Raw genomic sequence first — 454004 nt, 5'->3', positions numbered from 1 at the left:
GCTTGCCTTGCTTGCCTACGCCGGTATCGAGCTTGAGGGTGAAGGGGGACTGGTTGAGGCTGTCGAAGCCTTGCAGGTCGACATTCAGCGGGCCGACATCGAGCGCTACCGGTTCTTTCTGGCTGCGATCTGCCAGGTGCACCAGGTAGTTGCGCAGTTGCACGTCCTTGAGCAATACCTGCCAAGGCTTGGCCGGTTCGTTGGCCGATTGCGGCTCAGGCGCAGGGCCGGCGGCAGCCGGTTCGGCCTTTTCTTTCGGCGTGGCTTTGGCCGGTTGGCTGGCGAACAGCTTCTGCCAGTCGAGCTGGCCGTCCTTTTCCAGTGCTGCCCAGGTTTCCAGCTTGTCGCTGCGCAGCTTGCCCACACTGACCTGTTGCTTGACCAGGTCGACGGTCGTCTCGCTCACCTCCAGGTTGGCCAGGCGCGCCAACGGGCGCCCGTCTGGCGCGTTGATGGCGAACGGGGCCACCCGCAGCGTGGCGTTGTCCAGCAGCAGCTCGGTCTGCTTGGCGAGATTGAGCTTGTACTGGGTCTGAAGGCTGACCAGCCCGTCCTGCAGCACCAGGGGCACGGCATCGCGCACGTAGGGCCAGAACAGCTTCATCTTGGCGTCGGTGACTTTCAGCGTGCCTTGCGAGGCGATCGGCGACAGGCTGAGGGTGCCGTTCCAGTCGATGCGCCCGCCGTTGGGGCCGTTGGCCACCAAGGTCATGTCGGCGTTGTCGTCAGGCAAGGTGCTGAGGTTCTTCAGCTCCAGGTTCATGTTGTCGTAGAGGAACTCGATGGGTTCGCTCGGGCGCATGTCCTGGAAGTGCAGCAAGCCTTGCTTGAGCTTGATGCTGCCGATACGCAACGGGAAGGGGTCGCTGGGTGGCTCGTCGGGCTTGGCTTCGCTCGGCGGCAGCTTGAACAACGTCGTCAGGTTGAGTGTGCCGTCTTTGGCGAACAGGACCTGGTTGCGGGGCTTGTCGAGCTCGACCGCTTCCAGGTGCAGGGCCTTGCTCCACAGGCTGTCGAGCGACAGGTTGGCGTACAACCGGTCGAAACCGACCTGCTCCTTGCCAGGCTCGCCAAGCTGCAGGCCCCACAGGGTCAGCTCAAGGCTGAAGGGGTTGAGTTCGATGCGTTCAAGGTGCGCGGGCACGGTAGCGTACTTGGTCAATTGCTGATTGGCGATACGCAGTGCCACGCCGGGAAGAATCAGGAACCCAAGCAGGCTATAGAGGGCTACCAGGGCCACGATGGCGCCAGCGGCGCGAGTCAATCCTTTGTACATGTGTCGCTTCGTCGGTCTGAGCAGGAGTGCTTGGAGTATGGCACGTTAAATCAGTTCCGCAGGCGCGACCTGTTGCCCTCACTCGATGCCCATGCGCCGCCTGGCGCGGTGCGCGGAGCCGTCGCGCATTGCCCAGCGCAGCAGCGCTGCCGTGGGTTTGAGGCCCAGGCGGATCAGGCGCTGCTGCCAGGGCCGGTGCTGCAGGCCAAGCAGGCTCTGGCCCCAGCCAGGCAGCAGGTCGATGCCGGCGTGCAGCATCAGTTTGCCCACCGGTTGAGCCAGGCGGCTGGGGGCAGGGGCGTCGAGCAGAATCCGCATGACCTCCCGGCTGCGCGCATCACAGTGCAGTTGCGGGCGCATGGCTTGCAGGTAGGCGTCCACCTGCTGGCACGAGCGTGGTACGTCGCGGGCGCCAAGGCGCTCGGCGATCAAGGCGATTTCGTTGTAGTAGGCATCTTGCTCGCTGCGCGGCAGATGCGGGTTACGGTAGCGCAAGTGGGCGGCCAGAAAGCTGCTGACCTCTGCCACATGCACCCAGGTCAGCAAGGCTGGGTCGCTGGCCGCGTAGGGCCGGCCATCCGGTGAAGTGCCGGTCACTTGCAGGTGGATGGTGCGCACTTTCTCGATCAGCCACTCGGCATCACCGGTCGCGCCGAAGGTTGTACCGGAGATGAACTGGCTGGTGCGCCGCAGGCGGCCGAGCAAGTCCTCGCGGAAGTTGGAGTGGTCCCACACGCCGGCCAGGGCCAGCGGATGCAATAGCTGCAGCATCAGTGCGCTGATGCCGCCGACCAGCATGCTCGGAAAATCGCCATGCACCTGCCAACTGACACTGTGCGGGCCGAACAGCCCTGGGTCACCCTTGGGGGACTCCAGGTCGAGCTGGCCGAGGGCCAGCCCGGTAAGGCTCATGACCTGGGTTTCGATACGGCGGCGTAGGGCTTCCATGGCGACCTGCGATACAGGGCGGCCATGAGCAGCGGCCGCCGGTTACTGGTTGAGGCGTTTGTCGATCAGGTCCTGCACCACGGCGGGGTCGGCCAGCGTCGAAGTATCGCCCAGGTTGTCCAGTTCGTTGCAGGCGATCTTGCGCAGTATACGCCGCATGATCTTGCCGGAGCGGGTCTTGGGCAGTGCCGGGGCCCACTGGATCAGCTCGGGCTTGGCGAAACTGCCAATTTCCTTGCTGACCAGGGCGAGTAGCTCGGCCTTGAGCGCTTCGTCCGGTGTAACGCCATTCATGGCCGTGACGAAGGCGTACACGCCCTGGCCCTTGAGGTCATGCGGGTAGCCGACCACGGCGGCTTCGGCGACGCGATCATGCAACACCAGTGCGCTTTCCACTTCGGCCGTGCCGATACGGTGCCCTGACACATTGATCACGTCGTCAATGCGCCCGGTGATCCAGTAGTCGCCGTCGGCGTCGCGGCGGGCGCCATCGCCGGTGAAGTAGTAACCGGGCATGGGTTTGAAGTACGTGTCGACCATGCGCTGGTGGTCACCATAGACACTGCGGATCTGCCCGGGCCAGCTGGCCTTGATCACCAGCAGGCCGGCACCCGGGCCGTCTATCACCTCGCCCTTTTCATCCAGCAGGGCGGGCTGTACGCCGAACATGGGCTGGGTGGCACAGCCCGGCTTGAACGTGGTCGAGCCGGGCAGGGGGGTCAACATGATGCCGCCGGTTTCGGTCTGCCACCAGGTGTCGACGATGGGGCAGCGCTTTTGCCCGACCGCTTCGAAGTACCACTCCCAGGCTTCCGGGTTGATCGGCTCGCCGACACTGCCCAGCAGGCGCAGGCTTTTGCGCGAGGTGCCCTGCAGTGGCCCAGAGCCCTCGCGCATCAGTGCCCGCAGCGCGGTCGGCGCGGTGTAGAAAATATTGACCTGGTGCTTGTCCACCACCTGCCAGAAGCGCGAGGTGTCTGGGTAGTTCGGTACCCCTTCGAACATCAGCGAGATGGCGCCGTTGGCCAATGGGCCGTAGACGATGTAGCTGTGCCCGGTCACCCAGCCCACATCCGCGGTGCACCAGAACACTTCGCCGTCGCGGTAATCGAACACCACCTTGAAGGTCAGGGTTGCCTGCAACAGGTAGCCGGCGGTGGTGTGCAGCACGCCCTTGGGTTTGCCGGTGCTGCCAGAGGTGTAGAGGATGAACAGCGGGTCTTCGGCTGCCATGGGCTCGGGGGCGCAGTCGTCGCCGGCGTGTTCGGTTGCCTCGTGGTACCAGAGGTCGCGGCCCTCGGCCCAGTCCACCGCGCCTGCGGTACGGCGTACCACGAAGACGCTGCTGACGGCCGGGCAACTGGCCAGGGCTTTGTCGACGTTCTGCTTCAACGGGATACGCTTGCCGCCGCGCACGCCTTCATCGGCGGTAATCACCGTACGGCAGTCGGCATCGAGAAGACGATCACGCAGGGCGTCCGGCGAGAAGCCACCGAACACCACCGAATGGATAGCGCCGATGCGGGTGCAGGCCAGCATGGCGAACGCTGCTTCGGGGATCATCGGCATGTAGATGCACACGCGGTCGCCTTTCTTCACCCCGCGCGCCTTCAGGGCGTTGGCCAGGCGGCAGACTTCGCGGTGCAGTTCGCGGTAGCTGATGGCTTTGGCATCTTTAGGGTCGTCGCCTTCCCACAGCAAGGCCGTCTGCTCAGCGCGCTGGGCCAGGTGGCGGTCGATGCAGTTGTAACTGACGTTGAGCTGTGCGCCGTCGAACCAGCGGGCCTCGCCGGAGCGCAGGTCGCACTGCTGCACGCTTGACCACGGCTTGATCCAGTCCAGGCGCTTGGCTTGCTCGGCCCAGAAGGCGTCGGGGTCTTCCACCGACTGGCGGTAAAGGCGCTGGTAGTCGTCGGGTGTGAGGGCGGCGGACTGGCTGACGACCAGGGCCTGGGGATATTTGCGGATATCGAACATGGCGGTGGTCCTGCTCTTGTAAGGGGCGAGGGACTGCAACGGCTATTCGATAAGACAGTGTAGCTGGGAGAGGTGTTCAAATTGTGCCGGCCTCTTCGCGGGCATGCCCGCTCCCACAGCAATAGCGCCGCCCGCAAGTGAGGCGCAGTGTCTGTGGGAGCGGGCGTGCCCGCGAAGAGGCCGGCACAGGCCTGAGATCACCCGCGATGACGGCCGCGGAAGTAGTTGATCAGGCCTTGGGTCGAACCATCTTCGGCGCTGTCGTCCAGGCTACCGACCAGGCGCTGGTACACACCCTTGCCCAGCTCCTTGCCCAACTCGACGCCCCACTGGTCGAAGGCGTTGATGCCCCAGACCACGCTTTGCACGAACACCTTGTGTTCATACATGGCCACCAGCGCCCCCAAACGGCGTGGGCTGATGCGCTCTACCACCAGGGTGTTGCTCGGGCGGTTGCCCGGGATCACCTTGTGCGGGGCCAGCTTTTCGATGTCTGCTTCGTTCAGCCCTTTGCCACGCAGTTCGGCTTCGGCTTCTTCGCGGGTTTTACCCAGCATCAGGGCCTGGCTTTGCGACAGGCAGTTGGCGTACAGCCACTGGTGATGGTCGGCGACCGGGTTGAAGCTCACGACCGGCACGATGAAGTCGGCCGGAATCAGCTGGGTGCCTTGGTGCAGCAACTGATGGTAGGCGTGCTGGCCATTACAGCCGACGCCACCCCAGATTACCGGGCCGGTTTCGGTTTTGACCGGGGTGCCGTCCTGCAGCACGCTCTTGCCGTTGGACTCCATGTCCAGTTGCTGCAGGTGCTTGGTGATGTTGCGCAGGTAATGGTCGTACGGCAGGATCGCATGGCTGCTGGCGCCCCAGAAGTTGCCGTACCACACGCCCAGCAGGGCCAGCAGTACCGGCATGTTCTTGTCGAACGGCGCGGTCTGGAAATGCTGGTCCATGGTGTAGGCGCCGGACAACAACTCCTTGAAGTTGGCCATGCCGATGGCCAGGGCGATCGGCAGGCCGATGGCCGACCACAGGGAGTAGCGCCCCCCCACCCAGTCCCACATCGGGAAGATGTTCTCTTCGCGGATACCGAAGGCCACCGCGGCAGCCTTGTTGCTGGAAACCGCAATGAAGTGGCGGTACAGCTCGGCCTCCGAACCGCCCTGGGCCAGGTACCAGGTACGCGCGGCCATGGCGTTTTTCAGGGTTTCGAGGGTGTTGAACGACTTCGACGAAACAATGAACAGGGTCGTTTCGGCGCGCAGCTTGGCCGACAGTTCGTGGAACTCGCTGCCGTCGATGTTGGCCAGGTAGTGGCAGCGTACACCGCGCTGCGCGTAGGGCAGCAGGGCTTCGGAAACCAGCTCCGGGCCGAGGAACGAGCCGCCGATGCCGATGTTGACCACGTCGGTGATCGGCTTTTCGCTGTAGCCACGCCACAGGCCGTCATGGATGCGGCCAACCAGTTCGGTGATCTGGTTGAGTACCTTGTGCACTTCCGGCATGACGTTCACGCCGTTGACGCTGAGTTTGTCGCCAACCGGCCGGCGCAATGCGGTGTGCAGCACCGGGCGGCCTTCGGAGGTGTTGATGATTTCGCCACTGAACATCGACTTGATAGCGTCCTGCAGGCCCACTTCGTTGGCCAGGTTGACCAACAGATCGCGGGTTTGCTCGGTGATCAGGTTTTTCGAGTAGTCGAGGAACAGGCCGCAAGCGCTAAGGGAAAACTGGTCGAAGCGTTGGGCATCGGCGGCGAAGGCGTCGCGCATGCTGAAGCTCTGCATGGCGTCGCGGTGTTGCTGAAGCGCCTGCCAGGCGGGCAGCGCCGTCACATCGTGGGGTGTACGGTAATACGCCATTGCGCGGGGTTCCCTTAATGCGTGGTGAGGCCTTTGACACGGCAGTCATTGCCGGGTTCAGGCTGCATCATTATAGGCAAAGGTCACGCGCTGGGAATGGCTGTGGGACGGGGATTTTGAGGGGGCTGCAAACAGCCCCCAAGGCCTTTATGCGGTTTTCTCTTCCACGTGCAGGTACAGATTGTCGATCAACCGGGTGTCACCCAGGTAAGCCGCCGCAATCACCACAAGGTCGCGATCATCGATCACTGCCGGGCGCAGGCTCACGGCATGGCGCACTTCCAGGTAATCTGGACGCAAACCCGCGGCAGCCAGCTGCGCCTGCCCTTCGGTAACCAGCGCGGCAAAGTCCCGCTGCCCGCGGCCAATGGCCGAAGCGATATGCTGCAGCGTACGGTACAGCGCGGGCGCGGTGGCCCGCTGCTCGGGTGTGAGGTAACCATTACGCGACGACAGCGCCAGGCCATCGTCGGCCCGCACGGTAGGCTCGCCAATGATCTGGATCGGCATGTTCAGGTCGCGGACCATGGCGCGGATCACTGCCAGTTGTTGGAAGTCCTTTTCACCGAACACCGCAAGGTCTGGCTGGACCATGTTGAACAGCTTGGTGACCACGGTGGCCACACCTTCGAAATGCCCTGGCCGGCTGGCGCCGCACAAGCCTTCGGAAAGCTGGGGAACACTGACCCGGGTTTGCACGCTCATGCCGTCGGGGTACATCTCTGCCACGCTGGGTGCGAACAAAAGGTTGCAGCCGGCTTGCAGCAGGCGCTCCTGGTCGGCGGCCAAGGTACGCGGGTAGCTGTCCAGGTCTTCGTTGGCACCGAACTGCAGCGGGTTGACGAAGATGCTGGCGACCACGAAATCGGCACGCTGCGCGGCCTTGGTGACCAGGGCCGCGTGGCCGCTGTGCAGGTTGCCCATGGTCGGCACGAAACCGATGCGCTTGCCCTCACCGCGGGCACGGGCTACTGCTGCGCGCAGTTCGCGGACGGTCTTGACTGTATTCATGCACTGAACCCGTGTTCGCTGCCTGGGAAACTGACTTGCTTGACGGCCTCGACGTAAGCGACGAGGGCGCTGTGGATATCCGGTTGGCCCTGCATGAAGTTCTTCACGAACTTGGGCACCCGGCCGCTCAGCGACAGGCCAAGCATGTCGTGCAGCACCAGCACCTGGCCATCGGTGGCACTGCCGGCGCCGATGCCGATCACCGGAATACCGACCGCGTTGGTGATTTCCGCGGCCAGTTCGCTGGGTACGCACTCCAGCAGCAGCATGGCTGCACCGGCCTGTTCCAGGGCAATGGCATCAGCGCGCATCTGCCGGGCCTGGGCTTCCTGGCGGCCTTGCACTTTATAGCCGCCCAGTACGTTGACGGTCTGCGGGGTCAGGCCCAGGTGCGCACACACCGGTACGCCACGCTCAGCCAGCAGGCGAATGGTTTCTGCCAGCCAGGCGGCACCTTCGATCTTGATCATGTGGGCGCCTGCCTGCATCAGCGTGGCGCTGTTGGCAAACGCCTGTTCCGGGGTGGCATGGGCCATGAATGGCAGGTCTGCCAGGATCAGCGCGCCGTCATTGCCACGTTTGACGCTGGCGGTATGGTAGGCCATGTCTGCCGTGGTGACCGGCAAGGTACTGTCGTGGCCCTGCAGGACCATCCCCAGCGAGTCGCCCACCAGCAACACTTCAACACCGGCCTGGCTGGCGACTTTGGCGAAGGTCGCGTCGTAGCAGGTCAGCATGGTGATTTTTTCACCCTTGGCCTTGAGGCCATGCAGGGTGGTCAGGGTTACTTCAGGCATGTAGGAAATTCCTCGTTCAGGCGCTGTAAAAAACGACTGCATTCAACGCGTGTAGTCATCTTCCGGAGCGGCACATCATCGCGCGTGATGTTCGGGCACAGGTCCGTCCGGGCCTAAATACGGGTATGCGGCAGTCAGTTGCCACACGGGACGCCTATAGTCGTGAGCGAGGTGGGGGAAGTCAATCACCCTGTTACCGCATTGTTACGATCAGGGTGTTACTGGCGTTACCGGGCCGGTGCAACGGGCTGGAGCACCCGGTTTACAAGCGCTCCAGGCCGACGAATGGGCAAGCCTCAAGCAGCTGCGCAAGGGCGCGGCCATCGGCCAGGCGGAAGTCGCCCGGTACCAGCTCGGCCAGCGGGTACAGTACGAAGGGGCGGGCATGCATGTGGTAATGCGGCACCTTCAAGCGGGGCTCGTCGAGCACCTGGTCGCCGAACAGCAGGATGTCCAGGTCCAGCGTGCGTGGGCCCCAGCGCTCCGCGCGCACCCGGCCCTGGTCGTTCTCGATGGCTTGCAGGGCATCGAGCAAGGCCAGCGGTGCCAGCTGGGTGTCCAGCGCCGCGACGGCGTTGGTATAGCGTGGCTGCCCGGGCAACAGCGAATCGCTGGTGTAAAAGGCAGAGGCTGCTACCAGGCGCGTGGCCGCGACCTGGTCCAGCGCCTGCAACGCGCTGCGCAACTGCTCGGCCGGTGCAGCCAGGTTGCTGCCCAGGCCGACGTAGGCGCGCGTCGTCACTCGAATGCCTCGTCGCCAGCGCGCTTACGTTTGCTGCCGCTGCGCTTGCGTTTACGCGGGCCGGCAGTGCTGCCTTCGTCACGGTTGCCCAGGTCGCGGATCATCTCGCGGCGCTCGCTGTCGTTGGCGTCCTGGTAATCGGTCCACCATTGCCCCAGGTCGTCGGTTTCTTCGCCCGCGCTTTCACGCAGCAGCAGGAAATCGTAACCGGCACGGAAGCGCGGGTTGTCCAGCAGCATGTCGGCGCGCTTGCCGCTGCGGCGTGGCAGACGCTCCTGCATGTCCCAGATTTCCCGGATTGGCAGGGTGAAGCGCTTGGGGATGGCGATGCGGGCGCATTGCTCGGCGATCAGGTCGTGGGCTGCGCCATTCATGGCCGGAATCGGGGGTACGCCCTGGCTCTGCAAATGCAGCACGCGGGCTGGCAGGGCAGGCCACAGCAGCGCGGCGAACAGGAACGCCGGCGTTACCGGTTTGCCCTGCTTCACCCGCAGGTCGGTGTTGTTCAGTGCCTGGCTGATGAGCGTGTGGGTATAGGTCGGGCGCTCTTCCAGCGCGTGCGCACTGGCCGGGAACAGCGGCTCGAACAGCTCCAGATCGACCAGCATTTCAAAGGCGATGGCACCTTGGCCCGAGAGGAACAGCTTCAGGCTCTCTTCGAACAGGCGCGCTGGCGGGATTTCGCGCAGCAGTGGGGCCAGTTCGCGGATCGGCTTGAAGGTGTGCTTCTCGATACCGAAGTCCAGCTTGGCCGCGAAGCGCACTGCGCGCAGCATGCGCACGGGGTCTTCCTGGTAGCGGTGCGTCGGGTCGCCGATCAGCCGCAGCAGGCGGTTGCGAACATCGTGCACGCCGTTGGCGTAATCGAGAATGCGCTCGCTGACCGGGTCGTAGTACAGGGCGTTGATGGTGAAGTCGCGGCGCTGCGCGTCTTCTTCCAGGGTGCCGTATACGTTGTCACGCAGGATGCGACCACTGGCGTTATGCGACGAACGGTGGCTGTCATTCTGGTCATCTTCCGTATGCGGGGCACGGAAGGTAGCGACTTCGATGATTTCACGGCCGAAATGCACATGGACCAGCTTGAAGCGGCGGCCAATGATGCGCGCATTACGGAACTCGGCACGGACCTGTTCAGGGGTAGCGCTGGTGGCTACGTCGAAGTCTTTCGGCGTAATGCCCAGCATCAGGTCGCGGACGCAGCCACCGACCAGGTAGGCCTGGTAACCGGCAGCCTGCAAGCGCTCGACAATGTTCACCGCGTGGCGGCTGAACTGGTGGCGCTGCAACGAGTGCTGGCTCTTGTTGATCACCTCAGGCGTGGTGCGCCTGTGGTGCTGGCCCGGTACGGGCGGGCGGAACGACTGGAACAGCTTCTTCAGCATGGGATGCACTGTTTGAAGGAATGTTCGGCCAACAATAGGAGAATGGCCGCATGATGGGCGGGGATTCTAGCATTTACTCAGGGAATGGTGTAGGCGGGTAGCAGGAAGCCTGCGGGAATCGCAGAAACGACAAGGGGAGCCTAAGCTCCCCAAGAAGTGTCGTTGCGTGCTCTTATTATTTTTTTGCCGGGCTTTTTGTTTTTGTTGAGTGCCCTGCCCACAAAGCCTGAAGCTTGTGGACGACCCCCAAACCGGGGGTAAAGAGCAAACGGATTGCTTTGGCCGCTGATGTCACGTTGATCTGTTGATCCAACCAGTTCAGGCGCTGCTTTTTAGTGCAGTTTTTGTTGTTCTCTGCCTGGTCGTGGGGCAAGCCCCAAACACGCATCCTCTCCAAAAGAATCAGTTAGCTGCGCCTCCGCCGTCTTGTTTTTATTGTGCGTGAGCCGTTTCGTCTTGTTCTTATTATGAGTTGCAGTGCTTGTTATTGTTCTTGTTACCAGAGATATAGCAGGTGCCGTGCCAACTTTTGAAAAACCAGTAAAATCAATGGGTTGGTGGATTCTGCAGGTTTGTGGCAGGCCCGAAATGTGGAAATTTCGTTACCGTACGCCTCGGTGACTGTTACGGCGCAGAGGGTGGGTAACAGATTTTTGCGGCAGCAGATGTGTTACCTGGGGTGTGGTGGCTGGCCGTTTCGCAGGCTTGCCCGCTCCCACAGGATCACCGTGGCTGCCAGGTTGCGCTGTGCTTGTGGGAGCGGGCAAGCCCGCGAACAGGCCGGTGAGGCTGGTAGAGAAGGGGCAGGAGGAACCTCCCACCCAGGCAGGTCAGTTATCGCTGGTGGCGTTGCTCTTGCGCCGCGGAATGCCCAGGCGTTGGCGGCGTTCCCACAGGCATTTGCGGCTGACGCCGAGCTTGCGGGCCAGTTCGGTCTCGGTCATGTGGTCCTGGTGCTCGAGCACGAAGTGCTGGAAGTAGTCTTCCAGGGACAAGTCCTCGGTCGGCTCGTGGCTGGCACTGGCCACCGCCAGGGCGTTGTCGAGAATATCGTCTTCTTCCAGGTCGCTCAGCTCGATGTCGATACCCAGCAGGTCGGCAGAAATTTCTGCGCTCTCGCTAAGGATGACCGCGCGCTCCACGGCGTTTTCCAGCTCACGTACGTTGCCCGGCCAGCTGTAGTGACGAATGGCCTGTTCGGCTTCGGCAGAGAAATGCAGGTCATCCCGGCCGATGCGCGCACTCTGGCGAGCCAGGAAGGCACTGGCGATTTCATTGACGTCGCTGCCGCGCTCGCGCAGCGCGGGCAGCTTCAGGGCGATCACGTGCAGGCGGTAGTACAAGTCTTCGCGGAACTGGCCGGCCTTGGCCAGGTTCTTCAGGTCGCGGTGGGTCGCGGCGATCAGGCGCACATCGACCTTTTGCGACTGCACCGAACCGACCCGGCGAATTTCCCCTTCCTGCAGCACGCGCAGCAGGCGGGCTTGGGCTTCCAGGGGCAGTTCCCCGATTTCATCGAGGAACAACGTACCACCGTCTGCAGCCTCCACCAGGCCCGCACGGCCGGCACTGGCGCCGGTGAACGCGCCTTTCTCGTGGCCGAACAGCTCGGACTCGATCAGGGTTTCGGGGATGGCCGCGCAGTTCACCGAAATCATCGGCGCCTTGGCGCGCCGCGACAGGTTATGCAGGGCGCGCGCCACCAGCTCTTTACCGGTACCCGATTCGCCCTGGATCAGCACATTGGAATCGGTAGGGGCCACCTTGCGGATCTTGCTGTACATGTCCTGCATGGGCGGGCACGAGCCGATGATACCGATGTCGCCATTGGCCGCTGCCGGGGCCGCTTTGTCGGCAGGGGCTGCCTTGCCGCTGCTGGCGCGGGGCTCGGCAGCCGGTGCTGCAGCCGGGGCGTTCTGCCGGTCGCGCAGGATGCGGGCCACCGCTTGCAGCATTTCGTCGTGATCGAAGGGCTTGGCGATGTAGTCCACCGCGCCCATCTTCATCGAGTCCACGGCTGAGCGCAGGCTGGCGTAGCTGGTCATGATCAGCACCGGGGTGCCTTGGCCGAGCTTGATCAGCTCGGTGCCGGGTGCACCTGGCAGGCGCAGGTCACTGACGATCAGGTCGAAAGTGGCAATGCTGAAGCGTTCCTGGGCTTCCTGCACCGAGCCGGCTTCGCTGACCTGGTACTGGTTCCGCTCGAGCAGACGACGCAAGGCCGAGCGGATGATGGTTTCGTCTTCGACGATCAGAATGTGCGGCATTGATTCAATTCTCTCGACGGTCTCGAATTTCAGGGGACGTCGCTACGACATGCCGGGGCAGGGTCACGCGGATCCGGGTGCCACGTTGCCGTTCGATGTCGGCCGGGCTGTCGATGGTGATTTGCCCATAATGCTCTTCCACGATGGAATAGACCAGAGCGAGGCCCAGTCCGGTTCCCTCGCCGGGGTCCTTGGTGGTGAAGAACGGCTCGAACAGACGGTCCTGGATGTTCTTCGGGATGCCGCTGCCCTCGTCCTCGACGATCAGGTCGACGGTGTGCTCGCTCGCCTCGCTGCGCACGCGCACTGCGCTGCCGGGCGGCGAGGCGTCGCGCGCGTTGGAAAGCAGGTTGATCAGCACTTGGGCCAGGCGCTGCGGGTCGCCTTCTACCCAATGGTCGGGGTCGCAGAGGTTGAAGAACTGTACTTCGAAATTACGCCGGTTCAACGCCAGCAGACCAATGGCGTCCTGAGCCACTTCGGCCAGGCACACCGGTTCCTCGCTGTTCTGGTGGCTGCCACCGGCATGGGCAAAACTCATCAACGACTGGACGATGCGTGACACGCGTTTGGTCTGGTCGAGGATCTGGCTGGACAGCTCGGTGATTTCGCCGTCGCCTTCACGCTCCTCGCGCAGGTTCTGCGCCAGGCAGGCGATGCCGGTGATCGGGTTGCCGATTTCGTGGGCCACGCCGGCGGCCAGCCGGCCGATGCTGGCCAGGCGCTCGGAATGCACCAGCTTGTCTTCCAGGGCCTGGGTTTCGGTCAGGTCCTCGACCAGCAGTACCAGGCCGCTGTTACCGGGGGCCAGTGGTTCATCGATGGCCGCCTTGTGCAGGTTCAGCCAACGTGGCTGGCCATCCAGAGCCAGGCGTTGTTTGTGCAGGTGCTCGTCGGGCACGTTGATGAAGCCCTGCAGCAGCCCGCGCCAGGGCTCGGCGATGGTCACCAGGCGTGAGCCGACCACGTGCTTGGCGGCAATCCCGGTGAGCTCTTCCATGGCCTTGTTCCACATGAGGATTTCCTGGTCCTTGGCCAGCGAGCAGACGCCCATGGGCAGCTCCTGCAAGGTCTGGCGGTGGTAGCGGCGCAGGGCATCGAGCTCGGCGGCCAGGCCGGTCAGGCGCGAGTGGTAGTCTTCCAGGCGGCTTTCAATGAAGTGGATGTCCTCGGTGACGTAGTTCTCGTTACCGGACTTGTACGGCAGGAAGGTCTCGACCATGTCCTGGGCCACGCTCGGGCCCATCAGGCCCGACAGGTTGGCCTCGATGCGGTCACGCAGGCGGCGCAAGGCGTATGGCCGGCGTTCGTCGAACGGCAGGTAAAGGTCGCGCAGGGCCTGCTCCACTTCCTTTTGCGCGGCTTTGGCGCCCAGCGGCTTGGCCAGTTGGGTCGCGAATTCCTGGGGCGAGGCTGCGTGCAGTTCGCGGCGCTGTGGGCGGCGCACGTTGTCCACCGCGCAGGCTTCTGCGGCGCTGACCTCTTCGGTGCTGGCGTTGGTGAACAGCGAAATCAGGGTGAACAGCAGCACGTTGGCCGCCAGCGAGGCGATGGCCGCCATGTGCCAGCTGGTATCGTCCAGCACGTAGATCATGTCCAGCAGCGGGATATAGAAGCCTTGCAGATTGCCCAGCAGCGGCAGCAGCATGGTCACCATCCACACCAGCGTGCCGGCCAGCAGCCCGGCGATGAAGCCGCGGCGGTTGGCGGTCGGCCAGTACAACACGGACAGCACGCCGGGCAGGAACTGCAGCGTGGCCACGAACGCCACGATGCCCAGGTTGGCCAGGCTCTGGTGGTTGTTCTGGGTCAGGTAGAACATGAAACCAGCAGTGATGATGGCGACGATCAGTGCGCGGCGGGTCCATTTCAGCCAGCGGTAGATGTTGCCCTCGGCCGGGGGCTGGTATAGCGGCAGCACCAGGTGGTTCAGGGCCATGCCCGACAGCGCCAGGGTGGTGACGATGATCAGGCCACTGGCCGCTGACAGGCCGCCTATATAGGCCAGCAGGGCCAGTGCCTGGTTGTTGGCGGCAATGCCCAGGCCCAGGGTGAAGTATTCGGGGTTGGTACTGGCGCCCAGGCGCAGCCCGGCCCAGAGTACCAGCGGCACAGCCAGGCTCATCAGCAGCAGGAACAGCGGCAGGCCCCAACTGGCGCTGACCAGCGAGCGAGGGTTGAGGTTTTCGGTGAAGGCCATGTGGTACATGTGCGGCATGACGATGGCCGAGGCGAAGAACACCAGCAGCAGGGTGCGCCACGGGCCTTCCTGCAGCGGGGTGTGCAGCGCGGCCAGGGCGGTCTGGTTCTGCAGCAGCCACACTTCCAGCTCGTGCGGGCCGCCAAACACGCCATACAGGGCGTAAAGGCCGATGCCGCCCAGTGCCAGCAGCTTGATTACCGACTCGAAGGCAATGGCGAACACCAGCCCTTCATGCTTTTCGCGCGTGGCGATATGCCGTGAGCCGAAGAAGATGGTGAACAGGATGATCAGCGCACAGAACGCGAAGGCCACCCGGGCCTTGACCGGCTCACCGGTAAGGATGCTGATCGAATCGGCCACCGCCTGTATCTGCAACGCCAGCAACGGCAGTACGCCAATCAGCATGATGAGGGTGGTCAACGCGCCGGCCCACGTGCTGCGGAAGCGGAACGCCAGCAGGTCGGCCAGCGACGACAGCTGGTAAGTGCGGGTGATCTTCAGAATCGGGTACAGCAGCACTGGCGCCAGCAGGAATGCACCGGACACCCCCAGGTAACAGGCAAGGAAGCCGTAGCCGTACTGGTAGGCCAGGCCCACCGAGCCGTAGAACGCCCAGGCACTGGCGTAAACGCCCAGCGACAGGGTGTAGGTGAGCGGGTGGCGAATGATGGCGCGCGGGATCAGCCCGCGCTCGCTGACCCAGGCTACGCCGAACAGCACCATGAGGTACCCGGCGCTGATCAGGATCATCTGGGTCAGGCTAAAGCTCATCGGCATCTCGTTGGCTCTGCAGGATGAAGGTGACGACGATCAGGATCAGCCAGAGCAGGTACGGGCGGTACCACGCTCCGGTCGGTTCGATCCACCAGTCCATGATGGCCGGTGAGAACAGGTAGATCCCCACGACCAGAAGCAGGACCAAACGATAGATGTACATGCTGGCCTCGATGGTTGGGCGCTGCGGGTTTGAACTTATTATTGGCGCAAATGATTGGGCGGATGCTAGCGGGAATCGCTGAGGTTAGCCAAGGGTTTGAATTTGTTGGGCTTTTGATTTGAGGGGAAGATGGCCTGTTCGGGCCCTATCGCTGGCAAGCCAGCTCCCACGGGGATCGCATCAGGGCTGACAGGTGTTTGCCACAAGGTATGCAGCGCCTGTTAGAGCGAGCGCCGCCCGCGCGGCGCATCGCGAGCTGCGCTCGCTCCTACGTTTGTTTCGGGCCAGTTATTCCTGTGGGATTTGCGCGCGAACGCCTTGGCGCATGCCTCAATATCGCGCCGTACAAACAAGGCGGCCGCGCGCGCCTGTCACAGGCGTTACTGGCCCGAAACAAACGTAGGAGCGAGCGCAGCTCGCGATTGCGCCGCGCGGGCGGCGCTCGATCTCACAGGCACTGAAGATGCAGCGGCTACCCTTGCCAGGAACCATAGAATCTCCCACAGGATCACCACAGGCGCTGCATACCTTCTGACAAACACCTGCCAGCCCTACGGCGATCCCTGTGGGAGCTGGCTTGCCTGCGATAGGGCCGGCAAGGCCTCAGCGCAGTTCAGCCTCTGGCACCGTCGTGCGCTGCGCAATCGCTTCGGGCCGCCACTGCTGGCGGGCCACGGCCAATACTTCAGCCGGCGTTGCCAGCAGCAACTGCGGGTCAGTCGCCTGCCCCAGCGCCCGTAACGCCCGCAACAACAGCGGCGTCGCCTGCTCGGCCTGCAACGGCGGCGAACGGTATGACTTGCCAAGCTTGTGGCCGTCCGGCTGCACGATCAGCGGTATGTGCAGATAGCGCGGCTGCGAAAAGCCCAGCAGCTCTTGCAGGTACAACTGGCGCGGGGTGTTGTCGAGCAGGTCGGCACCGCGCACGATGTCGGTTACACCTTGCCAGGCATCGTCCAGTACCACGGCCAGCTGGTAGGCATACAGGCTATCGCGGCGCTGTATCACGAAATCGCCCACGTCGCGGCCCAGGTGCTGCTGGTAAGCACCCTGTACGCGGTCGCTGAAACGGTAGATCAGCTCTGGCACCCGCAAGCGGATCGCCGCGCCCTCGCGCGCATGCCCGGCGTTACGGCACAAGCCTGGGTAGATGCCGCCATAGGCCTCCAGTTGCTTGCGCGAGCAGGTGCAGGCATAGGCCAGGCCCATGTTGAACAGGCGGTCGACCACCGCGGCATAGGCGTCGTGGCGCTGGCTTTGAAACACCACTTCGCCGTCCCAGTGCAGGCCGTAGCGTTCGAGGGTTTGCAAGATGGCGTCACGGGCGCCGGGCATTTCCCGGGGCGGGTCGGTGTCTTCCACGCGCAGCAGCCAGCGGCCGTCGACCGCGCGGGCATCCAGCCAGGAGGCGAGTGCAGCCACCAGTGAGCCAAAGTGCAGGAAACCGCTGGGGGTGGGGGCAAAGCGCCCAATGTAGCTGGAGTTGGTCATGGTCTGGCTGGGTATATAAATGCAACGGGGCGCATGATGCGCCCCGTTCGGTGGGAAGAAAGATCAGCCTTTGCCGACCGTTTTTTCCTTTTTCTCGGCGATTTCCTTGCAGTCGAAGCACAGGTCGGCGGTAGGGCGGGCTTCCAGACGGCGCAGGCCGATCTCGATGCCGCACGACTCGCACCAGCCGTATTCGTCGGCCTTGATCTTGTCGAGGGTCTTGTCGATTTTCTTGATCAGCTTGCGCTCGCGGTCGCGGTTGCGCAGCTCAAGGGCGAATTCTTCTTCCTGGCTGGCACGGTCGGCCGGGTCGGGGAAGTTGGCTGCCTCGTCTTTCATGTGATCCACAGTGCGGTCCACACTGGTCATCAGCTCTTGCTTCCAGGCGCCGAGAAGCTTGGTGAAGTGCTTTTTCATGGGCTCACCCATGTATTCTTCACCCTTGGACTCTACGTAAGGCTCGACACCGTACATGGTCTGACCGGTTTTTTGCTTTTCTACGGTGGACATGAATAGACCGCCTCTCACTCATCTGATCCAATGCGCAGGATGCTCCATCTCCGGCGACCGCCGGCCCTGCGACTGCGAGCCGCCGAACTTACCAGATAGATCGGGGGTGCGCTAGCCCGCCCGATCCTGCTAACAGACACCGGCCTGAGCGGTACGTTCGATTGCTTACGCAGGTAGAATCTTCAGTTTAGCCGCTATTGAGAGAAGGTCATGGCCCACCCCTACAGCGCGCGCAGCCGCGCCATCGAGCCTTTCCATGTCATGGCACTGCTGGCGCGGGCCAACGAGCTGCAGGCGGCCGGCCACGACGTGATCCACCTGGAAATCGGCGAGCCGGACTTCACCACCGCAGCACCGATTGTGGCTGCGGGCCAGGCCGCGCTGGCCGCCGGCCACACCCGCTATACCGCCGCACGCGGCCTGCCGGCGCTGCGCGAAGCGATAGCCGGGTTCTATGCACAGCGTTATGGCCTGAGCATCGACCCGCAGCGCATTCTCATTACTCCAGGCGGCTCAGGCGCCCTGTTACTGGCCAGCAGCCTGCTGGTCGACCCCGGCAAGCACTGGCTGCTGGCTGACCCGGGCTACCCGTGTAACCGCCACTTCCTGCGCCTGGTAGAAGGCGGGGCGCAACTGGTACCGGTCGGCCCGGAGGTGAACTACCAGTTGACCGCCGACCTGGTGCAGCGCTACTGGGACCAGGATACCGTTGGCGCCTTGGTCGCCTCGCCGGCCAACCCGACCGGCACGGTGCTGGGCCGTACCGAACTGGCCAGCCTGGCCAAGGCCACCCGTGAACGGCACGGCCACTTGGTAGTCGACGAGATTTACCATGGGCTGACGTACGGCATGGATGCGCCCAGCGTGCTGGAAGTGGATGACTCGGCGTTCGTCCTGAATAGTTTTTCCAAGTATTTCGGTATGACCGGCTGGCGCCTTGGCTGGCTGGTGGCGCCACCGCAGGCCGTGGCCGACCTGGAGAAACTGGCGCAGAACCTGTACATCAGTGCGCCGAGCATGGCACAGCATGCTGCGCTGGCGTGCTTCCAGCCCGAAACCCTGGCCATCTTCGAACAGCGTCGCGCCGAATTTGCCCGCCGCCGCGACTACCTGCTGCCGGCGCTGCGCGAGCTGGGTTTCCGCATTGCCGTTGAGCCGCAGGGGGCGTTCTATCTATATGCCGATATCAGCGCTTATGGCGGTGATGCGTTTGCCTTCTGCCGGCATTTCCTGGAGACCGAACACGTGGCCTTCACCCCGGGCCTGGACTTCGGTCGCCACCTGGCCGGGCACCATGTGCGCTTTGCCTACACGCAAAGCCTACCGCGCCTGGAGGAGGCGGTGCATCGCATTGCCCGTGGCTTGCGGAGCTGGCAAGGCTGATGCTTTTTTCACCTGCACTCGAACACGGCCGCCTGCTGCGCCGCTACAAACGGTTCCTGGCCGATATCGAACTGGCCAGCGGCGAGCAGTTGACCATCCACTGCCCGAATACCGGCTCCATGCTCAATTGCATGCGTGAAGGCGGGCGGGTGTGGTTCAGCCGCTCCAACGACCCCAAGCGCAAACTGCCGGGCACCTGGGAAATCAGCGAAACCCCACAGGGCCGGTTGGCGTGCGTGAATACCGGGCGGGCCAATGCCCTGGTTGAAGAGGCGCTGCACGCCGGTACGATCGCCGAGCTGGCCGGGTTCACGGCACTCAGGCGTGAGGTGGCGTATGGCGAGGAGGGCAGCCGCATCGACTTCCGCCTGGAGTTCGACGGTGCCCCGGCCTACGTCGAGGTCAAGAGCGTGACCCTGGGCTACCCCGATAGCCCGGTTGCGGCGTTTCCCGATGCGGTGACCCAGCGCGGGGCCAAGCACCTGCGCGAGCTGGCGAAGCTGGCCAGCCAAGGCATACGGGCGGTGCAACTGTATTGCGTCAACCTGACCGGCATCGACGCGGTGCGCCCTGCCGAGGAGATCGATGCCGCTTACGCCCAGGCGTTGCGTGCTGCGGTGGCGGGCGGGGTGGAAGTGCTGGCATACGGCACGCGCCTGGACCCGCAGGGTATCGTCATCGACCGCCGCTTGCCGGTGCTGCTCAACCCTTGAGCCAGACGCCCTGGGTGTCTTCATGGCAGCCCAGGGCCTGCAACTGCTCACCGTCACAGGGGCCGGCCACGCATTCGCCGCTCTCGATCAGGAACAGGGCGCCGTGATGGCCGCACTGGATCAGGCTCGCGCTGTCATCGAGAAACCGGTCCTGTGCCCAGTTCAACGGGATGCCCTTGTGTGGGCAGCGGTTGCGGTACAGGTAGACCTGGCCCTGGCGGCGCACGCCGAACAGTTGCAGGCCGTCTACGCTGAAGGCGCGTGCCTGGCCCTCGGCCAGGCTGGGTGAGGTACAAAGAAAATGCATGGCAGTACGACTCGTGAAACAGATGATGGCTTGACGCGTCAATGCGAATAATTATCAAATTGCCCGCATTCACTGCGTCCGGCTTCCCATGGTGCGCAGTTCCGCCGCTCGCCACAAGGCGTGCAGCTCGCCTTCAGAAGGAACCCGATGATGCGTCGTCCCGTCGCTTTGCTCGCCTTGTGTGCAAGCCTTGTGCTCTCTAGCCAGGCCCTGGCGGCAGACCTGCCGCAACGCTGGGTCAGCGCCGGCGGCGCGCTGAGCGAGTGGATATGCGCGTTGGGTGGTGAAGCGCGGCTGGTGGGGGTGGACACGACCAGTCAGCACCCAGCTTCGTTGAAGTCGCTGCCCAGCGTGGGGTACCAGCGCCAGCTGTCGGCCGAGGGCGTGCTCAGCCTGCGCCCGGATGTGCTGGTGGGTACCGAAGAAATGGGCCCGCCGCCGGTACTGGCGCAAATCCGCAAGGCCGGTGTGCGTGTCGAGCTGTTTTCCAGCAAGGCCGAGCTGGCGGCGGTAGACAGCAACCTCAAGCAGTTGGGGCAACTGCTGGGTGCAGAACCCCAGGCCACTGCGCTGGCCGCGGGTTACCATCAGCAACTGCAAACCTTGCAGGCCAAGGTCCAGCAGGCCCAGGCGCAGCACAAGGCACCCGGGGTGTTGCTGCTGGTCGGGCACGCTGGGGCCAAGCCGCTGATCGCCGGGCATGGCACCGCCGGTGACTGGCTGCTGGGCCAGGCCGGTGGGCGCAACCTGGCAGAGCATCAGGGCTACAAGCAGTTCTCGAACGAAGCATTGGCTGCCCTGGACCCGGATGTGATCGTGTTTTCCGACCGGGCGCTGGCCGATGAGCAGGCGCTGCAGGCTTTGTTGAAAGAAAACCCGGCGCTGGCGGCTTCGCGTGCCGTGCGTGGGCAACGCCTGGTATCGCTTGACCCCACGCTGCTGGTCGGTGGGCTTGGGCCGCGCCTGCCGGCGACCTTGCAATCACTGGCAGCTACCTTCTACCCGGCAGCCAAGGCCAGCTTCGCCCAATGAAACAGCGGGTTCAGCCACGTACGTTGTTCATTTGCCTGAGCCTGCTGTGCCTGCTGGCGGTGTGGCTGTCGCTGGCGCTGGGGCCGGTCAGCCTGCCGCTGTTCGATACCCTGCGCGCGGGCCTGCGGTTGATGGGCCTGCCCGTTACCGCCGACGGCTTGCAGCAGGCCGAAATGATCCTCGGCCAGATCCGTCTGCCACGCACCTTGCTTGGGCTGGCAGTGGGCGCGGTGCTGGCGTTGTCCGGGGTCGCCATGCAGGGGTTGTTCCGTAATCCGCTGGCCGATCCGGGTTTGGTCGGGGTGGCCGCCGGGGCGGCCGTGGGCGCGGCGCTCGCTATTGTCGGCGGGGCCTGGTTCGGCGGCCTGCCAGAGGCCATTGCACCCTATTTGCTGTCGTTCTGTGCCTTTGTCGGGGGCCTTGGCGTGACGGCGCTGGTCTACCGCCTGGGCCGCCGCGATGGGCAGACCAACGTGGCCACCATGCTGCTGGCCGGGGTCGCGATGACGGCACTGGGCGGCGCGGTGGTGGGGTTGTTCTCTTACCTGGCCGATGACGCCACGTTGCGTACGTTGACCTTCTGGAACCTGGGCAGCCTCAACGGTGCCAGCTACGACCGGCTATGGCCGTTATTGCTGGTGGCGGCGGGTGTTGCACTGTGGCTGCCACGGCGGGCCAAAGCGCTGAATGCCTTGCTTTTGGGGGAATCCGAGGCCCGCCACCTGGGCGTTGATGTGGAGCGGCTCAAGCGCGAACTGGTGTTCTGCACGGCGCTTGGGGTGGGTGCGGCTGTTGCGGCTGCCGGCCTGATCGGCTTTATCGGCCTGGTGGTGCCGCACCTGGTGCGCTTGCTGGCCGGGCCGGATCACCGGGTGTTGTTGCCAGCCTCGCTGCTGGCTGGCGGTGTGCTCATGCTGTTTGCCGACCTGGCGGCACGGCTGCTGCTGGCACCTGCCGAGTTGCCGATCGGTATTGTCACGGCCTTTGTCGGGGCGCCGTTCTTTCTGTTCCTGCTGGTGCGAGGGCGCAGCTGATGTTGCATGCCGAGGGCCTGCACTTGCGGCGGGGCAGCAACGAGGTGCTGCATGACATTGATCTGCAATTGCCCCCCGGCCAGGTGGTGGGCGTGCTCGGCCCCAACGGCGCGGGTAAGAGCAGCCTGTTGGGCGTGATGTGTGGCGAGCTGGTGCCAGACCGTGGGCGGGTGACGTTGCAGGGGCGCGGCCTCGGTGATTGGCCTGGACAAGAGCGGGCCCGGCGCCTGGCCGTATTGCCTCAGGTGTCGAGCCTGGGGTTTTCGTTCAGCGTCGAGGAAGTGGTGGCCATGGGCCGCATGCCGCACGGCACCGGGCAGCGGCGCGACGCCGAAATTGTCGAAGCGGCGTTGCAGGCAGCAGATGCCTGGCACCTGGTAGGGCGCAGTTACCTGGCGTTGTCCGGCGGCGAGCGGCAACGCGTGCACCTTGCCCGTGTGCTGGCACAGTTGTGGCCGGGGGAGCAGGGCACTACCTTGTTGCTCGATGAGCCCACCTCGATGCTCGACCCGCTGCACCAGCACACTACCCTGGAGGCTGTGCGCCGCTTTGCCGACCGCGGCGCCGCGGTGCTGGTGATCTTGCATGACCTGAACCTGGCGGCGCGCTACTGTGACCGGATCCTGTTGCTGGAGCAGGGGCGTTGCCATGCCTTTGCCTCGCCTGAACAGGTGCTGACGCCGGCAGCGTTGAAGGCCGTGTACGGGATCGACGTGCTGGTGCAGGCACATCCTGAGCGTGGCCACCCGCTGATCATTACCCGTTAAAGCCGGCCCGATCGTGGTCGTGAGCGGCCGCTACCCATGGAGCTTCTGCCAATGCGACACCCGCTGTTGTCCGGTTTTTCGCTGTGCATGTTACTGGTATTGGGCGGCTGCCAGGCCAGCCTGCCACCGTTGCCTGCCTGGCAGAGCACCGAAGGGCGCACGCATGCCCAGCTTGGGCAGGTGGTCGATCTCGGCAGCGGGCAGGTAATCAGCCCGGACCAACTGGTGCAGCGTTTGGCTACCGCACCGCGAGTACTGGTCGGCGAAAAACATGACAACCCCGACCACCACGCACTGCAAGTGTGGTTGCTGCACGCCCTGCAGAGCCAGCGTGCCCAGGGCAGCCTATTGCTGGAGATGCTGCAACCTGAACAGCAGACGCGGGTGGACAGGCTCAAAGGGCAACCCTTGCCGACAGACTTGCCCAAGGCACTGGCGTGGCAGGAGGGCTGGGACTGGCAGTTGTACGGGCCGATCGTGCGTGCAGCCCTGCAACAGCAGATCCCGCTGTTGGCCGCCAACCTTTCCCCAAGTGAAATGCGCCAGGCCTACCGGCAGCCGGCGCCATTGGCGGGCGAGAAATCCAATGCCGCGACTGTCAGGGCGAGCTTGCTGCAGCAGGTACGCACCGGGCATTGTGGGATGCTGCCGGAAAGCCAGCTACCGGCGATGCTGGCCGTGCAGCAGCAGCGTGACCGGCGCATGGCCGAGCGCTTGCTGGCGGCGCCGCAACCGGCACTGCTGTTTGCCGGGGCCTATCACGTGCGTAAGGACCTGGGCGTGCCGTTGCACCTGAGTGACTTGGGTGCGCAGGGTGCGAGCAAGGTGCTGATGCTGGCCGAGGTGGGCGAGAAGGTTGAAGCAGGTGAGGCCGATTACGTGTGGTACACGGCGGCGATGCCAGAGCAGGATTATTGCGCGCAGCTGAAACGATAAGACATGGAAACCTTGGGCAAAAAAAGACCCGGCAAATTGCCGGGTCAATAACCGTGATTAGCCTGATGAGGAGATAATCTGAGAGTCCGAACCAGGGGCTCTTAGCTTATCCAACCAGTCTCGCGACCAGTTGTGATAATCATAACAATTCTCATTTAGCGGTCAATCCCCTTTTCGCGCTTATTTTGGATTTTTTTGCGCGGGGGTTTTCGCATCCAGTTGTTGGTTGAGGGCTTCCTTGCGTTCGAGTGGCAAATCGTTCCAGTGCATATCCAGCAGGGCGCCTTCTATGGCATACAACAGCACCTTCGATGCGCGAAACCCTCGCGTCTTCACGGCCTGGTATGCACCCACCGCACCCAGGCGGCGCAGATCCGATGCACTGTGAATGCCGGCCGCATGCAGCCACTGCGCAGAGGTCTTGCCAAGGTTTTTCAGATGCTGCAATTCATCGTTCATCGAGCCTCCTTGCGATGGCTGAACGGGTCATGGGGAGATAAATCGCGAGCAGGTCAGAGAGGAGTGTAGCGGGGGTTGGGGAATACGCGGCTTTTTGCCATCGGGGCGATGAGATGCCCAGTGCCGGCCTCTTCGCGGGCTCGCCCGCTCCCACAGGTTCGGCGCAGCCTTCAGGGGCTGTGGTTTACCTGTAGGAGGGGGCAAGCCCGCGAAGGGCCGGCCCAGGAAGCAGGCTAGCTTACAAGCCAGGCAGACGCTGGCGAATCTGCTCGATCACCTGGTCCATGCTGCCAGCAGTCTGGGTGTCAACGTGGGTGCTCTGCACCAGCTCCTGCGTATCCAGCGCCTCTCGGCTGGCCTGTTGCGCCTTGACCACCTCCAGGGTGGCATCCGACGGGTCGTTGTTCTCGGCCTGGCGCTGCTCCAGCCAGCTGGCGATCACCGCGTCCGGCGCGTGGCAGTCCAGAATCAGGAACGGCACGCCAGTCTGGCTGGCGACCTCGGCCGCAGCCTGGCGCTGTTCGCGTTTGAGGTAGGTGGCATCCAGCACCACCGGGAACCCTGCCCGCAGTACGGTCGCGGCGACTTCGTGCAGGCGCCGGTAAGTGGCAGTGCTGGCCTCCTCGGCATAGATCCCGGTGCTGAGCTGGGCGGTCTCAACCTGCTGCTGTTCGCCGAACAAGCGCTTGCGCTCTACGTCGGAACGCACGCGCACCGCGCCCAGGGCCTCGACCATACGCATGGCCACGTGGCTTTTGCCCACTGCCGATACGCCGTGGGTGATGGCCAGCAGGCGCGAAGGGATGGCGCTGTAGCTTTCTGCCAGGTTGGCGTAGTTGCGGTAGGTGCGCAGGGTGGTGGCACGCTGCACGCCATCGGCATTGGCCGGCATGCTGAACAGGGCGACCTTGGCCCGTACCAGTGCGCGGTACGCCTTGTAGAAGTTGAGCAGCTCCAGGCCTTCGTAGTCGCCGGTCAGTTCCAGGTACTGGCTGATGAAGCGCCGGGCCAGGCACTTGAGGCCGCGGTCTTCCAAGTCCATCGCCAGGAAGCCGGTGTCGGCGTAGACGTCGGTCAGGCGGAACGGTTCGTTGAATTCGATGCAGTCGAAGATCACCACCTGGCCATCGATCAGCGTGGCGTTGCCCAAGTGAATGTCACCGTGGCATTCGCGAATGAAGCCATTGGCCTTGCGTTTTTCCAGCAGGCCATGCAGGCGCTCGAAGCTGCTGCGTGCCCAGGCTTGCAGGGCGTCTAGCTGTTGCAGGTCGGCCTTGTCGCTGAGGAACGGGCGAATCTGCTCGAAGTTCTGCTCCACCGGCGCCATGACGGCCTCCGGCGTGCCCAGTGGATGCTCGACCGGTACCCGCGGGGCCTGCAGGTGGAATTCGGCAATCTGCCGGGCCATCTGGTCGATGTGCGTGGCGTTCAGTTCGCCATTGGCCTGCAAGGTGCTGAGCATCTGGCCTTGGGGGAACTGGCGCATCTTCAGTGCATATTCGATGGCCTGGCCTTCGCCGGCGAGCTGCGGCGCATCGGCGCTACCGGTGATCGGCAAAACGTCCAGGTACAGGCCGTCGGTCAGGCGCTGGTTCAGGCGCAATTCTTCGTTACAGAAATGCTGGCGCTGGTCCAGGCCAGTGAAGTCGAGAAAGCCGAAGTTCATCGGTTTCTTGATCTTGTAGGCGTACTCGCCCGTCAGCAGCACCCAGGAGATATGCGTCTCGATGAGCTGGAACCCGTCCACGGGGTGGGGGTACAGGGCGGGGTTCTGCAACGCAGTGATAAGAGCTTGGCTCACGGCAAATCCTTCCGGGGGCAGGGAATTCGAATGCATCATTATGGTCAATGGTGCCGTCCCTGCCTACCGCCGGGCCGCCTGCCCAGTCTTTCCAAAGTGCGTATAATCCGCCGTCATGACTCGAACCCGAACTCCCCGTACCCCTCAAAAACGCCCGACCGGCCGCTCCCGCGCCTGGCTGGGCTGGGCTTTGAAGCTCAGCCTGGTAGGCCTGGTGATCGTCGCCGGCTTCGCGGTTTACCTCGATGCCGTTGTCCAGGAGAAGTTCTCTGGCAAGCGCTGGACCATCCCGGCCAAGGTGTATGCACGGCCGTTGGAGCTGTTCACCGGCCAGAAACTGAGCAAGAACGACTTCCTCACCGAGCTCGACGCGCTTGGCTACCGGCGTGAAAGCGCGGCCAACGGCCCGGGGGCGGCGGCCGTCAACGGCAATACCGTCGACCTCAACACCCGTGGCTTCCAGTTCTACGAGGGCATGGAGCCCGCGCAATTCGTGCGCGTGCGCTTCTCCGGCGATTACGTGGCCGGCCTTTCCGGGGCCAATGGCAAGGCGCTTGACGTGGTGCGCCTGGAGCCGCTGATGATCGGCGGTATCTACCCGAAAAACCTTGAAGACCGCATTCTGATCAAGATCGACCAGGTGCCCAAGTACCTGCTCGAGACCCTGGTTGCCACGGAAGACCGCGACTTCTACAGCCACCATGGCGTGTCGCCCAAGTCCATCGCCCGGGCCATGTGGGTTAATACTTCATCCGGCTCGATGCGCCAGGGTGGCAGTACCTTGACCCAGCAGTTGGTGAAGAACTTCTACCTCAGCAGCGAGCGCAGCCTCAGCCGCAAAGTGACCGAAGCGATGATGGCGGTGCTGCTTGAACTGCATTACGACAAGCGCGAAATCCTCGAGGCCTACCTCAACGAGGTCTTTGTCGGGCAGGACGGCCAGCGTGCCGTGCACGGCTTCGGCCTGGCCAGCCAGTTCTTCTTCAGCCAGCCGCTGTCGGAGTTGAAGCTGCACCAGATCGCCTTGTTGGTGGGCATGGTCAAGGGCCCGTCCTACTACAACCCGCGGCGTTACCCTGAACGTGCCCTGGCCCGCCGCAACCTGGTGCTCGACCTGGTGGCCGAGCAAGGCGTGGCCAGCCAGGAGGAGGTCGATGCAGCGAAGAAGATGCCGCTGGGCGTGACCAAACGTGGCAGCCTGGCCGACAGCTCGTTCCCGGCCTTCCTCGACCTGGTCAAGCGGCAGTTGCGCCAGGACTACCGCGATGAAGACTTGACCGAGGAAGGCTTGCGTATCTTTACCAGCTTCGACCCGATCCTGCAGATGAAGGCCGAAGCCTCGATGAGCGAGACGTTCAAGCGCCTGGCCGGGCGCAAAGGGGCGGACGAGGTCGAATCGGCGATGGTCGTGACCAACCCGGAAACCGGCGAGGTACAGGCCCTGATCGGCAGCCGCCAGGCAGGTTTCGCGGGCTTCAACCGCGCCATCGATGCCTCGCGGCCGATCGGCTCGCTGGTCAAGCCGGCTGTCTACCTGACCGCGCTGGAGCAGCCGAGCAAGTACACCCTGACCAGCTGGGTGCAGGATGAGCCGTTCTCGGTCAAGGGTGGCGACGGCCAGGTCTGGCGCCCACAAAACTATGACCGCCGCCCGCACGGCACGATCTACCTGTACCAGGGGCTGGCCAATTCCTACAACCTGTCGACTGCCAAGATCGGCCTGGAAGTGGGGGTGCCAAACGTGATCAAGACCATCGGCCGGCTGGGGGTGAATGTCGACTGGCCAGCCTTCCCGGCCATGCTGCTGGGGGCTGGCGGCATGTCGCCGATGCAGGTCGCGACCATGTACCAGACCATTGCCAATGGTGGCTTCAACACGCCGATGCGCGGTATTCGCAGCGTGCTCACCGCCGAGGGCGAACCGCTCAAGCGCTACCCGTTCCAGATCCAGCAAACCTTTGACCCGGGTGCCATCTACCTGGTGCAGAACGCCATGCAGCGAGTGATGCGCGAAGGTACCGGGCGCTCGGTGTACAACACCTTGCCGCGCTCGTTGACCCTGGCGGGCAAGACCGGTACCAGCAACGACTCGCGCGACAGCTGGTTCTCTGGTTTCAGCCAGGATTTGCTGGCGGTGGTGTGGATGGGCCGCGACGATAACGGGAAAACACCGTTCACCGGCGCCACCGGTGCCCTGCAGGTATGGACCAGCTTCATGAAGAAGGCCGACCCGCTGCCGCTGGACATGCCGCAACCGGACAACGTGGTACAGGCCTGGATCGACCCCTACAGCGGCCAAGGGTCTGACGGCAGCTGTCCGGGAGCGGTACAGATGCCGTATATTCGCGGCAGTGAACCGCCCGCCGGCGCAACCTGTGGCGGCGAGCAGAATCCAGCTGAATCGGTCATGGACTGGGTCAAGGGCTGGATGAATTAAGCGCAGGCTGCATTGATGAGGTGTGACGTGAACAAGTGGCTGTTTCCTGCCGTGACGGCGCTGGCTGTGCTCCAGGGGTGCTCCAGCGTCCCGCGCGGCAATATTCCGGTGGTCGATTCGAGCACCCGCGTGTCGAACAGCGAGCGCGTGTCTGCCAACCGCCCGGCGGGTGGTTACAACGCTGGCACCGCGCAAGCGCAAACAATGCCTGAGGATTCCGGCGTCACCGTGATGATCCCGCAGGGCGCAGGCGCTTCGGGCATCCAGACCTTCCCGGCGGCCAATGGCGCGGCGCCGATCAGCACCGCGCCGATCACGCCGGGGCCGATCGCTACCGGGCCGGCCACGTCGGCGCCCATGACCACCAACCCCAACCCGATCGCCGACGAACCGTTCGATATCGCGGCGATGAACAGCGCCCCACAAAGCACCAGTGCCCCCACCGGTATTCCGCGCAGCAACACGGCTGCAGGTGGCCTGGCGGCTGACGAGCAACTGGACGGCCCAGTACTGGCACTGCTGACCACCGCCACCACCCAGCAGGGCAGTGGCGATTTCAACGGCGCTGCTTCCAGCCTGGAGCGTGCCCAGCGCATTGCCCCGCGCGAACCGCAGGTGCTCTACCGCCTGGCCCAGGTGCGTTTGTCGCAAGGCGATGCCCCGCAGGCCGAGCAGCTGGCGCGTCGCGCCCTGACCTACGCCAACGGCCGCCCCAGCCTGCAGGCCGAACTGTGGAACACCATCGCACAGGCCCGTGAAAAACAGGGCGATAGCGCTGGCGCCGCCTTGGCCCGGCAAAAAGCGCGGGTCAGTTCCTGATGATCGAGCAACGTATTCTGGACATCGCCGACCACCTGCTGCTGATCGAGCGTGAGCTGCAGGTGCAAGGCTGGTGGGAGGACGAGCCACCGAGCGACGAGGCGCTGGCCAGTACGGTGCCCTTCGCCGTCGATACCTTGCGTTTCGAGCAATGGCTGCAATGGATCTTCCTGCAACGCATGAAGATCATCATCGAGCTCGGCCAGCCGCTGCCAAATGCCTCCAGCATCTTGGTCATGGCCGAAACAGTGTTTGCCGACCGGCCGGAGCAAAGTCGTGAGCTGCGCCGGCTGTTGGCAGCTTTTGACCAATTGATCGCTCCTTCTGCCTGATTTCTTCAGTTTTTTCGTCAAGGGCCGCAGATTGTGGCCCTTTTTTATGGAAATCTTATTAATTCTGCTGCTGAAGCGATTTTTAGTGGTTGCAAGAATTCATCTCGGGGAAAAATTGGCAATAATTTTTCTTGACTTGTGCGCGCCGAATCACAAGAATCCAACTTCCGCTTTAGAGGGACTGCCAGAAGCAGACCCGCTAAGCAGATCATGAGGCGCACACCCGCGCCGACCTGTTACACCCCGCAACGCGTTACCTCGCGCTGGGTGGGAAAACCCCGCAACACTCTGGGGCGCTCCCAATACTTGCTCAGTCAGTGCTGACGTTCGCTCATGCTCTGCTTGGCAGTAAACCTATTAAGACCCGTCCTGAAGGGGCGGTATTCTGGCGTTTTAGAGGTGAACAACGTGGAGCTTTTATCTGGCGCTGAGATGGTCGTCCGCTTCTTGCGTGACGAAGGCGTTAAGCACATCTACGGGTACCCTGGTGGTGCTCTCCTGCATGTTTACGACGCGCTGTTCAAAGAACCGGAAGTGGAACACATCCTGGTTCGCCACGAACAGGCGGCAACCCATATGGCGGACGGCTACGCCCGCGCCACCGGCAAGGCCGGTGTGGTGCTGGTAACCTCCGGCCCGGGCGCGACCAATGCCATCACCGGTATTGCCACCGCCTACATGGACTCGATTCCGATGGTCATCCTGTCCGGCCAGGTGCCTAGCACCATGGTAGGTACCGATGCCTTCCAGGAAACCGACATGATCGGTATCTCGCGGCCGATCGTGAAGCACAGCTTCATGATCAAGCACCCGACCGAGATCCCTGAAATTCTGAAAAAGGCGTTCTACCTGGCGCAATCCGGTCGCCCAGGTCCAGTCGTGGTCGACATTCCAAAAGACATGACCAACCCGGCTGAAAAGTTCGAATACGTCTACCCGAAAAAGGTCAAGCTGCGCTCGTACAGCCCAGCGGTCCGTGGCCACTCCGGCCAGATCCGCAAGGCGGCCGAGATGCTGCTGGCTGCCAAGCGCCCAATCGTCTATGCCGGTGGCGGTGTGATCCTGGGCGGTGGCTCCGAAGCGCTGACCGAAATCGCCAAGTCGCTGAACCTGCCTGTCACCAACACCCTCATGGGGTTGGGCGGCTTCCCGGGTACTGATCGCCAGTTCCTCGGCATGCTCGGCATGCACGGCAGCTACACCGCCAACATGGCCATGCACAATGCCGACGTGATCTTCGCCGTCGGTGCGCGTTTCGACGACCGCGTGGTCAACGGCCCGGCCAAGTTCTGCCCGAATGCCAAGATCATCCATGTCGATATCGACCCGGCGTCGATCTCGAAGATGATCAAGGCCGATGTGCCTATCGTTGGCCCGGTCGACAGCGTGCTCAGCGAAATGCTCGGCATCCTCAAGGAAATCGGCGAGCAGCCCGACAAGGCCGCGCTGGATGCCTGGTGGAAGCAGATCGACGAGTGGCGTGGCAATGGTGAGCTGTTCCCTTACGACAAGGGCGACGGCAATGTCATCAAGCCGCAAAAAGTCATCGAGACCCTGTGCGAAGTGACCAAAGGTGATGCCTTCGTCACCTCCGACGTAGGTCAGCACCAGATGTTCGCGGCGCAGTACTACCGTTTCAACAAGCCGAACCGCTGGATCAACTCCGGTGGCCTGGGCACCATGGGCTTCGGCTTCCCGGCGGCGATGGGCATCAAGCTCAACTTCCCGGACCAGGACGTGGCCTGCGTGACCGGCGAAGGCAGCATCCAGATGAACATCCAGGAGCTGTCCACCTGCATGCAGTACGGCCTGCCGGTGAAGATCGTCAACCTGAACAACGGGGTGTTGGGCATGGTCCGCCAATGGCAGGACATGGCCTACAACGGTCGTCACTCGCACTCGTATGTCGAGTCGCTGCCTGACTTCATCAAGCTGGCCGAGGCCTATGGCCATGTGGGTATCCGCATCACCAGCCTGAAGGACCTCAAGCCGATGCTGGAAGAAGCGTTTGCGATGAAGGACCGCCTGGTATTCATCGACATCGCGGTTGACCGCAGTGAGCACGTCTATCCGATGCAGATCAAGGATGGCTCGATGCGTGACATGTGGCTGAGCAAGACGGAGCGTACCTGATATGCGGCATATCATTTCCCTGCTGCTGGAAAACGAACCCGGTGCTTTGTCCCGTGTGGTCGGCCTGTTCTCCCAGCGCAACTACAACATTGAAAGCCTGACCGTGGCGCCGACCGAAGACCCGACCCTGTCGCGTCTGACGCTGACCACCGTTGGCCATGACGAAGTGATCGAACAGATCACCAAGAACCTGAACAAGCTGGTCGAAGTGGTCAAGCTCGTCGACCTGTCGGAAAGCGCCCACATCGAGCGCGAGCTGATGCTGGTCAAGGTCAAGGCCACCGGTGCCCAGCGCGCCGAGATCAAGCGCACCACGGATATCTTCCGTGGCCAGATCGTCGATGTGACTGCCAGCGTGTACACCGTACAACTGAGCGGTACCAGCGACAAACTGGACAGCTTCATCCAGGCCATCGGCACCGCATCGATTCTCGAAACCGTGCGCAGCGGCGTTACCGGCATTGCCCGTGGCGACAAAGTGCTCAGCATCTGAATTTAAAAATTAGCGATGGCTCCGCAGGGGGCCGAGATATAACCAGGGGTATTTTCATGAAAGTTTTCTACGATAAAGACTGCGACCTTTCCATCATCCAGGGCAAGAAAGTCGCCATCATCGGTTACGGCTCCCAGGGCCACGCTCAGGCGTGCAACCTGAAGGACTCCGGTGTAGACGTTACCGTCGGTCTGCGTAAAGGTTCGGCTACCGTTGCCAAGGCTGAAGCCCACGGCCTGAAAGTTGCCGATGTTGCTACCGCTGTCGCTGCGGCTGACCTGGTGATGATCCTGACCCCGGACGAGTTCCAGGGCACGCTGTACAAGAACGAAATCGAGCCGAACATCAAGAAGGGCGCTACCCTGGCCTTCTCCCACGGCTTCTCGATCCACTACAACCAGGTTGTGCCGCGCGCCGACCTGGACGTGATCATGATCGCGCCGAAAGCGCCGGGCCACACCGTGCGCTCCGAGTTCGTCAAGGGCGGTGGTATCCCTGACCTGATCGCGATCTACCAGGACGCTTCGGGCAACGCCAAGAACGTCGCCCTGTCCTACGCCGCTGGCGTGGGTGGTGGCCGTACCGGTATCATCGAAACCACCTTCAAGGACGAGACCGAAACCGACCTGTTCGGTGAGCAGGCTGTTCTGTGCGGCGGTACCGTAGAGCTGGTCAAAGCCGGTTTCGAAACCCTGGTTGAAGCTGGCTACGCGCCAGAAATGGCCTACTTCGAATGCCTGCACGAGCTGAAGTTGATCGTTGACCTCATGTACGAAGGCGGTATCGCCAACATGAACTACTCGATCTCCAACAACGCAGAGTACGGTGAGTACGTCACCGGCCCAGAAGTCATCAACGAAGAATCCCGCAAGGCCATGCGCAACGCACTGAAGCGCATCCAGGACGGCGAGTACGCGAAGATGTTCATCTCCGAAGGCGCCACCAACTACCCATCGATGACCGCCAAGCGTCGTAACAACGCTTCGCACGGCATCGAGATCATCGGTGAGCAACTGCGCTCGATGATGCCTTGGATTTCGGCGAACAAGATCGTCGACAAAGCCAAGAACTGAGTAGCATCGCAACATGAAAAACGCGGCTTCGGCCGCGTTTTTTCGTTCTGGCAGTCAGCATCTGGTATAAAGCAGACCAGTGGCCTGCCGTCAGAACCTGTTTCGCGGGCCCGTGTCGAACATTTTCCATCCTGTTGCAAGGTACCCTCCATGAGCGAACGTCCCGAAGAGCCGAACAAGCCCTCCGACGCCGAAAGCCTGCTACCGGTCGATGAGCACGTTGAAGAAGGCCATGACGCCGAAGGTCGCAAGGTGCGCCACCGCGGCATCTACCTGCTGCCCAACCTGTTCACCACCGCCAACCTGTTTGCCGGCTTTTATTCCATCATCAGCTCGATGAGCGCACAGAGCGCCCTGAGCGCTGGCGACCCGCGTGAAGCGAGCAAGTATTTCGCCTTTGCCGCCATTGCCATCTTCGTGGCTATGGTGCTCGATGGCCTCGACGGCCGTGTCGCGCGCATGACCAATACCCAAAGCGCGTTCGGCGCCGAGTATGACTCGCTGTCGGACATGGTCGCCTTCGGTGTGGCCCCGGCCTTGCTGGCCTTCGGCTGGGCGTTGGGTGACATGGGCAAGGTTGGCTGGATGGTCGCCTTCATCTATGTTGCCGGCGCCGCGCTGCGCCTGGCACGCTTCAACACCCAGGTCGGCACCGCCGACAAGCGCTACTTCATCGGCCTGGCCAGCCCGGCTGCCGCGGGTGTTGTGGCCGGCACCGTGTGGGCGTTCAGCGACTACGGTATTCAGGGCTCCAAGCTGTCGTTCCTGGTGGCGCTGTTGGTGGCGGCTGCAGGCATGCTGATGGTCAGTAACATCAAGTACAACAGCTTCAAGGAGCTGGACCTCAAGGGCCGTGTGCCCTTTGTGGCCATCCTTGCCGTGGTGCTGGTGTTTGCCGTGGTGTTCAGCGACCCGCCGCGTATCCTGCTGCTGATCTTCCTCGCCTACGCGGCTTCGGGGCCTATCCAGTTCCTGCTCAAGTCGCGCCGCCGTAAAGCGTAAAAAACGCTTAACGCTGGAATAACCCGCCGGCTCCATAGTCTTACTGGTACGTCCGTTACCCAGTGCTATGGAGCCGCTCATGCTCATCAAGCTTCCCAGGTCGTCCGAGTGCAAGGCATCGGAGATCACCCCCGAAGGCATTTACCTGTCCCGTCGTACGTTGTTGGGTGGCTCGTTGGCCGGCCTGGCCCTGGGCGCATTGCCCAGTGTTGGTCGTGCGGCCGAGGCCAGCCGTTATGCAGATGTCGAGCCGGGCAGGGCGCCTGGCTGGTTCACGGAAAAGCTCGGCGCCACGCAGTGGCAGGCAGTCACGGCCAAAGGGGAGGCGATCACGCCGTTCAAGGACGCTACCCACTACAACAACTTCTATGAGTTCGGCCCCGACAAGGGCGACCCGGCGGCCAATGGCGACAGCCTGAAAACCGAGCCCTGGTCGGTTGTAGTGGATGGTGAAGTCGGCAAGCCTGGGCGCTATGCCCTGGAAGACTTCGTCAAACCCTACCAGCTTGAAGAGCGCATATACCGGCTGCGTTGTGTAGAGGCCTGGTCGATGGTCATCCCATGGCTGGGGTTCCCATTGGCTCAGGTACTGAAGCAGGTCGAGCCTACTTCAAAGGCCCGGTACGTGCGCTTCGAAACGCTGAAAGACCCGGAGCATATGCCTGGCCAACGCTCGGGCTTTGCGCTGATTGACTGGCCTTATAGAGAAGGGCTGCGCCTGGACGAAGCGATGCACCCCTTGGCGGTTCTTGCGGTAGGCATGTATGGCCGCGAGTTGCCCAACCAGAATGGTGCACCGCTGCGGCTGGTGGTGCCGTGGAAGTATGGTTTCAAGAGCATCAAGTCGATCGTGCGCATCAGCCTGGTGGCCGAGCAGCCCGGGACTACCTGGCAAGGCCTGGCACCCGATGAATATGGGTTCTACGCCAATGTGAACCCCACTGTCGATCACCCGCGCTGGAGCCAGGCGCGGGAGCGGCGGCTGCCTAGCGGGCTTTTCAGTCCCAATGTGCGGGAGACGCAAATGTTCAATGGCTATGCCGATGAAGTGGCCTCGCTCTATGCCGGGCTCGACCTGCGGAAGAACTACTGATGCGCTATCCCTGGTTTCGTCTGGCGATCTTTATTGTGGGCTGCCTGTTTCCTGCCTGGTGGTTGTACGAAGCGGCAACGGGGTTGCTGGGGCCTGACCCGGGCAAGATCATGATGGACCGGTTGGGGCTTGGCGCGCTGATCTTCCTGCTGGTGACCTTGAGCATGACGCCGCTGCAGAAGCTGACGGGGTGGTCGGGTTGGATCGTGGTGCGGCGGCAGCTGGGGTTATGGGTGTTTGCGTATATCGTGCTGCACATTCTCTGTTACCTGTTCTTTATTCTCGGGCTGGATTGGGGGCAGTTGGCGGTGGAGCTGCGCAAGCGGCCTTACATTATTGTCGGGGCGCTGGGGTTTCTTGGGTTGTTGGCGTTGGCGGTTACCTCGAACCGGTATAGCCAGCGGCGGCTTGGCGCGCGGTGGAAGAAGCTGCACCGGTTGGTGTATGCGGTGTTGGGGCTGGGGTTGCTGCATTTCTTGTGGATCGTGCGTTCGGATCTGCGGGAGTGGGCGGTTTATGCGTTTGTTGGGGTTGTATTGATGGGGCTGAGGGTTCCGGCGGTTTCGCGGAGGTTGGCTGGGTTGGTCAGGCGGTAGGGGGGGTGAGTTGGGTTCAGGTTGGGCAATGGGCCTGTCTATAGATAGTGGTGGGGTTGGGAGGCGTACGCCGCAACACATTCAGTGCCTGTGAGATCGAGCGCCGCCCGCGCGGCGCTCGATCTCACAGGCGCTGAAAATGTTGTGGCGAACACTTCGCGGCCTCAAAGCAGCCTTCGCCTGGAATATTTCAAATAAATGAAATTAAAGGTTGACGCCCTCTCGAATCCCCTTATAATGCGCCCCACTTCCAGCGACAACGGAACGACAAACTCCTTGAAATTCAATGAGTTAATCGATTCGGAAGGCGCTGTGAGGGCTACGATCAAATGATCGAAAGCGGTTGAGATGATGGTTGACAGCGCTTTTAAACGCTGTATGATTCGCCTCCCGCTACGAGAGATCGCAGCGAGTCAAGTGTTTGAAGCTAAACGAGTTTCTCGCAAAAAACTTCAAAATAAACGCTTGACAGCAAATGAGGAAGGCGTAGAATGCGCGCCTCGGTTGAGACGAAACACTCTTAGCCAACCGCTCTTTAACAAATCGAATCAAGCAATTCGTGTGGGTGCTTGTGAGTACGGACTGATAGTCACAAAGATTATCAGCATCACAAGTGGCCATGCGAGAAATCACATAGTCATTTGAGATTGCTGAGCCAAGTTTAGGGTTTCTTAAAAACCCAAGCAGTATTGAACTGAAGAGTTTGATCATGGCTCAGATTGAACGCTGGCGGCAGGCCTAACACATGCAAGTCGAGCGGATGACGGGAGCTTGCTCCTTGATTCAGCGGCGGACGGGTGAGTAATGCCTAGGAATCTGCCTGGTAGTGGGGGACAACGTTTCGAAAGGAACGCTAATACCGCATACGTCCTACGGGAGAAAGCAGGGGACCTTCGGGCCTTGCGCTATCAGATGAGCCTAGGTCGGATTAGCTTGTTGGTGAGGTAATGGCTCACCAAGGCGACGATCCGTAACTGGTCTGAGAGGATGATCAGTCACACTGGAACTGAGACACGGTCCAGACTCCTACGGGAGGCAGCAGTGGGGAATATTGGACAATGGGCGAAAGCCTGATCCAGCCATGCCGCGTGTGTGAAGAAGGTCTTCGGATTGTAAAGCACTTTAAGTTGGGAGGAAGGGCAGTAAGTTAATACCTTGCTGTTTTGACGTTACCGACAGAATAAGCACCGGCTAACTCTGTGCCAGCAGCCGCGGTAATACAGAGGGTGCAAGCGTTAATCGGAATTACTGGGCGTAAAGCGCGCGTAGGTGGTTTGTTAAGTTGGATGTGAAAGCCCCGGGCTCAACCTGGGAACTGCATCCAAAACTGGCAAGCTAGAGTACGGTAGAGGGTGGTGGAATTTCCTGTGTAGCGGTGAAATGCGTAGATATAGGAAGGAACACCAGTGGCGAAGGCGACCACCTGGACTGATACTGACACTGAGGTGCGAAAGCGTGGGGAGCAAACAGGATTAGATACCCTGGTAGTCCACGCCGTAAACGATGTCAACTAGCCGTTGGAATCCTTGAGATTTTAGTGGCGCAGCTAACGCATTAAGTTGACCGCCTGGGGAGTACGGCCGCAAGGTTAAAACTCAAATGAATTGACGGGGGCCCGCACAAGCGGTGGAGCATGTGGTTTAATTCGAAGCAACGCGAAGAACCTTACCAGGCCTTGACATGCAGAGAACTTTCCAGAGATGGATTGGTGCCTTCGGGAACTCTGACACAGGTGCTGCATGGCTGTCGTCAGCTCGTGTCGTGAGATGTTGGGTTAAGTCCCGTAACGAGCGCAACCCTTGTCCTTAGTTACCAGCACGTTATGGTGGGCACTCTAAGGAGACTGCCGGTGACAAACCGGAGGAAGGTGGGGATGACGTCAAGTCATCATGGCCCTTACGGCCTGGGCTACACACGTGCTACAATGGTCGGTACAGAGGGTTGCCAAGCCGCGAGGTGGAGCTAATCTCACAAAACCGATCGTAGTCCGGATCGCAGTCTGCAACTCGACTGCGTGAAGTCGGAATCGCTAGTAATCGCGAATCAGAATGTCGCGGTGAATACGTTCCCGGGCCTTGTACACACCGCCCGTCACACCATGGGAGTGGGTTGCACCAGAAGTAGCTAGTCTAACCTTCGGGAGGACGGTTACCACGGTGTGATTCATGACTGGGGTGAAGTCGTAACAAGGTAGCCGTAGGGGAACCTGCGGCTGGATCACCTCCTTAATCGACGACATCAGCCTACTGATGAGCTCCCACACGAATTGCTTGATTCATTTGCTGATGAGAATTCAGAAATGAACATTCGTTGATGAATGTTGATTTCTGACTTTTGTCAGACCGTTCTTTAAAAATTCGGATATGTGATAGATATAGACTGACACGCACTTTCACTGGTGTGTGATCAGGCTAAGGTAAAATTTGTGAGTTCTGCTCTTAACTGAGCGAAATGCGAATTTTCGGCGAATGTCGTCTTCACAGTATAACCAGATTGCTTGGGGTTATATGGTCAAGTGAAGAAGCGCATACGGTGGATGCCTTGGCAGTCAGAGGCGATGAAAGACGTGGTAGCCTGCGATAAGCTTTGGGGAGTCGGCAAACAGACTGTGATCCAGAGATCTCTGAATGGGGGAACCCACTCAGCATAAGCTGAGTATCTTGTACTGAATACATAGGTGCAAGAGGCGAACCAGGGGAACTGAAACATCTAAGTACCCTGAGGAAAAGAAATCAACCGAGATTCCCTTAGTAGTGGCGAGCGAACGGGGACCAGCCCTTAAGTTGGTTTGAGATTAGTGGAACGCTCTGGAAAGTGCGGCCATAGTGGGTGATAGCCCCGTACACGAAAATCTCTTATCAATGAAATCGAGTAGGACGGAGCACGAGAAACTTTGTCTGAATATGGGGGGACCATCCTCCAAGGCTAAATACTACTGACTGACCGATAGTGAACCAGTACCGTGAGGGAAAGGCGAAAAGAACCCCGGAGAGGGGAGTGAAATAGAACCTGAAACCGTATGCGTACAAGCAGTGGGAGCCTACTTTGTTAGGTGACTGCGTACCTTTTGTATAATGGGTCAGCGACTTATATTCAGTGGCGAGCTTAACCGAATAGGGGAGGCGTAGCGAAAGCGAGTCTTAATAGGGCGTTTAGTCGCTGGGTATAGACCCGAAACCGGGCGATCTATCCATGGGCAGGTTGAAGGTTAGGTAACACTGACTGGAGGACCGAACCGACTACCGTTGAAAAGTTAGCGGATGACCTGTGGATCGGAGTGAAAGGCTAATCAAGCTCGGAGATAGCTGGTTCTCCTCGAAAGCTATTTAGGTAGCGCCTCATGTATCACTGTAGGGGGTAGAGCACTGTTTCGGCTAGGGGGTCATCCCGACTTACCAAACCGATGCAAACTCCGAATACCTACAAGTGCCGAGCATGGGAGACACACGGCGGGTGCTAACGTCCGTCGTGAAAAGGGAAACAACCCAGACCGTCAGCTAAGGTCCCAAAGTCATGGTTAAGTGGGAAACGATGTGGGAAGGCTTAGACAGCTAGGAGGTTGGCTTAGAAGCAGCCACCCTTTAAAGAAAGCGTAATAGCTCACTAGTCGAGTCGGCCTGCGCGGAAGATGTAACGGGGCTCAAACCATGCACCGAAGCTACGGGTATCACCTTTTGGTGATGCGGTAGAGGAGCGTTCTGTAAGCCTGTGAAGGTGAGTTGAGAAGCTTGCTGGAGGTATCAGAAGTGCGAATGCTGACATGAGTAACGACAATGCGAGTGAAAAACTCGCACGCCGAAAGACCAAGGTTTCCTGCGCAACGTTAATCGACGCAGGGTTAGTCGGTCCCTAAGGCGAGGCTGAAAAGCGTAGTCGATGGAAAACAGGTTAATATTCCTGTACTTCCAGTTATTGCGATGGAGGGACGGAGAAGGTTAGGCCAGCCTGGCGTTGGTTGTCCAGGTTTAAGGTGGTAGGCTGGAATCTTAGGCAAATCCGGGATTTCAAGGCCGAGAGCTGATGACGAGTTGCCTTTAGGCGACGAAGTGGTTGATACCATGCTTCCAAGAAAAGCTCCTAAGCTTCAGATAACTGGGAACCGTACCCCAAACCGACACAGGTGGTTAGGTAGAGAATACCAAGGCGCTTGAGAGAACTCGGGTGAAGGAACTAGGCAAAATGGCACCGTAACTTCGGGAGAAGGTGCGCCGGCGAGGGTGAAGGACTTGCTCCGTAAGCTCATGCCGGTCGAAGATACCAGGCCGCTGCGACTGTTTATTAAAAACACAGCACTCTGCAAACACGAAAGTGGACGTATAGGGTGTGACGCCTGCCCGGTGCCGGAAGGTTAATTGATGGGGTTAGCGCAAGCGAAGCTCTTGATCGAAGCCCCGGTAAACGGCGGCCGTAACTATAACGGTCCTAAGGTAGCGAAATTCCTTGTCGGGTAAGTTCCGACCTGCACGAATGGCGTAACGATGGCGGCGCTGTCTCCACCCGAGACTCAGTGAAATTGAAATCGCTGTGAAGATGCAGTGTATCCGCGGCTAGACGGAAAGACCCCGTGAACCTTTACTATAGCTTTGCACTGGACTTTGAATTTGCTTGTGTAGGATAGGTGGGAGGCTTTGAAGTGGGGACGCCAGTTCTCATGGAGCCATCCTTGAAATACCACCCTGGCAACTTTGAGGTTCTAACTCAGGTCCGTTATCCGGATCGAGGACAGTGTATGGTGGGTAGTTTGACTGGGGCGGTCTCCTCCCAAAGAGTAACGGAGGAGTACGAAGGTGCGCTCAGACCGGTCGGAAATCGGTCGTAGAGTATAAAGGCAAAAGCGCGCTTGACTGCGAGACAAACACGTCGAGCAGGTACGAAAGTAGGTCTTAGTGATCCGGTGGTTCTGTATGGAAGGGCCATCGCTCAACGGATAAAAGGTACTCCGGGGATAACAGGCTGATACCGCCCAAGAGTTCATATCGACGGCGGTGTTTGGCACCTCGATGTCGGCTCATCACATCCTGGGGCTGAAGCCGGTCCCAAGGGTATGGCTGTTCGCCATTTAAAGTGGTACGCGAGCTGGGTTTAGAACGTCGTGAGACAGTTCGGTCCCTATCTGCCGTGGACGTTTGAGATTTGAGAGGGGCTGCTCCTAGTACGAGAGGACCGGAGTGGACGAACCTCTGGTGTTCCGGTTGTCACGCCAGTGGCATTGCCGGGTAGCTATGTTCGGAAGAGATAACCGCTGAAAGCATCTAAGCGGGAAACTTGCCTCAAGATGAGATCTCACTGGGATCTTGAATCCCCTAAAGGGCCGTCGAAGACTACGACGTTGATAGGTTGGGTGTGTAAGCGCTGTGAGGCGTTGAGCTAACCAATACTAATTGCCCGTGAGGCTTGACCATATAACACCCAAGCAATTTGCTAGCGCAGATTGCGGTGGTGAAGATGACATGAACCGAAAGTTCGCAACGCATCACAAACATCACATATCCGAATTCGCTGGGCTGTCCATCTGGACATTCTGGCTACAGAATTTCTTGACGACCATAGAGCATTGGAACCACCTGATCCCATCCCGAACTCAGCAGTGAAACGATGCATCGCCGATGGTAGTGTGGGGTTTCCCCATGTGAGAGTAGGTCATCGTCAAGATTCATTTCGCAAAACCCCTATCTGCGCATGCAGGTAGGGGTTTTGTCTTTATGCTCCAAAAAAGTCCCCTGGCCTCACAACAATCCCTGTGGGAGCGGGCGTGCCCGCGAACACGGGCGAAGCCCGTGCCATGCCCCCAGGGAACGCATCACGCGTGATATCGTTTCCCCCACCAACCTCAGCTCAGCACCTGCCAGAGAGTTTCCGATGCCCCACACCACCCATCTTCACCCCGGCTTCATGATCGTCCACGGCAACCGCCTCGACGATTTGCGCAGCCTTGTGGTGAGCTGGATGCGTTGTTACCCGCTGGCACCGTTGGAAAACGAAATCGCCCTGGTGCAGAGTAACGGTATCGCTCAATGGCTCAAGCTGGCGCTGGCGGAAGACCCGCTGGAGGACGACCAAGGTGGCTGCGGCATCGCTGCTGCAATCGAGGTTCAACTGCCCGGCAGCTTCATGTGGCAGTTGTACCGCAGCGTGCTGGGGCGCGATGAAATTCCCGAGGTGTCCCTGCTCGACAAAGCGCCGCTGACCTGGCGCCTGATGCGTCTGCTACCAGCGCTGATCGAGCGCCCGCACTTCGAGCCGTTGCGCCGCTTCCTGACGGATGACGGTGACCTGCGCAAGCGCTACCAGCTGTCCGAGCGCCTGGCCGATCTGTTCGACCAGTATCAGGTCTACCGGGCCGACTGGCTCAGGGACTGGGCAGCGGGTGAGCACGTGCTGAACACCGCCCGTGGCGAACGCAAGGCACTGCCCCCGGCTAACCGCTGGCAGGCCGAGTTGTGGAAGGCCTTGCTGGAAGACGTCGGCGAAAAAGGCATGGCGCAAAGCCGGGCCGGCGTGCACCAGCGCTTCATCGAACGTATCAATAGCCTGGAACAGGCTCCCCCCGGGTTACCCTCGCGGGTGATCGTGTTCGGCATTTCATCGCTGCCGGCCCAGGCCTTGGAGGCATTGGCTGGCCTCGCACGCTTCAGCCAGGTGTTGTTGTGCGTGCACAACCCTTGTCGCCACCACTGGGCGGACATCGTTGCCGACAAAGACCTGCTGCGCCACCAATACAAGCGTCAGCAGCGCAAACAAGGCATGCCCTTGCAGCTCGACGACCAGGCCCTGCACCAGCACGCACACCCATTACTGGCTGCCTGGGGCAAGCAAGGCCGAGACTACATCAACCTGCTCGACAGCTACGACGACCCAGGTAGCTACCAAGGCGTGTTCAGCGATGGTCGCATCGACCTGTTCAGCGACGGTTCACCCGCCACGCTGCTCAATCAATTGCAGGACGACATTCTCGAACTCCGCCCGCTGGCAGAAACGCGCGCGCTGTGGCCGCCAGTCGATCCCGCCAACGACCGCTCGATCCGTTTTCATATTGCCCACAGCCCCCAGCGCGAAGTGGAGATTCTCCACGACCAACTGTTGGCCCGCTTCAGTGCCGACCCCACGTTACGCCCGCGTGATGTCATCGTCATGCTGCCGGCCATCGACACATACGCGCCGCACATCCGCGCCGTTTTCGGCCAACTGCAGCGCAATGACCCACGTTATATACCGTTCACCCTGACCGACCAAGGGCAGCGTGGCCGGGAACCTCTGCTGATTGCGCTGGAACACCTGCTCAAGCTGCCGGACAGCCGTTTCGCAGTCAGCGAAGTGCTCGACCTGCTGGATGTCCCGGCGGTAAGAGCCCGGTTCGGTATCCGCGAAAACGACCTGCCTACCCTGCACCGCTGGATCGAAGGCGCAGGCATTCGCTGGGGCCTCGATGCCGAGCAGCGAGCCAGCCTTGGCCTGCCCGCCGGGCTTGAACAGAACACCTGGCGCTTTGGTTTGCGACGCATGCTGTTGGGGTATGCCGTAGGCGTGGGCGAAGCGTGTGACGGTATTGAGCCGTACGATGAAATCGGTGGTCTGGACGCAGCCCTGATCGGCCCGCTGGTGGCCCTGCTCGACGCACTGGATGTCGCCTGCCAGGCCCTGGCCGAACCGGCCACCGTCAGCCAGTGGGGCGAGCGCCTGCATGCCCTGTTGCATGTGTTCTTCCTGGCCGAGGACGAGCACGACGAATTCCTGCTGATCCAGTTGCAGGATCTGCGCGATAGCTGGCTTGAAGTATGCGAAACGGTCGGCCTGCAGGACCCTCTGCCATTGACCGTGGTGCGCGAGGCCTGGCTGTCGGGGCTGGACCAAGGCAAGCTGTCGCAACGTTTCCTGGCGGGCTCGGTGAATTTCTGCACCCTCATGCCCATGCGTGCGATCCCATTTCGGGTGGTGTGCCTGCTGGGCATGAACGATGGTGATTACCCCCGCGCCCAGCAGCCGCTGGACTTCGACCTGATGGCCAGCGACTACCGCCCCGGTGACCGCTCACGCCGTGAGGACGACCGTTATCTGCTGCTCGAAGCGCTGCTGTCGGCACGTGACCAGCTGTACGTCAGCTGGGTCGGGCGCAGTATCCGTGACAACAGCGAACGCCCGGCCTCGGTGTTGATCGGGCAGTTGCGCGACCACCTTGCGGCGGGTTGGCAACTGAACGGCGCACAGCAGGGCCAGGCGACACAGGCGGGCGAGCAGCTGCTGCACGCCCTGACCCAAGAGCACCCGCTGCAACCGTTCAGCCCGCGCTACTTCCAGAAGGGCAGCCCGCTGTTCAGCTATGCCCACGAATGGCAAGTGTTGCACCAGCAGAGCGAAGGCGACCCGCAGGGCGAACCAGCCCTGGCGCCCTATCAGGATGATGAAGCGCTTACCCTGACCCAGCTGAGTGACTTTCTGCGCCACCCGGTTCGGCATTTCTTCAGTCAGCGCCTCAAGGTGTACTTCGAAGCGCTGGAGGCGCCGACCCCGGACGAAGAACCCTTCACCCTCGACACCCTGCAGCGCTACGGCGCCAGTGAAAGCCTGCTCGGTGTCGCCTTGGCCGCACCGGGCAACGCCGAGCAGGCCCTGCAGGCTCAGGCCCGGCGTTTGCAGGCTTGCGGCGTGCTGCCACTGGCGGGGTTCGGCGAGCTGCTGCAAAGCGAGTTGATCGAGCCGTTACCCGACCTGCTGCAACGCCACCAGCAGTTGCTGCAACGCTGGCCGCGCTTGGTCGAGGGCGCTTTGCCCGTTCATTTCGAGCACGGCCGGCACCGTCTCGAAGGCTGGCTGGGGCGGGTATTCCAGGCCGACGACCAAAGCCTTCTGAGTATTACCACCGTGCCCAACACTATCAGTGCCGGGCGCAACAACCTGAAGTGGCACCGCCTGATCGCGCCCTGGGTCACCCACTTGGCGGCCTGTGCCGCAGGCTACGCCTACCATAGCGCCCTGGTCGCCAGCGACCTGACCCTGTTGCTGGCACCGCTGCCGCAAGGCGCCGCCGGGCAACTGTTGGGCGACCTGCTGGTGGCGCGCCAGGCCGCGATGAACGCGCCCCTGTCGGTCGCCGCCAAAACCGCTTTTGCCTGGTTGGCCCACGACGATGCCGACAAAGCCCTGGCCGCTGCGGCCCGCGCCTACGAGGGCGATGAACGCAACAGTTTCGGCGAGCGCAGTGAAAGCATCGCCCTGGCTCGGCAGTTCCGTGATTTCGCCGCACTGACCGCCGACGAAACCTTTGAAGGCTGGTGCGAAACCTTGTACCGCCCATTGTTCACCGCACCCTGGCAGACCCTGGGCAACCCGGAGAAAGGCGCATGACCCAGGCCCGCCCCTTGGCGTTGAGTTTCCCCTTGCATGGCAGCCAGCTGATCGAGGCCAGTGCCGGCACCGGCAAGACCTTCACCATTTCCGCCCTGTACCTGCGCCTGATCCTCGGGCATGGCGGCGAGCAGGGTTTTGCACGCGAACTGCTGCCACCGCAGATTCTGGTGGTGACTTTCACCGATGCCGCCACCAAGGAGTTGCGCGAGCGTATCCGTGCGCGCCTGGCAGAAGCTGCACGCTTCTTCCGTGGCGAGCTGGAGGGCGCCGACCCTTTGCTGCACCAACTGCGTGACGACTACCCGCAAGAGGCCTGGCCGCGCTGTGCCGGGCGCCTGGAAATTGCGGTGCAGTGGATGGACGAAGCAGCGGTATCGACCATTCACGGCTGGTGCCAGCGCATGCTGCGCGAGCACGCTTTCGACAGCGGCAGCCTGTTCACCCAGACCCTGGAAACAGACCACAGCGAGCTGCTGGGCCAGGTCATGCGCGATTACTGGCGGCGCTTCTGCTACAGCATGCAAGGCCAAGCGCTGGCGTGGGTGCGCAGCCATTGGGTCAGCCCCGACGCCTTGCTCCCGCGCATTCGCCCCTTGTTCGGCCGGGTGCGGGCCGAGCAGCACGGCGCGGAACCGGCGGCACTGATCGAGGCCTCGCTGCAGCAGCGCAGCGAACAGTTGGCCCGGCTCAAGGCACCTTGGCTACAGTGGGCCGAAGAGCTGCGGCAGATCTGCCGCGATGCCCTGGCTGCCAAGCAGGTCGACGGCCGCAAGATGCAGGCGCGCTATTTCGAACCCTGGTTCGACAAGCTCCACGCGTGGGCTACGGACGAACAACAGGTGGAGCTCGACCTCGGTACCGGCTTCACCCGCCTGACACCGGCCGGCATGGCCGAGGCCTGGAAGGGCGAGCCACCCGCGCACCCAGGCCTGGATGCCATGCAGACCCTGGCGCAACACCTGCAAGCCCTGGATAGCCCGGATGCCCTCCTGCTCGAGCATGCCGCCAATTGGGTTTCGGCACGGTTTGAAGTGGAGAAGCGCCGGCGGGCAGAAATGGGCTTTGACGATATGCTGGTGCGCTTGCAGCACGCACTGGCCAGTGAAGCCGGCGAGCGTCTGGCCGGGCTGATTCGTGAGCAGTTCCCGGTGGCCCTGATCGACGAATTCCAGGACACCGACCCGGTGCAGTACGGCATTTTCGAGCGTATCTACCAGATCAGCGAAAACCGCCCGGACACCGGCCTGTTCATGATTGGCGACCCGAAGCAGGCGATCTACGCCTTCCGCGGTGCAGACATTCACACCTACCTCGCCGCACGGCGGGCCACCAGCGGTCGGCTGCACAGCCTGGACACCAACTACCGCTCCAGCAAGGCCATGGTGGCGGCAGTCAATCAGGTGTTCCTGCAGGCCGAGGCGCGTCAGGGAGGGCGCGGGGCGTTCCTGTTCCGCGGTGCCGATGACAACCCGTTGCCGTTCATCGAGGTGCACGCCAAAGGCCGTAGCGAACAGCTGGTGATCAACGGCGAAGCCAGCGCTGCCCTGCAATGCTGGCAGCTGCAGAGCGAAGAGCCGGTATCCGGCAGTGTCTACCGCCAGCAACTGGCAGCCAGTTGCGCCAGCCACATTGTCGATTTGCTCAATGGCGGCCAGCAAGGCATGGCCGGTTTCCGCAGTGCCGAAGGCGAACTGCGCCCCTGCCTGCCGTCAGACATCGCCATTCTGGTGCGGGATGGCCACGAAGCGCAGCTGGTGCGCGCCGAGCTGGCCGCACGCGATGTACGCAGTGTGTACCTGTCCGACAAGGACTCGGTGTTCGCTGCCCAGGAAGCCCACGACCTGCTGGCCTGGCTCAAGGCCTGCGCCGAGCCCGATTCGGAGCGCCTGCTCAAGGCGGCCCTGGCCAGCCTTACCTTAGGCCTGTCGTTGCCCGCACTGGACCGCTTGAACCAGGACGAGCGGGTCTGGGAAGGCTGGGTCATGCGGTTCCGCTACTACCGCGAAACCTGGCAGCGCCAGGGCGTACTGCCTATGCTGCGCCACCTGCTGCATGACTTCCAGCTGCCGCGCACGCTGATCCGCCGCAGCGATGGCGAACGGGTGCTGACCAACCTGCTGCACCTGGCCGAGTTGCTGCAGCAGGCAGCTGGCGAACTGGATGGCGAACAGGCGCTGATTCGCCACCAGGCCGAGCACCTGGCCAGTTCTGGCCAGGCTGGCGAGGACCAGATTCTGCGCCTGGAAAGCGACGAACAGCTGGTCAAGGTGGTGACCATCCACAAGTCCAAGGGCCTGGAGTATCCGCTGGTCTACCTGCCGTTCATCTGCACCAGCAAACCTGTGGACGGTAGCCGGCTGCCGCTGGCCTGGCACGACCCTGAAGGCCACGCCCACCTTACCCTGACCCCAAGCCAGGAGCAGATCGAACGCGCCGACGATGAGCGCCTGGCCGAAGACCTGCGCCTGCTGTATGTGGCCCTTACCCGTGCCCAGCATGCCTGCTGGCTGGGTGTCGCCGACCTCAAGCGCGGCAACCAGAAAACGTCGCAGTTGCACCGCTCGGCGTTGGGGTATCTGCTGGGTGGCGGCCTTGCCCTGGCCAGTTCGGCGCAGTTGGCCGACTGGTTGCAGGCCCTGGCCGCGGGTTGCCCGCACATCGCCTGCCCAGGCCTGCCGCCGGCGCAGCAGCAGGTGTATCGCATGCCCCACGCCGAACGTGAATTACTGCCGGCACGCAAGCCACGCCGCGCCGCCGCTGAGCACTGGTGGATCGCCTCCTACAGCGCCCTGCGCGTTGGTGACCAAACCCTCGGTGCCGACAGCTCGCAGGCCCAGCAACTGCAGGATGACGAAGTCGTCGATGTGCAGGTGCTGCGTGAAGTCCCGGCCGACAGCGGTGATATCCACCGCTTCCCGCGGGGGCCGAACCCCGGCACCTTCCTGCACGGTCTGCTGGAGTGGGCAGGCCGCGAAGGCTTTAGCCTGGTAAGCCGTAACCCGCAGTTGATCGAGCGAACCGTTGGCCAGCGCTGCAACCGCCGAGACTGGACGGGTTGGATCCCCACCCTCAGCCAGTGGATGCAGCGCTTGCTGAGCGAGGCCTTGCCGTTGCCCGGCAGTGGGCAGAGCGTGACGCTCGGGGAGCTGTGCACTTACCAGATCGAAATGGAGTTCTGGTTCGCCAGCCAGCGCGTCGACGCCGAGCAGCTGGATCGTCTGGTAGCACGCCACACCCACCCCGGCCTGGCGCGCCCGGCGGCGCAGCCGACGCTGCTCAATGGCATGTTCAAAGGGTTCATCGACCTGGCATTCGAGCTGGACGGCCGCTATTACGTGACCGACTACAAATCCAACTGGCTTGGCCCGGATACCCAGGCTTACGATGCCCTGGCCATGGAAAAAGCCATCCTCGAACACCGCTACGACCTGCAGTACGTGTTGTACCTGCTGGCCCTGCACCGGCAACTGCGCGCGCGGCTGCCGGATTACGATTATGACCGCCACGTGGGCGGTGCCTTGTTCATCTTCCTGCGGGGTGCCAGCAGCAGCGGGCACGGCGTTTACTTCACCAAGCCACCGCGTGAATTGATCGAAAGCCTGGATGCGCTGTTCCGTGGCGAGCACCCGCCCACCCAGCAGGACCTGTTTGCCGGAGTCATGCCATGAGTCGCAGCCTTGTCGACCTGTTGCCCACCCCATTGCACGCCGAGTACCTGCTGGCGCTGGCGCCGCAAACTGACAGCGGTGACCTGCTGCAACTGCTCGACCGCTGGGTCGAACGCGGCTGGCTACGGCCGCTTGACCGTGCGTTCGTGTCATTTCTGGAAGAGCGGGCCCCAGGCAGTGACCCCTTACTGCTGCTTGCCGCAGCGTTGGCCAGCCATCAACTGGGCCACGGCCACGTCTGCCTCGACCTGCAGCAAACCCTGGCCGAGCCCGACTTTGCCCTGTCGTTGCCGCCAGAGGGCGACGCACTGACCGGCCCGTTGCTGTTGCCTTCGCAATTGCTGGCCAACCTCGACTTGCAAGCATGGCGCCAACGCATCGTTGCCAGCCCGCTGGTGGCCGCTGGCGACGCACCGGGCCAGCAGGCGCGCCCCCTGGTGCTCAGCGGCCAGCGCCTGTACCTGCGCCGTTACTGGAGCTACGAGCGGCGTATCGACCACACCTTGCGCCTGCGCCTGAGCCAGGCTGAAGCAGCGCCGGCGGACTTGCCGCAACGCCTGGCGCAGTTGTTCGAGGGCGGCGCCGCGGCAGGCCAGGTGGACTGGCAGAAGCTCGCCTGCGCCCTGGCCACCCGCGCCGGCTTCAGCATCATCACTGGCGGCCCCGGTACGGGCAAGACCACTACGGTGGTGCGCCTGCTGGCGTTGTTGCAAGCGCCGGCGGTGGAGCAGCGCAGGCCATTGCGTATCCGCCTGGCGGCACCCACCGGCAAGGCCGCTGCGCGCCTGACCGAGTCCATTGGCCAGCAGGTCGAGCGCCTGCAGGTCAGTGCCCAGGTACGCGAGCAGGTGCCGACCGACGTCAGCACCGTGCACCGCCTGCTCGGTAGCCGCCCGGGTTCGCGGCACTTCCGCCACCATGCCGGCAACCCGTTGCCGCTGGATGTGCTGGTGGTCGACGAAGCCTCGATGATCGACCTGGAGATGATGGCCAACCTGCTCGACGCCTTGCCAGCGCGGGCACGCCTGGTATTGCTGGGTGACAAGGACCAGTTGGCCTCGGTCGAGGCCGGTGCCGTGCTGGGTGACTTGTGCCGGGACGCCGAAGAAGGCTACTACGCGCCGGCCACCGCCAGCTGGCTCGAACAGGTCAGTGGCGAATCGCTGGCTGGCAGTGGCCTCAAGGTTGGCGATGAACAGCGCAACCCGCTGGCCCAGCAAGTGGTGATGCTGCGCTTTTCGCGGCGCTTTGGCGAAGGCAGCGGGATTGGGCAGCTGGCGCGGCTGGTCAACCGGCAGGACGCCCACGCGGCGCGCAACCTGCTGGCCATGCCACCGGCTGATGTGCACAGCCTGGTGCTCAGGCACGAGCAGGACCGCGCCTTCGACCGCCTGCTGCTCGATGGCTTGAACCAGGGCAGTGAAGGGCCGCAAGGGTACCGCAGTTATTTGCGTACCCTTGGCCGCTATCGGCCACTGCTGGATACCCCGTTCGACGACCCCGCCTGGGAGCAGTGGGCGGGCAAGGTGTTGCACAGTTTCGAGGACTTCCAGTTGCTGTGTGCGGTACGCCGCGGTGCCTGGGGCGTCGAAGGGCTCAACGAGCGGGTGGCGCGGGTGCTGCACGGCGCCGGCCTGATCGACAGCCAGCAGCCTTGGTACGAAGGGCGCCCGGTGCTAGTCACCCGCAACGACTACGGCTTGGGCCTGATGAACGGCGACATCGGCATTGCCCTGCGTTTGCCGGACGAGCGCGGCGAGCCGCTGCTGCGGGTGGCCTTCCCGCGTAATGACGGCAGCGGCGGCGTGCGTTTTGTCCTGCCCAGCCGCCTGAATGAAGTGGAAACGGTATTTGCCATGACGGTGCACAAGTCCCAGGGTTCGGAGTTCGGCCACACCGCACTGGTACTGCCCGACGCACTGAACCCGGTGCTGACCAAGGAGCTGGTCTACACCGGGATCACCCGCGCCAAGCACTGTTTCAGCCTGGTCGAGCCGCGCCAGGGCATTTTCGAAGAAGCGGTGTCGCGCAAGGTAAGGCGCATTTCCGGGTTGATGCTGGAGCAAGTCTGACCCCGGCCGAAACCAGGTGGAGATCCCCTGTGGGAGCGGGCATGCCCGCGAACACGGGCGCAGCCCGTGCCAACCACCGCGGTGCCTGCCTTTCTACAGTGATGCGGCCATGTGCTATCGTTGCGCCGAGACCAGAAAGGACTTTGAGAGATTCCCCACATGCATGTGGCCGCAAGACGTGTGACAAGCTGCGCGGTTTCGCTATTGCTGGCCGTCCTGTTTATCGCTACTGGTCCTGCCCGGGCGGACACTGCAACCACCAACGCCCAGGCGCAGCAACGGGCCAAGGCCGTCACCCAGGTCGTGCTGGGCATTTTCAGCTACGCGCGCTGGCCGGTGGAGCCGTCTCCATTGCGCCTGTGCCTGGTCGGCCCCACCGAATACGCTGATGACCTGATCAAGGGCCAGGTGCAGGCGTCTGGCCGCCCGCTGCAAGTGAAGCGCTTGCTGGCAGATGACAGTCAGGTCGCTCAGGCGTGTGATGCGATCTACATCGGCAAGCTCGACCAGCGCCAGCGTGACAAGCTGTTCGAGCGGGTCAGCGGCTACCCGGTCCTGAGCATCAGCGAATCGAATGACCCATGCACCCTCGGCAGCCTGTTCTGCCTGCGGGTCAGCGACCAGCAGGTGGCCTTCGAGGTCAACCTTGACTCGGTGGCGCGCTCCGGGGTGCGCATTCACCCCAGCGTGCTGCAACTGTCGCGGCGCCGGGCGGTGCAACCATGAAGCCGACCCGCAAGCGCAGCCTGCGCCCAACCCTGCGCTCGGTGCTGGGCCGTGCACACTTGAATGTCGCCTTGCTGGCCGTGGGCCTGGCCGGTATTTCCTTGACCCTGTTGGGCGTGCTGGCCTTGAGCGCCTACGCCAATCACAACCTGCAACTGATTGCCCGGTCGATCAGCTACACCGTGGAGGCGGCGGTGGTGTTCGATGACAGTGCCGCCGCCAGTGAAGCGCTGGGGCTGATCGCCAGCGCCGAGGAAGTGGCCGAGGCCAGGGTCTTCAATGGTGAAGGCGAGCAACTGGCGCGCTGGCAGCGTGCCGATTCGGGCATGCTTGCCCTGCTGGAAGCGCAGGTCGCCAGCGCGTTGCTGGACGAAACGGTCAAGCTGCCGATCATGCACCAGCAGCAACAGATCGGGCGCATCGAACTGGTTGGCCAGGGGCGTAGCCTGTTGCTGTTCATGCTGGGGGGGCTTGCCGGTATTCTGTGTTGCACGGTCTTGAGCGCCTTGGCTGCCCAGTACCTGTCGCGGCGCCTGCTCGGCGATATCACCCGGCCGCTGCGCGGCTTGGCCAGCGTCGCCCACGCCGCCCGCCGCGAGCGCAGCTTCGATCGGCGTGTGCCGGAAACGGCGATTGCCGAGCTCAACGAGCTGGGGAATGACTTCAACGCCCTGCTGGACGAACTGGAAGTGTGGCAAAGCCACCTGCAGAGCGAAAACCAGACCTTGGCCCACCAGGCCAGCCACGACAGCCTGACCGGCCTGCCCAACCGCGCCTTCTTCGAAGGGCGCCTGAGCCGCAGCGTGCGCAACGCAGCCAGCCAGCAGGATCACATGGCGCTGCTGTTCCTCGACAGTGACCATTTCAAGCAGATCAACGACACGCTGGGCCATGCGGTGGGGGACGAGGTGCTGATCAGCGTGGCCGAGCGCCTGCGTGCCCAGTTGCGTGAGCATGATCTGGTTGCACGTTTGGGCGGTGACGAATTCGCCGTGCTGCTGACGCCCTTGCAAACGCGCCGGGATGCCGAGCACATTGCCGAAAAAATCGTCGCCAGCATGAAGCTGCCGGTGCAGCTGGACAGCGGCCGCAGTGTCGCCACGTCGGTGAGCGTCGGTATCGCCTATTACCCGGAAGACGGCGCCGACCCGGCCAGTCTTCTGAGTGCCGCCGATGCGGCGATGTATCAGGCCAAGCGCAAACGGCGTGGCCATTGGCAAGTGGCGCAGACGGAACGGTCCGCCAACCCTATCGACAACAGGAGCTGAACCCGTGATACAGGCTTTACGTTTTCCACTGTGGGCCTTGTTGCTCGCTGTGCTGGCGCTGACCGGCTGCCAAAGCGCGCCGCCCAAGGGGCTGACCCCGGAACAGATTGCCGTGCTCAAGCGCGAAGGCTTTACCCCCACCGATGAAGGCTGGGCGTATGACTTGTCTGGCAAAGTGTTGTTCGGCAGTGACCTGGACAGCCTCAACAGCCAGAGCCAGGCGATTGTCGAGCGGATCGGCAAGGCACTGCTGGGCGTGGGTATCCAGCGTGTGCGGGTAGACGGGCATACCGACTCGTCGGGCAAGGCGGCCTACAATCAGGAGTTGTCCGAGCGCCGCGCGCAGAGCGTGGCCAAAGCCTTGGTCGGGGTCGGCATGCAGCCGCAGAACATCCAGAGCCAGGGCCTGGGCAGCAGCCAGCCGGTGGCAGACAACCGCACCAGCGCCGGGCGTACAGAGAACCGGCGCGTGTCCATCGTGGTGGCGTCCTACTGAGCCCCGTCACTGCTGGGCAAAGCGCATTTCCCGGGTCTGCCCCATCAACAACGGCGCATTCGCCTCGGTCACCCCGCGAATGTAATCCCACAACAGGGTGATCCGCTTCAGCTTGCGCAGGTCCTCCCGGCAATACATCCAGAATTGCCGGGTCACCTCGATGTCCTCTGGCAACACCGTGACCAGCCGTGGATCCTGCGCAGCCAGGAAACACGGCAGGATCGCCAGCCCGCGGCCCTGCAACGCCGCCGTGTACTGTGCAATCACACTGGTACTGCGTAGATGCGCAGTGGCGCCGGGGATCAGATTGGCGAGGTACAAGAGCTCTGAGCTGAACGCCAAGTCGTCCACGTAACTGATGAACGGGTGCCTGGCCAGGTCAGCCACCTGGCGAATCGGCGCATGGCTGTCCAGGTAGTCCTGGGTCGCATACAGCCGCAAGCTGTAGTCGCACAGCTTGCAGCACACATAAGGCCCGTGCTCGGGCCGCTCCAGGGCGATGACGATATCCGCCTCGCGCTTGGACAGGCTGATGAAGTGCGGCAGCGGCAGGATATCTACCGAAATGGCCGGGTAGGCGTCGACGAAGTGGCTCAACTGCGGAGTAATGAAGAAACTGCCGAAGCCTTCTGTGCACCCCATTCGCACATGCCCCGACAACGCCACGCTCGACCCGGATACCTGCTCGCACGCCATGTGCAGCGTGCTTTCGATCGACTCGGCATAGCCCAGCAAACGCTGGCCCTCGGCGGTGAGAACAAAGCCGTTGGTGCGCGACTTTTCGAACAGCAAGGTACCCAGCGCCCCCTCCAGCGAGCTGATGCGCCGCGACACCGTGGTGTAGTCCACGCTCAGCCGTTTGGCGGCACTGCTGGCCTTGCGGGTACGGGCCACTTCAAGGAAAAACTTCAAATCGTCCCAGTTGAGCGCGCTCAGGGATGTGAGATCTTTTTGCATGATGATCCGGTTTTTTTGTGCGTTCTTGTTGGATGTTTGCACATCTATACTCGAAACAAGCCTCAGGACGCCACCTCGCGTTTGCTTGGCGCTGGCGATCTCGTCCCGACAATAATTCCAAGGAGAACGCAGATGAACGCACCGCAATCCCCGAACCCGACCAAGGTCGACCAGGTGAAGCTGCTGATCGACGGCCAGTGGGTCGAGTCCAAGACCACCGAATGGCGCGACATCGTCAACCCGGCCACCCAAGAGGTGCTGGCGCGCGTACCGTTCGCCACGGTAGAAGAAGTCGATGCAGCGGTAGCCGCTGCCCACCGTGCCTTCAAGACCTGGCGAGACACCCCGATTGGCGCGCGCATGCGCATCATGCTCAAGCTGCAGGCGCTTATTCGCGAACACACCAAGCGCATTGCCCAGGTGCTCAGCGCCGAGCAGGGCAAAACCCTGGCTGACGCCGAGGGTGATATTTTCCGCGGCCTGGAAGTGGTGGAACACGCTGCTTCCATCGGCACCTTGCAGATGGGTGAATTCGCCGAAAACGTCGCCGGCGGCGTCGATACCTACACCCTGCGCCAGCCTATCGGTGTATGCGCTGGCATCACGCCGTTCAATTTCCCGGCGATGATCCCGCTGTGGATGTTCCCCATGGCCATCGTCTGCGGCAACACCTTCGTGCTCAAACCGTCCGAGCAAGACCCGCTGTCGACCATGCTGCTGGTCGAGCTGGCGCTGGAAGCCGGCGTACCGGCCGGGGTGCTGAATGTGGTGCACGGTGGCAAGCAGGTGGTGGATGCCATTTGCACTCATCAGGACATCAAGGCGATTTCCTTCGTCGGCTCTACCGACGTCGGTACCCACGTGTACAACCTGGGCAGCCAGCACGGCAAGCGCGTGCAGTCGATGATGGGCGCCAAGAACCACGCCGTGGTGCTGCCCGATGCCAACCGTACGCAAACCATCAATGCCCTGGTCGGTGCCGCCTTCGGCGCGGCGGGCCAGCGCTGCATGGCCACCTCGGTAGCGGTGCTGGTGGGCAAGGCCCGTGAGTGGCTGCCGGACATCAAGGAAGCAGCCAGCAAGCTCAAGGTCAATGCCGGGTGTGAGCCAGGCACCGATGTCGGCCCGGTGGTTTCCAAACGCGCCAAGGAGCGTGTGCTGGGCCTGATCGAAAGCGGCATCAAGGAAGGCGCCAAGCTGGAACTCGATGGCCGCGACGTCACGGTGCCGGGTTACGAGCAAGGTAACTTCGTTGGCCCAACCCTGTTCTCGGGTGTGAAGACTGACATGCAGGTCTACACCCAGGAAATCTTCGGCCCGGTGCTGGTGACCCTGGAGGTCGATACCCTCGACGAGGCCATCGCCCTGGTCAACGCCAACCCGTTCGGTAACGGCACCGGCCTGTTCACCCAAAGCGGGGCGGCCGCGCGCAAGTTCCAGAGCGAGATCGACGTGGGCCAGGTGGGTATCAACATTCCGATCCCGGTGCCGGTCCCGTTCTTCAGTTTCACTGGCTCGCGTGGGTCCAAGCTCGGCGACCTTGGCCCATACGGCAAGCAAGTGGTGCAGTTCTACACGCAGACCAAGACTGTCACTGCCCGCTGGTTCGACGACGACAGCGTCAACGACGGCGTGAACACCACCATCAGCCTGCGCTAAGGAGTTCCTCATGCGTATCGCATTCATTGGCCTGGGCAACATGGGCGCGCCCATGGCCCGCAACCTGATCAAGGCCGGGCACCAGTTGAACCTGTTCGACTTGAACAAGGCTGTACTCGCCGAGCTGGCCGAACTGGGTGGGCAGATCAGCCCGTCGCCCAAGGACGCGGCGGCCAACAGCGAGCTGGTGATCACCATGCTGCCTGCCGCTGTCCATGTGCGCAGCGTATACCTGAACGAAGATGGCGTGCTGGCCGGCATTCGTGCCGGTACGCCCACCGTGGACTGCAGCACCATCGATCCGCAGACCGCGCGTGATGTGTCCAAGGCTGCAGCGGCCAAGGGCGTGGACATGGGCGATGCGCCGGTGTCCGGTGGCACCGGCGGTGCGGCAGCCGGCACGCTGACCTTCATGGTCGGTGCCAGCGCCGAGTTGTTCGCCAGCCTCAAGCCGGTGCTGGAGCAGATGGGCCGCAATATCGTCCACTGCGGCGAGGTGGGCACCGGGCAAATCGCCAAGATCTGCAACAACCTGCTGTTGGGTATCTCGATGATCGGCGTGTCCGAGGCCATGGCGCTGGGTAATGCGCTGGGCATCGATACCCAGGTGCTGGCCGGCATCATCAACAGTTCGACCGGGCGTTGCTGGAGCTCGGATACCTACAACCCATGGCCGGGCATTATCGAAACCGCGCCAGCATCGCGTGGCTATACCGGTGGCTTTGGCGCCGAACTGATGCTCAAGGACCTGGGGCTGGCGACCGAAGCGGCGCGCCAGGCACACCAGCCGGTGATCCTGGGGGCTGTGGCCCAGCAGTTGTATCAGGCCATGAGCTTGCGTGGCGAGGGTGGCAAGGACTTCTCAGCTATCGTAGAGGGGTATCGCAAGAAAGATTGACGCAAGAGGTGGGCTTCATCGCGGGCCAGGTGGCCTTCCCTCTGTAACTGCGCACCAGAGGGAAGGGCACTTGCCCCGCGATTTTTTTGCCCCGATTCTCCAGGCGCCACATAACCCTGTGGGAGCGGGCATGCCCGCGAACACCGGCAAAGCCGGTGCCATCTACCACACTGCCTGTTTCGCGGGCGCGCCCGCTCCCACAGAGTTAGTTGTAGAGTGTCTGATCAGGCGAAGACGAAATACTTGCGCACGGTCTCGACCACTTCCCAGGTGCCTTTCATACCCGGTTCAATGACGAACACATCACCGGCCTTCAGGTGCTTCGGTTCTTCGCCTTCGGGCGTGATGATGCAGTAGCCATCGAGGAAGTGGCAGAACTCCCACTTCTCGTAGTTAACCTCGAACTTGCCCGGCGTGCAGATCCAGGTGCCCATGATCTTGCTGCCGTCGGCCGACAGGTAGGCGTTGAGGTTCACGGTGTGCGGATCGCCGCCGATGCGCTTCCACTTGGTGGCGTCCACGACCGGCGTGGGGCAGGTTTCGCGCAGGACGGTGATGAAATCGGACATGGCACAACTCCTGGTGACTGGCTGAATGACTGGTCACCATAGGGCCATCGGCCGAGCCGCAGTTGCCTGGGCTCGACGTCCAGCTGTCTGGTCGCGCTATGCCCACCAATACCGCACAAAGTGGAAGAACACTGGCGCCGCAAAGCACACCGAATCCATGCGGTCGAGCATGCCGCCGTGGCCTTCGATCATGTGCCCCCAGTCTTTCACCCCACGGTCACGTTTTATAGCCGACATCACCAGCCCGCCGAAGAAGCCCATGGCGTTCACGGCCAAGGCCATCAGCGCGGCCTGCCAGAAGCTGAAGGGTGTGATCCAGCACAGCAGGGCGCCGATCAAGGTGGCCAGCGCTACGCCGCCGGCCAGGCCTTCGACGGTCTTGGAGGGGGACAGGTTGGGCGCCACCTTGTGTTTGCCGAACAGCTTGCCGCACACGTACTGCAGCACGTCGCTGAGTTGCACCACCAGAATCAGCCAGGCGATCAACAACAGGTTGCGGCCCTCGTAGCCGGGGATGTCCAGGGTCATCAGGGCCGGCACCGACGACACGCAGTACACGGCGATCATCAAGCCCCATTGCACTTTTGACGCACGCTCGAGGAAACGTGTGGTATCACCGCCCAGGCTGGCCAGGATCGGCAGCAGCAGGAACAGGTACACCGGGATGAAGATGCTGAACAGGCCGTACCAGTCCATGGCGATCAGCACGTACTGCACCGGGAGTGCCACGTAGAAGGCTGCCACCAGTGCCGGGTAGTCGCTGCGCCGGGTAGGGGTGAGGGTCATGAATTCGCGCAGGGCATAGAACGACACACCGTAGAACAGCACGATCACACCGTACTTGCCGAACACAAAGGCAATGCCGATCACCACCACCATCACCCACCAGGCATTGATGCGGGCGTTGAGGTTGTCGATCACGGCGTGCGGCGCCGGGCCGGCGCGCCATTTGAGCAGGCGGCCGACCACGCTGGCCAGCAGCAGCAGGGCGCCGATGCCGGCAAACAGGGAAAGGGTGTTGTTGTCCATGTCAGGCATCCTTGGGGGCCAGGTTCAGCAGGGCCTGGCTGGCCCGCTCGAGAAACGCCTGCTTGCTTTCATCGGCGTGCAGGTGCAGCGGTTCGCCAAAGCTCAGGGTGCACAGCAACGGCAATGGCAAGGCGCGCCCTTTGGGCATCACCCGGTTGAGGTTGGCGATCCAGACCGGTACCAGTTCGACCTGCGGGTGGGCGGCTGCCAGGTGATACAACCCGCTTCTGAAGGGCAGTAGCGGTTCGTCGCCAAGGTTGCGCGTGCCCTCCGGGAAGAAGATCAGCGAGTCGCCCTGGGCCACCGCGTCCAGCACCGGCTGCAAAGGGCTGCCTTGCCCTTCGCTGCGCTGGCGCTCGATCAGTACCCCGTTGAAGACCTTGCGGATAAGAAAGTCGCGGATGCCCGGCCTGGCCCAGTAGTCTGCGCCGGCCACCGGGCGCGTGCGTTGGCGCAGCCCTTGCGGCAGCGAGGCCCACAGCAGCACGAAGTCGCCGTGGCTGCTGTGGTTGGCGAAATACAGGCGCTGCACCGGCAGCGCCGAGCACCCCAGCCAAAGGGCGCGGGCACCGGTAATCAGGCGGGCGGCCGAGGTGATGACGTAAGCAGTCAGGTTGGCGAGCATAGGCAGGTGGTCATCCCTTCAAAGGCAGTGTCAGCAGGGTAGCCAAGGCTAGCGACAGCTGCAGGCCCAGGCATACGGCCTGACGGCGCAACAGGCCCAGTGCGGCCCGGCTGCGGGCAGGCCAGGCGCGGCCGTCGGTGGCCTGTGGTTTGAGTTTCAGTTCGAACAGGGCGCGGTCCAGGGCCTGGGTGTCAGCCGGCAGGTCTGCGCTATTGGCCAGGTGGGCAAACAGTTCGGCATCGATAGCCACACGGATGGCCCAGTATTTGTGGAGCACGCCGAGCACCAGCAGCACGCTGCACAGCAGGCTCGCCAGCGGATGCAGTGGGGCATTGAGCAGCGGTGAAAGGCCATACGCCAGGGCCAGCAAGGTGAGGCCGTCGGACAGGCGCTCCAGCTGTTTCCCTCGGCCCAGCAGGCTGGCGGCCACGCGCAGGTTCATGGCTGTGCTCCCAGTTGCTGAAGAGCCTGGTGATGCGCGTTGCGCAGTACGATGCCGGGGCGTGCTTGGCGAATCAGCGCTTCTGCCTGTTGGGCGTCGCTGCTGCGGCCGGAGAGCAGCAGCCACGCGGCCACGGCGCTGGCGCTGCGCGAGTAGCCTAAAGCGCAGCACACTAGCACCGGGCTCTGGGCGCGCAGGTGTTCGATGGCGTTGGCGGCCTGCTGTAGAAGGGCAACGTCTGGCGCTATCAGATCCAGGGTAGCGAAACACTGATAGTCAAGGGCTGACGCGATCGTCGTAGGAGCGGCCTTGCGTCGCGAAAGGGCTGCGGAGCAGCCCCGACAGTTTCTGCTGCGAAGCTGGAAACCCTGGGCCGCTTCGCGCCCCTCTCGCGACACAAGGCCGCTCCTACAATGGTTTGCGTTACACGGCAGTTCTGCGCACAGATCAACAATTGCAGCGAACTGCGTGTCGCGCCCTGGGATTCTCCCCAGGTACACACCATCACACACCTCGTCGGCCTGTGGATGGCGCCGGGTCCACAACCGCGAATTGAGCCACGCGCCCGCCAGATAGGGTGCCAGCAGCCACCGGCTTGCAGGCGACAAGCGCCCGTCATCACCCTTCTGAAAACCACCCGCCCCGAACACGGCGTAGTTCAGCGCCACCAGCCCCAACGACACCGCCGGCCAACTCAACCACAGCCAAGCCCCGCCCATCGCAGCGGCAGGGAGTACACACAGCAGCGCGCCCAAGGCATAACAAGCGGCAACCTTCCAGCGCTTGGCATCCTGAGCAAGACGGGCCGCCTGAAAGGGCAGGCGCCCTTGCTGCGGCCACAGCCACAGGCAGGCAAACCCCGCCAGCGCCCCCGTGGGCACATCGATGAAATGGTGCTGCCAGGTGGTCAGCACCGATACCCCGATCAGCGCCATCCAGCCATGCATCAGCCACCGCCAGGGCTGGCGTTGCACATGCCGGGCAAACATCGCCCAGATGATCACCAGCAAAGCGATGTGCAGCGAAGGCGCCTGGTTGAATGGCTTGTCGAAGCCCATCAACACATCGAACAGCCAGCCGAACAGCCCGTCCAGGCCCGGCCGCTCGAAGGTGAACCGCAGCGGCCACAGCAGAAAACAGCAGACGCTGATCACCTGTGCGCTGAGTAGCGCCAGCGCATGGCGGTCCATTTCCTGGCGTGTGCGCGGCAGCAGGAAGGACAACCCGTACAGCAGGTCGATCGACCAGTACGGGATGATCGTCCAGGGCCACAGCGGCATGCCGTGCTCCCAGCCGAACACCAGGCTGCCGACATCACTGCGCCCAGCCGTGTAATTGTTCGCCAGCCCATAGCTGAGGAAGAACAACGGCCCCAGCAGCAGAAGCCAGAACACGCCCCGGCGAATCAGCCCGTGCTCGCGTGGCGGGCTCACTCAGCGCACCCGCTGTGCCAGGCTGACGCTGAAAATGCCCCATTCATCGATACGCTGGGCCAGCTTGCGGAAGCCCGCGGCCTCAACCAGCTGGTCCATCTCGGCCTGGCTGCGCCGGCGCATTACCCAAGCCTCGCCACCGCGGTGGCTGGTGAGGGCGCGGGCAATCATCTCCAGTTGCGGGTGCCATGGCTGGCCGGTGTAGACCAGGTAGCCGCCATCCTCTATGGCGTCGGCCAGCCCGGCGAGGGAATTGCCCACCAGTTGGTTACTGGGGAAGAGCTCGTACAGCCCCGAAACCACGGCCAGCGTTGGGGGCTGTTCAAGTGTGGCCAGGCTCTGGCGATCGAAGGCGTCGCCCTGGACGAATCGGGCGATGTCGGCCAGGCCCTTCTCGCGGATCAGCGCGCTGCCTTGCTGAACGTTCAGTTCGCTGTAGTCGCGCAGCAGGATCGAATCTGGCAACTGCTCAAGGCCTTGAAGGGCTTCGAGGATATAGCGGCCATGGCCAGCCGCGATATCGACGATGTGCACGGGCCGTTGCTGTTCACGCAGGTGGGCGATGGCCAGGCGCAGCAATTGCTCGACGTGCAGTTTGCGTTGGCGTATGCCACGCCAGCCGATGGCGTCGAGGTAGTTCTGGTCGATCAGGCGCCCCAGTTTGCCCTTGCCGGTCGGCTGGTTGCGGTACACGTAGTCGAGGGTGCTGCCAGAATCGAAGCCGGTGTCAAACCCGAGCTTCACCCCCGCAGACAGCCCCTTGCCCAGGCTCAAGCCGGCGCGGGTGGCGCGCCAGTAAAGGTCGCGTGGCGAGTTGCGCGGCAGCGGCGCAGCCAGGCTTTCTGCCTCGGCGCAACTGGCCCCGGTCTTGTCGGCATCCAGCAGTGAGGGCAACGCGGCGGGGCTGGCGAAGCAATGGTCGACAAACCGTTCGATGCGCCTAAGGGCATGGGCCCGATCACGTTCACCCAAGGTGTCGTGGAAGAACCCGGGCAGTATGTGCATCTCCTTTCGTGTGCTGCCGAGCCGGTCGAAAAACCGTTCTTGCGGTTGGCGCTCGACCACGAAATCAGCCCCGGACACCAGCAACTGGGTCGGCACCTGGATGGCCTGGGCGTCGGCCACCACGCGGTCGGCGGCCTCGTACAGGCCCAGCAGCATGGTTACCGAAATGGGCCGGCTGATCAGCGGGTCGGCCACGTACGACATCACCCGCTCAGGGTCGTGGGTGAGCAGGCGCGGCTTGACGTAGCTATTCACGAAGAAATTGCCGCGCAAGGCCTTCAGCAGCTTCAGGCCTGGGCGGGCAAACGGCACGTACAGCTTGACCTTGAACGCTGGCGAGGCCAACACCAGGCAGCGCACCTTGGGCGCGTAGTCGTGGGCCCAGGTGGCGATCAGCACGGCGCCGACGCTTTGTGCCAGTACCACCAGGTCCTGTTCGGCGATGCCGTGGTGGGCCTGGATGTGTTCGATGAAGGTTTGCACGTCGCGCACACTGGTGGCGAACCCCGGGCTGTCGCCACGCGCGCCTGGCGAGCGGCCGTGGCCGCGGGCATCCCAGGCGAAGAAGTCGTAGCCCGGCATGTCCAGCTCATCGGCCAGGTGGGCCATGCGCCCGCCGTGCTCATGGCCCCGGTGGAACATCACCACGGCGCGGCGTGGCTGGTGTTCGTTGCGGGTGGTAGGCCAATGACGGTAATGCAGCTCGACACCGTCATGGGTGGGGAAGTGCAGCGCTTGCGCTTGGCGCATGGTCAACGTCCTTTTGCGGCGACGATAGGCTCAGCGGGTTTCGGCCAGGCCCTGGCGAACCCGGTTGTAGAGGGTATAGAGCGAGAGCGCGAGGATGACCAGCAACAGGCCGTTGATCCAGGCGCCATCGAGCAGGCCAAAGGCGACGCCGGTGCCCAGCACGCCGAAGGCGAAGGCCCTGTCGCTCTTGCCCATAGGCCCGTCGTAGCGCCGCGAGGCGCCTGCCAGCGGGCCCATGACACCGGCGTACTCGCTGAAGGTGGCGCACAGCACCACCAGCACCACCAGCGCAGGCGACACCCCGGCCAACAAGGCGAAGGGCAGGTACAGCGCTGCATCGGCAATCACGTCACACAGTTCGTTGAGGTAAGCACCGAGGGTGGATTGCTGGCCGAACTCCCGGGCCAGCATGCCGTCGACAGCATTCAGCGCCATGCGCAGCAGCATCCAGATCGGCACCAGGATGAACAGCCAGGTGATGTGCGGCAGGGCGGCCAGCAGCAGGCCCACCAGGAGCGATACCACGGCAGCGGTGACAGTGACCTGATTGGCGGTGACGCCTCGGTCGTAAAGGCGTTGCACGGCCGGGCGCAACAAAGCCTGGAAGCGTGGTTTGAACTGGTAGATCGAGGCCACTGGACAGTCCTTTTTAGTGGGGCGTCATGGCGCCATTGTGTGTGAGCCTTCTTCGCGGGTAAACCCGCGAAGAATCCAACGCAGTGCATGGCACCGGCTGCGCCGGTGTTCGCGGGCGCGCCCGCTCCTACAGGGACCGCGCCAGCTTTTAGTAATTGAGCAAGACAGTTGCTCCCGCCAGCCGGTCAACCAACCCCGACGCATACCCTGGCAACGCCGCAAAGTCCCGCGCGCACACCAGCAACCGGCGGTTGGCCCAGGGTTCCGCCAGGGCTACCCAGTGCAGCGGCAACAGCCCTTGCCAACGCTTCACCGCCGCCAGTGGCACCACCCCGACCCCGGCCCCGCCTGCAACCATGCGGATCACGCCATCAAACCCTTCGGCCCGCACTCTCACCTGCATGCGCCGGCCTTCCCGCAATGCCTGTTCCTCCAGGTACAACGCCAATGCACTGCCTGCTCCAAGCCCGACATGACCATGCGCCAGGCTGTCGATGAAGCTGGGGGCAGCCTCGCTGGCCAGCGGATGGCCAGGCGGGGTTACCAGCACCAGTGGGTCGTCACGAAACGGCCGGGTTTGCAGGTGCCCGAAAGGCGCGGCTGTTGAAACAATGCCAAGGTCTGCCATGCCTTGCGTAATCGCCTGCACGATGCGCAGGCTCGGCAGTTCCTGTATGTCCACGCTGACGCCGGGGTTTTCAGCCAGGTAACCGGCCACCAGTTCAGGCAGGTACTCCGTAAGTGCTGCGGTGTTGCACAGCAGGCGCACTTGGCCGTGCTGCCCCTGCGCGTACTGGCCCAGGTCGAACTGCAGGCGTTCGACCTGCTGGGCAATCAGGCGAGCATGCTGCAACAGCGCCTGGCCGGCCGGGGTCGGCTGAACACCGCGGCGGTTACGCTGCAGTAAAGGGATGCCCAGCGACGCTTCCATGGCCCGGATGCGCGCACTGGCTGCCGGCAGCGACAGATGGCTGCGGCTGGCACCGGCGGTGATGTTGCCGCACTCCAGGGTGTGCTGGAACAGCTTGAGATCGATCAGGTCAAAATGCATGTGCCTCTGCCTTAGCAAGAGTCTGGATAAGGGTATGGCAGATTTTCAGCCTGCCCACCACGGGCCATTATCGGCCCATGAATACCTTGCTCGCTTTCTACCACAACATGGGCCCTGCTCTGTCGCTGCTAGTGGTGCTGACGTTCCTGCTGGCCGGCGCAGTGAAAGGCGTGATCGGCCTGGGGCTGCCCACCATCGCGATGGGCCTGCTGGGCCTGGCTATGCCTCCGGCGCAGGCTGCAGCACTGCTGATCGTGCCGTCGACCCTTACCAACCTTTGGCAGTTGGCCAGCGGCGGGCACCTGCGAGCGTTGCTGGTGCGGCTGGGCCCGATGCTGGCGCTGATCTTCATTGGCACTTTGCTGGGCAGTGCCTGGCTGGGCATCGACAACGGGCCATGGGCCGCGCATGCGTTGGGTGCGGCCTTGCTGGCGTACGCGGTGTACGGGCTGGTTGGGCCGGGCTTGCGCTTGGCAGCGGCGCACGAGCGTTGGCTGGGGCCTGCGTGCGGGCTGGTGACGGGGGTAATCACGGCGGCAACCGGGGTATTCGTGATACCTGCGGTGCCCTACTTGCAGAGCCTGGGCCTGAGCCGCGAGCAGATGATCCAGGCGCTGGGCCTGTCGTTCACGGTTTCGACCCTGGCACTGGGTGTTGGCCTGGCCGGGCAGGATGCCCTCGGTGGCCAGGCCTTGGGTGCTTCACTGCTGATGCTGGCGCCAGCCTTGCTCGGCATGCTGGCCGGGCAGTGGTTGCGTCAGCGCATCAGCGCGTTGCTGTTCAAGCGTTGTTTCTTCATCGGCCTGGCCGCACTGGGCGGCCACTTGCTGATCAACGGTTAGCGCTGGATGCGCTGAGCATGTCGACCTGCTGGATATCGAAATCGCGCTCAAGGTAGTCCATGCGTTTTTCGAAGAAGGCGGCCATGTGCGGCAGGGCCGAATGCACATCCAGCGCGGCCTGGTCGGCCCACACTTCGAAAAACACGAAAAGGCTCGGGTCCTGCTGGTCGCGCAGCATGTGGTACTCGATGCAACCTGGCTCCTGGCGGCTTGGCTCGACATAAGGGCGGAACAGGTTTTCGAACGCATCGGCCATTTCCGGGCGGGTCTTGGCTTTGAGGATGAAGGCGATCTGCTCAGTCATGGGGCGCTACTCGGTGAGAGGTGGTGAACCGATTCTACGGCAATAATGTGATGTTGATTCGTGACTTCTGGTCAATTGTATTTTGCCCGGTGACTTCTGTATCCCGCCCCTGCGAACCTCTAACCTGCCGACATCAAATTTTGACTCGGCCGGGGAGGCCAGCATGAAAAAGATTCTTCTGCTCAATGGTGGTAAACAGTTCGCTCACTCTGATGGCCGCCTCAACACGACCTTGCACGAAGCGGCCATCGCCCACCTGGACCGCGCCGGTTTCGATGTACAGCAGACGTTCATCGACGGTGGCTACGACGTGCAGGCCGAGGTCGAGAAGTTTCTCTGGGCCGATGTGATCATCTACCAGATGCCGGGCTGGTGGATGGGCGCGCCGTGGACGGTGAAGAAGTACATCGATGAAGTGTTCACCGCAGGCCATGGCAGCCTCTACGCCAACGATGGCCGCACCCGCTCGGATCACACGCAGAAGTACGGCAGCGGTGGCCTGGTGCACGGCAAGCAATACATGCTGTCGCTGACCTGGAACGCGCCGCAGCAGGCCTTCGATGACCCGAGCGATTTCTTTGAAGGCAAAGGCGTGGATGCGGTGTACTTCCCGTTCCACAAGGCCAACCAGTTCCTTGGCATGACCGGCCTGCCGACTTTCCTGGCAACGGATGTGATGAAGCGCCCGGATGTGCCGGCGGCGCTGGCAGCTTATGAAGCCCATCTGGACAAGGTGTTCGGCAAGGCAGCGTGATGGGTTGCCTGTACTGGCCTCATCGCGGGCTGGCCTGCTCCCACGGTGAGGTAGGAGCAGCCGCAGTTGGCCTGTACATGCGATTATCTGATCCTTGCACAGACCCATCACAGGCCCGAATGTGAAAACCCGATCCGAAGAACTCCAGGTGTTCGTCGCCGTCATCGACTGCGGCTCGATCTCCGCCGCTGCCGAGCAGATGGGCCAGACCCCGTCCGCCGTCAGCCGCACGTTGTCGCGCCTGGAGGGCAAGCTGGGCACCACTCTGGTCAATCGCACCACCCGGCGTATGGACCTCACCGAGGAAGGGCGTTTTTTCCTCGACCGCGCGCGGTTGATCCTGCAGCAGATGGACGACATGGAAGAGCGCCTGTCGATGAACCGCCAGACCCCTACCGGGCGCCTGCGCATCAACGCTGCCGCCCCTTTCATGCTGCATGCCATTGTGCCGTGGATCGGCGAGTTCCGCCGCCAGTACCCGGGCATAGAGCTGGAGTTGAACACCGACGACCTGATCATCGACCTGCTGGAGCACAGCACCGACGTGGCGATTCGCATCGGCGAACTGGCCGACTCCAGCCTGCATGCACGCAACCTCGGCTGCAGCCCGGTGCAGGTGCTGGCAAGCCCCGCCTACCTGGCGCAGCATGGTACGCCCCAGCGTGTCGAGGACCTGGCCAACCACTGCCTGCTTGGCTTCAGCCAACCCGACTCACTCAACCAGTGGCCGCTACGCCATGCCCAGGGTGACCGCTTCGGCATCCGCCCCGCGTTGCTCGCTTCCAGCGGCGAGACCCTGCGCCAGCTGGCGCTGGCCGGGGAGGGCATCGTCAGCCTGTCGCATTTCATGACCCACGAAGACATTCGCAGCGGGCGCTTGCAGGTGCTGTTGGGTGAAGCCAACAACGGTTACCGGCAACCGATTCACGCGGTGTACTACCGCAACACGCAGCTGGCCCTGCGTATTCAGTGCTTTCTGGATTTCATCCAGCGCAAGCTGGCCATGTACGCCTGCTGATTTGCCTGAACGCGACAAAGCCTGCCCACGGGCGGCGAAACGCCCTGCGGGCGATTGCACAGTCCATGCGCATCGGCCTTACTGACTGCTCGACAAAAACAACACCAAGGAAGTGTCATGCGTATTGTCCCGTTTCAGTACCTGGCTCTCGCAACCGCGATCCTGAGCTGTTCCTCGGTTTACGCTGCGGATCTGGAAGGCGGTGCAGTGGCTGCCCCCGATCAATATGGTGCACAGGTCGCCGCCGATATCCTGAAAAAGGGCGGCAACGCAGTCGATGCCGCCGTGGCCACGGCCTTCACCCTGGCGGTGACCTACCCCGAGGCCGGCAATATCGGCGGCGGCGGTTTCATGACCCTGTTCGTCGACGGCAAGCCGTATTTCCTCGACTACCGCGAAGTGGCGCCCAAGGCCGCCACGCGCAACATGTATCTGGACGACAAGGGTGAGGTCATCGAGAACCTCAGCCTGGTCGGGGTGCGCGCCGCTGGCGTACCCGGCACGGTGATGGGCTTGTGGGAGGCGCATCGCAAGTTTGGCAAGCTGCCCTGGAGCGAGCTGCTGACCCCGGCCATCGGCTATGCGAAAAATGGCTTCAAGGTCGCGGAAAAGCAGTACCAGTACCGCAACGATGCACAGGGCATGTTCAAGACTGCGACCAACTTCAACGATTACTTCGGCAACATGAAGGTTGGCGAGCTGTTCAGGCAGCCCGAACTGGCCCACACCCTGGAGCGCATCGCCGACAAAGGCGTCAGCGAGTTCTACCAGGGCAAGACTGCCGATTTGCTGGTGGCGCAGATGCAGGCCGACAAGGGCCTGATCACCAAGCAAGACCTGCAGGATTACAAGGCCGTATGGCGTGAGCCGATGGCCGTCAGCTGGCGTGGCAACGTGGTGTATACCGCGCCACCACCCAGCTCCGGCGGTGTAGCCCTGGCTCAGTTGCTGGGCATCAAGGAAGACCGCGCGGCGGACTTCAAAGGGGTGGCGCACAACTCGGCGCAGTACATCCACCTGCTGGCCGAGATCGAGAAGCGCGTGTTCGCCGACCGCGCCGACTATCTCGGTGACCCGGCCTTTACCCAAGTGCCGGTGGATAAACTGGTGGCCAAGGACTACCTGGCCAAGCGCGCTGCGCAGGTCAACCCGAAAGCCATTTCCGACACTGACAAGGTCAAGCCCGGGCTGGAGCCGCACCAGACCACGCACTTTTCCATCGTCGACAAGCACGGCAACGCGGTCAGCAACACCTACACCCTCAACCTCGACTACGGCAGCGGCGTGGTGGTGAAAGGGGCGGGTTTCCTGCTGAACGACGAGATGGACGATTTCAGCGCCAAGCCGGGGGCGGCCAATGCCTTTGGCGTAGTCGGCGGTGATGCCAACGCGATCGAGCCGGGCAAGCGCATGCTGTCATCGATGAGCCCCAGCCTGATGACCCGTGACGGCAAGGTCGAGCTGGTGATCGGCACCCCGGGTGGTTCGCGGATCTTTACCTCGATCTTCCAGGTGATGAACAACCTGTATGACTACGGCATGCCATTGGACAAGGCGGTGGCGGCGCAGCGTGTGCACCATCAGTTGCTGCCCAAGGACACCATCTACTTCGACAGCTATGCACCGTTGACCGGGCCTGTGGCTGACGGCCTGAAGAAGATGGGGTATGTGCTGGAAGACCAGGGCTGGGAGATGGGGGATATCCAGGCGATCCGGGTGGAAGGGGCAAAGCTGGAGACGGCCTCTGATCCACGGGGGCGTGGGGTGGGCATGATCGTCAAATAAGCTGCCGCCTGTGTTGGCCAGATCGCCGGCAAGTCAGCTCCCACGGGGATCGCATCAGGGCTGACAGGTGTTTGCCACAAGGTATGCAGCGCCTGTTAGAGCGAGCGCCGCCCGCGCGGCGCATCGCGAGCTGCGCTCGCTCCTACGTTTGTTTCGGGCCAATTATTCCTGTGGGATTTGCGCGCGAACGCCTTGGCGCATGCCTCAAAATCGCGTCGTACGAACAAGGCGGCCGCGCGCATCTGGCACAGGGGTTACTGGCCCGAAACAAACGTAGGAGCGAGCGCAGCTCGCGATGCGCCGCGCGGGCGGCGCTCAATCTCACAGGCACTGAAGATGCAGCGGCTACCCTTGCCAGTAACCATAGAATCTCCCACAGGTACGGCGCTGTTTCTGATCCTGCACCGTTGCTGTGGCAGCCTGGCTTGCCGGCCCTGGGCCGCTCAGCGGCCCCCGGGCTTGCAGTCAGACGCGGAACTGGCTGACCAGCGTCTGCAACTGCCCACCCAGGCGCGCCAGTTCGACGCTGGACGCTGCCGTTTCATTGCTGGCCGCTGCCGTCTGCTCAGACACATCGCGCACATTGAGGATGCTGCGGCTGATCTCCTCGGCCACCGCACTCTGCTGCTCTGCGGCCGCGGCAATTTGCTGGTTCATCGACTGAATGCCCGACACCGTGCTGGTAATGCTCTCCAGCGAGGCCCCGGCCTTGCGCGCCAGTTCCACGCTGCTGTCGGTCAGGGTGCGGCTGCCTTGCATGGCGCTGGCCACTTGCTGCGTACCCTGCTGCAGGCCAGCAATCAGCTCTTCGATTTCTTCGGTGGACTTTTGCGTACGCTGCGCCAGGCCGCGTACTTCATCGGCCACCACGGCGAAGCCGCGCCCGGCTTCACCCGCCCGCGCCGCCTCGATCGCCGCGTTCAGCGCCAGCAGGTTGGTCTGTTCTGCCACCGACTTGATCACGTCCATCACACTGCCGATTTTCTGGCTTTCCTGTTGCAGCAGGCTCATGGCTTCAGTAGAGCGGTGCATGTCCTGGGCCAGGCGCTCGATCTGGCCGATCGCTTCACCGACCACACGGTCGCCGGCGCGGGCTTGCTCGTCGGCACCGGTGGCGGCGTGCGAAGCCTGTTCGGCATTGCGCGCCACTTCTTGCACGGTGGCGGCCATTTCGTGCATGGCGGTGGCCACCTGGTCGGTTTCGACCTTCTGGCTATTGGCCCCGGCACTGGTCTGTTCGGTCACTGCCGACAGTTCTTCGGCAGCGCTGGCGATCTGGGTCACGCCGTCGCGGATGCCGCTGATCAGCTCGCGCAAGGTGGTGCCCATGCGCGCGATGCCTTGCTGCAGCACGCCCAATTCGTCGCGGCGGGTGACACGCAGTTGCTGGGTCAGGTCGCCACTGGCGATCTTTTCCACCGCCAGCAGCGTTTCGCGCAACGGACGGGTGATCTGCCGGGTGATCAACACCGCGCCCAGCACGCCGACCAGCAACGCCAGCAGCGTGGCGATGGCCTGCAGGCTGCGGGCCTGGCTGCTTTCGACGTCGCGACGCTGCAGCTGGATCTGGTACAGCGCATCGCTGCGCTTGACGATATCGGCACCCTGTACGGTCATTTCCGCACGCGCGGTGGTGATGCTGGCGACCGCATCGCGGAACTGGCGTACGGCATCACGGTAGGCCCGTACCGCGCTTTCCAGTTGCAGCAGGCGTGTGCTTTCACCCGGCATCTGGCCTTTGAGGTTGTCGACATTGGCCAGTGCCGCATCCAGCTGGCGCAGGGCGGCCTGCTCGTTGCTGGCACTGTTGTCGGCAATGTAGCCGCGCACGTCGATGCGCACCTGCAGCAACTGCTGGCGCGCCTGGCTGATCAGTTGGTACTGGGCCAGGCGCACGCTGTCGGCTTCCGGGCGGGCCATGACTTCCTGGCTGAGCAGGTCCATGGCCTGGTCGGCGCCGGCGGCCGAGCTGTCCATGGTGCTACGCGCTGCGCGCGTGGCGTCGTAGCCTTGGCGCATCTTGTTCAGCGACAGCTTGTAGGCGCTGATGGTTTCCCCCAGCTCCCCCAGCAGCTTGACGTTCTCGGGGCTTTTGAAGGTACTGGCCAGGTAGGCCTGCTGCTTGCTGAAGGCGTTCAGCTTGGCCTGGGTGTTGGCGGCCGCGGCATCGTCGCCATTGGCGATCATGTACTGCAGGCGGGCCACGCGCAGGTCGGTCAGGTCTTTGTTCAACTGGCCGATGTCGCTCATCCAGTTGCTACGGTCGATCAGGCTGCCCAGGCTGGTCCAGCCAGTCAGGGCCAGCAGGCCGGTGAGGACAAGCACCAGGCCGAAGCCCAGGCCGAGTTTGAGGTTGACGCTGATGTTGGCAAACCAGCTGTTCATGCACGCACTCCAGAAATAGTTTTCGCTCTTTTGATGTTCGATCGCCAGGCGTTATTGTTCTGGATGCCCGCTGATTCATGCAGGGGTTATCGGCAATGCTGCGGGAAGCTGAAACGCTTTTTCAGCAAAAAAAAGCGTGCGGGTTTTTGTAGGCGCGGCCTTGCCGGTGCGCCGGACCGGTGGGAAAGGGCCGCGAAGCGGCCCCAGGGTTCCAGCGGTGACGCAGCAGCCTGTTGGCGAGGTGTCAGAGGCTACGGGCACTGAAGGTGTCGCAGCGGTCCACTTCACCTTCGGCAAACCCTGTCTTGAACCAGCGCACGCGCTGGGCCGAGGTGCCATGGGTAAACGAGTCCGGCACTACACGGCCGCGCCCTTGCTGTTGCAGGCGGTCATCGCCAATGGCGTTGGCAGCGTTCAGCGCCTCCTCTACATCGCCCGGCTCCAGCCAGTTCAGGCGCTTCTGTGCCTGGTAGGCCCAGACACCCGCCAGGCAGTCCGCCTGCAGTTCCTGGCGTACCAGCAACCCATTGTCGCCCTCCATACGCTGGCCACTGCGGCGGGCGGCGTCGACCTTGGCCGAAACCCCCAGCAAGGTCTGTACGTGGTGGCCAATTTCGTGGGCAATGACGTAGGCCTGGGCAAAGTCGCCGGCCGCGGCGAAACGGGTTTCCATTTCGCGGAAGAACGACATGTCCAGGTACACGCGCTGGTCGGCCGGGCAATAGAACGGCCCCACGGCCGCAGAGGCAGCGCCGCAGGCCGAATTGACCTGGCCACTGAACAGCACCAGCTTGGGGTCGCGGTACTGTTTGCCTGCTTCGGCGAACAATGCCTTCCAGGTGTCCTCGGTATCGCCCAGGATCGAGGCCACGAACTGGGCCTGTTCATCGTTGGCCGGTGGCGCCTTGGCGCCAGCACCGCTTGGCGCGGTCTGGGTCTGCTGCTGCTCCACCTGGCCGGCCAGCTGGCCGAGGATCTGCAGCGGGTCCTGCCCGGTCAACCAGCCGATGCCGACGATCAGCAGGATCGCCCCCAGGCCCAGGCCCTTGCCGCCGCCAAAGCGCATGCCGCCCCCACCGCCACCTTCGCCCCGGGCATCGACTACGTTGTCGCTGCGTCGGCCTTTTCGCCATTCCATGAGTGCTCTCCCGAGCGTGAAACAAGAAGTGAAAGATTAGTTCACGACAGCAGCGGGTGTCAGGTCCAGGTGGTCATGCATAACCAAATGGATATGTTTGACGTGCCTCATTTCAATATTCACCGCGCGCGACATGCCGGAAACTGTATGTAGGAGCGGGCTTGCCCGCGAAGGGTTCAATAAGCCCGCCTGTGCATCTCCATAATTCCAAGAGAGGAAACCGGCATGCCCGCCCAGGACAACAGCCGCTTCGTGATCCGTGATCGCAACTGGCACCCCAAAGCCCTCACCCCCGACTACAAGACCTCCGTTGCCCGCTCGCCGCGCCAGGCGCTGGTCAGCATTCCGCAATCGATCAGCGAAACCACCGGCCCGGATTTTTCCCACCTGGGCTTCGGTGCCCATGACCATGACCTGCTGCTGAATTTCAATAACGGTGGCCTGCCGATCGGTGAGCGCATCATCGTTGCCGGCCGCGTTGTGGACCAGTACGGCAAGCCTGTGCCCAATACCCTGGTGGAAATGTGGCAAGCCAACGCCGGTGGCCGCTACCGCCACAAGAACGACCGCTACCTGGCACCGCTGGACCCCAACTTCGGCGGTGTCGGCCGCTGCCTGACCGACCATGACGGCTACTACAGCTTCCGCACCATCAAGCCGGGCCCGTACCCGTGGCGCAACGGCCCGAACGACTGGCGCCCGGCGCACATCCACTTCGCCATCAGCGGCCCGTCGATCGCCACCAAGCTGATCACCCAGCTGTATTTCGAAGGCGACCCGCTGATCCCGATGTGCCCGATCGTCAAGTCGATCGCCAACCCGCAAGCTGTGCAGCAGTTGATTGCCAAGCTCGACATGAGCAACGCCAACCCGATGGACTGCCTGGCCTACCGCTTCGACATCGTACTGCGCGGCCAGCGCAAGACCCACTTCGAAAACTGCTGAGGACCCCGCCATGCCAATCGAACTGCTGCCGGAAACCCCTTCGCAGACCGCCGGCCCCTACGTGCACATCGGCCTGGCCCTGGAAGCGGCCGGCAACCCTACCCGTGACCAGGAAATCTGGAACCGCCTGGCCAAGCCCGACGCCCCGGGTGAGCACATTCAGCTGATCGGCCATGTCTACGACGGCAACGGCCACCTGGTGCGCGACTCGTTCCTGGAAGTGTGGCAAGCCGATGCCAACGGCGAGTACCAGGATGCCTACAACCTGGAAAACGCTTTCAACAGCTTCGGCCGCACCGCCACCACCTTCGACGCCGGTGAGTGGACGCTGTACACGGTCAAGCCCGGTGTGGTGAACAATGCCGCTGGCGTACCGATGGCGCCGCACATCAACATCAGCCTGTTTGCCCGTGGCATCAACATCCACCTGCACACGCGCCTGTATTTCGATGATGAAGCGCCGCTCAATGCCAAGTGCCCGGTGCTCAACCTGATCGAGCAGCCGCAGCGCCGCGAGACGCTGATTGCCAAGCGCTGTGAAGTGGACGGGAAAACGGCGTATCGCTTTGATATCCGTATTCAGGGGGAAGGCGAGACGGTGTTCTTCGACTTTTGATGTAGACGTCGGGGCCGCCAAGCGGCCCCGATGCCTCAGCCTGCAACGGGTTTGAGGTCGAACGCACCGGCCTGATGTTGAAACAGCAGGCAATCGGCAGCCGCTGTGCAGCCACTTTCATGTATCAACCCGGCCGGCAGATTGTAATAGACGCCTGCGGGATACTCGATGCGCTTGCCGTCGATCACCGCATAGAAAGTCCCCTTCAGCACGACCGTCGGCAGTGCCTGGCTGTGCTGGTGCAGGCCGTTGTCGGTGCCTTTGCTGAATTTCACATAGGCCGAGTAGGGCCCCTTGCCGAAGATATCGCCTTCAACGTTGGCGAAGCTGACAGCGCCATTGGTATTGGGCACGGCCTGCCAGTTCAAGGCCGTGTGGTCGGTGACTGAAACGAGTGGTTGTGCCGCGTTGGCGCCGACTGCCAAGGTGCCGAGTGCCAACGCTGCGATGAATGCCTGCACTGCTTTCATGCTGGAGTACCTTTGTTGAGTGAGATCAACAAAAGGCTAACTCACCGTTCAGGGCACAAATACGGGCGGAACCAGCCATGACTTGTGTCAATCACGCACAAATCAATATTCCCACCTCGCTTGTGAATAGTACGCCTGCACATAATCCAGCAATGCTCGCACCTTTGGCGGCAGGTAGCGGCTCTGTGGATAAACCGCGTAAAGCGTGCGCGCTGGCAGTTTCCAGCCTTCCAGCACCGGTACCAGCCGCCCGTTCAGCAGGGCATCGTGGACGATGAAGCGGTCGAAGCTGGCGATGCCGAGGGCGCCTATGGCGGCAGCGCGCAGGGCCATCGGCGAATTCGCACTCAGGCGTCGGGGCATGAGTATGTCGCGCTGTTCGCCTTGGGTGTTGGTCAGTTGCAGGCGCTGTGGGTGTGGTAGCTGGCTATAGCCGAGCAGGGGGTGGCCAGTGAGTTCGTCGGGCGTAGCCGGTGTGCCGTGTCGCTGCAGATAACCCGGGGCTGCTACCAGCAACACCTCGCTGCCCGTCAGCCGGCGCGCCACCAGGCTGGAGTTCGGTAACTGGTCGGTGACCCGCAAGCAGACATCAATTTCCGCTTCGAGAAGGTCGACGAAGCGGTCGCTGCAGTGCAGCTCGATCTGCAACAGGGGATGGCGCTCGACGAAATCCGGTAGCCAGCGACCCAGCTCGAGTTCACCAAAGGCTGTGGCCACGCCCAGGCGCAAGGTGCCAGTGGGCTGTTGCTGATGCTCCGACAATTCCAGGCTCATCGCCTGCATCTGTTCGAGAATCTGCACGCAATGGCGATAGAACAATGCGCCGGCTTCGGTGAGGTGCAAGCGGCGCGTGGTTCGGGTGAGCAATTGCGCGCCGAGGTGGCGTTCAAGCTGCTTTACCTGGCGTGACAGGACGGTATGCGAGACCCCCGCCTGACTGGCAGCGGCGCTGAAACTGCCGAGATCGACCACCCGGCGGAAAGACTGCATGGCACTGAACTGGTCCATCGGCATCACTCTCCTGGCAAGCTGCGCTGGGGCCAGCCAGGCCCCAGTGCAGCGCGGATCAGCGCCGGACCAGCAGCACGCCGCTTTCCATATGGTGCGTGTACGGGAATTGATCGAACAGCGCGCAGCGTTCGATACGGTGGGTATCTTGCAGCTGAGCGATGTTCTGCGCCAGCGTTTCCGGGTTGCACGAGATGTACAGGATCCGCTCGAAACGCCGGGTCAACTCGCAGGTATCCGGGTCCATACCCGCACGCGGCGGGTCGACGAACACCGTACCGAAGTCATAGGCTTTCAGGTCAATGCCTTCCAGCCGGCGGAACGGCCGCACCTCGTTCAGCGCCTGGGTCAGCTCTTCAGCCGACAAGCGCACCAGCCGCACGTTATTCACAGCGTTTTCGTCGAGGTTGCTCAACGCGGCATTGACCGACGTCTTGCTGATCTCGGTGGCCAGCACCTGGCGCACGCGGGTGGCCAGTGGCAGGGTGAAATTGCCGTTGCCGCAATACAGCTCCAGCAGGTCGTCCTCACGCTCGCCCATTGCCTCGAACGCCCAGCTCAGCATCTTCTGGTTCACGGCACCGTTAGGCTGGGTGAACGCGCCTTCTGGCTGGCGGTAGCTGAACACACGGCCAGCCACGTCGAGTTTTTCCACCGCGTAGTCGCGGCCGATCACCAGGCGCTTGCCTTTGGAGCGGCCAATCACGCTCACGCCCAGCGCCTCGGACAGCTGCCGTGCAGCCACTTCCCAGGCCTCATCCAGCGGGCGGTGGTAGCACAGGGTAATCATGGCGTCGCCAGCCAGGGTGGTAAGGAACTCCACTTGGAACAGGCGGTTGCCCAGTGCTTCGCTGGCCTGCCAGGCTGCCTTCAGGCGCGGCATCAGTTCATTGATGCGCAGGCTGGCAATCGGGAAGTCGTCGATCAGGATCGCCTTGTGCTTCTCGCCCGGGGCGAACATGGCGTAGTGGCGCTGGCCATCCTCGCGCCACAGGCGAAACTCGGCGCGCAGGCGGTAGTGCTCGCGTGGCGAGTCGAAAACAGCCGGCTCTGGTGCGCCGAAGGGTGCCAGCAGCTCGCGCAGCCGGGCGACCTTGGCGTCCAGCTGGGTGGCGTAGGAGGAGGGGTCGAAAGCAGCACTCATGCGTTGAACCAGCCCAGCTTGATGACGAACAGGATGGAAAGGATCACCAGCGCCGGGTTCAGGTCGCGGTAGCGGCCGGAAATCAGCTTGACTGCAGTCCAGGCGATGAAGCCGAAGGCAATACCGTTGGCAATCGAGTAGGTCAGCGGCATGGCCAGGGCAGTCACCACCACCGGTGCGGCTTCGGTAACGTCGTCCCAGTTTATCTCCGCCAGGCCCGAGGCCATCAGCACCGCAACGAACAGCAGCGCCGGGGCCGTGGCGAAGGCCGGCACGCTGCCGGCCAACGGTGCGAAGAACAGGGCCAGCAGGAACAGTACGGCGACCACGATGGCCGTCAGGCCGGTACGGCCACCGGCGCTGACGCCGGCAGCGGATTCGATGTAGCTGGTGGTGGTCGAGGTGCCCAGCAGCGAACCGGCCATGGCCGCGGTGCTGTCAGCGATCAGCGCACGGCCCATTTTCGGCATGTGGCCGTCCTTGCCCATCAGCCCGGCGCGCTTGGCCACGCCGATCAGGGTGCCGGAGTTGTCGAACAGATCGACGAACAGGAAGGCGAAGATCACGCTTACCAGGCCCACATCCAGCGCGCCGGCGATATCCAGCTGCAGGAAGGTCGGGGCCAGCGATGGCGGCATGGAGACGATGCCGCCGAACGGCGTCACGCCCATCACGATCGCCGCGACGGTCACCGCCAGGATGCCGATCAGCACGGCGCCGCGCACTTTCAGTGCTTCCAGGCCGACAATCAGGAAGAAGCCCAGCGTGGCGAGAATCGGGGCCGGTTGCTTGAGGTCACCCAAGCCCACCAGGGTTGCCGGGTTATCGACGACGATGCCGGCATTATGCAGGGCGATCAGCGCCAGGAACAGGCCGATACCGGCAGCAATCGCTGAGCGCAGCGGCAGTGGGATGCTGTTCACGATCCATTCACGGATACGGAAGATCGACAGCAGGAAGAACATCACTGCCGACAGGAACACTGCACCCAGTGCCACCTGCCAGGTGTGGCCCATGTGCAGCACCACGGTATAGGTGAAGAACGCGTTCAGGCCCATGCCCGGGGCCAGGGCGATCGGGTAGTTGGCGATCAGGCCCATGGTGGTGGAGCCGATGGCGGCTGCCAGGCAGGTGGCGACAAAAATCGCCCCCTTGTCCATGCCGGTCTCGCCGAGGATGCTCGGGTTGACGAACAGGATGTAGGCCATGGCCAGGAAGGTGGTGACGCCCGCAAGAATCTCGGTGCGCACGTTGGTGTTGTGTGCTTTTAGTTGAAACAGCCTTTCCAGCATTCCCGCTCCCAAGGCGCCCGGCGCCACGAATATATCGACCCCAACAGCAAAGCACAGACCGTACCGCTTGCCGTGGTTTTGTGTGGGGCGGAAAAAAGCCGCGCATCATACCAGCATGCTCGGCGGTGGCCTATGGCCGTTGGGGAATGGGTTCGCTGTAGCCTGTATTGGCCCTGTGGCCGGCAACCCATCAACCGCTGTGCAACCGATCCCGCTTGGCCAGTGTAGGGAACAGTTTTATCCACACCCCGGTCACCAGCAACGTGCCCACCCCACCCATCACCACTGCCGGCACTGTGCCAAACCAGTGCGCCGTCACCCCCGACTCGAACTCGCCGAGCTGATTTGAGGCACCAATGAACAGCCCGTTCACCGCGCTCACCCGCCCGCGCATCTCATCGGGGGTTTCCAGTTGCACGAACGAACTGCGGATGACCATGCTGATCATGTCTGCCGCGCCCAGTACCACCAGCACCGCCAGCGAAAACCAGAACGAGGTGGACAGGCCGAAGGCAATGGTGGCCACGCCAAAAATACCCACTGCGGTGAACATGGTCCTCCCGACATTGCGCTCGAACGGAAAACGCGCGAGCCACAGCGACATCAGCAACGCCCCCACCGCTGGCGCCGAGCGCAACAGGCCCAGGCCCAGCGGGCCAGTGAGCAGTATGTCCTTGGCGAACACCGGCAGCAGCGCCGTGGCACCGCCCAGCAGCACAGCGAACAGGTCCAGCGAAATGGCCCCAAGAATGTCCGGGCGGCTACGAATGAAGCGGATCCCTGCCAGCAGCGACTCGACGCTGGCACGCCCACGCTGGGTAACCTGGCCGCGTGCCTGCAGGCTCAGGGTCAGGATGCAGGCGATGGCGTACAGGGCCACCGTCGGGCCATACACCCAGATGCTGCCAAAGGCGTACAGAAAACCGCCCACCGCTGGGGCGACGATGGTCGCCGACTGGGTGGCCGAGGCCGAAGCGGCCACCGCCCGTGGGAACAGCCCTGGCGGTACCACGTTGGGTAGCAGCGCCTGGGTGGCTGGCATTTCGAACGAGCGCGTGGCGCCCAGCAGGAAGGCCAGGGCAAAAATCAGTTCCCGGGTAACGTTGTCGGTGGCGCTGCCCACGGCCAGCGCCAGGGCAATCAGCCCCTGCAGGCTCTGGCACAGCGCTGCGACCTTGCGCCTGTCATAGCGGTCGGCGACATGCCCGGTGTGCAGCATGAACAGCACCCGAGGGGCGAATTCGACCAGGCCTACCAGGCCCAGGTCCAGAACATTGCCGGTCAATTGGTAGAGGTGCCAGCCAATGGCCACGGTGAGCATCTGGAAGCCACTGGCGGTGAATACACGGGCCAGCCAGAAGGCCAGAAACGGGCGGTGCTGGCGCAACAACTGCGGTGCGGAATCGGACATCGGAACCCTGGGGCCTCGGCGCAGTGGAGGGGGGCGCAGCGTATCATCTGTTTGTAACAAACAGTTACTGTTTGCCCGGGTCAGCACTTTTTCGCGCGTCATGAAAGCCGGTGGGGCAACCGGTCACGCGGCAATCCACCGCACGGCCCAACCGTGCATTCAGGACTATGCTTCCTAGCAGTCGTTGATCTGGATCAATCGTTCCAGAACTAACGAATGGGCCCAGTGGGCCGGAATCCCTGCGATCGAACAGAACAATTCCAACGCGCCGTACTCGACCCAGTGGGGGCAGTGGGCGACGGTGCCACGAGCCCGTACGCCGGATTATCTGAAGAGGAAGCACCATGTTCGGAATAGAAGCCTTAGAGCTCGCCCGAATGCAGTTCGCCTTTACCGTGTCGTTCCACATCCTGTTCCCAGCCATTACCATTGGCCTGGCCAGCTACCTGGCGGTGCTCGAAGGCCTGTGGTTGCGCACCCACAACCAGGTCTACCGCGACCTCTACCATTTCTGGTCGAAGATCTTCGCGGTGAACTTCGGCATGGGGGTGGTCTCGGGGTTGGTCATGGCTTACCAGTTCGGTACCAACTGGAGCCGCTTCTCCGACTTCGCCGGCGCGGTTACCGGCCCACTGCTCACCTACGAGGTGCTCACCGCCTTCTTCCTCGAAGCCGGTTTCCTCGGGGTCATGCTGTTCGGCTGGAATCGTGTGGGCAGAGGGCTGCACTTCTTCTCCACGCTGATGGTGGCACTGGGTACGCTGGTGTCCACGTTCTGGATACTGGCCTCCAACAGTTGGATGCAAACCCCGCAAGGCCACGAGATCATCGATGGCCGGGTAGTGCCGGTAGACTGGCTGGCCGTGGTGTTCAACCCCTCGTTCCCGTACCGCCTGATGCACATGGCCACGGCCGCGTTCGTGTCCACCGCGTTCTTCGTCGGCGCCTCGGCGGCCTGGCACCTGCTGCGCGGGCGGGACAACCCGGCGGTGCGCAAGATGCTGTCGATGGCCATGTGGATGGCACTGATCGTCGCCCCGATCCAGGCGGTGATCGGCGACTTCCACGGCCTCAACACGCTCAAGCACCAACCGGTGAAGATCGCTGCGATCGAAGGCCACTGGGAGAACGTGCCCGGTGAGCCGACGCCGCTGATCCTTTTCGGCATTCCTGACATGCAGGCCGAAACCACCCGCTTCAAGCTTGAGATCCCGGCGCTTGGCAGCCTGATCCTGACCCACAGCCTGGACAAGCAGGTGCCGGCGATGAAGGACTTCCCGCCAGAAGACCGGCCCAACTCGACCATCGTGTTCTGGTCGTTCCGCATCATGGTCGGCCTGGGCCTGCTGATGATCTTCGTTGGCCTGTGGAGCCTCTGGCTACGCAAGCGGGGCACGCTGTACACCTCGCGGCCGTTCCTGCACATGGCAGTGTGGATGGGGCCCTCCGGCCTGGTGGCGCTGCTGGCCGGCTGGTTCACCACTGAAATTGGCCGCCAGCCCTGGGTGGTGTATGGCCTGCTGCGCACCGCAGACGGGGTGTCCAACCACAGCTATGCGCAGCTTGGCTTTACCCTGGTGGCGTTCGTGGTGGTGTATTTCGCCCTGTTCGGCACCGGCCTTGGCTACATGCTGCGCCTGGTGCGCAAGGGCCCGCAGACCGGTGAGGGTGACGAAATCAACCCAGGTGGCCCCGGCACCAAACGCACCCCGGCGCGGCCGCTGTCCGCCGCCGATGATGGCCACGAGGCCAACACCGCCAGCCTGAACAAGGGGAACTGAGCCATGGGTATCGACCTTCCGCTGATCTGGGCGGTGATCATCATCTTCGGCGTGATGATGTACGTAGTGATGGATGGTTTCGACCTGGGCATCGGCATGCTTTTCCCGTTCGTGAAGGGCGAGCATGACCGTGATGTGATGATGAACACCGTCGCCCCGGTGTGGGACGGCAACGAAACCTGGCTGGTGCTCGGGGGGGCGGGGCTGTTCGGGGCCTTCCCGATGGCCTACTCGGTGGTGCTCGAAGCGTTGTACTTGCCGTTGATCCTGATGCTGATCGGCTTGATCTTCCGGGGGGTGGCCTTTGAATTCCGCTTCAAGGCCACCGCCCGCAAGCGGCACATCTGGGACAAGGCATTCATCTGGGGTTCGCTGATCGCCACCTTCTTCCAGGGGGTGGCGCTGGGCGCGTTCCTGGAAGGGTTCAAGGTGGTCGACCGGCATTTTGCCGGGGGCACCCTCGACTGGTTGACCCCGTTCAGCCTGTTCTGCGGGGTGGGGCTGATCGTGGCCTACACGCTGCTGGGTTGCACCTGGTTGATCATGAAAACCGAAGGGCCGCTGCAGCAGAAAATGCACGAAATCGCCCGGCCTTTGGCGCTGGTGCTGCTGGTGGTGATCGGTATCGTCAGCCTGTGGACGCCGATTGCCTACCCGCAGATCGCCGACCGCTGGTTCAGCATGCCTAACCTGCTGTGGTTCATGCCGGTGCCGTTGCTGGTGCTGGTAACGTTCTATGGCTTGCTCAAGGCCGTGGCCCGCAACGCGCACTACACGCCGTTCCTGCTCACGCTGGTGCTGATATTCCTTGGCTACAGCGGCTTGGGCATCAGCCTGTGGCCGAACATCATCCCGCCGTCGATCTCGATCTGGGATGCCGCAGCGCCAGCACAAAGCCAGGGCTTCATGCTGGTTGGCACCCTGTTCATCCTGCCGTTCATCCTCGGGTATACCTTCTGGAGCTACTACGTGTTCCGCGGCAAGGTGACCCATGACGACGGCTACCACTAGGAGGCCCGCATGATGACTGGCAAGCATGGCCTGGAAGAAAAGAAACCGTTGTGGCAGCGGCTGGGTTGGCTGGTGCTGATCTGGGCGTTGAGCGTGGCCGCACTGGGTGTGGCGGCCTGGGTGATGCGCTTGTTCATGGGGGCTGCTGGCCTGACCACCCATTGAGGTAAGCCTGCTTTGGCCCTATCGCCGGCAAGCCAGCTCCCACAGGGATTGCATCAGGGCTGACAGGTGTCTGCCACAAGGTATGCAGCGCCTGTTAGAGCGAGCGCCGCCCGCGCGGCGCATCGCGAGCTGCGCTCGCTCCTACGTTTGTTTCGGGCCAATTATTCCTGTGGGATTTGCGCGCGAACGCCTTGGCGCATGCCTCAAAATCGCGTCGTACGAACAAGGCGGCCGCGCGCATCTGGCACAGGGGTTACTGGCCCGAAACAAACGTAGGAGCGAGCGCAGCTCGCGATGCGCCGCGCGGGCGGCGCTCGATCTCACAGGCGCTGAAGATGCTGCGGCTACCCTTGCCAGAAACCATAGAATCTCCCACAGGGTCGCATCTGCCTCGCGCCTCGTGCAGTACCTGTGGGAGCCGGCTTGCCGGCGATAGGGCCGGTACAGGCTTACTTGCGCGCTTTGAGGATTACAAACTTGGGCGTAGCCGCTACCTGCTCCACCCCACGGAACAACCGCGCCAGCTTGCTGTGATAGCCCAGGTGGCGGTTGCCCACGATGTACAGGGCCCCGCCCACCACCAACGCTTCGCGTGCCTGCTGGAACATGCGCCAGGCAAGAAAATCGCCAACCACCTGTTGCTGGTGGAACGGCGGGTTGCAGAGCACCACATCCAGCGACTGTTTTTCGACCCCGGCCAAGCCGTCGGCTGCTTCGAAGGTGGCCGGCCGCTCACCCAAGGCGGCGCGCCAGTTCTCCCGTGCCGATTGCACCGCCATGTACGACTCGTCGACCAAGGTGTACTCGGCATCCGGGTTGGCCAGGGCACTGGCAATGGCCAGCACCCCGTTGCCACAGCCCAGGTCTGCTACCCGCGCGCGGCCGAGGTCGCGTGGCAGGTGCGGCAGGAACGCCCGGGTGCCGATATCCAGGCCTTCACGGCAGAACACGTTGGCATGGTTGAGCAATTCCAGCGCCGGGGTGTCCAGGCGGTAACGGCTAGGGTAGGGCGAGCGGGCCAGGGGGCGCTCTGCCAGCGTCGCGGTGAGCAGGCGGGCCTTCTTTTGCGCCAGCGAAGCCTGCACCGGGCCGATGTATTTCTCCAACAGGTCACCGGCCGCGCGTGGCAAGTGCTTGACCATTGCTCCGGCAATCACCTGCGCAGCGGGGGCCAGCTGCCCCTGCAGGCGAATCAGTTGCTCTTCGAGCAGGGCCAGGGTTTTAGGCACGCGCAGCAGCACCCGGTCGAACGGGCCCTGCCAGTGCTCGCTGGCTGGCACGAACGGCACGCTGTCGAACGGCAGGCCATTGCGCGCCAGGTTTTTTTCCAGGGCCATGTGCGCCAGGTGGGAGTCGCCGCTGCTGGTCACCTGCACCTTGCCAGCCAGGCTGGCGGCCACGGCCCCGAAGCTGTCGTTGAGCACCAGCACCCGGCAGTTGGCGTCAGGTGCCTGCGCGTGCAACTGCGCGAGCAGGTATTCGTCGGCGGCATCGAAAGCCTGCAAAGGGTCGTTGGCCTGTTCGGGCTGGCGGATCAGGTCGAGTTCGGCGTAAGGGGTTGTCAACAGGGGCATGGCGTCTGGCTCGGGTATGAAACTGCCCGTTGCGGTTCGCCCCGGGCTTTGCCAGGCGATTCTACAGGGCTTTGCCCCGGGTCGCAGGCCTGAAGGTCAGATCCAGCCGCGCAACGCGGCAATGGCGATGGCGCCAGCCTTGTTGGCGGCATTGGTCTTGGTGATCACGCTGCGGATATGGAAATTCACCGTGCTTTGCGACAACGACAGAATGCAGGCAACGTCGGCAGCGGTCTTGCCAGCGGCGGACCATTTCAGCACTTCCAGTTCACGCGCGCTCATCTTCGGTTGTGGCGGGCACAAAGCGTTCAGGTGGTGTTCGCCGAGCACGGCATGCAGCGTGTGGCACAGCCACTGCACACTGCCGGCCTTCTCGTAGAGCTCGTTGATGTCGATGCTGCCCGCCGGGCGGGCCACGCTGATCTGGCTCTCGTTGTGTTGCAGGTCGTGCAGCGACTGCGTCCAACCGTGACGCAGGCCATGTTGGCAGGCTGCTTCGCGAAAGTGCGGGGCCTCATGATAGAGCTCGTCGGTCCACAGCACCGGCAGGGTCGACTGGTGGCTGAGGTGGGCGGCGCAGTCCTGCTTGTAGAAGTCGTCGCGCTGATAGCGACTGATCCATTCATCGGGATAGTTGCTGTACAGGTAGAGCCTGGGCGTCTGGGTCGCGATCTGAATGCGCAGGTTCAGCCCCAGGTACTGCATGGCCAGGTCCTGCGCCAGATGCACTGCGATGTTGAACAGCTTCTTTGGGCTGCGCTCGCTGACGAACGCATCAAGATGTTCAGGTTTCCAGTGAAGCATCTGAAACACTCCTTGAGGCGCGGGATCCAATCCGTTTGAGAATCAGGACTAGTGTAGGAAAAGACCTACCGTTGTGTTGGGATTTTTTGCTATAGCCAACCGCATTCTCTGCGACTTTCATACCGGCACCCGGCGTGAGGCCCTACAAAGCGGTGGTTTTTATCCCGAGCACTTTAGGCGACACTGTGCACACGCCAACCCTGGAGCCCGATATGACCGCTAGCGCCGAAAAGTTCACCCGCCAGACCCTGCTCGATGTTCAGCCGCTGACGCCGAACCTCTTCAGCCTGCGGGTTACGCGCGATGCCGGGTTCCGATTCCGTTCCGGCCAGTTCGCCCGGCTGGGCGTGACCAAGGCCGATGGCAGCGTGGTATGGCGCGCCTATTCCATGGTCAGTGCGCCCCATGACGAGCACCTGGATTTCTTCTCCATCGTGGTGCCGGGCGGCGAGTTCACCAGTGAGCTGAGCCGCCTGGGGGCAGGTAATACCTTGCTGATAGACCGCCAGGCGTTTGGCTTCCTCACCCTCGACCGGTTCGTCGGCGGCCGCGACCTGTGGCTGCTGGCTACCGGTACCGGCATTGCGCCGTTCATGTCGATCCTGCAGGACTTCGAGGCCTGGGAGCGGTTCGACAGCATCAAACTGGTGTATTCGGTGCGCGAGGCCAGAGAGCTGGCTTATGTGGATGAAATTGCCGGGCTGGAACAGCGCGATTATCTGGCCGAGTTTGCTGGCAAGTTGCAGTTCATTCCGGTGGTGACCCGCGAGCAGCACCCTGGCGCGCTGAACCAGCGCATTACCACGCTGATCGAGAACGGTGAGTTGGAGAGGGCGGCGGGGCTGGAACTGTCCCCCGAGCATTCGCGGGTGATGCTGTGCGGCAACCCGGAGATGATCGACGAGACACGCAAGGTGCTCAAGGCACGCGACCTGCAGTTGAGCCTGAGCAAGCGGCCCGGCCAGGTGGCGGTCGAGAATTACTGGTAAGGCGCTGGGCCTGGGCACCGGCGCTGCCGGTGCCGGCGAGCAGGAGCGGGCTGCAAGGCAGCCCGGCAACCTCAAGGCAGGCGGTTCTGGTTCTGCGTCTTGAGCAAATCGCGAATCTCGGTCAGCAGGGTTTCCTGGGGGGTAGGCACTGGCGGGGCAGTCGGTGCCACGGCCTCTTCACGCTTGAGCCGGTTGATGGCCTTCACGCCCATGAAAATGGCGAAGGCCACGATCAGGAAGTCGATCACGGTCTGGATGAACTTGCCATAGGCCAGCACCACCGCCGGTACGTCACCTTGAGCGGCTTTCAGGGTAATGGCCAGATCGCTGAAATCCACACCACCAATCAACAGGCCCAGCGGAGGCATGATCACGTCGCCGACGAAGGACGAGACGATCTTGCCGAAGGCTGCGCCGATGATGATACCAACCGCCATGTCGACGACGTTGCCTTTGACCGCGAAGGCCTTGAACTCATTGAGCATGCCCATGTTTAGATCCTTGTAACAAAAGGTGAGGTAAACGCAGTGTAAGCCACTTGAACGCTTCATGCGTTGTGTTCAGGGCAACTGACTGCGGTTAGAACGAATAGTTTTGTCGCATCCCGAAGCGCTCGAGGCACGTGCAGCTCGGCTATCATGGCGATTTTTCCAGGAGACCCCAACCCATGGCCAAGGCCAAGCGCATGTATGGCTGCACCGAGTGCGGCGCGACCTTCCCCAAATGGGCCGGCCAGTGTGGTGAATGCGGGGCCTGGAACACCCTGGTCGAAACCATGATCGAAAGCGGCGGTGCCGCTGCGCCCAGCAGTGGCCGCGCCGGTTGGACCGGGCAGCAGGCACAGATCAAGACCCTGGCCGAAGTCAGCGTCGAGGAGATCCCCCGTTTCACCACCAGCAGCACCGAGCTCGACCGTGTGTTGGGTGGCGGCCTGGTGGACGGCTCGGTGGTACTGATTGGTGGCGACCCCGGCATCGGCAAGTCGACCATCCTGTTGCAGACCCTGTGCAACATCGCCGTGGGCATGCCGGCACTGTATGTCACTGGCGAGGAATCGCAGCAACAGGTGGCCATGCGCTCGCGCCGCCTGGGCCTGCCCCAGGACAAGCTCAAGGTCATGACCGAAACCTGCATCGAGACGATCATTGCCACGGCACGTGTCGAAAAACCGCGGGTAATGGTGATCGACTCCATCCAGACCATCTTCACCGAGCAGTTGCAGTCAGCCCCTGGTGGCGTTGCCCAGGTGCGTGAAAGCACGGCGTTGCTGGTGCGTTATGCCAAGCAGAGCGGCACGGCCATCTTCCTGGTCGGCCACGTCACCAAGGAGGGCTCGCTGGCCGGCCCGCGGGTGCTGGAGCACATGGTCGATACCGTGTTGTATTTCGAGGGCGAGTCCGACGGCCGCCTGCGCTTGCTGCGGGCGGTGAAGAACCGCTTCGGCGCCGTCAACGAGCTGGGCGTGTTCGGCATGACCGACCGCGGCTTGAAAGAGGTATCCAACCCGTCGGCGATCTTCCTCAACCGTACCCAGGAGGAAGTGCCGGGCAGCGTGGTGATGGCCACCTGGGAAGGCACCCGGCCCATGCTGGTCGAGGTGCAGGCGCTGGTGGACGACAGCCACCTGGCCAACCCGCGCCGGGTCACCCTGGGCCTGGACCAGAACCGCCTGGCCATGCTGCTGGCGGTACTGCACCGCCACGGCGGTATACCCACCCACGACCAGGACGTGTTCCTCAATGTGGTGGGCGGGGTCAAGGTGCTGGAAACCGCTTCGGACCTGGCGCTGCTGGCGGCGGTGATGTCCAGCCTGCGCAATCGGCCACTGGCCCATGGCCTGCTGGTGTTCGGCGAGATCGGCTTGTCGGGCGAGGTACGCCCGGTGCCAAGCGGGCAGGAGCGCTTGAAGGAAGCGGCCAAGCACGGCTTCAAGCGGGCGATCGTGCCCAAGGGCAATGCGCCGAAGGAGCCGCCAGCGGGGCTGCAGGTCATTGCCGTGACCCGGCTGGAGCAGGCCCTGGATGCATTGTTCGAGTAATTCGGAGCCTGTACTGGCCCTATCGCTGGCAAGCCAGCTCCCACAAGGATCGCCTTAGGGCTGACAGGTGTTTGCCACAAGGTATGGCAGCGCCTGTTAGAGCGAGCGCCGCCCGCGCGGCGCAATCGCGAGCTGCGCTCGCTCCTACGTTTGTTTCGGGCCAATTATTCCTGTGGGATTCGCGCGCGAACGCCTTGGTGCATGCCTCAATATCGCGCCGTACAAACAAGGCGGCCGCGCGCGCCTGTCACAGGCGTTACTGGCCCGAAACAAACGTAGGAGCGAGCGCAGCTCGCGATGCGCCGCGCGGGCGGCGCTCAATCTCACAGGCGCTGCATACCTTGTGGCAAACACCCGTGAGCCCTGATGCGAGCCCTGTGTGGCTTGCCGGCGACAGGGTCAGCCCAGGCAAACGAAAAAGGGGGCCGATGATGCGCATCGGCCCCCCACCTCACCGCTCAGGCAACCCTCAATGCTCGGCCACCGCCGCAGGGCGTCTGACCGTTTCATTGCCATGCTCATCCAGCTCCAGCATCGGCACCTCGTTACCCTCGGCATCGAACAACTTGCCATCCTTGAAGTAGTCGCCATCGCGCAGTGCGGAAATGTCCGAATACTGGATGGTGCGCTCGTAGGCCGCAGCGAACACCGACTGGTTTTCCGAGTTGCCGGTGGTGAAGTGGTTGAAGATCAGGTTCAGCAGGATGGCCATGATCGCCGCCGAGCTGATGCCCGAGTGGAAGATGGTCTCGAACCAGTTCGGGAAGTGGTGGTAGAAGGTCGGCGCGGCGATCGGGATCATGCCGAAGCCCAGCGATGCCGCGACGATGATCAGGTTCACGTTGTTCTTGTAGCTGACCTTGGACAAAGTGCGAATACCACTGGCCGCCACGGTGCCGAACAGCACGATGCCTGCACCGCCCAGTACCGGGGTAGGGACGGCGGCAATGACCCGGCCCATGATCGGCAGCAGGCCGAGAACCACCAGGATCAGGCCACCGGTAGCCACCACATAACGGCTCTTGACGCCGGTAACGGCCACCAGGCCGACGTTCTGGGCGAATGCGCTTTGCGTGAACGAGCCGAAGATCGGCGCCAGAATGCTCGACGCCATGTCGGCACGCAGGCCGTTGCCCAGGCGCTTGGAGTCGACCTTGGTATCGATGATCTCGCCCACGGCAAGGATGTCGGCCGAGGTTTCCACCAGGGTCACCATGATAACGATGCACATCGACAGGATGGCCGCGATGTGAAACTCGGGCATGCCGAAATGGAACGGCGTGGGGAAGGCGAACATCGGGCCTTCGGTGACCTTGCTGAAGTCGGCCATGCCCAGCGCCCAGGCGATCAATGTGCCGACCACCATGGCCAGCAGGATCGACAGCCGCGAGATGCTCGCGCTACCCAGTTTGCTCAGCAGCAGCACAATGGCAAAGGTCAGCGCCGCCAGGCCGATATTGGCCACGCTGCCGAACTCGGGCGAAGCGCTGTTGCCGCCCATTACCCAGCGCGCGGCGACCGGCATCAGGGTCAGGCCGATGGTGGTGATGACGATACCGGTCACCAAGGGCGGGAAGAACTTGGTAATGCGTGAGAACACCGGGGTGATCAGAAAGCCGATCAGTGATGCCGCCATGACCGCACCGAGCACCCCCGGCAAGCCACCGCCACCTTCGCTGCTGAGAATGGCGCCCATGGTCGCCACGCCAGCGAACGACACGCCCTGCACCAGCGGTAGCTGGCAGCCGAAAAACGGCAGACCCAACGTCTGCAGCAGGGTGGCCAGGCCACCGGCAAACAGCGAGGCGGCGATCAGCATGCCGATTTCGCCACCGTTCAGGCCAGCGGCCTGCCCCAGGATCAGGGGCACCGCGACGATCCCCCCGTACATGGTCAACACGTGTTGCAGACCATAGGCCAGGTTGGCGCCCAGCCCGAGGTTTTCGTCCTCGGGGCGTTGAGCGGGAGACGTGCTAGGGGACGTAGTCATGGAGCAGGCTCTCTGTTTATTGTTGTGGCGCTACTGTAGACACTTCCCGTGATTGATTGCCACAAGAATTGTATACAATATTTTGATCGGAGCGCGCACAAGTGCGGCATCAGGGTGTGTCAAAACCCAATGCATGAGCCGTACCAACTTGTCTAAAGCTGTACTAGAGAGGTGTGTACAAAGTCCTGCTACCCAGCCCTAAAGCTGTCTGAGTAGACAGGAAACACAAAGTGGGAAGGCCCTTAGCTAGCTAAGAGATTCCATTCTTCGATCAATTCGCGCAGCTCACGCATCATTCTGGTGCCGTCACCCAGGTTCAATTCCACAAGACGGTGCAGATGGGTCATCGATTCGACATCGATGTACAGGCAGATGAAACCAAGCCGGGCCGGTTCCTCGTGGCGCAGTTCGACCTGCATGGTCACCTGCGTTTGCTCGTCCAGCGTGATGATTGCGTCGAAGTTCTGGCTCAGGTCGGCATCCCATTGCTGCGGGCGTTCCACCAGCAGCCCCTTGAGCGAAATGTCCAGCAGCTTGGGCGACCAGCATCGGGAGCCTTGGTGAAGTTCGGTAGGGGCGTCGAAGCAGATTCGCTGGAAACGCCTACGTTCGTCGTGATCGCTCATGGGTAAGGCCCTCGGGTGGCATCCTGAACAGGGTGATGAAGGGTTTGTGCATCAGGTACTGCAATCTGGCCGCAGAGGCTCTAGACCAAAGCAAGTGTGGCAATGCCGCCTGACTCGCCCTAGACTCGGTGGGCGGTCTTTCCAATCCAACAGCTGGAAGCTAACCATGAACAACAATAATAGCCTGCTACGCCACATACCGTGGCTGGCGCTGGCAGTCATAGGGGCCTGCGCGCTGGGTGTTGTTGCCCTGCGTCGCGGTGAGGCGATCAATGCCTTGTGGATCGTGGTCGCGGCAGTGGCCATCTACCTGGTCGCCTATCGCTACTACAGCCTGTTCATCGCCACCAAAGTGATGCAACTCGACCCGCGCCGTGCCACCCCGGCGGTGCTCAACAACGACGGCCTGGACTACGTTCCGACCAACAAACACATTCTGTTCGGCCACCACTTCGCCGCCATCGCCGGCGCCGGCCCACTGGTGGGCCCGGTGCTCGCCGCGCAAATGGGCTACCTGCCCGGCACGCTGTGGCTGATTGCCGGTGTGGTGCTGGCCGGTGCAGTGCAGGACTTCATGGTCCTGTTCCTGTCTACCCGCCGCAATGGCCGCTCGCTGGGCGACATGGTGCGCGAGGAAATGGGCCGCATTCCGGGCACCATCGCCCTGTTCGGCTGCTTCCTGATCATGATCATCATCCTGGCGGTGCTGGCGCTGATCGTGGTCAAGGCCCTGGCCGAAAGCCCATGGGGCATGTTCACGGTAATGGCGACCATCCCGATCGCGATGTTCATGGGCATTTACATGCGCTACATCCGCCCGGGCCACATTGGTGAAATCTCGATCATCGGCGTGGTGCTGCTGTTGGCCTCGATCTGGCTGGGGGGCCAGATTGCGGCCGATCCGGTATGGGGCCCGGCGTTCACCTTCACCGGCGTGCAGATCACCTGGATGCTGGTCGGTTACGGTTTCGTGGCTGCGGTGCTGCCGGTGTGGCTGGTGCTGGCGCCGCGCGACTACCTGTCGACCTTCCTCAAGATCGGTACCATCATCGCCCTGGCCATCGGCATCCTGGTGACCATGCCCGAGCTGAAAATGCCGGCGCTGACCCAGTTCACCGATGGCACTGGCCCGGTATGGAAGGGCACCCTGTTCCCGTTCCTGTTCATCACCATTGCCTGTGGTGCGGTGTCTGGCTTCCACGCTCTGATCTCCTCGGGCACTACGCCCAAGCTGCTGGATAACGAAACCAACGCCCGCTACATCGGCTATGGCGGCATGCTGATGGAGTCGTTCGTGGCCATCATGGCCATGGTGGCTGCGTCGGTGATCGAACCTGGCGTGTACTTCGCCATGAACAGCCCGGCAGCCGTGGTCGGCGCCGATGTGGCGTCGGTCGCGCAGACCGTGAGCAGCTGGGGCTTCCTGATTACGCCCGAACAACTGGAGGCGGTGGCCCGCGACATTGGCGAGCACACCATCCTGGCCCGTGCCGGGGGTGCACCCACGCTGGCGGTAGGTATCGCGCAGATCCTGCACCAGGTGCTGCCGGGTGAAAACACCATGGCGTTCTGGTACCACTTCGCGATCCTGTTCGAGGCGCTGTTCATCCTCACCGCGGTCGACGCCGGTACCCGTGCCGGGCGCTTCATGCTGCAAGACCTGCTGGGCAGCTTCGTACCAGCCCTGAAACGCACCGAGTCGTGGGGTGCCAACCTGCTGGCCACCGGCGGTTGTGTAGCGTTGTGGGGTTACCTGCTGTACCAGGGCGTGATCGACCCGCTGGGCGGTATCAACACCCTGTGGCCACTGTTCGGTATCTCCAACCAGATGCTGGCGGGTATTGCCCTGATGCTGGGCACCGTGGTCCTGATCAAGATGAAGCGCGAGCGCTACATCTGGGTCACCCTGCTGCCGGCAGCCTGGCTGCTGATCTGCACCACGGCGGCGGGCCTGATCAAGCTGTTCGACCCGAACCCGGCTGTAGGTTTCCTGGCCCTGGCCAAGAAATACAGCACCGCCCTGGACGCCGGCCAGGTTCTGGCCCCGGCCAAGGACATCGGGCAGATGCAACACGTGATCTTCAACGCCTACACCAACGCCGGCCTGACCATTCTGTTCCTGCTGGTGGTGTTCAGTGTGCTGTTCTTTGCCATCAAGGTCGGCTACGCCGCCCTCGGCCGCAAAGAACGCAGCGACAAGGAAACCCCGTTCCAGGCCCTGCCTGACGCTTGAGAGGACCGCTGTCATGTTCAACGACCTGGGTCGACTGGGTAAGTACCTGGGGCAGGCCGCCCGCCTGATGGTCGGCATGCCCGACTACGACAACTATGTCGAGCACATGCACAAGACACACCCGGACAAGCCGGTCATGACGTATGAGCAGTTCTTCCGCGAACGTCAGGAAGCACGTTATGGCGGCAAGTCCGGGCCCAAGTGCTGTTGAGTCTCAAGCGTTAACCTGTACCGGCCTCATCGCTGGCAAGCCAGCTCTCACAGGCACTTCACAGGCCTCCAGGTTTGTGCGGTGCCTTTGGGGCGCTCTTTCAGGTACTGCCCAGGCGTCAAGGTTTGCGCGGTACCTGTGGGAGCTGGCTTGCCGGCGATGGGGCCAGTGTTTTTTCCGCACAGGAGATGTTCTGCGTGCAGACGCCCATTCCCGTAACCATCCTCACCGGCTTCCTCGGTGCCGGTAAGACCACCTTGCTCAAACACATGCTCAAGGCCGAGCACGGCCTGAAGCTGGCGGTGATCGAAAACGAATTCAGTGACGCCGGCATCGACAGCCAGTTGCTGGGCGACCAGCCGGTGCAGGTGATGACCCTGGCCAACGGCTGTGTGTGCTGCAGCATCCATGGCGACCTGACCCGCGCCTTGTACCTTCTGCTCGAGCGCCTGGATGCCGGCGAAATCGCCTTCGACCGCCTGGTGATCGAATGCACCGGCCTGGCCGACCCGGCGCCGGTGGCGCAAACCTTCTTCATCGACGAGGAACTGCGCGAGCGCTACATCCTCGACGGCATCATCACCCTGGTCGATGCCAAGCATGCCGAGTTGCATCTGACCCAGACCATCGCCCAGGCCCAGGTTGGCTTTGCCGATCGCCTGTTGCTGAGCAAGACCGACCTCGTCGAGCCGGCTGCGGTCCAGGCCCTGCGCGAACGCCTGGCCCGTATCAACGGGCGGGCGGCGATCCGAGTGGTCGAGCACGGTTGCATCGACCTGGCAGAGTTGCTGGACGTGCGCGGCTTCAACCTCAACCCCGACCTGGGCGCAAACCTGAAACCCTCGCTGCGCCCGGTGCTCAAGCCGGCCACCCCCGACCGCATCGGCACCCTGGTGTTGCGTACCGAAGCCGCGCTGGATATCGACCGCCTCAGCGGCTTCATGAACGAGCTGCTGGAAACCCATGGGAAGCAGCTGCTGCGTTACAAGGGCGTGCTGAACATTGCCGGCGAGGACCGCAAGCTGGTGTTCCAGGGTGTGCTCAAGCTATATGGCTTCGACTGGGACGCCGAGTGGGCCGAAGGCGAAACCCGCGAAAGCGTGATGGTCTTCATTGCCGATGACCTGCCCGAGGCTACGATTCGGGCTGGGTTCGAGGCGCTGGCTGAGGGCTGACCCGGCGCGGGGAGGGTGGCGCGAACCACTGCGGCCACGAGCTGCGGTGGCGCGTTTGCTCCTCGATGCAGGGGATCAGCCGCTCCCTCAGCACGGCGGTTTGCCCCACGGCCTTGGCCGTGCGGTACTTGATGCTGTGGATGCACTCGCGGTCGCCGAACTCGCAGCGGTTGAGCGCGGTGCCCCCACAGGGGCCATTGGCCAGGCCCTTGGGGCAGGTTTCCGGGCAGGTGTACAAGGTGTCTTCCAGGCGGCAGCGGCCGCAGGTATCGCAGCCAACCAACGGGCGCTTCACACTGCGCTCCAGGGTGTGCAGCACCTGTGCGCCAAGGCGGGTGGTCCACAGTGGCTGGCGCACCGCCCAGCCAAACGCCTTGCTCAGGCTGTTGCGGCGGCTGAACAGCAGCCCATGCATGCCATGCATCAGGTGGTAGCGGGCTTTTTCCTTGAACGAGGCATCGACCCTTGATTCGCCCTGGCGCCAGTTGGCCTGGGGGGGATGGAAGGTGACTGCCGGCAGCCCCGGCATTTGCCAACTGGCTTGCCAGGCGGGCGCCCATTGCTCCAAGGTGTGGACGTGCGTTTGCCAGTACGCCAGTCGCGCTTCAAGGGCAAGCAGCTGCTTCAGGTCATGAATGCCCGACAGGTGCACGCCCGCGTAACCCATCAGCTTCGTACCGATGATCTGCAAGGCAAGGCGGTCAACGCTGCGCGCCTGGGCAAAAGCCTTGGAGTGCGCCGTTTCCGCCTCGAGCATTTCGCGCATGGAGGGGGTAACGGTCACGCCGGCGACGTGGTCGAGCATCGCTGCACGGCCATGGGTGAGGCTCATCAGGCAGGCCAGCATGGGTTTGGGCGCGGCCTGGCGGCGCATCCAGTGCATGGCTTCCTGGTGTTTGGCTGCGTCGAAGCCCAGTTGCAAGGTAAGGAAGTCGGCCCCCGCAGCCAGTTTTTTCTCGGCCTTGAAGTACTGCGCACCGCCTTCTTCCTCGTGGTACTTGAACGGGTTCAGCGCCGCGCCCAGCAACCAGTGCGGGCAGGCCTGGCGGGCAATCTGCAGCGCGGCCACCGACTCCAGGTAGCGCACCGGGCGCTGGCCGGGTTCATGCCCAGGCAAACGGTCACCGGTCAGCAGCAGCAACTGGTCGAGGCCGGCCGCCGCCATGCGCTGCAATTGTGCGAGCAAGTGGTGGCGTTCGCGGTCCTTGCCGGAGAAATGCGGCAGGGCCGGCACCGGGCGGTCGAACGAGGCCAGGGCGTCCAGCGGCGACATGTCCAGCGGGCTGCCGACGCGGTCGCCGATGGCCACGGTCATTGGCCAGCCGCACAGCTGCACACGGTCCATGATCGCTTGCATCGCAGCGAAGCGTTCTGCAGAGGCTTTGGGCACAAACTCCATGACACAGACGAAATGGTGTTCACGCAGTGCGGTTTTCAGCAGGCTCATGAGGCCGGGCACCTGGTATGGTCAGGGTGGCATTGTGCGGCAGAAGGGGCAGGAGGTCATGTCCGGATGCGCAGGCTGGTGCTCTGAACAAGACATGGGTCGGCCCCTGCGCCCTCAGGATCATGAGAATTTCTTGGGTTCATCTCAAATTTTATGAGTTTGTCTCAACACCACGATCCACTGGAAAATCCCCTCATCAATTTGAGCATGCTGAGGGGCGACACATGGCACTGGCACACAACCTGGGCTTTCCACACATTGGCGGCGACCGCGAACTGCGGGCCCGCCACTGGCAAGTGCAGAAGGACGCCGGTATCGAACTGCTGCCTGTCGGCGAAACCGGCCAATGTGGCCAGCTGCCGGGTACCGATGACCAGCCGTTTGCCCTCAACTGGGAACCCTTGTTCGAAGAGGTGGAGCATGCCAACGCGCTGGGCCATGCCATCAAGCCTGTCGTGATTGGCCCGTTGACCTACCTGTGGCAGGGCCAGGCCCGCAACGCCGACTTCGACAAGCTGGAACTGCTCGATCGCCTGCTGCCCTTGTATGATCAGGCCCTCAACCGCTTGGCTGCGCTGGGCGTCGAATGGGTCCAGATCGACGAACCGATCCTCGCCCACGACCTGCCACAGGACTGGAAAAACGCCTTCGAGCGCGTCTACAACATCCTGCAGCGTGCACCGTTGAAGAAGTTGATTGCCACGTACGCCGGTGGCCTGGATGGCAACCTTGGCCTGGCCGCCAACCTGCCAGTCGATGGCCTGCACATCGATCTGGTGCAGGCGCCGGCACAGTATCAGGCCATCCTTGACCGCCTGCCGGCCTATAAAGTGCTGTCGCTTGGCCTGGTTGATGGCTGCGATGGCGCGCCTTGCGAACTGGACAATGCCCTGGGGCTGTTGCAAGACGCCCATGAGCGCCTGGGGGCGCGGCTGTGGCTGGCGCCGGCCTGTTCGTTGGCGCATGGCACCGTAGAGGTGGCTGTGCAGAAGTGCCGCGAAGTGGCTGCGCTGGCCGCCTCGCTGGAGCAGTACCGAGTCGCGGCTTGATCATCTGCTGCTTGTGCCGGCCTGTTCGCGGGCTTGCCCGCTCCCACAGGTACAGCGCATGTTTTGAAACCTGCGCTACCCTGTGGGCGCGGGCGAGCCCACGGACAGGCCGGGCCTGCTCAACTCAAACGCCGCTCAACGTTCGATAGCCAGTGCAACACCTTGGCCACCGCCAATGCACAAGGTCGCCAGGCCTTTGTGGGCATCGCGCTTGATCATCTCGTGCAACAAGGTCACCAACACCCGGCAGCCGGACGCACCAATCGGGTGGCCCAAGGCAATGGCCCCACCGTTCACATTGACCCGTGCCGCATCCCACTCCAGCGCCTTGCCCACGGCCAGTGCCTGTGCAGCAAAGGCTTCGTTGGCTTCGATCAGGTCCAGTTCGCTCAGCTGCCAGCCGGCCTTGTCCAGGCAGCGCCGCGTTGCCGCAACCGGGCCGATGCCCATGATCGCCGGGTCTACCCCGGCACTGGCATAAGCGGCGATCTTCGCCAGCACCGGCAGGCCCAGGGCCTCGGCTTTGGTGGCGCTCATCAGCAGCACGGCGGCAGCGCCGTCGTTCAGGCTGGAGGCATTGCCAGCGGTGACGCTACCGTCTTTCTTGAACGCTGCGCGCAGCTTGCCCAGCGACTCGGCAGTGGTGTCCGGGCGCGGCTGCTCATCACGGGCGAACACTTTCGGCTCGCCCTTCTTCTGCGGCAGCACGACAGGGGTGATCTCCGCATCGAAGCGGCCGGCCTCGATGGCAGCGAGTGCCTTGCGTTGCGACTCGGCGGCAAAGGCATCCTGCTGTTCACGGCTGAGGCCGTACTCGTCCACCAGATTTTCGGCAGTGATGCCCATGTGGTAGTCGTTGAAGGCATCCCACAGGCCATCGGTGATCATGCTGTCGATCAGCTGGCCATGGCCCATGCGCTGGCCGGTGCGGGCCGAGGGCATCACATAGGGGGCCAGGCTCATGTTCTCCTGGCCCCCGGCAATCACCACCTCGGCGTCACCGCAGCGGATGGCCTGGGCCGCCAGGTGCAGGGCTTTCAGGCCCGAGCCGCACACCTTGTTCAGGGTCAGCGCCGGTACGCTGAAGGGCAGGCCGGCCTTGATCGCGGCCTGGCGCGCCGGGTTCTGCCCGGCGCCGGCGGTCAGCACCTGGCCGAGGATGACTTCGTCGACCTGCGCCGGGTCCAGCCCGGTCTGCTCCAGCAGGCGCTTGATCACGGCGGCGCCGAGGTCGACCGCAGGCACGCTGGCCAGGGCACCCTGGAAGCTGCCGATGGCGGTACGGGTTGCGGCGACGATGACCACGTCGTTCATGTTGTTGTTCTCCGTGCGGTGGGCGTAAGGCTTCCAGCATCGGTGCCCTGGGCTCATTTGTTAAGTTTGTTTTTCTTTGAGATTGATGTGAAAAGCAAATGAATGGCCGCGCAGCGGTCCACCCCGGTTTTGCATCGTCCGGATCACCCCGTAATATGTGTCGGATAACCTGCGGGGGTAGTCTCACCCTCTGATCAACAGGAAACGCCCATGTGGCGCTTCCCCAGCATAAACCTGACGAGGTACAGACATTGGCCATCATTCATCCTAAGGTTCGCGGTTTCATCTGCACCACGACTCACCCGAAGGGCTGCGAGCTCAACGTCCGTGACCAGATCGAAGCCACCCGCAAGCTGGGCGTGCGCGAGGATGGTCCGAAGAAGGTCCTGGTCATCGGTGCTTCCAGTGGCTATGGCCTGGCAGCACGCATTACTGCAGCGTTCGGCTTCAAGGCCGACACCCTGGGCGTATTCTTCGAAAAGCCAGGCACCGAAACCAAGGCCGGCACCGCTGGCTGGTACAACGCTGCGGCTTTCGATAAGTTCGCCAAGGCCGAGGGCCTGTACAGCAAGTCGATCAACGGTGACGCCTTCTCCGACGAAGCCCGCGCCAAGGTCATCGAGCTGATCAAGAACGAAATGGGTGGCAAGGTCGACCTGGTCATCTACTCGCTGGCGTCGCCGGTGCGCAAGCTGCCGCAGACCGGTGAAGTGATCCGCTCGGCACTCAAGCCGATCGGCCAGCCGTACAAGTCGACTGCCATCGACACCAACAAGGACACCATCATCGAGGCCAGCATCGAGCCGGCCACCGAGCAGGAAATCGCCGACACCGTTACCGTCATGGGTGGCCAGGACTGGCAACTGTGGATCGACGCCCTGGCGGGCGCCGACGTATTGGCCGAGGGTGCCCGTACCGTGGCCTTCAGCTACATCGGCACCGAGATCACCTGGCCAATCTACTGGCACGGGGCCCTGGGCCAGGCCAAGCAGGACCTGGATGAAACCGCGCTGCGCCTGGACAAGAAGCTGGCCGCTGAAGTGAAGGGCGGCGCCAACGTGGCGGTGTTGAAGTCGGTGGTGACCCAGGCCAGCTCGGCCATTCCGGTGATGCCGCTGTACCTGTCGATGGTCTTCAAGATCATGCAGGAAAAGGGTGTGCACGAGGGTACCCAGGACCAACTGGACCGCATGTTCCGCGACCGCATGTACCGTGCTGATGGCGCCCCGGCCGAAGTGGACGAGAAGGCCCGCCTGCGCCTGGACGACTGGGAACTGCGCGACGATGTGCAGGATGCCTGCAAGGCCATGTGGCCGCAGGTGACCACCGAGAACCTGTTCCAGCTGACCGACTACGCCGGTTACAAGAAGCAGTTCCTCAACCTGTTCGGCTTTGAGCGCGCTGACGTCAACTACGACGAAGATGTAGCCACCGATGTGAAGTTCGACTGCGTCGAGCTGTAATTTCACACCGTGCTGGCCTCATCGCTGGCACGCCAGCTCCCATTTCGACAGCGGTGCCTTCAAGGCCTGTGTCGGGGCTGGCTTGCCGGCGATGGGCTGCAAAGCAGCCCCGGCAATCTCAAGCCTTGCGCGACAGTGGCGGCGCAGCAAACGTCACACAGGCCAGGCCGTGCTTGATCAGCGCCCGGATATTGCCATGGTCACTGCCCTCAGGCGTGGCCAGCACATCCCGGTAGTGCTCGCCGAAAGCCAGCAACGCTTCCTGATCGCTCAGCCCTTCAAGCACTGCCAGGCCCAAGGTTTTGCACGAACCTTCGTTCTGCCCGGCGGCATTCTCGACACCCCCATTGTTGAACGCCTGCGGCTGATAGCTGTAGTGCTCGGCAATGAACGCCAGGGTGTCGGCAAAGGCATGTTGGCCGCTGGCCAGGCTGGCGCGCAGGGTATTTAGATCAGTCACGAGGTTTTCCTTTTTCGAACGCCGCTTGCTGCTCGGCGCTGGCTTCTTTCTGGTATTGGGCTTTCCACTGGGCATAAGGCATGCCGTACACCGCTTCGCGGGCGTCATCCAGGCTCAGGTCGAGCTCACGCTCGTCAGCCGCAGCCTTGTACCACTTGGACAGGCAGTTGCGGCAGAAGCCGGACAGGTTCATCAGGTCGATGTTCTGCACGTCGGTGCGTTTCTGCAAATGGTCGACCAGGCGCCGGAACGCGGCGGCTTCGAGTTCAAGCTGTTGCTGTGGGGTCATGTGGGCTCTCACGTCATGCGGTTCTTCAGGTGACGGCCACCATTGATGACCACCTGGCTGCCGGTGCTGTACTGGCTGGCGAGCAGGTACTTGACCGTCTCGATCAGTGGCCCGGCGCCGGGTTCGAACTCCAGCAGGGCCTTTTTCAAGGTGTGCTGGCGGTAGGCTTCGTCACCCCCTTCCTTGAGGATCAGCAGCCCGGGAAGGATACCGTTCACATGCACCTTGGGCGCATATTTTTCAGCGAACGACAGCACCATGTTCTGCAGCGCAGCCTTGGTGGCGGCATAGCCAATGTGGCTCTTGCTGCCGCGCGAGGAGGTTTCGTCGCAGATGTGAATGATGTCGGCCTTGTCCTGCTTGGCCAGCATTTCGCCCAAGGCCAGGTTGAGGTGGTAGGGCGCCTCTACATGCAGGCGGAACATGGTCTCGAGGTTGTCCAGGCCATCGTCCAGCCACAACGACGCGTTATGGATGATGGCGCGCAGGCCGTCGTAATGCTCGACCAGGTAGTCGATCAGCGCCTGGCGGTCGTCTGCCCGGCACAGGTCTGCCTGGAACTGCACGATGTTCGGGTGGGCCGCCTGTGGCTGTACGGTACGGCTGGCACTGACCACCGTATGGCCGGCCTGTGCCAGTTCAAGGGCCAGGGCCAGCCCGACGCGCTGGCTGGCTCCGGTAACGAGAATTGGGCTGTTCATGTTCGGGGCGGTCAACTTGTCTGTCCTGTGGTTGCCGCCCAGCATACCCGAACTGTTTGCCCGTTGTACGGCCTGGCCTCAGCGGCTGCGCAGGGCGCCCGCGGTGGCCGAAGAGGGCTGTAGCCAACCGGCCAGCAGGCGGGTGGACAACGGGATGAACAGGTACACCATCAGTGGCGTGAGGGCCAGGGTGCTGAGCAGTACCCGTGGTACCAGGTCGAGTGCGGCCAGCCAGTGGCCGAACGCCGTGTTGAACGCCAACGACACCGGGAAGAACGCCAGCCAGATGGCCACGGCCTGTTTCCAGCGCGGCGGTTTCTGCACCGCACTGGCGCCAAACCAGTCGTCAATGCCACTGACGCGCGCCTCTTTGGGGCGCTCGAACAGGCCATTGCCGCGCTGCAACCAGGCCCGCCGTGAGGCCGAATGCTCCCAGGCATGCAGGGTGGGCTCATCGCTGAAGCGGAAAATGATCTGGAACTCGTCGCCATCGTGGGGTGGGGCGAGAATGCCCGAGCCCAGGTAGCCGGGGAAGTCAGTGGCCAGCTGTTCGCCCTCATGCAGCCAGGCCAACAGGTCCTGGTAGCGGCCATGTGCGGCGCGGCGCGACACCATCAGGGTAACGGGTGGGGTAGACATTGTGTATCTCCTGGCAACGGGGCTGGCGGGTAGCCGGCCCCTTGGCTGCGTGGCCCGGGGTGGTGGGCGACGCAGGCGAACATGCAAGAATCGGGCGCGGATTATCGCGCAGTTGTGCTGTGTGGCAACTGTCTGCCGGCAAATGGTCGCAACCTGTGCCCGGCGCTGTCGTAGTAGACTAGGCCCTCTATTCCAGCACACAGGATGCCGTGCAGATGAGCGAACTGGGACGCAAGCCGGGGGGCGATGCGAGCTTCGAGCAGCAAGTGCTGTTTCCGATCCGTGAAGTCTGCCGCCTGACTGGCGTCAATGCGGTAACCCTGCGTGCCTGGGAGCGCCGTTACGGTCTGATCCAGCCCATCCGCACCGACAGCGGCCACCGCCTGTATTCCCAGGGGGACGTCGACGATATCCGCAATATCCTCGGCTGGCTGGAGCGCGGCGTGGCGGTCAGCAAGGTGGGCAGCATCCTTGCCCGCAGCCAGGCGCTTGCCGGGCAGGCCACGCGCGCAGTGGACAGCTCGCTAGGCTGGCAGCAGCAGGTGCGCGTGGCAGTGCAACGCTTTGACCTGCCAGGGCTGGGCCGCCTTTATGAGGAGGTGTTTGCCGCCAGCACGCTCGATCAGGTTTTCGCTGAGGTTTTCATGCCGGTGTGGCACGACTTGGCCGTGCGCCATGGCGGCTACGGCCAGACCAGCGAGTGGCTGTTTTTTGACCAGTTTTTGCGCGGGCGGGTGTTCACGCGTTTGCAGCTGGCGGCCGCGCCGCGTCGCCACAACGTGCTGCTGGTGCCCTTGCCGGGGCAATGCCATGAGCTTGAACTGCTGGTCACCAGCCTGCTGCTGGGCAGTGACGAGGTTGGCGTGACGCCGTTGGTGTGTGGGCAGCCCCTGCAAGAGCTGGCGCTGGTCTGCGAACGCATGAAACCAGACGCCCTCGTGCTGTTTTCCCACCAGCCGCTGACTGCAGAGGTCAGCCGCTATCTGAAGCGGCTGGCGTCGGTGCTGGGCTGCGCGTTATTGCTGGCGGGAGAGGCAACGGACCAGGCCAGCGGCGGCCTGGCGGGCAGCCCCCTGGTTTGCCTGGGGGCACAGGGCGGGGTGATGCGTCAGCGTCTGCGCCAGTGCCTGGCAGGTCAGCTGGACACCTGAGTGTGCAGTTCGGGGTGGGCGCGGCAATGGGCCTGCAGGATGTAGTCGCGCAGGCGTTCGATTTCTTCCGCTGGGCTTTGGCCAAGGTCGTACGCTGCCAGGTCCGGGCCAATACGCCGGCCCAGAACACCCTGCAGTTCGATCGGCTGGATGTTGCCGGGGGCGAAGCGCAGGTCGAAATGTGCCGGCGCGCTTGGCAGGCCACGCAGCTCCACCAGCACGCCTTTGAAGGAAATTTCCCGTACCCACAGCCCGCCAGGCGCGCCATGGCCGTCGAGCAGGGCGCTGGGCTGCTCCAGCGACAGGCGCCATGGCCGCAGCATGGGGCCGTCCTCGTAGATTTCCGGGGAGCCGACTTGCAGGTGCAAAGCGTGGAATTCGTCTTCCACCAGTTGCAGCGGGAAGCTGATTTGCTGGTTGTTGAATTGCGCCTGCAAGGTCACTTGTTCATTGGCCACCAGGCGGGTGAGCAAGCTCTGGATACGGCGGTCGCCATTGACCTGCAGGCTCGACATCGAGTCGGCCAGGTTCAGGTTGGGCGAATGCTGCATGCTCTGAATGAAATCCAGCTCGTCCTGGGTAAGAAGGGCGTCTGCTTGCATGATCGAACTCGGTGGTGGCGATTTCTTCAACGTAGTTGACCGTAACCGGGGGGCTTGGTTCAGGTGCGTTCGTCGGCTTTCAGACGAGCGCGCAGTTCGGCCAGCTCTCGCTCCATTTCCACCTGGCGGGTGACGTCCTTCTGAATGCCGATGAAGTAGGTACGTCGCTCGGCGTCGTTCCTTACCGCCGTGATCGACAGCTCGTTCCAGAAGGCAGTGCCATCCTTGCGGTAGTTGCGCATCACTTCCCGGCACGGGCGGCGTTCGGCCAAGGCTTTGCGAATGCGCGCACGCGCGAGCTGGTCACGGTCGTCAGCCTGCAGGAAGCGGCAATCCTGGTAGAGTATTTCGTCCCGGCTGTAGCCGGTCAGGCGTTCGAACGCGGCGTTGACGTAAATGAGGATGGTGTCGTCGCCTTCCTGTTCGGCAACCACGATACCGTCATGGGATGCGTCGACCATCGATTGCAGCAGTTTTGCGTTGATCATGTTCAGGCCATGCGGCAGGCAGTAAAAACGGACGCGCTGTAGCAGGCGGCTTTGGCAGAGGCGGCCTTTTGCCAGCGGTGAATGCTAGTATCCTACGTTTTCACTCAGTTTCGGAATCCTCTACCCGATGAAAGTCGCCATTATTTCCGGATCGGTCTATGGCACCGCCGAAGAAGTCGCCCGTCATGCAGAAACGAAGCTCAAGGCCGCCGGCTACCAAGCCTGGCACGCCGCACGTGCCACTTTGCAGGACCTTGAAGGTTTTGCCCCGCAGGCCCTGCTGGCCGTGACATCGACTACCGGTATGGGTGAGCTGCCGGACAACCTGATGCCCTTGTACAGCAGCCTGCGTGACAGCCTGCCAGCGGCCTTCCGTGGCCTGCCGGGTGCAGTGATTGCGCTGGGCGATTCCAGCTATGGCGATACCTACTGCGGGGGTGGCGAACAGCTGCGCGAGCTGTTTGCCGAGCTGGGCGTGCGCGAGGTGCAGCCGATGCTGCAACTGGATGCCAGCGAGACGGTGACCCCTGAAACGGATGCCGAACCGTGGCTGGCCAAGTTGGCTGAAGCCTTGAAAGGCTGACAGTCAGGTTCAGCAGGTACGGGCCTGCCGCAGGTGAGTGTCCGGGCAGACCTGCCAGCCAGCCAAACCCCGATTCATGCCTCGCTGCCGGGTACCGGCCATTCGCGCAGCAGCGCCAACCACGCTTGCGCGGCCCGCGACAAATACGCGCCACGCCGCCAGATGAAGGCAATGTCCCAGCGCAGGTCCCCCGGTGAGCGCAGGGGCATACGCACCACACCAGGGCGTTCCAGGGCTTTTGCCACCACCCGGGGCAGCAGCACCACGCCCTGGCCTGCCGCGACCAACGCTGCCAGGAAATCCGCCTGGCCACTGCGCCCGCCTTCCGTCGGGGTGAAGCCCTGCTGCTGGCAGGCTTTCACCAACCGGTCATTGAGCACGAAACTGCGCTGGTAGAGCAGGAACGGCGTTGCGGCCAATTGCTTCAGGTGCACCCCGCCCAGGCCTGCCAACGCATGCCCCGCCGGTAGCAGGGCATCCAGCGGCTCATTGCAGAATGGCTGGTATTCGAACCCGTCGTCGCTGGGCGTAAGGCTGCCACCGAGCTCCAGCTCGCCACTTCTGACGGCCTGCTCGATGCTACGGCTGCCACCCTCAACCAGCTGGATGGCGATGTTCGGGTGGCGCCGCCGGTACTCGGCGAACAAACCGGCGAACAGCGCATCGCTGCCCAGCATCGGCAAGCCCAGGCGTAGTTCGCCACGCTCCATCTGGCTCAGATCGTCCAATTCGTTGAGCAGCGCCTGGCGTTGGCGCAGCAGGGCCTCGCCGCGCTCAAGCACGATGCGCCCGGCGGCGGTCAGGTGCAGGTGTGATGCCTGGCGTTCCAGCAGCGGCTGGCCCACATCTTGCTCAAGCTGCGCCACTTGCTTGCTGACGGCCGACTGACTGATGTGCAGGGTCTGTGCGGCTTGGGTAAAGCCGCCTCGGTGCACCACTTCGATAAAGCTGCGCAGCTGTTTGAATTCCATGTGCCAATTCCATTATGGAATGGTAGCCAGTCTAACAATTCGCTTCTGGCCTAGGCAGCCAAAACTTAAAATGAGGGCCTGTCGAGGAACACCGCCATGAAACCCGCGTTACTGAAAAAACTGCTGCGCCTGCTTGCCGAGCTGGCGACCCTGTATGCCCTGTTTGCACTCGGTGGCCAGCTGGCCACTTGGCTGGGCTGGCCTATTCCCGGCGGGGTCATGGGCCTGGCGTTGTTGTTGCTGTTGTTCGCCGTGGGGGCACTGAAGCCAGCCATGCTCCAACTCGGCGCCGGTTGGTTGATGGCCGAAATGCTGCTGTTCTTCATTCCTGCACTGATGAGCCTGCTGGACTATGGCGCGCTGATCCGGGACGAGGGCTGGCGCATCCTGCTGGTGATCGCCGTGAGCACGCTGATGGTGATGGTGGTGACGGCCCTGACCGTCGAACTTGTGTGCCGCTGGAGCATGCGCCATGAGCCTTGAACCCATGCCGTTGTTCTGGCTGGCGCTGACGTTGCTGGCTTACCTGGGCAGCCGCTGGCTGTACCGGCGCAGCAAGCGCTACCTGCTGTCGCCGCTGATTCTGGTGCCGGTGTTGCTGCTGGCGGTGGCTGTGCCGCTGCACACCGCCTATGCCGAGTACGCGCGCAATACCCACTGGCTGATGGGCGTGCTCGGCCCGGTGACCGTGGCCTTTGCCGTGCCGATCTGGCAGCAGCGGGCCATGCTTGCCCGGCATTGGCCGGCCTTGCTGGTCGGCATGCTGGCGGGCAGCAGTGCGTCCATCGCCAGTTCCTGGGGGTTGGCGCACCTGCTGGCGCTGGACAATGCGACCAGCCTGTCGCTGGTGCCGCGTTCCATCACCACGCCCTTTGCCATGCCCTTGGCCCATGACCTGGGCGGTGTGCCCGAGCTGACGGCGGTGTTCGTGATGTTCACCGGGGTGCTCGGTGCCATGTTCGGTGGCGTGCTGCTGCGTTGGTTGCCGCTGCGCACGCCGTTGGCCCGGGGGGCATTGTTCGGCGTGGGCGCGCACGGCGCCGGGGTCAGCCGGGCCCAGGAAGTGGGCCGCGAGGAAGGCTCGGTGGCCGGCCTGGTCATGGTCCTGACCGGACTGCTGAACCTGTTCGCAGCACCGCTGCTGGCCATGTTGCTCTGACCGTTCGTGCCACTGACTCGCTCAGTCATCAAGCTGGCTGGCAACGCAAGTTCCACCCCTGGTAGGGCTGGCTAGACTCACCCTCGACATAGAGAGCACATGAAAGTGCCGAGGTGACATGCAATGACCGCAGCCTTGCCCTATCCAGTCCACACCACTTAACCGGGTTACTTCTGATGCCTTTGGCCGAAATTCCATTGTGCGTCTGGCGTACCCGGGGACAGAGCTTCACATTCCGGGGCCAGAGCATCCGCTACTGGACCGCAGGGCAAGGAGAGCCCCTGCTTCTTTTACACGGCTTCCCCACCGCCAGTTGGGACTGGCATTACCTGTGGGGGCCTTTGACGCAACGCTTTCGGGTGATTGCCTGCGACATGCTCGGTTTTGGCGATTCGGCCAAACCGGTGGACCACGCCTACAGCCTGATCGAGCAAGCCGACCTGCAGCAGGCGCTGCTCGCCCACTTGCAGGTGGACCAACCGGTGCACCTGCTGGCTCACGACTATGGCGGCAGCGTCGCTCAGGAGTTGCTGGCGCGGCACCATGAGCAGCGCGCCGAGGTAGCCAGCTGCGTATTTCTCAACAGTGGCCTGTTCGCCGAAAGCTGTCACCTGCTGCTGATCCAGAAGTTGCTGCTGAGCCGCTTCGGCTGGCTGGTGGGTCGCTCCTTCGGGCGTGACGACCTGGTGCGCAACATGACCCAGGTCCATGGCCCCTGCACCCACCCGAGCGAAAGTGCCCTGGACGATTTCTGGAGCCTGATCGCCGCCAACCGCGGTACGCGCGTGCTGCATAAACTGGTGGGCTACCTGCTGGAGCGCCGCCTGCACCGTGAGCGCTGGGTTGCGGCCATGCAGTGCCCAGGTGTGCCCATGCGGCTGATCAACGGCATGGTCGACCCATTGTCCGGCGCGCACATGCTTGAGCGTTACCGGCAACTGGTGCCACAGCCAGACACCGTGCAACTGCAGGGTATAGGCCACTACCCGCACACCGAGGCGCCGGTGCAGGTGCTGCGGCATTACCTGGCCTTTCGTGAGCAACCGCTGAGCTTTTGCCAGGCGAAAGTGGCGTGGTCCTGAGCGGGCCTCATGGCCCGGCGTTATTACCAGGCATTCAGCCTGCGTGAGCTTGATTGTCTGCTTGCCGTTGGCGGCAGACACTCGGCTGACCTGAACCTGCCTGGAGCCCTTGGCATGAGCGAGCCTGTACTTCTGCAAGATCGTGTGGTGATCGTTACCGGCGCCGGTGGCGGCCTGGGCCGTGCCCACGCGCTGCTGTTCGCCGCGCGCGGGGCCAAGGTGGTGGTCAACGACCTCGGCGGTTCCACCCACGGGGAGGGCGCCAGCGCCAGCGCTGCTGATCGGGTGGTGCAGGAGATTCGCGCCGCCGGGGGCAGTGCGGTTGCCAACCATGACTCGGTCAGCCAGGGTGCCCGCATTGTCGAGCAGGCCCTGGACAGCTATGGCCGCGTCGATGTCGTGGTGAACAACGCCGGCATCCTGCGTGACAAGACCTTCCACAAGATGGACGACAGCGACTGGGAGCAGGTTTACCAGGTGCATGTCGAAGGCGCCTACAAAGTTACCCGCGCGGCCTGGCCACACCTGCGTGAGCAGAACTGGGGGCGGGTGATATTCACGGCATCCACCTCTGGTATCTACGGTAATTTTGGCCAGGCCAATTACGGCATGGCCAAGCTGGGCCTGTACGGGCTTACCCGGACCTTGGCCATCGAAGGGCGCAAGCACGGTATCCTGGTCAACGCCATTGCCCCAACCGGCGGTACGCGCATGACGGAAGGGCTGATTCCCCCGCAGGTGTTCGAACGGCTCAAGCCGGAGTTGGTCAGCCCCTTGGTGGTGTACCTGGGCAGCGAACAGTGCCAGGGCAGCGGCGAGCTGTTCGAGGTGGGCGGGGGCTGGATCGGCAAGGTGCGCTGGGAGCGTAGCCTGGGGGTGGGTTTCGACCCGCGCGAAGGCTTTACGCCCGAGCAGGTCGCGCAGCAGTGGGAGCACATTGGTGATTTCGAAGGGGCAGTGCACCCGCAGGACAGCTTGCAGGCGCTGCAGCAGATGATGGCCAACCTGCAGAAATACCCGTTGTAAGGCCATTGTAAGGAGCGGCCTTGCGTCGCGAAAGGGGCGCGAAGCGGCCCCAGGATTTCAGCGTTGGCGGCTAAATTGCCGGGGCTGCTTCGCTGCCCGTTCGCGACGCAAGGCCGCTCCTACAGGTGTCGCGTGGCCCGAGGCTTTGCCGGTGTCCGCGGGCGTCATTATTCAGCGCAAAAAAAAGCCGCTGCAAGCCGCAGCGGCCAATCGAGACGTTAGATCAAGGAGCTTCAAAATCTACGTCAGTGCACCTCGCAGGCCTGAAAGGCGGGGGGGAGAGCCCTTCATGCCGGCCAGTGAGTAAAGAATAAGCGCTTGATCCCGTAGGAAAAATAGCCGCTTATGACATTCACCTTTACGTTTCGGGCAACAGTTGCGCAGCTGTTCAAGCCGCGGGCGAGTAGCCCATTCGCCAGCTGGTTTCCCGCGTTGCCGCCAGCAACCGCTGTGCCGCCGGGCCATGCTCGTCGGCATGGAAGATCGATGTAGGCCCAACCACGGTCATCACCGCCGCAACCTGCCCCATGGCATTGAATACCGGGGCCGACAATGCATCCACGCCCGGCATCAACAAGCCGTGTACATGGTGCAGGCCACGTTCGCGTATGCCGGCCAGTAGCGCTTGATAATCGTCGGCAGAGTGCTGCAGGGCGGCCAGTTCACGGTCACGCAGGTCCACCGTTTCCCGCTCGGGCAGGTAGGCAGCGAACACCAACCCGGTCGATGAGCTGAGCAGCGGCAGCACCGAACCGATCTGCGTCACCACGGTCACCGCCCGCACCGCGGGCTCGATGCTGACCACGGTCGCGCCCTGGTTACCCCATACGGCGATGAAGCAGCTTTCGTTCAGTTCGTCGCGCAGTTGCGACAGGGGCAGTGCAGCAATTTTCAGCACATCGATGCTGCCCAGCGCCGCCAGCCCCACCCGCAATGCCTCACGCCCCAGGCCGTAATGGTTGGTGGCAGCATCCTGTTCGGCAAACCCGCTGGCGATCAATGCTTGCAGGTAGCGGTGCACCTTGCTCGCCGGCATCTGCACATGCTCGGCCAGGCGTGACAATGAGGTGGAAGGGGACAACTCAGCCAAGGCCTTGAGGATGTCGGTGCCGACCTCCGCAGAGCGGACTTTCTGCTTGCCGTTGTCGGCGGTGGTACTGGCTTTGGCCATGGACAGCTGCTTCCGGATTCTTCAGTCGGGCCTTTATAGCTTGACGTCATGCACGGAGCAAATTACGTTATTCGTAATCTGATTACGATAAAAACAATGCAGACCCGCTGCCGCCCACCCAAGGGCCTGCAGCCAACTGCCCGCAACGGCTCGGCCAGAGCCCGGAGGCATCGATGAATTGCGATCCATCACCCGACCTTCACTACCTCAGCGGCTTTGGCAACGAGTTTGCCAGCGAAGCGCTGCCCGGTGCCTTGCCGGTCGGGCAGAACTCGCCGCAGCAGGCGCCCTACGGGCTGTACGCCGAACTGCTGTCCGGCACGGCGTTCACCATGGCCCGTAGCGAGCTGCGGCGGACCTGGTTGTACCGTATCCGCCCGTCTGCCTTGCACCCACGTTTCGAGCGCCTGGCCCGCCAACCGCTACAGGGCCCGCTGGGGGGCATCAACCCCAATCGCCTGCGCTGGAGCCCCCAGCCGATTCCCGCCGAACCCACCGACTTCATCGAAGGCTGGCTGCCGATGGTGGCCAACGCCACGGCAGACAAACCGAGCGGCGTGAGCATCTACATCTACCGCGCCAACCGCTCCATGGAGCGGGTGTTCTTCAATGCCGATGGCGAACTGTTGCTGGTGCCGGAACAGGGGCGCCTGCGCATTGCCACCGAGCTGGGCGTGTTGCAGGTCGAGCCGCTGGAGATTGCGGTGATCCCGCGTGGCATGAAGTTCCGTGTCGAGTTGCTCGACGGCCAGGCCCGCGGCTACATCGCCGAAAACCACGGCGCCCCCTTGCGCCTCCCGGACCTGGGCCCGATCGGCAGCAATGGCCTGGCCAACCCGCGGGATTTCCTCACCCCGGTGGCGCACTACGAAGAAACCACCGGCCCGCAGCAACTGGTACAGAAGTTTCTGGGTGAGCACTGGGCCTGCGAACTGCAGCATTCGCCGCTGGACGTGGTTGCCTGGCATGGCAGCAACGTGCCGTACAAGTACGACCTGCGCCGCTTCAACACGTTGGGTACGGTCAGTTTCGACCACCCGGACCCGTCGATCTTCACCGTGCTGACTTCGCCGACCAGCGTGCATGGTTTGGCCAACATGGACTTCGTGATCTTCCCGCCGCGCTGGATGGTGGCCGAGAACACCTTCCGCCCACCGTGGTTCCACCGCAACCTGATGAACGAGTTCATGGGCCTGATCCAGGGGGCCTACGATGCCAAGGCCGAGGGCTTCTTGCCGGGTGGGGCGTCGTTGCACGGGGTGATGAGCGCCCATGGGCCCGATGCCGGAACCTGCGAAAAAGCCATTGCCGCCGAGTTGGCCCCGCACAAGGTCGACAACACCATGGCGTTCATGTTCGAGACCAGCCAGGTGCTGCGCCCGAGCGTGCAAGCGCTGCAATGCCCGCAATTGCAGGCCGACTACGATAGTTGCTGGGCCACCTTGCCGAGCACCTTCAACCCGAACCGGAGATAACCCATGAACCACACTGCCATTGCCCGTAGCTGGGTCGAGCACGCCAACGGGCACAGCGACTTCCCGCTGCAGAACCTGCCAATGGGCATCTTCAGCCGGCCAGGTGAAGCCAGGCGCTGTGGCGTGGCCATTGGCGACGCAATCCTCGACCTGGAGGCGGTGCTGGCCGCCGGCCTGTTCGACGGCGCAGCCAAGGCTGCCGTCGAGGCGACCCGGGGTGGGGCACTGAACGCATTCTTCGCATTGGGGCGCAGCGCGCGGGTGGCCCTGCGCGAACGCTTGCAGGCATTGCTGGGTGAACACAGCGAACACCAGGCGGCGCTGAAGCCGGCCCTGCTCCACGCCGGCGACTGCCAGTTGCACGTACCGGCGCAGATCGGTGACTACACCGACTTCTACGTGGGTATCGAGCACGCCAAGAACGTCGGCAAGCTGTTCCGCCCAGACAACCCGTTGCTGCCCAACTACAAGTACGTGCCGATCGGTTATCACGGCCGTGCCTCGACCATCCGTCCCTCGGGTACCGAGGTGCGCCGGCCAAAGGGCCAGACCTTGCCGGCCGGGCACACCGAGCCCAGCTTTGGCCCCTGTGCGCGCCTGGACTACGAACTGGAACTGGGTATCTGGGTAGGCCAGGGCAACGCCATGGGTGAAGCGATTGCGGTAGGTGATGCTGCCGAACACGTGGCCGGCCTGTGCCTGCTCAACGACTGGTCGGCGCGCGACATCCAGGCCTGGGAATACCAGCCGCTGGGGCCGTTCTTGTCGAAAAGCTTCATTACCAGTATTTCGCCGTGGGTGGTCACCGCCGAGGCGCTGGCGCCGTTCCGCTGCGCCCAGCCGGCCCGGCCGCAAGGCGACCCGCAGCCACTGCCGTACCTGCTGGACGAGCGCGACCAGGCTGCGGGCGCGTTCGATATTGAGCTGGAAGTGCTGTTGCTGACCGCACGCATGCGTGAGCAGGGCCTTGCCCCGCACCGCCTGACCTTGAGCAACACCCGCAGCATGTACTGGACCGTGGCCCAACTGGTTGCCCACCACAGCGTCAACGGCTGCCAGTTGCAGCCGGGCGACCTGTTCGGCTCGGGCACCCTCTCCGGTGCCACCCCTGGCTCGTATGGCAGCCTGCTGGAAATCACCGAAGGCGGCAAACTGCCGGTGGAGCTGGCCAGTGGCGAGGTGCGCAAGTTCCTCGAAGACGGTGACGAGATCATCCTGCGCGCCCGCTGCCAGCGTGACGGCGTGGCCAGCATCGGCTTTGGCGAATGCCGTGGCACGGTCGTGGCGGCCAACTGAGGGGGCAGGGCATGGAACTGTACACCTATTACCGTTCCACCTCGTCGTACCGGGTGCGCATCGCGCTGGCACTGAAGGGGCTGGCCTACCAGGCCTTGCCGGTGAACCTGCTGCAAGGTGAACAGCGTGGCGCCGGCTACAGGGCCGTCAACCCGCAGGGCCGCGTGCCAGCCTTGCGCAGTGACGGCGGTGAAGTGCTGGTGCAGTCGCCGGCGATCATCGAGTACCTGGAAGAGGTGTACCCACAGCCCGCCCTGCTGCCGGTCAATGCCGAACGGCGGGCCAAAGTGCGCGGTGTGGCGGCGATCATCGGTTGCGACATCCACCCGCTGCACAATGTCAGCGTGCTGAACAGGCTGCGCCAGGCCGGTCAGGACGAGGGCCAGGTGAACGCCTGGATCGCACACTGGATCAGCCAGGGTCTGGCGGCCGTGGAACAGTTGATTGGCGATGAGGGTTTCTGTTTTGGCGATACCCCGGGCCTGGCCGATGTGTACCTGATTCCGCAGTTGTACGCGGCTGAGCGTTTCGCTGTCGACCTTGGCGGTTACCCGCGCATTCAACGGGTTGCCGCACTGGCAGCCGCGCACCCGGCATTCGCCCAGGCTCACCCGGCCCGGCAGCCGGACACCCCGGCTCAGTGAAGTGAGCGGTTCGCCGCCGGAAGCTTGCCGATGCGCTCACACAGCTTCAGGCGCTGGACCGGGTCTTCCGTCAGCAGCAGGGCATGCTCCAGGTCGTAGCGTTCGGCTTGGGGGCAGTCCAGGTGTTGGTAAAGCGAGGCGCGGGTCATGTAGTCCGCGACCTGCACCGGCCCTAATTGCATGACCCGTTCAGCGTCGATCAACGCCGCCAGGTGGTTGTCGTGGCTAATATGCAGTTGGCGCAGGTTGCGCGACAGGCGCTGCAGCATCTGCTGCGCGCTGGCGGTGCGCAGGTGTTCTGCCGTCAGCGGCAGGTCGGGGCCAAACTGGCGTGCCAGTAGCTCGCGACAGTCGCTGGGGTACAGGCGCCTGCCGCCACAGGGGTCGAGCAGGTGGTCGGCACCCGGCACGCGCAACAGGAAGTGCCCGGGAAACCCCACGCCCTCCAGCGGTATGCACAAACGCCTGGCCAGCTCGAGGGCGAGGATGGCCAGGGCCAGCGGTTGACCTCGGCGGCGTTGCAGCACCTTGTCCAGCATGGCGGCATGCGGCCGCAACGGCAGGTATTCGTCTTGCACAAACCCCAGTGCATTGAGTTGGCGCAGCAGAGGCTGTGCCAGTTCACTCAAAGGTAGCATGGGCAGGTGGGCACTGATTGCGTGCTGCAGGTCGTGCACGGTGGCAAGGCTGGCGGCAGGCGCGACGTTAGGGTCGTGCTCGGCGGCAACCCACAATGCGGCTTCCAGCAGGGCGACGGGCTCGCGTTCCAGGCAGGCCAGGCAGGCTTGACGTGGGTTCATGGGGCTTCTCCACACTCGCTTGAGTATTAGCTGCGGTGCGGGGTTTCGTCCAGTGGTCTGGCGGCGGCTGCAAACATGAGGCCGGGCTTATACTGGGTGCAGCACCTGTTGGGGAGCCTGTCGATGTTCGCGCTGATGCAAAGCACCCGTACCCAGTCACTGCACTTGTTCACCGACCCGCCCACGGGCCTGAAAGCGGTGGTGGCGATCCACAGCCAGCAGTTGGGGCCGGCGCTGGGTGGCTGCCGCTACCTGCCGTACGCCGATGACGAAAGCGCCATGGCCGACGCGATTCGCCTGGCCCAGGGCATGAGCTACAAAGCGGCACTGGCGGGCTTGCCCGTGGGGGGCGGCAAGGCGGTGATCTTGCGCAACCCGCATGTGGAAAACCGCGCAGCTTTGTTCGAGGCTTTCGGCCGCTTCGTCGATACCTTGCAAGGGCGTTTCATCATTGCCGTGGACAGTGGCACCTCGACCCTGGACATGGACTGCATCGCCCAGAGCACGCCGCATGTGACCAGTACCACGGCCTCGGGTGATCCCTCACCGCATGCGGCAATGGGGGTATTCGCCGGCATCCGCGCCACGTCCTATGCCCGCTTGGGCAGCTACAACCTCGAAGGCCTGCGGGTAGCGGTGCAAGGGCTGGGTAATGTTGGCTACGCCCTGGCCGAACAACTGCATGCGGCGGGGGCGGAACTGTTGGTGAGTGACCTGGACACAGGGCGGGTACGGCTGGCTGTTGAGCAGCTCGATGCCCACCCGGTGACCCACGATGCGTTGATCAGCACCCCCTGCGACATCTTTGCCCCGTGCGGTGTGGGGCCGGTGCTGAACGGGCAGAGCGTGATGCAACTGCGCTGCGCGGCAGTGGCGGGGGCGGCGAACAACCAGCTGACCACCTTGCAGGTGGCTGACCAGCTGGAGACCCGCGGGATACTGTATGCGCCCGATTATGTGATCAATGCCGGTGGCTTGATTTACGTGGCGCTCACCCACCGTGGCGAAGACCTGGGCACCATCACCTCGCACCTGGCACGCATACCATCGCGGCTGACCGAAGTGTTCGGCCATGCCCAAGCAGAGAAACGCTCGCCGGCGCGGGTGGCGCAGATGTTGGCGGAGCGGTTGTTGTATGGCTGACGGGGTTTGTGTTGCATGCACCGGCCTCATCGCTGGCAAGCCAGCTCCCACAGATACCCCACAACCTTCAAGACTTGTGCGTACCTGTGGAAGTCCCCACAGATTTCTCACAATTCTCAAGATTTGCGGTCCCTGTGGGAGATTCTATGGTTCCTGGTAGGGGTAGCCGGAGCATCTTCAGCGCCTGTGAGATCGAGCGCCGCCCGCGCGGCGCAATCGCGAGCTGCGCTCGCTCCTACGTTTGTTTCGGGCCAATTATTCCTGTGGGATTCGCGCGCGAACGCCTTGGTGGATGCCTCAATATCGCGCCGTACAAACAAGGCGGCCGCGCGCGCCTGTCACAGGCGTTACTGGCCCGAAACAAACGTAGGAGCGAGCGCAGCTCGCGATTGCGCCGCGCGGGCGGCGCTCGATCTCACAGGCGCTGCCATACCTTGTGGCAAACACCTGTCAGCCCTGATGCGATCCCTGTGGGAGCTGGCTTGCCAGCGATGAGGCCGGTGCAGGTAATCACTCGGCTGGTTGCCCGTCGAGCAACTCGGCCAACGCATCCGGCTGGCTCTTGAACGCCCGGGCGAACACATCGCGGTTCTTGGCCATGTAGATACCGGCTTCTTCAACCTGCTGCTCGGTCAGCGATGGCACTGCCTTATGCAGCACTTCAGCCAGGCGCTCTGCCAGTTCGAGCATTTTGTCGTGACGGTCGGCTTCTGCCTTATCCATGAACAAGCGCTCCGGGTCGCGGCTGCTGCGGTACACCACTTCGACGGCCATTCATCACCTCTATGCCTTTTTGCTGGTTTGCAATTTACTGTATCTATATACAGTAATGGCAGTGTGGGCTGGTTCGCAAGCAGAAATTGCAGTGGGGTGTTTTGCGGGGGCGTCCGGCACAACATCTTTATCGCCTGTGAGATCGAGCGCCGCGCGGGCGGCGCTCGATCTCCCAGGCGCTGAAAATGCTGCGGCAACCCCCTGCCAGCCCTCCTGCAACCTAGAGCCAAACCCTCACTGCTTCATCCCCAGCTCGGCATCATCCATCAGCGCCTTGGCCATCGCACTCAAGTAATGCGCAGCCCATATCATCATCGGCTTCCCATCCATCAACCCGGTGATGGTCAATTCGCGCACATACCCCATCAACTCCGAAGACTGTTCGCGGGCATCCCTGCACGGGATACCGGGCTCGATGCGGAATAGCGGGTGGGTGCCGTTTTCGCCCTGGTAGAAAGTGGTCTTGCCGACGGTGAACTGGGTGTCTTCTGTGGTCATTGGTCAGTCCCCTGATGTGCCTTTGGAATCAGGGTGTATTCGAGGGAATGGATGTAGCGGGGTGGATCGGGGATAACTCTCAGCATGATGTAGGCCTGTTCAAAATTGGGGCCACCACCTTCTGCTGTCAAACATCAAGGCGGCAGCTGTACATGGGTTGACAGACCGGTGAACAGAACCAAAAGCCGGCGCACACGAGGTGCCCCATGACAGCTGCCATAACGGCTAAGCCATGTGGTTAGTTCAGGGCGGCCTGTCAAAGCCGGTCGTTGATTGGCAACGACCGCCCGAGACTAGTGCGCACCACCGAACACCACAATGGCAGGGAGTATCTTTGGGAAATGCCCTACAAGAAAGGGCTTAAATCTGATTTTCCGCTGGCGCAATGCCATTTCATTTTCAGTAGCTTGCCATGCCACAAAGTGCCTTGCGGCAATCGGCCGCCTTCCCATGGCAGGGGCCTGGCCCTTTAACTGCATGGCAGAAACGTCACACCCGTGGCGCATCATCCTTGAAAGTCGTAGTGGGGAATGAAACATCGTGAACATCAAATGGGCAGAAAAACTGCGCAAGGGCCTGCACGGCTCGGCCGACTCGCTGGGCAACCTGTGCGTCGAAGCCTTCCATTACCTTGCCCTGTTCGGCATCGGCGCCATCACCGCCTATGCGGCGGTGGTCACCTTCCTGGACATGCTCGGCAAGGGCGGGATCAGCGTCGATGACATCCTGCTGCTGTTCATCTACCTGGAGCTGGGGGCCATGGTCGGGATCTACTTCAAGACCAACCACATGCCCATCCGCTTCCTCTTGTACGTGGCAATCACCGCGCTCACCCGCCTGCTGATCGGCGATGTTTCGCACCACAAGGCGCCGGATGAAGGGCTGCTGTACCTGTGCGGGGGCATTCTGCTGCTGGCGTTCTCGATCCTGGTGGTGCGCTACGCCTCGTACCGCTACCCCTCGACCAAGGTGCTGGATGCCAACGGCAAGCAAGTGGAAGAGGGCAAGTAGGCCTCAGCGGCATAGGTGAGCAGCACAACACCGCAGGTCGCGGAAAGCTGCGGCTTTTTCTTACAGACGCCTCTGAAAATCCAAAGAACGCGCATCACGCCAACGTATGGCACCCTGTTGTCCAAACCCGGAAAATCCCTGGGTTATGGCTTTTTGATATTGCCCTCCCTGGGCTGTAACCCACGGAGGGCGTGGCCTGCGCACGGTTGACACCATGGCGCACAAGCCTATTAACTCAGCAGCTCTCAAGGAGGGTAACCCGGCACATGACTTGATTCATGCCGAGCGTTTACAGGGAGATGCTGATGATCATGGCGCGTCTTGACGCTATCGCAAGCCGTTCCGTACCTGGCGAACAGGAGTAATCCCTCATGTTCGAAGCAGCCAGGTTCGGCGACGATATTTCACACACCGGCGCATTGGGCGGTTTCCTGTTGGGGGCCGCTCTGGGCATCGCACTGGTGGCCAGCGTGGCCACCGTGGCCTTTGCCACCTTCACCTGCGGGTTCGGCGTAGCTTTGCTGGCAGGTCTCGCGGCGGGGGTTGGCGGCAGCTTGCTGACCGCTGCCGGCGAGGCGTTGGGCGGCCTGTTTTCATCCCCCTCAGGGACGATACTGACTGCCTCGCCCAACGTCTTCATCAACAGCCGCAAGGCCGCCCGCGTCGAAAAGAGCCTGGGCGCTTGCAGCAAGCACCCCGGCCAGGTGCAGATCGCCGAGGGCTCGACCATCGTCTTCATCAATGGCGTGGCGGCCGCGCGCAAGGGCGACAAGCTGACTTGCGGCGCGACCATTTCCGGTGGTTCGAACAATGTCTACATCGGCGGCGGCACTTACCGTTACCTGCCGGTGGACGACGAAGTCCCTGAATGGCTACGCACCACAGTGGATACGTTGATGGCCGTCGCCGGTGCCGCCGGCATGATCGCCCAATTGATCAAGGTCGGCACCCAAGCCGGCATGAAAGCCATCATGCCTTGCGCCCTGAAGTTCACCGCAGGCTTCATCGCAGGTGAGGTGGCCAGCCGCTACGTGGTCGAACCCGTGGCGCGCAGAGCCATCGGTGGCCTGGTCGGCAACCCCGTCGACCTCACGACGGGCCGCAAGCTGATCCCCGATGAAATCGACTTCAGCCTGCCGGGCCTGATGCCGATCGAGTGGTCGCGCTTCTACGCCAGCGACCTGACCGTCGACAGCGTGCTCGGCCGCGGCTGGATACTACCGTGGGAACAGAGCCTGCGTCGCAGCGGCAGTTTCATCTACCTCACCGACAACCAGGGCCGCGAAATCCCCTTCGTGACCCTGCAACCGGGTGAGCGGATCTACAACCCGCACGAGCAGGTGTACCTGGTGTGCACCGAGGGCGGCCACTACATCCTGCAGACCCTCGACAACCTGTTCTTCTACTTCGGTGAAGTGCCAGACACCAACACCGAAGTGCCGCTGCAGCGTATCGAGAACGTCCTCGGCCACTTCCTGCACTTCACCCGCACGCCTGACGGTACCCTGACCGACATCAGCGCCACCGGCGGCACCCGCGTGCACTTGCACTACGACCACCCGCTGGGCCGCCTGACCGATATCAAGCGCGTGGTGGACAACCATGCGGTCGAAACGCTCACCCAGTACCGTTACGACGAGCATGGCCAGCTGAGCGCGGTGCGCAACCGCAACGGCGACAGCGTGCGCAGTTTCAGCTATGTCGAAGGCCTGATGGTGACCCACAGCAACGCCTTGGGCCTGGGCTGCCACTACCGCTGGGAAACCCTCGGCGGCAAACCGCGTGTGGTCGAGCACTGGACCAGCGATGGCGAGCACTACCATTTCCGCTACGACCTCGACGCCCGCACCAGCTGGGCCACCAACGTGCTTGGCCGGGAACTGGAAGTGCAGTACAACGCCGACCACCGCGTGGTCGCCAGTCGCGATTATGGTGGCGAGCGTTACGCCATCGAGCTGGACGAAAACGGTAATATGGTTGGCCTGACCTTGCCGGACGGTAACCGCCTGCAATTCAAGTACGACGAGTTCTCCCGCTTGCTCGAAGAGGCCGACCCGCTGGGCCGCAAGACCACCTACGAATATCACCACCTGACTACACTGGTGACCCAGGTCAGCTACCCGGACGGCAGCACCTGGCGAGCGCGCTACGACGACAAGGGCAACCTGCTCGCCGAATTCGATGCCCTCGGCCAGATGACCGAGTACCTGAACAGCGATGACGGCCTGCCGCACACCATCATCGATGCGACCTACAAGTCCAAGTACCTGTGGTGGAACACCCTGGCCCAGGTCGAGCGTTACCAGGATTGCTCAGGCAAGAGCACGTATTATCGCTACGACGAGCGCCAGCACCTCATTGCAGTGACCGACGCGCTGAACCAGACCACCACGCTGGAGCGCAAGCCCGATGGGGAAGTGTTGCGCATCCACCATCCGGATGGCACGGCGGAAACCTTCACTTACAACGGCCTTGGCCAGGTGCTCAGCCACACCGATGGCAAAGGCCAGACCACCCGCCTGCTGCGCACTTCCCGTGGTTTGCCCAGTAACCGTCAGGACCCGAAAGGAGAGATGGTTCGCTACGGCTATGACAAGGCCTTGCGACTGACGTCGCTGGTCAACGAGAACAACGCGACCTACAGCTTTGCCTACGACGTGTCGGACCGGCTGATTGAAGAGGTGCGGGTAGATAACCTGACCCGGCGTTTCAGCTACAACGTCGGTGGCCATCTGACGCGACTGGATGAGATTGGCTATGGCGAGAATGCCGAACGGCCCGAGCGCCATACGCTGTTCGAGCGTGATGCCATTGGCCGCTTGATCGCCAAGATCAACAGCGATGCAACGCAGACATTCGCTTATGACGATGGCGACCGGTTGCTGAGCATCGAGCGGCAACCAACTGGGACAAGCAAGAAGTTTGGTATCACGGAAGAAAAGCTCAAGTACGCCTATGACCTGCTGGGCCGGCTGACGCAGGAAATCACGCCCGACGGGACGCTGGGCTATGAGTACGACCCGCTCAGTAACCTGACGACCCTGACGTTGCCGGATGGCCGCAAGGGCAACCACCTGCACCAGTTCAACCTGGACGGTCAGGTGATCAGCGACATGGAGCGCGACGACCTCCACCGCGAGGTCTACCGCCCCCTGAGCAAGCTCACCAGCTGCTTCGGTATGACGCCATGAGTCGCAAGGCCTGCCAGCTTGCCGAGACCTTGCCAGCAGACAAGCTATCGCAAGTGCCTAGCACCGGTAGCAGCGCAACTAACCCTCAATTGGCCAAGAACGCACGTGGCTCGTGACGGGCGTCGCGGGTCAGCGCAGCCAGCACCTGCAAGGGGTTCTGGCCCAGCTCGATGGCCAGGCCCAGGCGTATGCTGTCGATCACCCGCTGCAGGCGCACCGGGTCGTTGCGCTGGGCGCGGGTGATCAGGCGCTTGGCAACCACGCCAGCGTCATCGGAAAGGGTCAGCATGATGCTGCCGTCAAGGTTGGCAATGCTCAGGTTTACCCGGTATTCGGGGGCGAAGGCGGCGCTGATCTGCTCGAATGGATTGTTCATGCCTGAAGCCTGCAAAGGTGGACTGCAGAAATTGACCGGCCCGCACCCGGTTCGTTCAAGTAGGGCAATTGGCCATTAGCGCAACTACACTCCTTGCATCGCAGCCGCGACGCATGGCCAATGGCCGGCAAAGGAGTGCCCGTGCTTCCCTCATTCGCTGCCCGCCAGCGTGGCGCAATCGGCCTCATGGCAGTGGTTACCCTGGGCCTGGCGCTGTTGTTCATGCTGCTGGTGATCGACAGCGGCCGGTTGTACCTGGAGCAGCGCAAGCTGCAACGCATTGCCGACATGGCCGCGCTGGAGGCGGCCGGCCAGTATGCCGTTTGCACCGGCAGCGGGCCGCAGGCCACGGTGGTTGCCCGGGCGGCGGCCACCCGCAACGGCCATGCGCCCGGCAACCCGCTGGCGGCCAGCTGCGGCTACTTGCAGACCGGCGCCAACAGCCTGCGCACGTTCACCACGGACAACAACCGCACCGAGGCGATTCGGGTGGACGTGAGCAACACAGTCCCCACCAGCGTCGCGGCGGGGGTGTATAGCCTGGCACAGGGCACAGGGGTGCCGCTGACCACCACCTTGCACGCCCATGCGGTGGCTTCGTCGCCTGTTCCACCGCAGGCCATGCTGAGTATCCGAACCACCCTGGCCACCGTCGATTCGCGACAGTCGGTGTTGCTCAATGCCCTGCTTGGTGCCTTGGGCGGTAACGTGCAGCTTGATGTGGCCGGCTGGCAAGGCATTGCCAGCACCCAGCTCAACGTGCTGCGCTACCTGGACCAACTGGCCATCGACCTCAACCTCAAGGCCGGTGACTACCGGCAACTGCTCAGCGCCGATGCTACCGCTACGCAACTGCTGCAGGCGGCGGTGAAAGTACTGCAGCAGAGCGGCGCGGCCGCCAACGTGGTGACCAACCTGGGCAAGCTGGCACTGGGTGCCAGCAACAGCACCTTGCTGCAGCTGGGCGATTTGCTCGATATCCAGAACGGCACCACGCAGGCCGGGCTGGATGCCAGTATCCAGTTGCTGCAACTGGTGCAGGGCGTTATCCAGCTGGCGGTCAGTGAAAGTGCGGCAACGGTGGACTTGCCGGTCAGCGTGCTGGGGCTGGTCAATGGCCGGGTCCGCCTGAAAGTGATCGAGCCGCAGCAGATTTCTGCGGTGGGTGACCCGCGCACCGATGAATTGCGGGTACATACCGCGCAGGTGCGGGCGATGATTTCGCTCGACCTGCCGCTGCTCGACTCGGTGTTCGGCTTGCTCAACGCGGTACTCGACCTGGTCGGGCCGATCACCAATGTGCTCAACAACCTGCTGAGCCTGAACCTCGCCAGTACCTTGCAATCGGTACTGTGCCTGGTCGGCGTGCCGTGCACTGTCACCGATATCATCCTGGTCCCGGACAAGCTGTCGCTGGATATCGGCCTTGAGGTGGCGGAAGCGACCACGCGCCTCGACCCGCAGGCCCCAGGCACCTTCAGTTGTTCACCCAAGCGCCTTGTCACGCAAGCGCAAAGCTCGGCGGCCAAGGTTGCGGTGGGGCGTTTCGAGTCCAGCAATTCGTTCTTCATGAGCGGCACCACGGTGGTCAAAGCATTGCCATTGGTGGACATCGGTACCAAGCGGTGTACCCGGTTGCTGATACTGCCCGCCATCTGTGACGCCCGCATGCCCTTCACTGGAGGCGGGCTGGGCGTGCGCGTCAACAGCAAGGTTTTGGGCAGCGGGGCCGTCGAGCGCCCACTGGTGTTCCAGGCGCCCGACAGTGTGCCGCCCAACATCGGCCTCAGCCCTGCCTACCAGAGCATGCAAACCGCCAACAGCACGGTCGTCGGCAGCCTGGCCGAGACCTTGCAGGGCATACAGCTGGAAGCCTACAAACCCACCGTGAACAGCGGCCTAGGCGATGTGCTGGTGCTGGTTGGCAACGTGCTCGGCACGGTCAAAGGTATCGTCGAGCCCTTGATCAGGAACCTGCTCAGCCCGTTGCTCGACCCCTTGCTCAACGTGCTGCTCAAAGCCCTTGGCATCGACCTGGTCAACGCCGAGATCGGCGCCAACCTCACCTGTGCCAACCGCGCTCAGTTGGCCTTGTAGATCGGCAACCACACTTCGAAGCAGGCGCCTTCGTTGCGGTTGTGCACCGCCAGCCTGCCGCCCATGGCATCGACGATGCCGTGGCTCACCGACAAACCGAGCCCGGTGCCGACCCCTGCTGGCTTGGTGGTGAAGAACGGCTCGAAAATGCGCTCGAGCAGGCGCGGGTCGATACCGCCGGCGTTATCTTCCACCAGCAGGCACAACTGCCCGTGCTCGATGCGCTGGCCTACGCGGATGTGTGGGTGGGCAACGCGCCGTTCCAGCAAAGCGTCCCGCGCATTGACCACCAGGTTGATCAGCACCTGCTCGAGCTGGTCCTGATGGCCAAGCACGTGCGGGCACCGCTCGGGCGCCTCGATGGCCAGCGTCACGCCTTTGCCGCACAAACCCTCGGCCAGCAGCCCCTGCGCACCGAGCACCGCCACCCAGGCGGCGAACACCTGCTGTTCCACCTCGGACCGCCGCCCATGGGTGCGCAAATGCTCGACCAGGCGAATGGCGCGCTCCAGCTGGTTGTCGATGCGCTGCAGCTTGCCTGTGAGGTACGGAACATCGGCGGCACCGCTTTCCAGGCGTTTCAGCCCGTTGACCACCGCCAGGCGCATGGTGGTCAATGGCTGGTTGAGTTCATGCACCAGCCCCGTTGCCAGTTCGCCCAAGGTGGCCATCTTGGCTGCCTGCAGCAGTTGCTGCTGGCTATGGCGCACTGCCGTGTTGTCGCGGGCAACTGCCTGGATCTCCACCAGTTGCCCGTGCTCATCGAACAGGCCACGCTCGGCCCACACCCACCAGGCGTTGCGGCGCCCCGGTAATTGCAGGCAGACCTCGGCACTGCTCAACGGCTGCTGCGGGCTCAGCGTGGCGAGGCGCTGCACGAACGCCGTGCGTTGGCTGTCGCTCATCCACTGGCCCAGGTTCATTGCGCCGAGTTGCTGTGGCGGGCACTCCAGCAGCTCGGCCAGCGGCCGATTGCCGAACAGCAATTGCAGCGCAGGCGTGTAGCGGCAGATCAGCGCGGGCGAGTCTTCCACCAGCGCCCGGTAGCGCTCCTCGCTCTGGCGCACGCGTTCGGCAGCCTCGGTGGCCTCGCTGACATCCAGCCACAGGCCCACGACCTCCACCGGTTGCCCCAGGTCGTCACGTAGCAGGCGGGCCTCGTCCAGTATCCAGTGATAGCCGCCGCGCTCATCACGCAAGCGGTAGCGGCTGCGAACCTGGCCGTCGCGCAGTAGCGTGCGCGTACGTTCCAGCCATAGCGTGCGGTCGTCCGGGTGCACCGCCTGGCCGGGCTGCTGAGCCAATTCGCCGTCTTTGGGCCAGCCCAGTAGCGGTGTCAGGCTGGCGCTGAAAAAATCACTGTGCAGCGCCCCGTCGGCGTAGCGCTGGATGTAGATCACCGCTGGCGAGCTGGCGATCAGGTTTTCCAGCCGGGCGCGGGCCGCCCCGGCCTGTAGCTCCTGGGCTTTCAAGGCGCTGATATCGAGCACGAAGCCCTGAACCTGGCGCCCGCGCAGCTGGCCGACCCACTGCAGCCAGCGTGGGCCCGCCAGGTCGTCGGCGGGCAACAGGCGCAGGTTCAGGTTCAAGGCGATGCCGTCGCGCAGTTGCGCCAGCGCCATGCGTGCAGCTTCGCGGTCGGCCGGGTGCAAACGGCCGAACCATTGTTCGCAGGTGGCATCCCGCGGCAGGCCCAGGCGTGATGCCAGGGCTGGGTCGAATGCCAGTGGCCCCTGCAAGGGCCATGACCACCAGCCAGCGCCCAGTTGCTGCTGCAGTTCATCCAGGTGGCAGGCGCGCTGCTGCAGCTGCTGCTGGCGCAGGCGGCTGAGCAGCGGTTCGACCAGCGCGGGCAGCAGGGTAGCCTGCGCTTGGGGTGTGGGTGGCCTTGGTGCCCCGGCACACAGTAACCAGGCCTGAACACAATGGCCGTGCTGGTAGGGCAGGGCGACCAGCGGCAGGCCGGCAGCCGACGACTGCAGCAGCGGGTGCTCGGCCGCCAGCTGCCGAGCGGCGGCTGGCAACGTATGCAGCCAGGCACGCAGGCGCTCGTCGTCTGCCCAGGGCCAAACGGCATCGCTGCTGGCGTAGCTGTACCAGCCGCTGTCACCTGGCAGCAGCAGGCGCAGGGCCCCCGCCTGCCAGTGCTCGGCCAAGTGTTGCAGTTGAGCGGTTGTGGTCGGCAGCAGGTGCTGTTCGTCGCAGTCACGCATGGCACGGCCAAGCGCCAAGGCCAGGTGGTGCTGCGCCAGGTCATGGGCGTGGTTTTCGCGCTCACCCAGCAGGTCGCCGATATCGAACACCTGCAGCAGCCACCCGTCAGCCTGGCGCAGGAGCCAGCCGCGCGTATGCAGAGCAGTGCCGTGCACGGTCACGAAGTCCAGGTCCAGCGGCTGCCCCTGCCAGTCCGCCGGGGCGCCTTCGAGTACCAGCCAGCTATGCCGTTGCAGGTAGTCATGCACCCGCGCGGCGTGGTGCGGGCTTGCCGGCAGCAGCGTGCGCAGGGGGCCGGCCAGGCGCAGCACGTGGCCTTGATCATCCAGCCACAATTGCAACCCGGTGGCTGGAGTGTGCTGTTCAACCGGCAGCGGGGCCTGGCCGCCGAGCCAGCGCTCGAACAGGCCGTTCACAGTTGCAGGCTCGCTTCGGCACGCAGCCGGTCGGGTAGGCGCGGTACCTCGCCAATCAACGGCAGCACCAGCATGGGCAGCACATGGGTGAGTTTTGCCTTGGGATAATCGATGGCTACCGTCAGCAGCTTGTTGGAGCCCAAGGTGACCTGTGCGTCGCTGGCCGGCTGGAAGTCGAAGGCAGCAGGCAGCCACTGCAACTGCTGGCTGATGACCTGACGGGCCAGGTTCTGCACATCGTTGGTGTAGCTGGGGCTGTCCGGGTCCAGCGCCACGCAGCGGCGCACCGCCTCGGCGCTGGCCTGGTTGAACGATTGCAGCATGAGCATGGGCAGGGAATAGCTGACAAGGCCGTAGAACACGGCGAAGAAGATCATGAACACCGCGGCGAACTCGATGGCTGCCGCACCGTGCTGCCGTTTTGCCGGGCCTGCTTTCATGATTGCGTCTACCCTGACCATGTGTCCTGAACAACAGCATAGAACCGATCGACGAACAGGGATGGCCAATTGCCCATGCACAGCTTTGCATTGCTGGTCTGGCTAGCGTTGTGCGCCGGGCAGGATGCCCGCGAACGGCAGATAGCCAATGTACTGACGCTGGGTGCCGCAACCCTTGCGCTGGCCTGGTTGCTGGCCACAGGGCGCAGTTGGCTCGGTGCCCAGGGCAGTGATGCGGCGCTGGCGTTGTTCATCGTGCTGCTGCTCACGCTGCCGGGCTACGCGCTGGGGCAGTTCGGGGCCGGTGACGTCAAGCTGCTCGGTGCGTTGGCGCTGGCCAGCAGCGTTGCTCACGTGCTGGTCACTTTCATTGCTGCGGGGGTGGTGCTGGTGGCCTGGCAACTGGTTCGCCGAGGTGCGCGACAGCCGCGGCAAAAAAGGCCGTTCGCGCCCTGTCTGCTGGCAGGCTTTGCCGTCTCACTGGCCTGCCTGGGCTGAGCGTTGACGACACGGCAAGCCCCCGCTAATTGTTGCGCTCGGTCATCTTGGTCCAGCGGTAGAAGTCGGGGATCTCGTACTTGTAGGTATCCAGCCAGCGCTGCATGGACTGGTCGCGTTCCCGCGCCGTTTGTACCTGCAGGTGGCGCGAGGCCTGTGCGCCGCTGGACTGCACACGCAGCAGCCGCTCGGTGGCCGTTTCATCCTGAGGGCTCGGGCGCGGGTATTGCTCGGCGTGCAGCGCCGCGCTACCCATGCAGCAGGCCAGCACCATCATGTACCTGATCATGTTCACCTCCCAGTTTCAATTGACCATCGGCTGCGATGCCTGGGCCGAGGCGACCGGGCCTCGGCCACCGGCCTTGATCTGCCCGGCCCGCGCCTTGGCCGCGGCAAACTGCCGGGGCTCAAGCTGCAAGCGGCCGACCAGGTCGGTCGCCTGCTGCCAGTTATCCTGGAGCAGCGCCAAGGTCACCAGGTTGATCGCAGGCAAGGGGTTGTCGTCTTTCAGCTCGATGGCCGTCAGCAACTCGAAGCGAGCCTGCTCATAGCGCCCCAGGTTCATCAGGACCACGCCCAGGTCATTGCGTACGCGTTCATCGGTAGGCGCCAGGCGTACAGCACGCTGCAGGTTCTGCAAGGCCTGGATGTCGTCGCCACGTACCGCGGCCAGTTGGCCCAGGCCATGCTCGCCTTCGGCAGCCAGGCAGCCGCCCAGCAGGCTGCGGTACAAGGGTTCGGCCTCGCCAAGGCCAAGCAGCCGGGACACTTTGGCCTTGCGCAGGCGCACCTGGTCGAGGGTGTCCGGCAGTTGCTGCAGGTGCGCAAGGCTGGCATGCGGGCGGCCGTCATTGAGCATCTCGTCCGCCAGGTTCAGGGCCAGTTGCTGGTCGGCGTCCGGCTTGCTGCAACCGGCGGCAGTGAACAACGAGCGCAGGCCCTGCGGCTGTTGCCCGGCGCAGCCACTCAGCAACACCAGGCATGCGCACAATACGACTGTCTTCATCCCGCTTTCCTCAGGGGCTCAACGCCCGCGCCAATGCAGAGAAGCCTGGCCCGGCAAGCACGATCAGCAGGGCCGGGAACAGGAATACCATCATTACCGCCGACATTTTTGCCGACATCATCGACACCCGTTCTTGCAGGCGGGTCAGGCGGCGGTCATCGAGCAAGGCTTTGAGGGCCAGCAACGACTTCATTGCGCCGCTGCCTTGGGCCAGCAACTGGCGCAGGATCACGCAGGTGTCGGTGAATTCGTCCACCGCCAGTACCTGTGCGGCCTTGTCCAGTTCCGGGCCCAGCCCCAGCCCCGAATCCACCCGCTGCAGTACCTGGCGCAGTTCTTCGCTGATGTTCGGGATCAGCGTTCGCCCTTCCTGGCTCAGCAGGCGCAGTGCCTGCTCGACCGTCAGCCCGGTTTCGAACAGGATTCGCAGCATGGGGATCATCAGGCCAACCTCTGCGGCAATGCGCTGCTGGCGCCGGGCGGCAGCCAGGGCCAGCAGGCGCTTGGGCAGCAGGTAAGCGGCGCCCAAGGCACACAATGGCCAGACCACCCAATGGGCGGCGGCAGCGCCTTTGAAGCCTTGCTGCAATAGCAGCGTCAGTACCACCGCCAGCAGTGGCAGGCCCAGTTGCACGGCGGCGAACAGCGCGCGCTGGCGGCTGCGACGCCAGCCGATGCGCTCGAGCAGGGCCTGGCTTTCACCGTCGAACTTCTGCAGCCGCTGCCCCCAGGGGCTACTGCCCAGCCAGTGCAGCCAGCCCTCCAGGCGCTCGGCACGGGCCAGGCGCCCCTGTAGCCTTCGCGCCACCAGCACCCGGGCCCGCCATTGGCGAATGGCCTGCTGGGCAAACAGGCCGGCGGCGATCAGCAGGCACAGGGCGCAGATCAGCATGGCCATGTTCACAAGCTCCTCATCATGCGCCACAACACCAGGCAGCCGAGTACCTGCAAGGCGAAGGCCAGCAACAGCATCAGTTGGCCGCTGCTGTCACGCCACATGGCCAGCAGGTAGTGGGGGTTGGCCAGCAGGAAGTAACCGACCATCGCCAGTGGCAACGCCCCGAGAATGATGGCCGTGATGCGCGTTTCGCCGGTCATGGCCTTGAGCTGGCGTGCCCCTTGCTCGCGCTCGCGGATCAGCTTGATGAGGTTCTCCATCAGTTCACTGGCGTTGCCGCCATGGCGCTGGTTGATGCGCAAGCCCAGGGCGAACAGCCGCAATTCGTCTTGCTGGTGCAACTCGGCCAGTTCGGTCATGGCGTCCTCCAGCGGCACGCCCAGTTGCACATTGCGCCGGACCCTCGCCAGCGTAGTGCGCAGTGGCTCGCGGCTGCTGTCGATAGCGCCCAGTACCGCATCATTGAGCGTGCGCCCGGCCTTGAGGCTGCGCACGCTGTAGTCCAGCAGGCCGGGCAGTTGCTCGACCACGTGCCGCATGTGCCGACGGCTCTGCCAGCTGATGAGCAGGTAGGCAATGGCCGGCAGACCGGTCAGCAGCATCAGCGCAGCGACCCAGCCAAGCGCGACCAGCGCCAACAGCGCCAGCCCCAGCCAGGCCAGCAGCCAGCGCTGGGGGTGCAGCTCGACAGTCGTCAAGCCGGCGCGTTGCAGCAGCGGGTCGAGCCAGCTGCGCCGTGCCGTACCATTGCGCACAATGCTGAACGCGCGCCCAAGGCGTTGCAGGATGCGCTCTTCGTGCCGCTTGTACAGGCCGCGGCGCAACAGCAGCAGGGCCAGGCCCAGCAACAGCGGGCACAGCGCCAGTAGCAGCGGGCCGGTCACAGCAGGCCCTCTGCCTTGAGCTTGCTGCCGGCCGGGTGAAGCGCCTCGCGCAGGAAGCTGTCACCGCCCCGGCGGTCCAGGCGGAACAAGGTGTTGGTGACATACACCTCATCGCGCACGCCAACCACCTCCAGCACTTCGCTGACGCAGCGTCGGCCATCGGGCAGGCGGGTCAGCTGGATCACCACATCCAGCGCTGCACAGACCATTTGCCGCAAGGTCTTTTCGGCAATTTGCCGGCCACTCAGGCCGACCAGTGTCTCCAGGCGCAAGAGTGCGTCCGCTGCGCTGTTGGCGTGCACGGTACTCATCGAGCCATCATGGCCTGTGTTCATTGCGGTCAGCACATCGAGCACTTCGCTGCCGCGGATTTCGCCGAGGATAATGCGGTCCGGGCGCATGCGCAGGGCGTTGCGGATCAGCTCGCTGGCCTTGATCTCGCCGTGCCCTTCGGCATTGGGCGGGCGGGTTTCCAGGCGCACCACGTGGGGGTGGTGCAGTTGCAGTTCGGCAACGTCTTCGATGGTGACCAGGCGCTCGCGAGGGGCGATCATCTGGCTGAGGATGTTCAGCAGGGTGGTCTTGCCGGTGCCGGTGCCGCCGCTCACCAGAATGTTGCAGCGCTTGCCCACGGCGCGTTCGAAAAAGTCGAAGATAGGCTGGTCGATAGCGCGGGTGGCCAGCAGGTCGGCACTCTTGAGCATGTCCTGGCGGAATTTGCGGATCGACAGGCACGGGCCGTCCAGCGCCACGGGCGGAATGATCGCATTGACCCGGCTGCCGTCGGGCATGCGGGCGTCGACCATGGGCGAGGACTCGTCCAGGCGTCGCCCGAGCGGGGCGAGGATGCGTTGCATCACCCGCTCTACATGGTGGGCGTCGATGAACCGCAGGTCGGTCTGCTGCAACAGGCCGGCCCGCTCGACGAACACCCGATGGGGGCCATTGACCAGAATTTCGGTGACGCTGGGGTCACGCAGCAATACTTCCAGCGGGCCGAAGCCGGTCAACTCGTCCACCAGCTCTTCGGCCAGCCGCTCCATTTCATACCGCGACAGCGCCAGGCGCAGGCGCGCAACGTAGTCACCAACCTGCTCCAGCACGAACTGGGTCAGCGCCGGCCGTGCGCCCTCCAGCAGGTTGCGGCCGCTGTCCTCAATGGCATCGATGGCAAAGCGGTGCAGTGCGCGCTTGAGCGCGTAGGGGTCGCCCGCGGCCGGTTGCGGGCCACCAAACGGTTGATCGTTGTTCATTTGCTGCCCCAAAGCCGGCGCAGCCAGGTGACGGCCGGCGGTGCGAGGTTTTCCGAGCGCCGGGCCAGGCGTTCGCCCAGGCTGCGCAAGGTTTGCGTAAGCTGCTCACGGGGGGCCAGTTCGAACAGGCTCAGGCCCTGGTTTTTCACGTTCAGGCGCACTTCAGGGCTATAGGGCAGGGCCCTGAGCAAAGGCAGCGCGTAGCGTTTGGCCAGGGTGTCGGCGTCGGGGGCCACGTTGCTCAGGTAGCGGTCCACCAACAGGCTGGCGTGTTCCAGCTTGATGCCGTGATCACGCCACAGGTCGAGCACCTCCAGGTTACGCCGGCACTCGAGAATGTTCTGGTCGGTGTAGATGATCAGTTTGTCGCAGTGGCTGACCAACGTGCGCAGGGCCTCGCTGTCGGCATGCCCGGCGAGGTTGACGACGATGTGCTGGAAGTGCTGGCGCAGGGCGCTGAGCAGCATGTACAACTCGGCTGCGCTGGTGTGTTGCAGTGGCTCGTCGGTTTCGGCATAGGTCAGCAGGCGCAGGCCTGTGTTGTCGCGGGTAAATGCGCTGTCGATCAGTGTGGTGTCGAGGCGGCGCAGGTGGCGCAGGGCGTCACCGAAGTAGAACGATGCCTCCAGGCCCAGCAGTGCCAGGCTGTCGCCACGCGGCAGTCCCAGGTCCAGCAGCAGGGTTTGCTGGCCGCTCTGCTGCACCACACGGGCAAGGTGGGTAGTGAGCAATGCGCCGTCGGCACCGCTTTGCACCCCGAACAGCACCGTCAGCCCGCCCAGGCTGGGGTTGCTGGCCACCGCCGGCATGCGTTTGCCCAGGCGCCGCACCAGCCCGGCCACTTCGCTGGCGCGCGAGCCATAGGCGACGAAGTCGCGGGCGCCAGCGCGCATGGCATGCAGCACCAGCTGGTTATCCAGGCCATCGCCGAGGGCGACGATCGCCAGCATTGGCTTGGCCTCCAGCACGCCCTCGATCAAGGCGCACTGGTTGATCAGTTGCTCGCGGTCCAGGCCGATGAACATCAGGTTGCTGAAGGTGGCATTGACCAGGGCCAGCAGCTCGTCGAGGCTGCCACCGTTGGCGCCGATCACCTGGCCTTGCGGTGCCAAGGCGCCCTGCAGCCAGTGCAGGTCCTCTTCGGTGCGGGTGATGGCGAGGAAGGTCGGGTTCAGGCTCTCGTTCATTGCGACAGCCCGCCCTTGCCATCGAAGTTGCCGTTCTCCAGGAAGAACAGGCGGCCCCAGCTGGGGTCGTAGTTGCGCAGGTGCTCGCCCGGCAAGGGCGGCAGCTTTGCATTGACCGCCAAGGGTTGCACCAGGTGCGGGGTGACAATCATCAGCAGTTCGGTTTCGTCGCGGCGCATGGTCGAATTGCGGAAGAACGCCCCCAGTATCGGCAGGCTGCCCAGGCCGGGTAGCCGGTCTACCGCTGAACGGGTGTTGTTGCTGACCAGGCCGCTGATGATGAAGCTTTCGCCATCGGCCAGGGCGATGCTGGTGTCGGTGCGCCGTACAGTCAGCCCCGGGACCTGAGTACCGGCGATGGTCACCACGTTGCTGTAGTCCAGCTCGCTGACTTCGGGGGCAACCTTGAGGGTGATCCGGCCTTGGCTGATGACCGTCGGGGTCAGTGCCAGGCGCACGCCGAACTCCTTGTACTCGATCGAGACGTTGTCACTGCCGGCACTGGGCACCGGGATCGGAATTTCGCCACCGGCCAGGAAGCTGGCTGTTTGGCCACTGAGCACGGTCAGGCTCGGGCGCGCCAGGGTGTAGGCGAAACCGCTGTTCTCCAAGGCATTGATCATGGCCAGGAAGCGGCTGCTGCCACCGCCCCAGACGATGTTGAAGACGCTATTGTCGAGTGGAATACCGGGGCGCACATCCGCATATGCGATAGGGTTCTCACCTGTCTGAGCGCCAGGCACATAATCAGGGCGCACTACGGTATTTGGCACCGTACCTGGCGAGCCAATCAGGCTATTGTTCGACCCCTTGAAAAACAGCCGTGCCCCTGCCTCCTTGTATTTGCTGCGGCGCACTTCGACAAACCGGATATCGGCTTGCACCTGGCTGGGCAGTTGCGTGTCCTGCGACGGCAGGAAGCTGTCCTGGGCCATATCGGCGCTGGCCCGCCCGCGGACGAACACCATCGCCTTGTGCGGTGACGGCGTGCAGGCTGTCCACATCATCAGGCTGGTATTACCCTGGCCCACCGCGGTAATCACCACACCGCGCTCACCGCTGGCCTGGACATCGGCCACCTTCGGCTCGCCGACCGCAACCCGCTCGATCGCCACCGGCAAGCGCAGTTCCTGCTGCAGGCCCTGGTCGATCTCGATGATCGCAGGCAGTTGGCCGAACGCTTCGCAGCCTTTGGGTGCCGCCTGCGCCTGGGGCAACAGCGCGGCCAGCAGCCCGGTCCAACATGCTTGTCTGAAGAAGGAACTTCGCATCACTGCATCCTTGCCGATTCAGGGGTTGTTGGCGCTTGCTTCAGCCGTGGCACCACGGATGATGTGCATGGCGGGCGCGGCGTGGCTGGGCGCCGGGCTCGCCACACTGGCCACCGGCGCCTGGGCCAGCTGGCTGAAGCGGTAGAGCGCGCGGTTGGCGGCCTCCACCTGCGGTATCGCATCGGCCTCGCTCCAGTACCGCGCCAGGCGCTGTTCATCGGCACTGCGCACCGCCAGGCGCAAGGTGCCGGCCTGGGCGGCCAGCATCAAGCGGCTGGCCATGGCCTCGGGCACGGCCACTGCCACCGTGCGGGTGCCTGCGCCGTTGCCCAGGCCGCTCTGGTCGCGGCGGGCCTTTTGCTCATCGGCGCTCTGCGCCGGGCGGCCATCGTTGGCCAACCCCGTTTGCTCGCCGACGCTCAGCACACGCAGGGCCGGCAGTACCACCTGGGCCGAGGCTTGCGGGTTGTTGGGCTCTTCGCGCAGGAACAGCAGCACGTCAACGTAGTCACCCGGGCGCAGTTGGCCAGCGGCACCGACCACTTCATCCACGCCCAGTGCCACCGCCCGCTCGTGCGCGCGGATCATCCGTGCCAGCGGCCCGCCGGCCTGAAAGCTGGCTTCTTCCAGCCAGGTGCCTGCCGCCAGGGGCCGGGCGCTGCTGCGGCCGATCACCTGGGCGACCTGTTGATAAGCACCGGCTGGGGCGACCTGCAGGCGCTCAACCAGCACATCGTCTTCAGTGAGTGGGGTATTGGCTGGCACGGACTTGCGCAGCACGACCACAGCCGTGCGCGGCACTTCCACTGGCGCGCTGGGCGCTGGCGCTGTGGCCACGCTCGGCGGTGTAACGGTAGGCGCGGGGGCAATGGGGGCGACCGGCGGGCGGCTGAGCACCACGCCCCAGTAGCCTGCCAACAGCGCCGCCAGCAAGAAAAACGCGGCCAGGAATAGGGTCAAGCGGCTGCTCATCTCGGCCTCCCTGCACGCGTTGGATGATGGCGAAAAGTCACTATTTCGCTATAGCAAGTTAGCGCAGCCATCGCCATTTGCCATGAGCCCGGGGAGTTTTTTTCAGGGTGCCGAGCAGGTCGCGTGAAAACAAAGAGTTAGCGAGTGGCGGGTGGTTAACCTAGGCGGGCTAATACTTTCTAATTAACCCTTTAATACATTTGCAGTTCGCACCGGCTTGGCAATTCTTTGATGGCAGATCGGTGTCATTTTGATACCACCGCCGCCGGCATCCATGCCGCAAGGAGCTGAAGCATGAAACTGTTCATTCTGCACTGCATGAATTTCCTGCATCGCAAGGACGGTGCATCCGGTATCGAATACGCCGTCATCGCAACCATGGTTGCAGTGGTGCTGGCGGCTTTCGTCGGGGATATTTCCACGGCCGTGAACACAACATTCACGACCATCAAAAATGCGCTTTGAGGCCTGAAAGGGAGCCAGCGGCATGCAGAACGCTTGCGCGCGTCAGCAGATCCTCCTGGTGGATGACGAGCAGGACGTTCTGCTGGAATTGGCGGAGCTGCTCGAAAACGAAGGCTTCGCCTGCCTGACCGCCACCTCGGTGAAGGCGGCCTTGCACCAGCTGACCTGTCACCCGGACGTAGCCCTGGTGATCACTGATGTGCGCATGCCGGGCGAAAGTGGCATCGGGTTGATCAAGCGCTTGCGCGAGCATACCGCCCGCCTGCATTTGCCGGTGATCGTCATGTCGGCACAGGCCGACCTGGATGACGTCAGCGAATTGCTGCAATTGCAGGTACTGGACTTCTTCCGCAAGCCGATCTACCAGGCCCGTTTGCTGGAAACCCTGGACAACCTGTTCCCCGTGTCGCGCTTGCGCGTCGTCAATTGAATTGACCTGGGCAGGAACGAAAACGCCCGGCACTTGGCCGGGCGTTTCGGTGGTTGCGATCAGGCGTCGGGGTCACTCAGCTCCAGGGCGCCGCGCTTGCTGCGCAGCTTGCCGTAGAAGTGCTCCAGCGCGTGGTTCAGCTTGGTGGCGGCACCATCCACTGCCTGGTCCAGCGAAGCGGCAGTGTGGGTCACGGAAATCGGTTGGTGGCCTTTGGGGCGAGCCTCCATCTGGCAGCGTTTGTCATGCGGTCCGGGCTTGGCGCCATTTTCGTCGCGCAGGTGCACCTCGATGCGGGTGAGGTCGTCCTCGTAACGTTCAAGTGAGCTTTCCAGTGTACTGCGGACCCACTGGTCGAGCCGGGCGTTGCCTTCGAAATGGTTGCTGCTGTTGACCTGGATTTGCATGATTCAATCCTTATTCAGCTTGCTCGCATGGAGGCGCGGCCAGGTCCTTGAGACCGTTGGAAATTCTGCGCCTCTTGACTCTAAGGTCAGGCAACCGCCGGATGAATTCAAGCCCTTTCGGAAAATAAATTTCTTGTTGCATATCTGCGCGCACCGGCAGCTTGTCGTTGAAGCTTTGCTTATGAGAATTGAAATCATTAGTATTGCAGCCCCGAACACGCCCGGACCTTCGCCATGACGCGCAAAACCGCCGGCCTTCCGCTCAGCTACCGCCTGGCCGTGGCCTCACGCAGCCTGGCTGCGCTGCTGGGCGGCTATTTGCTGGCGTCTGCGGCCAGCGTCTGCATCGCCCTGGTGGCACCGTTGCCCAAGGTAGACGCCACGCTGATCGGCCTGATGCTGTCGTTCGTTTTCTACCTGCTGGCCTTCATCTGGTGCTTCGCCTGCCGCAGTGCCTGGCGCGCGTGGCTGGGCGTGCTGGCGCCAAGCCTGGTACTGGGCGTGATCAGTGGCATTGCCTACTGGGTGAAAACCTCATGAAAGACGGCTTCCGCCAGGCCATGGCCTGGCTGCATACCTGGACCGGCCTGATCTTCGGCTGGCTGTTGTTCGCCATTTTCCTTACCGGCACGCTGTCGTATTTCAAGGAAGAGATCAGCCAGTGGTCGCAGCCCGAAGTGCGCAGCCATGCACTGGACCCGGCCCATAGCCTGGCCCTGGCACAGCGTTACCTGCAGGACAATGCCGGGCATTCGGGCACCTGGTTCATCCGCTTGCCCAACGCCCGCGAAGCGGGCTTGAGCGTGGGCTATCGCGACCCCAACGGCGGGCCGCGCGGCTTTGTCAGCAAGACCCTCGATACCCAGACCGGGCAACCGGTAGAGGCACGCGACAGCCGCGGCGGCGAGTTCTTCTACCGCTTCCACTTCCAGCTGCAGATGCCGTACCCCTATGGCCGCTGGCTGTCGACCTTCTGCGCCTTCATCATGCTGCTGGGGCTGGTCACCGGCATCATTACCCATAAAAAGCTCTTCAAGGAGTTCTTCACCTTCCGCCCCGGCAAGGGCCAGCGCTCGTGGCTGGATGGGCACAACGCGATCGGTGTGCTGGTGCTGCCGTTCCACCTGATGATCAGCTACAGCAGCCTGGTGCTGTTCATGTACATGGTGATGCCGGCGGGGATCATGGCCAGCTATGGCAACGACACCGGCAAGTACTTCAATGACCTGTTCGGGCGCAACGATGCACCCAAGGCGGCCCAGGTGGCTACGCCGCTGGTCGCGCTGCCCAGCCTGTATGCCAAGGTGCAGGCGCTGCAACCCGAGGCACGCATTGGCAACATCCAGGTGCAGAACCCGGGCGACCGCAATGCCCGTGTCACCTTCACCCAATCGGCGGCCGACCATGTGGCCTACCGGCGTAGCGCCAACTGGACGTTCGATGGCGCCAGCGGCACGCTGCTGAGCCAGGGCAAGCCGGAGAGCGGGGCCATGATGACGTCCTTCAGCTTTGCCGGCCTGCACATGGGCAACTTTGCCGTGCCCTGGCTGCGCTGGTTGTATTTCTGCTTTGGCATTGCCGGTACTGCGGTGATTGGCACAGGCCTGGTGATGTGGCTGGGCAAGCGCCAGCTCAAACATGCCCAGCGCGCGCACATGCCCGGCGAGCTGCGCCTGGTCGAGGTGCTCAATATCGCCAGCATGAGCGGCCTGCTGCTGGCAGTGGCGGGCTTCTTCTGGGCCAACCGGCTGATCCCGGCCGCTGCCGCCGGCCGTGCCGATTGGGAGGTGAATGTCTTCTTCATCGTCTGGGGCCTGTCCCTGGCCCATGCCGTACTGCGCAGTGGGCGCCGGGCCTGGGGCGAGCAGCTGGCGCTGGGCACATTGGCCTTCGCCTTGCTGCCGCTGCTCAATGGGCTGACCACCGACCGTGGCCTGAACCATTCGCTGGCGGCAGGTGACTGGGCCATGGCAGGCCTGGACCTGACCGCGCTGGGTACTGGGCTGTTCCTGGCCTGGCTGGCCGGCAAGATGCTGCGCAGCCCCGCGCCGCTGGCCAAACGCGCGCCGCGGGTGGCAGACAAGCCGCGCGCCGAAGCGGCGCAGGCACGCTGATGCTGGGGAACGCATTGCTCGCCTACGCAGGCTTCGTTGCCCTGTGCCTGGCCATGGAAAAACATTTTACCGGCCTGCTCGGGCGCAAGCCGCACCCCGGCCAACTGCGCCTGTTGCGCGTGGCGGGCTGGTCGTTGCTGGTGCTGTCGCTGGCGTTCAGTGTGCACCTGCGTGGCTGGGCCCATGGCCTGGTGGAGTGGGCGGCGGTGATGATGGCGGCGGTCACCGTGTGGGTCTTCGCCCTGCCGTACCAACCGCGGCTGTTGCTGGGCCTGGCTGCCGGCAGTGTGCTGCTGGGCCCGGTGCTGGCCCTTTTGGCGGTGTGACAGCATGAGCGAGCAGGGCGATACCCTCGGGCCGGATGCCGACAGCGCAGGCGGGCGTGCGCGTTTTGTTCAGGTGTTCCAGGCCCAGCGTGCACGCATGGAGGCACTGGTCAGCCGGCGCGTGGGCTGCCGCGCCACGGCGTCGGACCTGGTCCAGGAGTTGTTCCTGCGCTTCTGGCGTCGCCCCGAGGTGAAAGTCGAGGCGCTGGATACTTACCTGCTGCGATGTGCCGGCAACCTGGCCATCGACCACCTGCGCAGTGAGGGCAGCCGCGAACGCATTGCCGAAGCCGCGCTGGCGGTGGACGAGGCGAGCATGACGCATGCGCCGGAGCAGGCCGTGGAAGTGGACCACGACCTGCAGCGTATCGAGGCTGCCTTGCGCGCCTTGCCCGAGCGCACCCGGCAGATCTTCCTGCTCAACCGCATTCACGGCTGCAAGTACGGCGAGATCGCCAAGGCCATGCAGCTGTCCCAGAGCGCGGTGGAAAAGCATATGATGCGCGCCCTGGAAGCGTGCAAGGCGAGTGTTGCCGAGCCCGCGTCCACCCCGCGCCGGCCTGGGAGAGCCTGCCGATGAGTCCTATACCGCCGATCACCGAGGCGCAGGCGCAGGCCGCGTTGCGTTGGCTCAGTCGCATCAGCGAGCAACCTGCAGTGGCCCAGGGGGCCTCGTTCAAGCGCTGGCTGCTGGCCGAGCCCGGGCACCGCGCAGCGTACGAACAGGCCCAGGCGCTGTGGCGCAACAGTGGTGTGGCGGCGTCGCGGCTGGCTGCCGAAGAGCATGCCAGCCTGCAGCCCTACCTGGCCGCCATGGCTCGCCCGGCCGCCAGGCGCGCCGGCCGCGCGCGCCTGGCGGCAATCGGGCTGGCGGCCTGCCTGGTGCTGGCCATTGGGGTCGCCGGGGGCTGGCACCCAGGCTACTGGCTGCAGGACCTGCAGGCCGACTACAGCAGTGCCGGGCAGATTCGCCAGGTTACCCTGCAGGACAACTCGCAGGTGACCCTGGATGCGGGCAGTGCAATTGCGGTCGATTTTGCCCATGGCAAGCGTCGCGTGCGCTTGCTGCATGGCGCGGCGTTCTTCCAGGTCACGCATACCGGCGAGCCATTCCTGGTCGAAGCCAACGGCGGTGAAGTGCGGGTACTCGGTACCCAGTTTGAGGTGCGTGAGCAGGGGGACGGCACGCAGGTCACGGTGCGCAGCGGGCGGGTGGCGGTGAGCCCGGCCGCGGGGGCCGCGGCCAGGGAGCTGACGGCCAACCAGCAGGTGAGCTACGGCGCCGGCCGGGCCGGCGCAACCCTGGCGGTGGACAGCGACAACCGCCTGGCCTGGCGCCAGGGCTGGCTGAATTACTACCAGGTGCCGCTGGCGCAGGTGGTCGAGGACCTGGGGCGCTACTACCCAGGGCGGATCCTGTTGCTGGATGAGGAACTCGGGCAGCGTAAGGTCAGTGGCAGTTTCCCCTTGGCCGAGCCGCTGCTGGCACTGGATTCGCTGGGCAAGGTGATGGGCTTTTCACGGCAGACCGTGCTGGGCCGTTTGACGCTGATCCGCTAGCCCCTGTATCGGCCGCCGTTGGCGCCTGCCGTGGAAGCGGGTTTGCCCGCGAACCGGCAGCACCGGGAAAATATTTTCAAAAGCGCATGAGGTAACCGACCATGGCATCCGTGTAATGAGTGGAAGTGCGATTCATTCGTACTCATATTCCTCTCACAGGTCCGCGTCCATGAAGTTCTCCCCGCGTTGCGTCCCCCTCTGGTTCGGCCTTGCCATGCTCCCGACCGTTGCCGTGGCTCCCCAGGCCAGCGCTGCCGAGCAACAGCAGGCCTACGCCTTCGCCCAGCCGGCGCAACCGCTGGCTCAGGCCCTCAGCGCCTTCAGCCGTACCACGGGCCAAAGCGTGGTCTACACCGTAGCCTTGCCCGGGGTGCAGGCGCCGGCGCTGACCGGCACCTACAGTGCCGAACAGGCGCTGCAACAGCTGCTGGCAAGCAGCGGGCTGACCTGGCGGCGCCTGGACGCGCGGACCCTTACCCTGGACGCGCTGGATACTACCGGTGCCCTCAACCTGCAGGCCACCACGGTGACCTCGCTACGGGACGACTACAGCTACCAACCCCCAGCCACGGCGTCGATCATGCGTGGCCAGGGCGCCAACCAGGACATTCCCCAGGCGATCAACGTGGTCCCGGCGCAGGTCATCCGTGACCAGGCGCCGCGCAACCTTGACGATGCCCTGGCCAACGTCAGCGGCATTACCCAGGGCAACAACTTCGGCGGCACCTCCGACACGGTGATGAAGCGCGGCTTCGGCGACAACCGCGACGGCTCGATCATGCGCGATGGCATGCCCATCGTGCAGGGCCGCAGCCTCAATGCCAGTACCGAACGGGTCGAAGTGCTGAAGGGGCCGGCCTCGCTGCTGTACGGTATCCAGGACCCGGGCGGGGTCATCAACGTGGTCAGCAAGCGCCCTCAGCTCGAGCAGTACAACGCCCTGAACCTGCGGGGTTCCACCTACGGCAGCGGCAAGAACGGCAGCGGCGGGGGCTTCGACAGCACCGGCGCGCTGGGCGACAGCAACTTTGCCTACCGCATGATCGTCGACCACGAAGACGAAGATTACTGGCGCAACTTCGGGGTGCATCGTGAATCGCTGGTCGCGCCGTCGCTGGCCTGGCTGGGCGAAGACACTCAGGTCGTGCTGGCCTACGAGCACCGCGAGTTTCTCTCGCCGTTCGATCGGGGCACGGCCTTTGGCAGCAATGGCCACCCGCTGGACATTCCCGCCACCCGGCGCCTGGACGAGCCCTTCAACGACATGGAAGGGCGCTCGGACCTGTACCGTCTGGAGGTCGACCACCAGTTGGCCGATGACTGGAAGCTGCACGTTGGCTACAGCTTCAACCGTGAGACCTACGACGCCAGCCAGGTTCGCGTCACGGGGGTGAACCAAGCCAATGGCACCCTGGCCCGCAGTATCGATGGCACCCACGGCGCCATGAGCCGTGACCAGTTCGCAACCCTGAGCCTGACCGGCACCGTGCAATTGGCCGGCATGCAGCATGACTTGCTGCTGGGCGCCGACCATGAAGACCGCAAGGTCTACCGCGCTGACCTGATCCGGCAAGCCGCGCGGTCCCGCTTCAGCTACGTGAACCCGGTGTACGGGCGGGAAGTGGAAGGCACCACCGTGCGTGCCAGCGACAGTGACCAGACCGACAAGCTGCGCACCGACGCGCTGTTCCTGCAGGACGCGCTGCACCTGGACGATCACTGGATCCTGGTGGCCGGTGCACGCTTCCAGCAGTACGACCAGTACGCCGGCCGTGGGCGCCCGTTCACGGCCAACACCGATACCAACGGCCAGACCTGGGTGCCGCATGCCGGTATCGTCTACAAGGTCGATGAGCAACTGTCGTTCTATGGCAGCTACAGCGAATCGTTCAAGCCCAACTCCAGCATCGCGCCGCTCACCGGGGGGGTGGTACTGGACTCGTCGGTGGCGCCGGAAGAGGGCAAGTCGTGGGAGCTGGGCGCCAAGCTCGACATGCCGGGCAGCCTGACCGGTACCTTGGCGCTGTTCGACATCACCAAGCGCAACGTGCTGGTGGCCAATTTCGACACGCGCACCGGCGATACGCTTTACAGCAATGCGGGTGAAGTCAATTCACGCGGGGTAGAGCTGGACCTGACCGGCCAGCTCAGCGAGCGCTGGAGCCTGATCGGCAGCTATGCCTTCACCGATGCCAAGGTCACCAAGGACCCCGACCTCAAGGGCAACCGCCTGCAGAACGTGGCCAAGCACAGCGGCTCGCTGTCGGCGGTGTACGACTACGGCAGCCTGTTCGGCGGCGACCGCCTGCGCTTTGGTGCCGGGGCACGGTATGTAGGTGAGCGCAGCGGCAACGCGACCAACACCTTCGACTTGCCGTCCTACACCGTGGCTGACGCATTTGCGACCTACGAGACCAAGCTCGATGAGCACAAGGTGTTGTTGCAGCTGAACGTGAAGAACCTGTTCGACAAGGTGTACTACAGCTCGGCGGTGAACCAGTACTTTGTGGCGATTGGGGATGCGCGGCAGGTGAGCCTGTCCAGTACCTTTGAGTTTTAGGGAGCAGGGGCCGCTTCGCGGCCCATCGCAGGCAAGCCAGCTCCTACAGGTACTGCGTGGAGCCCGGGCCTGATGCAATCCCTGTGGGAGATTCTATGGTTCCTGGCAAGGGTAGCCGGAGCATCTTCAGCGCCTGTGAGATCGAGCGCCGCCCGCGCGGCGCAATCGCGAGCTGCGCTCGCTCCTACGTTTGTTTCGGGCCAGTAACGCCTGTGACAGGCGCGCGCGGCCGCCTTGTTTGTACGGCGCGGTATTGAGGCATGCACCAAGGCGTTCGCGCGCGAATCCCACAGGAATAATTGGCCCGAAACAAACGTAGGAGCGAGCGCAGCTCACGATTGCGCCGCGCGGGCGGCGCTCGCTCTAACAGGCGCTGCCATACCTTGTGGCAAACACCTGTCAGCCATGACGCGATCCCTGTGGGAGCTGGCTTGCCTGCGATGGGCTGCAAAGCAGCCCCGATGTCACAGGTTGAAGGCCAGGCGGTACTCGCCCGGTGTGGCGCCAACGGCCTGGCGGAACCGATTGCTGAAATGGCTGGCACTGGCAAACCCTTGTCGCAGTGATGGCCGGGAATGTGCTGGTGTTTCGCAAGCCCAGGGCACGGGTAGCTGAGGGGGTTGTGGAGGCCAGATGAGTCATGGCCCTATCAGCGACCAGCTACCGAAACTGTGGGCGCTGGCTTGCCGACGATAGGGCCGGTACAGGGACAACCGGGGGATCAGCCCTTCCACACCTGCGGGTTCACCAGGTCCCGCGGCCGCTCACCCAGCAGCGCCGCACGCAGGTTGTCCAGCGCCCGGTTGGCCATGGCTTCGCGGGTTTCGGCGGTGGCCGAGCCTATGTGCGGCAAGGTCAGGGCATTGGGCAGCTTGAACAGCGGCGAATCGCTCAGTGGCTCTTTCTCGTAGACATCAAGGCCTGCGCCGCGCAGGGTGCCGTTCTGCAGCGCTTCGATCAGTGCGGCTTCATCGACCACCGGCCCGCGTGCAATGTTGATCAGGAACGCGCTTGGCTTCATCAGCTTCAGCTCGCGGCTGCCGATCAGTTTGCGGGTCGCGTCCGACAGGGGCACCACGATGACCACGAAGTCGGCTTCGGCCAGCAACTGCTCCAGGCTGCGGAACTGCGCGCCCAGCTCCTGTTCCAGCGCGCTCTTGCGGCTGTTGCCGCTGTACAGGATCGGCATGTTGAAGCCGAAGCGGCCACGGCGGGCCACGGCTGCGCCAATGTTGCCCAGGCCGACGATGCCCAAGGTCTTGCCATGCACATCACTGCCGAAGTGCGCCGGGCCCACGGTTGCCTGCCAGTTGCCGGCCTTGGTCCAGGCGTCGAGTTCGGCGGTACGCCGTGCGCAGCCCATGATCAGCGAAAAGCCCAGGTCGGCGGTGCTTTCGGTGAGCACGTCCGGGGTGTTGGTGAGGGCGATGCCGCGTTCGTTGAAGTAGTCCAGGTCATAGTTGTCGTAGCCGACCGACACGCTGGACACCACCTCGAGCTTGGCCGCACCTTCCAGCTGCGCCCGGCCAAGCTTGCGCCCGACCCCGATCAGGCCGTGGGCTTCGGGCAGGGCTTCGTTGAACTGGGCGGCGATGTCGCCCAACTTGGGGTTGGGCTGTATCAGGTTGAAATCTTGCTGCAGGCGCTCGGCCATGGCCGGGGTGATTCGGCTGAAGGCCAGGACGGTCTTTTTCATCGGGCTGCTTCCAAGGGGAAAGCTACAAGCTACAAGTTGCAAGCTACAAGCTACAAGAAAAAGCAGCACGTGAACGGATCTGCTTTTTCTTGCTACTTGCTACTTGCAGCTGCCCTCAGTCGGCGATCAGCACCTGATGGGTTTTCAGGTCGGCCTCATGCGCGGCAAGAATTTCCGGCAGCGAGTTGCGCAGGTATTCGACCCAGGTCTTGATCTTGGCATCCAGATACTGGCGCGACGGGTAGATGGCGTACAGGTTCAGTTCCTGCAGGCGGTACTCGGGCAGCACCCGCACCAGGCTGCCGTCGCGCAGGCCATCGATGGCCGAATAAATCGGCAGCACGCCTACGCCCATGCCGCTGCGGATCGCGGTCTTCATGGCGTCGGCGGTGTTGACCATGAACGGTGAGCTGGTGATGTTGACCATCTCTTGGCCTTCCGGGCCATCGAACAGCCACTTTTCCAGCGGGATCACCGGGCTGACCATGCGCAGGCAGGCGTGCTTGAGCAGGTCGGCAGGTTTGTGCGGCAGGCCATGGCGGGCGATGTAGGCGGGCGACGCGCAGACGATGCTGTAGGTGATGCCCAGGCGCTGCGAAACGAACCCCGAGTCCGGCAGCTCAGTGGCCAGCACGATGGACACGTCATAGCCCTCGTCAAGCAGGTCGGGCACGCGGTTGGCCATGGTCAGGTCGAAGGTCACGTCGGGGTGCGATTCACGGTAGCGGGCAATCGCATCCACCACGAAATGCTGGCCCACCCCAGTCATCGAATGCACCTTCAATTGCCCGGCAGGGCGCGCATGGGCGTCGCTGGCCTCGGCCTCGGCTTCCTCGACGTAGGTCAGAATCTGTTCGCAGCGCATCAGGTAGCGCTTGCCGGCCTCGGTCAGCGCAATGCGGCGGGTGGTACGGTTGAGCAGCCTTGTTTGCAGATGGGCTTCCAGGTTGGAGACCGCCCGCGACACGTTCGCGGTGGTGGTGTCCAGTTGCGCCGCAGCGGCCGTGAAGCTGCCTAATTGCGCTACGCAACTGAAAGCACGCATGTTTTGCAGGGTGTCCATGGGTCACTCTCTAGGTAGAGGACAAAATTGTGTCACGAAGCAACGCAAAAGTTATGAAAACTTACCTTCGACCAAAGGCGGATTATCGCCGTTTTGGTAACAAAGATTCGCAGGAATCTACGCTTATCGCCAGTGCTGCCGCCCCCTAGAATTGCTCGGCCCCTCCACCTCTTCCTCGGGAAATCGCAGCTGTGCCGCGTCGCATCATCAGAACGCTCAGTGCGTTCAGTGCCTGTGCCCTTGCCCTCACCTTGAGCGGCTGTATCGGAACCTGGGGCATCGCCCCGCAAAGCAAGACGCTGCAAGCCAATACCCTGACCACCGACGCGGCCATTCGCGAAGCCGCAAGCGATGCTCACTGGCCCGACCAGCAGTGGTGGCACGCCTATGGCGACCCGCAACTGGACCGCTGGGTTGCCCTGGCAGTGGCCGGCAGCCCGAGCCTGGCCATGGCCGCCGCGCGGGTGCGTGAAGCCAAGGCCATGGCCGGTGTGGTCGAGTCGGCTGAAAAGCTCCAGGCCAACGGCCAGGCCACGCTCAAGCGCCACAACTGGCCTGAAGACCAGTTCTATGGGCCTGGCGCGTTGTCGGGTGCCAACACCTGGGACAACAACGCGGCCATTGGCTTGAGCTACGCGCTGGACTTGTGGGGCCGTGAACGCAACGCCAGTGAACAGGCCGTGGACCAGGCGCACATGAGCGTGGCTGAAGCGCGCCAGGCGCAGCTGGAGCTGCAGAACAACGTGGTGCGTGCCTATATCCAGCTGAGCCTGCACTTTGCCCAGCGCGATATCGTCAAGGCCGAGCTGGCACAGCAAGAACAGATCCTGGCCTTGGCCAAGCGCCGCCTGGCGGCCGGTATCGGCACCCATTTCGAAGTCAGCCAGGCCGAAGCGCCGCTGCCGGAAACCCATCGCCAGCTCGATAGCCTCGACGAAGAAATCGCCCTGGCCCGCAACCAGCTGGCCGCCCTGGCCGGCAAAGGCCCGGGGGAGGGCGCGCAGTTGCAGCGCCCGGCTCTGGCCCTGGCCGCAACACTGAAGCTGCCGTCCAACCTGCCTGCGGCACTGGTCGGCCAGCGCCCGGATGTGGTCGCCAGCCGCTGGCAGGTGGCTGCGCAGGCACGCGGCATCGACGTCGCGCACGCCGGCTTCTTCCCCAACGTCGACCTGGTCGGCAGCCTGGGCTTCATGGCCACGGGCGGCGGGCCGCTGGAATTCCTGACCGGGCGCAAGTTCAACTACAACGTTGGCCCGGCCATCAGTCTGCCGATCTTCGACGGCGGGCGCCTGCGCTCGCAGCTGGGCGTCGCCTCGGCTGGCTATGACGTGGCCGTGGCGCGCTACAACCAGACCGTGGTCGGTGCGCTGAAGAACATTTCCGACCAGTTGATCCGCCGCGAGTCGATGCAGCAGCAGTCGCACTTCGCTGCCGAATCGGTGGCCGCCGCGCAGAAAACCTACGACATCGCCATGGTCGCCTTCCAGCGTGGCCTTACCGATTACCTCAACGTGCTCAATGCGCAGACCTTGCTGTTCCGCCAGCAGCAAGTGCAGCAGCAGGTGCAGGCGGCACGCCTGATCGCCCATGCCGAGTTGGTCACCGCGCTGGGCGGTGGCCTGCAGGCTGGCCAGGACGTACCCCAGGAAGAACGCCAGGCTGCGCCGAACACCCCGGCGACCCTGGCCATTTTCGATACCCGGCCGGACAACGCTGAATGAGCACTTCCAGTTTGCCTGTGCGCTGGCTGCAAAGCCTGGAATGGCGTCGCGGCTTCTTCGCCTGGGCGCGTACCGATGGCGTGACCTGGGTCTACATCTTCAAGGTACTGGCAGCCGCGTTCATTACCCTGTGGCTGGCCATGCGCCTGGAGCTGCCCCAACCGCGCACGGCGATGATCACCGTGTTCATCGTCATGCAGCCGCAAAGCGGCCATGTGTTCGCCAAGAGCTTCTACCGGGTGCTCGGCACCCTGGCCGGCTCGGCGATGATGGTGGCGTTGATTGCCATTTTTCCGCAGAACACCGAGCTGTTCCTGCCCAGCCTGGCGCTGTGGGTTGGGCTGTGCTCGGCCGGTGCCATGCGCTACCGCACCTTCCGCGCCTATGGCTTCGTGCTGGCCGGCTACACCGCGGCCATGATCGGCCTGCCGGTGCTGCAGCACCCCGACCAGGCGTTCATGGCGGCGGTGTGGCGGGTGCTGGAAATTGCCCTGGGCATCCTGGTGTCGACTTTCGTCAGTGCCGCGATCCTGCCGCAGTCGGCCAGCGCCGCCATGCGTAACGCCCTGTACCAGCGCTTTGGTGTGTTCGCCGGGGTGGTGGTCGAGGCCTTGCGCGGTGACAGCCAGCGTGACCGTTTCGAAAGCAGCAACGTGCGCTTCGTGGCCGAGGCGGTGGGCCTGGAAAGCCTGCGTAACGTCACCGCCTTCGAAGACCCGCACATGCGCCGGCGCAGTGGCCGGCTGGTGCGGATGAACAGCGAGTTCATGGCCATCACCACACGCTTCAACGCCCTGCACCGCCTGCTGGAGCGACTGCGTGCACGTGGCCCGCGGCAGATCGTCACCGCCATCGAGCCGGGCCTGAACACCTTGGTGGAGCTGTTGCAACCCTACGTGGGCCGGGCGCTGACCGACGCCGATGCCTTGCGCCTGACCCTGGAGCTGGGCGCCTACAAGGAAGGCCTGCAAACCCAGGTGCGTAGCCTGCGGGCCGACTACCTGGCAACCGGGCCGAGCGCGGCTGACCAGCTCGACTTCCACACGGTGTTCGAGCTGTTGTACCGCTTCATCGACGAAATGTTCAGCTACGCCGAAACCCACGCCTCGCTGGCCGCACACAAGCACGAGCGCGAGCAATGGGACGAGCCCTATGTGGCGCAGACCAGCTGGCTGGTGTCGTTGGCAGCGGGTGTGCGCGCCTCGGCGGTGCTGTTGCTGCTGGGCAGCTACTGGCTGCTCAGCGACTGGCCCAGTGGCGCCATGATGACCCTGATCGCTACGGTGACCGTGGGCTTGTCGGCGGCCTCGCCCAACCCCAAGCGCATGTCGTTCCAGATGGCCTGCGGCACTGCGCTGGGGGCCTTGGTCGGCTTCTTCGAGACCTTCTTCGTGTTCCCCTGGATCGATGGGTTCCCATTGCTGTGCATGGTGCTGGCGCCTGTGTTCGTGCTCGGCGCGTTTCTCTCGTCACGGCCGGCCTACGCGGGCTACGGCATCGGCCTGCTGGTGTTTTTCGCCATCGGCTCGGTACCCAACAACCTGACCGTGTACGACCCCTACAGCTTCATCAATGACTACATCGGCATGATTCTGGGCATGTGCGTGTGTGCCGCCGCCGGGGCGATCATCCTGCCACCCAACAGCCGCTGGTTGTGGAGCCGCCTGGAGCAGGAGCTGCGCGAGCAGGTGTTGTTTGCCATCAGCGGCCGCCTGCGTGGCATCGGCACGGCGTTCGAAAGCCGCACCCGCGACCTGCTGCACCAGGCTTACGGCCTGGCGGCGGGCAAACCGAAGGTTCAGAGCGAGCTGATGGGCTGGATGTTCACCGTGCTGGAGGTCGGCCACGCGGTTATCGAGCTGCGCAAGGAGCAGGCCCGCGCCCCGGTGCACCCGGCCTATGCCGAGTCGCAACCGTGGCGCCAGGCCATCCGCGTGATGGGCCGGGCCCTGGCACGGCTGTTTCTGCAGCCCAGTGCCAGCAACCACGAACGCGCGCTGGTAGCAGTGGACCATGCCATTGCCCGGGTGCAGGCCACTGACGAGCCATTCGCCCGGCACTTCGATACCTCGGTGCTGCGCCGTGCGCAAAGCTACCTGCACTTCATCCGTTCTTCCCTGCTCGACCCACAGTCGCCGCTGGTGCCGGCGAAAGGACTGCCTGATGCTGCGTGAAAGCATGCCCCGCGAAATCGCCTTCCATGGTGTGTACATGCCCACCATGACCTTGATGTTCCTGTTTGCGCTGGGCTTGGCCTGGGGCCTGGACCGGTTCATCGCCAGCCATGATGGCTACCGCTTCTTCTGGCACCCGGCGTTGCTGCGCCTGAGCCTGTTCGTCTGCCTGTTCGGCGCCATGGCGCTTACTGTCTACTGGTGAGAAACCTTCGATGAAAAAGTTCTTCAGCCTGATCGCCACCCTGCTGGTGCTGGTCGCTGCCGTGGCCATCGGTCGCCAGTTGTGGGTGCACTACATGACCACGCCGTGGACCCGTGACGGCCGCGTGCGTGCCGATATCATCAACGTGGCCGCCGACGTGCCTGGCTATGTGGTGGACGTGCCGGTCAAGGACAACCAGCGGGTGAAGAAGGGCGACCTGTTGATCCAGATCGACCCCGAGCACTATCAACTCGCTGTCGACCAGGCCAAGGCGCTGGTCGCGTCGCGCAAGGCCACCTGGGAGATGCGCAAGGTCAACGCCAAGCGCCGTGCCGACATGGACAACCTGGTGATCTCCAAGGAAAACCGTGACGATGCCAGTAACATCGCCAACTCGGCGCTGGCCGACTACCAGCAGGCCCAGGCTGAACTGGCAGCAGCCGAGTTGAACCTCAAGCGCACCCATATCGTAGCCACGGTGGACGGCTACGTGACCAACCTGAATATCCACCGGGGCGATTACGCGCGTACCGGTGAAGCGGTGATGGCAGTGGTCGATGAAAACTCGTTCTGGGTGTATGGCTTCTTCGAGGAGACCAAGCTGCCGCATGTGAAGGTCGGTGACCAGGCCGAGCTGCAGATGATGAGCGGCGAGCGCATCAAGGGCCATGTGGAGAGCATCGCCCGCGGTATCTACGACCGCGACAACCCGCAAAGCCGCGAGCTGATTGCCGACGTGAACCCTACTTTCAACTGGGTACGCCTGGCGCAGCGGGTGCCGGTGCGCATTCACATCGATGAAGTGCCGGAAGGGTTCTTGCTGGCGGCGGGGACGACTTGTACGGTGGTGGTGAAGCCGAGCGAGGGGTGACCTGCGGCGCCATTCTGGCCCACAGTCACTGCACTGCCTTTAGATACAGCGCTGGACCTGTGGTGGCGGGCATGCCCGGCAAGAATCCAACGCGGTGGCTGGCACCGGCTGCGCCGGTGTTCGCGGGCGCGCCCGCTCCCACAGGTTACGCTGTGCGCCTGCCAGCATCGACAACCTGGCGTTCAGGCGGGCCCCACCAATACCGGCACCTTCACCCGGTCGATCACCTTCGCGCTGATCGATGGGTCCAACAACCGCCCCAGCCGTGACAGGTGGCGGTGGCCCATGATGATCAGTTCGCAGTTCAGTTCCTGCGCCTTGGCTACGATCGCCTCGACCGGTTGCCCCGCGATCATGCAGCCCTGGCTGGCGAAGCCGGCCTGTTGCAACTCGCCTACCGCCTTGGCCACCGCGTCGTCGGCCTGGTGCTGTTCCTTGCAGGCGGCGGGGTATTGCTCCAGCTCTTCGGTGGTGTAGGGCGCGGGTTGCTCGTGCACGGCGAAGGTAGAGTCGATGGCCAGCAGCACGTGCAATTCGTGTTCGCCGGGGCGACAGTAACGGCGGGCGAGGGTGAGCAGGGCAGTGGCGGCGGGGGAGGCGTCGATGGCGATCAGGACGGGGCTGGACATGCAGGATCCTTGCTTCTGGCTGGCTAGTCATTTGCCTGCACCGGCGATAGGGTCGGTGCAGGCACTGCAACTGTTATGACCCAATCACCGTCCAGAATAAATGCCCCACCACGCACGAGCGCATTGCGTCTGGTGCAATCCGCCAACTTGCTACAATCGCCACTCCCCAGCTGTAATGGAACACGGCCATGCAACTCCCGGACATGAACCTGCTCGTCGCCCTCGATGCCCTGCTCGACGAAGGCAGTGTGGTCGGCGCGGCGCAGCGCATGAACCTGAGCCCCGCGGCCATGAGCCGGACCCTGAGTCGTATCCGCGATGCGTTGGGCGACCCGATCCTGGTGCGCGCGGGCCGTGGGCTGGTGCCGACGCCACGGGCGCTGGCCTTGCGCGAGCAGGTGGCGGCGCTGGTGGAGCAGGCCGGGGAAGTGTTCCGCAGCGCCGATGAAGTCGACCTGCCCAAGCTCGACCGTGCCTTCAACATTCGCACCAATGACCTGTTCATCGCCCTGTACGGCGCCCAGCTGCTGCGCCGCATGCACGAGCAGGCACCGCGCACGGTGCTGCGCTTCGTGCCGGAAAGCCCCGGCGGTGACGACGACAGCGTGCTGCGAGACGGGCGCACCGACCTGATCATCAGCTCGACCGTTGATCTGGGACCGGAGATCAAGGTGCAGAGCCTGTTCCAGACCTACTATGTAGGCTTGGCCCGGCGCGACCACCCGATCTTCGAGCAGCCGATCACGCCGACCAGCTTTGCCAGTTACCCACAGATCAGCGTATCCCGCCGTGGCCGGGCCAACGGGCCGATTGATGTCGAGCTGGCCAACTTCAAGGTGCAACGGCGGGTGGCATTGATTACCCCGAGTTTTCACTCGGCGCTGTTCTCGCTACCGGATTCGGACCTGATCCTGCCGATGCCGGCGAATATCCTCAACAGCGTGCACAAGCTCGGGTTGCCACTGCGATCGTTCGAGATCCCGGTACCGCTGGAGCGGGTGACGGTGCTGCAAGCCTGGCACCCGCGGTTTCACAACGACCCGGCACATCGGTGGTTGCGGCAGACCTTGAAGGCTTGCTGCAGTGTTGATCCGTGATTGCCTGTAAGGGCCTCATCGCTGGCAAGCCAGCTTCCACAGATTCTATGGTTTCTGGCAAGGGTAGCCGGAGCATCTTCAGCGCCTGTGAGATCGAGCGCCGCCCGCGCGGCGCAATCGCGAGCTGCGCTCGCTCCTACGTTTGTTTCGGGCCAGTAACGCCTGTGACAGGCGCGCGCGGCCGCCTTGTTTGTACGGCGCGATATTGAGGCATGCACCAAGGCGTTCGCGCGCGAATCGCACAGGAATAATTGGCCCGAAACAAACGTAGATCGAGCGCCGCCCGCGCGGCGCAATCGCGAGCTGCGCTCGCTCCTACGTTTGTTTCGGGCCAGTAACGCCTGTGACAGGCGCGCGCGGCCGCCTTGTTTGTACGGCGCGATATTGAGGCATGCACCAAGGCGTTCGCGCGCGAATCCCACAGGAATAATTGGCCCGAAACAAACGTAGGAGCGAGCGCAGCTCGCGATTGCGCCGCGCGGGCGGCGCTCGCTCTAACAGGCGCTGCCATACCTTGTGGCAAACACCTGTCAGCCCTGATGCGATCCCTGTGGGAGCTGGCTTGCCGGCGATAGGGCCGGATCTGCAAAAAAGTGGATTGCGCCTGACGCAACATAAACCTACCGAGAAGTCAGTTTTCGTCAGCATTCGACCTTCTTAGACTTGCTCCAGTCGCAAATTTGTTGCTGGAGATGTCGTTGCATGAGTTCCCTGTCCGCCCCGTCTGCTGCCATCGTCGGCGCCCCCGCGCCGGCTGCGCCTGCGCAGACGGCGTTCGGCCTGCAGGTAGTGGTCGGTCTGTTCGGTGTATTGCTGGCCGTGTTGTGTGCGGGCCTCAACGAGTCGGTGACCAAGATTTCCCTGGCCGACATCCGCGGCGCCATGGGCATCGGGGCCGACGAAGGTGCCTGGCTGCTGGCGGTGTACAGCGCCGCTTCGGTCTCGGCCATGGCCTTTGCGCCGTGGCTGGCCACCACCTTCTCGCTGCGGCGCTTCACCCTGAGCGCCATTGGCCTGTTCGCCGTGCTCGGCTTGCTGCAGCCGTTCGCCCCCAACCTGCACAGCCTGATGCTGCTGCGCGTGCTGCAGGGCTTTGCCGCCGGCGCCTTGCCACCGATGCTGATGAGCGTGGCCCTGCGTTTCCTACCGCCGGGCATCAAAGTGTACGGCCTGGCCTGTTACGCCCTGACCGCCACGTTCGGCCCCAACCTCGGTACCCCGCTGGCCGGGTTGTGGACTGAATACGTGGGCTGGCAATGGGCGTTCTGGCAGATCATTCTGCCGTCGGCACTGGCCATGTGTTGTGTGGGCTGGGGCCTGCCGCAGGACCCGCTGCGCCTGGAGCGTTTCAGGCAGTTTGACTGGCGTGGCGTGGTGCTTGGCCTGCCGGCCATCAGCAGTATCGTCCTGGGCTTGTCGCTGGGGGACCGCTGGGGCTGGTTCGACTCGCCGCTGATCTGCTGGCTGCTCGGGGGTGGGCTGCTGTTGCTGGTGCTGTTCATGTTCAACGAATGGTCCGAGCCGCTGCCGTTCTTCCAGTTGCGCATGCTGTCGCGGCGCAACCTGAGTTTCGCCTTGGTGACCTTGGCCGGCGTGCTGGTCGTGCTGTCGGGTGTCGGCAGCATTCCGTCGGCCTACCTGGCGCAGATCCAGGGCTACCGGCCGGCGCAGACCAGCCCGCTGATGATGCTGGTGGCGATGCTGCAGTTGATCGCCCTGCCATTGACCGCAGCGCTGTGCAACATCCGCGCGGTGGACTGCCGCTGGGTGCTGGGCATCGGCCTGGCGATGCTGGCGGTGTCCTGTGTTGGCAGCAGCCTGCTGACCAGCGAATGGATCCGTGGCGACTTCTACCCGTTCTACCTGCTGCAGGTGTTCGGCCAGCCGATGGCGGTGCTGCCGTTGCTGATGCTGTCCACCAACGGCATGACTCCGCAGGAAGGCCCGTTCGCCTCCAGCTGGTTCAACACCGTCAAGGGCCTGGCCGCGGTGATCGCCGGTGGCCTGCTGGATGCGCTTGGCACCCTGCGCCGGCACTTCCATTCCAACCACCTGGTGGACAGCCTGGGCAACGCTCCGCTGGTCGACGATAACGCCGCTGGCCTGGCCAGGCGCATCCACGATCAGGCGCTGGTGCTGACCTCGGCCGACCTTTACCTGGTCATGGCCTGCGTCGCCGTGGCCCTGATCTGCCTGATTCCTTTCGTGCCCACTCGGGTCTACCCGCCGCGCGCGGTGGCCTGAACCCTGGATGAATTCGAGAACCGCTGATATGACCAACAACCGCAAAACCCTGTTTATCGGCTCGGTGCTCGCCGTGGCTGTCCTGGCTGGTATCGTCGGCCCCTGGCTGTTCGGCAGCGACCACCGCCAGAGCACCAATGACGCCTATGTGATCGCCGACTACACGGTGGTCGCGCCCAAGGTAGCCGGCTTTATCAAAGAGGTGCTGGTAGAGGACAACCAGCAGGTCACGGCTGGCCAGCTATTGGCGACCATCGATGCCCGTGACTACCAGGCCGCGCTGGATGCGGCGCAGGCGCAATTGCTGGTGGCCAAGGCGCAAAGCGCCGATGCCCGCGCCACCCTCGAACGCCAGGCCGCGCTGATTGCCCAGGCCGAAGCTGCGGTGAAAGCGGCCCAGGCCGAAGCGGCGTTCGCCGACCATGAGGTCAACCGCTACAGCCGCCTGGCCGAGCAGGGCGCCGGTACCGTGCAGAATGCCCAGCAGGCACGCAGCAGGGTCGACCAGGCCCGCGCGCGGCTGGCCAATTCCCAAGCAGCGCTGGTGGCGGCGCGCAAGCAAGTGGACATCCTTACCGCCCAGGTAGCCAGTGCCGATGGCCAGCTCAAACGCGCCGAAGCGGGCCTGGAAAAAGCCCAGCTTGACCTGTCCTACACACGCATCACCGCGCCGGTGGACGGCATGGTCGGCGAGCGCGCGCTGCGGGTCGGCGCCTACGTCAACCCGGGCGCTCGCCTGCTGTCGGTGGTGCCGTTGCAACAGGCCTATGTGGTCGGCAACTTCCAGGAGACCCAGCTGACCCACGTGCAGCCGGGCCAGCCGGTGAGCATCAGCGTCGACACCTTTTCCGGCGAGAAGCTGCAAGGCCATGTGGAAAGTATCGCCCCGGCCACCGGCGTGACCTTCGCCGCCGTGAAGCCGGACAACGCCACCGGCAACTTCACCAAGGTGGTGCAGCGCATTCCGGTGAAGATCGTTTTCGATGATGGCCAGCCGCTGCTCGCCCGCTTGCGCGTGGGCATGTCGGTGGAAGCGACCATCGATACCCGTGGCGACAAGCTGAACGGCAAAGAGGTCAGCGCACGATGAAAGCGGCATTACGCGTGAGCCCATTACTGCTGGCCGTCCTGATGGCTGGCTGCAGCATGGGCCCGGACTTCCTGCGCCCTGACAGCCAGGCACCGCAACAATGGGCGCCGCTGCAAGGTGAGGCGGCGGCCAGCCAGCCGCAGGCCGAACCGCTGGAGCTGCGCTGGTGGGAAAGTTTCCACGATGCCCAGCTCAGCGCATTGATCCAGCGCGTTGCCGAGCGCAACCTCGACTTGCAGATGGCCAGTGCCCGGCTGGTACAAAGCCGGGCCTTGCGCAGCACCGTGGCCGCCGATGAAATGCCGGCGGTGGATGTTGCTGCCGGCTACAGCCGTGCCCGCAACAGCGCCGAAGGCCTGAGCGACCCGTCTGGCAAGGCGGGCAAGCAAGCCTTCAACCTCTGGCAGGGCGACTTGGTAGCGGGTTGGGAGCTGGACCTGTGGGGCCGCGTGCGGCGCCAGGTCGAGGCGGCCGATGCCACGGTCGAAGTGGCGGAGAACGACCGCCGCGGGGTGCTGTTGGCATTACTGTCGGAAACTGCCGGCAACTACATCCAGTTGCGTGCGGTGCAGCACACCATCGATGTCACTCGCGACAACCTCAAGGTCGCCCAGCACAGCCTGAAGCTTTCGGAAAGCCGCCAGGCCGAAGGCGTCGCTACCCGCCTCGACGTAGCCCAGGCCAGTGCCCAGGTGGCGTCCATCGAGTCGCGTCTGCCCAGCCTCGAAGCCCGGCGCGATGACCTGATCAACGCCCTCAGCCTGCTCGCCGCCGACCCACCGCGCAGCCTGCAGGCCCAGTTGCTACAGGGCGGCGAACTGCCTGCGCCGCGGCAGAAGTTCGCCATCGGCTTGCCGTCCGAGCTGGCCGAGCGCCGGCCGGACATCCGCCAGGCCGAGGCTCGCCTGCACGCTGCCACCGCCAGCATCGGCGTGGCCAAGGCCGACTTCTACCCGAGCATCCGGCTGTCTGGCAGTGTCGGCTTCCAGGCCATGCAGTTGTCCGATTTTGGTGCCTGGGACGCGCGCCGGTTTGCCTTTGGGCCACAGCTTTCATTGCCGATCTTCGAGGGCGGCCGACTCAAGGGCACCCTGGAGTTGCGCGAGGCGCAGCAGCAGGAAGCGGCGATTAATTATCGCAAGGTGGTGCTGGGGGCCTGGCATGAGATTGACGATGTGCTACGCCTGTACAACGCCAGTCAGTTGCGCCGTGATCACCTGGCCGAGGCCGTGCGGCAGAACCGCATCGCCTTGGAAACCGCCCAGCGCCAGTACGTGGAAGGGGCGGTGGATTTTCTCAACGTGCTGACGGTGCAGAGTGCCTTGCTGGCCAGCGAGGAACAGTGGATCGACAGCTCGGCGGCGGTGTCGCAGGCGCTGGTGGCGCTGTACAAGGCCTTGGGGGGTGGCTGGCAGGCGTTTGATCAGCAACCGGTGAAGAAAGCTTTGCAGCCCATCGCCGGCAAGCCAACTCCCACAAGTACAGCGCAGGTCTCAGGTACAGCGCAATACCTGTAGGAGCGGGCTTGCCCGCGAAGGGCTGCAAAGCAGCCCCGGCGATTTCCCAGACAGATGAGGAGGCAAAGATGCACATTTCCCTGAACGGCAAACGCGCGATCGTCAGCGGTTCCACCGCCGGCATTGGCCTGGCCATCGCCATAGGTCTGGCCGAAGCCGGCGCCGAAGTGGTCCTCAACGGCCGCACCCAATCCCGCGTCGACGAAGCGCTTAACGCCGTGCGCGAACGCTTGCCACAAGCGCGCATCATCGGCATCGCTGCCGACCTCGGCACCCAGGAAGGTGCGCAAAAGCTGTTCGACCAGGTGCCGCATACCGACATCCTGGTCAACAACCTGGGCATCTTCGAGCCCAAGCCGTTCTTCGAGATCGAAGACGAAGACTGGCAGCGCTTCTTCGACGTCAACGTGCTTAGCGCGGTGCGCCTGTCGCGCCACTATGCCCGAGGCATGGCCGAGCGCAAATGGGGGCGGGTGGTGTTCCTGTCCAGTGAGTCGGCGCTGCAGATCCCGACCGAGATGGTTCACTACGGCATGACCAAGACCGCGCTGTTGGCGGTGTCACGAGGGCTGGCCGAGACCCTGGCGGGCACCGGGGTAACGGTGAATGCCGTGCTGCCTGGGCCGACGCGCTCTGAAGGCGTGGGTGACTTCTTCGCCAAGCTGGCCGAGGAGCAGGGGGTCACGACTGCTGAGCTGGAAACCAGCTTCCTGGTCGAGCACCGGCCCAGTTCGTTGATCAAGCGGCTGGCGACAGTGGAAGAGGTGGCCAACATGGTGGTGTACCTGGCATCGCTGCAGGCCAGTGCTACCACCGGGGCGGCGTTGCGGGTGGACGGCGGGGTGCTGCGGTCCATTGCCTGATTGTCTACTGCCTGTACCGGCCTCTTCGCGGGCTTGCCCGCTCCCACAGGAGTAGTGTGATTCCGAAGCGGGTGCCATACCTGTGGGAGCGGGCAAGCCCGCGAAGAGGCCAGCACAGGCAAGCAAAGAATCAAAGCGGTCGCAGCAGGCCAAAGCGCTTGCGCAACGCCCAATCCAGCAAACGCCGCGGCAGCAACCGAGCCATCAACGGCAACGCTGTACTGCCATTGCCCAAGCGCACCACAGCCGGTACCGGCGACCTGCTCACCGCCGCCAACACGCCCTTGGCAAACACTGCCGCCGAAGTCGGCTTGTCCTGCGAAGCCCGCGCGCGTGCCTGCACCTGTTCACGCAACGGCCACCACGCCGAATCCGACGCCAGTACCTGCTCGGCCTGGCGCTGGGCGTTGCTAGCGAACTGGGAGGCAATCGCCCCGGGTTGCACTTCCATCACCTGCACGCCGAACGGTGCCAGCTCAAGGCGCAGGGCATCGCTCAGGGCATGCACGGCGGCCTTGGAGGCGCAGTAGGCGCCGGCGAACGGGGTGACCAGTACGCCGGATACGCTGCCGATATTCACCACCAGGCCCCGTGAGCGGCGCAGCAGCGGGAACAGCGCGCGAGTGACGCCTACCACGGCGAAGACGTTGGTCTCGAATTGCTGGCGCAGTGCGTCCACACCGCCATCGAGCAATGGGCCCATGGCGCCGTAGCCGGCGTTGTTGATCAGGATATCGAGGCTGTCCAGTTCCTCGGCCAAGCGGGTAAGGGCCTCGCTGTCGTTCACGTCCAGTTGCCGGGCGGTGTAGCCGGCGGCACTCAGTTGCTCGACATCCTCAGGCTTGCGGGCGGTGGCCCAGACGTGGTGGCCAGCATCGCGGAAGGCGTCGGCCAGGGCGCGGCCGATGCCGCTGGAACAACCGGTGATCAGGACGGTGGGCATGGTGGGGGCCTTTGATCAAGGTGAGGGGTGTGTCGCCGGTACTGGCAATGAATCAATTGGCAAATGTACCTTGCAGGTGCTCAGCCCGAAACTCCAGGGTTTGTGGTCGGTAACCGGAACGCAGGGGCGGCAAGGGCAGGCAGTCTTCCCACTCGGCCCCCGGCTGCAGTTCGCCAGGGCCACGGTAGCGCGGCGCGTTGTAGGTATTTTCGGCGAGGTTCACGGTATCGCCCGGTGCATAGGCGGCTACGCGCCAACGCAGTTCGGTGAGCGGTACCGGGTTGCCGTTCTTCATGTGCACCTGCAGGGTTCGGTCGGCGGGGCACTGGTCTGGGGCGTAGCGCAGGCGCAGGTCCAGGCGGGCCAGTTGCGAGGCTTCGCGGGTGTCCTGCCAGGCAACGAACAGGGCCACCAGGCCCAGGCCGCACACGGCGGCCAGGGAAATGGGCAGGGCCTTGGCCGGGTAGCGCAACAGCAGCACCAGCCAGGTGAGGATAAGGACGGCACCGATGATCATGAGCCTTGCAGACCTTGGTTGTGCGGGTCTGACCATCGTAGCCTTAAATGAGGGAGGGCTCAAAAGCGGGAGGGCTTCGCCCTCCTATCGCCGGCAAGCCAGCTCCTGCAGGGATCGCATCAGGGCTGATAGGTGTTTGTCACAAGATATGCAGCGGCTGTGAGATCGAGCGCCGCCCGCGCGGCGCAATCGCGAGCTGCGCTCGCTCCTACGTTTGTTTCGGGCCAGTAACGCCTGTGACAGGCGCGCGCGGCCGCCTTGTTTGTACGACGCGATATTGAGGCATGCACCAAGGCGTTCGCGCGCAAATCCCACAGGAATAATTGGCCCGAAACAAACGTAGGAGCGAGCGCAGCTCGCGATTGCGCCGCGCGGGCGGCGCTCGATCTCACAGCCGCTGCATACCTTGTGGCAAACACCTGTCAGCCCTAAGGCGATCCCTGTGGGAGCTGGCTTGAACTGGCCTAATGATTTTGGACATCTTCATCGGGCGCTATGATGGCGCCCAATTGGAGGCAAAATCAGTGCGTAAATCTTACTCAAGAGAATACAAAGTCCAAGCTGCCGAAATGGTGCTGGACGGTGGCCAGTCAGTCCCCGAAGTCTGCGCGGCCCTTGGGCTTGGGCCTACGGCGTTGCGTCGTTGGGTTGAGCAGGTGCGTGAAGAGCGAGCCGGCAAGGTTCCAGCTGGAGCCAAAGCGATCACTCCCGAGCAGCAACGAATTGAAGAACTCGAAGCGCTGGTTCGGCAAAAAGATCGGGATATCGAAATCCTAAAAAAGGCCAGTGCTCTTCTGCTTCGGGACTCCAAAGATCGTTCTCGCTGATCAACGAGCTGAGTGAGCAATACCCTGTTATCGACTGCTGCCGCGTGCTTGGGGTCAAGCGCAGCAGCTTCTACGCGTGGCGCAAACGCCAAGGGCGTGAAAACCCGGCCAGGGATGCTCTGCGTCTGCTTGCGGTTAAGCACTTCAACGCGTCACGAAGTGCCTCTGGCTCGCGAACGCTGGTGCAGGAATTGCGGCGTGAGGGCCATGAAGTCGGGCGATTCAAGGTGCGCGCGTTGATGCGAGAAGCTGGCCTGAAATGCAAGCAGCGCAGGCCGCACCGGTATCGGTCATCGGGCGCGGAAGCACTGATCGCGGAGAATCAGCTGAAGCGTAATTTCAAAGTTTCGACAATCAATGAGGTTTGGTGTGGCGATGTGACTTACATTCAGGTTGGCAGGCGCTGGTTGTACCTGGCCGCCGTGATTGATCTTTATGCCCGCCGAGTAGTGGGTTGGGCGTTCTCGATGATTGCAGATGCCAATTTGGCTTGTAACGCCTTGCGCATGGCAGCTGAGTCGCGAGGTAGGCCAGCGGGTGTAATGTTTCATTCAGACCAGGGCTGTCAGTACGCCAGCCATAAATTCAGAGCCACGCTCGATGAGTACAACTTGAACCAGAGCATGAGCCATCGAGGCCAATGCTGGGATAACGCTGCCATGGAGCGGTTCTTCGGAGCGTTGAAGTCAGAGTGGATGCCCGCAGGGGGCTACGAGACCGAAGCGCAGGCACGAGTAGATATCCAGGCTTATCTGATGCGCTACAACCTCAAGCGTCTCCACAGCTACAACGGCTATGAAACGCCGGTAGCCATGGAGGAAAAGCTCAAGATAGCGGTATGAACCTTAACCGGTGTCCAAAATTACTTGACCAGTTCAGCTTGCCGGCGTTAGGGCCGCGAAGCGGCCCCGGGATTTCACTTATTGCGCAATGGTCTTTACAGACACACCACGCTCGACCGGCGTAGAGGTGCGCCCATACACATCTTCGAAGCGCTCGATATCATCTTCACCCAGGTAACTCCCGGACTGCACCTCAATGATCTCCAGCGGGATCTTGCCCGGGTTGCGCAGGCGGTGCACCGACGCAATCGGGATGTAGGTCGACTGGTTCTCGGTCAGCAGGAACACGTTTTCGTCGCAGGTCACCTCGGCAGTGCCGGACACCACGATCCAGTGTTCGGCGCGGTGGTGGTGCATCTGCAGCGACAGGCTGGCGCCTGGCTTGACGGTGATGTGCTTGACCTGGAAGCGGCCGCCCATGTCCACCGAGTCGTAAGAACCCCATGGGCGATACACTTCCAGGTGGTTCTGGGTTTCGCTACGGCCCTGTTCGTCCAGTGTCTTGACCATCTGCTTCACGCCCTGAACCTTGTCCTTGTGGGCGATCATCATGGCGTCCTTGGTCTCGACCACCACGATGTTCTCAAGGCCGATCACCGACACCAGCTTGCCGTTACCGTGGATCATGCAGTTGTGGCTGTCCTGCACCACCACATCGCCCTTGGTGACGTTGCCATTGTCGTCCTTCTCATGCACCTCCCACAACGACGACCAGCAGCCCACGTCACTCCAGCCGGCCGACATCGGCACGACACAGGCGCGCTGGGTTTTTTCCATCACCGCGTAGTCGAGGGAGTTGTCCGGGCAGCAGGCGAAAGTGGCGGGGTCGATGCTCAGCACATCGCCGTCTTCCTGGCTACGCTCCAAGGCCAGTACACAGGTGTCGTAGATATCGCCATCGTGCTTTTTCAGCTCCTCGAGGAAGCGGCTGGCGCGGAACAGGAACATGCCGCTGTTCCAGAAGTAACCACCGGCCTGGACGAACTCGGTGGCGCGCTTCTCGTCGGGCTTCTCGACGAACTGCGCGACCCGCGCCACGCCCTCGGGCAGCAATGCATCCTGGCTGGAGCGGATGTAGCCGTAGCCGGTTTCCGGCTTGGTCGCCGGTACCCCGAACAACACCATCTCGCCGCGCTCTGCCGCTACGGTGGCCAGGGCCAGGGCACGTTGCAGGGCCTTCTGGTCCTCGATTACATGGTCGGCAGGCAGCACCAGCATCAGTTCGTCACGGCCTTCGTTGACCAGTTTCATCGCGGCCATGGCCACCGCTGGCGCCGTATTGCGGCCAAACGGCTCCATCAGGATGCCTTGGGTTTCCAGCTTCAGGGCAGCCAGCTGCTCCTGCACGATGAACTTGTGGTCCTTGTTGCAGACCACGATCGGCGTGTCCATGCCCTCGAACGCCAGGCGCGAGAGGGTTTGCTGGAACAGCGTATGTTCACCGGTCAGGGCCAGGAACTGCTTGGGGAACTGCTTGCGCGACAAAGGCCACAGACGCGAACCGCTACCACCAGAAAGAATTACCGGGATCATCATGTTTCTCCAATAGTCGTTGAGAGGCAGGGGAATCAGTTGCTAGCCACGGGGCGAGTTACCCACACCGGCGACAAGGCGTTGCCGGAACCCGTTACGTACAGCACTGCGGCTTCGCCGCGCTCAAGGGCGACTGGCTTCACGTCACCCACTTTCTTGTCACCTTGGTACAGCGCCAGGTTCACCTTGACCGGGTTGATCTCGCGCTCGCCACGGCCGTTGGCGGCCACTTGCTTGACCACTTCGGTCTTGCCGTCGGCGGTTTTCAGGGTCAGCTGCTGGTCGCTCAGGTTCTGCACGCGCACCAGGGCTTTCTGCTTGTTCTTGAACGGCGGCTCTTCGATCAGCTTCGGGTTGCCGCTGCTGCTGTTGACCAGGGTGTAGTACTTGTCCGAGGCCAGCTTGACCGGCACGCTCTTGCCGCCGACCTTGGCGGTGTAGTCACCGCCAGGCAGGAAGCTGAAATCGCTGCTGGCCTGGGCGCCAACCTGCTTGATCTGGGTGTTGCCCACACTGGCGGCAGCCGGTGCACTGGTGGCGTTGTACAGCCGCACGAACGTGGAGCCTTTCGGCGCGCTGGGGCCATACAGGGCGGCGTCGGCGCCGGCGAAGGCCTGCATGGAGGCAAGGGACAGGCCGGCCGCCAGGGTGAGGGCTTTGGCAATGGAAGTCTTGGTAGTCATGTGCGTGTTCCTCTCTTCAGTCAGTGGTTCGTCCGGGTGGACGACAAGGCCAGGTTTTCTTCGGATTTACGGGCGTTCTTCAGCTGCGCGACCCAGTGCGGGTCGAAGCTGCTGAGGTCGTTCTTCATTGGCAGATATCGTTCTGGGAATTCCCACACCACCACTTGTGGCGCGGCGTTCTTGAAGGCATCGCTTTGCAGGTACTTGAGCATGGGCACCAACGGGCCGTGGCCGTCCTCGGCGTAATTGGCCACGTCGCTGCGCAGCGCCTGCTGCAGGGCGCCAAGGAAGTTCCAGTGCGGGTTGGCGCTGTAGCTGGTACCAACCAGTGCCACCGGTATGCGGCTGTCGGCGAACAGCGCGTCCGCGCCGTCACCCTCGGCCTCGGCGGCCCGGGTGGTACGCTGTTGCAGGCTGTCCGGGGCGGGCAGCAGGTTGCTGAACAAAGGGTCCAGTGGCAGGAAGTTGGTCAGGTCACCTTTGTACGGGGCGGTGCTGCCTGCTTCGGTGATGAAGGCCTGCGGGGCGCCGTCGAGCAGGTTCTGCCGGCGCACGGCGTCAGCCAGCGCCTGCGCCGCCACTTCGGCGCCCATCGGCGTCCAGTGGGTGTCGGTACGCAGGAACACCTGGCCGCGGGCCTTGGCCTGTGCCAGTGGGCCCATCAGCTCGGGCGCAAACACGTTGGCCTGGCGTGCCTGGGCGTGAAACTGGTTATACAGGTCGTCATGCAAGCTGGCCGGTTGTTGCTTGCCGATGTATTCGGCGTACACCCGCGCCTTGGCCGGGACGATCGCCAGCACCAGGTGCACGCCGTGCTGCTGCAGGGTGTCGCGTACACCGCGGATCAGCGCCAGGTTCTCTTGCATCAGTTGTTCGGCACCGGCGGTGGGCTTGAACTCTTCGTCACTGAACAACCACTGGTCGCGGCCCAGCACCACGCCAGGGCGGCCTTCGTGGAACAGCTTGAAGTCCATCGCCGCCCACAGGTTGGTGCCCAGGCGCTTGATCGGGAACTGGTCGTCGTAATGGATTTCGGCTGCCTTGGCCAGTTTGCCGTTGAGCAGGGTCATCTGCTCGGTGCGCTGGAAACTTTCCAGCCCACCGGTGGACCAGACGCCCATGCCCACCAACAGGCCGATGAAGGACAGCGAATAGGTAATGCGTAACGTTCGGGTCATGTCAGCCACCTCAGAACTGGAAGTAGAGGAACGGCGAGTAGCTCTGCGCCGAAAGCTTGAGGATCGAGGCCACGAACAGCAGCAACACCAGCGCGCGGGTCATGACCCGGGTCCAGTCCAGGCCCAGCGAACCGTCACTGTTGACCTGCACCGGGGTGGCCTTGGGCGTGGGTTTGGCGTTGCGGTAGAAGTCGCGCAGGCCGAAGAACGCCAGGGTGAGATAGGCGATCACCAGGGTGGCGACCTGCAGGCCGGTGAGCTGGGCACGGTTGAGTTCCGACAGTTGCCAGTCGCCGAAGCTGAACATGGCGCCATACATGCGTGCGGCGACGTGCAGGTTTTCGGCGCGGAAGATCACCCAGCCGACCACCACCAGCAGGAAGGTGAAGGCCCATTTCACCGGGTTGAAACGCTGCGGGTTGGTGTCGATGCCCAGCGCCCGCTCGATCGCCAGCCACATGCCGTGCCAGGCGCCCCAGATGATGTAGGTGAAGTTGGCGCCATGCCACAGGCCGCCCAGCAGCATGGTCAGGAACAGGTTGCGGTAAGTGTTGAAGGTGCCTTTGCGGTTACCGCCCAGGGTGATGTACAGGTAGTCGCGCAGCCAGGTCGACAGGCTGATGTGCCAGCGCCGCCAGAACTCGGTGATGGACTGGCTGATGTATGGCTGCTTGAAGTTTTCCATGAAGCGGAAGCCCATCATCAGCCCCAGGCCGATGGCCATGTCGCTGTAGCCGCTGAAGTCGAAGTACAACTGCGCGGTGTAGGCCAGGGCGCCGAGCCAGGCATCCCCGGTGGTCGGGTTCTGCAGGGCGAAGCAGTGGTCGGCGACCACTGCCAGGGTGTCGGCGATGAACACCTTCTTGATGAAACCCTGCATGAAGCGGGTGCAGCCTTCGGAGAACTTGTCCAGGGTATGGGTGCGGTTGTTGAACTGGTCGACCAGGTCCTTGAAACGCAGCACGGGGCCGGCGATCAGGTGCGGGAAGATCGCCACGAACGCGGCGAAGTCGATCAGGTTGCGCGTGGCCGGGGTGTCGCCGCGGTACACGTCGATGATGTAGCTGATCGACTCGAAGATGTAGAACGAGATACCGATCGGCAGCAGCACGTGGGTGAGGATGAAGGGCTCCAGGCCAAACGAGGTGATGATCGCATTCAGGCTGTCGACACCGAAGTTGGCGTACTTGAAGTAGCCGAGAATGGCCAGGTCGACACCGACCCCCAGCAGCAGCCAGCGCTGTGCCGGCTTGGTGCGCACGCCGGCGGCACCTACTTTCAGGCCGATCCAGTAGTTCCACAGGGTGACCCCGGCGAACAAAGCCAGGAAGTCCACCCGCCACCAGGCATAGAAGATGTAGCTGGCGACCAGCAGCAGCAGGTTGCGATAACGTTGCCCGCTCAAGTAATACAGGCCGAGGAATATCGGCAAGAACAGGAACAGGAACACGTTGGACGAGAAGACCATCCCGGTTCTCCTTATTGTTCACAGCATCCGGGGCACAGCGCCCCCCAAACCCCCCAGCAAAAAGCTGGAGGGCAACTTAGATCCCTGTGGGAGCGGGCATGCCCGCGAACAAGGGCGAAGCCCTTGCCATGCACCGCGGTGGCTTCTTCGCGGGCATGCCCGCTCCCACAGGTACCGACCCCACAATGGGAGTCAGTTCACTTCTTGCTTGCTGCGCTCGGGTCATAGACCCGGGTCACATCGCCGCCCAGCCGGAAGCTGTTGAACGGCTGCATCCCGTGCTTGCGCTCCAGCGTGTCGCCGACGCAGTGGTACAGCGCGCACCAAGGCTCGAGCCAGGCGTACTTGTTGTCGACCTTGAGGTCTTTCATGTCCTGCTTCTCACCGGCTCGTTCGGCGAAGTGACGGGGGTCGCGGGCGCCGTAGAGCACACCTTCGCCCAAGCGCTGCAGGGCAAAGTTGTTTTCGCTGCGCAGGTCCACGCCGTTGGCCTGGGCGAAGCTGGCAATCATCGCCAGCGGCGGCAGGGCGTAGTTGTGATAGGCCAGGGCACGTTGCTTGCGCCTGACTTCGTTGGGCAGGAAACCTTGCTCGTCGACCTGGTTGGCACCTACCTTGAATTCCTTCACCGCCCAGTCGAACAGGTCGCGGCGGTCGGTGGCCACGGCGGTGGCCATCACCGACCAGGCGGCCCAGTAGCTGTGGTTATTGATCTTCTCCAGCGGCAGGTTGCTCCAGTCCTGCACGGTCTGCTCGGCCAGGCGGTCCAGCCATTTCTCGATCAGCTTGGCCTCGGCCTGGTGCGCGGCCAGCGGCTGGGCAGTGGAGAACTTCAGGCGCAGCCACGAGCCGCTCATGCTGCCCAGGGCCCATTTGCGCATCGACTTGCCGGTGTGGTTGTAGTCGGTGGACAGCAGCGCATTGGCCCGCGCCCAGGTCCCCAGCCAGGCCAAGGTGCAGTCGAGTTGCGCCGGGCGGCCATCACGCATGTATTGGCCGACCATCTTGCTCACGCCCTTTTCCAGCGTGGTGATGTCTTCGGTCGACTTGCGAAAGGCCTTTTCCGAGGCGACATTGAGCGTGGCACGGGCCTTGTCGGAGCCTTCGTACTTACTGCGGAATTGCAGCGCACCGGTGTAGGGTTTTGGTGCCGGCTCGCAGCGGAAATTGCCGTCGCCCGTTTTGGGTTTCTCGATGCCCTCGTAATAGCCTTGGGGTGGCACCAGCGCAGCGTGCGCGGCGCTGCCGAACAGCGCCATGGCGAGCAGGGCAGGGCGAAAGATTTGCTTGAATACGGTCATGGTCGCCTCACTGGCCGGCTTGCGCGGTTTGCGCAGGCACGGCGAAGTTGTTGCGTTTGCAGAGTTTGGCCTCGACTTTCTGGGTGCCGCTTTCCGGGCCTTGCACCTCGAACGCCAGCAGGCTCTGGTCGGCCCAGTCCTCGTCCTCGCGCATCTGGAAGACAAAGCGGCCGTCGGTGTCGGAGGTTTCCGGTTTTTCCAGCTTGATGTCTTCGTGGCGGCCGTTGAGGTACCACAGGGTGGCTTGCAGCACCTTCACCGATGGGTCGTCGAACCTGACATCCATCTGCAGGTTGCGGTTGATCAGCTGTTTCACTACGCCGCCCTTGCCGTTGACCATCAGCTCGTTGTTGCCGGGCTTGAGCGTGGTGCTGGCGCTCATCAGCGCCGGGCGGTCATTGCAGCCATCGTCGAGCAGGCCAAGGATTTGCCGCCAGATGGTTTCCTGGTCCAGGCGGTACAGCGGCGAGAACTCCCAGATCAGGATCTTGGGCGGGTTCTTGCGGAATTCCTCGCTGCCCAGGTACTGGATCATCGAGCCTTCCAGGCCACCGCCGGGGAAGGCGACGTTGAGCACATCGGCGCCGATGTACTGCTCGAGGAAACCGGAAAAGTTGTAGTTCTTGCCGCTGTGGCTGGTGCCGACCAAGGTGATCTGTGCGTTGCCGCTGTCGCCGAACAGGTCGTCGCCGCCGCCGCTGGAACCTTTCGGCTCGGTGGCGAACTGGTCCATGTACTGGATCGCATAGCTGGTGCCACACAGTTGGCCGGCCACGTTGTGCAGGGTGCCCGTCTTGCCCATGCGGCCAGATTTCTTGGTTTCGAATTCCTTGCGCGGGATGCCCGCGAAAGCCGGCATCTTGTGCACGGTGTCGGCGACGATCCTGGCGGCGCGCTGGGCACCGTACGGTGTCCAGTGCTGGTCACCGCGGAAGTAGAAGTCCTTGCCCTGGTCGGCGGCGGCCAGTTGTTCGTTGGTCAGCGGCGACAGGTCGGGCACGTTGTAGCCCATGCTGGCGAAGCGCTTGAGCATGGCCTGGTAGTTGCCCAGTGCCTTCTGGTAGTTGAACGCAGCTTTCTCGGCCGGGTTGAGCATGTTGCGGTTCACCAGGCCACGGGTGGGCTGGTACACCATCACCAGCTCCACGCCACGCTTCTTGAACGCGTCGTGCACTTGTTGCAGGCGCTTGTAGCCGGCCGGCGTGGTGCTGAACTCGGTGCGCAAGTCTTCGCGTGTTCGGAACAGCCAGTCGCCCTTGGCTTGCACCAGGGTGGTGAAGTTCTGCTGGTAGCGGGTGGTGTAGCGGCTGGCATCGTGCGCTTCGGGGCACAGCTGGCAGCAGGGTTCGGCCGTGAAGGTCGGGGCCTTGACTTCATCGGCGCGCACGCCTTGGCTGATTGCCAGAAGGGCAGCGGACAGGCCCAGCAGTTTCATCAGGTGTGGAGTCATGGTCTAGGCTTCCTTAATCGATCATTTCGGTCTGGCGCTCGACCGGGTCGATCAGCACAGCCTTCTGCTGGCGGACCAGCAGGTCGAGGATTTCGTCCTGGCGCTCGCCCAGCACGCCGTTGAGGCTGATGCCGCTGGCCTTGCGCGGGGCGAGCATGGATACCTTGTACAGCTCGACCGACAGCGGCGAGTCGATCGACAGCGGGCCCGAGCCGTTGGCCGCCAGTTCGCCGCCCACCACGATCAGCGACACCTTGGTGTCGAACGGGTCGAGGGCGATGTCGCGGTCGGTGTCGGACAAGTCCTTGATGTGGCCGTATACGCCTACCAGGCCGTTGGCCATGGCCACGTTCTCGTACAGGCGGATGTTCACGCTGTTACGTACGCGTATGCCGTGGCGGCGGTTGTTGATCAGCTTGTTGCCCCAGATCAGGTTGTCGCCGCTTTCGTACAGGGTGATGCCGTCGGTGTGGTTGCGGTAGATCTCGTTGTAGGCCACCAGATTGTTGACGCTGTTACGGTCGATCACCACGCCGGAGAGCTTGTTGTCGTAGCTCTTGTTGTTGATGATCCAGCTGTCGTTGACCTCACGCGAAATGATGATGCCGTGCTTCTTCTTGGTGCCGTAGACCGTGTTGCCGGCGATGATCAGGCGGTGCGAGCGGTCGTGCGGGTCGATGCCATAGACGATGTTGTCGTTGTAGGTATTGTCCTTGACCACGAAGTTCTGGGTTTCGTAGCAGTAGAAGCCGTACCACATGTCGCTGAACTGCGAACCGATGATCCAGCCGGTGGGTTCCGGGCGGCCCATGCGCTTGGCCATGTTCGGGGTGTACTGCGAAATGCTCACGCCGTACGACTTGGACTTGGCATAGCCGAAACTGGCCATCTTGGTATTGACGATGTAGGTTTCGGTACCGCCCCACGAGAGCAGGAATGGGCGGAATTCCTTGGGCGAGCGGAAGGTCGCCGGGCCGTTGTCTTTCTCCCGCCAGCCGGTCACCTGGGTGTCGGTGACGAACAGCTTGCCGTCGTTGACCAGGAACGCGCCGCCCTCCTGGGACAGGCGCAGTTGCTTGACCTTGCCATCGATCTCGAGGATGCCCTTGCGGCCGACCACGATCGGCAGGCGCGCCAGGTACACGCCGGGCTCGACTTCGCGCAGGTACTGTCGCGGCACCTGCTTGCTCAGCTCGACGAGGTCGACATGGCCGTCATCGATGAAGATCGCCTGCGGAATACCGTGCTGGCGCTGGACCCACTCGGCCGCCTTGTTGTCGCCGCCGACAAATTCCTTGAGGGTGTCTTCCTGGAACATGCGGCGCAGGCTGACCTTGCCCTTGTGGCTGCGGTCGATCTTCTTCTGCACAGCCTGGGCGGTGTAGCCGCTCAGGTCGGGCAGCTTGGGCGGGTCCATGTGCAGGGGCTCGATCGGCGCGCTGGCCACGGTGTAGGTCTTGGCCTGCTGCAGCTCCTTGGCAATGACCTTGGGCTCTGCGGCGACGGCCAGGCCCGAGGCCAGCAACAAGGCGCTGGCCAACAGGCTGTGACGTAGGTGCGGGTGAAGGTTCATCAGGTTTCTCCCGGCCTCAGAAGCGCCAGATCACGTCGACGAAGGCGCGGTGCATGTACGAGTCCGCTTCCTTGCCATAGGCGTCGCCCGGCTTGAATACACCCGCGCGCAGGCGTACCAGGGCAGACGGCTCGTCGATTGCCTGGCTCATGGACGCGGGCAGCAGGCCTTGCTTGAAGTACTTGGTCACGACCACGTCCATCTCCTGGCCAAGGTCTTTTTCACCGTCGACCAGTTGGCGGTTCACACCGTTGTCGTCGACCACGGCGTTGATGCCGCTGGAGCCGATGTTCTGGTTGCCATCGACGCGCCAGAACTTGTGGTAGATCAGGCTGGCGTCATAGTCGTCGCGCAGTTGCCACGATGCGAACAGCGTGGCCGCCTGCAGGTTGCCCAGCTCGCCGCGGAAGGCCTCACCGAAGCGGTGTACCCGCGAGCGGGTGCCGGTGAAGTTGGAGCGGTTGCTTTCCAGCCCGGTCTGCTCGAAGTTGTTCGAACCATCGTCACCGCCGCCGCCGCTGCCGCGGGCGTAGGCTGCACCCACCTGCCATTGCGGGTCGAGGCGCAGGCGGATACCCAGGTCGGTGGCCCAGGCATTGACGTTGCCGCTCTGCTTGCCGGTGGCCACCTGATCGTCACCCACCTGTTGGGTGGTGAGCTTGTCGCGGTCGCCGGTCAGCCAGGTGACGCTGCCCCAGTAGTTGACGGTGTGGTCATTGCGCCAGTTGTAGGCGTCGCTGTTGGCCTCGAGGCCCAGCCAGGTGAGGTCGCCGGTGCGGGTCTTGTCCAGTGCATCGACGGTTTCCCCGGGTTGGTTCAGGCTGCCGCTGTCATGGGTGTGGTGGGCGCGCAGGCCAACCCAGTGGCCGGGCGTCCATTGCGTGGCGATGTTGCCGTAGACGTGCGTACGGTCCTTGTCCTCGGGCGCCAGCTCGGTGAGGTCGGTACGGTATTCGCTGAAGCGCTGGGCCACGCCCAGGTCGGCCTTGAGCAAGGTGGTGTCGAAGGTCCAGTTCAGCGCCTCGATGTTGGTGTCGCGCCACATGCCGTCATCGCTGCGCAGGCGCTGGCGACCCAGGCGCAGTTGCTCGCCAGGGTAGGCGGTGAGGCCGCTGTAGCCGACCCAGAATTCGCGCATGGCCAGGTAGCTTTTGTCTGGCTTGCGGCTGTCGTCACCGGTGTCGGTGGTGGTGCCGTCGTCGTTCTGGCGCAGGGTGTCGGTTTCGATGGTGTCGGTGGCTGCGACCGCCTGGCCCATGGCGTAGGCGCTCCAGTTGCCGCGCTCGCCGTACACCCATGGGCGCAGGTCCAGGCCCAGGCCGTTGACGTCGCCGCCGGGGCGGGTACCCAGGTCACGGTCGTCTTCGGATTGGCCGGTGATTTTCACGTCCAGGCCGAAATTTTTCTCAGCGGTCATTTCCGCCAGGGTCGGGCAGGACCACAGCAGGGCGAAGCTCAGGCCGATGCCGGCTTTCACGAAGGGATTGAGCGTCATAGCGAGTCCTCACCGTCTACTTCTGGTTCGTCGTCTTGCAGGGCTTCGGTGGCCAGGGTGCTGTTGGCGCCTTGGCTCATGCTGCCGCGGGCCTGCTTTTCCTGAGCCAGCAGTTGCTCGGCCTGGTGGCGCTGGTCCGGGGTCAGTTGCGGCTCGAGCCGTTGCAGCATTTCTGCCGCCTGCGGCGTGGGGTTGGCTTGTGCCAGCTGGGCGAACACCCAGGCATTGCCCGGTTGCGGGCGAATGCCATGGCCTTCGCTGAACAACTGGGCCAAGGCATAGTCGGCGCTGATCTGCCCGCCGCGGGCGGCGGCCAGCAGGTTGTCGACAGCCTTTTGCGGCTCGACGTTGCCCAGGTAACCACGGCGGTACAGCTGGCCCAGGTAGTAATGGGCGCTGGTTTCGCCAGCGTCGGCGGCCGCCTGCAGGTGGCGTTCGGCTTTCTTGGCGTCGGCCGGTACGGTCTTGCCTTCGTAGTACAGGCGGCCCAGCAGCAGTTCGGCACGTGGCAGCTCGGCTTCGCGACCCTTGTCGATGTAGGCCAGCAACTGGTCGGTGTCGCCCAGTTCGGGGAACTCGTACAGCAATTGCGCCAGGCTGACCCACGACGCCGGGTTGGCCGGTGCCACCTGTTCGAGCAAGTCCTTGGCAGTTTTTTCATCGGTCTGGCCAAGGCTGCTATCGGCCAGCACCCGGGCCACGCTGTCGACCCGGCTGGCTGGCACGGCACCACGGGCGTAGGCCGCCTGCAGCTGGCCGAGCAGGGCGGCCTGCTGGTCGGTCTGGCCGCGCTTCTGGTACACGGTGGCCAGTTCGACGTAGCACATGTCGGTGGCGCTCAGGGCGGCCTTGCAGATTTTCTCCACGTCGTCCAGGTGCTGGTCGTAGCTGCCCTGGGTGCGATACAGCAGCACCTGGGCCAGGCCCGCTTCCGGGTTGCCGGTGGCGCGCCACTGGTCGATCTGCTGCTGCGCGTTGACCTTGGGGAAGCTTTGCGGGTAGCTCAGGTACAGCATCGCCAGCGGGATCAGGGTGTTGCCTTCACCCTGGCGGGCGGCGAGTTTCAGCAGCGTTTCGGCTTCTTCACGCTCGGCCTGGGTGCTGTCGGGCTTGGCCACCAGCAGGCGGCCAAGGCGGGCCTGGGCGCGCGACGAGGACGCAGCGGCAGCGCGGTAGGTGGCCTCGGCCTCCTTGATTTGCGCCGGGTCGCGGCTGGCCACCTTGATGTCGGCCAGGCCCACTTGCGCATCGCTGTAGCCCAGGTCGGCCAGGGCCTTGTAGTTGCGTTCGGCCAATGCCGTGTCACCGCGCTTCAGGGCTTCGTTGGCCAGGCGCTGGTCGGGCAGGCCGGCGCAGCCGGCCAAGGTGATGGCCATGGCCAGGCCACACAGACCCAGATTCACACGGAACCTGTGGGGGCAGGTGTTGGTATCAGCGATCATCGTCCGATCCTCTTACAGCCCACGGGCCGCGGCTTTGTCGATCAGCCAGTTCAGCGACGGGCCACGGTCGCTGTTGACTGCCGCCGGGCGGCCGGCCAGCTCGGCAGGCAGGCCGCTATCGGGCTTGATCTGCACACGGATGTCGGAGGCCAGGTCTTCGCTGTTGAGGCTGGCGCTACTGACGATCTGGCCGGTACGCACTTCGTCTTCGCCGGCGACCTGGAAATTGACCCGGGTGCCTGGCTTGACCTCATCGAACTGGCGGTAGCTGAAACGCGCCTCGACCATCGGGTTGGTGGTACGCGGAATCAGCTGGAAGATCGGCTGGCCCTTGGCCGCGTACTGGCCGTCGTCCACCAACTGGCGGGCGACCACGCAATCGCAGGGGCTGGTGAGGGTGCCGGAGAGTTGCTTGCCGAACAGTTCCTCGATCTTCGCCGGTTCCAGTTGCGTGTCGTCGAGGTTGCCCTTGAGCATGTCCAGCATGCTGGTGGTGAAGCTGGCCAGTGGCGCGCCCTTGGCCACCTGCCCACCGCTCTCCACCAGGCTGTTCACGGTGCCGTCGCGCGGCATGGTGACATTGGTGGTGGGTACTGCGACCACACCGGCTTCGGCATGGCTGATGAAGTACATGCCGTACAACGACTTGGCGACGAAACCGAAGGCGGCGATGCCGACCACGAACACACCGAGGGTGACGGTAACGGCCTTGAGCCGGCCGAAGGGGCTCAGGCCACTGCCGCCGTCCTTCTGCTTGCGCGCCTTGGTGAAGTTGTCGCGTTGCAGGGTGCTGAGCACGTCGCCGGCAGTGATCAGCTCACCCGACAGGTGCGAGGTGATGATATGGCGCAGGGTGGCGATGTCGCGTGGCTCCAGGTTCTGGAATTGCGCACCGGTACGCCCGCTGTCGGGGTGGTACGAGCGCACCTGGAATTCGATGTCCATCGACAGGCCGAGGTTGTCGACCGTGAACATCAACCGCCCACGCAACGCATCGCCCACCGCCAGTTGCTGCTTGGTGTGGAAGCTCAAGCCTCCGGCGGAAAGGTCGTCGACCTTCACATCGTGGGCCTGGCGCTGGGCGTCGATGAAGCGCAGCTTGGCGGGTATGCGTACCCGGGCGTGCTGGCGCTGGGCTTCGGACTCATGCACGACGTTGACATTCACGGCGGTATTCATGGGGTTTGTTCCTGTTAGATCCGATCCGGGTTGGGCTCACACGACCATGAACAGCACAGCAACGAAGATGCTGGCCGCCGAGAAGGTCATGGTCCGCGAGGACCAGGTGTTGAACCATTGTTGAAAGCTGGCGAGGTCACGCTTGAGGGCAGTGGGCTGACGCGTCCACGACTGTTTGTCGAGGCGGAAGAACACGTAGATCTTCATCAGCGCGCCGATGATCTGGTTGTAATAGAGGATCAGCGGGTAGGCCGGGCCGACGTTGTGGCCAGAGCACAGCAGCATCACGGTGAGGATCAGGCGGGTAATGCCGATCCACAGCAGGTACACCAGCAGGTATGCCAGGCCGAACTTGAGGCTGGCGATCACCGCCACGGTCAGGCCCAGCAGGCTGGTCCACATCGATACGCGCTGGTCGAACAGCACGATGCTGGTGAACAGCCCCAGGCGCCGCAGGCCCAGGCCCAGCGCACGGGAGTTCTGCCGCAGGTTGTTGCCGTACCAGCGGTACATCAGCTTGCGGCTGGCCTTGAAGAAGCTTTTCTCCGGCGGGTGCTCGACCGTGTTGATGGCAGCGTCCGGCACGTAGAAGGTGTCGTAGCCCAGGCGCATCAGGCTGAACCAGCTGGACTTGTCGTCACCGGTCAGGAACTTGAAGCGGCCCAGGCGCCAGTGCATCAGCGAGTCGCTTTCGACGTCGGCAATGAACTCGGGGTTGGTGACCACGCTGGCGCGGAACATCGACATGCGCCCGGTCATGGTGAGTACGCGCTTGGACAGGGCCATCGAGCACATGTTGATGTGGCGCTGGGCGAAGCGCAGCTTGTGCCATTCGCTCATGATGTAGCCGCCACGTACTTCGCAGAACTCGTTGGTGGTCAGGCCGCCGACATTGGGGTACAGCTTGAACCACGGTACGGTCTTGCGCACCACGCCATCGGCCAGCACGGTGTCACCGTCGATCACCGCCACCACGGCGTTTTCGTCCGGCAGCATGCGGGAGATGGCACGGAAGCCGTAGGCCAGGCCATCGCGCTTGCCAGTACCGGCGATACGGACGATGTCCAGCTTCACGTGGGCCGGCGGGTTGTACTTGGCCCACAGGCTCTTCACCAGCAATTCATCGGACATTTCCACCAGCGAGCAGACCACGGTGGTGGGGAAACCGCAGTTGATCGCCTCGCGGATCACCGAGCTGTACACCTGAGCGGTGGTCAATGCTTCGATGCGGAAGCTGGTGACCATCAGGTACACGTGCGACGGGTCGGCGGCGCTGCTCATTTTCTGCACCTTGCGGCGCAGGTAGGGGTACACACCGTAGAGGAAGATCATGCCGCGGATGAAATGGGTGGCGCCCATCGAGTAGCGCCAGATGCCGACGGCGCCGACCAGGAAGATGAAGTGCTTCGATTGCGAGTCGAAGATATCGGCTGGCAGGGCCAGGGCGATCAGCATGAGCAGGCTCATGTAGAGCAGCCAACCGGCGCACTGCAACAGCACTGTCTGGAGCCTTTGCATGTTCAGCATCCGTGGAAAATTCGGGAAAGGGCGGCAGCGCAAGTGGGGAGCCTTGCGCCGCCTGGCCCAGGGCTTACCAGCAGATGCCTTCGGTGCGGCTGGCTGCGCTGGTCGGTTCACTCATGAAGCCGACCAGGTCGATTACTTGTTTGCCGGCCGGTACTTGCTGGGCAAGGGCACGGAACTGCTCGTCACGGTTGCCCAGAACGATGATGTCGGCGTTGTCGATGACCTTGTGGAAGTCACCGTTAAGCAGCGACGATACGTGCGGGATCTTCGATTCGATGTAGTCTTTGTTGGCTCCATGAACGCGGGCGTATTCGACGTTCTCGTCGTAGATATCCAGTTGGTAGCCCTTGCCGATCAGGCGTTCGGCCAGCTCCACCAGTGGGCTTTCGCGCAGGTCGTCGGTGCCGGCTTTGAAGCTCAGGCCAAGCAGCGCGACCTTGCGTTTGTCGTGGGCTTCGATCAGTTCGAAGGCGTTTTGCACCTGCGACTCGTTACTGCGCATCAGCGAGTCGAGCAGCGGGGCACGCACGTCCAGGCTGGCGGCACGGTAGGTCAGGGCGCGCACGTCCTTCGGCAGGCACGAGCCGCCGAAGGCAAAGCCGGGGCGCATGTAGTACTGCGACAGGTTGAGCACCTTGTCCTGGCAGACCACGTCCATCACTTCACGGCCATCCACACCGACAGCCTTGGCGATGTTGCCGATCTCGTTCGCGAAGGTGACCTTGGTGGCATGCCACACGTTGCAGGTGTATTTGATCATCTCGGCCACTTCGATCGGCTTGCGGATGACCGGGGCGTCGAGTTCTTCGTACAGCGCCTGGAGGATGTCGCCGCTGGCGCTGTCCAGTTCGCCGATGACGGTCATCGGTGGCTGGTCGTAGTCCTTGATTGCAGTGCTTTCACGCAGGAATTCCGGGTTCACCGCGACGCCGAAGTCAACGCCGGCCTTTTTGCCCGAGCAATCTTCGAGGATCGGGATCACCACGTTCTTGACGGTGCCTGGCAACACAGTGCTGCGCACCACGATGGTATGGCGGCGCGTGGTGTCGCGCAGCACATAGCCGATTTCCCGGCACACCGACTCGATGTATTCCAGGCCCAGGTCACCGTTTTTCTTGCTGGGGGTGCCCACACAGATCATCGATACATCGCTGGCGCGAATGGCCTCGGCGAAGTCGGTGGTGCCGCGCAGGCGACCATTGGCGATGCCTTGTTGCAACAGTGCTTCCAGGCCAGGTTCGACGATCGGCGACTTGCCCTGGTTGATCAGGTCGATCTTGGTGCTGGACACGTCCACACCGATTACTTCATGGCCACGCGCCGTCAGGCAGCCTGCACAGACTGCACCCACATAACCCAAACCAAAGATGCTGATACGCATCGCTATCACCTCATGTGTTTATCACGCCGACGCCTCCGTGGAGTGCCGGGCTGGGTTGATTAACAGCAGTTTTCAGGCGCACGGGTTCATGGCGAATGCACACTTCACCGAGCGCAGGCAACATAAGTCCGGAGTGCACGAAAAGTTATGCACTCAAATTAGGCATTTAAAAGCCAAGTAGTAAAAACGTGCCCTGTCATGCAGCCGTCGTTATTGCAAGGCGCTACTCGGCGCTTTGCTGTGCTTGTTTTTCAAGTGGGATAAATCCTTTGAAATCAACCACTAGGACGAGTTGTACGGGACGCTTGTCTCCTGTAAGGACAGGCACTTGGGAGTTAGCCGGGCGGCCTGTCTGTATGTTGTGGCAGGTAGTGGATACCTTGCCATTGTCATCTGTAAGTCATCTCTCACAACCCGTGGGCAGGAAATTCGTTACGGCTCTATGAGCGGTTGTGGATATGAGAAGTTCCTGGCTGAGTTTCGTCTCGATGAAAGATTTCTAAATATTTATTAAGCTGCCGACAGTTTCAATTTGATGGCACGCATCGGTTTGCCCCCGATGTTTGAAGGGCGAAACTGTTGCGAGATGTTTTAGTGCCAGCATCGAAAAAATTTTTTCAGAATTCGTCAGAAAAGGTATGAACGGTAGCCCCGGCGGCAGAGCGAGACACTTGCGTAAAGATTTTTTGGCGCCAGAAAAATGACGAATAGGGGGTGTTCTCTCATGAGCGGCCCGCACGGCTTGCAACATTTTGTAGGCACATTTTTTTTAAGGTTTTGCCACTGTGGCCGTTAAGCCTCATGGGCGCTCCCAGAGGAGGTGCCTGTGTACGAAGGAGCGTCTCAGGCAGCTTGAGGCTACGGCCGCAAGGGCGTCTCACCCCATCACCACAGGGAAGAGACGAGAATGACACCGATGAAAAGATTTACGCGAATCCTTTGTGCAACTGCCTCGTTGCTTGCTGCCGGCCAAGCGCTGGCGGGGCCGCCTGTCGAGGTTACCTTCAGAAACCTTGGTACAGAGACCGTCAAGCTCCAGTTGACTAATGCCAATGAGAGCAGCACCTATCAGATTGCAGTGCCCGCGCCGGATCAAGAAGTCAGAGCTGGCCAGTCGATAAAGTTTACCGTCCAACGCTTAGTGAGTCCGGATGCGAATGGCGCCATGTTGCGCTATGCGGACGGACGAAAGTCATGCGCTTTCAGCACCACATTCGTGATGATGATGGCCGGGGGCATAAAGCAACCCAAATGGAACAAAACAGCCACCCCGACCGGCGGGGCAACTTGCACCGCTGTGAATTCAGGTTTCGCTGCTAACTACGCCTGGAAAGCCGAGTTCACCATGAAGTAACCACTTGGCGTTGATCGAGTGGCCCGTCCAGTTACTGGCAGGCTGCTCGGTTGAGGCTGAATGCACTGAAGTGCTAACTCAACCAGGAGGATAGTCATGTCCAGGATTGGCGATTTTATTGCTTCACCCTTGCAAAAAATATTCAAAGCGATTCCGGTGGCCACTACTGCGACCTCGTCTGACTTGGACGCAGCCAGAGTTGATGGTGAAGGCGAGAGTGTGCCAGACGTGTCTCCACTTGCTCGTCAGCTAGCGGCTGCCGCAGAGCGGACAGCGCAGCGTGACAGCCAGCTTAGCCGTCAGGAACTGGCTAAATTGGGCATGCGCATCAGGGATGATCTGAACAGCTCTGTCCACGGCCTGAACAAGCCTCTGAACGATGCGTTTGTACCTGACACTGATGACGCGGAGTTGCTGGCCCGTGCGCGGCAGGCGACCGAGTTCGTTAATGGAAAAGGACAGAATCCATTCAAAGATTTGTCCACTGAACAATTGGTCTTGATTGGCTATGACGAAGAGGGTGATTTCACCAAGAATGAAAGAGAGGCCGCTTTCATGGAAATTGGGCATCGGTATTCATTGTGGACTCATTATATTGTTGATAAATCGAATGCTGAATATGAAAAAACCGGCCTCATAGACGATTCCATCAGGGAAGTGATCGCCTATTACAAGGCACTACCTGCGATAGAGGAGGCGCAATTCGGTAATTATGAAATCAATCTGAATATGCTGATTGGTAGAAAAGAGTCCCCCCCAGGTGAGGAAGCGGACTCACTGCAGGAAACAATCTTGAAAACCGTCCGCAAGTTGGAAGATGAGGCGCGGCACGCAAAGCCGGCGCTGGCACCGGCAGGCGACCAGGACAACCGTGCATGAAGCCGATGATCAGCCTCACCAACGTCAGCCGGTTCCATGCTGGCCGGCCGGTGCTGCACGGCATCGACCTGATGGTGCCTGGGGGCCAAAGCTGCGCCATCATCGGCCCGTCCGGTTCAGGCAAAAGCACCTTGCTGAACCTGATCGGCCTGCTTGACCGCCCATGCAGTGGCCGTGTCCTGCTAAATGACATCGACGTGACGGCAGCCAGCGCTGATCAGCGTGCGGTCATGCGCAATCAGCTGATCGGTTTTGTCTTTCAGAGTTTCAACTTGCTGCCGCGGCTCTGCGCGCTGGATAACGTCGCGCTACCGCTGGCCTATCGCGGCCTGCGCCTGCCTGCGGCGCGGCGCCTGGCCCAGGTGCAGTTGGAGGCCGTGGACCTTGGCGCGCGAGGCGGTCAGCGGCCTGCCGATTTGTCAGGTGGCCAACGGCAGCGGGTGGCCATTGCCCGTGCGTTGGTCACTGAACCGCGCATGCTGATCGCGGACGAGCCAACCGGCAGCCTGGATCCGTCGACAGGCAATCGCGTGCTGCAACTGCTGCTGAAGCTCAACCGCGAACGCGGCACCACGCTGCTCATGGTCACGCATGACCTGTCCCTGGCGCAGCAGATGCAACGCCGCGTGCGTGTGGAAGATGGGCGCCTGAGCGATGCCTGAGCACTATGGCCCCGGCTGGCAGCAGCGCTTCGCCGAGGCGCTGCTGAACCTTCGCCTGATGGGGCGCAGGGCGTGGCTGGCACTGCTGGGGATAGGGGTCGGCTGTGCTGCGGTGGTTGCTTTGCTGAACATGGGGCATGGCGCAGCGCAGCATGTGAAAGTGCTTTTCAAAGGTATGGGCAGCGAACTGATGGTCGTCGAGTTGGAGCGCCCGGACAGGCGTGGCAGCGCAGCGATGCCTGACCTGACCGGTATGTCAGCGTATGTGCGGGTGGCGGCCCCGCTGATTGTCGCTGCAAGCACTGTCCAGCGGCAGGGTTTACGGCAGGACGCAATGGTTGTAGGTAGCACGCCCCAGCTTGCCGAGCTGCTTGAGCTTCGTGCCCGGGGTGGGCGCCTGCTGTCTGCACATGATGCCGACGCCCTGCATGTCCTGTTGGGAGCCTCGCTGGCGGTTCAATTGGCCGCACGGGAGGGCGAGCAAGTGCAGCTGGGGCGCTACCTGTTCGACGTGGTTGGAGTACTGGCGGCAACAGGTGACAACCCATTGTTGCCGGTCATGCTGGACCAGGCTGTGATCATGCCCTTATCAGGCATGCGCCGCCTGATCCCGGCCCCGGATGTGGGTTTGATGCTGGCACTCGGGCGCGACCCCCATCCGTTGGCAAAGTCCGCAGAATGTCTGTCAGCCCATCTCCAGGCACAACTGCCATTGCACCAAGTGTCAGTGCGGCTGCCGAGCCAGTTGCTCGAGGGCATGGCCGGCCAGTCGCAGATGCTCAACGGTTTACTGGCGGGGTTTGCCGTGATTGCCTTGCTGTTGGGCGGCGTCGGCGTGATGAACATCATGTTGATGAACGTTGCCGAACGCCGCCGGGAAATTGGCCTTCGCCTTGCCCTTGGGGCGCGGGCCCGGGATATCGGTTGGTCGTTCCTGCTCGAAGCCTTGCTGTTGTCTTGTGCCGGTGCATGGGTGGGTGCAGTGGCAGGGCTACTGGCTGCCTGGTTGTTCGCCTGGCTCTCCGGTTGGCCGCTGTCACTGGCTTTTTACTCGCTGCCATTAGGCGTAGCCGCTTCGTTGTTTGCAGGGCTTGTGTCGGGCTTGTATCCGGCACTCGCCGCCGCGCGCCTGCAACCGGTGGAGGCATTGCGTGAGGTCTAGCGGATGGCTGCTTGCCTGCGCGTTGCTCCTGCCTGCTGCAGCCAGGGCTGAAGGGGTCAGCGCACTGGCGATGGCCAGGGCCCATGAAGTGCCATTGCAGTTGGCAGATGCGGTTGCCCTGGCCTTGCGAGACAACCGCGCCATTCGTAGCGCCCGGCTTCGGCGCAGGGTTGAAAAATTCGACCTGCGTGTGGTCCGTGATCACTACTCGCCGCAACTTTCACTCAAGGCGCGCGCTTACGGTAATCGCAACCAGAGCGAGCGTTACCGAGAGGCCGACTTCGTCCCGTCAGCCAAGCTGTTGACACCTTACGGCACGCGCCTGAGCCTGGATTGGTCATATGGCCATGCCCGGGGGCATGAGTCAGGCGCGCGCTATAGGAACGGCGCCAACCTGAGCGTGACCCAGCCACTGCTGCGAGGTGCCGGCCGTGCCATCGCGGGCGCGCCACTGCGTCAGGCGCAGCTGTCGGAGCAGCTCAACCGGCTGGCGCTCAAGGATGATGTTGCGCGGGTCATCAACCAGGTCATCTTCCTTTACCGCGCGTTGCTACGTGCTCAGGAGCAACAGAACATTGCTGAGCAGGCGTTGCGGCGCGCGCGTCAGCTTGTGCAGGTTAACCAGGCCCTTATCAGTGCGGGCCGCATGGCAGCGTTCGAGATCATCCAGGCTGAAGCCGAGGTGGCTACCCAGGAGCTGGCACTGGAGAGTAGCCGCAGCCAGTTGCGGGGAAACCGGCTTGCCTTGGCCCAAGCACTGGCTATCGACCTTGCAACCCCTTTGCGGGCTGTGGACAAGGTCGAGGTGCAACAGGTGCAGGTGGATGCCGCGCAAGCGTTGGCCCAGGCCGAAGCGCTGCAACCTGCCTATCTGATGCAGCAGATTACAAGTGAGCAACTTGCAATCGACTTGCTGCTGGCTCGTGACCAGCAATCTTGGGACTTGGCGTTGGTGGCTGGGGCCAGCCAGGCGCATGAACGCCCTGGCAGTCGGCCGAGTTGGCAGCGCTATGTGGGGCTGGAGCTGGAGGTACCCCTGGGTGGCCTGAGTCTGCGGCAGGCTGAGGTGCATGCCGAGGCCGCACTGCAACACCATCAACTGACCAAGGCCGAGGTGTACCAGCAGTTGCAGCGCGATGTGAGCGATGCCGTGCGGGATATTAAGGTGCATTGGCGGCAGTTGGAGATTGTCCGGCGGATGTTGTCCCTATCGCAGCGCAAACTTGATATCGAACGGGAAAAACTGGCCCTCGGGCGCTCAAGCAACTTTGAGGTGCTGAGCTTCGAGAGTGATCTGCGCCATGCTCAGAACGCCTACTTGGATGCTGCCATCGCTTACCTCAATGGCCGCGCAGTGCTTGACCAGGTACAGGGTTCGACGCTGCAAAACTGGGGTGTGGACCTGTATGACTAGGAGGCATCGGGGGTTATGGATAGTGCCTGGCCTGTTCAGTCTGTTCGTTATCTGGTTCTGGTACGGCTGGCCGGCAGAGCCGCGGCCCGACGGTGAGCGTTGGGTGCCGATCGTGCCCCAGCATTTGCAGCAGCATCTGGGCTTGGCCGGCAGGCTGCAGGCAACACGCCAGGTCACCGTGACGGCACCGTTCGACGGCATACTGGCCGCAATCGCTGTCAGTCATGGGCAGCGCGTTCAGGCGGGGCAGGTGCTACTTACGCTGGACACCGACCAGTTGGCTATCCAACTGCGCCAGGTGGAGGCGGACTGGTTGCGGGCTCGCAGCAACGTCATGGTTCTTGAAGCCTGGGCCAGCGGCCCTGAGGTGGGCAGGGCGCGGCGCATGCTGGCCAATGCGCGAAGCGCGCTGGCGGCTGGCCAGGTAAACCTGAGTGACACCCAGCGGCTATATGAGCGAGGCATTGTCGCGCGAATGGAGCTGCAGGGGCTGGCGCGACAGGTTGAGGCGCAGCGGCAAACCGTGCTCGATGCCGAGCAGGAGTTGCAGCAGGCACAGGTTCGCGGCCAAGGCGATAGCCTGCAAATTGCGCGGATGGAGCTGAGCAATGCCGAGGCGCGCAAACGTGCACTGCTAAGCTTGCAGCGCCAGCGCGTGATCAAGGCCCCCTTCAGTGCTGTGGTCGTGCGGGTGACGGCGCCTGGTGACACCGCGGTGCCCCTGCAGCCAGGCCAGCAGGTCGTTCGCGGCACGCCACTGCTGGAGCTGATAGACCTGGACCAGTTACAGGTTTTGGCAGCCGTAGAAGAGCAGGACGTGGGCATTCTGCGCGAGGGGCAGCAGGTGCAGGTCAGCGTGGCTGGCCAGTCATTTACCGGGGTATTGGCTCAAATAAGCCAGCAGCCCAGACCGGACGACGGGCAAGGTACCTGGTATGACGTGGTTGCAGATCTCGACCGGTCTGCGCCGTCAGCGCAGTCAGGCTTGCGCCTGGGGATGAGTGCACAGCTGAAAGTATTGGTATACAGCAACGACAGTGCCTTGGTGGTACCTGCCGAGGCGCTGCGGGTGGATCAGGCGGGTGCACATTACGCCGTATGGCGCGGCGAAGACGGCCAGCCGGCGAGGCGGGTTTTGGTTAAGGCAGGGGTGGCTTTGCCCGAGGGGGTGGAAGCTATCGGTTTGGAAAGCGGCTATGTACAGCTGCCCTGAAGGCGGTGGAGACTGGCCCTGGCCTTGCCGGTGCTCGCGGCTGGAGCGGTCCTGCGGGTACCGCGTGGCGGTTGCAGGAACGGCTCAAGCCGCGAAGCGGTATCGGCGGGTCTACTCGCCCGGGTGATCGCGCAGAAACACCAGGTGATCTGGCTTGGACTGTTCGGCACAGTAGTAGTAACCCTGGACATCGAACTGCTTGAGCTGCTCTGGATCGTTGATGCGCTGCTCGATGACAAAGCGGCTCATCATGCCGCGGGCTTTCTTGGCGTAGAAGCTGATGATCTTGTACTGGCCGTTCTTCAAGTCCTTGAAGTCGACATTGATCACCCGCGCCTTGAGGGCGCTGCGTTTCACTGCGCTGAAGTATTCATTGCTGGCCAGGTTCAACAGCACGTCATCGCCCTGAGCGGCCAGGGCCTGGTTCAACCATTCGCTGATGCGTGTACCCCAGAAGGCGTACAGGTCCTTGCCGCGGGCATTGGCCAGCTTGGTGCCCATTTCCAGCCGGTAGGGCTGCATCAGGTCGAGGGGGCGCAGCAGGCCGTACAGGCCGGAGAGCATGCGCAGGTGGTCTTGTGCGTAGCTGAAGTCGTCCTCACCCAGGGTTTCGGCAGCAAGGCCTGTGTACACGTCACCTTTGAACGCCAGCAGCGCCTGCTTGGCATTGGCTGGGCTGAAGTCCGGAGACCAGCTGCCGAAGCGTGCGGCGTTCAGGCCGGCGAGTTTGTCGGACAGGTGCATCAGCTCGCTGATTTGCGCCGGCGACAGGGTTCGCAGTTGCTGGATCAACACCTGGGAATCATCCAGGTACTGGGGCAGGGTGAAGCGCTCGGTTACCGGCGGGGTATCGTAGTCGAGGGTCTTGGCGGGGGAAATCACCGTCAGCATCGGGTCGGCTCCTGGCATCGTTGGCCTGGGATTCTACGGGCTGGGCGGTGCAAGTCCAAACTATGGTGACAATAGTCACAGACCATGGCCGGTTCTAACGCTATAGTTCGCGTTTTGCCGTGACGGAGCCTTTTACCGTGCGCATCGCCTTTGCCGCGCTGGCCGCGCTATTGAGCCTGGCCGTGCAAGCCGCCCCCACAGCCCCGGTCAGTTTCGATCGCAGCCTGTGGCCCGAGCAACTGAACAGCCCGGCGTTGTTCGATGTGGCTTCGCGGGCGGAGATTCTGTCGTTCGCCCGGGTACTGCATGAAAGCGAGCTGCTCGATGATGCGACGCTGGCGGCGCGGCTGGGCTTGCGGCAGATCAACCTGCAGAAGGTTCGCCAACTGCGGGCGCGCATGTGGCAGCGGTTATGGGCAGGCTACCAACAGGCGCAACGCAGCTGCGAGCAGGATGCGTCGTTCTGCTATGCCGTTGAGTCCATGGCGGATCTGCGTACCCAGGCGGCGACGTTCGCCACCGATGTCGGCGCGTTCTATGCCGGGTGGGTAGAGCCCAGCCACCAGTTCCACAGCCGCTACCTGGACGAACAGCTGCGCAAAGCTGCGCTGCTGCCCCAGACCAGCAGCGAGGTGGAGCGGCTATCTGCACGGGAGCTCGATGGTGAACGCCTGAACGATCGCATGTTCCTGCTGACCTTCGTCGGTGGCCCGGGGCCTGACGGCGGCAGTACCGACCTGCTGGCCGATTACCTGCGCCGGCAAAAGCTGGCGGGTACCTTCTTCGTGCTTGGCAACCGCCTGCAGCAGCGCCGGGATGCCGGCATGCCGAACACCGTGGCCAGGCTTTATCGCGGCCAGTGCGTGGGTATTCAGGGCTGGGAGTACCGCTCGCATGCACAGTGGGTCGATTGGCAGGACTCGCTGCGGCGCAGCCAGGCCCGCGTGCAGGCCGACCTGCCGGAGCAGTACGTGCCGCTGTTCCGCCCCCCTTACGGGCAACGCCGGGCCGATGGCGAGGCGTTCATGGCCAGCCAGCAGTTGCGGGTGTCGTTGTGGGATATCGACGCGCAGGATGACACTGCACTGACTGCCGAAGCCTCGGCGCAACGCGTGCTGACCCTGATGCTGTTGTGGCGCAAGGGGGTTATCCAGCTGCATGACAGCCTGGCCAAGGCGCAACCGGCGGTGGAGTGGTTGCTGCGCAGTACCGCTCAGAGCGGTATCGGCTGGGAAGATTGCCGGGCCTATGGGTACAGCGAATAGAGGTACCACTTCTGAGCGTAGTCGTGTCTGGGCCTGCCGCCAAGGCCTTATCGTCAATCGGAAAAATAAACTTCAAAAACACGTAAAAATGCTTTTTCCGGTCATGGCTTTTGCGGTATGAAGAAACCAGACAGCCGATCCCTGCAGCACAGGTGGCGTCATCCAGACCCTCCTGGCCAGGTTGCTCCCCGCCCGTAACAACGCGGATACGGGGACACGGCAGTCACTCTGCGGCGTAACAGACCACGCCGTGCGGCTTCGACATAAGGTGACCGAGTATGGATGACCAAGGACGCACCCCTTCCTCCAGCAAGCCAATCCTCTATGTGCTCGATACCAACGTCCTGATTCACGACCCCAACGCATTACTCAACTTCGAGGAGCATCACGTCGCCATCCCGATGACGGTGCTGGAGGAACTCGACAAGCTCAAGACCGGTAAACAGACCATCGCCGCAGAGTGCCGGCAGGCCATCCGCCTGATCGACCAGACCCTCGGGGACGCTTCGCCCAGTGATGTCGAGCAGGGCGTGCCGATCCAGCGCAACAAGAGTGGGGCCAAAGGCTTTCTTTCGATCCTGATGAGCCCACGCAACGAGCCTGGCAAGTTGTTGCCGGAGCACCTCAACGACAACATCATCATCAACACCCTGCTGGACGTTCGCAGCCGGCGCCCCGACCTGGACGTGGTGCTGGTCACCAAAGACATCAACATGCGCTTGAAGGCGCGCGCTTGCGGCATCGCATCCGAGGACTACAGCACCGACCAACTGGTCGATGACGTGTCCTTGCTGTCCAAGGGCTACCACTCGGTCAGCGGTTCGTTCTGGGACCGGGTCAGCAAGGTCGATACCCGCCAGGAGCGCGGCCGGACCTGGCATCGTGTGCACATGATCGACACCCTGCCGGCCGTTCACGTCAACGAGTTCATCATTGACGACCAGGGCTTCGTCGGCTGGGTGAAGGGTATCCGCGACGACGAGTTGCTGCTGCTCGACCTGCACCAGGAGCCACTGCTGCACCAGGAGGCCTGGGGCCTGAAGCCGCGGGACATCCATCAGAGCCTGGCGCTGTTCGCCTTGCTCGACCCGGACATTCACCTGGTCAACCTGACCGGTGCTGCCGGTTCCGGCAAGACCATCCTGGCCCTGGCAGCTGCCATCGAGCAGACCATGGTCAGCAAACGCTACCGGCGCATCATCGCCACCCGCAGCGTGCAGGGGCTGGACCAGGAGATCGGCTTCCTGCCGGGTACCGAAGCAGAGAAGATGGAGCCGTGGCTGGGCGCCATTACCGACAACCTCGAAGCCTTGCACATGGATGATGAAAGCACCCATGGCAGCGTCGAATACATCCTCGAGCGCGTGCCGCTGCAGTTCAAGTCGTTGAACTACATTCGCGGCCGCAGCTTCCAGCAGAGCCTGATCCTGATCGACGAGTGCCAGAACCTGACGCCGCACCAGATGAAAACCATCATCACCCGTGCCGGTTCTGGGTCCAAGGTGGTCTGCCTGGGCAACCTGGCGCAGATCGATACCCCCTACCTGTCCGCGACCAGCTCGGGCCTGACCTACCTGACCGAGCGCTTCAAGGACTTCCCCCATGGCGTGCACATCACCCTGCAGGGTGTGCCACGCTCGGTACTGGCCGAGTACGCCGAGTCGCATCTGTAAAACCCTGTCGCCGGGCAGCCCGCTGCCCGGCATCTCCACGAGTGTGTTCATACAGCGGCCAGACCTGCCGACACATACCTCTGCTCAAACCTGACCCACAGGTTTACACTGCAGGCTCCCTTCACAGGAGCAGAGCAGTGCTGACACATCTTGATTCCCAGGGGCGGGCCAACATGGTCGACGTCACTGAAAAGGCCGTGACCGAGCGCGAGGCCACCGCCGAGGCGCGGGTGCGCATGTTGCCGCAGACCCTGCAGATGATCGTCGACGGCGAACACCCCAAGGGCGATGTGTTCGCCGTGGCGCGCATTGCCGGCATCCAGGCGGCGAAGAAGACCAGCGACCTGATACCGCTGTGCCACCCGCTGATGCTCACCAGCGTCAAGGTGGAACTCAGCGCGGAGGGCGAGGACGCGGTGCGGATCCTCGCCCGCTGCAAGCTGGCCGGGCAAACCGGTGTGGAAATGGAGGCACTGACCGCCGCTAGCGTCGCTGCGCTGACGATCTATGACATGTGCAAGGCTGTGGATAAAGGCATGGTCATCGAGCAGGTCCGCCTGCTGGAAAAGCTGGGCGGCAAGAGCGGCCACTACAAGGTGCAGGCGTGATGAAAGTCAAAGTGATGTACTTCGCGCGTTACCGTGAGTTGCTGGGCGTGGATGCCGAGCGGATGGAGGGTGAGTTCAAGGTTGTCGACGATGTGCGCCGGGCATTGCTGGGCAAGGGTGGGGCCTATGAACTGCTGGGCGAGCAGAACCTGATGTGCGCCCGCAACGAAGAACTGTGCAAGCTGGATGAGCCGTTGGAAGAGGGCGATGAAGTGGCGTTCTTCCCGCCGGTGACGGGGGGCTGAGCATGGCAGTGCGAGTGCAGGAACACGCGTTCGACCCGGGCGTCGAGACCAATGCCATGCATGCGGCCAACGTGGGGGTAGGCGCTGTGGTCGGCTTTGTCGGCTATGTGCGGGACTTCAATGATGGCCGCGAAGTGGCAGGCATGTTCCTTGAACACTATCCGGGCATGACCGAAAAGGCCCTGGCCAAGATCGTGGCCGAGGCCGAGCAGCGCTGGCCGTTGTTGAAAGTGCAGGTGTTGCACCGCGTCGGTGCGTTGGAGCCGGGTGAGCCAATCGTGTTCGTCGGCGTGGCCAGTGCCCATCGGCAGGCAGCGTTCGATGCCTGCAACTTCATCATGGACTACCTGAAGACCCGGGCACCGTTCTGGAAGAAGGAAAATACCCAGGAAGGGCCGAGGTGGGTGGAAGGCAGGCAGAGTGACCTGGATGCCGCAGGGCGCTGGTAGTCAAGGCTGCGCCAGCCGTTTGTAGGAGCGGCCTTGTGTCGCGATAGGGCCGCAAAGCGGCCCCGGCAATTGATGCGTTGAAGCTGAAATCCTAGGGCCGCTGTGCGGCCCTATCGCGACACAAGGCCGCTCCTACAGGGGGATATGTATTCCCAGCCACGGGTCAGTGATGCTTGCGCGGCACCGGCTTCAGCAGCTCATCCGGCGGCATCTCGCATTTGATCTTGCGCCCCAGCAGCTCTTCGATCGCCGGCAGCTGATACGAGTCATCTTCCCCGGCAAAGCTGATCGATACGCCATTGGTGCCGGCACGGCCGGTACGGCCAATGCGGTGCACGTAGTCGTCCGGGTCCTCTGGCAGGGTGAAGTTGATCACGTGGCTGATGCCGTCGATGTGGATCCCGCGCCCGGCCACGTCGGTGGCGACCAGAACGGTGATGCGCCCTTCGCGGAAGTTCTCCAGGGTACGAATACGCTTGTGTTGCGGCACGTCGCCCGACAATTGGGCGGCGTTGATGCCGTCGCGCACCAGTTTTTCCTCGATGCGCCGCACTTCGTCCTTGCGGTTGGCGAACACCATCACCCGTTCCCAGCGGTTCTGGGTCACCAGGTTGTACAGCAGCTTGTACTTGTCGCTGCCGGCCACCGCATAGACATGCTGCTCGACCGTTTCGCTGGCCACGTTCTCCGGTTCGATCTCGACGATGGCCGGGTTGGTGGTCCATTGCTTCGCCAGGTTCATCACGTCCTCGGTGAACGTGGCCGAGAACAGCAGGGTCTGGCGCTCGCTTTTGGGCGGCGTCTGGCGAATGATCTGGCGCACTTGCGGAATGAAGCCCATGTCGAGCATGCGGTCGGCTTCGTCCAGCACCATCACTTCAACCATGTCCAGGTGCACCTCGCCCCGCTGGTTGAAGTCCAGCAGGCGGCCCGGTGTAGCCACCAGGATGTCGCAGTGGCGCGCTTCCAGGGCCTTGAGCTGCTTGTCGAAGTCCATGCCGCCGACGAAGCTCATGACGTTCAGGCCGGTGTACTTGGTCAGCGCCGCAGCATCCTTGGCGATCTGTACCACCAGCTCGCGGGTTGGCGCGATGATCAGCGCCCGCGGCTCACCCATGTAGCGCTCTTTGGGTGCAGGGGTCTGCTGCAGCTGGGAAATGATCGAGATCAGAAACGCTGCGGTTTTGCCGGTGCCGGTCTGGGCACGGCCGATGGCATCCTGGCCACGCAGGGTGTAACCCAGCACCTGCGCCTGGATCGGCGTGCAGTAGGGGAAGCCCAGGTCGTGGATAGCGTGCATCACCTCGCTGGACAGCTTGAAGTCGTGGAAGCGGGTCTTGCCCTCCTGCGGCTCGACCACGAAGTCTTCCAGTTTCCACAGGCTGGCCTGGGGCTTGGGCTTGCGCTCGCGACGTGGTCTGTCCTTGGCCGGCTTGTCGGCCACTGGCGTTGCGGCAACAGGCGATTCTGCCTTGGGGGTAGGGTTGGCGCGTGGGGCCGCCGGTTGCGCCTCGCTGGCGGGTGCCGGCGCAGGCGGCGTCACACTGGCAGCAGGAGCGGCGGCCTGTGGTGCAGCCTCTCCCTTGCCGAATATTTTCTTGAGTGCCTTGAGCACGATCGTCTCATCAACTGATTAAGGAATGTACGCCGGGCAGTGTAATGCAAGAATCGGGCGTGGCGTAGTGGAATAGCCTTACAACTACAGGCGGCCTTGGCTCATTGCAGTTGCTTTGCCAGCCAGTCGTGGATGTCGCTCAACTCTTCGACCACTACCTCGTGTTCCATTGGATATTCGTGCCAGCGGGCAGCTACGCCCCAGGTGTTCAGGTACTCGAAGGCGGTGCGGCCCATGGCCGGGATCACCACCGGGTCGTGCACGCCATGCAGGCACAGGGCCGGGGTGCGTTGCTGGCAGGCACTGAGCTGGTGTTGGTCATTGAAGGTGGGGGCGTAGGTGGACAGGGCGATGACCCCACCCAGCGCCTCTTGCCACTTTATATAGGCAGTGTGCAACACCACCGCGCCGCCCTGGGAGAAACCGGCGAGGAAGATGCGCGACAAGCTGACGCCTTTGGCCTGCTCCGCCTTGATCAGCGCCACCACTTGCTCGGCCGACTCCTCCAACTGAGCCTCGTCTATGGCGCGGGCCGGGGTCATGGCCTTGATGTCGTACCAGCTGGGCATGGCATAGCCGCCATTGATGGTCACCGGGCGGGTGGGTGCCTGGGGCATCACGAAGCGAGTGCTGGTCAAACGCTCCTGCATGAATTCGGCTACGGGTAGGAAGTCGTAACGGTCGGCTCCCAAGCCGTGCAACCAGATCACACAGGCATCAGCGGTTTTCTGTGGTTCGAGAATCAGCGGGTTGGTCATGACTGCTCCGAAAGAGTGCGGGTGATCGTGTTGTGTGCGTTAAAAAAAAGCGCTGTACAGGATTGCCTGAAAAAGAATGTCGCAACGATACAACTTTCCCTACTTGACGAACGCTTAAACGCTCCAGCCAAAACATTTGGTACGCGCTTTGCAGTTCAAGGTGCGATGCAAAGGGCGGGCCGTGACGGTAACACCCTTTGTACGCGAAGGCTGTCATAGAACAGCCCATTGCGCCAATTGACCCAATAACTAGCCAATACGGGTCGGACATGCCTCAAAAGGGTGCGGTGCAATTCCGGCTCGATACAACAAGAGCGATTTGGAGGTTGTGAATGAAAGTGTTGAAAACCACCCTGGCAGTCCTGACCGCTGCCGCCGCGCTGGGCGCCGTGAGCAATGCCCAGGCCGGCGCCACCCTTGATGCGGTAAAGAAGAAGGGCTTCGTCCAGTGTGGCGTGAGCGACGGTCTTCCAGGCTTCTCGGTACCTGATGCACAAGGCAAGATCATCGGTATCGACGCCGATGTCTGCCGCGCCGTGGCCGCTGCCGTGTTCGGCGACGCCAACAAGGTCAAGTTCAGCCAGCTCAACGCCAAGGAACGCTTCACGGCCCTGCAATCGGGTGAAGTTGACGTGCTGTCGCGCAACACCACCTGGACCAGCTCGCGCGATGCCGGCATGGGCCTGGTGTTCACCGGTGTCACCTACTATGACGGCGTCGGTTTCCTGGTCAACAAGAAGCTCGGTGTTTCCAGTGCCAAGGAGCTCGATGGCGCGACCATCTGCATCCAGGCAGGGACTACCACCGAACTGAACGTGTCGGACTTCTTCCGGGCCAATGGCCTGAAGTACACCCCGATCACCTTCGATACCTCTGACGAAAGCGCCAAGTCGCTGGAGTCCGGTCGTTGCGATGTGTTGACGTCCGACAAGTCGCAGCTGTTTGCCCAGCGCTCCAAGCTGGCCGCACCGACCGAATATGTGGTGCTGCCGGAAACCATCTCCAAGGAGCCACTCGGCCCGGTGGTGCGCAAAGGCGACGAAGACTGGTTCAGCATCGTCAAGTGGACCCTGTTCGCCATGCTCAACGCCGAAGAGGCGGGCATCACCTCGAAGAACGTCGAGGCTGAAGCCAAAGCTACCAAGAACCCTGACGTGGCCCGCTTGCTGGGTGCGGACGGCGAGTACGGCAAGGACCTCAAGCTGCCCAAAGACTGGGTAGTGCAGATCGTCAAGCAAGTCGGCAACTACGGCGAAGTGTTCGAGAAGAACCTGGGCCAAGGTACCGACCTGAAGATCGACCGTGGCATGAACGCCCTGTGGAACAACGGCGGCATCCAGTACGCGCCACCTGTGCGCTGATGGCTGCACCCTGCGGCGGCATCCGGCCGCCGCAGGTTGTTCGAATCCCTATTTTCCGGGGCACTTCATGCAAAATCATATTGGCGCACAAAAGGGTTTATCCCTGAGCGATCCACGTGTGCGCGCGTGGCTGTTCCAGATTCTCACCATCGTTTTCGTGGTCGGTCTGGGCTGGTACCTGTTTCACAATACGCAAACCAACCTGCAACACCGGGGTATCACCTCGGGCTTCGACTTCCTCGATCGCAGTGCCGGCTTCGGCATCGCCCAGCACCTGATCCCCTATGTGGAATCGGACAGCTATGCACGGGTGTTCGTCATCGGCCTGCTCAACACCCTGCTGGTCACCTTCATTGGCGTCATCCTGGCGACCATCCTGGGTTTCATCATCGGTGTGGCACGCTTGTCGCCGAACTGGATGATCAACAAGCTGGCGACGGTGTACGTGGAGACCTTCCGCAACATTCCGCCGCTGCTGCAGATCCTGTTCTGGTACTTCGCCGTATTCCTGACCCTGCCGGGACCGCGGGGCAGCATCAACCTCAACGACCTGTTCTTCATCAGCAACCGTGGCCTGAACATGCCTGGTGCCTCCATGGCGGACGGTTTCTGGCCATTTGTCGCGGCGTTGGCGGTGGCGGTGGGGGCGGTCTGGCTGATGGTGCGCCTGGCCAACAAACGCTTCGACGAGACCGGTGTACCGTTCCACAAGTTCTGGGCCGCGCTGGCGCTGTTGCTGGTCATTCCAGGCCTGAGCGTGCTGCTGTTCGGCAGCCCGGTCACGTGGGAGGCACCGCAGCTCAAGGGCTTCAACTTCGTCGGTGGCTGGGTGCTGATCCCCGAATTGCTGGCGCTGACCCTGGCGCTGACGATCTATACCGCCGCCTTCATCGCCGAGATCGTGCGCTCGGGCATCCGTTCGGTCAGCCACGGCCAGACCGAGGCGGCGCGCTCGCTGGGGCTGCGCGAAGGGCCAACCTTGCGCAAGGTGATCATCCCCCAGGCCTTGCGGGTGATCATTCCGCCACTGACCAGCCAGTACCTGAACCTGGCGAAGAACTCGTCGCTGGCGGCCGGCATCGGCTACCCGGAGATGGTCTCGCTGTTCGCCGGTACCGTGCTCAACCAGACCGGCCAGGCCATCGAGGTGATCGCCATCACCATGAGTGTCTATCTCGCCATCAGCATCAGCATTTCGCTGCTGATGAACTGGTACAACAAGCGCATTGCGCTGATCGAGCGGTGAGGATACGCCTGTGAATGCCCATGTTTTCAAACCCGATATGCCGCCACCGGTGAAAACCGTCGGCGTACTCGCATGGATGCGTACCAACCTGTTCTCCAGCTGGCTGAACACCCTGTTGACCCTGTTTGCCCTCTACCTGATCTGGCTGATCGTGCCACCGCTGTTGCACTGGGCACTGATCGACGCCAACTGGGTTGGCACCACCCGCGCCGACTGCACCAAGGACGGCGCCTGCTGGGTGTTCGTGCAGCAGCGCTTCGGCCAGTTCATGTACGGCTACTACCCCGTCGAGCTGCGCTGGCGGGTCGACCTGACGGTATGGCTGGCAGTGCTTGGCGCAGCGCCGTTGTTCATCAAGCGCTTCCCGCGCAAGGCCCTCTATGGCCTGGGCTTCCTGGTGCTTTACCCGCTGCTGGCCTACACCTTGTTGCACGGTGGCCTGCTGGGCCTGAGCAACGTGTCCACCAGCCAGTGGGGCGGGCTGATGCTGACCTTGGTGATCGCCACCGTGGGCATCGTCGGCGCTTTGCCCTTGGGCATTCTGCTGGCCTTGGGGCGGCGTTCGAGGATGCCGGCGGTGAAGGTGGTGTGCGTGACCTTCATCGAGTTCTGGCGCGGCGTGCCGCTGATCACCGTGCTGTTCATGTCTTCGGTGATGCTGCCGTTGTTCCTGCCTGAGGGCATGAGCTTCGACAAGCTGCTGCGGGCGATGATCGGCGTGATCCTGTTCCAGTCGGCCTATGTCGCCGAAGTGGTACGCGGTGGCCTGCAAGCCATCCCCAAGGGCCAGTACGAAGCGGCCGCAGCCATGGGCCTGGGGTACTGGCGGGCGATGGGCCTGGTGATCCTGCCGCAGGCGCTCAAGCTGGTGATCCCTGGCATCGTCAACACCTTCATTGCCCTGTTCAAGGACACCAGCCTGGTGATCATCATCGGCCTGTTCGACCTGCTGAACAGTGTCAAGCAAGCCGCCGCCGACCCGGCCTGGCTGGGTATGGCTACCGAGGGCTACGTTTTCGCCGCCCTGGTGTTCTGGATTTTCTGTTTCGGTATGTCCCGCTACTCCATGCACCTGGAGCGCAAGCTGGACACTGGCCACAAGCGTTAGGAGTTTCGAAATGAGTGAAGCGATCAAGCAGCCTGCCGGCCCCGAAGGGATCATCCAGATGCAGGGTGTGAACAAGTGGTACGGTCAGTTCCATGTGCTCAAGGACATCAACCTCAATGTTCGCCAGGGCGAGCGTATCGTGCTGTGCGGGCCGTCCGGCTCGGGCAAGTCCACCACCATCCGTTGCCTCAACCGCCTGGAAGAACACCAGCAGGGGCGCATCGTGGTCGATGGCGTGGAGCTGACCAACGACCTCAAGCAGATCGAGGCGATCCGCCGTGAAGTGGGTATGGTGTTCCAGCACTTCAACCTGTTCCCGCACCTGAGCATTCTGGAGAACTGCACCTTGGCGCCGATGTGGGTGCGCAAGATGCCGCGCCGCAAGGCCGAAGAGATTGCCATGCATTACCTGGAGCGGGTACGTATCCCGGAGCAGGCGCACAAGTACCCGGGGCAGTTGTCTGGTGGCCAGCAGCAGCGCGTGGCGATTGCCCGGGCGTTGTGCATGAAGCCGAAAATCATGCTGTTCGACGAACCCACTTCGGCCCTGGACCCGGAGATGGTCAAGGAAGTGCTCGATACCATGGTGGGTCTGGCCGAAGATGGCATGACCATGCTCTGCGTGACCCACGAGATGGGCTTTGCCCGCACCGTGGCCAACCGGGTGATCTTCATGGATAAAGGTGAAATCGTCGAGCAGGCGGCACCGGATGACTTCTTCGACCGGCCGCGTAGCGACCGGACCAAGTTGTTCCTCAGCCAGATCCTGCATTGATACAGCCGGGGCCGCAAAGCGGCCCCGATGTTTACTTCTCTTCTTGTGGGGCAGCGGGTGCCGGTGGCGGCCGCAGCCCCACCTCGGCCACCAGTCTGAGCTGCTGCCCGTTACGCATCACCTCGATGGTGATCTTTTCGTTCGGTTTGATCCGCGCCACCTGGTTCATCGACTTGCGCCCGTCACCTGCCGGTTCGCCGTTGATGCTCAAGATCACGTCCCCCAGCTGCAGCCCGGCCTTGGCCGCCGGCCCTTCGCGGAAGATGCCTGCAACCACGATGCCTGGGCGGTCCTTCATGCCGAACGACTCGGCCAGTTCCTGGCTCAGTGGCTGCACTTCGATACCCAGCCAGCCGCGGATCACCTGGCCGTGCTCGACAATCGACTTCATCACCTCCAGTGCCAGCTTGACCGGGATGGCGAAGCCAATGCCCTGCGAGCCACCAGACTTGGAGAAAATGGCCGTGTTGATGCCGACCAGGTTGCCGTTGGCATCGACCAGCGCACCACCGGAGTTGCCCGGGTTGATCGCGGCGTCGGTCTGGATGAAGTCTTCGTAGTTGTTCAGGCCCAACTGGTTGCGGCCGGTGGCGCTGATGATGCCCATGGTCACGGTCTGGCCAACGCCGAACGGGTTGCCGATGGCCAGCGTCACGTCACCGATATGGATGGTGTCGGAGCGGCCAATGGTGATGGCGGGCAGGTTCTTCAGGTCGATCTTCAATACCGCCAGGTCGGTCTCCGGGTCGCTGCCAATGACCCGGGCCAGGGTCTCGCGGCCATCCTTCAAGGCCACCACGATCTGGTCGGCGCCACTGGTGACGTGGTTGTTGGTCAGCAGATAGCCCTCGGGGCTCATGATCACTGCCGAGCCCAGGCTCGATTCCCAGCGGCGCTGCTTGGGCAGGTTGTCGCCGAAGAAGCGGCGGAACTGCGGGTCTTCGAACAGCGGGTGGGCGCTCTTGTTGACCACCTTGGTGGTGTACAGGTTGACCACCGCCGGGGCCGCGAGGGTCACGGCGTCGGCGTAGGATACCGGGCCCTGTATGATCTTCGTGGTCTGCGGTGCCTGCTGCAGGTTGACGTCCTGGCTGGGCAGGCCGACCCATTCCGGAAACCGCTGGATGATCAGCACGGCGATCAATACGCCGGTAAGCAGGGGCCAGCCAAAGTAACGCAAAGCCTTGAACATGAACGAGTCCTGAAAAGAGCGGGGGCCAGTGGCCGCGCGGTGGGGCATGAGCGCGCGCGATCATACACCGGTTCCCCCAGTGCCGGCGACGGCCCATAATGGCCGGCATTATACGGGCGTTCCCTGTGCGTTGTGCCTGGGGAGTGTGCAGTTTTCGAGGAGATTTTCATGGCCGTCGCGCTAAACACCCTGGTTGAAGAAGCCGAGCGTTACCTGGGCAGCGCCAGGATCCAGGACAACTGCCCCAATGGCCTGCAGGTCGAAGGCCGGCCGCAGGTCAGCCGTATCGTCAGCGGTGTCACCGCCAGCCAGGCGTTGCTGGATGCCGCGGTCGAGGCCGGAGCCGACCTGGTGCTGGTGCACCACGGCTACTTCTGGAAGGGCGAAAACCCCTGCATCACCGGCATCCGCCAGCGCCGCCTGAAAACCTTGCTGAACAACGACATCAGCCTGCTGGCATTCCACTTGCCGCTGGATGTACACCCTGAGGTGGGCAACAACGTGCAGCTGGCGCGGCAACTGGAGATTACCGTCGAAGGGCCGCTTGACCCGGAGAACCCCAAGGTGGTCGGGCTGGTCGGTTCGCTGGCCGAACCGGTGACCGCCCGCGATTTTGCCCGGCGCGTGCAGGAGGTGCTGGGGCGTGAGCCGCTGCTGGTCGAAGGCGACGAAATGATCCGCCGGGTCGGCTGGTGTACCGGGGGCGGGCAGGGCTATATCGACACGGCGATTGCCGCCGGGGTAGACCTGTACCTGACGGGCGAGGCGTCGGAGCAGACCTACCACAGTGCGCGGGAGAATGGCGTCAGCTTCATCGCCGCAGGGCACCATGCCACCGAGCGGTATGGGGTGCAGGCGCTGGGTGATTACCTGGCGCGGCGGTTTGCCGTGGAACACCTGTTCATCGATTGCCCGAACCCGATCTGACCTTACTGGCCCCTTCGCGGGCACGCCCGCTCCCACAGGGGATCGCGCATTTCTCGAGTTCAGCGGCAAACGTGTGGGAGCGGGCGTGCCCGCGAAGGGCTGCAAAGCAGCCCCAGTAACGCTTAATTGAACAGGCATCAGCCTAACCCCCAGTCATATCGTTAGACTTTTTCGATCTAGCTGGCCGCCTAAATAGAAGCAGCCGCTGTGATACAGTGATCCGCTCGAACACGGCCCGCAGGCCGTCCATAAGATCGTTTTTCGTGAGTAGCCATGGTCGACAAACTGACGCACTTGAAACAGCTGGAGGCGGAAAGCATCCACATCATCCGCGAGGTGGCCGCCGAGTTCGACAACCCGGTGATGCTGTACTCGATCGGCAAGGATTCCGCCGTGATGCTGCACCTGGCGCGCAAGGCCTTTTTTCCGGGCAAGCTTCCGTTCCCGGTCATGCACGTCGACACCCAGTGGAAATTCCAGGAGATGTACAGGTTCCGCGACAAGATGGTCGAGGAAATGGGCCTGGAGCTGATCACTCACGTCAACCCCGAGGGTGTGGCGCAGGGCATCAACCCGTTCACCCATGGCAGCTCCAAGCACACCGACATCATGAAGACCCAGGGCCTGAAACAGGCGCTGGACAAGCATGGTTTCGACGCCGCCTTTGGTGGTGCTCGCCGCGACGAAGAGAAGTCGCGGGCCAAGGAGCGTGTGTACTCGTTCCGTGACAGCAAGCACCGCTGGGACCCGAAGAACCAGCGCCCCGAGCTGTGGAACGTGTACAACGGCAAGGTCAACAAAGGTGAGTCGATCCGCGTCTTCCCGCTGTCGAACTGGACCGAACTGGACATCTGGCAGTACATCTACCTCGAAGGCATCCCGATCGTGCCGCTGTACTTCGCTGCCGAGCGTGAAGTCATCGAGAAGAACGGCACCCTGATCATGATCGACGACGAGCGCATCCTCGAACACCTCTCCGAGGAAGAAAAGGCCCGCATCGTCAAGAAGAAGGTGCGTTTCCGTACCCTCGGCTGCTACCCGCTCACGGGCGCTGTCGAGTCGGAGGCCGAAACGCTCACCGACATCATTCAGGAAATGCTCCTGACGCGCACTTCCGAGCGCCAGGGCCGGGTCATCGACCACGATGGCGCCGGTTCCATGGAAGACAAGAAACGTCAGGGCTATTTCTAAGCTTCAAGTTACAAGCGGCAAGCTGCAAGACAGAAGCGGAGCGAGTAGTTTCTGATTTTTGTGGACTGCCGCCTGCATTGCGGGCGCACAGGGAGTGCCTGCAGTGGGTTTTGAGAAGTTGCTGGTTTGGCAGAGAAGTAAAAATTTAGCCGTTGAGATATATCGGGCATTTGCTGGGTGTCGGGATTTTGGATTCAGGTCCCAAATCACTCGAGCAGCCGTTTCAATCCCCTCCAATATCGCTGAGGGAATGGAGCGCAGAGGAATGCGGGAGAAAGCATGGTTCCTGAGCGTGGCGAAGGCTTCCTGCGCAGAACTGCGGACCCAACTGATCATCGCCGGTGAAATTGGTTATTTGCCTGCCGAATTGGCCAACGACTGGATAACTGAAACCCGTGAGCTATCCAGAATGCTTGCTGGGTTGATCAACAAAATTTCTAACTAGCTGTACGCCGACAAGCTTGCTGCTTGAAGCTTACAGCTTGGAGCTTGAATGCAATGAGTCATCAATCCGATCTGATCAGCGAGGACATCCTCGCCTACCTGGCTCAGCACGAGCGTAAAGAACTGCTGCGTTTCCTCACCTGCGGCAACGTGGATGACGGCAAGAGCACCCTGATCGGGCGCCTGTTGCACGACTCCAAGATGATCTACGAGGACCACCTCGAGGCCATCACTCGCGATTCGAAAAAGTCTGGCACCACCGGCGAAGAGGTCGACCTGGCGCTGCTGGTAGACGGCCTGCAGGCCGAGCGTGAGCAGGGCATCACCATCGATGTCGCCTACCGCTATTTCTCCACCGCCAAGCGCAAGTTCATCATCGCCGACACCCCGGGCCACGAACAGTACACCCGCAACATGGCCACCGGCGCATCCACCTGTGACCTGGCGATCATCCTGGTCGATGCACGCTATGGCGTGCAGACCCAGACCCGCCGCCACAGCTACATCGCGTCGCTGCTGGGCATCAAGCACATCGTGGTCGCGGTCAACAAGATGGACCTGAAGGGCTTCGATGAAGGCGTCTTCGAGGCCATCAAGGCGGACTACCTGAAGTTTGCCGAAGCCATCAACCTGACCCCGAGCAGCCTGCACTTCGTGCCGATGTCGGCGCTCAAGGGTGACAACGTGGTCAACCACAGCGAACAATCGCCGTGGTACACCGGCCCGACCCTGATGGAAATCCTCGAAACCGTCGAAGTGTCGGCTGACCGCAATTTCACCGACCTGCGTTTCCCGGTGCAGTACGTCAACCGGCCTAACCTGAACTTCCGCGGTTTTGCCGGCACCCTCGCCAGCGGCGTGGTGCACAAGGGCGACGAAATTGTCGTGCTGCCGTCGGGCAAGAGCAGCCGGGTCAAGTCCATCGTCACCTATGAAGGTGAACTGGAAAGCGCCGGCCCAGGCCAGGCCGTGACCCTGACCATGGAAGATGAGATCGACATCTCCCGTGGCGACCTGCTGGTGCATGCCGACAACGTGCCGCCGGTCACTGACCAGTTCGACGCCATGCTGGTGTGGATGGCCGAAGAGCCGATGCTCCCGGGCAAGAAGTACGACATCAAGCGCGCCACCAGCTACGTGCCGGGCTCGATTGCCAGCATCACCCACAAGGTTGATGTGAACACCCTCGAGAAGGACGCCGCCAGCGCCCTGCAGCTGAACGAGATTGGCCGCGTCAAGGTATCCCTGGACAGCGCCATTGCCCTGGACGGTTACGACAGCAACCGCACAACCGGTGCGTTCATCGTCATCGACCGCCTCACCAACGGCACCGTCGGCGCCGGCATGATCATCGCCCAGCCAGTCTTGCCGCATGGCAGCACCGGCCAGCATGGCAAGCAGGCCCACGTGTCTACCGAGGAGCGCGCCCTGCGTTTCGGTCAGCAGCCAGCCACCGTGCTGTTCAGTGGCCTTTCTGGCGCCGGCAAGAGCACCCTGGCCTATGCCGTTGAGCGCAAGCTGTTCGACATGGGCCGTGCAGTGTACGTGCTCGACGGGCAGAACCTGCGCCACGACCTGAACAAGGGCCTGCCGCAGGACCGCGCTGGCCGCACCGAAAACTGGCGCCGTGCCGCCCATGTGGCGCGCCAGTTCAACGAAGCCGGCATGCTGACCCTGGCGGCGTTCGTTGCCCCGGATGCCGAAGGCCGCGAACAGGCCAAGGCGCTGATCGGCAAGGATCGCCTGGTAACGGTTTACGTCCAGGCGTCCCCACTGGTTTGCCGCGAGCGTGACCCACAGGGCCTGTACGCTGCCGGTGGCGACAACATCCCGGGCGAAAGCTTCCCGTTCGATGTGCCGCTGGATGCCGACCTGGTGATCGACACCCAGGCCACCAGCGTGGACGAAGGCGTTAAACAGGTGTTGGACGTACTGCGTCAGCGTGGTGCGATCTAAGGCTGGCCTGCACTACCAAAAACCCCGCTTCGGCGGGGTTTTTTTGTGCAGGTTGTCTCACGCCTGGTGATGCGCCAGGGGGGCGTGCTTGCCGTTCAGATGTGGTGTTCCGATACAGGAATTACCCGGCGCTCCTTCACCGCCTTGTACGAAAAACTCGAATAGATCTCCTTCACCCCCGGCAACCGCTGCAGCACCTCGCGGGTGAATTCGCCGAACGATTCCAGGTCCCTCGCCAGAATCTCCAGCAGAAAGTCGTAGCGCCCAGAGATGTTGTGGCAGGCGACGATTTCGGGAATTTCCATCAGCCGCTGCTCGAACGCCAGGGCCATGTCCTTGGTGTGCGAGTCCATCATGATGCTGACAAAAGCAGTGACGCCGAAGCCCAGTGACTTGGGCGAGAGCACGGCCTGGTAACCGGTGATGTAGCCGTTGTCCTCCAGCAGTTTGACGCGGCGCCAGCAGGGCGAGGTGGTCAGTGCCACCTGGTCGGCGAGTTCGGCAACGGTGAGGCGGGCGTTGTCCTGCAGGGCGGCCAGCAAGGCGCGGTCGGTGCGATCGAGGCTCGAAGGCATGTTTTGCCCTCCTGCTTGTTTGATTGTTGTTTTCTTTCCACCAAGCAGGCCGCTGCGTGGGCTATTTTGGAAAAATTCGGGCAGCTCGGTGGCATAAGCTTATAGCAAACCACAAGAGGCTGTTGCCATGCGCGACTCCCATAACAACACCGGTTTTTCCACGCGAGCCATCCACCACGGCTACGACCCGCTGTCCCATAGTGGCGCGCTGGTGCCGCCGGTTTACCAGACCGCCACCTATGCCTTTCCCACTGTTGAACACGGCGCAGCGTGCTTTGCCGGGGATGTAGCAGGGCATTTCTACAGCCGCATCTCCAACCCCACATTGGCGCTGTTGGAGGAGCGCATGGCTTCGCTGGAGGGTGGTGAGGCAGGCTTGGCGCTGGCGTCGGGGATGGGCGCGATTACCTCGACAATCTGGACCCTGCTGCGCCCCGGCGACGAACTGATCGTGGGGCATACCTTGTATGGGTGCACCTTTGCGTTTCTGCATCACGGCATTGGCCAGTTCGGGGTGAAGGTCCGTCACGTCGACCTCAATGACGCCAAGGCTTTAAGGGCGTCCATCACCCGCAAGACACGCATGATCTACTTTGAAACGCCAGCCAATCCCAACATGCAGCTGGTGGATATCGCGGCGGTCGCCGACGTGGCCCGTGGGCATGACTTGCATATCGTGGTCGACAACACCTATTGCACGCCCTACCTGCAGCGGCCATTGGCGTTGGGGGCGGACCTGGTGGTGCATTCGGCGACCAAGTACCTCAGTGGCCATGGTGATATCACCGCGGGGTTGGTAGTGGGGCGCAAGGCGCTGGTCGACCGTATTCGTCTGGAAGGGATGAAAGACATGACCGGGGCGGTGCTGTCCCCGCATGACGCGGCTTTATTGATGCGCGGGATCAAGACCCTTGCACTGCGCATGGACCGCCACTGCGCCAACGCACTGGAGGTGGCGCAGTTCCTGGCTCGGCAGCCTCAGGTCGAGCTTATCCACTACCCGGGCTTGCCATCGTTCGCCCAATACGAGCTGGCGCAGCGGCAGATGCGTTTGCCGGGCGGGATGATTGCTTTTGAGCTCAAGGGTGGCATCGAGGCCGGGCGCAGGTTCATGAACGCACTGCAGCTGTTTGCCCGGGCGGTTAGCCTGGGGGATGCCGAATCGTTGGCGCAGCACCCGGCGAGCATGACCCATTCCAGCTATACGCCAGAGGAGCGGGCGCATCACGGGATCTCGGAGGGGTTGGTGCGCTTGTCGGTGGGGTTGGAGGATGTGGAAGACCTGCTGGCGGATGTCGAGCAGGCATTGCAGGCTTGCAGCTAGGTTATTTGGGCTGGCCGTTCCATAGAACAGTACATAACTTACTTGATTTAGCAGGGACCTGTGGGAGCGGGCGTGCCCGCGAAGAATCCAGCGCGGTGGCTGGCACCGGCTACGCCGGTGTTCGCGGGCACGCCCGCTCCCACAGATATTGCGCAGATTTCAAATGCTTCGGCGTACCTGGGCTGCCCACAAAAAAGGCCTCTCGCGAGGCCTTCTTCATGTTCAGCGAATCAACGCTTGAGCCCGTAGCTCTCGTCGAGCATGCCCGGGGAATTCGGCACTTTTGGCGCATAATCGCGCGGCACTTCGGCGGTGTCCTTCGGTGGGGTCAGGCGATCACGGGGGCCATGCGCACCTTCGGAGTGCAGGGCGGCCAGCAGGCGCTGGCGGGTCAGTTCGTCCAGCGCCAGGGTGTTGGCACCGTCGGCCAGGTGGTCCTGGACATCCTGGTAGCTCTGGGTCAGCTTCTTGACCAGTACTGCAGTGCTGTTGAAGTGGGTAACCACTTCGTTCTGGTAGTTGTCGAAGCGTTTCTGCATTTCATCCAGCTGGCGCTGTGTGCTGCTGGGCGCGGCATTGGGCAGCAGGCGAGCCACGACGAAACCGACGACCACGCCAATGACCAGGGCCAAGGTCGGCAACAACCAAACAAGGAGCGAGAGTTCCACGAGTCCTTCCTCTATAAACGGCTTTGCTTTACGTTAACGGCTCAGACCTGCGCTGTATACCGCGAGCGATCGCAAATCAGAACAGAATTCCTCACCTAGACGAAACGACCCACCCCGAGGTCACGGAGTAGTGCCTTGCTTGTCCGCGAAACCCCCTTGTTCATCGATGGCCCCAGTGGCCAGTTGGAAGCCTTGTACCTGGACGTGGCCGATGCCCGCGGCGCGGTGCTGATCTGCCACCCCAACCCGGTTCAGGGCGGCACCATGCTCAACAAGGTGGTCTCGACCCTGCAGCGCACCGCCCGTGACGCCGGCTATGTGACCCTGCGGTTCAACTACCGGGGCGTTGGGCAGAGCGCTGGCAGCCACGACATGGGCGCAGGCGAAGTGGCCGATGCCGAGGCTGCTGCGGCCTGGCTGCGCGATAAGCACCGGCAATTGCCGCTGGTGCTGATGGGCTTCTCGTTCGGCGGCTTCGTTGCCACCAGCCTGGCTGGCCGCCTGGAGGCGGGCGGGGTGAGCCTGCAGCACTTGTTCATGATTGCCCCAGCGGTAATGCGCCTGACCGACGAATTCCCCCTGCCACAGCAATGCCCGATCACCGTGGTGCAGCCGGAGGCCGATGAAGTGGTCGCGCCGCAGCTGGTTTACGATTGGTCCGACAGCCTGTCGCGCCCCCATGAGCTGCTGAAAGTGGCAGAATGCGGACACTTCTTTCATGGCAAGCTGACCGATCTCAAGGATCTGCTGCTGCCGCGCCTTTCGAACTGAGCCAAGCCTGAATAAGCGAACACCCATGACCACGCGCATTCTTACCGGTATCACCACCACCGGCACTCCGCACCTGGGCAACTACGCCGGCGCCATCCGCCCGGCGATCCGTGCCAGCCAGCAGCCCGGTGTCGACTCGTTCTATTTCCTGGCCGACTATCACGCGCTGATCAAGTGCGACGACCCGCTGCGCATCCAGCGCTCGCGCCTGGAAATCGCCGCCACCTGGCTGGCCGGTGGCCTGGACGCCGACAAGGTGACCTTCTACCGCCAGTCCGATATTCCCGAAATCCCCGAGTTGACCTGGTTGCTGACCTGCGTTGCGGCCAAGGGCCTGCTCAACCGTGCACATGCGTACAAAGCCTCGGTGGACAAGAACGTGGAAGCCGGTGAAGACCCGGATGCCGGCGTGACCATGGGCTTGTTCAGCTACCCGGTGCTGATGGCGGCCGACATCCTTATGTTCAATGCCAACAAGGTGCCGGTGGGCCGCGACCAGATCCAGCACGTGGAAATGGCCCGGGACATCGGTCAGCGTTTCAACCACCTGTTCGGCCAAGGCAGGGACTTCTTCGCCCTGCCAGAGGCGGTGATCGAAGAAAGCGTGGCGACCCTGCCGGGCCTGGACGGGCGCAAGATGTCCAAGAGCTACGACAACACCATTCCGTTGTTCACCAGCGCCAAGGACATGAAAGACGCCATCTCGCGCATCGTGACCGATTCGCGTGCGCCTGGCGAAGCCAAGGACCCGGACACTTCGCACCTGTTCACCCTCTACCAGGCCTTCGCTACGCCAGAACAGTGCGCCGGGTTCCGCGACGAGTTGTTGCAGGGCCTGAGCTGGGGCGATGCCAAGCAGCGCCTGTTCCAGTTGCTGGACGGCCAGTTGGCGGAAAAACGCGAGCACTACCACCAGCTGATCGCGCGCCCGGCCGACCTTGAGGATATCCTGCTGGCGGGGGCCGCCAAGGCCCGCAAGATTGCCACCCCGTTCCTGGAGCAACTGCGCGAGGCGGTTGGCCTGCGCTCGTTCCGCAGCAGCGTGCAAACCAGTACCGAAGTGAAGAAAAAGGCCGCCAAGAGCGCGCGTTTCGTCAGCTTCCGTGATGAGGACGGCAGCTTCCGCTTCCGCCTGCTGGCCGCCGACGGTGAGCAACTGCTGTTGTCGCGCAGCTTTGCCGACGGCAAGAGTGCAGGTGCGGTGAGCAAGCAACTGCAGCAGGGTGCTGAGGCCGATGTGCGTGTGCAGGGCCTGGGTTTCGGCTTGTGGCTCAACGGTGAACAGGTTGCCGACGGGCCGCAGTTCGCCAGCGCTGAAGGGCGGGATGCAGCCATTCGAAGCCTGCACGAAGCCCTGGCCCCACAACAGGACTGAGGCAATTCGCCGCAACTCCAATTGCCATAAAGCGGGCCGGTCGCTACAGTGACGGCCCGTTTTTTGTTGCCTCGCTAACGAATCATGACTCCCTTAGAACGCTATCAAGCAGATCTGAAACGTCCCGACTTCTTCCATGACGCGGCGCAGGAAACTGCTGTGCGTCACCTGCAGCGCCTGTACGACGACCTGGTACAGGCGCAGAACAACAAGCCGGGGGTATTCGGCAAGCTGTTCGGCAAGAAGGAGCAGACCCCGGTCAAGGGCCTGTACTTCTGGGGTGGGGTAGGGCGGGGCAAGACCTACCTGGTCGATACCTTCTACGAGGCGCTGCCGTTCAAGCAGAAGATGCGCACCCACTTCCACCGCTTCATGAAGCGTGTGCACGAGGAAATGAAGACCCTCAAGGGTGAGAAGAACCCGCTGACCATCATTGCCAAGCGCTTCAGCGAAGAGGCCAAGGTGATCTGCTTCGACGAGTTCTTCGTCTCGGACATTACCGATGCGATGATCCTCGGCACCTTGATGGAAGAGCTGTTCAAGAACGGTGTGTCGCTGGTCGCCACCTCCAACATCGTGCCCGACGGCTTGTACAAGGATGGCCTGCAGCGCGCGCGTTTCCTGCCGGCCATCGCCATGATCAAGCAGTACACCGACGTGGTGAACGTCGACAGCGGCGTGGACTACCGCCTGCGTCATCTGGAGCAGGCCGAACTGTTCCACTACCCGCTCAATGAGGCAGCGCACGAAAGCATGCGTGCCAGCTTCAAGGCGCTGACCCCGGAATGCACCCAGGCGGTCGAAAATGACGTGCTGATGATCGAGAACCGCCCGATCAATGCCTTGCGTACGTGCGACGACGTTGCCTGGTTCGACTTCCGGGCATTGTGCGACGGGCCGCGTAGCCAGAACGACTACATCGAGCTGGGCAAGATCTTCCACGCGGTGCTGCTGAGCAATGTCGAGCAGATGGGGGTGACCACCGATGATATCGCGCGGCGTTTCATCAACATGGTGGACGAGTTCTACGACCGCAATGTCAAGCTGATCATCTCGGCCGAGGTGGAGCTAAAAGACCTGTACACCGGTGGGCGCCTGAGCTTCGAGTTCCAGCGTACCCTGAGCCGCTTGCTGGAGATGCAGTCGCACGAGTTCCTGTCTCGGGCGCACAAGCCTTAAGCATTTTGGGGCCGCTTTGCGGCCCATCGCGACGCAAGGCCGCTCCTACAGGATTCAGCGATTCACTGCTGTAGAAGCGGCCCTAATAAGCCCTCAAGCTTCCTGCATGAACTGCTGCCGGTACTGGTTCGGCGACAACTCGGTATGCTGGCGGAACAGCCGCGCAAAGAAACTGGCATCGTCGTAACCGACCTCGTAACTGATGGTCTTGATGCTCTTGCGCGTGCTCGACAACAACCCCTTGGCCGTTTCGATCCGCAGCCGTTGCAGGTAGTGCAGCGGCTTGTCGCCGGTCGCCCCCTGGAACCGGCGCATGAAGTTGCGGATGCTCATGCCGTGGTTGCGGGCCACATCCTCGAAGCGGAACTTGTCCGCGAAGTGCTCTTCCAGCCAGTGCTGGATCTGCAGGATGATCAGGTCCTGATGCAGCTTCTGCCCGCCAAACCCCATGCGCCCCGGCGTGTAGTTGCGCTGCACTTCGTAGAGGATGTCGCGCGACACCGCACGGGCCACATTGGCCCCGCAGAAACGCTCGATCAGATAGATGTACAGGTCACAGGCCGAAGTGGCGCCGCCAGCGCAATAGATGTTGTCGGCGTCGGTCAGGTGCTTGTCCTGGTTCAGGCGGATCTTCGGGAAGCGCTCGGCGAAGCTGCTGAAGAAGCGCCAGTAGGTGGTCGCCTCCTTGCCGTCGAGCAGGCCACTTTCGGCTAGCCAGAACACGCCACTGGCCTCCGCGCACAGCACCGCGCCGCGGGCGTGCTGGTTACGCAGCCACGGCAGCACCTGTGGGTAGCGTTGCAGCAGGTTGTCGAAGTCGTCCCAGTAGGCTGGCAGGATGATGACATCGGCGTCATCCAGGCCGCCGTCGACCGGTAGCTGTACATTGCTGAAGCTGTCCACGGGCAGGCCATCGGGGCTCACCAGGCGGATCTCGAACATGGGCTGCAAGCCCAGGCCCAGCTGCTTGCCGTAGCGCAGGCTGGCGAGGTGGAAGAAGTCCTTGGCCTGCATCAAGGTCGAAGCGAACACCTTGTCAATGGCCAGGATGCTGACGCGCCGCAGCGACGCGGGGGGTTGGGTAAACATCATTGTCATTGTTCTTATAGGGTAGAGTGGTCAATCACCGGCTGGATCGTCTTATTTTTTTGGTCGAGCTGCAAGCGTCAAGCTTCAAGCTACAAGCTACAAGCTACAAGCTTCAAGATAAAGCAGGTCAGCATGCGGATTGCTCTGTCTTGTAGCTTGTAGCTTGAAGCTTGTAGCTCTGATCAAGGTGCCGGGTTCGGCTGCGCCTGGTGAATGGCTTCGATCGCCGCCAGCAGCTCGTCGCTCAGGTGCAGCTCGGCGCTGGCCAGGTTGCTGTCCAGTTGCTGCAGGCTGGTAGCGCCAATGATGTTGCTGGTCACGAACGGCTGGCCCGTCACGAATGCCAGGGCCATCTGCGCCGGGTCCAGGCCGTGTTCGCGGGCCAGCTGCACGTAGCGGCTGCAGGCGGCCACGGTCTGCGGGTTGGAGTAGCGGGCAAAGCGGCTGAACAGGGTCAGGCGGGCGTTTTCCGGCCGAGCGCCGTTCTCGTACTTGCCCGACAGCATGCCGAATGCCAGCGGCGAGTACGCCAGCAAACCGCATTGCTCGCGAATGGCGACTTCCGCCAGGCCCACCTCGAAGCTGCGGTTGAGCAGGTTGTACGGGTTCTGGATCGATACCGCCCGTGGCCAGCCCCGGCTTTCGGCCAGTTGCAGGAATTTCATGGTGCCCCACGGCGTTTCGTTGGACAGGCCAACATGACGGATCTTGCCGGCCCGTACCTGGTCGTCCAGCACTTCCAGCGTTTCTTCCAGCGGCGTGAAGTGATCGTGCGGCAGGTGCTGGTACCCCAGTTTGCCGAAGAAATTGGTGCTGCGTTCCGGCCAGTGCAGCTGGTACAGGTCGATGCGATCGGTCTGCAGGCGCTTGAGGCTCTCGTCCAGCGCCGCGACGATGTGCTGGCGGTTGTGCTTGAGCTGGCCATCGCGGATGTGGCTGATGCCGTTGCCGGGGCCGGCAACCTTGCTGGCCAGCACCCAGTCATCACGGTCACCGTTGGCCCTGAACCAGTTGCCGATGATGCGCTCGGTAGCGGCGTAGGTTTCCGCACGTGGGGGCACCGGGTACATTTCGGCCGTGTCGATGAAGTTGATCCCCGCGGCCTTGGCCCGGGCAATTTGGCCGAAAGCCTCTTCCTGGTCGTTCTGCTCGCCCCAGGTCATGGTGCCCAGGCACAGGGCGCTGACGTTGAGGTCGGTTCGGCCGAGCTGGCGGTATTCCATCGGGTAAACACTCCTTGGCAATGGAAGCTCATCAAAGCAGGTTGAAATTTTTCGCGCAATCTGGATAATTCAGCCCCTCTCCGCGTGGCGGAAGTGATGCACCATCACGCAGGAAGAACCCCGTCGAATATTGGCGTGCCCGACCCGAGCCCCCAAAAGCGTCAGTGTTCGGCTGCGCGCTTGCCCTTGGCAAGCTGTGCACTATCCAGTAAGATTCGCCGTCTATTTTTCGCTGGGCGGCCTCTGAGGCTTTAGAGAATGAAAACTTTTACTGCTAAACCGGAAACAGTAAAGCGCGAGTGGTTCGTAGTCGACGCCGCTGGCCAGACCCTGGGTCGTCTGGCTACCGAAATCGCTACCCGTCTGCGTGGCAAACACAAACCAGAATACACCCCTCACGTTGACACCGGCGACTACATCGTCGTTATCAACGCTGAACAGGTTCGTGTGACTGGTGCCAAGTCTTCCGACAAGATGTACTACTCCCACTCCGGTTTCCCGGGCGGTATCAAGGAAATCAACTTCGAGAAGTTGATCGCCAAGGCCCCTGAGCGTGTTATCGAAACCGCGGTCAAAGGCATGCTGCCTAAGAACCCGCTGGGTCGCGACATGTACCGTAAGCTGAAAGTGTACGCGGGTGCTGCTCACCCACACACTGCTCAGCAGCCTCAAGAACTGAAGATCTAACGGGATAGTTCATTATGTCGGCGACTCAAAATTACGGCACTGGCCGTCGCAAGACCGCAACCGCTCGCGTATTCCTGCGTCCGGGTACTGGTAACATCTCCATCAACAACCGTTCTCTGGACGTGTTCTTCGGTCGCGAAACCGCTCGCATGGTTGTTCGTCAGCCGCTCGAGCTGACCGAAACCGTTGAGAAGTTCGACATCTACGTCACCGTTTCCGGTGGTGGTGTCAGCGGTCAGGCCGGTGCGATCCGTCACGGTATCACCCGCGCCCTGATGGAATACGACGAAACCCTGCGTGGCGCTCTGCGTCGTGCTGGCTACGTCACCCGCGACGCTCGTGAAGTCGAGCGTAAGAAAGTGGGTCTGCGTAAAGCGCGTAAGCGTCCTCAGTACTCCAAGCGTTAATACCGCTTCGGCAGTCGAAAAGAGCCCGGTTCCTTGGAACCGGGCTTTTTTTTTGCCTTGAACTAACCTGTCAGCATGTCTGTGGCCGCTCGTCGCATAGACGCAGATCAAGCAAAGCGCTGGTAGTGGGCCCTTGCCCGGCTAATCCCTTGTCAGTGTGTGGATTTGTTTCTTACCATGGCGACCAAATTTTAGTGCCACAGACACAACCTAAGTACAGGCCTGGTTCAACAGGCCAAGCAAGCTGATGGGAGAGGACTGAATGAGCAATGACGGCGTCAACGCAGGCCGGCGCCGCTTCCTCGTAGCCGCGACATCCGTGGTCGGGGCAGCGGGAGCAGTGGGGGCTGCGGTACCGTTCGTGGGGTCATGGTTTCCCAGTGCCAAGGCGAAAGCCGCGGGAGCACCGGTGAAGGTCAATATCGCCAAGGTCGAGGCCGGGCAGCAGATGGTAGCCGAGTGGCGAGGCCAGCCGGTGTTCATCGTCAGGCGCACCGAGGAGATCCTCGGTAACCTGAAGAAAATTACCGGCGAATTGTCTGATCCCGATTCCAAATCTTCGGTGCAGCCGACCTATGTCGACCCCGAAGTCCGCTCCATCAAGCCGGAAATCCTCATTCTCGTCGGCCTGTGCACGCACCTGGGCTGCTCGCCCACCTTCCGCCCGGAGGTTGCGCCAGCCGACCTGGGCCCTAAATGGGTGGGTGGCTACTTCTGCCCGTGCCACGGCTCCCACTACGACCTGGCTGGGCGTGTCTACAAGTCGCAGCCGGCGCCACTCAACCTGCCCGTACCGCCGCACTCGTACGAGTCGGACGATATCATCGTCATCGGCGTCGACCAGGAGAAAGCATGATGAGCAAGTTCATGGACTGGATTGATGCTCGCTTCCCCGCGACCAAGATGTGGGAAGATCACCTGAGCAAGTATTACGCGCCCAAGAACTTCAACTTCCTGTATTTCTTTGGCTCCCTGGCATTACTGGTGCTGGTCAACCAGATCGTCACCGGTGTGTGGCTGACCATGAGCTTCACGCCCTCGGCAGAAGAGGCATTCGCCTCGGTCGAGTACATCATGCGTGACGTCGAATACGGCTGGATTCTGCGCTACCTGCACTCCACGGGTGCTTCGGCGTTCTTCATCGTGGTTTACCTGCACATGTTCCGCGGCCTGCTCTACGGCTCCTACCAGAAGCCCCGCGAGCTGGTCTGGCTGTTCGGCATGTTGATCTACCTGGCGCTGATGGCCGAGGCCTTCATGGGCTACCTGCTGCCGTGGGGCCAGATGTCCTACTGGGGTGCCCAGGTCATCATTTCGCTGTTCGGTGCCATCCCGGTGATTGGTGGCGACCTCACCCAATGGATTCGTGGTGACTACCTGATCTCCGGCATTACCCTGAACCGCTTCTTCGCCCTGCATGTGGTCGCCCTGCCTATCGTCATCCTCGGCCTGGTGGTGCTGCACATTCTTGCCCTGCACGAAGTGGGTTCGAACAACCCCGATGGCATCGACATCAAGAAGAACAAGGACGAAAACGGCATTCCGCTCGATGGCATTCCGTTCCACCCGTACTACACCGTCAAGGATATTGTCGGCGTGGTGGTGTTCCTCTTCGTGTTCTGTGCGGTGGTGTTCTTCTTCCCGGAAATGGGCGGTTACTTCCTGGAAAAGCCGAACTTCGAGCAGGCCAACGCCTTCAAGACGCCGGAGCATATTGCCCCTGTGTGGTACTTCACACCGTTCTACGCCATCTTGCGTGCGGTGCCTGACAAGTTGATGGGTGTGATCGCCATGGGGGCGGCGATTGCGGTGCTGTTCGTACTGCCCTGGCTCGATCGCAGCCCGGTGCGTTCCATGCGTTACAAAGGCTGGATCAGCAAGCTCTTCCTGCTGGTGTTCTGCGTGGCCTTCGTCATCCTCGGCGTGCTGGGCGTGCTGGCACCGACACCTGGGCGCACGCTGTTGTCGCAGGTGTGCACGGTGCTGTACTTCGCCTACTTCCTGTTGATGCCGTTCTACACAAGGCTCGAGAAGACCAAACCGGTTCCGGAAAGGGTGACTGGCTGATGAAAAAGTTGATTGCAGTATTTTTGCTGGCACTGATGCCTGCCTTTTGCTTCGCTGCCGAACACGGGCTGGAACTGGACAAGGTCGATATCGACCTGACCGACAAGGCCGCCATGCAGGACGGCGCGCGGACGTTCGCCAACTATTGCATGGGCTGCCACAGTGCCAAGTTCCAACGCTACGAGCGTGTGGCCGATGACTTGGGCATCCCCCACGAGCTGATGCTCGAAAAGCTGGTGTTTACCGGGGCCAAGATCGGTGATCACATGCAGATCGGCATGAAGCCAGATGACGCCAAGACCTGGTTCGGTGCCGCGCCGCCCGACCTGACCCTGGTGGCCAGGGTACGTGGTACCGATTGGCTGTACACCTACCTGCGCAGTTTCTACGAGGACCCCTCGCGGCCTTATGGGGTGAACAACAAGGTGTTCCCGAACGTCGGCATGCCCAACGTGCTGGTCGGCCTGCAGGGCAACCAGGTGATTGGCTGCAAGCAGGTGCAGACGGTGACCGATGGGAAGAAGCAATTCGACCCGTTGACCGGTAGCCCGATTACCCATGAAGCCTGTGACCAGCTGACCGTTACGCCGAAATCCGGTACCCTGACCGCCGAGCAGTTCGACGAGAAGGTCAAGAACCTGGTGACCTTCCTGGCCTATTCGGCCAACCCGGTCAAACTGGAAAGCCAGCGCATCGGTACCTATGTGTTGCTGTACCTGGCTTTCTTCTTCGTATTCGCCTATTTGCTCAAGCGTGAATACTGGAAGGACGTGCACTGATCACGCAGTAATTTCTGGTTGTTGAACGCGCCCGGGGCGCCTGGCAGAAATGCCAGGATGCCCCGGGCGCGTTTTCATTTAAAGTTGCACAGCATCTCGTGCGAGGAGCCGCTACATGGGCGCAACCAACAGGTTAGCCTGCTATTCCGACCCCGCTGACCATTATTCTCATCGGGTACGCCTGGTGCTGGCCGAGAAGGGTGTCAGCGTGCAGGTCATCGATGTCGATCCGGCGCGCCTGCCGCCCAGGCTGGCCGAGGTCAACCCGTATGGCAGTGTGCCGACCCTGGTCGACCGTGACCTGGCGTTGTATGAATCGACCGTGGTGATGGAATACCTCGAGGAGCGTTACCCGCACCCGCCGCTGATGCCCGTATACCCGGTTGCGCGCGGCAACAGCCGTTTGCTGATACACCGCATTCAGCGCGACTGGTGTGCTCTTGCCGATAGCGTGCTCGATTCGCGCAGCAGCGAGGCTGCCCGAAGTGAAGCGCGCAAGGCCCTGCGCGAAAGCCTGACCGGTGTTTCGCCATTGTTCAATGAGTTCGCCTGTTTCATGAGCGATGAGCAAAGCCTGGTCGATTGTTGTCTACTGCCCATACTCTGGCGCCTGCCAGTGTTGGGCATCGAGTTGCCCCGGCAAGCGAAACCGCTGCTGGATTACATGGAGCGCCAGTTCGCCCGCGAGCCATTCCAGGCGAGCCTGTCCTCTGTAGAACGTGAAATGCGTAAGCTTTAAGGAGCCGTTGATGAACTCCAGTCGCCCCTATCTGGTTCGAGCACTGTACGAGTGGATCGTCGACAACGATTGCACGCCCCATATGCTGGTCAATGCCGAATACGCAAAGGTGCAGGTACCGGATGGTTTCGCCAATGATGGCCAGATTGTCCTGAATATTTCGCCAAGTGCTGTGCGCAACCTGCACATGGATAACGACGCGGTCAGTTTCGAGGGCCGTTTCAGTGGCGTGACCCATTCGCTGTTCGTGCCGGTTGGCGCCATCCTGGGCATCTACGCCCGCGAAAATGGCCAAGGCATGGTCTTCGAGCTGGAGCAGCCGCTGACGGATGGCGATGACCTGGAAGACGATGATGTGCAGCCGGATGACGATGGCCCGCCAGAAGGTGGTGGCCAGCCGCCGCGCCCGACTGGTCGACCAAGCCTGAAAGTGGTCAAGTAATAAAAAAGGCGACCTTGTAGGGTTAATGCCAGCAGTTAAGTAATTTGGGGCCGCTTTGCGACCCTTCGCGGGCACGCCCGCTCCCACAGGGGATCGCGTGTAGGAGCGGGCGTGCCCGCGAAGGGCTGCAAAGCAGCCCCATTAACGCTTAACTGACAGGCATCAACCTTGAAGGGTCGCCTTTTTTAGGCCGGGATTGTTGCCTTTCCGGCCCAGGGTTCTTCAGTCGATGTACTCGAAGAGTTTGACGATTTTTTGCACACCCGATACGCCCTGCACTACGGCAGTGGCGGAATTGGCCTCCTGCTGGGTCACCAGGCCGAGCAGGTAGACGATGCCGTTCTCGGTAATGACCTTGATTCGCGAACTGGGCACGGCGCTGTCGGTCAGCATCTGGGTCTTGATCTTGGTGGTCAGCCAGGCATCGTTGTTGCGCGCCAGAATCGAAGACGGCTGCATGACCTGCAGCTCGTTGTGCACCTTTTTCACCCGTTGAACCTGGCTGGCGGTTTGCTCGGCAAGGCTCTTGAGGTCGGCGCGTGGGGTTTGGCCAGCGAGCAGGACGATACCGTTGTAGCTGCTGACGACGATGTGCGAGCCCTTGTCCAGGTCCGGGTTGGCCTTGGAGATGTTGACCGCGGCTTTGGTTTCGATCAGCGAGTCGTCGATCTTGCTGCCGATGGTGCGCGTGCCGCGGTCGTCTTCAATGGGCGAATTGCGGGCAGAGGTAAGTACCGAGCTGCAGCCGGTAACGCTCAGGCACAGAGTCAGGGCCAGCAGGCCAAGGCGCATAGGGGTCATTCTTCACTCCCGAACAGTTGGCTGTCGATCAGGTCGCACAGGCAGTGGATCGCCAGCAGGTGGACTTCCTGGATGCGCGCCGTCACTGTCGAAGGTACGCGGATTTCCACGTCCTCTGGCAGCAGCAGCGAGGCCATGCCGCCGCCGTCGCGCCCCGTCATTGCTACGACAATCATTTCGCGGTCATGCGCGGCCTGGATCGCCTGGATCACGTTGGCCGAGTTACCGCTGGTGGAGATCGCCAGCAGAACATCGCCCGGTTGGCCCAGTGCGCGGATCTGCTTGGAAAAGACTTCGTTATAGCTATAGTCATTGGCGATCGACGTCAGGGTCGAACTGTCGGTGGTCAAGGCGATGGCCGGCAAACTCGGGCGTTCGCGCTCGAAGCGGTTGAGCAGTTCCGAGGAAAAGTGCTGGGCGTCGCCGGCCGAGCCGCCGTTGCCACAGGCGAGCATCTTGCCCTCATTGAGCAGCGCATTGACCATGACCAGGCTGGCCTGCTCGATGTGCGGTGCCAGGATGTCCATCGCCTGTTGCTTGGTTTCGATGCTGGCCTGGAACAGCCGGCGAATTCGGGATTGCATGTCCATCTGGTGACCTTAAATGGGGCGGTGGCCTTTGTTACGCGCAACAACGACCAGCCCGCGATACATAGAGCAAAAAAAACGTAGAGGGTTCAGCACTCGAAGGCGTTTTTCAGCCACTGAAGCGGTTTGCCTGCATGGTGGCTACCCTGCAGGGCGACAACGTCGAAGCGGCAGGGGTGGTTGCCCCATTGGGGCTCCTTGAGCAGGAACAGGCTGGCCGCATGCACCAGCCGTTTCTGCTTGCGCCCATCGATACTGGCGAGGGCGCCTCCGAAGGCCGCGTGCAACCGGTAGCGGACTTCGACGAATACTACTGTATCGGCGTCGAGCATGACCAGATCAAGCTCGCCGCCTTTGCATCGCCAGTTGCGCGCCAGTAGCCGCAGGCCTCGCCCCTGAAGGTACTCAAGGGCTTGGGTTTCTGCAGCGTGGCCGGCGCCGGTCGGTGATGCTGCAGCCATCAGCGCGGGGTATCAGGCAGGCGCTTGACTTGGCCGCCAGCGAATTCAGCCCATGGCAGTTGGCGCTCCACACGCTGGTTGGCGTTGATGCTCAAGCTGCCGGAAAGGCCCTGGACGCGGTTATCCGGCAGCGCCTTCAGTTGGCCCAGGCGTGGTGCCAGGCTGTAGGCATCGACGCCCATGGCGTACAGGCGGCCCAGGCTTCCGGCGGCTTGCGGCCACTGCTGAACCACCTGTTGGCGCAGGCTATTGCTGGTATCGAGCAGCCACGGGGTTTCGCAGAAGCGGATGCCGTTCATGTCGTTGTACTGGTTGACGTCACCGCTGGCGCTGTACAGGTTGGAAGTGGCGTATACCGGTACGTCACCGGCGTACTGGAAATTCAGGGTCGGCTTGATCTGCTGCGCTTGCTGAGGGGTAGAGGCAAGGAAGAGGAAGTCGATGTCCTGGCGGCGCGACGGTTGTGCGGCGATGTTGCCGCCAACCGTGCTCTGCAGGCTCTTGGCGCGGCTTTCGCTCTGGCGCAGCTGGAACAGGTCGGCAATCTGCTGGGCCAGCGCAACCGGTTGCGCGATGCGTTGGGCTGCGAGCACGGTGCCGCCATTGCCTTCCCAGTCCTGGCGGAAGGCGGCCAGCACGCGATCACCCCATTCGCCGCTCGGCACCAGGGCTACCGCGCGGACCATGCCATCGGCACGGGCGCGACGGGATACTTCGCGTGCTTCGTCCTCGGCCGCCAGGCCGAACTGGAACAATTGCGGCGGGGCCACCTGGCCAGCATCGGCGTAGTTGAGCGCCAGGGTGGTGATCGGCAGTTGCGGTTTGCTGGCCAATTGCTTGACCAGCGGTTTTTCCAGCGGGCCGATGACCAGCTGCACGCCTGCGGCCTGGGCCTGGCGGTAGAAGTCGTCGAGCGAGCCGATGCGCGAGCTGTCGAACACCTGCACCGCAGGGGCGGCTTGGCCAGCCTGCTGGGCCTGGAAGTGGGCGGCCATGAAGCCGTCACGCAGGGCCCGGGCAACCCCGGCCAGTGGCCCTTCCTGGGGCAGCAGCAGGGCGATTTTGGTCAGCGGTTGGCTGGCCAGTTCCTTGAGCTTGACCAGTGGCGCTGGCAACTGTTTGGCAGCCGGGTGGTCCGGGTGCTGTTTGACCCAGCTCTCGATGGCGCTCTGTTGCTGCTCAAGGGTGCCGGCACTTTTCACCGCCAGGGCCAGGCTGGTCCAGCCGGCCAGGGTCTGGTCAGTGGCCGGCTGCTGCAACTGCTCTGCCGGCAGCGAGGCGACCAAGGCCCAGATGGCGTCGTTGTTTGCGCTGGCGGCCTGGTCGCTGAGCAATGGGGCCAGCAGTACGCGCTGTTGCGCGGCGGCCAGGGCCTGGCCATCGGCCTCCAGCGCGGCGGCGTGCACGTAGTAGGTGCGCGCCTGCTGTTCCTTCGGCAGCTCGGGAACGTGCTGCAGGCTTGGGTGGGCCAGGGCGGCCAGGGCAGCCTTGGGTTGGTTGCGGCTCATGGCCAGTTCGGCCGCCAGGGTGCTGGCGAACACTTGCTGGGCCGGCTTGAGCGTGTCCAGCGGGACCTGCTCGAGAATGCGTGCGGCGCGGGGGAAGTCCTTCTGCTTGTAGGCCAGGTCGGCTGCGCTCAGGCGCAGCAGGGCGGCGTCTTGCGCAGACTTGCTGGAAGCAGCCTGCTCGAGCAGTTGCTCGATGCTGGCATCCGGGGTGCGTGGCAGTTCGCCCAGGCTGGATGAGGGCGAGCTGGCGCAGGCTGCCAGCAGGGCAGCGAGGCAGAGGGCTGTGAGCAGCCGCAGGCAAGCGATCATGTAAAGGTCCTGTTACTCGATCAAGTTGGCCGGCAATTGTACCCAAGCACTGGCCGGGGCGCGATGTTGCCGTGTCGATCCTTCACTATAGGTGGCTTGCCGCCGGTCGCGTATGTAGTTCTTTGCGCCCTGTTGCGGGCGCTCGGGCTACAATGGCGCCTTTGATCCGAATGACAGGTGTGCGCAGTGACTGATGTGGCAGGGGCTTCTAAACCCACCGTGGGAACGCTGTATGTGGTGGCAACTCCCATCGGCAACCTCGATGACATGAGCGCCCGGGCGCTCAAGGTGCTGGCAGACGTGGCGCTGATCGCAGCCGAAGACACCCGCCATTCAATCCGCCTGCTGCAACATTTTGGCATCGATACACCACTGGCGGCCTGCCACGAGCATAACGAGCGGGACGAAGGCGGGCGCTTTCTCGGCAAGCTGTTGGCCGGCGAAGATGTGGCGCTGGTTTCCGATGCCGGTACCCCGTTGATTTCCGACCCTGGCTACCACCTGGTGCGCCAGGCGCGGGCTGCCGGGGTCAGCGTGGTGCCTGTGCCGGGCGCCTGCGCCTTGATCGCGGCATTGTCGGCGGCAGGCCTGCCCTCGGACCGTTTCATTTTCGAAGGTTTCCTGCCGGCCAGGCAGGCGGGGCGCCTGGCACGCCTGGAGCAAGTGCGCGAAGAGCCGCGCACGCTGATTTTCTATGAAGCGCCGCACCGTATCCTCGAGTGCCTCGAGGACATGGAAACGGTGTTTGGCGGGGAGCGCCCGGCGTTGCTGGCGCGCGAACTGACGAAAACCTTCGAGACGCTCAAGGGCTTGCCACTGGCCGAGTTGCGGGCGTTCGTCGCTGGTGATAGCAATCAGCAGCGCGGTGAGTGCGTGGTACTGGTCGGTGGCTGGAGTGCACCGGAGGGCGAGCAGGCGATCAGTAGCGAGGCCCAGCGTGTGCTCGACCTGTTGCTGGCCGAGTTGCCGCTGAAGCGGGCGGCGGCGCTTGCCTCGGAAATTACCGGCGTGCGCAAGAACCTGTTGTATCAACGTGCCCTGGATAAACAGAAGGCCCAGTAGTGGCAAATTGATATAAATGCTGCTGGCGCTTGTTCTTGAGCGCGTGTGCCGTTAACCTTGTCGGCGGAGAGTCGATCGGACAGTCGCTGCCGTCTTTTGTTCCGCAAAAGTTCGGGGGAGGAAAGTCCGGGCTCCATAGGGCAGAGTGCCAGGTAACGCCTGGGAGGCGTGAGCCTACGGAAAGTGCCACAGAAAATAACCGCCTAAGCACTTCGGTGCCGGTAAGGGTGAAAAGGTGCGGTAAGAGCGCACCGCACGGCTGGCAACAGTTCGTGGCTAGGTAAACCCCACTCGGAGCAAGACCAAATAGGGTTCCATCAGGCGTGGCCCGCGTCGGAACCGGGTAGGTTGCTAGAGGCGTCCAGTGATGGCCGTCGTAGAGGAATGACTGTCCTCGACAAAACCCGGCTTACAGATCGACTCTCCACCTTTCTTTTCTGCATCTTTCGATAGCAGACCCCCCTTTGGTAATACCGAAAAAATCTTACTCTTAATAAATCACTTTAAGTTCAAGCCCCAGTGGCTTGTGCGGGTTTGATTTTTCTCGTGTTTTTTTCATTGTGAAATACCTTTCACAATCCTTTAACGCGCTAAATCTCGGTCCTGTAAGGCTTTTCCTTCCGAACGTGCCTTGACGGTGCCTCCGGCGGATTCCTATAGTGTGCGCAAGTGGCAGAAAGTGGGATGAAGTGGGTTTTCTGGCACAAAAAAGATAACATTGTGGGGAATCGCAGCCGTGTTCCGCGGAGCCAACGCCGTCAGTCTCGATGCCAAGGGCCGTCTCGCCATGCCGAGCCGGTACCGTGACGAGCTCGATTCGCGTTGCAACGGTCAGCTGATCGTGACCATCGACGCCGTGGACCCGTGTTTGTGTGTTTATCCCCTCGATGAGTGGGAACAGATAGAAGCCAAGTTGCGTGCCTTGCCATCGTTGCGTGAGGAAAACCGCCGCCTGCAGCGATTGCTGATTGGCAATGCGGTAGACCTGGAACTCGACGGCAGTGGGCGTTTCCTGGTGCCGCCCCGTTTGCGTGAGTACGCCAAGCTCGACAAGAAGGCGATGCTGGTGGGGCAACTGAACAAATTCCAGCTGTGGGATGAAGATGCCTGGAACGCGGTTTCGGCAGCCGACCTTGCAGCTATTCAACAACCGGGCGCCATGCCCGACGAATTGCGTGACCTGATCCTGTGACCATAGATAGCGGCTTCAACCACATTACCGTCCTGCTCGACGAAGCTGTCGAGGCATTGGCCTTGCGCGCCGACGGTTGCTATCTGGACGGCACGTTTGGCCGTGGCGGACACAGCCGCCTGATCCTCAGCAAGCTCGGGCCGCAAGGGCGGCTGCTGGGCTTCGACAAAGACCCACAAGCGATTGCCACAGGGCAAGCGCTGGCGGCCGAAGACGGCCGCTTTGTCATTGTGCAGCGCAGCTTTGCCGAGCTGGGCGCAGAAGTGTCCGAGCGCGGCCTGCATGGCAAGGTCAGCGGCGTGTTGCTGGACCTTGGCGTGTCCTCGCCGCAACTGGACGACCCCGAGCGGGGCTTCAGCTTTCTCAATGATGGCCCGCTGGACATGCGCATGAACCCCGATCAGGGCGTCAGCGCTGCCGAATTCATTGCCACCGCACCGGTGGAAGAAATTGCCCGCGTGTTCAAGGAATACGGCGAAGAGCGCTTTGCCGGGCGCATGGCGCGTGCCGTGGTCGAGCGCCGCGAAAAGCAGCCGTTCACCCGCACTGCCGACCTGGCAGAGGTGCTCAAGGTGGCCAACCCGGCCTGGGAAAAGGGCAAGAACCCGGCTACCCGCGCCTTCCAGGGCTTGCGCATTCACGTCAACAATGAACTGGGTGACCTGGAGGCGGGGCTCGAGGCCGCGCTCGACGCACTTGAAGTTGGCGGTCGGCTGGCGGTCATCAGCTTCCACTCGCTGGAAGACCGCATCGTCAAACTGTTCATGCGCAAGCTGGTCAAGGGCGAGGCCGACAACCTGCCACGCAACCTGCCGGTGCAGCACAAGGTCTTCGAGCCCAAGGTCAAGCTCATCGGCAAGGCCCAGTTCGCCTCCGAAGCCGAGCTCAAGGCCAACCCGCGGTCGCGCAGCGCCGTGATGCGTGTGGCGGAGAAGTTGCGGTGAGCAGGCTGTTCGCCAAGCCCTTGCCAGGCGGGAGCTTCCTGATGCTCCTGCTGTTCGTTGCCGTGCTGGTTTCGGCCATTGCGGTGTCCTACAGCGCGCACTGGAACCGCCAGTTGCTCAATACCCTGTACGGTGAGCTGAACGAGCGTGACAAGGCCCAGGCCGAGTGGGGCCGGTTGATCCTCGAGCAGAGCACCTGGACCGCGGCCAGCCGTATCGAAAACCTTGCGTCCGAGCAATTGAAGATGCGCGTGCCCGCGGCTGACGAAGTGCGGATGGTGGCGCCATGATGAAACTCGAAGGCGCACTGTACCCATGGCGTTTCCGCGTGGTCATCGGCCTGCTGGCACTCATGGTCGGCGCCATCTGCTGGCGCATCATCGACCTGCAGGTGGTCGACCGTGACTTCCTCAAGGGCCAGGGCGACGCGCGCAGCCTGCGCCATATCTCGATCCCGGCCCACCGTGGGCTGATTACCGACCGCAACGGTGAGCCATTGGCGGTCAGTACGCCGGTCACGACCCTGTGGGCCAACCCCAAGGAAATGCAGGCCTCCAAAGAGCGCTGGCCGCAATTGGCAGCAGCGTTGGGGCAAAACCCGCAGCAGCTGAGCGAGCGCCTGACCCAGCAGGCCAACAAAGAGTTCATCTACCTGGTCCGCGGCCTGACCCCGGAGCAGGGCCAGCATGTGCTCGACCTGAAAGTGCCCGGCGTGTACGGGCTGGAAGAATTCCGCCGGTTCTACCCGGCCGGTGATGTCACTGCGCATATGGTCGGCTTCACCGACCTGGACGACCACGGGCGCGAAGGGGTCGAGCTGGCCTATGACGAGTGGCTGGCCGGCGTGCCTGGCAAGCGCCAGGTCATCAAGGACCGGCGCGGCCGGCTGATCAAGGATATTCAGGTCACCAAGAACGCCAAGGCCGGGAAGACCTTGGCGTTGTCGATTGACCTGCGTCTGCAGTACCTGGCTACACGCGAGCTGCGCAACGCCATTGCCGAACAGAACGCCAAGGCCGGCAGTCTGGTGATCATGGACGTCAAGACCGGTGAGGTCCTGGCCATGGTCAACCAGCCGACCTACAACCCCAACAACCGCCGCAGCATGTTCCCGGCGGCCATGCGTAACCGGGCGATCATCGACGTGTTCGAGCCAGGTTCGACGGTGAAACCGATCTCCATGAGCGCAGCGCTGGAAAGCGGCCGCTGGAAACCTACCGACAAGGTGGAGGTATACCCCGGCAGCCTGCAGATCGGCCGCTACACCATCAAGGACGTGTCGCGCAGCGAGGGTCCGATCCTCGACCTGACCGGCATCCTGATCAACTCCAGTAACGTGGGCATGAGCAAGATCGCCTTCGACATCGGTGGCGAGGCCATCTACCGCGTGATGTCCCAGGTCGGCCTGGGCCAGTACACCGGCCTTGGCTTCCCGGGTGAGCGTGTCGGCAACCTGCCGAACCACCGCGAGTGGCGCAAGGCCGAGACGGCCACCCTGTCTTACGGCTACGGCGTGTCGGTGACCGCCCTGCAGTTGGTGCATGCCTACGCGGCATTGGCCAACGACGGCAAGATGGTCCCGCTGTCGATCCTCAAGGTGGACAAGGCGCCCGAGGCCGTGCAGGCCATTCCGAAAGAAACCGCGGAAACCATCCAGGGCATGTTGCAGCAGGTGATCGAGGCGCCGCGTGGGGTGTTCCGCGCCCAGGTGCCGTTCTACCACGTGGCCGGCAAGTCCGGTACTGCACGTAAAGCCACGGTGGGTTCCAAGGGGTACACCGAAAATGCCTACCGCTCGCTGTTCGCAGGCTTCGGCCCGATGAGCGATCCGCGTTACGCCATCGTCGTGGTGATCGACGAACCGGGCAAGGGTGGCTACTTCGGTGGCCTGGTTTCGGCACCGGTGTTCAGCAAGGTCATGTCCGGCACCCTGCGCCTGATGAACGTGCCGCCAGACAACCTGCCGCCGCCAGCTGCTGTTGCACCTGCCGGGCAACCCCAAGTCAATGCTGCCGCTGCCAAGGGAGGGCGTGGGTGATGACAATGCCATTGAGCAAACTGTTCGCACACGCCAGCCGCGATCCGATGATCCGCGAACTGACCCTGGACAGCCGCAACGTGCGCCCGGGTGACTTGTTCCTGGCAGTGCCGGGGGCCAAGGTCGATGGCCGTGGGCACATTGCCGATGCCTTGGCCCGTGGTGCTGCCGCCGTGGCTTATGAAGAGCAGGGCGCCAACGTGCTGCCGTTGACCGATGTGCCGCTGATCCCGGTCAAAGGCCTGATCGCTCAGCTGTCGGATATTGCCGGCCGCTTCTATGGCGAGCCCAGCCGGCAGCTGGACCTGGTCGGCGTGACCGGTACCAACGGCAAGACCAGTGTCACCCAGTTGCTGGCGCAGGCGTTGGAGCTGCTCGGCAAGCGCTGCGGCCTGATCGGCACCCTCGGTACCGGGTTCTACGGTGAACTGCAAAGTGGCCGCCTGACCACCCCTGACCCGATTGCCGTGCAGTCGACGCTGTATGGCCTGAAAAAGGCTGGCGCCAAAGCCGTGGCCATGGAGGTGTCCTCCCATGCCCTGGAACAAGGCCGCGTGGCTGCACTGGCTTTCGACATTGCGGTGATGACCAACCTGTCCCGCGATCACCTCGACTATCACGGCAGCATGCAGGCGTACGAAGCGGCCAAGGCCAAGCTGTTCGCCTGGCCGAGCCTGCGCTGCCAGGTGGTGAACCTGGACGACGAGTTCGGTCGGCGCCTGGCTCAAGCTTTCGACGATAGGGCGCCGGCAGATCCTATCGAGTCACGGCTGCTCAGCTATAGCCTGGAAAACCGGGACGCGGATCTGTTCTGCACCAAGGCCGAGTTCGATGACGATGGCGTGCGCGCCACATTGGTCACTGCCCAGGGTGAGCGCATTCTGCGCAGCCAGTTGCTCGGCCGTTTCAACCTGAGCAACATGCTGGCGGCGGTGGCAACCCTGCTGGCAATGGACTTTGCCCTTGACGAGATCCTCGGCGTCATCCCCAAACTGCAAGGGCCGGTAGGCCGCATGCAGCGCCTGGGTGGCGGCGCCAAGCCACTGGTGGTGGTCGACTACGCACATACGCCAGATGCGCTGGAGAAGGTTCTGGAAGCCCTGCGCCCGCATGCTCACGGCCAGCTGCTGTGCCTGTTCGGCTGCGGTGGCGACCGTGATCGCGGCAAGCGCCCACTGATGGCCGAAGTGGCCGAGCGCCTGGCGGACCGCGTACTGGTCACCGACGACAACCCGCGTAGCGAAGACCCGCTGCGTATCTTCGACGACATTCGCCCCGGTTTTGCCAAGCCTGACGGGGTGGAGTTCATCGCTGGCCGCGGCGCGGCCATTGCGCACCTGATTGCCACCGCTGCTGCCGACGACGTGATCGTGCTGGCCGGCAAGGGGCACGAGGATTACCAGGAGATCAACGGCGAGCGCCATGGTTTCTCCGACTTGATCGAAGCCGAAAAGGCACTTGCAGCCTGGGAGGCTCCGCATGCTTAAGCCCATGTCACTCAGCCAGCTGGCCCCGCTGCTGAACGGTCAGCAGATCGGCGCCGATGCGGCGTTCACCGGCGTCAGCATCGACAGCCGCAGTGTCAGTGCCGGGCAACTGTTCGTCGCCCTGACCGGCCCGCGTTTCGACGGCCACGACTACCTGGCCGATGTCAAAGCCAAGGGTGCCGTCGCGGCGCTGGTCGAGCGCGAGGTGGCCGATGTCGACCTGCCGCAATTGCGCGTGGCTGACTGCCGCCTGGCCCTGGGCCAGCTCGGGGCACTGAACCGTGCCGCCTACGACAAGCCAGTGGTGGCCATTACCGGTTCCAGCGGCAAGACCACAGTCAAGGAAATGCTTGCCAGCATCCTGCGCACCCGTGGTCTTGTGCACGCCACCCGTGGCAACCTCAACAACGACCTCGGTGCGCCGCTGACCCTGCTGGAAATCGCTGCGCAGCACAGTGCTGCGGTGATCGAGCTGGGCGCTTCGCGCATCGGTGAAATTCGCTACACCGTCGGCCTGACCCGGCCGCAGGTGGTCGTCATCAACAACGCCGGTACCGCCCACGTTGGCGAGTTCGGCGGCCCGGAGAAAATCGTCGAAGCCAAAGGCGAGATTCTTGAAGGCCTGGGCGAGGGCGGTATCGCCATTCTCAACCTGGACGACAAGGCCTTCGCGACCTGGAAGGCCCGTGCCGGGGCGCACAAGGTCATCAGCTTCGCCCGCAGCGACGCCCGTGCCGATTTCCATGCCAGCGCCATTGGGCGCGACGCCCGTGGTTGCCCGTCATTCCAGCTGCATGGCGCCGGCGAGGTGGCCCAGGTGCAGCTCAATGTGCTCGGTGAGCACAATGTCAGCAACGCCCTGGCCGCTGCCGCCGCTGCCCATGCCGTTGGTCTGAGCCTGGCTGGCATTGCAGCTGGCCTTGCGGCGGTGCAGCCGGTCAAGGGCCGCACCGTGGCGCAGATCGCGCCCAGTGGCGTGCGTGTGATCGACGACAGTTACAACGCAAATCCCACCTCGATGTGCGCGGCCATTGATATACTCGCCGGCTTCTCCGGCCGCACCGTCCTGGTGCTTGGGGATATCGGCGAACTGGGGCAGTGGGCGGAAGAAGGCCACCGGCAGGTGGGTGACTACGCGCGCGGCAAGGTCGACGCCCTGTACGCAGTGGGTTCCAACATGAAACATGCGGTCGAGGCGTTCGGCGCCAATGGCCGTCATTTCGCTACTCAAGCTGAGCTGATCGACGCGGTTAGTGCCGAAAACGCCAGCGACACCACTATTTTGATCAAGGGCTCGCGCAGCGCTGCGATGGAAAACGTCGTGGCGGCTTTGTGCGGTGCCAGCGGGGAGAAACATTAATGCTGCTGCTGTTGGCCGAGTATCTGCAACAGTTCCACAAAGGCTTCGCGGTCTTTCAGTACCTGTCCCTGCGCGGGATTCTGGGTGTACTGACCGCGTTGTCCCTGGCGCTGTGGCTGGGGCCGTGGATGATCCGTACGCTGCAAATTCGCCAGATCGGCCAGGCCGTACGTAATGACGGCCCGCAATCGCACCTGTCCAAGTCCGGCACCCCGACCATGGGCGGCGCACTGATCCTGTCGGCCATCGCTGTCAGCACCCTGCTGTGGGCCGACCTGAGCAACCGCTACGTCTGGGTGGTGCTGATCGTCACCCTGGCCTTCGGTGCCATCGGCTGGGTCGACGACTACCGCAAGGTGATCGAAAAGAATTCGCGGGGCCTGCCAAGCCGCTGGAAGTACTTCTGGCAGTCGGTGTTCGGCCTGGCGGCGGCGGTGTTCCTGTACAAGACCGCACCGACCAGCGTCGAAACCACGCTGATCCTGCCCTTCATCAAGGACGTCACCATTCCGCTGGGCGTCGGCTTCGTGGTGCTGACCTACTTCGTCATCGTCGGCTCCAGCAACGCGGTCAACCTCACCGACGGCCTCGACGGCCTGGCGATCATGCCCACGGTGATGGTCGGCGGCGCCTTGGGCATCTTCTGCTACCTGTCGGGTAACGTGAAATTCGCCGAGTACCTGCTGATTCCTTACGTGCCTGGCTCGGGCGAACTGATCGTGTTCTGTGGCGCCTTGATCGGTGCCGGCCTGGGCTTTTTGTGGTTCAACACCTACCCGGCACAAGTCTTCATGGGTGACGTCGGCGCGCTGGCGCTGGGCGCTGCCCTGGGCACCATCGCGGTGATCGTGCGCCAGGAAATCGTGCTGTTCATCATGGGCGGCATCTTTGTCGTGGAAACCCTGTCGGTGGTGATTCAAGTCGCCTCGTTCAAGCTGACCGGCAAACGGGTGTTCCGCATGGCACCGATCCACCACCACTTTGAACTCAAGGGCTGGCCAGAGCCACGCGTGATCGTCCGCTTCTGGATCATCACCGTGATCCTGGTGCTGATCGGCCTTGCCACCCTGAAACTGAGGTAGATGAGCGTGTCTTTGATCGCTTCCGACCAATTCCGCATCGTTGTCGGCCTCGGCAAGAGCGGCATGTCCCTGGTTCGCTTCCTGGCGAGCCGGGGCATTGCCTTTGCAGTCGCCGACACCCGCGAGCAACCGCCGGAACTGGACACCCTGCGCCGTGAGTACCCGCAGGTGGAAGTGCGCTGTGGTGAACTGGACGTTGACTTCCTGTGCCGCGCCAACGAACTGTACGTGAGCCCTGGCCTGGCCCTGGCTACCCCGGCCCTGCAGCAGGCCGCTGCGCGGGGCGTGCAGCTGTCGGGGGACATCGAGCTGTTCGCCCGCCATGCCAAGGCGCCGATCATCGCCATCAGCGGTTCCAACGCCAAGAGCACCGTGACCACGCTGGTGGGTGAAATGGCAGCCAAGGCCGGCAAGCGCGTGGCCGTGGGCGGTAACCTGGGGACCCCGGCACTGGACCTGCTGGCCGATGACGTCGAGCTGTACGTGCTGGAGCTGTCGAGCTTCCAGCTGGAAACCACCGACCAGCTCAATGCCGAAGTGGCCACCGTGCTGAACATCAGCGAAGACCACATGGACCGCTACAGCGGCCTGCCGGCCTATCACCTGGCCAAGCACCGCATCTTCCGCGGTGCCAGGCAGGTGGTCGTGAACCGCCAGGACGCCCTGAGCCGGCCACTGCCGGTAGAAGGCCGACCTTGCTGGTCCTTCGGCCTCAACCAACCAGACTTCAAGGCATTCGGCCTGCGCGAAGTGGATGGCGAGAAATACCTGGCGTTCGAATTCCAGGCATTGCTGCCGGTGCGCGAGCTGAAGATTCGCGGTGCCCATAACCAGAGCAATGCACTGGCGGCGCTGGCCTTGGGCCATGCTGCCGGGTTGCCGTTCGAGCCGATGCTCGAAGCGCTGCGCGAATTCGCGGGCCTGGCCCACCGTTGCCAGTGGGTGCGCGAGCGTGACGGCGTGAACTGGTACGACGATTCCAAGGCCACCAATGTCGGTGCTGCATTGGCCGCCATCGAAGGCCTGGGGGCCGATATCGAGGGCAAGCTGGTGTTGATCGCAGGTGGCGACGGCAAAGGCGCCGAGTTCGGCGCCCTGCGTGAACCGGTCAAGCGGTTTTGCCGCGCCGTGGTGTTGCTGGGCCGTGATGCCGAGCGCCTTGCCCAAGCCTTGGGTGATGACGTGCCGCTGGTGCGGGTAAAAACCCTCGACGACGCCGTGCAACAGTGCGCCGACCTGGCCCGGGCCGGGGATGCCGTGCTGTTGTCGCCAGCCTGCGCCAGCCTCGACATGTTCCGGAACTTCGAAGAACGCGGGCGGCTGTTCGCCCAGGCAGCGGGGGCCCTGGCATGATCTTCGGTGTGCTCAAGCCCTATCCGTCGCCGCTGATCAGCGGCCGTGGCATCGACCTCGACTTCGCGATGCTGGCCGGCTGCCTGGCCTTGCTCGGTCTGGGCCTGGTGATGATCACCTCGGCCTCCTCGGAAGTGGCTGCAGCGCAGTCGGGCAACCCGCTGTACCACATGTTCCGCCACCTGGTGTACGTGTTCCTGGGCCTGGTGGCTTGTGGTGCGACCCTGATGATCCCGATCGCCACCTGGCAGCGCATGGGCTTCCTCATGCTGCTGGGCGCCTTCGGCTTGCTGGTGCTGGTGCTGGTGCCGGGGATCGGCCGCGAAGTGAACGGCTCCATGCGCTGGATCGGCTTCAGCTTCTTCAACGTGCAGCCTTCGGAAATCGCCAAGGTGTTCGTGGTGGTCTACCTTGCCGGGTACCTGGTGCGCCGCCAGACCGAAGTCCGCGAGACCTGGATGGGCTTCTTCAAACCCTTCATCGTGTTGCTGCCAATGGCTGCGCTGCTGCTGATGGAACCGGACTTCGGCGCCACCGTGGTGATGATGGGCGCGGCCGCGGCCATGTTGTTCCTTGGCGGTGTCGGGCTGTTCCGCTTCAGCCTCATGGTGCTGCTGGCAGTGTTGGCGGTGTTCGTTCTGGTGCAGGCGCAGCCTTACCGCATGGCGCGCCTGATCACCTTTACCGACCCATGGTCCGACCAGTTCGGCTCCGGTTACCAGTTGACCCAGGCGTTGATCGCGTTCGGCCGTGGCGAGTGGCTGGGCGTTGGCCTGGGCAACAGCGTGCAGAAGCAGTTCTACCTGCCTGAAGCGCACACCGACTTCGTGTTCTCGGTACTGGCCGAAGAGCTGGGCGTGGTCGGCTCGCTGGTGACCATCGCCCTGTTCGTGTTCGTGACCGTCCGCGCCCTGTACATCGGCCTGTGGGCGGAGAAGGCCAAGCAGTTCTTCGCCGCGTACATGGCGTTCGGCCTGGCCTTCCTGTGGATCGGCCAGTTCCTGATCAACATCGGGGTGAATGTCGGCTTGCTGCCGACCAAAGGCCTGACCCTGCCGTTCCTCAGCTACGGGGGCAGCTCGCTGGTCATCTGTTGTGCTTGCGTGGGCTTGTTGTTGCGTATCGAGTGGGAAAGCCGTACGCACCTGGGCAGCGAGGAGCACGAATTCAGCGAAAGCGATTTTGCCGAGGAGACCAGTCATGGCCGCTGACGGCAAGAACGTACTGATCATGGCCGGCGGTACCGGCGGGCACGTGTTCCCGGCCCTGGCCTGCGCCCGTGAGTTCCAGGCGCGCGGGTACAGCGTGCACTGGCTGGGCACCCCGCGCGGCATCGAGAATGAACTGGTGCCCCAGGCCGGCCTGCCGCTGCACCTGATCCAGGTCAGCGGCCTGCGCGGCAAAGGCAAGCTGTCGTTGCTCAAGGCACCCTTGACCCTGGTCAAGGCCGTTCTCCAGGCAAGGCGGATCATTCGCCAGCTCAAGCCGGTGTGCGTGCTGGGCTTTGGTGGTTATGTGACCGGCCCCGGCGGCGTGGCCGCGCGGCTGTGTGGCGTGCCGCTGGTGATCCATGAGCAGAACGCCCGCGCCGGTACCGCCAACCGCTTGCTGGTGCCGCTGTCTGCGCGGGTTTGCGAGGCGTTCCCGAACACCTTCGAGGCCAGCGACAAGCGCCGCACCACCGGCAACCCGGTGCGCCCCGAGCTGTTCCTGGATGCGCCGCGCGCGCCCCTGGCCGAACGCCGGGCACGGCTGTTGGTGCTGGGCGGCAGCCTGGGGGCGGAACCATTGAACAAATTGTTGCCTAAGGCCCTGTCCGAAGTGCCTGCTGCCGTGCGGCCCGAGGTGTTTCATCAGGCCGGCAAGCAGCACGCGCAGATCACCGCCGAGCGTTATCACGAGGCCGGCGTCGAGGCTCAGGTCGAGCCTTTCATCAAGGACATGGCCCAAGCCTATGGCTGGGCCGACATGGTGGTGTGTCGGGCGGGTGCGCTGACCGTCAGCGAGTTGGCGGCGGCAGGCCTGCCTTCGGTGCTGGTGCCGTTGCCTCACGCAATCGACGATCACCAGACCCACAACGCCCAATATCTGGCTCGCGAAGGTGCTGCCTTCCTGATGCCACAAGCGACAACTGGCGCAGCGCAGCTCGCTGAACGCCTGAACGAGGTGCTGATGCAACCCGAGAAACTCAATGTCATGGCAGGTACCGCACGGCGCCTGGCCAAACCTGCAGCAACCAGCACCGTGGTCGATATCTGCCTGGAGGTGGCCCATGGTTGAAAGCCAGAAAGCCATGCCCCAGCCGAAAATGGGTCGTATCCGCCGCATTCACTTCGTCGGTATCGGCGGCGTGGGCATGTGCGGCATTGCCGAAGTGTTGCTGAACCTGGGCTATGAAGTGTCCGGTTCCGACCTGAAAGCCTCCCCGGTCACCGAGCGCCTGGAGTCATTCGGTGCCGAGATCTTCGTCGGCCATCGTGCCGAGAACGCTGCCACTGCCGATGTGCTGGTGGTTTCCAGCGCCATCAACCCGGCCAACCCGGAAGTGGCCACCGCCCTCGAGCGGCGCATTCCGGTGGTACCGCGTGCCGAGATGCTCGCCGAACTGATGCGCTACCGCCACGGTGTGGCAGTCGCCGGTACACACGGCAAGACCACCACCACCAGCCTGCTGGCCTCGGTATTCGCCGCAGGCGGTCTGGATCCGACCTTCGTCATCGGTGGTCGCCTGACTGCGGCCGGCACCAATGCCCAGTTGGGCACCAGCCGCTACCTGATCGCCGAAGCCGATGAAAGCGATGCCAGCTTCCTGCACCTGCAACCGATGGTGGCTGTGGTCACCAACATCGACGCCGACCACATGGCGACCTATGAAGGCGACTTCAACAAACTGAAGAAAACCTTCGTCGAGTTCCTGCACAACCTGCCGTTCTATGGCCTGGCGGTGATGTGCCTGGACGACCCGGTGGTGCGCGAGATTCTGCCGCAGGTGAAGCGCCCGACCGTGACCTACGGTTTCAGCGAAGAGGCCGACATCCGCGCCATCAATGTGCGCCAGCAGGGTATGCAGACCCATTTCACCGTGCTGCGCCGCGACTGCGAGCCGCTGGACGTGTCGGTGAACATGCCGGGCAACCACAACGTGCTCAATGCCCTGGCCACCATCGCCATTGCCACTGACGAAGGCATCACCGACGAAGCCATCGTGCAGGGCCTTTCCGGCTTCCAGGGCGTTGGGCGTCGCTTCCAGGTCTACGGCGAGCTGCCGGTCGAAGACGGCAGCGTGATGCTGGTCGATGACTACGGCCACCACCCGACCGAAGTGGCCGCCGTGATCAAGGCTGTGCGTGGTGGCTGGCCAAGCCGCCGCCTGGTGATCGTCTACCAGCCGCACCGCTATAGCCGCACCCGCGACCTGTACGACGATTTCGTTCAGGTGCTGGGCGATGCCAACGTGCTGCTGCTGATGGAGGTGTACCCGGCTGGCGAAGAGCCCATCCCCGGTGCCGACAGCCGGCAGCTGTGCCACAGCATTCGCCAGCGCGGCAAGCTCGACCCGATCTACATCGAACGTGGCGCCGAGCTGGCGCCACTGGTCAAGCCGTTGCTGCGCGCTGGCGACATCCTGCTCTGTCAGGGTGCCGGTGACGTTGGCGGCCTGGCCCCGCAACTGATGAAAAGCCCGCTGTTCGCTGGCGCCAAGCAGGAGAAGTCGAAATGACCAGCGCCTACGACAAGCTGCACTCTACCCTCGACGTGAAAGCGTTTGGCCGCGTTGCCGTGCTGTACGGCGGCAAGAGTGCCGAGCGCGAAGTGTCGCTCAAGTCCGGCACCGCCGTGATCGATGCGCTGACCTCCGCCGGTGTGGACGTCGTTGCCATCGACGTCGGTGACGACCTGCTCGACCGCCTGCAGAACGAGAAGATCGACCGCGCCTTCATCATCCTCCACGGCCGTGGCGGTGAGGATGGCAGCATGCAGGGGCTGCTGGAGTGCCTGGGCATCCCTTATACCGGTAGCGGCATCCTCGCTTCGGCCCTGGCCATGGACAAGCTGCGTACCAAGCAGGTGTGGCAGAGCCTGGGCATTCCTACCCCGCGCCACGCGGTGCTGGCGAGTGAAAGCGATTGTTTGCAGGCCAGTACGGAACTGGGCTTCCCGCTGATCGTCAAACCCGCCCATGAAGGCTCTAGCATCGGCATGGCCAAGGTGAACAGCGCCGAGGAACTGATCGCCGCCTGGCAAGACGCTGCCCAGTACGATTCCCAGGTACTGGTAGAGCAGTGGATCCACGGCCCGGAGTTCACCATTGCGGTGCTGCGCGGCCAGGTGCTGCCGCCGATCGCCCTGGGTACACCGCACGTGTTCTACGACTACGACGCCAAGTACATCGCCAACGATACCCAGTACCGCATTCCGTGCGGCCTGGATAGCGCCAAGGAACAGGAACTGATCGACCTGACCGCCCGTGCCTGTGATGCCGTTGGCATCGAGGGCTGGGGGCGGCTGGACGTGATGCAGGACGAGCAAGGCCGGTTCTGGCTGCTCGAAGTAAACACCGCACCCGGCATGACCGATCATAGCCTGGTGCCCATGGCGGCCCGCGCGGCTGGCCTGGACTTCCAGCAACTGGTGCTGGCAATCCTGGCCGAAAGCGTGGCGACGCGAGGTTAATCATCATGCAAGGCGCAATGATACGTCAGCAGCAACCCGTAACCGGCCGTAGCAAGCCGGTGCCGCGTGGTGCCAGCAGGCTGGTGGCCGACGAGCCCGTATCGGCGCGCCTGCCGCGGCCCAGCCTCGGCGGCCTGAAGCGCCTGCTGTGGCCGGTATTGCTGGTGGCAGCAGGCTTCGGTGCCTACGAAGGGGCCATTCGCCTGATGCCTTATGCCGACCGGCCCATCGCCAAGATCGATGTGCAGGGCGACCTCACCTACATCAGCCAGCAGTCGGTGCAGCAGCGTATCGCCCCTTACGTGGCCGCGAGCTTCTTCAGTGTCGACCTGCCGGCGATGCGTGCGGAGCTCGAACAGATGCCCTGGATCGCCCACGCTGAAGTACGCCGGGTGTGGCCTGACGAGGTGGTCATCCGCCTGGAAGAACAGCTGCCGGTGGCGCGCTGGGGCGACGAAGCCTTGCTCAACAACCAGGGCCAGGCATTCACCCCGCGTGAGCTGGCCAACTATGAGCACCTGCCGCAGCTTGCCGGGCCGCAGCGTGCCCAGCAACAAGTCATGCAGCAGTATCAGGTATTGAGCCAGATGCTGCGCCCCTTGGGCTTTTCCATCGCTCGCCTGGAGCTGCGCGAGCGAGGCAGCTGGTTCCTGACCACTGGCGCGAGCAGCGCCGGGCCGGGCATCGAGCTGCTGCTGGGGCGCGACCATCTGGTGGAGAAGATGCGCCGTTTCATTGCCATTTACGACAAGACACTCAAAGACCAGATCAGCACTATCGCCCGCATTGATCTGCGTTATTCCAACGGACTTGCCGTTGGTTGGCGGGAACCGATTGCACCGACGACGGCCCAACCCGCCGTTGCGAAGAATTAGAGAGAGGCAGGACCATGGCAAACGCGCATAGCGGCAAAATGATCGTCGGGCTGGATATTGGCACCTCCAAGGTGGTGGCACTGGTCGGCGAAGTGGGCGAAGACGGCACCCTGGAAATCGTCGGTATCGGCACACACCCGTCCCGCGGCCTGAAAAAAGGCGTGGTGGTGAACATCGAGTCGACCGTGCAATCGATCCAGCGCGCCGTCGAAGAAGCGCAGCTGATGGCCGGCTGCCGCATCCACTCGGCGTTCGTGGGCGTCGCCGGTAACCATATCCGCAGCCTGAACTCCCACGGCATCGTCGCCATCCGTGACCGCGAGGTCAGCCTGGCCGACCTGGAGCGGGTACTGGACGCGGCCCAGGCGGTGGCCATCCCGGCCGACCAGCGCGTGCTGCACACCCTGCCGCAGGACTACGTGATCGACAACCAGGAAGGCGTCCGCGAGCCGCTGGGCATGTCTGGCGTGCGTCTGGAAGCCAAGGTGCACGTGGTGACCTGCGCGGTCAACGCGGCACAGAACATCGAAAAGTGCGTGCGCCGCTGCGGCCTGGAAATCGACGACATCATCCTCGAGCAGCTGGCTTCGGCCTATTCGGTGCTCACCGACGATGAAAAGGAACTGGGCGTGTGCCTGGTCGACATCGGTGGCGGTACCACCGACATCGCCATCTTCACCGAAGGCGCGATCCGCCACACCGCTGTCATTCCGATTGCCGGCGACCAGGTGACCAACGACATCGCCATGGCCCTGCGTACCCCGACCCAGTACGCCGAAGAAATCAAGATCCGCTACGCCTGCGCCCTGGCCAAACTGGCGGGCGCTGGCGAGACCATCAAGGTGCCGAGCGTGGGCGACCGCCCACCGCGCGAGCTGTCGCGTCAGGCCCTGGCCGAGGTGGTGGAGCCGCGTTACGACGAGCTCTTCACCCTGATCCAGGCCGAACTGCGCCGCAGCGGGTACGAGGACCTGGTGCCAGCGGGCATCGTCCTCACCGGCGGTACCGCGAAGATGGAAGGTGCCGTGGAACTGGCCGAGGAAATCTTCCACATGCCGGTACGCCTGGGCGTACCGCACAGCGTTCGGGGCCTGAGCGACGTGGTTCGCAACCCCATTTATTCCACCGGCGTGGGCTTGCTCACCTACGGCCTGCTCAAGCAGTCCGAGGACATGGTCCTGACCGGCAGCAGCAACAGCAGCAACAACAGCTATGGCGATGAACCGAAGGCCCCAGTGCTTGAACGCTTCAAGCGCTGGGTACAGGGCAACTTCTAAGTTTCAAAGCAGTAGTGGTAGGCGCAACAACTAGAGAACTGTAAGGAGAGGGAAAATGTTCGAGCTCGTAGACAACGTCCCGCAAAGCCCGGTCATCAAAGTGATCGGCGTTGGTGGTGGTGGCGGCAACGCCGTCAACCACATGGTCAAGAGCAGCATCGAAGGCGTGGAATTCATCTGCGCCAACACGGATGCTCAGGCCCTGAAAAACATTGGTGCACGCACCATCCTGCAATTGGGCACTGGCGTGACCAAGGGCCTGGGTGCTGGTGCCAATCCGGAAGTCGGCCGTCAGGCCGCACTGGAAGACCGTGAGCGCATCGCCGAAGTGCTGCAAGGCACCAACATGGTGTTCATCACCACTGGCATGGGCGGCGGTACCGGTACCGGTGCTGCACCGATCATCGCCGAAGTGGCCAAGGAAATGGGCATCCTCACCGTAGCCGTGGTGACCCGTCCGTTCCCGTTCGAGGGCCGCAAGCGCATGCAGATCGCCGATGAAGGCATCCGCATGCTGGCTGAAAGCGTCGACTCGTTGATCACCATCCCCAACGAGAAACTGCTGACCATCCTGGGCAAGGATGCCAGCCTGCTGTCCGCCTTCGCCAAGGCCGATGATGTACTGGCCGGTGCCGTGCGCGGTATCTCCGACATCATCAAGCGCCCGGGCATGATCAACGTCGACTTCGCCGACGTGCGCACCGTCATGGGTGAAATGGGCATGGCGATGATGGGTACTGGTTGCGCCAGCGGCCCGAACCGTGCACGCGAAGCCACCGAAGCAGCCATCCGCAACCCGCTGCTGGAAGATGTCAACCTGCAGGGCGCCCGCGGCATCCTGGTGAACATCACCGCTGGCCCGGACCTGTCGCTGGGTGAATACTCCGACGTGGGTAGCATCATCGAAGCCTTCGCCTCTGACCACGCCATGGTCAAGGTTGGTACCGTGATCGATCCGGACATGCGTGACGAACTGCACGTGACCGTTGTGGCCACCGGCCTGGGCGCGCGTATCGAGAAGCCTGTGAAAGTGGTCGACAACACCCTGCAGACTGCCCAGCAGGCGTACGAAGCGTCCAACCCGGCGCCAGTTCGTCAGGAGCAGCCAGCCGTGAACTACCGTGACCTGGAGCGCCCGACCGTAATGCGCAACCAGGCCCACGCCGGTGCTGCGGCAGCCGCGAAAATGAACCCTCAGGATGACCTGGATTACCTGGATATCCCGGCATTCCTGCGTCGTCAGGCTGATTAATGGAATTTATCAGGGGTATAAAGGTGATTGGTATTCATCAAAGGTTGGGTCTGTTATCATCCCCAGCCTTTGTTGATACCTGTTCGCAATTTGCGCTGAAGCGGCCAATGCCATGATTAAACAACGCACCCTGAAGAATACCATCCGTGCCACAGGTGTCGGCCTGCACTCCGGGGAGAAGGTTTACCTGACCCTCAAGCCTGCACCTGTTGACACCGGCATCGTCTTCCGCCGCGCCGACCTCGACCCTGTGGTCGAGATCCCTGCGCGTGCGGCCAACGTCGGCGAGACCACCATGTCGACGACGCTGGTCAACGGTGACGTCAAGGTCGATACGGTCGAGCACCTGCTCTCCGCCATGGCGGGCCTGGGCATCGATAACGCCTACGTCGAGCTCTCCGCCTCGGAAGTGCCGATCATGGATGGCAGCGCCGGTCCCTTCGTATTCCTGATTCAGTCTGCCGGCCTGGAAGAACAGGACGCAGCCAAGAAGTTCATCCGCATCCTGCGTGAGGTGACTGTGGAAGAGGGCGACAAGCGCGCCACTTTCCTGCCTTTCGACGGTTTCAAGGTGAGCTTCGAGATCGACTTCGATCACCCGGTCCTCAAGGGCCAGACCCAGAGCGCGGTTGTCGACTTCTCCAGCACCTCGTTCGTGAAGGAAGTCAGCCGCGCCCGCACGTTCGGTTTCATGCGTGACATCGAGTACCTGCGCAAGCACAACCTTGCGTTGGGTGGCAGTGTCAAGAATGCCATCGTGGTCGACGAGACAGGTGTGCTCAACGAAGACGGCCTTCGTTCCGATGACGAATTCGTCAAGCACAAGATCCTCGACGCCATTGGCGACCTCTACCTGCTGGGCAACAGCCTGATCGGCGAGTTCAAGGGCTACAAGTCCGGCCACGCGCTGAACAACCAGCTGTTGCGCAAGCTGATTGCCGAAACCGATGCCTGGGAAGTGGTCACGTTCGAAGATGCCAGTACGGCACCGATCTCGTACATGCGCCCTGTTGCGGCCGTGTAAGTTCGAACACTCTCTCTAGTGTTGTAATCAAGGCCACCTTCGGGTGGCCTTTTTTATTGCTTGTCGCCAGCGTGGGCGGCCAAGCGCTCCAGTGCAGCGCGCAGCTTGGGGTCGGCGATGCCCTCGGCGGTGTCACGCAGGCTTGCCGCGGCGCTGGTGGACAGCTCGGCAGCATGCCCGCCGCGTTTGGCCGGTACCAGGGGCGGCTGCACCTTATAGAGGATGCGCCGGAGGTTGCCAAAGGCCTCCATGGCCTGCAATGCGGCCAGCAGGCGCTTCTGCTGGTAGCGCAGGCGGGTAGCCCAATGGCCATCGGTCACCACCAGCAACAAGGTGCCATCGCGCCATGAGGCCACGTGGCAATGCTCGCGGGCAGCCGGTTGCAGCTGGCTTTCCAGCAGGCGCTGCAGGTGTTCCAGGCGTTCGGCCTGGTTCAGCAGCAGGCGCAGCGGGCGCACCTGGCGCAGCAGGGCCGAGGGTGGCTGGGCGGGGGAGGGTTTGTAGGCCATGGGGGTACGCATGAGGTTACAAGATCGGCAGTTTAACACCTGTAGAACCTGTGCTGGCCGCTTCGCGGGCACAGGCAACGCAAGATAAGACTGGTTCTCGATACCTTTCATGTTGCCAAACCTTGAACTCAGGGAAAATGCCCCTATCTAAACCAAGCCCCTGCCAAAGCGCTGTGCCAGCATCGTGGAAATCCACCACTTTCCTCACAATCGTTTCCGGGTAGAATGCTCGTTCGCATGCGGCCTCAGGGCTGCACGGGCGACTCATGGGGCCGCCCTCCATCCCTACGTGTGGAAGATCCTGCCGATATGTTTGCGCCTTTGTTAAAAAAACTTTTTGGAAGCAAGAACGAGCGTGAAGTAAAACGCATGCTCAAGACGGTGAGTATCGTCAATGCCTTCGAAGAGAAGATGGTGGCCCTCTCCGACGAGCAACTGCGGGGCAAGACTGCAGAGTTCAAGGAGCGCCTGGCCAAAGGCGAGACACTGGACCAATTGTTGCCCGAAGCCTTTGCCGTGGCCCGCGAGGCTGGCAAGCGCGTGATGGGCATGCGCCACTTCGACGTTCAGTTGATTGGCGGCATGACCCTGCACGAAGGCATGATCGCAGAAATGCGTACCGGTGAAGGCAAGACCTTGGTCGGTACCCTGGCCGTGTACCTCAACGCACTGTCCGGCAAGGGCGTGCATGTGGTTACCGTCAACGACTACCTGGCCCGCCGCGACGCCAACTGGATGCGCCCGCTGTACGAGTTTCTCGGCCTGTCGGTCGGTATCGTATCGGCCTTCCAGCCGCCGGAAGAAAAGCGTGCTGCCTATGCGGCCGACATCACCTACGGCACCAACAACGAATTCGGTTTCGACTACCTGCGCGACAACATGGCGTTCAGCCAGGACGAGAAGTTCCAGCGTGAACTGAACTTCGCCGTGATCGACGAAGTGGACTCCATTCTCATCGACGAAGCGCGCACCCCGCTGATCATCTCCGGCCAGGCCGAAGACAGCTCCAAGCTGTACATCGAGATCAACCGCCTGATCCCGCGCCTGACCCAGCACGTCGAAGAAGTCGAAGGCCAGGTCACTCAGGAAGGCCACTTCACCATCGACGAGAAGAGCCGCCAGGTCGAGCTCAACGAGGCCGGTCACCAGTTCATCGAAGAGATGCTGACCCAGGCCGGGTTGCTGGCTGAAGGCGAGAGCCTGTACTCGGCGCATAACCTGGGCCTGCTGACCCACGTATATGCCGGCCTGCGCGCACACAAGCTGTTCCACCGCAACATCGAGTACATCGTCCAGGACGGCCAGGTACTGCTGATCGACGAGCACACCGGCCGGACCATGCCGGGCCGGCGCCTGTCCGAAGGCCTGCACCAGGCCATCGAGGCCAAGGAAAACCTGAACATCCAGGCCGAGAGCCAGACCCTGGCCTCGACCACCTTCCAGAACTACTTCCGCCTGTACACCAAGCTGTCCGGCATGACCGGTACTGCCGACACCGAAGCCTTCGAGTTCCAGTCGATCTACGCGCTGAACGTGATGGTCATCCCGCCGAACAAGCCGCTGGCGCGCAAGGACTTCAACGACCTGGTGTACCTGACCGCCGACGAGAAGTACGCCGCGATCATTGCCGACATCAAGGAAAGCATGAAGCAGGGCCGGCCGATTCTGGTTGGTACCGCGACCATCGAAACGTCCGAACACATGTCGAACCTGCTGAAGAAAGAAGGTATCGACCACAAGGTGCTGAACGCCAAGTACCACGAGAAAGAAGCCGAAATCATCGCCCAGGCCGGTGCGCCGGGTGCCCTGACCATCGCCACCAACATGGCCGGCCGTGGTACCGACATCCTGCTGGGCGGTAACTGGGAAGCCGAAGTGGCCGCCCTGGAAAACCCGACCGCCGAGCAGATCGCCCAGATCAAGGCCGACTGGCAGAAGCGTCACCAGCAGGTGATCGAGGCCGGTGGCCTGCACGTGATCGCCTCCGAGCGCCACGAGTCGCGCCGTATCGACAACCAGTTGCGTGGCCGTTCCGGCCGTCAGGGCGACCCGGGCTCCAGCCGCTTCTACCTGTCGCTGGAAGACAGCCTGATGCGTATCTTTGCCTCCGATCGGGTGAAGAACTTCATGAAGGCCCTGGGCATGCAGGCGGGCGAGGCCATCGAGCACCGCATGGTCACCAATGCCATCGAGAAGGCGCAGCGCAAGGTCGAAGGCCGCAACTTCGACATCCGCAAGCAGTTGCTTGAATACGACGACGTGGCCAACGAGCAGCGCAAGGTGATCTACCACATGCGCAACAGCCTGCTGGCGGCCGAGAACATTGGCGACACCATCGTCGAATTCCGCAAGGAAGTCCTGGACGCTACCATCAGCCAGCACATTGCGCCGCAGTCGCTGCCCGAGCAGTGGGACGTGGCCGGCCTGGAGGCATCGCTGGCCAGCGACTTCGCCATCAAGCTGCCGATCCAGCAGTGGCTCGACGAAGACGATCACCTCTACGAGGAGACGCTGCGCGAGAAGCTGCTGAACGAGATCACCACGGCCTACACCGAGAAAGAAGACCAGGCCGGCCTCGACGCCCTGCGTACCTTCGAGAAGCAGATTCTGCTGCGTGTGCTGGACGACCTGTGGAAAGACCACCTGTCGACCATGGACCACTTGCGCCACGGTATTCACCTGCGTGGCTATGCGCAGAAGAACCCCAAGCAGGAGTACAAGCGCGAGTCGTTCAGCCTGTTCCAGGAACTGCTGGAGTCGATCAAGCGCGATACCATCCGCGTGCTGTCGCACGTGCAGGTACGCCGCGAAGACCCGGTCGAAGAGGAAGCCCGCCTGCGCCGCGAGGCCGAGGAGCTGGCCAGCCGCATGCAGTTCGAGCACGCCCCAGCCCCTGGCCTGGAAGGCGAGCAGCTGAGCGAGGAGGAGGCCGAAGTGGCCGTTGCCTCGGCGCCGGTGCGCAACGAGCAGAAGCTGGGCCGCAATGAGCCTTGCTGGTGTGGTTCGGGCAAGAAGTTCAAGCATTGCCACGGGCAGATCGAATGATCTGACCTGGGTGTTGTAACCTGATACATCCTGGGGCCGCTTTGCGGCCCCGTTTTTTGTACATCCACCGAATTTTCTAGGAGCGCTCTAATGGCTGTTGGTCTTGGTCCTTTGCCCACCCTGCACCCGGTTGCGGGTTTTGAACTCGGCATCGCTTCTGCCGGCATCAAGCGTCCTGGGCGCAAGGATGTGGTGGTCATGCGCTGCGCCGAAGGCTCCAGCGTGGCGGGCGTGTTCACCCTCAACGCTTTCTGCGCGGCACCGGTGATCCTCTCCAAGCAGCGTGTACAGGGCACCGTGCGCTACCTGTTGACCAACACCGGTAATGCCAACGCCGGTACCGGCGCCCCTGGGCTGGCAGCCGCCGAACGCACCTGCGCCAAGCTGGCTGAACTGGCCGGCGTACCCGCCGAATCGGTACTGCCGTTCTCCACCGGGGTAATCGGCGAGCCACTGCCGGTCGAAAAGATCGAAGGCGCGCTGCAGGCCGCCCTCGATAACCTGTCGGAGAACAACTGGGCCGAAGCGGCCACCGGCATCATGACCACCGATACCTTGCCCAAAGGCGCCAGCCGCCAGTTCCAGCACGATGGCGTGACCGTGACCGTGACCGGTATCAGCAAGGGCGCCGGCATGATCCGCCCGAACATGGCCACCATGCTTGGCTACATCGCCACCGACGCCAAGGTTGCCCCGGCGGTGCTCAAGGACCTGATGCTGGACGGCGCCAACAAGTCGTTCAACCGCATCACCATCGATGGCGACACCTCGACCAACGATTGCTGCATGCTGATCGCCACCGGCAAGGCCAACCTGCCAGAAGTCACCGAAGCCAGTGGTGCGCTGTTCGAGGCCCTGAAAAAAGCCGTGTTCGAAGTGTGCATGGACGTGGCCCAGGCCATCGTGCGTGACGGCGAAGGTGCGACCAAGTTCGTGACCGTGCAGGTCAACGGCGGTGGCAACCACCAGGAATGCCTGGACGTCGGTTACGCAGTGGCCCACTCGCCGCTGATCAAGACCGCACTGTTCGCGTCGGACCCAAACTGGGGCCGTATTCTCGCCGCGGTGGGCCGTGCCGGTGTGCCGGAGCTGGACGTGAGCCTGATCGACGTCTACCTGGATAACGTGTGCATCGCCAGCCAGGGCGGCCGCAGCCCCAGCTACACCGAAGCCCAGGGCTCGGCGGTGATGGCCCAGGAAGAGATCACGATCCGGATCGAACTGGGGCGTGGCCAGTGCAGCGAAACCATCTGGACCACCGACCTGTCGCACGAGTACGTGAAGATCAACGCCGAATACCGTACCTGATGCAGTGCTGGGGTCGGGCAACGGCCCCACAATTCCAGAACCAGGAGACGAACCATGAGCGATCACCTGAACTTCGGCGACACGTTGCGCGCCTTGTTGCAGGCTGGCCTGGCGGAGCGTGAAGTGTGAAAAGGATTCATGTTGTAGCAGCGGTCATTCGTGGCGCCGATGGCCGCATTCTGATCGCGCGGCGGGCCGCCACCCAGCACCAGGGTGGCCTGTGGGAGTTTCCCGGCGGCAAGGTCGAAGCCGGTGAAAGCGTGGAAGCGGCACTGGCCCGCGAGCTGCGCGAAGAGCTGGGTATCGAGGTGAGCCGTTCGCGTGCGCTGATCAAGGTCAGCCACGACTACCCGGACAAGCAGGTGTTGCTGGACGTGCGTGAAGTGCAGGCCTTCACCGGCGAAGCGCATGGCGCCGAGGGTCAGCCGCTGGCGTGGGTTGCCCCGCGCGATTTGCCGCAGTACGAATTTCCCGAGGCCAACCAGCCGATCGTGGCTGCCGCGCGCCTGCCGGACCAGTACCTGATTACCCCCGATGGCCTGGAAGTGCCGCAACTGCTCAAGGGCATACAGAAGGCGGTTGCCAGCGGCATTCGCCTGATTCAGTTGCGCGCCCCGGACATGTACGACCCCAAGTACCGCGACGTGGCGGTGGATGCGGTTGGGCTGTGTGCGGGCAAGGCGCAGTTGATGCTCAAGGGGCCGCTGGAATGGCTGGGCGATTTCCCTTCGGCCGGCTGGCACCTGACCGCGGCGCAGTTGCGCAAGTACGCCGCCAAAGGTCGGCCGTTTCCCCGCGAGCGGTGGTTGGCGGCTTCCTGCCACTGCGCCGAAGAGCTGGCACTGGCCGAGCAGATGGGCGTCGACTTCGTCACCCTGTCGCCAGTCCAGGCAACCCAGACCCACCCCGAGGCGGCGCCGTTGGGCTGGGACGAAGCTGGACGTTTGCTGGCCGGGTTCAGCAAGCCGGTGTACTTGCTGGGTGGGGTAGGGCCGGGTGAGCGCGAGCGAGCCTGGGAAGCCGGGGCCCAGGGTGTGGCCGGCATCCGGGCATTCTGGCCCGAGGCCTGAGCCATTGGGGCGGCCCTTCGCGACACCGCGCAGGCCGCCCCGAACCTGTCAGCCCTGCGGTTTTTCAGCAGGCTGCCACAACACCTCGGCCACCCCCTGTCGCCGCCCGATGATCCGGGCCGCCACGAACAGCAGGTCGGACAGGCGGTTGATGTACGCCAGACCCACCCCTTCCAGTGGTTCCAGCGCATGCAGCTGCTGGCAGCGCCGCTCGGCGCTGCGCGCCAGGCTGCGGCACACATGGGCCTGCGCCACCAGCATCGAACCACTGGGCAGGATGAAGTTCTTCAGCGGCCCCAGCTCTTCGTTCCACACATCGATGACCGCCTCCAGGCGCTCCACTTCTGCCTGGTTCAAGGCCTGGTAGCTGGGCATGGCCAGCTCGCCACCCAGGTCGAACAAGCGGTGCTGACACGGCGCGAGCACCGCAGTGACCTCTTCCAGGCCTTGCTCGGCCAGGCCTGCCAAAAGCACGCCGAGCTGGCTGTTGAGGCTGTCTACCTCGCCAATGGCTTCTATGCGCGGGTGGCTTTTCGGCACCCGCCGGCCGTCGCCCAGGCCGGTTTCGCCCTGGTCGCCGGTACGGGTGTAGATCTTCGATAGGCGGTTGCCCATGTCATTGCTCCGGTAAGGTCGGCGCCGCTGCTGCCGGCTGGCCGAGGGGCAGGCGCAGGGTGAAGCACGTACCCTGGCCAGGCGTGGAGTGCACCTCCATCTGCCCCTTGTGGTTGTTGGTGATGATGAAGTACGAAACCGACAGGCCCAGCCCGGTGCCCTGGCCGATTTCCTTGGTGGTGAAGAACGGCTCGAAGGTGCGCTTGCGCACGGCCTCTGGCATGCCGACGCCATTGTCCTCGACCTGGATCTCTGCCCACGGCGGGTTCAGCCGGGTGCGCAGGGTGATCCGCCCCGGCTCGCTCGGTTGCGGGCGCAGGTGGATGGCCTGGGCGGCGTTCTTCAACAGGTTCAACAGTACCTGTTCCAGTTCGTTGGCAGTGCACGGCACAGGCCCCAGTTCAGGGTCGAACTGCCGCACGATGGCCTGCCCCTTGAAGTCGAAACCGATCGCCAGGTCGAAGTCGTTGCCGGCAATTTCCACCGCCTGGTCGATCAGCGCCGGCAGCTCGCAAGGCTCCAGCCGTCGGTTGCTGCGGCGGCTGAAGCTGAGCATGTGGGTGACGATCTTCGCCGCGCGGGCCCCGGCCTGCTGAATGCCATCGAGCAGTTGCGGCACTTCGCGGCTGGCCAGGTAGCGGTTGATCATGGCCAGGTCGAGGCCAAGCTCGCTGGCCTGTTCCTGGTTGCGGGGCAGGTCTGCCGACAGGCGTCGGCGGATGTTCTGTACGTTGTGCAGGATGGCGCCCAGCGGGTTGTTGATTTCGTGAGCCATGCCCGCCGCCAGGCCGCCGACCGAGAGCATTTTTTCCGACTGGACCATCATTTCTTCCAGCGACAGGCGCTGGGTGATGTCGTCGATGCGGATCACCACGCCGCGCCCGCCGCCGCCGGTGAGCGGGTAGAAGGTGAGGGCGTAATGGCGCAACTCGTCGCCCTTGGGCCAGGTGACCCGCTCGATCTTGGCCACCCGGTGCTTTTCCACGGTTTCCTTGAGTTGCGGCAGGAACGGCTTCAGCGGCTCGAAGGCGATGAACACCGGCTGGTTCAGCGCCTCATGCAACGGCGTGCCGGAGAGGACCGTGGCTTCGTGATTCCACTGGGTGACATAGAGCTGTTCGTCCAGGGCAATCAATGCCGAAGGCATCGAGTCGATGATGCTGTTGAGGTAGTTCTGGAAACCGGTGAGTTTTTTCTCGATTTTGCTGCGCACCTGCACTTCCAGTTCCAGCTTGCGGTTGGTATGGCGGGTTTCCTCGGCCAGGCCCTGGGCCTGGTCATAGGCATCCTGGAACTCGTCACGGGCGCGTTTGAGTTGCTGCTCACGGGCCTCGATGCGCGAAAGCATGGTGTTGAAGGCGTCGGCCAGGCTGCCGATCTCATCGTCGTTGCCACGCCGGGCGCGCAGGGCGTAGCTCTCTTCGCGGGTGACCTGGCGGCTGAGTTCTTCAAGCTGGTTGATCGGTTGGGTGATCAGGCGTTTGATCTGGCGGGCAATGAAGATCCACAGCAGGATGCTGAACACCAGGATAGCCAGGCTGGCACTGAGCGTGCCGGTGTAGAACGCGGTGGGCAGCTCGCTGCTGGCCACCAGCAACAGGTGGGCCGGCGGGTTGGCCTCGCGCGGGATGCGGATCAGTTGGGTGCTGCGAAACTCCATCAGGCGCCAGCCGTCGATGTTGCGAAAGCGCTTGGGCAGGGTTAGCGGGTCGCCATGCTGGAGTTGCGCCAGCATGCGACCGTCCCCCCCGTACACGGCTGCCGCGCGCAGCGGGGTGTAGCTGTCCAGCTCCTTGAGCAGGGCACTGGCGGTGTCTGGGGTGTCGCCCGCGCGCTCAGCCAGTTGCGGGTTGGCCACCAGCCGGCCGATGGTCTGCAGGGCCTGGGGTGCCATGCTCTCCTGGGTGATCCAGTAAGCCGCGCTGATGAAGGTGAGGTTGGCCACCAGCAGGATGGTCACCAGCAATACCAGCAGGGCCGCCAGCAGCTTCTGCCCGACCGGGAGGTTTTCCAGGCGATGGCGCAAGGTCATGGGCTAGGCAGTGTCCGTATCCAGGTAATAGGGCTGCGTCAGTCGCAGGGCAAGCCACGTAAGCGCAGGTGTTCGACCAGGCGTTGCAGCAGGTGTTCCAGTTGCGGCAGCTGCAGGCCGTGCCGCGCGGCAACCCGGCAGGCATGGCCGAGCAGGTAATGCACCTCGGTGCGTCGGCCTGCGTGCACGTCCTGGTACATGGAAGAGTAGTTGGCTGCGGTGGCCACGATCACCCGTTGCACTTCTTCTTCCAGGCCCTCGGCCGCTTGCGGCTGGCCACAGCGGCGCAGCAGTGCGGCCAGTTCGGTGCACAGGCCATGTACTTCCGCCAGGTGGCCCAGCAAGCCGCCGTTCTGGCAAGCGTGCAGCACGGTCAGCGGGTTGATCGCGCAGTTGAGGGCCAGCTTGCGCCACAGGCGGGTGAGAATATCCACCGTCCATTCGGCAGGGATGCCTGCTTCGTGCAGGTCATCGAACCAGGCCGGCAGCGCCGGGTTGCGCGGGTCGCCCAGCCAGTTGAAGCCATGCCCGGCAAAACGCACCTGCCAGTCGCCTTCGCGGAAGGCGCCTTCGGTGCTGGAGGCGAAAACGCAGCGCGCCTGTGGCAGCAGGTCTGCCACCGCGTCCTGGCTGCCCAGGCCGTTCTGTAGCAGTAGCACGTCTGCGCCCTCGGCCAGGCGTGGTACCAGGCCGGCAATCGCCGGGGCCGCGTCGTAAGCCTTGCAGGCCACCAGCAGGCGATGGATCGGCCCGTCAGCCTGGGCGGTTTCGGCGGGTATGGCGTAGTGCCGGGGCTGTTCTTGCTCGATCAACGTCAGGCCGCCAGCCTGCTCATAGGCCTGCAGCCGTTGCCGATCGCGCAGCACCAGGCGCACTGCCTTGCCCGCGCGTGCCAGGCGGCAAGCCCACAGGCTGCCGAGGCTGCCGGCGCCGAGAATATGCCAGGTGCTGCTCATATGCGTTTCGCAACCCGTTATAATGAGCCCGCATTTTAACCGTCAAACCCGGCGCGCTCCATCTTCAGCCTGAGCGCGCTTTTATTTTGGGAGAACAACCATGCCTTCGTTCGACGTGGTATCGGAACTGGACAAGCACGAAGTGCAGAACGCGGTGGACAACGCCATCAAGGACCTGGACCGCCGTTACGACCTCAAAGGCAAGGGCTCCTTCGAGTTCAAGGACAAAGAGCAGACCGTGATGCTCACCGCCGAGGAAGAGTTCCAGCTCGAAGCCATGCTGGAAATCCTGCGCCTGGCGCTGGTCAAGCGCAAGATCGACGTGAAATGCCTGGAAACCAAGGACCCGTATGCGTCCGGCAAGGAAAAGAAACAGGAAGCCAAGTTCCGCGAGGGTATCGACAAGGACCTGGCCAAGAAGATCGTCGCCACCATCAAGGACGGCAAGCTGAAGGTACAGGCCGCCATCCAGGGTGAGCAGGTACGGGTAACCGGCAAGAAACGCGACGACCTGCAGGAGGCCATTGCCTTGCTGCGGACCAAGGAATTCGAGATGCCGCTGCAGTTCAACAACTTCCGCGACTGATGCGGGTGTGGCCAGGAACCCCCATGGCTCAATGATGTCCATGGGGGCCGGGGCCGTGTGTTAGCACGGTCTGTTCTACCGTGTACTTGCCGTTCGGCATCAGGAGATGAATATGGATTTGAACGCTGAAGTCGATCAGCTGGTTCGCCAGTCGCAAACCTGGATCCCCTTGATCATGCAATACGGCAGCCGTGTGCTGCTGGCGCTGGTGACCCTGGCGGTCGGCTGGTGGATCATCAACAAGGTCAGCGCCCGCCTGGGCAAGCTGGTCGGCCTGCGCAATGCCGACCTGGCGTTGCAGGGCTTCATCAGCACCCTGGCCAACATCGTGCTGAAGGTCCTGCTGCTGGTCAGCGTGGCGTCGATGATCGGCATCGAGACCACCTCGTTCGTCGCGGCTATCGGTGCCGCCGGCCTGGCCATCGGCCTGGCGCTGCAGGGTAGCCTGGCCAACTTCGCTGGCGGCGTGCTGATCCTGATGTTCCGCCCGTTTCGCATCGGCGACTGGATCGAGGCACAAGGCGTTGCCGGCACTGTCGACAGCATCCAGATCTTCCACACCGTGCTGCGCACCGGTGATAACAAGACGGTGATCATGCCCAACGGCAGCCTGTCCAATGGCATCATCACCAACACCAACCGCCAGCCCACGCGCAAGGTGGTGTTCGATGTGGGCGTGGATTACGAGGCCGATTTGCAGACGGCCCGCAATGTGTTGCTGGAGCTGGCCCAGGACCCTCGCGTGCTGGCCGACCCCGCTCCGCAAGCGGTGGTGGCGACGCTGGGTGACAGTTCGATCACCGTGTCGCTGCGCTTGTGGACCAAGACCGCCGATTACTGGGATGTGATGTTCATGCTCAACGAGCAGGCGCGTGACCGCCTGAAGGCCGAAGGGATCGACATTCCGTTCCCGCAGCGGGTCATTCGGGTCGTGCAGGAAACTGCTGCCCAGTAACAGCGCATCAGCGCCGGGGCTGCACAGCGGCCCCGCTTTTTTTGCCCCGATTACACTTGTTCACAGCAAACCCCTGCAATTTCTGGCATATACCCTGCTCCTGCCTATCACCCCCTCATATGCCATCATGAAACCACTGCTGTACATCACCCCCCTGCGGGCCTTGCTGTTTGGCCTGACCCTGGCCCTGTTCGAACTGCTGACCTACCTGGCCAGTGACGCGGTGATGCCGGCCATGCCGGTCGTGGTCGGCGACCTGAACGCCAGCCCTGAATACATCCCCCATGCCCTCAACCTGTACTTGCTCGGTGGCGTTGTGCTGCAGTGGCTGATCGGCCCGCTGGCAGACCGCTATGGTCGGCGCCCGTTGCTGCTGGCCGGCTGCGCGTTCTTCGGCCTGGCCTGCCTGGCGACCTTCTGGGCCCATGATATTGGCCTGTTCAACCTGCTGCGCCTGTTGCAGGGGATAGGCCTGGGCTTTGTGGTCACGGTCAGCTACCCGGCGCTGAACGAGGCATTCAGCGAGGCGGACGCCGTGCGGATGATGGCGCTGCTGGCCAATATCGCGCTGCTGTCGCCGCTGCTTGGCCCGCTGGTCGGGGCCTTGCTGTTGCAGTGGCTGGACTGGCGTTGGCTGTTCGTGGCTTTCGCCGTGGGGGCCGTGGTGTGCTGGGGGCTGCTGTACCGGCTCATGCCCGAAACCCTGGATGTAGAGCGCCGCGACGGTTCGCGCCTGGCGTTCACGCCGATCCACCTGTTGCCATTGTTGGCAGGCTACGGCCAATTGCTCGGCAACCGCCGCTTTGTCGCGGGCAGCGCCGCCCTGGGCCTGGTCGGGTTGCCGCTGATTGGCTGGATTGGCCTGTCACCGGTATTGCTCATTCACGATGAGGGCCTGACGACCCTGGAATATGCGCTGTGGCAGCTGCCGGTGTTTGGCGGGTTGATCCTGGGCAACCTGATCATCAACCGTATTGCCGACCGCTACCCGCTGCCGGCCTTGGTCCGTGGTGCCCTGTGGCCGTACCTGGCAGGGTTGAGCGTGATGGTGCTGGCGACATGGTATTGGCCGAGCGTGACCAGCTTGGTGGCAGGCATGTCGTTGTATGCACTGGGCCTGGGTGTGGCCAACGCGGTGCTGTACCGCATGACGCTGTTTTCCAGCGAGCAAAGCAAAGGCCTGGTCTCGGCCATGCTGGGGATGATCACCATCGCCCTGTTGGGGCTGGGTGGGGCGTTGCTGGCCATGATCGGCGCCGGCGCCAGCTTGCTGCATTTCGCACTGGCGGCGGGGCTGGCGGGCGCGCTGGCGCTGTGGCCGTTGTGGTTTGTGGTGGGCGGCCGGCCGGGGCAAGGGGCCGTGGCTGACTGATCTGCAGTACCTGTGCCTTGTCGATCTGTAACTTGCCAATGTCGCTACCGTGGCCTGCATGCGGGTCTTCCTGGTGCGACTCAATGCCATGCTCAGGCCTGGCGAGCCTTGGCTGGATCTGGTGTTGCCTCAGCCGAAGAGGGTGTAGATCAACAGCCAAAATGCAGGACTCGAAGGTCACTCGGTTCCTGTGGGAGCGGGCGTGCCCGCGAACACCGGCGCAGCCGGTGCCAGACACCGCGTCGCCTGCTTCGCGGGCAAGCCCGCTCCCACAATGAATCGCGCAGGCTTTTCAAATTTTGAGAAAGACAGTTGCTCCTACAGGCGGGGCTGGCGGGCGCACAGGCGCTGTGACAGCCACACACAATCGCAATGTGGCTTTTTACCCGCGTTGCCCATCAGGCCGCCGCGCCTGGCTCTGCCAGCGGTTTACCGCGGCCAGCCTCTTGGCGCCACTGCAAGGCGATCAGGATCAGCGTAGGCACGCCCAGCAGGGCAGTAATCAGGAAGAAGTCGTGATAGCCGAACTTCTCCACCATCACCCCCGAGTACCCACCGATCAACCGCGGCAGCAACAGCATGATCGAGCTGAGAAGCGCGTACTGGGTGGCCGAGAACTTCAGGTTGGTCAGGCTCGACAGGTACGCCACGAACGCAGACGTGGCCATGCCGGAGCTGAAGTTGTCCAGTGAAATGGTGACCACCAGCATTTCCAGGTTAGGCCCCATGTCCGCCAGCATCAGGAACAGGATGTTGGTGCCCGCCGATGCCGCCCCACCAATGAACAGGATGGGCATGATGCCGAAGCGCACGATCAGCAGCCCGCCGATACCGGCACCGACCAAGGTCATGATCAGGCCGAAGATCTTGCTGACACTGGCGATCTGGTCTTTGGTGAAGCCCATGTCGATATAGAACACGTTGGCCATCACGCCCATCACCGTGTCCGACATGCGGTAGGTGGCGATCAGGCCTAGCAATAGCAAAGCCTGCCAGCGGTAGCGGGCAATGAAGTCGTTGACCGGGGTCAGCACCGGGGCCAGGCCGCGGCGGCCCAGGCTCGACAGGCACGCCCAGGTCAGCAGCACATAGAGGATCAGGCGCAGGAAGGCGCGGTCTTCGAGCAACAGGTCGAGCGGCGTGGCATCCCCGGAGATGACCGTGGACCAGCCGGTATTGAACATCTGGGTGAAACTGGCGGGCACCGACACCAGCAGGATGATCAGCACGAACACCGAGGCCATCTGGTGCACCAGGCCGTAGCGCGCAGCCGACAGTTGGGTGCGCAGCGGCACCGGCGGTTCGCGCATGACCAGGGTCGTGAACAGCGCAGGCAGCATCATCACCCCGAACATCACGTAGGTGCCGGCCCAGGCTTTATGCAGGTAACTGAAGCCGGTAGACCCGAACCACTCGGCGAAGAACAGCGCGCCGGCGGTGGCGAGCAGGGCGGCGACCCGGTAGCCGGCCATGTAGCTGGCGGCCAGGGCGGCCTGGCGCTGGTCGTCGGCGATTTCCAGGCGGTAGGCATCCACCGCGATGTCCTGGGTGGCCGAGGCAAAGGCCACCAGCACGGCCATGGCGATCAACCAGGACAGATGTTGTTGCGGGTCGCACAGGCTCATGCCGACCAGGCCGATCACCACCAGTGCCTGCGACAGCAGCAGCCACGAGCGCCGGCGCCCCAGGCCGCCGAGCAGCGGCAGGCGCCATTGGTCGAGCAACGGTGACCACACCCACTTGAAGGCGTAGGCCAGGCCGATCAGGCTGGCGTAACCAATGGTTTCGCGGGCCACCCCAGCCTCGCGCAGCCACACCGACAGGGTCGAGAACACCAACATGTAGGGCAGGCCGGCGGCGAAACCGAGCAGCAAAAGTACCAGGGTTGACGGGCTGGCATAGGCAGCGAGCGCAGCGCGCCAGGTTTTACGGGGCATGGGCCAACATCTGCCTCAAGTTTTCGAAAACAAAGCGCGCACTCTAACCGCTGTGATCTGTCGGGCGCCAGCCATGGCGCGTCATATCCACACGATTGTTGGTCACATTCACGCCTTCTGCACGCAGCCGCGCCCGTTGTTCATCCCCGGCCGGTGTGCCCAGCGCCAGGCTCAGGCGGCCCCCTGCGCCCAGCACCCGGTGCCATGGCAGGCGGGTTTGCGCAGGCAGTTGCCCGAGGGTGCGCCCTACCCAGCGGGCTGCGCGGCCAAGCCCGGCCAGCGCTGCGAGCTGGCCATAGCTCACGACTTTGCCCGCCGGTACTTGGCCAAGCACCGAATACAGTGCCGTTCGTCGACCTTCGGCCGATTCCGGCATGTGCTCAGGTCCCCCAGACATGGCGCCCCCCTTGGGCTGTGGATGAAACCGGACAAATGGTCAGGTAAATGCGTATTGAACTCAATGCCAGGCTGCCGGTCTGTGCTTGCTCTGGTCGGCGGTAGCTGGATAATGCCCGGCTTTTTTCTTCGAATCGAACCGTATTACATCTATGCATTCTAGATCCTTGTTGTGCCTGCTCGCTGCTTCCCTGTGCGCCTCACCGGCGTTGGCCGATACCGTGTGGATGAAGAACGGTGACCGGCTCAGTGGCAAGATCAAAGTTTTCGATGGCGGCAAGCTGCTGCTGGAAACGCCCTACGGCGGCTCCATTGCCCTGGACTGGAAACAGGTGCAGACCCTGGAAAGCGACCAAGAACTGCTGGTCAAGCAGGATGCCTACACGGGCGAGAAGGCCAAGTCGCTGAAGGCCGCTGAACCGGGCAAGGTGACCTTGGCCAACGGCGAGGCACCCAAGACCGTGGAGCTGGCCAGCATCGAGCAGATCATGAAGCCCAAGCCCTTGGTCGAAGACTTCGTGTGGAAAGGCAACGTGGATGTGGCGCTGGACTACAAGCGCGCCGAAAACGATACCGACGACTACGATGTCAGCTTCAAGACCACGGCCCGCCACGGCCGCTGGCGGCACAACGCCGAAGGCGAGTACAACCGCGAAACCAAGGACGACGTCACCACCACCGACAACTGGAGTGCCGAATACGCGCTGGACCGCTTCATTACCGAGAAGTGGTTCTGGCAGGGGCGGGCGGAATACAAGCGTGACCGCATCGAAGACCTTGCCCGCCAGCGCACCGTCGGTACCGGCCCGGGTTACCAGTTCTGGGACAATGAACTTGGCGCATTCTCGCTGGGGTCGCTGATCAACCGCACCGACTTCGAGTACCAGGACGGCAGCAAGGACAACTTCTATTCCGCTGCCGTGAAGTGGGACTACACCCGTTACCTGATCGGCAAGAACGTGCAGCTGTTCACCAACGGCGAGCTCGCCAAACCGCTGGGTGGGGTGGCCGATTATTCGCTGGATGCCGAGGTGGGGCTGCGCTACAAGGTTACCGAATGGGCTTCGCTCAACCTCAAGGCGGAGCGTGACATCATCAGCGGCACGAGTGAAAGTGATCTGGAGAAGACGCGCTATACCGCGGGCTTTGGCGTGACCTGGTAAACCGCCGGGCCGCACCGCGGCCCCATTGGCACCCGGTGTGATAATGCTTATCTTGTCACCCATCCCGTTTGCCACCAGGAGCCGCACCCAGTGAGTACCAACGCCATTCGCCCAGCCCGGGAACTGCTGCTCAAGGAATACCGCGGCGTGCTCTCGACGCATTCCAAGTCGATGCCCGGCTACCCGTTCGGCTCGGTGGTGCCGTACTGCCTGGACGCTCACGGCAACCCGCTGATCCTCATCAGCCGCATTGCCCAGCACACCCACAACCTGCAAAAAGATCCCAAGTGCTCGCTGCTGGTAGGCGAGCGCGAAGCTGAGGATGTGCAGGCGGTGGGGCGCCTTACGGTAATGGCCGAAGCGCACAAGCTGGTCGAGGCAGACGCCATCGAGGTTGCCGCCGAGCGTTACTACCGCTACTTCCCGGACGCTGCCGGCTACCATAAGGCTCACGACTTCGACTTCTGGGTGCTGCAGCCGGTACGCCACCGCTACATCGGCGGCTTCGGCGCGATCCACTGGCTCGACCAGGTCACCCTGGCCAACCCGTTCGCCGGCACGGCCGAGGCCAGCATGGTCGAACACATGAACAGCGACCACGCCAATGCCATAGCCCACTATGTGCAACTGACCGGCCTGCCGAACCATGCCACAGCGCAACTGGCCGGGGTGGACAGCGAAGGCATGCACCTGCGCATCGGCCAGGGGGTGTACTGGTTACCCTTCCCGCATATTTGCAATACGCCGACACAAGTCCGCGAAGCCCTGGTTTTGCTGGCGCGGGCCGACCAGTGGCCCATGCTGGCAGGGGGCGAGGGTTGAAAAAGCGTGCACTTACATCCACTTGATGGTCTTAAAGGAAGGTTCTCTTCCGACGAGGAATGCTTTGATGCGTGCTTTTCTACTGTTGCTTCTGCTGTTTCCAGTGCTGGAGCTGTTCGTATTCGTCAAGGTCAGCGCGGCCATCGGTTTCTTCCCGGCGCTGTTGCTGATCATTGCCGGTTCCGCCTTGGGGGTGCTGGTCATGCGTGTGGCTGGCCTGGCCACCGCCCTGCGCGCCCGGGAAAGCCTGCAGCGCGGTGAGCTGCCCGCCGAGGACATGTTCCAGGGCATGATGCTGGCGGTGGGCGGTGGTTTGCTGCTGCTGCCGGGCTTTATCAGCGACGTGCTGGGCCTGCTGTGCCTGCTGCCGTTCACCCGCCATCTGGCCGCGCGCAAGCTGCGCGAACGCGCCGAGGCCCAGGCCATGCGCCAGCGCGCGTTCCAGGACGACCCGTTCCAGGCCCAGCCGCGCGATGGCGGCCACCGGCCGAACGTGATCGAGGGCGAGTACGAGCGCCGCGACAAGTAACCACCGCTTTCCACTACGGGGCCGCACATGCGGCCCCGCGTTTTTTCCGCGAGCTGAAAAATTTTGTAGGGCAAGCCTTGTAATTGGATATGGCGGCCTCATGTATGTGGTCACCGCAAGGTTTCTGGCATTAACGCCAGACATTACTCAGGTGGCTTGCCCTTGGCGGGCTACCTTCCGGCAACGCCGGACAGCCTCAACCCGCCGGTTTCGATACCGGCCGATGAAAACCACAATTTGGGAGAGATCGACAATGAAGCTTCGTCCTCTGCATGACCGCGTAGTCATCCGTCGCAGCGAAGAAGAATCGAAAACCGCTGGCGGTATCGTCCTGCCGGGTTCGGCCGCTGAAAAACCTAACCGCGGCGAAGTCGTTGCTGTTGGCACCGGTCGCGTTCTGGAAAACGGCGAAGTCCGTGCACTGGCCGTCAAGGTCGGTGACAAAGTGGTTTTCGGCCCTTACTCGGGCAGCAACACCGTGAAAGTCGATGGCGAAGACCTGCTGGTCATGGCCGAGAATGAAATCCTCGCCGTTATCGAAGGCTGATTTCCCCGACTTCCCGTTACTCCAAAGAATTTCCAAGGATTAAACGATCATGGCTGCTAAAGACGTAAAATTCGGCGACTCCGCTCGTAAAAAAATGCTGGTTGGTGTCAACGTTCTGGCTGACGCGGTAAAAGCTACCCTCGGCCCGAAAGGTCGTAACGTGGTTCTGGCCAAGAGCTTCGGCGCGCCAACCATCACCAAGGACGGCGTTTCCGTCGCCAAAGAAATCGAGCTGAAAGACGCCTTCGAGAACATGGGCGCCCAGCTGGTCAAGGAAGTCGCTTCCAAGGCCAACGACGCCGCCGGTGACGGCACCACCACCGCTACCGTACTGGCCCAGGCCATCGTCAACGAAGGCCTGAAAGCCGTCGCTGCCGGCATGAACCCGATGGACCTGAAGCGCGGTATCGACAAGGCCACTGCTGCCGTTGTCGCCGAGCTGAAGAACCTGTCCAAGCCATGCGCCGATTCCAAAGCCATCGCTCAGGTCGGTACCATCTCCGCCAACTCCGACAGCTCCATCGGTGAAATCATCGCCGAAGCCATGGAAAAAGTCGGTAAAGAAGGCGTGATCACCGTTGAAGAAGGCTCGGGCCTGGAAAACGAACTGTCCGTCGTAGAAGGCATGCAGTTCGACCGCGGCTACCTGTCGCCTTACTTCGTCAACAAGCCAGACACCATGGTTGCCGAGCTGGAAAGCCCGCTGCTGCTGCTGGTCGACAAGAAAATCTCCAACATCCGCGAGCTGCTGCCAGTGCTGGAAGCCGTTGCCAAGGCCGGCCGCCCACTGCTGATCGTTGCCGAAGACGTTGAAGGCGAAGCGCTGGCTACCCTGGTAGTCAACAACATGCGCGGCATCGTCAAGGTTGCTGCGGTCAAGGCACCTGGCTTCGGCGACCGCCGCAAGGCCATGCTGCAGGACATCGCCGTTCTGACCGGTGGCCAGGTCATCTCCGAAGAAATCGGCCTGTCGCTGGAAACCGCTACCCTGGAGCACCTGGGTAACGCCAAGCGCGTGATCCTGTCCAAGGAAAACACCACCATCATCGATGGTGCTGGCGCTGACACCGAGATCGAAGCACGCGTCAAGCAGATCCGTGCCCAGATCGAAGAAACCTCTTCGGACTACGACCGTGAGAAGCTGCAAGAGCGTCTGGCCAAGCTGGCCGGCGGTGTTGCCGTGATCAAGGTCGGTGCTGGTACCGAAGTTGAAATGAAAGAGAAGAAAGCCCGCGTTGAAGACGCCCTGCACGCTACCCGTGCAGCCGTTGAAGAAGGCGTGGTGCCTGGCGGTGGTGTTGCCCTGGTTCGCGCCCTGGCAGCCATTATCGACCTCAAAGGCGACAACGAAGACCAGAACGTCGGTATCGCCCTGCTGCGCCGCGCTGTCGAAGCGCCGCTGCGCCAGATCACTGCCAACGCCGGCGACGAGCCAAGCGTTGTCGCTGACAAGGTCAAGCAAGGTTCGGGTAACTTCGGTTACAACGCTGCCTCCGGCGAGTACGGCGACATGATCGAGATGGGTATCCTGGACCCAGCCAAGGTCACCCGTTCGGCGCTGCAAGCTGCTGCTTCGATCGGCGGTCTGATGATCACCACCGAAGCCATGGTTGCCGACCTGCCAGAAGACAAGCCAGCTGCTGGCATGCCTGACATGGGCGGCATGGGTGGCATGGGCGGCATGATGTAAGCCAGCCTTACCCCCTGCACCATGAGAAAGCCCCGGTTCGCGAGAACCGGGGCTTTTTTTATTCTCCTGTGGGCGCCATTGGGCCGCTAAGCGGCCCCGGCTTCAGGCAACGCTGTTTTTGACCGCGGGCACTTCTACCATGCCCCGGCGATACAGCACCAGATAATACGACCCCAACCCGATCAACCAGCAGAACACCGCCGTCCACACGTTGTGCGACAGGAAGTGCGCCCCTTGCAGCATGCGCCCAACGCCAAGCAGCGAACCTGCCAGCAAGGCCACCACGAATGCCGCCCGCGCCAGGCGCGGCTTGCGGTCACGCAACATGAAGAACAGGCCGAACAGGCAGAACCCGGTTGCGGCATGCCCGCCCGGCCAGCACAGCCCGGGCTTGTCGGTGGCCGGCCGTGGTTGCAGCAGCTTGCTGTAGGTTTCGGTACCGCCAAACTGGGTGAGGCTCCAGGGGCACTGCACCTGCGTCACCTTCTTCAGGGGCGTGACAAACGCGGTGGACAAACCCAGCGCCAACACCAGGCAGCCCAGCTCGCGGCGCCAGCCAAATAGGCGCTTTACGAAAAAGCTGGCGGCGAAGGTCAGCAGCGCTATCAGCCCCAGCAGGATCACCCCCTGTTTGACCCGGTCATGCAGGATGTTTTCCAGCCAATAACTGTGACGGCCAATGAACTGCCCGGCTACAGGGTCGAAGAACAGCTTGGCGAGGTCCATGTCGATCGACGTCAGCTCCAGCAGAATCAGGGCCAACGCGGTCCCTAACGGAGTACCCAGGTACAGCCAGTAATTGATCGGGCGAGGGCGGGTTGCTTGCTGCATGGCGGCTCCAGGGCGGAAAAAGATCGGCCATTGTCGTCGGCCCGCTATCCTGTGTCCGTGAAGGATCAGTGAAAAAACCGTCAAGTGCGGTGAATTTTTCCGGGGGCTGGCACCCTGCAGGCATAGGCCGTAAGCTGCGCCTGCCGCGCACCACAGCGAGAAGCGCCGCACAGGAGAAACCGATGCGCATTCTTTTGGTTGAAGACAACCGCGATATCCTGGCCAACCTGGCCGATTACCTGGGCATGAAGGGCTATACCGTCGACTGCGCCCAGGATGGCCTGTCCGGGCTGCACCTGGCTGCCACCGAGCACTATGACCTGATCGTGCTCGACATCATGTTGCCCGGTATCGATGGCTACACGCTGTGCAAGCGCCTGCGCGAAGACGCCCGCCGCGACACGCCGGTGATCATGCTTACCGCTCGCGACCAGTTGGACGACCGCCTGCAAGGCTTCCGTTCCGGGGCCGACGACTACCTGCTCAAGCCTTTCGCCCTGTCCGAGCTGGCGGCACGCATCGAAGCCGTGCTGCGCCGGGCCCAGGGCGGCGGGCGGCGCAGCCTGCAGGTGGCTGATCTGAGCTATGACCTCGACACCCTGGAGGTCACCCGCCAGGGCCGCATGCTCAAGCTCAACCCGGTCGGCCTCAAGCTGTTGGCCGTGTTGATGCAGAAGAGCCCTCATGTACTGCGCCGCGAAGTGCTGGAAGAAGCCCTGTGGGGGGACGACTGCCCCGACAGTGACAGCCTGCGCAGCCATGTGCACCAACTGCGCCAGGTGATCGACAAACCGTTCGAAAAACCACTGCTGCATACCGTCCATGGCGTCGGCTATCGCCTCGCCGAGGGTCGTGATGGAGTTTAAGCAAAGCCTTGCCCAGCGCATCATCATCGCCTTTGCCCTGATGAGCGCGCTGGTGGCCGGGGCCTTCGCCTTCGGTATCGTCGGCACCGTGCACCTGGTCGAAGAGCGGCTGATTTCATCGGTACTGGGCGGTGACTTGCAGCGCCTGCTGCGCATGGACAGCGTCAGCGACTGGAGCCACCGCCCGCGCCCCGACCAGTTGTTCTACTTCAGCGGCGGGCGGGACGACTTTGAGCTGCCCAAAGACCTGCGCCATCTGGACCGTGGCTTCCACGAAGTATTCCGCGACCAGCTTTCCTACCACGCGATGGTCGAGATCGTCGATGGCCGCCGCTATGTATTGCTGCAGGACCAAAGCGACTTCGAGGAGCGCGAGCGTGTGCTGTTCGCGGTGGTGCTGGTGGGCTTCGTGCTCAGCCTGGTGCTGGCGGTGATCCTGGGCTGGCTGGTGGCGCGGCGGGTGATGGCACCGGTGATCCGCCTGGCGCGGCAAGTTCGCCACCGTGACCAGCTGCTGGGCCTGGCGCCGCCGTTGGCGCCGGACTACGCGGCGGACGAAGTCGGCCAGCTGGCGGTGGCGTTCGATGACACGCTGGGCCGCCTGCGCGATGCGCTGACCCGTGAACGGCTGTTCACCAGTGACGTCAGCCATGAGTTGCGCACCCCATTGATGGTGCTGGCCACGTCCTGCGAGCTGCTGCAGGAAAACCCCAACCTCGACACCCGCGCGCGCAGCCAGGTGGAGCGCGTGGCGCGGGCAACCGAAGAGATGCGCGAGCTGGTCAAGACCTTCCTGATGCTGGCCAGGGCGCAACGTGATGAAGGCGCAGTGGCCTCCCGGGCGACCCTGCGCGAAGTGGCCAACGAGCTGATCGGGGTGTGGCGCGACACCATCGAACAGAAGGGCCTGACCCTGTATTTCGATGGCCAGGCCAGTGCCAGCGCAGTGTTGTACAACGCGACCTTCCTGCAGTCGGTGATGGGCAACCTGCTGCGCAATGCGGCGCACTACACCGATGCCGGCTACATCCGCCTGAGCCTGGAAAGCAATGGCTTCAGCGTGGAAGACAGTGGCGTGGGCATACCGGAAGAACAGCGCGAAGCCATGTTCAAGCCGTTCGTGCGCGGTGACGAGCGGCGCGGCGAGGGCCTTGGGCTGGGCTTGTCGCTGGTGCAGCGCATCTGCGACGACCAGGGCTGGCGGGTGACCTTGACCTCTTCTGTACCCCATGGCTGCCGTTTCCATGTCGACTTGAGCAATACGCGGGTGAAAGAAGAGCCGGACGTCGTGGCTGGGTAATGTGTTGTTACACGTGTTACCGTGGCCAACACTTTTTTCACATCAGCATGACCTGATTCCTACGCGCATTTACCTAATGTGAGCGCAATGGAATCAGGAGATGCTCAATGCGTAGCCCTATCAAGCTTGAATTTTCTGAGAAGTACGACAAAGACCATGCCCGAGAGTATTTTCTCAAGCACCAGGATGGCTTGGCCCGCCGGCTGTCTCACAAACGAGATGAGCAGCTGGCCCGCCGCGCACTGGCGCTGGCGGGTGAGCCTGGCCTGGTCCTGGACTTGCCCTGCGGCGCTGGTCGTTTCTGGCCGCTGCTGGCAGAAAAGAACAACCGGGTCATCATCGGTGCCGATAATTCCCAGGCGATGATCGACACCGCCTGTGCTGCACAACCGCCAGAAGTGGTCGCGCGGGTACGGCCTTTGCAGACATCGGCATTCGACATCGACTTGCCAGACAACTCCGTCGACAGCATTTTTTGCATGCGCCTGTTTCACCATATTGGCGAGGCAGCCCACAGAAAGAAAATTCTTTCTGAATTTCAACGAGTTAGCCGTGATAGTGTGATCTTGTCACTGTGGGTGGACGGCAACTTCAAGGCTTGGCGGCGCAGAAAACTGGAACAGCGCCGCAGCACCAAAGCCGAGCAGAACCATTACCAGAACCGGTTTGTGTTACCGGCCGACACGGTCGAAGAAGAATTCCGCGCCGCCGGTTTCAGGATCCAGGAACGCCTCGACTTCCTGCCGTTCTATGCCATGTGGCGGGTTTATGTATTGCGTAAGGGGTAGTGTTTGATGGCTGTAGCCCAGAATGGGGAGTCGCGCTTCGATTTTTACTGGCGCCAGCAAGGCGAGTGGGTAGAGGAGCCTAACCAGCGCCGGGGTGGCGAAAGTGGTGTGCAACGGCTCAACGATGCCAACGGCAAACTGCTGTATGCAAAGCGTCAGGTCGGGCATATTTATCGCAGCCTGTTGCACCCCTTCGGCCGGCCAACCGTGCTGCGTGAACTCGATGCGCTAAACAGCTTCGAGCAACTGGGTGTGCGTGTACCGCGCCTGGTGTTCTGTGGTGCCCAGCGCGATGCCGACCACCAGTGGCGGGCGCTGCTGGTCAGCGAAGCACTGGACGGATTTGTGGAGCTGGACACCTGGCATGCCCAAGGTGCCCGAGACCGTTACCCACAGGTGGTCCACGAGCGCATGCTCAAGGACCTTGCCGAAAACCTGGCGCGCATGCACCTGGGCCATTGGCAGCACGGCTGCCTGTACGGCAAGCATGTGTTCGTCAAGGTGCTGGGCGAGGGCGAGCAAGCCCGTGTCGAAGTGGCGCTGCTCGACCTCGAGAAGTGTCGGCGACGTTTCAGTTGCCAGCGCGCGGCGGGTAACGACCTGCGCCAATTGCGCCGCCATTCGTCGCTCAACGAGGCGGAATGGCAGACGCTACTCTACTTTTACAAGGTGGCGTTTGGCAGCGCTGTCAAAGGGTTAGGGTAATGAAACTAGAAATAGCTCGAGCTTTGTTCCTGGTAGCGGGCCTGGCGGTGACCACTGTAGCGGTGGCTGCCTGGGAAGAGCCGAGGCCGACGGTATTCAGCAAGGCTGAGATGGCCGCCCAGTGCGCACTGCCGCGGGACGTGAAACCGCAGCAGAAGGCCAGGGTAGAGCCGGATCAGGATCTGTTGCTGTTGCTGTTCGGCCTGCGCCAAGGGTTGCGGCCATTTGGTTGAAACCGGTGTAGCTGTACATGCCAGAGGCCTCGCAAGCGCGAGGCCTCTGGCGTTTCTGCAGGTGGCCCTCGGTGGGCGGGTTTCAGGCGGCAGCAGGTTCCTTGGCCACCGTCTTGTGCGCCAGCAGGGTGTAGATACAAGGCAGCACGAACAGGGTGAACAGCGTGCCGATCGACATGCCGGTCGCGATCACGGCACCGATGTCGAAGCGGCTTACCGCCCCGGCCCCGGTCGCGAGGATCAGCGGCACCATGCCGAATACCATTGCCGCCGTGGTCATCAGCACCGGCCGCAGGCGAATCGCCGCCGCTTCTTCGATTGCCTCGCGCGCGCCCAGGCCAAGCTCATCACGTAACTGGTTGGCGAACTCGACGATCAGGATGCCGTGTTTGCTGATCAGCCCGATCAATGTCACCAGCCCGACCTGGGTGTAGATGTTCATGCTCGACAGGCCCAGGAACAGTGGCAACAGCGCCCCGCAGATCGACAACGGTACCGTAACCAGAATCACCAGCGGATCCCGGAAACTTTCAAACTGGGCCGCCAGGACCAGGAAGATGATCGCCAGTGCCAGGCCAAAGGTCACCCACAGTGCGCTGCCTTCCTGCACGTACTGGCGGGCCACGCCGGCATAGTCGAAGGCGAAACCTTCCGGGGCCTCTTCGCGGGCGATGTCCTGCACGGTCTTCAGCGCTTCGCCCAGGCTGACCATCGGTACGCCTTGAATGATGGCCGAGTTCAACTGCTGGAACTGGTTGAGCTGCCGCGGGCGAGCGCGGTCGGTGAGGGTGACCAGGGTCGCCAGCGGCAGCAGCTTGCCCTGGTCGTTCTTCACGTAGTAGTTGTTCAGCCAACCGGGGTTGTCGCGGTATGCGCGCTCGGCCTGGGCAATGACCTTGTAGCTGCGCCCGTCGAGGGTGAAACGGTTGATTTCGGCTTCACCCAGCAAGGTGGCCAGGGTGCTGCCGAGGACGTCCATCGATACCCCCATTTGCGCCGCCTTGGCCCGGTCGATATCGACCACCACCTCGGGTTTGTCAAAGGCCAGGTCGATGTCGAGGAAGGCGAACTTGCCCGATGCCTGGGCCCGAGCCTTGATGCGCTGGGCCACCTCCAGCAGTGCCGGATAGTCACCTGCGGTGTTGATCACGAACTGGAACGGCAGGCCTTCGCCGGTGCCGGGCAGCGACGGCAGGTTGAAGCCGAAGATCTGCAGGCCGGCGACCTCTTCCAGCTTGGCCTGTACCAGTGGCAGCAGCTCCATTTGCGTACGCTCGCGCTCGTTCCAGGGCTTGAGCAGGAAGCCACCGATGCCGCTTTGCACGCCATTGAAACCGTTGATCTGGAACGACGAATAGTATTCGGGGAAGGTCTTGAACAGTGGGGTGAACTGGTTGGTGTAGGCGTTGAGGTAGTCAAGGTTGGCTGGCTGCGGGGAACTGCTGATCATGAAGATCACCCCCTGGTCCTCGTTGGGGGCCAGTTCGTTCTGGGTGAACTTCAGCAGTAGCGGAATCAGGCACAGGATGATCACGGCAAACACCAGTACCACCGGCCGGCTGTCGAGCGTACCGTGCAGCAGGCGCTGGTAGCGTACCTTCAGGCGCGCGAACTGCCGATCGAGCCAGTGGGCCAGGCCGCTGGAATTCTGCTCGCGGCGCAGCAGCAGGGCGCACATCATCGGTGACAGGGTCAGGGCGACGATACCGGAAATAACGACTGCGCCAGCCAGGGTCAGGGCGAACTCCTTGAACAGTGCCCCGGTGAGCCCGCTGAGAAAGCCGATGGGCGCATAGACCGCTGCCAGGGTGATGGTCATCGACACCACCGGCATGGCGATCTCGCGCGCGCCTTCCAGGGCTGCATCGAACGGCGACTGGCCTTCTTCGATATGCCGGTGAATGTTTTCCACCACCACGATCGCATCGTCCACCACCAGCCCGATGGCCAGGACCATGGCCAGCAGGGTCAGCAAGTTCAGCGAGTAGCCCATCATCTGCATGAAGAACAACACGCCAATCATCGACAGCGGAATGGTCACCACAGGGATCAGCACCGAGCGCAGGGCGCCAAGGAACAGGAACACCACTAGGATGACGATCAGCACCGCTTCGCCGAGGGTCTTGATCACTTCGTCGATGGAGGCCTGGATGAACAGCGTGGCGTCGTAGGCGATCGACACCTTCAGCGCCGAGGGCAACTGGCTTTCCAGGTCGGGCATGACCCGCCGTACTTCCTTGATCACCTCCAGCGGGTTGGCGGCGGGCGTGGCCTTGATGCCGATGTACACCGAGGGCGTGCCGTCGAATGAGCTGACGGTGTCGTAGTTCTCCGCCCCCATCTCCACCCGCGCCACGTCACCGAGCAGTACGCGGCTGTCGCCACTGGTCTTGACCGGCAGGGCGGCGAACGCCTCGGCTGACTTCAGCTCGGTGCTGGCGTTGATGCTGGTGACCACGTATTCGCCTTTGACTTCGCCGGCAGCGGACAGGAAGTTGTAGCGGCGCACGGCGTCGGTCACGTCGCTGGCCGCCAGGCCGAAACCGGCCAGTTTCACCGGGTCCAGCCACAGACGCATGGCAAATACCTGGTTACCGAGGATTTCTGCCTCGGCCAGGCCGGGTAGCGTGGCCAGCTTGGGCTGGATCACCCGTGACAGGTAGTCGGTGATTTGCGGGTTGCTCATCTGTTCGCTGTAGAAGCTGATGTACATCAGCGCCGAAGCATCGGCGGCTTCCTTGCTGAGTACCGGGTCTTCGGCGTTCTGCGGCAGTTTGTTGCGCACTTCGTTGGCCTTGGCCAGCAGTTCGGTGAACAGCCTGTCGCTGTCGGCACCGATGCGCGCGTAGATGGATATGACGGAAAAATTCTGCCGGCTCACCGAGGTCATGTAGTCGATACCTTCGGCGCTGGCCAGGCTTTGCTGCAGCGGCTGGGTGATGTAGCCCTGGATGGTTTCGGCGTTGGCCCCGGGGTAGGCCGTGGTGACGGTGATCAGGGCGTTTTCCATGCGCGGGTACTGGCGGATCTGCAGCGTGTGCCAGGCCTGGATACCCAGCAACAGGATCAGCAGGCTGACCACGCTGGCCAGCACCGGGCGACGGATGAACGGGTCGGTGAACGCCATGCCAGCCTCCAGTCAGTCCTTGGTCGCGGCGCCCGGGGCGGGCTTGACGGCCTGGTCCTGGCCGATTCGGATTGCGGCGCCGGGGGTCAGCTTCAGCTGCCCGGCAGTGACTACCTGTTCCCCGGCCTGCAACCCTTTGCTGACCACCACCACGCCGTCACGGCGCTCGCCGGTCTGCACCGTGCGCTGTTCGGCGACCCATTGGGGGTGGCCCTGTTCATCGTGCTGCGGCTTGCCGTGCTGGTCCTTTTTCGCGGTGGCGACATATACCGAGTTGCCGTACAGGGTGTAGGTAATGGCACTTTCCGGCACCACCACCTGCAACTGCGGATCGGGCAGCAGTACCTGCAGGCTGGCGAACATGCCCGGCAGCAATTTGCCGTCGGGGTTGGCCAGGGTCGCGCGCACCAGCAGGTTTCGCGTGGTTTCATCGACCTTGGGGTTGATGGCGCTGAGGCGGGCGGGGAAGGTCTGGTCCGGGTAGGCAGCCACTTGCACCAGCACCTGCTGGCCGAGGCTCAGCTGGGGCAAGGCCTGTTCCGGCACGTTGAAGTCTACGTACAGGCCGGAGGTGTCCTGTAGCGTCGCGATGACGGTGCCTGGCGCCAGATAATCGCCGACATCCACCTGGCGGATGCCCAGGGTGCCACTGAAGGGCGCGCTGATGCTTTTCTTGTTCTTCGAAGCTTTGAGCTGCTCGACCACCGCCTGGTTGCGCTGGTACTGGGCATTGAGGCGGTCGTATTCGCCACGGGAGATCGCCGAGTCGCCCACCAGTTGCCGCCCGCGGCCGAAGTCGACCTTGGCCAGGCCCAGGTCGGCCACGGCGGTGCCGAGCAATGCGGTTTCCTGGTCATCGTTGAGCCGCAGCAGCAGCTGCCCGGCCTTGACCGTTTGCCCAGAGTCGAAATACAGGGCCTTGACGATGCCTTCGACCTCCAGGCTCAGCTCGACACCCTGCAGCGCCTTGAGGCTGCCGACCGCGGGCAGGCGCTGTTGCCACTGGCGTTGTTCGGCCAAGGCTGCCGCCACGGTGATAGGCGGCTTGGGGGCAGTGAACATCTGGATCTGCTGGTAGATCGAGAAAGCCTTGTAGCCCCCCAGGGCCAGCACGATCAGCAGAACCACGGCCAACATGATGAGCATGCGGCGGCGCAGCATAGGTCCGGTTCCTTGGATACGGTTGTTATTCGTTCTGGCACGACAACGGGCGATCCTGCCCACGTGGATGGGGGAAGTATTGACTGTTTTTTGTCTGAAGGGGAGTAAATTGTCTGCACCGGCCCTATCGCTGGCTTGCCAGCTCCCACAGGGATCGCATCAGGGCTGGCAGATGTTCGTCAGAAGATATGCAGCGCCTGTGAGAGCGAGCGCCGCCCGCGCGGCGCATCGCGAGCTGCGCTCGCTCCTACGCTGTTTCGGGCCAATTATGCCTGTGGAATTTGCGCGCGAACGCCTTGGCGCATGCCTCAATGTCGCGTCGTATGAACCAGGCGGTCGCGCGCACCTGGCACAGGGGTTACTGGCCCGAAACAAACGTAGGAGCGAGCGCAGCTCGCGATGCGCCGCGCGGGCGGCGCTCGCTCTCACAGGCGCTGCATATCTTGTGACAAACACCTATCAGCCCTGATGCGACCCCTGTGGGCGCCGGCTTGCCGGCGATAGGGCCGGTGAAGGCCACGGATCAATCAGACCAGATGCAGGTGGTTGTCCCAGAACCCGGACGGCAGGCTCATCGGTTGCCCGACCAGTTGTGCCTTGGTGCAATCGTAGAAGCGGCAGCGGCCCTGCCCGGAGGTCACGACAAACCCGTCCTTGACCGCACCGACCCCGGCACAGTCGGGCATAGGGGCGTCGAGCCGCACAGCGCCGCTGTCCAGGTCCCAGATGAACAGGCGGTTGGCCCGTGGCGCGGTCAGCGCCACCAGCCGCAGCTCGCTGTGGATAGCCACACTGGCGGTGTACTGGGCCATGGCCTGCAGTTGCTGCTCGGGCACCGGAAAGGCCTTGAACGGCTCGCCCGGGCGCTTGATGGCCAGCAACTCGGCCGTTTCATCGGCGTCGCCCATGAACTGCTGGCAGGCGGCAATGGTGCCATCGCTGCCCACTGCCAGGTGGCGCACGCTGTTCATCTGCTGGGCGAGGGTTTCCTTGCTCAACAAGGTGCCGTCACGCTGCATCAGCACCAGGCTCGGCTCCATGGCATCGAGGTTCATCTCGACCCGGCTTTCGGCCTCGGTGCGGATCCCGCCGTTGGCCACCACCAGGGTTTCGCCGTCGGGTAGCCAGGCCACCTCGTGCGGGCCAATGCCGTGGGTGGGGAGCTCGCCGGTGTGTACCAGGCGCGCACCTTCGAAGCGGTACACGCCGAGCACGCCCCGCCCCGGGTCGCGGGTGTCGTTCTCGGTGGCGTACAGCCATTCGCCGCTTTTATGCACCACTGCATGGCCGTAGAAGTGCCGGTCCGGTTGTGAAACTACCGTTTGCAGCAAGCGCCCGTCGCGCAAGTCGACCAGGTAGCTTTCGGTACCGGGACGGCGAGCGACGAACAGGGCGATCGGCTGTTCAGGGTGATGGATGATGGCATGGCAACGCTGGGCAACCTGGGTGCTGAACACCTGGGTGCCGTCCAGGCGGAACCCCACGGCATAGTGCTTGCCGTCGCCGTCGTCACGCGCCGAGAGCAGCAAGGGTTCGCTGCCTTTATTGCGGAACAGGCTCCAGCCACCCAGGGTAAGGGCGCTGAGCAGTACGCTACCGAGTTTGAGGGCCTGGCGTCGCAGCATGATCAGTCACCGTCGTTGGCATTGAAGCCCAGCTGGATGTTCAACGCCTTGGCCAGGTCGCCTTCGTGCAGGCGGTGGACCACGTTGAGGCTGTCATAAAGCTGGTTGAGGGTTTGTTGGCCCGCGTCGTCGGCCAGCAACTCGCCCAGGGTCTTCTGGTTGTCGGCCAGCAGTTTGAGCGAGGTAGCGTAGGCGGCGTCGATCTTGTCTGCCAACGCTTTCTGATCGCTGGGCAGCAAGCCGCGCAAACCCTGGTTGTCGACGCCGACCCACACGGTCTGGGCAGCCTTGAGGGTGGCTTCCAGGCTTTTCAGTGAGCTGTGGCTGCGCCAGGCCTCGGCCTGCAGCGGCTGCGCGATGCCCTTGCTCTGGCGGCCCATGGGGGCGCCGAGTTTTTTCTTCAGCGTATCCAGCGCGGTCACCTGGGAGCGCAGCAGGTCGGCGATGGCCTCGTGGGAATCGGCGTAGCGCTGGTTGGGGAACTTGGTCATCTGCGAGAGCATGCCGTCGGTGCTGTTCCAGCTCTTGAGGATGTCCTCGGCCAACAGCTTCTGGTGCTCGCTGATGGCAACCAGCAGCGGGCAATAACGGGCCTTCTGTTCGGCGGTGGCGATGTCCGGCTTGCTGTCGAACAGAATGTATTCATAAGCCGACAGCCCACGTACCACCACGCTGGCCTTGCCCAGGGCGGCCACATCGACTGGCTTGTCGCCGTTGACCAGTTGCTCTACCTGGCGGCCGACCAGGTTTTTCTTGTCGGGCCAGAACTGCACCTGCCAGGCGCGGTTGCCTTCGGCCAGAGGGCCCACCAGCAGCGGTTGCAGTTCAGCCCAGGCTTTTTGTGCGTTGAGGAAGTCGGCACGGGCCTTTTCCAGGTCTTCCTTGCCTTCGCAGTAGGCCAAGGCGCTGGCGGCCAGGGTACGGTCGGCTTCGACCCAGCGGCTGTAGGTGGGCAGGATCACCTGCTTGGCGATGGCGGCGGAGGTCACTGCTTGCGGGTCCTGCGGCGAGCAGGCGCCGAGGGCGAGTGCGGCGAGGCTGGTGAACAACAATTTGGGTCGGAACATGCCGGCTCCTTTGCGCGTTTAAAGGGAATTCAGGAACGCCAGCAGCGCGGCGCGCTGCTCGGCATTGAACGTGAGAACGAAATTGCGTGCCGCTTCGGCTTCGCCACCATGCCAAAGCACGGCTTCGAGCAGGTTGCGCGCGCGGCCATCGTGCAGGAACTGGCTGTGGCCACTGACCGTTTCGCTCAGGCCGATGCCCCACAGCGGCGCGGTACGCCAGTCCTGGCCGTTGGCGGCGAATTCGGTGCGCTCGTCGGCCAGGCCCGGCCCCATGTCGTGCAGCAGCAGGTCGCTGTAGGGGCGGATGACCTGGTTGGCCAGCTCTGGTTCGGTTGCATCGGCGGCGGTGGTGAACTGCGGTGTATGGCAACCCTGGCAGCCGGCCTGGTAGAACAGGTTCTTGCCCGCCAGCACCTGTGGCGCGCCCACGTCGCGGCGTGCCGGCACGGCCAGGTTGCGGGTATAGAAGGTGACCAGGCGCAGAATGTTGTCGCTGACTTCCTTCTCGCCATCGGCGCCATCGCCATTGGGCGCAGCCAGGCACGCGGCTTGTGCCGCCGTGCAGTCGTCCTTGGGCTGCAGGGTACTGGTCAGGCCCATGTCGCCGGCGAAGGCATGCACGTTCTGCTGGTTGACGTTGGGTTGGCCGGCCTTCCAGCCGAAGCGCCCGACCACGGTCTTGCCCTGGGCGTCATCCCATACCCGGTTGGCTCGCCCGCGAATGCCGTCGTGGTTACGGTCGTCGGGGTCTTCGTTGGCCAGCAGGGCGGCTTCGGGGATGGCTTCGAGCAGGCCCAGGCCGATCATCGGCGGGGCCACCCGTGCGGAAAACCGGGTGTCGGGGTGCATCACGCCGTAGCCCAACTGAGTGATTTGCAGGCTTGGCTTGCGCAGTTGCACCTGATGGCCATCCTCGAACGTCACCGTGTGCTGGGCATAGCTCACCCGCACCTTGCCTTCCGGGGCCACGCCGGGGATGGCCATGTCTTGCAACTGGGTGCCATAGACTGGTTCCGGCACCACGCCGATGCGCTCGATCACCTTGGCCAAGTAGGGTTGGTCGGGGATAGACAGGCGCACCAGCATGCCGACGGCGTTGCTGTCATTGGCGGCTGGGGGATGACCACGGCCGTCGCGCACATGGCAGTTCTGGCAGGCATTGGTGTTGAACAGCGGGCCCAGGCCATCGCGTGCAGTCGTGGTGGAGGGGGCGATCACCCAGGGGCTGCGGAAGAAGCTGTTGCCTACGGCGAAGTCCAGCCGCCGTTCCGGCGAAAGGTTGGCCGAGGGCTGGGCGTAGGCGTTGCGGTCACTGCGCTGTACGGTGGCCAGGCCAGCCGACAAGGCTTCGCCGGGCTCGGCCTGGGTGAAGCGCGGGGCGTCGTCACAGGCAGCGAGGGCAAAGGCCAGCAGCAAGGGGCTGAGTCGAAACAGCGACAAGGACATCGAGAATCCTGGGCTTGGGCAAAAAACCGGCGTGCAAGCTTAGCAGGCCCAGGATCATTGAATAAGAGCAATTTGCGTTTGCTCGATGAAATCGTCGTTGCTTGTGGCCCTCAGGCGAGATACAGCTTGAACTGGCGGTTCACCAGGCTGACGATCAGATTCTTGTTGCCACCATTGCGATTGTTGCCGGCCACTTCGATGACCTCGTCGCTTTCATAGTCCATGGTGCGGGCAGTGAGCTGTTTGATGGCATTCTCGTGGGCCGGTTTCCAGTAATCCTGGAAGACCCAGATGCTGGCTTCGGCAGCGGGGCCGAGGATGAGGCGCAAGGCTTTGTGGTTTTCATCGCTTTTGCCGATCCACGGTACGGCCAGTGCGCCGTTCCAGGCGTGCTGGGCGCCGACTGCAACGCTTTTGCTGCGGTTCTCACCGTCGACCACGGTCAGGGTGTAGGGGGTGTTGTTGGCGATGGAGCACAGGTAGGTGACGCTGGCCATGTGAAGGTCCTTTTACGGTCGGGTTTCTGGGCGGGGTAGCGGGCTGCTCGGGCTGCGGTAGACGTACACGCCAAGCAAGGTGATCTCGTTGAAAGGCGGGTCCAGTTCGGCGGGGTCAAAGCGCCCCAGCAGCTGCAGGCCCTGGGCAAAGGCGACAGCCTCGAACATCTTGCGGTCGGTTTCGTTGGGGTCGTACAGGTAGATCTTGCCGGAGTGGGCAAGCACCCTGCACATCTCCAGGGCCACGTGGTAAGTGATGGGGGCGCCCATCAGGGTTACGTGGGGTATGGCGCGGGTGTCCAGCGGGAAACGGGGCGCATCGTATTCGTCGACCTGATACAGGTGGGGGATGCGCTCGCCTGTGCGCGGCCCGTTGGAAATGCGCTGGCCGGCTTTATTCAGGTTATAGGCGTGGGTGAAGCCGGTAATGATGTCCTTGCCCCCCACGCGCTGAACGATTCGGCCTTCCCCCCAAACATCAAGAATCTGTAGCACTGCGCCCTCCGGCCTGGTGATCCCGTGAATGGGGCCAGAATGAAGGGCGAAAGGCAGGACAGGCATCTGGAACCACAGCACCTGCAGCACAAACGCAAACGCCCGGCACAAGGCCGGGCGTTCGGGGTGAGGCGCCGTTACCGAATCAGAACTCGTGGTCCGCGGTATCCGGGTTCAGGTTGGCAATACCGAGCTTGCCCGCCGCCTGTTCGATCGCACCGGTCTGCTTGACCAGGGCGGCGATGGCATCGCGAACGATCTGGTTGCCGGCAGCGTTGTCGGGGGCGATCAACTGGTCGTAGTGCTCGCCTTTCTGCGCATGGTCGACCATGACCTGGATCTTGGCCTCGGTGGCCTCCAGGTCGGCCTTGAGGGTGGCGTCGGCCGCCGGGTCAACCTTGGCTACCAGCGACGACAGGCTCGGGCCGCTGACCTTGGTGCCGTCCGGGCGGGTGTACTCGCCCAGGTAGACATTGCGGATACCCTTGGCATCGTAGAAGTGCGAGTAGTGGGTGTTGTCGCTGAAGCAGTCCTGCTCGTCTTCCGGCGAGTTGGCTTCCAGGGAAACCTTCATGCGTTCACCGGCCAGTTCGCCCAGCGACAGGCTACCCATGCCGAACAGCATCTTGCGCAGGCCATCGTTGACCGGCTCGGCTTCGAGCTTGGCCCGGTAGTTGTCAGCGACGTTCGGAGCCCAGTTGCCGACCATCTCTTCAAGGTCGGTGACCAGCAACTGGGTCACGGCTTTGAGGTAGGCGCGGCGGCGCTCGTTGTGGCCGCCGGTAGCACCCTGGCCTTCCAGGTAGTCCGACGCCGGGCGGGCGCCGGCGCCTGGGCCGGTACCGTTGAGGTCCTGGCCCCACAGCAGGAATTCGATGGCGTGGTAGCCCGTGGCGACGTTGGCTTCGGACCCTGCCAGTTCGTTCAGGCTGGCCAGCTTCTCGGGGGTGATGTCCTTGACGTCGATCTTTTCTTCGCCGACCTGAATCTCGGTGTTGGCGATGATGTTGGCGCTGGCGGCGGGGTTGCCCAGGGCATGCTCGTAGCTCTTGTCGACATAGTCGATCAGGCCTTCGTCCAACGGCCACGCATTCACCTGGCCTTCCCAGTCGTCGATGATGGTGTTGCCGAAGCGGAAGGCTTCGCTCTGCAGGTAAGGCACGCGTGCAGCAACCCAGGCTTGCTTGGCAGCCTTCAGGGTTTCATCGTCTGGCTTGGCAAGGAAGGCGTCGACAGCGGTCTGCAGGGTTTTTGCGGTGCTCAGCGAGTCGCTGTACACGGCATAGACCATTTCTGCGTAATGCTTGACCACGGCTTTGCCAGCGGCTTCGTCGACAGCCCCTGGCGCTGCAGCGGTGGTGCTGGCGGCAGCGGGTGCCTGCGCTTGCGCAGCGGCAGCCTTGTCGTCTTTTTCGCCGCAACCGGCGAGGGCGATGGCCATGGCCAGCAGACTGGCGGAGGCCAGAGGCATTCGAATCATTATGGGTTTCCTGCGTCGTGTGGTTGGACAGTGCGCCTAGGCATGCGAAACGGCAACATCATGCGAAAGATTTGCATTTGCTGTAAAGGGGCGGGGGCGCATTTCATGCAAATCCAGGTCGCTGGCTTGGCCGGGCGAGCAGTTTCAGAGCATCGAGACCTGATTGCGTTGGGCTTGCTTGAGGAAGTGGGTCAGTTCACGCGCCGACAACGGCTTGCTGTAGTGATAGCCCTGGCCCTCGTGGCAGCCCTGGGCAATGATGTAGGTTTCCTGCTCGGCGGTTTCCACGCCTTCGGCGATGACCTGCATGCCCAGGCTCTTGCCCAACTGGATGATGGCGCGAACGATGGTAGCGTCGTCATCGTCGTCAAGCAGGTCCTGGACGAAGCTCTTGTCGATCTTGATCTTGTCCAGCGGCAATGACTTCAGGTAGCTGAGCGACGAGTAACCGGTGCCGAAGTCGTCGATCGCAATCAGCGCCCCTGAACGGCGCAGGCTCAGCAGGTGCTGGGCGGCAGTGCTGATGTCTTCCATCAGGCCTGTTTCGGTGACCTCCAGCTCCAGGCTGCGCGGTGGCAGGCGGTAGGCCTGCAACAGGTTGTTGACCACCCGCGGCAGCTCGCTGTGGTGCAACTGCACGGTAGACAGGTTGACCGCCATGCGCAGGTCGCTGAAGCCCAGGTCGTGCCATTCGCGCAATTGCCGGCAGGCCTGGTCGAGTACCCACTCGCCGATGCTGATGATGCTGCCGTTCTGTTCGGCCAGCGGGATGAACTGGTCGGGCGGCACCATGCCCAGTTCCGGGTGCTGCCAGCGCAGCAGGGCCTCCACGCCGACCACGCGGTGGTCGCGGTAGCTGATCTGTGGCTGGTACACCAGGTACAGCTGGTTACGCGGCAGGGCTTCGCGCAGGTCCTTCTCCAACTCGCGGCGGCGGCGCATTTCACTGTCGACGCTGGCAATGTAGAACTGGTAGCGGTTGCGCGAGCGGGCCTTGGCCAGGGTCATGGTCTGCTCGGCTTTCTGCAGGAGCTTTTCCGTGCTGTCGCCGTCTTCTGGGAATAGGGTGATGCCGATGGTGGCGCGCAGGCGGATCTGCTGGTGATCGAGGTCGAACGGCACCTCCAGGTCATCCAGAATGCTTTGCGCCAGTTCGGCAGCCTCGTAGGGCTGCTCGATGTTGGCTTGCACCAGGGCAAACTGGTCGCCGCCCAGCCGCGCCAGGGCACCCAGGCGGCCGCTATGCGCCCGCAGGCGGTCGGCCAGGGCCAGTAACAGTTGGTCACCCACCTGGTAACTGAATTGTTCGTTGATGCCCTTGAAGTCGTCCAGGCCCACGCACAGTACCGCCACCCGGTGTTGCAGGCGGCCACCGTCGACCAGGATCTTGTCCAGTTGCTGTTGCAGCTGCTGGCGGTTGGGCAGGCCGGTCAGGAAGTCGTATTGGGCCATGCGCTGCAGGCTGTTTTCCGCTTCGTGACGCAGGTGGGTGTTGCGCTCGATCGAAGCCAGCAACTGGTTGGCCGTGTTGACCCAAAGGCCCAGTTCGTTCTTTTCGTGCCCCTTTAGCAGCGGGATCTGGTGCTGGCTGGGGCGGTCGGGGTTGATCTGCGTGAGGTGCTCGATGATCTTCGACAGCGGCTTGGTCAGCAGCCAGTGGTAGACCAGGTACAGCACCAGGCCCATGGCCAGGGCGCGCAATACGCCGGAGATGAAGATGATGACCGCGTTGATCAGGAAATCTTCACCATACGAAGAGGTGTCGAGGGTGATGCTGAGGTCGCCGTAGTATTCGCTGTAGGGGCCGCGGCCGACCAGTTGCGTGGTGTAGGTACGTTCCTGGCCGAGAATCAGGTCGGTCAGCCAGCGCATGGAGGTGTCCCGCAGCGGCCTGGACTTTTCTGCCAGCATGGTTTCATTCGGGTGGCCGATGGACGCCATGCGTACCGACTCGTCCTGGAACAGGCCTTCCATCACCTGCATACCCATTTCACGGTCGAGGCTGTACACCGCCTGGGTCGACGGGTCGCGGAACATGTCGAGGATGCGCTGGGCATCGTTGTTCACGGTCTGGCGGGTCTTGTAGGTGTCGTAGACAATTTGCGCACAGCTGAGCAGTACGCCGACCGCCAGCGCCGACAGCAGCACGACCCTGAGCAACTTGACCGACAAGCTGTTCCGCAATTCCAGCTTCAATGGGGTTTCCTTAATCCATGCGCATGGCATCATTTTGCCATCAACGATGACGATACACTATCGGCCTACCATGAGCAGTGTATCGGTTGCCTGCCCCTGCAACTTGAGTGCGCTGTCTCAATCTTCCAAAGATTTGATGTTAGCGCGCTCTGCCGCCTGAGCAAGCAAAACCGTGCGGCTCGGTGTACCGGCGCGGCGGTCCCTGGCAGGCACAAAAAAACCCGGCACATGGCCGGGTTTTCTGTTCAAGGCTGGGTGACTCAGGCCTTGAAGGTCTTGCCTTCGAACTGCTCGGCAACGAAGGCCCAGTTGACCAGGTTCCAGAACGCCTCGACGTACTTCGGACGCAGGTTGCGGTAGTCGATGTAGTAGGCGTGTTCCCAGACGTCGCAGGTCAGCAGCGGGGTGTCGCCGCTGGTCAGCGGGCAGCCGGCGCCAATGGTGCTGGCCAGGGCCAGGGAGCCGTCGGCTTTCTTCACCAGCCAGCCCCAGCCGGAACCGAAGGTGCCGACCGAAGTCTTGGTGAACTGTTCCTTGAACTTGTCGAAGGAACCGAAGGCCGCGTTGATGGCATCGGCCAGCGCGCCGGTTGGCTGGCCGCCGCCGTTTGGCGACAGGCAGTTCCAGTAGAAGGTGTGGTTCCAGACTTGAGCGGCGTTGTTGAAGATGCCGCCCGAAGAGGCCTTGACGATTTCTTCGAGGGACTTGCCTTCGAATTCGGTGCCTGGGACCAGGTTGTTCAGGTTCACGACATAGGTGTTGTGGTGCTTGTCGTGGTGATACTCCAGGGTTTCCTTGGAGATGTGCGGCTGCAGGGCATCGTGGGCGTACGGCAGCGGCGGCAATTCAAAAGCCATGGTGGATCTCCTGATTCAGGTCTGTTTGCGGTTTGCGCAAGGCCGATCACGGGCGGCCCGATCAGCGTCGGCGAGTTTTTACTCTTTGCGACGCAAGGGCTGGATCATAGCACCGGGTCCGGCGCATAACCACGCAACAAACATAGGGAATAGAGGTTCCGGGGCGGTCGAGCCATGCCGACCGGTGGTCTCGGGCTCTGCCTGCCAGGGCCCTTGGGATCAGTTGAAGATCAACTGCGCCGCCACCGCAAACATCATGACCGCCACCATCAGGTCGAGCATGCGCCAGGTTGCCGGCCGCGCCAGCCACGGGGCCAGCCAGGCCGCGCCGAGCGCCAGGGTCGAGAACCACAGCAGTGAAGCGCTGGCGGCCCCGGCCACATAAGCCCCGGGCTCGGTCTGCTGGGCGCCCAGCGAGCCGATCAGCAACACCGTGTCGAGGTACACGTGCGGGTTCAGCAACGTCACCGCCAAGGCACTGAGCAGTACCGCACGACGTGAACGTGTGCCCTGGCCCTGCTGGTGCTGCAGGCTTTGTGTCGAACAGGCACTGCGCAAAGCCTTGGCCCCGTACCAGATTAGGAACACCGCCCCGCCCCAGCGGGCGATCGCCAGCAAGGTCGGGTTGTGCGCCAGTACGGTGGCCAGGCCAAACACACCGGCCGCCACCAGGATGGCATCGCAGACGATGCACAGCACTGCCACCGGCAGGTGGTGCTCGCGGCGCAGGCTTTGAGCAAGTACGAAGGCGTTCTGGGCGCCGATGGCCATGATCAGGCCGAAGGCCACCAACATGCCGTTGAGGTAGCTTTGCCACATGGCCAGGCTCTCCGAAAAGGTCGTAAAGGATGCTGGCCATTGTGTGGGTTGGGGATGTATAAGAAAAACAAATAAAGCTGATCCCTCATTAGGAAAATCGATGTTCGACTACAAGCTGCTTGCCGCCCTGGCGGCCGTGATCGAACAGGGCGGTTTCGAGCGTGCCGCGCAAGTGCTGGGCCTGTCGCAATCGGCCATTTCCCAGCGCATCAAACTGCTCGAGGCGCGGGTCGGCCAGCCCGTGCTGGTGCGCGCTACCCCGCCCAGCCCGACAGAGGTCGGCCGCCAGTTGCTCAACCATGTGCAGCAGGTACGCCTGCTTGAACGTGACCTGCAGCGCCAGGTGCCGGCGCTGGACGAAGAAGGCATGCCAGAGCGCCTGCGCATCGCCCTCAACGCCGACAGCCTGGCCACTTGGTGGGCTGGCGCGGTGGGCAACTTCTGTGCGCAGCAGAACGTGCTGACCGACCTGGTGGTGGAAGACCAGGAAGTGGGCCTGAAGCGCATGCGTGCGGGTGAGGTGGCGGCCTGCCTGTGTGGCAGTGAACGGCCTGTGGCCGGGGCACGCAGCCTGCCGTTGGGGGCAATGCGTTATCGGGCGTTGGCCAGCCCCGGGTTCATGGCGCGCCATTTTCCCCAGGGCTTTGTCGCCAGCCGCCTGGCCCGCACCCCGGCCATCGTGTACGGCCCGGACGACTTCCTGCAGCACCGCTACCTGGCGTCGCTGGGCATGGAGGATGGTTTCCTGCACCACCTGTGCCCGTCATCCGAAGGCTTCCTGCGCATGACCGAGGCGGGCCTGGGCTGGGGGCTGGTGCCCGAATTGCAGGCCCGCGAGCAACTGGCCGGTGGGCAGTTGGTGGAAATTTGCAGCGATACCCCCATCGATGTGCCGCTGTACTGGCATCATTGGCGCAATGGCGGGCAATTGCTCGCGCAACTGACCGAGCATCTGCGGCATACGGCAGGGCAATGGCTGGTGCCGTTGTAGCCGCGGCTGGCGTCAGTTGCATCTGAAATCTGGCAAGACGGAGTGTTACATGCGAATTCTGGTCACCGGCGCGAGTGGCTTCATTGGCGGGCGCTTTGCGCGTTTCGCCCTGGAGCAGGGCCTGGACGTGCGGGTCAGCGGCCGCCGTGCGGAGGGGGTGGAGCACCTGGTCAAGCGCGGTGCCCAGTTCATCCCCGGCGACCTGAACGATGCCGAGCTGGCCCGGCGCCTTTGCCAGGGCGTCGAAGCGGTGGTGCACTGTGCCGGCGCGGTGGGGCACTGGGGGCGTTATCAGGATTTCCACCAAGCCAACGTGGTGGTCACCGAGAACGTGGTCGAAGGGTGCCTCAAGGAGCACGTGCGGCGCCTGGTACACCTGTCGTCGCCGTCCATGTACTTCAACGGCCGCTCGCGCCTCGACATCCGGGAAGACCAGCTGCCGCGCCGGTTCCATGACCATTATGGGAAAACCAAGCACCTGGCCGAGCAGAAAGTGTTCGGCGCGCAGGAGTTCGGCCTCGAGGTGTTGGCACTGCGCCCCCGCTTCGTCACCGGGGCCGGCGATGCCAGCATCTTCCCGCAGCTGATGCAGATGCAGCGCAAGGGCCGGGTCGCGATCATCGGCAATGGCCTGAACAAGGTTGATTTCACCAGTGTGCACAACCTCAACGAGGCACTGCTCAGCGCCCTGTTCGCCGATGACCGGGCATTGGGCCAAGCCTACAACATCAGCAACGGCCAGCCGCTGCCGTTGTGGGACGTGGTCAACTACGTGATGCGCCAGATGCAGTTGCCGCAGGTGACCCGCTACCGTTCCTACGGCCTGGTCTACAGTCTGGCTGCGCTCAACGAAGCCGCCTGCATGCTATGGCCGGGGCGCCCGCAACCGACCTTGTCGCGGTTGGGAGTGCAGGTCATGAGCCGTGATTTCACCCTCGACATCAGCCGCGCCAGGCAGTACCTGGACTATCAGCCGAAGATCAGCCTGTGGACGGCGCTGGATGAATTCTGCGCCTGGTGGAAACATCAGCCCCCGGGGCAGTGAACGCGGCGCGCCGATTAGGGTCAGCAGTGCGCCGCGCGAGCGGTTTATACTCCTGTTTCTTTGCTATTACCGCGGTTGAACTCACCCATGCGCAACGATGCTCACGACGATTTCGATGATGTGCCAACCCTGCGGGCCGGCACCCCTGATGATGACGAACTGTTGCCGGCGCACGTGGCCCGTAGCCGCCAGAAGGCGGCCAGGCCGGCCAGCACCGGGCCTTTGTGGGTGCTGCTGGGGGCCTCGTTCATAGCCCTGGCCGGGCTGGGCTGGTGGAGCTTCCAGCAGATCTCGCTGATGGAGCAGCAACTGGTGGCCACCCAGGAAAGCTTTGCCCGCATCAGTGAGGATGCAGCGGGGCGCTTGCAGGCAATCAGTGGCAAGGTCGCTGCCAGCGAATCGTCGGTCAACACCGGCAGCGAGGCGCTCAAGCTGCAGATCCGCCAGTTGCAGGCCAGCCTGGCCGAGCAGAGCAAGCAGCAGCAAGGCGTGGCTGGCCAGGCCGGCGACCTGGGCAAGCGCCTGGAGCAGGTGCTGGCCGATACCCGTGAGCAGCAGAAAGCTGTGACCGAATTGCAGGGCCAACTGCAGGCGCAGTTGAAGGCGGTGAATGCCGAGCTGGCGGCGTTGAAGTCGGGCCAGGTAGACGGTGGCAAGCTTGATGGGCAGCTTAAAAACCTGAGCGAAGAGGTGGCTGCGCTGAAGAAGCAGGGCAACCCGAGTGCGGCGATCGAAAGCCTGGAGCAGGACGTGCTGGTGCTCAAGACGCAAATGGAAAACCGCGGCTCGTCGGGCTCAAGTGGCGCATCGGTACAGGAGTTCGATGCGTTCCGCGGGCAGACCACGCGCAACCTCAACACCCTACAGAGCCAGATCCAGAACCTGCAGCAGCAAATCAACGCTCGGCCCTGAAATGGCCTGAACCCGCTGCTACAGGTGCACGGTAGCAGCGGGTTCACTGGGTTACAGGCGCGGGTAATCGATATACCCCACCGGCCCCTTGCTATAGAACGTTTCGGGGTGCGCCTCGTTCAACGGTGCATCCGCTGCCAGGCGTGCCGGCAGGTCCGGGTTGGCAATGAACGGCACCCCGAACGCCACCGCATCGGCCTTGCCATCGGCCAGGGCTGCATTGGCACTTGCCTTGTCGAAACGCTCGTTGACGATGTATGGCCCACCAAACGCCGCCTTGATCAACGGCCCGATGCTGTCGTCGGCTTCACGCTCCCGCGAGCAGATGAAAGCGATGCCGCGTTTGCCCAGTTCGCGGGCAACGTACGTGAACGTCTCGGCACGGTCGGCGTCACCCATGTCGTGGGCGTCGGCACGTGGTGCCAGGTGCACGCCGACCCGGTTGGCCCCCCACACCTCGATGGCGACATCGGTCACTTCCAGCAGCAGGCGTGCGCGGTTTTCCAGCGAGCCGCCGTAGCGGTCGGTGCGCTGATTGGTACTGCTTTGCAGGAACTGGTCGAGCAGGTAGCCATTGGCGCCGTGAATTTCCACACCATCGAAGCCGGCGGCCTTGGCGTTTTCTGCACCGCTGCGGTAGGCCTCGACGATGTCGCTGATTTCTTCGGTTTCCAGTGCGCGCGGGGTGGGGTAGTCACTCAGCGGGCGTACCAGGCTGACATGCCCCTTGGCCTGGATCGCGCTGGGGGCCACCGGCAGTTCGCCGTTCAGGTAGCTGGGGTGCGAGATACGCCCCACGTGCCACAGCTGCAGGAATATGCGCCCGCCAGCGCCATGCACGGCCTTGGTGACATTGGTCCAGCCGCGGACTTGCTCATCGTTCCAGATACCGGGCGTATCAGGGTAGCCGACGCCCATGGCGGTGACCGAGGTTGCCTCGCTGAGAATCAGCCCGGCGCTGGCGCGTTGGACGTAGTACTCGGCCATCAAGGCATTGGGCACGCGGCCCTCGTCTGCACGGCAGCGGGTGAGTGGGGCCATGATGATGCGGTTGGGCAACTGCAGGTCGCCCAGGGTGATCGGATCGAAAAGCGTGGTCATGTCGGTTACCTGCTGGTCAAAGCGCTTGGCGCAGTTGTTCCAGGAACGCCTGGATGGTGGCTTCGTTGCGTTTGAAGAAATGCCATTGGCCGATCTTCTGGCTGCTGATCAGCCCGGCACGCTGCAAGGTGGCCAGGTGGGCGGAGACGGTCGACTGCGAAAGGCCGCAGCGTTGGTCGATCTGCCCGGCACACACACCGTTTTCGGTGCTGTGGTACTGGTCCGGGAACTGGTTTGCCGGGTCTTTCAGCCAGCTGAGAATTTCTCGCCTGACCGGGTGGGCCAGCGCTTTTATGATTTCGTCGAGATCGAGTGGCATGGCGTGAGGCTCGTTGTAGCGGTATATCGCGATAGGGCGAAATATAAATCGCTGAATGCCGATATCCAAATATCCAGTGGTGCTTAGCTGAGTTAAAATCGCTATATCGCGTTATAACGATATTGGGCGCCGCGGTGGTAGACTGCGCTCATGAACTACCTTGCACATTTGCACCTGGGCGGGCCGGCCCCGCAACAACTGCTGGGCAGCCTGTACGGCGATTTCGTCAAAGGCTCGCTGCACGGGCGCTTCCCGCCTGCCTTGGAGGCGGCTATCCGGTTGCACCGGCATATCGACAGCTATACCGACCGGCACCCATTGGTACTGGCGGCGCTGGCGCGGTTCCCGCGTGAGCGGCGGCGCTTCGCCGGCATCGTGCTGGACGTGTTTTTCGACCACTGCCTGGCGCGGCATTGGCACGACTATGCCGAGCAGCCCTTGGCGCAGTTCACGGGCGCGTTTTATCGGGTATTGCTGGCGGAGCCTGAGCTGCCGGGGCGGCTGGCGCGCATTGCGCCGTTCATGGCTGCCGATGACTGGTTGGGCGCTTATGGCGACTTTGCCACGCTGGAACAGGTGTTCAACGGCATCGGCCGGCGGCTGTCGCGGCCAGACGCGATGGCGGGGGTGATGGTGGAGCTGGAGCGGCTGTACGAGCCGCTGCTGGCGGACTTTCGCGCGTTCTACCCGCAATTGCAGGCGTTTGCAGCGGCGGGGCGTGTGTCAGGCAGCTGATGTTGGTTGCCTGTTGCGGCCCTATCGCCGGCAAGCCAGCTCCCACAGGGATCGCGTCAGGGCTGTCGGTGTTTGCCACAAGTTATGCAGCGCCTGTGAGATCGAGCGCCGCCCGCGCGGCGCAATCGCGAGCTGCGCTCGCTCCTACGTTTGTTTCGGGCCAGTAACGCCTGTGACAGGCGCGCGCGGCCGCCTTGTTTGTACGACGCGATATTGAGGCATGCACCAAGGCGTTCGCGCGCAAATCCCACAGGAATAATTGGCCCGAAACAAACGTAGGAGCGAGCGCAGCTCGCGATTGCGCCGCGCGGGCGGCGCTCGATCTCACAGGCGCTGAAGATGCTCCGGCTACCCTTGCCAGAAACCATAGAATCTCCCACAAGTTCACTGCAGGTTTGCAAGCCAATGCAGTACCTGTAAAGCCGGCTTGCCGGCGATAGTGCCGCAACATGGGATAGAGATCAGGCAGCCCGCGCCGGCCGCCGTGGCGCCGCCTCGACGTTTTCGAACCCATACAACGCCAGGTGAATCGCCTGCTGTGCCTGCATTGCCAGCAGCGCACGTTCCTTGCCCACGGTCCCGATCGGCGGCAACAGGTGAATGCACACCTGCGCACGTGGCTGGGCGAACAGGCGCAGCAGGTGCGCCACCAGGTCGTCGTCACCAACAAAAGGCGCAACCGGGTCGATCTGGCCGTCGCGCAGGTATTGAATGGCCACTGGCTGAACCGCTACGCCACGGTCGATGGCCGGCGCCAGCAGGCGGCCATGGAAAGTGCGCAAGGCGTGACCGCTGGTGGTGGTGCCTTCAGGAAAGATCAGCAGCGGCCTGGCCAGGCCCAGTTGCCTGGCCATCTGCTCGCGCAGCCGTTCGCTGTCGCCGCCCCCACGACGAATGAACAGGGTGCCGGCCTGTTCCGCCAGCCAGCCGGCCAGCGGCCACTGGCGCACTTCGGCCTTGGACAGGAATGACAGGGGCATCAGCATGCCCAGCAGGGGGATGTCGGTCCACGACACATGGTTGCTGACCCACAACATCGGCCGCTGCGGCAGCGCCCCGCGCACCTGTACGTCGAAGGGCAGGGCTGCGACCAGGCGCTTCATGAACAGGCAGGTCCAGCGCTGGCGCCTTTCGAGCGAGGCCTTCAGGCCCAGCCGCTGCCCCACGGCGATCACGCAGGCCATCAGCACGCCGAGCAGCACGACCAGCAGCAGCCTGCAGACGCGGGCCAGCACCCGCAGCCTGGGCATCAGACTGCCGCCTTGAAGTGGCGGGCGTAGCGCGGGCACAGGTCGTCGCGCTTGAGCAAGATGAACACGTCGGCGACCTGGAAGTCTTCGTCCCAGCACGGCTCGCCGCAGATCTTTGCACCCAGGCGCATATAGGCTTTGAGCAGCGGTGGCAGTTCGGCGATGACGTTGTTGGGCAGCGCCAGGTTCGGCAGCGGCTTCTTCGGTTCGGCGCGCAAGTGCTCGGTGCACAGGTAGCGCTCGCGCAGGCGCTGCATCACGGCCTGGGCCTGTACGCCACCGTCCTGCATGGGGATGCTGGCGCAGCCCATCAGGTAACGGTAGCGGCCTTCGTTGAGGACCTCGGCCAGCTCGCCCCAGAGCACGGCAATGGTGCCGCCGTTGCGGTAGGCGGGGGCTACGCAGGTGCGCCCCAGTTCAAGGACTGGCCCTTGCAGCTGCAACAGGCCGTGCAGGCGGAATTCTTCTTCGCTGTAGAACCGCCCCAGGCTGCTGGCGGCCTGGTGGTCAAGCAGCCGGGTAGTGGCCACCAGCTTGCCGGTACTCAGGTCGCGTACACCAATATGGCGGCAGTGCACGTCGTAGTCGTCCATGTCCAGGCCGTGCTCGGCACCTTTGAGTTTGGCCTTGAATTCTGCGCTGAACACTTGGTAGCGCAAGGCTTGGGCTTCTTGCAGCGCCTTGGCGCCAACCAGGCGTTCGGCTTGCAGACGGCGTTCAGTGCTGTTGTCGCCAGCGTGAGCGATCCGAGTCATTGCGAGTCTCCATAAGCCAGCCATGAAGGGTTGCGGCCGGTCGGCTTTGTTGTGCAAAGTCAGCCTAGGCAGACGCGGTGTCACCCCGGTGAAGCTTTGGTGATGCTTGCGTGACAACACCCAGGGGCTTGTACGTGCCATTCCAGGCCCTGCGGCCGCAGGTAGACGCGGCGTTGGCGGCGGGGCCGGCGCATTGGGCCGAGCTGTGGCAGCGGGATCAGGGGGTGATGGCGCTGGTTGCGGCGGCGCGGGAGAAACGGCTGCACAAGGCCTGGGCTGCTGTGGGCTCTGCATGAGTGCGCAAGACCCTGCAGGGCACGCCGCTTGCTGCCGGTAAAGCGGGCGGGTAAGGTTGGCGGCTTGGTTTTCTGAGATTTGTCATGTTCAAGTTGCCCTCCGCGCTCTTCGCCCTGTTGCTGGCTGTTTGCCTGCCCGCCCATGCCAACTGGCACCTCGATGGCGAGTCTTCGCGCTTGTCGTTCATTACCGGCAAGAACGGCGATACCGCCGAAGTGCATCGCTTCCTGGTGCTGCATGGTTCGGTCGACAACAAGGGCGTGGCGGGCTTGCGCATCGAGATGGATTCGGTCAGCAGTGGCATCCCCCTGCGTGACGAGCAGATGCGTGACCAGCTGTTCGAGGTCGGCCGCTTTGCCGAGGCCACGGTGAAGGCGCAAATCGACCTGCGCCCGATCAATGACCTGGCCGATGGTGCCCAGATCGAGCTGCGCCTGCCGCTGACGGTCACCTTGCACGGGCAGTCGCACCGCTACAACGCCTTGTTGCTGGCAACCCGCCTGGATGCGCGACGGTTCCAGGTGGTCACCCTCGAGCCACTGCTGCTGCGTGCCGAGGACTTTGGCCTGCTGCCGGGGCTGGAAAACCTGCGCAAGTTTGCCAAGCTCAAGTCCATCAACCCGTCGGTGCCGGTCAATGCGGTGCTGATTTTCACCGCGCGCTGACATGCCGGGGCCGGTATTTCCCTGGCGGGAGGGTAACCAGTTCGAGCTGCTGATCGACGGCCCCGAGTTCTTTCCGCGCATGCTTGCGGCGATCGAGCGCGCCGAGTCGCAGGTAGACCTGGAACTCTACCTAGTCGAGGCTGGGGCCTGTGCCGAGGCGGTGGTCGAAGCGCTGGAGCACACGGCCCGGCGGGGTGTGCGAGTGCGCTGCCTGTTTGACGACTACGGTTCGCTGGCCTTCAACAGCACGCTACGCCAGCGCTTGCTGGCGGCGGGGGTGGAGCTGCGCTGGTACAACCCCCTGCGCTGGAAGCGCGGCCTGCGCAACTTGTACCGCGACCACCGCAAGCTGCTGTTGGTGGACGAGCGCTGGGCCGTGGTCGGCGGCACGGGCGTAACCGATGAGTTCTGGACACCCGGCCAGGCGCGCAGTGACTGGCACGAGGTAATGGTGCAGATGCAAGGCCCGGTGGTGGCCGACTGGCAATTGCTGTTCGACCGCCAGTGGCATGCCAACAACCGCCGCACCGCATGGCGCCCCGCCGAGGGCTTTGGCTTGCCGCGCCTGCCCAAGGTGCCGGCGCAGGGGCATGGCATGGGCCGGGTAGCCTACGCCGACGCCCGTCAGCACCAGGATATCCTGCACGCGCTGGTGCGCGCCCTGAACAGCGGCAAGCAACGGGTATGGCTGGCCACACCCTACTTCTTGCCAACCTGGAGTGTACGCCGTTCCTTGCGCCGGGCTGCCAGCAAGGGCCTGGACGTGCGGCTGCTGCTGACCGGGCCGCGCACCGACCACCCCTCGGTCCGTTATGCCGGGCACCGCTACTACCCGCGCCTGCTGCGCGCTGGTGTACGCATTTTCGAGTACCAGCCGTGCTTCCTGCACCTGAAGATGGCCGTGGTGGACGACTGGGTCAGCGTTGGCTCCTGCAATTTCGACCATTGGAACCTGCGCTTCAACCTGGAAGCCAACATCGAGGCACTGGACCCACCGCTGACGGCGGCCGTGGTCGCCAGCTTCGAGCGCGATTTTGCCCTGAGCGAGGAAGTCGACCTGGCCCATTGGCACGCCCGGCCGCTGTGGCGGCGGGTCAAGCAGCGCATCTGGGGCTGGCTCGACCGGCTGGTGGTGAACCTGCTCGACCGCCGCGACTGATAGCGGCTATCGTGCAATGACTGTTCACGGGCGAGCGAAGGAGTGTGTGCGATGACGGCGAAAAAAATTCTGATGCTGGTCGGCGATTACGTCGAGGATTACGAAGCAATGGTGCCGTTCCAGGCACTGAGCATGGTCGGCCACACGGTGCACGCGGTGTGCCCGGAGAAGCTGGCGGGGCAGACCGTGCGTACCGCGATTCATGATTTCGAGGGTGAGCAGACCTACAGTGAAAAACCCGGGCACAACTTTGCCCTGAACTTCGATTTCGTGCGGGTGCGGCCCGAGCGCTACGACGCGCTGCTGATCCCGGGTGGCCGGGCGCCGGAGTACCTGCGCCTGGATGAGAAGGTGCTGGAGCTGGTGCGGGCGTTCGACCAGGCTGGCAAGCCGATTGCAGCAGTGTGCCATGGTGCGCAGTTGCTGGCAGCGGCCGGGGTGCTGGAAGGGCGCGAATGCAGCGCCTACCCGGCGTGTGCGCCGGAGGTGCGGCTGGCGGGTGGGACGTTCATCGACATCGCCGTGGACCAGGCCCATGTGGATGGTAACCTGGTAACCGCCCCGGCCTGGCCGGCGCACCCGGCGTGGCTGGCGGCCTTCCTCAAGGTGCTGGGCACCCGCATCGCCTGACAGGGGTGTTCGCAGGTGAACCCGCGAACAGGCCCGTACAGGCTCAACCTACCTGTTCAACCCAGTCATTGAGGTTGTAGTAGTTGGTCACGCGGGCAATCTTGCCGCAATGGATGTAGAAGAAGGCCCCGGCCGGCAGCACGTAGGTCTGCCCGTTCGCAGGCGGCAACCCATCGTCATTGGCCAGGTACTGGCCATGCACGGTGAACTCCGCCGCCGCACGGCTGCCGTCGGCGTTCTGCATGACCACGATGTCGGCCAGGCGCTCGCGGTAGCAGCGGTTCATCTTGTCCATGAACGCTGCAAACCTGGCCTTGCCCATCTGCCGCTCGCCCTGGTTGATGTCGTGGATCACGTCTTCGCTGAGCAGTGCCAGAAAGCCCGGCATGTCGCCGGCGTTGAAGGCAGCGTAGTACGCATTTACCAGTTCGGTAGCGGTCATGGAACAATACCTGTCGTGTAGGGAAAAGGCGGGTCGTTGCCCCGGATGATACGGTTCCCCCTCAAGCCCGGCTTAGCCGAGCGCGTCATCCACATCGACAAAACGACCGCCAAGCATGGAAATACGCCTGTTGCACGGCGCCGCTATCGCGCCCTATATCGATGACCTCGCTCGCTTGCGCCTTACCGTATTCCGCGAGTTCCCCTACCTGTACGACGGCACCCCGGAGTACGAAGCCGACTACCTGGCCAACTATGCCCGTTCCGGGCGCAGCCTGGTGGTGCTGGCGCTGGACCAAGGCCAGGTGGTGGGTGCATCTACCGGCCTGCCGCTGGTGGACGTGGCCCCGGAGTTCCAGCAGCCGTTCCTGGCCCAGGGGCGGGACCCGGCCAGCGTTTATTACTTTGGTGAGTCGCTGGTATTGCCGGAGTACCGCGGCCAAGGTTTGGGCGTGCGTTTCTTCATCGAACGCGAGTCTTATGCCCACAAACTGGCCGAGTTCGACTACTGCGCGTTCTGTGCGGTCGAGCGGCCCGGTGTACACCCGCGCCGGCCTGCAGACTACAAGCCGTTGCATGGTTTCTGGCGTAACCGCGGTTTCCTGCACGACCCGTCGCTGCGCACCCGCTATGCCTGGCGTGACCTGGACGAGCAGGAAAGCTCCGACAAGCTGATGTCGTTCTGGCTGAAGGAACTGCCGGTATGATCCGCCTGGCGGCCTGCCAGTACGCCATCGAACTGCATGAAACCTGGGACGCCTACGCCGACCACCTGCAGGGCCTGTGTGCCGAAGCGGTGGCGGCGGGCGCCCGTTTGCTGTTGCTGCCCGAGTATGCCGGGCTGGTACTCAGCGGCCAGTTGAGAGGTGAACAGCGGGGCGACCTGCTGGGTTCGATTGCCGGGATCCAACCGCTGATCGGCGCCTGGGCAGCCTTGTGTGAACGCATGGCCAGGCGCTGGGGCATCTACCTGCAGCCGGGGAGCGTGCCGGTGCTGGACAATGACGGTGCCTACCGCAACCGCGCCTGGCTGTTCGGTCCCGAGGGGCCGCTGGGGTACCAGGACAAACTGATGATGACCCGCTTCGAGCGAGAGCAGTGGGGCATCAGCGCAGGCCAGGGGCTGCGGGTGTTCGATACTGCACTGGGGCGTGTGGGCATTCTGATCTGCTACGACAATGAGTTCCCGATGCTGGCCCGGCAGTTGGCCGAGTTGGGTGCCGACCTGATCCTGGCACCGAGCTGCACCGACACCGAGGCGGGCTATCACCGGGTGCGCATCGGTGCCCAGGCACGGGCGCTGGAGAACCAGATAGCGGTGTTGCAGAGCCCGACGGTAGGGCTGGCGGCCTGGTCGCCGGCGCTGGATGAGAATATTGGCCGGGCAGGGTTGTTCGTACCGCCGGACCATGGCATGCCGGGGGACGGTGTGATTGCCTTGAGCGCAGCGCTGGAGCCGGGCAGAAGCCAGTGGCTGGTGTGTGACGTGGACCTTGAGGAAGTACGGCGGGTGCGGCGGGAAGGGCAGGTGTTTACCCGCAGGGACTGGCCGGAGCAGTTTGACAGAGTGCGTTGAAAGCAGCGGCGCCTGCTTCGCGGGTGAACCCGCTCCCACCGGGGACATGAGGTCCCTGTAGGAGCGGGTTCACCCGCGAAGCAGGCGCCGCTGTTACATCAGGCTTACTTGACTTCGACTGCCAGGCTCTGGGCAATCTTGCTCTGCCACAGGGCAGGGCCAGTGATGTGCACCGACTCACCGTTGCTGTCTACGGCAACAGTAACTGGCATGTCCTTGACCTCGAACTCGTAGATCGCTTCCATGCCCAGTTCGGCGAAGGCCAGTACCTTGGACTTGCGGATAGCCTGGGCTACCAGGTAGGCAGCGCCGCCCACAGCCATCAGGTATACGGCCTTGTTGTCCTTGATCGCTTCGATCGCGGTGGGGCCACGTTCGGACTTGCCGATCATGCCCAGCAGGCCTGTCTGCTCGAGGATCTGGCGGGTGAACTTGTCCATGCGGGTCGCGGTGGTCGGGCCGGCAGGGCCAACCACTTCGTCACCGACCGGGTCGACCGGGCCAACGTAGTAGATGAAGCGGCCTTTGAGGTCCACTGGCAGCGCTTCGCCACGGTTGAGCATTTCCACCATGCGCTTGTGCGCGGCGTCGCGGCCGGTCAGCATCTTGCCGTTGAGCAGGATGGTTTCGCCCGGCTTCCAGCTGGCGACTTCTTCCGGGGTGATATCGTCGAGGTTGACGCGACGTGCGCTTGGGCCGGCTTCCCAGACGATTTCCGGGTAGGCGTCCAGCGATGGCGCTTCCAGCTCGGCCGGGCCGGAGCCATCGAGCACGAAGTGCGCGTGGCGGGTGGCGGCGCAGTTGGGGATCATGCACACCGGCAGCGAAGCGGCGTGGGTCGGGTAGTCCATGATCTTCACGTCGAGCACGGTGGTCAGGCCACCCAGGCCCTGGGCACCGATGCCCAGTTGGTTGACCTTCTCGAACAGCTCCAGGCGGATTTCTTCCAGGCGGTTTTGTGGGCCACGGGCTTTGAGCTCATGGATGTCGATGGACTCCATCAACACTTCCTTGGCCATGACCGCGGCCTTCTCGGCGGTACCGCCAATGCCGATGCCGAGCATGCCAGGCGGGCACCAGCCAGCACCCATGGTCGGTACGGTCTTGAGCACCCAGTCGACGATCGAGTCGGACGGGTTGAGCATGGCCATCTTCGACTTGTTCTCCGAGCCGCCGCCCTTGGCGGCGACATCGACCTCGACCTTGTCGCCAGGCACGATGGAATAGTGGATAACGGCCGGGGTGTTGTCCTTGGTGTTCTTGCGGGCACCGGCCGGGTCGGCCAGGATCGAGGCACGCAGGACGTTTTCAGGCAGGTTGTAGGCGCGACGCACACCTTCGTTGATCATGTCGTCGACGCTCAGGGTGGCACCGTCCCAGCGCACATCCATACCCACACGCACGAACACGGTGACGATACCGGTGTCCTGGCAGATCGGGCGGTGGCCGGTGGCGCACATGCGCGAGTTGATCAGGATCTGGGCGATGGAGTCGCGGGCAGCAGGCGACTCTTCGCGCAGATAGGCCTCGTGCATGGCCTGGATGAAATCGACGGGGTGGTAGTACGAGATGAATTGCAGGGCGTCGGCGACGCTCTGAATCAGGTCGTCTTGCTTGATCACGGTCATGCAGCGCGCTCCTCTTAAAGACGGGAACATTCATAGAGACGCTCGACGGTGCCGACCAGCATGTCGAGACGCCTTGCAAAGGCGCGCCGGCAGCATGGCCGACGCAAAAGGGCGCGGCAGTATAGCGTGCCTCACCGCGTGGCACACCTGCGAGTGGTCTGGACCTTGGTCGGTTGGGGCTGGGCATCCTTTTTGCTGCTGACGCCTGTGGTTGGCCTTACTATCGACGGGCGCGCAGAGCGCCCCCCACAACCTGAAGCGGGAAGAGATACCTGAAGATGCCCGAACTTTGCGTAGGCGAGCACCGCTGGGCGGTGCCGACCGGCAGCAACCTGCTCGATGCCCTGAACGAGGCCGGGCTCAACGTGCCCTACAGCTGCCGCGCCGGAAGCTGCCACGCCTGCCTGGTGCACTGCCAGGCCGGGCAGCCGCTGGACGCCATGCCTGAGGCCCTGGCCCTGGACCAGCACGCCCTGGGCTGGCGCCTGGCTTGCCAGTGCAGGGTGATCGAGGACTTGCAGGTTGCGTTGTTCGACCCGCAGCGCGATGGTGTGCCGGCGCACGTCTGTGCGCTGGACTGGTACGGTGACGTGTTGCGTGTACGGCTACGGCCCGAGCGGGCGGTGCGTTACCAGGCGGGGCAGCATGTGGTGCTGTGGAATGGTTCGGTAGCGCGGCCTTATTCACTGGCCAGCCTGCCGGGGGAAGATGACTTCCTGGAGTTTCACATCGATTGCCGGCGACCCGGCGCCTTTTGCGACAAGGCTCGTGGTTTGCAGGTAGCAGATGTGCTGCGCCTGGGCGAATTCAGGGGTGGTGCGTTGCACTACGATTTGGATTGGCAGGATCGGCCGCTCTGGCTGCTGGCAGCTGGAACCGGGCTTGCGCCGCTGTGGGGCATCTTGCGTGAGGCTGTGCGGCAGGGGCATCGCGGCGAGATTCGGGTGCTGCATGTGGCGCGCAACAGCGCCGGGCACTATCTGGCTGAACCCCTGATGCAGCTGCAGGGCGTGCAGGTCGAGCTGGTGCTGGAAGAGCAGATGGATGAAGCGCTGGCGCGGTTGCGCCCGCCTTCGCGGCAGACGGTGGCGCTGGTGTGTGGGGCAGCGGGGAGTGTGGACCGGTTTGCGCGGCGGCTGTTCATTGCCGGGGTGCCGCGAGGGCAGGTGTTTACTGACGTCTTCGTTGAGCATGCCTGAGGCAGTCGGGTTGATTGTGCCGGCCTATTCGCGGGCTCGCCCGCTCCCACAGGGGTGAGGCTAGCGCTATACCCTGTAGGAGCGGGCATGCCCGCGAAGGGCCGCAGAGCGGCCCCCCTTTGAGGCAGGCTCAGCCGACCAGCGGATCACCCACATGCAGGATCTTCATGCCATTGGTGCCACCGATGGTGTGGTAGCTGTCCCCTTTGGTCAGGATCACCCAGTCGCCTTGTTCTACCAAGCCACGCTTGAGCAGTTCGTCGACAGCTGCCTGGCTGACTTTGTCGGCGGGCAGCGAAGCGGGGTCGAAGGCAATCGGGTAGACGCCACGGAACATGTTGGCCCGTGCCTGGGTCGCGCGGTGCGGCGAGAGCGCGAAAATCGGCACGTGCGAGCGCAGGCGCGACATGATCAGCGGGGTGTAGCCGCTTTCAGTCAAGGCGATGATCGCCTTCACGCCCGGGAAGTGGTTGGCCGTGTACATCGCCGCCAGGGCGATGCTTTCGTCGCAGCGCTCGAAGGTGGTGTGCAGGCGGTGGCTGGAGCGCTGGCTGGTCGGGTGCTTCTCGGCACCGGAGCAGATGCGGGCCATGGCCTGTACGGCTTCGATCGGGTACGAACCGGCAGCACTTTCCGCCGACAGCATGACCGCGTCGGTGTTGTCGAGCACGGCGTTGGCCACGTCGGACACTTCGGCACGGGTCGGCATCGGGTTCTGGACCATCGACTCCATCATCTGGGTCGCCACGATCACTGCCTTGTTGTTGCGGCGAGCGTGCTGGATGATCTTCTTCTGAATGGCGATCAGCTCGGCGTCGCCGATTTCCACGCCCAGGTCACCGCGGGCGACCATGACGGCATCGGAAGCGAGGATCAGCTTGTCCAGGGTCTCGTCGTCGGCGACGGCTTCGGCGCGCTCGATCTTGGCCACCAGCCAGGCGCTGCCACCGGACTCGTCACGCAGCTTGCGCGCGTATTCCATGTCGCTGGCGTCCCGCGGGAACGACACGGCCAGGTAGTCCAGGTCCATTTCCGCAGCCAGCTTGATGTCGGCCTTGTCCTTTTCGGTCAGGGCCGGTGCGGTCAGGCCGCCACCTTTACGGTTGATGCCCTTGTGGTCCGACAGCGGGCCACCGATGATCACCACGCAGTGCAGGGCATCGGCGGTGGCGGTTTCGACGCGCATGACCACGCGGCCATCGTCGAGCAGCAGTTCGTCACCGACACCGCAGTCCTTGACCAGGTCCGGGTAGTCGATGCCGACGATATCCTGGTTGCCTTCGGTCAGCGGGTGGGCGGTGGAGAAGGTGAACTTGTCACCGATCTTCAGTTCGATGCGCTTGTTGGCGAACTTCGCGATGCGGATCTTCGGACCCTGCAGGTCGCCCAGCAGTGCAACATGGCGGCCGTTCTTGGCAGCGATGTCGCGGATCAGGCGCGCGCGGGCCTTGTGCTCGTCCGGCGTGCCGTGGGAGAAGTTCAGGCGTGCCACGTCGAGACCGGCGAGGATCAGCTGTTCGATCACTTCCGGCGAGTTGCTGGCGGGGCCAAGGGTGGCGACGATTTTGGTACGGCGGATGCTCATGCACAGACTCCTATAGTGAAGCGCAGCGAAAGGCTACTCCTGAATCTCGCTGTAGTCATTGTTCCGTTGCACTACCTGTGACTTCCGGGGTAGGGCAGCTGCAAGCTACAAGCAGTAAGCTACAAGGAAAAGCGCGTGCGGCATTCATGCCGCTCGTGGCGGCCTGGCACTTGTCGCGCGCCGCTGAAGAAAACCCGACAGCGGCCGATAGGTTTGCTATCAAAGGAGATTGCCATGCGAGCCCTGATCGTTTTCGCCCTCGCCGCCAGTGCTGTCGGCTGTACCCGCTGGTCCATGGACCACCACCTGAACAATGCCTATCGCGCCTATGACCGGGGTGATTGCGCGCGGGTGATGCTGGAGCTGTCACAAGTAGACCGTACCAGCCGCGCGCGCCCGTTCATCCACCCTGAAGTGTCGCTGCTGCGCGGCCAGTGCCTGGAGCGCCAGGCGTTGTACGTGGACGCCGCCCAGACCTACCAGTACCTGATCCAGCAATACCCGCGCAACGAGTACGCCTATCGCGCCCAGGCCCGCCTGCAGACGCTGGAGAAGCTCGGCCATTTGCGCGGTACCGAAGCGGCCGTGGCCCGGCCGGCGACTACTGCACCTTGGCGCTAATACAAAGGTGTGGTTTATTTCACGGGCTTCGCGGCGCGTGCTGCGCTACTCTGTAACCCAGCTGTTACAACAACCGCCAGTACCTTGTATTCCTGGCATCAGGTACGGAATACACTCGCCATCATGTTCAACAAACGCCGCATCGAACGCCATCAGCTCCCTTGTGCCCTCAAGGTGTTCAACCGCTTTACCGACCAGGAAATCGGCCTGCTCGGCAATGCCTCGGAAGACGGCCTGATGGTCATCAGCCAACTGCCCGTGCTGATAGGGCCCGATTATGAACTGCAACTTCGCATGCCGCTGGCCGGCGGCGGGTTCCAGTTCGTCAACCTGACCGCCAGTTGCCTGTGGTGCAGTGAGGACCAGACCCCTGGGCATTACGATTCGGGCTTCATGCTGCTGCAGGCCCCGCGCGAGTACGACGATTTCGTGCGCTCGCTGCGCGACTATTTCAGCTTCCGCCCGGCCAACGCCTCTGCCTGAGCCTTGGCGCCCTGGAATCGCGTTAGAATCGGGTCGACCTCGCAAGACAGGACGACCCCGTGACCTCCAGCATTTTCTGGCACGACTACGAAACCACCGGCATCAACACGCGCTGTGACCGGCCGCTGCAGGTCGCCGGCCTGCGCACCGACTTCGACCTCAACGAGATCGACGAGCCGATCAGCCTTTACTGCCGCCCCGCCGACGATATTCTGCCGCACCCGGCTGCGTGCCTGGTGACTGGCATCACCCCGCAGTTACTGGCCGAGCAGGGCCTGTGCGAAGCCGAATTCATGACCCGCGTGCATGCGCAGCTGGCCCAACCAGGCACCTGTGGGGCGGGCTACAACACCCTGCGTTTCGATGACGAAGTGACCCGCTACAGCCTGTACCGGAATTTTTTCGACCCCTATGCCCGTGAATGGCAGGGCGGCAACAGCCGCTGGGACCTGATCGACATCGTGCGCACGGCCTACGCCCTGCGCCCGGAGGGCATCGAGTGGCCGCAGCAGGACGGGCGCACCAGCCTGCGTCTGGAGCTGTTGAGCAAGGCCAACGGCATTGATCACGGGCATGCGCATGAAGCGCTTTCCGACGTGCGGGCAACCATTGCCCTGGCGCGACTGATCCGGCAGAAACAGCCCAAGTTGTATGACTGGCTGTTCCAGTTGCGCAGCAAGCATAAAGTCATGGAACAGATCCGCTTGCTACAACCGCTGGTGCATGTATCCGGGCGTTTTTCAGCAGCGCGTAGTTACCTGGGGGTGGTCTTGCCATTGGCCTGGCACCCGCACAATCGCAATACACTGATTGTCTGCGACCTGCATCAGGAAACCCTGCCATTACTCCGGGAAAGTGCTGAAGTATTGCGTCAGCGCTTGTACACCCGGCACGAGGATTTGGCCGAGGGCGAACTACCGGTGCCGCTTAAACTGGTACAGATCAATCGCTGCCCGGTACTTGCGCCACTGTCGGTATTACGCCCTGCCGATCAACAGCGGCTGGGCATCGACTTGACGTTGTTACAATCGCGCGGTGAACAGTTGGCCGATCAACAGGCGCAATGGCAGGACAAGCTGGAGCACATTTACGGCAAGGACGATTTCGCGCCGAGTGAGGACCCGGAGCAGCAGTTGTATAACGGTTTTATTGGTGACCGTGACCGGCGTCTATGCGAGCAAGTTCGTGCGCTGGAACCGGCGCAATTGGGCCGGGGGCAGTGGCTGTTCGATGACCCGCGCTTGCCTGAGCTGTTGTTCCGTTACCGGGCGCGCAACTTTCCGGACACCTTGACTCCCGAGGAGCGCCAGCGGTGGTATGCGTTCTGCCAGCAGCGCCTTAGCCAGCCGCAGTGGGGGGCGCCGAACACATTGGGTGATTTCCAGCAGGCGCATCTGCAGGCCTGGGAGCGCGCCGACGAGGCCGGGCGGCGCGTGCTGGAGGCATGGCAAGTACATGCCCGGAACTTGCAACAACAGTTTGCAATTGACTGAAGGCCAGACAAACAAAAACGCCGGCAATGTGCCGGCGCTTTGTATTGCGATAAGAGGGCAGGGGCTGAACAATCAGTCCAGCAGGGTAGCCCAGCTCTCGACCACGTCGCCGCCCCACTTGGCTTTCCACTCTTTCAGGGTCTTGTGGTTGCCGCCTTTGGTTTCGATCACTTCACCGTTGTGCGGGTTCTTGTATTGCTTGACCTTGCGGGCACGCTTGGTAGCAACAGCCTTGACGGTGCCACGCGGTGCTTTGCTCAGTTTCGACTCTGGGTCGAGCAGGGCAATCACGTCGCGCAGGGACTTGGAGTACTCGCCCATCAGGTTGCGCAGTTTGCCTTCGAACTCCAGCTCTTTCTTCAGCTTGTCGTCCTGCGACAGGTTGGCCAGGCGAGCCTGAAGTTCTTTGATGGCTTCTTCGGTGGCGCGGTACTCGTTGATCAGGGACATGGAGTGTTCCTTAATGCGTGTTCAGAAATGTGTGGGGCAATAATAGACAGCCGATACTCGCAAGTAAACATAATGTTGGGCAATTAACTGTTGATTAAGCTGTGACAATATTTCTCCGATGAACAAAAATTTACATTAGCGTGTGCCATTTCGCCGGCTGTGTCAGATAGTGTCCACATTGCCAGCGTGGTTGCTACAGTGGCCGCGGCCGCTGCAATCAATACTGCGCTTTTCCTTGCGTGCCGCTAGAATAAGCGCCTTTGCGAAGTTCTGGAGTCTCATTCATGCGCACCTATCGTCTGGTGATCGCCTGCCCCGACCGTGTAGGGATCGTGGCGAAAGTCAGTAATTTCCTGGCCTTGTACAATGGCTGGATCAACGAAGCCAGCCATCACTCCGATGAGCAGAGCGGCTGGTTCTTCATGCGTCATGAAATCCGCGCCGAATCATTGCCCTTCGGTATCGAAGCCTTCCGTGAGGCGTTTGCGCCGATTGCCGAAGAGTTCTCCATGACCTGGCGGATTACCGACTCGGCGCAGAAAAAGCGCGTGGTGCTGATGGCCAGCCGCGAGTCGCATTGCCTGGCTGACCTGCTGCACCGCTGGCATACCGATGAACTGGACTGCGAGATCCCGTGTGTCATTTCCAACCACGACGACCTGCGCAGCATGGTCGAGTGGCACGGCATACCGTTCTTCCATGTACCGGTCGACCCCAAGGACAAGGCCCCGGCCTTTGCCGAAGTGTCGCGCCTGGTCGAAGAGCACGCGGCCGATGTCGTGGTGCTGGCCCGCTACATGCAAATCCTGCCGCCGCAACTGTGCCGGGACTACGCGGAGAAGGTCATCAACATTCACCACAGCTTCCTGCCGTCGTTCGTGGGTGCCAAGCCTTACCACCAGGCCGCGCTGCGTGGGGTGAAGCTGATCGGTGCAACGTGCCACTACGTCACCGAAGAACTGGATGCCGGCCCGATCATCGAGCAGGATGTGGTGCGCGTCAGCCACGCTGACAGCATCGAAGACATGGTTCGCTTTGGCCGTGATGTGGAAAAGATGGTGCTGGCACGTGGCCTGCGTTATCACCTCGAAGACCGCGTGCTTGTGCATGGCAACAAGACGGTGGTCTTCGACTGATACCGTTGGGTTGCCTGCAAGCCTTTGGGGCTGCTCGGCAGCCCTATCGCTACGCTTGAGGAACATACCGATGGCCAAACGGCGCAACCAACCCACCGCTACGGCCCCGCCCACCGTGGGTGAAGGCTGCCTGGCGCGCTACGACCCGCAAGCGCTGGCCGACACCGACGGCACCGATTTCCCCGGCGCCGCCGAACTGTGGCAGCGGCTCAACCCGCCTGGCGCCGCCAGCGCGTCAGCAACGGACGCGCCAGCAGGCACACGAACACCGGCCCGCCTGCCAGCAGGTAAAAGTAATAAGTGACTGCCCGCCAGATGAGGATCGCCGCGGCGGCGGTGGAGCTGCCCACCAGCGGCGTCAGCAGGCTTGCAGACGTCAGCTCGGCCGCACCTGCCCCGCCCGGTAGCAGGCTGAATTGCCCGGCACTGAGCGACAGCATCTGCACCAGAAAGCTGGGGATCCATGCCAGCTCCCCGCCCAACCCGCGCAATACCAGGTACAACACGCTGTAGCGCAGCCCCCAGTGGATGCAGGTGAGGGTGAACACCAGCGCCAGCGTGCGCTTGGGCAACTGCCAGGTCTGCGCCAGTGCGGCGATGAAGTGCAGCAGTTTGCGGGCCCAGCGGCGCTTGCGCGGTGCGGCCACGCCCAGGCGTTGCAGCAGCCTGCCGTTGAGGCGCATGAGCGCGCGGCGGTAGCGCAGCAAGCCGATCACCCCAACCAGCGCACTGCACAGCAGCAACGCACTGCCCAGCAACATGCTTTGCTGGCTGTGGCCCAGGCTGTGAAACAATGCGTAGCCCGCAATCGCCAGCATCGCGCAGAAAAAGAACAGCAGGTCGTTCAATTGGTCCATGGCGAACACGGCGCCACTGCGCGCCGGGCCGATGCGCTCGCGTGCCAGCAGCGCCATCAGGGTCAACGGGCCACCACTGCCGCCGGGGGTAGTGCAGATGGCGAACTCGGTGGCCATCACCACGCCCAGGCTGCGCAGGTACCCAAGCCTTGCGCCTTGCTGGCCCAGCAACAGGCGCAGGCGCATGGCGTTGATCACCCAGCACAGCAGGATCATGCCCAGCAGGGTCAGCAACAGGCCAGGATCGAACCCTTGCAACCGGGGCAGCAGGTCACTGCCGCCAAGCAGGGCTGGCACCAGCATTGCTGCGACAAGTGCCAGGCCTAGCCAGGCCAGACGGCTCATGCGCTGACCTGTCGGTCCAGCCAGGCGGACTTGGTGAGGGGTTCGCGACCTTGGGCCATCAGGGTGCGCAGGGTATTGAGCCAGTACTCGCGGGAGCTACGGTGGCGCATGTCCACCGGGTGCAGGCCCAGGCGCAGGCTTTCGGCGTTCTGCCACCGTCTGCACTGCCAGTCGCACAGGGCCCGCGAAAGCCCCCGGCGCCAGGCACTGCGGGCGCTCCACACCAGCCCTGGCGCCTTGATCGGGGTGAACTCGGGCAAGCGGTACAGGTGCTGCGGTGTGCTGGTGTAGCGCAAAGGCAGCTGGCGCAGCGCCTGGCGGGTGCCTTCGCTCATCAACCAGGCTGGCGCCACGAAACCTGCCACCGGCCATTGCTGTTGGGCGAACACGGCCAGGCCCTGTTCCAGGCGCTGCAGGGCCTGCTGCTGATCAAGGCCATAGAACTCGCCTTCGTGGGTATAGATACGGCGCATGAAGAAGTCGCCTGGCGTGCGCGGCGGTGGGCCGTTGTCGGCATGGTAGTAGCCATGCAGCGCCAATTCGTCGCCCTCGGCCAGGCGCCGTTCAAGCAGGCGGCAGAACGCCGGTGAGCGCAACAGCGGGTTGCGCTGGTGAAAGTCCGGAACCACCAGCCAAGTCATGGGCACACCGCCGATAGCATCCACCGCCTCCACGAAAGGTTGGTAGTCGGGCCATGTTTCAGGCGCGACATCGTGCAGTACCAGCATCAGGCTACGCGGTGCGGGGCGTGACTCAAGCATGGGCGCGCACCAGAGGCTGATGGCCGAGCACGGCCTGGTAGTGCTGCAGCAGGCCCGCGACCACGTTGTCCCATGAGTAGTGTTGCTCGACGTGGCGGCGCGCCTGCGCGCCCAGCTTGCGCACACCTGCCTCGAATGCCTCGCGCACGGCTGTGGCCATGGCCTGGGCATCGTTGGCTGTACACAGGCGGCCGCACTGGTCATTGACGATTTCGCCGAAGGCACCCGCGCGCACGGCGACCACCGGCGTTGCACTGGCCATGGCTTCGAGAATGACCAGGCCGAAGGTTTCCTGGTCGCCGGCATGCACCAGCAGGTCGGCGCTGGCCATCAGCCGGGCGACCTCCTCGGGCGGGCAGAACTGGCCGATGACACTGACGTTGTCCGGCACATTGGCGGGCATGCCGGAGCCCACCAACAGCAGGTGGTAGGGGTGGCCCAGCTGCTGCATGCAGGCCAGCAATACCGGCAGGTTCTTTTCCCGGGAGCCACGCCCGGCGTAGATCAGCAGGCGGGTGGTATCGGCGATACCCAGCTCGGCACGCACATTGGCGTCGCGTTTGGACGGGTGGAACGTGGCCAGGTCCACGCCCAGCGGTTGTACGTGTACATCGCGCACACCCAGGCGGCGCAGTTTGTCGGCCATGACCCGGCTGGGGGCCAGCACCCGGTCGAAATTCCCGTAGAGCTTGCTGACATAGGCCTCGACATTGGGCGTGAACCAGTTGCCCATGCGGTTGCTGACCAGCAGCGGCAGGTCGGAGTGGTAGAAGCCGATTACCGGCACGTCCAGCTGGCGCCGGGCCTCCAGCGCCGCCCAGGCAGTCAGGTACGGGTCGCCGACCTCGATCAGGTCCGGCTTGAGCGAACGCAGGGTCTTGCACCACGGGGCCAGGCGTACCGGGAAGCGGTAGCCTTTGCCAAAAGGCAGCGGCAGTGCCGGTACTTGGTAGATGCCGTCGGCATTGTGGGCGCTGGCACCAGGAATCAACAGGCTATGGCGTACGCCCTGGATGGCGTCGAGGCGGTGATGTTTGGCATCAAGATAAGTTCGTACGCCACCGCTGGCGGGGGCGTAGAACATGGTGATGTCGGCGATGTGCACGATCAGCATCCCTCCGGGATCGTCTTTCGGGTCTGTCATCTGGCGCTTGGTTGGCGGCGATGACACGCCTAAAGGTTGACCTTTCAGAAGGATAGTTTGTTCGATCGGGGTTGCGCGGCAAGCTGCCCCAGGGGAGGGGGTGTACCTGCTCCCCTGGGGCGCGTGGGACTAGATCCGGAAACTGCCCACCAGGTGCTTCAGGCGCCCGGCCTGCTGCTCCAGGTCGGAGCACGCACGCAGGGTGGCCTGCAGGTTCTCCACACCTTCCTGGTTGAGCATGTTGATCTCGTTGATATCCATGTTGATGGCTTCGACCACGGCAGTCTGCTCCTCGGTGGCGGTGGCCACCGACTGGTTCATGCCATCGATTTCGCCAATGCGCACGGTCACGCTGTCCAGCCGTTCGCCGGCCTGGTTGGCGATCTGCATGCTGTCGGTGCTGTGGCGCTGGCTCTGATCCATGGTTTCCACCGATGCGCGGGCACCCACCTGCAGTTCTTCGATCATGGCCTGCACCTGTTGCGCCGATTCCTGGGTGCGGTGGGCCAGGTTGCGTACCTCATCGGCCACCACGGCGAAACCACGCCCGGCTTCACCGGCGCGGGCCGCTTCGATGGCGGCGTTCAATGCCAGCAGGTTGGTCTGCTGGGAGATACTGGTAATCACTTCCAGAATCTGGCCGATGTTCACGGTTTTGCTGTTGAGGGTCTCGATGTGTTCGCTGGAAGTGACGATCAGGTCCGAGAGCCGGTTCATCGCCGCAATGTTGCGCTCGACCACCTGTTGGCCTTCTTCGGCCAGCAGCCTTGCGGAGCTGGCGTGCTGCGAGGCCTGGGCAGCGTTGCTGGCGATTTCCTGGGCCGCGGCACCCAGTTCGTTGATGGCCGCGGCCACGCTGTTGGTGCGGTTGGCCTGCTCATCGGAGTTGGTCATTGATGAGTTCGAGGCGCTGATCACCCGCAGCGCCACTTCGTTGACTTGCTCGGTGGCCGAGGACACTTCGCGGATGCTGCTGTGAATACGCTCGACGAAGCGGTTGAAGGCGTTGCCGAGAATGCCGAATTCATCATGGTTATGGATGCGCAGGCGCTTGGTCAGGTCGCCCTCACCTTCGGCGATGTCTTCCATGGCGCGGGTCATGGTGTGCAACGGCTGCATCAGTACGCGAATCAGCAAGCCGAGCAAGGCGATGATGATGACCACGGCGACGACCGTGGCAACCACTGCCGAGGTGCGGAAGGTGCTCAGCATCGAGAAGGCCTTGGCCTTGTCCACCGACAGGCCGATGTACCAATTGGCCGAGGGCAGGCCGGTGATCGGGGTGAAGGTCAGCAAGCGTGCCTGGCCGTCGCTTTGCACTTCGGTCAGTTCGTTGCTCAGCTTGGGTGTGTGTTGCGGGAACAGGTCTGACAGCGACTTCATCACCAGGGCCTGGTCCGGGTGTACCAGGATCTTGCCCTGGTCATTGACCAGGAAGGCATAGCCCATACCACCAAAGTCCAGCGAGTTGATGATTTGCACCAGGCCGTCCAGCGTCAGGTCGCCACCGACCACACCCACGCTGCTGGAGACCTTGCTGAGGATGCCGATGACCATCTTGTTGGTGGTCATGTCGATGTACGGTTCGGTCAACATGGCCCCGCTGGCATTCATGCCATCCTTGTACCAGGGCCGGGTGCGAGGGTCGTAGCCGTCGGGCATCTTCGCGTCTGGGCGAACACTGAAGCCGCCGTCGATCTTGCCCAGGTAAACGGTCAGGAAGCTGGAGAGCAGTGCGCGCTGGCCCATGAATGTTTCAGCGTTGGCCGGGTTCTGGGCAATGTTCTGCGCCAGGTTTTCCACCAGTTTGATACGCCCGTCGAACAGGTTGCGGATGTTGGTGGACGTGGAAGTACCCATTTCAGCCAGGTAGTTTTCCAGGTCCTCGCGGATGGCATTACGCTGCAGGTAATCGTTGTAAAGGGTGAAAAGGCTGAAGGCGAGTATGACGATCAGTGAGGCGGCCAACAGTATCTTGTGGCTGAAACGCAGGCTTTTATTCATGGCGTAATCGGTTCCGCTAAGGTTTTAATCAGGGCGTTCGCACGAGTGAGGCCGCAAGGCTGTGCAGTATCCGGAAAAATCCCTTTTCGGTTGTTCCTCTCTTCTAAGACGAATATCACCCGAAGGTATCGGCCGGTTTCAGTTAAAGCTTGAGCAGGGGATTAAAGAGATGTTGGAAACTTCGACCATAGTTGTGGGATCGGGCCCGGATGGCCAGCCGCTCGGGCAAGCCATGCGCCTGGCCAACCGCCACGGCCTGGTGGCAGGCGCCACTGGTACCGGCAAGACCGTCACCTTGCAACGCCTGGCGGAAGTGTTCAGTGACGCCGGGGTCGCGGTGTTTGCCGCCGACGTGAAAGGCGACTTGTGTGGCCTGGGCGCCGCCGGTGCACCGCAGGGCAAGGTGGCCGAGCGCATCGCCGGCATGCCGTGGCTTGGGCATACGCCACGGGCCTACCCGGTGACGTTGTGGGATATCGCGGGGCAGTCCGGCCACCCGCTGCGCACGACCCTCAGTGAAATGGGGCCGCTGCTGCTGGGCAACTTGCTGGAACTGACCGACAGCCAGCAGGCGGCGTTGTATGCAGCGTTCAAGGTGGCCGACCGTGAAGGCCTGTTGCTGCTCGACCTGAAAGACCTCAAGGCGCTGCTTGCCCACCTGAAAGACAACCCGCAATTGCTGGGTGAAGACAGCGCGCTGATGACCACCGCCTCGACCCAGGCCTTGTTGCGCCGGCTGGCAACCCTCGAGCAACAGGGGGCCGAGGCGCTGTTCGGCGAGCCGGCGTTGCAACTGGAAGACTTGCTGCGCCCGGACCCCGATGGCCGCGGCCGGATCCACCTGCTTGATGCCAGCCGCTTGGTGCATGAAGCCCCCAAGGTCTACGCCACCTTCCTGTTGTGGCTGCTGGCTGAATTGTTCGAGCAGTTGCCCGAGCGCGGCGATGCCGAAAAACCGCTGCTGGCGTTGTTCTTCGACGAGGCGCACCTGTTGTTCAACGGCACGCCCAAGGCGCTGCAGGAGCGCCTGGAGCAGGTGGTACGGCTGATCCGGTCCAAAGGTGTGGGTGTGTTCTTCGTCACCCAGTCGCCGGGTGACTTGCCGGATGCGGTGCTGGCCCAGTTGGGCTTGCGCATTCAGCATGGCTTGCGGGCATTCACGGCGAAGGAGCAGAAGGCATTGCGGGCGGTAGCCGATGGCTTTCGCCCCAACCCGGCGTTCGACACCTTGAGCGTGCTCACCGAACTGGGCATTGGCGAAGCGCTACTGGGGGCGCTTGAAGAGAAGGGCACCCCGGCCATGGTCCAGCGCGTGTTGGTGGCACCGCCGCAATCGCGGATCGGGCCGTTGAGTGCTGCGGAGCGCGGTGCGCTGATTGCTGCTTCGCCGCTGGCTGGGCGCTATGACAAGCCGGTGGACCGTGAGTCGGCCTATGAAATGCTGACCCAGCGCAAAGGTGAGGCGGTGGAGCCGGCGCCGCAACCGAAGGCCGATGAAGAGAGCTTTGCCGACAAGGCCGGTGATTTCTTGCAGAGTGCGGCGGGGCAGGCGATCAAATCGGCGGTGCGCCAGGCAGCCAACCAGTTGGGGCGGCAACTGGTGCGGGGGTTGATGGGGTCGTTGTTGGGGGGCAAGAAAAAATAGTTGGCTGCCACCTGGACCGTATCGAGCCTGGGCCTTGCGCAGTGCCTGTGGGCCCAGTTGCCGATATGAAAAAGGCGCCCCGGGGGACGCCTTTTCCTAATTGCGGTGTCACTCAGCCAATGGCCTTGGACGCCAGCCAGAACAAGCCGGCCGCCAGGCCCATCGAGGCTGGCAGGGTCAGAACCCAAGCCATCAGGATGGTTTTGACGGTGCCACCTTGCAGGCCGCTTTTGTTGGCGACCATGGTGCCGGCCACGCCGGACGACAGCACATGCGTGGTCGACACCGGCAAGGCGAACACGTTGGCCATGCCGATGGCACAGGCCGCGGTGATCTGTGCCGACATGCCCTGGGCATAGGTCATGCCCTGCTTGCCGATCTTCTCGCCAACGGTCAGCACCACACGCTTCCAGCCCACCATGGTGCCCAGGCCCAAGGCCAGGGCAACGGCCACGATTACCCAGAACGGGGCGTATTCAGTGGTGGCGGTAAGGTCCTTGCGCAGTTTTTCCAGGTCGGCCTTTTCGCGGGCTTCCAGGCCAGGCAGCTTGCCAACCTTCTTCGCGGTGTCGTCCAGGCACAGCAGGTAGCGGCGTACTTCAACGCGCTTCTCGGCAGCCAGGCTGTGATAGTCGGTCACGCCTTGCAACGAGGTCTGCAGTGCGGCGATGGTCGGCTCGGTCTGCTGCGGGTTGCAACTGAACTGTTCCGGCAGGTCGCTGGCCTTGGCCTTGCCCAGAGCCAGGAACTCGCCCAGGGTGGCGGCGTTGCGCTCGTAGAACTGGCTCATGTGCAGCGTGGCGTCGCGGGTACGCTCGATCTGATAGGTGGTGCTGTTCAGGTCGAGCACGAACTTGGCCGGAACGATACCGATCAGCACCAGCATGATCAGGCCAATGCCTTTCTGGCCGTCGTTGGAACCGTGCACGAAGCTCACACCCATGGCAGAAACCACCAGGACCAGGCGGTTCCAGAAGGGCGGGTGCTTCTTGTCGTCGAGTTTACGGCGCTGTTCGGGGGTCTTGTGCATCTTCGACAGCGGGCGCCACCACTTCAGGCCGAGCAGCACCAGGGCGGCTACGGCGAAGCCGGCCATTGGCGAGACCACCAGCGACATGGCAATGTCGATGGCTTTCTGCCAGTTAACGCCGTCTCCCAGCGGGATGTCGTTGATCAGGGCATTGGCCAGACCTACACCCAGAATAGAGCCGATCAGCGTGTGCGAGCTGGAAGCGGGAATACCGAAATACCAGGTGCCGAGGTTCCAGGTGATGGCCGCGGCCAGCAGGGAGAAGACCATGGCCAGGCCGTGCCCGGTGTTCACATTGATCAGCAACTCCACCGGCAGCAGGTGCACGATGGCGTAGGCCACCCCGACACCGCCCAGCAGTACGCCGAAGAAGTTGAACACGCCGGAGAAGAACACGGCGAGGTGGGGAGGCATGGCTTTGGTATAGATGACGGTAGCTACCGCGTTTGCGGTGTCATGAAAGCCATTGATGAACTCGAAGGCGAGTACGAAGGTCAAGGCGAGCAGCAGGCTCACCAATACCCAGGCATCCAGTCCGCTGAATAAATCGATCATGAAGGTTGTCTGGCGGTCATAGGGGGGCGGGATTATGCCAGAAAACCTTGGCAATCGATGCACCTCCAGCAGGCCGTTGGCACGGCCAAAAGCGCCAAAGCTGCCCTGCGAGCGGCCCTTGATTACAGGGCAAGTTCAGCTTAAATCGGCGAATTGCTGCGAAAAGCAGGTCAAAAACGTAAAGGTCCAGCTTCGGCGCTAATTAAAACGATCGTTTGAAATTTGTGAAAATCCATTTCACTTCGCTTGGGTAATAAGGCCAACACGCCCGGGCGAGCCGGGCGAACACAGCGCTGCATTGACCCGGGTCAGGGGTTCTCGCTGCGTAGTTCCTTTTCCATCCGTTCCAGTTCCTGGCTGAAAGCCTGGTCGCGCAGGCTGGCGCGTTTGCGCCAGGGTTTGCGCTCCGGTTCCGTTTGTGCGGCATAGGTGGTGACTTCGCCGCCGTAGACATCCTTGTAACGTTCAGCCTGGCGCTCGAGTTCTGCGCGCAGTTCATCTTTCGTCACATGCAGTACCTGAATTAAGTGTAATCACGGGGGTAACGCGTTATGCGCTTGTGCGCCCTGTTCCGGCCGCAACGGCTTGGTTCCACGGAAGGTTCCGTGGGCACAATTGCGTCACGACTGTGGTGCCGATTATAGCAACCGATAATTTGCCGAACATCGTTATTTAACCTGCACCGCCATCATCCGACGCACGTTATGGCATGTGCCGGTAAACAAGTTGGGGCTTTCTTACAAGTTTGAAAGGCTTGCCGGATAAAAGTTCGGACAACAAGCTGACGAGGGGGGAATGAAAAACGGCCCCGCCGAAAGGCGAGGCCGTTGCCTGGGGACTTCTACGGTGGGTACCTGACCAGTCTCTCCAAAGAAGCCACATGTGGCAGGAGAAAGGTATAAGCAAAAGTGTCAGCGGTCAATTGCGATTATCGGCCGTTTGTTCGATAATCGCACGAACCGGCGTTTTTTTTGAGGTGTGCGATGAGTGACGAAACGGTGGACAACGCTTCTGCCAGCCCAGAGGCGGCACGGCCTGTGTTGGCGGCCATGGCGCCGCCGATCGTGGCCTCGCCGGCCAAGCGCATCCAGGCTTTCACCGGCGACCCGGACTTCATGACATCCTTGGCCCGTGGCCTGGCGGTGATCCAGGCTTTCCAGGAGCGCAAGCGCCACCTCACCATCGCCCAGATCAGCCACCGTACCGAAATACCCCGGGCCGCCGTGCGCCGTTGCCTGCACACGCTGATCAAGCTGGGCTATGCCACCACGGATGGGCGCACCTACTCGCTGCTACCCAAAGTGCTGACCCTGGGGCATGCCTACCTGTCATCCACGCCATTGGCGATTTCGGCCCAGCCGTACCTGGACCGCATCAGCGACCAGCTGCACGAGGCGGCCAACATGGCCACCCTCGAAGGTGACGACATCCTTTATATAGCCCGTTCGGCCACGGTCGAGCGCCTGATTTCGGTCGATTTGTCGGTGGGCGGGCGCCTGCCCGCCTACTGCACGTCGATGGGGCGCATTCTGCTGGCGGCGCTGGATGACACCAGCCTGCGCGAATACCTGGAGCGGGCCGACCTCAAGGCGCGCACCAGCCGTACCTTGCATGATGCCGAATCGTTGTTCGCCTGTATTCAGCAGGTCCGCGCCCAAGGCTGGTGTGTGGTGGACCAGGAACTGGAGCAGGGGCTGCGCTCGATTGCCGTGCCGGTCTACGACGCTTCCGGGCAGGTGCTGGCAGCCTTGAACGTAAGTACCCACGTCGGGCGGGTCACGCGCAGCGAACTGGAGCAGCGCTTCTTGCCGATACTGCTGGCTGCCAGCCGGGACCTGTGCCACCAGCTGTTTGGTTGAGCGCGCAAGGGGGGGCGCGCGCCAGCGGTTTTTTGAACAGGCAAAACGGTTTCCTGTGCGATAAACGCACAGTGTCGCTCGCGGCGAATTGCTTCACCTGCGCCCGCTGATTAATGTCTCTCGCAACGGTCGGCTATGCCGACCGAACAAGAAAAACATGAGGCACATACCATGCATACTGTCCCTAGGCTGCTGCGCTCGCACCCGCATGCAGTTTCGTTGTATCCAGGCTGACCCAGGCCATTTTCCCTAGCGTTGCCCACCTGTACCGGCTAGCCGAGTGCAATGGCCTGGCTGTGCCCCCTATTCTGGATAACAACAATGAACCAAGCGCAAACCAACGTCGGCGCAAGCCTTGACGTCCAGTCGTTCATCAATCAGCAACCGTTGTCCCGCTATCAGTGGCGGGTCGTGCTGCTGTGTTTTCTGATCGTCTTCCTCGATGGCCTGGACACGGCCGCCATGGGCTTCATTGCCCCGGCCCTGTCGCAGGAATGGGGCATTGACCGTGCCAGCCTGGGCCCGGTGATGAGTGCCGCGTTGATCGGCATGGTCTTCGGCGCCCTGGGCTCGGGGCCGCTGGCCGACCGCTTTGGCCGCAAGGGCGTGCTGGTGGGTGCTGTACTGGTATTCGGTGGCTTCAGCCTGGCCTCGGCCTATGCCACCAACGTCGACCAGCTGCTGGTGCTGCGCTTCCTGACCAGCCTTGGCCTGGGGGCGGGGATGCCCAACGCCACCACGCTGCTGTCGGAGTACACCCCAGAGCGGCTCAAGTCGCTGCTGGTCACCAGCATGTTCTGCGGCTTCAACCTGGGTATGGCCGGCGGTGGCTTCATTTCCGCGAAAATGATCCCGGCCTATGGCTGGCACAGCCTGCTGGTAGTCGGTGGCGTGCTGCCGTTGCTGCTGGCCGTGGTGCTGATGGTCTGGCTGCCGGAGTCGGCGCGCTTCCTGGTGGTGCGTAACCGTGGCACTGACAGGGTGCGCAAGACCTTGTCGCCGATCGCCCCGCAGGTGGTGGCCGAGGCGGCCAGCTTCAGCGTGCCGGAACAGAAGGCCGTGGCCGCCCGCAACGTGTTCTCGGTGATTTTCTCTGGCACCTACGGCCTGGGTACCGTACTGCTGTGGCTGACTTATTTCATGGGCCTGGTGATCGTCTATCTGCTGACCAGCTGGCTGCCGACCCTGATGCGTGACAGTGGCGCGAGCATGGAGCAGGCGGCCTTTATCGGTGCCTTGTTCCAGTTCGGTGGCGTGCTGAGTGCGGTCGGTGTGGGTTGGGCCATGGACCGCTTCAACCCGCACAAGGTGATCGGCGTTTTCTACCTGCTGGCCGGGGTCTTCGCCTACGCCGTAGGGCAGAGCCTGGGCAATATCACCTTGCTGGCGACGCTGGTGCTGGTGGCTGGTATGTGCGTGAACGGCGCCCAGTCGGCCATGCCGTCGCTGGCGGCGCGCTTCTACCCGACCCAAGGCCGGGCGACCGGGGTATCGTGGATGCTGGGCATCGGCCGCTTCGGCGCGATTCTTGGGGCCTGGAGCGGCGCAACCCTGTTGGGCCTGGGCTGGAGCTTCGAGCAGGTGCTCACGGCGCTGCTGGTGCCGGCGGCGCTGGCTACCGTTGGGGTGGTGGTGAAAGGGCTGGTGAGCCACGCCGACGCCACCTGATAGCGAGGCCGCCCTTGCCGGGCAGGCGCTGTACGAAGGCGGGTAGCAAGGCAACAAATAGTTCGATAATCGCACGAATAGTCGATTATCGGATTGTAAGCTACCCACCGGCCTCCTTAATCTGAGCCTACTGAAGCACCCTGACCAGGAGCCTCCAATGCCACGTGCAGACCACCACCGAACCCACCGAAATCAAGCTGCCACCCCGCGTGACCTTGATGCCCGTACCGCCGCGGCCCATGGCCAGCCGGCAGGAGAAGCCTGATGCGAGACGTATTCATCTGTGACGCCATCCGTACCCCGATTGGCCGCTTTGGCGGTGCCCTGGCCGGTGTGCGTGCCGACGACCTGGCCGCCGTCCCACTGAAGGCGCTGATCGAGCGCAACCCCGGTGTGCAGTGGGACCAGGTTGACGAGGTGTTCTTCGGGTGCGCTAACCAGGCAGGTGAAGACAACCGCAACGTGGCGCGCATGGCGCTGCTGCTGGCCGGCCTGCCCGAAAGCATTCCGGGCGTTACCCTTAACCGCCTGTGTGCCTCGGGCATGGATGCCATTGGCACTGCCTTCCGCGCCATTGCCAGCGGGGAAATGGAGCTGGCCATCGCCGGGGGGGTGGAATCGATGTCGCGCGCCCCGTTCGTCATGGGCAAGGCCGAAAGCGGCTATTCGCGCAACATGAAGCTGGAAGACACGACCATCGGCTGGCGTTTCATCAACCCGCTGATGAAGAGCCAGTACGGCGTGGACTCCATGCCGGAAACCGCCGACAACGTGGCCGACGATTATCAGGTATCGCGCGCCGACCAGGATGCTTTCGCCTTGCGCAGCCAGCAAAAGGCCGCTGCAGCGCAGGCAGCCGGCTTTTTTGCCGAGGAAATCGTGCCGGTGCGCATCGCCCACAAGAAGGGTGAAGTGATCGTCGAGCGTGATGAACACCTGCGCCCGGAGACCACCCTGGAAGCGTTGACCAAGCTCAAGCCGGTCAACGGCCCGGACAAGACCGTCACCGCCGGCAACGCTTCGGGCGTCAACGATGGTGCGGCAGCACTGATCCTGGCCTCGGCTGAAGCGGTGAAGAAGCATGGCCTTACCCCGCGTGCCCGCGTTCTGGGCATGGCCAGCGGTGGCGTTGCGCCACGGGTGATGGGCATTGGCCCGGTCCCGGCAGTGCGTAAGCTGACCGAGCGCCTGGGTGTGGCGGTGAATGATTTCGATGTGATCGAGCTCAATGAAGCGTTCGCCAGCCAAGGCCTGGCAGTGCTGCGTGAGCTGGGCGTGGCCGATGATGCGCCGCAGGTGAACCCCAATGGCGGCGCGATCGCGCTGGGCCACCCGCTGGGCATGAGCGGTGCTCGCCTGGTGCTGACGGCGCTGCATCAACTGGAGAAAAGCGGTGGCCGTAAAGGCCTGGCGACCATGTGCGTGGGCGTCGGCCAAGGCTTGGCGCTGGCCATCGAACGGGTTTGACCTGTCCTGGCCCCTTCGTGGGGCAAGCCGGGTGTTACAGCATGGTCGTTGCCCACTGCACAACGGCAAACTGTGGCAGCAGGCTTGCCCCGCGAAGGGGCCGGCACCTTCGACTCAAGGCCAATTGCCAGCCTCAAGGCGGAACGAGGTGTTACCAGGTATGTCTAGAATAACCTGGGACCCTTCAGGAGTAATCTCACCATGACCTCAACCTATTACACCGGTGAAGAGCGCAGCAAGCGCATCTTCGCTATCGTTGGTGCCTCTTCGGGCAACCTGGTGGAATGGTTCGACTTTTACGTCTATGCCTTCTGTGCGATCTACTTCGCCCCGGCGTTCTTCCCCTCCGACGACCCCACGGTGCAGTTGCTGAACACCGCGGGGGTATTCGCCGCAGGCTTCTTGATGCGCCCGATTGGTGGCTGGATCTTCGGCCGCCTCGCTGACCGCCATGGCCGCAAGAACTCGCTGATGATCTCGGTGCTGATGATGTGCTTCGGCTCGCTGATGATCGCCTGCCTGCCCACCTATGCCAGCATTGGCACCTGGGCCCCGGCGCTGCTGTTGCTGGCGCGCCTGATCCAGGGCCTGTCGGTGGGTGGCGAGTACGGCACCACCGCCACGTACATGAGTGAGGTGGCCCTGCGCGGCCAGCGCGGCTTCTTTGCCTCGTTCCAGTACGTGACGCTGATCGGCGGCCAGCTTTTGGCCGTGCTGGTGGTAGTGATCCTGCAGCAGCTGCTGACCGAGGATGAGCTGCGTGCCTGGGGCTGGCGCATTCCGTTCGTGGTCGGGGCCATTGCTGCACTGATCTCGTTGATGCTGCGCCGCTCGCTGCACGAAACCAGCAGCGCCGAAACCCGTCAGGACAAGGATGCCGGCACCATCAAAGGCTTGTTCAGCAACCACGCTGCAGCCTTCATCACCGTGCTGGGCTACACCGCAGGGGGGTCGCTGATTTTCTACACCTTCACCACCTACATGCAAAAGTACCTGGTGAATACCGCTGGCATGACGGCGAAGAACGCCAGTTATGTGATGACGGCTGCGCTGTTCCTGTTCATGGTGCTGCAGCCGTTCTTCGGCATGCTGTCCGACCGTATTGGGCGACGCAATTCCATGCTGCTGTTCGGCGCGTTGGGAACGCTGTTCACCGTGCCGCTGCTGATGGCGTTGAAAACCGTGACCAGCCCGTTCATGGCCTTCGTGCTGATCAGCCTGGCGCTGTGCATCGTCAGTTTCTATACCTCGATCAGCGGCCTGGTGAAGGCCGAAATGTTCCCGCCGCAAGTTCGCGCGCTGGGTGTAGGCCTGGCTTACGCGGTGGCCAACGCGGCATTCGGCGGTTCGGCCGAGTACGTGGCCCTGGGGCTGAAGACCATGGGGATGGAGAATACGTTCTACTGGTACGTGACGGCGATGATGGCGATAGCCTTCCTGTTCAGCCTGCGCCTGCCGAAGCAGGCCGAGTACCTGCACCATGATCATTAAGGAAGCTGCATGAGCAACCAACTGTTCGACGCCTACTTCACCGCGCCGGCCATGCGCGAGGTGTTTTCCGACCGTGGCCGCCTGCAGGGCATGCTGGATTTCGAGGCCGCGCTCGCCCGCGCCGAGGCTTCGGTCGGCTTGGTTCCGCACAGCGCCGTGGCCGCCATCGAGGCGGCCTGCCAGGCCGAGCGCTATGACGTAGGCGCCCTGGCCAATGCCATCGCCAGCACTGGCAACTCGGCAATCCCGCTGGTGAAGGCGTTGGGCAAGGTGATCGCCACCGGCGTGCCCGAAGCCGAGCGTTATGTGCACCTGGGCGCTACCAGCCAGGATGCGATGGACACCGGCTTGGTATTGCAGTTGCGCGCTGCCCTCGACTTGCTGGAAAGCGACCTTGGCCAGCTTGCCGAAACCTTGGCGCAGCAGGCCTTGAAGCACGCCGACACCCCCATGGTGGGGCGCACGTGGCTGCAACATGCCACGCCGGTGACCTTGGGCATGAAGCTGGCCGGGGTGCTTGGCGCCGTGACCCGCCATCGCCAGCGCTTGCAGGCGTTGCGCCCGCGCTTGCTGGTGCTGCAGTTCGGCGGCGCCTCGGGCAGCCTGGCGGCCTTGGGCAGCAAGGCGCTGCCGGTGGCCGAGGCGCTGGCCGAGCAACTGCGGCTGGCCCTGCCGGAACAGCCTTGGCACACCCAGCGCGACCGCTTGGTGGAGTTTGCCTCGGTGCTGGGCATGATCGCCGGCAGCCTGGGCAAGTTCGGCCGCGATGTCAGCTTGCTGATGCAAACCGAGGCTGGCGAGGTGTTCGAGCCTTCCGCGCCGGGCAAGGGCGGCTCTTCGACCATGCCCCACAAGCGTAACCCGGTGGGGGCCGCCGTTCTGATCGGGGCCGCCACCCGGGTGCCGGGGCTGGTTTCGACGATGTTCAGCGCCATGCCCCAGGAACACGAGCGCAGCCTGGGGTTGTGGCATGCCGAATGGGAAACCCTGCCAGAAATCTGCTGCCTGGTCTCCGGTGCGCTGCGCCAGGCCCAGGTGATTGCCGAGGGGATGGAGGTGGATGCCGAGCGCATGCGCCGCAACCTCGACCTGACCCAGGGCCTGGTGCTGGCCGAGGCGGTGAGCATTGTGCTGGCACAGCGCCTGGGCCGCGACCGCGCCCACCACCTGCTGGAGCAATGCTGCCAGCGCGCCGTAGCCGAGCAGCGTCACCTGCGTGCCGTGCTGGGTGACGAGCCGCAGGTCAGCGCCGAACTGTCCGCCGAGGAACTCGATCGTTTGCTCGACCCCGCCCATTACCTGGGCCAGGCCCGCGTCTGGGTGGCGCGCGCCGTGTCCGAACATCAACGTTTTACTGCCTGAAGGAGACCGCTGTGGCGCATTTGCAACTGGCCGATGGCGTTTTGAATTACCAACTCGATGGCCCGGCAGACGCCCCGGTGCTGGTCCTGTCCAACTCGCTGGGTACCGACCTGGGCATGTGGGACGCCCAGATGCCGCTGTGGGCCCAGCAATTCCGGGTGCTGCGCTACGACACCCGTGGCCACGGTGCATCGCTGGTCACCGAAGGCCCTTATTCCATCGAGCAACTGGGCCGCGATGTGCTGGCGTTGCTCGATGGCCTGGACATTGCCAAGGCGCACTTTGTCGGCTTGTCGATGGGTGGCCTGATTGGCCAGTGGCTGGGCATCAATGCCGGTGAGCGCTTGCGTAGCCTGACCTTGTGCAACACCGCCGCCAAAATCGCCAATGACGAGGTGTGGAACACCCGTATCGACACCGTGCTCAAGGGCGGCCAGCAGGCCATGGTCGACCTGCGCGATGCGTCCATTGCCCGCTGGTTCACCCCAGGCTTTGCCCAGGCACAAGCCGCAGAGGCCCAGCGTATCTGCCAGATGCTGGCGCAGACCAGCCCCCAGGGTTATGCCGGCAACTGCGCGGCGGTGCGTGATGCCGACTTCCGTGAGCAACTCGGTCGCATTCAGGTGCCGACGTTGATCGTGGCAGGGACTGAAGATGTGGTAACCACCCCGGCGCACGGCCAGTTCATGCAAACCGGTATTGCCGGTGCCGAATATGTCGAGTTCCCGGCAGCGCACCTGTCCAACGTCGAGATTGGCGAGGCGTTCAGCCACCGCGTGCTCGCCTTCCTGTTGGCTCACTGAGGACCCTGCCATGGACGAGAAACAACGCTACGACGCCGGCATGCAAGTACGCCGCGCGGTACTGGGCGATGCCCATGTGGACCGCAGCCTGGAAAAGCTCAACGACTTCAATGGCGAGTTCCAGGAAATGATTACCCGGCACGCGTGGGGTGACATCTGGACCCGCCCCGGCCTGCCACGTCACACCCGCAGCCTGATCACCATTGCCATGCTGATCGGCATGAACCGTAACGACGAACTGAAGCTGCACCTGCGCGCGGCGGCCAACAACGGCGTGACTCGCGACGAGATCAAGGAAGTGCTGATGCAGAGCGCGATCTACTGCGGCATTCCAGCGGCCAACGCCACCTTCCACCTGGCGGAGTCGGTATGGGACGAGCTAGGGGTAGAGTCGCGTAGCTGACCCTCACGCGGCCCCGCCTGTAGGAGCGGCCTTGTGTCGCGATGGGCTGCGCAGCAGCCCCGGAATATCAGCTTCGCAGCTACGATTGCCGGGGCCGCTGCGCAGCCCATCGCGACACAAGGCCGCTCCTACACAGGTGCCGGGGTTACAGCGCGACACAAGGCCGCTCAGGTGCCACGGTTACATCGAGCGTATGGCCACCGGGCCTGCATTGCTTTCCACAGCCTGCTTCAGGGCCGGGCACAAACCCAACATGAAGGCCGCTTCTGCCACCACGAACAAAGGCCCGATGATCAGGCCACTGATGTCGTCCACAAACGCTGGTTTTCGGCCTTCGTAATAGTGGCCGACGAACTGGATGATCCAGCCCAGCACGAACGCGCCCACCCCGGCACCGAGCCAAAGCCCGGTAGGCTGCACCGCCAGCACCTGGCCAACCCACAGGCACAAGCCCAGCAACGCCCCCATCACCAGCCCGAAGCGCAGGTCCAGGCGCAAGTAGAACCAGACCGAAGCCGCTGCCGCCAGCAGGGCAGGGGACAGCCATATGCCAGCAACCTCCCACCCGGGGCGGGACAGCAGGATGGTGACTGCCAGCACGATCATGGGGATGCCGATGAAGTGGGTGACGATGTTGCGCGGGTCGCGGTGGTAACTGGCGTACTGGCTCAGGTGGTCGACGAGCGTTTTCATTCTTGTGCCTCCCTGGTTTGCCTGGGCTGGTCAAGCTGCCTGTCAGGGCCCTGCGCGGCGGTTACACGCCGCGACAGGCCCGGTACAGGCAATGGGTATAGCTCAGGATAGCCCGCAGCCACCACTATCATCAGCGGGGCGAATGGCAGGGGCGCCCCGCGGGCTTATCCTGCGGGGCCATGGCGCACATTGGCAGGGCTTACAGCAGGTTCAGCGGGTAGCTCACGATCAGGCGGTTCTCGTCGAAGGCGTTGGTGCTGAAGTCACGGCGCATGGTGGAGTTGCGCCATTTCACCGACAGGTCCTTGAAACTGCCCGATTGGATCACGTACGCCAATTCGGTTTCCCGGGCCCATTCCTTGCCATCATCAACGTTGCCGACGGTCACGTTCTCACCCTTGATATAGCGGTTCATCAGCGTCAGGCCGGGAACGCCAACGGTGGCGAAGTTGAAGTCATGGCGCACCTGCCAGGAGCGTTCCTTGGCGTTGTCGAAGCTGGAGTTGTAGCTGTCGTTGGCCAGGGTCCCGCCGCTGGTGCCATTGACCCGCATCCAGGCGTTGTCGCCGCTGACCTTTTGCAGGCCCACGTAGAACGTATGGCCCTGGTAGCGCGCCGAAAGCAGCGCCGAGGCGGTACGGTTGTCCAGCTTGCCGGCACGCTCGGCGCCGTCTTCCTTGCCGATGAAGTAGCCCAGGTTGGCGCCCAGGGTCCAGTCGCCCAGCGGCTGGCTGTGGGTCAGGTTCAGGTACTGTTGGTGGTAGATGTCCTTGAGCTGGGCATCCCACAGGCCAATCATGGTGCGTTTGTCGTTGAAGGTGTATTCGCCGCCACCGAAGTTGAACCGGTCGGAGGTGAACGCACCTTTGCCGTTCATCGACATGTCTTCCATGCTGGCGTCGTTGCGCGGGCTGTTGCCGCGGAACTGGCCGGCGTACAGGGTCAGGCCGGCGATTTCCCTGGAGGTCAGCTGGCCACCGCGGAAGGTTTGCGGCAGCGAACGGCCGTCGTCCGAACGCAGGATCGGCAGCACCGGCATCCATTCCCCGACCTTCAGTTCGGTTTCGGAAAGCTTGGCCTTCAACGCCACACCCAGGCGGCCGAAATCATCGGCTGGGCGGCCGTCGTCGTGCACGGGTAGCAGGTGGGTGTTGGTGGTGCCTTTGCCACCGTCGAGCTTGACTGAATACAAGCCCAGCACGTCCACGCCGAAACCGATGGTGCCTTGGGTGAAGCCGGAACGGGCATCCAGAATGAAGCTCTGCGTCCATTCTTCGGCCTTGCCCTGTGGGTTGGCCGGGTCAACGAAGTTACGGTTGATGTAGAAGTTGCGCAGGTTGAGGGTGGCCTTGGCGTTTTCCAGGAAACCGCCTTGGTCGGCAGCGAAGACGGGGAGGGCGCAGGACATGGCCAACAGGCCGGGCAGCAGCTGGCGTGCGGTTTGCGAAGTGCTCATCTGTCGTGGATCTCTTGTTTTTATGGGGCGTTGCGTGGGGGGATGGTGCGGCGTGAGGCGGGGGTGAGGCAATTCGTCGCAAACGGAAGGGGGCGATAATCGAACGGAATGTTCCAGTTGGTTAATTACTGACACATTTTGCAGCAACCATGAAAAAGGCCCACCGCCAGGGTGGGCCTTGTGCTGTACCGAGCCAGGTCAGCCTTTGGGCGTATCCACCGCGGCTTGCTGGTTGGCTTGGCCAGTGCGCTCGTACCAGCCGCCACCAAGCGCCTTGTACAGGTTGACCTCGCTGGTCAGCTGCGACAGGCGATCGCCGATCAGCGCCTGCTGGGCACTGAACAGGTTGCGCTGGGCGTCGAGGAAGGTCAGGTTGCTGTCGATACCGATACGGTAGCGGCGCTCGGCCAGGCGATAGTAGTCCTGGTTGGCTTGCACCAGGTCGCGTTGGGCCTGCAATTGCTCTTCGAAGGTCTTGCGCGCTGCCAGGCCATCGGAGACTTCCTGGAAGGCCGTCTGGATGGTCTTTTCGTACTTGGCGACGTTGATGTCCTTCTGGATTTTCGAGTAGTCCAGGCTGGCCTTCAGGCTGCCGGCGTTGAAGATCGGCAGGTTGATCTGCGGCTGGAACAGCCAGGTGCCCTGGCCGCCCGAGAACAGGTGGCCCATGTCGGGGCTCAGGCTGCCGGCGTTGGCCGTCAGGCTGATGCTTGGGAAGAACGCTGCGCGGGCGGCGCCGATATTGGCATTGGCGGCCTTGAGCAGGTGTTCGGCTTCCTGGATGTCCGGGCGGCGCTGGAGGATGTCGGACGGCAAGCCGGCCGGTACTTCCGCCAGTTGATCGGCGTCGAGCTCCAGCGGCTTGGGCAGGTTGGCAGGAATGCCGGTGCCCAGCAGCACGGTCAGGCTGTTGACGTCCTGGGCGACCAGGCGCTGGTACTGCGAATACTTGACCCGGGCCCCTTCCACGGCGGTGCGCGCCTGGCTCAAGTCCAGTGCCGAGGCCACGCCCACTTCATTGCTGCGGCGGGTGAGGTTGTAGCTTTCCTCGTAGGTCTTCAGCGTTTCTTCGGTCAGCTTGAACAGCGCCTGGTCGGCCTGCCAGGTGTAGTAGGCGTTGGCCACGCTGGCCACCAGGGCAATTTGCGTGGACCGCCGTGCCTGTTCGCTGGACAGGTAGGTTTCCAGGGCTTGCTCGGTCAGGCTGCGTACCCGGCCGAACAGGTCCAGTTCATAGGCGCTGACACCCAGCGTGGCCGAGTATTGGCTGGTGATGCTGGACTTACCGGTTTGCGACATGTTCGCCGGTACCCGCTGGCGGCTACCGCTGGCGTTGGCGGAAACCGCCGGGAACAGGTCGGCCCGCTGAATGCGATACTGCGCGCGGTACGCGTCGAGGTTCAGTGCGGCAACACGCAGGTCGCGGTTGTTGACCAGCGAAGTCTGGATCAGCTGCTGCAGTGCCGGGTCACGGAAGAACTGGCGCCAGCCCTGTTCGGCAGCGGCGACGTCTGCCGACTGCGTGGGGGAATATGCAGGGCCTTGCGGCCACTGCGCAGCCACCGGCGATTCCGGGGTCTGGTAGTCAGGGATCAGCGAGCAGCCGCCCAGAATGAAAGCGGTTACCGCCAGGGACAACAAAGACTTGGTCATTGCCCAGCCTCATAACGTGGAGTTTCAGGGGTGGCGTCTTTTTCCGGCTTTTTGCTGCCGAACAGCGACGACACTGCGACGAAGAATAGCGGTACCCAGAAGATTGCCAGCACGGTCGCGCTGATCATGCCGCCGATCACGCCGGTGCCGATGGCGTGCTGGCTGCCGGCGCCCGCGCCGCTGGCGATGGTCAACGGTACCACGCCAAGGATGAATGCCAGCGAGGTCATGATGATCGGGCGCAGACGCATGCGGCAGGCTTCGATCGCGGCGTCGTACAGGCTGCGACCTTCCTCGTGCAGTTCCTTGGCGAACTCGACGATCAGAATGGCGTTTTTCGCCGCCAGGCCGATGGTGGTCAACAGGCCGACCAGGAAGTACACGTCGTTGGACAGGCCGCGCAGGCTGGTGGCGATCAGTGCACCGATGATACCCAGCGGTACCACCAGCACCACGGCGATCGGGATCGACCAGCTTTCATACAGCGCTGCCAGGCACAGGAACACGAACAGTACCGAGAGGGCGAACAGTGCCGGCATCTGCGAGCCGGAGAGTTTTTCCTCGTAGGACATGCCGGTCCAGGAGAAGCCCACACCGCTAGGCAGTTCGCCGGCAATGCGCTCGACCTCGGCCATGGCTTCACCGGTGCTGTAGCCAGGCGCCGGGGCACCGAGAATCTCCATGGCCTCCACACCGTTGTAACGCGACAGCTTGGGCGAACCGTAGCTCCACTCACCCTTGGCGAAGGAGGAGAACGGCACCATCTCGCCAGCGCCATTGCGCACGTACCACTTCTGCAGGTCTTCAGGGCTCATCCGCGCGTTGGCTTCGCCCTGGATGTACACCTTCTTGACCCGGCCACGGTCGATGAAGTCGTTGACGTAGCTGGCACCCAAGGCGATGGACAGGGTGTTGTTGATGTCGGCAATGGTCACGCCCAGGGCGCTGGCACGCTCGTCATCGATGGTCAGCTGGTACTGCGGCTCGTCGTTCAGGCCGTTCGGGCGTACGCCACTGAGCACTTTGCTCTGCGACGCCTTGGCCAGGAACTCGTTGCGCGCTTCCATCAGTTTGGCATGGCCGACACCACCGCGGTCCTGCAGGAACACGTCGAAACCGGTGGCGTTACCCAGTTCCAGCACCGCCGGTGGGGCAAACGCGAACACCATGGCATCGCGGAAGGTGAAGAAGTGCTGCTGGGCGCGTTGCGCCAAGGCGAACACGCTGTTTTCCTGGGACCGTTCACCCCATGGCTTGAGCATGATGAATGCCATGCCCGAGCTTTGGCCACGGCCGGCGAAGTTGAAGCCGTTGACGGTGAATACCGACGACACGGTGTCGGCTTCATCCTTGAGCAGGTATTCGCGCATCTGGTCGACCACCACCTGGGTGCGCTCGGCACTGGAGCCGGCCGGGGTCTGCACCTGGGCGAACAGCACGCCCTGGTCTTCCTCGGGCAAGAACGCGGTAGGGATGCGGGCGAACAGCCAGATCATGCCAACCACGATCAGTGCATAGGCCAGCAGGAACGGCACCTTGTTGCGCAGGATGGCACCCACGCTGCGCTCGTAGCCGTTGACGCTGCGGTCGAAGTTGCGGTTGAACCAGCCGAAGAAGCCACCTTTGGCGGTGTGGTGCTCGCCCTTTTTCAGCGGCTTGAGCATGGTCGCGCACAGGGCAGGGGTGAAGATCAGCGCCACCAGCACCGACAGCCCCATGGCCGAAACGATGGTGATGGAGAACTGCCGGTAGATTACGCCGGTGGAGCCACTGAAGAACGCCATGGGCAGCAGAACCGCCGACAGCACCAGGGCGATACCCACCAGGGCGCCCTGGATCTGCTCCATGGAGCGCTTGGTCGCCTCCTTGGGCGGCAGGCCTTCTTCGGACATGACCCGCTCGACGTTCTCCACCACGACGATGGCGTCGTCCACCAGCAAACCGATGGCCAGCACCATGGCGAACATGGTCAGGGTGTTGATGCTGAAACCTGCAGCGGCAAGGATGCCGAAGGTACCCAGCAACACCACCGGCACCGTCATGGTGGTGATGATGGTGGCGCGGAAGTTCTGCAGGAACAGGTACATCACCAGGAACACCAGCACCACCGCTTCGATCAGCGTATGGATTACGCCACTGATCGACTCGGTGACCACCGGCGTGGTGTCATACGGGAATACCGCTTTCACCCCAGGTGGGAAGAAGGGTTCCAGGTCGCTGATGGTCTGGCGCAGCGCCTTGGCCGTGTCCAGGGCGTTGGCCCCGGTGGCCAGCTTCACGGCCAGACCGGAGGCCGGCTTGCCGTTGAACTGGGCGCTGATGGCATAGTTTTCACCGCCCAGGCCAACCTCGGCGACATCCCCCAGGCGCACCTGGGAACCGTCGTTGTTGACCTTGAGCAGGATCTTCTCGAACTGCTCGGCGGTCTGCAGGCGGGTCTTGCCGATGATGGTCGCGTTCAGCTGGGTACCCGGCATGGCCGGCAGGCCGCCGAGCTGGCCGGAGGACACCTGCACGTTCTGCGCAGCCACGGCGTTCTTGACGTCGACCGGGGTCAGCTGAAACTTGTTCAGCTTGGCCGGGTCGAGCCAGATGCGCATGGCGTACTGTGCACCGAACACCTGGAAGTCGCCCACACCGGCAGTACGCGAGATCGGGTCCTGCATGTTGGAGACGATGTAGTTGGCCAGGTCGTCCTTGGTCATGCTGCCGTCTTCGGACACCAGGCCGATCACCATCAGGAAGTTCTTCACTGCCTTGGTAACACGGATACCTTGCTGCTGCACTTCCTGCGGCAGCAGCGGGGTGGCCAGGTTGAGCTTGTTCTGCACCTGCACCTGCGCGGTGTCGGGGTTGGTGCCTTGCTCGAAGGTGGCGGTAATGGTCATGCTGCCGTCGGAGTTGCTTTCCGACGACACATAACGCAGGTTGTCGATACCGTTGAGCTGCTGCTCGATCACCTGGACCACGGTGTCTTGCACGGTCTGCGCCGAAGCGCCCGGGTAGGTCACGGCGATGGCGATGGCCGGCGGCGCGATGCTGGGGTACTGGTTGATCGGCAGCTTCAGGATCGACAAGGCCCCGACCAGCATGATCACCAAGGCGATCACCCAGGCGAAGATCGGGCGATCGATAAAGAACTTCGACATGGTTTACTCCGCTTTGGCGTCTGCTTTCGCCGCGTTGGCCTGATCAGGGCTGCCCGGCTTCTTGACGTTGGTGGCTTCGCTGACCTTGACCTCGACGCCAGGGCGCACGTACTGCAGGCCTTCGGTGATCAGGCGGTCACCCGGGTTGAGGCCTTCTTCGATCAGCCAGTCGCTGCCCAGGGTTCGGTTGGCCTTGAGCTGACGCAGTTCGACCTTGTTGTCCTTGTTCACCACCAGCGCGGTTGGCGCACCTTTCAGGTCGCGGGTAACGCCCTGTTGCGGGGCCAGAATGGCGTTGGCGTTGACCCCGGCCTTCAACCGCGCATGCACGAACATACCGGGCAGCAGGGTGTGGTCAGGGTTGGGGAACAGCGCACGCAGGGTCACCGAACCGGTGGTCTCGTCGACTGCGACTTCCGAGAACTCCAGGCGGCCTTCCTGCTTGAACAGGCTGCCGTCTTCGAGCACCAGCTGTACCGAGGCGGCGTTGTCGCCAGCCTTCTGCAACTGGCCGCTTTCCAGGTCGCGGCGCAGCTTGAGCAGCTCGGCAGTGGACTGGGTAACGTCGACGTAGATCGGGTCGAGTTGCTGGATGGTGGCCATGGCGTTGGTCTGGCCGTTGTTCACCAGCGCACCTTCAGTGACCGCTGAGCGGCCGATACGCCCGCTGATAGGGGCCAGCACCTTGGTGTAGCGCAGGTCGATCTGTGCACTTTTCAGCGAGGCTTCTGCCTGCAACCGTTTGGCATTGGCGTCGTCGTATTCCTGCTTCGACACGGCCTGCTCGTCGATCAGTTGCTTGTAACGCTCGGCCAGCGAGCGGGTAGCTTGCAGGTTGGCCTGGGCGTTACCCAGCGCTGCCTCGTACACGGCAGGGTCGATCTGGTAGAGCTGCTGGCCTTCCTTGACGTCGCTGCCTTCCTTGAACAGGCGCTTGAGAATGATGCCATTGACCTGCGGGCGCACTTCGGCAATGCGGTAGGCACTGGTGCGCCCCGGCAATTCCGAGGTCAGGGTGAAAGGTTGTGGCTGGATGGTTACGACGCCGACCTGAGGAGCCTGCGCCGCTGGCGCTGCTTCTTCTTTCTTACAGCCACTGAGCAGTGTTGCCAGGGCGACGGCGGAAACCAGAGCGGTAACGGCTGGCTTGAATTGCATGAGGATCCTCGGGTCGCAGGAGCAGGTAGACGCTCAAGAATAATGGAAGAGTCGAGATCTGGAGAAATTTGCTATCCGGTAGATAAATAGCTTGCTAAGGAATATACTTACATTCATGGTTGTTTGTAAATACCGCTTGGTTGTACCCAGGTACCGCCACAGCCCGTGATTAGCCCCGCCGCGAGGCGCCCTGCAGAGGTGCCCGCGAAATGTTCCCCCGTGCGCAGCGTGCGTTCGGGCCCGATGAGGTTGTACTGCCATGGTCCGTCGAACCAAAGAGGAAGCCCAGGAAACCCGCGCCCAGATCATCGAGGCAGCGGAGAAGGCCTTCTACAAGCGCGGGGTTGCGCGAACCACGCTGGCCGATATTGCCGAGTTGGCGGGGGTGACCCGCGGGGCGATCTACTGGCACTTCAACAACAAGGCCGAACTGGTGCAGGCGTTGCTCGACAGCCTGCATGAAACCCATGACCATTTGGCGCGCGCGAGCGAAAGCGAGGACGAGGTCGACCCGCTGGGCTGCATGCGCAAGCTGCTGTTGCAGGTGTTCAACGAGCTGGTGCTCGATGCCCGAACCCGGCGTATCAATGAGATCCTGCATCACAAGTGCGAGTTCACCGATGACATGTGTGAGATTCGCCAGCAGCGCCAGGCCGCAGTGCTGGATTGCCACAGGGGCATTACCCTGGCCCTGGCCAATGCCGTGCGCCGGGGCCAGTTGCCGGGCGAGCTGGATGTCGAGCGGGCGGCGGTGGCCCTGTTTGCCTATGTCGATGGCCTGATCGGGCGCTGGCTGTTGTTGCCGGACAGCATTGACCTGTTGGCGGATGTCGACAAATGGGTCGACACCGGGCTGGATATGCTGCGCTTGAGCCCGGCGCTGCGCAAATGACTCTTTGTTAAGGATTGTGAGGGAGTGTTTCCTCTTTGTGTTAAGGGACGATTAATGCGTTGCGTTCCCTCAGCCAGGCACCGTGCCTGCACCATGGCCAGGTGCTCAACGGCCGCGCAGTTGCCGGTCCGGTAACGCCACCGCCGCGATCAGCCCTAGCACCGCGACCACCGCGCTGCCCAGCAACAGCTGGCGGAATGTCTGCAGCAACCGCCCTTGGGTGGCCACGTCCACCTCGCCTGCCTCCAAGCTCCCCAGCAACGGGTTACCGAGCAATTCGAAACCGCCCTGGTGCAGCAGTGCCAGCAACAGGCTGGACATGCATGCCACGCCCATGGCCCCGCCCAGCGAGCGGAACAGGTTGGTGGTGCTGGTGGCGACGCCGATGTCCTGGCTGGCCACCGCGCTTTGCGTGGCTACCAGCGAGGTCGGGAACTGCAGGCCACAGGCTATCCCGGTCAACAGCATGAACAGTGCGCTGGGCAACGCCGACTGCGGCGAGGTGAAGGCCATGCCGACGATGGCCAGCGGCATCAATATTGCGCCGGCAAGGATCTGCGGTTTGTAGCGCCCGGTGAGGCTGGTCATGCGCCCACCGGTGAACGCCCCCATGGGCAGCCCCATCACCAGCGGCAGCAGGTGCAGGGCGGCGCTGTCGGCACCGGCACCGGTGATGCCTTGGTAGCGCAAGGGCATGAGCATGGTCAGGGAAATGGACTGGAAGCTGGCGAAGAAGATCACCCCCCAACACAGCACGGCTACCCGATTGCCGAACAGACCAAGTGGCAGCAACGGTTCCGCGCAGCGGCTTTCGTGGGCAATGAACAAGCCCAGGCCCAGCACGGCGCAGGCGAACAATGCCAGCACGGCCGGGTCGCCCCAGCCATGGCCCTGGCCGACCAGGGTGATGCCCAGCAGCAGGCTGCCCAGGCCGAGAATCAACAGTACAGCGCCAAGGTAGTCGACCTGGGCCTGGCGGCGTTGTACCGGCATGCCCGCCAAGGCTCGCTGAATCGACCACAAGGCCAGCAGCCCCAGCGGCAGGTTGATCCAGAACACGCCGCGCCATGACAGGTATTCGGTCAACCAACCGCCCAGCACGGGCCCGGCGACACTGGCCACGGCATACATGCTGCTGAAGTAGCCCTGATAACGGCCACGCTCGCGGGGCGGCACGAAGTCACCGATGATCGCCTGGCTGACCGAGACCATGCCACCTGCGCCGATACCTTGCAGTACCCGGGCCAGCACCAGTTGCTGCATGTCCTGGGCCAGCGCGCAGGCGATCGAGGCCAGGGTGAACAGGCTGATGCCGGTCAGGATCATGCGCCGTCGGCCATACAGGTCGCCCAGTTTGCCGTAGATGGGCACGGCGATGGTCATGGCGACCATGTAGCCGGAAATGACCCAGGCCAGCAGGCCGACGTCGTTGAACTGGGCCGAGATGGCTGGCAGCGAGACGGCGACAATGGTCTGGTCCAGGGCGCCGAGAAAGATCGCCAGCATCAGGGCGGTGAGCACGTTGCGCAGGGTGGTGGGGGGCAGGGCGGCGGTCACGGGGGTACCTTGGTTATCGGTTTTGGCATCTTCGCGGGCATGCCCGCGCCCACCGGTAACGATCAGGCTCGAGCATGAGCCGTATCTGTGGGAGCGGGCGTGCCCGCGAACAGGCCCTCGAATTGTAACCCGAGTTAGGTAGCTTCCTATGTACTAACTGCATCCCCTATGCCGAATCGGCATTGGCGTATTCATCCAGTGCAGCATGGCCGCGTGATATCGTTGGTATGCCACAGGGGCCGAATGCCGCGGGTTGCACCAGCTTGGTGCAACATTATGCCGCAGGTTTCACGGGCCACTGTCTCCCACACCTTTTATTCCTCTGCCTGCATGCCGAGCATGACCGCCCACATGGCGACGGTTGGAACAGGTCAGGTAGACCCGATTGCAGGGGTCGGTAGTTACCGTTCAAAATTTGCACATAATTGCGGAGTGATCATGCCCAAGGCTTCCCATCAAGATCTGCGTTTTGCCTTCCGCGAGCTGCTCGCTTCAGGTTCCTGTTACCACACCGCCTCGGTGTTCGATCCGATGTCGGCACGCATTGCGGCTGACCTGGGGTTCGAGGTCGGTATCCTCGGCGGCTCGGTCGCCTCGTTGCAGGTGCTGGCTGCGCCGGACTTTGCGCTGATCACCCTCAGTGAGTTCGTCGAGCAGGCTACCCGGATTGGCCGGGTGGCGCAGTTGCCGGTGCTGGCCGACGCCGACCATGGCTATGGCAACGCACTGAACGTGATGCGCACGGTGATCGAGCTGGAGCGTGCCGGGGTGGCTGCCCTGACCATCGAGGACACCCTGCTGCCAGCCCAGTTCGGGCGCAAGTCCACCGACCTGATCCCGGTTGATGAGGGCGTTGGCAAGATCCGGGCGGCATTGGAGGCCCGGGTCGATTCGTCGTTGTCGATCATCGCCCGTACCAATGCTGGCGTGCTCACCAACGAAGAAATCATCGTGCGTACCCAGAGCTACCAGAAGGCCGGTGCCGATGGCATCTGCATGGTGGGCGTAAAGGACTTCGAGCAGCTCGAAAAGATCGCCGAGCACCTGACCGTGCCGCTGATGCTGGTCACCTATGGCAACCCGAACCTGCATGACGACGAGCGCCTGGCACGCCTGGGCGTGCGCATAGCCGTCGATGGCCACGCGGCGTACTTTGCTGCAATCAAAGCCACCTACGACTGCTTGCGGCTGCAGCGCGGCAAGCAGAACAAGTCGGACAACCTCAGCGCCACCGAACTCTCGCACACCTACACCCAGCCCGAGGACTACATCCGCTGGGCCAAGGAGTACATGAGCGTCGAGGAGTGACCGGCAGGGCGCCGTCAACTCAACGGACGGCGCTCAAGGTACAGCGACAGGTGGGACCAAGGCGCATAGCCATGCCGGCTGGCCGGCGATGAGGCCATCATGCCCATGACAGATCGCGGTCCCACTCTGGGTCGTCCTTGAACCGCTCCACCAAAAAATCCAGCATGCTGCGCAAGGTGGCCGGCATGTGCTTGCGCGAGGTGTACACCGCATTCAGGTTCAGCTCGCGCGGCCTGGCGTGTGCCAGCAGCCGCACCAGTTCACCTTTGCGCAGGGCGTCGGCGGCCTGGTAGGTCGGCAACATGGCGATGCCGGCCCCAGCCAGTGCCGCCTTCTGCAAGGTCATTGCCTCATTGGCGCTGATGTTGCCGGCCACCGGCACGCTGACCTGCTGGCCGGCCACGTCGAAGTGCCACAGGCTATGGCCGAAGTAGGCATGGGTCAGGCAGTTGTGCCGGCTCAGTTCCTCGACCTGTTGCGGGGTGCCATGCTCGTGCAGATAGGCGGGTGCCGCACAGACCACCGACCGGCACACGCTCAGCCGCCTGGCAATCAGGTTGGGGTCCAGGTCGTTGCTGGTGCGGATGGCCAGGTCGATGCGCTCGTCTACCAGGTTGACGGTGCGGTCGAGCATCTGCAGTTCAACCTTCACACCGGGGTAACGCTGCACATAAGCCGCGATGGCATCCACCAGTTGGGCCTGGCCGAACGAGGTGCTGACGCTGATGCGCAATGCCCCCTTGGGGGCATCGTCCGGTTGTTGTACTGCGGCCTGCAGTTCACCTGCCAGGTCCAGCAATTGCCGGCAACGGGGCAGGGTTTCCTGGCCGGCGGCCGTCAGGCTGAGCTTGCGTGTGGTGCGTTGCATCAGGCGTGCACCCACCCAGTCTTCCAGCTCGGCCAGGTAACGCGATACGACCGGACGCGACAGTTGCAGGTGATCCGCCGCCGCTGACTGGCTGCCCAGGTCGACAACGGTGACAAAGACGCGCATGGCGTTCAGACGGTCCATGACTTGCTCGCTTTCAGAAACAAACTATGTCCAAGCATCGCATTTTTTGTTACGGATCGGGCAACTAAGCTGTGGGTCATCGATCTAGCGGAAGGCTTACCCAATGTCCCTGTTCACCCCTCTGCGTGGCCTGCTGCTGGCCTGCGTCACCCTCGCCGGGCCGGCCATGGCCGCCGAGCCTTTGCACCTGGAAGTCTACAACCCCGGCCACGACGCTATTTTCCCGGTGAGCTCGGTAATCGTCAGTGGCGAGCACGATGCGGTGCTGGTCGATGCCCAGTTCGGCAAGGCCCAGGCCGAGCAACTGGTGCAACGCCTGCGGGCGGGTGGCAAGCACCTGACCAGCATCTACATCAGCCACGGTGACCCGGATTACTACTTTGGCCTGGATACCGTGACCCAGGCGTTCCCCGACGCCAAGGTGCTGGCTTCGGCTGCCACCGTTGCGCACATCCGCCAGACCATGGAGGCCAAGCTGGCCTACTGGGGGCCGCAGATGGGGGCCGACAAACCGGCGCGGCTGGTGCTGCCTCAGGTGCTCGAAGGCGACCGCCTGACCCTGGAGGGGCAAGCCCTGGAAGTGGTCGGCCTGGACGGCCCTCAGCCTGACCGCAGTTTCGTCTGGATCCCTTCGATCAAGGCCGTGGTCGGCGGTGTCGTGGTAGCCGAGCACATTCATGTGTGGATGGCGGATACGCAAACGCCCAAGTCCCATGCCGACTGGCTGAGCACCCTGGCGCGCATCGAAGCGCTGGCGCCGCGCACGGTCGTCCCGGGCCACTACCTGGGCGATAGCAGCCGTTCGTTGGAGGCCGTGCGTTTCACGGCCAACTACATTCGCGATTTCGACAGCGAGGCCGCCAAGGCGAAAGATGCCGGCGCGCTGATCAAGGCGATGAAGCAGCGTTACCCGGGCCTGGCCGATGAAAGCTCGCTGGAGCTGGGGGCCAAGGTCGCCAAGGGCGAAATGAAGTGGTAATTCCGTTCAATTGATGGAGCGTATGACATGAGCAAGATTGCAATCATCGGCGCCACCGGTCGTGCTGGCAGCCAGTTGCTGGAAGAGGCCCTGCGCCGTGGCCATAACGTGGTCGCGATTGCCCGCGACCCGTCGCAGCTGCAGGGGCGTGACGGGGTGACTATCAAGGCGCTGGATGCCAAGGACGGCACAGCCCTGGAGGCCGCAGTGACAGGTGTGGACGCAGTACTGAGTGCAGCGCACTTCTCCACCATCGAGCCGCAGGCGATCATCGAGCCGGTCAAGCGTGCCGGGGTCAAACGCCTGCTGGTGGTTGGCGGTGCCGCCAGCCTGTTGCTGCCGTCGGGGCAGCGGGTGATCGACAGCCCTGATTTCCCGGAGGCCTACAAGGCCGAGGCCACGGGCGGTGTGCGGTTTCTGGAGGCGTTGCAGGGCGAGCAGGACCTGGATTGGACCTTCCTCTCACCCTCGGCGGAGTTTGTTGAAGGCGAGCGCAGCGGGCACTACACGCTGGGCAAGGACCATCTGCTGATCGCTGCGGATGGCAAGAGCTGGATCACCTTTGCCGACTATGCGATTGCCATGCTGGATGAGCTGGAGAAACCGCAGCATTCGCGGCAGCGGTTCACGGTCGGGTATTGAGTCGCCTGCTTCGCGGGCTCGCCCGCTCCCACAGGTATTGCACAGGTTTCAAATCCTGTGCGTCACCTGTGGGAGCGGGCGTGCCCGCGAACAGGCCTTCACAAGCTGGCCTGGCCCTCCAGCCAGTCCAGCAGCTCCAGCAACCCCGCCGGCAGGTTCCTGGCCTGGCTCACCAGGTAGTAGCCCTTACCGGTCCGCACCTTCAGCGCAAACGGCATGCAAAGCCGCCCGCTACGCAAGTCATCGCCAATCAGCGACCAATCACCGATAGCCACGCCTGTCCCCTGCGACGCCATGGCCATGGCCATGTCCAGCGTTTCGAAGTGCTGCTTCGGCCCCTGCGCAGCCAGCGTTACCCCAGCCGCCTGCAGCCATAACCGCCAATCATGCTCATCCCGCGAGGGGTGCAGCAACATGTGCCGCGCGAGGTCTTCAACCTGCTGCAAGGGCAGCAGCCCCTCACGCAAAGACGGTGCGCAGACCGGCGTCAGTTGCTCATCGAACAGCTTGCGCACCTGCAGCCCGTGGTTCGGTGCCTCGCCATAGACCACCGCGGCATCAAAGCCCTCGCGGCGCAAATCCACGCCATGCTGAACGGTCGTGGTCAGTTCCACCGGTACATCCGGGCGCAGTGCCTGCCACTCCATCAAGCGCGGCAGCAGCCAGCGCATCACACACGTGGGGGCCTTCAACTGCAGGGTCGTGCTGTGCTCTCCCACCTCACGCACCCCTTGTTCGATCAGCGCAAACACCTGTTGCACCCGTGGCAGCCAGTCCTGGCCTTCACGGGTCAGGCTCAAACCGCGGGCCTGGCGCTGGAACAGGGCATAACCCAAGTGCTGCTCCAGGGCGGCGATCTGCCGGCTGACGGCGCCCTGGGTGATGTGCAACAGCTGCCCGGCGCGAGTGAAATTGCAGCACTGGGCGGTGATCAGGAAGGTATGCAAGGCGGGTAAGGGCGGGAGGCGTTTCATCGCAATAAGCCATGACTTCAGGACATGGCTAGTATGTGTTTTTTTGCATTGTGGCGATAGCCGTGGCTTGGGTCCAATAAGCGCATAACCCAACAAGATTGATGGTGAACCCCATGGCAACCTGCGGCGAAGTGCTGGTCAAACTCCTTGAAGGCTATGGCGTGGACCATGTCTTCGGCATCCCCGGCGTGCATACTGTGGAGCTTTACCGAGGCCTGGCGGGCTCGTCCATTCGCCATATCACCCCGCGCCACGAGCAGGGCGCCGGGTTCATGGCTGACGGCTATGCGCGCACCCGCGGCAAACCCGGGGTGTGCTTCATCATTACCGGCCCGGGCATGACCAACATCGCCACCGCCATGGGCCAGGCCTATGCCGATTCGATTCCGATGCTGGTGATCTCCAGCGTGCAGTCGCGTGACCAGCTGGGCGGTGGCCGTGGCAAGCTGCACGAGTTGCCTGACCAGGCGGCGCTGGTGGCGGGTGTCGCGGCGTTTTCGCACACCCTGATGAATGCAGCCGATCTGCCTCAGGTATTGGCGCGGGCCTTCGCGGTATTCGACAGCGCCCGGCCGCGCCCAGTGCATATCGAGATCCCGCTGGATGTGCTGGTTCAGCCCGCCGACCAACTGTTGCCGGGCCGCCCGGTACGGGGTAACCGTGCAGGGGCTGCACCGCTGGCCGTGGCGCAGATGGCTGAACGCCTGGCCAGCGCGCGGCGGCCATTGATCCTGGCCGGTGGGGGTGCCTTGGCAGCAGGTGCTGCGCTGGCCCGCCTGGCCGAGCACCTGCAGGCACCGGTAGCCCTGACCATCAATGCCAAGGGCTTGCTGCCATCCAGCCACCCGCTGCAGATTGGCTCGACCCAGTCGCTACCGGCTACGCGGGCGCTGGTGGCCGAGGCCGACGTGGTGCTGGCGATCGGTACCGAACTGGCCGAAACCGATTATGACGTGACCTTCAAAGGCGGTTTCGACATCCCGGGGAGCCTGCTGCGCATCGACATCGACCCGGACCAGACCGTGCGCAACTACCTGCCGGAACTGGCACTGGTGGCCGACGCCGAACTGGCTGCCGAAGCGCTGCTGGCGGCCTTGCAGGCGCAGCCGCAGGGGGTACACGACCGCAACTGGGGGCGGGCTCGCGTGACCAGGCTGCGGGAAGCCTTGGCAACCGGCTGGGACCAGCCGACCCTGAGCCAGACACGCTTGTTGACGGCCATCGTGCAGCGCCTGCCCGGTGTGGTGCTGGTGGGCGATTCTACCCAGCCGGTCTACACCGGCAACCTGACCTTGGACATGGACCAGCCGCGCCGCTGGTTCAACGCCTCGACGGGCTACGGCACCCTGGGCTATGCCTTGCCGGCGGCCATGGGTGCCTGGTTGGGCAGTGCCGAGCACGCCGTTGAGCGGGCGCCAGTGGTGTGCCTGATTGGCGATGGCGGCCTGCAATTCACGCTGCCGGAGTTGGCCAGTGCCGTGGAGGCGCAGGTGCCGTTGATCGTGCTGCTGTGGAATAACCAGGGCTACGAAGAGATCAAGAAGTACATGCTCAACCGGGCGATCGAGCCGGTCGGGGTGGATATCCATACCCCAGACTTCATCGGCGTGGCGCGGGCGTTGGGGGCCGCAGCGCAGAGCGTGGCGGATGTGGCGCAATTGCAGGCGGCGCTGGGGCAGGCGGTGGAGCGCAAGGGGCCGACATTGATCCAGGTAGACCAGCACCAGTGGCAGGGCACGGTTGTCGGTTGAACCTTGAGTCTTGGGTTGCTGGTGCCGGCCCTATCGCTGGCAAGCCAGCTCCCACAAATGGACTGCCCCCAATAAGTTGGACACCAATCCAATTTCTTGGGGGCAGTCCACCCTGTGGGAGATTCTATGGTTCCTGGCAAGGGTAGCCGGAGCATCTTCAGCGCCTGTGAGATCGAGCGCCGCCCGCGCGGCGCAATCGCGAGCTGCGCTCGCTCCTACGTTTGTTTCGGGCCAGTAACGCCTGTGACAGGCGCGCGCGGCCGCCTTGTTTGTACGGCGCGATATTGAGGCATGCACCAAGGCGTTCGCGCGCAAATCCCACAGGAATAATTGGCCCGAAACAAACGTAGGAGCGAGCGCAGCTCGCGATGCGCCGCGCGGGCGGCGCTCGCTCTAACAGGCGCTGCATATCGTCTGACAAACACCTGTCAGCCCTAAGGCGATCCCTGTGGGAGCTGGCTTGCCAGCGATGGGGCCGGTACAGCCACCCTGAACTTCAGCCAGCATTGGCCCGCAACCGAGCCACATCCCGAATGGGCGGCGCGCCGTACAGCCGGCTGTACTCGCGGCTGAACTGCGAGGGGCTTTCATAGCCCACCCGGTAGGCCGCCACCGCCGCCTCGAGCCCGTCGTTGAGCATCAACCGCCGTGCCTCCTGCAGGCGCAGTTGCTTCTGGTACTGCAACGGGCTCATCGAGGTCACCGCCTTGAAGCGGTGGTGCAAGGTCGAGGTGCTGAGGTTGACCTCACGGGCCAGGTCCTCGATACGCAGTGGCTGTTGGTAGTGGTTGTTGAGCCAGGCGATGGCCTGGCAAACCCGGTGGGTCTGGCTGTTCGCCAAGGCGATTTCGTACAGCCGATAACCCTGCGGCCCACGCAACAGGCGGTAGAGGATCTCACGGCGGACCAGTGGCGCCAGCATGGAGATGTCGCGTGGGCTATCCAGCAGGCGCAGCAACCGCAACAGGGCGTCGAGCAACGCCGCATCGGTTTTATCCACGTACAGGCCACGGCCCGATGGCTTGTTGGGCACCAGCATCGGGCCGCTTTCGGCGATCAACTGGCTGATCTCGGCCGGGTCCAGGTCCATGCGCAAACCCAGGCTGGGGTGCTCGGGGCTGGCATCGAGCCGCACGCCGCTCAACGGCAGGGTGACCGAAACCACCATGTAGTGCAGTGGATCGTAGGCATACTGCTCGTCACCCAGAAACAGGCTTTTGCTGCCTTGTGCAAGGATGCACAAGGCCGGTTGCGCCAGGGTAGGGACCGAGCGCACATTCTCGGTGTAGCGCACCAGGTACAGATCCGCGATGGCCGACGCCGGGCCGTGGGGCTCGCCGGCATGGCGGGTAATCAGCTCGGCCAGCTCCAGGCGCTGCAGTTCCAGGGTCGGGTCGGTGGGCGTGGCGATGGTCATGATGCTTTCCTCTGCTGACGGTCGCAGCATAGGTTTGGGCAACGGCCGACGCTAGTCGAAAGCTGCACGTCGCTTGCCTGATCCTGCCGCGCCGCAGGATCAGGCAAGCGGCGAGCAGTAATGGCCTAACGGGTTGCGCGGGCGAACCCCTAACCTTGGCAGCCTGGCTTTTTCGTCCGCTTGCTTCAAGGAGATAGTGCAATGGCCCTAAAACAACCGGTCACCCATCTTGCGTTCATTCGTGCCAGCAGCGGGCGTTCTGCGGAGCTTGGCGCGCGCCTGCGTGACCTGCTTGAGCCGTCGCTGCGTGCGCCGGGTTGCCTGAGTTTCAGCGTACAGCGTTCGCAGGCCGACGCTGACCTGTGGCTGCTCAGCGGCAGTTGGCAGGACCAACAGGCCATGAGTGGCTATTTTGCGTCGCCCACGCTGGAGATGTTCGGTGAGCTGGTGCAGGCGCAGGTGGTCAGCAGCCTCGACTTGCATACATTCGACTGACGGCATGGCCCCTCCCACAGCGCGCGCGCTGGCTGGGGTTTGGGTTAACATGCCGGGCCATGATCAAGCAGGCAGAGAGCAACATGGCACGTAGGGAATTCCCGCAGTTCGAAGCGGTGTCGGCGATGGTGCCGGCCGAAGGTGGTGGCTATCACGCGGCCATCGCAGTCAAAGCCCTGGGTATGGGCGGCGCGCCGCGTTTTCACAAGGTGCTCGACGGCCAGGTGTTCAAGGGCGCCGTGGCCGCCGACGAAGCGGCCACGGCCGAACTGCAGCGCCTGCAAGGCGTTAGCGCTGAGGGTGAGCTGGTCTGGTGATCAGGCCGGCGGGCGGGCCATCTTGAACAGGTTGCCCAGCTCGAAATAGTCCGCCGGGCCACCACCGCGCAAGATAGGTTCGGCTGCCGCGGTATCGTAAATACCGTTCTTCAGCAGGTGGTCGGCAATGTGCACGGCCACCACTTCCCCAAGAATCAGCCAGCTGGGTACCAGCGCCTGGTCGGCCCGCTTGAGCTGGACGATCTGGCTGACCTTGCACTCGAACGCGACCGGGGTTTCGCCCACGCGCGGCACCTTGACCAGGCTTGACGGTGTGGCGGTGAGGCCGCTCAACTCGAATTCACTGACCTCGGCAGCCACCGGCGCACAGCTCTGGTTCATCTGCTCGGCCAGCGATCGCGTGGCCAGGTTCCAGACGAATTCACCGGTCTGCTCGATATTGTTCAGGCTGTCTTTGCGCCCGACACTGCAGAAACCGATGATTGGCGGGATGTAGTTGAAGGCATTGAAGAAGCTGTAGGGCGCCAGGTTCAAGCGTCCCTCGCGGTCTTGCGAAGAGATCCAGCCGATAGGACGTGGACCGACGATGGCGTTGAAGGGGTCGTGGGGCAGGCCGTGGCCTTTGGCGGGTTCGTAGTAATACATTGTGCTGGGCTTACTGGCCCTACCTCCTGGTAGACAAGAAGCCTAGTGTGCCAAGCCTTTGCTTGCCTGCAAATGATCAAGCCCGGCAAAAGCCGGGCTGGGCGCTCGCAGCAGGGATCAGCTGATGCGGTTGGCGCCGGTGCGGTCGAAGCCGTCTTCAGCGAAGCGTTGGCCGCCGGTGCGGTCGAAGCCGTCTTCAGCGAAGCGTTGGCCGCCGGTGCGGTCGAAGCCGTCTTCGGCAAAGCGTTGGCCGCCGGTGCGGTCGAAGCCGTCTTCAGCGTAGCTGGCCGACTGGGTCTGGGCTGCGGCAAAGGTGTGGGCATTGGTCCGGTCGAAACCATCTTCGGCAAAGGCGCCAGTGGCGAAAACCGACAGGGCCAGGGTGAGGATCAGTTTGTTTTTCATGGTCATTGCTCCAGGGATTTGTGGGTTGTTTGTTTCCGTGACTTAAATATTACGCCCAATATGCTGATTAAAAAGCGCAAATATAAGCACTAAATAATCGACTTATTCGATATTTTAAGGTGCTGTAATCGTCGTATAGGCGTTTGCCTGGCCGGGCACGGGTTGGTGCATGCACCCTTCATCAGTCAGCCCGTGAAGGCTGAAGGGTGGCAATTAATAGGGGATTAAGAAGAACACCTGATGCAGATCACCGATGAACGTTTTTTCATCGCTTACCTACCTATTTTTCAGCCCACCAGCACCGTCGGCACCACGATGTCCGACTTCATGGACCCTACCCTGGGCATGGTCTATGCCACCGGTACGGCCCTGCTGATCGGGATCCTGCCGCTGACCTTGGGTACCGCTCTGGGCGACTTCCTGACCAAACCTCATGCGAAGGGCAAGCTGGACTTCGGCACGGTCGGTTCATCGGCCGTGCTGGGTGGCGTGCTGCTGGTACTGGTACTGGTGGCTAGCTGGTACCAGCGTCGTGAACCGCGTCAGGCGCTGGAAATGTCCTGAATGTTGATGCGGTAACGGGTCAATGCTTTCACGCTTGCCCAGCAAACGGCCTTTCACACCCATCCCATGAGCCGAATAGCTCAGCTAATCGGCTCATGGGGCATTAGGGGGCATAAAAAAAGGCGCCCTGCACGTTGGGCGCCCTTGCAGAACGGCCTTACCGGGTCACTCGGTGGTGATACGAGAGTGCTGTTTGGTGTCCTTCATCGTCGCGTACACCAGCAGCGAGCAGGCGATACAGGCGGTGACGTACCAATAGAAGCCGCTTTCCATGCCCGCGCTCTTGAACCACAGCGCCACGTACTCGGCGGTGCCGCCGAAGATCGAAACGGTCAGTGCGTAGGGCAGGCCCACGCCAAGGGCGCGGATTTCGGTCGGGAACAGTTCAGCTTTGACCACGGCGTTGATCGAGGTATAGCCACTGACGATGATCAGCGCTGCCATGATCAGGAAGAACGCCCCCCACCAGGTCTGGATAGTATGCAGGGTGCTGAGGATCGGCACGGTGAACAGGGTACCCAGTACACCGAAGGCGATCAGGATCGGGCGCCGGCCGATCTTGTCGGACAGACCGCCGATCACAGGCTGCAGGCACATGAACAGGAACAACGTGGCGGCCGAGATCGTGGTCGAGTCGCTGATGCTCATGCCCACGGTATTGACCAGGTACTTCTGCATGTAGGTGGTGTAGGTGTAGAAGGCCAGGGTACCGCCCATGGTCAGGCCAACCACGGTCATCAGTTCCTTGGGGTGGCGCAGCAGGGTGCGCATCAGGCTTTCCTTGGCTTTTTCCTTCTTGGTGAACGAGGCGGTTTCTTCCATGCCACGGCGCAGGTACAGCGCGACCACGGCGCACAGCGCACCGATCACGAAGGGTACGCGCCAGCCCCAGGCATACAGCTGCTCGGTGGTCAGGGTCTGTTGCAGGACGATCAGCACTGCCAGGGCGATGAGCTGGCCGGAGATGAGGGTCACGTACTGGAAGCTGGAGAAGAAGCCGCGGCGGTCCTTGCTGGCCATTTCGCTGAGGTAGGTTGCCGAGGTGCCGTATTCGCCACCCACCGACAGGCCCTGCATCAGGCGGGCGATGACCAGCAGGACCGGTGCGGCGAAGCCGATGGTTTCATAGCCAGGCGTCAGGGCGATGACCAGCGAGCCGGCGCACATCAGCAGTACCGAGGCCATCAGCGCGGCCTTGCGGCCTTTGCGGTCGGCGTAAAGGCCCATCAGCCAGCCGCCGATCGGGCGCATCAAAAAGCCAACGGCGAAAATCGCGGCGGTGTTGAGCAGTTGTGCAGTGGAGTCGCCGGCCGGGAAGAAGGCCTTGGCGAAATACAGCGAGAATGCGGCGTAGACGTACCAGTCGTACCATTCGACCATGTTGCCGATGGACCCGCTGAAGATCGACTTCAGGCGGCTGGCGGTAGTTTTTTCTGCGGCAGGCGCAGCGGCCGCCCCAGCGGGCAGGGAGGTGGCGTTATCCATCAGGGATACCTTCTCGTTGTTGTTGTGAAGCGCGCCTGGGCGCAGCTGACACGAGCATTTGCAGAAGGTGTGCCAAACCGGGGCGGGCCGACCTAAACCGGGGCAATAGACCGCTTTGCGGGCACTTCGCCGGCCACGCGCCTGCGAGCCAGGCCCTGAAAGTGCTTTGCATGGGCGGAATTCTGCCTATCGCCAGCCAGTGATAGGCGGAATTCCGCTTATCACTGGCCGGTAAAATCGTCCCGCGACAACCCGTGCCGCTGCATCTTTTCGTTCAGCGTTCGCCGCGGCAGTTGCAACGCCTCCATCACCGCACTGATCGCGCCCCCATGCTGGCGCAACGCTGCACGCAGGCACTGGGCCTCGAACGCCTCCATCTGCTCGCTCAGCGATTGCCCGGCAGGGGCCACCTCGGTACCGGGTGAACCCAGGCCCAATGCATGCCGCTCTGCCGCATTGGCCAGCTCGCGCACGTTACCTGGCCAGTCATGCGCCAGCAGTTGTGCCAGTTGCGCACCCGACAGCGGCGGCGCAGCGCGGCCAAGCCGGTCGGCAGCAGCGCGGGCGAAGTGGTCGAACAGCAGCGGAATGTCTTCGCGTCGTTCGCGCAAAGGCGCCAGGCGCAACTCGGCAACGTTCAGGCGGTAGGCAAGGTCTTCACGGAAGCGCCCGGCACGGGCCTCCTCCAGCAAGTCGGGCTTGGTTGCGGCGATGATGCGCAGGTCAACGTTGATACTCTGGTTCGCCCCCAGGCGCTCGAGCTTCTGCTCCTGGATCACCCGCAGCAGTTTGGCCTGCTGGGCCAGCGGCATGCTTTCGATTTCATCGAGAAACACCGTGCCGCCGTCGGCATATTCCAGCTTGCCGACGCGCTTGCCCTGGGCACCGGTGAAGGCGCCGCTCTCATGGCCGAACAGCTCGGCCTCGAACAATGCCTCAGGAATGGCCGCGCAATTGAGCGCCACGAATGGCTTGGCCGCGCGTGGCCCGAAATCGTGGAGGCAGCGGGCTACACGTTCTTTGCCGCTGCCTGTCTCACCGCGGATCAGCACATTGACCGGCAGGCTGGCCAGGTCCAGCACCTGCCGCCGCAGCAGTTGCAGGCCCTGGGACATGCCCAGCAGCGTGCCTTCCAGGCGTGACTTGAGGTCGGCCTGCTCGTGCAGGCGGCGGTTCTCAAGCACCAACTGGCGTTTTTCCAGAGCCCGCCGCAGGCTGCCCAGCAGATGTTGCGGGGTGAAGGGTTTTTCCAGGAAGTCATAGGCCCCGTTGCGCATGGCCTCCACGGCCATGGGGACATCGCCGTGGCCGGTCAGCAGGATCACTGGCAGGTCGGGGTCGTCCGCCTGCAGGCGTTCGAGCAGCTGCAGGCCACCCATGCCGGGCATGCGCACATCGCTGATGATCACACCCGGGAAGTGCTTCGGCAGCTGGCTCAGGCAGTCTTCGGCGCGGGCAAACAGCTGCACGTTGAAACCCGACAGGCTCAGCCATTGCTCGACCGCTGTGCGGATACTGGCTTCATCGTCGATGACGATCACTGAATTGAACATGCAGGCTCCAGATCTTGGGGCAGGGTAAGGCTCAGGCGCGCACCGCCAGACAGGTTCTCGGCCTGCAGCTGGCCGCCGACCTCATGGACGATACCGTAGGAGATCGCCAGGCCAAGGCCCAGCCCTTCGCCCACGGGCTTGGTGGTGAAGAAGGGGTCGAAGACTTTGGCCAGGTCGGCCTCGGCTATGCCGCCACCGGAGTCGAGCACACTCAGGCGCCACCGTGCGCCATCGGCTTCGATGCGGATCTCCAGGCGCTTGTAGCGTTTGTCGGCCATGGCGTCGAGGGCGTTGCGCAACAGGTTGATCAGCACCTGTTCCAGGCGGATAGCATCGCCCCGTACCCAGGCCGGGCGTGCGAGGTACAGCGCGACCTCGACCTCTTCGCTACGGATACGCGTTTCCAGCAGGTGCAGTGCCTGATCGACCACGGTGGCCAGGTCCAGGCGCTCGCGCAAGCCCACCGGGCTGTTACGGGCGAAGGTCTTGAGGTGACTGGTGAGCGCGGCCATGCGCGTGAGCATCTGCTCCAGCGGCTCGAGTGCCTGCCGCGCTTCGGCAGGCCGGCCATTGTCGAGCAGCAGGCGCACGGTTTCCAGTTGCATGCGCTGGGTCGTCAGCGGTTGGTTGATTTCGTGGGCCATGGCCGCCGACATCTGGCCCAGCGCGGCCAGTTTGGCGGATTGCACCAGGCCCTCCTGGGCGGTACGCAGCTCGCGGGTACGTTCCTCGACCTGGCGCTTGAGCTCTTCCCGGCTGCGCTGGCGCAGCCGTGCCAGGCGCAGGCGCTGGCTGATGAACAACGCCGCGAACACCAGGCTCAACCATACGGCAGCAGCGCCGAGGGCGGCATTGCGGCCGTCTGCCGCCACCTGCGGCTTGCGCAGCAGGTGCAAGGTCCAGCCTTCGCCTGCCAGCGGCAGGCTTTCCCACAGATACTCGGCGCTGCCGTCGGGGCCTTGCACGCGGCTGAGGGTGCTGTTGGCAGCGAAGCGCGTGAGCACCTGATGGTGCAGCGGCACCAGCGGCTGCTTGTCGTACTGGCGTGTTTCGGCGAGTTCGGCACGGTCGGCGCCGCTCAGTGGCTGCAGCTCGCGGTAGCGCCAGCCGTCCTGGTTGGCAATGAAGGTGATGCCGCGGGCATCGCTGACCAGCAGGATATCGCTGCCCTGGCGCCATTCGCGTTCCAGCTCCGGGAACTCCAGCTTGACCACCATGGCGCCGAGAAAACGGCCATGTTCGTCGTTGACTGCGCTGGCCAGAAAGTACCCCGGTACCCCGCTGGTCACGCCAACGGCATAGAAGCGGCCCGTACCCTGGCTGCGGGTTTGCTTGAAGTAGGGGCGAAAGCCGTAGTTGGAGCCGACGTAGGTGCTGGGTAGCCGCCAGTTGCTGGCTGCCACGGCCAGGCCGGTGTGGTCGAGCAGTTCGAGGGTCGAAGAGTTGGCCGCACCGTTGATACGTTCGAGCTTGCGGTTCAGGGCGCCTTGCACCGTCTCGCTGACCGGGCCGCGCAGGGCGTCGATCAGTTCCGGGTCCAGCGCCAGCACGGCCGGCAGGGCCCGGTAGCGGTCGATCAGCGTATGCAGGGTATTGGCGTACAAGCCCAGTTGCTGGTGGGCACGTTGTGCGTCGTTTTCCATGGCCTGGCGCTTGGCCTGGTGCATCGCCCAACCGGCACTGAGGGCAGTGCCTAGCAGGATCAGCAGGGTAATCAGCCCCAGCCGCAGGGCGCGAAAGGAAAAGGGCATGGCGCGGATCCGGGTCATTGGGACATCGGGGCTGGCCCTTACCCGGGCTTGCCCGCCCCCACGTGTGAGTACCTGTGGGAGCGGGCAAGCCCGCGAAAGGGCGGTACAGGCGACCGTTCAGTTACAGCAATTCAAAGCTCTGCTGCTGCACCGCCTGGGAGTCGAGCCCGACCTGGACATTGAATTCCCCGGGCTCGGCAACCCGCTGCAACTGGCCATTGTAGAACTTCAGGTCTTCCTCGCTGATGCGGAAGCTCAAGGTGCGCGTCTCACCGGGCTTGAGCATCAGTTTCTGGAAGTTCTTCAACTCTTTGACCGGCCGGCTCATCGATGCCGAGACATCCTGCAGGTACAACTGCACCACGGTCTCGCCTGCCAGCTTGCCGGTGTTCTTCACCGTGACCTTGGCTTGCAGCGTATCGCCGCGCTTGAGGTTGTTGGCCGACAGCGTCAGGCCCGACAGCTCGAAGCTGCTGTAGCTCAGGCCGTAGCCGAACGGGTACAGCGGGCCGTTGGGCTCTTCGAAGTACTGCGAGGTGTAGTTGCCGGGTTTGCCTGGCGTGAACGGCCGGCCGATACGGGTGTGGTTGTAGTACATCGGGATCTGCCCGACCGAGCGCGGGAAGGTGATGGCCAGCTTGCCGGACGGGTTGTAGTCACCGAACAGCACGTCGGCAATGGCATTGCCGCCTTCGGTACCGGCGAACCAGGTTTCGAGAATGGCATCGGCCTGTTCACGTTCCCAGCTGATCGACAGCGGGCGGCCGTTCATCAGCACCAGTACCAGTGGCTTGCCGGTCGCCTTCAAGGCCTTGATCAGTTCACGCTGGCTGGCAGGAATCTCCAGGGTGGTGCGGCTCGACGACTCGTGGGACATGCCGCGGGACTCGCCAACCACGGCCACTACCACGTCGGCTTGTTGCGCTGCCTTGACCGCTTCATCGATGAGCACCGCAGCGGGGCGCGGGTCGTCGACGATTTCCGGGGCATCGAAATTGAGGAAGTTCAGGTAATCGAGGATGGCCTTGTCGCCGGTGATGTTGGAGCCTTTGGCGTAGACCAGTTTGGCCTTGCCTTCCAAGGCGCGGCGCAGGCCTTCGCGTACGGTGACCGAATGCGCCGGTTTGCCGTCGGCGGCCCAGCTGCCCATCATGTCGATCGGGGCATCGGCCAGGGGCCCGACCAGCGCGAGGGTGCCGGTTTTTTTCAGCGGCAGGGTCTGGTTGTGGTTTTCCAGCAGCACCAGGCTACGACGCGCCACGTCACGGGCGGCTTCGCGGTGCAGACGGTCGCTGCCGTAGTAGTCTTTCAGGTCGGTTTCGGCCTTGCCGATGCGCACGTACGGGTCCTTGAACAGGCCCATGTCGTATTTGGCCCCCAGCACTTCGCGCACGGCCTGGTCCAGTTCGTGCTGGCTCACCTCGCCAGACTTCAGCAGGCCTGGCAGTTCCTGGCCGTACAGGGTGTCGTTCATGCTCATGTCGATGCCGGCCTTGATAGCCAGCTTGGCGGCTTCGCGGCCATCGCGGGCGACGCCATGGCGGATCAGTTCCTGGATGGCGCCATGGTCGCTGATGGTCACCCCCTTGAAGCCCCACTCCTTGCGCAGCAGGTCGTTCATCAGCCAGGTGTTGGAGGTGGCCGGCACACCGTTGATCGAGTTCAGCGCCACCATGACGCCCCCGGCACCGGCATCGAGTGCGGCGCGGTAGGGCGGCAAGTAATCGTTGTACATTTTCGGCAGGCTCATATCGACCGTGTTGTAGTCGCGCCCGCCCTCTACTGCACCGTACAACGCAAAGTGCTTGACGATGGCCATGATGCTGTCGGGGTTGGCCGGGCTGCTGCCCTGGAACGAGCGCACCATGACCTGGCCGATCTTCGAGGTCAGGTAGGTATCCTCGCCGAAACCTTCACTGGTGCGGCCCCAGCGGGGGTCGCGGGCAATATCGACCATGGGGGCGAAGGTCATGTCCAGGGCGTCGGCCGAGGCTTCGATGGCGGCGGTGCGGCCCACTTTGGCCACCGCGTCCATGTCCCAGGTGGCGGCCATGCCCAGGCCGATCGGGAAGATCGTGCGCTCGCCGTGGACGGTATCGTAGGCGAAGAACATCGGGATCTTCAGGCGGCTGCGCATGGCCGCATCCTGCATCGGCCGGTTTTCCGGCGCGGTGCGGGAATTGAAGGTACCGCCAATGCGGCCAGCGGCGATTTCCTCGCGAATCTTGTCGCGCGGCATTTCCGGGCCGATGCTGATCAGGCGCAGTTGGCCGATTTTCTCGGCTTCGGTCATCTGGCTGACCAGATGGTCGATGAAGGCCTGCTTGTCTTGCAGGGGCGGGGCGGAGGTGGCGGCGAGGGCCGCCTGACTGGCAAGGCCCATGGCCAGGCCCAGCAAAGACAGTTTCATCATCAGTTCCGTTGTGGGGCCTCTGCCGTATCCAGGGTGGTACGCGCGCGGCCGAAGTTTTCAGGCGGCTATTGTTGTACGATTTGCAGGCAATGCTTCCAGCGGCCGATTATGCCTGAATATGTCACCCGCGGACGAAGCCCCGTATGCCGGGACAACAACTATAAGAAAGCGCAGAGACCGACGGCATGACCCCTTTTGACGAGTATGATCAGCGGCAGATTGCCGAAGCCATAGCCCGTGCCGAGCGGCACACCGACGCCGAACTGGTGACGGTACTGGCGCGGCGTGCCGACGACTATGCGTATTGGCCGCTGCTTTGGGCTGCCGTGCTGGCACTGGCCGTGCCGGGCCTGCTGCAGTGGCTGCTGGGCTGGCCGGGCGTGCGTGGCTTGTTGGTGGCCAACATGCTGCTGTTTGTCGGCTTGTGCCTGCTGCTGCGCAGCCCGCGCCTGGCCGGCTGGCTGATCCCCCGGGTGCTGCGCCGCTGGCGTGCTTCGCGCCTGGCGCACCAGCAATTTCGCGAGCTGAACCTGCAGCGTACGGCGGCTGGCACGGGGGTGCTGATTTTTGTCAGCGAGGCGGAGCGGCATGTGGAAATACTGGTTGACCGCGGCATCGAGCACTGCCTGGATGCCAGCGCTCGGGCGGCACTCGTCAGCCGGCTTGCCGAACAGGTGCGCCAGGGGCGGACCCTGCAGGGTTTTGTCGAATGCATCGAGGCCTGCGGCGAGTTACTGAGCGAGCAGGTGCCACCGACCCATGCGCGTAACGAACTGCCAAACCGCCTGGTGATTCTCGACTGAGGCATGCAGGCGCGCACTTGGATAAGGGCAGGCAGTTAGGGGCTGCTGTGCAGCCCATCGCCAGCTCCTATTGAACAATACATAACTTGTTGATTCAGCCGGGCCCATGTGGGAGCGGGCGCGCCCGCGAACACCGGCGTAGCCGGTGCCAGCCACCGCGTTGGGTTTTTCGCGGGCTCGCCCGCTCCCACACAGGCCGCGTCGCGCTTGCGGCAGGTGTTTGCCACAAGCTATGCAGCGCCTGGCCTGGGCGTGACGCGGCCGTGGGTGGCCAAGGTATGCCTGGCCGCACGGCACACGGTAGAATGAGCGTTCCGCTACCCAAGGCCCCTTTGTCCATGCCCGCCAGTTATTCCGCTTCCGCCGCGCCGGACGCACTCGCCCAGTTCCTCGACCTGCTGAACGCTGCCCTGCAGGGCGGCACGTTAAGCAAGCTGGTGCTGGCGCGCCATGTCGGTGCCGACCAGACCCTGCAACGAATCATCGCCAAGCCGCTGCAGGTCAAGGGCCAGCCCTGCCTGTCGCTGGTCTACCGTCACCAGACCCGAGACATCACCCGCAACCTGGCCCTGGACGATGCCTTGACGCTGGTGGCCGAGTTGCTGCCGGGCAGCTTCCGTAACGCCCACCTCTTCGATGCCGACGGCGAAGTACAGCTGACCTTCAGCAAGAAGGGCAAGCCGATGCTTCAGCGCCATGGCGCACAAGCCCCGCGCGAGGCCGCGCCCGCCAGTGGCCATGACCGTGAGAAAAAACGCTACCTGGAGCTGTCGCGCCCATTCCTGAGCGACCTTGGCGTGACCGACGCGCAGGGGGCACTGATCCCGTCCATGTCGCGCAAGTGGAAGCAGATCAACAAGTTCATTGAGGTCTTCGACCACGCCCTGGCCAGCGCCCCGGTGCCGGCACAGCAGGTACTGCGGGTGGCCGACTTTGGCTCGGGCAAGGGCTACCTGACCTTCGCCATGCATGATTACCTGCGCAATACGTTGGGCCGCGAAGCGCAGGTGACCGGGGTTGAACTGCGCCAGGACATGGTCGACCTGTGCAACGCCGCCGCGGTGCGGCTGCAGCATGCGGGCCTGGAGTTCCAGTGTGGTGACGTGCGCAGCGTGGTGCCCGACGCCATCGAGGTGATGATCGCCCTGCATGCCTGTGACATCGCCACCGACTATGCCATCCATACCGGCATCCGCAGCAATGCCGCGATCATCATGTGTTCGCCGTGCTGCCACAAGCAGATCCGCCCGCAACTGCACAGCCCGGGCCTGCTGCAGCCAATGCTGCAATACGGCCTGCACCTGGGCCAGCAGGCCGAAATGCTCACGGACAGCTTGCGGGCGCTGTACCTGGAGGCCTGTGGTTATGAGACCAAGGTATTCGAGTTCATCTCCCTGGAGCACACCAACAAGAACAAGATGATTCTTGCGGTGAAGCGGCGCCAGCCGGGCGACAACCGTGCGCTGCTGGAGAAAATCGCTCAGCTCAAGGCGTTCTATGGGGTGCAGGAGCATTGCCTGGAGACGCTGTTGCGAGTTGACGGGCTGCTTTGAGGCGGCACTGGCCCCTTCAACAGGCGTTTGAAGCTGGCCTCAACCTCGGGTGAACACGGCTTCGATAGACAGCGATGCCTGGCCCAGCGGATGGGTCGTGGCATCGAAGAAGTGCAGTGACGTGCCCGGCATGGCGCCCAGGCGATCGACGAAATGCTGCTTCTGGTTGATCACCGACGCTTCACTCAACGGCCGAATGGCGATCGCCAGGTGCTTGGGCCCGGCCATTCGAATGGCGTCGAGCAGGTGCTGGTCAGTGCTGTCCAGGTGCTGCCCGAACAGGCACAGGCCACGGTGTTCCTGGGCCAGCTGCCCCAGGCACCAGCTCAGGTAGTCCGAGTGGCGGATGGCGCGCAGTTTCTCGTCGCTGCGGTCTTCATTGACGAACAGCGGCACCTCACCGGGAATGTTCACGGCAAAACCTTCCAGCAGCTCGGCGCTCTCGGCGCTGCGTTGACGGGTGGTGCCGTCGGGTTGCTTGAGCAGGTGCAAGCCACCGTGCAGGTGCATCACCCGGGTACCCTCGCTGCTGCGCCGGCGCACATCAAAGTAACCCTGCTCGTCGAACAGGTCGGCGAAGCCCTGAGGGGCATGTTGCAGGGCCCAAGGCAGCAGCAGGTCGTAGTTGCTGGTGTAGACGCTGCGATAGCCACGCAAGGCCTGATTGAGCACGGCCAGGGTTGCCGGAGGCATCAGCCGCCAGGGCAGATGCACGGTGCGCACGGCGTGGATCAGCGCTTCCTTGATCGAGTAATAGCGGTTGAGCGGCGCAGTGGAGTTGATGGCGAGCGCAGCATTGGCGCGCACGGTGGTGTTGAGCGCGCTGAGCACCGGTTCGAACAGCTCCGTGCCCAAGGACTTGAACAGGGCCTGGTCGCTGATCGCCAGGCCTTTCTTGCGACCGGCGCGTTGCGCCTCCTCGAACAGCGAGAAATAGCCGAACGGCTTCCACACTGCGCGGCTGGCGCCGTTACCCAGCAGCAGGGCATCGCAGGGGTGGCGGGCGGCAAGTTCCGGCCAGGGCAGGAGTGGGGCGTCGAGTGCAGGCATGCTGGGTCCATTGGTGGTGCGGGCGCGGGGCGACTTTAGCATGTCAGGCGGGGGCAAGGGGTATCAACCCTGCCTGGCCGTCGGCACGCTGCGCTTACGGTTACGCCATACCCGGTAGGCCCGGATGCCGGCGCGCACCGAACCGAACAGCAATTTGTCCTCCATCTCGCGCGCCATGCCCGAGCGCACCAGCATGCGCAGGAAGCTGCCGCGGGCACGGGCGATGGCGAAGAAAATGCCCTGCGCGGCCAGGGTGTCGCGCACTTCACGCAATGCGGCCATGCCGCTGACATCGATACTGGTCACGGCCTCGGCATCGAACAACACGGCCTTGGGCTGGGCCTCGCCTTGCACCGCCTCGAGAAGGCGCATCTTGAAGTAGTCGGCATTGAAGAACAGGATTGCGTCGTCAAAACGGTAGACCACCAGGCCGGGCACCGTCCGCGCATCCTTGAACTTGCGAATGTCGACCTGGCCTTCGGTGCCCGGCAGCCAGCCGAGCACGGCGTCGGTAGGCTGGTAGATGCTGTACAGCAGGCGCAGTATCGCCAAGGTCACGGCAAACACGATGCCGGGCAGCACGCCCAGCCCCAGCACCCCCACGGTGGTCAGCAGGCACAGCCAGAATTCGAAACGGCTCAGGCGCCGAATGTGGCCCAGTGACTTGATATCGATCAGCCCCCAGCCAGCCATCAGCAGCACCGCGCCCAGCGCCGCCTGAGGGATCCACGCCATGGGCGCGGTGAAAAACAAAAGGATCAAGGCGATCACCAGGGCGGCGACGATGCCGACCAGCTGGCTTTTGCCCCCGACCATGTCGTTGACGGCGGTGCGCGAATCGGCACCGCTGATGGCAAAACCCTGGGAAACCCCGGCGGCCAGATTGCTCACGCCCAACGCCACGAACTCGTGGTTGGCGTTGATGGCGTAGCCATGCCGGGCAGCGAAACTGCGCGCGGTGAGCATGGCGCTGCAGAAACTGACCGTGGCGATACCCAGGGCGTCGCGCAGCAGGCTTTTCATTTCTGCCAGGTTGCTGTGTGGCCAGGCCAGTTGCGGGATGCCGGCCGGCACCGGGCCGAGTATGGCTACGCCGAAGCGGTCGAGGCCGAACAGACCCGCCAGCAGCATGAACAGCGCCACCACCGTTAGCGCGGCCGGCAGGCGCGGGTAGCGGCGTGGCAGCCAGATCAGCAGGCCTAGGGCGGCCAGGCCGATGCACAACGTCAACCCGTGAATTTCGCCCAGGCGTTGGAGGAAGTTGATCAGGCTGAGGATGAAACCGTCGCCCTCGATGCTGAACCCCACCACCTTGGACAACTGCCCGGCGATCAGGCTCAGGCCGATACCGTTGAGGTAGCCGATCAGAATCGGGCGCGAGAAGAAGCTGGCGATGAACCCGGCCCGCGCCAGGCCAGCGGCAATCAGCATGACCCCGACCAGTACGGTGACGATGACCGACAGCTCGGCAGTGCGTTGCGGGTCGCCCAAGGCCAGCGGCGCCACGGCCCCGGCAATCATGGCGCAGGTAGCCGCGTCGGGGCCGACCATCAACTGGCGCGAGCCCCCGATCAGCGCGTAGACCATCATCGGCAGCACACAGGCGTACAGGCCGTACTGCGGCGGCAAGCCCACGATCTGGGCGTAGGCGATGGCAATCGGGATCTGGATGGCTGCCACCGACAGCCCTGCCTGCAGGTCGGCGTGCAGCCATTCGCGGCGGTAGTGCAGCAGGTTGGCAAGGCCCGGTAGCCAGCGGGAGAGCAACATGCGTCGTCCTTTCGAAATGTTTCACGAAACCCTGGGCGCATTGAAACGGATCGACAGGCAATTGGCCATGCTGCTGATCATCGAAAGCAGCAGATCGAAGCGATTGGCAGAAACGAAAAAAGGAGCGAACGCTCATTTTGACAGCGATGACGTTGCCGGAACGCCATGCGGGGGAATGTAATGTGGAGCGGGTAGAGGGAATCGAACCCTCAACTAAAGCTTGGGAAGCTTTCGTTTTACCACTAAACTATACCCGCCTTACGCCGCACTTTTTACCAGAACCCTGCGCGAAATAGAAGCCCACGTTATAAAAAAAGCGTGTCGGCGCCTCATGCCGGCGGGTATCCGCACCAAGGCGCCGAGTTGCTCAGATAGCCAGTGCATGCTGCCCCTGTTGCAGCGGCTGGTAACGTTGCCGGGCTTCACGCAGGGTTGGCTTGAGGAAGCCCAGCATGGCATTGCGGGTGTCCTCGCAGGCGGCCTTGGTCTCCATGTCCAGAAAGTGTCCTGCACCGCGGATAACCCCAAACTGGCTGCGCCCCACGTGTTTGCCGAACTGCCGTGCATCTGCGGCCGTGGTGTACTCGTCGCGTTCACCATTGATGAACAACACCGGAATATCGATAGCGCGCGCGCCATCCAGTGCCCGTGCCAGGTCATGTTGCAGCACCTGGTTGATGTGGAAGTGCATCTGCGCGTATTCGTGGCTGTCCAGGCTGCTGACGTGCCGGTAGTTGAACCGCTTGAACAGCGACGGCAGGTACTTGCCGATGGTGTCGTTGATCAGGTTGCCGACTTGATAGCGGTCGCAGGCGGCCAGGTACTGGCAACCGCGCGCCAGGTAGTCGCGCATTGGTTCATTGATCACCGGCGAGAACGAACTCACCACGGCCTTCTTCACATACCGCGGCTGGTGCGCCAGTGCCAGTAGCGTGCTGGCACCGCCCCACGAGAACGACATCACGTGGTCGGCCTGGAAGTGATCGATCAGTTCAAGGAGGATATGCGCCTCGGTCTCCTTGCTGATCAGCCGTTCGTGGCGGTTGTGCGGTTTGGATTTGCCCGCGTAGGGCTGGTCGAACAGGACGACATTGAACTGCGGGTGCAGGTTGCGCACCGTCTGGGCGAACGAGGCTGTGGTGGCCAGCGAGCCGTTGATCAGGATGATCGTATTCTCAGCCGCATCCGCGCGATAGAACTCCGTGTAAACCCGATACTGACCTTGAATATCAAGTACAGCGATTTCTGGCCTCATGTCATCGACTCCTGGCGCAAAAAGGGTATTCGCGTCACCTGGTGGCTTGTCGCGGCAACGGGTCGTTCACTGTTGGCGGCGGCTTGGCCGAACACTCAAGCCACTTCCAAAGAGAGCGCATTCCCGAAACAGGACATCAGGGTGCACGTTCTTTATGACAGGTAGGCATTCGCCTGAAGAGTAACCGGGGCCCTGTGTCGATCCTTGGCACTTGCGTCGACGGTGTTGTTGTATGGCGGGCAATCTGCCGTGCCCCAAGGCATCTAGGCCCTGGGTGGCCGACAAAAAGTGTCTGGGTCTACGATCGTGACTTAGCGGTCACATGCAGACTGACGATTGGGATTCAAGCAGGGGGGCGGGGATCCTGCAAGTGCCGTTCGGGCTTAATTGTGACGTTTGGCGCTGAGCGGTCGTATGGCGCGCGCTCAGCGGTAGGTTGCGCGAGTTCGCGGGCGGGCTAGACGGTGCCTATTTCTTCCGGCGTGAGTTGCCGAAAGGCCCCAGGCGCCAACCCCGGGTCGAGCCGGATCGCCCCCATGCTCTCCCGGTGCAGCCCCACGACCTTGTTGTCGAAAAAACCGAACATGCGTTTGACCTGGTGATAGCGCCCTTCGACAATCGCCAGCCGCGCCTGCCGCGGCCCTAGAATGTCCAGCTGGGCGGGCTGGGTGGTGAGGTTCTCAAAGGCGAAGTAGAAGCCTTCACGGAACTTGGCCACATAGTGCTCGGCAATCTCGTCCTCGGTTTCCACCAGGTACTGCTTGGGCAGCTTGGTCGCTGGCTGGGTCAGGCGGCGCGACCACTGGCCATCGTTGGTCAGGATCATCAGGCCGGTGGTGTTGAAGTCCAGGCGCCCGGCGATGTGCAGGTCTGCACGCAGCGCCGCCGGCAACAGCTCGAGCACAGTGGGGTGCTGTGGGTCGTGGGTCGCGCTCACGCAGCCGGCCGGCTTGTGCAGCATCAGGTAGCGCGCCGGGCGGCCAGCCTGCAGCAACTGCTCGTCCAGTTGCACCTGGCTGAACTCCCGCACCTCGGCCAGCGGGTCGCTGATGACCTGGCCATCCAGGCGCACACGGCGCTGGGCCAGCATCAGCCGGGCTTGCTGGCGGTTGCAGTGGGGCAGGTTGGCAAGGAAACGATCGAGGCGCATGGCTTGGCGTCAGCTGGAAGGGCGTGATTGGAGTTGGTCTTCAACGGCGGCGCAGCGCGGGCACAGGCAGGTCTTGTCCCGCAGCGCGGCGGGCAGTGCCTGGAGCACGCTCGGGTCGATGGTCACACCGTAGCACCAGCAGGCCTGGGGGGCGCGGCGTGGGTCGGCCAGGCTGCAGTGGTTGAGCGCGCCGCAAGCGGGGCAGTGTTGCTGATCAGTCATGGGGTTTCGCTACAGACACGGTTGCGGCCAGCCTGTTTGGCACGATAAAGGGCACGGTCGGCGCGGGTCAGCAGGGCGTGCAGGGTATCCCCCGGTCGAAGGCTGCTCAGGCCGATGCTGGTGGTCAGGCGCAGTGGCTGGTCGTCGTAGCTGAAGGTCAGCTGTTCGGTGCGCTGGCGGATCTTTTCGGCCACCTCGATGGCGTGCCGACCCTCGGCTTCACGCAGCAGCACGATGAATTCCTCGCCACCCCAGCGGCACAGTATATCCGACTGGCGCAGGCTGCTTTGCAGCACATTGGCGAACTGGCGCAGCACTTCGTCGCCTGCCAGGTGGCCATGGGTATCGTTCAGCGCCTTGAAGTGGTCCAGGTCGAACAGCAACGCCACCAGTGGGCCACTGTCGCGCTGGGCTTCGCGCAGGGCCTGGGCAGCCAGCAGGTCGAAGCTGCGCCGGTTGAGCAGGCCGGTGAGGCTGTCGAGGGTCGCCAGGGCCTCAGTGCTGGCCTGATGGCGGCGGACCATGGCGTGTACCAGTGCCAGTACCACCAGGGTGATCATGGTGCAGATCGCCAGGTTCAGGTACAGCGAGTGACGAATGCGATCGAGCGCGCCGGTTTCCCGTTTGTCCACCAGCAGGTACCAGTCCAGCTCAGGCAACTGGCGCACGTTGAGGAAGTGGCTGTGCTGGTCGCTGTCACGGTACTCGTGGCTGCCTTCACTGGGTACAGGCCGTTCGGCCAGCAGGTCCTGCAGTTCGGGGTTGGCACTGAGCTGCTGGCCCACCTGTAGGCCACGCGGGCCGCCTGCCGAGCCGGTCAGCAGCACCTTGCCCTTGGCGTCGGTGAACAGCACCGCGCGCTGGTAGCGTTGTTGATAGCGGTCGATCAGCTTGACCACCGACGATACGCTCAGGCCGACACCGGCGGCGCCGATGAAGCGTTGCTGATAGTCATGCACCTGATAGTTGATGAATACGGTCAGGCTGTCATGGTTGGCCATGTCGAGGTCGACGTTGATCTCATAAGGCGCCTTGAGGTCACGCAGGCGGAAGTACCAGGCGTCGCGCCAGGCGCCAGGGTCGACATGCTTGAGCACCCCCTTGGCCTGGTAGTAGGTCAGGGTGCGGTCGGACACGAAAAATGAGGTGAAGGTGTCCTGCTTGCCCATGACCTCCCCCAGGTAGCGGGTCATGCGTGCGGTGTCCTGCTCGCCGGACAGCACCCAGTCGCGCAGGAAGGTGTCCTGGGCCATCATCGAGGCGATCAGTACCGGGCGAATCAGGTCTTTCTGGATTTCCGAGTAGACCGTGTCGGAGGTCAGCGGCAACTCGGTATTGATGATGCCGTCACGGATAGCGCTGCGCGAAGCGAAGTAACTGAGCAGCGAGGTGGCGAGAAAGCCGCAGGCCAGCAGCAACAGGAGGGTGAAGATCAGCGAACGCTGCGAAAACAGGGTGGAACGTAAAGGCATGATCTTCCCATGATGTGTGCCGAGCCGCCCATTCTAGTGAGGTGGCCTTGAAATGACTGCAAGTTTTTCGGTGCCCGGGCAGCTGTATCAAATTATTGCAGGAATGGCACTGCACCTTGTTACCGGTGTCTTATTCAATGTCGATGAACACATTTCGCATCGACGCCCGACAGCGCCGCTGTGCGGGCACTCCAGCGGTCCAGGAGGCCGCCATGTCCTATCGAATCCTGTTGATCGCCCTGCTGGGGTCGATGACTTCCGCCTGCGCGCCTTACTACGAGAGTGGCAGCTACTACCGCTCCGACTATTACACCAGCGACCGCTATGCAGCGCCCGGGTACTACCGTTATGACCGTTACTACGTGGCGCCACAGCCACGCTACTACTACCAGCCGGCACCACGCTACTACTACCAGCCCGCCCCGCGTTACCGCTATCAGCCCGCACCCAACTACCGGCCGCAGCCTCGCCCGCCGGTGACCCAGTGGCACGGTAACCCACGTCATGACTATGGCAACCGCCAGCGTGATGACTACCGGGGTGACCGGAACCGGCACGACTACCGCGATGGCAGCCAGCGCTACCCGCGGGGCGGCTGGCAATCCAATGGGCCAGGCAATGGCGGTGGGCCAGGTGATGGGCCGCGCGGGCAGGGGCAATGGCAGCGCTAGGCAGCCACTGCACTAACCCAGGTCCGCCAGCGGGTGCCTGCCCTCCCACACCTTGGCGAAGTGCGCCTCAACCACCGCTGCGGGCACCTGCGCCACATCCGGCCAGTGCCAGCGCGGCTGGTTGTCCTTGTCCAGCAGGCGGGCGCGTACCCCTTCACTGAACTCCGGGTGGCGGCAGCAGTTCAGGCTCATGCAGTACTCCATCTGCAACACTTGCGCCAGTGACAGGTGTCGCGCCCGGCGAATCTGCTCCCAAACCAGATGGGCGGTCAGCGGGCAGCCTTGCTGCAGCCGTTGGCCGGCGTCGGCCAGCAATGGGTCGTCATGGTGCTTCAGGTTTTCCAGCGCGCGCCATGCGGCAGCCGCATCGGCAACATCGAGCAACGCGTCGATCACTGCCCGGCGCGGCAACCATTGAGCGGCCGGTAATTCGGCACACACGCGGTGCTGTTCGGCCTTGAGCAGGCTGTTGAGCTGCAACGCGGTGTGTTCCTGCCAGTTCAGTTGCAGCAGCTCATCGACCAGGGTTTCTTGCTGGTGCTCACCCAGGAAGCGGTCGGCCAAACCCAGGTCCAGGGCATCGCGGGCGTTGAGCGGGGCGCCGGTCAGGCCAAGGAACAGCCCCAGTTTGCCTGGCAGCCGGGCCAGGAACCAGCTGGCGCCCACGTCCGGGTACAAGCCGATGCTGACCTCCGGCATGGCCAAACGGCTGCTGGGTGTGACAATGCGCACGTTGGCGCCTTGCAGTAACCCCATGCCGCCGCCCAGAACATGGCCATGCCCCCAGCACAGCAAAGGTTTGGGGTAGGTGTGCAGGCTGTAGTCCAGGCGGTATTCGGCGGCGAAGAAGGTGGCGGCCAGCGGTGGCACGCTGCCAGGTTGATCGCGGCAAGCCTGGGCCAGCGCGCGCACATCACCCCCCGCGCAGAATGCCTTGGCGCCGCTGCCACGCAACAGCACGCAGACCACCCCGGGGTCGCGCGCCCACGCCTGCAGCTGGTCGCCCAGCGCCTCGATCATGGGCAGGGTCAGGGCATTGAGCGCCATGGGCGCATCGAGGGTGGCGATGCCCATGCGGGCGCCATCGGCGCCGGTAAGCACCTCGCAATGAATGGTCATGGACTACCTCGCGCAAGTCATCGCCCAAGTATGGCTTGGATGGCCAATCATGCCGGTCGTCGGTCGGATCGTTTGACAAGCGGGTAGGGCTTACCTAGTGTCGCGCCATTGTTTATGGAAGGCCCCATGACTGACGACGACCGTATCAAACTCGAACCCAGCTGGAAGGCCGCGTTGCGCGGTGAGTTCGACCAGCCCTACATGCATCAGCTGCGCGAGTTCCTGCGTAGCGAGTACGCTGCCGGCAAGCAGATCTACCCGCCAGGGCCGCTGATCTTCAACGCGCTCAACTCGACACCGCTGCAACAGGTGAAAGTGGTGATCCTCGGCCAGGACCCTTACCACGGGCCGGGCCAGGCGCACGGCTTGTGCTTCTCGGTGCAACCCGGGGTGGCCACGCCGCCGTCGCTGGTCAATATCTACAAAGAGTTGCAGCGGGACCTGAACATCCCGATCGCCAGCCACGGCTACCTGCAAAGCTGGGCCGAGCAAGGCGTGCTGCTGCTCAACACCACCATGACGGTCGAGCGCGCGAATGCGGCCTCGCATGCCAAGAAAGGCTGGGAGCACTTTACCGACCGGATCATCCAGGTCGTCAGCGAGCAGTGCCCGCACGTGGTGTTTCTGCTGTGGGGCGCCCATGCGCAGAGCAAGCAGAAGCTGATCGATGGCACCAAGCACTTGGTGCTGAAGTCGGTGCACCCGTCACCGTTGTCGGCTTACCGCGGCTTTCTCGGCTGCGGGCACTTCAGCCGCACCAACAGCTTCCTCGAGCAGCGCGGGCTGGCGCCGATCAACTGGGCGTTGCCGCCGTTGTAGTCATGTGGAATGGCGCAGCGCCTGGCCAGCGGGTTCACCGCTCGCCGGGCGCTGCGTTCATCAAGGCCTGGCGTTCCACGCGCGGAACAATGGCTCGGCCAGGAACAGCACCAGCAGCAGCCGCATCACCTGCAGAGCCGTCACCAGCGGCACCGACAGCTGCAGTGTCTCTGCGGTCAGGCTCATTTCGGCAATCCCGCCTGGCATCATGCCCAGTGTCAGCGAGCGCAAGTCCAGTGCCGTCAGGACGCTCAGTGCCCAGGCGGCCAGGGCGGCAATGGCCATGCAAAATGCCGTGGCCAGCAGGGTGCGGGCGAGAAACGATGGGGCGCGGCGGAAGAATTCGCGGTTGAAGTGGCAGGCCAGGGCGCTGCCAATCAACCATTGGCCGATCTGGCTGGCGCCGTTGGGCAGGGCGATCTGCAGGTTGGTGGCCAGGCTCACCGAGGCGGCCACCAGCAGTGGCCCGAACAGCCATGGGTTGGGCTGGCGCAAGCGCTGCCACAGCAGGGCCACGGCAATGCCCAGCGGGGCAATCAGGGCCAACCAGCTCCAACTTACGCTGCCTGCGTGGTTGAGCGCGACGCCGTCGCCCAGCAGGTACTTGAATACTGCCGGTACGCACAACACCACAGCCAGCACCCGCAGGCTCTGCGCGGCCGCCACCTGGCTGAGCACCGCGCCGTTGCGCGCGCCAAGGTTGACCATCTCTCCCGAACCGCCGGGCATGCTGGCGAAGAACGCAGTGGCGCGGTCCTCGCCGCTGCGCCTGAGCAGCCACACGCTGATCACGCTGGTCACGGTAGTGAACACCGCGCTGAAGAAAATCAGGACGAAGTGGCTGGCGACCTGCTCGATCACCGCCGGGGTGAAGTGCAGGCCAATGCCGATGCCGATGACCCACTGCCCGCATTTGCGGCCATTGGGTATTTCCGGCAATTGCCAGGGCGTCAGGCAGCGCACCAGGATGATCGCCAGCAGCGAGCCGATCATCCACGGCAAAGGCCAGCCGACCTTGCTGGCGGCAAAACCCCCAGCAAGGCCGACCAGCCCGGTTGCAACGTACAGCGGCAGTGACCGGTCAGGCATCGGCCATGGCCCGACGCTGCTGCGCACGTTTGCGCCAGATGCGCAGCAGCGGCAGGGTCAGCATGCACAGGGTCAGCACCCATACCGACAGGCTGATGGGGCTTGACCAGAGGATGCCCAGTTCACCGTTGGAAATCGACAGCGCCCGGCGCAGGTTCTGTTCCATCAGGCCGCCGAGGATGAAGCCCAGCAGGATCGGCGACAGCGGGAAGTCCAGCTTGCGCAGGATGTAGCCCATGATACCGATGCCGACCATCAGGAACAGGTCGAAGGTGGTGGCATGCACGGCGTACACGCCGATTGCGGTGATGATGGCGATCACCGGCACCAGCGCCCAGTTTGGTACGGCCAGGATGCGGGTGAAGATGCGGATCATCGGGATGTTGAGGATCACCAGCATGATGTTGGCGATGAACAGCGAGGCGATCAGGCCCCAGACGATGTCTGGCTGCTGCTCGAACAGCAGGGGGCCTGGGGTGATGTTGTACAGGGTCAGTGCACCGATCATCACCGCGGTGGTACCGGAGCCCGGTACGCCCAGCGTCAGCATGGGCACCAGGGCGCCACAGCAGGAAGCACCAATGGCGGTTTCGGGTGCCGCCAGGCCACGGGCGTCGCCCTTGCCGAACTTGCCGCTGGTGCCGGCGAGGCGTTTTTCGGTCATGTAGGCCACGGCGCTGGCCAGCGTGGCGCCAGCGCCCGGCAGCACGCCCATGATGAAACCGAGCAGGCCGCAGCGGATATTCACCACGAACACCGAAGCCGCCTCCTTGAAGTTGAACAGCATGCGCCCGGTGGCCTTGACCGCCTGGTGGCCATGGTGGGTCTTTTCCAGCAGCAGGAGGATTTCGCTGATCGAGAACAGGCCCAGTACCAACACCACGAACTGGATGCCATCGGCCAGGTGCACGCTGTCGCCGGTGAAGCGGTAGACGCCGCTGTTGGCGTCGATACCGACCGCCGACAGGAACAGCCCGATCAATGCGGCAATGAAGGTTTTCAGCGGTTTGTCACCGGCCATGCCGCCCAGGCAGACGATGGCGAACACCATCAGCACGAAGTACTCGGCGGGGCCGAAGGCAATCGCCCATTTGGCCAGCAGGGGGGCGAACAGCACCATGCCGCAGGTGGCGATGAGCGCACCGATGAACGAACTCCAGGCCGACAGCGACAGGGCAACGCCAGCCAGGCCCTGGCGGGCCATCGGGTAACCGTCGAGGGTGGTCATCACGGTCGAAGCCTCGCCCGGGATGTTCAGCAGAATCGAGCTGATACGCCCGCCGTACTCGCAGCCCAGGTACACCGCTGCCAGCAGGATCAGCGCCGATTCTGGCGGCAGGCCGAGGGCGAAGGCAATCGGGATCAGCAGCGCCACGCCGTTGATCGGGCCCAGGCCCGGCAGCAGGCCGACCACGGTGCCGATCAAGGTGCCGGACAGGGCGGTGACCAGGTTATAGGGGGACAGGGCAACGCCGAAGCCCTGGCCCAGGTAGCTCAAGGTATCCATGTGTCAGTTCTCCAGTACGCTCAGCAGGCCAAGGGGCAGTGGCACGTCCATCACGCGGTCGAACAGCCAGTAGAGGAAGATGCTCATGCCCACCACCACCATGGCGCTGTGCAGCCAGCGGCCGCCATACAGGCGCGCCATGGGCAGGCCCACCAGGATGGCACTGAGAATGAAGCCCAAGGGTTCGAAGGTGGCGGCGAAAACCAGCAGCAGGCCGACACACGCGGCGATCTTGAACAGGGTCGCGCGGTCCAGTTCTGGTTCGTCGTCCTTGCGCACGATCGGCGTCGGGCGGATAGCCAGGTACAGCAGGCCCAGGCCCATCAGGCCGAGCATCAGCAGTGGGTAGGCACGCGGGCCCACCGGCTCGTAGGAAAACGCCGCCTGGTAGGGCCAGGCCATTATGGCAAGCACGGCGCACACCGCCAGCAAGACCAGGGCGAAGAGGCGTTGCAGGATCATGAATGAATCCTCGTTGGGATCGCTGTAGGAGCGGCCTTGCGTCGCGATCGGCCGCGAAGCGCCCGCAAAACCAGCCACTGCGATCTGTCTGAAGCATCGCAAGGCAGTCCCAGGGGCCGATTTGCGGCCCGATCGCGACGCAAGGCCGCTCCTACACAGGGATTGTGGTGGATCCGGCTGGCTTACTGGATCAGGCCAAATTCCTTGGCCAGCGTCTTGTAGTCAGCCACTTGCTTCTTCACATAGCTGTCCAGTTCTTCGCCGGTCATGGCGAACGGGAACAGCTCGCGCTGGTCACGCAGTTTGGCGAAGTCTTGCGAAGCCAGCATCTTGTCGAACGACTGCTTCCACCAGGCGTAGTCCTCGTCGCTGACCTTTGGCCCCAGGTAGAAACCGCGCACCACCGGCCAGACGATGTCATAGCCCTGCTCCTTGGCAGTCGGGATGTCTTTCATCTCCGGCTCGTCCAGGCGGTTTTCCGAGAACACCGCGAGGATGCGCATGTTGCCGCTCTGAATGTGCGGCATGGAGTCTGAAATATCGGTCGAGCCCACCTGGATGTGGCCGCCCAGCAGGGCCGTGGCAATTTCGCCGCCGCCTTCCAGGGCCACGTAGCGCAGGTCACGCGGGTTGATCCCGGCGGCCTTGGCGATCAGGGCGGTCTGCATCCAGTCCTGGCTGCCGACGGTGCCGCCAGAGCCGATCACCACTTTGCTCGGGTCTTTCTTCAGTGCTGCGACCAGGTCGTCGAGGGTCTTGTAGGGCGAGTCGCTCTTCACCGCGATTGCGCCGTAGCTGGTACCGACCGCGGCCAGCCATTTCACGGCGTTTTCGTCGAAGCGGCCGAACTTGCCCTGGGCCAGGTTCAGCAACGAACCGCTGGACCAGGCCACCAGTGTGCCGGCATCAGCCGGGCGTTGGGCGACCACGGCGTTGTACGCTACCGCGCCGACACCGCCGGGCATGTAGGTGACGCGCATGGGTTTGCTGAGGATCTTTTCCTGCACCAGGGCGCTTTGCACCAGCTTGCAGGTCAGGTCGAAACCACCGCCCGGCGAGGCGGGGGCAATACATTCGGGGCGTTTCGGTTCGGCAGCGAGGGCGTTGCCGGCCAACAGCAGGCAGCCGGTAGCGAGGACGAGGCGGCGCAGTGAAAAGGTCATCGTCGATCTCCGTGAGTGTTGTTGTTATCGGGTTAGGCTAGCGGCTTACCACAGCGCCACGCTGTAGCTCACCAGCAGCCGTACTTCGTCGGCATCGCGGGCGAGGTTGGAGCGGAATGTGGCGTTGCGCAAACGCACGGCCACGTTCTTCAACGGGCCGCTTTGTACGACGTACTTCATTTCGGTGTCGCGTTCCCACTCTTTGCCTTCGCCACCGGCGGCGCGGCTGACATTGTCGCCGCTGATGTAGCGGGTCATGAAGGTCAGGCCGGGCACGCCCAGGGCGGCGAAGTTGTAGTCGTAGCGCGCCTGCCAGGAACGCTCGTCCTTGCCTGCGAAGTCGTTGATCTGCACGAAGTTGACCAGATAGGGGTCGGCGCCATCCACATAAGGGAACGCGCTGTCGCCCGACAATTGCTGCCACGCGCCACTGACCTTGTGCCCACCCAGGGCGTAGCTGAGCATGCCGTTGAACGTGGTGTTGTCGATGTTGCCGGCCTTGGCGGCACCGGCGTCGTCGCTGATGGCCAGGCGCAGGTCGGCACCGAGGGTGCCTGGGCCCCACGGCTGGGTGGCGACCATGCCGATGAAGTGCTGGCGGTAGATATCGTCGAGCTGGGCGAAGTGATAGCTGCCGGTGATACGGTCGGTGAACTGGTAGTCGAGCCCACCCAGGGCCAGGTGATCGGCGCTGAACGAACCACCGAAGCGGCCATTCTTGTTGTTCAGGGCCAGATCTTCCCAATTGGTGTCGTTACGGTCCTTGGCTTTGTCCAGGCGCCCGCCAGTGAACGTCAGGCCCTTTATTTCCTTCGAGGTGAGCAGGCCGCCTTCGAAGGTTTGCGGCAGGATCCGGCCGTCGTTCGGTTGCAGGGTCGGCAGTTCGGGGATCAGCGTGCCGATCTTCAGTTCGGTCTGGGAGACCTTGACCTTGCCGGTCAAGCCCAGCTTGGAATATTCGTCGGCAGCCTTGCCGTCATCGTGGGTCGGCAGCAGGCCGGTATCGGTGCGGTCCGGGCTGGAGTCGAGCTTGATACCGAGCATGCCCAGCGCGTCCACGCCGAAGCCTACGGTGCCATCGGTGTAGCCGGACTCGAAGTTGAGCATGAAGCCCTGGGCCCATTCATCGCGCTTGGATTGTTGCGCGCTGGTGCCGTCGCGGAAATCGCGGTTGAAGTACATGTTGCGGGTTTCGAAGGTGGCCGTGCTGTCTTCGAAGAAGGCGGCCTGGCTCAGCGGGGCGACACCGGCGAGCGCCAGGGCGCTGGCGAGGGTGCTGGGGCGTGAGGCAAAGGAACGGGTAGGCGCAAACGCCTGCGGCTGTGCTGACAGCATCGTCGGTGACTCCGTTTTTGTTCTTATTCGTTGCACCTTGCTGGTGCTTTTTTCGGTGCGAGGCGCGACCGTAGGGCGATGCTAGGCAACGAACCTTTCGCTAACCTTTCAACCTGAAAGGTTGCCACATGGGGCTTCACAGGCCCGGCGACAGCGGTACACTCCGCGCCATTGCCCCAGCCGACAGGGAGAAACCGATGCGTGTGCTGCTGGTCGAAGACCACCTGCAACTGGCCGAAAGCGTGGCCTTGGCCTTGAAAAGCCTGGGCCTGACCGTGGATGTGCTGCATGACGGCGTGGCCGCCGACCTGGCCCTGGCCAGCGAAGAATACGCAGTGGCCGTGCTGGATGTCGGCTTGCCGCGCATGGATGGCTTTGAAGTGCTGGCGCGTTTGCGTGGGCGCGGCAAGACCCTGCCGGTGTTGATGCTGACCGCCCGCAGCGACGTCAAGGACCGGGTCCACGGCCTGAATCTGGGGGCCGATGACTACCTGGCCAAGCCGTTCGAGCTGACCGAGCTGGAAGCCCGGGTCAAAGCCCTGCTGCGGCGCAGCGTGCTCGGTGGGGAGCGCCAGCAGCGCTGCGGGCCGTTGGTGTACGACCTTGATACCCGGCGTTTTGCCCTTGGCGACGACAACCTGACCCTGACCTCCCGTGAGCAGAGTGTGCTGGAGGCGCTGATCGCCCGCCCGGGCCGGGTGATGAGCAAGGAGCAGCTGGCCGCCCAGGTCTTCGGCCTGGACGAGGAGGCCAGCCCCGATGCCATCGAAATCTACATCCACCGCTTGCGCAAGAAGCTCGACGGCCAGCCGGTAGCCATCGTCACCTTCCGTGGCCTGGGCTACCTGCTAGAGCATCGCGATGCGTGACAATGGCAGCCTGCGCGGGCGCTTGATGGGCAACCTGGCGTTGCTGCTGGTGGTGCTGATGCTGGCCAGCGGCCTGAGCGCCTACTGGAATGGTCGCGAGGCTGCCGATACCGCCTACGACCGTACCCTGCTGGCCTCGGCACGGACCATCGCCGCGGGGCTGTCGCAGCGCGATGGCTCGCTGAGCGCCGACGTGCCTTACGTGGCGCTGGACACCTTCGCCTACGACAGCGCCGGGCGCATTTACTACACCGTGCTCGATATCCAGCAGCGGCTGATTTCCGGTTACGAGAACCTGCCGCCACCGCCGCCAGGCACGCCCCGCACCGACGATTACCCGGCGCTGGCGCGGTTCTACAACGCCACCTACCTGGGCCAGGACGTGCGCGTGGTCAGTTTGCTCAAGGCGGTGAGCGAGCCGAACATGAATGGCATGGCGGAAATCCGTGTGGCCGAGACCGAGGAGGCGCGGGTGAGCATGGCCCGCGGCTTGATGGCCGATACCTTGCTGCGCCTGGGCATGCTGGCGCTGGCGGCGCTGGTGATGGTGTGGTTCGCCGTCAGTGCGGCGCTGCGGCCGCTGGAGCGCCTGCGCACAGCGGTGGAGGAGCGCCAGCCCGACGACCTGCGGGCGCTGCCGGTGGTGCAGGTGCAGCGTGAGTTGGGCCCATTGGTGCGTGCCTTGAACCATTTCACTGAACGCCTGCGTGGCCAGTTCGAGCGCCAGGCCCAGTTCATTGCCGATGCCGCGCACGAACTGCGCACGCCGCTGGCGGCCTTGAAGGCGCGCGTCGAGTTGGGCCTGCGCTCGCCAGAGCCGCAGGCGTGGCGGGAAACGTTGGAGTCTGCCGCCCAGGGCACCGACAGGTTGACCCACCTGGCCAACCAGTTGCTGTCATTGGCACGGGTGGAGAACGGCGCGCGGGCGATTGCCGAGGGCGGTGCGCAGCGCCTGGACTTGAGCCAACTGGCCCGGGAGCTGGGCATGGCCATGGCGCCCCTGGCGCACAAGCGCGGCGTTGCGCTGGCGCTGGAGGCCGAGGCGCCGGTTTGGCTGAAGGGCGAGCCGACGTTGCTCAACGAGCTGTTGAGCAACCTGGTGGACAATGCCCTGGCGCATACACCGCAGGGCGGCAATGTGATCATTCGCGTGCTGGCCCCGGCCGTGCTGGAAGTGGAAGACGACGGGCCTGGCATTCCCGAGGCTGAGCGCGAGCGGGTCTTCGAGCGATTCTACCGGCGCAGTGCGCAGGGCAGCGGGTTGGGGCTGGCCATCGTGGGCGAGATCTGCCGGGCGCACCTGGCGCAGGTGAGCCTGCATGATGGCGCGAAGGGCGGGTTGCGGGTACGGGTGAGTTTTATCGCGGACTGACGCGGTGCCTGTGCTGGCCCACCGCCGGCCAGCGCAGGTTTGAGCGGGTCAGCGCAACATGCTCCGCGCCTCAAGCAGCTCTTCCACCTCAAGCTCGGTACCGAACGGCAAGCCCAGGTGGCGGTACGCCGGCAGCGCCGCCAACGGCCGCTGGCGCCCACGTTGGCTGATGCAACGCGCGATCTGCACGATGTCGATGTAGTCGACCTTGTCAGTCTGGCGGTCCAGGTCCTGAACCTGCGAGGGCAGGTTGACCAATTGCTCCGGAAACTCCCACGCCTTGAGAATCTTGTCACCCAGCGCCGGCTGGATCTGCTCGATCACATAATGCAGGCACACCGGGTCGGACAGCAGTTCGTTGTGCTCTTCGGCGTAGATCAGCACGGGCAGCGCGCCAATCTGGTTGACCAGCCCACCCAGGGTCGCCTGCTCAGGTTTGAGCTGGGTGTAGCGGCGCGTGATTTCGTAACTGATGCCCGCCACTTCCAGGCTGTTGGCCCAGATTTCCCGCAATTTTTGTTCCACGGCCGACGAGCGGGCGTGGAAAATCTGCTCGATGACCAGACCGATGGCGAGGTTGCAGCTGTAGTTGATGCCCAGCCGCGTGATGGCGGTGTGGAGGTCGGTCACTTCTACCGCCGCGCGCAGCAGTGGGCTGTTGACGACCTTGATCAGGCGCGCCGAAAGCGCCGCATCACGGCCGATCACCTTGCTCAGGGCCGCTACGCTGATCTCGCTGTCTTCTGCCGCCTCACGGATGCTCAAGGCAACTTCGGGCAGGGTCGGCAGGACCAGGTCATCCTTTTCGATGGCATCGAGCAACTGTGCTTGAACCATCTCGGCCAGCTTGTTCATGGGCGTGTCTACCGCAGTGGTGGTGCGGCCCCGCCACGCGGGCGGGGCAGGCTGGTCAGCGCTGGATTTCCCGGTCGCGGTCCAGTTCGTAAGGCAGGGTCAGCACCTGCAGGCGCGGGCCTTCCAGGCTGCCCAGGTGCAGGTTGTCGTCTTCTACCGCCTCGGCACTCAGCACGGCGAGCAATTCGCAGCCGGCACCGTTGCTGGCGGCCAGCACCACTTCACCGACCGACGAGCCGTGGGTGGGCGAGAAGATTTCCGCCCCCGGCGCCGGAACGGCGGCCTGGTCCAGCGCCAGGCGGTACTGACGGCGCTTGAGCTTGCCCAGGTACTGCATGCGCGCGACGATCTCCTGGCCGGTGTAGCAGCCCTTCTTGAAGCTGACGCCATCGACAGCTTGCAGGTTGATCATCTGGGGAATGAACAGCTCGCGGGTCGGCCCCATGACCTGACCGATGCCGGCGCGAACCTGGCCGAGCAGCCAGTCGTTGAGGCTGCCTTCGGGCAGGGCGGCGGCGAGGGCCTGGCGCACGGGCTCGGCGTTGTCCGCCGCTACCCACAGCTCTACGCGGCCGGCGGACACGGTGACCGCGATCAGCCCGGCCTGGCGCACGGTGCTGCCCGCGGCGCTGGGCAGGTCGATCCCCAGTGCTTGCAGTGCCGCTTCGCCCCCTTGCAGGCCGAAGCGTGCCCAGGCGCTGCTCTCATCGGTGAGCGTGGCCTTTGAAAACACGGCGTACTTCTTCAGGTCGGCCAATTGCGCCTCGAGCAGCTCGCTGGCCATGGCCAGCAGGTAGCCGTTGCCTTCGGGCAGGATACGGAAGCTCGACTGCATGCGCCCCTTGACCATGCAGCGGGCGCCGAGGCCGGCATGTTCCTGGCTGAGATAGTTGATGTTGCAGGTCAGCTGGCCTTGCAGGAACTTGCCTGCATCGGAGCCGCGGACGGCGAGGATGCCCTCGTGGGACAGGGGGCAGAAGAAAGCGGAATCGGCCATGGGTCATCGCGGTGGCTAAAGACTGGCGGCCATCATAGAACGCCGGTAACAAAATAGGTAGGTGAGTAGACCAACGCCCGGTGCCGCTGCGCTCGCCTGGCTGTATACTGGCGGGCCATTCGAGGAGGGCCCCATGGTCGAACAAACTGAACTCAACCGGCTGTTCTGGCACAGCCGCCGCGGCATGCTGGAACTGGACGTGCTGCTGGTGCCTTTCACCCAGGAAGTCTACCCCACCCTCAACGAGGCCGACCGCGAACTGTACGTGCGCCTGTTGAGCTGCGAGGATCAGGACATGTTCGGCTGGTTCATGGAGCGCACCGAGTCTGAAGACCCGGAGCTGCAGCGCATGGTTCGCATCATTCTGGACCGTGTCCAGCCCAAGTGAGTGTTATGAGTGCCGCTGGCAGGGCTCGCGCCGGCTGCTGGCTGTCTACCTGGCATGCCAGGGGGTAGCCTGGCTTGCCGCGTGGGCAAGCGCGCTGCCAGCCTGGCTGGCGTTTACCCTCATCATTGCCTGCCTTGCCCACGCTACCTGGGCGCTTCCCCGCCGTATTCTGTTGACCCATGAACAGGCCGTTACCGGCTTGCGCCGTGATGTGCGCGGCTGGCAGGTGTACACCCGTGGTGGTGGCTGGCAGCCTGTGCGGCTGTGCCGGGACAGCATGGCCCTGCCTGGGTTGGTGGTGGTGCGCTTTGAGCGCACCGGGCGCTGGTTGGGGCAAAGCCAGTGTATACCGCCGGATGCCCTGGGCGCGGATGAGCATCGGCGGTTGCGGGTGCGGTTGAAATTCAGCCGGCGGCGCTGGGGCGCTGCAGCGCTCAGGTCGGGCTGAGCACCGTGTCCTTTGCTTCGTCCAGCATGCCCGGGTAGTCCAGGGTGTAATGCAAGCCGCGGCTCTCCTTGCGCTGCATCGCCGACAGGATCATCAGCTCGGCCACCTGTGCCAGGTTGCGCAGTTCGATCAGGTCGCGGCTGACCTTGTAGTTACTGTAGAACTCGTCGATTTCATCCAGCAGCAACCGAATGCGGTGCTGCGCCCGCTGCAGGCGCTTGCTGGTGCGCACGATACCCACGTAGTCCCACATGAACCGCCGCAACTCGTCCCAGTTGTGCGCGATGATCACGTCCTCGTCCGAATCGGTCACCTGGCTGGCATCCCAACCCGGCAGAGCCCTTGGCATGCTCACCTGCTGCAGGTTGGCCTCGATGTCGGCAGCCGCGGCGCGGCCATACACAAAGCACTCCAGCAGTGAGTTGCTGGCCATGCGGTTGGCGCCATGCAGGCCCGTGAAACTGGTTTCGCCAATCGCGTACAAACCCGGCACATCGGTGTGGCCGCGGTCGTCGACCATTACCCCGCCGCAAGTGTAGTGCGCGGCAGGCACCACCGGAATCGGCTGGCGGGTGATGTCGATGCCAAACGCCAGGCACCGCTCGTACACGGTGGGGAAGTGGCCCTTGATGAACTCGGCTGGCTTGTGGGTGATGTCCAGGTACACGCAGTCCACACCCAGGCGCTTCATTTCGTGGTCGATGGCGCGGGCGACGATATCGCGGGGCGCCAGTTCCTCGCGCGGGTCGAAACGTGGCATGAAACGCTCGCCATTGGGCAGGCGCAGCAGGGCGCCCTCGCCACGCAGGGCCTCGGTGATCAGGAAGCTCTTGGCCTGCGGGTGATACAGGCAGGTCGGGTGGAACTGGTTGAACTCCAGGTTCGCCACCCGGCAACCGGCCCGCCAGGCCATGGCAATGCCGTCGCCACACGCGCCGTCGGGGTTGCTGGTGTAGAGGTAGACCTTGGCCGCGCCGCCAGTGGCCAGCACGGTGAAGCGTGCCCCGAAGGTGTCGACCTCACCACTGTTGCGGTTGAGCACATAGGCGCCCAGGCAGCGCTCGCCGGGCAGGCCCAGGCGCCGCTCGGTGATCAGGTCGACTGCCACGCGCTGTTCCAGCAGCTCGATATTCGGGCGCGAGCGGGCCTGCTTGAGCAGCGTGGTGAAAATGGCGGCACCGGTCGCATCGGCGGCGTGGATGATCCGCCGGTGGCTATGGCCGCCCTCGCGGGTAAGGTGGAACTCGAAGCCGCCATCGTCGACGCTGTAGTGCTCGTCGCGGGTAAACGGTACGCCTTGTTCGATCAGCCACTGTATGGCCTCGCGGCTGTGTTCGACAGTAAAGCGTACGGCGTCTTCATGGCACAGGCCGCCGCCGGCATTGAGGGTATCCTCCACATGCGACTGCACTGTGTCGGTATTGTCCAGCACCGCAGCGACACCGCCCTGGGCCCAGAAGGTCGAGCCATTGGCCAGGTCGCCCTTGCTCAGCACGGCGATGCGCAGGTGGCTGGGGAGGTTGAGTGCCAGGCTGAGACCGGCGGCACCGCTGCCGATCACCAGGACATCATGTTGGAATTGTTGGCTCATGTCGGGACACTAGTAATCTTTGGAGGGGGCGCGGCACAATAGCCACGCGCAGGTGGCATAGTGAAACTATTGTTCGCTCGACCGGGCTGCCTTTATAGCAGCCCCCGGTGGCCAATTTCCATGCCAGCTGCGAGCGTGGCCAACCTTTGTGGGAACTTTCCGACATAGCCGGAAATCCTATGAAGGCTGCCCGCACGCCACAAATTGCCGCGGCGACGCAGGGCGGCAGGCCTGTCCCGGCTGTCCCTGCGTACACGTAACCTGATTATCGACGAAGCCGGCGATGACCGTGCCTCGTCTTCCGTGCAAGCCGACCAAGGGCTGCAGGAAACTTGCTTGGAGGGGAGAACTTTTGCGAAAAGCCCGAGTCTATGGTTGCAAGCCTGAGCGATGGCTGTTGCAACGCTCCTTCGAGTTCACTGAGGAGTGTTCATGCTAACCCAGGAAGAGGATCAGCAACTTGTCGAGCGCGTGCAGCGCGGCGACAGGCGAGCGTTCGATCTGTTGGTGCTGAAGTATCAGCACAAGATTCTCGGGTTGATCGTGCGGTTCGTTCACGATACCCACGAGGCCCAGGATGTTGCGCAGGAAGCCTTTATCAAGGCCTACCGTGCACTTGGCAATTTCCGCGGCGACAGTGCGTTTTACACGTGGCTGTACCGCATCGCCATCAACACGGCGAAGAACTACCTGGTGTCCCGTGGAAGACGGCCGCCAGACAGCGATGTCAGCTCCGAGGATGCGGAGTTTTACGACGGCGATCATGGCCTCAAGGATCTTGAGTCTCCAGAGCGCTCGTTGTTGCGGGATGAGATCGAAGGCACCGTCCATCGCACCATCCAGCAACTGCCCGAAGACCTGCGCACGGCGCTTACCCTGCGTGAGTTCGATGGCCTGAGTTACGAAGACATTGCCAGTGTCATGCAATGTCCGGTGGGTACCGTGCGCTCTCGAATCTTCCGCGCTCGGGAGGCCATAGACAAAGCCCTGCAACCGTTGTTGCAGGAAACCTGAGACAGCGGCGACAGCCAAGAGAGGAACCGCCATGAGTCGTGAAGCTTTGCAGGAATCGCTGTCCGCGGTAATGGATAACGAAGCGGACGAACTGGAATTGCGTCGGGTGTTGAACGCCGTCGACGAAGCCGAAACCCGTGCCACCTGGTCCCGTTACCAGGTAGCCCGCGCAGCCATGCACAAGGAGTTGCTGCTGCCCAACCTGGATATCGCCTCGGCGGTGTCTGCGGCGCTGGCCGATGAAGCCGTGCCGGCCAAGGTCAACAAGGGCCCGTGGCGCAGTATCGGCCGCCTGGCTGTGGCTGCTTCGGTCACCGTGGCCGTGCTGGCGGGTGTGCGCATGTACAACCAGGACGAGATCACCGGTGCCGAGCTGGCTGCCCAGCAGCCGGTCCAGCAGGGCGTGAGCGTGCCACAAGCACAGGGCCCTGCAGTATTGGCAGGTTACACCGAGAGCAGCGAGCAACCGACCGGGCCAATGGCCAACGGTGTGCTGCAGAACCAGGCCGGCTGGGACCAGCGTCTGCCAGGTTACCTGCGCCAGCATGCTCAGGAGTCTGCGCTCAAGGGTACTGAAACTGCACTTCCGTATGCCCGCGCTGCCAGCCTGGAAAACCGTTAAGTAAGGAGGCTCATGCGCGCGCTACCTCTCCTGACGCTGCTGGTTGGCAGCTGCATGACGGTGCCAGCGTTGGCAGCCAATTCTTCGCCCGAGGCGAGTGAATGGCTGAACAAGCTGGCACAGGCCGAGCAAAAACAGAGCTACCAAGGCGCTTTCGTCTACGAACGCAACGGTAGTTTTTCTTCCCACGATATCTGGCACAGGGTAGAAGGCGGCAAGGTCAGCGAGCGGCTATTGCAGCTCGACGGCGCAGCCGAGGAAATCGTGCGCGTGGATGGCAAGGTGGCGTGTGTCAGCGGCGCCTTGGCCAGCGGGGTTACCAGCCCTCCAGATACTGCACCGCGTGTGCTTGATCCCCTTAAGCTCATGGGTTGGTACGACCTGAGCGTGGCTGGCAAGTCACGCGTGGCCGGGCGTGACGCGGTGATTGTGACGCTCACGCCGCGCGACCAGCACCGCTATGCCTTCGAATTGCACCTGGACCGCAAGACCGGCCTGCCGCTGCGCTCCTTGATGCTCAACGACAAGGGGCAGTTGCTGGAACGCTTCCAGATGACCCGTCTCGATACCGATGACCTGCCCAGCGACAGCGACCTGCAGCCAAGCGCCGCCTGCAAGCCTGTGCAGCATGTGGCCTCGGTCAGCAATGACAACATCGCCGCCTGGCGTTCGGACTGGTTGCCGCCGGGCTTCGAACTGGTCAACAGCACCGTGCACCGCGACCCCAAGCTTGGCAGCTCGGTCAGTAGCCTGATGTACGACGATGGCCTGGCGCGCTTCTCGGTGTTCCTCGAGCCGGTCAAGGATGACGGTGGTAACGATGTGCGCACCCAGCTTGGGCCGACGTCGGCGGTTTCGCGTCGCCTGAATACGCCCAAGGGCAAGGTCATGGTGACGGTCGTCGGTGAAATCCCCCTGGGTACGGCAGAGCGTGTTGCCCTGTCCATGCGACCTCAGGATGCCCAGGCACGCCAGTAATGGTGCCCGTTTGCGGGCCGTGCCAAAGGCAGCCGGGCATGCGCCTGAAATGAAATTAAAGCATTGTCATTTGCAATCCTGCGGCAAATTTTCTATAGGTCAGGCTTTCAGGAGCCTGGCCTTTCCTGTTTTGTGCAGGGGCCTTTCTAACTACCGCTCGTTGTGACGGGAGCCGTATGTCAATACCACGCTTGAAATCCTACCTAATGATGGTCGCCACCGTGCTGATGCTCGGCCAGGCGCTCACCGCCCAGGCCGACGAAGCCCTGCCGGACTTCACCACGCTGGTCGAGCAGGCCTCGCCCGCGGTGGTCAACATCAGCACCAAGCAGAAGCTGCCGGACCGCCGCGTCGCCCAGGGCCAGATGCCGGACCTGGAAGGCCTGCCGCCGATGTTCCGCGAATTCTTCGAGCGCAACATGCCGCAACAGCCGCGCTCGCCCCGTGGCGATCGCCAGCGTGAGGCCATGTCGCTGGGCTCTGGCTTCATCATTTCCAGCGATGGCTATGTATTGACCAACAACCATGTGGTCGCCGATGCCGACGAGATCATCGTCCGCCTGTCGGACCGCAGTGAGCTGCAGGCCAAGCTGATCGGCACCGATCCCCGTACCGACGTGGCCTTGCTCAAGGTCGATGGCAAGAACCTGCCCACCGTGAAACTGGGTGACTCCGAGAAGCTCAAGGTGGGCGAGTGGGTATTGGCCATCGGTTCGCCGTTCGGCTTCGACCATTCGGTGACCAAGGGCATCGTCAGCGCCAAGGGCCGCACCCTGCCCAACGATACCTATGTGCCGTTCATCCAGACCGACGTGGCCATCAACCCGGGTAACTCCGGTGGTCCGCTGTTCAACATGAAGGGCGAAGTGGTGGGTATCAACTCGCAGATCTTCACCCGTTCGGGCGGCTTCATGGGCCTGTCGTTCGCCATCCCGATCGATGTGGCGCTCGACGTTTCCAACCAGTTGAAGAAAGACGGCAAAGTCAGCCGCGGCTGGCTGGGCGTGGTGATTCAGGAGGTCAACAAGGACCTGGCCGAATCCTTCGGCCTCGACAAGCCGGCCGGCGCCCTGGTAGCCCAGGTGCTGGAAAACGGCCCGGCCGCCAAGGGTGGCTTGCAGGTGGGTGACGTGATCCTGAGCATGAACGGCCAGCCGATCGTCATGTCGGCCGACCTGCCGCACCTGGTCGGCAGCCTCAAGGATGGCGAGAAAGCCAAGCTGGAAATCATCCGCAACGGCAAGCGCCAGACCCTGGACGTGGCCGTGGGCGCCATGCCGGACGACGACGCCGACATCACCGCCGGTGCCGACGGCAGCACCGAGCGCAGCAGCAACCGCCTGGGTGTCGCGGTCGCCGACCTGACCGCCGAGCAGAAAAAATCCCTCGAGCTCAAGGGCGGCGTGGTGATCAAGGAAGTCCAGGATGGTCCGGCAGCGCTCATCGGCCTGCGCCCGGGTGACGTCATCAGCCACCTGAACAACCAGGCCATCGGCTCGGCCAAGGAATTCACCGAAATCGCCAAGGAACTGCCGAAGAACCGCTCGGTGTCGATGCGCGTGCTGCGTCAGGGCCGTGCCAGCTTCATCACCTTCAAGCTCGCTGAATAAGCGGCCAGGTGGGGCGAAAAGGGCAGCTTCGGCTGCCCTTTTTCATGAATATTCACAATTGACTGGCGGGTAGTTGTGTACAGTCGGGCAGAGGAATCTCCCATCTGCGAACAGCTTAAGGTACAATGCCCGGCTATTTTTCGGCGGGCGTCCGGCTCGCAGCCTTTTCGAGTGTTGACCCGTGAGTGATTTGAGTCATATCCGCAATTTCTCCATCATCGCCCACATCGACCATGGCAAGTCGACGCTGGCCGACCGTTTCATCCAGATGTGCGGTGGCCTGACGGCTCGCGAAATGGAAGCCCAGGTACTGGACTCCATGGACCTGGAGCGCGAACGCGGTATTACCATCAAGGCCCACAGCGTCACGCTGCACTACAAGGCGCAGGACGGCAAGATCTACCAGCTGAACTTCATCGACACCCCCGGCCACGTCGACTTCACCTATGAAGTCTCGCGCTCGCTGGCAGCCTGTGAAGGCGCACTGCTGGTGGTCGACGCCGGCCAGGGTGTAGAGGCCCAGTCGGTAGCCAACTGCTATACCGCCATCGAGCAGGGCCTGGAGGTCATGCCGGTCCTCAACAAGATGGACCTGCCCCAGGCCGACCCGGACCGCGTCAAGGACGAAATCGAGAAAATCATCGGTATCGACGCCACTGACGCCGTGGCCTGCAGTGCCAAGAGCGGCATGGGTGTGGACGAGGTGCTCGAGCGCCTGGTGCACTCGATCCCGGCACCCGTGGGCGAAATCGATGCGCCGCTGCAAGCGCTGATCATCGACTCCTGGTTCGACAACTACCTGGGCGTGGTCTCGCTGGTGCGCGTGCGCCAGGGGCGCGTGAAGAAGGGCGACAAGATCCTGGTCAAGTCCACCGGCAAGGTGCACCTGGTCGACAGCGTGGGGGTGTTCACCCCGAAACACACCCAGACCGCCGACCTGAAAGCCGGTGAAGTGGGCTTCATCATCGCCAGCATCAAGGACATTCACGGTGCCCCGGTAGGCGACACCCTGACCTTGTCCTCGACCCCCGAGGTCGAAGTGCTGCCAGGCTTCAAGAAAATCCAGCCGCAGGTCTACGCAGGCCTGTTCCCGGTCAGCTCCGACGACTTCGAAGACTTCCGCGATGCCCTGCAGAAGCTCACCCTGAACGATTCGTCGCTGCAGTACATGCCGGAAAGCTCCGATGCACTGGGCTTCGGTTTCCGTTGCGGCTTCCTCGGCATGCTGCACATGGAGATCATCCAGGAGCGCCTGGAGCGCGAGTACGACCTGGACCTGATCACCACCGCACCCAGCGTGATCTACGAGCTGGAGTTGAAAACCGGCGAAACTATTGTCGTCGACAACCCGTCCAAGCTCCCGGATGTTTCAGCCGTGGCCGACTTCCGCGAGCCGATCGTGACCGCGACCATTCTGGTGCCGCAGGAGCACCTGGGTAACGTGATCACCTTGTGCATCGAGAAGCGTGGTGTGCAGCGCGACATGCAGTTCCTCGGCAGCCAGGTGCAGGTGCGCTATGACATGCCGATGAACGAAGTGGTGCTGGACTTCTTCGACCGCCTCAAATCCACCAGCCGCGGCTATGCTTCGCTGGATTACCATTTTGATCGCTACCAGTCGGCCAACCTGGTCAAGCTGGACGTGCTGATCAACGGCGACAAGGTCGATGCCCTGGCATTGATCGTGCACCGCGACAACGCGGCCTACAAAGGCCGTGCGTTGACCGAGAAGATGAAGGAACTGATCCCTCGGCAGATGTTCGACGTGGCGATCCAGGCAGCCATTGGCGGCCAGATCATTGCCCGGACAACCGTCAAGGCGCTCAGAAAGAACGTACTGGCCAAGTGCTACGGTGGTGACGTCAGCCGTAAGAAGAAACTGCTGGAGAAGCAGAAGGCCGGTAAGAAACGCATGAAACAGGTGGGCAACGTGGAAATTCCACAGGAAGCCTTCCTCGCCGTGCTCAGGTTGGATAGCTAGGTCCTATGTCGCTAAATTTCCCGCTGTTGCTGGTCATTGCCGTATTCGTCTGCGGTTTGCTGGGCTTGATCGACTTGCTGTTCCTGGCCCCGCGCCGGCGTGCGGCAATTGCCAACTATCAGGGCAGCGTAAGCCAGCCTGAAATGGCGGTGGTCGAGCGCCTGAACAAGGAACCGTTGCTGGTCGAGTACGGCAAGTCGTTCTTCCCGGTGCTGTTCATCGTACTGGTACTGCGCTCGTTCCTGGTCGAGCCGTTCCAGATCCCTTCGGGGTCGATGAAACCCACTCTGGAAGTGGGCGATTTCATCCTGGTGAACAAGTTCTCCTATGGCATTCGCCTGCCGGTGATCGACAAGAAGGTCATCGAAGTGGGTGACCCGCAGCGCGGCGACGTCATGGTGTTCCGTTACCCGAGCGACCCGAACGTCAACTACATCAAGCGTGTGGTCGGCCTGCCAGGCGATGTGGTGCGTTATACCAACGACAAGCGCCTGTTCGTCAACGGCCAGCCGGTTGCCGAACAGCTGGTAGGTAGCGAGCCGGGCACCTTGGGCAGCGCCACGCTGTACAAGGAAAAGCTGGGCGAGACCGAACACCTGATCCGCAAGGAAATGAGCCGCTATCGCATGCCGCCGGACCAGCAATGGACCGTGCCGGCAGGCCACTACTTCATGATGGGCGACAACCGCGACAACTCCAACGACAGCCGTTTCTGGGATGACCCGAACATTCCCAAGGAGCTGCACGGCATGGTTCCGGACCGGAACATCGTCGGCAAGGCCTTCGCGGTATGGATGAGCTGGCCGGAACCCAAGCTCAGCCACCTGCCCAACCTGTCGCGGGTCGGTTTGATCCATTGATACCCATCGGCGCTGTCCAGCAGACAGCGCCGAATGCATTTCTGACATAGGCTGTGTTCTCAGGGATCGGGAGATTCGCCGCACATCGCGCGGCGGGCCACAGCCAAACAGTCTTTCAGGATGTTGATTTGAACAACGCGTTAAATAACCAACGGGTGGCCGCATGAGTGCTTCCCTTGCCCGTCTGGAGCGAAAGCTCGGCTACACCTTCAAGAACCAGGACCAGATGCTCCTGGCGCTGACCCATCGCAGTTACGCCGGGCGCAACAACGAGCGCCTGGAGTTCCTGGGTGACGCCATTCTCAACTTCGTCGCCGGTGAAGCGCTGTTCGAGCGTTTTCCGCAGGCCCGCGAAGGCCAGCTGTCGCGCCTGCGGGCGCGGCTGGTCAAGGGCGAAACCCTGGCCCGCCTGGCCCGTGGCTTCGACCTTGGTGAGTACCTGCGCCTGGGGTCCGGCGAGCTCAAGAGCGGTGGTTTTCGCCGCGAGTCGATCCTTGCCGATGCGCTGGAAGCACTGATTGGCGCCATTTACCTAGACGCCGACATGGAAACCGCCCGCGAGCGCGTGCTGGCCTGGCTGGCCAATGAGTTCGAGGGCCTGACCCTGGTCGACACCAACAAGGACCCGAAAACCCGCCTGCAAGAGTTCCTGCAGTCGCGCAGCTGCGAGCTGCCGCGCTACGAAGTGGTGGATATCCAGGGCGAGCCGCACTGCCGCACCTTTTTCGTCGAATGCGAAGTGGTGCTGCTGAACAACAAGAGCCGTGGCCAAGGCGTTAGCCGGCGTATTGCCGAGCAAGTTGCCGCTGCGTCTGCACTGATCGCCCTGGGCGTGGAGAATGGCAATGACTGATAGCAACCCGACCCGCTGCGGCTATGTAGCCATTGTCGGCCGCCCGAACGTGGGCAAGTCGACCCTGCTCAACCACATCCTCGGCCAGAAGCTGGCGATTACCTCGCGCAAGCCGCAGACCACCCGCCACAACATGCTCGGCATCAAGACCGAAGGTGATGTGCAGGCGATCTACGTCGATACCCCTGGCATGCACAAGGCCAACGACAAGGCCCTGAACCGCTACATGAACCGCAATGCTTCGGCGGCCCTGAAAGACGTCGATGTGGTGATCTTCGTGGTCGACCGTACCAAGTGGACCGACGAGGACCAACTGGTGCTGGAGCGCGTGCAGTACGTGACCGGGCCGCTGATCATCGCGGTCAACAAGACCGACCGCATGGAAGAGAAGGCCGAGCTGATCCCGCACTTGCAATGGCTGCAGGAGCAATTGCCGAACGCCGAGGTGATGCCGATTTCTGCGCAGCAGGGCCATAACCTCGAGGCGCTGGAAGCGCAGATCGCCAAGCACCTGCCGGAAAATGACCACTTCTTCCCGGAAGACCAGATCACCGACCGCAGCAGCCGTTTCCTGGCGGCCGAACTGGTGCGCGAGAAGATCATGCGCCAGCTGGGGGCCGAGTTGCCTTACCAGATCACCGTGGAGATCGAGGAATTCAAGCAGCAGGGGCACGTACTGCACATCCACGCGCTGATCCTGGTTGAGCGCGATGGCCAGAAAAAGATCATCATTGGCGACAAGGGCGAGCGCATCAAGCGCATCGGCTCCGAGGCGCGCAAAGACATGGAAGTGCTGTTCGACTCCAAGGTCATGCTCAACCTGTGGGTCAAGGTGAAAGGTGGCTGGTCCGACGATGAGCGCGCGTTGCGTTCGCTGGGTTACGGCGACCTGTAAGCCATACTGTTGGGGCCGCGGTGCGGCCCATCGCCGGCAAGCCAGTTGCCACAGGTGCTGCACAAGCCCTGGGTGCGATGCGGTCGGTGTGTGGCTTGCCGGCGATGGGCTGCACAGCCGCCCCACTGTGCGGTTTTCCTGGCTACAGGGAACGAGTGATCTCCCATGGAACAACCTGTCGGCCAGCCAGCCTATGTGCTGCACAGCCGCGCCTACAAGGAAACCAGTGCGCTGGTGGACTTTTTTACCCCGCAGGGCCGCATGCGCGCGGTACTGCGCCGTGCGCGCGGCAAGGGTGGCAGCCTGGTACGGCCGTTCGTGCCGCTGGAGCTCGAACTGCGCGGGCGTGGCGAGCTGAAGAATGTCGGGCGCATGGACAGCGCCGGCATCGCCGCCTGGTTGCATGGCGATGCACTGTTCAGCGGGCTGTACCTCAACGAGTTGCTGATGCGCCTGCTGCCTGCCGAGGCGCCATTCGTGGCCCTTTTCGAGCACTACGCACTCACCCTGCAGGCCTTGGCCGAGGGGCGCCCGCTGGAGCCGCTGCTGCGTTCGTTCGAATGGCGGCTGCTCGATGAGCTTGGTTACGCGTTTTCCCTGAGCCAGGACGTCAACGAATACCCCATTGCCGCCGATGGCCTGTACCGCTTGCGCGTGGACGCAGGCCTGGAACGGGTCGAGCTGGTGCAACCCGGCTTGTTCCGCGGCACCGAGCTGCTGGCCCTGGCGCAAGCCGATTGGAGCGCGGACGGTGCCTTGCTCGCCGCCAAGCGCCTGATGCGCCAGGCCCTGGCCGTTCACCTGGGCGGCAAGCCACTGGTCAGCCGGGAACTGTTTCGCAAGCGCTGATCACGACGTATGCTGTGGGCCTCAATCTTCAGGAGAGCCTTTCGTGACTCACAGCAACCGCATGCTTCTTGGCGTCAACATCGACCACGTGGCAACCCTGCGCCAGGCCCGCGGCACGCGTTACCCTGACCCGGTCAAGGCTGCCCTGGATGCCGAGGAAGCAGGCGCCGATGGCATTACCGTGCACCTGCGCGAAGATCGCCGGCACATTCAGGAGCGCGACGTGTTGCTGCTCAAGGACGTGCTGCAGACGCGCATGAACTTCGAAATGGGCGTCACCGAAGAGATGATGGCCTTTGCCGAGAAAATTCGCCCGGCGCACATTTGCCTGGTGCCTGAAACCCGTCAGGAGCTGACCACCGAAGGTGGCCTGGACGTGGCCGGGCAGGAGGCACGGATCAAGGCGGCGGTGGAACGCCTGGCACGCACTGGCGCCGAAGTGTCGCTGTTCATCGATGCTGACGAGCGGCAGATCGAGGCCTCACGCCGGGTCGGCGCCCCCGCCATCGAGCTGCACACCGGGCGCTATGCCGACGCGCAAACCCCAGCCGAGGTGGCCGATGAGCTGCGGCGCATTGTCGACGGTGTGGCGTTTGGCGTGGGTCAGGGGCTGATCGTCAATGCCGGCCATGGCCTGCATTACCACAACGTCGAGGCTGTGGCGGCGATCAAGGGTATCAATGAGCTGAACATTGGCCACGCATTGGTGGCGCATGCCCTGTTCGTGGGCTTCAAGGCTGCAGTGGCCGAGATGAAGGCGTTGATCGTCGCGGCTTCGCGCTGATCTGTCAGTTGCCTGTACCGGCCTATTCGCGGGTACAGGCGGCCGATCACTCGGCAGGAAACACCAGCGTGAAGCGGGTCGGCCCCAAGGGGCTGCTGCTCACCTCAACCCGCCCGCCGTGCAGTTGCATGATCGATTTGACGATCGCCAGCCCCAAGCCGGTCCCGCCCTCCAACCGCGAGCGCCCCGAACCTACCCGGTAAAAGCGTTCGAACAGCTGTGGCTGCTCAGCCGCAGCGATGCCTGGGCCACGGTTCTGCACAGATAGCCGTATTTCGTTGCCTGTACGCTGGATATGCAAGTCGACCGGTTCACCCTCAGGGCTGTGCCGTATGGCATTGCTCAACAGGTTCGACAGCGCCCGTTGAACCATCAACCGGTCGCCCAACGCCGTGCCCCAACCCTGCACCCGCAGCGCTACGCCTTTGAGCTCGGCACTGAAGGCGAACAGCTCGACTACCCGGGCAGTCTCGTCGGCCAACGCCAAGGGCTTGAGCGCCACCTGGGTTTGCGGTTGGCTGACCTGGGCAAGAAACAGCATGTCATTGATGATGCGGTTGAGCCGGGTCAGCTCCTCGATACTGTCTTCCAGCACCTCCCGGTAGTTGGCGTTCTCCCGTTCGCGCGCCAGGGTCACCTGGGCCTTGCCCATCAGGTTGCTCAAGGGGGTACGCAGTTCGTGCGCCAAGTCGTCGGAGAACTGCGCGAGCTGGCTGACACCCTGGTCAAGGCGGTCGAGCATCACGTTGATGCTGCGCGCGAGTTCAGCCAGTTCCAGTGGCAGGCCGCTGGCGGGCAGGCGATGCTGCAGGTCCTGGGCCGAAACCTGGCCAGCGATGCGCCGAAAATGTCGCAGGGGCTGGAGGCCGCGCTGCATCAGCCACCAGGCACCCGCGCCAATCAGCAGCAGCAGCAGCGGCAGCGCCAGCAGGGTTGAGTGCAGGTACGCCTGCAACAGGGCGTTATCGTCGGCGCGGTTGAGCGACATCAGCACCTTGACCGGGGTGTTGTCACGCAGGCGCATCAACCGGCTGACGGTCAGGATCTGGTTGCCGCTGCTGTCGCGCCAGGCGTGAAAGGCCAGGCGTTCGTCGGTGGGCAGCTCAGCGACGCGCGAGTCCAGTGCCGGCCCCAGGCTGAGCAGGTGCGGGTGGCGGCTTTCCTGCGCCAGTACGCTGAGGCTGAGGTTGTCGTGGCCCATCACCAGGTCGAGCAGGGGGTGGGCCCTGGTGCCCAGGTCCTCGCTGCGCAGATCGACGCGCAGGTTGTGCTCGACCTGCAGCATCTTGCGCGCCAAGTCCTTGCGTGCGCGGCTGTCCAGCTCGTGATCCAGGGCGAACACGGCCAGGCAGGCCAGCAACAACACCAGCGCAGCGCCCATCAGCGTGACGCTAAGCCCCAGGCGCAAAGAAAGGCTGGTAGTCTTCAAAAACGCGCCTCCAGCACGTAGCCGACACCGCGCAGGGTATGGATCAGTTTGTTGTCGAACGGGTCGTCGATCTTGGCGCGCAGGCGCCGGATCGAGACCTCTACCACATTGGTGTCGCAATCGAAATTCATGTCCCACACCAGTGAGATGATCTGCGTGCGCGACAGCACTTCACCGGTCTGGCGCATCAGCAGGTGGAGCAGGGCGAACTCCTTGGCGGTCAGGTCGATGCGTTGCCCGGCGCGATAGGCGCGGTGGCGGCCCGGGTCCAGCTCAAGGTCGGCGACCCGCAGGGTACTGGGTTGCAGTTGCTGGTCGTTGCGGCGCAGCAGGCTGCGAATGCGCGCCAGCAGTTCAGGGAACTCAAAGGGTTTGAGCAGGTAGTCATCAGCGCCCAGGTCCAGGCCCTTTACCCGGTCGGCCAGGCGGCCATGGGCGGTCAGCATCATGATGCGCGTGGCCGATTCGGCACGCAGGCGCTGAAGCACGGTCCAGCCATCGAGCTCGGGCAGGTTGACGTCGAGGATGACCAGGTCGTACGGGTGCTGGCGTGCCAGGTGCAGGCCGTCGGTGCCGGTATGGGCGCAGTCGACCACATAGCCGTTTTCGCGCAGCCCTTGCTGCAGGTAATCGGCGGTACGCAGCTCGTCCTCGATGATCAGTAGGCGCATGGGTTGGCTCGGTGTGGTGAAAAGGGGGCGATTCTCGACCCTGTAGTGACATCAGGGTCAAGGCGCAGGATGTTACGGCATGCGTTAGCGGCCGAGGCGTAGATAACGGATTTGTAATGCGGGTGTTATCTGGCTGTCCGTTGCGGCCCCGGCATGGCGATTGCGCCGGCACATTGCAGGACTGTAATCCGCGCCTCACCTTGCTGTTAGCCAGCCCCTGCGACCATGGCCTGACTGATCGGCTACCACGAGGCAACCCCGATGAACCTGACCAAATACCTACTGTTGGCCACCCTTGCCCTGGGCAGCGCCAGTGTCTACGCCGAGGGCGGTGCGGAGCGCTCCAGGCAGTTCTGGCAAGCGTTCCGCGAAGACCAGCAGCGCCTGCACGGCGACAAGCAGCAGGCCGTGGCCGAGCGCGAGCGCAAGGCGCAAGAGAAGGCCCGTGAGGTGGCCAAGGATTGAGTCGCAGCAGCGGCGCCGGCACTGCTCCCCGGCGTTGCTGTCTTCAGGCGCCCGCATGGGTAATGCCTGTCAGTTAAGCGTTAATGGGGCTGCTTTGCAGCCCTTCGCGGGCACGCCCGCCCCCACAGGGCGCTGAACTCAAGAAATGCGCGATCCCCTGTGGGAGCGGGCGTGCCCGCGAAGGGTCGCAAAGCGGCCCCAAATTACTTAACTGACAGGCATTACCCCCATGGGCGCTTTTTTTATTTGCGCGCCAGCAGGGTGGCCCGGCGTGGTGCGGGCAGGCCTTCGATGGTCTTGCTGTGGTCGTTCGGGTCGAGGAAGTCAGCCAAGGACTGGTAACGCATCCAGTCGGTGCTGCGCTGCTCTTCAATGCTGGTCACACTCACGTCGACGCAGCGTACGTCGCTGAAGCCGGCACGGCGCAACCAGCGCGCCAACGCCGGTACCGAAGGCAGGTACCAGACATTGCGCATCTGTGCGTAGCGGTCTTCGGGCACCAGCACCTGGTTTTCATCACCCTCGACCACCAGGGTTTCCAGTACCAGCTCCCCCCCTTTGACCAGGCAGTCCTTCAGCGCCAGCAGGTGCTCGATGGGCGAGCGGCGGTGGTAGAACACGCCCATGGAAAACACCGTATCGAACCCTTCCAGGTTGGCCGGCAGTTCTTCGAGCGCGAAAGGCAGGTGCCAGGCGGGCAGTTCCGGCAGGTATTGCTGCACCGCCTGGAACTGGCAGAAAAACAGCCAGTTGGGGTCGACGCCGATCACCATGTCGGCGCCCGCACCGAGCATGCGCCACTGGTAGTAGCCGTTGCCACAACCGACATCGAGCACACGTTTGCCCTTGAGATCCAGGTGGGGGGCAACGCGAGACCACTTCCAGTCGGAACGCCATTCGGTGTCGACGTGCACGCCGAACAGGTCGAACGGGCCTTTGCGCCAAGGTGACAGGCCCATCAAGGCCTGGCGCATCTGTGCACGGGTGGCCGCGTCGCAGTCGCAGTCCAGGCGCAGGCCGTTGACCAGGTCGACTTCACTCGGTTGCACGGCGGGCAAGGCTTCCAGCGCACCGCGCCAGCGGTCCAGGTCACCGTGGCCCTTTTCCAGCTTGGCTTGCAGTTGCGCTTGCAGGCCTTGCGACCAGGAAGCCAGGGGGGTACCCGCCAGGCGGCGGACCAGGGGAGACAGATCGATCATGGCAGGGCTATCAACGAGGCGAAGTTAAGGCATTGGAACCACGGCACCACTTTCGAGAAGCCCGCGGCAAGCAGGCGCTCCTGGTGGGTTTCGAGGGTATCGGGGCGCATCACATTTTCAATGGCGCTGCGTTTCTGGGCGATTTCGAGTTCGCTGTAACCGTTGGCCCGCTTGAAGTCCAGGTGCAGCTCATTGAGCAGGTCCTGGGCTCGCTCATCGGCGAAGCGCAGCTTTTCCGACAGGATCAACGCACCGCCGGGCAGCAGTGCCTGGCGGATGCGGGCAAGCAGTGCCAGGCGTTGGTCGGGGGCGATGAATTGCAGGGTGAAGTTCATCGCCACCACCGAGGCGGGCTCGAAAGGGAGAGCGAGGATATCGGCTTCGAGCACCTGTACCGGCAACAGCTCCTGGAACATTGAGTCCTGGGCGGTGAGGTACTGGCGGCAGCGCTCGACCATGGCGGCGGAGTTGTCGACCGCGATCACCCGGCAGCCATCGCTGCGCACATGCCGGCGCAGCGACTGGGTGACCGCACCCAGCGATGCGCCCAGGTCGTAGAGGGCGGTATGCGGCTGGGCAAAGCGTGCGGCCAGCACACCGAGGTTTTCCACGATGGTTGGATACCCCGGCACCGAGCGCTTGATCATGTCTGGGAACACGCGCACCACGTCCTCGTTGAAGACGAAGTCGGGCACTTGCTCCAGGGGTTGGGCAAAAAGGCGGTCGGGTTGTTTGCTCACGGCGGATCCAGGCTGCGGGTGGTAGGCAAGGGCGGCATTCTAGCCAAACCGCGGCCTGGATGCATGATTGGCTGACCGGCGCTGCAGCTCAGTTGACCCGAAGGGCGCAATCGAAGGTTTGCACGGGCGCGACGTCGGTGGCCCAAGGCTGCTGGTAGACCAGCACCAGCTTGCCTTCACCCCGGGCGTGGGCCTGGTAGCGCCAGGTGGACAAGCCCGAGCTGCCGACCATGCCTGTGTCGTCTGGCGCGCTGTAGACCTCGGGGCCAAGGCTGTGCAGTACACCGGCTGCCGGGTCCTGCACACGCCAACGGTAGCCGGTAGAGGGGTTGCTGGGCAGGCTCAGCGTGAGGTTCTGGCCAACCTGCAGGCGGATGGGGCACTCGCTTTCGGCGTCCAGTTCGACGGGTTGAGTGGGTTGCTGGGCGCAGGCGCCCAGCAGGGCGAAGCTCAGGGGAACGAGCAGACGAGGGGCGGTCATGTTGGCTCCGGAGGCTGGCGATGGCCTGAGGATAACCGATGATCAAGGAAATTTGTGGGGCTTGTGCCTGATGCCGGTCAGTCAAGCGGTTGGGGCCGCTGTGCGGCCCATCGCCGGCAAGCCGGGCTCCCACAGGGATCGCGTCAGGGCTGACAGGTGTTTGCCACAAGGTATGGCAGCGCCTGTTAGAGCGAGCGCCGCCCGCGCGGCGCAATCGCGAGCTGCGCTCGCTCCTACGTTTGTTTCGGGCCAATTATTCCTGTGGGATTTGCGCGCGAACGCCTTGGTGCATGCCTCAATATCGCGCCGTACAAACAAGGCGGCCGCGCGCGCCTGTCACAGGCGTTACTGGCCCGAAACAAACGTAGGAGCGAGCGCAGCTCGCGATTGCGCCGCGCGGGCGGCGCTCGATCTCACAGGCGCTGAAGATGCTCCGGCTACCCTTGCCAGAAACCATAGAATCTCCCACAGGTACCGCGCAAAGCTTGAGGTCTGCACTGCCCCTGCGGGAGCCCGGCTTGCCGGCGATGGGCTGCGAAGCAGCCCAATGGCTGCCACTCCGGCTTAACTGACTGGCATTAGCCCAGGGCCTGTCAGAACAGTACTTTCGCCACGTCGGCAAAGCGTTTGGCAAAATGCACTGTCAAACCTTCGCGCAGGTAGTCCGGCAGTTCCTCGAAGTCCCCGCGGTTAGGCTCTGGCAAGATCAATTCGAAGATCTTCTGCCGCCGTGCCGCGATCACTTTCTCGCGCACCCCGCCAATGGGCAGCACCTGGCCGGTGAGGGTAAGTTCGCCGGTCATGGCCACCCCCTTCTTCGGTGCCTGGTTGCGGGCCAGCGACAGCAGGGCACTGGCCATGGTGATGCCAGCGCTCGGCCCGTCCTTGGGGGTGGCCCCTTCAGGCACATGCAGGTGAATGAAGGCTTCGTTGAAGAAACCGGGGTCACCCCCGAACTGCTTGAGGTTGGAGCTGACGTAGCTGTAGGCGATCTCGGCCGATTCCTTCATCACATCGCCCAGCTTGCCAGTCAGCTTGAAGCCGCGGTTGAGGGTGTGGATGCGGGTTGCCTCGATCGGCAAGGTCGCGCCGCCCATGCTGGTCCAGGCCAGGCCGGTGATCACACCTTTGCCCGCCAGCACTTGCTCGCTGCGGAACACCGGCATGCCGAGTGCGGCCTCCAGGTCCTTGGTGCCGATTTTCAGCTTGGCGTCCGGGTTTTCCAGCAGCTTGACCACCGCCTTGCGCACCAGTTTGCCCAATTGCTTTTCCAGCTGGCGCACCCCGGCCTCTCGGGCGTAGCCCTCGATCACCATGCGCAGCGCGCTGTCGCTGATGCTCAGGCTGGCCTTGGCCACCCCGGCCTTTTGCAACTGCTTGGGCCACAGGTGGCGCTTGGCGATGGCCAGTTTTTCTTCGGTGATATAGCCGGACAGGCGGATCACTTCCATGCGGTCCAGCAACGGGCCGGGGATCGAGTCCAGGGTGTTGGCGGTACATACGAAGAGCACTTTCGACAGGTCCAGGCGCAGGTCCAGGTAGTGGTCGAGGAAGTCGACGTTCTGTTCCGGGTCGAGGGTTTCCAGCAGCGCCGAGGCCGGGTCGCCCTGGTAGCTCTGGCCCATCTTGTCGATCTCGTCGAGCATGATGACCGGGTTCATCACTTCGACATCCTTCAACGCCTGCACCAGCTTGCCGGGTTGGGCGCCGATGTAGGTGCGGCGGTGGCCCTTGATCTCGGCCTCGTCACGCATGCCGCCGACGCTGAAGCGGTAGAACGGTCGGCCGAGCGACTCGGCAATCGACTTGCCGATACTGGTCTTGCCCACGCCGGGCGGGCCGACCAGCAGCACGATCGAGCCGCTGATCTCGCCCTTCCAGGCGCCAACGGCGAGGAACTCGAGGATGCGTTCCTTGATGTCGTCGAGGCCTGCATGGTGTTGGTCGAGTACCTTGCGCGCGTGCTTGAGGTCGAGCTTGTCCTTGCCGTGGATGCCCCATGGCAGGGCAGTGGCCCATTCCAGGTAGTTGCGGGTAACGGCGTATTCGGGCGAACCGGTTTCCAGAATGGCCAGTTTGCCCATTTCTTCATCGATGCGTTTGCGCGCCTGCTCGGGCAGGGTCTTGCCTTCCAGGCGCTGCTCGAACTGCTCCAGGTCGGCACTGCGGTCGTCCTTGGTCAGGCCCAGCTCCTGCTGAATGACCTTGAGCTGTTCCTTGAGGAAGAACTCGCGCTGATGCTCGCCAATCTGGCGGTTCACCTCGGCCGAAATCTCGTTTTGCAGGCGGGCGACTTCGACCTCCTTGCGCAACATGGGCAGCACTTTTTCCATGCGCTTGAGCATGGGCACGCAGTCCAGCACTTCCTGCAACTGGCCGCCGGTAGCCGAGGTCAGCGCGGCGGCGAAGTCGGTGAGCGGCGACGGGTCGTTAGGGCTGAAGCGGTTGAGGTAGTTCTTCAGCTCTTCGCTGTAGAGCGGGTTGAGCGGCAGCAGTTCCTTGATCGCGTTGATCAGCGCCATACCGTAGGCCTTGACCTCGTCGGTAGGCTCGGCGGGCTGGCGCGGGTATTCCACTTCGACCAGATAGGGCGGGCGGTGATGCTTGAGCCAGGTACGGATACGCACCCGGGTCAGGCCTTGGGCCACGAACTGCAGCTTGCCGTTTTCACGGCTGGCATGGTGCACCTTGACCAGCGTGCCGTATTGCGGCAATGCCGAGGTATCGAAGTGGCGGTGGTCTTCTGCCGGCGTGTCCATGAAGAACAGGGCCAGGCAGTGGTCAGGGGACTTGGCGACCAGATCAAGGGTTTCCGCCCAGGGCTCTTCGTTGACGATCACAGGCAGTACCTGGGCCGGGAAGAACGGGCGGTTGTGGATCGGAATCACATAGACCTTGTCCGGCAGTTGTTGGCCGGGCAGGGCGAGGGCGTGGCCGGCTTGGGCCTGGGGGGTGGTGTGTTCGACTTCGCTGTGTTCGTCGGGGTGTTCCGGGAAATCCTGCTGGTCGCTCATGGGGCACCTGCGTGAATGACTATGGTGCTTAGATGGGGCGCAGGGGATTGGGTTTCAAGTTTCAAGCTGCAAGCTGCAAGCTGCAAGAAAAAAGCGGGACCGCATTGGCCCCGCTTTTACTTGCGGCTTGTAGCTTGTGACTTGCAGCTTATTCAGCCAATTTGTAAGCGATGATGTAATCGCCCATCCGCGTACCCAGCGAGCCATGCCCGCCCGCGGTCACCAGCACATATTGCTTGCCGTCCTTGCCGGTGTAGGTCATCGGGGTAGCTTGGCCACCCGCTGGCAGGCGGGCTTTCCACAGTTCCTTGCCGTTGTTCACATCGTAGGCGCGCAGGTACTGGTCGAGGGTCCCGCTGAGGAAACCGACGCCGCCTGCGGTCACGATCGAGCCGCCCATGCTGGGCACGCCAACCGGCAGGCCGATCGGCACGGGTGTGCTGTCACGGGTGGTGCCGTTCTTGTGCTTCCACACGACTTTGTTGGTGAACAGGTCGATGGCGGCCACGTAGCCCCAGGCCGGGGCCTGGCACGGCACGCCCAGGGGCGACATGAACGGGTGCATGGTCACGGCATACGGGGCACCGGTGTTCGGCTGCACGCCGCTGGTTTCGCTTTCGCGCTTGCTGCCCTCGGCAACCTGTTCACGCGGCACCATCTTCGACACGAATGCCATGTAGTTGGGCGAGGTGAACAGCAACTGGCGCACCGGGTCGACCGATACGCTGCCCCAGTTGAATACGCCTACGTTGCCTGGGTAGACCAGCGAGCCCTGCTCCGACGGTGGGGTGTACTGGCCCTCGTAGCGCAGTTCGCGGAACTGGATGCGGCACAGCATCTGGTCGAACGGGGTGGCGCCCCACATGGCTTGTTCGGTCAGTTCCGGGCCCAGCAGGTTGAGGTCGGAACGGGCCTGGGTCGGCGAAGTGTGGTCGCCTTTCACCGCACCTTGCGGGGTGGGGATTTCACGGATCGGCACGATTGGCGTACCGTCGCGGCGGTCGAGCACATACAGGCTACCCTGCTTGGTCGGCACGATGATCGCCGGTTTCACGCCATCGTCGGTCTTCAGGTGCACCAGCGTCGGCTGGCTGCCGACGTCCATGTCCCACAGGTCGTGGTGGGTGAACTGGTAGTTCCAGCGGGCCTTGCCGGTCGCAAGGTCCAGGGCTACCACACCTGCGCTGTACTTCTCGGCGCCTGGGGTGCGGTCAGCGCCCCACTGGTCTGGGGTCTGGTTACCCAGCGGCAGGTAGATCATGCCGAGGTCTTCGTCGACACTGGCGATCGACCACATGTTGGCCGAGTTGCGGCTGTACATCTTGCCGGGGGCCAACGGCTTGGTGTCTTCCGGGTTGTTGCTGTCCCAGTTCCACACCAGGTGGCCGTCGTGCACGTCGTAGGCGCGGATGACGCCAGACGGCTCGTTGGTGGACTCGTTGTCGGTGACATGGCCGCCGATGATCACCAGGTCGCGGGTAATGGCCGCGGGCGAGGTGGAGTAATAGCCGCCGGCGGTGAACGGGCCGATGCCGGTTGTCAGGTCGATCACACCCTGGTTGGCGAAGCCTTCGCAGACCTTGCCGTTGTCGGCGTTGATGGCGATCAGGCGCGCATCTGCGGTGGGCAGATACAGGCGGCGCGGGCAGGCCTGCGCCACGGCTTGGCCGGCGTCGCTGATTTTCGGGGCCGGGCTGCCGTCGCGGCTGACGTAGCGGTTCTCGTCATAATACGAAACCCCGCGGCAGGTCATGTGGGCAAAGCCTTTGAAGGTGCCGGTGGGGCTCTTCACCTGCGGGTCATAGCGCCAGATTTCCGCGCCGGTGTCCGGGTCGAGTGCCAGCAGGCGGCTATGCGCGGTGCAGGCATACAGCATACCGTTGACTTTCAGCGGGGTGTTCTGGTTGGTCAGCTCGACCGGGTCGTTCTCGGTCGGCAGGTCACCGGTGCGGATGCGCCAGGCTTCTTCCAGGCGGTAGGCGTTCTGCGGGGTGATCTGGCGCAGTGGCGAATAACGGTCGCCATGCTCGGTACGGCCATAAGCCTGCCATTCGCCGTCCGGCATGCTCGGCGCGGCGCTGGCCATCTCGCTGCTGTCGCGGCCCAGTTCGCCAAACACCTCACCCGGGTGGGTGAACTGGCTGCCCAGGGCGCAGGCGCCTGCGGCCACCACGGCCACGCTGAGCACCGCCGTGTTGGCAGTGCTGGCGGGGCCGATCAGCGGGCGGCGTGCCCACGGTAGCAGCAGGACCACGCCGATGGCGAACCAGATGGCCAGGCGCGGCACCAGTTGCCACCAGTCCAGGCCGACTTCGAGCAAGGCCCATACCGTGCTGCCTAGCAGCACCAGGCCGTACAGGCCCAAGGCAATGCGCCGTTGGGCCAGCAGCAGAATGCCCGACAAGGCAAAGCCGATACCGGCAACAAGGTAGTACAGCGAGCCGCCCAGCTGGCTCAACTTGATGCCGCCGGCCAGCAGGGCCAGGCCCATCAGCAACAGCAGCGCGCCAATCAGGCGCGGTAGCCAGCGGCTTCCAGTGTTGGCACCTTCAGTGCTCATTTCAGGTTCTCCGTCACGTCAAAAAAATTCAGAAACTGCTTTGGATCTTCAGGCCACCGACCAGGGCGCCATCAACTTGCGACACGCCGCCGGGATGGCGGATGTACTGCAGGTTCGGGCGGACCGTGAGCCAGTTGGCCACATGAATGCCGTAGTACAGCTCGGCGCTGTATTCCGTGTCTTGCACAGGCAGGAAGCCGGGGTTGTCGTAATCGTCAAGGCCGGCTGCCTGGTTGGCCAGGCGGGCGTTCTTGCGGTAGCCAGGGTTGACGTGCACGCGGGCGAGGGCGAAGCCGATGTCGTCCTTGGCGCGGGCATCGAAAGGCCCTTTGAATACCAGTCCTGCCTGAACATAGTTGTCGATGACATTGGTTTTCTTGTCGTGCATCGTTGCGTTGGCGAATAGGCTCAGGCCACGCGAATGGTCGGAGGCCAGTGCAGTCACCTGCTGCTGGGCGCCGAGCCACACGCCATGCTTGCTCGAGCTGCTGCGGTAGGCGCCGCCGCTCAGGGCTGCCGGCTGGCCGTTGCTGTCCTTGAGAACATCGTGTGCCTTGGCATTACTGTAGTAGTAGCCGGCGCGATATTCCCCTTTCAGGCCTTTGACGCGCGGGCTCCATACCAGTTCGACTGGCATGACCGCACCTTGGGTGCCGCTGCCACTGAGCTTGAAGCCGTTACCTGACTCGAGGTTGGACGGGTTCTGTTCGAACACGCCAACCTGCGCGTACAACGTGGGGCTGAGGTTGTAGCGCACGCGCAGGGCCCATTGGCTGACCGGCCAGTTGTACCAGATGCCACCCACCCAGTTGCCCACCTGCGAGCCGCAGAAGGCCAGGTTCTGGAAGTCACAGGGGAAACTGTTGAAGTCCTCGCCTTCGCCGAAACGGCCGAATTTCACGTCCAGTGCGCCGTCGAAGTACTTCTGCTTGATCCACATTTGCGTCAGCCGCCAGGTTTCACCGCGGCCCCATACTTCCTGGGCCGAGGTAAAGCCACCCACGCGTGGGTCATTGATGCGGTCGTTGCTGATGTTGTCGCCGTGGCGCTCGGTGATGGTCAGTTGCACTTCGGTGTCGTGCCAGCCAAGGATCTTGTCCAGGTCCAGGTGGCTGCCAAAGGTGAACTGGTCGCTGTAGCGCGCGGTACGGTCATGGTCGTAGCCACCGTGCAGGTTGCTGCCCATCTCGCCGGTGTAGCCGAGGGTGAAGTCGTAGCCTTGTTCAAGCAACCGGGTGCGGGTGCCGCCCCAGTCGCCGAGCATCCACGGGGAGTCGTTGGCGAACATTTCGCTGGCGCAGGTGGGGGTCGCCAAGGCAGCAAGGGCGACGCCTATGTAACAGGTTTTGGGCAGTTGGAGCATGAGATAGCGCTATCTTCTGATTATTGAAAAAACGGCAAGCGCATCGAAAGGCCAGGCTTTCAATGGATGTGGCAACGTGGGAGTTCAGTGAAGCGTTTCAGCTTGCGGCGGGGAGGATATAGGGGAAGGCGTCAGAAAAAAAGACAAATTGTCGCAGGTCATTATTGTTCAATTGGTAATAATGCCCTTAGGGGTCTGCTCTGCGCAGTACCTGCGCCTACCCAGGTATGGCGCAGTACGTGTAGGAAATGGCTTGCCGGCGATTGGGGCGCAATGCGCCCCCACCATTTCAAAAGGTGGTACGCAGGCCCACTTCCACACTGCGCCCCGGTGCTGGCGCGATATCGCGCAGAATCGAGCTGGCATAGCGCACGGTCTGGTCGGTCAGGTTCTCACCGCGCACGAACGCCAGCCACTGGCTCTGGCCAACGTCGAAGCGGTAGCCAACGCTGGCCCCCAGGGTGGTATAGCCATCGGTGCTGCTTTCGTTGGCCGGCTTGCGGTGCTGAGAGGCGGCGTGCTGCACGTCCACCCGGGCCTGCCAGCGGTCCAGCTCCCAGACCAGGCCACTGTTCAGGCGTAGCGGGGCAATACGGGGCAGCGGCTCGCCGCTGTCAAGGTTCTTGGCCCGGGTGTAGTCACCCGACAATTCCAGGGCAAAGCTGCCATAACGGTTCTCGACCAGCTGCCAGCGGTCCTGGGCCTCGATGCCGTAGAAGCGTGCCCGCACACCTTGGTACTGGTACTCCGGGAAACCGTCGTCGTGATCATGGTCAGCTTCGTCGTGGTCGTGATCATGCCCGCCTTCGCGCAGGTTGCCGGTGCCGATCAGGCCGATGTAATTGCGGAAGTGGCTGTAGAACAGCCCGACGCTGCCCTTGTGCGTACCGTTGTCGAAGCGTAACGCCAGGTCGGCGGAAATGGCCTTTTCCTTGTTCAGGCTGGCATCACCGACTTCATAGGCACCGGTGGCGACGTGGGCGCCATTGGCATACAGCTCGTAGAAGGTCGGGGCGCGTTCGGTATAGCCAAGGTTGGCCGCCAGCGACCAGACCGGGTCGAGTTGGTACACCGCGCCCGATGACAGGCTGAACGCATTGAAGCTGCTGGTGCTGTTGGCGTCGACGAAGTTCTCGTTGCCTTTGGCATCCGGGTCCACGCGGGTGTGTTCCATGCGGGCGCCCAGGCTCAGGTTCAGGCGCTCGGTCGCTTGCCACTGTTCGAGCATGAACAACGCCAGGCTGTCGGTATCGGTGTGCGGCACGAAGGCCTCTTCGCCCAGGGCAGAGAATTCGTTGCGGCTGACTTGCGCACCGATCACGCCCTCCACAGGCCCGAGCGGCTGGTGGCGGGCTTCGATACGCGCTTCGTAGCCTTTGTTCTTGAACGTGGTGTGAACCTCGCCTTCCTCTATTTCGCTGTGTTCGTAGTCGGTGTAGCCGGCATCGACCTTGACCGAGCTGAACGGGCCGTCGAGGTCGCGCAGTTCGGAGGCGAAGGCGTAGTGGTCCTGTTTCATGTCCAGGCGCACGCCGGATTCGGCCACCGAGCCGTAGTTGCTGTCGTAGCGGCTGTACGACAGGCCGGCGTAACCGTGGTCCCAGTGGTAGGCACCGCCGATGGCGCCGCCATCCTGGCGGCCATCGCTGTTTTCCAGGCGGTGCTTGCTGCCGGGCTCTTCGGCATCGCGCACTTTCGCGCTACGGGCGTAGCCAGGGATGCGCAGGTCATTGAACTGACGGCTGTTGGCATCCAGGTGCAGGGCGAAGGTGCCATCGCCGGCTTCTAGCTTGCCGGCGCTGCTGCGGGTCGTGTCGGCGCCACCGTAACGCAGTTCACCGGCGCCGTGAATGCCCTCGATGGGGGCGTCGGGGATGCGGTTATCGAAGGTGTTGACCACGCCGCCAATGGCGTTGCCGCCGTACAGCAGTGCGGCCGGGCCGCGCACGATTTCGACACGATCGACGGTCACCGGGTCCAGCGGCACGGCATGGTCGTAGGACAGCGAGGAGGCATCCAGGGCGCCTACGCCGTTGCGCAGGATGCGAATGCGGTCGCCATCCAGGCCACGAATGACCGGGCGGCTGGCGCCAGGGCCGAACCAGGTCGAGGCGACACCGGGCTGTTTGTTCAGGGTTTCACCGAGGCTGCCGTGCTGCTGTTGCAGCAGGTTGTCGCCTTCGAGCACGGTGCTGGGCGCGGCCAGTTGGCGGTTGCCCAGCGGGTTGGCCGTGATCACCTGGGGTTCAAGTTCCACCGCGTGGCTGGGCGAAGCGGCCAGCCAGAGCGCGACGGCAAGGGGGGAGAGGCGAAGCGGTGCAGACAACATGAGAGTGGGACGTTCCTTGGCAGATGCTCATATAGTGTTACAACATAACATAACTATTTCAGCACAGAGGTTTCTTCCCTGGCCAGCGTTTTTCTGCGGCCTCGCCGGATCCCACCCGCCACTACACTCGTGTAAGGTGCGCATCTTTCCCACGGAGTACAGCATGAGCACGGCCCAACACAACGCGCTGCACGGCAAGACCCTCGAACAGATCCTTACCGAGCTGGTGGCGCATTACCAATGGCAGGGCTTGGCCGAACGCATTGACGTGCGTTGCTTCAAGAGCAACCCGACGATCAAGTCGAGCCTGACCTTCTTGCGTAAAACCCCTTGGGCGCGGGAAAAGGTCGAGCAGTTGTACGTGAAGCTGCAGCGTCAGGCCTGAACGTGCTGCGGCGACCCTGGCTGACCGGCATGGCGGTGCTGGGCTGGTTCGGCCTGACCGTGCAGGTGTACCTGGTACTGCTGGCGCGTTGGCAGGAGCAGGCCAGCCTGATCGGCGGCCTGATCAACGTGTTTGGCTATTTCACGGTGTTGACCAACACCTTGGTGGCCACGGTGCTCAGTTATGCGGCGTTTGGCCGCGAAGGCCGGGCCAGGCATTTTTTTCTGTCGCCGTCGGTGAGTTCCGCGGTGGCCGCGAGCATTGTGCTGGTAGCGCTGGCCTACAGCGTGTTGCTGCGCCACTTGTGGCAGCCAGAGGGCTGGCAATGGCTGGCCGACGAGTTGCTGCACGACGTGATGCCGGCGCTGTACGCCTTGTACTGGTGGTGTGAGGTGCCCAAGGGCCATTTGCGTCTGCGGCATTTGGCGCTGTGGGCACTCTACCCGGCCGTATACTTTGGCTACGCCTTGTGGCGGGGTAGCGAGATAGGCCTGTACGCCTACCCGTTCATCGATGTGGCGAGGCTGGGGTACGGGCAAGTGCTGCTCAATGCCCTGGGCGTGCTGGCGGGGTTCTGGGGGATCGGGCTGGTGTTGCTGGGGCTGGATCGTTGGCGTGGGGCGCAAAAGTTTGCTTAGCCTGTGCCGGCCTCTTCGCGGGGAAGCCCGCTCCTACAGGAATACCGCCGTCTCCAAGGCTGGTGATGTACCTGTGGGAGCGGGCTTGCCCGCGAAGAGGCCGTAACAGGCTGAAGCCGATTATTCGTCGTCCCCAGCCCCGTCGGCCCGCCAGTAAGCCGCGGCTTTCAAAGCATCCTCGGGCACGCCTTTTTCCAGCAGCAGCGCCTTGGCCTGGCGGGTCAGGGTTTTTTCCAGCGCTACCCAGGCGTACAACCGGCCTTGCGGCAAGGTCAGGTTCTGCACCAATGCCAGCAGGTCTTCCTCGTGGCGGCGTACCCAGATCACCTCGACCTGCGCCTTGCTCGGCAGCGGCTGGCGCTCCTGCTCATCCTCGATCTGGATCACCGCCAGCACCTGGCGGCCAGCAGGCAGCTCCTCGAGCCGCCTGCCGATTGCCGGGATGGCCGTTTCATCGCCGATCAGCAAGTAGCTGTCGAACACATCCGGCACCACCAGTGAGGCGCGTGGCCCGGCGATATTCAGGGTTTGGCCGACCGCGGCCTGCGCCGCCCACGTGGAAGCAGGGCCGTCGCCATGCAGGACGAAGTCGATGTCCAACTCGTTGGCCACCAGGTCTATGCGCCGTGGCGTGTATTCACGCATGGTGGGCCGTACGCCACTGTCCTTGCCCAGCTTGCGGGCCTCGATGGCCTGTTGCTGCTCCGGGGTTTCGCCGAACAGCAGCTTGATATGGTCGTCGCTGCCCAAGCTGGTGAAGCCTTGCAGTTCAGCCCCACCCAACGTGATACGGCGCATGCGCGGGGTAAGCTCGGTGACCCGCAGCACCTGCAGGCAGCGCTGGCGAATCTCATGGTTGACGCGGTGAATGCTGTTAGTCATGGAGCGCCTCCGTAGCAGCGCCGGCCGGCCCGGAAGCGATGGCTTTGGCGGTGTGGTTGAGCAGGTCGCGAACCCTGTCGATTTCTTCAGGTGTCCAGCGGCCGCTGTGCATGTGCAGCGCATGGCGCAGGTTGCCCACCGCTTCGTGAATTTCAGGCGGGCGATCGTGGCCGCGCAAGGCGCGCTTGCTGACTTCGATGCGCATGCGCACGCCGTCCAGCGCCACCGCCTGGTCCGCCAGTGCACCGCGGCCGGCCTCGGTGATGGCATACAGGCGCTTGCTGCCCTGCACCTGGCCGCTGATCAGCTCGGCTTCTTCAAGAAAATTCAGCGTGGGGTAGATCACCCCGGGGCTCGGGCTGTAACTGCCTTCGAACAGGTTCTCGATCTGGCGGATCAGGTCGTAGCCATGGCCGGGCTGGCTTGCGAGCAAGTCGAGCATGAGCAACTTGAGGTCACCGGGGGCAAATACACGGGGGCCGCGTTCGCCGCGCCCGGGGCGCCGTTCGAAGGGGTCATGGGGGGTAAGTTCACGCATGGGAATAGGGGCTCCTTCTTTGCGATATATCGTAAGATATTACTCAAGATATATCTAAAGACAAGCCCTCAATTGCTGATGATTCTCATCTAATTGTTCGATTCGTCCGCTTTCGTGGTCGAGTTGGCGGCCACTTCCGGCGGCTTGCACGCGTTCGGATTGCCCGGCTGAAGGTATGGCATGAGGATCGGTGCCATGCCCTTGAGTACCTGCACCGGCAGCGCCGAAGTGAACTTGAATGCCTCTGCCGAACGCCCTGGCACGAACGCGGTCAAGGTGCCGAAGTGGTTTTCGCCCAGGAAGAACACGAAGGTGGCGGTGCGGTTGAGCGACCGCGAGCCGATCAGCCGGCCGCCGGCGCCAAAGCTTTCAATGCGGTTGTCACCGGTACCGGTTTTGCCGCCCATTACCAGGGGCGTGCCGTCCTGCAGCTTGAAACTGCCGGAAATGCGCCGCGCGGTGCCGGCATCGACCACCTGCGACATGGCACCTTTGAGGGCGCGTGCCACCTCGACCGGCAGAATCCGCACCCCCCGGTCCGGGTCGCTGATCAGTTTGGTTTCGTAGGGGGTGTTGGCGGCAAAATGCAGAGTGTCGATGCGCAGTGTGGGCAGGCGGATGCCATCGTTCTGGATGATCCCGACCAGCTCCGAGAGGGCGGCAGGGCGGTCGCCCGAGCTGCCGATGGCGGTCGCCAGCGACGGCACCAGGTGGTCGAACGGGTAGCCCACGCGCTTCCAGCGCTGGTGGATGTCGAGGAACGCTTCGATTTCCACCATGGTGCGAATGCGGCTGTCGCGAGCGCCCTGGTGGCGGCTCTTGAACAGCCAGCCGTAGACCTCCTGGCGCTCGAAGCGGCTGGCGTTGACCATCTCGCTCAAGGTCGAACTGGGGTTCTTCAGCAGGTAGCCGAGCAGCCACAGGTCCAAGGGGTGGACCTTGGCAATGTAACCCTGGTCGGGCAGGTCGTACTTGCCCGGGCCATAGGCTTCGTACATCTCGGCCAGGCGGCCATCGCTGAGTTTGCCCAGGGCGCTCTTGTCCCCGTTGAGGTGGGCGCGGACAAAGGCATTGAACGTTTGCTGGCCCGCTTCGGGGAACAGGTAGCGGTGCACGGCGGCCAACCGTTGCGGGGTCACGCGCATGCTGTCGAGGAAGGTATCCAGGCGCTGTTGCGAGGTCTTGCGCTGGTATTTCTTCCAGAAGCGCATCAGGTAGTTGGTGCCTTCCTTGTCGGCAAAGCGCGCCAGGTATTCCTGGCGACGCGGGTCGGCGTCATCCTTGAGCAGCGGTACGCGGTTGTAGGGCTGCTGGTAGGTCACATAGCGCACCAGGTCGCGCATCAGGCGGATGAAGGGCAAGTTGATCGACTCGCGCAGGGCATCCTTGAGCGTGGGGTTGCGGCTGTTGTCTTCCTTGCGGAAGTTGTTGAATACATGCATGCCGCCGCCGGTGAAAAACGCCTCGCCGGTGCTGGCCGAGTACTTGCGCTCCAGGGCGGCGTCGAGCATGGCATCCAGGCTCTGGTTCTTGCTGTTCTGCGCCAGCCAATCCAGTGACCATTGGGTGATGCGGTCAAGCTCGGCGACGTCGACCTTTTTCAGCTCGGCGACAGGCTTGCCGGCGTACTTGTCGTGCAGTTCGGCAATGATCTCCAGGTAGGTCGTCAGTACCCGCAACTTCGCCGTGGAGCCCAGCTCCAGCTTGCTGCCTTCGTTGATGTCGAATGGCTGGTCGGTACTGTCGGTCTGCACCCTGACCCGCGAGCCATCGGCGGTGCGTTCGAACAGGGTGAAGCTGTAGCTCACCTGGTCGGTGGTCTTGGCGGTGAGCAGGCGCTCGCCGATCAGGCCGATCTGCGCAGCGAAAGCCGGGTCGGCAAGGTTTTTCAGGTATTGGCTGACCTGCAATTGCAGGTCGGCCTGCAGGGTGCTGGTAGCCGATACATCGAGGCGGTCGAGGTCGTACAGCGGGCGGTTGAGCATGGCCGCCAGGCGGTTGCGCGCCAGGCTGATACCCTTGTTGGTGACGATGGGCACGATGGTCGGTTGCGCCACCCAGTCGCGGTACACCGCCTTGCTGGCCAGCGCTGCGTCGGCCAGTGGCTGATCGATGACCTTGTTGGCGGCGAGCACGCGGATGTGCGAATCGGTCAGCTCGGCCAGTTCCACCCGGCCTTTGGACAAGTAATGCGAGGGCCGCCGCTGGGCAATCATCAGCGACAGCACCTGGCGCAGGGCCAGGCCGCGCGCCGCCATGCTTTGCGGGTCGGTGGCGGTGGACGTCAGCGCCTGGTTGACCTGGTCGAAGTCGGCGCCGTACCACACCCGCAACCCCTCGGCCATGCCGTGCACCTCGCCGTGGCCAGGCACGGCCGACAGTGGCACGCTATTGAGGTAGTCACGCACGATGCGTTTGCGCGCCTCGGTGGTGTCGGGGCCGCCCTGGTACGCGCGCACGCTGGCCGAAATCATCTGGCGGATCTTCTCGGCCCCCGATACGGTCAGGCCATCTGGGGAGTGGCGATACTTTTCCAATTGCGTGGCCAGGGTGCTGCCACCCGCCGACTGGCCGGGCAGCGCCAGGTACTTGGCCACCTGGCTGTAGGCGGCCTTGGCGAAGCGCGGCCAGTCCACGGCCGGGTTGTTGCGCGGGTCTTGGGTGTCGAGCAGGTCGCGGTTCTCGATGAACAGCAGACTATTGACCATCACGGGCGGGATGGCGGCGAAGTCGGGGTACAGGTGCTGCGGGTAGTTGTACTGGTAGAGCGTGTCGCCACGGCAGTCGGTGATCGAAAGGCCCGCCTGGATCTTCTCGATATAGGGCACGAACAGCCCATGCTCGACGTAGTTCATCAACGCCGGGGAAAACCTGACCTGTTCGCTGATCAGGTAGTCGCGCTTGAGCAGGCGCGGCAGAAACTCACCCAGGGCACTGTAGCCCAGGCGTTTGTCGAACGGCCCGTCACCGGGGTAGACGATGGCGTCGCTGGGGCCGGGCTGCAGCGAGTAGGTGAGGGTGCTGGCGAGCTTGCTGAACTCCCGCGACTGCAACTCGGACGTGCGAAATTCGTCGTAGGCGGCGAAGCCGACAGCCACCAGCGCCACCAGCACGATGAGGATGATCAGCCGCCACCATAGCCGACGCTGCCGGGGGGGCTTGCGTTGTGGCGTCTCGGCCGGCGGTGTCTCGGGTGCTTCCGTCCTGCTTGGTTCCGATTGCCACAGTGCGCCCATAATCTTCAATCCGGCCAGGTATTTTCGTCTTGCTTGCCTGAAGCTTAGACGGTGAGCGGGTAGGCGGAAACATTTGTCGGCGCTGATCAAGGTACCGGGGGCTCCGGAGAACTCGCTGATTATTCATGGATATACAGCGAAAACCCCTTCAGCGGTCTTCCTATACTGCTCGCCCCTTCGCCCTGCCGGGTTGCGCTGACCCGGCACGCAGGCCAGCCCAAAAGGCCAGCTTGGCAAGCCAAGGCCACGCCTATCGGCGTGGCGGGTGCTGCACGAAGGCAAATCCAATAACAAAATGAGGTTGAATCGCTATGCCAGTCGGCAACCACCCTGCCCATGGCCAGCCCACCCAAGGCGGCCCGCTCAAGCGTGAACTGGGCGAACGGCATATCCGTCTGATGGCGCTGGGCGCCTGTATCGGTGTCGGTCTTTTCCTAGGCTCGGCCAAGGCCATCGAAATGGCCGGCCCGGCCATCATGCTGTCCTACATCATTGGTGGCCTGGCCATTCTGGTGATCATGCGCGCCCTTGGTGAAATGGCCGTGCACAACCCTGTCGCCGGCTCGTTCAGCCGCTATGCGCAGGACTACCTCGGCCCGCTGGCGGGCTTTCTCACTGGCTGGAACTACTGGTTCCTGTGGCTGGTGACCTGTGTTGCGGAAATTACCGCGGTAGCCATCTACATGGGGATCTGGTTCCCCGACGTGCCCCGCTGGATCTGGGCCCTGGCGGCGCTGGGCAGCATGGGGGCGGTCAACCTGGTAGCGGTCAAGGCCTTCGGCGAATTCGAGTTCTGGTTCGCCCTGATCAAGATCGTCACCATCATCGCCATGGTGCTGGGCGGGGTCGGCATCATTGCCTTCGGCCTGGGCAATGACGGTGTGGCCGTGGGCATCGCCAACCTGTGGAGCAACGGCGGCTTCATGCCCAATGGCGTGACCGGCGTGCTGATGTCGCTGCAGATGGTGATGTTCGCCTACCTGGGCGTGGAAATGATCGGTTTGACTGCCGGTGAAGCCCGTAACCCGCAAAGAACCATTCCGCAGGCCATCGGCTCGGTGTTCTGGCGCATCCTGCTGTTCTATGTCGGTGCGTTGTTCGTGATTCTGTCGATCTACCCGTGGAACGAAATTGGCAGCCAGGGCAGCCCGTTCGTCATGACCTTCGAGCGCCTGGGCATCAAGACCGCCGCGGGCATCATCAACTTCGTGGTCATCACCGCGGCACTGTCCTCATGCAATGGCGGCATCTTCAGCACCGGGCGCATGCTCTATAGCCTGGCGCAGAACGGCCAGGCCCCGGCGGCCTTTGCCCGTACCTCGAACAACGGGGTACCGCGCAATGCGCTGCTGCTGTCCATCGGCGCGCTCCTGCTGGGTGTGCTGGCCAACTACCTGGTGCCGGAGAAGGTCTTCGTCTGGGTGACGTCGATTGCCACCTTTGGCGCGATCTGGACCTGGGTGATGATCCTGCTGGCACAGTTGAAATTCCGTGCCGGCCTTACCCCTGCCCAGCGCCAGGGGCTGAAGTACCGCATGTGGTTGTGGCCGCTGAGCTCTTACCTGGCATTGGCGTTCCTGGTGCTGGTGGTGGGCCTGATGGCGTACTTCGAGGACACCCGGGTGGCGCTGTACATCGGCCCGGCATTCCTGGTGCTGCTGACCGTGCTGTACCACGTGTTCCGGTTGGCACCCAAAAACGTGCAGGGTACGGCCAGTACCGCTTCCTGACCTGAGTTGGCCGGGGCCGCGCTGCGGCCCATCGTCGGCAAGCCAACTCCCACGGGGATCGCATCAGGGCAGACAGGTGTTTGCCACAAGGTATGCAGCGCCTGTTAGAGCGAGCGCCGCCCGCGCGGCGCATCGCGAGCTGCGCTCGCTCCTACGTTTGTTTCGGGCCAATTATTCCTGTGGGATTTGCGCGCGAACGCCTTGGCGCATGCCTCAAAATCGCGTCGTGCGAACAAGGCGGCCGCGCGCATCTGGCACAGGGGTTACTGGCCCGAAACAAACGTAGGAGCGAGCGCAGCTCGCGATTGCGCCGCGCGGGCGGCGCTCGATCTCACAGGCGCTGAAGATGCTCCGGCTACCCTTGCCAGGAACCATAGAATCTCCCACAGGGATCGCAGCAGGGCTGCCAAGCAGCCCCCGGGGCGCGTCAGGCCGCGACCTCACTGTGCGGCTCGAAGCTGTCGGCCCTGGCCAGCTGCCACATGCGCGAGTAGAACTGGCCATCCACCTCGCCGGTGAGCAGCTCGCCCGGCTTGAGGAACACATGCATCTGCGAGAACAGCTTGATCTCGGTGGCCGAGATGCGGCGCACCAAGTGCTTGGCCTCCAGCTGTGCCGGGTGCTCCAGGCCAGCCGCCGCCAGCATTTCTGCCAGCGCGCGCAAGGTGTTGTGGTGGAAGTTCAACACCCGCTGGGCCTTGTCCGGCACTACCAGTGCGCGTTGGCGCAGCGGGTCTTGCGTGGCCACGCCAGTGGGGCATTTGTTGGTGTGGCAGCTTTGCGACTGGATGCAGCCAATGGCGAACATGAAGCCGCGCGCCGAATTGGCCCAGTCGGCGCCAATGGCCAGTACACTGGCGATGTCGAAGGCGCTGACGATCTTGCCGCTGGCGCCCAGCTTGATCTTGTCGCGCAGGTTCAGCCCGACCAAGGTGTTGTGCACGAACAGCAACCCCTCACGCAGGGGCACGCCAATGTGATCGGTGAATTCCACCGGCGCCGCGCCGGTGCCGCCTTCCTTGCCATCGACAACGATGAAATCCGGCAGGATACCGGTCTCCAGCATGGCCTTGGCGATGCCCATGAACTCCCACGGGTGGCCCAGGCAGAACTTGAAACCCACCGGCTTGCCGCCGGACAGTTCGCGTAGCTGGGCGATGAACTGCATCATCTCGATGGGGGTGGAAAAGGCGCTGTGCCGTGATGGCGAAATGCAGTCTTCGCCCATCAGCACGCCACGGGTCTCGGCAATTTCCTCGGTGACCTTGTGCTTGGGCAGGATGCCGCCATGGCCAGGCTTGGCGCCCTGGCTCATCTTCACTTCGATCATGCGCACCTGCGGGCTACGGGCTTGTGCGGCGAAGCGCTCAGGGTCGAAACGCCCGTCCGCGGTGCGGCAGCCAAAGTAGCCGCTGCCCAGTTCCCATACCAGGTCACCACCGTGTTCACGGTGGTACGGGCTGATGCTGCCTTCGCCAGTGTCATGGTGGAAGTTGCCCAGTTTGGCGCCCTGGTTGAGCGCGCGGATAGCGTTGGCGCTGAGCGAGCCGAAGCTCATGGCCGAGATGTTGAAAATCGAGGCCGAATACGGCTGGCTGCACTGCGGCCCACCAATGATGATGCGGAAGCTGGCCGGGTCGGCCAACGGCGCCGGGCGCATGGAGTGGCCAATGAACTCGAAGCCGGACTGGTACACATCGATCAAGGTGCCGAACGGTTTGTCGGAAGCTTCGTTCTTGGCCCGGGCATACACCAGCGAGCGCTGCGCACGGGAGAACGGCAGTGCGTCGCTGTCGGACTCCAGCAGGTACTGGCGGATCTCCGGGCGGATGGCCTCTACCAGGTAGCGGATGTTGCCCAGGATGGGGTAGTTGCGGCGCACGGCGTGGCGCTGCTGCAGCAGGTCGAACAGCCCGATCAGGCTGAGAACGCCGGCGGTCAGGGTGAAGGGCCACAGCCATTCATGCTGGCTGAAGGGCAGGCTCGCCAAGGTGAACAGGACACAGGCGGCGAAGAAGGCATAGCGGCTGAGAAGTGACAGGCTCATACGGGGTCCTTGCGATGGCGCGGTCAGGCTCAGGGCCTGGGGGCAAACCCCGACCATAGCCAAGTTGCCGGGCGCTGCAAATTAAAATCGGGGTAGCGAAAATCATTCTCGCCACGCCAAGCCTCAGCAGCCCTGGCCCATGCTCGGCAAGGCAGGCTGTTTACGGTGCCCCGCGCAGCAGCTTCTGTCGCCAGCTTTCCTGCTCGTGCGCGGGCGCCTCGCTCAGGTACACAGGGCGCCCGGCCACGCGCTTGGCCACTGGCACGCCGTCGCGGTACAGCAGGCGGTTGCCGCTCACCGCCGGCACCTTCACCCCCGGCAGCAACGAGCCGATCAGGTTCAGCGGGTCACTGGCACTGACCACCTGCAGTGCGCCGTCCGCCTCGCGCCGGCGTACCTGGCGCAGCAACCCGACCGCCTCCGGCAAGGCAAATTGTTCACCGGCCAACCCGGCAATGAAGCGCCCCCCGCGGATCTCGCCGCGTGCCTCCAGCCGGTGGTAGCAGCGCAGCAGTTCCCGCCACGGTGGCAGTACATCGCTCTCGCGCTCCAGCAGCCGCCAGCACACCACGCCATAGCGCCTTAGCAGGGCGTGGGCGATGTGCTCCAGGCGCTGGCTGTCATCCGCCGTGCCTTGGCGCAGCAATGCCCAGCGCCCGGCATGGGACATGCTGCTGGACAACGGTGCATGGCCGCGCCGGCGGGTGCGTGAAGCGCGTTTCGCCGCCGGGGCGATCAGGCTGCGCAGGCCAGTGAAGCTGTCGGCACCTACCAGGCCGGCACCCACCAGTTCCTGCAACGCTGTTTCCAGTTCGCTGGGCAGCAGGCGGGCATCGTGGATCAGTTCGTCGAAGAACAACGCGCCCTGAGCCTGCAGCACCTCATGTACCCGCTGCGCCCGTGCGCCAAGGCTCTGTACGGCAGGCGCGGGCGCCAGGCTGCGCCACAGCCCCAGGTGCTCCCGAGGCAGCAACACCAGCGGGGTGCTCGACAAGGTGCTGCCTGAGCGGCTCGCGGCCAACCGGCTCCAGGCGAATTGCCCGCTGCGGCACGCATCATCGAGCCAGTGGGGGCTGTAGTCGTGGATCCGTGCGGGCAGCAGTTCGGCCTCCCAGGCTGCGGCTGCACTGGGGAAGCCCTGCAACTGCCCAAGCACTTCGGCTACAGCCTGCGGGCCACGCAGGCGCGTGTCAGGTGCCAGGTGCTGCCAGTCGAACAGAAAACGCATGAAGTCCTGCAGGCTGACCGGCTCGATTTCGCGACGCAAGCGCTTGACCGTGTAGCGGTGGATGCGCGCCAGCAAATGGCGTTCGCACCATTGCAGCTCGTTGGCGGCCGGGCTGAAATAGCCGCGCAGCACATAACCTTCGGCTTCCAGGCGGGCCAGGGCATGTTCGACTGCCTGCGGCGGCATGCCCAACGGCGCGGCGATCTGTACCAGCGTCTGTGGGCCATGGGCGCTCAGGCGGCCACGCAGCAGTTCGCCCAGGGCATTGTCGGGCTCGATGGGCTGGTCGAAGCCAGGCAACTGTTCCAGCGCCGGTTCGAGGGGCGTCGCCGGGTAGATCGCCTGCAGCAGGTTCAGGCGCTCGCGGGCCAGCCACAACTGCTCGCGGGGCAGGCGCAAGGCGCGGCCGGCCTTGGCCAGTTGCCTGAGGAACAGGTTCCAACCAGGGTTGGCGCTGACCTGCGCCTGGCTGATGGCGCCCAGGCTCATCAAGGTTTCGTGCATTTCGTCGCTATTGCGCGGCTGCGGCCAGGCCTCGGCGGCCACGGCAGCGATGGCGTCGGCGTCCAGTGCGCCCAGGTCGTCACTGCTGTGCACCTCGTTCCAGCGCCGGTTGAGCACCGCCTGGGTACGGCGCTCTTCCAGCGGTGCGTCGTCGAGGAATGTATAAGGGCGGGCATTGAGAATGGCCGATGCCAGCGGCGATGGCGCAGGCAGGTCGCGGCACAGCAGGCGTACCGCCCCGCTTTCCATGCGCCTCAACAGGGCCAGCCAGCCCGTGCAATCCAGGGCCTCGTGCAGGCAGTCGTCGAGGGTCTGCTCGACCAGCGGGTGCTCGGGTATCTGCCGCTCGCCGGCGATATTTTCCAGGCAGGCGATCTGGTCGGGAAACACCGCGGCAACCAGGTCTTCGCTTTTCATGCGCTGGATTTGCGGCGCTACTTTGCGCCCGCCCACGAAGCGCGGCAGGGCCATGGCGACACTGGCGTTCCAGCGCCAGCGCACACCGAACAGTGGCGCTTCGAGCACGGCCTGTATGAGGAGGGCTTCTGCGGTGCCGCTTTTCAGGTAACGCCAGACCTCGTCGAGGTCGAAACTGTGGCTGGTGGACAGCGACAGCACGATGGCGTCCTCGCTGGCGGCCGCCTGCAGTTCGAAATTGAAGGTGCGACAGAAGCGTTTGCGCAAGGCCAGGCCCCAGGCGCGATTGATGCGGCTGCCGTAGGGCGAATGGATGATCAGCTGGGTGCCGCCGGAGGCATCGAAGAAACGCTCCATCACCAACGTTTCCTGCGAGGGCAGGGCACCGAGCACGTCGCGGGTACGGGCCAGGTAGTCGAGCAACTGCTCGGCGCAGTCTTCGCCCAGCTCGAACGTACCCTGCAACCATGCCGACACCGCGCGGGTATCGCCGTCGGCCAGCGTCAGCTGCTGGTCAAGCTGTGCCTGCAGCCTGGCCACGGCCGCGGACAGTTCGTCGCTGCGGCCAGGCGCCTCGCCGAGCCAGAACGGAATGGTGGGCGGCAGCCCTTGGGCATCCTCCACCCGAACCCGGCCCGACTCGACGCGCAGGATGCGGTACGAGGCATTGCCCAGCTGGAAGATGTCGCCTGCGATGCTCTCCACCGCGAAGTCTTCATTGACGCTGCCAATGTTCAGCGCCTGCGGCTCCAGCAATACGCTGTAATCGGCGTTGTCCGGAAGGGTGCCACCGCTGGTCAGCGCGGTCAGCTGGCTGCCGCGGCGGCCCCGCAATGTGCCGCTTACCGCATCGCGGTGCAGGTAGGCACTGCGTACGCCCTGGCGGCCGTTGTAGCCCTCGGCAAGCATGCGCAGCAGGGCCTGGTAGTGCTGCTGGTCGAGGTGGGCATAAGGTGTGGCCTGGCGCAGGCAGTCGAACAACGCCTGTTCGTGCCACGGCTGGTTGCAGGCTTCGGCGACGATCTGCTGGGCCAGCACGTCCAGGGGCGCCCGGGGTATGTGCAGCGCCTCCAGTTCCCCCCGGCGTACGCAGTCGAGCAGGGCCACGCACTCGATCAGGTCGTCACGCGATGTCGGGAACAAGCGCCCTTTCGGCACGCCATCGACCTGGTGGCTGGCGCGGCCAACCCGTTGCAGGAAGGCGGCAATCGAACCCGGCGAGGCAACCTGGCAGACCAGGTCGATGTCGCCAATGTCGATGCCCAGCTCCAGTGAAGCGGTGGCCACCAGTACCTGCAACTGGCCGTGCTTGAGCCGTTGCTCGGCGCTCAGGCGCAGCTCCTTGGCCAAGCTGCCATGGTGCGCGGCCACGGCATCCTTGCCCAGGCGGTCGCTGAGGTGGCGGGTGATGCGCTCAGCCAGGCGCCGGGTGTTGACGAATACCAGGGTGGTGCGATGCTCGCGGGCCAGGGCTGCCAGGCGGTCGTAGACCAGGCCCCAGACATCGGTGGCCATGACCGCCGCCAACGGTACCGGCGGCAGCTCGATGGCCAAGTCGCGTGGCCGGGCATGGCCAATATCGACAACCGCGCAGGGCCGGCCGCTCCCGACCAGAAACTGCGCCACCCGCGCCACCGGGCGCTGTGTGGCAGACAGGCCAATACGGCGCAAGGGCCGGCCTGCCAAGGCCTGCAGACGTTCCAGGGTCAGTGCCAGATGCGCCCCGCGCTTGTTGCCGGCCAAGGCGTGGATCTCGTCGACGATTACCGTATGCACGTTGCGCAGGCCTTCACGACCAGACGCCGAACCCATCAGTACATACAGGGATTCAGGGGTCGTGACCAGAATGTGCGGTGCCAGCTTGCGCATGGCGGCGCGTTCTTTTTGCGGGGTATCGCCGGTGCGCACGGCGGTAGTGATGCGGGGTGCAGCCAGGCCCTGTTCTGCCAGGGCCTGGCTGATACCCTCAAGCGGGGCTTGCAGGTTGACGCGGATGTCATTGGACAGCGCCTTGAGCGGCGAAACATAGACCACCTGGGTCTGCGCCGGCAGCTGACCCTGCTGCGCCAGGCCCTGGCAGAACAGTTCATCGAGCACGGCCAGGAACGCGCTCAGGGTCTTGCCCGAGCCGGTGGGTGCGGCCAACAGCATCGACTGGCCGCCATGGACCAAGGGCCAGGCCTGGGCCTGGGCATCGGTAACGGTTGCGAAGTGGCGGCCGAACCAGGTGCGTACGGCGGGGTGGAACAGTTCGAGCACCGGGTGCTGTTGGGCGGGCAGGTTCATGGGTTGGTTATGGAGGGGCATGGGCGCTTTGGCAAGGGGCCGTTCGTCTGGCCGGCACACCCGACAATGGCCTTGTCAGCCCAAGCGAGCCCGTGGGATCCTCCCCGGCCATTGTTGCCAGCGAGTTCAGCCCATGCCCAATACCATTCGCATCGCCGCCGCCCTGTTGCTCGACCCGCAGGGGCGCACCTTGCTGGTGCGCAAGCGTGGCACCGAAGCCTTCATGCAGCCGGGGGGCAAGATCGATGCGGGTGAAACGGCGCTGCAGGCACTGGTGCGCGAACTGCACGAGGAATTGGGCCTGCACATCGACCCGGCCCAGGCCGTGTACCTGGGCCAGTTCAGTGCCACGGCCGCCAATGAGCCCGGCTTCGAGGTGCAAGCCGAGCTGTTTCGAGTCTACAGCGCCGCTGCCGTGGTCCCGGCGGCAGAAATCGAGGAGGTGGTATGGCTGGCTGCAGATCAGGCGCCAGACCAGCCACTGGCGCCCTTGACCCGCGACCTGATCCTGCCGCTGTACCGCCAGTTGTTCAACGCACCGCGCTGACGCCGTCGAGGGTGGCGAAGGAGGTGTCCTTGGCGGTCAGCAGAAAGTCGCGCATGTACGGCGCATCGAGCATGTCGGTGCGCACAGCGGCGTAAAGCGTGGCAAACAGGCCTTTCTCGCCCAGGCGCTTGCCTTTCACATAACCCCGCGCGCTGTACTCATGCAAAGCCCAGTGCGGCATGCCGCACACCCCCCGGCCGCTGGCGACCAGCTGCATCATCATCACGGTCAGCTCCGAGGTGCGCACGGCGGCCGGCTCGACGTCGGCCGGCTCCAGGAAGCGGGTGAAGATGTCCAGGCGGTCGCGCTCCACCGGGTAGGTGATCAGGGTCTGGTCGAGCAGGTCCTGGGGCACGATATACGGCTTGCTGGCCAGCGCATGCTGGTTGGCGACCGCCAGCATGGCTTCGTAGGTGAACAGCGGCACGTAGGTGATGCCGGCCAGGTCCACCGGGTCGGAGGTCACCACCAGGTCAAGGTCACCACGGGCCAGGGCTGGCAAGGGTGCAAAGGCGAAGCCGGAGGCCAGGTCCAGCTCGACTTCCGGCCAGGCATCGCGGAACTGGTCTATGGTCGGCATCAGCCACTGGAAACAGCTGTGGCATTCGATTGCCATGTGCAGGCGCCCGGCGGTACCGCCGGCCAAGCGTGCGATGTCGCGTTCGGCACCCCGTAGCAACGGCAAGGTGGCATCGGCCAGTTGCAGCAGGCGCAGCCCGGCGCTGGTAAAGCGTATCGGCTTGCTCTTGCGTACGAACAGCGGCAGGCCCAGGCGTTCTTCCAGCTCCTTGAACTGGTGAGACAGCGCCGACTGGGTCAGATGCAGGCGCTCGGCGGCTTCCACAAGGCTGTCGGCCTCGCGCAAGGCATGAAGGGTTTTCAGGTGGCGGATCTCCAGCACTGCTGACTCCGGGGTGTGAATGGGGTGAACGAAGCAATGAGTTGAGTTTCGCTCATGTTGGCAACGCTGTCGACTGGGCGTAGCGCCGCACCGCCTGCGGCTGGCCCCACACCCACTGGGGCCCGAATACTCGCGCCGTAGGCGCTTCACACCGTTGTTGAGGTCAACCGAGGCCGTATTTTTTGACCTTGTCGAACAGCGTGGTCTTGGCCATGCCCAGCTCCTGGCTGGCCTGGCTGAGGTTGCCGCCGGTGCGTTGCAGTGCATCGCTGAGCAGGTTGCGTTCGAACGCCTCCACCGCCTCGGCAAAGCCCAGGCCTTGGCTGGCCCCCCCGCTGGGCCCTTTCTTGAACGCCGGCAGGCCCAGGGCGTAGCGTTCGGCCACGTTGCGCAGTTCCCGCACATTGCCTGGCCAGTCGTGGGCGAGGAGGCGGGACAAGGTCTGGCTGTCCAGGGTCGGTGTTTCCCGATCGAAGCGCAGGGCCGATTGCTGCAGGAAGTGCTCGAACAATTGCAAGATGTCTTCGCGGCGCTCGCGCAGCGGTGGCAGCTCCAGGGTCACCACGTTCAACCGGTAGTACAGGTCGCTGCGGAACTGACCGCTCTGGCCCAGGCTATCGAGGTCGGCCTTGGTTGCCGCAATCACCCGGCAATCCACGGCAATGCTCTGGTTCGACCCCAACCGTTCCAGGGTGCGCTCCTGCAAGACGCGCAGCAGCTTGATCTGCAGGTTGATCGGCATGCTCTCCACCTCGTCGAGGAACAGCGTGCCGCCATTGGCGTGTTCGATCTTGCCGATACGGCGCTTGCCGGCACCGGTGAAGGCGTTGGCCTCGTGGCCAAAAATCTCGGTCTCGAACAGGTTTTCCGGCAGGCCGCCACAGTTCAGCGCCACGAAGGGCTGGCCCTGGCGACGGCTGAAGTCATGCAGGCAGCGTGCGACCAGTTCCTTGCCGGTGCCGGTCTCGCCCTCGATGAGCACGTTGGCCGAGGTGTCGGCCACATTGGCAATCAGCTCGCGCAGGTGCTCCATGGCCGGCGAGCGGCCGATGATACGGCCTTCCAGGCTGCTCTGTTCGGCCAGCTGGCGGCGCAAGGCAACCACTTCGCGCGACAGCCCCCGTTGCTCCAGGGCGCGGCGCACCACGTCGACCAGGCGTTCCGGGGAGAACGGCTTCTCCATGAAGTCGTAGGCACCATTGCGCATGGCGCCTACGGCCATGTCGATGTCACCGTGGCCGGTGATCAGTACCACAGGCAGGCTGCGGTCGCGGGCCTTGAGGCGGTTGAGCAGCTCCAGGCCGTCGATGCCGGGCAGGCGGATATCGCTGACGACGATACCAGCGAAATCGTCGCCGATGCGCTCCAGCGCCTGCTCGGCACTGCCCACACCTTCGCAGGCGATGTCCTCCAGGGCAAGTGCCTGCTGGCAGCCGAGCAGCACATGCGGGTCGTCTTCGACGATCAGGACGGTAAGAGGCGCTTGGTTCATGGGTGCTCTGCCGATTCGTTAGGGGGCGAAACCAGGGGCAGGGCCAGGACGAAGGCGCTCCCGCCGGTGACGGGGTGCTCGACGTTGAGGCTGCCCTTGGCCGCAGCCGCAAGGCTCGCCGACAGGGTCAGGCCCAGGCCCAGGCCGTGTTCGCCCGGTTTGGTGGTGAAGAACGGTTCAAACAGGTGCTTGCGCGCCTCGGCGTCGATGCCGTGGCCATTGTCACGCACCTGCAAACGGTATTTGTCGCCCTGCACTTCGCCCTCCAGCCACAGTTCGGGCTGTGGCTGCGCAGCCATGGCATCGAGGGCATTGCCGATCAGGTTGACCAGGATTTGCTCCAGGCGGGTCTGGTCGATGGCCAGTTGCTGGTCCTCGTAGTGGTTGTGCAGCTGCAATTGGCAGGCGCTGATGCGGTTGCCCAGTACTTGCAAGGTGGCTTCTATCGCCTTGGCCAGGGAAGCCTGGCCACTGTCGTCGCTGCGCCGGGCGAACGAGCGCAGGCTGGCAGTGATGCGGCCCATGCGGTCAATCAGGTCGTTCATGGTGCGCAGGTTGGTGCTGGCGGTTTCCAGCGCCCCGCGTTCGAGGAAGCGCACCGTGTTGCCAGACAGCGTACGCAAGGCAGCCAGCGGCTGGTTCAGCTCGTGGGCGATGCTGGTGGACATCTGCCCGATGGCTGCCAGCTTGCCGGCCTGCACCAGCTCGTCCTGGGCGTGGCGCAGCGTTTGTTCGGCGTGCCGGCGCTCGCGAATCTGGCCTTTCAGGCGTTCGTTGCTGGCACGCAGGTCGGCGGTGCGTTCGGTAATCCGTCGCTCCAGCTGGCTGTTGGCTTCCTCCAGCGCCTCGCGTGCGGCCAGGCGGGTGGCGATGACTTTGCGCCGCTCGTTCCAGGCGATGCCGAGGATGGCCAGCAGGGCGAAGGCGACCCCCACCAGAATGCCCTGGACCATGGATTCGCGGCGCAGGTCCTGCAGCGGGGTGAGCAGGGTGAAATGCCAGGGCGTGTCGACCAGCCGGCGGGTCTGGGCCAGGTAGGCCACTTCGTGGGGCTCGCCGTGGGCAGTCTCGCTGTTGGCGGGGAAGGTCAGTTTTTCCACGCCATCGGCCAGGGTCTCGCGGGCCAGGGGCTGCAACTCGTTCAACGGCCACCAGTAATACTGCAGGCTGCGCGCCAGCCGTTCCTTGGTTTGCGCGGTCAGCGGGCGTACCGACTTCAGGCGCCTGGCAGGGTCGCTGGAAAGGATGATGATGCCGTTCTCGTCGCTGACGAATGCCTCCAGGCGCGCCCGCTGCCAACGTTCTTCCAGGGTATCCAGGCGTACCTTGATCACTGCCACGCCAATGATCTTGCCGTGTTCCTCGAGCCCGTGGGCCAGGTAGTAGCCAGCCTCGCCCGTGGTACTGCCGATGCCGTAGAAGCGCCCAGGTTCGCCGCGTACGGCAGTCTGGAAATAGGCGCGGAACGACAGGTCTTCGCCCAGGAACGAATCGGCATCGCGCCAGTTGCTGGTGGCCTGGACCCGGCCATTGGTATCGAGCACGAAAATTGCCCGGCTGCGGCTGCGCCGGTTCAGGCCTTCGAGGTATTCGTTGACCGCCTGGCGCGAACCGCCATCCGGGTCGGTGAGCAGGTGCGAGACGCTGTCTTCCAGCTCCAGCAGGCTCGGCAGGTAGGTGTATTTGCTGATCTCGCTTTCGACCGTGCGCGCGTGCAGCTCCAGCTGGCGTTCACCGTTTTCGCTGAGGGTGCGAATACCGTTGCTCTCGCTGATCAGGTAGCCAGCCATACCCAGGCCGACCATCAGCAAAATGATCAGTGGTGGCAACAGCAATTGGCGGAGCAGGCGGGATTTCACGGCAGGCTTGGCAGGGAGAAGAAGCGAAGGATCGCATTTCATCACAGTGGCCTTGTCACGACCAGCGCCTGCTGCCCGATTGGGCAGCGGCGCCGACCGGTTCAATGAAGCAAAATCAGTGTTGCAGGATCTTGCTGAGGAAGTGCTGGGTGCGTTCGTGGCGGGCAGTCGGGTCGCCGAAGAACGCCTCCTTCTGGCAGTCTTCGATGATGTGGCCTTTGTCCATGAAGATCACGCGGTTGGCCACTTTGCGGGCGAAGCCCATTTCGTGGGTCACGCACATCATGGTCATGCCCTCGTGGGCAAGCTCCACCATCACGTCCAGTACTTCGTTGACCATCTCCGGGTCCAGCGCCGAGGTCGGCTCGTCGAACAGCATGACGATCGGGTCCATCGACAGTGCACGGGCAATGGCCACGCGCTGTTGCTGGCCACCCGACAGCTGGCCCGGGTGCTTCTTGGCATGGGCGCCAAGGCCGACGCGGTCGAGCAGGGCCAGGCCTTTCTTGGTGGCCTCCGCCTCACTGCGGCCCAGTACCTTGCGCTGGGCGATGGTCAGGTTTTCGGTGATGCTCAGGTGGGGGAACAGTTCGAAGTGCTGGAACACCATGCCCACCCGCGAACGCAGCTTCGGCAGGTTGGTCTTGGGGTCGGCGATCGAGGTGCCATCGACCACGATATCGCCCTTCTGGAACGGCTCCAGGGCATTGACGCACTTGATCAGGGTGGACTTGCCCGAACCCGAAGGGCCGCACACCACCACCACTTCACCTTTCTTGACCTCGGTGCTGCAGTCGGTCAGTACCTGGAAGTCCCCGTACCACTTGTTGACGTTCTTGATGGAAATCATACGGTGATCCTTTTTTGCAGGCGCTTGACCAGCCACGAAGCGGAGAAGCTGATGAGGAAGTACACGACCCCGGCGAAGATCAGGAACTCATGGGAGCGCCCAATGATGTCGCCGTTGGAGCGTGCCGAGTTGAGGAAGTCCACCAGGCCCACGGTGTAGACCAGCGAGGTATCCTGGAACAGGATGATGCTCTGCTGCAGCAACAGCGGGGTCATCTTGCGAAACGCCTGCGGCAGGATGATCAGGCGCATGGTCTGGCTGTAGGTCATGCCCAGGGCCTGGGCGGCGCCCATCTGGCCCTTGGAGATCGACTGCACACCGGCGCGGACGATTTCACAGAAGTAGGCGGCTTCGAACATCATGAACGCCACCACGCACGAGGTGAAGGCACCCACCGGGGTGTCCTCGCCGGTGATCCAGCGCAGTACGAACGGTACCGCCAGGTAGAACCAGGTGATCACCAGCAGCAGCGGGATCGAGCGGAAATAGTTGACGTAGGCCCCGGCCAGCCGCGACAGCAGCTTGCTCGATGACAGCCGCATGAGCGCCAGGATGGTGCCCAGCACGATACCGCCCACCACGCCCATGACCATCAGTTGCAAGGTCATGAGCATGCCTTCCCACAGGGCGGGCAGGGCCGGGATGATTTCGCTGAAATCCATGTCCATTTACTTGCCCCCCACGGAAATCAGGCCAGGCACGGCGACTTTCTTCTCGACCATGCGCATCAGCAGCATCAGCCCCATGTTCAGGGTGAAGTAGATCAGCGTGGCCAGGGTGAACGCCTCGAACAGGTTGGCGGAAAATTCGGCGGTCTGTTTGGTTTGCGCCAGCAGCTCCATCAGGCCGATCAGCGATGCCACCGAAGAGTTCTTGAACACGTTGAGAAATTCGGAGGTGAGGGGCGGAATGATGATCCGGTAGGCCTGGGGCAGCAGCACGTTGGTGTAGATCTGCGGCAGGCTGAAACCCATGGCGCGGGCTGCGGATTCCTGGCCGCGCGGCAGCGCCTGGATGCCGGTGCGCACTTGCTCGCAGACACGGGCGGCAGTGAACAGGCCCAGGCAGATGACCACACTGATCAGCGCCGAGGTGGTCGGGTTGAGGTCTTGCTTGAACCATTCCTGCAGGCCTTCGGGCAGCAGGTCTGGCACCAGGAAGTACCAGATGAACAGCTGCACCAGCAGCGGCACATTGCGGAACAGCTCCACGTAGATGGTAGCGATGCCCGATACCAGGCGGTTCGGCACGGTGCGCATGACGCCGAGCACCGAGCCCAGCAGCAAGGCGATGATCCAGGCGGAGATGGCGATGGCGATGGTCCAGCCCAGGCCGGTGATGTACCAGTCGAGATAGGTCTCGCTGCCCACGCCGGTGGACTTGAAGAACACGCTCCAGTCCCAGTTGTAATTCATCGGGATTTCCCCTCAGACGGTTGTTTCACGGGCACCTTGGTACATCCGGGGGCGCTGGGCGCCCTCGGATGAAAGGTTAGACACTAATGAGTGGCCTGCAGGGTTTGATTCGTGCTGTCGAGCACCAGGCCGTTATCTGAGGATCAGGACTTCTTCTCGTCCGCGGCCTTGTCGGTAGGCTCGGCGATCAGTTTTTTCAGCTCATCGCTCATCGGGAACTGCAGGTTCAGGCCTTTTGGCGGAATCGGTTGCTGGAACCACTTGTCGTAGCTCTTGTTGACTTCGCCCGACTTGAAATAGGCAACGATGGCATCGTCGACCGCTTTCTTGAACGCCTCGTCACCCTTGCGCACCATGCAGCCGTAGATTTCATAGGACTGCGGGGTACCGGTGATGACCCAGTCTGCCGGCTTGCGCGCCTTGGCCATTTCACCGGCGAGCAGGGCGTCGTCCATCATGAAGGCTACGGCGCGGCCGCTTTCTAGCATGTTGAAGGCTTCACCGTGGTCCTTGGCGGAAATCACGTTCATCTTCATCTGCTTGTCGGCATTCATTGCCTTGAGAATGCGCTCAGAGGTGGTGCCAGCGGTGGTCACCACGTTCTTGCCAGCCAGGTCCGGGAAGTCCTTGTATGCAGGTTGACCGTCCTTGACCTTGGTCAGCAGGCGGGTACCGACTTCGAAGATGCCGACCGAGAAGCCGACTTGCTGCTGGCGCTCGACGTTGTTGGTGGTGGAGCCGCATTCCAGGTCGACGGTGCCGTTTTGCACCAGCGGGATACGGGTCTGCGAGGTGACCAGGTTGTAGCGGACCTTGATGTCCGTACCCAGTTGTTTTTTCAGGGCATCGACGACAGCCAGCTGAATGTCATGCGAGTAGCCCACGGGCTCGGGTTTGCCGGCCAGGTAGGAAAATGGAATGGAAGAGTCGCGGTGGCCCAGGGTGATGGTGCCCGAGTCCTTGATCTTCTTGAGGGTGCCGGTCAGTTCTTCGGCCATGGCTGGCGAAGCAATGATCGCAGCGGCAATGGTGGCGCCCAACAGATGACGAACGATACGCATCAAATTTTCCTCGACGTGTTTGTTTTTTTTATGGAGCCGTTGGCGGACTCTTTCGTTCAACGAATACAGCGAAGCGCTGTGCATTCGATTGAAGAGTGTAGAGCATGAGTCGTGCCAAACGGGTTAGACGAGCAAAAAACCTGATCGTCCGGGCGCTCGGGGCCCTGGCGGAGTGCGTCTACCTCGGGCTTTCGTTCGGTTTTCCGAACTATCCTGGTTGCTACGGTCGGAAAACCGATTGTTTGCCCGGGCGGGCTCGCTGCAGGAACCCAGGTTGGGGCTATGGGTGTACCTCAGCCTCTGGCCGACGCCTTGTTCGAGCGCTTGGCCGGTACGGCCGAGGCACAACAACGGATGCGCTGGCGCGTCATCTACGACGCGTTAGGCGCAGAGCGTGGCGCCGCCGACCTGTTTCGGTTTCTGGCGGACTTCGCGGGGGCGGAAGATTTCGACCTGGCGCCGGCGCGTTACCGCGCGCGTATCTGGCGCATTCTGGAGTTCTGCGAGCAACATGAGGCTGTGCGTGTGCGCCTGTTCGCTGAAGCCGGTGGCCCAAGGACGTGTGAAGACCGGCTGCTGTTGACGTTGGAGCAGCTTGAACTGAGTGTAATGGTGGAGCGCGCGGTAGGCGGTGAGCCGGCGGGGCTGGAGGGGCGTTTATGGCGTCTGGGGCGTTCGCTTTGGCGCCTGGACGAAGTCGACCGGCTTGCCGTGCGCCATATCGAGCGCCTGCGTGCGCAGCGTACGGTCGGCGTGGATGAGGTCGAGACGCGGCTATATTACCGGCTCAAGCTGAGTGGCCCCCTGGACCTGCCCCTTGAGGACGATGAGATGCACTACCCAGGGTTTGCCCATGTCACCAGCAGCGACCTGCTGCGTGCTCGCGACCAGATCCTGGCAAACGAAACACCTGAGCAAGTGATCGGCTCCCTGGCGCAGCGGCCGTTCTGGGAGGTCCATGCCCGCGAGCGCCACCCGGCGCGCTTCGAGCACGTACTGCAACCGCTCAATGTTCGGATGGAGAGCCTCGAAGAACAGGTAAGCCAGGGGCAGATCGACGACTGGACCTTCGCCCTGCGTTGCAAGGCCCTCAAGTACGAATACGAGCAGGCCGAGCGACGCTTGCTGCTAACCCTGGCGCAGGAGCTGCACAGCAGGCTTTGAGCCTGCGCAGCAGCGCCGCATCACGCGGCGTTGCCCTGGGCAAGCCCAACTCGGGTTTGTTGCAGGTAGTTTTCCAGGGCCAGGCGTTCTGCTGCATGAGTGAACAGGCCCAATTTGGTGCGGCGCCACAGGATGTCGTCGGCGGTCGTCGCCCACTCAGCCTCGCAAAGGTAGTCGACTTCGCGAGCGAATAGCCCACCGCCAATGGCCTGGCCGAGGTCATCCGGGCCAGTCACGCCGTCGAGCAGTTGCCAGACACGGTTGCCATAGGTGTTCGCCCAGCGTTTGGCGATATCCACCGGCAGCCAGCCATGGCGGGCCAACAGTTGCTCCAGCAGCGCTTGTGCGGTGGTCATGTGTTCGCCACCCGGCAGGGGCGCGGTGGCCGTCCAGCTGCCGCGCATCTGGCTGAAGAAGGGCTTGAGCTCGGCCATCGCCGATTCGGCCAGCTTGCGGTAGGTAGTCAGTTTGCCGCCGAATACTGACAGCAGCGGGGCCTGACCGACCTCTGCCGACAGCGCCAGCGTGTAGTCGCGGGTGACGGCCGACGGGTTGTCCGACTCGTCGTTGCACAGCGGACGTACCCCGGAATAGGTGTTGAGGATGTCGGCCTGGCTCAGCTGATGGTTGAAATGGGCGTTGACCACGTTGAGCAGGTACTGGGTTTCCTGGTCGGTAATGGCGACTTTCGCCGGGTCGCCGCTGTACTCCCGGTCGGTGGTGCCGATCAGGGTAAAGCGCTCCAGGTAAGGTATGCAGAAGACAATGCGCTGGTCTTCGTTCTGCAGGATATAGGCGTGTTCGCCTTCATACAGGCGCGGCACGATCAGGTGGCTGCCCTGGATCAGGCGAATGCCATAGGGCGCATCGAGCTTGAGGTCGTCCTTGATGAAACTGGCCACCCAAGGGCCGGCAGCATTGACCAGGGCGCGTGCCCGAATGCGCTGTTGCTTGCCGTCGGCATGCAGCAGGTCTACCTGCCACAGGCCATCTACACGCTCGGCGCGCAGGCAGCGGGTGCGGGTCAGAATGTGAGCGCCGTGTTCACGGGCAGCCATGGCATTGAGCACCACCAGGCGGGCATCGTCGACTGCACAGTCGGCGTACTCGAAACCGCGGGTGATCTGCGGTTTGAGCGGGTAGCCCGGGCCAAAGCGCAGGCTGCGCGAGGCGCCCAGGCGCTTGCGCTTGCCCAGGTGGTCATACAGGAACAGGCCAGCGCGGATCATCCAGGCCGGGCGCAGGTGCGGGCGGTGTGGCAGCACGAAACGCATGGGCTTGACGATGTGTGGCGCCTTGGCCAGCAGCACTTCACGTTCAGCCAGCGCTTCGCGTACCAGGCGAAACTCGTAGTGCTCAAGGTAGCGCAGGCCGCCGTGGATCAGTTTGCTGCTGGCCGATGAGGTGTGCTGGGCCAGGTCGTCCCTTTCGCACAGGAACACCTTGAGGCCCCGGCCAGCGGCATCGGCGGCAATGCCGACACCATTGATGCCACCGCCGATTACGGCAATGTCGTAGCAGTCGGCGAGTGCTGGCTGGGACGAAACGGGCTGGGACACGGGCAAGGCCTCCTGAAACTGTTCATATCGAATATGAACATTAATGTTCGTTTCCGAAAATACTAGCGCAACAGGAGGGCGCTTGCCAGTCAGTTTTCATAGAAAAAACTGATCACATGGCATGTAAATGAACATTAACGAAAATGCGCTTGAACCCTTCGCGCACCGAGCCGCCCGCAGATCGCGCAGCGCTCGATCTGAGGGCGTTACAGCCCGACGGCCGGTGGGGCGTTTACACCACTTCGATGCGGATCTTGTACTGGTTGAGCAGTTGAGTCAGGGCGGGGGCGGGGGCCTGGTCGGTCACCAGGCAATCCACCAGGCTGATCGAACCCAGGCGCACCATGGCGTTGCGCCCGAACTTGCTGGAGTCGGCGGCGAGGATGACCTGGCGGGCATTGGTGATGATGGCCTGGGATACCCGCACTTCCTGGTAGTCGAAGTCGAGCAGGCTGCCGTCCTCGTCAATGCCACTGATCCCTACCAGGGCGAAATCGACCTTGAACTGGTTGATGAAATCGACGCTGGCCTGGCCGACCACGCCGCCATCGCGGCGCACCGTGCCGCCTGCCACCAGCACCTCGAAATCATCCTTGGCCGCGAGAATGGCGGCCACATGCAGGTTGTTGGTGATGACTTTCAGGTGGTTGTGATTGAGCAGGGCCCGGGCGATGGATTCGGTGGTGGTACCTATGTTGATGAACACCGAGGCATGGTCGGGTATTTGCCTGGCCACGGCCTCGGCGATGCGTTGCTTCTCGTCGCGCATCTGGTCGGCACGCATGGCGTAGGCGGTATTTTCGACGCTCGAATCGTAAGCGGCACCCCCGTGGTAGCGGCGCAGCAGGTTGAGTTCGGCTAACTGGTTGATGTCACGGCGGATGGTTTGTGGCGTCACGACGAACAGCTGCGCCATTTCCTCGATACTGACATAACCGCGCTCTCGCACCAGTTCGAGGATTTGTTGTTGGCGTGGGGGCAGATTCATGGGCGGTCCTTTGGGGCTGCCGGACAAATTCTGCAATGATGCCGTAGGACGGAGACTACGGCCAGTGGGCTATGACGCATCGGCCCGGGCTGCGAACCGCGATCCGCGATCCCATGGCGGGACCGCGGCATCGCTGAGGGTGCCTCAGGCGTCGTGATCTTCCCAATCGCGGGTGCGATCGACGGCCTTCTTCCAGCCGGCATACAGCTTTTCTTTCTGCGCTTCATCCAGTTGCGGGCTGAACTCGCGTTCGATGATGGCCTTGTCGCGCAACTCGTCCAGGCCGCACCAGAAGCCACAGGCCAGGCCCGCCAGGTATGCTGCGCCGAGGGCTGTGGTTTCACGCATCTTCGGGCGTTCCACGCAGGTGCCGAGGATGTCTGCCTGGAACTGCATGAGGAAGTTGTTGGCCACTGCGCCACCGTCTACGCGCAGTTCGGACAGGCGCTGGCCGCAGTCCTGTTGCATGGCGTCGAGCACGTCGCGGGTCTGGTAGGCGATCGACTCGAGGGCCGCACGAATGATGTGGTCCACCTTCACGCCGCGGGTCAGGCCAAACAGCGCGCCACGGGCATAGGGATCCCAGTACGGTGCACCCAGGCCGGTAAACGCCGGCACCAGGTACACGCCATTGCTGTCCTTGACCTTGCTGGCGAAGTACTCGGTATCCAGTGCGTCGTTGACGATCTTCAGCTCGTCACGCAGCCACTGCACGGTGGAGCCGCCATTGAACACGGCGCCTTCCAATGCATAGGCCACTTCGCCCCGTGGGCCGCAGGCAATGGTGGTGAGCAGGCCATGGGAAGACTTCACGGCCTGGCTGCCGGTGTTCATCAGCAGGAAGCAGCCGGTGCCGTAGGTGTTCTTGGCCTGGCCCGGTGCCACACACATCTGGCCGAACAGGGCCGACTGCTGGTCACCGGCGATACCGGCGATGGCGATGCCGCTCTTGGTGTGGCCGTACACTTCCGACGACGGCCGCACCTTAGGCAGCATCTGCCGCGGGATGCCCAGGATCTCCAGCAGTTTGTCGTCCCACTGCAGGCTGTGGATGTTGAACATCAGCGTGCGCGAGGCATTGGTGTAGTCGGTGACATGGACCTTGCCACCGGAAAATTTCCAGATCAGCCAGGTATCGATGGTGCCGAACAGCAATTCGCCACGTTCGGCCCGTTCACGGGCGCCTTCAACGTTGTCGAGGATCCATTTCAGCTTGGTGCCGGAAAAGTACGGGTCGGTGACCAGGCCCGTGGCTTCGCGAATGTAGTCTTCATGGCCATCGCGCTTGAGCTGGGCGCAGATCTCGGTGCTGCGGCGGCACTGCCAGACGATGGCGTTGTATACCGGGCGCCCGGTCTCCTTGTCCCATACAACAGTGGTCTCGCGCTGGTTGGTGATGCCCAGCGCGGCAACCTGCGCATGGCTGATGCCCGCTTGGGCCAAGGCTTCGACCATGGTCGCGCTTTGGGTGGCGAAGATCTCCATCGGGTCGTGTTCGACCCAGCCCGCCTGCGGGTAGTGCTGGGCGAACTCGCGCTGGGAGGTACCCACCACGTTGGCGTCACGATCGAAAATGATCGCTCGCGAACTGGTGGTGCCCTGGTCCAGGGCGATGATGTAGTTCTTGTCCTGGGTGTCTGTCATGGTCGTAGGCCTTGCAAGAATAGGGGGTCAGGGCTGTGTGTGATGCCGCGATCAACTGGCTTGAGTATCGCCCTGGCGGTTGTCATTTGTCTCAGGGTGCTCGGCAGTTGCAACAGGCAGGTTGCGGGCGATCAGGCCGCGATAGGCCGCGGCGCCCACGCAGGCGCCAACGATCGGCGCGAAGATCGGCACCAGGAAGTAAGGAACGCTGCGCCCACCGGTAAAGGCAATTTCGCCCCAGCCCGCCAGGAATGTCATGAGCTTTGGACCGAAATCACGTGCCGGGTTCATCGCGAACCCGGTCAGCGGGCCCATGGCGCTGCCAATCACGGCGATCAGCAGGCCGATCAGCAGCGGCGCCACGGCGCCGCGCGGCAGGCCATTGTTGTCGTCGGTCAGGGCCATGATCACAGCCATCAGGATAGCGGTGATCACCACTTCGACCAGGAAGGCCTGGCCGGTGGAGAGCGAGGGGTGCGGGTAAGTGGAGAACACCGACGCCAGCTCCAGGCTGGCTTCGCTTCCGCGTAGCATGGCGTGCGCCTGTTCGAAATCGAAGAACAGGTTGCTGTACAGGGTGTAGACCAGTGCTGCACCACAGAATGCGCCGCACACCTGGGCCAGCATGTAGAAGGGCAGCTTGCGCTTGTCGAAACCGGCGAACAGGGTGAGGGCGATGCTCACGGCCGGGTTCAGGTGCGCGCCGGAAATGCCGGCGGTGAGGTAGATGGCCATGCTTACCCCGACACCCCAGATGATACTGATTTCCCACAGGCCGAAGCTGGCGCCCGCGACTTTGAGGGCGGCAACGCAGCCGGTGCCGAAGAATATCAGCAAGCCCGTGCCGAGAAATTCGGCCAGGCATTGGCTGGACAGTGTGGGCTGGCGTAGAGCAGTCGTCATGTATGACCTCGTTGTTTTTGTTGTGAGGCGCTTGGCGCTCGACAGCAAAGCTCGGTGTCCATCCCCATTGACACCGAGCAGGGAAGTGCACCTTTAACGTGCACCACGTATTCAGAAACGAAAAAATATAGACAAGAAACGCTGATGTCAAAGGTCGAAAGTGAACGACCAGTCACGAAATGGCCGCTAAAATCGGTTTCGGATGCCCGTGCCAGAGCTGCGCGATTGCGGTGCGCTGGCTGCCATGTGGGAATTGTCCTAAAGTAGCCGCCGAGCCGTCCCAGACCGGAGCCCCAGCATGACCCCCGCCCTAGACCTGTTGAAGAAGCATCGTGCCGAGCATCGCGTGCACAGTTACGAACACGACCCCAAGTCGGCGTCGTATGGGCTGGAGGCGGCAGAGAAGCTTGGGCTGGACCCGCAGCAGGTATTCAAGACGTTGCTGGCGAGCAGCGAGAAAGGCGAGTTGCTGGTGGCGGTGGTGCCAGTGGGAGGCACCCTGGACCTCAAGGCCCTGGCCCATGCTGCCGGGGTGAAGAAGTGCGAGATGGCCGACCCGGCGGCGGCGCAGCGCGCTACGGGCTACCTGGTGGGTGGAATCAGCCCGCTGGGGCAAAAGAAACGCTTGCGCACCTTCATCGATGATTCGGCGCAGAACTTTGCAACCATCCATGTCAGTGCCGGACGGCGAGGGCTCGAGGTGGAGTTGGCGGCCGCAGTGCTGGCCGAGCATACCCAGGGCAAATTTGCCGGCATTGGCAGAGGCTGAGAAGCTGGGGCTGCCGTGCAGCCCCAGCACCCTGTATCAGGTCGCCGAGCTGTAGCGACGAACCCCATTCTCAAGGGGCGACAACTGCGCCGCAACGCTACCGGGTGCCGGGAACAGCACCAGGTGGTCGGCCTTTACCGCAATGCCGACATCGTCACCTACCTGCTGATCGTCATGGCTGGGGAATATCGCTTCCAGCTGGCTGCCGGTCGGCAACTGCAGGCGGTACAGGGTCGAGGCGCCGAGGAAGCTCTTGCCGACTATTCTGGCCTGCAGGGGGCTGCCTGGTGCATGCACGATATCGTCCGGGCGTAGCAGCACATCCACCGAGCTGCCCGCGGCCATGATGTAGGCGCGGTTACCCCGCAACTCGCCCAGTTCGGTGCTGACCGCTTCGTGGCTGACCATCTGGCCACGAATGAAATAGCCCTGGCCGATGAAGCTGGCAACGAACGGTGTCTGTGGCTCGTGGTACAGATTGTAGGGTGTGTCCCACTGTTCCAGGCGGCCCTCCTTGAACACCCCGACCTGGTCGCTGACGGCAAACGCTTCCTCCTGGTCATGGGTCACCAGAACGGCACTGGTGCCGCGGCTTTTGAGAATGTCACGCACCTCATGGCTCAGCCGCCGGCGCAGTTCCACGTCGAGGTTGGAGAACGGCTCGTCGAGCAGTAGCAGCTGTGGCTCGGGGGCCAGTGCACGGGCCAGCGCTACCCGCTGCTGCTGGCCGCCAGACAGCTCATGCGGGTAACGCCCGCCCAGGCCAGCCAGCTTGACCAGCTCGAGCATTTCTTCGATGACTGCCGCCTGGCGGGGGTGCTTGGCAATGCCGAAGGCTATGTTCTGCGCCACGGTCAGGTGCGGGAACAGCGCGTAGTCCTGGAATACCATGCCGATGCGGCGCTTTTCCGGCGCCAGGGTGAAACCGGCTCGGGAAATTACCTCGCCCGCCAGCTGGACCTCGCCGTCGTGCACCGGCTCGAAGCCGGCGATGGCGCGCAGGGTGGTGGTTTTGCCGCAACCCGATGAACCCAGCAGGCAACCGATGTCGCCTGCGTTCAGGTGCAGGTTGAGGTTCTGGACGATGCGCTGGTCGCCGTAGCCGCAGGCGAGGTTGCGCAGGTTGAGCAGTAAGGGTTGACTCATGCGTGGTGGTAAGCCGGTTCGACAAGGAATTCGAGGAGGGCCTTCTGTGCATGCAGGCGATTTTCAGCCTGGTCCCAGGCGACGGACCGCGGGTCGTCGAGCAGGTCATGGCTGATTTCCTCGCCACGGTGGGCAGGCAGGCAGTGCATGAACAGGGCGTCGGGTGCCGCCAGGTCGAGCAGTTCGCGGGTGACCTGGTAAGGCGCAAAGTGCGCCAGGCGCCGTGCAGTTTCCTCCTCCTGGCCCATGGAAGTCCAGACGTCCGTGGTCACCAGGTGGGCACCGCTTACGGCTTGCTTGGGGTCGCGCACGATTTGCACGTGGTCACCGCCAATGGCCATGAAGCGTGGGTCAGGCTCGTAACCTTCCGGGCAAGCGATACGCAACTGGAAGTCAAACTGCCTGGCGGCCTCGATGTAGGAGTTGCACATGTTGAAGCCGTCGCCGATCCAGGCCACGGTCTTGCCTTGAATGGTGCCGCGGTGTTCGAGGAAGGTTTGCATGTCGGCCAGCAACTGGCACGGGTGCGACTCGTCGGACAGCGCGTTGATCACCGGCACGCGCGAGTTGGCGGCGAATTCGGTGAGGGTGCTGTGGGCATGGGTGCGGATCATGACCACGTCGAGCATGCTCGACAACACGATGGCGCTGTCGCCAATCGGCTCGCCACGGCCCAGCTGGGTATCGCGCGGCGACAGGAAAATGGCCTGACCGCCGAGTTGGATCATGCCAGCTTCGAACGACACACGGGTACGGGTCGAGGACTTCTCGAAAATCATGCCCAGCACGCGGTTTTTCAGCGGCTCGAACAGCACGCCTCGTTTGCGCAGGTCCTTCAGCTCGATGCCGCGGCGGATCACCCCGAGCAATTCGTCGGTGGTGAAGTCCAGCAGGGAGAGAAAGTGCCTAGCGCTCATGATTGACTACCTTATCTGCAACAGTATGCAGGTCGACCGTATGGTTTTTTTGACAACGGGAGTGACCTGCGGCGTAAGCCGCACGGGGGCGGACGAAAAAGGGAAAGGCGCAATACTATAAGTAAATGTCGCCTAAAGCCAAGAGGGGAAACAGCAGCCCGCCTGCAAAGAAGTTGCAAGGCGTGTCTCTACCCATTGGGCTGTGCTGTTTTTTATTTGCTACAGCAGGTTGTACACGGCTTGCTGGCAATTTGGCAAATGGCTGTCGCAAATCGTGCCACTGATGTCGGTGGATTCACGCGGCGAAGCGCGCTGGCCGGGGTAGGGTGCGGGGCGCATAGTTTCAGCTCGTTCACTACCCAACAATAAGGCAGAGGCGGCCATGACCAAGACCCTGCATCACCGTGCGTGTCACCTGTGCGAAGCGATCTGCGGGCTCAACATCGAAATCAGCCATGACGACGCGGGGCGGGCGCAGATCAGCTCGATCAAGGGCGACCCCCACGACCCGTTCAGCCGCGGCCATGTCTGCCCCAAGGCGGTAGCGTTGCAGGATATTCAGAATGACCCGGACCGTTTGCGCCAGCCCCATAAACGGGTAGGGGAGCACTGGCAGGCGATTGAGTGGGATGAAGCGTTTACCCTGGCCGCCGACAGGCTGTGGGCGATCCAGCAGGCCCATGGGCGCAATGCCGTGGCCGTGTACCAGGGCAATCCCAGCGTGCACAACTACGGGTTGATGACCCACAGCAACTATTTCCTCGGCCTGCTGAAAACCCGCAACCGTTTCTCTGCCACATCGGTGGACCAGTTGCCGCAGCACCTGGTCAGCCACCTGATGTACGGGCATGGCTTGCTATTGCCGATCCCGGATATCGACCATACCGATTTCATGTTGATTCTCGGCGGCAACCCGCTGGCCTCCAACGGCAGCATCATGACGGTGCCCGACGTGGAGAAGCGGCTCAAGGCCCTGCGCGCGCGCGGTGGGCGCCTGGTGGTGGTGGACCCGCGGCGCAGCGAAACGGCGGCCATGGCCGACCGCCATCTGTTCATTCGCCCCGGGGGCGATGCGGCGCTGTTGTGCGGCGTGCTCGGCACGCTGTTCGACGAGGGCCTGACGCGGCGCTCGCACGTGCCGGTCAATGGTCTGCAGCAGGTTCGTGCGGCACTGGCGCCTCTCAGCGCCGAGGCCATGAGCGCGCTGTGTGGCATCGAGGCGGCCGAGATCCGGCAGTTGGCACGGGATTTCGCCGCCGCCGACAAGGCGGTGTGCTATGGGCGCATGGGCGTGTCGACGCAAACCTTCGGCACCCTGTGCCATTGGCTGGTGCAACTGATCAACCTGGTGACCGGCAACCTCGACCGTGCCGGTGGGGCGTTGTGTACGGAGCCGGCCGTGGACCTGGTCGCGACCACCTCGGGTGGGCATTTCAATGCCTGGCAAAGCCGGGTATCGGGGTTGCCCGAATACGGCGGTGAGCTGCCGGTGGCGGCCCTCGCCGAAGAAATGCTGACGCCCGGCGAGGGGCAGGTGCATGCCCTGGTGACGGTGGCCGGCAACCCTGTGCTGTCCACGCCCAACGGCCGCCAGCTGGACGCTGCGCTGGAGGGGTTGCAGTTCATGCTCAGCATCGACCTCTACATCAACGAGACCACACGCCATGCCGACTTGATCCTGCCCTCGACCTCGGCGTTGGAAAATGATCACTACGACAGCACATTCAACCTGTTGGCCGTGCGCAACATCACGCGCTTCAACCGGGCGATCCTGGCCAAGCCGCAGGGCGCCTTGCATGACTGGGAAATCTTCGTCGGGCTGGCGCAGGCCTATGCCAGGCGTGCCGGGCTGGAGATCAAGCCAACCGTGGCGCCCGCACAGATGATCGACCTGGCCCTGCGCAAAGGCCGCTACGGCGAGGCAACCGCCTGGCAGCTTTCCCTGGCCAAGCTCGATGAGCACCCGCATGGCCTGGACCTTGGCCCGTTGCGCGCCAACCTCGAGGCGCGCCTGGCCACTGCCAGCAAGGCGATCGAAGCGGCGCCCCAGGTGCTGCTGGACGATTTGCAGCGGCTGGCCCGGCAAGCACCGCCAGCGCCGAACGAATTGTTGTTGATCGGGCGCCGCCACGTGCGCAGCAACAACTCATGGATGCACAACTTTCATCGGCTGGTCAAAGGCAAGCCCCGGCACCAGTTGTTGATGCACCCCCACGATCTGCAGCAGCGGCAACTGCAGGATGGCCAGCGGGTGCGGATTCGCTCGCGCACCGGTGCCCTGGAAGTCGAGGTACTGGCTTGCGAGGACATGATGCCCGGTGTGGTCAGCTTGCCCCATGGGTTCGGTCATGGCCGACAGGGCGTACACCTGCAGGTCGCCCAGGCGCAGCCTGGCGTGAGTGCCAATGACCTTACCGACGAGCGCTTGCGTGACCCGGTGTCGGGCAATGCGGCGCTCAATGGCGTACCCGTGCAGGTCGAGGCCGCTTGAGCGATGGCAAGGCCGAGCATGCTGCTCGGCTTTCCGTTACAATGCCTCACCGTGCCGACGATTGCGTCGGAAAGTTCAGCTGAGGTGCTAGATGGATATCATCGATACGATCAAAGAGCAGATTGCCAACAACACCATTCTGCTTTACATGAAAGGTTCGCCGAATGCCCCGCAGTGCGGGTTCTCGGCCAAGGCATCGCAGGCTGTGATGGGGTGTGGCGAGAAGTTCGCCTACGTCGACATCCTGCAGAACCCGGAAATCCGCGCCAACCTGCCAAAGTACGCCAACTGGCCGACTTTCCCGCAGCTGTGGGTGGCCGGTGAGCTGGTCGGCGGTAGCGACATCATGCTGGAAATGTTCGAAAAGGGTGAGCTGCAGGCCCTGATCAAGGACGCCGCCGCCAAGGCCAAAGCTGCCGAAGCCTGATTTCGGCAAGCATGAAAAAACCCGCTGATCGCGGGTTTTTTTATGCAGCGGGTAATTACTCTTCGCCCATCTGCGATTGCAGGTAGTTTTCGATACCGATCTTGTCGATCAGCCCCAGCTGGGTTTCCAGCCAGTCGATATGTTCTTCCTCGGACTCGAGGATATCTTCCAGCATGTCACGCGAGCCGAAGTCACCCGCGGTTTCGCAGTGGGCGATGGCGGCTTTGAGATCGGCCAGGCCCTTGTGTTCGAGCTTAAGGTCGCACTCGAGCATTTCCTTGGTGTGCTCGCCGATCAACAGCTTGCCCAGGTCCTGAACGTTAGGGATGCCTTCGAGGAAGAGAATACGCTTGATCAACTTGTCAGCGTGCTTCATCTCGTCGATCGATTCCTTGTACTCGTGCTTGCCGAGTTTGTTCAGGCCCCAATCTTCGTACATGCGTGCGTGCAGGAAATACTGGTTGATCGCGACCAGCTCGTTTCCGAGGATCTTGTTGAGATGCTGGATGACGCTTACGTCGCCTTTCATTTGGGTTCCTGCCCTGTAGAAGTGTGCCAATAGCAGGAAGTTTGAGCCCGATGCGCAAGTGTGTCAAACCTAAGTGATTGAATAATAAATGAAAATTAATAGGAATAAGAATGTTTGTGAACCGCGTTGGTGGCCTAACTTATTGATATGTAGGCATAAAAAAACCGGACACTAGGTCCGGTTCTTGGAAATTCTGGTTTCAGGCGGTGGTGAATTCTACCGGGTAGGGCAGCGCGGCCTGGCTGACCTGCAGCTCGGTCAGGGTCTCGCGAACTACTTGCTTGGCCAGGCAGGCACATTTGCCACACTGGCTGGCGACATTGGTCGCGGCTCGCACATCCTTGTAACTGCAGCATCCTTCATAGATCGCGTCGCGGATCTGTCCGTCAGTAACGCCGACACAAAGACACACATACATAAGGGCTGACCATCGCTGGTTGAGTCGATGGGTTGGAGCTTAATGTTAATGAGAATGCTTGTCAAAGCACTTTCTGCAAGGCCTGTGCTTGAGCGACCGGCGGTTGCCTGCTCGTTGGATTCGGCCTGTCATCAGAAGCCGTGTATGATGGTCGCCTTTGTTGGATGTCGGGCAGGCCCGTCTGGCCCGGCAAACGGTTCTACACCCTCATCAGGAGATTACAATGAGCGTACTCGTTGGTAAGAAAGCCCCCGATTTCACCGTACCGGCCGTGCTGGGCAATGGCGAGATCGTCGACAGCTTCAACCTGGCTTCGGCCATCAAGGGCAAGTACGGCCTGGTGTTCTTCTACCCGCTGGACTTCACCTTCGTCTGCCCGTCCGAGCTGATCGCCCTGGACCACCGCATCCCTGATTTCCAGGCGCGCAACGTGGAAGTGATCGGCGTGTCCATCGACTCGCACTTCACTCACAACGCCTGGCGCAACACCCCGGTCAACAACGGCGGCATCGGCCAGGTGAAGTACACCCTGGCTGCCGACATGACCCACGAAATCTGCAAAGCCTACGACGTTGAGTCCGAAGGTGGCGTGGCCTTCCGTGGTGCCTTCCTGATCGACACCAACGGTGTTGTTCGTTCGCAGATCGTCAACGACCTGCCACTGGGCCGTAACATGGACGAACTGCTGCGCCTGGTCGACGCCCTGCAATTCCACGAAGAGCACGGCGAAGTCTGCCCGGCCAACTGGAAAAAAGGCGACAAAGGCATGAATGCTTCGCCAGAAGGCGTAGCCGCCTACCTGAGCGAGAACGCCGGCAAGCTGTAATTGCGGCGCGCATGAAAAACCGGCCCTGGTGGCCGGTTTTTTTGTGCCTGGGTGGTGGCTGCGGGCTTGTGTTGCGAAAGGGCCGCCAGGCGGCCCCCAGGTCAATCGTTGAAGTCGCGCCAGCCGCCCAGGTCCTTCCAGCGGTTGACGATGCCGCAGAACAGCTCCGCCGTTTTCTCGGTGTCGTACCGCGCCGAGTGCGCTTCACGCCCATCGAAGTCGATGTCGGCGCTTTGGCAAGCCCGCGCCAGTACGGTCTGGCCATAGGCCAGGCCGGCCAGGGTGGCTGTGTCGAAGCTGGAAAACGGGTGGAACGGGTTACGCTTCACGTCATTGCGCGCCACGGCCGCATTGAGGAAACCGAGGTCGAAGCTGCTGTTATGGCCGACCAGAATCGCCCGCTTGCAGCCATTGGCCTTCAGGGCCTTGCGCACACCGCGGAAAATATCGGTCAGCGCGGTTTCCTCGCTGACTGCCATGCGCAGCGGGTGGTCGAGCTTGATGCCGGTGAACTCCAGCGCGGCCGCCTCGATGTTGGCGCCTTCGAACGGCTCCACCCGGTGAAAGTACGTGTGCTCGGGGAACAGGAAGCCTTTCTCGTCCATGCCGATGGTCACTGCAGCAATTTCCAGCAAGGCATCGGTGGCGCTGTTGAAGCCGCCCGTTTCCACGTCCACTACAACCGGCAGGTAACCGCGGAAGCGCTCGGCCATTGGATGACGCGACCCGCTGTGGCCTTGGCTTTCCAGGTCGTCTTCGTAGAGGTCTTCGCTCACGCGTTTTCCTCCAGCAGGCGCCAGCGCAATTTCTCGCCAGCGCGCAGCGGCACCACGGTTTGCTCGCCGAATGGCAGGCTCTGCGGGGCGGTCCATTCTTCGCGGACCAGGGTGATGGTGTCGGTATTCGCCGGCAGGCCATAGAAAGCTGGGCCGTGCAGGCTGGCGAAACCTTCCAGCTTGTCCAGCGCGTTGCGTTGCTCGAACGCTTCGGCGTACAGCTCGATAGCCGCGTAGGCGGTGTAGCAGCCGGCGCAGCCGCAGGCCGCTTCTTTGGCGTGACGGGCGTGCGGGGCCGAGTCGGTACCGAGGAAGAACTTCGGGTTGCCGCTGGTGGCTGCATCCAGCAGGGCCACCTGGTGGGTGTTGCGCTTGAGGATCGGCAGGCAGTAGAAGTGTGGGCGAATGCCACCAACCAGCATGTGGTTGCGGTTGTACAGCAGGTGTTGCGCGGTGATGGTCGCGCCAACATTGGCCGGTGCTTCGGTGACGAACTGCGCGGCATCGCTGGTGGTAATGTGTTCGAACACCACTTTCAAGGCCGGGAAGCGCTCGACCAGGCGGCGCATGTGCTCGTCGATGAAGCGCTTCTCGCGGTCGAACACGTCGATTTCGCTGCGGGTCACTTCGCCGTGCACCAGCAGCGGCATGCCGACCTCCGCCAATGCCTCGATGGCCGGGAAGATATTGTCGATGCTGGTCACGCCCGAGTCGGAATTGGTGGTGGCGCCCGCCGGGTACAGCTTGGCGGCATACACGATACCGCTGGCCTTGGCGGCACGCACATCTTCGGGGCTGGTACGGTCGGTGAGGTACAGGACCATCAGCGGCTCGAAGCGGCTGCCTGCCGGGCGGGCAGCGAGGATGCGTTCACGGTAGGCACCGGCCTCGGCGGCGTTGCGCACCGGCGGAACCAGGTTGGGCATGATGATGGCGCGGGCGAAAGTACGCGCCACATCGCCAACGGTGTGGGGCAGGACGGCACCATCACGCAGATGGATGTGCCAGTCGTCGGGGCGCAGGAGGGTCAGGCGATCGGACATTGGGGATTCCAGGCGGGTCGAACTCAAGCCCCAATGCTACCGGAAAACCCTGGGCCGAGCACGGCTATCAAGTTTTCCGGTTGGCGTCCGATAGCCTGCAGGTAAGCCGTTGAAATTGTGGAGCCGCCCGTGCGCCAGCGTTACCTGACCCTGTTGACCCTGTTCGCCAGCTTGCCGGCTGCCGCGCTGACTTTTCAGACGCGCATGGAGAACATTGCCTGGAAGGTCGAGGGTGACCCGTTCGAGTGCCGGCTGATCCAGCCGATCGATGGCTTTGGCAGTGGTGAGTTCGTACGCCGGGCGGGCGAGCAGGCAGTGTTCCAACTGCGCTCGGCCAGCAACATACTGGGGGCCGGCACTGCCAGCCTGCTGGCGGCGGCGGCGCCGTGGCAACCCGGTCGTGGTGATATCAACCTGGGAAGCGTGCGCATGGCCCGTACCGGCGTGTTGTTCAGTTCGTCGCAAGGCCAGGCCAGCCGCCTGATCAATGGCTTGCTCGACGGGCGCAGCACGGTGGTGCGCAGCTTTGCGGGCGAAGCCGGCCGGCCCATGGAAGTGCGGGTACTGCCGGTGAGCTTTGCCAAGGCCTACAGCGATTACCAGGTGTGTGCCGCCAAGCTGCTGCCCATGAACTACGACCAGGTGCGCCAGACCCAGGTCGGTTTCCCGGGCGGCGGCATCGAACTGGATGACGCGGCCAAGGCCAGGCTGGATGTGATTCTCGAATACATGAAGGCCGACCCTTCGGTGAACCATGTCGAGCTCAACGGTCACTCCGACAACAGCGGTAATCGCCTGACCAACCGCGACCTGTCACGCCGCCGGGCGCTGGCGGTGGCGGACTACTTCAAGGCTCATGGCATCAAGGATGAGCAGATCACCGTACGCTTCCACGGCGAGCGCTACCCGGTGGCCAAGAACAACACTGCAGCCAACCGGGCGCGGAATCGGCGGGTGAACATCGAGCTGGACCGGGTGGTGGTGCCTGAAAAACCGGTGGAGAAACCGACCGAGCAAGCCCCCCCTGCTTCTGCTGCTGCTGCGCCGGCCAGGCAACCTTGAGGTTGGACAGCCGCGCGCACCGCAGGCCCTTGACTTGCCTGCCTTACTACCGTCCGTCGCCCCTGTGAAAGTTCTTGTCGCTTTGTCGTCAGAAGCTGTCGCGCCACTGTAAATTTATCGTTAACGCCGTTAGAATCGGTCCTTTTCCGTACAACCCCGTGGAGTGATGGCATGGCGGACGTAAAAAAGGTCGTACTGGCGTATTCCGGCGGCCTTGATACTTCGGTGATTCTCAAGTGGCTGCAGGATACCTACAACTGCGAAGTGGTGACTTTCACCGCTGACCTGGGTCAGGGCGAAGAGGTCGAACCGGCCCGCGCCAAGGCTCAGGCAATGGGTGTTAAAGAGATCTACATCGACGACCTGCGCGAAGAGTTCGTGCGTGATTTCGTGTTCCCGATGTTCCGCGCCAACACCGTCTACGAAGGTGAGTACCTGCTGGGTACTTCCATCGCCCGCCCGCTGATCGCCAAGCGCCTCATCGAAATCGCCAACGAAACCGGCGCAGACGCCATTTCCCATGGCGCTACCGGCAAGGGCAACGACCAGGTGCGTTTCGAGCTGGGTGCCTACGCGCTCAAGCCTGGCGTCAAGGTCATCGCCCCATGGCGTGAGTGGGACCTGCTGTCCCGCGAGAAGCTGATGGACTACGCCGAAAAGCACGGTATCCCGATCGAGCGCCACGGCAAGAAGAAGTCGCCGTACTCGATGGACGCCAACCTGCTGCACATCTCCTACGAAGGCGGTGTCCTGGAAGACACCTGGACCGAGCACGAAGAAGACATGTGGCGCTGGAGTGTCTCGCCTGAGAACGCCCCAGACCAGGCTACCTACATCGAACTCACCTACCGCAACGGCGACATCGTTGCCATCGACGGTGTCGAGAAAACCCCGGCAACCGTTCTGGCCGACCTGAACCGCATCGGCGGTGCCAACGGCATCGGCCGCCTCGACATCGTCGAAAACCGTTATGTCGGTATGAAGTCGCGTGGCTGCTACGAGACGCCTGGCGGCACCATCATGCTCAAGGCCCACCGTGCCATCGAGTCGATCACCCTGGACCGTGAAGTTGCTCACCTCAAAGACGAGTTGATGCCCAAGTACGCCAGCCTGATCTACACCGGTTACTGGTGGAGCCCGGAGCGCGTGATGCTGCAGCAGATGATCGACGCTTCGCAGGTCAACGTGAACGGTGTGGTGCGGCTGAAGCTGTACAAAGGCAATGTCACCGTGGTTGGCCGTAAATCGGATGATTCGCTGTTCGATGCCAACATCGCCACCTTCGAAGAAGATGGCGGCGCCTACAACCAGGCCGACGCTGCTGGCTTCATCAAGCTCAACGCCTTGCGTATGCGCATTGCCGCCAACAAGGGCCGTTCGCTGCTCTGATTGCTGGCCTGTGCCATGAAAGAACCCGGCTGCGGCCTGATGCCTGTCGGTTAAGCGTTACTGGGGCTGCTTTGCAGCCCTTCGCGGGCACGCCCGCTCCCACACGTTTAGCGCTGAACGCAAGAGATGCGCTACCCCCTGTAGGAGCGGGCGTGCCCGCGAAGGGTCGCAAAGCGGCCCCAAATTACTTAACTGACTGGCATTAGGCTGCGGCCGGGTTTTTTGTTTCACGATGACTCCAGTACCGTAATTCGCTGGACTACGCCAAGGCTCGATACAGCAGGTTTATCAATTACTTAGGCGAGTTCAACATATGCCGGTGCTTTCCGAAACTTGACCCGGCTTCCCCTCGCGTGGCTCCCATGCGGCTCTTGGAAACCGGGCTTTCCGAGGAGTCATCGTGGCAAGAATAAAACTCACCAAGTCCGCAGTCGATGCGACGCAACCTCAAGACAAGGCCATCGAACTGCGGGACACCGTGGTGCCCGGCTTCCTGTGCAAGATCACCCCGGCAGGGCGCAAGGTCTTCATGCTTCAGTACCGCACGAACGCCGGCGAGCGCCGCAAGCCCGCCTTGGGCCAGTACGGGGAACTGACGGTCGATCAGGCGCGCACGATGGCGCAGGAGTGGCTGGCCGAGGTTCGCCGGGGCGGCGACCCCAGCGCGGCCAAGAATGCCGCGCGCAAGGCGCCGACCATGAAGGAGTATTGCCACACCTTCATGGAGGACTACTCCAAGCAGCGCAACAAGCCCAGCACGCAGCGCGGCTATCAGGGCGTGATTGACCGTTGCATCATCCCGATCATGGGGCGGATGAAGGTGCAGGACGTGAAGCGCCCGGACGTGGCCGCGCTGATGAAGAAGCTGGCCTACAAGCAGGCCGAAGCCAACCGCACCTTCGGCGTCTTGCGCAAGATGTTCAACCTGGCCGAAGTGTGGGGGCTGCGCCCAGACGGCACGAATCCGTGCCGACACGTCCCGATGTACCCGCCCGGCAAGGAAACCCGGCTCATCGTGGACGATGAGTTGGTGCGGATCTTCCGCCAGTTGGAGAAGCTGGAGGCCGAGGGGCTGGAGAACTACGTCATTCCGCTGGCGATTCGCCTGCAATTCGAGTTCGCCGCACGGCGCTCGGAAATCTGCCCGCTCGAATGGGCATGGGTTGATCTGGAAAAGCGCCGCGTCGTCTGGCCCGACAGCAAGACGGGTGGCATCTCCAAGCCCATGAGCGAGGAAGCCTATCGGCTGCTTTCGACGGCACCGCGCCGGGAAGGCTGCCCCTATGTCCTACCGTCGCCGAACGACCCGACCCGGCACCTGACCCACGGCGAGCACTACGGCGGCTGGACGCGCGTGCTCAAGGCGGCAGGCGTGCCGCATGTCGGTACACACGGCATCCGCCACCGGGCGACGACCGACATTGCCAACTCGGGTGTTCCGACCAAGGTGGGCATGAAGCTCACAGGTCACAAGACCGTGGCGATGTTCATGCACTATGTTCATACCGAGGACAAGCCGGTGCGGGACGCGGCCGAACTGGTGGCGAATCGGCGGCTGGCGATTACCGGGGCATCCCGTTCTATGGAGGCGACAGCATGACAAGGAAGACGCCTGTGGCAACGCGGAAGCCCGCCGCCTTACCTGCCGGCTACGCCGGCATCCACGGCGGCATCGTCGAGCTGCTGGATGCGGCGCGCCAGGCGGCGGCGCGCAGTGTCAATGCAATGATGACCGCCAGCTATTGGGAAATCGGCCGCCGGATCGTCGAGGCCGAGCAGAAAGGCAGGCGGCGGGCTGGTTACGGCGAGCAATTGATGGAACGCTTGTCCGCCGACCTGACGGCCCGATTCGGGCGCGGGTTCGGCGTCAACAACCTGGAGAGCATGCGGCGTTTCTACCTCGCGTACCCCCAACCAGAGATTTCCCAGACACTGTCTGGGAAATTGGGAAACGAGTCGCCCCCTGAGAAATCCCAGACAGTGTCTGGGAAATTGAGTCTGTCCGAACTGGCTCAGGTCTTTACCCTGCCGTGGTCGGCCTATGTCCGGCTGCTGTCGGTCAAGGATGACCATGCCCGCCGGTTCTACGAGACCGAAGCACTGCGCGGTGGCTGGAGCGTGCGCCAGCTCGACCGGCAGATAGGCAGCCAGTTCTATGAACGCACGGCCTTGTCCAAAGACAAGGCCGTGATGTTGGTCAAGGGTGCGGCGGCCAAGCCCGAGGATATCGTCACGCCCAATGACGCCATCAAAGACCCGTATGTGCTGGAGTTCCTTGACCTCAAGGACGAGTACTCGGAATCCGACCTGGAAGCGGCCTTGATCCAGCGGTTGGAAGACTTTCTGCTGGAGCTGGGCGAAGGCTTCACCTTCGTTGGGCGGCAGCGCCGGTTGCGCATCGACCAGACCTGGTACCGGGTGGATCTGCTGTTCTTCCATCGCAAGCTGCGCTGCCTGGTCATCATCGACCTGAAGTTGGGCAGCCTGACCCATGCCGATGTGGGGCAGATGCATATGTACTGCAACTATGCCAAGGAGCATTGGGCCTACCCGGACGAGAACCCGCCGGTGGGCCTGATTCTGTGTGCCGACAAGGGCCATGCTTTGGCGCGGTATGCGCTGGATGGCTTGCCAACCAAGGTGATGGCGGCGAACTACCGCACTGTGCTGCCAGATGCCGAGTTGTTGCAAAAAGAACTGGAGAACACGCGGCGGCTGCTCGAATCTCGCGGAGCGCTGTCCTTCAAGGACGGCAAGCCATAGTTGTGCGTCCCGGCGTACCGCCGTCGGGCTCGCGGGCTGCGCCCCGTGCTTCGTGCCGAATCACAGCCATTCGGCGCTGATCCCTGACGCCTCCGGCCTGGATCGTTGATCCGGGCCTGCGCGTGCTGCGCACTTGCCAACGGCGGGTGTGTGGCTGAGTGGGGTGTAGGCGGTCTTGCTGTTCCCTTCACCGTATCACGGCGTTCTCGCCGTCAATGACTGCGCGTGCTCGCACGCTTGCGGCCTAGTGGCCGTCTTCGATCTCTGACTGCTTGCGCTGCGCCGTGCTGGCAACGGTTCCGGGCAATTCCGCCCGAGCAACCGGAGCACGATTATGTCGCAACTGTCCTTTTCCTCGTTCGATGACGCTTTGCTGGTGCGTGACGCCCAAGGGCGCTACATGCCGGCATCGGTGGATCAAATTCTCGAAGCGGCGCGCCAGGCCATCGAGTTGAAAATGCAGCGTGGTGCTGAGTTCACTTCCCCGGCGCTGGTCAAGGAGTACCTGCGCAACAAGCTGGCAGGCTTCGAGCATGAAGTCTTTACAGTGCTGTTTCTGGACACGCGCCACCGGCTGATCGAGTACCGGGAGATGTTCCACGGCACCATCGACAGTGCATCGGTGTATCCGCGTGAAGTGGTCAAGGAAGCCCTGCGGCTCAATGCGGCGGCGGTCATCCTCTCGCACAACCATCCGAGCGGGAATCCTGAGCCGTCACAGGCCGACAGGGTGTTGACGCAGCGGCTGAAAGAGGCTCTGACGCTGGTGGAAGTTCGCACGCTGGATCATGTCATCGTGGCCGGTGCAAACACGGTGTCGTTTGCAGAGCATGGCTTGTTATGACACACGGGGGCTATTGCCCCCGTTTTCTGATACGAGGAAGGACATTCGGGACTTACCCGTCTAGCATATCTTCGAGCGATATCTCCCCACGCAACATCTTTAAGAACGTGGCTTGTCCACCACTGCCTGGTGCGAAATTTCGGGTTGTAAAGTCTTCGTCTTTTAACTCGATGTGATCCAGTTTTTTATAAAATTCATTCACGGACGGAATCAGTCCATAGTTTCCTTGCGCAAGTTCTGGATACGCATCTTCTCGCAAATAAATCATGAAGGCTTTAAAGGCGTTTGATCGAGGAAGGAGATTGCCCACGCGATCAGTTGCATTCCATGAGTCTGGCCATTTTTTCTCAACTGCCTTAAAGTAGTTGTAAATTATTTCGGTAATATCAATCTCTTTTCCATCAATAAATAAATTTCTAAATGGAAATTTTTTCAAATCAGATCCAGCGACGTGCTTTATTTTCTTCCCTGCCAAGAGATCATTTCTATCTTGAACGGGGTTGGGTGAAATGAATTTAACTAAAGATTCAACAAAGGATGCTTGTGTCAAGGGCTCTTTTTTTCGACCTGGCGTAGCTGTTCCTAGCCGCTTAATCCTTTGATATAGCGGGCTGCTTGGCTCTTTATCCAATGCCACCGCTACATTGTGGCATGTCTTATGAGGACTTGATGTTTTTGCCAGCTCCGTCAGGTCATACACAAGGCTTTTATTAACTTTTGTTTGCGCAAGATTTACGGTTGCAAATATATTTGCCTGCTCGGAGACATCCGCCCCGATAAATATCGCAACATTAATATCAAAATCTCGCTCATCGTAATCAAAACACCAATTATTGTTTTCATCCATGAAGGCAGCAATGCGGTGTTGACCATCTATAACTTTTGCAATTCTAGCGTAAGGTATTGAGTCTGCCTCATCAGAGGCATCGGCTTGATACTCCTTAAGAACCAGTGTGCCGATGCCGTTCCCATCTGAGTCATATTCAGCGCACTTTTCATCCACAGCAAGGATAACTGATGTTGGAAATGTCGAATCCTCTCCTTCGATATATTGCTTTATTTCTTTAATTCTCTTGGGGCTGACAGGGCGCTGGATACCAAGATATTTCTCAAGGTCACGCTGGTCTTTGGCTAACCGCCTTACATCCGAGAAGGATATATCTACTAGGTCTTGTGCCCTTATTGATGCGATATAAAAATCGCCAATTGGCTGGCGGACTTTCAGGACTGTAAGCTTTAATTCTTTACTCATCACCAGACTCCCGAGCACGCAGCCTTGCAGAAAAATCGTTCACTATATTTTTTTCAGAGCTTCTATTCTCCGATACAAAATCACCTCTCCATGCTCCATCAAGGAGCGTGAGATACCAGCAGTATAAAGAAAAGATGTAGATTGGCAGTGATAAACTACTTAGGTAGTAGCCGAGAAACGAGTTTTGGAAGTCACTCGACCCTGCCTTAATCTGCCCGAAAGCAATAGCGGTCAAGATCATGATGACGATTGAAATCAACGCCAGCAACCCGTAGCCCTTGAATAACCTTCTAACGCTTTGTACTATTTTTTCGCCAAATTGAGTTTCTGATGATTCTTGGTACTTCTCAAAAATCATATAGAAAATAGGCGTAAGAAATGTGGCGGTGTACACAAATAATTCTGAAACTGTAATGGACTCTCTTAGCTTCAGCAGAAGCTTTACTCCCACACCCGAGGTTCCATCTGGTATTGGCGACAGAAATACAGCGACGATGACAGGAAGGCTGGTCAAAATCCAAAGCGTAGAGAATTTCTTTAATGCTGTTTTATGAGCATTCAGAGGAAAATGCACCAGGCATTGAATTAGAGGCAGGCGGCCGATGGTCTTTAGTAGCATTTGATGACGACCTCCTCGTACCTGCCCCGAGCGGAAGATTTCCCGGCTATGATGCTGGCTCTATTTAACGTTGAGATCTCGCCTAGGTTTTCATATAGGCGTTTTATGCTGTCATGGCAGGCGTTAGTCACAAGCACTTTTGCCCCTCGTGATACAGCAAGCTCGACGGCATCACGAAGTCGAACCTGGTCTTCCCAGGAAAATATACTTTCGTTGTACTTTAGAAAGCCGTTGTAGTTATGTTTGACTGTATAAGGAGGATCTATAAAAACAAAATCCCCCTGCCCGGCCTTTTCAAGAGCAATTTCAAAGTCGCCAGAGAGAAGCTCTACATTTTTTAAGCACAAGGCGATTTTTTCAAAATCATCAGTCGACAGAACTACATTCTGCTTCGTTCCTATTGGGACGTTGAATTCACCTTTCTTATTTACCCGGTATAAGCCATTCCAACAGGTTCTGTTTAGGTAAATAAATTGCGCTGCTCGTGTTTCTGGCGTGCGTAACCGCTTTCGGCGAGTTTGATAATAATATTCTGAAGAGTGATTTTTGTGATGAACTCGAAGCAAATCTGCAACTTTCTTCCAGTCGCTTTTTATTGCCTCATAAACTTCTATGAGCTTTTCGTTTTTATCGCAAAGAATAGCGGAATGCGGAAGCAGGCTAAAAAAAACTGCGCCACTACCCACAAAAGGCTCGATATATCTTTCGTGCTCTATATTTAGAAGGTGTGAGTGCTTTTCGACCAACCACCTTTTCCCTCCTGCCCATTTCAGAAAAGGCGAGGTTTCTTGATAGTGGCTATTCGCGTGCGGTGGGGCGGGAATGATTTTTGTTTCGCAAAAACCTTCCTCCAACTCCAAAGAGACCCCTTCGATCGTTGCAACAGCAGCGCATTGGAATGGGTTATTTTCCCTTGATTGCCTCAAGCCCATTTTCTGTTTCCTTCATCAATTCAGAAGCGCTGCATCCCAGTGCTCTAGCAATTTTCAAGATAATCGCCAGAGTGGGCATATGCTCTCCTCGTTCAATCTTCCCCATATGTGAGCGCTCGATTCCTGCACGATTTGCCAAAGTTTCTTGCGCAACACCCTGTGCAGTCCTGATAGAGCGTACTGCGGCGCCAAACGCTTGTGCCGGCTCCGCTTCAAAGGTTGTCGCGCCCGTCGGTCGGCCACGCTGGATGGATCGCTTCTGCATATGCAGAAGTTTCAGTTTGTACAAAATTTAAAACCACGTTATATTTAACTCATTCATCCGATCCCACTTGTTTTTGTGCCTTTGAAGAAATCCACATCAGCGGCTTTCTTCAAAAGCGGAGAGCCTGATCCGTGTCTTTCCTGACTTCCGTACATGCGCCTGCGTGGCTCTACGCTTCTGCGGATTCGTACGCTTGCGCATTTGTGCATCAGGGCGCAAGCACGAATGCGCTTCAGCGCTTGCGTGCATTCGTGCAAGGCGCGCGGTCGTGACCCCGCTTGTCACCGAGGACGACCGGGCGCGGCTGCTGGCCCACGGCCAGGCCCGCGCCGCCGGGCAGGATACCGACCCGCTGCCCGTGGTGCGGCTGTTCACCCCCGACGCGCACGCAACCTGGCTGCTGGCCTCGCTCGATCCCACCGACGGCGATACGGCCTATGGCCTGATCGACCTGGGCATCGGGATGCCTGCCCTGGGCACGGTGAAGCTCTCCGATCTGGCGTCCATCGTCGGGCCGCGCAAGCAGCCCGTGATGCGCGATCGTTACTTTCAACCGACACGGCGGCTGTCGGAGTATGTGCGGCTGGCCGAAGAAGACGGTTCGATACCGGACTGATGCAGGCCCGCGCAGCGAGGCCAAGCGCAGCGCATTGTGACTATTTCCGTCTCACTCAAGACCCGCCCGGTCTGAATCCGCATTCTTGCACCGAAGCGGTGCAACTCTGATGTAAACAGTCATGGTCTTTGGCCCGGGCTGCGGCACGGTATCGGCTGCTGACCGTCGATTCCAGGCGGCACAGCCGTCGCATTCAGACGATTTTCGCAATGCACCGGAGCCAATCGGACTTGACACCCGTAGTTTCAGCTTAACCCGATAACGATGACGTTTTGATGTTGAAACGATAGCTCCCGCATGCCGAGCCGCAGCGACGTTCCTGCTGACTGACAGGAGGTTGCGTCATGGCTGGCCCGAGTGCCGAACATCGAGAACACTGGTATCCGACCGCTGCGTATCTCTACACGCTGCATCTTGATGGCCCGGCCTTGGCCTGGGAGTACCTGCGCCGCAATCCCGACTACCGGCTAGACTGGCTGCGCCGTCGCCGCCGCCCGGATGCGGCGCACCGCTGGGGCCTGCGCCTGCTGGAAGATCCCGCCCTAGACGCACGTGACGCGCATCCGGCCTGGTTTCCCGACCACGATGCCGTGGTGCAGCTTTATCCCGATGCCGACCCACCGCCCGAAGCCTATGCCTTCGAGTTCTGGTGTGTTCCCGGCCGCAAGCATCTGATCCACGACGGCAAACGCCTGGTGCTGGTGTCGCGCTGGCCCGGTTGCTGCCTGCGGCTCGCGCTGGCGCCGGGCCTGGAAGACGGCATGGCCTACCTCTACGCTACCCGCGCCTGCGCCACACCCTGCGCGCGTTATCAGGCACTGGTGGCCGAACTGGACAAGCTGGCGGCGCTGCCGGATGCCGTGCCTGCGGCAATGGCCCGTTCCCGGCCCACGCTCGCGGCGGTGCAGGAACTGCACACGCTCCAGGCGCTTGACGCGACCCTGGCCGGCGCGTCCTTGCGCGAGGTGGCCGAAGGGTTGTTCGGCGTGGATGCCGTGGCCGCCGACTGGCACGCCGACAGCGCCTTGCGTGCCCGCGTGCGGCGGCTGGCGCGTCGCGGCGAGGCGCTGATGCGCGGCGGCTATCGCAGCCTGGCGCAGCTTGGGCCAGTTGCATCGTAGCAAGGGGGGACGTTTTGCACTCCCTGCAATTCGTCCCTTAGCAGGAAGCCTGAATTTCTCGAAAGTGCCTCCATCCGGCCGCGTGGTGTGGCCGGGCTTGATGGAGGTAAATCCCATGCGACCCGCTCCCTTGCGGCCCTCTGTAACCGCTCCTTCCGCTGCTGTTGCTGCGCCCGCGCAGCCCCAACGCTATCTGACCAACGACGAAGCCGCCGACTACCTGCGGCTGTCGCCCCGCACGCTGGAGAAACAGCGCGTGATCGGCGGCGGGCCGAAGTTCCGCAAGTTCGGCCGGCGCGTCATGTACGCGGTGGCCGACCTGGATGCCTGGGCCGATGCGCGCAGCTTCGATGCCACCTCCGACCCGGAGTACGCCGAGCGCCATGCGGGTGACTACCGTGATCGCCGCTGATCGCAGGTTCACGGGTGGCCGCCGTCATGTCCAGTCTCGCGCTGCCGCCCCGGCAGCGGTCGGTGCAGGAGCGCGAACAGCTCGACCTGTTTCGCGCCTTGCCGGGCGACATGGCGCCGCGCGACAGCCAAGACTTGATGGCCTATCCGTTCTTCTCGCTGGCGAAGTCCAAGCGGGTCAAGCCCATCGACTTCCGGGCGGGCAACGTGACGATCCGCGTGGAAGGCACGACCGAGCATGGCATCGCCACGATCTGGGATGCCGACATCCTGATCTGGGCCGCCAGCCAGATCGTGGAGGCGCAGGACGCGGGCCTGCGGCCATCGCGGCTGATGCACGCCACGCCCTACGAGATCCTGCGCTTCATCGGGCGCGGCACCGGCTCACGCGACTACCAGCGTCTCAAGGCCGCGCTCGACCGGCTGCAATCGACCACGGTGGCCACGTCCATCCGCGAGACCACGGGAAGGCGGCTGCACCGCTTCTCGTGGATCAACGAGTGGAAGGAACTGGCCGACGCCAGCGGCACGCCATTGGGCATCGAACTGATCCTGCCGGACTGGTTCTACGCCGGCGTGCTCGATGCCGCCCTGGTGCTGACCATCGACCCGGCGTATTTCCGGCTGACCGGCGGTATCGAGCGATGGCTGTACCGGCTGGTACGCAAGCACGGTGGCAGGCAGGAATACGGCTGGCAGTTCGATTTCCGCTACCTGCACCAGAAGTCCGGCAGTACCGCCAAACCTTACGACTTCGCCTGCGACCTGCGCGCGCTGGTGGCGCGGCAGTCGCTGCCCGGCTACGTCCTGGGCATCGAGCGGATGCCGGACGACGGAACGGAGTTATTGACCTTCCGACCCGTGCCGTCCACGGCACGGGGATAACTCCGGGACAACCTGTGAATAGTGTCGTGCTATCAGGCGTGCGGGGTATCGTGCTATCAGGCGTGGCCCTATCGTGCTATCAGGCGTGCCAATCGGCCGAAAACCCGCGCCAGCATTGGGTTTGCGCGCTCTCTAACATACATAACTTAAATTCTCTAACTTTTAGTAGAGAAGCGCCGCTGCGGTGGACAACCGCCACGCGGCCACAAACGGCAGGCAATCCAAGCCGCCAGAAATCAGGTTTTGCAGGCGACTCGAAGCAAGGCTTTCCAGCACGGAGGGCCGCGCCATGATCGTCGCGTTACTCAACCAAAAAGGCGGCGTCGGCAAGACCACGCTCGCCACCCACATCGCCGGCGAACTGGCGATGCGCGGCCAGCACGTCGTCCTGCTGGATGCCGACCCGCAGGGTTCATCGCTGGACTGGACGCAGCGCAGAAGCCAGCAAGGCTTGCCACGGCTGTTCAGCGCCGTGGGCCTTGCACGCGAAACGCTGCACCAAGAGGCGCCAGAACTCGCCCGCCGCGCAGATCACGTCATCATCGACGGGCCGCCGCGCATCGCCGCCTTGGCGCGCTCCGCGCTGCTGGCAGCCGAGCGCGTGCTGATTCCGGTGCAGCCCAGCCCCTACGACTTGTGGGCCAGCGCCGAGATGGTGGCACTGATCCGTGAGGCGCAGGTGTTCCGGCCTGCGCTGCGCGCGGCCTTCGTCATCAACCGCCGCGTTAGCACCACGGTGATCGGTCGGGAGGCGCGGCAATCGCTGGCCGAACAGCCGTTGCCGGCGCTGCGCGCTGAGGTTCGGCAAAGGATCGTCTTCGCCGACAGCGTGGCCGCTGGTCGACTCGCCCGCGAGACGGCGCCCGACAGCGCCGCCACCCGCGAGATCGCCGCGCTGGTCGATGAACTGCTGCGGTGGCCGACATGACCGCACAGTCGCCACCGAACAGCAAGCGCACGGCCAAGCGCATTGGCATCGGTGCGCGCCCACCGGCGAATCCGCACGCTGAGGCGTGGATTCGCCAGGGCGACGCTGATGCGCTCAATAAGGGCGACCTCTACACCGCACGCCTGACCCTCGACGTGACGCCAGCGCTGCGCGCGCGCATCAAGATCGCCGCCTTCGGTCAGGGCGTGACCGTGGCCGAACTGCTCCGCGGCCTGCTGGAACGGGAGTTTCCCGAGACCCGCACGGAGAACCTGCCATGAACGCATCCATCGCACCTGCCGCGAACGCGGTCACGGCTTCTGCATCGACCACGCCAGCGACTTCGCTTTCGACACTCGCCCGCCAGGCCGGCAACGTGCCGCTGACGCGCGTATCGCTGGCCTACATCGAACCGCGCTTCAAGCTCTACCTGCGCTTCGGCGAACCTGCGCGCACGCTCCAGCTCGACCGCTGGCGGCGCTGCGCGGTGTTCCTGCCGAACGCTGTTCTCTGCCGCATCCGCTGGCAGACCAACGACTACGGCACGATCCGCTGGCAGCTCATGGTGATGCAGGCTGGCACGCCATTGGATGCCTTGCAGCGCATCCCCGGCGTGCGGCCAGGCGCACGTCTGCTGCTGCACGCCGAGGATGACGCCAACGTGCGCGCCGTGTTGGAACGCATCGACGGCATCGAGGCGCTGGGCATCGCCGCGTCTGCCGTCTCGCCCGCGTACTGGCGCACGCTGGGCAACCGTCTGGAGGCCCGCCTGCCGCTGCCCGAATACACCGCCGAGCGGCATTCCGCGTGGCTCGCTGGGAAGGCGCTGCCATGACGACCGTTTCCACTTCGTCCGCCTCGCCGCATCCTCGCTCGCGCCTGCGCGCTCGCATCGTGCTGGCGGGCTTCGCCGCAGTCGGCCTCGCTGCGCTGGCCTGGGCGGCGTTCGTGCAACCGCTGCCGCGCCTGACGTACAACCCATCCGACAGCGTGGCGGTCGGATGGTATCGCATCGAACCGTTCGACCCGCGCACTGCTTCGCTGCTACGTCCGTTGTCCGTGGACAGCATCGTGCTCGTGCCGTTGCCAGTCGAGGTAGCCGCACTGGCTGCGCAGCGCGGCTACCTGCCGACGCGCGTTCCGCTGCTCAAACGTGTGGGCGCAGTCGCACCGCAACACGTTTGCATCGTCGCTGGACAGGTACGCATCGACGGCGTGCCTTCGGCCGCCGTGCTGCCTGCCGACCGGCTGGGCCGGTCGCTGCCATCCTTGCAGCTTTGCCGCCACCTCGAACCGGGCGAGCTGTTCCTGTTGAGCGTGACAAAGCCGGCATCGTTCGACAGCCGCTATTTCGGGCCGGTCAGCGCATCCACCGTGATCGGCGTTGCGCATCGGGTCTGGCTGGAGGCACGCCCATGATGGCGGCCGATTCGCTGCACGCTGCCGTGCATCTCATCGTGCCATCGGGCATGTCGTTCTGGCTGCTGCCGCCATGTCGTCGCGCGTGCAGTGCGGGTGCATTCGCACCGCACTTCGCGCTGCCATCCAGTGTGCAGGCGTCTTGCCTCGAACGCGCCCGGCTAGCGGCCATCGGCGTGTCCCTCTGCGCGTTCGCCGGCGGGCTGGCTGCAAGCAGCACAGCACCGCCGGGCCGCCGACGCCTGGAGCACCAGCGACAGGCAAAGGCGGAAGGCAAGACAAAAGGACGCGGCACCGGGCCGCGTCGAAAGCCAGTCTGCACATGGGGGTGGCGCGGCACGGAGCGGCTTTGCCGCCGTGCCGCGTTCGGCGCGAAGGTCGCGCCAATGCAGGCATGTCCGCGTGCTTCGCACGACAGGACACGCCAGAGCTTGCAGGGAGCGCAGCCATGACCGACCGCCGCGACGACGATTTCCGCGTGCGCCCCAGCGCCCCGAAGAACCGGGGCAAGGGCCAGGGGCAGAGCTTCGTTTCCAAGGTGCTCAAACAGGCGGGCAAAGCCAGCAGCGGCAAGTCCACGGTGCGCCGTCCGGCATCGGCGAGTGGCACCGGCCAGCGGCCCGGCTCGCGCCTGGGGCGCGGCCACACGGCAGCACGCTTCGCCGGGGCGAAGCTGACGCCTATGTCGCGGCGCGCGACCATCAAGACGCTGCTGGTGAACCACCAGCGGGCCAGCCCGCAGTCGCTCGCCAAGCACCTGCGCTACATCGAGCGCGACGGCGTGGGCCGCGACGGCGAGCCGGGCCAAGCCTACGGGCCGCAGACAGACGTGGCCGATCTCGACGCCTTCAAGGAACGCTGCGCCGACGACCGGCACCATTTCCGCTTCATCCTCTCGCCCGAGGATGGCGCGGAGCTGGAAGACCTGCGCACCTACACGCGGCACCTCATGGGCCGCATGGAGGCCGACCTGGGTACGGGCCTCGATTGGGTGGCCGTGAACCACTGGAACACCGACAACCCGCACACGCACATCGTCGTGCGCGGGCGCGACGACACCGGCAAAGACCTCATCATCGCGGGCGACTACATCGCCGATGGCTTCCGCTATCGCGCCGCCGAGCTGGCGACCGAATGGCTGGGGCCGCGCACCGAACTGGAGATCCAGCAGACCTTGCAGCGTGAGGTGGAGCAAGAGCGGTGGACGAGCCTGGATCGCACCCTCAAGCGTGAGATAGGCGAGGCCGGCGGCGATGGCCTGGTGCGCGTCGAAAGGTTCAACGCCCCCCGCTTGCAGCGCCAACGCCTGATGCTAATCGGCCGCCTGCAACACTTGCAGCGCCTGGGCCTGGCCGACGAGACGCAGCCCGGCACCTGGGCCATCCATGCCGATGCGGAAAAGACATTGCGCGCGCTGGGCGAGCGCGGCGACATCATCCGCACCGTGCAGCGGGCCATGCGCGGCGAGCCGCGCGAGCTGGCCGTGTTCGAGCCGGGGGACGATGGCCGAACCATCCTCGGCCGTGTGGCCGCGAAGGGGCTGGCCGACGAGCTGCGCGACCGGGGCTATCTGGTCATCGACGGGGTGGACGGCAAGGCCCATTACGTCGCGCTCAACGCCCGCGACGAGCTGGCGAACTACCCGAGCGGCGCCGTGGTGGAGGTGAAAGGCTCGGCCGACGTGCGCGCAGCCGACAAGAACATCGCCGCGCTGGCGAGCGATGGCCTGTACCGCACTGACCATCACCTGGCGATCGGGCAGGGCCGGGCCAAGGCCGGACGCGACCCGCAAGAAGTCGTCGCCGCCCACATCCGCCGGCTGGAGGCCCTGCGTCGGGCCGGCATTGTGGAGCGCGTTGCCGAAGGGCTATGGAAGGTGCCGGACGACCTGGCCGAGCGTGGCCGCCAGTACGACGCGCAGCGCCTGGGCGGCGTGGCCGTGGAGCTGAAATCGCACTTGCCCATCGAGCGGCAGGCCCGCGTGATCGGGGCCACGTGGCTCGACCAGCAGTTGATCGGCGGCGGCTCGGGCCTGGGCGACCTGGGCTTTGGTGGCGAGGCCAAACAGGCCATGCAACAGCGCGCCGACTTCCTGGCCGAACAGGGGCTGGCCGAGCGGCGCGGGCAGCGCGTGATCCTGGCGCGCAACCTGCTGGGCACACTGCGCAACCGGGAACTGGCACAGGCCGCGAAGGGCATTGCCGCTGAAACCGGCCTGGAGCATCGCCCGGTGGCCGACGGGCAGCGCGTGGCTGGCATCTACCGGCGCAGCGTCATGCTCGCCAGCGGGCGCTACGCGATGCTGGACGACGGCATGGGATTCAGCTTGGTGCCGTGGCGGCCGGTGATCGAGCAGCGGCTGGGGCAGCATATCGCCGCCGTGGTGCGCGGTGGCGGCGTATCTTGGGAGCTTGGACGACAGCGCGGGCCAAGTATTTCTTGAGACCCTTCATCTACTTGTCGAACGGCCGAGCGCCTTCATCAGCCCCGGCTTCTGGCTCGCAAAGGTGCCATAGAAGACCTCATTACCGATGAGCGTGATCGGAGCCACGCGCACGCCGGTTCGTGACTTGGCTTCCGCAGAAATCTTCGGGTCGCTCAGGTCGCGTTCTTCAAACACGATGCTCTGCTGGGACAGCCACTCCTTCAGCACCCGACAGTCCGGGCAGGCTGGAGTGCTATAGATGATGATGCGCGGGGTGCTGGCTTGGTTCATGGTCGTGCCTTCACTTTCCCCGAGCGGCAAGCCAGCTCTTCATCATGGCGATCTCTCCTTCCTGCGCAGAGATAACCTCCTGAGCCAACTCGCGGACCTCCGGGTCCTTGCCGTACTGCAACGCCACCTTGGCCATGTCGATCGCGCCCTGGTGATGCGGGATCATGCCGCGCATAAAGTCCACATCGGCATCGCCGCTGAAGTCAATCATCATGTCGGCGTGCATGCGGTCATTGCCGGCAGGGTAGGCGGTCGTCGAGGCGTCGCCCGAGCTGCCGGTCGCCGCCTGTTGGCCGCGTTCTCCAAGCCACTTATTCATCATGGCGATCTCGCCTTCCTGCGCAGAGATAACCTCCTCAGCCAACTTGCGGACCTCCGGGTCCTTGCCGTACTGCAACGCCACCTTGGCCATGTCGATCGCGCCCTGGTGGTGCGGGATCATGCCGCGCATGAAATCGACGTCGGCGTTGCCAGTGAACTGCGCTCCCATCCCCGCGTGCATCTGGTCGTTCACGGCGCGATACGCGGTCGTGGAAGGGCTGTCATTGGCCGAGGCGCTGGAGGGCATCGCGTGCCCTTGGTGATCTCCGCTCGCATTGGCCTGCATCACTTCACCCGACGGGACCACCTTCTTCTGAACGGCCATCAGGCCGATGGCGACCACGACGGCGCCCGCAATGAACAACAGGCTGAACTTGTTGACTCTCATGAAAAACTCCTTGAATGAGATTGATGGAGTCACTGTAGGGCTTCCCATTGTTGGAAGGTCAAGCCCCTCATTTCGCCGTTGATGCCGATGAAGACCCTCGGCGCAAGATCCAGTCCTTCACTTCCGCCGCCTACGACAACGCGCTGTCGAAGCTGCAGCGGTGGAAGCAGGTGATGTAGCGCCTGAGGCGACCGCTAGATGGAACACCTCCCGCATCGGCCCGATCAGCCCGGACCTAGCCGCACCGGCTTTCGCGCGGTCTGCCACAGCAGCGGCACCAAGATCAGCGCCAGGGCCGGGAAGATCATCCAGTTGACCGCCTGCCAGCCCGAGCTGTGCAGGATCGATCCCGCGAGGAACGACACGGCCGCCGTGGCGGCGAAGACGAAGAAATCGTTCATGCCCTGCGCCTTGCTGCGCTCGGCCGGGGTGTGGCAATCGGTGACCACCGCCGTCGCGCCGATGAAGCTGAAGTTCCAGCCGATGCCCAGCAGCGCCAGCGAGCCCCAGAAGTGGGACAGGCCGAGCCCGCCCAGGGCCACCACCCCGGAGGCGGCGAGCAGCACCATGCCCACGGCGGTCACGCGCTCCTTGCCGTAGCGCACCATCAGCCGCCCAGTGAAGAAGCTCGGCCCGAACATCGCCAGCAGGTGCCACTGGATGCCCAGGGCGGCGTTGTCCACCGAATGCCCGTGGTTGACCATCGCCACCGGCGCGGCGGTCATCACGAACGCCATCACCCCATAGGACACCACGCCCGCGGCCACGGCCAGCGCGTAGCGCGGCATCGCCAGGAGCTGCAGCACCGTGCGGCCGCTGTCGGCGGCGGCTTCGGCCGGGGTCTGGCGCGGCGTGCGCAGCATCAGCAAGATCGGCAGGGCGATCAGCGGCAGCAGCGCCTGGCTGAGGAAGCTGCCGACGTAGGGCGTGCCCGCTACCGCGTCGCGCGTGAAGATCACCAACTGCGGCCCGATGATGGCACCCGCGAGACCCCCCACCATCACCCAGGAAATCGCCTTGGCCTTGAGCGCGTCCTCGGCGGTGTCGGCGGCTGCGAAGCGGTAGCTCTGCACATACGCGCCGTAGAAGCCCGCCAGGAAGGTGCCGGCGCAGAAGATCCAGAACGAGGCCAGCATGATGCCCAGCGCGGCGATCAGGCCCGAGGCCACGCCGAAGCCGACCCCGACCACGTATCCGTTGCGGCGGCCATGGCGCCGCATGATGAACGCCGCAGGCAAGGTGCCGATGGCAAGACCCAGGCCGAACAGGCTCACGGGCAAGGTGATCCAGGCCGAGTCCTTGGCAAGCTGCTGGCCGACCAGCCCGCCCAGCGACATCACGATGGGCGCGCTGGCGCCACCGAGCGCCTGCGCGGCGGTGAGAACGCCGATGTTTCGGCGCGTGATGCTCTGGTCGGTCATGGGCGGTCTTTCTTGTTCGTTTGTCTGGCCGGAAATATTACACGCATGAATATATGTTCAGTTATCCGACCATGATTCGGCCATGCGATGCTCATGAACCGCCGCAACCTGGTCGCTCCTCGCAAATCTCCCGAGCGGCAGAAGGAACAGCCTGCCGTTCCAATGCGAGCAGGTGCTCTTTCACCCGGGTCAGTTGCGCCATGCGTTCCTCGACATAGGCGAGATGGTCCCGGACAGCCTGCGTCAGCAGCTCGGGTTCCGGGGACTCGCGATGCGTCCAGCCCAGCAAGTTGCGCATGTCATCCAGGCCGATGCCCGACGCGCGGTAGTTGCGAATCAGGTAAAGCCGCTCGACATGGGCCGGGCCATAGCGCCGGTAGTTGTTGCGGGACCGCTCGGGAGCGGGCAGCAGGCCCTCCCGTTCGTAGAACCTGATGTTCTCAGGGGGCGTGCCGGTCAAGCGCGCGAGTTCACCAATCCTCATCCAGCTCTCCGCGCGCAGCGATGGGGGACGCCACCGCTGCGCGCCGGCCCTCATCCCGGCGACCGGGCGGACTGCTGCGCCGTGGCGCCCGATTGCACCGTGTGCTCAGTCCAGCCGCCGCCCAGCGCCTTGTACAGATGGATGAGGTTGTTCAGCCGCGTCAGGCGCGTGCGCACCAGGGTCTGCTGCGTGCCGTAATGCGTGCGCTGCGCGTCGAGTACAGTGAGGTTGTCGTCCACGCCCTCCTGGAAGCGCTGCTCGGCCAGCTCGTAGGCCTTCTGGCTGGCCGCCACCAGGAGCTGCTCCGCGCGGATCTGCTCATCGAGCGTGCGCTTGCCCGCCAGGCCGTCGGCCACCTCGGCGAAGGCCGCCTGGATGGACTTCTCGTAGTTGGCGATCTCGATGCGCTTCTGTACGTGCGCCACGTCCAGGTTGGCGCGCAGCGCGCCGCCGCGGAAGATGGGCAGCGTGATCTGCGGCAGGAAGCTCCAGGCCCGCGAGCCCGAATCGAACAGGCCGTCCAGCGAAGCGCTGGCCGTGCCCGCCGAGCCCGTAAGGCTGATCGTCGGGAAGAACGCGGCCCGCGCCGCGCCGATGTTGGCGTTGGCGCCGATCAGCATCTGCTCGGCGGCGCGGATGTCCGGCCGGCGCGCGAGCAGTTCGGACGGCAGGCCGCTCGGCAGGCCGGTCGGCACGATGTCGTCCGGCAGCGCCATGGCCTCGTCAAGCTGCCGGGACAGCTCCGGCGTCAGCGGCTGGCCCAACAGCAGCACCAGCGCGTTGCGGTCCTTGGCCGCCTGCCGTGTGTAGGCGGCATGGTTGGCCTCGGCGGTGCGCAACGCGATCTCTGCGCGGCGCAGGTCGAGCTGCGTGGAGTTGCCCGCTTCCACCAGTTGGGTGGTCAGCCCGTAGGAGCGCTTCTGCGTGGCGAGGGTGTCGCTCGTCAGGCGCAGCAGTTCCTGGTCGGCACGCAGCGTGAGGTAGGCGCTGGCCACCTCGGACACCAGGCTCATCTGCGTGGCGATGCGGGTCTCGTCGAGGGCCAGGTAGGACGCCAGCGCCCGGTCGCTGAGGCTGCGGATGCGGCCCCACAGGTCCAGTTCCCAGGCGGCCGTCACCCCGGCCACGTCGTAGCGCCGGAGCACGTCGCTTTGCCCCGTGGTGCTGAGGTCGGCCGGTACGCGCTCTGACGCGCCGCGGGCGGAAACGCCCAGGTTCGGCAGCATCTCGGCACGCTGGATACGGTACAGCGCCTGAGCCGCCTCCACGTTGAGCGCGGCCTTGCGCATGTCGCGGTTGTTCTCCAGTGAAATGCCGATCAACTGCTGCAGCAGCGGGTCGCGGAAGAAGTCCCGCCAGCCGATCTCGGCCGTGATCGCGTCGTCGGGCGTCGCGGCCGCCGGTTCCACATAGGCCGCGCCCAAGGGATAAGCCGTGTCGATCGGCGCTGCGGGCCGGTCATACTTCGGTGCCATGGAGCAGCCAGTCAACGCCGCCGCGAGGGCGAGCGGCGCCAGCGTCCTGGCGGGTCGTGTGAATGCGAAAGATGTTTTCATGTCGTATGTCCTCCTGGCCGTCATGCGTGCTGGTCGGTCATGCCGACACGGGCATGGCGCGCTTCGCGGCGCAGCGCCAGCTTGCGCACCACGACGTAGAACACCGGCGTCAGCACCAGGCCGAATACCGTCACGCCCAGCATGCCGGCGAACACCGCGATGCCCATGGCGTGGCGCATCTCGGCGCCCGCACTGCTGGCCAGCACCAGCGGCACCACGCCAGCGATGAAGGCGAACGACGTCATCAGGATCGGGCGCAGCCGCAAGCGCGCGGCTTCGAGCACGGCTGCCAGCGGATCGGCCCCTTCGCTTTCCTTCGCGCGGGCGAACTCCACGATCAGGATCGCGTTCTTGGCGGCCAGGCCGACCAGCACCACGAAACCGATCTGCGTGAAGATGTTGTTGTCCCCCCCAGAGAGCCAGACGCCGGCGATCGCCGAGAGCAGCGCCATGGGTGCAATCAGCAGCACAGCGAACGGCAGCGACCAACTGTTGTACTGGGCCGCCAGGAACAGGAAGGCGAGCAGCACCGCCAGCGCGAAGATATAGATAGCAGTATTGCCAACTCGCTTTTCCTGGAAAGTCAGGTCCGTCCATTCGTAGGTCATACCGTCCGGCAGCGATTCGCTCACGATCTTCTCAATCGCGGCGGTGGCCTGGCCGGATGAGTAGCCCGGCGCTGGCCCGCCGCTGATGTCGGCCGAGGGGAAGCCGTTGTAATGCATCACCCGGTCGGGGCCGGAACTGCGCTCGATGGTCGCGATCGCGCTCAGCGGGATCATGTCGCCCGCTGCATTGCGCACCTTGAGCATGCCTATGTCCTCAGCCTGCATGCGGAACTGCGCATCGGCTTGGGCCATTACCCGGTAGGTGCGACCGAAGCGGTTGAAGTCGTTGACGTAGAGAGAGCCAAGGTTGACCTGCAGGGTGTCGAACACCTCGGTCAGCGACACGCCCTGCGACTTGGCCTTCACCCGGTCGATGTCCACCTGCAACTGCGGCGCATTGGTCTGGAAGCTGGCGAGCATGTTCGCCAGCTCGGGCGCCTGCATGGCCTTGCCCATGATCTGGCCCTGTGCTTGTGCAAGCGCCTCGGGACCCAGGCCCGCCCGGTCCTCGATCTGCAGCTTAAAGCCGCCCATAGAACCCAGGCCCGGCACCGGCGGCGGCGGGAAGATGCCGACGAAGCCGTCCGGGATCTGGCTGAACTTGCCCATGAGCTTGCCCTGGATGGCGAAGGCCGACAGCGACGGGTCCTTGCGCTCATCGAAGGGCTTGAGCATGGCGAACATCAGCGCGGTGTTCGGCTGGTTCACCGGTCCATTGACCGACAGGCCCGGGAAGGCCACCACGCTCTCGACGCCCGGCTCAGCCAGTGCGATCTTGGTCATCTCCTTGACGACCGCCTCGGTGCGATCCAGCGAGGCGCCGGTCGGAAGCTGGGCGATGCCCACGAGGTAGTACTTGTCCTGGGCGGGCACGAAGCCCGCAGGCACCTTGTGGAAGCCCAGCCAGGTCAGGCCCAGGAAGCCGACGTAGAGCAGCAGCACGATGGCGCTGCCGCGCACCGCGCGGCGCACGCCCCCGACGTAGGAATTCGAGGCGCGGTCGAAGAAGCTGTTGAAGCGGCGGAAGAAGCCGCCGAACACGCCATCGATGATGCGCGTGACGCGATCGGGCTTGGCCGCGCCGTGGTGCGGCTTGAGCAGGATGGCGGCCAGCGCTGGCGACAGCGTAAGCGAGTTGATCGCCGACAGGATGGTCGAGAACGCGATGGTTAGCGCGAATTGGCGATAGAACTCGCCCTGCAGCCCCGACAGGAACGCCGAGGGGATGAAGACCGCTGCCAGCACCGAGGTGATGGCCAGGATCGGGCCAGTCACTTCATCCATCGCCTTGCGCGCCGCGTCCTTGGGTGATTCGCCCAGCGCTATGTGGCGCTCCACGTTCTCCACCACCACGATGGCGTCATCCACCACGATGCCGATGGACAGCACCAGTCCGAACAGCGACAGTGTGTTCAGCGAGAAACCGAACATGTGCATCACCGCGAACGTGCCGACCAGCGAGACCGGCACGGCGATCAGCGGGATGATCGACGCGCGCCAGGATTGCAGGAACAGCACCACCACGATCACCACCAGGAAGATGGCCTCCAGCAGCGTGACGGCGACGGACTGGAGCGAGGCGCGCACGAAGACCGTGGGGTCGTAGGCGACGCTATACTCAATGCCGTCGGGGAACTTGGCTTGAAGTCGGTCCATTGCCGCGCGCACCGCGCTAGACACATCCAGCGCGTTCGCGCCCGGGCTCTGGATGATCTGTATCCCCACCGCCGGCTCGCCATTGAGCAGGCTGCGCAAAGAGTAGGAATCGGCCCCCATCGAGATGCGGGCGACATCCCGCAGGCGAGTTACCTGGCCGTCGGCGCCCGTCTTCACGACGATCTCGCCGAATTGCTCCTCGCTCGACAGTCGGCCCAGAGTGTTGACCGTGACCTGGAACGCCGCCGAGGCATCCGGCTGCTGACCAACCGAACCAGCGGCAACCTGTATGTTCTGCTCGCGGATGGCGGCAACCACGTCGCTCGCGATCAGCCCACGAGCAGCGACCTTGGCGGGTTCGAGCCAGACCCGCATCGAATACTCCCCGGCGCCCCAGACTAGGACATCGCCGACGCCTGGCGTACGAGCCAGCTCATCCTTCACATGAAGTGTGGCGTAGTTGGAGACGTACAGCGGATCATATCGACCTCCAGGCGAAAGCAAATGCACCACCATGAGAACGTCCGGCGACGTTTTCTCGGTGACAACACCGATGCGCTGAACTTCAGGCGGTAGGCGCGGCAACGCCCGCGAGACCCGGTTTTGCACCTGGATCTGCGCAATGTCGGCGTTGATATGCTGCTCGAAGGAGACGGTGAGCACCATTTTCCCGTCGGTGGACATCTGAGACTGCATGTACATCATGCCTTCTACGCCGTTGATCGCCTGCTCCAGCGGTGATGCCACGGTATCGGCGATCACTTGCGGGTTGGCACCGGGATAGCTAGCGGTGACCTGCACCGTGGGAGGCGTGACCTGCGGGTATTCGCTCAGCGGCAGCTGGAAGTAGCTGATCGCGCCTGCGATCAGCATCAGCACCGACAGGACGATGGCGAAGATCGGCCGGTTGATGAAGAAGCGGGGGAAATTCATTTGCGGGCCTCCGCCGAGCCGGCCGCGCCGTCAGCCTTGGCGGGGTCCGCGCCACCGGCCTTGGCAGGCGCCGCAGCGGGAGCCGGAGCGTTTGCCGCAGCCTTGGTCGCGCCGGCCGCGCCGGCGGCCGGTGCCGCGGGCGCCTGCATGGGCACCATGCGCGGCGTGACCGCCATGCCGGGGCGCACGAGGCCCTTGATGATGATCTTCTCACCGGCCTGCAGGCCGCCGTTGATGACGCGCAGCCCGTCCACCACCGGCCCCAGTTCGATGGGCCGGTACTGGGCCTGGTTGTTCTCGCCCACAACCAGCACGTAGTTGCGCCCTTGGTCGGTGCCCACGGCCTGATCGTCGATCAGGACGGCCTCGCGCGCCGCGCCGGTGGACAGCTTGGCCCGGGCGAACATGCCGGGTGCCATGCGCCCATCCGGGTTGGGCACAACGGCGCGCGCGCGGATCGTGCCGGTGCTTCGGTCAATGGTGTTGCCGACGAAGTCAAGCGCGCCCTTGTGCGGGAAACCCTTGTCCGTGGTCAGCCCGACCTGCACGGGCAGCGAAG

401 protein-coding genes, 1 tRNA gene, 3 rRNA genes, 1 other RNA gene and 6 pseudogenes (2 of these 412 cut by a window edge) are annotated in these 454004 nt (G+C 63.1%); 214 read left to right on the top strand and 198 right to left on the bottom strand.

Annotation, left to right across the window (positions count from 1 at the left end; all coding sequences use genetic code 11):
• The 13 genes from FPB55_RS22110 to dksA all read right to left on the bottom strand — a co-directional run.
• A protein-coding gene (locus tag FPB55_RS22110) for a DUF748 domain-containing protein (protein WP_144189275.1) crosses the window boundary here: on the bottom strand, positions 1-1276 show its start. The gene continues 1661 nt to the left of window position 1, outside the view; 1276 of the gene's 2937 nt are visible here — the first part of the coding sequence; its start codon is at positions 1274-1276; its stop codon lies beyond the left edge, outside the window.
• 78 nt (positions 1277-1354) lie between these two features.
• The gene (locus tag FPB55_RS22105) at positions 1355-2224 is read right to left on the bottom strand and encodes an oxygenase MpaB family protein (RefSeq protein ID WP_144189273.1); all 870 of its coding nucleotides are present in this window, start codon (positions 2222-2224) and stop codon (positions 1355-1357) included.
• Between the two features lie 42 nt (positions 2225-2266).
• Positions 2267-4201 carry an acetate--CoA ligase gene (gene acs / locus FPB55_RS22100; RefSeq protein WP_144189271.1) on the bottom strand — a complete coding sequence of 645 codons (1935 nt, stop codon included), beginning with the start codon at positions 4199-4201 and terminating at the stop codon, positions 2267-2269.
• Between the two features lie 197 nt (positions 4202-4398).
• Positions 4399-6063 carry a glucose-6-phosphate isomerase gene (gene pgi / locus FPB55_RS22095; protein WP_009685361.1) on the bottom strand — a complete coding sequence of 555 codons (1665 nt, stop codon included), beginning with the start codon at positions 6061-6063 and terminating at the stop codon, positions 4399-4401.
• Between the two features lie 147 nt (positions 6064-6210).
• Complete coding sequence (gene panC / locus FPB55_RS22090) at positions 6211-7074, bottom strand: pantoate--beta-alanine ligase (RefSeq protein WP_144189269.1); 864 nt, start codon at positions 7072-7074, stop codon at positions 6211-6213.
• Entirely contained in the window at positions 7071-7871 is an 801-nt protein-coding gene (gene panB / locus FPB55_RS22085) for a 3-methyl-2-oxobutanoate hydroxymethyltransferase (protein WP_054913924.1), read from the bottom strand. Before panB ends, panC begins: the two co-directional genes overlap by 4 nt.
• Before the next feature lie 262 nt (positions 7872-8133).
• Positions 8134-8613: a 2-amino-4-hydroxy-6-hydroxymethyldihydropteridine diphosphokinase gene (gene folK, locus FPB55_RS22080; RefSeq protein WP_110679065.1), complete on the bottom strand. Its 480-nt coding sequence runs from the start codon at positions 8611-8613 to the stop codon at positions 8134-8136.
• The gene (locus tag FPB55_RS22075) at positions 8610-9998 is read right to left on the bottom strand and encodes a polynucleotide adenylyltransferase PcnB (protein WP_009685365.1); all 1389 of its coding nucleotides are present in this window, start codon (positions 9996-9998) and stop codon (positions 8610-8612) included. The genes folK and FPB55_RS22075 overlap by 4 nt, the downstream gene beginning before the upstream one ends.
• Positions 9999-10828: 830 nt before the next feature.
• Positions 10829-12265 (bottom strand): sigma-54 dependent transcriptional regulator, encoded by a 1437-nt coding sequence (locus FPB55_RS22070; protein ID WP_144189268.1) that lies wholly within the window; start codon positions 12263-12265, stop codon positions 10829-10831.
• Positions 12266-12269: 4 nt separating this feature from the next.
• The gene (locus FPB55_RS22065; RefSeq protein ID WP_165944138.1) at positions 12270-15245 is read right to left on the bottom strand and encodes a sensor histidine kinase; all 2976 of its coding nucleotides are present in this window, start codon (positions 15243-15245) and stop codon (positions 12270-12272) included.
• Positions 15229-15405: a hypothetical protein gene (locus tag FPB55_RS22060; protein ID WP_003250005.1), complete on the bottom strand. Its 177-nt coding sequence runs from the start codon at positions 15403-15405 to the stop codon at positions 15229-15231. The genes FPB55_RS22065 and FPB55_RS22060 overlap by 17 nt, the downstream gene beginning before the upstream one ends.
• Positions 15406-16008: 603 nt before the next feature.
• Positions 16009-16896: a tRNA glutamyl-Q(34) synthetase GluQRS gene (gene gluQRS / locus FPB55_RS22055; RefSeq protein ID WP_144189267.1), complete on the bottom strand. Its 888-nt coding sequence runs from the start codon at positions 16894-16896 to the stop codon at positions 16009-16011.
• A 63-nt stretch (positions 16897-16959) separates the two neighbouring features.
• Positions 16960-17406 (bottom strand): RNA polymerase-binding protein DksA, encoded by a 447-nt coding sequence (dksA, locus tag FPB55_RS22050; RefSeq protein WP_009685370.1) that lies wholly within the window; start codon positions 17404-17406, stop codon positions 16960-16962.
• 210 nt (positions 17407-17616) lie between these two features.
• On the opposite strand from dksA, the gene FPB55_RS22045 reads away from it, so the two are divergent.
• Positions 17617-18789, top strand: coding sequence for a pyridoxal phosphate-dependent aminotransferase (locus tag FPB55_RS22045; protein WP_110679069.1), 1173 nt, complete (start codon positions 17617-17619; stop codon positions 18787-18789).
• Positions 18789-19502, top strand: coding sequence for a DNA/RNA nuclease SfsA (sfsA, locus tag FPB55_RS22040; protein WP_125855424.1), 714 nt, complete (start codon positions 18789-18791; stop codon positions 19500-19502). Before FPB55_RS22045 ends, sfsA begins: the two co-directional genes overlap by 1 nt.
• On the opposite strand, the gene FPB55_RS22035 is transcribed toward sfsA, so the two are convergent.
• Entirely contained in the window at positions 19492-19809 is a 318-nt protein-coding gene (locus tag FPB55_RS22035; protein WP_125855425.1) for a Rieske (2Fe-2S) protein, read from the bottom strand. The two genes, sfsA and FPB55_RS22035, sit on opposite strands and share 11 nt — an antisense overlap.
• A gap of 147 nt (positions 19810-19956) precedes the next feature.
• On the opposite strand from FPB55_RS22035, the gene FPB55_RS22030 reads away from it, so the two are divergent.
• Genes FPB55_RS22030 through FPB55_RS22015 form a run of 4 tightly spaced genes read left to right on the top strand, consistent with a single transcriptional unit; the run spans position 19957 to position 23578 of the window.
• Entirely contained in the window at positions 19957-20841 is an 885-nt protein-coding gene (locus FPB55_RS22030; protein ID WP_054913424.1) for an ABC transporter substrate-binding protein, read from the top strand.
• 50 nt (positions 20842-20891) lie between these two features.
• Entirely contained in the window at positions 20892-21875 is a 984-nt protein-coding gene (locus tag FPB55_RS22025) for an iron ABC transporter permease (RefSeq protein WP_172828436.1), read from the top strand.
• The gene (locus tag FPB55_RS22020) at positions 21875-22642 is read left to right on the top strand and encodes a heme ABC transporter ATP-binding protein (RefSeq protein ID WP_009685378.1); all 768 of its coding nucleotides are present in this window, start codon (positions 21875-21877) and stop codon (positions 22640-22642) included. The genes FPB55_RS22025 and FPB55_RS22020 overlap by 1 nt, the downstream gene beginning before the upstream one ends.
• Positions 22643-22693: 51 nt before the next feature.
• The gene (locus FPB55_RS22015; protein WP_125855427.1) at positions 22694-23578 is read left to right on the top strand and encodes a ChaN family lipoprotein; all 885 of its coding nucleotides are present in this window, start codon (positions 22694-22696) and stop codon (positions 23576-23578) included.
• Between the two features lie 180 nt (positions 23579-23758).
• Here FPB55_RS22015 and FPB55_RS22010 read toward each other — a convergent pair whose 3' ends face one another.
• Positions 23759-24037: a TfoX/Sxy family protein gene (locus FPB55_RS22010; protein ID WP_029886419.1), complete on the bottom strand. Its 279-nt coding sequence runs from the start codon at positions 24035-24037 to the stop codon at positions 23759-23761.
• 238 nt (positions 24038-24275) lie between these two features.
• Positions 24276-25838, bottom strand: a complete 1563-nt coding sequence (locus FPB55_RS22005; RefSeq protein WP_125855428.1) for a bifunctional aminoglycoside phosphotransferase/ATP-binding protein — start codon at positions 25836-25838, stop codon at positions 24276-24278.
• Positions 25839-25953: 115 nt separating this feature from the next.
• On the opposite strand from FPB55_RS22005, the gene mrcB reads away from it, so the two are divergent.
• The 18 genes from mrcB to FPB55_RS21915 all read left to right on the top strand — a co-directional run bounded on the left by mrcB (position 25954) and on the right by FPB55_RS21915 (position 53391).
• Positions 25954-28275 carry a penicillin-binding protein 1B gene (gene mrcB, locus FPB55_RS22000; protein WP_009685382.1) on the top strand — a complete coding sequence of 774 codons (2322 nt, stop codon included), beginning with the start codon at positions 25954-25956 and terminating at the stop codon, positions 28273-28275.
• A gap of 15 nt (positions 28276-28290) precedes the next feature.
• Complete coding sequence (locus tag FPB55_RS21995) at positions 28291-29094, top strand: tetratricopeptide repeat protein (RefSeq protein ID WP_125855429.1); 804 nt, start codon at positions 28291-28293, stop codon at positions 29092-29094.
• Positions 29094-29426 carry a YqcC family protein gene (locus FPB55_RS21990; RefSeq protein WP_009685384.1) on the top strand — a complete coding sequence of 111 codons (333 nt, stop codon included), beginning with the start codon at positions 29094-29096 and terminating at the stop codon, positions 29424-29426. The genes FPB55_RS21995 and FPB55_RS21990 overlap by 1 nt, the downstream gene beginning before the upstream one ends.
• 408 nt (positions 29427-29834) lie before the next feature.
• Complete coding sequence (locus FPB55_RS21985) at positions 29835-31559, top strand: acetolactate synthase 3 large subunit (RefSeq protein WP_009685385.1); 1725 nt, start codon at positions 29835-29837, stop codon at positions 31557-31559.
• 1 nt (position 31560) lies between these two features.
• Positions 31561-32052 (top strand): acetolactate synthase small subunit, encoded by a 492-nt coding sequence (gene ilvN / locus FPB55_RS21980; RefSeq protein WP_003250040.1) that lies wholly within the window; start codon positions 31561-31563, stop codon positions 32050-32052.
• A gap of 56 nt (positions 32053-32108) precedes the next feature.
• Positions 32109-33125 (top strand): ketol-acid reductoisomerase, encoded by a 1017-nt coding sequence (ilvC, locus tag FPB55_RS21975; RefSeq protein WP_009685386.1) that lies wholly within the window; start codon positions 32109-32111, stop codon positions 33123-33125.
• Between the two features lie 150 nt (positions 33126-33275).
• Complete coding sequence (gene pssA, locus FPB55_RS21970; RefSeq protein WP_009685387.1) at positions 33276-34127, top strand: CDP-diacylglycerol--serine O-phosphatidyltransferase; 852 nt, start codon at positions 33276-33278, stop codon at positions 34125-34127.
• 79 nt (positions 34128-34206) lie between these two features.
• Positions 34207-35220, top strand: a complete 1014-nt coding sequence (gene msrP / locus FPB55_RS21965) for a protein-methionine-sulfoxide reductase catalytic subunit MsrP (RefSeq protein ID WP_115294761.1) — start codon at positions 34207-34209, stop codon at positions 35218-35220.
• The gene (gene msrQ / locus FPB55_RS21960; RefSeq protein WP_054905991.1) at positions 35220-35816 is read left to right on the top strand and encodes a protein-methionine-sulfoxide reductase heme-binding subunit MsrQ; all 597 of its coding nucleotides are present in this window, start codon (positions 35220-35222) and stop codon (positions 35814-35816) included. Before msrP ends, msrQ begins: the two co-directional genes overlap by 1 nt.
• Positions 35817-36507: 691 nt before the next feature.
• Positions 36508-38044, top strand: a 16S ribosomal RNA gene (locus FPB55_RS21955).
• A 281-nt stretch (positions 38045-38325) separates the two neighbouring features.
• Positions 38326-41218, top strand: a 23S ribosomal RNA gene (locus tag FPB55_RS21950).
• A 134-nt stretch (positions 41219-41352) separates the two neighbouring features.
• Positions 41353-41468, top strand: a 5S ribosomal RNA gene (gene rrf, locus FPB55_RS21945).
• Together the 16S, 23S and 5S rRNA genes form the textbook arrangement of a ribosomal RNA operon.
• A gap of 207 nt (positions 41469-41675) precedes the next feature.
• A complete protein-coding gene (recC, locus tag FPB55_RS21940; protein ID WP_144189265.1) occupies positions 41676-45158 on the top strand; it encodes an exodeoxyribonuclease V subunit gamma in 3483 nt (1160 codons plus the stop codon).
• Positions 45155-48829 carry an exodeoxyribonuclease V subunit beta gene (gene recB, locus FPB55_RS21935; RefSeq protein WP_144189263.1) on the top strand — a complete coding sequence of 1225 codons (3675 nt, stop codon included), beginning with the start codon at positions 45155-45157 and terminating at the stop codon, positions 48827-48829. Before recC ends, recB begins: the two co-directional genes overlap by 4 nt.
• A complete protein-coding gene (recD, locus tag FPB55_RS21930) occupies positions 48826-50901 on the top strand; it encodes an exodeoxyribonuclease V subunit alpha (RefSeq protein ID WP_144189261.1) in 2076 nt (691 codons plus the stop codon). Before recB ends, recD begins: the two co-directional genes overlap by 4 nt.
• Before the next feature lie 159 nt (positions 50902-51060).
• Entirely contained in the window at positions 51061-51627 is a 567-nt protein-coding gene (locus tag FPB55_RS21925) for a YfiR family protein (protein ID WP_144189259.1), read from the top strand.
• Positions 51624-52895: a diguanylate cyclase gene (locus FPB55_RS21920; protein ID WP_125855311.1), complete on the top strand. Its 1272-nt coding sequence runs from the start codon at positions 51624-51626 to the stop codon at positions 52893-52895. Before FPB55_RS21925 ends, FPB55_RS21920 begins: the two co-directional genes overlap by 4 nt.
• Positions 52896-52899: 4 nt before the next feature.
• The gene (locus FPB55_RS21915; RefSeq protein ID WP_009683883.1) at positions 52900-53391 is read left to right on the top strand and encodes an OmpA family protein; all 492 of its coding nucleotides are present in this window, start codon (positions 52900-52902) and stop codon (positions 53389-53391) included.
• Between the two features lie 6 nt (positions 53392-53397).
• On the opposite strand, the gene FPB55_RS21910 is transcribed toward FPB55_RS21915, so the two are convergent.
• Complete coding sequence (locus FPB55_RS21910; RefSeq protein WP_125855310.1) at positions 53398-54348, bottom strand: LysR family transcriptional regulator; 951 nt, start codon at positions 54346-54348, stop codon at positions 53398-53400.
• 132 nt (positions 54349-54480) lie between these two features.
• On the opposite strand from FPB55_RS21910, the gene FPB55_RS21905 reads away from it, so the two are divergent.
• Both FPB55_RS21905 and mmsB read left to right on the top strand, forming a co-directional pair.
• Positions 54481-56007, top strand: coding sequence for a CoA-acylating methylmalonate-semialdehyde dehydrogenase (locus tag FPB55_RS21905; RefSeq protein ID WP_125855309.1), 1527 nt, complete (start codon positions 54481-54483; stop codon positions 56005-56007).
• Positions 56008-56017: 10 nt separating this feature from the next.
• Positions 56018-56905 (top strand): 3-hydroxyisobutyrate dehydrogenase, encoded by an 888-nt coding sequence (mmsB, locus tag FPB55_RS21900; protein ID WP_029887169.1) that lies wholly within the window; start codon positions 56018-56020, stop codon positions 56903-56905.
• A gap of 224 nt (positions 56906-57129) precedes the next feature.
• Here the strand turns inward: mmsB and FPB55_RS21890 are convergent, their stop codons facing one another.
• From FPB55_RS21890 to FPB55_RS21850, 8 genes are all read right to left on the bottom strand, one after another.
• Entirely contained in the window at positions 57130-57474 is a 345-nt protein-coding gene (locus FPB55_RS21890) for a cupin domain-containing protein (RefSeq protein WP_003258412.1), read from the bottom strand.
• Positions 57475-57570: 96 nt separating this feature from the next.
• Positions 57571-58503 (bottom strand): phosphatidate cytidylyltransferase, encoded by a 933-nt coding sequence (locus tag FPB55_RS21885; protein ID WP_009683878.1) that lies wholly within the window; start codon positions 58501-58503, stop codon positions 57571-57573.
• Position 58504: 1 nt separating this feature from the next.
• Complete coding sequence (locus FPB55_RS21880; protein WP_029887170.1) at positions 58505-59128, bottom strand: lysophospholipid acyltransferase family protein; 624 nt, start codon at positions 59126-59128, stop codon at positions 58505-58507.
• Between the two features lie 10 nt (positions 59129-59138).
• The gene (locus FPB55_RS21875; RefSeq protein ID WP_054905842.1) at positions 59139-59570 is read right to left on the bottom strand and encodes a hypothetical protein; all 432 of its coding nucleotides are present in this window, start codon (positions 59568-59570) and stop codon (positions 59139-59141) included.
• Positions 59567-61003: a phosphatase PAP2/dual specificity phosphatase family protein gene (locus tag FPB55_RS21870; RefSeq protein ID WP_144189257.1), complete on the bottom strand. Its 1437-nt coding sequence runs from the start codon at positions 61001-61003 to the stop codon at positions 59567-59569. Before FPB55_RS21870 ends, FPB55_RS21875 begins: the two co-directional genes overlap by 4 nt.
• The gene (locus FPB55_RS21865; protein ID WP_125855307.1) at positions 61004-62758 is read right to left on the bottom strand and encodes a bifunctional alpha/beta hydrolase/class I SAM-dependent methyltransferase; all 1755 of its coding nucleotides are present in this window, start codon (positions 62756-62758) and stop codon (positions 61004-61006) included. It lies immediately after the preceding gene.
• A 30-nt stretch (positions 62759-62788) separates the two neighbouring features.
• The gene (locus FPB55_RS21860; RefSeq protein WP_009683871.1) at positions 62789-63394 is read right to left on the bottom strand and encodes a CDP-alcohol phosphatidyltransferase family protein; all 606 of its coding nucleotides are present in this window, start codon (positions 63392-63394) and stop codon (positions 62789-62791) included.
• Positions 63395-63542: 148 nt separating this feature from the next.
• On the bottom strand, positions 63543-64445 hold the full coding sequence (locus FPB55_RS21850; protein WP_144189255.1) for a LysR substrate-binding domain-containing protein: 903 nt from the start codon (positions 64443-64445) through the stop codon (positions 63543-63545).
• A 77-nt stretch (positions 64446-64522) separates the two neighbouring features.
• Between FPB55_RS21850 and FPB55_RS21845 the strand changes: the two genes are divergently transcribed.
• Positions 64523-65287: a sulfite exporter TauE/SafE family protein gene (locus FPB55_RS21845; protein ID WP_125855305.1), complete on the top strand. Its 765-nt coding sequence runs from the start codon at positions 64523-64525 to the stop codon at positions 65285-65287.
• On the opposite strand, the gene FPB55_RS21840 is transcribed toward FPB55_RS21845, so the two are convergent.
• Positions 65277-65591, bottom strand: a complete 315-nt coding sequence (locus FPB55_RS21840; RefSeq protein ID WP_009683867.1) for a putative quinol monooxygenase — start codon at positions 65589-65591, stop codon at positions 65277-65279. The genes FPB55_RS21845 and FPB55_RS21840 overlap by 11 nt on opposite strands.
• A gap of 163 nt (positions 65592-65754) precedes the next feature.
• On the opposite strand from FPB55_RS21840, the gene FPB55_RS21835 reads away from it, so the two are divergent.
• The 3 genes from FPB55_RS21835 (at position 65755) to ggt (ending at position 69148) form a co-directional block, all read left to right on the top strand.
• Positions 65755-66345 (top strand): NAD(P)H-dependent oxidoreductase, encoded by a 591-nt coding sequence (locus FPB55_RS21835; protein ID WP_009683866.1) that lies wholly within the window; start codon positions 65755-65757, stop codon positions 66343-66345.
• Between the two features lie 121 nt (positions 66346-66466).
• Positions 66467-67363 carry a LysR family transcriptional regulator gene (locus FPB55_RS21830; RefSeq protein ID WP_029887177.1) on the top strand — a complete coding sequence of 299 codons (897 nt, stop codon included), beginning with the start codon at positions 66467-66469 and terminating at the stop codon, positions 67361-67363.
• Positions 67364-67480: 117 nt separating this feature from the next.
• The gene (ggt, locus tag FPB55_RS21825; protein WP_047150009.1) at positions 67481-69148 is read left to right on the top strand and encodes a gamma-glutamyltransferase; all 1668 of its coding nucleotides are present in this window, start codon (positions 67481-67483) and stop codon (positions 69146-69148) included.
• Between the two features lie 465 nt (positions 69149-69613).
• Here the strand turns inward: ggt and FPB55_RS21820 are convergent, their stop codons facing one another.
• Together FPB55_RS21820 and FPB55_RS21815 are read right to left on the bottom strand one after the other, a co-directional pair.
• Positions 69614-71533: a methyl-accepting chemotaxis protein gene (locus FPB55_RS21820; protein ID WP_115294747.1), complete on the bottom strand. Its 1920-nt coding sequence runs from the start codon at positions 71531-71533 to the stop codon at positions 69614-69616.
• 244 nt (positions 71534-71777) lie between these two features.
• Complete coding sequence (locus tag FPB55_RS21815; RefSeq protein ID WP_009682254.1) at positions 71778-72671, bottom strand: neutral zinc metallopeptidase; 894 nt, start codon at positions 72669-72671, stop codon at positions 71778-71780.
• 225 nt (positions 72672-72896) lie between these two features.
• Here FPB55_RS21815 and pcaH point away from each other — a divergent pair, with 225 nt between their 5' ends.
• On the top strand, positions 72897-73616 hold the full coding sequence (pcaH, locus tag FPB55_RS21810; protein WP_144189253.1) for a protocatechuate 3,4-dioxygenase subunit beta: 720 nt from the start codon (positions 72897-72899) through the stop codon (positions 73614-73616).
• Between the two features lie 10 nt (positions 73617-73626).
• Entirely contained in the window at positions 73627-74232 is a 606-nt protein-coding gene (gene pcaG, locus FPB55_RS21805) for a protocatechuate 3,4-dioxygenase subunit alpha (RefSeq protein WP_009682256.1), read from the top strand.
• Between the two features lie 35 nt (positions 74233-74267).
• On the opposite strand, the gene FPB55_RS21800 is transcribed toward pcaG, so the two are convergent.
• From FPB55_RS21800 to FPB55_RS21780, 5 genes are all read right to left on the bottom strand, one after another.
• A complete protein-coding gene (locus FPB55_RS21800; protein WP_144189251.1) occupies positions 74268-74702 on the bottom strand; it encodes a cupin in 435 nt (144 codons plus the stop codon).
• Between the two features lie 102 nt (positions 74703-74804).
• Positions 74805-75710: a LysR family transcriptional regulator gene (locus FPB55_RS21795; protein WP_115294745.1), complete on the bottom strand. Its 906-nt coding sequence runs from the start codon at positions 75708-75710 to the stop codon at positions 74805-74807.
• 58 nt (positions 75711-75768) lie between these two features.
• Positions 75769-76854, bottom strand: a complete 1086-nt coding sequence (trmA, locus tag FPB55_RS21790) for a tRNA (uridine(54)-C5)-methyltransferase TrmA (RefSeq protein WP_029887194.1) — start codon at positions 76852-76854, stop codon at positions 75769-75771.
• Entirely contained in the window at positions 76851-78146 is a 1296-nt protein-coding gene (locus FPB55_RS21785; RefSeq protein WP_009682260.1) for an NCS2 family permease, read from the bottom strand. The genes trmA and FPB55_RS21785 overlap by 4 nt, the downstream gene beginning before the upstream one ends.
• 190 nt (positions 78147-78336) lie before the next feature.
• The gene (locus tag FPB55_RS21780) at positions 78337-79557 is read right to left on the bottom strand and encodes an MFS transporter (RefSeq protein ID WP_009682261.1); all 1221 of its coding nucleotides are present in this window, start codon (positions 79555-79557) and stop codon (positions 78337-78339) included.
• A 344-nt stretch (positions 79558-79901) separates the two neighbouring features.
• Between FPB55_RS21780 and FPB55_RS21775 the strand changes: the two genes are divergently transcribed.
• Genes FPB55_RS21775 through FPB55_RS21765 form a run of 3 tightly spaced genes read left to right on the top strand, consistent with a single transcriptional unit; the run spans position 79902 to position 82514 of the window.
• Positions 79902-81338 carry a cytochrome ubiquinol oxidase subunit I gene (locus FPB55_RS21775; RefSeq protein ID WP_009682262.1) on the top strand — a complete coding sequence of 479 codons (1437 nt, stop codon included), beginning with the start codon at positions 79902-79904 and terminating at the stop codon, positions 81336-81338.
• A gap of 3 nt (positions 81339-81341) precedes the next feature.
• Positions 81342-82349, top strand: a complete 1008-nt coding sequence (gene cydB, locus FPB55_RS21770; RefSeq protein WP_009682263.1) for a cytochrome d ubiquinol oxidase subunit II — start codon at positions 81342-81344, stop codon at positions 82347-82349.
• Between the two features lie 9 nt (positions 82350-82358).
• Positions 82359-82514 carry a DUF2474 domain-containing protein gene (locus tag FPB55_RS21765; RefSeq protein WP_009682264.1) on the top strand — a complete coding sequence of 52 codons (156 nt, stop codon included), beginning with the start codon at positions 82359-82361 and terminating at the stop codon, positions 82512-82514.
• A 449-nt stretch (positions 82515-82963) separates the two neighbouring features.
• Here the strand turns inward: FPB55_RS21765 and FPB55_RS21760 are convergent, their stop codons facing one another.
• Positions 82964-84088, bottom strand: a complete 1125-nt coding sequence (locus FPB55_RS21760) for a methyltransferase (RefSeq protein WP_115294744.1) — start codon at positions 84086-84088, stop codon at positions 82964-82966.
• A gap of 96 nt (positions 84089-84184) precedes the next feature.
• Positions 84185-84892, bottom strand: coding sequence for an autoinducer binding domain-containing protein (locus FPB55_RS21755; protein ID WP_009681279.1), 708 nt, complete (start codon positions 84890-84892; stop codon positions 84185-84187).
• A 212-nt stretch (positions 84893-85104) separates the two neighbouring features.
• On the opposite strand from FPB55_RS21755, the gene FPB55_RS21750 reads away from it, so the two are divergent.
• The gene (locus FPB55_RS21750) at positions 85105-85881 is read left to right on the top strand and encodes a ferredoxin--NADP reductase (protein ID WP_115294743.1); all 777 of its coding nucleotides are present in this window, start codon (positions 85105-85107) and stop codon (positions 85879-85881) included.
• Positions 85882-85952: 71 nt separating this feature from the next.
• Here FPB55_RS21750 and mscL read toward each other — a convergent pair whose 3' ends face one another.
• Positions 85953-86372 (bottom strand): large-conductance mechanosensitive channel protein MscL, encoded by a 420-nt coding sequence (gene mscL / locus FPB55_RS21745; protein WP_029888025.1) that lies wholly within the window; start codon positions 86370-86372, stop codon positions 85953-85955.
• A 176-nt stretch (positions 86373-86548) separates the two neighbouring features.
• Here mscL and radA point away from each other — a divergent pair, with 176 nt between their 5' ends.
• On the top strand, positions 86549-87919 hold the full coding sequence (gene radA / locus FPB55_RS21740; protein ID WP_009681282.1) for a DNA repair protein RadA: 1371 nt from the start codon (positions 86549-86551) through the stop codon (positions 87917-87919).
• A gap of 469 nt (positions 87920-88388) precedes the next feature.
• Here the strand turns inward: radA and FPB55_RS21735 are convergent, their stop codons facing one another.
• Positions 88389-89909: a nucleobase:cation symporter-2 family protein gene (locus tag FPB55_RS21735; protein WP_054906235.1), complete on the bottom strand. Its 1521-nt coding sequence runs from the start codon at positions 89907-89909 to the stop codon at positions 88389-88391.
• A 242-nt stretch (positions 89910-90151) separates the two neighbouring features.
• A complete protein-coding gene (locus FPB55_RS21730) occupies positions 90152-90535 on the bottom strand; it encodes a PilZ domain-containing protein (RefSeq protein ID WP_029886891.1) in 384 nt (127 codons plus the stop codon).
• Positions 90536-90701: 166 nt separating this feature from the next.
• Between FPB55_RS21730 and FPB55_RS21725 the strand changes: the two genes are divergently transcribed.
• From FPB55_RS21725 to yjiA, 3 genes are all read left to right on the top strand, one after another.
• Positions 90702-92768 (top strand): carbon starvation CstA family protein, encoded by a 2067-nt coding sequence (locus tag FPB55_RS21725; protein WP_009682653.1) that lies wholly within the window; start codon positions 90702-90704, stop codon positions 92766-92768.
• A gap of 13 nt (positions 92769-92781) precedes the next feature.
• The gene (locus tag FPB55_RS21720; RefSeq protein WP_009682654.1) at positions 92782-92979 is read left to right on the top strand and encodes a YbdD/YjiX family protein; all 198 of its coding nucleotides are present in this window, start codon (positions 92782-92784) and stop codon (positions 92977-92979) included.
• Between the two features lie 197 nt (positions 92980-93176).
• On the top strand, positions 93177-94154 hold the full coding sequence (gene yjiA / locus FPB55_RS21715) for a GTPase (protein WP_054882160.1): 978 nt from the start codon (positions 93177-93179) through the stop codon (positions 94152-94154).
• On the opposite strand, the gene FPB55_RS21710 is transcribed toward yjiA, so the two are convergent.
• Positions 94114-95601, bottom strand: a complete 1488-nt coding sequence (locus tag FPB55_RS21710) for a methylenetetrahydrofolate reductase C-terminal domain-containing protein (protein WP_115294742.1) — start codon at positions 95599-95601, stop codon at positions 94114-94116. The two genes, yjiA and FPB55_RS21710, sit on opposite strands and share 41 nt — an antisense overlap.
• Before the next feature lie 224 nt (positions 95602-95825).
• Here FPB55_RS21710 and FPB55_RS21705 point away from each other — a divergent pair, with 224 nt between their 5' ends.
• Positions 95826-96650, top strand: a complete 825-nt coding sequence (locus tag FPB55_RS21705) for a 5-methyltetrahydropteroyltriglutamate--homocysteine methyltransferase (RefSeq protein WP_144189249.1) — start codon at positions 95826-95828, stop codon at positions 96648-96650.
• Between the two features lie 135 nt (positions 96651-96785).
• On the opposite strand, the gene FPB55_RS21695 is transcribed toward FPB55_RS21705, so the two are convergent.
• The gene (locus tag FPB55_RS21695) at positions 96786-97964 is read right to left on the bottom strand and encodes an acetyl-CoA C-acetyltransferase (protein WP_009682659.1); all 1179 of its coding nucleotides are present in this window, start codon (positions 97962-97964) and stop codon (positions 96786-96788) included.
• A gap of 251 nt (positions 97965-98215) precedes the next feature.
• On the opposite strand from FPB55_RS21695, the gene fabV reads away from it, so the two are divergent.
• Complete coding sequence (gene fabV / locus FPB55_RS21690) at positions 98216-99427, top strand: enoyl-ACP reductase FabV (protein WP_029886896.1); 1212 nt, start codon at positions 98216-98218, stop codon at positions 99425-99427.
• Positions 99428-99545: 118 nt separating this feature from the next.
• Here the strand turns inward: fabV and FPB55_RS21685 are convergent, their stop codons facing one another.
• Genes FPB55_RS21685 through FPB55_RS21670 form a run of 4 tightly spaced genes read right to left on the bottom strand, consistent with a single transcriptional unit; the run spans position 99546 to position 101516 of the window.
• Positions 99546-99887: a HopJ type III effector protein gene (locus FPB55_RS21685; RefSeq protein ID WP_178097531.1), complete on the bottom strand. Its 342-nt coding sequence runs from the start codon at positions 99885-99887 to the stop codon at positions 99546-99548.
• Complete coding sequence (locus FPB55_RS21680; RefSeq protein ID WP_009682662.1) at positions 99880-100176, bottom strand: DUF1244 domain-containing protein; 297 nt, start codon at positions 100174-100176, stop codon at positions 99880-99882. The genes FPB55_RS21685 and FPB55_RS21680 overlap by 8 nt, the downstream gene beginning before the upstream one ends.
• 8 nt (positions 100177-100184) lie before the next feature.
• Positions 100185-100922: a dihydromonapterin reductase gene (folM, locus tag FPB55_RS21675; protein WP_009682663.1), complete on the bottom strand. Its 738-nt coding sequence runs from the start codon at positions 100920-100922 to the stop codon at positions 100185-100187.
• Between the two features lie 33 nt (positions 100923-100955).
• On the bottom strand, positions 100956-101516 hold the full coding sequence (locus FPB55_RS21670) for an antibiotic biosynthesis monooxygenase (protein WP_009682664.1): 561 nt from the start codon (positions 101514-101516) through the stop codon (positions 100956-100958).
• Positions 101517-101731: 215 nt separating this feature from the next.
• Between FPB55_RS21670 and FPB55_RS21665 the strand changes: the two genes are divergently transcribed.
• The gene (locus FPB55_RS21665) at positions 101732-102667 is read left to right on the top strand and encodes a MerR family transcriptional regulator (protein ID WP_054906048.1); all 936 of its coding nucleotides are present in this window, start codon (positions 101732-101734) and stop codon (positions 102665-102667) included.
• On the opposite strand, the gene FPB55_RS21660 is transcribed toward FPB55_RS21665, so the two are convergent.
• Together FPB55_RS21660 and FPB55_RS21655 are read right to left on the bottom strand one after the other, a co-directional pair.
• Positions 102652-103269 carry a hypothetical protein gene (locus tag FPB55_RS21660; RefSeq protein WP_054906049.1) on the bottom strand — a complete coding sequence of 206 codons (618 nt, stop codon included), beginning with the start codon at positions 103267-103269 and terminating at the stop codon, positions 102652-102654. The genes FPB55_RS21665 and FPB55_RS21660 overlap by 16 nt on opposite strands.
• Positions 103270-103328: 59 nt before the next feature.
• Complete coding sequence (locus FPB55_RS21655) at positions 103329-103757, bottom strand: PAS domain S-box protein (protein WP_009682668.1); 429 nt, start codon at positions 103755-103757, stop codon at positions 103329-103331.
• A gap of 127 nt (positions 103758-103884) precedes the next feature.
• Between FPB55_RS21655 and FPB55_RS21650 the strand changes: the two genes are divergently transcribed.
• Positions 103885-104340: a flavodoxin gene (locus FPB55_RS21650; RefSeq protein WP_115294738.1), complete on the top strand. Its 456-nt coding sequence runs from the start codon at positions 103885-103887 to the stop codon at positions 104338-104340.
• A gap of 74 nt (positions 104341-104414) precedes the next feature.
• On the opposite strand, the gene FPB55_RS21645 is transcribed toward FPB55_RS21650, so the two are convergent.
• On the bottom strand, positions 104415-105311 hold the full coding sequence (locus FPB55_RS21645; RefSeq protein WP_029886899.1) for a LysR family transcriptional regulator: 897 nt from the start codon (positions 105309-105311) through the stop codon (positions 104415-104417).
• Positions 105312-105407: 96 nt separating this feature from the next.
• Here FPB55_RS21645 and FPB55_RS21640 point away from each other — a divergent pair, with 96 nt between their 5' ends.
• From FPB55_RS21640 to FPB55_RS21625, 4 genes are all read left to right on the top strand, one after another.
• A complete protein-coding gene (locus FPB55_RS21640; protein ID WP_009682672.1) occupies positions 105408-105794 on the top strand; it encodes a CidA/LrgA family protein in 387 nt (128 codons plus the stop codon).
• Positions 105784-106470 carry an LrgB family protein gene (locus tag FPB55_RS21635; protein ID WP_009682673.1) on the top strand — a complete coding sequence of 229 codons (687 nt, stop codon included), beginning with the start codon at positions 105784-105786 and terminating at the stop codon, positions 106468-106470. Before FPB55_RS21640 ends, FPB55_RS21635 begins: the two co-directional genes overlap by 11 nt.
• 176 nt (positions 106471-106646) lie before the next feature.
• Positions 106647-107552 (top strand): alpha/beta hydrolase, encoded by a 906-nt coding sequence (locus tag FPB55_RS21630; protein ID WP_029886900.1) that lies wholly within the window; start codon positions 106647-106649, stop codon positions 107550-107552.
• Positions 107553-107666: 114 nt separating this feature from the next.
• Entirely contained in the window at positions 107667-108578 is a 912-nt protein-coding gene (locus FPB55_RS21625; protein ID WP_009682675.1) for an SDR family oxidoreductase, read from the top strand.
• Between the two features lie 388 nt (positions 108579-108966).
• On the opposite strand, the gene FPB55_RS21620 is transcribed toward FPB55_RS21625, so the two are convergent.
• Positions 108967-109749 (bottom strand): IclR family transcriptional regulator, encoded by a 783-nt coding sequence (locus FPB55_RS21620; protein ID WP_125855325.1) that lies wholly within the window; start codon positions 109747-109749, stop codon positions 108967-108969.
• Positions 109750-109922: 173 nt separating this feature from the next.
• Between FPB55_RS21620 and hmgA the strand changes: the two genes are divergently transcribed.
• From hmgA to maiA, 3 genes are read left to right on the top strand one after another with little or no spacing between them, the layout of a single operon-like run.
• Positions 109923-111224: a homogentisate 1,2-dioxygenase gene (gene hmgA / locus FPB55_RS21615; RefSeq protein ID WP_144189245.1), complete on the top strand. Its 1302-nt coding sequence runs from the start codon at positions 109923-109925 to the stop codon at positions 111222-111224.
• A gap of 3 nt (positions 111225-111227) precedes the next feature.
• Positions 111228-112520 carry a fumarylacetoacetase gene (fahA, locus tag FPB55_RS21610; protein WP_115294735.1) on the top strand — a complete coding sequence of 431 codons (1293 nt, stop codon included), beginning with the start codon at positions 111228-111230 and terminating at the stop codon, positions 112518-112520.
• 11 nt (positions 112521-112531) lie between these two features.
• Positions 112532-113164 (top strand): maleylacetoacetate isomerase, encoded by a 633-nt coding sequence (maiA, locus tag FPB55_RS21605; RefSeq protein ID WP_115294734.1) that lies wholly within the window; start codon positions 112532-112534, stop codon positions 113162-113164.
• Here the strand turns inward: maiA and FPB55_RS21600 are convergent.
• Entirely contained in the window at positions 113158-113964 is an 807-nt protein-coding gene (locus tag FPB55_RS21600) for a tetratricopeptide repeat protein (RefSeq protein WP_125855323.1), read from the bottom strand. The genes maiA and FPB55_RS21600 overlap by 7 nt on opposite strands.
• A gap of 123 nt (positions 113965-114087) precedes the next feature.
• Here FPB55_RS21600 and FPB55_RS21595 point away from each other — a divergent pair, with 123 nt between their 5' ends.
• Entirely contained in the window at positions 114088-115107 is a 1020-nt protein-coding gene (locus tag FPB55_RS21595; protein ID WP_009682681.1) for a Glu/Leu/Phe/Val dehydrogenase dimerization domain-containing protein, read from the top strand.
• Positions 115108-115617: 510 nt separating this feature from the next.
• On the opposite strand, the gene FPB55_RS21590 is transcribed toward FPB55_RS21595, so the two are convergent.
• Together FPB55_RS21590 and FPB55_RS21585 are read right to left on the bottom strand one after the other, a co-directional pair.
• On the bottom strand, positions 115618-115881 hold the full coding sequence (locus FPB55_RS21590; RefSeq protein WP_029886905.1) for a YebG family protein: 264 nt from the start codon (positions 115879-115881) through the stop codon (positions 115618-115620).
• Positions 115882-116115: 234 nt separating this feature from the next.
• A complete protein-coding gene (locus FPB55_RS21585; protein WP_009681699.1) occupies positions 116116-116379 on the bottom strand; it encodes a DUF3077 domain-containing protein in 264 nt (87 codons plus the stop codon).
• 540 nt (positions 116380-116919) lie between these two features.
• Between FPB55_RS21585 and FPB55_RS21580 the strand changes: the two genes are divergently transcribed.
• Together FPB55_RS21580 and FPB55_RS21575 are read left to right on the top strand one after the other, a co-directional pair.
• Positions 116920-117390 carry a phosphate-starvation-inducible PsiE family protein gene (locus FPB55_RS21580; RefSeq protein WP_009681701.1) on the top strand — a complete coding sequence of 157 codons (471 nt, stop codon included), beginning with the start codon at positions 116920-116922 and terminating at the stop codon, positions 117388-117390.
• Positions 117391-117761: 371 nt separating this feature from the next.
• Positions 117762-120649, top strand: a pseudogene (locus tag FPB55_RS21575) (DUF6531 domain-containing protein); the annotation flags it as partial.
• A 17-nt stretch (positions 120650-120666) separates the two neighbouring features.
• On the opposite strand, the gene FPB55_RS21570 reads toward FPB55_RS21575, so the two are convergent.
• Complete coding sequence (locus FPB55_RS21570; protein WP_009684480.1) at positions 120667-120957, bottom strand: DUF3509 domain-containing protein; 291 nt, start codon at positions 120955-120957, stop codon at positions 120667-120669.
• A gap of 141 nt (positions 120958-121098) precedes the next feature.
• Between FPB55_RS21570 and FPB55_RS21565 the strand changes: the two genes are divergently transcribed.
• Positions 121099-123054, top strand: coding sequence for a pilus assembly protein TadG-related protein (locus tag FPB55_RS21565; protein WP_238706604.1), 1956 nt, complete (start codon positions 121099-121101; stop codon positions 123052-123054).
• Here FPB55_RS21565 and FPB55_RS21560 read toward each other — a convergent pair.
• Both FPB55_RS21560 and FPB55_RS21555 read right to left on the bottom strand, forming a co-directional pair.
• On the bottom strand, positions 123039-125684 hold the full coding sequence (locus FPB55_RS21560; RefSeq protein WP_125855333.1) for an ATP-binding protein: 2646 nt from the start codon (positions 125682-125684) through the stop codon (positions 123039-123041). The two genes, FPB55_RS21565 and FPB55_RS21560, sit on opposite strands and share 16 nt — an antisense overlap.
• A complete protein-coding gene (locus FPB55_RS21555) occupies positions 125681-126124 on the bottom strand; it encodes a TadE/TadG family type IV pilus assembly protein (RefSeq protein WP_110679678.1) in 444 nt (147 codons plus the stop codon). The genes FPB55_RS21560 and FPB55_RS21555 overlap by 4 nt, the downstream gene beginning before the upstream one ends.
• Positions 126125-126199: 75 nt before the next feature.
• Between FPB55_RS21555 and FPB55_RS21550 the strand changes: the two genes are divergently transcribed.
• Positions 126200-126622 carry a prepilin peptidase gene (locus FPB55_RS21550; RefSeq protein ID WP_009685009.1) on the top strand — a complete coding sequence of 141 codons (423 nt, stop codon included), beginning with the start codon at positions 126200-126202 and terminating at the stop codon, positions 126620-126622.
• A gap of 25 nt (positions 126623-126647) precedes the next feature.
• On the opposite strand, the gene FPB55_RS21545 is transcribed toward FPB55_RS21550, so the two are convergent.
• From FPB55_RS21545 to cpaB, 8 genes are read right to left on the bottom strand one after another with little or no spacing between them, the layout of a single operon-like run.
• Positions 126648-126911 (bottom strand): DUF3613 domain-containing protein, encoded by a 264-nt coding sequence (locus tag FPB55_RS21545; protein ID WP_009685010.1) that lies wholly within the window; start codon positions 126909-126911, stop codon positions 126648-126650.
• Between the two features lie 15 nt (positions 126912-126926).
• Positions 126927-127628 (bottom strand): tetratricopeptide repeat protein, encoded by a 702-nt coding sequence (locus tag FPB55_RS21540; protein WP_144189243.1) that lies wholly within the window; start codon positions 127626-127628, stop codon positions 126927-126929.
• Between the two features lie 10 nt (positions 127629-127638).
• Positions 127639-128526, bottom strand: a complete 888-nt coding sequence (locus FPB55_RS21535; protein WP_029885795.1) for a type II secretion system F family protein — start codon at positions 128524-128526, stop codon at positions 127639-127641.
• 2 nt (positions 128527-128528) lie between these two features.
• A complete protein-coding gene (locus tag FPB55_RS21530) occupies positions 128529-129410 on the bottom strand; it encodes a type II secretion system F family protein (RefSeq protein WP_009685015.1) in 882 nt (293 codons plus the stop codon).
• Entirely contained in the window at positions 129407-130663 is a 1257-nt protein-coding gene (locus FPB55_RS21525; protein ID WP_115294729.1) for a CpaF family protein, read from the bottom strand. Before FPB55_RS21525 ends, FPB55_RS21530 begins: the two co-directional genes overlap by 4 nt.
• Positions 130660-131850, bottom strand: coding sequence for a pilus assembly protein (locus FPB55_RS21520; RefSeq protein ID WP_115294728.1), 1191 nt, complete (start codon positions 131848-131850; stop codon positions 130660-130662). The genes FPB55_RS21525 and FPB55_RS21520 overlap by 4 nt, the downstream gene beginning before the upstream one ends.
• Positions 131847-133121, bottom strand: coding sequence for a type II and III secretion system protein family protein (locus FPB55_RS21515; protein ID WP_047150122.1), 1275 nt, complete (start codon positions 133119-133121; stop codon positions 131847-131849). The genes FPB55_RS21520 and FPB55_RS21515 overlap by 4 nt, the downstream gene beginning before the upstream one ends.
• A gap of 18 nt (positions 133122-133139) precedes the next feature.
• On the bottom strand, positions 133140-134093 hold the full coding sequence (gene cpaB / locus FPB55_RS21510) for a Flp pilus assembly protein CpaB (protein ID WP_144189241.1): 954 nt from the start codon (positions 134091-134093) through the stop codon (positions 133140-133142).
• 294 nt (positions 134094-134387) lie between these two features.
• Between cpaB and FPB55_RS21505 the strand changes: the two genes are divergently transcribed.
• Both FPB55_RS21505 and FPB55_RS21500 read left to right on the top strand, forming a co-directional pair.
• The gene (locus FPB55_RS21505; RefSeq protein ID WP_029885790.1) at positions 134388-134558 is read left to right on the top strand and encodes a Flp family type IVb pilin; all 171 of its coding nucleotides are present in this window, start codon (positions 134388-134390) and stop codon (positions 134556-134558) included.
• Between the two features lie 22 nt (positions 134559-134580).
• Complete coding sequence (locus FPB55_RS21500; protein ID WP_009685022.1) at positions 134581-134988, top strand: response regulator; 408 nt, start codon at positions 134581-134583, stop codon at positions 134986-134988.
• A 59-nt stretch (positions 134989-135047) separates the two neighbouring features.
• Here the strand turns inward: FPB55_RS21500 and FPB55_RS21495 are convergent, their stop codons facing one another.
• Positions 135048-135395 (bottom strand): HPF/RaiA family ribosome-associated protein, encoded by a 348-nt coding sequence (locus FPB55_RS21495; protein WP_009685023.1) that lies wholly within the window; start codon positions 135393-135395, stop codon positions 135048-135050.
• A gap of 234 nt (positions 135396-135629) precedes the next feature.
• Here FPB55_RS21495 and FPB55_RS21490 point away from each other — a divergent pair, with 234 nt between their 5' ends.
• From FPB55_RS21490 to FPB55_RS21465, 6 genes are all read left to right on the top strand, one after another.
• The gene (locus FPB55_RS21490; protein WP_009685024.1) at positions 135630-135935 is read left to right on the top strand and encodes a DUF3649 domain-containing protein; all 306 of its coding nucleotides are present in this window, start codon (positions 135630-135632) and stop codon (positions 135933-135935) included.
• Positions 135932-137509 carry a PepSY-associated TM helix domain-containing protein gene (locus FPB55_RS21485; protein ID WP_125855335.1) on the top strand — a complete coding sequence of 526 codons (1578 nt, stop codon included), beginning with the start codon at positions 135932-135934 and terminating at the stop codon, positions 137507-137509. Before FPB55_RS21490 ends, FPB55_RS21485 begins: the two co-directional genes overlap by 4 nt.
• The gene (locus FPB55_RS21480; protein WP_115294725.1) at positions 137509-137835 is read left to right on the top strand and encodes a DUF3325 domain-containing protein; all 327 of its coding nucleotides are present in this window, start codon (positions 137509-137511) and stop codon (positions 137833-137835) included. The genes FPB55_RS21485 and FPB55_RS21480 overlap by 1 nt, the downstream gene beginning before the upstream one ends.
• A 4-nt stretch (positions 137836-137839) precedes the next feature.
• The gene (locus FPB55_RS21475) at positions 137840-138415 is read left to right on the top strand and encodes a sigma-70 family RNA polymerase sigma factor (protein WP_115294724.1); all 576 of its coding nucleotides are present in this window, start codon (positions 137840-137842) and stop codon (positions 138413-138415) included.
• Positions 138412-139395, top strand: coding sequence for a FecR family protein (locus FPB55_RS21470; protein ID WP_115294723.1), 984 nt, complete (start codon positions 138412-138414; stop codon positions 139393-139395). The genes FPB55_RS21475 and FPB55_RS21470 overlap by 4 nt, the downstream gene beginning before the upstream one ends.
• Positions 139396-139564: 169 nt before the next feature.
• Complete coding sequence (locus FPB55_RS21465; protein ID WP_125855337.1) at positions 139565-141955, top strand: TonB-dependent receptor; 2391 nt, start codon at positions 139565-139567, stop codon at positions 141953-141955.
• A 464-nt stretch (positions 141956-142419) separates the two neighbouring features.
• Here FPB55_RS21465 and FPB55_RS21460 read toward each other — a convergent pair.
• The 3 genes and pseudogenes from FPB55_RS21460 to FPB55_RS21450 form a co-directional block, all read right to left on the bottom strand.
• Positions 142420-142509, bottom strand: a pseudogene (locus FPB55_RS21460) (AraC family transcriptional regulator); the annotation flags it as partial.
• Between the two features lie 167 nt (positions 142510-142676).
• A complete protein-coding gene (locus FPB55_RS21455; RefSeq protein WP_009685036.1) occupies positions 142677-143651 on the bottom strand; it encodes a D-glycerate dehydrogenase in 975 nt (324 codons plus the stop codon).
• A gap of 115 nt (positions 143652-143766) precedes the next feature.
• On the bottom strand, positions 143767-144714 hold the full coding sequence (locus tag FPB55_RS21450; protein ID WP_009685037.1) for a LysR family transcriptional regulator: 948 nt from the start codon (positions 144712-144714) through the stop codon (positions 143767-143769).
• 191 nt (positions 144715-144905) lie between these two features.
• On the opposite strand from FPB55_RS21450, the gene FPB55_RS21445 reads away from it, so the two are divergent.
• Genes FPB55_RS21445 through FPB55_RS21430 form a run of 4 tightly spaced genes read left to right on the top strand, consistent with a single transcriptional unit; the run spans position 144906 to position 149685 of the window.
• The gene (locus tag FPB55_RS21445) at positions 144906-146435 is read left to right on the top strand and encodes an efflux transporter outer membrane subunit (RefSeq protein WP_144189239.1); all 1530 of its coding nucleotides are present in this window, start codon (positions 144906-144908) and stop codon (positions 146433-146435) included.
• Positions 146432-148609, top strand: a complete 2178-nt coding sequence (locus FPB55_RS21440) for an FUSC family protein (protein WP_009685039.1) — start codon at positions 146432-146434, stop codon at positions 148607-148609. The genes FPB55_RS21445 and FPB55_RS21440 overlap by 4 nt, the downstream gene beginning before the upstream one ends.
• 4 nt (positions 148610-148613) lie before the next feature.
• Positions 148614-148814, top strand: a complete 201-nt coding sequence (locus tag FPB55_RS21435) for a DUF1656 domain-containing protein (RefSeq protein ID WP_009685040.1) — start codon at positions 148614-148616, stop codon at positions 148812-148814.
• Between the two features lie 10 nt (positions 148815-148824).
• Complete coding sequence (locus tag FPB55_RS21430) at positions 148825-149685, top strand: HlyD family secretion protein (RefSeq protein ID WP_009685041.1); 861 nt, start codon at positions 148825-148827, stop codon at positions 149683-149685.
• A 182-nt stretch (positions 149686-149867) separates the two neighbouring features.
• Here the strand turns inward: FPB55_RS21430 and FPB55_RS21425 are convergent, their stop codons facing one another.
• Complete coding sequence (locus tag FPB55_RS21425; protein ID WP_054906227.1) at positions 149868-150314, bottom strand: universal stress protein; 447 nt, start codon at positions 150312-150314, stop codon at positions 149868-149870.
• Positions 150315-150502: 188 nt separating this feature from the next.
• Between FPB55_RS21425 and FPB55_RS21420 the strand changes: the two genes are divergently transcribed.
• The 5 genes and pseudogenes from FPB55_RS21420 (at position 150503) to FPB55_RS21400 (ending at position 157125) form a co-directional block, all read left to right on the top strand.
• Positions 150503-151411 carry a LysR family transcriptional regulator gene (locus FPB55_RS21420; protein WP_009685043.1) on the top strand — a complete coding sequence of 303 codons (909 nt, stop codon included), beginning with the start codon at positions 150503-150505 and terminating at the stop codon, positions 151409-151411.
• Positions 151412-152113: 702 nt separating this feature from the next.
• On the top strand, positions 152114-153655 hold the full coding sequence (locus FPB55_RS21415; protein WP_144189237.1) for an MFS transporter: 1542 nt from the start codon (positions 152114-152116) through the stop codon (positions 153653-153655).
• 28 nt (positions 153656-153683) lie between these two features.
• Positions 153684-154745, top strand: coding sequence for an HlyD family secretion protein (locus FPB55_RS21410; RefSeq protein WP_009685812.1), 1062 nt, complete (start codon positions 153684-153686; stop codon positions 154743-154745).
• Positions 154742-156178, top strand: a pseudogene (locus tag FPB55_RS21405) (efflux transporter outer membrane subunit); the annotation flags it as partial. The gene FPB55_RS21410 and the pseudogene FPB55_RS21405, both read left to right, overlap by 4 nt.
• Positions 156179-156330: 152 nt before the next feature.
• Positions 156331-157125, top strand: coding sequence for an SDR family oxidoreductase (locus FPB55_RS21400; RefSeq protein WP_009685808.1), 795 nt, complete (start codon positions 156331-156333; stop codon positions 157123-157125).
• 130 nt (positions 157126-157255) lie between these two features.
• On the opposite strand, the gene FPB55_RS21395 is transcribed toward FPB55_RS21400, so the two are convergent.
• A complete protein-coding gene (locus FPB55_RS21395; RefSeq protein ID WP_125855726.1) occupies positions 157256-158068 on the bottom strand; it encodes an SDR family oxidoreductase in 813 nt (270 codons plus the stop codon).
• A 52-nt stretch (positions 158069-158120) separates the two neighbouring features.
• Complete coding sequence (locus FPB55_RS21390; RefSeq protein ID WP_009685806.1) at positions 158121-158585, bottom strand: hypothetical protein; 465 nt, start codon at positions 158583-158585, stop codon at positions 158121-158123.
• Positions 158586-159052: 467 nt separating this feature from the next.
• On the opposite strand from FPB55_RS21390, the gene FPB55_RS26785 reads away from it, so the two are divergent.
• Together FPB55_RS26785 and FPB55_RS21385 are read left to right on the top strand one after the other, a co-directional pair.
• Positions 159053-159412, top strand: coding sequence for a transposase (locus tag FPB55_RS26785; protein WP_009685034.1), 360 nt, complete (start codon positions 159053-159055; stop codon positions 159410-159412).
• Entirely contained in the window at positions 159409-160254 is an 846-nt protein-coding gene (locus FPB55_RS21385; RefSeq protein ID WP_033690846.1) for an IS3 family transposase, read from the top strand. Before FPB55_RS26785 ends, FPB55_RS21385 begins: the two co-directional genes overlap by 4 nt.
• 78 nt (positions 160255-160332) lie before the next feature.
• Here FPB55_RS21385 and FPB55_RS21380 read toward each other — a convergent pair whose 3' ends face one another.
• The 12 genes from FPB55_RS21380 to FPB55_RS21320 all read right to left on the bottom strand — a co-directional run bounded on the left by FPB55_RS21380 (position 160333) and on the right by FPB55_RS21320 (position 176464).
• Positions 160333-161787, bottom strand: a complete 1455-nt coding sequence (locus FPB55_RS21380; RefSeq protein WP_029887406.1) for a mannose-1-phosphate guanylyltransferase/mannose-6-phosphate isomerase — start codon at positions 161785-161787, stop codon at positions 160333-160335.
• A 35-nt stretch (positions 161788-161822) separates the two neighbouring features.
• Positions 161823-162470: an alginate O-acetyltransferase AlgF gene (locus tag FPB55_RS21375; protein ID WP_144189235.1), complete on the bottom strand. Its 648-nt coding sequence runs from the start codon at positions 162468-162470 to the stop codon at positions 161823-161825.
• Positions 162471-162490: 20 nt separating this feature from the next.
• The gene (locus FPB55_RS21370) at positions 162491-163648 is read right to left on the bottom strand and encodes an alginate O-acetyltransferase (RefSeq protein WP_144189233.1); all 1158 of its coding nucleotides are present in this window, start codon (positions 163646-163648) and stop codon (positions 162491-162493) included.
• 10 nt (positions 163649-163658) lie between these two features.
• Positions 163659-165116 carry an MBOAT family protein gene (locus FPB55_RS21365; protein ID WP_009684468.1) on the bottom strand — a complete coding sequence of 486 codons (1458 nt, stop codon included), beginning with the start codon at positions 165114-165116 and terminating at the stop codon, positions 163659-163661.
• 197 nt (positions 165117-165313) lie between these two features.
• Positions 165314-166417 carry a mannuronate-specific alginate lyase gene (locus FPB55_RS21355; RefSeq protein ID WP_144189231.1) on the bottom strand — a complete coding sequence of 368 codons (1104 nt, stop codon included), beginning with the start codon at positions 166415-166417 and terminating at the stop codon, positions 165314-165316.
• 7 nt (positions 166418-166424) lie between these two features.
• Positions 166425-167867, bottom strand: coding sequence for an alginate O-acetyltransferase (locus FPB55_RS21350; protein ID WP_125854461.1), 1443 nt, complete (start codon positions 167865-167867; stop codon positions 166425-166427).
• A 13-nt stretch (positions 167868-167880) separates the two neighbouring features.
• Complete coding sequence (gene algG / locus FPB55_RS21345; protein ID WP_144189229.1) at positions 167881-169440, bottom strand: mannuronan 5-epimerase AlgG; 1560 nt, start codon at positions 169438-169440, stop codon at positions 167881-167883.
• 16 nt (positions 169441-169456) lie between these two features.
• Positions 169457-170935 (bottom strand): alginate export family protein, encoded by a 1479-nt coding sequence (locus tag FPB55_RS21340; RefSeq protein WP_054905664.1) that lies wholly within the window; start codon positions 170933-170935, stop codon positions 169457-169459.
• Positions 170932-172377, bottom strand: a complete 1446-nt coding sequence (gene algK, locus FPB55_RS21335) for an alginate biosynthesis TPR repeat lipoprotein AlgK (protein ID WP_144189227.1) — start codon at positions 172375-172377, stop codon at positions 170932-170934. The genes FPB55_RS21340 and algK overlap by 4 nt, the downstream gene beginning before the upstream one ends.
• A 12-nt stretch (positions 172378-172389) precedes the next feature.
• Positions 172390-173556: a PilZ domain-containing protein gene (locus FPB55_RS21330; RefSeq protein WP_054905662.1), complete on the bottom strand. Its 1167-nt coding sequence runs from the start codon at positions 173554-173556 to the stop codon at positions 172390-172392.
• 36 nt (positions 173557-173592) lie between these two features.
• Positions 173593-175074: a glycosyltransferase family 2 protein gene (locus FPB55_RS21325; protein ID WP_144189225.1), complete on the bottom strand. Its 1482-nt coding sequence runs from the start codon at positions 175072-175074 to the stop codon at positions 173593-173595.
• A gap of 73 nt (positions 175075-175147) precedes the next feature.
• Entirely contained in the window at positions 175148-176464 is a 1317-nt protein-coding gene (locus FPB55_RS21320) for a UDP-glucose/GDP-mannose dehydrogenase family protein (RefSeq protein ID WP_009684459.1), read from the bottom strand.
• Positions 176465-177371: 907 nt separating this feature from the next.
• On the opposite strand from FPB55_RS21320, the gene FPB55_RS21315 reads away from it, so the two are divergent.
• The 6 genes from FPB55_RS21315 (at position 177372) to FPB55_RS21290 (ending at position 183148) form a co-directional block, all read left to right on the top strand.
• Positions 177372-177818, top strand: coding sequence for a hypothetical protein (locus tag FPB55_RS21315; protein ID WP_232109400.1), 447 nt, complete (start codon positions 177372-177374; stop codon positions 177816-177818).
• Positions 177819-177914: 96 nt separating this feature from the next.
• On the top strand, positions 177915-178697 hold the full coding sequence (locus FPB55_RS21310; RefSeq protein ID WP_144189224.1) for a hypothetical protein: 783 nt from the start codon (positions 177915-177917) through the stop codon (positions 178695-178697).
• 5 nt (positions 178698-178702) lie between these two features.
• Positions 178703-179359 (top strand): ABC transporter ATP-binding protein, encoded by a 657-nt coding sequence (locus tag FPB55_RS21305; protein ID WP_115295364.1) that lies wholly within the window; start codon positions 178703-178705, stop codon positions 179357-179359.
• Complete coding sequence (locus FPB55_RS21300) at positions 179352-180521, top strand: ABC transporter permease (RefSeq protein WP_115294708.1); 1170 nt, start codon at positions 179352-179354, stop codon at positions 180519-180521. The genes FPB55_RS21305 and FPB55_RS21300 overlap by 8 nt, the downstream gene beginning before the upstream one ends.
• Complete coding sequence (locus FPB55_RS21295; RefSeq protein ID WP_238706603.1) at positions 180511-181935, top strand: TolC family protein; 1425 nt, start codon at positions 180511-180513, stop codon at positions 181933-181935. The genes FPB55_RS21300 and FPB55_RS21295 overlap by 11 nt, the downstream gene beginning before the upstream one ends.
• A gap of 22 nt (positions 181936-181957) precedes the next feature.
• The gene (locus FPB55_RS21290) at positions 181958-183148 is read left to right on the top strand and encodes an HlyD family efflux transporter periplasmic adaptor subunit (RefSeq protein WP_178097530.1); all 1191 of its coding nucleotides are present in this window, start codon (positions 181958-181960) and stop codon (positions 183146-183148) included.
• Positions 183149-183259: 111 nt separating this feature from the next.
• Here the strand turns inward: FPB55_RS21290 and yaaA are convergent, their stop codons facing one another.
• Positions 183260-184039 carry a peroxide stress protein YaaA gene (gene yaaA, locus FPB55_RS21285; RefSeq protein WP_009684458.1) on the bottom strand — a complete coding sequence of 260 codons (780 nt, stop codon included), beginning with the start codon at positions 184037-184039 and terminating at the stop codon, positions 183260-183262.
• Between the two features lie 137 nt (positions 184040-184176).
• On the opposite strand from yaaA, the gene FPB55_RS21280 reads away from it, so the two are divergent.
• The 5 genes from FPB55_RS21280 to moaE all read left to right on the top strand — a co-directional run bounded on the left by FPB55_RS21280 (position 184177) and on the right by moaE (position 188279).
• Positions 184177-185304, top strand: a complete 1128-nt coding sequence (locus FPB55_RS21280) for a polysaccharide deacetylase family protein (RefSeq protein WP_125854465.1) — start codon at positions 184177-184179, stop codon at positions 185302-185304.
• 278 nt (positions 185305-185582) lie between these two features.
• The gene (locus FPB55_RS21275; RefSeq protein ID WP_009684456.1) at positions 185583-186977 is read left to right on the top strand and encodes a PhoH family protein; all 1395 of its coding nucleotides are present in this window, start codon (positions 185583-185585) and stop codon (positions 186975-186977) included.
• 137 nt (positions 186978-187114) lie between these two features.
• Entirely contained in the window at positions 187115-187585 is a 471-nt protein-coding gene (moaC, locus tag FPB55_RS21270; protein ID WP_054912052.1) for a cyclic pyranopterin monophosphate synthase MoaC, read from the top strand.
• Complete coding sequence (moaD, locus tag FPB55_RS21265; protein ID WP_009684454.1) at positions 187585-187830, top strand: molybdopterin converting factor subunit 1; 246 nt, start codon at positions 187585-187587, stop codon at positions 187828-187830. The genes moaC and moaD overlap by 1 nt, the downstream gene beginning before the upstream one ends.
• A gap of 2 nt (positions 187831-187832) precedes the next feature.
• Positions 187833-188279, top strand: a complete 447-nt coding sequence (gene moaE / locus FPB55_RS21260) for a molybdopterin synthase catalytic subunit MoaE (RefSeq protein WP_029887283.1) — start codon at positions 187833-187835, stop codon at positions 188277-188279.
• Between the two features lie 163 nt (positions 188280-188442).
• Here moaE and rhlB read toward each other — a convergent pair whose 3' ends face one another.
• Positions 188443-189894, bottom strand: coding sequence for an ATP-dependent RNA helicase RhlB (gene rhlB, locus FPB55_RS21255; protein ID WP_144189220.1), 1452 nt, complete (start codon positions 189892-189894; stop codon positions 188443-188445).
• Between the two features lie 101 nt (positions 189895-189995).
• Positions 189996-190652 (bottom strand): alpha/beta fold hydrolase, encoded by a 657-nt coding sequence (locus FPB55_RS21250; protein ID WP_009684451.1) that lies wholly within the window; start codon positions 190650-190652, stop codon positions 189996-189998.
• A 332-nt stretch (positions 190653-190984) separates the two neighbouring features.
• On the opposite strand from FPB55_RS21250, the gene FPB55_RS21245 reads away from it, so the two are divergent.
• From FPB55_RS21245 to FPB55_RS21230, 4 genes are all read left to right on the top strand, one after another.
• Positions 190985-192013 (top strand): amino acid ABC transporter substrate-binding protein, encoded by a 1029-nt coding sequence (locus FPB55_RS21245; RefSeq protein ID WP_009684450.1) that lies wholly within the window; start codon positions 190985-190987, stop codon positions 192011-192013.
• A gap of 67 nt (positions 192014-192080) precedes the next feature.
• Positions 192081-193259 carry an amino acid ABC transporter permease gene (locus tag FPB55_RS21240; RefSeq protein WP_029887285.1) on the top strand — a complete coding sequence of 393 codons (1179 nt, stop codon included), beginning with the start codon at positions 192081-192083 and terminating at the stop codon, positions 193257-193259.
• Positions 193260-193269: 10 nt separating this feature from the next.
• The gene (locus FPB55_RS21235; RefSeq protein WP_115294702.1) at positions 193270-194367 is read left to right on the top strand and encodes an amino acid ABC transporter permease; all 1098 of its coding nucleotides are present in this window, start codon (positions 193270-193272) and stop codon (positions 194365-194367) included.
• A gap of 10 nt (positions 194368-194377) precedes the next feature.
• Complete coding sequence (locus FPB55_RS21230) at positions 194378-195142, top strand: amino acid ABC transporter ATP-binding protein (RefSeq protein ID WP_003251792.1); 765 nt, start codon at positions 194378-194380, stop codon at positions 195140-195142.
• Between the two features lie 31 nt (positions 195143-195173).
• Here FPB55_RS21230 and algW read toward each other — a convergent pair whose 3' ends face one another.
• Positions 195174-196334, bottom strand: coding sequence for a Do family serine endopeptidase AlgW (algW, locus tag FPB55_RS21225; protein WP_144189218.1), 1161 nt, complete (start codon positions 196332-196334; stop codon positions 195174-195176).
• Positions 196335-196502: 168 nt separating this feature from the next.
• Between algW and FPB55_RS21220 the strand changes: the two genes are divergently transcribed.
• The 4 genes from FPB55_RS21220 (at position 196503) to cysN (ending at position 200852) form a co-directional block, all read left to right on the top strand.
• Positions 196503-197261, top strand: coding sequence for a Nif3-like dinuclear metal center hexameric protein (locus tag FPB55_RS21220; protein WP_144189216.1), 759 nt, complete (start codon positions 196503-196505; stop codon positions 197259-197261).
• 273 nt (positions 197262-197534) lie between these two features.
• Positions 197535-198452 (top strand): sulfate adenylyltransferase subunit CysD, encoded by a 918-nt coding sequence (gene cysD / locus FPB55_RS21215; RefSeq protein WP_009684445.1) that lies wholly within the window; start codon positions 197535-197537, stop codon positions 198450-198452.
• Between the two features lie 103 nt (positions 198453-198555).
• Positions 198556-198897 carry a four helix bundle protein gene (locus FPB55_RS21210; protein ID WP_029887200.1) on the top strand — a complete coding sequence of 114 codons (342 nt, stop codon included), beginning with the start codon at positions 198556-198558 and terminating at the stop codon, positions 198895-198897.
• A 53-nt stretch (positions 198898-198950) separates the two neighbouring features.
• Positions 198951-200852 (top strand): sulfate adenylyltransferase subunit CysN, encoded by a 1902-nt coding sequence (gene cysN, locus FPB55_RS21205; RefSeq protein ID WP_009684444.1) that lies wholly within the window; start codon positions 198951-198953, stop codon positions 200850-200852.
• 95 nt (positions 200853-200947) lie between these two features.
• Here cysN and FPB55_RS21200 read toward each other — a convergent pair whose 3' ends face one another.
• Positions 200948-201427, bottom strand: coding sequence for an Lrp/AsnC family transcriptional regulator (locus FPB55_RS21200; protein ID WP_009684443.1), 480 nt, complete (start codon positions 201425-201427; stop codon positions 200948-200950).
• 127 nt (positions 201428-201554) lie between these two features.
• Between FPB55_RS21200 and FPB55_RS21195 the strand changes: the two genes are divergently transcribed.
• Positions 201555-202751: a methionine gamma-lyase gene (locus tag FPB55_RS21195; RefSeq protein ID WP_125854467.1), complete on the top strand. Its 1197-nt coding sequence runs from the start codon at positions 201555-201557 to the stop codon at positions 202749-202751.
• Between the two features lie 230 nt (positions 202752-202981).
• Here FPB55_RS21195 and FPB55_RS21190 read toward each other — a convergent pair whose 3' ends face one another.
• A complete protein-coding gene (locus tag FPB55_RS21190; RefSeq protein ID WP_009684440.1) occupies positions 202982-203419 on the bottom strand; it encodes a DUF1043 family protein in 438 nt (145 codons plus the stop codon).
• A gap of 135 nt (positions 203420-203554) precedes the next feature.
• On the opposite strand from FPB55_RS21190, the gene FPB55_RS21185 reads away from it, so the two are divergent.
• The 3 genes from FPB55_RS21185 to zapE all read left to right on the top strand — a co-directional run bounded on the left by FPB55_RS21185 (position 203555) and on the right by zapE (position 206744).
• Positions 203555-204190 (top strand): alpha/beta fold hydrolase, encoded by a 636-nt coding sequence (locus FPB55_RS21185; protein ID WP_009684439.1) that lies wholly within the window; start codon positions 203555-203557, stop codon positions 204188-204190.
• A gap of 25 nt (positions 204191-204215) precedes the next feature.
• Positions 204216-205565, top strand: a complete 1350-nt coding sequence (locus tag FPB55_RS21180; RefSeq protein ID WP_125854468.1) for a tryptophan--tRNA ligase — start codon at positions 204216-204218, stop codon at positions 205563-205565.
• 84 nt (positions 205566-205649) lie between these two features.
• Positions 205650-206744 carry a cell division protein ZapE gene (zapE, locus tag FPB55_RS21175; protein WP_029886538.1) on the top strand — a complete coding sequence of 365 codons (1095 nt, stop codon included), beginning with the start codon at positions 205650-205652 and terminating at the stop codon, positions 206742-206744.
• 93 nt (positions 206745-206837) lie between these two features.
• On the opposite strand, the gene FPB55_RS21170 is transcribed toward zapE, so the two are convergent.
• Entirely contained in the window at positions 206838-207758 is a 921-nt protein-coding gene (locus FPB55_RS21170) for a GlxA family transcriptional regulator (protein ID WP_172828420.1), read from the bottom strand.
• Between the two features lie 257 nt (positions 207759-208015).
• A complete protein-coding gene (locus tag FPB55_RS21165; protein ID WP_009684435.1) occupies positions 208016-209056 on the bottom strand; it encodes an NADP(H)-dependent aldo-keto reductase in 1041 nt (346 codons plus the stop codon).
• A 258-nt stretch (positions 209057-209314) separates the two neighbouring features.
• Here FPB55_RS21165 and rplM point away from each other — a divergent pair, with 258 nt between their 5' ends.
• From rplM to FPB55_RS21130, 7 genes are all read left to right on the top strand, one after another.
• Entirely contained in the window at positions 209315-209743 is a 429-nt protein-coding gene (gene rplM / locus FPB55_RS21160; protein WP_003251819.1) for a 50S ribosomal protein L13, read from the top strand.
• A gap of 14 nt (positions 209744-209757) precedes the next feature.
• Positions 209758-210150 (top strand): 30S ribosomal protein S9, encoded by a 393-nt coding sequence (gene rpsI / locus FPB55_RS21155; RefSeq protein ID WP_003260797.1) that lies wholly within the window; start codon positions 209758-209760, stop codon positions 210148-210150.
• A 262-nt stretch (positions 210151-210412) separates the two neighbouring features.
• Positions 210413-211006: a ubiquinol-cytochrome c reductase iron-sulfur subunit gene (petA, locus tag FPB55_RS21150; RefSeq protein ID WP_009684434.1), complete on the top strand. Its 594-nt coding sequence runs from the start codon at positions 210413-210415 to the stop codon at positions 211004-211006.
• On the top strand, positions 211006-212217 hold the full coding sequence (locus FPB55_RS21145; RefSeq protein ID WP_029886541.1) for a cytochrome bc complex cytochrome b subunit: 1212 nt from the start codon (positions 211006-211008) through the stop codon (positions 212215-212217). The genes petA and FPB55_RS21145 overlap by 1 nt, the downstream gene beginning before the upstream one ends.
• Entirely contained in the window at positions 212217-212996 is a 780-nt protein-coding gene (locus tag FPB55_RS21140) for a cytochrome c1 (protein WP_009684432.1), read from the top strand. The genes FPB55_RS21145 and FPB55_RS21140 overlap by 1 nt, the downstream gene beginning before the upstream one ends.
• A 115-nt stretch (positions 212997-213111) precedes the next feature.
• A complete protein-coding gene (locus FPB55_RS21135) occupies positions 213112-213735 on the top strand; it encodes a glutathione S-transferase N-terminal domain-containing protein (RefSeq protein ID WP_009684431.1) in 624 nt (207 codons plus the stop codon).
• 10 nt (positions 213736-213745) lie between these two features.
• Entirely contained in the window at positions 213746-214177 is a 432-nt protein-coding gene (locus tag FPB55_RS21130; RefSeq protein ID WP_054913250.1) for a ClpXP protease specificity-enhancing factor, read from the top strand.
• 222 nt (positions 214178-214399) lie between these two features.
• On the opposite strand, the gene FPB55_RS21120 is transcribed toward FPB55_RS21130, so the two are convergent.
• From FPB55_RS21120 to FPB55_RS21105, 4 genes are all read right to left on the bottom strand, one after another.
• Positions 214400-214978 (bottom strand): BON domain-containing protein, encoded by a 579-nt coding sequence (locus tag FPB55_RS21120; protein ID WP_009684429.1) that lies wholly within the window; start codon positions 214976-214978, stop codon positions 214400-214402.
• The gene (locus FPB55_RS21115) at positions 214975-215568 is read right to left on the bottom strand and encodes a phosphoheptose isomerase (RefSeq protein ID WP_029887793.1); all 594 of its coding nucleotides are present in this window, start codon (positions 215566-215568) and stop codon (positions 214975-214977) included. Before FPB55_RS21115 ends, FPB55_RS21120 begins: the two co-directional genes overlap by 4 nt.
• 86 nt (positions 215569-215654) lie before the next feature.
• The gene (locus tag FPB55_RS21110) at positions 215655-216026 is read right to left on the bottom strand and encodes a YraN family protein (RefSeq protein ID WP_115294695.1); all 372 of its coding nucleotides are present in this window, start codon (positions 216024-216026) and stop codon (positions 215655-215657) included.
• Positions 216026-217843, bottom strand: a complete 1818-nt coding sequence (locus FPB55_RS21105; RefSeq protein ID WP_144189214.1) for a penicillin-binding protein activator — start codon at positions 217841-217843, stop codon at positions 216026-216028. The genes FPB55_RS21110 and FPB55_RS21105 overlap by 1 nt, the downstream gene beginning before the upstream one ends.
• A gap of 186 nt (positions 217844-218029) precedes the next feature.
• Between FPB55_RS21105 and rsmI the strand changes: the two genes are divergently transcribed.
• The 18 genes from rsmI (at position 218030) to lpxC (ending at position 237463) form a co-directional block, all read left to right on the top strand.
• Entirely contained in the window at positions 218030-218905 is an 876-nt protein-coding gene (rsmI, locus tag FPB55_RS21100; protein WP_033690725.1) for a 16S rRNA (cytidine(1402)-2'-O)-methyltransferase, read from the top strand.
• A 67-nt stretch (positions 218906-218972) separates the two neighbouring features.
• Positions 218973-219333, top strand: an RNA gene (gene rnpB, locus FPB55_RS21095) — RNase P RNA component class A.
• A gap of 308 nt (positions 219334-219641) precedes the next feature.
• Positions 219642-220097, top strand: coding sequence for a division/cell wall cluster transcriptional repressor MraZ (gene mraZ / locus FPB55_RS21090; protein WP_004575120.1), 456 nt, complete (start codon positions 219642-219644; stop codon positions 220095-220097).
• Between the two features lie 2 nt (positions 220098-220099).
• A complete protein-coding gene (gene rsmH, locus FPB55_RS21085) occupies positions 220100-221041 on the top strand; it encodes a 16S rRNA (cytosine(1402)-N(4))-methyltransferase RsmH (protein WP_178097543.1) in 942 nt (313 codons plus the stop codon).
• Positions 221038-221331, top strand: a complete 294-nt coding sequence (ftsL, locus tag FPB55_RS21080) for a cell division protein FtsL (RefSeq protein ID WP_009684421.1) — start codon at positions 221038-221040, stop codon at positions 221329-221331. The genes rsmH and ftsL overlap by 4 nt, the downstream gene beginning before the upstream one ends.
• Positions 221331-223079, top strand: a complete 1749-nt coding sequence (locus FPB55_RS21075; RefSeq protein WP_009684420.1) for a penicillin-binding protein 2 — start codon at positions 221331-221333, stop codon at positions 223077-223079. Before ftsL ends, FPB55_RS21075 begins: the two co-directional genes overlap by 1 nt.
• Positions 223079-224566 carry a UDP-N-acetylmuramoyl-L-alanyl-D-glutamate--2,6-diaminopimelate ligase gene (locus FPB55_RS21070; RefSeq protein WP_115294693.1) on the top strand — a complete coding sequence of 496 codons (1488 nt, stop codon included), beginning with the start codon at positions 223079-223081 and terminating at the stop codon, positions 224564-224566. Before FPB55_RS21075 ends, FPB55_RS21070 begins: the two co-directional genes overlap by 1 nt.
• Positions 224559-225926 carry a UDP-N-acetylmuramoyl-tripeptide--D-alanyl-D-alanine ligase gene (gene murF, locus FPB55_RS21065; protein ID WP_029886555.1) on the top strand — a complete coding sequence of 456 codons (1368 nt, stop codon included), beginning with the start codon at positions 224559-224561 and terminating at the stop codon, positions 225924-225926. The genes FPB55_RS21070 and murF overlap by 8 nt, the downstream gene beginning before the upstream one ends.
• A complete protein-coding gene (gene mraY, locus FPB55_RS21060; RefSeq protein ID WP_003251852.1) occupies positions 225926-227008 on the top strand; it encodes a phospho-N-acetylmuramoyl-pentapeptide-transferase in 1083 nt (360 codons plus the stop codon). Before murF ends, mraY begins: the two co-directional genes overlap by 1 nt.
• A gap of 6 nt (positions 227009-227014) precedes the next feature.
• Positions 227015-228361, top strand: a complete 1347-nt coding sequence (gene murD, locus FPB55_RS21055) for a UDP-N-acetylmuramoyl-L-alanine--D-glutamate ligase (RefSeq protein ID WP_110675753.1) — start codon at positions 227015-227017, stop codon at positions 228359-228361.
• Complete coding sequence (gene ftsW / locus FPB55_RS21050; protein WP_177331337.1) at positions 228361-229572, top strand: putative lipid II flippase FtsW; 1212 nt, start codon at positions 228361-228363, stop codon at positions 229570-229572. The genes murD and ftsW overlap by 1 nt, the downstream gene beginning before the upstream one ends.
• Complete coding sequence (gene murG, locus FPB55_RS21045) at positions 229562-230641, top strand: undecaprenyldiphospho-muramoylpentapeptide beta-N-acetylglucosaminyltransferase (RefSeq protein ID WP_029886558.1); 1080 nt, start codon at positions 229562-229564, stop codon at positions 230639-230641. The genes ftsW and murG overlap by 11 nt, the downstream gene beginning before the upstream one ends.
• Complete coding sequence (gene murC, locus FPB55_RS21040) at positions 230634-232082, top strand: UDP-N-acetylmuramate--L-alanine ligase (RefSeq protein WP_029886559.1); 1449 nt, start codon at positions 230634-230636, stop codon at positions 232080-232082. The genes murG and murC overlap by 8 nt, the downstream gene beginning before the upstream one ends.
• Positions 232079-233035 carry a D-alanine--D-alanine ligase gene (locus FPB55_RS21035; protein ID WP_144189210.1) on the top strand — a complete coding sequence of 319 codons (957 nt, stop codon included), beginning with the start codon at positions 232079-232081 and terminating at the stop codon, positions 233033-233035. The genes murC and FPB55_RS21035 overlap by 4 nt, the downstream gene beginning before the upstream one ends.
• Before the next feature lie 5 nt (positions 233036-233040).
• Entirely contained in the window at positions 233041-233910 is an 870-nt protein-coding gene (locus FPB55_RS21030) for a cell division protein FtsQ/DivIB (protein ID WP_029886561.1), read from the top strand.
• A gap of 14 nt (positions 233911-233924) precedes the next feature.
• Positions 233925-235187, top strand: a complete 1263-nt coding sequence (ftsA, locus tag FPB55_RS21025; RefSeq protein WP_009684408.1) for a cell division protein FtsA — start codon at positions 233925-233927, stop codon at positions 235185-235187.
• Between the two features lie 55 nt (positions 235188-235242).
• Positions 235243-236439 carry a cell division protein FtsZ gene (ftsZ, locus tag FPB55_RS21020; RefSeq protein ID WP_009684407.1) on the top strand — a complete coding sequence of 399 codons (1197 nt, stop codon included), beginning with the start codon at positions 235243-235245 and terminating at the stop codon, positions 236437-236439.
• A 112-nt stretch (positions 236440-236551) separates the two neighbouring features.
• Positions 236552-237463: a UDP-3-O-acyl-N-acetylglucosamine deacetylase gene (gene lpxC, locus FPB55_RS21015; protein ID WP_144189209.1), complete on the top strand. Its 912-nt coding sequence runs from the start codon at positions 236552-236554 to the stop codon at positions 237461-237463.
• A gap of 53 nt (positions 237464-237516) precedes the next feature.
• On the opposite strand, the gene FPB55_RS21010 is transcribed toward lpxC, so the two are convergent.
• A complete protein-coding gene (locus FPB55_RS21010) occupies positions 237517-237972 on the bottom strand; it encodes a DciA family protein (RefSeq protein ID WP_009684406.1) in 456 nt (151 codons plus the stop codon).
• 309 nt (positions 237973-238281) lie between these two features.
• Between FPB55_RS21010 and secA the strand changes: the two genes are divergently transcribed.
• The 3 genes from secA to FPB55_RS20990 all read left to right on the top strand — a co-directional run bounded on the left by secA (position 238282) and on the right by FPB55_RS20990 (position 243395).
• Complete coding sequence (secA, locus tag FPB55_RS21000; protein ID WP_125854473.1) at positions 238282-241017, top strand: preprotein translocase subunit SecA; 2736 nt, start codon at positions 238282-238284, stop codon at positions 241015-241017.
• Positions 241018-241107: 90 nt separating this feature from the next.
• Positions 241108-242325 carry a bifunctional glutamate N-acetyltransferase/amino-acid acetyltransferase ArgJ gene (gene argJ / locus FPB55_RS20995; RefSeq protein WP_009684404.1) on the top strand — a complete coding sequence of 406 codons (1218 nt, stop codon included), beginning with the start codon at positions 241108-241110 and terminating at the stop codon, positions 242323-242325.
• Positions 242326-242450: 125 nt separating this feature from the next.
• Positions 242451-243395 carry a Nudix family hydrolase gene (locus tag FPB55_RS20990; RefSeq protein WP_009684403.1) on the top strand — a complete coding sequence of 315 codons (945 nt, stop codon included), beginning with the start codon at positions 242451-242453 and terminating at the stop codon, positions 243393-243395.
• Between the two features lie 48 nt (positions 243396-243443).
• Here the strand turns inward: FPB55_RS20990 and FPB55_RS20985 are convergent, their stop codons facing one another.
• Genes FPB55_RS20985 through FPB55_RS20975 form a run of 3 tightly spaced genes read right to left on the bottom strand, consistent with a single transcriptional unit; the run spans position 243444 to position 246998 of the window.
• Entirely contained in the window at positions 243444-244010 is a 567-nt protein-coding gene (locus FPB55_RS20985) for a cob(I)yrinic acid a,c-diamide adenosyltransferase (RefSeq protein WP_054881171.1), read from the bottom strand.
• A gap of 1 nt (position 244011) precedes the next feature.
• On the bottom strand, positions 244012-246042 hold the full coding sequence (locus FPB55_RS20980; protein WP_009682796.1) for an ATP-binding protein: 2031 nt from the start codon (positions 246040-246042) through the stop codon (positions 244012-244014).
• 38 nt (positions 246043-246080) lie between these two features.
• Entirely contained in the window at positions 246081-246998 is a 918-nt protein-coding gene (locus FPB55_RS20975; RefSeq protein ID WP_009682795.1) for a putative 2-dehydropantoate 2-reductase, read from the bottom strand.
• Positions 246999-247098: 100 nt separating this feature from the next.
• Between FPB55_RS20975 and FPB55_RS20970 the strand changes: the two genes are divergently transcribed.
• The 4 genes and pseudogenes from FPB55_RS20970 to FPB55_RS26780 all read left to right on the top strand — a co-directional run.
• Complete coding sequence (locus FPB55_RS20970; protein WP_009682794.1) at positions 247099-247584, top strand: YajQ family cyclic di-GMP-binding protein; 486 nt, start codon at positions 247099-247101, stop codon at positions 247582-247584.
• A 112-nt stretch (positions 247585-247696) separates the two neighbouring features.
• A complete protein-coding gene (locus FPB55_RS20965; RefSeq protein WP_144189207.1) occupies positions 247697-248539 on the top strand; it encodes a mechanosensitive ion channel family protein in 843 nt (280 codons plus the stop codon).
• A gap of 127 nt (positions 248540-248666) precedes the next feature.
• Positions 248667-249911 (top strand): MFS transporter, encoded by a 1245-nt coding sequence (locus FPB55_RS20960; protein WP_125854475.1) that lies wholly within the window; start codon positions 248667-248669, stop codon positions 249909-249911.
• A 34-nt stretch (positions 249912-249945) separates the two neighbouring features.
• Positions 249946-250059, top strand: a pseudogene (locus FPB55_RS26780) (IS110 family transposase); the annotation flags it as partial.
• 250 nt (positions 250060-250309) lie between these two features.
• On the opposite strand, the gene FPB55_RS20950 reads toward FPB55_RS26780, so the two are convergent.
• On the bottom strand, positions 250310-251848 hold the full coding sequence (locus FPB55_RS20950; RefSeq protein WP_029887493.1) for an AmpG family muropeptide MFS transporter: 1539 nt from the start codon (positions 251846-251848) through the stop codon (positions 250310-250312).
• A 43-nt stretch (positions 251849-251891) separates the two neighbouring features.
• On the bottom strand, positions 251892-252245 hold the full coding sequence (locus FPB55_RS20945) for an MGMT family protein (protein WP_029887494.1): 354 nt from the start codon (positions 252243-252245) through the stop codon (positions 251892-251894).
• A gap of 151 nt (positions 252246-252396) precedes the next feature.
• Here FPB55_RS20945 and FPB55_RS20940 point away from each other — a divergent pair, with 151 nt between their 5' ends.
• The 5 genes from FPB55_RS20940 (at position 252397) to groL (ending at position 256995) form a co-directional block, all read left to right on the top strand.
• Positions 252397-253407 (top strand): DUF481 domain-containing protein, encoded by a 1011-nt coding sequence (locus FPB55_RS20940; RefSeq protein ID WP_029887495.1) that lies wholly within the window; start codon positions 252397-252399, stop codon positions 253405-253407.
• Positions 253408-253497: 90 nt separating this feature from the next.
• On the top strand, positions 253498-254229 hold the full coding sequence (locus tag FPB55_RS20935; protein ID WP_144189205.1) for a HugZ family protein: 732 nt from the start codon (positions 253498-253500) through the stop codon (positions 254227-254229).
• 67 nt (positions 254230-254296) lie between these two features.
• Entirely contained in the window at positions 254297-254758 is a 462-nt protein-coding gene (locus FPB55_RS20930; protein WP_009684395.1) for an FxsA family protein, read from the top strand.
• Between the two features lie 253 nt (positions 254759-255011).
• Positions 255012-255305, top strand: a complete 294-nt coding sequence (locus FPB55_RS20925) for a co-chaperone GroES (protein ID WP_009684394.1) — start codon at positions 255012-255014, stop codon at positions 255303-255305.
• Positions 255306-255354: 49 nt separating this feature from the next.
• Complete coding sequence (gene groL / locus FPB55_RS20920) at positions 255355-256995, top strand: chaperonin GroEL (protein ID WP_009684393.1); 1641 nt, start codon at positions 255355-255357, stop codon at positions 256993-256995.
• Positions 256996-257097: 102 nt separating this feature from the next.
• Here groL and FPB55_RS20915 read toward each other — a convergent pair whose 3' ends face one another.
• Positions 257098-257826, bottom strand: a complete 729-nt coding sequence (locus FPB55_RS20915; RefSeq protein ID WP_115294688.1) for a phosphatase PAP2 family protein — start codon at positions 257824-257826, stop codon at positions 257098-257100.
• 182 nt (positions 257827-258008) lie between these two features.
• Here FPB55_RS20915 and colR point away from each other — a divergent pair, with 182 nt between their 5' ends.
• The 5 genes from colR (at position 258009) to FPB55_RS20890 (ending at position 261718) form a co-directional block, all read left to right on the top strand.
• On the top strand, positions 258009-258692 hold the full coding sequence (gene colR / locus FPB55_RS20910) for a two-component system response regulator ColR (RefSeq protein WP_009684391.1): 684 nt from the start codon (positions 258009-258011) through the stop codon (positions 258690-258692).
• Positions 258682-259992, top strand: a complete 1311-nt coding sequence (locus FPB55_RS20905; protein ID WP_009684390.1) for a HAMP domain-containing sensor histidine kinase — start codon at positions 258682-258684, stop codon at positions 259990-259992. Before colR ends, FPB55_RS20905 begins: the two co-directional genes overlap by 11 nt.
• Before the next feature lie 107 nt (positions 259993-260099).
• Positions 260100-260780: a class I SAM-dependent methyltransferase gene (locus tag FPB55_RS20900; RefSeq protein ID WP_009684389.1), complete on the top strand. Its 681-nt coding sequence runs from the start codon at positions 260100-260102 to the stop codon at positions 260778-260780.
• Between the two features lie 6 nt (positions 260781-260786).
• Positions 260787-261485 carry a lipopolysaccharide kinase InaA family protein gene (locus tag FPB55_RS20895; RefSeq protein ID WP_009684388.1) on the top strand — a complete coding sequence of 233 codons (699 nt, stop codon included), beginning with the start codon at positions 260787-260789 and terminating at the stop codon, positions 261483-261485.
• Entirely contained in the window at positions 261485-261718 is a 234-nt protein-coding gene (locus FPB55_RS20890) for a hypothetical protein (protein WP_029887498.1), read from the top strand. The genes FPB55_RS20895 and FPB55_RS20890 overlap by 1 nt, the downstream gene beginning before the upstream one ends.
• Before the next feature lie 82 nt (positions 261719-261800).
• On the opposite strand, the gene FPB55_RS20885 is transcribed toward FPB55_RS20890, so the two are convergent.
• The 11 genes from FPB55_RS20885 to FPB55_RS20835 all read right to left on the bottom strand — a co-directional run bounded on the left by FPB55_RS20885 (position 261801) and on the right by FPB55_RS20835 (position 276488).
• Positions 261801-264845: a multidrug efflux RND transporter permease subunit gene (locus FPB55_RS20885; protein WP_144189203.1), complete on the bottom strand. Its 3045-nt coding sequence runs from the start codon at positions 264843-264845 to the stop codon at positions 261801-261803.
• Between the two features lie 12 nt (positions 264846-264857).
• Complete coding sequence (locus FPB55_RS20880; RefSeq protein WP_115294686.1) at positions 264858-266006, bottom strand: efflux RND transporter periplasmic adaptor subunit; 1149 nt, start codon at positions 266004-266006, stop codon at positions 264858-264860.
• A 527-nt stretch (positions 266007-266533) separates the two neighbouring features.
• Positions 266534-267631, bottom strand: coding sequence for a DUF1513 domain-containing protein (locus FPB55_RS20875; protein WP_144189201.1), 1098 nt, complete (start codon positions 267629-267631; stop codon positions 266534-266536).
• A gap of 2 nt (positions 267632-267633) precedes the next feature.
• Positions 267634-268698: an imelysin family protein gene (locus FPB55_RS20870; RefSeq protein WP_009686819.1), complete on the bottom strand. Its 1065-nt coding sequence runs from the start codon at positions 268696-268698 to the stop codon at positions 267634-267636.
• 18 nt (positions 268699-268716) lie between these two features.
• Complete coding sequence (locus tag FPB55_RS20865) at positions 268717-270144, bottom strand: di-heme oxidoredictase family protein (protein WP_054906133.1); 1428 nt, start codon at positions 270142-270144, stop codon at positions 268717-268719.
• Positions 270145-270254: 110 nt separating this feature from the next.
• A complete protein-coding gene (locus FPB55_RS20860; protein ID WP_115294684.1) occupies positions 270255-270641 on the bottom strand; it encodes a hypothetical protein in 387 nt (128 codons plus the stop codon).
• Between the two features lie 12 nt (positions 270642-270653).
• Entirely contained in the window at positions 270654-271136 is a 483-nt protein-coding gene (locus FPB55_RS20855; RefSeq protein WP_115295360.1) for a hypothetical protein, read from the bottom strand.
• A 145-nt stretch (positions 271137-271281) separates the two neighbouring features.
• A complete protein-coding gene (locus FPB55_RS20850) occupies positions 271282-272616 on the bottom strand; it encodes an imelysin family protein (RefSeq protein ID WP_009686823.1) in 1335 nt (444 codons plus the stop codon).
• Between the two features lie 144 nt (positions 272617-272760).
• A complete protein-coding gene (locus FPB55_RS20845; protein ID WP_029887117.1) occupies positions 272761-274812 on the bottom strand; it encodes a GGDEF domain-containing phosphodiesterase in 2052 nt (683 codons plus the stop codon).
• A gap of 260 nt (positions 274813-275072) precedes the next feature.
• Positions 275073-275669, bottom strand: a complete 597-nt coding sequence (locus tag FPB55_RS20840) for a Fe-Mn family superoxide dismutase (protein WP_144189199.1) — start codon at positions 275667-275669, stop codon at positions 275073-275075.
• Between the two features lie 219 nt (positions 275670-275888).
• Positions 275889-276488, bottom strand: a complete 600-nt coding sequence (locus FPB55_RS20835) for a LysE/ArgO family amino acid transporter (RefSeq protein ID WP_115294682.1) — start codon at positions 276486-276488, stop codon at positions 275889-275891.
• A gap of 100 nt (positions 276489-276588) precedes the next feature.
• On the opposite strand from FPB55_RS20835, the gene FPB55_RS20830 reads away from it, so the two are divergent.
• The 3 genes from FPB55_RS20830 (at position 276589) to FPB55_RS20820 (ending at position 279436) form a co-directional block, all read left to right on the top strand.
• The gene (locus FPB55_RS20830; RefSeq protein WP_029887119.1) at positions 276589-277479 is read left to right on the top strand and encodes a LysR family transcriptional regulator ArgP; all 891 of its coding nucleotides are present in this window, start codon (positions 276589-276591) and stop codon (positions 277477-277479) included.
• A 49-nt stretch (positions 277480-277528) separates the two neighbouring features.
• Positions 277529-278524 carry an NAD(P)-dependent oxidoreductase gene (locus FPB55_RS20825; RefSeq protein ID WP_144189197.1) on the top strand — a complete coding sequence of 332 codons (996 nt, stop codon included), beginning with the start codon at positions 277529-277531 and terminating at the stop codon, positions 278522-278524.
• An 87-nt stretch (positions 278525-278611) separates the two neighbouring features.
• Complete coding sequence (locus FPB55_RS20820) at positions 278612-279436, top strand: hypothetical protein (protein ID WP_009686829.1); 825 nt, start codon at positions 278612-278614, stop codon at positions 279434-279436.
• 51 nt (positions 279437-279487) lie between these two features.
• Here the strand turns inward: FPB55_RS20820 and FPB55_RS20815 are convergent, their stop codons facing one another.
• A complete protein-coding gene (locus FPB55_RS20815; RefSeq protein ID WP_125855535.1) occupies positions 279488-280537 on the bottom strand; it encodes an alkene reductase in 1050 nt (349 codons plus the stop codon).
• Between the two features lie 16 nt (positions 280538-280553).
• Positions 280554-280856 (bottom strand): helix-turn-helix transcriptional regulator, encoded by a 303-nt coding sequence (locus FPB55_RS20810; RefSeq protein ID WP_054906130.1) that lies wholly within the window; start codon positions 280854-280856, stop codon positions 280554-280556.
• A gap of 150 nt (positions 280857-281006) precedes the next feature.
• Here FPB55_RS20810 and FPB55_RS20805 point away from each other — a divergent pair, with 150 nt between their 5' ends.
• Complete coding sequence (locus FPB55_RS20805; RefSeq protein WP_115294679.1) at positions 281007-281591, top strand: ACP phosphodiesterase; 585 nt, start codon at positions 281007-281009, stop codon at positions 281589-281591.
• A 461-nt stretch (positions 281592-282052) separates the two neighbouring features.
• Here FPB55_RS20805 and FPB55_RS20800 read toward each other — a convergent pair whose 3' ends face one another.
• Together FPB55_RS20800 and olsB are read right to left on the bottom strand one after the other, a co-directional pair.
• Positions 282053-282841, bottom strand: coding sequence for a lysophospholipid acyltransferase family protein (locus FPB55_RS20800; protein ID WP_144189195.1), 789 nt, complete (start codon positions 282839-282841; stop codon positions 282053-282055).
• Positions 282841-283596 carry an L-ornithine N(alpha)-acyltransferase gene (olsB, locus tag FPB55_RS20795; protein ID WP_115294677.1) on the bottom strand — a complete coding sequence of 252 codons (756 nt, stop codon included), beginning with the start codon at positions 283594-283596 and terminating at the stop codon, positions 282841-282843. The genes FPB55_RS20800 and olsB overlap by 1 nt, the downstream gene beginning before the upstream one ends.
• Before the next feature lie 125 nt (positions 283597-283721).
• On the opposite strand from olsB, the pseudogene FPB55_RS26875 reads away from it, so the two are divergent.
• From FPB55_RS26875 to FPB55_RS20775, 4 genes and pseudogenes are all read left to right on the top strand, one after another.
• Positions 283722-283892, top strand: a pseudogene (locus FPB55_RS26875) (acyl-CoA dehydrogenase); the annotation flags it as partial.
• 84 nt (positions 283893-283976) lie between these two features.
• Positions 283977-284558 carry a YceI family protein gene (locus FPB55_RS20785; RefSeq protein WP_009685647.1) on the top strand — a complete coding sequence of 194 codons (582 nt, stop codon included), beginning with the start codon at positions 283977-283979 and terminating at the stop codon, positions 284556-284558.
• 1 nt (position 284559) lies between these two features.
• Positions 284560-285717, top strand: a complete 1158-nt coding sequence (locus FPB55_RS20780) for a phosphatidylserine/phosphatidylglycerophosphate/cardiolipin synthase family protein (protein WP_144189193.1) — start codon at positions 284560-284562, stop codon at positions 285715-285717.
• Between the two features lie 51 nt (positions 285718-285768).
• Positions 285769-286347 (top strand): DJ-1/PfpI family protein, encoded by a 579-nt coding sequence (locus FPB55_RS20775; RefSeq protein ID WP_009685645.1) that lies wholly within the window; start codon positions 285769-285771, stop codon positions 286345-286347.
• 43 nt (positions 286348-286390) lie between these two features.
• Here the strand turns inward: FPB55_RS20775 and FPB55_RS20770 are convergent, their stop codons facing one another.
• Entirely contained in the window at positions 286391-286789 is a 399-nt protein-coding gene (locus FPB55_RS20770; RefSeq protein WP_029887342.1) for a nuclear transport factor 2 family protein, read from the bottom strand.
• Positions 286790-286904: 115 nt separating this feature from the next.
• On the opposite strand from FPB55_RS20770, the gene FPB55_RS20765 reads away from it, so the two are divergent.
• Both FPB55_RS20765 and FPB55_RS20760 read left to right on the top strand, forming a co-directional pair.
• Entirely contained in the window at positions 286905-287495 is a 591-nt protein-coding gene (locus FPB55_RS20765; protein WP_009685643.1) for a GNAT family N-acetyltransferase, read from the top strand.
• Entirely contained in the window at positions 287492-288364 is an 873-nt protein-coding gene (locus tag FPB55_RS20760; RefSeq protein ID WP_115294675.1) for a carbon-nitrogen hydrolase family protein, read from the top strand. The genes FPB55_RS20765 and FPB55_RS20760 overlap by 4 nt, the downstream gene beginning before the upstream one ends.
• Before the next feature lie 104 nt (positions 288365-288468).
• Here the strand turns inward: FPB55_RS20760 and FPB55_RS20755 are convergent, their stop codons facing one another.
• Entirely contained in the window at positions 288469-289992 is a 1524-nt protein-coding gene (locus tag FPB55_RS20755) for a fumarate hydratase (protein ID WP_009685641.1), read from the bottom strand.
• Positions 289993-290270: 278 nt separating this feature from the next.
• On the opposite strand from FPB55_RS20755, the gene FPB55_RS20750 reads away from it, so the two are divergent.
• Positions 290271-291191, top strand: a complete 921-nt coding sequence (locus FPB55_RS20750) for an iron-sulfur-binding ferredoxin reductase (protein WP_029887344.1) — start codon at positions 290271-290273, stop codon at positions 291189-291191.
• Positions 291192-291321: 130 nt separating this feature from the next.
• Here the strand turns inward: FPB55_RS20750 and pyk are convergent, their stop codons facing one another.
• Positions 291322-292776, bottom strand: coding sequence for a pyruvate kinase (gene pyk, locus FPB55_RS20745; RefSeq protein ID WP_144189191.1), 1455 nt, complete (start codon positions 292774-292776; stop codon positions 291322-291324).
• Positions 292777-293010: 234 nt separating this feature from the next.
• On the opposite strand from pyk, the gene FPB55_RS20740 reads away from it, so the two are divergent.
• From FPB55_RS20740 to sbcB, 3 genes are all read left to right on the top strand, one after another.
• Positions 293011-293397: a hypothetical protein gene (locus tag FPB55_RS20740; RefSeq protein WP_009685638.1), complete on the top strand. Its 387-nt coding sequence runs from the start codon at positions 293011-293013 to the stop codon at positions 293395-293397.
• 123 nt (positions 293398-293520) lie between these two features.
• Positions 293521-293880: a PilZ domain-containing protein gene (locus FPB55_RS20735; RefSeq protein ID WP_054905766.1), complete on the top strand. Its 360-nt coding sequence runs from the start codon at positions 293521-293523 to the stop codon at positions 293878-293880.
• A 59-nt stretch (positions 293881-293939) separates the two neighbouring features.
• Entirely contained in the window at positions 293940-295373 is a 1434-nt protein-coding gene (sbcB, locus tag FPB55_RS20730) for an exodeoxyribonuclease I (RefSeq protein WP_144189189.1), read from the top strand.
• Between the two features lie 72 nt (positions 295374-295445).
• Here sbcB and mvaT read toward each other — a convergent pair whose 3' ends face one another.
• Positions 295446-295823: a histone-like nucleoid-structuring protein MvaT gene (gene mvaT, locus FPB55_RS20725; protein ID WP_009685634.1), complete on the bottom strand. Its 378-nt coding sequence runs from the start codon at positions 295821-295823 to the stop codon at positions 295446-295448.
• Positions 295824-296107: 284 nt separating this feature from the next.
• Here mvaT and purU point away from each other — a divergent pair, with 284 nt between their 5' ends.
• Positions 296108-296959 carry a formyltetrahydrofolate deformylase gene (gene purU / locus FPB55_RS20720; RefSeq protein WP_047149623.1) on the top strand — a complete coding sequence of 284 codons (852 nt, stop codon included), beginning with the start codon at positions 296108-296110 and terminating at the stop codon, positions 296957-296959.
• A gap of 209 nt (positions 296960-297168) precedes the next feature.
• Here purU and FPB55_RS20710 read toward each other — a convergent pair whose 3' ends face one another.
• The 4 genes from FPB55_RS20710 to FPB55_RS20695 all read right to left on the bottom strand — a co-directional run bounded on the left by FPB55_RS20710 (position 297169) and on the right by FPB55_RS20695 (position 302070).
• Complete coding sequence (locus FPB55_RS20710) at positions 297169-298161, bottom strand: lysylphosphatidylglycerol synthase transmembrane domain-containing protein (protein WP_125855240.1); 993 nt, start codon at positions 298159-298161, stop codon at positions 297169-297171.
• Positions 298158-298922, bottom strand: coding sequence for a DUF2334 domain-containing protein (locus FPB55_RS20705; RefSeq protein ID WP_144189187.1), 765 nt, complete (start codon positions 298920-298922; stop codon positions 298158-298160). Before FPB55_RS20705 ends, FPB55_RS20710 begins: the two co-directional genes overlap by 4 nt.
• On the bottom strand, positions 298915-300036 hold the full coding sequence (locus tag FPB55_RS20700) for a glycosyltransferase family 1 protein (protein ID WP_029887350.1): 1122 nt from the start codon (positions 300034-300036) through the stop codon (positions 298915-298917). Before FPB55_RS20700 ends, FPB55_RS20705 begins: the two co-directional genes overlap by 8 nt.
• 159 nt (positions 300037-300195) lie before the next feature.
• Complete coding sequence (locus tag FPB55_RS20695) at positions 300196-302070, bottom strand: methyl-accepting chemotaxis protein (protein WP_144189185.1); 1875 nt, start codon at positions 302068-302070, stop codon at positions 300196-300198.
• Between the two features lie 169 nt (positions 302071-302239).
• On the opposite strand from FPB55_RS20695, the gene FPB55_RS20690 reads away from it, so the two are divergent.
• Positions 302240-303715, top strand: a complete 1476-nt coding sequence (locus FPB55_RS20690) for a helicase HerA-like domain-containing protein (protein ID WP_144189183.1) — start codon at positions 302240-302242, stop codon at positions 303713-303715.
• Between the two features lie 112 nt (positions 303716-303827).
• On the opposite strand, the gene FPB55_RS20685 is transcribed toward FPB55_RS20690, so the two are convergent.
• Together FPB55_RS20685 and FPB55_RS20680 are read right to left on the bottom strand one after the other, a co-directional pair.
• Positions 303828-305300: an inorganic phosphate transporter gene (locus tag FPB55_RS20685; RefSeq protein ID WP_009685626.1), complete on the bottom strand. Its 1473-nt coding sequence runs from the start codon at positions 305298-305300 to the stop codon at positions 303828-303830.
• 308 nt (positions 305301-305608) lie between these two features.
• Positions 305609-305809 (bottom strand): hypothetical protein, encoded by a 201-nt coding sequence (locus FPB55_RS20680; RefSeq protein WP_009685625.1) that lies wholly within the window; start codon positions 305807-305809, stop codon positions 305609-305611.
• A 540-nt stretch (positions 305810-306349) separates the two neighbouring features.
• On the opposite strand from FPB55_RS20680, the gene pcaR reads away from it, so the two are divergent.
• From pcaR to pcaC, 7 genes are all read left to right on the top strand, one after another.
• Complete coding sequence (gene pcaR, locus FPB55_RS20670) at positions 306350-307159, top strand: pca regulon transcriptional regulator PcaR (protein WP_033690932.1); 810 nt, start codon at positions 306350-306352, stop codon at positions 307157-307159.
• A gap of 321 nt (positions 307160-307480) precedes the next feature.
• Complete coding sequence (locus FPB55_RS20665) at positions 307481-308827, top strand: MFS transporter (protein ID WP_144189181.1); 1347 nt, start codon at positions 307481-307483, stop codon at positions 308825-308827.
• A gap of 261 nt (positions 308828-309088) precedes the next feature.
• Positions 309089-310294 (top strand): 3-oxoadipyl-CoA thiolase, encoded by a 1206-nt coding sequence (pcaF, locus tag FPB55_RS20660; RefSeq protein WP_175442624.1) that lies wholly within the window; start codon positions 309089-309091, stop codon positions 310292-310294.
• Positions 310295-310495: 201 nt separating this feature from the next.
• Positions 310496-311785, top strand: a complete 1290-nt coding sequence (locus FPB55_RS20655) for an MFS family transporter (protein ID WP_009685621.1) — start codon at positions 310496-310498, stop codon at positions 311783-311785.
• 9 nt (positions 311786-311794) lie between these two features.
• Positions 311795-313147, top strand: coding sequence for a 3-carboxy-cis,cis-muconate cycloisomerase (locus FPB55_RS20650; RefSeq protein WP_144189179.1), 1353 nt, complete (start codon positions 311795-311797; stop codon positions 313145-313147).
• Positions 313148-313158: 11 nt separating this feature from the next.
• A complete protein-coding gene (pcaD, locus tag FPB55_RS20645; RefSeq protein ID WP_064314688.1) occupies positions 313159-313950 on the top strand; it encodes a 3-oxoadipate enol-lactonase in 792 nt (263 codons plus the stop codon).
• 10 nt (positions 313951-313960) lie between these two features.
• A complete protein-coding gene (gene pcaC, locus FPB55_RS20640; protein WP_047583944.1) occupies positions 313961-314353 on the top strand; it encodes a 4-carboxymuconolactone decarboxylase in 393 nt (130 codons plus the stop codon).
• Between the two features lie 180 nt (positions 314354-314533).
• Here pcaC and FPB55_RS20635 read toward each other — a convergent pair whose 3' ends face one another.
• The 5 genes from FPB55_RS20635 to ttgA all read right to left on the bottom strand — a co-directional run bounded on the left by FPB55_RS20635 (position 314534) and on the right by ttgA (position 322462).
• Positions 314534-315046 carry an Mpo1-like protein gene (locus FPB55_RS20635; RefSeq protein WP_029887531.1) on the bottom strand — a complete coding sequence of 171 codons (513 nt, stop codon included), beginning with the start codon at positions 315044-315046 and terminating at the stop codon, positions 314534-314536.
• A 199-nt stretch (positions 315047-315245) separates the two neighbouring features.
• Positions 315246-316502: an OprD family porin gene (locus FPB55_RS20630; protein ID WP_144189177.1), complete on the bottom strand. Its 1257-nt coding sequence runs from the start codon at positions 316500-316502 to the stop codon at positions 315246-315248.
• Between the two features lie 198 nt (positions 316503-316700).
• The gene (locus FPB55_RS20625) at positions 316701-318155 is read right to left on the bottom strand and encodes an AdeC/AdeK/OprM family multidrug efflux complex outer membrane factor (protein WP_047149619.1); all 1455 of its coding nucleotides are present in this window, start codon (positions 318153-318155) and stop codon (positions 316701-316703) included.
• Positions 318152-321304: a multidrug efflux RND transporter permease subunit TtgB gene (gene ttgB, locus FPB55_RS20620; RefSeq protein WP_009685611.1), complete on the bottom strand. Its 3153-nt coding sequence runs from the start codon at positions 321302-321304 to the stop codon at positions 318152-318154. Before ttgB ends, FPB55_RS20625 begins: the two co-directional genes overlap by 4 nt.
• Before the next feature lie 3 nt (positions 321305-321307).
• Positions 321308-322462 (bottom strand): toluene efflux RND transporter periplasmic adaptor subunit TtgA, encoded by a 1155-nt coding sequence (ttgA, locus tag FPB55_RS20615; protein ID WP_009685610.1) that lies wholly within the window; start codon positions 322460-322462, stop codon positions 321308-321310.
• 259 nt (positions 322463-322721) lie between these two features.
• Between ttgA and ttgR the strand changes: the two genes are divergently transcribed.
• Complete coding sequence (ttgR, locus tag FPB55_RS20610; RefSeq protein ID WP_054912197.1) at positions 322722-323354, top strand: efflux transport transcriptional regulator TtgR; 633 nt, start codon at positions 322722-322724, stop codon at positions 323352-323354.
• A 105-nt stretch (positions 323355-323459) separates the two neighbouring features.
• On the opposite strand, the gene FPB55_RS20605 is transcribed toward ttgR, so the two are convergent.
• Positions 323460-324911: an MDR family MFS transporter gene (locus FPB55_RS20605; protein WP_115294667.1), complete on the bottom strand. Its 1452-nt coding sequence runs from the start codon at positions 324909-324911 to the stop codon at positions 323460-323462.
• 438 nt (positions 324912-325349) lie between these two features.
• On the opposite strand from FPB55_RS20605, the gene FPB55_RS20600 reads away from it, so the two are divergent.
• Positions 325350-326219: an oxaloacetate decarboxylase gene (locus FPB55_RS20600; RefSeq protein WP_115294666.1), complete on the top strand. Its 870-nt coding sequence runs from the start codon at positions 325350-325352 to the stop codon at positions 326217-326219.
• 97 nt (positions 326220-326316) lie between these two features.
• Here the strand turns inward: FPB55_RS20600 and FPB55_RS20595 are convergent, their stop codons facing one another.
• Complete coding sequence (locus FPB55_RS20595) at positions 326317-327231, bottom strand: LysR family transcriptional regulator (RefSeq protein ID WP_115294665.1); 915 nt, start codon at positions 327229-327231, stop codon at positions 326317-326319.
• Between the two features lie 103 nt (positions 327232-327334).
• Between FPB55_RS20595 and FPB55_RS20590 the strand changes: the two genes are divergently transcribed.
• Both FPB55_RS20590 and FPB55_RS20585 read left to right on the top strand, forming a co-directional pair.
• A complete protein-coding gene (locus FPB55_RS20590) occupies positions 327335-328210 on the top strand; it encodes an MBL fold metallo-hydrolase (RefSeq protein WP_009685605.1) in 876 nt (291 codons plus the stop codon).
• A gap of 27 nt (positions 328211-328237) precedes the next feature.
• Complete coding sequence (locus tag FPB55_RS20585) at positions 328238-328852, top strand: NAD(P)-dependent oxidoreductase (RefSeq protein WP_009685604.1); 615 nt, start codon at positions 328238-328240, stop codon at positions 328850-328852.
• 98 nt (positions 328853-328950) lie between these two features.
• Here the strand turns inward: FPB55_RS20585 and FPB55_RS20575 are convergent, their stop codons facing one another.
• A complete protein-coding gene (locus FPB55_RS20575; protein WP_029888058.1) occupies positions 328951-329826 on the bottom strand; it encodes a LysR substrate-binding domain-containing protein in 876 nt (291 codons plus the stop codon).
• Positions 329827-329939: 113 nt separating this feature from the next.
• Here FPB55_RS20575 and FPB55_RS20570 point away from each other — a divergent pair, with 113 nt between their 5' ends.
• Positions 329940-331577: a 5-guanidino-2-oxopentanoate decarboxylase gene (locus tag FPB55_RS20570; protein ID WP_144189175.1), complete on the top strand. Its 1638-nt coding sequence runs from the start codon at positions 329940-329942 to the stop codon at positions 331575-331577.
• Between the two features lie 496 nt (positions 331578-332073).
• On the opposite strand, the gene FPB55_RS20565 is transcribed toward FPB55_RS20570, so the two are convergent.
• Entirely contained in the window at positions 332074-332994 is a 921-nt protein-coding gene (locus FPB55_RS20565; RefSeq protein ID WP_029884879.1) for an AraC family transcriptional regulator, read from the bottom strand.
• 201 nt (positions 332995-333195) lie between these two features.
• On the opposite strand from FPB55_RS20565, the gene FPB55_RS20560 reads away from it, so the two are divergent.
• Together FPB55_RS20560 and FPB55_RS20555 are read left to right on the top strand one after the other, a co-directional pair.
• The gene (locus FPB55_RS20560; RefSeq protein WP_009683091.1) at positions 333196-333489 is read left to right on the top strand and encodes an antibiotic biosynthesis monooxygenase family protein; all 294 of its coding nucleotides are present in this window, start codon (positions 333196-333198) and stop codon (positions 333487-333489) included.
• Positions 333490-333548: 59 nt separating this feature from the next.
• The gene (locus FPB55_RS20555; protein WP_009683090.1) at positions 333549-333806 is read left to right on the top strand and encodes a hypothetical protein; all 258 of its coding nucleotides are present in this window, start codon (positions 333549-333551) and stop codon (positions 333804-333806) included.
• On the opposite strand, the gene FPB55_RS20550 is transcribed toward FPB55_RS20555, so the two are convergent.
• Complete coding sequence (locus FPB55_RS20550) at positions 333807-334412, bottom strand: flavin reductase family protein (protein WP_009683089.1); 606 nt, start codon at positions 334410-334412, stop codon at positions 333807-333809.
• A gap of 117 nt (positions 334413-334529) precedes the next feature.
• Positions 334530-334817: a hypothetical protein gene (locus FPB55_RS20545; protein WP_144189173.1), complete on the bottom strand. Its 288-nt coding sequence runs from the start codon at positions 334815-334817 to the stop codon at positions 334530-334532.
• Positions 334818-335111: 294 nt separating this feature from the next.
• Here FPB55_RS20545 and FPB55_RS20540 point away from each other — a divergent pair.
• A pseudogene (locus tag FPB55_RS20540) lies at positions 335112-335381 on the top strand (hypothetical protein); the annotation flags it as partial.
• Between the two features lie 165 nt (positions 335382-335546).
• On the opposite strand, the gene FPB55_RS20535 reads toward FPB55_RS20540, so the two are convergent.
• The 4 genes from FPB55_RS20535 to bglX form a co-directional block, all read right to left on the bottom strand.
• Positions 335547-336866, bottom strand: a complete 1320-nt coding sequence (locus FPB55_RS20535; RefSeq protein WP_009683086.1) for an MFS transporter — start codon at positions 336864-336866, stop codon at positions 335547-335549.
• A 221-nt stretch (positions 336867-337087) separates the two neighbouring features.
• Positions 337088-338419: a sigma-54 dependent transcriptional regulator gene (locus FPB55_RS20530; protein WP_115294663.1), complete on the bottom strand. Its 1332-nt coding sequence runs from the start codon at positions 338417-338419 to the stop codon at positions 337088-337090.
• Positions 338404-340170, bottom strand: coding sequence for an ATP-binding protein (locus FPB55_RS20525; protein WP_144189171.1), 1767 nt, complete (start codon positions 340168-340170; stop codon positions 338404-338406). The genes FPB55_RS20530 and FPB55_RS20525 overlap by 16 nt, the downstream gene beginning before the upstream one ends.
• 121 nt (positions 340171-340291) lie before the next feature.
• The gene (bglX, locus tag FPB55_RS20520; RefSeq protein WP_115294661.1) at positions 340292-342583 is read right to left on the bottom strand and encodes a beta-glucosidase BglX; all 2292 of its coding nucleotides are present in this window, start codon (positions 342581-342583) and stop codon (positions 340292-340294) included.
• A 185-nt stretch (positions 342584-342768) separates the two neighbouring features.
• On the opposite strand from bglX, the gene FPB55_RS20515 reads away from it, so the two are divergent.
• Positions 342769-343386 carry a TPM domain-containing protein gene (locus FPB55_RS20515; RefSeq protein WP_009683078.1) on the top strand — a complete coding sequence of 206 codons (618 nt, stop codon included), beginning with the start codon at positions 342769-342771 and terminating at the stop codon, positions 343384-343386.
• A 338-nt stretch (positions 343387-343724) separates the two neighbouring features.
• A complete protein-coding gene (locus FPB55_RS20505; RefSeq protein WP_144189674.1) occupies positions 343725-344939 on the top strand; it encodes an SAM-dependent methyltransferase in 1215 nt (404 codons plus the stop codon).
• Between the two features lie 39 nt (positions 344940-344978).
• On the opposite strand, the gene FPB55_RS20500 is transcribed toward FPB55_RS20505, so the two are convergent.
• Both FPB55_RS20500 and FPB55_RS20495 read right to left on the bottom strand, forming a co-directional pair.
• Positions 344979-345989 (bottom strand): DUF4917 family protein, encoded by a 1011-nt coding sequence (locus FPB55_RS20500; protein ID WP_144189167.1) that lies wholly within the window; start codon positions 345987-345989, stop codon positions 344979-344981.
• Between the two features lie 63 nt (positions 345990-346052).
• Positions 346053-347759, bottom strand: coding sequence for a SulP family inorganic anion transporter (locus FPB55_RS20495; protein ID WP_144189165.1), 1707 nt, complete (start codon positions 347757-347759; stop codon positions 346053-346055).
• Here FPB55_RS20495 and FPB55_RS20490 point away from each other — a divergent pair.
• Positions 347758-347940: a hypothetical protein gene (locus FPB55_RS20490; RefSeq protein WP_144189163.1), complete on the top strand. Its 183-nt coding sequence runs from the start codon at positions 347758-347760 to the stop codon at positions 347938-347940. The two genes, FPB55_RS20495 and FPB55_RS20490, sit on opposite strands and share 2 nt — an antisense overlap.
• Before the next feature lie 2 nt (positions 347941-347942).
• On the opposite strand, the gene FPB55_RS20485 is transcribed toward FPB55_RS20490, so the two are convergent.
• The 5 genes from FPB55_RS20485 to FPB55_RS20465 form a co-directional block, all read right to left on the bottom strand.
• Positions 347943-348016 (bottom strand) — tRNA-Gly (locus tag FPB55_RS20485).
• 110 nt (positions 348017-348126) lie between these two features.
• Positions 348127-349014: an alpha/beta hydrolase gene (locus tag FPB55_RS20480; protein ID WP_009683072.1), complete on the bottom strand. Its 888-nt coding sequence runs from the start codon at positions 349012-349014 to the stop codon at positions 348127-348129.
• A gap of 457 nt (positions 349015-349471) precedes the next feature.
• Entirely contained in the window at positions 349472-350164 is a 693-nt protein-coding gene (locus FPB55_RS20475; RefSeq protein WP_144189161.1) for a 16S rRNA pseudouridine(516) synthase, read from the bottom strand.
• A gap of 9 nt (positions 350165-350173) precedes the next feature.
• Positions 350174-350386 (bottom strand): cysteine-rich CWC family protein, encoded by a 213-nt coding sequence (locus tag FPB55_RS20470; protein ID WP_144189159.1) that lies wholly within the window; start codon positions 350384-350386, stop codon positions 350174-350176.
• Positions 350383-351858, bottom strand: a complete 1476-nt coding sequence (locus FPB55_RS20465) for a diguanylate cyclase (RefSeq protein WP_144189157.1) — start codon at positions 351856-351858, stop codon at positions 350383-350385. Before FPB55_RS20465 ends, FPB55_RS20470 begins: the two co-directional genes overlap by 4 nt.
• Positions 351859-352070: 212 nt before the next feature.
• Here FPB55_RS20465 and FPB55_RS20460 point away from each other — a divergent pair, with 212 nt between their 5' ends.
• A complete protein-coding gene (locus FPB55_RS20460) occupies positions 352071-352529 on the top strand; it encodes a hypothetical protein (RefSeq protein WP_144189155.1) in 459 nt (152 codons plus the stop codon).
• 12 nt (positions 352530-352541) lie between these two features.
• Here FPB55_RS20460 and FPB55_RS20455 read toward each other — a convergent pair whose 3' ends face one another.
• Positions 352542-353648, bottom strand: coding sequence for an enoyl-CoA hydratase/isomerase family protein (locus tag FPB55_RS20455; RefSeq protein ID WP_144189153.1), 1107 nt, complete (start codon positions 353646-353648; stop codon positions 352542-352544).
• Between the two features lie 126 nt (positions 353649-353774).
• On the opposite strand from FPB55_RS20455, the gene ung reads away from it, so the two are divergent.
• A complete protein-coding gene (gene ung / locus FPB55_RS20450; RefSeq protein ID WP_009683066.1) occupies positions 353775-354467 on the top strand; it encodes a uracil-DNA glycosylase in 693 nt (230 codons plus the stop codon).
• 60 nt (positions 354468-354527) lie between these two features.
• Here the strand turns inward: ung and FPB55_RS20445 are convergent, their stop codons facing one another.
• The 5 genes from FPB55_RS20445 to FPB55_RS20425 form a co-directional block, all read right to left on the bottom strand.
• Complete coding sequence (locus FPB55_RS20445; RefSeq protein ID WP_115295358.1) at positions 354528-355556, bottom strand: AbrB family transcriptional regulator; 1029 nt, start codon at positions 355554-355556, stop codon at positions 354528-354530.
• Positions 355549-357063 (bottom strand): tripartite tricarboxylate transporter permease, encoded by a 1515-nt coding sequence (locus tag FPB55_RS20440; RefSeq protein WP_009683064.1) that lies wholly within the window; start codon positions 357061-357063, stop codon positions 355549-355551. The genes FPB55_RS20445 and FPB55_RS20440 overlap by 8 nt, the downstream gene beginning before the upstream one ends.
• A gap of 3 nt (positions 357064-357066) precedes the next feature.
• On the bottom strand, positions 357067-357525 hold the full coding sequence (locus FPB55_RS20435) for a tripartite tricarboxylate transporter TctB family protein (RefSeq protein WP_009683063.1): 459 nt from the start codon (positions 357523-357525) through the stop codon (positions 357067-357069).
• A 182-nt stretch (positions 357526-357707) separates the two neighbouring features.
• Positions 357708-358688 (bottom strand): tripartite tricarboxylate transporter substrate binding protein, encoded by a 981-nt coding sequence (locus tag FPB55_RS20430; RefSeq protein WP_009684776.1) that lies wholly within the window; start codon positions 358686-358688, stop codon positions 357708-357710.
• Positions 358689-358733: 45 nt separating this feature from the next.
• A complete protein-coding gene (locus FPB55_RS20425) occupies positions 358734-360023 on the bottom strand; it encodes an OprD family porin (RefSeq protein WP_009684775.1) in 1290 nt (429 codons plus the stop codon).
• 197 nt (positions 360024-360220) lie between these two features.
• Here FPB55_RS20425 and FPB55_RS20420 point away from each other — a divergent pair, with 197 nt between their 5' ends.
• Together FPB55_RS20420 and FPB55_RS20415 are read left to right on the top strand one after the other, a co-directional pair.
• Positions 360221-360892 (top strand): response regulator, encoded by a 672-nt coding sequence (locus tag FPB55_RS20420; protein ID WP_009684774.1) that lies wholly within the window; start codon positions 360221-360223, stop codon positions 360890-360892.
• Positions 360885-362264 (top strand): sensor histidine kinase, encoded by a 1380-nt coding sequence (locus FPB55_RS20415; RefSeq protein WP_009684773.1) that lies wholly within the window; start codon positions 360885-360887, stop codon positions 362262-362264. The genes FPB55_RS20420 and FPB55_RS20415 overlap by 8 nt, the downstream gene beginning before the upstream one ends.
• 48 nt (positions 362265-362312) lie before the next feature.
• Here FPB55_RS20415 and FPB55_RS20410 read toward each other — a convergent pair whose 3' ends face one another.
• Together FPB55_RS20410 and FPB55_RS20405 are read right to left on the bottom strand one after the other, a co-directional pair.
• The gene (locus FPB55_RS20410) at positions 362313-363119 is read right to left on the bottom strand and encodes an HDOD domain-containing protein (protein ID WP_009684772.1); all 807 of its coding nucleotides are present in this window, start codon (positions 363117-363119) and stop codon (positions 362313-362315) included.
• 55 nt (positions 363120-363174) lie between these two features.
• The gene (locus FPB55_RS20405) at positions 363175-364116 is read right to left on the bottom strand and encodes a folate-binding protein YgfZ (protein ID WP_009684771.1); all 942 of its coding nucleotides are present in this window, start codon (positions 364114-364116) and stop codon (positions 363175-363177) included.
• 133 nt (positions 364117-364249) lie between these two features.
• On the opposite strand from FPB55_RS20405, the gene FPB55_RS20400 reads away from it, so the two are divergent.
• Together FPB55_RS20400 and FPB55_RS20395 are read left to right on the top strand one after the other, a co-directional pair.
• Positions 364250-364504: a succinate dehydrogenase assembly factor 2 gene (locus FPB55_RS20400; RefSeq protein WP_009684770.1), complete on the top strand. Its 255-nt coding sequence runs from the start codon at positions 364250-364252 to the stop codon at positions 364502-364504.
• A complete protein-coding gene (locus FPB55_RS20395) occupies positions 364488-364952 on the top strand; it encodes a protein YgfX (protein ID WP_115294655.1) in 465 nt (154 codons plus the stop codon). Before FPB55_RS20400 ends, FPB55_RS20395 begins: the two co-directional genes overlap by 17 nt.
• On the opposite strand, the gene nadB is transcribed toward FPB55_RS20395, so the two are convergent.
• Complete coding sequence (nadB, locus tag FPB55_RS20390) at positions 364939-366543, bottom strand: L-aspartate oxidase (protein WP_054905113.1); 1605 nt, start codon at positions 366541-366543, stop codon at positions 364939-364941. The genes FPB55_RS20395 and nadB overlap by 14 nt on opposite strands.
• A gap of 432 nt (positions 366544-366975) precedes the next feature.
• On the opposite strand from nadB, the gene rpoE reads away from it, so the two are divergent.
• The 10 genes from rpoE (at position 366976) to pdxJ (ending at position 376989) form a co-directional block, all read left to right on the top strand.
• Entirely contained in the window at positions 366976-367557 is a 582-nt protein-coding gene (gene rpoE, locus FPB55_RS20385) for an RNA polymerase sigma factor RpoE (RefSeq protein WP_003252049.1), read from the top strand.
• Between the two features lie 31 nt (positions 367558-367588).
• Positions 367589-368179: an RseA family anti-sigma factor gene (locus tag FPB55_RS20380; RefSeq protein WP_029886111.1), complete on the top strand. Its 591-nt coding sequence runs from the start codon at positions 367589-367591 to the stop codon at positions 368177-368179.
• A 12-nt stretch (positions 368180-368191) separates the two neighbouring features.
• The gene (locus FPB55_RS20375) at positions 368192-369157 is read left to right on the top strand and encodes a MucB/RseB C-terminal domain-containing protein (RefSeq protein ID WP_110675737.1); all 966 of its coding nucleotides are present in this window, start codon (positions 368192-368194) and stop codon (positions 369155-369157) included.
• Between the two features lie 176 nt (positions 369158-369333).
• Positions 369334-370767, top strand: coding sequence for a DegQ family serine endoprotease (locus tag FPB55_RS20370; RefSeq protein ID WP_029886109.1), 1434 nt, complete (start codon positions 369334-369336; stop codon positions 370765-370767).
• A 181-nt stretch (positions 370768-370948) separates the two neighbouring features.
• On the top strand, positions 370949-372748 hold the full coding sequence (gene lepA, locus FPB55_RS20365; RefSeq protein WP_029886108.1) for a translation elongation factor 4: 1800 nt from the start codon (positions 370949-370951) through the stop codon (positions 372746-372748).
• Positions 372749-372753: 5 nt separating this feature from the next.
• Entirely contained in the window at positions 372754-373608 is an 855-nt protein-coding gene (gene lepB, locus FPB55_RS20360) for a signal peptidase I (RefSeq protein WP_009684762.1), read from the top strand.
• Between the two features lie 163 nt (positions 373609-373771).
• Positions 373772-374461, top strand: a complete 690-nt coding sequence (gene rnc, locus FPB55_RS20355) for a ribonuclease III (protein WP_009684761.1) — start codon at positions 373772-373774, stop codon at positions 374459-374461.
• A complete protein-coding gene (gene era, locus FPB55_RS20350; RefSeq protein WP_003252061.1) occupies positions 374454-375356 on the top strand; it encodes a GTPase Era in 903 nt (300 codons plus the stop codon). Before rnc ends, era begins: the two co-directional genes overlap by 8 nt.
• 165 nt (positions 375357-375521) lie before the next feature.
• Positions 375522-376205 carry a DNA repair protein RecO gene (gene recO / locus FPB55_RS20345; RefSeq protein ID WP_125855397.1) on the top strand — a complete coding sequence of 228 codons (684 nt, stop codon included), beginning with the start codon at positions 375522-375524 and terminating at the stop codon, positions 376203-376205.
• A gap of 43 nt (positions 376206-376248) precedes the next feature.
• Positions 376249-376989 (top strand): pyridoxine 5'-phosphate synthase, encoded by a 741-nt coding sequence (gene pdxJ, locus FPB55_RS20340; protein ID WP_125855398.1) that lies wholly within the window; start codon positions 376249-376251, stop codon positions 376987-376989.
• Between the two features lie 46 nt (positions 376990-377035).
• Here pdxJ and FPB55_RS20335 read toward each other — a convergent pair whose 3' ends face one another.
• Together FPB55_RS20335 and FPB55_RS20330 are read right to left on the bottom strand one after the other, a co-directional pair.
• A complete protein-coding gene (locus FPB55_RS20335) occupies positions 377036-378418 on the bottom strand; it encodes a heavy metal sensor histidine kinase (RefSeq protein WP_125855399.1) in 1383 nt (460 codons plus the stop codon).
• On the bottom strand, positions 378415-379089 hold the full coding sequence (locus FPB55_RS20330) for a heavy metal response regulator transcription factor (RefSeq protein WP_115294652.1): 675 nt from the start codon (positions 379087-379089) through the stop codon (positions 378415-378417). Before FPB55_RS20330 ends, FPB55_RS20335 begins: the two co-directional genes overlap by 4 nt.
• Positions 379090-379350: 261 nt before the next feature.
• Here FPB55_RS20330 and FPB55_RS20325 point away from each other — a divergent pair, with 261 nt between their 5' ends.
• Positions 379351-379554 (top strand): hypothetical protein, encoded by a 204-nt coding sequence (locus FPB55_RS20325; protein ID WP_009684756.1) that lies wholly within the window; start codon positions 379351-379353, stop codon positions 379552-379554.
• 242 nt (positions 379555-379796) lie between these two features.
• On the opposite strand, the gene cmoB is transcribed toward FPB55_RS20325, so the two are convergent.
• The 7 genes from cmoB to FPB55_RS20290 all read right to left on the bottom strand — a co-directional run bounded on the left by cmoB (position 379797) and on the right by FPB55_RS20290 (position 391240).
• Positions 379797-380753 (bottom strand): tRNA 5-methoxyuridine(34)/uridine 5-oxyacetic acid(34) synthase CmoB, encoded by a 957-nt coding sequence (gene cmoB / locus FPB55_RS20320; RefSeq protein WP_054882225.1) that lies wholly within the window; start codon positions 380751-380753, stop codon positions 379797-379799.
• Positions 380750-381493: a carboxy-S-adenosyl-L-methionine synthase CmoA gene (gene cmoA, locus FPB55_RS20315; RefSeq protein WP_054905120.1), complete on the bottom strand. Its 744-nt coding sequence runs from the start codon at positions 381491-381493 to the stop codon at positions 380750-380752. Before cmoA ends, cmoB begins: the two co-directional genes overlap by 4 nt.
• A gap of 88 nt (positions 381494-381581) precedes the next feature.
• Entirely contained in the window at positions 381582-381974 is a 393-nt protein-coding gene (locus FPB55_RS20310; protein ID WP_009684752.1) for a protease inhibitor I42 family protein, read from the bottom strand.
• A gap of 593 nt (positions 381975-382567) precedes the next feature.
• Positions 382568-384988 (bottom strand): endopeptidase La, encoded by a 2421-nt coding sequence (lon, locus tag FPB55_RS20305; protein WP_115294650.1) that lies wholly within the window; start codon positions 384986-384988, stop codon positions 382568-382570.
• Between the two features lie 148 nt (positions 384989-385136).
• The gene (locus FPB55_RS20300) at positions 385137-387548 is read right to left on the bottom strand and encodes a glucose/quinate/shikimate family membrane-bound PQQ-dependent dehydrogenase (RefSeq protein ID WP_110679982.1); all 2412 of its coding nucleotides are present in this window, start codon (positions 387546-387548) and stop codon (positions 385137-385139) included.
• 28 nt (positions 387549-387576) lie between these two features.
• On the bottom strand, positions 387577-388911 hold the full coding sequence (locus FPB55_RS20295) for a carbohydrate porin (protein WP_009681959.1): 1335 nt from the start codon (positions 388909-388911) through the stop codon (positions 387577-387579).
• 289 nt (positions 388912-389200) lie between these two features.
• Positions 389201-391240 carry a TonB-dependent receptor gene (locus FPB55_RS20290; protein ID WP_144189151.1) on the bottom strand — a complete coding sequence of 680 codons (2040 nt, stop codon included), beginning with the start codon at positions 391238-391240 and terminating at the stop codon, positions 389201-389203.
• Positions 391241-391403: 163 nt separating this feature from the next.
• Here FPB55_RS20290 and FPB55_RS20285 point away from each other — a divergent pair, with 163 nt between their 5' ends.
• Both FPB55_RS20285 and FPB55_RS20280 read left to right on the top strand, forming a co-directional pair.
• Positions 391404-391625, top strand: a complete 222-nt coding sequence (locus FPB55_RS20285; protein WP_003252112.1) for a VF530 family protein — start codon at positions 391404-391406, stop codon at positions 391623-391625.
• A gap of 2 nt (positions 391626-391627) precedes the next feature.
• Positions 391628-392263 (top strand): Pr6Pr family membrane protein, encoded by a 636-nt coding sequence (locus FPB55_RS20280; protein WP_029887722.1) that lies wholly within the window; start codon positions 391628-391630, stop codon positions 392261-392263.
• Between the two features lie 120 nt (positions 392264-392383).
• On the opposite strand, the gene FPB55_RS20270 is transcribed toward FPB55_RS20280, so the two are convergent.
• The 3 genes from FPB55_RS20270 to FPB55_RS20260 form a co-directional block, all read right to left on the bottom strand.
• A complete protein-coding gene (locus tag FPB55_RS20270; protein WP_009681954.1) occupies positions 392384-393145 on the bottom strand; it encodes a siderophore-interacting protein in 762 nt (253 codons plus the stop codon).
• Positions 393138-393683, bottom strand: a complete 546-nt coding sequence (locus tag FPB55_RS20265) for a PadR family transcriptional regulator (RefSeq protein ID WP_009681953.1) — start codon at positions 393681-393683, stop codon at positions 393138-393140. Before FPB55_RS20265 ends, FPB55_RS20270 begins: the two co-directional genes overlap by 8 nt.
• A gap of 89 nt (positions 393684-393772) precedes the next feature.
• Positions 393773-396919 (bottom strand): transglycosylase domain-containing protein, encoded by a 3147-nt coding sequence (locus FPB55_RS20260; RefSeq protein WP_144189149.1) that lies wholly within the window; start codon positions 396917-396919, stop codon positions 393773-393775.
• Between the two features lie 311 nt (positions 396920-397230).
• Between FPB55_RS20260 and FPB55_RS20255 the strand changes: the two genes are divergently transcribed.
• On the top strand, positions 397231-398649 hold the full coding sequence (locus tag FPB55_RS20255) for an amino acid permease (RefSeq protein ID WP_009681951.1): 1419 nt from the start codon (positions 397231-397233) through the stop codon (positions 398647-398649).
• A gap of 427 nt (positions 398650-399076) precedes the next feature.
• On the opposite strand, the gene FPB55_RS20250 is transcribed toward FPB55_RS20255, so the two are convergent.
• Together FPB55_RS20250 and FPB55_RS20245 are read right to left on the bottom strand one after the other, a co-directional pair.
• Positions 399077-400696: an FMN-binding glutamate synthase family protein gene (locus tag FPB55_RS20250; RefSeq protein ID WP_047149552.1), complete on the bottom strand. Its 1620-nt coding sequence runs from the start codon at positions 400694-400696 to the stop codon at positions 399077-399079.
• Positions 400697-400856: 160 nt separating this feature from the next.
• Positions 400857-405131: a DEAD/DEAH box helicase gene (locus FPB55_RS20245; RefSeq protein ID WP_144189147.1), complete on the bottom strand. Its 4275-nt coding sequence runs from the start codon at positions 405129-405131 to the stop codon at positions 400857-400859.
• Between the two features lie 133 nt (positions 405132-405264).
• Here FPB55_RS20245 and FPB55_RS20240 point away from each other — a divergent pair, with 133 nt between their 5' ends.
• On the top strand, positions 405265-405678 hold the full coding sequence (locus FPB55_RS20240) for an NUDIX domain-containing protein (RefSeq protein WP_047149550.1): 414 nt from the start codon (positions 405265-405267) through the stop codon (positions 405676-405678).
• On the opposite strand, the gene metR is transcribed toward FPB55_RS20240, so the two are convergent.
• The 7 genes from metR to FPB55_RS20205 form a co-directional block, all read right to left on the bottom strand.
• Entirely contained in the window at positions 405662-406579 is a 918-nt protein-coding gene (gene metR, locus FPB55_RS20235; RefSeq protein ID WP_009684539.1) for a transcriptional regulator MetR, read from the bottom strand. The genes FPB55_RS20240 and metR overlap by 17 nt on opposite strands.
• A gap of 163 nt (positions 406580-406742) precedes the next feature.
• Positions 406743-408071, bottom strand: coding sequence for a sigma-54 dependent transcriptional regulator (locus FPB55_RS20230; RefSeq protein WP_009684540.1), 1329 nt, complete (start codon positions 408069-408071; stop codon positions 406743-406745).
• Positions 408068-409972 (bottom strand): ATP-binding protein, encoded by a 1905-nt coding sequence (locus tag FPB55_RS20225; protein ID WP_009684541.1) that lies wholly within the window; start codon positions 409970-409972, stop codon positions 408068-408070. The genes FPB55_RS20230 and FPB55_RS20225 overlap by 4 nt, the downstream gene beginning before the upstream one ends.
• Before the next feature lie 73 nt (positions 409973-410045).
• The gene (locus tag FPB55_RS20220; RefSeq protein ID WP_009684542.1) at positions 410046-410780 is read right to left on the bottom strand and encodes an amino acid ABC transporter ATP-binding protein; all 735 of its coding nucleotides are present in this window, start codon (positions 410778-410780) and stop codon (positions 410046-410048) included.
• Complete coding sequence (locus tag FPB55_RS20215) at positions 410777-411448, bottom strand: ABC transporter permease subunit (protein ID WP_009684543.1); 672 nt, start codon at positions 411446-411448, stop codon at positions 410777-410779. Before FPB55_RS20215 ends, FPB55_RS20220 begins: the two co-directional genes overlap by 4 nt.
• The gene (locus FPB55_RS20210) at positions 411449-412195 is read right to left on the bottom strand and encodes an amino acid ABC transporter permease (protein WP_054904046.1); all 747 of its coding nucleotides are present in this window, start codon (positions 412193-412195) and stop codon (positions 411449-411451) included.
• 143 nt (positions 412196-412338) lie between these two features.
• Entirely contained in the window at positions 412339-413256 is a 918-nt protein-coding gene (locus FPB55_RS20205; protein ID WP_009684545.1) for a glutamate/aspartate ABC transporter substrate-binding protein, read from the bottom strand.
• A gap of 282 nt (positions 413257-413538) precedes the next feature.
• Between FPB55_RS20205 and FPB55_RS20200 the strand changes: the two genes are divergently transcribed.
• Positions 413539-414420, top strand: a complete 882-nt coding sequence (locus FPB55_RS20200; RefSeq protein WP_115294643.1) for an NEL-type E3 ubiquitin ligase domain-containing protein — start codon at positions 413539-413541, stop codon at positions 414418-414420.
• Positions 414421-414440: 20 nt separating this feature from the next.
• Here the strand turns inward: FPB55_RS20200 and glpD are convergent, their stop codons facing one another.
• From glpD to FPB55_RS20180, 4 genes are all read right to left on the bottom strand, one after another.
• A complete protein-coding gene (glpD, locus tag FPB55_RS20195; protein ID WP_009684547.1) occupies positions 414441-415979 on the bottom strand; it encodes a glycerol-3-phosphate dehydrogenase in 1539 nt (512 codons plus the stop codon).
• Positions 415980-416211: 232 nt separating this feature from the next.
• On the bottom strand, positions 416212-416967 hold the full coding sequence (gene glpR / locus FPB55_RS20190; protein WP_009684548.1) for a DNA-binding transcriptional repressor GlpR: 756 nt from the start codon (positions 416965-416967) through the stop codon (positions 416212-416214).
• Positions 416968-417111: 144 nt separating this feature from the next.
• The gene (gene glpK / locus FPB55_RS20185; protein WP_009684549.1) at positions 417112-418611 is read right to left on the bottom strand and encodes a glycerol kinase GlpK; all 1500 of its coding nucleotides are present in this window, start codon (positions 418609-418611) and stop codon (positions 417112-417114) included.
• A 51-nt stretch (positions 418612-418662) separates the two neighbouring features.
• Complete coding sequence (locus FPB55_RS20180) at positions 418663-419514, bottom strand: MIP/aquaporin family protein (RefSeq protein WP_009684550.1); 852 nt, start codon at positions 419512-419514, stop codon at positions 418663-418665.
• Positions 419515-419812: 298 nt separating this feature from the next.
• Here FPB55_RS20180 and ybaK point away from each other — a divergent pair, with 298 nt between their 5' ends.
• Positions 419813-420283: a Cys-tRNA(Pro) deacylase gene (ybaK, locus tag FPB55_RS20175; protein WP_009684551.1), complete on the top strand. Its 471-nt coding sequence runs from the start codon at positions 419813-419815 to the stop codon at positions 420281-420283.
• 36 nt (positions 420284-420319) lie between these two features.
• On the opposite strand, the gene FPB55_RS20170 is transcribed toward ybaK, so the two are convergent.
• On the bottom strand, positions 420320-421429 hold the full coding sequence (locus tag FPB55_RS20170; RefSeq protein WP_009684552.1) for an ABC transporter ATP-binding protein: 1110 nt from the start codon (positions 421427-421429) through the stop codon (positions 420320-420322).
• Positions 421426-422346, bottom strand: coding sequence for an ornithine carbamoyltransferase (gene argF, locus FPB55_RS20165; RefSeq protein WP_009684553.1), 921 nt, complete (start codon positions 422344-422346; stop codon positions 421426-421428). Before argF ends, FPB55_RS20170 begins: the two co-directional genes overlap by 4 nt.
• Before the next feature lie 382 nt (positions 422347-422728).
• Between argF and FPB55_RS20160 the strand changes: the two genes are divergently transcribed.
• Both FPB55_RS20160 and grxD read left to right on the top strand, forming a co-directional pair.
• The gene (locus FPB55_RS20160) at positions 422729-424837 is read left to right on the top strand and encodes a molybdopterin oxidoreductase family protein (protein WP_009684556.1); all 2109 of its coding nucleotides are present in this window, start codon (positions 422729-422731) and stop codon (positions 424835-424837) included.
• A 91-nt stretch (positions 424838-424928) separates the two neighbouring features.
• A complete protein-coding gene (gene grxD, locus FPB55_RS20155; protein ID WP_009684557.1) occupies positions 424929-425264 on the top strand; it encodes a Grx4 family monothiol glutaredoxin in 336 nt (111 codons plus the stop codon).
• A gap of 55 nt (positions 425265-425319) precedes the next feature.
• Here the strand turns inward: grxD and bfr are convergent, their stop codons facing one another.
• Positions 425320-425793, bottom strand: a complete 474-nt coding sequence (bfr, locus tag FPB55_RS20150; protein ID WP_009684558.1) for a bacterioferritin — start codon at positions 425791-425793, stop codon at positions 425320-425322.
• 199 nt (positions 425794-425992) lie between these two features.
• The gene (locus FPB55_RS20145) at positions 425993-426211 is read right to left on the bottom strand and encodes a bacterioferritin-associated ferredoxin (RefSeq protein WP_009684559.1); all 219 of its coding nucleotides are present in this window, start codon (positions 426209-426211) and stop codon (positions 425993-425995) included.
• A 223-nt stretch (positions 426212-426434) separates the two neighbouring features.
• Here FPB55_RS20145 and FPB55_RS20135 point away from each other — a divergent pair, with 223 nt between their 5' ends.
• Positions 426435-427037, top strand: a complete 603-nt coding sequence (locus FPB55_RS20135) for a peroxiredoxin (protein WP_009684560.1) — start codon at positions 426435-426437, stop codon at positions 427035-427037.
• Positions 427038-427138: 101 nt separating this feature from the next.
• Here the strand turns inward: FPB55_RS20135 and rnt are convergent, their stop codons facing one another.
• Entirely contained in the window at positions 427139-427813 is a 675-nt protein-coding gene (gene rnt, locus FPB55_RS20130; RefSeq protein ID WP_125854503.1) for a ribonuclease T, read from the bottom strand.
• Complete coding sequence (gene pyrC, locus FPB55_RS20125; RefSeq protein WP_029887753.1) at positions 427810-428856, bottom strand: dihydroorotase; 1047 nt, start codon at positions 428854-428856, stop codon at positions 427810-427812. Before pyrC ends, rnt begins: the two co-directional genes overlap by 4 nt.
• Before the next feature lie 129 nt (positions 428857-428985).
• Here pyrC and FPB55_RS20120 point away from each other — a divergent pair, with 129 nt between their 5' ends.
• From FPB55_RS20120 to radC, 5 genes are all read left to right on the top strand, one after another.
• Entirely contained in the window at positions 428986-429918 is a 933-nt protein-coding gene (locus tag FPB55_RS20120) for an OmpA family protein (protein ID WP_144189145.1), read from the top strand.
• Between the two features lie 171 nt (positions 429919-430089).
• Positions 430090-431307: an argininosuccinate synthase gene (locus FPB55_RS20115; RefSeq protein WP_029886602.1), complete on the top strand. Its 1218-nt coding sequence runs from the start codon at positions 430090-430092 to the stop codon at positions 431305-431307.
• Positions 431308-431707: 400 nt separating this feature from the next.
• Complete coding sequence (locus FPB55_RS20110) at positions 431708-432907, top strand: site-specific integrase (protein ID WP_073646482.1); 1200 nt, start codon at positions 431708-431710, stop codon at positions 432905-432907.
• Entirely contained in the window at positions 432904-434070 is a 1167-nt protein-coding gene (locus tag FPB55_RS20105) for a PDDEXK nuclease domain-containing protein (protein WP_073646483.1), read from the top strand. The genes FPB55_RS20110 and FPB55_RS20105 overlap by 4 nt, the downstream gene beginning before the upstream one ends.
• 334 nt (positions 434071-434404) lie before the next feature.
• Positions 434405-434914, top strand: a complete 510-nt coding sequence (gene radC / locus FPB55_RS20100; protein ID WP_073646484.1) for a DNA repair protein RadC — start codon at positions 434405-434407, stop codon at positions 434912-434914.
• Positions 434915-434966: 52 nt separating this feature from the next.
• Here radC and FPB55_RS20095 read toward each other — a convergent pair whose 3' ends face one another.
• From FPB55_RS20095 to FPB55_RS20080, 4 genes are read right to left on the bottom strand one after another with little or no spacing between them, the layout of a single operon-like run.
• Positions 434967-436166 carry a DGQHR domain-containing protein gene (locus tag FPB55_RS20095; protein ID WP_073646485.1) on the bottom strand — a complete coding sequence of 400 codons (1200 nt, stop codon included), beginning with the start codon at positions 436164-436166 and terminating at the stop codon, positions 434967-434969.
• Positions 436159-436785, bottom strand: coding sequence for a hypothetical protein (locus FPB55_RS20090; RefSeq protein WP_124164490.1), 627 nt, complete (start codon positions 436783-436785; stop codon positions 436159-436161). The genes FPB55_RS20095 and FPB55_RS20090 overlap by 8 nt, the downstream gene beginning before the upstream one ends.
• Positions 436776-437717, bottom strand: coding sequence for a Dam family site-specific DNA-(adenine-N6)-methyltransferase (locus FPB55_RS20085; RefSeq protein WP_079867145.1), 942 nt, complete (start codon positions 437715-437717; stop codon positions 436776-436778). Before FPB55_RS20085 ends, FPB55_RS20090 begins: the two co-directional genes overlap by 10 nt.
• Positions 437689-437982 carry a helix-turn-helix transcriptional regulator gene (locus FPB55_RS20080; RefSeq protein WP_073646486.1) on the bottom strand — a complete coding sequence of 98 codons (294 nt, stop codon included), beginning with the start codon at positions 437980-437982 and terminating at the stop codon, positions 437689-437691. The genes FPB55_RS20085 and FPB55_RS20080 overlap by 29 nt, the downstream gene beginning before the upstream one ends.
• A 268-nt stretch (positions 437983-438250) precedes the next feature.
• On the opposite strand from FPB55_RS20080, the gene FPB55_RS20075 reads away from it, so the two are divergent.
• From FPB55_RS20075 to FPB55_RS20025, 9 genes are all read left to right on the top strand, one after another.
• Positions 438251-438598: a DUF2958 domain-containing protein gene (locus FPB55_RS20075; protein WP_073646487.1), complete on the top strand. Its 348-nt coding sequence runs from the start codon at positions 438251-438253 to the stop codon at positions 438596-438598.
• A 344-nt stretch (positions 438599-438942) separates the two neighbouring features.
• Positions 438943-439719 carry a DUF2285 domain-containing protein gene (locus FPB55_RS20070; RefSeq protein WP_073646488.1) on the top strand — a complete coding sequence of 259 codons (777 nt, stop codon included), beginning with the start codon at positions 438943-438945 and terminating at the stop codon, positions 439717-439719.
• A gap of 115 nt (positions 439720-439834) precedes the next feature.
• Entirely contained in the window at positions 439835-440131 is a 297-nt protein-coding gene (locus FPB55_RS20065; protein WP_073646489.1) for a helix-turn-helix domain-containing protein, read from the top strand.
• A 26-nt stretch (positions 440132-440157) separates the two neighbouring features.
• Positions 440158-441015, top strand: coding sequence for a replication initiator protein A (locus FPB55_RS20060; RefSeq protein WP_073646490.1), 858 nt, complete (start codon positions 440158-440160; stop codon positions 441013-441015).
• A 289-nt stretch (positions 441016-441304) separates the two neighbouring features.
• Positions 441305-441943 (top strand): ParA family partition ATPase, encoded by a 639-nt coding sequence (parA, locus tag FPB55_RS20050; protein ID WP_073646491.1) that lies wholly within the window; start codon positions 441305-441307, stop codon positions 441941-441943.
• Positions 441940-442224 carry a chromosome partitioning protein ParB gene (locus tag FPB55_RS20045; protein WP_073646498.1) on the top strand — a complete coding sequence of 95 codons (285 nt, stop codon included), beginning with the start codon at positions 441940-441942 and terminating at the stop codon, positions 442222-442224. Before parA ends, FPB55_RS20045 begins: the two co-directional genes overlap by 4 nt.
• A complete protein-coding gene (locus FPB55_RS20040) occupies positions 442221-442778 on the top strand; it encodes a DUF2840 domain-containing protein (protein ID WP_073646492.1) in 558 nt (185 codons plus the stop codon). The genes FPB55_RS20045 and FPB55_RS20040 overlap by 4 nt, the downstream gene beginning before the upstream one ends.
• The gene (locus FPB55_RS20035; RefSeq protein ID WP_073646493.1) at positions 442775-443362 is read left to right on the top strand and encodes a S26 family signal peptidase; all 588 of its coding nucleotides are present in this window, start codon (positions 442775-442777) and stop codon (positions 443360-443362) included. The genes FPB55_RS20040 and FPB55_RS20035 overlap by 4 nt, the downstream gene beginning before the upstream one ends.
• Before the next feature lie 448 nt (positions 443363-443810).
• On the top strand, positions 443811-445805 hold the full coding sequence (locus FPB55_RS20025) for a relaxase/mobilization nuclease and DUF3363 domain-containing protein (RefSeq protein WP_019396546.1): 1995 nt from the start codon (positions 443811-443813) through the stop codon (positions 445803-445805).
• A gap of 6 nt (positions 445806-445811) precedes the next feature.
• Here the strand turns inward: FPB55_RS20025 and FPB55_RS20020 are convergent, their stop codons facing one another.
• The 7 genes from FPB55_RS20020 to FPB55_RS19985 all read right to left on the bottom strand — a co-directional run.
• Positions 445812-446078 (bottom strand): glutaredoxin family protein, encoded by a 267-nt coding sequence (locus FPB55_RS20020; protein WP_144189143.1) that lies wholly within the window; start codon positions 446076-446078, stop codon positions 445812-445814.
• Between the two features lie 10 nt (positions 446079-446088).
• Positions 446089-446787, bottom strand: coding sequence for a DUF305 domain-containing protein (locus FPB55_RS20015; protein WP_021162755.1), 699 nt, complete (start codon positions 446785-446787; stop codon positions 446089-446091).
• A gap of 224 nt (positions 446788-447011) precedes the next feature.
• A complete protein-coding gene (locus FPB55_RS20005; RefSeq protein ID WP_008786732.1) occupies positions 447012-448208 on the bottom strand; it encodes an MFS transporter in 1197 nt (398 codons plus the stop codon).
• A 91-nt stretch (positions 448209-448299) separates the two neighbouring features.
• Complete coding sequence (locus FPB55_RS20000; protein WP_019396549.1) at positions 448300-448692, bottom strand: MerR family transcriptional regulator; 393 nt, start codon at positions 448690-448692, stop codon at positions 448300-448302.
• A gap of 50 nt (positions 448693-448742) precedes the next feature.
• Positions 448743-450248 (bottom strand): efflux transporter outer membrane subunit, encoded by a 1506-nt coding sequence (locus tag FPB55_RS19995; protein WP_008786734.1) that lies wholly within the window; start codon positions 450246-450248, stop codon positions 448743-448745.
• Between the two features lie 20 nt (positions 450249-450268).
• Positions 450269-453445 (bottom strand): efflux RND transporter permease subunit, encoded by a 3177-nt coding sequence (locus FPB55_RS19990; RefSeq protein ID WP_024069209.1) that lies wholly within the window; start codon positions 453443-453445, stop codon positions 450269-450271.
• Positions 453442-454004, bottom strand: partial view of an efflux RND transporter periplasmic adaptor subunit gene (locus tag FPB55_RS19985; RefSeq protein WP_039016767.1) — the 3' portion only. 745 nt of this gene lie beyond the right edge of the window; 563 of the gene's 1308 nt are visible here — the last part of the coding sequence; the start codon falls outside the window, past its right edge; the stop codon is at positions 453442-453444. The genes FPB55_RS19990 and FPB55_RS19985 overlap by 4 nt, the downstream gene beginning before the upstream one ends.

The sequence above is a fragment of the Pseudomonas sp. BJP69 genome (assembly GCF_007633355.1).
Lineage (GTDB): Bacteria > Pseudomonadota > Gammaproteobacteria > Pseudomonadales > Pseudomonadaceae > Aquipseudomonas > Aquipseudomonas juntendi.
Note: the sequence above shows the minus strand (reverse complement) of the source record. Positions and strands in the feature narration are given on the sequence as shown.

Excerpts from the sequence above, each read along its gene's own strand:
- FPB55_RS22105 (WP_144189273.1), bottom strand. The coding sequence starts at position 2,224 with ATGGAAGCCCTACGCCGCCGTATCGAAACCCAGGTCATGAGCCTTACC.
- acs (WP_144189271.1), bottom strand. The coding sequence starts at position 4,201 with ATGTTCGATATCCGCAAATATCCCCAGGCCCTGGTCGTCAGCCAGTCC.
- pgi (WP_009685361.1), bottom strand. The coding sequence starts at position 6,063 with ATGGCGTATTACCGTACACCCCACGATGTGACGGCGCTGCCCGCCTGG.
- panC (WP_144189269.1), bottom strand. The coding sequence starts at position 7,074 with ATGAATACAGTCAAGACCGTCCGCGAACTGCGCGCAGCAGTAGCCCGT.
- panB (WP_054913924.1), bottom strand. The coding sequence starts at position 7,871 with ATGCCTGAAGTAACCCTGACCACCCTGCATGGCCTCAAGGCCAAGGGT.
- FPB55_RS22075 (WP_009685365.1), bottom strand. The coding sequence starts at position 9,998 with ATGCTGAAGAAGCTGTTCCAGTCGTTCCGCCCGCCCGTACCGGGCCAG.
- FPB55_RS22070 (WP_144189268.1), bottom strand. The coding sequence starts at position 12,265 with ATGCCGCACATTCTGATCGTCGAAGACGAAACCATCATCCGCTCGGCC.
- FPB55_RS22065 (WP_165944138.1), bottom strand. The coding sequence starts at position 15,245 with ATGCCGATGAGCTTTAGCCTGACCCAGATGATCCTGATCAGCGCCGGG.
- FPB55_RS22060 (WP_003250005.1), bottom strand. The coding sequence starts at position 15,405 with ATGTACATCTATCGTTTGGTCCTGCTTCTGGTCGTGGGGATCTACCTG.
- gluQRS (WP_144189267.1), bottom strand. The coding sequence starts at position 16,896 with ATGACCAACTCCAGCTACATTGGGCGCTTTGCCCCCACCCCCAGCGGT.
- dksA (WP_009685370.1), bottom strand. The coding sequence starts at position 17,406 with ATGTCCACCGTAGAAAAGCAAAAAACCGGTCAGACCATGTACGGTGTC.
- FPB55_RS22045 (WP_110679069.1), top strand. The coding sequence starts at position 17,617 with ATGGCCCACCCCTACAGCGCGCGCAGCCGCGCCATCGAGCCTTTCCAT.
- sfsA (WP_125855424.1), top strand. The coding sequence starts at position 18,789 with ATGCTTTTTTCACCTGCACTCGAACACGGCCGCCTGCTGCGCCGCTAC.
- FPB55_RS22035 (WP_125855425.1), bottom strand. The coding sequence starts at position 19,809 with ATGCATTTTCTTTGTACCTCACCCAGCCTGGCCGAGGGCCAGGCACGC.
- FPB55_RS22030 (WP_054913424.1), top strand. The coding sequence starts at position 19,957 with ATGATGCGTCGTCCCGTCGCTTTGCTCGCCTTGTGTGCAAGCCTTGTG.
- FPB55_RS22020 (WP_009685378.1), top strand. The coding sequence starts at position 21,875 with ATGTTGCATGCCGAGGGCCTGCACTTGCGGCGGGGCAGCAACGAGGTG.
- FPB55_RS22015 (WP_125855427.1), top strand. The coding sequence starts at position 22,694 with ATGCGACACCCGCTGTTGTCCGGTTTTTCGCTGTGCATGTTACTGGTA.
- FPB55_RS22010 (WP_029886419.1), bottom strand. The coding sequence starts at position 24,037 with ATGAACGATGAATTGCAGCATCTGAAAAACCTTGGCAAGACCTCTGCG.
- mrcB (WP_009685382.1), top strand. The coding sequence starts at position 25,954 with ATGACTCGAACCCGAACTCCCCGTACCCCTCAAAAACGCCCGACCGGC.
- FPB55_RS21995 (WP_125855429.1), top strand. The coding sequence starts at position 28,291 with ATGAGGTGTGACGTGAACAAGTGGCTGTTTCCTGCCGTGACGGCGCTG.
- FPB55_RS21990 (WP_009685384.1), top strand. The coding sequence starts at position 29,094 with ATGATCGAGCAACGTATTCTGGACATCGCCGACCACCTGCTGCTGATC.
- ilvN (WP_003250040.1), top strand. The coding sequence starts at position 31,561 with ATGCGGCATATCATTTCCCTGCTGCTGGAAAACGAACCCGGTGCTTTG.
- ilvC (WP_009685386.1), top strand. The coding sequence starts at position 32,109 with ATGAAAGTTTTCTACGATAAAGACTGCGACCTTTCCATCATCCAGGGC.
- pssA (WP_009685387.1), top strand. The coding sequence starts at position 33,276 with ATGAGCGAACGTCCCGAAGAGCCGAACAAGCCCTCCGACGCCGAAAGC.
- msrP (WP_115294761.1), top strand. The coding sequence starts at position 34,207 with ATGCTCATCAAGCTTCCCAGGTCGTCCGAGTGCAAGGCATCGGAGATC.
- msrQ (WP_054905991.1), top strand. The coding sequence starts at position 35,220 with ATGCGCTATCCCTGGTTTCGTCTGGCGATCTTTATTGTGGGCTGCCTG.
- recC (WP_144189265.1), top strand. The coding sequence starts at position 41,676 with ATGCCCCACACCACCCATCTTCACCCCGGCTTCATGATCGTCCACGGC.
- recB (WP_144189263.1), top strand. The coding sequence starts at position 45,155 with ATGACCCAGGCCCGCCCCTTGGCGTTGAGTTTCCCCTTGCATGGCAGC.
- recD (WP_144189261.1), top strand. The coding sequence starts at position 48,826 with ATGAGTCGCAGCCTTGTCGACCTGTTGCCCACCCCATTGCACGCCGAG.
- FPB55_RS21925 (WP_144189259.1), top strand. The coding sequence starts at position 51,061 with ATGCATGTGGCCGCAAGACGTGTGACAAGCTGCGCGGTTTCGCTATTG.
- FPB55_RS21920 (WP_125855311.1), top strand. The coding sequence starts at position 51,624 with ATGAAGCCGACCCGCAAGCGCAGCCTGCGCCCAACCCTGCGCTCGGTG.
- FPB55_RS21910 (WP_125855310.1), bottom strand. The coding sequence starts at position 54,348 with ATGCAAAAAGATCTCACATCCCTGAGCGCGCTCAACTGGGACGATTTG.
- FPB55_RS21905 (WP_125855309.1), top strand. The coding sequence starts at position 54,481 with ATGAACGCACCGCAATCCCCGAACCCGACCAAGGTCGACCAGGTGAAG.
- mmsB (WP_029887169.1), top strand. The coding sequence starts at position 56,018 with ATGCGTATCGCATTCATTGGCCTGGGCAACATGGGCGCGCCCATGGCC.
- FPB55_RS21890 (WP_003258412.1), bottom strand. The coding sequence starts at position 57,474 with ATGTCCGATTTCATCACCGTCCTGCGCGAAACCTGCCCCACGCCGGTC.
- FPB55_RS21885 (WP_009683878.1), bottom strand. The coding sequence starts at position 58,503 with ATGGACAACAACACCCTTTCCCTGTTTGCCGGCATCGGCGCCCTGCTG.
- FPB55_RS21880 (WP_029887170.1), bottom strand. The coding sequence starts at position 59,128 with ATGCTCGCCAACCTGACTGCTTACGTCATCACCTCGGCCGCCCGCCTG.
- FPB55_RS21875 (WP_054905842.1), bottom strand. The coding sequence starts at position 59,570 with ATGAACCTGCGCGTGGCCGCCAGCCTGCTGGGCCGAGGGAAACAGCTG.
- FPB55_RS21865 (WP_125855307.1), bottom strand. The coding sequence starts at position 62,758 with ATGCGCCAAGCGCAAGCGCTGCACTTCCCCACCCATGACGGTGTCGAG.
- FPB55_RS21850 (WP_144189255.1), bottom strand. The coding sequence starts at position 64,445 with ATGCATTTTGACCTGATCGATCTCAAGCTGTTCCAGCACACCCTGGAG.
- FPB55_RS21845 (WP_125855305.1), top strand. The coding sequence starts at position 64,523 with ATGAATACCTTGCTCGCTTTCTACCACAACATGGGCCCTGCTCTGTCG.
- FPB55_RS21840 (WP_009683867.1), bottom strand. The coding sequence starts at position 65,591 with ATGACTGAGCAGATCGCCTTCATCCTCAAAGCCAAGACCCGCCCGGAA.
- FPB55_RS21835 (WP_009683866.1), top strand. The coding sequence starts at position 65,755 with ATGAAAAAGATTCTTCTGCTCAATGGTGGTAAACAGTTCGCTCACTCT.
- ggt (WP_047150009.1), top strand. The coding sequence starts at position 67,481 with ATGCGTATTGTCCCGTTTCAGTACCTGGCTCTCGCAACCGCGATCCTG.
- FPB55_RS21820 (WP_115294747.1), bottom strand. The coding sequence starts at position 71,533 with ATGAACAGCTGGTTTGCCAACATCAGCGTCAACCTCAAACTCGGCCTG.
- FPB55_RS21815 (WP_009682254.1), bottom strand. The coding sequence starts at position 72,671 with ATGGAATGGCGAAAAGGCCGACGCAGCGACAACGTAGTCGATGCCCGG.
- pcaH (WP_144189253.1), top strand. The coding sequence starts at position 72,897 with ATGCCCGCCCAGGACAACAGCCGCTTCGTGATCCGTGATCGCAACTGG.
- pcaG (WP_009682256.1), top strand. The coding sequence starts at position 73,627 with ATGCCAATCGAACTGCTGCCGGAAACCCCTTCGCAGACCGCCGGCCCC.
- FPB55_RS21800 (WP_144189251.1), bottom strand. The coding sequence starts at position 74,702 with ATGAAAGCAGTGCAGGCATTCATCGCAGCGTTGGCACTCGGCACCTTG.
- FPB55_RS21795 (WP_115294745.1), bottom strand. The coding sequence starts at position 75,710 with ATGGACCAGTTCAGTGCCATGCAGTCTTTCCGCCGGGTGGTCGATCTC.
- trmA (WP_029887194.1), bottom strand. The coding sequence starts at position 76,854 with ATGAGTGCTGCTTTCGACCCCTCCTCCTACGCCACCCAGCTGGACGCC.
- FPB55_RS21785 (WP_009682260.1), bottom strand. The coding sequence starts at position 78,146 with ATGCTGGAAAGGCTGTTTCAACTAAAAGCACACAACACCAACGTGCGC.
- FPB55_RS21780 (WP_009682261.1), bottom strand. The coding sequence starts at position 79,557 with ATGTCCGATTCCGCACCGCAGTTGTTGCGCCAGCACCGCCCGTTTCTG.
- FPB55_RS21775 (WP_009682262.1), top strand. The coding sequence starts at position 79,902 with ATGTTCGGAATAGAAGCCTTAGAGCTCGCCCGAATGCAGTTCGCCTTT.
- cydB (WP_009682263.1), top strand. The coding sequence starts at position 81,342 with ATGGGTATCGACCTTCCGCTGATCTGGGCGGTGATCATCATCTTCGGC.
- FPB55_RS21765 (WP_009682264.1), top strand. The coding sequence starts at position 82,359 with ATGATGACTGGCAAGCATGGCCTGGAAGAAAAGAAACCGTTGTGGCAG.
- FPB55_RS21760 (WP_115294744.1), bottom strand. The coding sequence starts at position 84,088 with ATGCCCCTGTTGACAACCCCTTACGCCGAACTCGACCTGATCCGCCAG.
- FPB55_RS21755 (WP_009681279.1), bottom strand. The coding sequence starts at position 84,892 with ATGCTTCACTGGAAACCTGAACATCTTGATGCGTTCGTCAGCGAGCGC.
- FPB55_RS21750 (WP_115294743.1), top strand. The coding sequence starts at position 85,105 with ATGACCGCTAGCGCCGAAAAGTTCACCCGCCAGACCCTGCTCGATGTT.
- mscL (WP_029888025.1), bottom strand. The coding sequence starts at position 86,372 with ATGGGCATGCTCAATGAGTTCAAGGCCTTCGCGGTCAAAGGCAACGTC.
- radA (WP_009681282.1), top strand. The coding sequence starts at position 86,549 with ATGGCCAAGGCCAAGCGCATGTATGGCTGCACCGAGTGCGGCGCGACC.
- FPB55_RS21735 (WP_054906235.1), bottom strand. The coding sequence starts at position 89,909 with ATGACTACGTCCCCTAGCACGTCTCCCGCTCAACGCCCCGAGGACGAA.
- FPB55_RS21730 (WP_029886891.1), bottom strand. The coding sequence starts at position 90,535 with ATGAGCGATCACGACGAACGTAGGCGTTTCCAGCGAATCTGCTTCGAC.
- FPB55_RS21725 (WP_009682653.1), top strand. The coding sequence starts at position 90,702 with ATGAACAACAATAATAGCCTGCTACGCCACATACCGTGGCTGGCGCTG.
- FPB55_RS21720 (WP_009682654.1), top strand. The coding sequence starts at position 92,782 with ATGTTCAACGACCTGGGTCGACTGGGTAAGTACCTGGGGCAGGCCGCC.
- FPB55_RS21710 (WP_115294742.1), bottom strand. The coding sequence starts at position 95,601 with ATGAGCCTGCTGAAAACCGCACTGCGTGAACACCATTTCGTCTGTGTC.
- FPB55_RS21705 (WP_144189249.1), top strand. The coding sequence starts at position 95,826 with ATGGCACTGGCACACAACCTGGGCTTTCCACACATTGGCGGCGACCGC.
- FPB55_RS21695 (WP_009682659.1), bottom strand. The coding sequence starts at position 97,964 with ATGAACGACGTGGTCATCGTCGCCGCAACCCGTACCGCCATCGGCAGC.
- FPB55_RS21680 (WP_009682662.1), bottom strand. The coding sequence starts at position 100,176 with ATGACCCCACAGCAACAGCTTGAACTCGAAGCCGCCGCGTTCCGGCGC.
- folM (WP_009682663.1), bottom strand. The coding sequence starts at position 100,922 with ATGCTGGGCGGCAACCACAGGACAGACAAGTTGACCGCCCCGAACATG.
- FPB55_RS21670 (WP_009682664.1), bottom strand. The coding sequence starts at position 101,516 with ATGTCTACCCCACCCGTTACCCTGATGGTGTCGCGCCGCGCCGCACAT.
- FPB55_RS21665 (WP_054906048.1), top strand. The coding sequence starts at position 101,732 with ATGAGCGAACTGGGACGCAAGCCGGGGGGCGATGCGAGCTTCGAGCAG.
- FPB55_RS21660 (WP_054906049.1), bottom strand. The coding sequence starts at position 103,269 with ATGCAAGCAGACGCCCTTCTTACCCAGGACGAGCTGGATTTCATTCAG.
- FPB55_RS21655 (WP_009682668.1), bottom strand. The coding sequence starts at position 103,757 with ATGATCAACGCAAAACTGCTGCAATCGATGGTCGACGCATCCCATGAC.
- FPB55_RS21650 (WP_115294738.1), top strand. The coding sequence starts at position 103,885 with ATGAAAGTCGCCATTATTTCCGGATCGGTCTATGGCACCGCCGAAGAA.
- FPB55_RS21645 (WP_029886899.1), bottom strand. The coding sequence starts at position 105,311 with ATGGAATTCAAACAGCTGCGCAGCTTTATCGAAGTGGTGCACCGAGGC.
- FPB55_RS21640 (WP_009682672.1), top strand. The coding sequence starts at position 105,408 with ATGAAACCCGCGTTACTGAAAAAACTGCTGCGCCTGCTTGCCGAGCTG.
- FPB55_RS21635 (WP_009682673.1), top strand. The coding sequence starts at position 105,784 with ATGAGCCTTGAACCCATGCCGTTGTTCTGGCTGGCGCTGACGTTGCTG.
- FPB55_RS21630 (WP_029886900.1), top strand. The coding sequence starts at position 106,647 with ATGCCTTTGGCCGAAATTCCATTGTGCGTCTGGCGTACCCGGGGACAG.
- FPB55_RS21625 (WP_009682675.1), top strand. The coding sequence starts at position 107,667 with ATGAGCGAGCCTGTACTTCTGCAAGATCGTGTGGTGATCGTTACCGGC.
- FPB55_RS21620 (WP_125855325.1), bottom strand. The coding sequence starts at position 109,749 with ATGGCCAAAGCCAGTACCACCGCCGACAACGGCAAGCAGAAAGTCCGC.
- hmgA (WP_144189245.1), top strand. The coding sequence starts at position 109,923 with ATGAATTGCGATCCATCACCCGACCTTCACTACCTCAGCGGCTTTGGC.
- fahA (WP_115294735.1), top strand. The coding sequence starts at position 111,228 with ATGAACCACACTGCCATTGCCCGTAGCTGGGTCGAGCACGCCAACGGG.
- maiA (WP_115294734.1), top strand. The coding sequence starts at position 112,532 with ATGGAACTGTACACCTATTACCGTTCCACCTCGTCGTACCGGGTGCGC.
- FPB55_RS21600 (WP_125855323.1), bottom strand. The coding sequence starts at position 113,964 with ATGAACCCACGTCAAGCCTGCCTGGCCTGCCTGGAACGCGAGCCCGTC.
- FPB55_RS21595 (WP_009682681.1), top strand. The coding sequence starts at position 114,088 with ATGTTCGCGCTGATGCAAAGCACCCGTACCCAGTCACTGCACTTGTTC.
- FPB55_RS21590 (WP_029886905.1), bottom strand. The coding sequence starts at position 115,881 with ATGGCCGTCGAAGTGGTGTACCGCAGCAGCCGCGACCCGGAGCGCTTG.
- FPB55_RS21585 (WP_009681699.1), bottom strand. The coding sequence starts at position 116,379 with ATGACCACAGAAGACACCCAGTTCACCGTCGGCAAGACCACTTTCTAC.
- FPB55_RS21570 (WP_009684480.1), bottom strand. The coding sequence starts at position 120,957 with ATGAACAATCCATTCGAGCAGATCAGCGCCGCCTTCGCCCCCGAATAC.
- FPB55_RS21555 (WP_110679678.1), bottom strand. The coding sequence starts at position 126,124 with ATGAAAGCAGGCCCGGCAAAACGGCAGCACGGTGCGGCAGCCATCGAG.
- FPB55_RS21550 (WP_009685009.1), top strand. The coding sequence starts at position 126,200 with ATGCACAGCTTTGCATTGCTGGTCTGGCTAGCGTTGTGCGCCGGGCAG.
- FPB55_RS21545 (WP_009685010.1), bottom strand. The coding sequence starts at position 126,911 with ATGATCAGGTACATGATGGTGCTGGCCTGCTGCATGGGTAGCGCGGCG.
- FPB55_RS21540 (WP_144189243.1), bottom strand. The coding sequence starts at position 127,628 with ATGAAGACAGTCGTATTGTGCGCATGCCTGGTGTTGCTGAGTGGCTGC.
- FPB55_RS21535 (WP_029885795.1), bottom strand. The coding sequence starts at position 128,526 with ATGGCCATGCTGATCTGCGCCCTGTGCCTGCTGATCGCCGCCGGCCTG.
- FPB55_RS21525 (WP_115294729.1), bottom strand. The coding sequence starts at position 130,663 with ATGAACAACGATCAACCGTTTGGTGGCCCGCAACCGGCCGCGGGCGAC.
- FPB55_RS21520 (WP_115294728.1), bottom strand. The coding sequence starts at position 131,850 with ATGAACGAGAGCCTGAACCCGACCTTCCTCGCCATCACCCGCACCGAA.
- FPB55_RS21515 (WP_047150122.1), bottom strand. The coding sequence starts at position 133,121 with ATGCGAAGTTCCTTCTTCAGACAAGCATGTTGGACCGGGCTGCTGGCC.
- cpaB (WP_144189241.1), bottom strand. The coding sequence starts at position 134,093 with ATGAGCAGCCGCTTGACCCTATTCCTGGCCGCGTTTTTCTTGCTGGCG.
- FPB55_RS21505 (WP_029885790.1), top strand. The coding sequence starts at position 134,388 with ATGAAACTGTTCATTCTGCACTGCATGAATTTCCTGCATCGCAAGGAC.
- FPB55_RS21500 (WP_009685022.1), top strand. The coding sequence starts at position 134,581 with ATGCAGAACGCTTGCGCGCGTCAGCAGATCCTCCTGGTGGATGACGAG.
- FPB55_RS21495 (WP_009685023.1), bottom strand. The coding sequence starts at position 135,395 with ATGCAAATCCAGGTCAACAGCAGCAACCATTTCGAAGGCAACGCCCGG.
- FPB55_RS21490 (WP_009685024.1), top strand. The coding sequence starts at position 135,630 with ATGACGCGCAAAACCGCCGGCCTTCCGCTCAGCTACCGCCTGGCCGTG.
- FPB55_RS21485 (WP_125855335.1), top strand. The coding sequence starts at position 135,932 with ATGAAAGACGGCTTCCGCCAGGCCATGGCCTGGCTGCATACCTGGACC.
- FPB55_RS21480 (WP_115294725.1), top strand. The coding sequence starts at position 137,509 with ATGCTGGGGAACGCATTGCTCGCCTACGCAGGCTTCGTTGCCCTGTGC.
- FPB55_RS21475 (WP_115294724.1), top strand. The coding sequence starts at position 137,840 with ATGAGCGAGCAGGGCGATACCCTCGGGCCGGATGCCGACAGCGCAGGC.
- FPB55_RS21470 (WP_115294723.1), top strand. The coding sequence starts at position 138,412 with ATGAGTCCTATACCGCCGATCACCGAGGCGCAGGCGCAGGCCGCGTTG.
- FPB55_RS21465 (WP_125855337.1), top strand. The coding sequence starts at position 139,565 with ATGAAGTTCTCCCCGCGTTGCGTCCCCCTCTGGTTCGGCCTTGCCATG.
- FPB55_RS21455 (WP_009685036.1), bottom strand. The coding sequence starts at position 143,651 with ATGAAAAAGACCGTCCTGGCCTTCAGCCGAATCACCCCGGCCATGGCC.
- FPB55_RS21450 (WP_009685037.1), bottom strand. The coding sequence starts at position 144,714 with ATGGACACCCTGCAAAACATGCGTGCTTTCAGTTGCGTAGCGCAATTA.
- FPB55_RS21440 (WP_009685039.1), top strand. The coding sequence starts at position 146,432 with ATGAGCACTTCCAGTTTGCCTGTGCGCTGGCTGCAAAGCCTGGAATGG.
- FPB55_RS21435 (WP_009685040.1), top strand. The coding sequence starts at position 148,614 with ATGCCCCGCGAAATCGCCTTCCATGGTGTGTACATGCCCACCATGACC.
- FPB55_RS21430 (WP_009685041.1), top strand. The coding sequence starts at position 148,825 with ATGAAAAAGTTCTTCAGCCTGATCGCCACCCTGCTGGTGCTGGTCGCT.
- FPB55_RS21425 (WP_054906227.1), bottom strand. The coding sequence starts at position 150,314 with ATGTCCAGCCCCGTCCTGATCGCCATCGACGCCTCCCCCGCCGCCACT.
- FPB55_RS21420 (WP_009685043.1), top strand. The coding sequence starts at position 150,503 with ATGCAACTCCCGGACATGAACCTGCTCGTCGCCCTCGATGCCCTGCTC.
- FPB55_RS21415 (WP_144189237.1), top strand. The coding sequence starts at position 152,114 with ATGAGTTCCCTGTCCGCCCCGTCTGCTGCCATCGTCGGCGCCCCCGCG.
- FPB55_RS21410 (WP_009685812.1), top strand. The coding sequence starts at position 153,684 with ATGACCAACAACCGCAAAACCCTGTTTATCGGCTCGGTGCTCGCCGTG.
- FPB55_RS21400 (WP_009685808.1), top strand. The coding sequence starts at position 156,331 with ATGCACATTTCCCTGAACGGCAAACGCGCGATCGTCAGCGGTTCCACC.
- FPB55_RS21395 (WP_125855726.1), bottom strand. The coding sequence starts at position 158,068 with ATGCCCACCGTCCTGATCACCGGTTGTTCCAGCGGCATCGGCCGCGCC.
- FPB55_RS21390 (WP_009685806.1), bottom strand. The coding sequence starts at position 158,585 with ATGATCATCGGTGCCGTCCTTATCCTCACCTGGCTGGTGCTGCTGTTG.
- FPB55_RS26785 (WP_009685034.1), top strand. The coding sequence starts at position 159,053 with ATGATTTTGGACATCTTCATCGGGCGCTATGATGGCGCCCAATTGGAG.
- FPB55_RS21380 (WP_029887406.1), bottom strand. The coding sequence starts at position 161,787 with ATGATCCCGGTAATTCTTTCTGGTGGTAGCGGTTCGCGTCTGTGGCCT.
- FPB55_RS21375 (WP_144189235.1), bottom strand. The coding sequence starts at position 162,470 with ATGACTACCAAGACTTCCATTGCCAAAGCCCTCACCCTGGCGGCCGGC.
- FPB55_RS21370 (WP_144189233.1), bottom strand. The coding sequence starts at position 163,648 with ATGACCCGAACGTTACGCATTACCTATTCGCTGTCCTTCATCGGCCTG.
- FPB55_RS21365 (WP_009684468.1), bottom strand. The coding sequence starts at position 165,116 with ATGGTCTTCTCGTCCAACGTGTTCCTGTTCCTGTTCTTGCCGATATTC.
- FPB55_RS21355 (WP_144189231.1), bottom strand. The coding sequence starts at position 166,417 with ATGACCGTATTCAAGCAAATCTTTCGCCCTGCCCTGCTCGCCATGGCG.
- FPB55_RS21350 (WP_125854461.1), bottom strand. The coding sequence starts at position 167,867 with ATGACTCCACACCTGATGAAACTGCTGGGCCTGTCCGCTGCCCTTCTG.
- algG (WP_144189229.1), bottom strand. The coding sequence starts at position 169,440 with ATGAACCTTCACCCGCACCTACGTCACAGCCTGTTGGCCAGCGCCTTG.
- FPB55_RS21340 (WP_054905664.1), bottom strand. The coding sequence starts at position 170,935 with ATGACGCTCAATCCCTTCGTGAAAGCCGGCATCGGCCTGAGCTTCGCC.
- algK (WP_144189227.1), bottom strand. The coding sequence starts at position 172,377 with ATGATCGCTGATACCAACACCTGCCCCCACAGGTTCCGTGTGAATCTG.
- FPB55_RS21330 (WP_054905662.1), bottom strand. The coding sequence starts at position 173,556 with ATGAATACCGCCGTGAATGTCAACGTCGTGCATGAGTCCGAAGCCCAG.
- FPB55_RS21325 (WP_144189225.1), bottom strand. The coding sequence starts at position 175,074 with ATGCAAAGGCTCCAGACAGTGCTGTTGCAGTGCGCCGGTTGGCTGCTC.
- FPB55_RS21320 (WP_009684459.1), bottom strand. The coding sequence starts at position 176,464 with ATGCGTATCAGCATCTTTGGTTTGGGTTATGTGGGTGCAGTCTGTGCA.
- FPB55_RS21315 (WP_232109400.1), top strand. The coding sequence starts at position 177,372 with ATGACACCGATGAAAAGATTTACGCGAATCCTTTGTGCAACTGCCTCG.
- FPB55_RS21310 (WP_144189224.1), top strand. The coding sequence starts at position 177,915 with ATGTCCAGGATTGGCGATTTTATTGCTTCACCCTTGCAAAAAATATTC.
- FPB55_RS21305 (WP_115295364.1), top strand. The coding sequence starts at position 178,703 with ATGATCAGCCTCACCAACGTCAGCCGGTTCCATGCTGGCCGGCCGGTG.
- FPB55_RS21300 (WP_115294708.1), top strand. The coding sequence starts at position 179,352 with ATGCCTGAGCACTATGGCCCCGGCTGGCAGCAGCGCTTCGCCGAGGCG.
- yaaA (WP_009684458.1), bottom strand. The coding sequence starts at position 184,039 with ATGCTGACGGTGATTTCCCCCGCCAAGACCCTCGACTACGATACCCCG.
- FPB55_RS21275 (WP_009684456.1), top strand. The coding sequence starts at position 185,583 with ATGGATGACCAAGGACGCACCCCTTCCTCCAGCAAGCCAATCCTCTAT.
- moaD (WP_009684454.1), top strand. The coding sequence starts at position 187,585 with ATGAAAGTCAAAGTGATGTACTTCGCGCGTTACCGTGAGTTGCTGGGC.
- moaE (WP_029887283.1), top strand. The coding sequence starts at position 187,833 with ATGGCAGTGCGAGTGCAGGAACACGCGTTCGACCCGGGCGTCGAGACC.
- FPB55_RS21250 (WP_009684451.1), bottom strand. The coding sequence starts at position 190,652 with ATGACCAACCCGCTGATTCTCGAACCACAGAAAACCGCTGATGCCTGT.
- FPB55_RS21245 (WP_009684450.1), top strand. The coding sequence starts at position 190,985 with ATGAAAGTGTTGAAAACCACCCTGGCAGTCCTGACCGCTGCCGCCGCG.
- FPB55_RS21240 (WP_029887285.1), top strand. The coding sequence starts at position 192,081 with ATGCAAAATCATATTGGCGCACAAAAGGGTTTATCCCTGAGCGATCCA.
- FPB55_RS21230 (WP_003251792.1), top strand. The coding sequence starts at position 194,378 with ATGAGTGAAGCGATCAAGCAGCCTGCCGGCCCCGAAGGGATCATCCAG.
- algW (WP_144189218.1), bottom strand. The coding sequence starts at position 196,334 with ATGTTCAAGGCTTTGCGTTACTTTGGCTGGCCCCTGCTTACCGGCGTA.
- FPB55_RS21220 (WP_144189216.1), top strand. The coding sequence starts at position 196,503 with ATGGCCGTCGCGCTAAACACCCTGGTTGAAGAAGCCGAGCGTTACCTG.
- cysD (WP_009684445.1), top strand. The coding sequence starts at position 197,535 with ATGGTCGACAAACTGACGCACTTGAAACAGCTGGAGGCGGAAAGCATC.
- cysN (WP_009684444.1), top strand. The coding sequence starts at position 198,951 with ATGAGTCATCAATCCGATCTGATCAGCGAGGACATCCTCGCCTACCTG.
- FPB55_RS21200 (WP_009684443.1), bottom strand. The coding sequence starts at position 201,427 with ATGCCTTCGAGCCTCGATCGCACCGACCGCGCCTTGCTGGCCGCCCTG.
- FPB55_RS21195 (WP_125854467.1), top strand. The coding sequence starts at position 201,555 with ATGCGCGACTCCCATAACAACACCGGTTTTTCCACGCGAGCCATCCAC.
- FPB55_RS21180 (WP_125854468.1), top strand. The coding sequence starts at position 204,216 with ATGACCACGCGCATTCTTACCGGTATCACCACCACCGGCACTCCGCAC.
- zapE (WP_029886538.1), top strand. The coding sequence starts at position 205,650 with ATGACTCCCTTAGAACGCTATCAAGCAGATCTGAAACGTCCCGACTTC.
- FPB55_RS21170 (WP_172828420.1), bottom strand. The coding sequence starts at position 207,758 with ATGCAGGCCAAGGACTTCTTCCACCTCGCCAGCCTGCGCTACGGCAAG.
- FPB55_RS21165 (WP_009684435.1), bottom strand. The coding sequence starts at position 209,056 with ATGGAATACCGCCAGCTCGGCCGAACCGACCTCAACGTCAGCGCCCTG.
- rplM (WP_003251819.1), top strand. The coding sequence starts at position 209,315 with ATGAAAACTTTTACTGCTAAACCGGAAACAGTAAAGCGCGAGTGGTTC.
- rpsI (WP_003260797.1), top strand. The coding sequence starts at position 209,758 with ATGTCGGCGACTCAAAATTACGGCACTGGCCGTCGCAAGACCGCAACC.
- petA (WP_009684434.1), top strand. The coding sequence starts at position 210,413 with ATGAGCAATGACGGCGTCAACGCAGGCCGGCGCCGCTTCCTCGTAGCC.
- FPB55_RS21145 (WP_029886541.1), top strand. The coding sequence starts at position 211,006 with ATGAGCAAGTTCATGGACTGGATTGATGCTCGCTTCCCCGCGACCAAG.
- FPB55_RS21140 (WP_009684432.1), top strand. The coding sequence starts at position 212,217 with ATGAAAAAGTTGATTGCAGTATTTTTGCTGGCACTGATGCCTGCCTTT.
- FPB55_RS21135 (WP_009684431.1), top strand. The coding sequence starts at position 213,112 with ATGGGCGCAACCAACAGGTTAGCCTGCTATTCCGACCCCGCTGACCAT.
- FPB55_RS21130 (WP_054913250.1), top strand. The coding sequence starts at position 213,746 with ATGAACTCCAGTCGCCCCTATCTGGTTCGAGCACTGTACGAGTGGATC.
- FPB55_RS21120 (WP_009684429.1), bottom strand. The coding sequence starts at position 214,978 with ATGACCCCTATGCGCCTTGGCCTGCTGGCCCTGACTCTGTGCCTGAGC.
- FPB55_RS21115 (WP_029887793.1), bottom strand. The coding sequence starts at position 215,568 with ATGGACATGCAATCCCGAATTCGCCGGCTGTTCCAGGCCAGCATCGAA.
- FPB55_RS21110 (WP_115294695.1), bottom strand. The coding sequence starts at position 216,026 with ATGGCTGCAGCATCACCGACCGGCGCCGGCCACGCTGCAGAAACCCAA.
- FPB55_RS21105 (WP_144189214.1), bottom strand. The coding sequence starts at position 217,843 with ATGATCGCTTGCCTGCGGCTGCTCACAGCCCTCTGCCTCGCTGCCCTG.
- FPB55_RS21075 (WP_009684420.1), top strand. The coding sequence starts at position 221,331 with ATGAAACTCGAAGGCGCACTGTACCCATGGCGTTTCCGCGTGGTCATC.
- FPB55_RS21070 (WP_115294693.1), top strand. The coding sequence starts at position 223,079 with ATGACAATGCCATTGAGCAAACTGTTCGCACACGCCAGCCGCGATCCG.
- murF (WP_029886555.1), top strand. The coding sequence starts at position 224,559 with ATGCTTAAGCCCATGTCACTCAGCCAGCTGGCCCCGCTGCTGAACGGT.
- mraY (WP_003251852.1), top strand. The coding sequence starts at position 225,926 with ATGCTGCTGCTGTTGGCCGAGTATCTGCAACAGTTCCACAAAGGCTTC.
- murG (WP_029886558.1), top strand. The coding sequence starts at position 229,562 with ATGGCCGCTGACGGCAAGAACGTACTGATCATGGCCGGCGGTACCGGC.
- murC (WP_029886559.1), top strand. The coding sequence starts at position 230,634 with ATGGTTGAAAGCCAGAAAGCCATGCCCCAGCCGAAAATGGGTCGTATC.
- FPB55_RS21035 (WP_144189210.1), top strand. The coding sequence starts at position 232,079 with ATGACCAGCGCCTACGACAAGCTGCACTCTACCCTCGACGTGAAAGCG.
- FPB55_RS21030 (WP_029886561.1), top strand. The coding sequence starts at position 233,041 with ATGCAAGGCGCAATGATACGTCAGCAGCAACCCGTAACCGGCCGTAGC.
- ftsA (WP_009684408.1), top strand. The coding sequence starts at position 233,925 with ATGGCAAACGCGCATAGCGGCAAAATGATCGTCGGGCTGGATATTGGC.
- ftsZ (WP_009684407.1), top strand. The coding sequence starts at position 235,243 with ATGTTCGAGCTCGTAGACAACGTCCCGCAAAGCCCGGTCATCAAAGTG.
- lpxC (WP_144189209.1), top strand. The coding sequence starts at position 236,552 with ATGATTAAACAACGCACCCTGAAGAATACCATCCGTGCCACAGGTGTC.
- FPB55_RS21010 (WP_009684406.1), bottom strand. The coding sequence starts at position 237,972 with ATGGCCTACAAACCCTCCCCCGCCCAGCCACCCTCGGCCCTGCTGCGC.
- secA (WP_125854473.1), top strand. The coding sequence starts at position 238,282 with ATGTTTGCGCCTTTGTTAAAAAAACTTTTTGGAAGCAAGAACGAGCGT.
- argJ (WP_009684404.1), top strand. The coding sequence starts at position 241,108 with ATGGCTGTTGGTCTTGGTCCTTTGCCCACCCTGCACCCGGTTGCGGGT.
- FPB55_RS20985 (WP_054881171.1), bottom strand. The coding sequence starts at position 244,010 with ATGGGCAACCGCCTATCGAAGATCTACACCCGTACCGGCGACCAGGGC.
- FPB55_RS20980 (WP_009682796.1), bottom strand. The coding sequence starts at position 246,042 with ATGACCTTGCGCCATCGCCTGGAAAACCTCCCGGTCGGGCAGAAGCTG.
- FPB55_RS20975 (WP_009682795.1), bottom strand. The coding sequence starts at position 246,998 with ATGAGCAGCACCTGGCATATTCTCGGCGCCGGCAGCCTCGGCAGCCTG.
- FPB55_RS20970 (WP_009682794.1), top strand. The coding sequence starts at position 247,099 with ATGCCTTCGTTCGACGTGGTATCGGAACTGGACAAGCACGAAGTGCAG.
- FPB55_RS20965 (WP_144189207.1), top strand. The coding sequence starts at position 247,697 with ATGGATTTGAACGCTGAAGTCGATCAGCTGGTTCGCCAGTCGCAAACC.
- FPB55_RS20960 (WP_125854475.1), top strand. The coding sequence starts at position 248,667 with ATGAAACCACTGCTGTACATCACCCCCCTGCGGGCCTTGCTGTTTGGC.
- FPB55_RS20950 (WP_029887493.1), bottom strand. The coding sequence starts at position 251,848 with ATGCCCCGTAAAACCTGGCGCGCTGCGCTCGCTGCCTATGCCAGCCCG.
- FPB55_RS20945 (WP_029887494.1), bottom strand. The coding sequence starts at position 252,245 with ATGTCTGGGGGACCTGAGCACATGCCGGAATCGGCCGAAGGTCGACGA.
- FPB55_RS20940 (WP_029887495.1), top strand. The coding sequence starts at position 252,397 with ATGCATTCTAGATCCTTGTTGTGCCTGCTCGCTGCTTCCCTGTGCGCC.
- FPB55_RS20930 (WP_009684395.1), top strand. The coding sequence starts at position 254,297 with ATGCGTGCTTTTCTACTGTTGCTTCTGCTGTTTCCAGTGCTGGAGCTG.
- FPB55_RS20925 (WP_009684394.1), top strand. The coding sequence starts at position 255,012 with ATGAAGCTTCGTCCTCTGCATGACCGCGTAGTCATCCGTCGCAGCGAA.
- groL (WP_009684393.1), top strand. The coding sequence starts at position 255,355 with ATGGCTGCTAAAGACGTAAAATTCGGCGACTCCGCTCGTAAAAAAATG.
- FPB55_RS20915 (WP_115294688.1), bottom strand. The coding sequence starts at position 257,826 with ATGCAGCAAGCAACCCGCCCTCGCCCGATCAATTACTGGCTGTACCTG.
- colR (WP_009684391.1), top strand. The coding sequence starts at position 258,009 with ATGCGCATTCTTTTGGTTGAAGACAACCGCGATATCCTGGCCAACCTG.
- FPB55_RS20905 (WP_009684390.1), top strand. The coding sequence starts at position 258,682 with ATGGAGTTTAAGCAAAGCCTTGCCCAGCGCATCATCATCGCCTTTGCC.
- FPB55_RS20900 (WP_009684389.1), top strand. The coding sequence starts at position 260,100 with ATGCGTAGCCCTATCAAGCTTGAATTTTCTGAGAAGTACGACAAAGAC.
- FPB55_RS20895 (WP_009684388.1), top strand. The coding sequence starts at position 260,787 with ATGGCTGTAGCCCAGAATGGGGAGTCGCGCTTCGATTTTTACTGGCGC.
- FPB55_RS20890 (WP_029887498.1), top strand. The coding sequence starts at position 261,485 with ATGAAACTAGAAATAGCTCGAGCTTTGTTCCTGGTAGCGGGCCTGGCG.
- FPB55_RS20885 (WP_144189203.1), bottom strand. The coding sequence starts at position 264,845 with ATGGCGTTCACCGACCCGTTCATCCGTCGCCCGGTGCTGGCCAGCGTG.
- FPB55_RS20880 (WP_115294686.1), bottom strand. The coding sequence starts at position 266,006 with ATGCTGCGCCGCCGCATGCTCATCATGTTGGCCGTGGTTCTGCTGATC.
- FPB55_RS20875 (WP_144189201.1), bottom strand. The coding sequence starts at position 267,631 with ATGCTGCGACGCCAGGCCCTCAAACTCGGTAGCGTACTGCTCAGCGCC.
- FPB55_RS20870 (WP_009686819.1), bottom strand. The coding sequence starts at position 268,698 with ATGTTCCGACCCAAATTGTTGTTCACCAGCCTCGCCGCACTCGCCCTC.
- FPB55_RS20865 (WP_054906133.1), bottom strand. The coding sequence starts at position 270,144 with ATGTCCTTGTCGCTGTTTCGACTCAGCCCCTTGCTGCTGGCCTTTGCC.
- FPB55_RS20860 (WP_115294684.1), bottom strand. The coding sequence starts at position 270,641 with ATGGCCAGCGTCACCTACCTGTGCTCCATCGCCAACAACACCCCCTAC.
- FPB55_RS20850 (WP_009686823.1), bottom strand. The coding sequence starts at position 272,616 with ATGATTCGAATGCCTCTGGCCTCCGCCAGTCTGCTGGCCATGGCCATC.
- FPB55_RS20840 (WP_144189199.1), bottom strand. The coding sequence starts at position 275,669 with ATGGCTTTTGAATTGCCGCCGCTGCCGTACGCCCACGATGCCCTGCAG.
- FPB55_RS20835 (WP_115294682.1), bottom strand. The coding sequence starts at position 276,488 with ATGTGGCAAAGCTACCTCAACGGCATGTTGGTGGCCTTCGGCCTGATC.
- FPB55_RS20830 (WP_029887119.1), top strand. The coding sequence starts at position 276,589 with ATGTTCGACTACAAGCTGCTTGCCGCCCTGGCGGCCGTGATCGAACAG.
- FPB55_RS20825 (WP_144189197.1), top strand. The coding sequence starts at position 277,529 with ATGCGAATTCTGGTCACCGGCGCGAGTGGCTTCATTGGCGGGCGCTTT.
- FPB55_RS20820 (WP_009686829.1), top strand. The coding sequence starts at position 278,612 with ATGCGCAACGATGCTCACGACGATTTCGATGATGTGCCAACCCTGCGG.
- FPB55_RS20815 (WP_125855535.1), bottom strand. The coding sequence starts at position 280,537 with ATGACCACGCTTTTCGATCCGATCACCCTGGGCGACCTGCAGTTGCCC.
- FPB55_RS20810 (WP_054906130.1), bottom strand. The coding sequence starts at position 280,856 with ATGCCACTCGATCTCGACGAAATCATAAAAGCGCTGGCCCACCCGGTC.
- FPB55_RS20805 (WP_115294679.1), top strand. The coding sequence starts at position 281,007 with ATGAACTACCTTGCACATTTGCACCTGGGCGGGCCGGCCCCGCAACAA.
- FPB55_RS20800 (WP_144189195.1), bottom strand. The coding sequence starts at position 282,841 with ATGCCCAGGCTGCGGGTGCTGGCCCGCGTCTGCAGGCTGCTGCTGGTC.
- olsB (WP_115294677.1), bottom strand. The coding sequence starts at position 283,596 with ATGACTCGGATCGCTCACGCTGGCGACAACAGCACTGAACGCCGTCTG.
- FPB55_RS20785 (WP_009685647.1), top strand. The coding sequence starts at position 283,977 with ATGTTCAAGTTGCCCTCCGCGCTCTTCGCCCTGTTGCTGGCTGTTTGC.
- FPB55_RS20780 (WP_144189193.1), top strand. The coding sequence starts at position 284,560 with ATGCCGGGGCCGGTATTTCCCTGGCGGGAGGGTAACCAGTTCGAGCTG.
- FPB55_RS20775 (WP_009685645.1), top strand. The coding sequence starts at position 285,769 with ATGACGGCGAAAAAAATTCTGATGCTGGTCGGCGATTACGTCGAGGAT.
- FPB55_RS20770 (WP_029887342.1), bottom strand. The coding sequence starts at position 286,789 with ATGACCGCTACCGAACTGGTAAATGCGTACTACGCTGCCTTCAACGCC.
- FPB55_RS20765 (WP_009685643.1), top strand. The coding sequence starts at position 286,905 with ATGGAAATACGCCTGTTGCACGGCGCCGCTATCGCGCCCTATATCGAT.
- FPB55_RS20760 (WP_115294675.1), top strand. The coding sequence starts at position 287,492 with ATGATCCGCCTGGCGGCCTGCCAGTACGCCATCGAACTGCATGAAACC.
- FPB55_RS20755 (WP_009685641.1), bottom strand. The coding sequence starts at position 289,992 with ATGACCGTGATCAAGCAAGACGACCTGATTCAGAGCGTCGCCGACGCC.
- FPB55_RS20750 (WP_029887344.1), top strand. The coding sequence starts at position 290,271 with ATGCCCGAACTTTGCGTAGGCGAGCACCGCTGGGCGGTGCCGACCGGC.
- pyk (WP_144189191.1), bottom strand. The coding sequence starts at position 292,776 with ATGAGCATCCGCCGTACCAAAATCGTCGCCACCCTTGGCCCCGCCAGC.
- FPB55_RS20740 (WP_009685638.1), top strand. The coding sequence starts at position 293,011 with ATGCGAGCCCTGATCGTTTTCGCCCTCGCCGCCAGTGCTGTCGGCTGT.
- FPB55_RS20735 (WP_054905766.1), top strand. The coding sequence starts at position 293,521 with ATGTTCAACAAACGCCGCATCGAACGCCATCAGCTCCCTTGTGCCCTC.
- mvaT (WP_009685634.1), bottom strand. The coding sequence starts at position 295,823 with ATGTCCCTGATCAACGAGTACCGCGCCACCGAAGAAGCCATCAAAGAA.
- purU (WP_047149623.1), top strand. The coding sequence starts at position 296,108 with ATGCGCACCTATCGTCTGGTGATCGCCTGCCCCGACCGTGTAGGGATC.
- FPB55_RS20710 (WP_125855240.1), bottom strand. The coding sequence starts at position 298,161 with ATGAGCCGTCTGGCCTGGCTAGGCCTGGCACTTGTCGCAGCAATGCTG.
- FPB55_RS20705 (WP_144189187.1), bottom strand. The coding sequence starts at position 298,922 with ATGCTTGAGTCACGCCCCGCACCGCGTAGCCTGATGCTGGTACTGCAC.
- FPB55_RS20700 (WP_029887350.1), bottom strand. The coding sequence starts at position 300,036 with ATGCTGATCGTGCACATCGCCGACATCACCATGTTCTACGCCCCCGCC.
- FPB55_RS20695 (WP_144189185.1), bottom strand. The coding sequence starts at position 302,070 with ATGAATAAAAGCCTGCGTTTCAGCCACAAGATACTGTTGGCCGCCTCA.
- FPB55_RS20690 (WP_144189183.1), top strand. The coding sequence starts at position 302,240 with ATGTTGGAAACTTCGACCATAGTTGTGGGATCGGGCCCGGATGGCCAG.
- FPB55_RS20685 (WP_009685626.1), bottom strand. The coding sequence starts at position 305,300 with ATGATCGATTTATTCAGCGGACTGGATGCCTGGGTATTGGTGAGCCTG.
- pcaR (WP_033690932.1), top strand. The coding sequence starts at position 306,350 with ATGGCGCCGCCGATCGTGGCCTCGCCGGCCAAGCGCATCCAGGCTTTC.
- FPB55_RS20665 (WP_144189181.1), top strand. The coding sequence starts at position 307,481 with ATGAACCAAGCGCAAACCAACGTCGGCGCAAGCCTTGACGTCCAGTCG.
- FPB55_RS20655 (WP_009685621.1), top strand. The coding sequence starts at position 310,496 with ATGACCTCAACCTATTACACCGGTGAAGAGCGCAGCAAGCGCATCTTC.
- FPB55_RS20650 (WP_144189179.1), top strand. The coding sequence starts at position 311,795 with ATGAGCAACCAACTGTTCGACGCCTACTTCACCGCGCCGGCCATGCGC.
- pcaC (WP_047583944.1), top strand. The coding sequence starts at position 313,961 with ATGGACGAGAAACAACGCTACGACGCCGGCATGCAAGTACGCCGCGCG.
- FPB55_RS20635 (WP_029887531.1), bottom strand. The coding sequence starts at position 315,046 with ATGAAAACGCTCGTCGACCACCTGAGCCAGTACGCCAGTTACCACCGC.
- FPB55_RS20630 (WP_144189177.1), bottom strand. The coding sequence starts at position 316,502 with ATGAGCACTTCGCAAACCGCACGCCAGCTGCTGCCCGGCCTGTTGGCC.
- FPB55_RS20625 (WP_047149619.1), bottom strand. The coding sequence starts at position 318,155 with ATGACCAAGTCTTTGTTGTCCCTGGCGGTAACCGCTTTCATTCTGGGC.
- ttgB (WP_009685611.1), bottom strand. The coding sequence starts at position 321,304 with ATGTCGAAGTTCTTTATCGATCGCCCGATCTTCGCCTGGGTGATCGCC.
- ttgA (WP_009685610.1), bottom strand. The coding sequence starts at position 322,462 with ATGCAATTCAAGCCAGCCGTTACCGCTCTGGTTTCCGCCGTCGCCCTG.
- ttgR (WP_054912197.1), top strand. The coding sequence starts at position 322,722 with ATGGTCCGTCGAACCAAAGAGGAAGCCCAGGAAACCCGCGCCCAGATC.
- FPB55_RS20600 (WP_115294666.1), top strand. The coding sequence starts at position 325,350 with ATGCCCAAGGCTTCCCATCAAGATCTGCGTTTTGCCTTCCGCGAGCTG.
- FPB55_RS20595 (WP_115294665.1), bottom strand. The coding sequence starts at position 327,231 with ATGGACCGTCTGAACGCCATGCGCGTCTTTGTCACCGTTGTCGACCTG.
- FPB55_RS20590 (WP_009685605.1), top strand. The coding sequence starts at position 327,335 with ATGTCCCTGTTCACCCCTCTGCGTGGCCTGCTGCTGGCCTGCGTCACC.
- FPB55_RS20585 (WP_009685604.1), top strand. The coding sequence starts at position 328,238 with ATGAGCAAGATTGCAATCATCGGCGCCACCGGTCGTGCTGGCAGCCAG.
- FPB55_RS20575 (WP_029888058.1), bottom strand. The coding sequence starts at position 329,826 with ATGAAACGCCTCCCGCCCTTACCCGCCTTGCATACCTTCCTGATCACC.
- FPB55_RS20570 (WP_144189175.1), top strand. The coding sequence starts at position 329,940 with ATGGCAACCTGCGGCGAAGTGCTGGTCAAACTCCTTGAAGGCTATGGC.
- FPB55_RS20565 (WP_029884879.1), bottom strand. The coding sequence starts at position 332,994 with ATGACCATCGCCACGCCCACCGACCCGACCCTGGAACTGCAGCGCCTG.
- FPB55_RS20560 (WP_009683091.1), top strand. The coding sequence starts at position 333,196 with ATGGCCCTAAAACAACCGGTCACCCATCTTGCGTTCATTCGTGCCAGC.
- FPB55_RS20555 (WP_009683090.1), top strand. The coding sequence starts at position 333,549 with ATGATCAAGCAGGCAGAGAGCAACATGGCACGTAGGGAATTCCCGCAG.
- FPB55_RS20550 (WP_009683089.1), bottom strand. The coding sequence starts at position 334,412 with ATGTATTACTACGAACCCGCCAAAGGCCACGGCCTGCCCCACGACCCC.
- FPB55_RS20545 (WP_144189173.1), bottom strand. The coding sequence starts at position 334,817 with ATGAAAAACAAACTGATCCTCACCCTGGCCCTGTCGGTTTTCGCCACT.
- FPB55_RS20535 (WP_009683086.1), bottom strand. The coding sequence starts at position 336,866 with ATGGATAACGCCACCTCCCTGCCCGCTGGGGCGGCCGCTGCGCCTGCC.
- FPB55_RS20530 (WP_115294663.1), bottom strand. The coding sequence starts at position 338,419 with ATGTTCAATTCAGTGATCGTCATCGACGATGAAGCCAGTATCCGCACA.
- FPB55_RS20525 (WP_144189171.1), bottom strand. The coding sequence starts at position 340,170 with ATGCCCTTTTCCTTTCGCGCCCTGCGGCTGGGGCTGATTACCCTGCTG.
- bglX (WP_115294661.1), bottom strand. The coding sequence starts at position 342,583 with ATGATGAAACTGTCTTTGCTGGGCCTGGCCATGGGCCTTGCCAGTCAG.
- FPB55_RS20515 (WP_009683078.1), top strand. The coding sequence starts at position 342,769 with ATGACCCCTTTTGACGAGTATGATCAGCGGCAGATTGCCGAAGCCATA.
- FPB55_RS20505 (WP_144189674.1), top strand. The coding sequence starts at position 343,725 with ATGCCCGCCAGTTATTCCGCTTCCGCCGCGCCGGACGCACTCGCCCAG.
- FPB55_RS20500 (WP_144189167.1), bottom strand. The coding sequence starts at position 345,989 with ATGCCTGCACTCGACGCCCCACTCCTGCCCTGGCCGGAACTTGCCGCC.
- FPB55_RS20490 (WP_144189163.1), top strand. The coding sequence starts at position 347,758 with ATGCGTCGTCCTTTCGAAATGTTTCACGAAACCCTGGGCGCATTGAAA.
- FPB55_RS20495 (WP_144189165.1), bottom strand. The coding sequence starts at position 347,759 with ATGTTGCTCTCCCGCTGGCTACCGGGCCTTGCCAACCTGCTGCACTAC.
- FPB55_RS20480 (WP_009683072.1), bottom strand. The coding sequence starts at position 349,014 with ATGAGGCCAGAAATCGCTGTACTTGATATTCAAGGTCAGTATCGGGTT.
- FPB55_RS20475 (WP_144189161.1), bottom strand. The coding sequence starts at position 350,164 with ATGCGCCTCGATCGTTTCCTTGCCAACCTGCCCCACTGCAACCGCCAG.
- FPB55_RS20470 (WP_144189159.1), bottom strand. The coding sequence starts at position 350,386 with ATGACTGATCAGCAACACTGCCCCGCTTGCGGCGCGCTCAACCACTGC.
- FPB55_RS20465 (WP_144189157.1), bottom strand. The coding sequence starts at position 351,858 with ATGCCTTTACGTTCCACCCTGTTTTCGCAGCGTTCGCTGATCTTCACC.
- FPB55_RS20460 (WP_144189155.1), top strand. The coding sequence starts at position 352,071 with ATGTCCTATCGAATCCTGTTGATCGCCCTGCTGGGGTCGATGACTTCC.
- FPB55_RS20455 (WP_144189153.1), bottom strand. The coding sequence starts at position 353,648 with ATGACCATTCATTGCGAGGTGCTTACCGGCGCCGATGGCGCCCGCATG.
- ung (WP_009683066.1), top strand. The coding sequence starts at position 353,775 with ATGACTGACGACGACCGTATCAAACTCGAACCCAGCTGGAAGGCCGCG.
- FPB55_RS20445 (WP_115295358.1), bottom strand. The coding sequence starts at position 355,556 with ATGCCTGACCGGTCACTGCCGCTGTACGTTGCAACCGGGCTGGTCGGC.
- FPB55_RS20440 (WP_009683064.1), bottom strand. The coding sequence starts at position 357,063 with ATGGATACCTTGAGCTACCTGGGCCAGGGCTTCGGCGTTGCCCTGTCC.
- FPB55_RS20435 (WP_009683063.1), bottom strand. The coding sequence starts at position 357,525 with ATGATCCTGCAACGCCTCTTCGCCCTGGTCTTGCTGGCGGTGTGCGCC.
- FPB55_RS20430 (WP_009684776.1), bottom strand. The coding sequence starts at position 358,688 with ATGACCTTTTCACTGCGCCGCCTCGTCCTCGCTACCGGCTGCCTGCTG.
- FPB55_RS20425 (WP_009684775.1), bottom strand. The coding sequence starts at position 360,023 with ATGCTGTCAGCACAGCCGCAGGCGTTTGCGCCTACCCGTTCCTTTGCC.
- FPB55_RS20420 (WP_009684774.1), top strand. The coding sequence starts at position 360,221 with ATGCGTGTGCTGCTGGTCGAAGACCACCTGCAACTGGCCGAAAGCGTG.
- FPB55_RS20415 (WP_009684773.1), top strand. The coding sequence starts at position 360,885 with ATGCGTGACAATGGCAGCCTGCGCGGGCGCTTGATGGGCAACCTGGCG.
- FPB55_RS20410 (WP_009684772.1), bottom strand. The coding sequence starts at position 363,119 with ATGAACAAGCTGGCCGAGATGGTTCAAGCACAGTTGCTCGATGCCATC.
- FPB55_RS20405 (WP_009684771.1), bottom strand. The coding sequence starts at position 364,116 with ATGGCCGATTCCGCTTTCTTCTGCCCCCTGTCCCACGAGGGCATCCTC.
- FPB55_RS20400 (WP_009684770.1), top strand. The coding sequence starts at position 364,250 with ATGGTCGAACAAACTGAACTCAACCGGCTGTTCTGGCACAGCCGCCGC.
- nadB (WP_054905113.1), bottom strand. The coding sequence starts at position 366,543 with ATGAGCCAACAATTCCAACATGATGTCCTGGTGATCGGCAGCGGTGCC.
- rpoE (WP_003252049.1), top strand. The coding sequence starts at position 366,976 with ATGCTAACCCAGGAAGAGGATCAGCAACTTGTCGAGCGCGTGCAGCGC.
- FPB55_RS20380 (WP_029886111.1), top strand. The coding sequence starts at position 367,589 with ATGAGTCGTGAAGCTTTGCAGGAATCGCTGTCCGCGGTAATGGATAAC.
- FPB55_RS20375 (WP_110675737.1), top strand. The coding sequence starts at position 368,192 with ATGCGCGCGCTACCTCTCCTGACGCTGCTGGTTGGCAGCTGCATGACG.
- FPB55_RS20370 (WP_029886109.1), top strand. The coding sequence starts at position 369,334 with ATGTCAATACCACGCTTGAAATCCTACCTAATGATGGTCGCCACCGTG.
- lepB (WP_009684762.1), top strand. The coding sequence starts at position 372,754 with ATGTCGCTAAATTTCCCGCTGTTGCTGGTCATTGCCGTATTCGTCTGC.
- rnc (WP_009684761.1), top strand. The coding sequence starts at position 373,772 with ATGAGTGCTTCCCTTGCCCGTCTGGAGCGAAAGCTCGGCTACACCTTC.
- era (WP_003252061.1), top strand. The coding sequence starts at position 374,454 with ATGACTGATAGCAACCCGACCCGCTGCGGCTATGTAGCCATTGTCGGC.
- recO (WP_125855397.1), top strand. The coding sequence starts at position 375,522 with ATGGAACAACCTGTCGGCCAGCCAGCCTATGTGCTGCACAGCCGCGCC.
- FPB55_RS20330 (WP_115294652.1), bottom strand. The coding sequence starts at position 379,089 with ATGCGCCTACTGATCATCGAGGACGAGCTGCGTACCGCCGATTACCTG.
- FPB55_RS20325 (WP_009684756.1), top strand. The coding sequence starts at position 379,351 with ATGAACCTGACCAAATACCTACTGTTGGCCACCCTTGCCCTGGGCAGC.
- cmoB (WP_054882225.1), bottom strand. The coding sequence starts at position 380,753 with ATGATCGATCTGTCTCCCCTGGTCCGCCGCCTGGCGGGTACCCCCCTG.
- FPB55_RS20310 (WP_009684752.1), bottom strand. The coding sequence starts at position 381,974 with ATGACCGCCCCTCGTCTGCTCGTTCCCCTGAGCTTCGCCCTGCTGGGC.
- lon (WP_115294650.1), bottom strand. The coding sequence starts at position 384,988 with ATGAGCGACCAGCAGGATTTCCCGGAACACCCCGACGAACACAGCGAA.
- FPB55_RS20300 (WP_110679982.1), bottom strand. The coding sequence starts at position 387,548 with ATGAGCACTGAAGGTGCCAACACTGGAAGCCGCTGGCTACCGCGCCTG.
- FPB55_RS20295 (WP_009681959.1), bottom strand. The coding sequence starts at position 388,911 with ATGCTCCAACTGCCCAAAACCTGTTACATAGGCGTCGCCCTTGCTGCC.
- FPB55_RS20290 (WP_144189151.1), bottom strand. The coding sequence starts at position 391,240 with ATGTTGTCTGCACCGCTTCGCCTCTCCCCCCTTGCCGTCGCGCTCTGG.
- FPB55_RS20285 (WP_003252112.1), top strand. The coding sequence starts at position 391,404 with ATGAGCACGGCCCAACACAACGCGCTGCACGGCAAGACCCTCGAACAG.
- FPB55_RS20270 (WP_009681954.1), bottom strand. The coding sequence starts at position 393,145 with ATGACTAACAGCATTCACCGCGTCAACCATGAGATTCGCCAGCGCTGC.
- FPB55_RS20265 (WP_009681953.1), bottom strand. The coding sequence starts at position 393,683 with ATGCGTGAACTTACCCCCCATGACCCCTTCGAACGGCGCCCCGGGCGC.
- FPB55_RS20260 (WP_144189149.1), bottom strand. The coding sequence starts at position 396,919 with ATGGGCGCACTGTGGCAATCGGAACCAAGCAGGACGGAAGCACCCGAG.
- FPB55_RS20255 (WP_009681951.1), top strand. The coding sequence starts at position 397,231 with ATGCCAGTCGGCAACCACCCTGCCCATGGCCAGCCCACCCAAGGCGGC.
- FPB55_RS20250 (WP_047149552.1), bottom strand. The coding sequence starts at position 400,696 with ATGAGCCTGTCACTTCTCAGCCGCTATGCCTTCTTCGCCGCCTGTGTC.
- FPB55_RS20245 (WP_144189147.1), bottom strand. The coding sequence starts at position 405,131 with ATGAACCTGCCCGCCCAACAGCACCCGGTGCTCGAACTGTTCCACCCC.
- FPB55_RS20240 (WP_047149550.1), top strand. The coding sequence starts at position 405,265 with ATGCCCAATACCATTCGCATCGCCGCCGCCCTGTTGCTCGACCCGCAG.
- FPB55_RS20230 (WP_009684540.1), bottom strand. The coding sequence starts at position 408,071 with ATGAACCAAGCGCCTCTTACCGTCCTGATCGTCGAAGACGACCCGCAT.
- FPB55_RS20225 (WP_009684541.1), bottom strand. The coding sequence starts at position 409,972 with ATGAAATGCGATCCTTCGCTTCTTCTCCCTGCCAAGCCTGCCGTGAAA.
- FPB55_RS20220 (WP_009684542.1), bottom strand. The coding sequence starts at position 410,780 with ATGATTTCCATCAAGAACGTCAACAAGTGGTACGGGGACTTCCAGGTA.
- FPB55_RS20215 (WP_009684543.1), bottom strand. The coding sequence starts at position 411,448 with ATGGACATGGATTTCAGCGAAATCATCCCGGCCCTGCCCGCCCTGTGG.
- FPB55_RS20210 (WP_054904046.1), bottom strand. The coding sequence starts at position 412,195 with ATGAATTACAACTGGGACTGGAGCGTGTTCTTCAAGTCCACCGGCGTG.
- FPB55_RS20205 (WP_009684545.1), bottom strand. The coding sequence starts at position 413,256 with ATGCGTATCGTTCGTCATCTGTTGGGCGCCACCATTGCCGCTGCGATC.
- FPB55_RS20200 (WP_115294643.1), top strand. The coding sequence starts at position 413,539 with ATGGGTGTACCTCAGCCTCTGGCCGACGCCTTGTTCGAGCGCTTGGCC.
- glpR (WP_009684548.1), bottom strand. The coding sequence starts at position 416,967 with ATGAATCTGCCCCCACGCCAACAACAAATCCTCGAACTGGTGCGAGAG.
- glpK (WP_009684549.1), bottom strand. The coding sequence starts at position 418,611 with ATGACAGACACCCAGGACAAGAACTACATCATCGCCCTGGACCAGGGC.
- FPB55_RS20180 (WP_009684550.1), bottom strand. The coding sequence starts at position 419,514 with ATGACGACTGCTCTACGCCAGCCCACACTGTCCAGCCAATGCCTGGCC.
- ybaK (WP_009684551.1), top strand. The coding sequence starts at position 419,813 with ATGACCCCCGCCCTAGACCTGTTGAAGAAGCATCGTGCCGAGCATCGC.
- FPB55_RS20170 (WP_009684552.1), bottom strand. The coding sequence starts at position 421,429 with ATGAGTCAACCCTTACTGCTCAACCTGCGCAACCTCGCCTGCGGCTAC.
- argF (WP_009684553.1), bottom strand. The coding sequence starts at position 422,346 with ATGAGCGCTAGGCACTTTCTCTCCCTGCTGGACTTCACCACCGACGAA.
- FPB55_RS20160 (WP_009684556.1), top strand. The coding sequence starts at position 422,729 with ATGACCAAGACCCTGCATCACCGTGCGTGTCACCTGTGCGAAGCGATC.
- grxD (WP_009684557.1), top strand. The coding sequence starts at position 424,929 with ATGGATATCATCGATACGATCAAAGAGCAGATTGCCAACAACACCATT.
- bfr (WP_009684558.1), bottom strand. The coding sequence starts at position 425,793 with ATGAAAGGCGACGTAAGCGTCATCCAGCATCTCAACAAGATCCTCGGA.
- FPB55_RS20145 (WP_009684559.1), bottom strand. The coding sequence starts at position 426,211 with ATGTATGTGTGTCTTTGTGTCGGCGTTACTGACGGACAGATCCGCGAC.
- FPB55_RS20135 (WP_009684560.1), top strand. The coding sequence starts at position 426,435 with ATGAGCGTACTCGTTGGTAAGAAAGCCCCCGATTTCACCGTACCGGCC.
- pyrC (WP_029887753.1), bottom strand. The coding sequence starts at position 428,856 with ATGTCCGATCGCCTGACCCTCCTGCGCCCCGACGACTGGCACATCCAT.
- FPB55_RS20115 (WP_029886602.1), top strand. The coding sequence starts at position 430,090 with ATGGCGGACGTAAAAAAGGTCGTACTGGCGTATTCCGGCGGCCTTGAT.
- FPB55_RS20105 (WP_073646483.1), top strand. The coding sequence starts at position 432,904 with ATGACAAGGAAGACGCCTGTGGCAACGCGGAAGCCCGCCGCCTTACCT.
- radC (WP_073646484.1), top strand. The coding sequence starts at position 434,405 with ATGTCGCAACTGTCCTTTTCCTCGTTCGATGACGCTTTGCTGGTGCGT.
- FPB55_RS20095 (WP_073646485.1), bottom strand. The coding sequence starts at position 436,166 with ATGAGTAAAGAATTAAAGCTTACAGTCCTGAAAGTCCGCCAGCCAATT.
- FPB55_RS20090 (WP_124164490.1), bottom strand. The coding sequence starts at position 436,785 with ATGCTACTAAAGACCATCGGCCGCCTGCCTCTAATTCAATGCCTGGTG.
- FPB55_RS20085 (WP_079867145.1), bottom strand. The coding sequence starts at position 437,717 with ATGGGCTTGAGGCAATCAAGGGAAAATAACCCATTCCAATGCGCTGCT.
- FPB55_RS20080 (WP_073646486.1), bottom strand. The coding sequence starts at position 437,982 with ATGCAGAAGCGATCCATCCAGCGTGGCCGACCGACGGGCGCGACAACC.
- FPB55_RS20070 (WP_073646488.1), top strand. The coding sequence starts at position 438,943 with ATGGCTGGCCCGAGTGCCGAACATCGAGAACACTGGTATCCGACCGCT.
- FPB55_RS20065 (WP_073646489.1), top strand. The coding sequence starts at position 439,835 with ATGCGACCCGCTCCCTTGCGGCCCTCTGTAACCGCTCCTTCCGCTGCT.
- FPB55_RS20060 (WP_073646490.1), top strand. The coding sequence starts at position 440,158 with ATGTCCAGTCTCGCGCTGCCGCCCCGGCAGCGGTCGGTGCAGGAGCGC.
- parA (WP_073646491.1), top strand. The coding sequence starts at position 441,305 with ATGATCGTCGCGTTACTCAACCAAAAAGGCGGCGTCGGCAAGACCACG.
- FPB55_RS20045 (WP_073646498.1), top strand. The coding sequence starts at position 441,940 with ATGACCGCACAGTCGCCACCGAACAGCAAGCGCACGGCCAAGCGCATT.
- FPB55_RS20040 (WP_073646492.1), top strand. The coding sequence starts at position 442,221 with ATGAACGCATCCATCGCACCTGCCGCGAACGCGGTCACGGCTTCTGCA.
- FPB55_RS20035 (WP_073646493.1), top strand. The coding sequence starts at position 442,775 with ATGACGACCGTTTCCACTTCGTCCGCCTCGCCGCATCCTCGCTCGCGC.
- FPB55_RS20025 (WP_019396546.1), top strand. The coding sequence starts at position 443,811 with ATGACCGACCGCCGCGACGACGATTTCCGCGTGCGCCCCAGCGCCCCG.
- FPB55_RS20020 (WP_144189143.1), bottom strand. The coding sequence starts at position 446,078 with ATGAACCAAGCCAGCACCCCGCGCATCATCATCTATAGCACTCCAGCC.
- FPB55_RS20015 (WP_021162755.1), bottom strand. The coding sequence starts at position 446,787 with ATGAGAGTCAACAAGTTCAGCCTGTTGTTCATTGCGGGCGCCGTCGTG.
- FPB55_RS20005 (WP_008786732.1), bottom strand. The coding sequence starts at position 448,208 with ATGACCGACCAGAGCATCACGCGCCGAAACATCGGCGTTCTCACCGCC.
- FPB55_RS20000 (WP_019396549.1), bottom strand. The coding sequence starts at position 448,692 with ATGAGGATTGGTGAACTCGCGCGCTTGACCGGCACGCCCCCTGAGAAC.
- FPB55_RS19995 (WP_008786734.1), bottom strand. The coding sequence starts at position 450,248 with ATGAAAACATCTTTCGCATTCACACGACCCGCCAGGACGCTGGCGCCG.
- FPB55_RS19990 (WP_024069209.1), bottom strand. The coding sequence starts at position 453,445 with ATGAATTTCCCCCGCTTCTTCATCAACCGGCCGATCTTCGCCATCGTC.